This window comes from Mediterraneibacter flintii (assembly GCF_055387595.1).
Genome location: NZ_AP031405.1, coordinates 3,053,869 through 3,450,000 on the forward strand (window position 1 = coordinate 3,053,869; position 396,132 = coordinate 3,450,000).

Below are 396,132 nucleotides of genomic sequence, written 5' to 3' on the forward strand. Positions count from 1 at the left end.
AAACCCGATTGTAATGGAAAAAAGCAAATCACATGCAATCAGTTTAAATGTATTTCCAAACGCACGGTAGAACTGTTCATCCTGCAAAACCTTTACATAATTATCCAGTCCTACAAAATTTCTTAATTCTCCATATCCTTTATATTTATAGAGACTGATGCGGAATGCGTTTGCGAACGGAATAAACAAAAAAATAATCAATATGGCTATGGTAGGAAGAATTAATATATAAGCCGGTATGCTTTCTTTTAATTCCTGTAAAAGCCCTGCCTTTTTTTTCGTTTTCACCATGCTCCCTCCTTCTCTTTGCACTGCACTGTATTCTTTCTTACTTGATTTTTGACAGAAAAAGGGCGGCTAACTTCCTGATAAGCCGCCCCTGTCCTGCCTTTTCTTATTCTTTATCTTCCAGATAGGTATTGTATATATCCTGAAGCTCTGTAGTCATATCCTCCAGGCTCACCTGTCCAAGCAGATAATTTGGAATCAAGTCTTCCTGGAACGCTGTCTTAATTTCTGTTGATACAGTTACCGGCACAAATGTCTCTGGACAGAAGCCATTTTCTGCCGCTGCATTGTAACCTGCAAGAATTTCATCCAGAGCCGGATCGCGCTCTACATTTACGAGTCCGGAGCTGGAATATTTCAGTCCTTCATCTGTTGTAAAGTTTGTCTTAGATGTCAGATATTGTACCAGCTTCACTGCTGCGTCCGGGTTCTCTGTATCTGCACTTACAGCAAAAATATTACTTGCTCCGCCCAGTGTTCTTGAAGGCAGCCCGTCAATTCCCGGCAGTACGTATGTGCCAAGCTCCATTGTATCCGGCGCATTGTCCATGATGTATTCCAATTTGTCAGGAGCGATTAAAACCTGTGCCAGTTCTCCCTGCAGGAATAACTGTGCTGTAGTATCCAGATCGGATGTCATAAAGTTTTCTGGAAGGTATCCCTTGTCCCAAATCTCTTTATATGTCTCCAATCCTTTTTGTACGGATTCAGACTGGAATGTCATTTCACCATTTTCAAAGGATTTGCCTTCTTCTTCAATCTCATCGCGGCAGAACTGATCCCAGAATAATCTCGGAAGCCAGTCGATACAAGTATTGGACTGTACAGACAGCGGTGTGTATCCAGCCTCTTTGAGCGCCTCACAGTTTGCCATGAACGCATCCCATGTCTCTGGTACAGACAAGCCCAGCTTTTCATACATTGCCTTGTCATACATTACCGCAACGGTTGTCATCGTAAACGGCACACCGTAATCGTAGGAGTCCATCTCTCCGCAGCCGCTTTGTACGATAGACTGTAGGTTTTCAAGCAGCGCCGGCACATATGTATCTCTCCATGTCGCATCGCCTTCATAGTTGTCTCCATCCAGATATTCAGAAATATCAAGCAAAAGTCCTTCATTAATCTGGTCACAGTAATAGCCTGCCTGTGTCCAGAACACATCCGGCACTTCATTAGAAGATGCAAGCGCTGCAAATTTTGCAGAATAGTTTCCGGAATCCACATAGTCAAAATCTACTTCAATGTCTGGATTTTCCTTCTCAAATGCCTCAATCATGTCCTCATCTACCAGTTCCATTGCAGATAAGAAACGAATTTTTGTTTTTCCGTCTTCTGTTTTTGAATCGCTTCCGCTTCCTGATCCACAGCCGGCAAGCAGCCCGCCGATCATAGTCGCTGCAAGCAATACGGAAATCACTTTCTTTTTCATGTTTTTCCTCTCCTTTTCTACTTACGTCTTTTTTGATGGTCTTATTGTAACACAGGGTAAGTGGACTTTTTTTAGCACCTATGGTATACTTTTCTTAGATTTTTGGAAGGAGGTATATCTGTGAAATTACGTCAAAAGCTATTTCTGATTCTGTTGTTCATGGCGCTCCTTCCTACACTCTGCATCACTGCTGTTTCCTATTATCGCTATGAAAAGACCTCACAGCAACAAATGAAGGAATATTCTGCCAATCTCTTTTCCAAAGCAGTGCAGCAGGCAAATGCTTCCCTTACGGAGCTGGAAAACGCAACAAATCTATTTGCGTCCTACTCCTCCGGCGACTATTCTCTGACACAGAATTTACGTCCTTTCGCGAATGCCGATAAAGAACCGGATGACTTAACTGTGTATAAAACCCAGCAGAACATCCGGTATCTATGCCAAAATATTATCAATACCTATGATTTCATTTACGGTATTTATATCTTTACGCCCTCCGGCGTGAAATTCACCTATGAAAACACGCAAAACGACCGTTTGAATTATGGCTATACTCCGGAAGATTCCACATGGTATGAACGAACTATGGAAAATTCCGGTCAGCTCTATATCAGTGAGATCGGTTCCCATGAAGATATATTTTACGGTGGAACAGACAGCTTTTTTATTTCTAAAAGTCTTTATGATATTTATGCTTCTAAAAATCTGGGTGTGCTTCTCATCAACTGTGATCCTGCAATTTTTGACTTAAGCTCACTGAACACAATTCCAGATGTTACCTCCATAACGATTGCGGATACAGAATATGAACAGGTAGTCTATTCCACACTGCCTGTTAAAAAGGAGGGTGCGCCTTCTTTCCAGGATATTGAAAAGAATGCTGCCTATTCTGCAAGATTATCTCCTGATTCCCTGACGCTCTACACGTCCGTAGATTACACGAAGCTTTACCGCGAATTCAACACTACGGGGATCCTTCTGCTTTCTATCAGTGTCGTCTTTATTTTTATCGGTATTGTACTTGCCCTTTACTTCTCAAAGACAGTCACAAAGCCGATCGAACATTTAAGCCGGAAAATGTCGCGGCAAAGCGGCACACACCTGTCCAGCAGTACTTTGTATCTGGATCGTACGGATGAAATCGGCGTTCTCTATAATGAATATAACTCTATGATCGAACAGCTGGACGACGCAATTAAGACAAACTATCAAAATAAGCTGATTTCTCTGGATGCACAGATGAAGTCCTTAGAAGCGCGGATCAATTCCCACTTCCTATTTAATACGCTGGAGGCAATCAACAGTATCGCCAGCATAGAAGGAAGCGAACAAATTATGACAATGGCAATGTCTCTTGGCAATATGTTCCGCTATGCAATCAAAACACAAAGCGAACTGGTAACGCTTCAGGAGGAAATCGACCATGTAATGGACTACATCTCCATTCAGTCTATCCGATTCAGCCATCGTTTCCGTTTCTGTCTGCATATACCGGATTCAATGCGCCATTTAAAGGTGCTGAAATTGATCTTACAGCCGATCGTAGAAAATTCCTTTTCTCACGGTCTTAAGAACTGCCAGTTCGGACACCAGATTTATATATACGGATTTTTAAAGGACACCTATTTCCTTATCTATGTTGTAGATGACGGAAAAGGAATGACTCCCGAGCAGCTTTCCGAATTAAACAGCTCTCTTATGGAGGAACCAGAATTTAAAGAGCTTGGGCACCGTACAAACCAAAGCATTGGATTAAAAAACATCAATACCCGAATTGAATTATACTACGGTAAAGGCTACGGACTTACTGCACAAAGTAAGCCAGACAAGGGAACTCTCATGCAGATAAAGCTTCCTTTGCTGGACAAGCCAAATTCCCCGCAGTAAAATACATCACCAAAGCGAGTGATTTTCATAAAGGAGACAAACGAATGTATCGTTATATTATCGTAGACGACGAACCACTCATTCGTCAGGGAACCATTAAAAAATTAGAGCCTCTCTCCGACAAGATCGCCTGTATCGGTGAGGCCGACAATGGAGCCCAAGCTGTAGAGCTCGTAGAAAACTTATCCCCTGATTTCGTAATTTTAGATATGGAAATGCCTGTTATGGACGGTACTGCCCTTCTTTCTTATTTATCCGAAAATCATCCCGCCTTGCAGTTAATCGTCATCAGCGGTTATAAAAGCTTTGATTACATCAAGCATGCCATATCCGCAAACGTCATTGATTACATATTAAAGCCCTTTACAGGTGAACAGATCCAGCAGACCGTACTTCAAGCGCTTTCTCGTTTAGAAGCCTCCGAATCTATCAGCGCAAAGCTGCGTCTGAGCGAGGAGCAAAAGGAAATCGCCTGCTACGAACATGACAGTCAGCTTCTGCAAAATTTGATCCTGGGGTATGCCGTATCCGATACGGATATTAGTTCCCAGAAGCTTTTCTTTCTTACGCAGTCGACTCGCCTGTGTCTCGCAGTCGTGTATGCGGCCGTACCGCTTGCAGATTTCCGTCTGCAGCAACAAATAACGGAATTAGGATTTTCCGAGATGGCCGTCTATCTGCCGCATCCGACGAATACACAGCTTGGTTTTTTCATCCTTGCTCTGCCGAACGATACAGCTTTTACTCCCCAGTCATTTTATACAAAATTCACACAAGAGATCATTTCCTATCTACATACCTATAATGCTGTGTCTTACTGGGGAATCAGCAGTACTATCACCGCAATCAGTCAGTTGTATACAGCGTACGAGCATGCCTGCATCGCACTTAATTCCATGTCCCTTGCACAGAATTCCTCCCAGTACTATCTCTGGCACGCCGGCTTAGGAACAGATATACAGGAAATACAATGGGAGAAAAAAGAAGAATTTCTCTTCCGCGTTGAGGCGGGGATGACAAAGGAAGTATGCAGCCTTCTTACCTCCTTAAAGGACGATTATCAGAGTACGGATGGGCTCTCTCTTGCAGATGTCAAATATCATTATCATCAGCTTACGCAGGATTGCCTTATGATTTTAAAACAGTACCTGAATCAAAGCACGCCTTCGCAGAGCATGCAAAATATTGTAAAGGAAATGTTTACAATTGAAGAGCTTCACCAGTACTATAAACAATTTTTCAGTAATCTTTCCGAAATGCTCAAGCCACAGAGTGTATATGCCGTCGAGGATACGATTCAGAGAGTGAAAATCTATATACAGCGCAACTACCAGAAAAATCTGACAATTGAGTTTCTCGCCTCTCTGTTTTATATGAACAGCAGTTACTTAAGTCACCTGTTTCGTAAAACGACCGGTGAAAAATTTGTACAGTATCTAAATTCTGTACGCATTGAAAAAGCCAAGCACCTGCTTGCCACCACAGACCGCAAGTTGTATCAGATTGCCAAGACGGTAGGATACGATAACAATAAATATTTCTTCCGAGTATTTAAAAAATGGGAAGGAATGACACCAGAGCAATACCGTCAGTCCTTCCAATGAAAAAATGCTTCCACTGTTTCCTCGTACTTTTTTCTGTCTGCCAGATAGCTTCCACAGTGAGCAGCTCCTCCCACCAGCAGGAGCTGTTTTTTTGCTCTACAGGCTGTATAATTTTCTTCTGACATCTTATACGGCACAAAAGAATCTGCTGTTCCATGTATAAATAAAACCGGAACTTTACAGTGTTTCACTGCCTCTTTGGGAGAACACTCTTTTAAGTCATACCCAGCTTTTTTCCGAAACAGTCTGTTTAGAGAATACATCACCGGAAACTCTCTGATTTTCATTTTCTGCTTTCCGTAATTCAGAATCATATCGTAGGCAGAAGAAAAGCCGCAGTCCGCGATCACCCCTTTCACAAAATGGGGCAGCCGTTCTCCTGAAGCCATCAATACAGTGGCCGCCCCCATAGATACTCCATATAGATACACCGGAATATCTATACTCTCGTTTCTGTCTATCCATTTCAGCCATTCCAGACAATCCTTGCGCTCCTGTATTCCAAATCCCATATACTCCCCTTCGCTTCTTCCCTGCGCTCTCTGCTCTGTGATAAGAATACTACATTCTATATCATACAGCCACCTTAATACAGCTCCGAAGTCATGCTGCCAGGAGCCTCTCCAGCCATGAAAAAGTACGATCATTCTTTTAGGCTTCTTTGGCTTTATCAGTCGCCCTCTTAGACGCAAACCATCAAAGCTGATAATTTCCAGCTCCTTGCAGTGCTGTTTCCTTGCCCACTGTATCCCTTCTATAATTTCGGGCGCCCAGCGATTTTTCTCCTCTGTCTGCGTCTGAAAAATATGAGATTTCCTCCCTGCTGCCATATTAAAAAATATACGTACCGCCGCAATATATGCACCGGCAGCACCGAATACGCCTGCCAAAATTCCTTTTCTTATGTTTTTCAATCTTTCACTTCCTTTTTTATGCATACTGCCAGTATAACAAAAACGATTTGCTATAGACAGCCCATTTTCTCTTTCAAACTTCTTTTATGGATTCCCCATGCAAATTTCTTTTCAGCCGTTGACATTCTCTTCTGTCAGTGTTATCATTTTTTTACATATAGAAACGTAGATAGAGGTTGCATTTTTCATCAGTAGGATGCCGGATGTTTCAGGGACAGAAGAAGACATTCAAAAGGGAAAGATGCCGAAAGACTAGGCTGCCTGACATTTTAGTCTTGGGCATGGCGTGAAGAACGACATGACTGTCATCGCAGGATGGAGGGCTATCTGATTTATACAGCTTGTGTATATGTTAGAACGGCGCATCTTGCCGTTTCTTTTTATATTCACCACATTTTAAGGAGGAAGAAAGAATGGCAATTTTTAAAGGCGCAGGTGTGGCGATTGTCACCCCGATGAAAGAAAACCTGGAAATCAATTATGACAAACTGGACGAACTTTTGGAGGAACAGATCGCAGAGGGAACAGATTCTATTATTATCTGCGGTACAACCGGTGAATCCGCCACTATGACGGAGGAGGAACATGTCAAGGCAGTACGTTTTACTATAGAACGTGTCAACCACCGTATTCCGGTTATCGCAGGAACCGGCTCTAATTCTACGGCAACTGCCGTTGCATTGTCGAAAGAAGCACAAAAGGATGGGGCAGACGGAATTCTCGTTGTCACCCCTTACTATAATAAGGCGACACAAAACGGTCTCATTGCACACTATACAGCAATTGCAGACGCAGCCAATATTCCGCTGATTATGTACAATGTGCCAAGTCGTACCGGATGCGCACTACAGCCGCAGACAATCGCACATCTTGTAAAAAATGTGCCCAATATCGTCGGTGTAAAAGAAGCTTCCGGAGATATAGGCAATGTGGCCAAAATCATGCATCTCTGCGACGGAAACATTGATTTATATTCCGGCAATGACGATCAGGTTGTGCCCCTTCTCTCTTTAGGAGGCATCGGTGTTATCTCCGTACTGTCCAACGTGGCTCCCAGATATGTGCACGATATGGTATATAAGTATTTGGAAGGAGATGTGGCAGGAAGCTGCAAAATGCAGTTAGATGCAATTCCTCTTTGCAGCGCACTGTTCTGTGAGGTCAACCCGATACCGGTAAAAGCAGCAATGAATCTGCAGGGCAAACATGTCGGATCCTTGCGCGCTCCATTGACAGAAATCGAACCAGCACACAAAGAACTGCTCGAAAAAGCAATGAAAGAATTTGGCTGCCTGTGATAAAAAGTCTGCTGGAAGGAAACTCCCAGACAGTAGATAGGCTGAACAAAGTGTCTTCGACACTTCAGCCCCCTATCCCCCATTCATGGGGGAATTAGGGGTTTCTTTTTGTGTTAGTTTCCTGCATAATAGTCTTATGAATATTTTACAGAAGATTTTTAAAGACCATTATGAAGAAATGATTTATATTTTACATCCCCGTATCTCTGTTATTGAGAATGTTGAAAAAATGATTCACTGCGGTGACCCTTCTTTCGGCGGCGCAATGTACCACTGTCCCCACTGCGCAGAATGGAAGTTCGTTCCCTTTCGCTGCCACAGCCGCTTTTGCCCTACCTGCGGCAACATGTATTCCATCCACCGTACCACTTCTATGTCTTTTAAGCTCCTTGCCTGCACTCACCGCCATTGTGTCTTCACTATCCCTGAACAGCTTCGCCCTTTCTTCCTCCACAACCGTTCTCTTCTTAACTGCCTTTTTTCCGCAGTCCAAAGTGTTATCTTCCGCTTATTTTCTAAGGTGAATACATCCAAAAATTTTACTCCCGGTTTTATTTGCGTCCTTCATACTTTCGGTCGTGACCTGAAATGGAATCCACATATTCATTGTCTTGTTACCCAAGGCGGGCTTAGCCACGATAATTTTTGGCGCAAACTCTCTCATTTCAACTTCTCTTTTCTGCGCAGCGCCTTTTGTACCGCACTCCTCAATTCACTTCATCAGCAGCTTGGTCCCTCTTTTAAAAAAATGAAAGCTTTTTGCTATCAACACTGCAGGAACGGCTTTTATGTTTATGCCAAACCCAATCTTTGCAACCCCTATGCTGTCTCCAAATATATCGGTCGCTATCTCGGTCGCCCTCCCATTGCCACTTCCCGCATTGATGCTTACAATGGCGATTCCGTCACCTTTCATTACAACCGCCATGAGGATGAAAAACTTGTTGTTGAAACACTCCCTGCCTTGGACTTTATCTCCCGCCTGATTCAGCACATCCCAGAAAAGCACTTTAAAATGATTCGCTACTATGGTCTTTATGCAAGGCACCGCGAATCAGACAAACTCCTTTTCCGGGCTATTTCCCAAAAAGCCCGTCCTTTTCTCCTTAGCTTCAACAAATGGCGCTGCTCCATCATAGCCTCTTTCGGCTATGACCCTTTAAAGTGTCCTAAATGTGGCAAAACCATGCTCCTCCTTGAAATTTACTACAACCATCATCCTGTTTCTCTGCAAGAATTATACGAAAAAGCAATGCGAAAGTACCTGCCCCGTTCTCCTGCTAAAAGTAAATTTCTTTTATCTCCTTTTCATTCGTGATACAATCAGAATATCAAGTATGAAACGGAGGCAGCATTCCCATGAAACCCATAAGTGAGCATGAACTTGCAGAGAAACTCAGGAAGCAATACATCGAATCTCCTCCGGAAGGTATGACCCCTTATGATATTAAATACATGAGCGACAGTGACCTTCTGGATATGGATTATTTTCTACATGAATTTGATGACGATGACGATTTTGAAGAAGAAGATTTTTATCTTTTCTAATATCGTCTATTTCCCATGCCCATTTTTTTAGTGGACTATTTTTTCTCTTTTTCTAAAAGGGAGAACTTTCCTAATATTGAACAAAGTGGGCAAGCCCACTTTGCGCGCCGCCGCAATACCGCAAAGCGGTAAAATTTCCTTATTGCGGCGTGCGCATCCTGCCCGGAGGGCTTTTCATATAATAGGAAATTTATCGAAATTTCCTATTATATAAAAATAGACTGCCGCGAAACAATAGATACTTTTTCACAGCAGTCTATTTTATCTAAATAACCCTTTTATAAAGAATTGGTTCATCATATCCAAAGGTCTTCTTCCCTTTTACCTCCATACTCTCGCTCACCTCTAAATATTCTTTAGAAAATCGTTCAAACAAAGTGAATTTCAGTACAGGAGAAAACATACTGGTGCTTCCACCTTCCCATACACCGTCTTTTTCAATATATAATGCTGGGGTAAATTTTTCGGATACTTTTAAATCATTATAGTCTATCGTTTTGAGCGCTTTATAGGTAAACGTATTTTTGTCATAGCCATCAGGTAATTCATAAGACGTCAATTTGATTCCCTTTTTTTCTTCTGTAAATAAAAACAAATGCGGTGCGGCATGTGTATTTCCATTCTCTGTATAATAGCTTTCTTCCACCATAAAGATTCCTTTAAAATCATTCGGTAAATTTCTAATTTTATCGTTACAGATTGTATTTATATGTTCAGCATAGGGAAAATCCAGCTTATTTTGTTTCATTCTTTCAAGCTGTTCAGAATTATTAAAGCTCCCTGTCAATATGTCCATTAAATCATTTAATCTGTTCATTTTTCTCCTACCTTTCATTTCATAGGTGATTAGATTTTTACATATCTCTGGTCTTTACTGTTTGGTTTATCGGGTATCGTCATCCGAATCAGATTCAGTTCAATCGCAGGAAAATTTTCTCTCTATTTCTTCTTTCCATAGAAAATCAGTCCGACCACCCCAGGACCTGCATGTGTTCCGATACTCGGACTAACGTCATTTATTACAATATTTTTAAATCCGATCTGGCGAACCATTTCAGCGACATCTTCTGCCTCCTTTATGCAATCTCCATGTACAATGGCCACCATCCGATCTTCTCCGTAGTTCTCCTTATCTAGAGCCGCCTCCATCCTGGATACCAGTGTCTTTAAGGATTTCTTTCTTCCTCTGACTGTTCCTGCCGCAAGCAGCTCCCCTGTGCTTGTTACCGTCAGAATCGGTTTGATATTGACAAGGCTCCCGACTACTGCCGTTGTCTTGGATACTCTTCCGCCTCTCTGAAGGTGATGTAAATCGTCTACCGTAAATAATACATTCACATGCTCCCTTTCTTCTGTCAGAATATCATAAACTTCTTCCATACTTTTTCCTGCCTGTCTAAGCGCTACAGCTCGGTAGACCGAAACCCCTTCGCCAAGAGAAGCATTCAGGGAATCAAAAACTAAAATTTTTCTCTCTGGGTATTTCTCCAGCAGTTCTTCTGCAACCATACGCACATTATTGCAGCTTCCACTTAACGCACTGGAAAACGCGATATGTAAAATATCCTTTCCCTCTTTTAATACCGCTTCAAACTTTTCCTGTATCACTGCGGGATTGTTTGCCATTGATTTTGGCAGCTCTCCCTTTCTCATTGTTTCGTAAAACTCTGCCGGCTCCATATTCAGCTCGTCCCCGTACACAGTTTCTCCAAAAGCATAGTACTGAGGAATTACCGGAATTTCATGTTCTTTAATAAATTCAGGTCTTACATCTGAATTCGAATCTGTCGTAATTATATATGCAGGCATTTTTCTTCCCCCTTCTACAATAATTTTTACTTAATGTGAACATTATAACATTGTCCGACTCCACCGTAAACCAATTTCTATTTTTACTATTTCTATTTTTACAGAATTTCTTAATGAATTTTAATCTTATCTTTACGCTGCTGACACATATTCTTCACATTTTCGCGTTATATTACAATCTAAACAAAGCGAACAGCTTTTTTACATATATTCCTTTTATTCTGCCGGGTACTTATTCCCGGCTTTTATATTTCCTGCAAAATCCTCCGTTTGTCTATAAAAATAAATGTGCTTTGCACATTCTCGCGCCGAAGCGCGGCTGTGTCAGCATCCGTTTTCCATTTGGGCGCAGTGTGCATCCCCCGGAGGGTTTTATTGTATAGGGAACGCAGTTTCCTATACATAAAAAACTTACAGGCTCTTCTTTCCTATTATCTTGAAAAGAAAAACCTGTAAGCCACTATTGTTTATGAAACATTCTTCTGCCTTATTTTCTGATGTATCAGCAGAAAGCAAAAAGCTCCTGCTGACAGGACTAAAAGTTCCAGATATACTATATTCGAGGTATTATCTCCTGTTTTAACATCCTCCCTGTGTACACTTGTAATTATTTTTTCATATTTATTTCTAAATAAGATTTCTCCGCTTTTACTTCCAGAGGCATCCTGTATCACTATCTCTGTAGCCAAATCTTCTCCTTTATTTACTACATAGACTTGTATCGTGTACACTTCCTCGTCATATGTATACCCTTTTGCCTTTTCTTCTGGTAATACCTGCATAAGCTGGTAAGTATATATGCCTGTCCTGTGATACTCTATCGGTTCTAATTTCACTGTACGGTTCCCTGCAATTTCAAAGGTATATTCCTTTTTGTCTTTCGGCATAGGGTTCCCTTCCTCCAAAGGAAGCAGCTTATACTGGAAAGTGCCCGCTTCCTCCGGCGCCGTTCCTTTTACCGTCCATTCCTGTGTCACAGGAATCTCCAGAGAAACGCTCGTTCCGGCAGAAGCCTCCATACCACAGAACAGCATTGCCAACACTGCCAGGACAATCCCTGTAATCCTTCTTTTTCTCTTTTCCTTTTTACAAACCATATTTATTCTCCGTTTTGCGAGCTCTAAAATCCACGCTTCCTTATAATAAGCATGACCTTTCCTTTTGTTTCTTCTATATTCACCACTCCGTAAACTCTGCTGTCTGTCGCATTTTCTCTGGCATCTCCCAGTACAAACACTTCATTTGCCTTAAGTGTTACCGGAAAATCAATTCCCTCTTCATAACGGCGTGTTTTTTCATATATCAGATTTTCCTGCTGCAAATATCCATTTACTTCCAATCCGTCTTCTGTAATGTCCACTGTATCGCCTTCTACGGCAACTACCCTTCGTACCATCGACTTACCTTCTTGTTCTAGTACAATGCAGTCCCAAAACTGGTAATCTTTATCTAGCCTGTTATAAACTGCCAGATCGCCCTCTTTTACAGACGGCAGCATATCCTCATCATCCACTCTTAATATTCCCAGAAAAAAGGTGACTAAAATGAGAAAAAAGATTCCGATTCCGACTATCTTTCCCAACAGCAAACCAAATTCTCTCCACCAGGAAAACTCTTTTTCTCTCTGTACTGTCTGTTTTCTCATCATTTTTTCCTGCTTTCTTCTTTAAATGGATTCTTATGGATCTTATCCGTAATTTTTCCAACCAAAATATGTCTTCCGTTTGTAATGTCTGATGTACATGTACTTAAAAGTATAATATGTTCTCCTGTACTAATGTTCATCTCCCTAGTGCAAAGCGCTTTTTCTTCCAGGTAATCCAGGTATGCTTCTCTTTGTTCTATTTCACTCACCGCCGGACTATAAATATTTCTATCGTATGCATCTGCCTTAACAAAGGCAAAGAATTCTATTCCATGCCAGTCGTTATCATAAAATATTTCCCCATACTGGTGCTCATCAAAATATTCTTGATTTTCAAATTTATACAGCTCACCAAACATTCTCTCTTTATTCATATGATGTCCATAAATGATACTGTTAAAATCACTGAAGTCCTGCTCGTTGCGGTAATCTAAAAATAACGCGCCGGACAAAGAGAATTCTCCGCTTGCATCCGTATTTACATATTTCTCATTGTCTTCTGCCTGTACCAGAGGATAATCTATATTGGTTCCATAGACAGTGAGCCACCCAAATACTTCCTCATTTAACCTGCGCAGCTCTTCAAAGGAAAGTGTCTCTTCTCCCGGTCTGTATTCCTCATACCGCGCCTTATCTGCTTCCTGGTATATCTGATTGGAATCCCAGATTCCGTAGCAGCCGAACCCCGCAAGCAATAAAATGCACGTCAGCACCGTCAGTTCGACGATGCTGTTCGCACAGCGGAAAAAAAACTTTCCGAATTTCATCCTTTTAATATCTTCTCATGCGTCTTTTTGCTACCAGATATAAAGCAAATCCAATCACAGCCGCACCAATCAAAAGAATGTATGGCAGATTATTTGTAAAAATTCCTGTAATTGGATTGGAGTTGTATTCATTTTCTACAGACGCTCTGTTTTCTCCTTCTCCTATCAGATGGGTCTTTGCGGAGAAGCTTGTCATTGTCGTCTCGCTGATTTCTTTTCCGCTTTCCATTCCGGTTACTGTTGTCGAATAGTTCTGTACTGCTGTCTCATTTAATTTATATGTAGTTCCTACCGGTACATTAGGGAATTTCAACACTTCTCCATGACTCAAAGTAAACACACGTTTCTGTCCGACAGGAACCTCTACTGTTCTTCCCGTAGATGTTCCTTTACTGGTATAAATAGTTCCGGTATAGGTAGCATCGGCATCAGCGGTCGCGTTCTTCGTCATCGTAATTTCGAAATTAAAGACCTTTGTTTTATCTCCTAAATTTCCTGTTACTGTCTTGTCGATAATCAGAGCTAAATCTGGATCCGGATCTGGGTCTGGATCCGGATCGTGCGGATCTGGATTTGGTCCGGCGTTTTTCTCATAAATATTCGTAAATTCTGCCGCGTCTACTTTGCCGTTTCCTCCCGGTGTCGTTCCTTCGTCTGTCTTTGTCTGCTTGATTACAAGATCACTGATGATCTTTGTATTGTCTGCCTCGCTGTTTGTTACTGTAAGGAAGAGAATATACTCTGCCTTCGAATTTTTGATTGTGTCAAACTCTGACTCCTTTGTTAAATTTGTATTTGTTTCCTTTACCGTATAAGCATAGATTCCTGTATCCGGAAAATCTGTTCCTCTTAAGTCATGCCCATTGTATTTCAGCACGCCTTCTTTACTTACCTTTCTTAAATCGCCGGATACTGTCCCTGTCTCTGTCCCCGCAAAGGATATTGTTACATCTGGAATCGTAATCCCATTTGTCTGCAGCCCTGATGCGGCGGTCGTATTTTTCGTAAAAGAAAAAGTGAAATCCGCATCCGGTGCCTTAGATACATTCTTATCCATTTCTATTGTTTTTGTAATGGAAACCTGTTTTTCGGTTCCCGCGGCATTGACGGTATTTCCCGTACCGCACATGCCGGTCAGGATGACTGCTCCAGCCATCACCAAACCTAATATTTTCTTTCGCAACATTTTTCTACCTCCTTATATTGCCCTTTTATCATAAACATAATTATCTATGTTTATTTCTCTTTACTCTCCGGCAGGCAAACATAACTCCTAATAATCCCGCCGCTGACAGCACAAGAATCATTCCTGTACGGTCTATTCCTTTTACATCCGTAACCGGCACGATGTCTTTTCTGTTCGTCACAATGACCTCTGCCTTATAACTGTATTTTGCATAGTCTTTTTGGAAATTATCGGTTTTTTCCCCGTTATATTCCACCTCATATCCCTTCGATGAGGCTGCCGCTTCCTGTACAATCAGTGTCCATCCTCCATGTATCGGAATCCCCTTTAAGGTGACGCTTTCTCCTGATTTGAGCTTTAGAGATGCCTTACCGTTTTGAAACTGCAGCTTTGTTCCATCGTCTTTTTCCAACGTTCCGTTGAAATCATACACGCTCCGCAGCGGTCTGCGCTGCAATTGCAGTTCTATCTCAAATTCCTTTCCGTAGTCGCCGCCTGTTCCCTCTACTTGTTTTGTAATCGTCACTTCTCCGCGGTATATATCGCTGTTTTCAATCCTTACACCGTCTTCAAGCATCTCCAGCATATCGGTTCCCTCTGCCGCATCAGCAGGAAATATTTCACTCTCGTAATTCTCCAGAGGGACTTCTTCTATCCTGTACGTATGCCCTGGTGGAATATTGGTAAAGGTTCCTTTCCAATCCCCCGATTCTCGTAAGGTAATTGTTCTGAATTTCACCCCATCCTGATATAAATTGACAGTAACAGAAGATGGTCTGTCGCTTGTACCCTCTTTCCAAACCTTTTGTACTGGAATCTTTGTGAGCTCTGTCTGGATAACCGGCTTATTAAAGTACACCTTCTGATCTATGCTTTTTCCGAATGAGTATGTGAGAACCGCTTCTTTATTGCTGAAGAAGCCTTCTCTTGACGCGCTTGTTTGACCTGTATCGGCTTCTCCAAGATGCGGGAACATCATATGCTCTCCTAAATAGTCTTTAGCTTCCTGTGACGCTGTGATGTCAAAGCTGACGGAATATGTAGCTTCCGGATCCAGTGTATAATCATCTGCAAAGTCCATTGTGACTGTCTTTGCATTGCTGTTATAGGAAACTTTGACCCCTGCTTCAGACGGAATATTCGTTGTCTTTCCATTTTTTGTCATTTTTGCTGTATACTGAAACGAACCGTCTAGCACTGCATATTCACTTAACGTGTCTGTGATCGTAACGTCATAACATTCTTTATTGATTTCTTTTGTTACATTTTCAAAAAGTTCTTCTAAATCGTTCGCATTGTTAGCAAATGTATAGTCTGCTCCCAGCCATATTCCAAATGCTTCTAATCGTTGTATATTCTGCTTGCCTCCCAAAGCCATAAAGTACATATGGGTCTGCTTTTTTATATCTGGATTTTTATTCAAATAATCTTTATATTCCTGTCCGCTTCTTATAGCAGCCTGATACGCCGCTAGTATATTTTCCTCTTCCGTTAGTCCTGCTCCGGTCGCGGTGCCATTCATATCGTCATTTTCCATATAGTTCTGTGGTTCTCCATCAGAAATGACAAGAATGTATTTTTCTCTGTCAGGATCAGAAGCTTTTAATTGCTCTAACATCCTCTGTAGACCGTTTTGCAGATTTGTTCCCAGATATTGATCATAAAAAACACATAAATTATAGTATGTAGGTACCTTATGCATAAATGCCGCCGCATCATTTCCCCATGTATTCCATGTTTCGGGATATCGCGCCTGCGCATACAGTGAAAAGCCAATCAGAGAAATCCGGTTATCAATTCCCTTCTTCTGCGCCTCTGTAAGCACACTGTCTGTAAGATTCCCTAGTGCATTTCTCGCCAACGTGATTCTACTTATAGCATCTCCTTCTGTATCCTCTGGATCCAATGTATGGAATTCTGATTCCTCGTTAATTGGATAAATCATACTTCCTGACACGTCCATCAGTACAATGATGTCACTGGGTTTGACTTCCGTTTCTGTCTCTGACATCCCCTGTACTTCCAAAGTCAGCGTATAACTGCCGTCTCCATTGTCCTCCACATATTTTCTATGTTTTGGCACAACTTGTTCTGTTGAATTTACAGCTAATGTATTTTCTGTTGTGTACAGAGAAACCTCTTCCGTCTCCTCTGCTTCACTGTCATTTTGTTCCTGCTCTGTACCTTGTGAAGTTTCTATATCTCCGTTTTCTACATCCTCTGTTTGTTCTTTGCTTTCTGTCTCCTCTGTATTCTCTGACTCTTCCGTCTGTTCCTTGTTGTTCTCGCCTATATCTACAGTCTCTTCCTCTCCATTGCCCGCAGGCGGAGTTGCATCATCTTTTCCATCTGTCAGATCCTCTTCCGTCTTCGTATGATTTGCAGAATTGTCTTCTCCACTGAAACTTCTCATTCCCAGACTGCATGTCATACAGATTGACATTACAAGAAATACCGCCAACCATTTCCGTATTTTTTTCACTGTTTTTCTCACCCCACCTATCTTCTTTTTAATTTGCCTGCAGTTTTTCACTGTTATATTTTTTGTACTTTGTCTCACCTGTCTTCTCTGCCTGCTTTTTGATACATACAATATCGTATCTTTTCTTATTTTAGAGTTTATTACTCTAAATGTCAATAGAGTTTTTTACTCTAAAACCTAATAGAGTATATACCGCTAACATACAATATCCATGAGGTGAGTTTATGGATTATAAAAAACGGATTCGTGCTTTAAGGGAAGATAATGACTACACACAGACACAAATTGCCAGTCTTTTGAATGTCGGACAGCGTACCTATGCGGATTACGAGCTGGGAAAAACAAGGATTCCCATTGATTCATTAATAAAATTAGCAAGATTTTATAATGTAGATATGAATTATATATCCGGAATCAGTAATATAAAAAATACTTTTCCAATTGTTTAGTTTTTATGCAGAAATATATTTTTCTACTATCTCCTGCATCTCTAAAATACTTATACTGAATAACTGTTCAGTTAAGTGTCTGTTTTATTCTCTCAATAAAAATGGGAAAATTATTTGAAAATGCACATATTCCGACAATGTAGGCTCCTTATAAACCGATTGTATTAAAATTCTTTCATAAAAATACCGGAACTCTTGAAAATTCAAGAGCTCCGGTCATATAGTTATCTAAACATTCATCTTTACATATTTTATAAATACAAGCACAACTTCCTTCTGTTCTTCCAGTATTTTATAAATAATCTGATGGCTTTTTGTCATTAGTTTTTTATAGACTTGTTTTTCGCATATATTCGTATATACGTTATCTAACATTGCAAGGGCTTCTTCCCGTATCGTGATTCAAATTTATCCGTATTTGAGAAATATACAGTTATACCTCCTATACAATCTTTGTCTACACTGACAACTACATAGATAATCTTATTATTCACAGTATATCCAAATATCAAACAACTGAGAGGCGGTACAAAATTTTGCTAAATCCGAGGCAGGAAACAGGCATATTATTCTTAACAGCTTTGCAATATAGATTATAAAGCGCATTAGGGAACTGAACCATGTTCCGAAAGAATTTCTCTTGAAGAAAATGGGCAAAGAATTAAAATCAGAAAATTCAGCGGAGCATTAAGACGAACCTGTAAAAGTCTTGATATTCCATTCAGACCAATGCATAAAATCCGAAAGACCTACGGTACTACACTTCTTGACAATCAAGTGTCAGAAACCAACAACACGAAAAAGGCTCTTTTTATTTGTGTTCTACCTTGTGTTCTATTTCACATCGGGCAGAACAAAGAACGCTACTGTTCAGCGTTCATACACATTTCGTATTAACTTTTGTTTAAATTACTAAAAGAAACACCCTTAGCATTTTCCTTTCTTTTAGTAGTTTGATTACCTTTTGTTTTTGCGAAAAAATAAAAACGCTGAAAACCCAGTAAAATCAACGGTTTCCAGCATTTTCTAAAACAGGGGATGAGAGAATCGAACTCCCACCAAAGGTTTTGGAGACCCCTATCATACCATTTGACCAATCCCCTACTTTATATGTGACTGATTTATCAGTCACTTGATTATTATACTTTGCCAGCCTTTTGTTGTCAAGTAATTTTGTAAATTTCTCCTGTATAGTTTCATCTGCTTATTCCTGACAGTAAACACTTTTATTTAATAGAATAGATACCCTTTCTTTTCGACTCTTCGACCTCAGTTATGAAGATTTTCGTACTTTATAAGGCAGACGATTGAGGTGTGTGTCCTTGTAAAGAGAAGATAACCTCAGAACAACTATCACTGAACCAAGGTTATCTATAAGTTTGGTTATTTACTTATAATGTCATATATGCCTAAGTTACTCTAAAAACAAGACTTGTAATTCGTTATTCTGTTGCCAATTCTTTTTCTGAAATAAGCGCCGAGTCCAATACCTGCATATCTTTATCCTGTATTTCATATCCTTTCTCTTCTGTCTTGACAACATGAAGAGTTATTTTTTCTGCTTCTCCATACTTTAACCCTGCATCACACGCCGATTTTAAAACTTCATAATAAATCTGATACACATCATTTTGCATTTGTTCGTCCGTCGGTATCTCTGCACCTCCCATTACATCATTAGAAATTTGTTCTGCATAATCTTTTGCCTTTTCCTGAAAAGTATCATATGTATCATCAAACAGTGTAATAGGTTTCACCATCACCTCAACTGTATAATTCCCATCTTCATCTTTTACGCCTTCTCCAACTGTATAATTTACTTTCTTCGCAATATTTTCAAAAAGCTCCCTGTACTTGCCTGACAGTTCATCTGGCAACTCCAGTGAATCAAATTCTTCCATGGTTACATTTAAGTTATTCTCAAAAATCTGCTTCGCCTCTTTTTCTGATGTATCTGTTAATTCCACATACTCTTGTATTTCATTTTTATAAGATACATCTAAAACCGCTTTTACATAAGCGCTGGCGTCAAAACGATTTATGTAGAAATAGTATCCCGCTGCTATTACAACTACTAAAATAAGCACCAGTGCGATAATCCCATATTGTTTCTTTTTTTTCATTTCTTATCCTCCTTTTTCCTCTGGCTTGCCACAGTTTAGCATATCCTACAGGAAAAAAAAGAAGAATTCTGTCAGCGCATGTTATATTTTTTATTCATTTATTAAAGCTCCCCCATTGAACAGGAGCCATTGCTCCGGCAGATTACTCTTCTGCCTTTGCAACAGCTCCCTCCGCTTCATGTACGCGAATTGCTCGGACATGAATTACTTCCCGTACAGTTCGCCTTAGCTTCTATTTCAAGCCTAATTTTTCTTTTAATTCATTGCAGATGTCATATGCGCTATATTCCATTTTAATGGAATAATCATCTGTTTCCGGATGTATTGGCCACCACACCTGCCCTAAGAATGGATTATACTTCGCCTGTGTGCCGTATGTCCATGCCTCCTTGAGACATTCCGGTGCCCAGTGTCCTCCCTGTACAACTGCATTTACACTCATTTCAAATTCATAGCCCTCTGCACTCTTCCATTTGATCGGTGTGTAAATATCCTTCACTTCTTCCGCAAGACACTCTCCGCCTCGGAATTTTGCAATTCCTTGTAAATCTTCCAGCGTCAGTTCTTCCAAAGTCTTGGATTCGTCATAGCCATGATCCAGGAAAGTCTCTTCCTCACTTGGATGATACAATTTATATTCATCCCAATCCGGAATATTCTCGAACTGCTCTCTGGAACCATAAAACGCCTTGATCCAATCTTCTTCGTTGTTCTCGAGCATCCAATAGGTTCCCATTCGTTTATGTCCAATCTGCTTGTTATTCTCAAACATCTGCTCTGCTGTCGGGAACCTTGATGCAATCATCGGATTCCTCGCCATCCTGCGCATTTCTTCACGCACACCCTCCCAGTACGCTTCTGCTGGGATACAGCGGAAATGAAGAATATCATCCAGTGCTTTGGAGTCCGTATAATACTGACCGTGGAAGTTGTATTTCGCCAGATGTTTTGAATCATGCACATCCTTAAGTCCAATATTGAATGCTCCTAGATTAATATCCATCAGCTCCCAGGTCGTCAGTCGGTAACCTTCCCCACTGCTCAGGTTATAGGCCTTACGCCAGAAATTTTCTGGAACCCAATCCTCACAAAGATTCGCCATACAGATACCGGATTCGATAGACGTAGCCCACTCCAATACATTGTTTGGCGACTGATGTGTAATAATAGGCAGATTCCCTGCCGCTGAGTTTGACGGATGCTGTCCGGTCTGCCGAATGCTTACCCAGTGTTTTAAGCCGCTGTCGAACACAGCCATTTCTGAAAATACTTTACTCAATGCATAATAATCAAAGAATGACGGACAAATCGGATCACCCACACGTCCAAACTGAATAGGATCCAGCCGGTGTCCGGTCATGGCAACTGTTCCTACATAAGCAAAATGTACTTTATCCGGATCAGGCTGTTCTTTAATTGCTTTTATGATATTCAGTGTAGAACCAATATTGGTATACAACGTCTCTTTTGGATAATCATCTGCCATCGGAGACACCATCGCTCCAATATGCAGCACATAATCAGCTCCTGTTATACATTTGAGCATAGTCTCATAATCCGTCATATCTCCCCAGACAATTTCCAATGCCGGACAGACATATTTTTTCATCAGTTCTCTATTCTTCTTTGAGTCCCGCACAATTGCACGCACTTTAAACCTGGAAGACCGAGCAAGCAGCTGCTTTAATGTCTCTTGCCCCATTGTTCCTGAAGCGCCGGTCAAAAATACCGTCTTTTGGGGTTTGAGCGCATCTCTTCTAACCTCTTCCTTATCAAATGTCAGCGCCACATCAAATGCTTCTCTGACGGCATTCAATGCCCGTCTTGCACCATACGCATCTCCTACACAGAAATAAGCAACACCGCTTTCTCGACAGGCTTTCTCCAGTTCCTTACCGCACCTTGACTTGGAGCCGATTGCAATCACTGCATGATCACAGTCAAATGTCAGCGTCTCTCCGGCCTTTTCTGCAATGACCTTACCGTCCTGAATTTCTTTAACAGTGGCTTCACAAACAGGAACAATGCCTGCCGCATATACATTTTCCAGTACACACGCCTTTCTGACACTTCCCAAATCTGCCGCAATTTCCGGAAGCATTTCAAGAATTGTAACTTTACATCCTCTGGCTGCTGCAAATTCAGCCGCTTCCGTTCCTACAAGCCCACCGCCAATAACAACGACCTTTCCGCTGATTTCTCTTGTTCCGGCAAGGACATCATGGGCATTTGTCACACATGCCAGTTCTTTCCCTGGAATATTTGGAATCAGTGGTTCTGCTCCAATCGCATTGATAAATGTATGTGGCTTCATCTCTCTGATAGTTTCGGCTGTAACCTTTGTATTCAGGCGAATGTCTACGCCGAGTTTCTCCGCCTGCCTGGCCATTAGAAGAACAGCATCTTCCATCTCTTTCTTGCGCGGAGCCTTGCCTGCCAATACGAACTGACCACCAAGTGAATCTCCCGCCTCCATTAAGATTGGATTATGCCCTCTCTTCTTAAGTGTAATTGCCGCTTTCAAACCAGCTATGCCACCGCCTGCGATCAGAACGGTCTCTGGTTTATCGGTCTGAATAATTTCACACTCTTTCTCACGTCCGATTGCCGGATTTAACATACATGTAACATGCGGTGTGTCCATATTTTCAAATCCATCATAGCATCCTTGATCACAGCCGATACAATATGTAATCTCGTCTAATTTTCCTGCCTTTACTTTATTTAAGAATTCAGGATCAGCATACTGTGCCCTGCACATAACAACCATATCCACTTTATCTTCTGCAAGTGCCTTTTCTGCAATATCCGGCGTATTAATTCTTCCGACACCAATCGTAAGCATTCCGGTTCCTTTGCGGATTTTTGCCGCATTATCAATATTAAATCCCTGCGGTGTATCAATCGATGGTACTTCGTATTTAATTCCCGCAGAAATAAAATTCCCTCTTGAAACATCCAGCACGTCTACACCTGCATCTTTCGCCCAATTACAAAAAGTAATGGTATCCTCAATGGTCATTCCATTTTCCAAATAGTCATCCTGGGCATCAATACGCATAAACAGCGGCATCTCATCTTTCAGGTTTGCACGGATGGCACGAATACATTCTAATGGAAATTTTGCGCGATTCTCCAGACTACCGCCATATTCATCTGTTCTATGATTCATTCCACCACTTAAGAAAGAATGTGGCAGATAATTATGTGCACAATGAAACTCTACTGCATCAAACCCACATTCGCTGGCTCTTTTTGCAGCTCTGCCGAAGCACTCCACAACTTCTTTAATCTGTTCACGATTGATTCCCGGCAATGTCATTTCAGCGCTCACTGGCATGTCTGAAGAAACAAGTATCTGTGCCGTTTTATCACTGCCGACAGCAAGTCCTCCCTGCCACAACTGAATAGCAGCCTTGCCTCCTGCCTCATGGATCGCATCTACCAGTTTCTCCAATCCGGGCACATATATATCTTCTGATATTGATAAAAAGTTCCTTGGAGCACTGGGGGTATGTACACTGGACACCTCCACAATGTTCAGTCCACTGCCACCCTTAGCTCTGGCTACATGATAATCAATTAATTGATCTGTCACAAAGCTCCCCTGTTTCCCAGAGAATTTCGTTCCTGCAGCAGAATAAACAACCCTGTTTTTCATTTCCATTCCACGAATCTTTATAGGCTCAAACATTTTTTCATACATGAAAATCCCTCCTTTTGACTTGAGCTTATCGTTTTTTTCAGTATAGTCTATACACATAGTGTACTGTCAATATTTTATATAAACCGATTATTATCAAATATATCGTTTATATTTTTCCTGATTTCTAATATTTTTCTCTTTTTTACTTTCAAAACCTTACATCAAGGTGTATACTTTATTTATGAAAATTCAAGAAGTAAGCCAGAAAACTGGTATGAAAAAAAGAACCATACATTTTTATATCAAAGAAGATTTACTGTCTCCGTCAATCAACAAAGAAAACGGATATTATGACTTCCATGAAGAGGATATTCAACAACTGATTCTAATCAGCAAATTCCGCAATGCCGGCTTTCCTATTTCTATGATTCGCTCCATTATAAAGGAACCGGCAACAGCCTCTTATTATCTGAGCAATTATCTGTCTACATTGAGAAAGCAGAAAGAATATCTGGAAAAGACAATAGAGAGCATCAAATACGTTATTAATAACCTTCCTCTGCAAATACATCTGGACACTTTATACCAAGCCATGCTCAAAGCTCAGATTCCAGCCGCAGTCGATAAGGAGGAACTGCGCAGCACTCCTAAGGATTCCAGTGTATTGAACCGATACTTATGGAGCCCTTTTATCCCAGATGATCTCCAAAATGATTTTCAGGAGTTTTTATGGGCCAAAATCAATCTTCTCGTATCGGAAAGCGACAACACTGACTATGAGACACTTTCCAGATATCTGGATTCCCTCCAGCCTAAAGAACTAGAAGAGCTTTACAAAGGACAGAGAATTCACTTTGCTTATGTGGTATCATTAGATGATAAGGGATGTCACAGCTATGTAGAAACTTTAAAGCAATCCATCTCTCAAAATCTAAAAAAAACACAACTCGTAAATCACTGGAAACGCAATTATCATTCTTTCTATCTGCCTTCCATGCGTATTTATGATTCTTCAAAAGAGCAAAGTATCATTTCACAGATTTCTCCGTTTTTTGCAAAATACAGGGAGAACATCCATAAAGTCTGTACCTATTTATATGAAGATCTGCAAAATCAAGATACTGCATTATTAGAGCAAATGTATCATATCCTAGGAGATTTCCTGGACTTAGAATGTTGCCATCACGCGGCTTTAGAAGCTTTTTCCAGTATTCGTTTTGAAAAATAGCGGGATAATCTTTTATTGACTATCCCGCTATGTCTATAATACTGACTATTTACAGAGTACGGAAGCTTTTTTCTACAAAAAAAGAACCGAAGTATTCATCCACTTCAGCTCTCTCTTTCTCCTATACCTTCAAAACTACATATAAAAGAATCCATCCAACCTATCACCTGTGCTTCGCACCTTAATGAAGTTCGAATCACTAAGCTCGTTAATACCTCGCTAAGTTCCTTCGAACAAGCTTCGTACTAACCTCAGCCTTCGCTTCGCTCGCCTTCACTAAGTGCTCTTGCTTTGGTTATGCCCTCGACCTATTAGTAACAGTCAGCTCCACATGTTACCATGCTTCCACCTCTGCCCTATCTACCTCGTCGTCTTCAAGGGGTCTTACTAGCTTTCGCTATGGGATATCTCTTCTTGAGGGGGGCTTCACGCTTAGATGCCTTCAGCGTTTATCCCTTCCCGGCTTGGCTACTCTGCTATGCCCTTGGCAGAACAACAGATTCACCAGCGGCCAGTCCATCCCGGTCCTCTCGTACTAAGGACAGCTCCTCTCAAATATCCTACGCCCACGCCGGATAGGGACCGAACTGTCTCACGACGTTCTGAACCCAGCTCGCGTACCGCTTTAATGGGCGAACAGCCCAACCCTTGGGACCTACTTCAGCCCCAGGATGCGATGAGCCGACATCGAGGTGCCAAACCACTCCGTCGATGTGAACTCTTGGGAGTGATAAGCCTGTTATCCCCAGGGTAGCTTTTATCCGTTGAGCGATGGCAATCCCACTTTATACCACCGGATCACTAAGTCCTACTTTCGTACCTGCTCCACCCGTCGGTGTCGCAGTCAAGCTCCCTTCTGCCTTTACACTCTCCGAATGGTTTCCGACCATTCTGAGGGAACCTTTGAGCGCCTCCGATACCCTTTCGGAGGCGACCGCCCCAGTCAAACTCCCCACCTGACATTGTCCCCCAGCCGGTTCACGGCTGCTGGTTAGAAACCCAATACTGCAAGGGTGGTATCCCAACAGCGACTCCATGGTAACTGGCGTTACCATTTCCTTGTCTCCCACCTATCCTGTACATGCAATACCGAATCCCAGTATCAAGCTGGAGTAAAGCTCCATGGGGTCTTTCCGTCCTGGCGCAGGTAACCAGCATCTTCACTGGTATTTCAATTTCACCGGGTGCATTGTTGAGACAGTGCCCAAATCATTACGCCTTTCGTGCGGGTCGGAACTTACCCGACAAGGAATTTCGCTACCTTAGGACCGTTATAGTTACGGCCGCCGTTTACTGGGGCTTAAGTTCAAAGCTTCGTGTTGCCACTAACCTCTCCCCTTAACCTTCCAGCACCGGGCAGGCGTCAGCCCATATACCTCACCTTTCGGTTTTGCATAGACCTGTGTTTTTGCTAAACAGTTGCTTGGGCCAATTCTCTGCGGCCAGTCTTACCTGGCACTCCTTCTCCCGAAGTTACGGAGTCATTTTGCCGAGTTCCTTAACAATGCTTCTCCCGTCGGCCTTAGGATTCTCTCCTCATCCACCTGTGTCGGTTTACGGTACGGGTATCTTACAAACAATAGCGGCTTTTCTTGGCAGCTAGCTCACACGCTTCGCTACTCTTAGTTCGCTCCACTTCACGTCTTCGGATTGTGCACCGGATTTGCCTTATGCACTCCTACCTCGCTTGTACCGGGCTTTCCATTCCCGGCTCGTGCTCTCTCTCTGCGTCCCCACAGTTCTGTTATAAGATAGTACAGGAATTTCAACCTGTTGTCCATCGGCTACGTCTTTCGACCTCACCTTAGGCCCCGACTTACCCAGAGCAGATCAGCTTTACTCTGGAAACCTTAGATATTCGGCCGGAAGGATTCTCACCTTCCTCTCGCTACTCATTCCGGCATTCTCTCTTCTTAACAATCCACTGCTCCTTCCGGTACAGCTTCTTCTCGTTAAGAATGCTCCTCTACCAATATACATTCATATATTCCTAAGCTTCGGTAGTGTGTTTTAGCCCCGGACATTTTCGGCGCAGGACCTCTCGACTAGTGAGCTATTACGCACTCTTTTAATGTATGGCTGCTTCTAAGCCAACATCCTAGTTGTCTTTGAAATCCCACATCCTTTTCCACTTAACACACATTTTGGGACCTTAGCTGCAGGTCTGGGCTCTTTCCCTTTCGACCACCCAACTTATCTCGGATAGTCTGACTCCCATGCACCATCTACACGGCATTCGGAGTTTGATATCCCTTGGTAAGCTTTGACGCCCCCTTAGGAATTCAGTGCTCTACCTCCGTAAGACTTGCATGAGGCTAGCCCTAAAGCTATTTCGAGGAGAACCAGCTATCTCCGGGTTCGATTGGAATTTCTCCCCTATCCACACCTCATCCCCACCCTTTTCAACGGATGTGGGTTCGGTCCTCCATTGCCTTTTACGGCAACTTCAACCTGGACATGGATAGATCACCCGGTTTCGGGTCTGCTCCGTCTGACTTAACCGCCCTTTTCAGACTTGGTTTCCCTTCGGCTCCACACCTTTTAGTGCTTAACCTCGCCAGACGACGCAACTCGCCGGACCGTTCTACAAAAAGTACGCGGTTGCGCATTTAAAGCGCTTCCACAGCTTGTAAACATATGGTTTCAGGTTCTCTTTCACTCCCCTCCCGGGGTCCTTTTCACCTTTCCTTCACAGTACTATGCGCTATCGGTCACTAAGGAGTATTTAGCCTTACGGGGTGGTCCCCGCATATTCAGTCAAGGTTTCTCGTGTCTCGACCTACTCTGGATTCCGCCTTGTCATCTTAAGTTTCGCTTACGGGGCTTTCACCCTCTCTGGCTGGCTTTCCCAAAACCATTCTGCTACTCTTGATGAATCAATTATGCGGTCCGAACCCCAGGATGCACGCACCCTGGTTTGGGCTCTTCCGATTTCGCTCGCCGCTACTTTCGGAATCACTGTTGTTTTCTCTTCCTCCGGCTACTTAGATGTTTCAGTTCACCGGGTTCCCTTCCTTACCCTATGGATTCACGTAAGGATACTTGAGGTTTTCTCAAGTGGGTTCCCCCATTCGGATATCTCCGGATCGATGGGTATTTGCCCCTCCCCGAAGCTTTTCGCAGCTTATCACGTCCTTCATCGGCTCTTAGTGCCTAGGCATCCACCATACGCTCTTATTAGCATAACCAACTGACTCCCATTCACGGGAATGAATGGTCATCCACACGTGTATAGCGTTACACGCGTTGGTTCTAGGTCAATTTAGTTTTCCGTCTGTTTTCTTCAGACTCTGGTAATGTTCTCTTACATTTACCTCGGATGTCTTTTCGATATTTCTATCTCTTTCTTCTTTTATATGCAGTTTTCAAGGTACATTTAGATGTGTGACAAACCCTTAGGTTTTAAACCTTCACATCTTATCAGCTGACTGATTTTTTATCAGTCATTAGAAACCAGAACCTTTTCTGCTCTCTAATCACTGGTAAAAAACCTTCGTGACAGTTTCTTTATCTATTTAAACAGCACTTCCCTGCTGATTGGGTTGGCTTTGATAAGTTGTTGCTTATCCTTGCCTGTATCTATGCTTAAAGACTTCACGTGTTCTTTTCACGTATGCGTCCGGTTATTTCTTCAGAATCCCTATTTCCTTTGGTTTCTGAAGTTTCCTTTGCTTTGTCTTTTTTCTTTTTTAAATTTGGCGGCCACCTACTCTCCCACACCGTCTCCAGTGCAGTACCATCGGCCGTCTGCGGCTTAACCATCGTGTTCGGGATGGGTACGGGTGTTTCCCACAAACGCATCGCCACCAAAAAATCTTAAGTTCTTGGTGAGGTCTTTTCGAGCTTAGAACTAGGCTTGTTCTCCGCGCTTCCCTCTCCTTGAACCCTCAACAATAGACAACTGCTCCTTCATCGCTTTGCTATGCTCTGCGATGTGCCTTCTCACTAACCTCGCCTTCCGGCTCGCTAAGTGTTCTGTGCATACTTCTTCTTCCTTAGAAAGGAGGTGATCCAGCCGCACCTTCCGATACGGCTACCTTGTTACGACTTCACCCCAGTTATCCGTCCCGCCTTCGGCAGCTCCCTCCTTTCGGTTGGGTCACTGACTTCGGGCGTTACTGACTCCCATGGTGTGACGGGCGGTGTGTACAAGACCCGGGAACGTATTCACCGCGACATTCTGATTCGCGATTACTAGCGATTCCAGCTTCATGTAGTCGAGTTGCAGACTACAATCCGAACTGAGACGTTATTTTTGGGATTTGCTCCACTTCACAGTCTCGCCTCCCTTTGTTTACGCCATTGTAGCACGTGTGTAGCCCTGCCCATAAGGGGCATGATGATTTGACGTCATCCCCACCTTCCTCCAGGTTATCCCTGGCAGTCTCTCTAGAGTCCCCAGCTTTACCTGCTGGCTACTAAAGATAAGGGTTGCGCTCGTTGCGGGACTTAACCCAACATCTCACGACACGAGCTGACGACAACCATGCACCACCTGTCTCGAATGTCCCGAAGGAAAAACGACATTACTCGCTCGTCATTCGGATGTCAAGGGCAGGTAAGGTTCTTCGCGTTGCTTCGAATTAAACCACATGCTCCACCGCTTGTGCGGGTCCCCGTCAATTCCTTTGAGTTTCATTCTTGCGAACGTACTCCCCAGGTGGACTACTTATTGCGTTGGCTGCGGCACCGAATGGCTTTGCCACCCGACACCTAGTAGTCATCGTTTACGGCGTGGACTACCAGGGTATCTAATCCTGTTTGCTCCCCACGCTTTCGAGCCTCAACGTCAGTCACTGTCCAGTAAGCCGCCTTCGCCACTGGTGTTCCTCCTAATATCTACGCATTTCACCGCTACACTAGGAATTCCACTTACCTCTCCAGCACTCTAGATTAACAGTTTCCAAAGCAGTCCCGGGGTTGAGCCCCGGGCTTTCACTCCAGACTTGCTTATCCGTCTACGCTCCCTTTACACCCAGTAAATCCGGATAACGCTTGCACCATACGTATTACCGCGGCTGCTGGCACGTATTTAGCCGGTGCTTCTTAGTCAGGTACCGTCATTTTCTTCCCTGCTGATAGAGCTTTACATACCGAAATACTTCTTCGCTCACGCGGCGTCGCTGCATCAGGGTTTCCCCCATTGTGCAATATTCCCCACTGCTGCCTCCCGTAGGAGTTTGGGCCGTGTCTCAGTCCCAATGTGGCCGGTCACCCTCTCAGGTCGGCTACTGATCGTTGCCTTGGTGAGCCCTTACCTCACCAACTAGCTAATCAGACGCGGGTCCATCTCATACCACCTCAGTTTTTCACACTTGACCATGCGGTCCTGTGCGCTTATGCGGTATTAGCAGTCATTTCTAACTGTTATCCCCCTGTATGAGGCAGGTTACCCACGCGTTACTCACCCGTCCGCCGCTAAGTCACTTCGCTCTTCCTCCCGAAAGATTCATAGCAATGTGCTTCGCTCGACTTGCATGTGTTAGGCACGCCGCCAGCGTTCATCCTGAGCCAGGATCAAACTCTCGCATGTAGAACTTAGGCTTTGTCTTTAAAAGCCTTATGTTCGTTTGCGCTCCCCATGCTCTTAGCGAGGTCCCTCACGAGCTTAGTGCTGTGGGAGCCTCCTCTTTCTCATGGAAAACATTTGTCCAGTTCAGAATTAACCTCTAGCTAATTCTTATCCTTTTACTGTTCTTGGTTCGTCTGTATTCCATACAGACCGTTCGAAAATTTCTCTCTTAGAATTTTCAAGGATTGTTGTCTATTGTTCAGTTCTCAAGGTGCTTCTCGTTCTCGCTCTCTAGCGACAACTTCTTTATATTACCAAAGCCGTTATCACTTGTCAAGAACTTTTTTCTTCCTTTTTCGCTGCCTTCTTCTTTTCTCTCGACAGCTTCCTTAGACTATCATATCATTTTCCAATTGTCAATATTTTTTCTACATTTTATTTATTTCAGACAATTCAAACAATTTTATTTCTTTCCCCAATTTTTCTAACTCTATTTTTACTGTTTGTCAAAGAACCCATCCGTACTTTTCTCTATCCAATAATCTTACTTTTCTTTCTCTCTTTCACACATTCATCTTCTGGAGCGCTGCTACAAACTCACTCATCTCCTTATCTATCAAAACAGGTCTTCCACCTTTTTTCAAAAAACAGTGCGTACTACTGCCAACTGCGCTTAATCTATTATCTTGAGACATATTATATATTTCATATCCCAAAGTAAATTTTACTCGTCCGATTTCTTTAAGAAACACTTTAATTTTTACCTTTTCATCAAAACATACGCTTTTTTTATACTCACAGTTTACGGCAAGCACCGGACTGATAAAGCCTTCCTCTTCAAATCTGCGGTATGGATACCCCATCTGATTCATGGCTTCAATCCGCGCCTCTTCCATCCATTTTATATAATTTGAATGATGTATAATTCCCATCTGGTCTGTCTCATGGTATTTTGCCGTCCTATTATATTCAAACATACTTCTTCTCTCCCTTCTTTAGGCAACCTTTATTTGATGCAACTGCCATCTTAAATAAAGTCCATTGCGTCGCTGATTGTCGTTACTCCTACAATTTTAATTCCTTTTATCCCTTTTACCATTTTCTGAGAAACACAAGGAAGTACACAGGTTTCGAACCCAAGTTTCTTCGCTTCTGCCACACGTTGTTCCGGCATATTCACCGCACGCACTTCCCCGCTAAGTCCAACTTCTCCAAAGACAATTACCTTCTCATCTATTGGCCTGTTTTTATAGCTGGATACCAATGCCATCACAATTCCTAAATCGATTGCAGGTTCATTCATTCTTATTCCTCCTGCTATATTGACATAAGCGTCATAGTTAGACAGTGGAAGCCCAATCCGTTTTTCTAAAACTGCCATTAACAGATTCACCCTATTATAATCACATCCTGCCGCCGTTCTTCTTGGCATTCCGAAGTTGCTTTTACATACCAAAGCTTGTATTTCTATCAAAATCGGCCGCGTTCCTTCCATTGAACATGCTACTACAGAACCAGATGCATTTTCTGGCTTTCCGCTTAACATATACTCTGATGGATTTTCCACTTCCTTCAATCCCTCCTGACGCATTTCGAATACGCCGATTTCATTTGTGGAGCCAAAGCGATTTTTTACTGCCCGCAAAATACGGTAAGACGCATGCCTGTCTCCCTCAAAATAAAGTACTGTATCTACCATATGTTCCAAAACCCGAGGGCCTGCTACCGTCCCTTCCTTTGTAACATGCCCTACAATAAAGATAGGAATACACAATCCCTTCGCAAGCTGCATAAATACATTTGTAGATTCTCTGACCTGGGATACGCTGCCAGGTGCAGACGTAACTTCCTCACTATACATCGTCTGTATAGAATCAATAATAACCAGTTCCGGCGTTTCTTTTTCAATTACTGCTCGGATAATGCCCAGATTCGTCTCGCATAAAAGAAGAAGGTTCTCTGCAAATTCTCCCATCCGGTTTGCCCGTAGTTTTATCTGAGTTTGAGATTCTTCTCCGGAAATATATAGAATTTTCTTCATCTTTGCCAGTCTCTGGCAAACTTGCAGCAGAAGTGTCGATTTTCCAATTCCCGGATCTCCTCCCACCAGAACAAGCGACCCTGGCACGATACCGCCTCCTAAAACCCGATCCAGTTCCCTAATCTCTGTCTCAATCCGCACGTCATCTGAAGCGCTTACTTTGGAGAGTGAAACCGGAGCTGCGTCTCTTACCGTCCTCGCTGACACTGTACTTCCCTTGCTGATTCCGGTGCCTATCTTTTCTTCTACGAAGGAGTTCCATTCACCGCACGCCGGACACTGCCCCAGCCATTTTGCCTCCTCATGCCCACAATTTTGGCAGAAAAATATACTTTTGCTTCCCTTTGCCATATTTTATCCTTTCCTCTTACATTTACTCCATTAAATTAGGGTGGATGCCCCACATCCACCCCAAATATCTGTTTTCTTTTAACATTTTACAACTTTTATCTGTGCACTCTCTTCCGCGCTTAACTCAATGCTTACACTTAGCTTTCCGCTTAAATTCGTCCTCATCTTACCGGAAGATTTATCATTGATCCACACTTCATATTCGCTTTCCGGTTCCAGCTCCAGGGTAAACTGTACATCTTCCGGCGCAGACACTTCAAACATTACGCCTGTATCTGTTTCTTTGAATCTTTCTACACTGCTTCCTGGCACCGATTCATAAACAAACATTCCGTTTTTTTCTAATTTTGTAATTTCAGAAAATGTTTTTACTTTATAAATATCGCCTTCAAATTCGAAATTGTCTAGTTTTGTCTTGGATTGTAATGTATAATCCCCAAAACTAAGTGTTCCGTCTTCTTCCGAGCGTAATAACTCTTTTACTGCTGCCATTTTCCTTATCCTCCTAGGTATTTTGCATATCTTCTGTTCACGAAGCAATCCTGCTTCTATTTCTTATTCATTATATAATAAAATGTCCCAATTTTCTACTGATTTTTGCTCTGCAAACGAATCATTTATGATGAAAATTTTTATACCTGGTAAAACTGAATTCCTTTCTTAGACGCTCCCGCTTCTACAGAATCCCCTTCTCTTATTTCTCCATTTAAGACTGCCTCGGCAAGTTTATCCTCAAGCTCTGTCTGTATCGCTCTTCGCAGCGGCCTTGCACCATATTTGGCATCCGTTCCTTTTTCAACAATATATTTCTTCGCAGACTCGCGCAGCTTTAGCTCCATGTTCATTTGGTCTTTCAGACGTTTTGCAAAACCTCTGCACATGAGAGAAACAATCTTTTTCATATGGGATTTATCCAGTGCATGGAATACAATAATTTCATCGATACGATTCAAAAACTCAGGGCGGAAAATTTGTTTTACTTCATCCATTACATTTTGCTTCATCCGTTTGTAGTCATCCGCCGGATTTTCCTTCGCAGCAAATCCAAGCTTCTTTGGTTCTACAATTGCTTTGGCCCCGGCATTGGAAGTCATAATAATCACTGTATTGGAAAAATCTACTTTCCTGCCCTGTGAATCCGTTATATGACCGTCATCCAGAACCTGCAGCAGTATATTAAACACATCTGGATGCGCTTTTTCTATTTCATCAAATAATATAACGGAATAGGGATGTGTTCTCACCTGATCGCTTAATTGGCCCCCTTCTTCGTGTCCTACATATCCCGGAGGTGAGCCAATCATCTTAGCCACCGAATGTTTCTCCATATACTCAGACATATCTACCCGAATCATAGATTCTTCGTTTCCAAACAAAGCCTCCGCAAGCGCTTTAGACAGCTCTGTTTTTCCTACTCCTGTAGGTCCCAGGAATAAAAAGGAACCAATCGGCCGTTTTGGATCTTTTAACCCTACTCTTCCTCTTTTCACTGCACGTGCAACTGCGCTGACTGCTTCGTCCTGACCAATCACTCTCTTATGCAGCTCCTGCTCTAATTTCTGCAGACGCTGGGTATCACTCTGTGCCAGCTTCTGAACAGGTATTTTAGTCCAGACAGAGACGACCTCTGCAATATCTTGTTCTACCACAGCCGGATGCAAACCAGAGCTTTTCTTTTCAAAACGTTTTTTTATTCCCTCTAATTTCTTTTCTGCTTCTCTTTGCCTCTCTTGAATCAAAGCGGCTTCTTCAAATTTCCCTTCTTTGATTGTCTCTTCCTTCTGTTTGATAAGACTGCGTACAGCTTCTTCTGTCTCATGCAGATTTTCCGGAACTTTGTATCCCTTCAGACTGATTCTGGAGCACGCTTCATCTAATACGTCAATCGCTTTATCCGGAAGATTCCTGTCCGTTATATAGCGCTCCGACATTTGTACAGCACCCTTTAACGCTTCCTCTGTTATACTAACGCGGTGATGCCTTTCGTACTTCTCTTTTAATCCTTTGAGAATCTCCAGACACTGCTCCTTCGTAGGTTCTTCTACTGACACAGGCTGAAATCTTCGTTCTAACGCCGCATCTTTCTCAATATATTTCCTATATTCTGCAATCGTAGTGGCTCCAATTAACTGGAGCTCTCCGCGCGCCAGAGAGGGTTTTAATATACTTGATGCATCAATCGCTCCCTCTGCACCTCCTGCACCGATAATCGTATGAATTTCGTCCAAAAACAAAATGACATTCCTGCTGGCCTCTACCTCCGCAATCAGCCCCTTCATACGTTCCTCGAATTCTCCGCGATATTTAGAGCCTGCAATCATTCCTGGAAGATCCAGGGTATAAATCTTCCTGCCCTTCATTATCTCTGGAACTATGCCTGCTGCGATTCTCTGTGCCAGCCCTTCAATGATCGCTGTCTTTCCTACTCCCGGCTCTCCTACCAAACAAGGATTGTTCTTCGTTCTTCTTCCAAGCACCTGCATCAGACGATAGATTTCTTCCTCGCGCCCAACAACCGGATCCAGGCGTCCTTCCAATGCCCGCTGGGTCAAATCTGTTCCAAACTGTTCCAGCATAGAACCTTTTCCTTTTGTCTCTTCCTGTAGTTCTTCCTGGTACTCCTTTGCACCCATCCCCGCAGCAGTCATAATATCCTGAAAAATCTTTTGAAGATTGATATTCAAGGTAATCAGTACACGCGTCGCCACACACTCTACATCACGTATCATGGACAACAGCAAATGCTCTGTACCAATCTCTCTGGTATGAAGCCGCTGTGCCTCTCTTTCGCTGTTTTCCAGAATATATTTTAACCGAGGGCTTTCCTTTGGGTATTGCCCTTTTAAAACGTCTGTCTCCGGAGAAATCAATTTATCCATCAGCCGCAATATCTTCTCTTCATCTACTCCATTTGAAGACAAAATCTGTCCTGCCACCCCTGTATATTCATTTCGAAGCCCGAGCAGAAGATGTTCAGTGCCGACGTAAGGATGCTTTAATTTACGCGCCATCACTTTTGCATACCGAAGTGCACTCTGCGCCTGTTTTGTATATTGATTTTGCATATATTCCTCCTGTTATTCATATTCATCAAAAATCTCATCTACCAGAGTATGTATCTCTTCTCGGGAAATATTCTTACATCTTCCCTTTGCAAGAATAATACGCATCTGGTACTTTATTTCTTCCATTGTCTTTATTTTATCTATATTCAATGCAATGACTGCGCCGCGTCGTTTATCCAAGCTGATAAATCCTTCTTGTTTTAAAACGCTGTATGCCTTATTTACCGTATGCATATTGATACCAATGGTATCTGCAAGCTGCCGTACAGAAGGCAGTGAATCCCCTTCCTGCATTTTAGCCGTGGCAATTCCTATGATAATTTGATTGCGCAACTGTATATAAATTGCCTCTTCACTGTTAAAATCTATCTCTATCAGCATCTTTCGTTCTCCTCACCACATTGTTATAGATATAATAGCACAAGATAACAACTTTTCAAACCGCAAATTTATTTTTTATCATTCTTTCATATTTCCAGAAAATAGCATAAATTTATGAGGGTATCCCAAAAGTCACGAAACAACTTAAGGGATGCCCTCATCATTTGCATTTATAAATTATATAGCCTGCTATAAATAAAAATATATTTGCTATCTGTCTTTCTTAGCGACCGTGTTACCCTTTGTACGCCGACGCTATTCTTTATTTTTATAAGTTCCTAAGCTGTTCAGAAAATTCACTTCCCAAAACAATTGCTGCTACATAGAATACTTCTCCCGTCATATAGGCTTTCCAGTTGTCATCTATTTCTATCTGCAGGCTGCCTCCCGGCATATGCACCACAACCTTGCTGCCGCTTAACCCCAGCTTATATGCAACCCCTGCTGCCGCACACGCGCCGGTTCCGTTTGCCATCGTATACCCTGCTCCTCTTTCGTAGGTCTCAATTGAAATGTTTTCACTGTCTGTCACCTGCATAATCTCTGTATTGATTCTTTCAGGAAAATACCGCGCACATTCAGAATATTCCCCGATTTTACATACTAATTCCCTGGAGATTTCCTTCATCGGTATGACACAATGCGGATTCCCAATGGACACGCACGTTGCAGGATATAGATTTTTCCCAAATACCATATCTTCATTGATAACTTCACGCTGTTCTCCAATAACCGGAATATCATTACTTAGAAAGCTCAAGGTTCCCATAGAAACCCGCAGCCTGCTGCCCACTTCGTTTAGATAAGTAATTTCCACCATGCCGCCGTCTGTCTTAAGCAGATAATTCTTCTTCTGGACATAATCCGCATCCTTTAAGTACTTTGCAAATATACGCACACCGTTGCCACTCTTCCCTGCAATGCTCCCGTCCGGATTCCATATCCGCACTGCCATCTGTTTTTCCCCCAGCAGCGGCCCCTCCAAAATCCCGTCCGCGCCAAGCCCCATATTTCGGTTACACAGCGCTTTTACATTCCGTTTATTTAGTTCCATTTCGTTTTTATTCGGGTCATATACTAAATAATCATTGCCAAGTCCATGATACCTTTCCAATTGTATTTTCATACTCGCACCTCCTATTGTTTTTATTATATCAGGCATTTTTTTCATATAATACTAATATTATGCTTTCTATATTGCAAATAATGCTCTATAATAGAAAAAACAGCCTTCTGGAGGTCTTTTATGTCAAAATATAACAAACGCGGATATTTAAACAGTGATTTTCGCCTTTTTCATCTTACAGATATTGTACAGAAAGAATTTGAGTTTCATTACCATGAATTTCATAAAATCACTATTTTTATCAAAGGAAATGTTCAATACTATATAGAAGGAAAGACTTATCCATTAAAACCGTATGATATTGTTCTGGTAAACCGGAATGACATTCACCGGATTCTAGCAGATCCCGCTGTCCCTTATGAAAGAATTATCGTCTATATTTCACCGTCTTTTATCCGCGCTTACCATACGGATGACTACGATTTGGGTTACTGTTTTCAAAAAGCAAAAGAGGAACATTCCAATGTCCTGCGTATCCCTTCTCTCGAAAAGAGCACTCTTTTTAAAATAGCAGGCAGACTGGAACATTCCTTCTCTGATACGGAATATGCAAACGATCTGTACCGTCAAGTCTTATTTTTAGAATTTATGATTCATTTAAACCGTGCTGCTGTCAAAAATAGAATTGAATTTCTAAATACAGAGCTGTGCAATGAAAAAATATTGGATATTCTACACTATATCCACGCCCATCTGACAGAACCTCTCAACATCGATCTACTCTCTCAAACCTTCTATATCAGTAAATATTATATGATGCGCCTGTTTAAAGCTGAGACAGGCTACACCATCGGAGCTTATATCAACTACCGCCGCCTTCTGCTGGCAAGAGATCTGATTTATGAAGGAAGCTCAGTTACACAGGCCTGTTTTTCCTGTGGTTTTCGTGATTACTCCGCATTTTTAAGAGCCTATAAGGCACAATTCCATGAAACGCCTCGTTCTCTCCGCAAATCATAACAGAGCAGCTTCCTTCTCTCTGGGAAATTTTATCTCCATCCTTGTACCCTTCCCTTCCGTACTGCTTACTGTCACATGTGCGCCGTGAAGCAGAGCGCCATGTTTTACAATCGATAAGCCCAGCCCAGTTCCTCCTGTCTCTTTGGAATGGCTCTTATCAACGCGATAGAAGCGCTCAAATATGCGTTCCTGATGTTCTTTTGGAATGCCAATTCCGGTATCTGTCACAGCTACTTTAGGGCCTTCCAGCGTATTGCCCGCCCAGACATCTACGTAACCGCCTTCTACATTATACTTAATTGCGTTCTCGCAGATATTGTAAATCATTTCATCTAGTATCTGCCGGATTCCAAAATATTTCACCGGCTCCCCGGTTACAGCCAGACGAACCTTTTTACCGGCTGCCTGCGGCGCAAGACGGCTTACAATTTCTCTGCACAATTCAAATAAATCTACTTCCGTCTTTTCGATTTCTACTGATTCCTCATCTAATTTAGACAATTTGATAATATCCTCCACCAGAGTAATCAGGCGCCTTGCCTCTTTATAAATGCGCTCTGAAAATGCAGGCATATCCTGGGGACGAACCATGCCGTTTTTCATAATCTCTGCATATCCAGAAATAGAAGTAAGCGGAGTTTTCAGTTCATGGGACACATTTGCTGAAAATTCCTTTCTCATATTGGCAACTGCTTCCTTTTCCTTGTTCTGCCTGTCCATTGCCTCCAGAAAGGGTGTCAGCTCCTCATAAATGGGATTTTCCAGCGGTTTATCCAGATTTAATTCATTTATCGGCTTAATTAAGCGAGCTGTCTGCCATTTTGCGAGCACCAGTGCAACCAGTATCATAACCACCATCAGCACACCCATGAAAGGAAGTACATTTAACGCCGTGTAAACCAAACTGTCCATTGTCTTGGCTACGCGCAGGACTGTGCCGTCATCCAAAAGAAGCGCATAATAATATAACTCCTGTTTTACTGTGCTGGACATCCTTATGTCCTCCCCGTATCCCTTTTCCAGCGCCTCTTTTACCTCTGCGCGTTCCTTATGATTTTCCTCTGTTTTTCCTGCACTTCTGGAATCATAAAGAACGGCTCCGTTTTTATCAATCCGGGTTACACGTGTATTTAAATCTACTTCATCCATTTTTTCAAGGTACTGTGTTCCCGAGATATTGATTGCCGTCCGTATATACCGCGCCTCCTGCTGTACCTCTGATTGCAAGAGCTGTAAGTTCCTGTTGTATAAAAGCACTGCCAGAAGAATATAAAAAAGAATCAATGTCCCTGTAAGAACAAATACCATGCTTCTCTGGATTTTACGCTTCATTCATTCCTCCTGCTCTGTAACCTACTCCTCTTACCGTCTCTATAATCCAGCCTTTGTCTCCTAATTTCTGGCGCAGAGTCCGGATATGTACATCCACTGTCCTTGTCTCCCCGTCGAAATCGTATCCCCATATATCCATTAAAAGCTGATCTCTTGTCAACACAATATTCTGATTGCGCATCAGCCTTTCCAAAAGCTCAAATTCTTTTAGCGTCAGTGTCACCGGTTCTCCGTCCACCGTTACTTCGTGCTTTTTGACATTCATAAGCACCCCGCCGATTTCTAAGTCTGCCTTGTCTGGAACCTGCCCGCTTCTTCTAAGCACTGCCTTGACCCTGGACACCAGCTCCATCATTCCAAACGGCTTTGCCACATAATCATCTGCTCCGGAGTCCAGCCCGATCACCTTATCGTACTCCGCCCCTTTCGCCGTCACCATAATCACTGGAATATCCTTTGTTTTCGCAGAGCCCTTCAGCTTCCTTAAAAGGGTAAGCCCATCCTCACCGGGCAGCATTATATCAAGCAAAATAAGCTCTGGCGTATCAAACGCCAAAGCCTCCATAAACGCTGTTCCTTCAGCAAAGCCCCTTGCCTTTAGTCCGGTGGATTCCAGTGTATATATTACAAGTTCGCGGATGTTGTCATCATCCTCCACGCAATATATCATCTTTATCCTCTCCTTCAATTTGCTTTTAAATTCTGGCTCCGTCTTTATGTACGCCTGTAATAGAAAATTCTACCCATTCCGCAATATTCGTTGCATGATCTCCGATACGCTCTAAATATTTTGTCACCATAATCAGATCAAAAATCTTACCGCCGTTATGTCCATGCTCCTCTTTAATATAAGCGATCATCTCATCTCTGATTTCATTAAAGTAACCATCTACCGTATCATCCTCCAGCATTACCTTTCTGGCAAGCTCCAGATCCTTTTGTACATATGCCGTTACACTTTCACGTACCATCTTGCTTGCGGCAGCCGCCATAACACCGATTTTTTTGATGTCAACCTCTGTCACCTGGTTCGAGGAAATTACAATCTCTGCAATATCTGAGGTCTGATCCCCGATCCGTTCCATATCTGTAATCATCTTCAACGCAGCAGAAATTCTTCTTAAGTCCTTCGCAACCGGCTGTTGCTGTAAAAGAAGTTTCAGGCAAAGCCTCTCTATGTCTTTTTCCATCTGGTCTATCTCTTCATCTGCCGCCATAATTGCCTTCGCCTGTTCTACATCTCCCTGCTGCAAAGCATCTGTCGCCTTTGCAATTGCAACCTCGCACAGCTCCCCCATATGAGTAAGCTGCTCATCCAACAACTGTAATTGTCTGTCAAAACGATTCCGCATAATTTAGCCAAACCTCCCTGTAATATAATCTTCTGTCCTCTTATCTGCCGGTATCGAAAATAATTTCTCTGTGTCATTGTATTCCACAACCTCTCCCAGCAGGAAAAACGCCGTATTGTCTGATACCCGCACAGCTTGCTGCATATTATGCGTCACCATGACAATAGTATAATCTTTTTTTAATTCCATAGCAAGATCTTCAATTTTAGACGTAGAAATCGGATCCAGAGCTGAGGTTGGTTCGTCCATCAAAAGAACTTCCGGCTCCACCGCCAGAGCACGTGCAATGCAGAGTCTCTGCTGCTGGCCTCCCGACATGCCAAGAGCACTTTTTTTCAGACGGTCTTTACATTCCTCCCAGATTGCCGCATTTCTAAGAGATTTCTCTACAATATCGTCTAATTTGGACTTAGAACGAATCCCATGTGTACGCGGGCCATATGCAATATTATCGTAAATACTCATTGGAAATGGATTTGGTTTCTGAAATACCATCCCCACTCTTTTTCTCAAAAGGTTCACGTCCATTCCTTTATAGATGTTTTCTCCATCCAAAAGGATCTCCCCTTCAATGCGGCATCCCTCTACCAGATCATTCATCCGGTTGATAGATTTTAAAAGTGTAGATTTCCCGCAGCCACTCGGCCCGATAAACGCTGTGATTTTATTCGCCTCTATCTCCAGATTTATTCCTTTTAAGGCTTTAAAGTCCCCATAATATAAATCTAGATTTTTAACACTTATTTTTCCCATTTTTTATACCTTTCTATGCTTTTGTCAATTTTCTTGCAACCACACTCGACAGTGTATTGATTCCTACCACCAGAACAAGCAGTACCACAGCCGTCGCATATGCCTGATCCATATAAAGGCCTTCACTCGACAGATTGTACATATGTACTGCGAGGGTACGTCCGGAACCCATCACACTAGACGGCACCTTCGCCACAGTTCCCGCTGTGTAGATAAGCGCGGCGGTTTCTCCTACAATCCTTCCTACTGCGAGAATCACACCGGCAAGAATTCCCGGAATTGCGGAAGGAAGTACAATTCGAAATACTGTCCGCAGTTTTCCTGCTCCTACTCCGAAGCTTCCCTCCCTGTATGTATCCGGCACAGCCTTCAGCGCTTCCTCTGTCGTTCGCATAATCAGTGGAAGTATCATAATTGCGAGGGTGAACGCACCGGCAAGAAGGGAAAATCCCCATTCCAATGTATTGACAAAAAACAACATTCCAAACAAGCCGTACACAATCGAAGGAATTCCAGAAAGTGTTTCCGTTGTCAGACGGATTACTCCTATGAATCTATTTCCTCTTCCTGCGTATTCCACAAGAAAAATCGCGGAAAAAATTCCAAAAGGGACGGCTACCAGAAGGGATAGCAATGTCATAATAATTGTATTGATTAATGCCGGCATCAAAGAGGCATTCTCCGACGTATAATGTAAGGAGAATAGAGAAGGCTTAATATGCGGCACACCATTTATAAGTATATACGCAATCAGAAACAGCAGTACGATAAACGTCAGAACTGCCGCAAGCATAACCAGCAGCATAAGTATAAGGGAGCCCGGATGTTTCAGGTATGTTTTCATTTTTTCTCCCATTGTTATTCGATTACTCATGTTCTGACCTCCTCTTTAACAGAGCAACACTGAAATTTATAATCAAAATAAATACAAACAGTACCACTCCTGTTGCAATCAATGCTTCTCTGTGCAGACCGGTAGCATATCCCATCTCAATTACAATATTCGCAGTCAGTGTACGTACACCCTTTAGCAGACTTTCCGGTATCCAAGTCTGGTTTCCTGCTACCATAATCACTGCCATTGTCTCTCCTACCGCACGCCCGATTCCAAGCACAATCCCTGCGATCACTCCTGACTTTGCCGCTGGAATCACAATAGTAAAAATACTTCTCTCATGGGTCGCTCCGAGCGCCAGTGCACCTTCATAGTAATGCTCCGGAACTGCCCGAATCGCACTCTCTGTTGTCCCGATAATCGTCGGAAGTATCATCATACCGAGCAGCAGAGATGCCGTCAGTATTCCACTTCCATTTCCTGAAGAATCTGTGATTCCCGCCTGCTTCAAGGTTCTTCCAAATTCCCGTATCCAGGGCACCAGAACAACCAGACCGAAGAAGCCATATACAACCGAAGGAATCCCGGCCAGCAGCTCTGTCGCAGCTTTCAAGGGCTTATAAATCGCTTTCGGGCAGTACATTGCCATAAAAACAGAGGTCAGAATCCCAATAGGCACACCGAACACAATGGCTCCTGCCGTTACATACAAGCTTCCTATAATCATTGGAAAAATACCGTACAAGTCATTGTTCGGCTTCCACATTTTTCCTGTAATAAATTCTACAAATCCAATCTCTTTCATTGCAGGGACGCCATTTGCAAATAAAAATACACAAATGAGAGCTACCGCCAGCACCGAAGCGCAGGCGGCAATGAAGAACACTCCCTGCATGAATTTCTCAGTCCATGCTTTCGATTTCATATTTTCGTTTCCTCTTACTCTGTTACCTCATCCCAAGATAGAGCCTCTCCGGTGTAGATTGATTTTACCTGCTCTGTAGACATATCCTCTGTCGGGTTCCCTTTATTTACAATAACCGCGATTCCGTCTGTCGCAATTACAGTTGCTCTGAGCCCCTGTGAAAGCTCCTCGTCTTTTAACTCTCTGGATGCCATGCCTATATCGTAGCTTCCGTCCACTGCAGATGTCATTCCTGTTGTAGAATCAGATGTCTGGAGTTCGATCTCTGCATTCGGATTCACTTCCTTGTACGCTTCTGCCAGTTTTTCCATAACCGGTGATATGGAAGAAGAGCCTCCGACTACCGCTTTTCCGGACGGCTGTGTTCCTTCAAACGCTTTCACATCATCTACCGGAATATATCCGTTATCAGAAACAACCTTCTGTCCTTCTTCACTCATAATAAAGTTGATAAAATCTTCTGCTACTTCGTTGTCTGCCCCTTCTTTTGTCGCAATGTTAAATGGTCTGGAAACCTTGTATGTACCAGATTTAATATTTTCTGCTGTTGCCTCTGCCCCGTCAATTTTCACTGCTTTTACTGTCTCATCCAGTGATCCAAGAGACACATAGCCGATTGCGTATTCGTCGCCTGCGACTGTTGTGAGCATAACAGATGTACTGTTTGTAATCTGTGCTCCCTCTGTCGTCATATCTACTTTATCTCCGTCTACTTCTTCTTGTACTCCAAACAGTTCAATAAATGCGCCTCTTGTTCCAGAACCATCCTCGCGGGATACAACTGTAATATCATTGGAGCTGTCCCATTCAGAAGTAGAACCGGAAGTCGAGCTGTCTTTTGAATCTGCGCTGTCAGAACCACATCCTGCCAATGCTGCTGTCAGCATACCTACTATTGAACATATCGCTATAAACTTTTTCATCTTCATTGTTTTACACTCCTTTTTCTTATCCACATTTTTAACTTATTTTCTTTTCTTCACACCAGTTATCTTAAAGAACCAATGTAAAATGTAAAATCATCTGTTTGTTAAATCTATGTAAAATAGATTATGTTCCGCACATTCTGGCGCCGAAGCGCGGCTGCGTTGTCTTACCGAATTCTTATACTTTTCATAAAAAAGATTTTCATTAACTCTTGACTTAGAGTTAGCTTTAAGTTATATGATGATTATGAATTACCCGCAAAGCCATCCATGCAAGAGTTTCGAATGTATCGCCAAAGGAAGTAACCGGAACAATTAGATTTTTTACAGACACTAAAAAACGAGGTATAGGAAAATGAAAAAAGAAGTAATGATATTAACTGGAGCTGGACAAATTGGTATTGCGATTGCCCGTCGTATGGGATATGGCAAGAAAATCATTATCGGAGATAAAAAAGCAGAAAATGCACAGGCAGCTGCGAAGCTTCTAAATGAAGCTGGATTTGATGCTGTTTGGCTGGAAATGAATTTATCTTCCAGATCTTCTATACAGTCTTTAATTATAAAAGCACAGCAATATGGAGATATTACCATGCTGATAAATGCTGCCGGCGTTTCACCAAGTCAAGCGTCTATTGAAGCAATCCTGAAAGTAGATTTATATGGTACGGCAGTACTTTTGGAAGAAGTAGGCAAGGTAATTACTTCCGGCGGCGTAGGCATAACAATTTCCAGTCAGTCAAGCCATCGTATGCCTCAGCTAACAGCGCAAGAGGATGAACAGCTTGCCTGCACACCTACAGAAGAATTATTATCTCTTGATATTCTCAAGCCAGAGCATATCAAAGATACCCTTCATGCTTACCAGATGGCGAAACGCTGCAATGAAAAGCGTGTCATGGCGGAGGCAGTTAAATGGGGCAAAAAGGGCGCGCGAATCAATTCGATTTCTCCTGGAATTATTGTAACGCCGCTTGCCATTGATGAATTTAACGGTCCGCGCGGGGACTTTTATAAAACTATGTTTGCCAAATGTCCGGCAGGACGTCCCGGCACAGCAGATGAAGTAGCAAATGTGGCGGAATTGCTTATGAGTGAGAAAGGTGCATTTATCTCGGGAAGCGATTTCCTTATCGACGGAGGAGCGACGGCCTCTTATTTTTACGGGCCCCTGAAGCCTTAAAGTAAAACAGAAAGAGACTGTAGAGACTTTTTCGGCAAATGTTTTGCCCATGATCTTTCTAAAAGTCTCTTTTCTCTTTCTGTAAGATGGTATACTTTTCCTTTTTATTCCTTCTGTGCTTCCCCGTCCGCTGCCACTTCTGTAATAGACTTCACAAGGCCTGCTATTTCTTGAATCTTAGACGGAACAATAATCTTCGTTGCCTTGCCGTCTGCCGCCTTTTCAAATGCTTCAAGGCTCTTTAACGTCAGCACTGCATTGTCTGCTCCGGCTTCTTTTAAAAACCTTAATCCATCCGCTGTTGCCTGCTGTACCTTTAATATCGCTTCCGCCTCACCTTCTGCCTCACGTATCATCTTCTCCTTCTCTGCCTCTGCCTGCAATATTGCCGCCTGCTTCTTTGCTTCTGCTTCCAGAATCACCGATTCTTTCTGTCCCTCTGCTACAAGGACTGTGGATTTCTTCTCTCCTTCTGCACGCAGAATTGCCTCTCTTCTCTCTCGCTCGGCCTTCATCTGTTTCTCCATCGCGTCCCGAATGGCTGTCGGCGGGATGATGTTTTTTAATTCCACTCTGTTCACTTTAATCCCCCAGGGATCCGTCGCCAGATCCAGCTCTGCACGCATCCTTGTATTAATTGTCTCTCTGGAAGTCAGCGTCTGATCCAATTCCAGATCTCCGATGATATTACGAAGTGTAGTCGCAGTCAAATTTTCTATCGCAATAATCGGATTGGCAACGCCATAGCAAAACATCTTTGGATCTGTAATCTGGTAAAACACAACTGTGTCAATCTGCATGGTAACATTATCCTTTGTAATTACCGGCTGCGGTGCAAAATCTACCACCTGTTCTTTCAGATCGATCCTTCTTGCCACTCTGTCTATAATCGGAATTTTAAAGTGAAGCCCTGTATTCCATGTCGCCTGATACGCCCCCAGCCGTTCCAGAACAACCGCCTGTGCCTGATGTACAATCTTCACGCAGGAAATCAGAACCAAAACAACAATTACTATAATAATGATGAAAAAAATACTCCCTAAACCAATTATGCCCATCTCTTATTCCTCCTCATACTTTTCTACAATTAATTTTACCCCAGAAACTGCAACTACTTTCGCCAGCTCTCCTATTTCCAAAATTTCCTTGTTATTTTCTGTACGCACTGTCCATTCCTGTCCATCTACCATACTCTTTCCTGTCTGTGCCAGATTATCCACTCTTTCCGTAATCTTTATTACTTTCCCAAGCTCTCTTTCATAGTTTGTCTTTATCCGATTTTTATTTACATACTTCTGTGCCCACGGTCTGGTAAAAAACAACAGAATACAGGAAACCACAAGAAAAACTATACACTGTCCTGCCATTCCCATTCCGAGAGAATTCACTGCTATTGCGGCGAGAGCTCCGCCCGCAAACCAGATCGTCACAAGCCCGACTGTCAATGCTTCTATAATAAGCAGAATAATAAAAACTGCCAGCCAGATAAAGTTCCTTCCTGCAATTGTCATAACTATCCCTTCCATAGCGTCGCCTCCTCCCCAATATAATATCTGGGCGTCCTGAATTCATCCAGCAATTTTTCCCCTGCTTCAAAAAGCACAGGTAATACAGAAAAAAGAAGAATCACCAGAATGATTATCCAAGTAAGACATCCTTTCTTACCTTTCTGCTGCGTACCCTGCCTGTATTGTCTTCTTTTATTTTGAATACTTTGCTTCTCTCCTGCCCTGCCTTCTGCTTTCTTCTCTTTTTTTGGCTCTGCTGTCTGATAGGTATGCTCTGTCTTTCTGTCCTGACTGTTTTCCATTCTTCTTTCCCGTTCATATATAGAATTGTCCAGCCCACAGAATTCACACCGATTCTCTCTTAACCTTCCTCCGCATAGACTGCATCTTTTCCCCGCCATTTTATCCTCTCTTTACTTTCTTTAGAATTTTCTTCATTGTAACATATACAGAACAAACCTACAAATATGCTTTTTGATCTTCCAAAATATTCTTGACATACAAAAGAAACCATCAATATAATATACACATACCCCTAACCGTATGGAGGTGAGTTTATGAAGCAATGTATGGATTCTGATAATCTTCATCGCAGATTGAAAAAAATTATCGGACAGGTACAGGCAATCGACAGAATGGTAGATGAAGATGTTCCCTGTGAAGATATTCTCGCACAGATTAATGCAGCTAAATCCGCACTTCACAAGGCTGGACAGGTTGTATTAGAAGGACACATCAAGCATTGTGTCCGCGATGGAATTGAGCATGGAGATGCGGATAAGACTATCGAAAATTTTACAAAAGCAGTAGAACGATTTGCCAATATGAAATAGAAGCACAGGCAAAAAAACAGCAGGAATATGCGTACTACTATGCATATTCCTGCTATTTTATTACTTTGTAAGCTTATATAGAAAAGGATAAGAGAGCTTGACAGCCTATACCCCCATAGGTATAATATACTCATACCCATATAGGTATATAGGAGGTTTTTACTTATGAATACTATAATAAAAAAGCTAGAACAATTTCTGGAACTAGGAGGTACAAAAAAAGAAGTAATTTTTCTAATTCTCTCTGGCCTTGCGTTACTTTCCAGTATCTTCCACCTCTTCTCCCTTCCTTTTGATCCAGCTTGGATTGCTATTTTGTTATGTGGAATCCCAATCATTTTAGAAGCTGTAATCGGGCTTATCACCGCCTTTGATATCAAGGCTGACGTCCTGGTCTCTCTCGCTTTGATAGCCTCCATCTGCATCGGAGAAGATTTTGCTGCCGGAGAGGTCGCGTTTATCATGCAGTTGGGCGCCCTCCTGGAAGATTTGACAGTCGCAAAGGCCCGCGCCGGCATCGAAAAGCTCGTACATCTCACGCCGCAGACTGCCAGAGTTTTGAAAGACAACAACGAATATATCCTGCCCGCCGAACAAGTAAAGGTCGGCGATCTTCTCCGCGTACTCCCGGGAGAAACGATTCCTGTAGACGGTATCATTCTTTCTGGACATACCTCCATCAATCAGGCAGTAATGACAGGGGAATCACTGCCAGTCGACAAAACCGCAGGAGATACTGTTTCAAGCGGAACCGTAAATCAGTTCGGCACTTTTGATATGAAAGCGGTGAAGGTTGGTCAGGACAGTTCTATTCAACGAATGATTTGCCTCGTTCAATCCGCAGATGCCAGCAAAGCAAAAATTGTAAATCTTGCAGATCGGTGGGCAACCTGGATTGTTGTTATCGCCCTGAGTGCCGCAGCACTAACCTGGTTGATTTCCGGTGAAATCATACGCGCTGTCACAATCTTGGTTGTTTTTTGTCCCTGTGCCCTGGTACTTGCCACACCAACTGCCATTATGGCGGCTATCGGTAATGCCACCAAACATGGATTTTTGATCCGAGAAGGAGATGCACTGGAACGTCTGGCCGCCGTTACCAGAATCACCTTTGATAAGACCGGCACCCTTACTTACGGGACACCAAAGGTTATAAAAATCCTCTCTATCCTGCCCGAATATACGGAAACACAGTTGTACGCCATGACCGCCTCAGCCGAACAGTTCTCAGAACATCCCCTCGGCAAGGCCGTAGTAAACTGTTACCGGCGCTCCTTTGCCTGTCCGCCGGAGAAAGCCGAACAATTCCGAATGCTCCCGGGTCGCGGTGTTTCCTGTCTCATATCTGGAAAAGAGGTGCTGGCGGGCAATACAGAACTGTTTCGTGAGCACGGCATCCCTCTCCCTTCACAGCTTCTAAAGGAAGCCGAAAGCTATCTTATGCAGGGATGTACAATCATCTACACAGCGATCGGACAGAAAGCCGCAGGATGTCTGATTCTCTCCGATACAGTGCGCAAGGAGAGCGCCAATATGATCAAACAGTTAAAAGCATCCAAGGTATATCCCGTCCTTTTAACAGGGGATCACGAAAATGCTGCAGCAGCTATCGCAGGCAGCTTACAGATTCAGGAGATACATGCGGGCTGTCTCCCAGAAGATAAGTTAAAATGGATTGAAAGCTATCAGAAGCAGGCAGAATCAGTCTGCATGGTAGGCGACGGCATCAACGACGCTCCCGCACTGAAAAAGGCGGATGTTGGAATTGCCATGGGAAAGGTGGGGACTGATATTGCTGTCGATGCAGCGGACATCGCCCTGGTGGACGACGAGGTAAAAGAGCTGCCTCATCTGGTGGCACTCTCCAGAAGAATGATGCTCACCATCAAATGCAATCTCAGTTTTTCTATGGGATTAAACTTTCTAGCCATTGTACTTGCCATTACAGGTATTCTAAACCCTGTTGTCGGTGCGCTGGTGCATAATGCGGGGAGCGTACTCGTCATTATTAACTCGGCTCTGCTCTTAAACTGGAAGCGCCGTGTCTGAGCAAACAATCTAAGACCTCCCATTTCTGTTCTCTTTATCCTGTCCTTCTCCGTCAGGGTGATTCGCCCGATTTATCTGCAGTAAGCACATCAGAATCACCCCGACGGTAAGCCCTCCGACAAAACATCCTATATACCCCAGTATCACGCCCACTGTATCTCTCCCTTCTCTCATTTCACAGATGTTTCCTATTATTCTACATTCTATACAGTGATGCGGTAAAATATTCCTGTTTCGGAAAATTTTATATATCTGATTTCCTTTTCAACATATCGTACAGCAGACAGAACAGGCAGTACAAAAGCGCGCCCAGCAATCCTCCCAGTGTGTTAAACAGTAGATCTGTCAGTTGAAAGGTACCCAGGAAAAATACAAGCTGGCTTGTCTCTATCGACAATGAAAATAAGAAAGAAAGCAGCGTACATTTTGCTACAATATGCACCGCCGAGTTCTCCTTCTTAACCTGGCGGACGCCCCGTGCCCACAGAAGCAGCATCGTAAAAGGCAGAAACAAGAGCACGTTTTCGATATTTTCCGTATAAATGCTTCCGTCCGCATCATGCAGGCTCCAGATACCGACTATCTTTTCCCACGGTGCGGGATATATCTTCCGGCTCAGCAGTGTGCGGAACAAGATCATTGCCGTATAAAATATCAGCGCGCCAGTCCTTCTAAGCTTCCGGCTTCGCTTCAGGCTGTAAAAAAGCCGCCCAACCGCCCTATGATACCCATGTTCCTTCCCGTACAGCACGGTAAACAGTCCGAGAACCGTGACCAAGCAGGCTGCGCCAAACTGCTGATACACGGTTCTGACAATATTTTCTAAAATATGTATGACATATATCATTTTATGCTTCCCACAATTGCTGCGGATACACCCCTTCCGCAGTCATCTTCTTAAATCCATCCTTTGCCGCCTGCACGTCCTCTTTATAGGTGATGCCAATCCATTTATCTTCCGTCTCCAGAATCGTTACCTCCGCCGTCTTCTCCCTCAGCATATCCCCTACCAAAACAGGAAGAAGGTATTCCTCTTTCAGTGAATCCTTGTTCTTCTCCAAAAATGCCGTAAAACCTTCCTCCAGACGTTCCATGAAGTCCGGATATCCTGCCCACATATTCATGGAGACCTTCGTGTCCGGCTGAATCCATGACTGAACCCCACTGTCTTGACAGATCACTTTTCCGTCTTTCAGCGCAATCCCGGATGTCTCCGTAATTTTAACCAGATGGTTCTGTTTATCCGCTATGCACACGCCTCGAGTAACGGTTCCGTTATCGCTCAATGTATTCTTCAGGATAAAACCGGCCATCGCCAGTCTGCACATTTCCTGCTGCTCGTGCTCTGCAAGCAGAAACTCGTGCAGCTTCACAAACGCCTCTTTCCCGTAATAATCATCCGCATTGATAATCACGAACGGCTCCTTCACCGTATCCTTACAGCACAGCACCGCCTGTCCGGTTCCCCACGGCTTCGTTCTGCCCTCCGGTACTGTGTACCCTTGGGGAAGCCTGTCCAATTCCTGATAGACATACTCTACCTCTATCTGTCTAGAGATCCGGTTCCCGATCACCTGCTTAAACTCTGCTTCGATGTCCTTTCGTATAATAAATACCACCTTGTCGAAACCCGCCTGCTTCGCATCGTAAATAGAGTAATCCATAATGATTTCACCGTTCTCTGACATCTTAGCAAGCTGTTTGATCCCTGTTCCAAAGCGGGAACCAATGCCCGCCGCCATAATAAGTAACGTAGTTTTCATGTCGCCCTCCCTGACTTCAATATTGCTAACCAAATCGTTTTTTTATGATTTTCTTTAATATATCATTAAATAATACATGTTTAAATACTATCAGACAGATACCATATATCATACATGCTGTACCTATTTTAACAAGCAAAACTGTTCCGTCTGGCCAACCGGCCGTTAACATATTAATTCCAATTAGTCCAACTGCCATAACCATTGTCGATAGTATTACTTTGAAAAAGTCGCCGGAAAAATATTGCATTTTTATTTTTTTTCTACTCATGATTATCATAAAAATATTTACTACTAACTCAGAGAGAATTGTAGCTAAAGCTGCTCCGTTCTGATAAAATCGTATAATTAATATGTAATTTAATACTGCGTTTACAACGGCTCCCCCACTTACAGAAAATAAATACTCTTTTTCTAATCCGGAGGTTAAAAGAATCTGTCCGAACACACCTCCTGATAACGGCATAAGTACTATCAACATACTTAAAATTTGCATAACCGCAACAGATGGTGTAAACTCTTTTCCAAACATAATTGATACAACATGCGGTGCAACAAATATTAAACCAGTAAAAAATGGAATTGCAATTAGTATTATTACATCAAAAAAATTTTTTATAATTTTTTTAATTTCTTCTTTATTATTTTCTAAAAATAAAATACTCAGTCTTGGCAAAAGTACTGCGCCTAATGCTGTCAGTGTATTAGACGCTGTTTTTACTATTTTTACAGCATTTGAATAATATCCTACATTCTTAGAATCTGTAAAGTATGTTAACATTGTCACATCTAAAAGCGAATATAATTCAATCGCTATAACTGAACAAAAAAAAGTAATAATCGCCTTTATATGACATTTCAAATCAATATTTTGAAAATTAAATCTTACCTTTTTTCTAAGTTGAAACGCATTTATTCCGTAATTTCCCACCGTTCCTAAGCAGACAACAAAAACATATTTAAGAATATCGTCACGGTATTTTACCAATATGAACAGTAAAATCGTAGATATAATTTTTACCAGAAAACTTCGTAACGCAATATATCTATATTCTTCAAATCCCTGATAAAGCCATTCTATGTTAAAAATATTCATCACTATCAGTACTGCAAACAACCAATATAATTCTGAATATTCAAGATTTTTTTCTATACTGATTATAACAACAACATAAATTGCCAATGCCAAAATTGTAGAAAGTAAATTAATTAAAAATAATTCTGTAAATGCTTTATTACACCTATCTGCATTCGCCTTATTCTGCGCTATAACCCGTACACCATAAGAAGGTATCCCTAATGCTGCAAGCATGGTAAAATATGTAACTATATTTTGAGCTGATGCTACAGCACCTATGCCAGAAGCACCTAAAATTCTGGAGGCATACGAAACTGTAATCAGAGGAAATATAACAGATAGTGCATTATAAAACATATTAAAAACAGCATTTCCAGCAATCGACTTCATTTAACTCCCATTCCTCTCCAAAACAACTTCTGCTCTTTTTTCTCCTCCTGACTCTTTACTTTTAGTATTCCGACATACATATACTAAAACCAGCCACGCTATAAAAGAAAGATCAAATGTGATCTCAACACTGGCTAAAACCGCATATGTAAATATCATAATTACAGAAGGATAATTCTTATTTTCTGTCTTTGTTTCTGAAAAAATTTTATATATCAGCCAAATCAGGCAGATTGTTGCCAAGAGTCCCATTTGCATTACACATTCCAGAAGTCCATTCTGAACATTCGGAGCACTTAAAATTTTCTGGGCTATTTCAAAACTGCTGCCATAACCATATCCCCATAATAAATGATTTGTAAACACATCTGCTATATTTGCATATATCGACATTCGTCCTGTAAGCGTAATATCTTCATGCAATACCTGCCCGATAAAAAAAGAGAGGTACTTGTTATTCAAAATCCCAGAAAACAACAATAATATAAAACTGAATGCCAATATTACTACCACGATCACTATTGGTCTTTTGTATATTCTATTTCTATATTTGCTATGTATAATCATCAAAGTAAATATAATAATTCCTACAATTCCGGTACTACATTCGACCCTAATTGATATAAAAAGTGCTAAAATCCCATATAAAATCCCGATAATTCTATTCTTTCTTTTAATTTCTCCTGACAATTTAATTTTCTGAAAATAAAAAGCTATTAGTTCTATATGAAGATATGAGACTCCAAATTTATTTCCAATCAGATAATACTGCCCGTTTTCTACATAAAGCCCAGGCATCAATACAAGTATTAGATCAGTCAGCAGTACATAAAAAAGTGCTAAATAATAGAACGTTTCCACTAATTTGAAAGTTTTCCCTTTTATATTAAAAAGTTCAAACAAAAAAAATAACTCTAAAACAATTACCGCATATACGATAGCTGCCATCAGTACATCCCTTGTCTGTATTGTATCTCGGTTTATACAGGCAGAAATAAGAACCAGTACCAGATATACTGCTGTAATATTTACTACCGTATTCTTTCTATGAAGAAATAATTTGTATTGAAATAATAGATAGATACCTGTAATAAAAAGAACAGCATATTTAAATTGATTATAACCTGTCCAATATGGAAAAAATATAAAAGCGACATGAAACAACAACGCTGCAAAAATAACCGGCACATATAGTCTAACTTTCATTTAATACTGTTCCTTTCTTCAAAAAGTTATTGTCTTTATTTTATATGAAAGATAATAGATTCTAAATATTCTTTGTCTTTGTCATAACAGTCGGAACATGTTTTTTCCCCACTTTCATTTACATATTTCCCCGGAACCTTATCTCTTAAAATCGATCTATGCTGATACCACCAGTATTCAATATCGACATGCCCTATATCAACAATCTGATATCCCATATCGCATAACTCTGCCGCAAGAATAGACGCTGTCGGGCCAAGTGCCGCCAGTATTAAGTCTTCTTTATCTACATTGTCTAATATTGCCTGTTTAATTTCATCAAACCGCGCATACGCATTTTTAGGCGGACAAATAATTCTCTTTATAGATTTTGTATTATCAAATAAATCATTTCCAACACCTAATTTTGTCTTTTCACCTTCTACAAAAATCACTTTTCTTTGTTCCCATATCCGTCTTAAATTTTTAAAACACTGACTGCTGTATTCTTTATCCTTATAGTCAATATACGGACGAGTGATACTTGCATTACAATATGTTTTTGTCAAATCAGCAAATTGTATTAATTTCTCATAAAACTCCTCTTTAATAATTCTCCAGTGCATTTTGGCATACAAATTACACTTTGATGCATCTTTAATCCCATATGGTATACCTATTAATAAATTTGGATTTTCCGACTGAAAGGCACTTTTCAAATGTTGTGCAAATTCTACTGAATAATCTTGAAATGAATCTAACTTTATCCCTGACATCCAACTAAGTTCTCCGTCCCCAAAACGTGACAAAGATTTATGCTCATATATTATTTTATCAACAGTTTCTCTATCACTGTAAAAATTAATATTTTCACATATACAATTTTTAGATGTAAAAATAGCCCACATATACCGAGGACAATATTTTATAACAGAATATAAATAAAGCAACCTGTCAGGTAATATTTTTTTTATTTTCTTCTTTATCCTACTCATCTTTTTATTCCATATCACTAAAACAGTACCTCAAAAATTCATCGTATGTACTAAACTTTGCTTTATGTGTACATATATATTTCTGGCTATCTGTATAATTTCCGCATAACTCCATTTTCCTGCTAAACTCTTTCGGTACATCATACCTTGAAAACAGCATAAAATATTCATGGAAAACTGTCTTATCTGGCAATTTTCCATAGCGTTTATAATAAGAAATTGCAAGTTCTTTTGCTTCTGCAAGCTGTACCTCTTTTCTTTTCCAGTAATACTCTTTTACTGTCATTATTTTTTTTGCTGGATTTCCTGCATATACCCATCCTCCTTCACAATCTCTGACCACTATACTTCCTGCTCCAATTATGACATTATCTCCTATACTCACATTTCTTAAGATGATTGTATTCATGCCAATAAATACATTATCTCCAATCCTTACTTTTCCAGAAGCTCCCAGAATTACTCCTGAAGCATTTTCTTCTGTAATTCGCTTTAATACAGACCAACTGTAATCATGTGTCAGTATCTTCACTCCCTCGGTAATTCTTACATGATTTCCTATTGTTATCATCCATGGATACTGCTCATCAATAACTGTCTTATTTGGAGCATATATTGTGACATCTTCTCCGATCTCCATCCCTAAATTTCTCAAATATAAAATATAGGAATCGGAAGATTCTCTTTCTCTCATAACAATTCTTTTTATTAATTTTTTCAAACTCAAAGTTAGTTTTCTCTCCTATTTTTCATTTCTATTGCTTTTTAAATTTTTTCAATGTCTGCCGTAACTTGTTCAAATATAACGCAATTCCATACCACTCTTTCTGAATCATTTTATGAAACAGCCTCTGTTGAAAAGGAAGTGTCTTTACAGGATAATTCTCCCAACATCTCTGAATTTCTGCAGAAGTTGCAAAGTCCCTTACATAGTGTTTTCTCTTTTTCAAAGGTTCTCCCGAATTGTCTACAATACTGACATATAACCTGCAACAGTCAATCGCCATTCTTTTAGACCGAATAAGACATTCTCTATCCTTTTCCTGTTCTGCCATCTTTCTTAAAGTATTAAGAAATTCCTGATATCGCTGTAACTTTTTTGAGGAAAAGCTTTGTGTAATAGAAGATTGTTCTTCTTTTCTGTAACAATAATCTGTCTCACCAGTAAATGATATAATCTGGGCACATTTATAGGCGCACAGGTTAAATATCGTATCTTCAGAAAGAATTTCCTGAAACTGTAACTTATTTTCTTCAACCATACTTCTTCTATAAATCGCTATCCATACAGACATAGGAAACGCTTCCGTCTCTTTTTCTCCAGGAGCATGACCAAAAAATTTTTTTCGAATTTTTAATATTTCTTTATTTGTATATACCGTTTTCCCCGCTAAAGGATGAATCTTTTTTCTGGTAATCACTCCGTTACATATATCACAATGACCGCTAACCACAATATCTGAATCATTGCAAATCGCCGTATTGTACAGACTTTCAAACATCTGAGGCTTTACCCAGTCATCCGAATCTACAAATCCTATATATTCTCCCGTTGCAGCATTCATTCCTGTATTCCGGGCAGGTCCCAGTCCGCTATTCTTCTGATGGATCACCTTTACTCTGCTCTCACGTTTTGCATATTCGTCAGCAATATATCCACTATTATCTAACGTTCCGTCATCCACCAGAATAATCTCTATATTATGTAACGTCTGTTTCAGCAAGCTGTCTACACACTGATTTAAATATTTTTCCACATTATAAATTGGAACTATAATACTTACTTTAGGTTGCATTGATTTGTATTCCTTTTTACTAAAAATTATTTTCAATGAGATGTCTATAAATTGTATCTTCTTGATCGATTGCTGAATCTAATTTATAAGTAAGCTTATGAATACTCGTAAGCTGTTTCATCCACTTTACTTCTTTTTCATCATATTTATCCGCCACAATTCTAATTAGTCTTTCACTATATTCACTGTCCATATATGGAATTTCTTTCTCAATAGTGGAAAAAGATTTGATTACTTCTGTCATAATCAGATTTGATAGCAGATACTCTTTTATATGGTTTTCTTTCCTCCAATAAGAAAAAACAACGTTCCTGACTGCACGTATTATTTCATTTCCTTTTTCCGAATGTATAAACCACACAGGATAAAGCACCGGATTGTCTAGTAACCCCATAGCATTTCTAAATACAAAAAAAGCACTTATCCTGATAAATTCTGGAATATAGTCTGTCAGATAAACAGTCGCGTCCATCCATGTTCCTCCATAATGCTCAAGAAGTGCAAAACGCATTAAATCTGTATAAACCGCAAATGGAATTTGTTTATTTTCTGTCTTTTTAACTATATAATCTGGAAATATAATATACTTACTGATATTTTTTTCCGTAAGAAGAATCACGTTTTGATTTCCATATTTTAAAACAGATTCATAACATCTTTTAACTATTTCAGGAGCATTTTCCATTCCTGAGTTCCAGTAAATCCATATAGGATTGTCTACTTTTTCCTCGCCAAATTTCAATCCTTCCGGAACAGTCTCACTATATATCAGATATTTTTTCACACTTTTGGAAACCTTTTTTTGCCATAAAACTTTTTTAATCTCATAATCGTTCACTATATGCACAGGGTTCGCTAAAAACATACCTCGCCTTAACGCATTCAACATGCCATATCGTTCAAAAAAACCTTTCATACCTATGTTTTTGTAAAACTCATTCAGCATTTTCCTATTTCCCCTCATAAATTTTCATTAGTTTTTCATAATAACTGGCAGATGTCTCGTACTGAGCATTATAACAATTCTCTGTATATTCCTGTAAGATACCTGGGGTAAATAAAATATGTCTTATAGCCCGTTCCAAATCATCTGCATTTCCCGCCTCAAACAATTCTCCCGTTATTTCTTCTTCTATTAATTCAGGTATTCCTCCTATTTTAGCTCCTATAACAGGGGTTCCTAACGAAATAGATTCTATCACTGAAAACGGACAATTTTCATACATCTCAGACGGACACACACTAATACTTGCTTCAGAAATAATCCGGTACAGTTCATCTCCTTTTTTAAAACCAAGATATTCAACATTCTCTATATTTCTCATCTTTTCAGAAGATGGCCCGTATCCAATAAAAACAAATTTTGTTTCCGGCATACGTTTTGCTACCTTCAATAACGTCTCCGTACCTTTGTCCTTTGATAAATGGCCAAATTCCAAAACATATTTTCCCTTTTGAACTGACATATCTGGTTTTATATCTTTAAAATTATGAATCGCCACCGTCTTATTTCGAAATCTTTTTTGTGTATCTAATTTTCCTTTCAAAAATTTGCTACAGCAAATAATTTTATCTATGTATGAGTATGCCGGACTGCACCTCCAATAATATCCGTCCAATGTACCAAGCAAGCTTTTTGCTCTGGAATTTTTGAGACATTTTGTCTGAAAGCAATATCTGTAACTACCATCTAAACATTTTTCACATGGAACTAAATTTGTATCAAAAAGTCCATGGCTCGGACAGATCAATTGATAATCATGTGCTGTATAAATAATCTTACAGCATCTTTGTGTTATAGTTCTCCATTTATGAATTTCAAGAATAATAGAAGGGGTTAAATGGTATTGTATATTATTCAAATGTACTACATCTGGCTGAAAATCATCTAAAACCATACGGATTTTTCTTCTGGCTTCTGATGAATAAATAATTCTGAACGGTGCACTCAAATTTTTGCGTATCCCCTTCGAAAAATCTATATCTTTAACATATACCCCTATTTGATTCCCCACCGTATTTTTTTTATTATTCAGTCCAAAATATTGCACATCATGTCCGTGTATCTGAAGCATTTTCCCCAATGCTAGAGTATAAGTCTCTGCACCGCCCTTCGGATACAAAAACTTATTTATCATTAAAACTTTCATACCTTATTATCCCTTTACATCATTTCTTTTGATACAAATCCACCGTTCTCTTTGTCACATCATCCCAGTTATATTTCCCGCAAATAAACTCCGCTGCCTGTTCTTTATATTTCTTTACCACATCTTCTCTGTCGCAAAGCATCTGTATCTTTTCTCTTAAGTCCTCCACGTCACTTTGTCTGAACAACACCGCTTTGTCCTCTACAACTTCCGCACATTCCGTTATATCAGACACCAGACAGCAATTTCCGTAACTCATCGCCTCCAGAAGGCTTAAAGGCATACCCTCCAAATCAGAGGGCAATATATATACATACGCATTGCTGTACAGCTCGCCCAACAGTTGTCCCTGGACAAAGCCTGTGAACAGAATCCGTTTGTCTTCTTTCGCCATCTCTTTCAATTCGTCCATGAAATCTCCGGTGTCGCTCGTCCCTCCGGCGATCACCAATTTTTTCTTTGTCCGCACCTGACAAAATGCCTGTATCAGATACCGCAATCCCTTCTCCGGCACGATTCTTCCAAGAAAAAGCAGGTACTCGGATTCCTCCAGATGAAAGCGTTCCCTTATCAGTTCCGGACGTTTTACGCACGGACGGGTCACTCCGTTGGGAATAAACCGCGTATTTCTTCCATATGTTTTCTTAAAATACTCACGTACTCCCTCACTTAACACAATAATCTCATCTGCATATCTGACCGCACACTTTTCCCCCAGCATAATATAGGTGCTCGCAAATTTCCCCCACTTTGCCCTCCGGTGATCTAGTCCGTGAATCGTCGCAACACACCTTTTTCCAAACAATTTAGGAATCCACAACATAGAACAAGGCCCCTCCGCATGGAAATGTGCCACATCATATTTACCAAATGCCGTTCTTAATGCTGCAAAGAAGGAAGCACTCACAGCCGCCAGACCTTTTGCATTTATCGTAGGTACATATTTCAGATGTACTCCTCTGTACTCTCTTTTCTTCCCAGTGTCAAATTCTTTCCCGCTTACATGATGCCCGCTACGGTTGTAGCAGGTCACATCATGTCCAAGCTTTACCATCCTGCTGCTAATTTCTACTACGACGATTTCAATTCCGCCTTCCCTGGAAGGAATACGTTTATGTCCCAGCATGGCGATATGTAATTTATTCTTTTTCTGCACATTTTGGTTTCTTTTCATATCTTAAGTGTCTGCTTCCTATATTGATTTTTTCTGTCTCTCTTTTTCGTTTTCTTTCTATAACTATCCGGATATATTTTATCTTGAGCCGTTTCCTGTCAATACTACCAGTACCGTTTTGAGCAGGATCCTTATATCCATTCCTATATTCCATTGTTTTATGTATTCCATGTCCAATCTTACGACTTCTTCAAAATCTGTTATTTCATTTCTTCCGCTTACCTGCCACATACCGGTCAGCCCAGGTTTTGTAGCAAGTCTTGCACGGTGATAATATTTATACTGTTTCCATTCATCTTCTGTAGGCGGTCTTGTTCCCACGAGACTCATATCTCCCTTAAGTACATTCCAAAACTGTGGAAATTCATCTAACGAAGTCTTACGAATGAACCATCCCACGCCATGTTTCCTTCCGTCCGGCCCGCTTCCGATAATGCGTGGATCCGCCTCTATTTTAAACATGAGTCCCTGCATCTCATTTTTCTCCAGCAGCTCTTTCTTTCGTTTCTCTGCATCCGTATACATACTGCGAAATTTATATATCTTAAATCTTTTCCCGTTTTTCCCGATTCTCACCTGAGAAAAGAAAATAGGTCCTGGCGAGGCAATATAAATAGCCGGTGCTAAAAACAGAGTAATAATTCCAGTTAAAAACACTCCGATTAAACCGCCTAATATATCCAGTCCTCTCTTTAGAAATACCTGTTGGGTATCAGTGAGCCGTATACTGGAAGTCAGCACCACGTAACCGCCCATCCGGTTAATATATTGACTGCCACTCCAATCCTCCAGTTCCTCTAACCGGTAGTGCAGTGTCACACCCATTTCAACACAGGTATTCAATACCTCTTTTGAAGGCATATCTTTTCCTTTGACGCTTACCAGCACAGCATCTACCCATCTTGTCTGTATATAGTCAGGGATTTCATTTGCACTGCATATAACAGGAATTCCCTGTATTTTTATCCCCTTTTTCTGCCGTTCTCCTGCAAGTGCAATCCCAATGATCTCAAATTCATTAAAACTGTTTTTATTTAGCTTTTCCAACGTATTCTCTGCTTCCTCCCATGTAGTGACAAGAAGCATTTTAACCTTGTCATAAAACAACCTTTTCCGTCTGTTAAGATATTCTTTCCAAAGTATTCGCTCAATATATATGAATCCCACCGTCAATAGCACAAACCACAAAAAAGACAATCTCGAAAATTCTTCTGAATTCTTACTTAAAAATAAATAACTTATTTCTAAAACACATACAAAAAAAACATGTTTTAGTGTACTTTTAAATTCTAAGAAATATCCCCTGCGCATAATCCCATGGTATGGTTCCATAAAAAACGCAGAGCAAATATCCGCCAGACAAATGATAATCCCGATATTTAAATAAATCTGTTCCTTATATAAATTGTGTACGCCGCTGCGCAAAAAATAACTGCATATATAGGCAAGCTGTAACATCAGTAAATCCAGAATAATAAAATCCCAGTGCTTCAGCCATGAATTCGATATTTTCCTGTACATTTCTGCTTATTCCTCTTTACCATCCTCCGCCGCGTTACATCTTTTTACTGTCCTCCAGGCGGCTGTCTTCGTATTTCTACATTTTGTCCGTATGAAAGCGTGTGCAGCAGAGTTTTATGCTGCATACACACGCCTGGTTTTTACCTGTTATTCTATTTTTTTATTCTTCTGTAAGAAACAATAGACACTGCCGCAAATACACCTGCGGCTCCTATCCACAGCATCCAGCTGGACTGGATGCCTGTTTTTGGAGATGTACCTGCCACGCTATCTGAAACATTCATGGTATCCACTTTTGCAATCACTGCTACCGGAGACAAATCTTCAAATTCGGCTGTCACTTCTTTATCTGCATATGACGCATCAACGATCTCCCATATGTCTCTTACTGTACTGTAGTGGAGAACCGCTACATCCTCCACATTTTCTGTCAATGCCGGTACAGAGAATGTAACCTGATATTTTCCTGATTCTGTCTTCTCTCCTCCGTCTGTAACCTTCAGATCAAAGAAGGGTGTCAGCATTTCTTTTTCTGCCAATTCTTCTTCTAATTCCGGTGCCATTTCCACAATGCTTTGGAGTGTCGCGTTTCCTTCGTTGACTGCCAGAATTTTCTCTAATACTTCCGGTGCAGACTCTGCTAATTCTGCCATGCTTTCCTCTGTGATTTCTGCGATTTCATACTTTCCTTCTGATGCTCCCGTCAGCGCTGCGCCGCCGATCTTACTGTCTTCTGCGAAAACTGTCACCGCTTGTGAGACAACAAAGATTGTCGCAAGCGCTATACCTAAAATTCTCTTTTTCATATTTCTTGCCATTCCTTTCTTTTTTCTTATTTTTCTATAGTTTCCAACACAGCCTGTACAAGATACCTCTTATCCGGCTGGTTACCATAGCATGTTGACAGTGTAATGATTTTATCCTCCGTATCTATTTCTACGGATGTATCAATACATGCGTTCATATCTCTGATTGAAAAGATATTGTCCAAATATGCTCTGTATACTCTTTCATTTGAAAAGTCAAAACTCTGTAAAAGATGTCTGTCATCATACAGATACGCCGCAAATATTTTGTAGTGCCGTACTGCGTCCGGTGTATACACTATAATCTCTCTGTATTCGTCAAAAAATGTCCTGTCCATATAATTATGAAGGCTTTGGAACATTGAACCATTTTTCATATCATGTCCATAGATCACTGTATTTGTATCTTCAAAATTTTTGTCATTATAGTTTTCGGTATATATAGCTCCTTCTGGACTTTCTACACCATCTATCGTATGGGTCAGGTAATAATCATTATCCTCTGTATTTTGTAAAATAGGATAATCTACCGCTGTCCCTGGTATTGTAATCCAAGCATATACATCCGGATTTTCCTGAATGAGTGTTTCAAAATTGATCGGTATGTCCGGTGCCTGTTTTTCATTTTCCTGCACTTCTTCCCTATCTTTTTTGACAGATTCTTTTATTTCTTCGTACTGTTCCCCCGCATTCTTTATTTCCATATACTGCCAGATTCCCACAGTAGCGCACATAATAGCCACTAAGGCTGCCACTGTCGCTATTATTTTATTCCTTTTCTTCATCTGTCGCCGCCGGACTGTCCCGTCCACTCCTTTTTTGTTTTTTCATCTCAAGAAATCTCCTTATAAAAAGTCTCAATAATTTTTTCATACAGTGCTTTATCATCTACAATGTATTCATCATAAGACTTTCCTTCTATCCCTTCTCCTGGCAGTACCCACTCTGAATAACTGCCACCCTTTCGCAGGCTCTCCATAATCTGTACAAACTGATCGCTTCTCATATTCGTCACCATATAAGGTTCCAGCGAATCATATAAATCCACTATAAAATCCGGATTTTCATTAAATTTCTCTTGTACTGCCTCTCCATATGCCTGAATAAATGCTTTTTGTCTTTCCATTCGTTCCAGTGCACTCTGACTGATGGTTATATCGCGATAGCGCACAAATGTCTCCGCGTTTTCTCCATCAATCTTTACCTGGCTTCCTTCGCGAAACACCTCGTCAACAGCTTCTAAACTGTTATTAGGCACCGTTACGGTTACTCCGCCTACTGCTTCTGCCAATACTGGTATGCTGTCCAGATTTACAGAACAATACCCTTGTATAGGCAGTCCGTAAAACAGCTCTGATACCGCCTCCTTTGACAGCCGGCAGCTTTCATGCCCTCCCTCTCCATATGAATAGGAAATGCTAATATGATCTTCCGTCTTTCCCAGACTTTCTCCGTCTGCTCCAAATGCTTCTATATTTGTCATCGTATCGCGTGGAATCGAAATGATCGTAATTGCGTTTTCTACTCTGTCCCAGGAAAGAAGATACAGCGCATCCGCTTGACCGGCATCCGCGTGTCCAACGGAAGCAGCTTCCTTTTCTCTGTTATCAATTCCCAGAAACAGAAAATTACTCAGATGCTCGTTGTATGTATATGAATTACCATTCCATACAATTTCCCCTGTCTGTGTACTTTCGTTCGTCTGACTGGATATATTTTTTGACCCAGACCTATCATATATATTCCAAAGCACCACTGTCATTAACAGCACAGATAGAGTTGAAAGCAATATAATTACCCTTTTTCGTTTTTCCTTTTTTCTGACTTTTCCAGACATCTATTTCCTGCCTTATTTTTTACCTTACCTATAATAATCGTTATATTTTGAGTAATACTTATCTTTTTTTACGTCTACTTTATTAAGTACAGCTCCTAATATACGACATCCGCTTAATTCTAACTGTGCTTTTGCCTTTGCCGCCACCTTATAGCTCACCAACTCGCTTTCTATTACAAGAATTGCACCGTCACATTGTTTTGCTGCAATTGCCGCGTCAATCAGATTACTAATTGGCGGAGTATCAATCAGTATATAGTCGTATTTTTCTCTCATTTCCTCTATTAGTTCCATAAACACTTCTTCTTCCAGAAGCTCTGATGGGTTGGGGGCTGTCGGTCCTGCGAAAATTATATCTACATTCTGGAAATTCGTATGGTATATAATTTCTTCCATATTTAACTGTCCACTTAAATATTGGGAAATACCTTTTACTTTATGATTAATCTTGTATCTGTTCACATAACTGGACTTTCGAATATCTGCATCCAGAATAAGAACCTTCTTATTCATATTTCCTATTTCCTTAGCAAGCTGGAATACAATATCGCTTTTTCCTTCGTTAGGATAGCAGCTTGTCACGACAATCGATTTAATATTTTTTCCCATAAACTGTATATTTGTACGCAGTGTTTTTATTGCTTCTTCATAGAAATAATCAGTCTGTTTGGGATCTATCATCATAACCTTTTGTGTTATCACTTACTGCGCCTCCTTCTTTTTCTCCGTCTTCTCCTCTTTTTTTTCTTCTTATCGGTTATATAATCTTTTCTGTCCGGTATGCTCGCCAATGTTGGAATTTGAAGGTATCTCTCTATATCTTCTTCTGATTTAACTGTGTCGTTCAATATGGTGAGCAGTATCACTACACCAGCCGATAAAACCGCACCTGCCACCGCACCAATCGCAATATTTTTCTTCATACTGGGGCTTGTCTGTACATCAGGAACTTCCCCTTTTTCAATTATTTTCGGCGGTACCACCTCCATTTGTTCTCCAATAAACTCGGAAGACACTTCCGCTACTTCATCAACAATCTCTTTTGCCGTTTCTGCATCCGAGTTTGTCACACTGATCTCAAGAATACGCGTATCCTCTGGATTATCAATCTCAATATTTTCTTTTAAAGTCTTATAGCTTATATCCAAATTCAGATTTTTAATCACTTCTTCTAGAACCGGCCGACTCGTAATAAGAATACTGTAATCTTTTGTCAGTTGGCTCCCTATCTGCAGATCCGCAAGTGAAGACAAAGTCGTCTCTTTCGTCAACACAAGCATGATCGACTTGGCACTGTATATAGGTGTTACCAGCACCTGTGTATAGAGACCTGCTATGACAACTCCTGCTAACATAGCCGCTATAATAAGCCATATCTTTTTCCTCAGTGCAAAAAACACTTCCCGCAAATCAATCTCTATTTCATCATCATTTTTTGTGTGTCCCATGCTTTCTATCCTTTTCTAAATTTTTTCGTTTTGTAGAATTTTTTCCGCATTCTTCTTAAGTATCTTCCTTATATATGTATTGGCCAAATGGCTTTGCATCCATGATAAAGCTGCTCTTATATCCGGCTTTCTATTTTTCATGTTGTGCATGTCCGTCCCCATAAAATGTACTTTTTCTTCCTTTAGAAGTTTTCTGCACCAACGAGTCTGTTCGCTGTACCATCTGCCGCCCACCGAATGATAATTCATCTGTATGTATGCGCCCTGTTCTTCCAATTCTTCTATTTTATTTATGTCTCGTAGTTCCTTATATCTTTCTATATGGGCAAGAATCGGATAATATTGTTCCATCACAATCTTTCTCACCATTCTAAATATATCGGCATAGGATGTTCCCGGCAGACATTCAACTAATACATAACGACTGTCTGCCATTGTAAGCAATTCTCCCCTGTCAAGCAGCGAAAACATATCTCCTGTATAGAAAATCTCCTGCCCTGGCAGAATCTGCATCCTATATCCCAGCTCTTTTTCAGTTTGTTCCTCTATTTCCCTGCATAACTCTCTTATTCTTTCAGGACATTTATTTTGATATCTGCCTGAAAAGTGTGGTGTAGCAATCATTGCTGCAATTCCCTGTTCTGCTGCCTCCTTTAACATATATATCGCTTCTTTTACAGAAGCGGCCCCATCGTCCATTTCCGGTAAAATATGACTGTGTATATCCAAAATGTCTGTCACTTATTATTGCTCCCTCTTTTATATTTTTGTACGCAAAAAAAGACATAGATCCTTGCACCATGCAAAATCTATGTCTTCTATATTTTGTTTATTGTATACAAAAAGGACAGTCTTATTAATTACTGTCTGTCTGTCTGTCTGTCTGTCTGTCTGTCTGTCTGTCTGTCTGTCTGTCTGTCTGTCTGTCTGTCTGTCTGTCTGTCTGTCTGTCTGTCTGTCTGTCTGTCTTAACAAGTATATTTTCTTCGTAGACACTTGTCAACTTTTGTAACACTATAAATACCCCACTTAGAATTACTAATTTTTGCTGTCATAAATTAACAAAATTAGAATACACTTTGTTGTCCCTGCTTGTCAAGTAAATTATATTTTGTATATCTAAATCCCTCTTGTACGCGCAGGAACCTCGGACACTTTTAATGGATATTCCTTCCTTTTGGCCCCTGCGCGTTCTCATAATTTACATACCAAATATAAAAATTAACAACTGGCACTCCTTACTTACGCTGTAATCGTGAGAATCTCTTCAGCTATATTTCTGGAATGGTCAGAGATCCTCTCCAAGCATACCAACGCGTCCAAAAATACAATTCCCGCATCTGTATTGCATTGATTCTTTGCAAGGCGTTTCATATGCTCTGCACGCAGTCGGATCTCCAATTCATCTGCCTGACTTTCCTTTTCAATCACTTTCAAGGCTTTCTCTTTACTGTGCTCTTCCAAAGCCTCTACCGCATAACGGAAGCTGTCTGCGCAGACCTCTATCATTTCTTTTAGTTCTTCGCTTCCCACATCGGAAAACATCGTCTTTCTTTCCTTCAGTGTTTCCGCAAACTCAGAAATGTTTTCACAATAATCACTGACACGCTCTATATCAGAAATAATCTGCAGCAGACTGGCAATATGCTGATGCTCTCTCTCATTGATAGACAGAGAATTTAACTTAATCACATAATTGGTAATTCCACTGCACAGTCCATCCACTGTATTTTCTTCCTCTTTAATGTCAAGAATATTCTGATAGTCCTTTGTAAACATCACTGATTTTGATTTGTCCATTGTATCCTTCACGATTCTACCCATACGGCATACTTCACTTACAACTGACTGGAGTGCGATTCCCGGTGTTTCCAGCATTCTTTCATCCAGAAGTACTTTGTTATCATCCACTTCAGTCTTGTCTTCTTTTTCAATTTTCTTTGCAAGCTTGATAATCCAATCAGAAACAGGGAATAAGATAATCGTTGTTCCAATATTGAAAATCGTATGCACTGTACTGATCTCTGTCTGTGTAATCATTCCCAAACCGGCCTGCGGATTGATAACTGCAAAGAACAAAATTCCGGCTATGCTGAAAATAATCGTGCCTATAATATTGAAAAGCAAATGCATAATTGCTGCTGTTTTTGCTGTTTTCTTCGCACCGATACTAGACATAATCGCCGTTACACAAGTACCGATATTCTGCCCCATAATAATATATACTGCGGCGTTGAATGGAACCAGCCCCGCCGCTGCAAGGCTCTGCAAAATCCCCACTGACGCAGAAGAGCTCTGAATCACCGCGGTGACAACTGCTCCGGCGATAATTCCCAAGAAAGGGTTATGTCCTAAAGTTACGAAAATGTTGCGGAATCCTTCTGATTCCTCCAACGGCGCTACAGCCGATGACATAGTTGTAATACCAATAAATAAAAGTCCGAATCCAATGATAATACTTGCAATATCTTTTGTAGAACGTCTCTTCCCTGTCAGCATTACAATGACTCCGGCCATAACTGCAATCGGAGCAAGATTGCCCGGACTTAAAAACTTTGCCCATTCTACACTGGACACAAGCCATCCCGTCACTGTTGTTCCAATATTTGCCCCCATTATAACGCCCATTGCCTGCGTCAAGTTCATAATGCCTGCATTTACAAACCCTACCACCATAACAGTCGTGGCCGATGAACTTTGGATTACTGCCGTAATCAGAGCACCGAGCAGTACACCAAAGAATTTATTCTTTGTCAGAGCTTCCAGCAGTGTTTTCATCTTGCTTCCGGCTGCATTTTCAAGTCCCTGCGCCATAATCTGCATGCCGTAAATAAACATTCCCAGACCCCCGACAAAGGGGATGATGATGCTTACATAATTCATAATTTCCTCCTAAGGTGTTCCCTCATTTTATCCTTCATACCATATAAAAACACAGTACATAATTACGATAACATTATCATCCTCAAAAAACAACAAAATTTTACTTATATTTTACTTTTATTTTTTCATCTTCGGTTCAAAGATAAAGGAGGCCAGATAACCAAAAATCAGTGCCGCAGAAATTCCCACTGCGCTTGCTTTAAAGCCTCCCATAAAAATTCCTATAAATCCATGTTTGTCTACAGCTTCTTTTACTCCCTGCCACAGTACATTGCCAAAGCCAAGAAGAGGAACACTCGCGCCTGACTTAGCAAACTCCAAAAATGGTTCATAAATATTGCAGAAACCTAAAACGGCACCTGAGCATACAAGAAGTACCATCACTCTTCCTGGCATTAGTTTCGTCCGATCTAATAAAATCTGTATTACCGCGCACAACAAACCGCCGATTAAAAATGCTTTTACGTAATCCATCCTTCTTTCCTCCTATTAACAATGTTCCAATACAATCCCATGAGCAATACCAGGCACACTTGCACCTTCGTTAAAGCTTACCGTAGACATTAACGCACCTGTAGGTACGAAAAGTATACGTTTCCATTCTCCCTTTTCTATTTTGGGTAGGATAAACGCAGCAAGTGTCACTGCTGCACAACCGCAGCCGCTTCCGCCTGCATGTGTATCTTGTGTCTCCTGGTCAAAAATCGTCATGCCGCAGTCCATATGTTTGCTCTTTATGTCATATCCTTTTCCTTTTACCAAATCAAATAAAATAGACTGTCCGATATACCCCAGATCTCCTGTAATAATTCTGTCGTAATCTTCTGGATTTCTCCCAAAGTCTTTCATATTCTGTACAATTGTGTCTGTTGCTGCAGGAGCCATACATGCTCCCATATTCTGTGAATCCTTCAACCCATAGTCCACGATTTTTCCTACTGTTACGCCTGATATTCTTACATGACTCTTTTGTGTCCCTACAAGAAACGCTCCGCTTCCTGTTACAGTCCAATGCGCAGATAACGGTCTCTGATTTGCATATCCTAATGGAAACCGGAATTCTTTTTCCGCACTTCCAAAATGGCTAGATGTAACAGCCAGCATATACTCTCCATACCCTGCGGCAACACTCATTGCACTTAAAGCCAGCGCCTCTCCTGATGTTGAACATGCACCATATAAACCAAACATTGGAATCTGAAGGGCTTCCACTCCCATCGAAGTTGCAATTCCCTGACGCAATAAATCTCCCCCATATAAATATCGTACTTTTTCCGCGTCCACATGTGCTTTTCCCAATGCCAGCACACACGCCTCTTTCTGCATTGTACTTTCTGCTTCCTCCCATGTCTGCGCCCCAAACAAGTCATCCTGATTAACCATATCAAACAATTTTCCCAGAGGCCCCTCTGACTCTTTGCTGCCAACTACTGATGCACTGCTGATCAAAAAAGGGGCCTGTGTAAATTCAATACTCTGGCTTCCTCTAATCTGTTCCATAGTCTTTCCTCACTTTTTCCTGAAATTCCAGCTTTTTTCTTCTTTATTATCTCTAATATAACGTAAAAATATACCTTATCGGGCAAAGCCCGCCATCCCGAAGGGAATAAGTTACGGTATGCCCTTTTGGATGTACATTTTCTATCATATGTATATTTTTCCTTTTTTTAAGAATACTAACCAAAAAGGAGGATTTTATAATGGATCGTGTACAAAAAATGAAACAGCAGAAACAATATGAAAAATATGTTAAAACAAAAACGCCTGTTCATAACGTATGGCTTAATATGATAAAAGCATTTTTCACTGGGGGTATGATTTGTTTTATCGGTCAAGTTATCTACCATTACTGTGAGCTGCAAAATCTTTCCAAAGATGATTGTAGCAGCTGGACTTCTATGCTTCTTATTTTAATGAGCGTCATTTTAACAGGAACGAATCTCTATCCGCGTTTGGCAAAGTGGGGTGGAGCCGGCGCGCTCGTGCCAATCACCGGTTTTGCTAACTCTGTAGCAGCCCCGGCAATCGAATACAAAAAAGAAGGTCAGGTTTTTGGTATCGGCTGCAAGATCTTTACCATAGCCGGCCCTGTAATACTGTATGGCATCACCATAAGCTGGGGACTTGGACTGCTATACTGGATATGGACAATCATAAAATAAAATATAACGTTAACTGACAAAATATAAAATTTAAGCGACAAAAGGGACGTGTGAAAGAGATGCTTTGCATCGTTCGTCAGGGCTTCGCCGAAATTCCTCACTCACGCAAAGCATCTCTTTCACACTCACACTTTCTCCAGCTTAAGTTTATAATTCGTAACGGAAAAAATCGGCTTCACGCTGCTATGCATTTCCAATCAGAAGTAGTATAGATACTTCTAATTGGAGGTCTATAACAACGTGAAGCCGTTCTCTTTTTTATGAATTTCAGTTAGGACGCCACCTTCCTATAGACGAAGGAAAAACCTCTGACTGGGAGTCTGTAGCAGCGTGAAATCGGTTCTTTTCTGTCTGAAATTATAAACTTAAGCTGGCGAAAGTGTAAGCGCAAGAGGGCGTGTGTTGCAAAAGTGAGGAATTCCGGCGAAGCCCTGACGAACGTTGCAATACACGCCCTCTTGCGCGGATTATTTTTGTTAGCTTTCGCAGTGCCAGCTCAATTTGGCATACGCTTCATTTCGCTATCGGCAGTCGCCGAATGAAAAGAAGCAGACAAATTTCTGTTTACATGCAAGCATGACACAGAGTTTGCCTGTTCTTTTCGCACTGCTTGTTGCTTCGTTATATTTCTATCTTTCTTCTCTGAAGTAGTTATTTCCGCAACTTTTTGGCTGTGCATGTTCTTTGCTTTGTCTCATACTTGTGACAATCAACACGATAATCGTTGCCACATATGGCAGCATATCATAAATCTGCGCAGGTAATCCAGGAATGTTTACATACATACGCATAATTGTCAAACCGCCGAAAATCAGCGCAACAAGCATGCCTCGCGCCGGACTCCAGGTAGCAAAAATAACTAAAGCAACTGCCAGCCATCCGTAGCCGCTAACGCATCCGTGCACCCACACACCAGAGGTTGTAACCATGCTCATATACATACCGCCAATTCCACAGATGCCTCCGCCCACTACCGTTGCAATATACTTATATTTTGTGATTGAGATTCCCGCTGCGTCCGCAGTCGCCGGATCCTCTCCCACTGCCCTTAAATTCAATCCAATACGGGATTTATTAAATACCCACCCCATGATAATTGCAACAACAATGGCAAAATATACCACCCAATTGTACTGGAACAAAAGCTTTCCGAGTACCGGAATGTCTGACAGCACAGGAATATGCAGTTTAGAAAATGCATTCTTCGTCACTTCGGATACTGCCACATATCCTCCTGCTTTCTGCCCAATATATTCACCAAAAAAATTGCCAAATCCTGTACCAAATATCGTGAGGGTCAGACCTGTTACATTCTGATTTGCCCGAAGTGATATCGTAAGGAATGCATAAATCAATGCTCCAAGTGCTCCTGCCAGAAAAGAAACAATTAAGGCAATCAAAGCAGATAACACGCCGCTGGGATCTCCGCCGGCCTTTACAACACCTTGTTCATAATAATAAGAACCAGCCAGCCCGGTAATCGCCCCCATAAACATCATACCTTCTACACCGAGATTTAAATTTCCAGATTTTTCTGTCAAAATCTCTCCCAGCGCTCCTAGAAGGAGTGGAGTTCCCGCGAGCACTGCCGCAATAAACAGACTGTTTAATGTACTAAGCATGTGTCTCCTCCTTTCCTCTGCGAATCAGCCGGTAGGAAATAAAGAACTCACATCCCAGCATGAAAAACAGAATGATACCGATTAACAGGTCTGAAGCAGATGCCGGAATCTTAAAGTTTGTCTGAATTGTGTTTGCCCCTCTTTCCAACATTGCAATAAACACAGATACAACCAACATGCCGAACGGATTCATCTTCGCCAGCCACGCCACCGTAATCGCAGTGAAACCAACACCTCCGGCAGTTCCCTCTGTAATCGTATAATCCGCCCCCGCAAACTGCAGCATCCCTACCAGACCGCACAGGGCGCCTGAGAGAAACATTGTACGGATAAACACTTTACTTACATTAATTCCCGCATAACGCGCCGTATTATTACTTTCCCCTACAACAGCAATCTCATACCCTTGTTTCGTCTTGTTAAAATAAATATAAGCTGCTACTACCAGAACCAGCGCAAGAATCCAGCCCCAGTGTACGCCAAATACCTTTGTCAATCTGGCACCAGGCACAAGCATACCAATTTTAGGATAACTGCTTCCTTCTGCTTTCCATGGCCCATTCATCAAATATTTTACAAAGGCCAGCGCTATGTAGTTTAACATCAAAGTAAACAAAGTCTCATTGGTTCCCCATTTTGCTTTACAGACCGCAGGCAGTAGCCCATAAATTCCTCCGGCTACAATTCCGGCAAGCATCATCAAAATGACAAGCGGCAATTTGGGAAATATGTGAGCAGTGAACAAGCCAAATGCACCCGCAGCCACTGCGCCTACTAGAATCTGTCCTTCTCCGCCTATATTCCAGAACTTCATCTTGAATGCGAAAGAAATCCCAATCGCTGTGATTAAAAGAGGCACTGCTATTTTGATTGTTTCATGGATAACTGTGCGTGACCCCCAAGCTCCCTTTATCATCGAAGCATAGACAGAAAAAGGATTATGTCCCAATGCCAGAATCAAAAGTCCTCCTGTCACTAAAGAGAGAAGAAATGCAACGCCCCGTATCCCCCATGCTTTCTGTTGTGAAAGAGCATCTCTTTTTGCCATGCGAATAAACGGCTCTTTCATCTGTCCTGCATTTGAGCTCATGCGCTCACCTCCTTCTCGCTTGTATCTTCCGTATGTATCATCATAAGCCCAATATCCTCTTTTGTAACTTCACAGGGATTCACAATTCCGCTTATCTTTCCGCCGCACATTACCATAATACGATCTGAAAGCTGCATGAGCACGTCTAGATCCTCCCCGATAAAGATAACAGCTACGCCTTTTTTCTTCTGTTCATTTAATAAATCATAAATACGATAAGAAGAATTAATGTCCAGTCCTCTTACAGGATACGCTACAATCAGTACAGAAGGATTACATGCAATCTCCCTGCCTAAAAGTACTTTCTGTACATTACCGCCTGATAATCTTCCCACAGGAGTCTCTACTCCCGGAGTGACGATTTCAAGCTCACCAATTAGTCTTTGTGCCAGTTCCTTTGGAGTTTTCCGGTCTACAAAAATCCCTTTCTTATTTTTGTAGCTGCGCAAAAGACAATTGTCCGTCATATCCATATTCGCCACAAGTCCCATTCCGAGACGATCTTCTGGGACAAACGCCATAGAAATTCCTTTTTTTACAATTTCATCTGGCTTTAGTCCAAGTATTCTCTCTTTCACAGGTTCCTTCTCATCTGAGCCATTGTACAAGACAGAACCACCAATAGATGGATACAATCCTGCGATTACCTCGCATAACTCTTTCTGCCCGCTTCCGGCAATCCCCGCAACTCCCAAAATTTCTCCTCCATATGCGGTAAAGGAGACATTGTCCAGAGCTTTTATCCCATCTCCATTTAAACAGGTCAAATCGATCACCTGCAGTCTTTCCGGCCCTCGTTTGACAGCCGTTCTTTCAATCTCCAAACTAATCGGGCGCCCGACCATCATTTCAGTAAGCTGAGCCTGGTTTGTCTGCTCCGTATTTACTGCGCCAATATATTCTCCTTTTCTTAGGATAGCAACCCGATCTGAAATTGCCAGCACTTCCTGCAATTTATGTGTGATGATAATAATAGATTTACCATCTTTTTTCATATTCTTAAGCACCGCAAACAGCTTGTCCGTCTCCTGCGGAGTCAAAACTGCAGTAGGCTCATCCAATATCAGAATATCTGCACCTCTATACAGAACTTTCAATATTTCAACCGTCTGCTTTTCCGAAACAGACATGTTGTAAATCTTCTTCGCCGGTTCTATTTCAAATCCATAGCGTGAAGCCAGCTCTGCCACTTTTTTATTGACTTCTTTCCTATTTACAACAGCCTTTCCTTCCAGTCCCAGGACAATGTTCTCCGCCGCTGTCAGGACATCCACCAATTTAAAATGCTGATGAATCATTCCAATTCCAAGAGAAAATGCATCTCTAGGTGAACGGATCGTGACCGCCTTCCCGTTTACATATATTTCTCCATGATCCGGAAAATATATTCCTGAGAGCATATTCATCAGAGTCGTTTTTCCACTCCCATTTTCTCCTAGAAGCGCCAGAATTTCCCCGTTTTTCAATTCCAGATTTACATCTTTATTTGCGGTTACTTTTCCGAATGTCTTTGTGACACCATGCATTTTCACAGCATATTCTGTCGTCGCACCCAATTCTTCACCCTCCTTTAGATTCTCATTTGTATTCCAGCGATAAAATTGAGAGGTGCCGAAAAACCGACACCCCTCTTTTTTTAATCGTTTGCATGTAAGCAGACTATTCCACTACATTGCATCCGTCAATAATATACAACCAGGACGGTGCGGACTGTTCTTCCTGCTCATGGTAATATTCGCCTTCTTTTACTTCATATTCTTCTCCCTCTGGGCTTACGCCTTTCAGTGGACCTGCGAATACATGAAGTTCTCCTGCTTCAATAGCAGCAGCGGCTTCATCAATTGCCTCCTGGGTTCCCTCAGCAGCAATTGCTTCGTTTAATGGAGAAAGATATACTGCTCCGTCTTTATATCCCTTGCACCAATCTACCGGAATTTCTTCTCCGTCGATCACTGCCTGTACTGCCTCTGTTACGTAGATTCCCCAGTCAATACGCGGAGAAATCAAAGAAGCATTCGGAGCTGCCTCACTCATATCATTGTTGTATCCAACCTGCCATACGCCGTTTTCCTCTGCTGTTGTAGCTGGTGCTGTGGAATCAGAATGTTGAGAAATCACATCACATCCACGCTCAATTAACGCCTTTGCTACCTGAGATTCTACCGTTGGATCATTCCAGGAGTTTGTATACATAATATCCATTGTAACATCTGGATTTACACTTTTTGCTCCCAGATAAAATGCTGTATATCCACTGATTACTTCTGCAAATGGAAATGCTGCAACATATCCGAGTTTATTGCTCTCTGTTTTCATTCCTGCCGCAATTCCTGCCAGATAACGTCCCTCATAAATAGAAGCAAAATAATTGTGGAAGTTATCTAAACCAGAATCCTTTGCCTGGAGTCCTGTCGCATGGCAAAACTGTATGTCCGGATATTCTGCTGCTACTTCTTTTACATAATCTTCATATCCAAAGCTCGTGGCAAAGATAATATTACATCCTGCGTCAACCAGTTCACGAAGAGCAGTATCACACTCCGCGCCTTCTGGTACGTTATATTTGTTTACAATCTGGTCGTCTGAAAGTCCCAGCTCTTTCTGCATCTCTTGTGTGCCAAGATCTTGATTATACGTATACCCCATATCACTTGGATCAGAAATATGCACAAATCCAACCTTAATGTCCTCTTTTGCAATTCCTCCTGAAGCTTCTGTTTTCTTCGCATCATCTGAACCGCCTGTCTCTGCCGCCGGCGCTCCGCATCCTGCAACAATGCCGACAATCATTGCCGCACACAGCACTGCACTTAGCACTTTCTTTTTCATATGCTCTTTTTCCTCCTTTATGAATCCTTTTCCTGCAGGTTTCCTACAGAAAAAAAACAGCTATCCGAATGTTGAACTGCATTGTGGATAGCTTTATATTTACCATATAGATTGTACACCTAAATACAAAAGAAGTCAATAACGGAAACTACCATCTCTGAAAGAAGAACAGACAGGCTCCAATTCCTTTTCCTATCGCCATACTCAATATAAAAAGTGGAATATATCTTACGATTTTGGCTCTTCTTATAAATACCGGAAAAACATTTAATATTTCCGCCAGAGCCATTGCCCAGCAGCCCACAAAGATTCCTGCAAGAAGGCCAAATACAGGAAGCAGCCAGAGGCCATACGGGATCTCTATCTGAAAGACGAAAAATAGATTGCCCAGAATCCCCCCAAACGCTACACTGTCCTCATACAATAGTATTTTGTCCGCTGTATGCGTACGATCCGCGAAATCTGCTACCACTCCCAGCTCTATAATAAATGAAAAAAGTCCCCCCGCAACTACAATACCGGCGCTAATGCCGATGACTGCCAGAAGAATTTGACTGCCCCACATCCAATTCTTCCTCCTTTCTGGACGCATCTTCCACTAGTGTTGTCTGAATATCATTTTCATAGAGGCGCATCTGCACCTCCATCGGAGTCGGATCTACTGTAAACCGCTTCTTTCCAAAATGGTTAAAAAATACTAGTATTCCAATTGTAAGCCCGATTGAATAGGATACCTCCAGAATTGTAAATCCATCCGTAGGATTGCCTGTCACCAGCTCATAAATTTGTTCAAACAGCTTCGTCACATCCACATCATTGTTAAATGCCATAATGGAAAATGCGGCGCCGCAGAATGTAATCAGCACTACAACCGCCGTCTTTGCTATATGCCAAATGAGCGCCGGAGTTTTTTGATCTTCGTATGTTACAATAATATCCTGTTCTCCTAAATTTTGTATTTCCAACCCTGGATATTTTTCATGGATGCAAGCAATAATCTTTAGTATAGAAATGACAAACCGCTGTTTTCCGCTTTTACGTATTTTGAGAATACGCAAGGCTTTGATTTTTGGAATCAAGGTTTTGTCACTGCACTCAAAAGACACAATATCTCCCAGAGTAACATCCTGCTTTGTAACTTCTATATTACGTTCTCCTTTCAGATATAGTGTCTGATTAGACGGCATATTCCTGCACCTCCGTCCCTTGAATCAGCACTCCTTCACTGCTGTTTTGCCTGTCCGTATTTCCATAATAATAGATCGTTCCAGTCACAACTGCTGCCAATACGATAACCAGTAAGCAAAGCCAAACTCTCTTTCTTCCCTGCCCCATTTTTTTCACCTGTCCTTTCCATACAATTCTCATTTTGTGCCTTACGACTCTTTCTACATATAGTATCCAGATTTTTGCTGAAAATATGCAGAAAAAAAACAAAGTGGGCAAGCCCACTTCAACTCCCCTGCCCCTCACTCTTCAGAGACTTGTCCACTTTGCGCGCCACCGCAATACCGCAAAGCGGTAAAATTTCCTATTATACAAAAACAGCCGGAGAGGTATTCCTACTTCTCCAGCTGTCTATGTTATTTCCTTTTATATTCTGCTCCTTTTTAACATAGGATGTGCTGATTTTCTTGGTCTTTTAAATTGCTCCTCTGTGTATAGCTTCCTTTGCAGCACTTCCCGAAGCAGCGCTCTGCGGATATTTTTTCCAATGAACACTGCCTTTGAATCTGGCATCTCCTCTATACCGGTAATACTATATGTGTGCTCTACCACATCAAATCTAAGCCATGCTGTACCTGTCTTCATATAGCCTTTTGCTCTGCATATATCTCCGAACACTCCAGCCACGATTCCCTGCAGAAACAAAAGCAGTTCGTTTTCATTTCCCAGCCCCACCTCTTTTAAGCCAATGCTTTCCAGAGGCGATACTTCTTCCACATTTGACTCTTTTCCTTTTAATGCATGTATCCCTTCGTCTTGTTCTAAGAGGGCATCCCACCATTCCTGCGGCTGTTTTGTATAGTGCGTGAGACAAATTTCTGCTTTTGGATTTATGCTGCTTATCTCTTCACCAAGCGCTGCAAGCTCCTTGGAATCTGCATTTTCCATTTTGGAAATCAAAACCGTTCCTGCTGCCTTTAGCTGATCCTCATATATCTCCCGAAATTCCTCTTTATACCGACTGGACATCTTCCCATTCAGTATAGTCACCGGCTTTAGAATTCCAATGCGTTCATACTGAATTTTTCGGATATTTTCAATAATTCTGCTCAACATTCCTACGCCGGTAGGCTCTACGATCAGATATTCTGGATCCACTGTATTGGCAATTGTCAGAACAGAAGTAGCAAAATCTGTTTTCACCGAACAACAGATGCACCCTTCCGTCATCTCCCATATATTCAAGGTTTTATCTCCCTTAGAAAAGCCGTCTTCCAGGAAATCCGCATCTACCCCGACCGCACCAAATTCATTTTCCATCACTGCAAAATCTTTTTTTGTACGCTTTGCCAGTTCTTTGATAAATGTCGTTTTTCCTGCTCCCAGAAATCCGGATACCACTAAAATTTTCATACCACTGCTGCTTCCTTCATTAATCTGCAATCTTTACAACAGGCTTAATCAGATCTGCCGGCTTGTCTCTCATCATAAACAACGCTTCTTCCAAATGCTCCCAGCCTTCAAATACATGAGATGCCAGAGGATGTACATCCAACTTGCCCGCAGCCACTAAAGCCCCCAGCTTTTCCATACGCAGACGTCCGCCCGGCATAAGACCACCGTTAATCTGTTTATGTCCCATTCCAACGCCCCACTCTACACGCGGGATCGTTACATAGGTTCCGCTTCCTAAATAGTTGACATTTCCGATTTTTCCACCTGGCTTTAAGCACTTAACAGCTGACTCGAATGTTTCACATCCTCCGCCTGCTACTACGACTTTGTCCACTCCTTTTCCATCTGTCATTTCCAGTACCTGTTCTTCGATCGTACCATTTTTATAGCTCACAAAGTCTGTCGCCCCATACAATTTTGCAGCCTCCACACAATTTTTGCGTGTTCCAACCGCGATAATTCTGGAAGCGCCGCGCAATGCCGTACCTGCCACAGACATAAGACCAACCGGCCCGATTCCTATTACAAGTACTGTATCTCCGAACTGTACATCTGCAAGCTCTACTCCATGAAATCCAGTAGGAACCATATCAGAAAGCATGCATGCATCTACAGTTGAAATATTAGATGGAAGAAGCGCAAGATTGCCGTCTGCATCATTTACATGGAAATATTCTGAAAATACACCATCTTTAAAATTAGAAAATTTCCATCCCGCCAGCATACCGCCGGAATGCATAGAATATCCTGCCTGTGCTTCTAAGGAATTCCAATCTGGAGTGATCGCAGGGACAAGCACTCTGTCGCCGGGTTTAAAGTCCTTTACTAACGCTCCTACTTCTACAACCTCTGCACAGCATTCATGTCCAAGAATCATATTATGTCTTTCTCCAATAGCGCCTTCCCACAGAGTATGGACATCTGACGTACAGATTGCAACTGCCAGAGGACGGCAGATTGCATCCATAGGCCCGCACTGAGGTCTTTCCTTCTCAATCCATCCAGATTCACCAATTTTAAGCATTGCATAGCCTTTCATATCATTTACCTCCTTTAAGTATTATTATTTACTGTTTCGTCGATTATAACAAAGCATGATTGTAATTACAATTTAAAAATTGTTAAGTTTGTGACTATTTTTACCGATAAGGTTTTACCTCTCTGCTATCTGCTCATTTTACGCAGATTTTCTATAATTTTTTTCTCCATTCTGGATACCTGAACTTGTGAAATTCCTAATATCTTTCCGACATCAGCCTGTGTTTTATCTGCAAAGTAACGCAGATATATCAATTGCCTGTCCTGGCTTTCCAGTGTTTCTAACAGTTGCTTTAAAAGCATTGTATCCAGTATCCTCTCTTCTTTCTGTTCTTTTTCTTCCAGCTTGTCCACCAGGCGGATCTCACTGCCCTCCTTCTGGTGAATCGGACGGTAAAGAGATTCAACCTCTCCCCCTGCTTCCATTGCCTGTACAAGTTCTTCTTTCTCTACCTGCATTTTATCTGCAAGTTCTTCCAGTGTCGGCTCTCTTCCAAGCTTTCCTGTCAATTCTTCTCTCGCCTGAAAGCTTTTATAGGACAATTCCTTTAATGAACGGCTTACTTTAATCATTCCATCGTCTCTTAAAAATCTCTTGATTTCACCAGAAATCATAGGAACAGCATAGGTAGAAAATTTCACATCATAAGATAAATCAAATTTATCAATTGCTTTCAAAAGACCAATACTCCCTATCTGAAACAAGTCTTCTGCTTCTGCACCTCTGCCATGAAACCGTTTCACCACACACCATATCAGGCCGATATTTTCTTCCACCAGCCTTTCCCTCGCTTCTTTATCCCCATCGTGAGATTTTTTAATTAAAGCGATTGTGTGGTCCATGACTCCCTTCCTTTTCCAATAGTTTTTTTCATTTTTACCTTCGTCCCCTGTCCAACCTCTGATTCAACCTCCACACTGTCCATAAATGCTTCCATAAAAGCAAATCCCATACCGGAGCGTTCCAGCTCGGGCTTTGTCGTGTACATAGGCTGCATTGCTTCCTCTACATTCTCGATTCCTTTTCCTGTGTCCTCCACTGTCACACTGATCTGGTTTTCCTCTATCTGACAGAAAATAGAAATTTTATGTATTTCATTTTCATATCCATGAATGATCGCATTTGTCACTGCTTCCGACACAGCCGTTTTTACATCGGAAACCTCCTCCACTGTAGGATTTAACTGCGTCATAAAAGATGCCACTGCCACACGTGCAAATCCCTCATTTGATGAACGGCTGTCAAAAATAATCTCCATTTCATTTGTGTTTTTCATACTTTTTCCTCCTCATATATCTGCATAATTTTTGTCATCCCTGACAAAGTCAGTATTTTACGGATTCTTTTATTTGCATGTACTGCCCATATTTCTCCCCCTATCAGGCAGATTGTCTTATATCTTCCCATGATAACACCGATTCCCGAACTATCCATAAAGTCTGTGTCAGCAAAATCAAATATAATATATTTGATATGATCTTTCTCTATAATCTTATCCGCCTCTCTCTTCATAGCTTCTGCGTTATGATGATCTACCTCTCTTGGCAGATAGATAGTCAGGCAATTCTCCTGCACCTGATACTTCATAATTATACTCCTCCTGTTGGTTCCATTTAAAAAAGAAGGACATGCATCTGTTACATATCCTTCTCTTTCGTAATCTCTCTTTTTATTCTTCCGTACTTCCATCCTCCGATGCCTGCTGCTGCGAAATTGTATCCAGATTTGTCTGCGCCTCCGTCGCCTTATCCGTATCCGGAAATAACTCCGTCAGACGCTTCAAATACGTGATGGCATTGTCGTTGTCCCCATTTCCCATATAGGCAAGTCCAAGATTCAAGAGCGCTCCTCCGTTATCATAGGATTCATCCATCCGCACTACAGCGCTCAGCTGCGTAATTGCATTGTCATAGTTTGCGACCTCCAGAGATGCATTGCCGGCATTGTATTTTATATCACACGCAGTCGGATAAATATTCCCTGTCAGCTCATCATAGCGCGCCTGCCCTGATTCTCCCAAAACCTCTCTGTTTACATTTATCAATGTATCTGCAATCACATCTTCTGAATAACTGCCTGAGTCATACTGTGAGGAGGCTGTCATCAGATTTTCATAGCTTTCCACCGTCTGCGCCGCTGTCTGTGCATCTGCCTCAGCGTCCTCACCGGAAGCCCTATAGTTATCCAATGTTTTCTGCAATGCACTTGCCTGGGATTCCAGAGAATTAATCTGCTCGCTGTATTCTAGTATTTCTTTATTATGTGACTCTGTTTTTGACTGATTTACGGCAGGCGCAATCAAAAACCACACGATAGCAGCTCCAATCGCTGCCCCCACCAGTATATTCATTACAGTAAAATGACCTGCCAGCTCTTTTATCGCAGAATTTTTCGGTTGTATGATCGTTTCATTTCCCAGATGATACTCAACGGTCTCGCCTTTTTTATTTTTCTCTGTCTTTTTGTTTCTTTTTCCCTTGACATTCATCAGCTCATGCATGTAGCGCAGAGTCATCTCGTTGGTTGTATCCAGTTTCCGCGCCGTCTTTAGCACCTGCCGCGCTTTCGCATACTGTTCCGTATGCAGGTAAAGCAGGGCAAGCAACTGATATGCTTTTAAAAAGGACGGGTGGTCGACAACCACCTTTTTCAACTGGATAACCGCCAGGTCTTCTCCATTCTGCGCGCAGTAGGAAAGACACTGGTTATATTTTTTTATCGCCTGGTTTATTGTCTCAAGCTTACTCGCAGAATTCTGTACTTTATTGATAAAATAATTCGCTATATTATCACGAGGCTTTAAATTCTTACTGATGATCCATTCCACAAGCCCCTCTGACACTTCACCTCTGCCATAATAGACAAGCCCCAAAAGATTGCGCGCCGCAATGTTTCCCCGGTTATACTGCAGACTCCTGCGAAGGGATACAACAGCGCCGGACATGTCGCGTATCTGTGCTTTCTTAAGTCCATCATTATACCAGTAATTAGACTGATATATGATTTTCTTCGTATAATCCATTTATACTCACCATAATCTTTCTTTACTTCGTCTGGTCCATTACTTCTCTCAAAAGATCGGTCATATCTGACAAATCCTCCTGGTAAACAGCATCTTCAATATCTTCTACTTCCAGACTCGGCTTGAATTTCTTCAGTTCTTCTTCATAATTCAACATCTCTTAGACCTCCTGCATAAGCTCTTTTATCCTGCCTGCCAGATAAAGAGAACCCAGACAGTAGACAGTCCGTCCCTGGCGATGTTCTCTTATATAGGACACTGCCTGCTTTATATCCTTTTGCATTATGACAGGCTTGTCTGTATACTTCTGAAAAATCTCTTTTAGTATCTCCGGCTGTACTGCCCGTATGTTCTCTATTGCTGTCACCACGTAAAAATCGGCCGGCACCTCCTTACAAAGGATATGTATCATTTCTGTATAATTTTTCTCCTGTACAGCAGAAAATAGAATGATTCTCTCTTTTTCCGCTTCTGATACACTTTTGGCGAACGCTTCTACTGCGCTTGTATTGTGTGCTCCGTCTATATAGAAATCCGGCAGTATCTCTTCCATCCTGCCTGCACGGCAAAGCACCGAAAGCGCCCCTCTCCATCTGTCGGGATGTCCCTTTGCACCAAATAAAAACCGCATGGTTTCCATTGCAAGCATCGCATTTTCTGTCTGATAAATCCCAATATTTTTCAGGCTCCATGTGGTATCTCCATAATACGCATTTGAACAGGAAAATGCAATATGTTTCTTCTTGATTCCTAGAATTTCGTACGCATCTTTCCCTATTTTTTTACACATGCATTTCATTTCGTATGCCTTTTTTTCGATAATCTGGTTACTTTCTGTCTGTCCTTCTGCAAAAAATACCGGAACACCGCTTTTTATAATTCCTGCCTTTTCTGCTGCAATCTCTCTAAGCGTACTGCCTAAATATTCCATATGATCCATTCCGATAGAAGTGATGACAGTTGCAACAGGATATTTTACTACATTCGTCGCATCCAGCCTTCCTCCAAGTCCGGTTTCCAAGACCACATACTCTACGCCGACTCTGGCAAATGCAGTCATTGCCATGCCAAATAAAAACTCAAAAAAAGTAGGGTGCGGCAGTCCGGCTTCTCTCATCTGTTCGACCACTTTTAATATTTCTTCAAAAAGTCTGGCAAACGCATCATCCTCTATTTCACAGCCGTTTATTATAATTCTTTCATTTATTTTTATAAGATGCGGAGAAGTAAACATTCCTACCGTTTTCTTTTCACTTAAAAGCATGGCGTTTAAATACGCACACACAGAGCCTTTTCCATTCGTTCCCGCCACATGCACTACTTTTATATGATCCTGTGGATTTCCCAGGTATGCAAGGAATTGTTCTGTATGTGCAGGTTTATTTTTCTTTGAAAATTTTGGTATATTTAAAATATAATCTGTCGCTTCCTCATATGTCATCTTATTTTTTCGTTTCCTTATCTATAAATGCATTTCGTCCAGTCTCTACGGCATCCGCCTCTTTGGCAACCTCTGTCAGTATTCCATCATTATACTCATATTCCACTGATTCCCTGAAAATTGTATTGCTGGATCCAACCTGAGCCACCTTGATAATATCACCATCCTCTAATTTGGAATCCTTTAGATCGATTCTTGTATTATTTAGGAATGTACCGCTTTGTTTTTCATCATTAATATATACTTTGCTCTGTTTCGTAAAGTTTTCACCATATATGCTGTACGTACCGTCCAGCTGCTCCACTACCTCTGTGATGGCTGCATCTTTGACGCCCATTACCATATGCCCTTCCGTGATAGGACACCCTTTATCTCCATACACGTACTGCTCGCCATAGAGGAGATCATACTGTAGAAGCTCTAAATCGGCCAGATAATTTTTCGTCTGCCTTCTCTCCTGATGATAGTTAAATACTGTGCCAGAATGAATATCCAGGCGTTCAAATACCTCCGCCATAATCTGGTATGCCGCCAGATTCATATCTTTTTTCTCCAGACCGATATTATCCCAAATGACATAATTTGTATTGTACAGATATTTGCTCTTTAAGTCTTTTGCCTCCAGTCCCATTGTCGGAAGATGGTCTCCGTAGAATACCAGTACGGTCGGTTCGTCCCGTTCTTCTACTGCCTCGATCAATTCTCCTGCGAATTTGTCCATCTCATGCACCATGTTGACATAATATTCCCAGGCATTTCGTTCTCCTTCATCTTCTACACCGCTGACTACAATCTCTGGGTTCTCAATCTTTTTCTCCGTTGGATATTCTCCATGTCCCTGCACACTGATTGTAAATACAAAATCCTGTCCTTCTGTCGTGTCCATAGATTCCATGATATTCGGCACCAGAATATCATCTGTCGCCCAGCCATTCGGCGTAGTCTGCAGGATATTCATAAACTCTTTGCTTGTAAAATGATCAAATCCCATATGATTGAATACCTGCGCACGACTATAGAAATTTCCGCCATTGTTGTGCAATGCTTCTGTGCCGTAGCCCAGACTGGTAAGCGCCGTAGCAGCACTCTCTAAAGTCTTCGTCTTGGCATAGGTTTTATAGGGATATTCTCCAGGCCCAAAGAAACGCATACTCATTCCTGTGAGAACCTCAAACTCTGTATTTGCCGTTCCCGCACCTACAGAAGGCGCCTTAAAATATCCGCTGGAATATTCATTGAACATTTTTCTTAAATTTGGAATCGGATCCTCTGAAAACTGCAGCCACTCTACCTCTGTAGGATCAAAGAAGGATTCCAGTTGTACAAACATGATATTGGGAAGCTGTTCTTCGCTCCTCCCTGTCTCATTCTTAGTAATCTCCCTGTCATTACTGATTTCCATCATCGTTTCTTCACTGTATCCTGACGGTTTGGAAATACCTGTATTAAAAATACTCGCCGTAAAGCAATATGGAAAACCATAGTCTTCATAAGCAAATGCAATATTTCCAAAATAATTGGAAACAACTCTCTTATCAATTGCAAAATTTGTCAGAAGCACATAGGCGCCAATCCAAAACACCACGCCCAAAAGCGCTATAAAACGGTGCATTTTACCGGTGTACTGTCCCCCGCGGCGCCACATAGATATGACCCACAGCACCACTGCGGCAATACCGACAATCAAAAGAATCAATTCAAATGTATTAAAATAATTTCCCGTAAGCGACAACGCATCAGAGAGCACCTTCAGATCCTGAGCGTTAAACGGTGTAACCCGTTTTAAAAGCAAGTACCCATTACAGGTTCCTAAAAACAACCAAAATACACTTAAAAGAATACGTGCAAACAGCCTTCTTCTCACCAGATATACAATAGAAAATGTAGCAAAGATTAAAAACGCGTTAAACAGGAATACCTTTGGTGATCCTGTCAGATACTCCCAAGCCTCAAAAAAGGAATGTCTCGAAATTACTTCGATAAAGAAGTTCAATATACATGCAAGTACATAATGAAGCGGCAGAGAAAACCGATCCATCATCCGGTACACAGGCTGCATCTTTTTTGCAAATCTGCTGTTCCGGCGTTCCTCTAATATTTTCTGACGGCGCTCCTTACGTTCCTTCCAATGTCTTTTTATATCCTCTTTTTTCAAATTTCTTATCTTTGAAAAGAATCCTTTTATATCAGGCTTTTTGATATGAATGCGTTTCATGTATACCCTCTTTTCTTTACTTCTTTAATCCTGCCATTCTCTCCTGTACCTGCGTAAGCATCTGCGTATATTTCTCTAATTTTCCGCGTTCTTCTTCCACTTTAGCCTGCGGCGCCTTGCTGACAAATTTCTCGTTTGAGAGCATCCCCTGCGCCCTCTGAATCTCTTTTTTCAGCTTTTCTTCTTCTTTTTCAAGACGCTCTCTCTCCTGCTCAAAGTCCACTAAATCCTCTAAAGGAAGATAGACCGAAGCGTCCGGCACTACAACTGAAACCGCATCGTCAGAAAGTGCCGGCTTTTCTCCTGAAATAAATATCTCCGCCGCGTTCATAAGTGGTTTTACAGAATCTGTAAGGACAGCAAAGCCTTCTGATAGCGCCCTGTCCTCCGTAATAATATATACCTTTGTCTTTCTGTTATTCTCCACATTCATTTCCGCGCGGATATTACGGATACCGCGCACAATTTCTTTCATGTGAGCGACAACTCTCTCTGCTTCTTTGTATGCTCTCTCCTCTGCATAAACCGGCCAGGAAGCCATCATCAGAGAGTCCTCCTCCGGTACAAGCGCAGCATAAATTTCTTCTGTGACAAACGGCATAAACGGGTGCAGCATTTTCAAAGCCTGTCCCAACACGGTCTTTAATGTCCAGAGCGCCGCATTTGCCGCTTTCGGAGCTTCTTCTTTATGATAGATACGGTATTTCGCCATCTCAATGTACCAGTCACAGAACTCATCCCAGATAAAGTCATACACCTTCTGCACAGCAATACCAAGTTCAAACTTGTCCATATTCTCTGTCACGTCTTTTGCCAAGGTGTTGACTGCCGACAGAATCCATTTATCAGCCAGTGTCAGATCTGCCTCTGCGGGTGTTTCCAGGCTTTCATTTTCAATATTCATCAGAATAAACCGAGATGCATTCCACACCTTATTTGCGAAATTTCTGCTCGCCTCTACTCTCTCGGTATAGAAACGCATATCATTGCCAGGGGCGTTTCCTGTAACCAGGGTAAGCCTTAACGCATCTGCCCCGTACTGATCGATAATTTCCAGAGGATCAATTCCATTGCCAAGAGATTTGCTCATTTTACGTCCCAGTGAATCTCTGACAAGCCCATGAATCAGCACTGTATGGAATGGCGATTTCCCTGTATGTGCATACCCAGAAAATACCATGCGGATTACCCAGAAGAAAATAATGTCATACCCTGTCACAAGAACATCTGTCGGATAAAAATAGTCCAGATCTTCTGTCTTTTCAGGCCATCCAAGCGTAGAGAACGGCCACAGCGCAGAGGAAAACCATGTATCCAAAGTATCTTCATCCTGTGTAAAATGTGCGCATCCACAGTGTGGACATTTTTCCGGTACTTCTCTTGCCACTACAAATTCTCCACATTCGTCACAGTAGTACGCCGGAATCCTGTGTCCCCACCAGATCTGTCTGGAAATACACCAGTCTTTAATGTTTTCCAGCCAATGCAGATAGATTTTGTCAAAACGTTCTGGAACAAATTTAAGCTCTCCTGTCTTTAATGCGTTGATCGCAGGCTTCGCCAGTTCCTCCATCTTTACAAACCACTGCTGCTTAATCAGCGGCTCTACTGTCGTACCACAGCGGTCATGTGTACCGACATTGTGAGAATGCGGTTCAATTTTAACAAGATACCCCTGCTCCTCCAGATCTTTTACAATGGCCTTTCTCGCCTCATAGCGTTCCATACCCGCATATTTGCCGCCCTTTTCGTTAATGGTAGCATCATCATTCATAATGTTGATTTCTTCTAAATTATGACGTTTTCCAACTTCAAAGTCATTCGGGTCATGTGCCGGTGTAATCTTAACCGCACCCGTACCAAATTCTTTGTCTACATAATAGTCTGCCACAATCGGAATTTCTTTATTTACAAGCGGCAGAAGAACTTTTTTCCCTACAATGTCTTTATACCTCTCATCATCAGGATGCACTGCAATCGCTGTATCCCCCAGCATAGTTTCCGGCCGGGTCGTCGCGATCTCCAGGAAACGCTCTGTTCCTACAATTGGATATTTAATATGCCAGAAATGTCCTTCCTGCTCTTCATGCTCTACCTCTGCATCGGAAAGAGAAGTCTTACATTTCGGACACCAGTTAATAATTCTGGAGCCTTTATAAATATAACCCTTTTCATACAGGCTGATAAAAACCTCTTCTACTGCTTTGGAGCATCCCTCATCCATCGTGAAACGCTCTCTATCCCAGTCACAGGAGATTCCCAGCTTTTTCAATTGGTTTTCAATCGTACCCGCATATTCTTCCTTCCACTGCCAGGTTCTCTTTAAAAACCCTTCCCTCCCCAGTTCCTTTTTATCAATACCTTCTTCTTTTAATTGGTTTGTAACCTTTACTTCCGTAGAAATTGCAGCGTGATCTGTTCCCGGCACCCAGAGGGCATTATACCCTTCCATTCTCTTATACCGGATCAAAATATCCTGGAGTGTATTGTCCAGGGCATGCCCCATGTGTAATTTCCCAGTAATATTCGGAGGCGGCATCACTGTCGTAAACGGTTTTCTGCTCCGGTCTACTTCTGCATGGAAATACTTGTTCTCGCACCATCTTTCATACAGTTTTTCTTCAATCTCTTTTGGATTATAAGTCTTTGCCAATTCCTTACTCATAATATCCTCCTTATCGCCCTCTCATTTTTTCCATTCTTTGTTACAATTTGTGCTATACCGTACATATATTCAGGCAGACAGAATGTTTTCTTTTTGCATTTCACATAGAATTCACATTTTAAGAAGAACAAAGTGGGCAAGCCCACTTCAACTCCCCTGCCCCTCAATCTTGAGGGGCTTGTCCACTTTGCGCGCCGCCGCAATACCGCAAAGCGGTAAAATTTCCTTATTGCGGCGTGCGCATCCCGCCCGGATGGCTTTTCATATAATAGGAAATTTATCGAAATTTCCTATTATATGAAAAACGCCCTTTACATCTTGTAAAGGGCGAAGAATTCCGCGGTACCACCTTCATTTATATGCATACAGATAATGACATGTGCTCATAAAATCTTCTTTGCCTGTACATTTACCTATTCATACATCTCTTAGTCCTGTAACGTAGACTGCCAACGTGATTTCTTACTGATAGTTTTAAACAAAATGATAAACTATACTGTCGATTCAGAAATCCGGTTCAGAAGCTACTTTCCATCATCCTTTTTCTTAAACTGCCTTCCAGCCTGCGGACAGTCCTCTCTGTAAGAAGTAATGCTGTACTCCTCTTCTTCAGCACCTTTATATTTTAACAAATTGTTAAGTAATAATTAACTAATGCTTATCATATCTTTCCGGCGCTGATTTGTCAAGAAGTTTAGACAATCTTAAGAAAAAGCAAATGAAAATAGACGCTGTCATCTATTCTATATTTTTCATTTTATTGATCATATCTACAATCGAATATCCGTAATTTTCTGCTGTAGCCCATCCGGCACCTTCTGGATTCTCTTTTTGTCCCAGCCATTCTACATACGGCGCTGAACCCTTTTTTACATATTCATATCGGTCGTCTACACATGCCTGTACCAGTGCGTCCTCTGTAGCATATGCCTTTAAATGCTGTATCTGCGCGCGTATCCCTGTTCTTACATCTGGATACGAGTTTCCAGGGACTCCCCTTCCTGTTGTTCCAAGTCCTGCAAAATTAAACTGTTCAATAGAAGCATCCCCTCCATACTGGAGCCATCCCGTTTCTTTCATTGTCTGTACAAACGCCACCTCTGGCCGCACCCCTTCTGCGACCGCTTCGTCATAATACATCTGACAGAATGTTTCAATGCTGTCTGCGCCGCCTTTTCCAAGTGCTTCTGACGGATATTCCTCTCCGGACTCTTCAAAAAAAGAAACCATCTGTTCCACAGTAACCGTACTTTCTCCCATAATTGGGTACTGTCCGTCTGCAATTACTTCCTCCGTCTCCTGGGCTGCATTTTCCTCTGCTTTATCTTTTTTCTCTGCTTCCGAACCCTTTTCTTTCGCGTCCTCTCCCTTTTCTTGCTCCACCTTTGTCTTTGCACTTACCGATTTTTCCTCTATATCTTTTGCAAATATTCCTCTCGCCCCCGCCAAACCAAGAGTGAGAACTAAAAGCAAAGCAAGTCCTGCTTCCAGCCAGAATTTTAATTTTTCGTTATTCCATTTGTCCATATTTTGCATACTCTCCCTGTAAGTCAGCAATATCGACTGAATTTGACGACTTATAAACTCCATTAGAGCTTCCTATTATATACTATATTCCCCTCCCCGTCCAGCCATGCAATAAAGAAATAAAATATAAATTTAACGAAGCAACAAGCAGTGCGAAAAGAACAGGCAAACTCTGTGGCATGCTCGCATGTAAACAGAAGTTTGTCTGCTTCTTTTCATTCGGCGACTGCCGATAGCGAAATGAAGCGTATGCGGAATTGAGCTGGCACTGCGCAAATTGGCAAAAGGGACGTGTGAAAGAGATGCTTTGCATCGTTCGTCAGGGCTTCGCCGAAATTCCTCACTCACGCAAAGCCTCTCTTTCACACTCACACTTTCGCCAGCTTAAGTTTATAATTCATAACGGAAAAAGACGGCTTCACGCTGCTATGCATTTCCAATCGGAAGTAATATAGATACTTCTAATTGGAGGGCTATAACAACGTGAAGCCGTTTTCTTTTTTATGAATTTCAGTTAGGGCGCCACCTTCCTATAAACGAAGGAAAAACTTCTGACCGGGAGTCTGTAGCAGCGAGAAACCGGTTCTGTTCTGTCTGAAATTATAAACTTAAGCTGGCGAAAGTGTAAGTGCAAGAGGGCGTGTGTTGCAAAAGTGAGGAATTTCGGCGAAGCCCTGACGAACGTTGCAATACACGCCCTCTTGCGCGAACCATTTCGTCAATTAAATTTATAATTCTGCTATTATTTTTTGAATGGTTTCTATATCTTCTTCCAGCATTTCTGCTATCTCTTCTGCTGAATAGCCTTTTTGTACTTTCTTTTCTACCAATTCTTTTAATTTTTGTATTAAGCCTTCTCTTAATCCAGAAGCATGTCCTTCTTCACGTGCTTTCTCCTGCTCTAATATCTTTTCTTCCCATGCCTGCATGTACTTCACTCCAATCTTTTCACTGGATTTGATTGCATGGATCCGTTTCTGGATATTATGTATCCTTTCACTGGTACAAGAGGCACTTACCTCCTCTGTGGTATGCTCCATATACCTTAACAGCTCTATCAGTTCTTGTGATACTCCTTCTGTGCGCTGTCCGCGGGTATTTAAAAATATCCGAACAGCGTCGTCCTGCAAGGATAATCCAGGTACTTCTTTACACTGCATCTGGAAGGTATATCGATATAATCCATAACCGAATAAATCAAAAGGGCAGATAAGAATAATGTAGACGGGATTCAGCCTTTGAAATCCCACTTCTCCTGGCTTTAAAAGGTTGGAATCGATGAGCGCCTGATAAAACCGGCTCCGTTTTGGCAGATTCCCTGTATCCTCTCTCTGCACTTCTGTGTTGTATATGCGTTCCTCTTCATCCATTGCCCAGACATCCAGACGGACATACCGGTTCAAGGGATGGGTGCGCTGCTCCTTTTCTGTCTGGGGCAGGAGCTTTAAGACAACCTCCCTTCCCAGAATAATCTCCAACATGTCCCGCATTGTATCTGGGTCATCAGCAGCCTGTGAGAATAAAAAACGATCCAGCAGATTCAAATCCTTCAATGTTTTTTGTTTTTGTTCCATATTTACTTTTCCTCCTTTTATTATAGGGAAAAGCCTTACGGTTTACAACACTTTCCCCTTAAGTTACACAGCATTTGCCGCAAATGATATAGTGCTCTCTGAAAATCAGACGTTAAACACACAAATATATACCTCACCTGCAGTGTAAGTAATAAAACAGATGCTGTCACAGCAGTTTCCTTTGTTTCATTGGGTAAAAATTTAGAATGTCCTGGCAGTTAAATACCAGAAAAACTGATTGTCCATCAGATGAACATAAATAGAATGATACATGTAAATTTTTAGAATGTAGATTCCTTATATAAGAAATAAAGATACTTACCTTTCCCTAATATAGATAGCTAATAGAGAAGGTACTCTTACCTTAACACATCAGAAAACAAACTACAAGAAAAATAAATATAAATTTAACGAAGCAACAAGCAGTGCGAAAAGAACAGGCAAACTCTGTGGCATGCTCGCATGTAAACAGAAGTTTGTCTGCTTCTTTTCATTCGGCGACTGCCGATAGCGAAATGAAGCACATGCGGAATTGAGCTGGAACTGCGGAAATTGACAAAATGCATTTCTGTCTGTTAGAAAAATTTTAATAGAAGGTACGCAAAAAACACTGTATCAGAACACAGGGCAGGATCCGCTTTACCTCATCCGTTCGAGTGGTTCTAAGCACAAAGCATCTGTGTGTCCATTGGAACACGCAGATGCCCTGCGCTAAGAACCAGGCGAACTGTATTCGGAACGCGCCTTGTCAATGCCCTGCTTATCTGACACAGTGTTTTTTGCTGTCACTTCCAGTCAGAAGTTTTTCCCCCGCCATTCGGAAGGCACTTTGTTAGTTAAATTTCTATGAAAAGAAATCGATTTCACGCTGCCGCGAATTCCCAACCAGAAAAATTTGTTTACTTCCGATTGGAAATGTGTAGCAGCGTGAAGCCGATCTCTTCCGCCTGGAACTATAAACTTAAGCTGGCGAAAGTGTAAGCACAAGAGGGCGTGTGTTGCAAAAGTGAGGAATTTCGGCGAAGCCCTGACGAACGTTGCAATACACTCCCTCTTGCGCGGATCGTTTTCGTCAATTAACTTTATAGTCTTCTAATCTAAATGGAATACTTCTTGCAGGTCTACACACACTGGGCTGTTATCTGGATTTGTTTCCATAATATCTGCCATAAAATCCCACCATTTACGGTTGATCGCAGTGTCAGCACTTTTATCCCATTTTTCTAGATCTTCTACTTCAATATATCCATACAAAACCAATGTTTCTTTATCTAGAAATATTGTATAATTTCTGCCGCCGTATTCGTGGATCATATCTTTCATTTCCTGCCACAGTTCATTGTGGCGTTTTTCATACTCCTTTTCCATACCCGGATAAAGTTTCATTTTAAATCCTTTTCTTACCATAATCGTATCCTCCTACTCCTTGTATATTTCTGGTTTTCCGGCAGTAAACATGCACTGCCAGAAAGAGCAGACCAAAACACGGTCTGCTCTTTCTTAGGTTTTCACCTACATTACTCAATACATTTTAATATACATCTTTCCATTCGTCAATGTTGGATGGTTCAAATTTGAACGGAGGTCCAAGAATGATTTCTGTTCCGCCATCACCAGCGTCTGTAATTGTATATTCTCCCATGTCGCCAGCTGTAAATGTTTCACCTTCTGCTCCTGTAATGTCGCCATTAACAAGTGCGATAGATGTATAAGCGCCAAGACGTCCTACATCGATTGGGTTCCACAGATACATATATGGGCAAGAATGAGCATCGTCATCGCCAATGTATTCTGCCATTTCTGAAGGAAGTCCAAGCCCTGTCAGTTTCACATCAGAAGCTTCGTCCTGAAGAACTTTTGCTGCTGCGTTAATACCAACTGTTGTTGGAGCACAGATCAGTTTCAAATCCGGATATTTCTGTAACAGTGCCAATGTCTGGTCTGTAGATTTCTGTGGCTCGTCATCACCATAAGCAACTTCTACAAGCTCCAGTTTAGAATACTTCTCATCTGTCATAACTTCTTTCATAGCTTCAATCCAAGCATTCTGGTTTGCTGCCTGAGATGTAGCAGACAGAATCGCCCACTGTCCTTCTCCACCTGTAATGTCTAATACAGCATCCATCAATGCCTGTCCGATTTCTTTTGTACCAGCCTGGTTAACGAATGTCATACGGCTGTCTGCATTGACCTTAGAATCAAGGCAGGATACTTTAATACCAGCATCCATAGCTTCTTCCAAAGCTGCCTGTAATGCATTTTCATCATTCGCTGCAATAGCAATAGAATCAACGCCTTGAGAAATCAAAGACTGAATAACAGATACCTGAGCATCAGCTGTTGCTGCTTCAGGATGCTTTACGATGCACTCTCCGCCTTCTGCTTCGATTACTTCCTGGAATCCTTCTGCCTCTTTCTCATTATAAGGATTACCAGCAGCTTTTGTTACGATCGCGTATGTTTTCTTTCCGGAATCGTCAGATTTTGCTGCTTCGCCATCTTTGGAATCTCCGCCTGAGCTTCCACAGCCGGCCGCCAGTGTTGCTACCATTGCTGTACACAACAGAGCACTTAATACTTTTTTCTTCATAGGTTTCTTTCCTCCCTTTCTGGAATTTTTTATATCAAACGCACCCCTATTTTGTGCGCTTGGTACCTTATTTTGTATTTGCAGCTTTCTTCTTTACTTTCAGTTCTCCTGCAATGTTCGGAAGCAGTACTGCAAGAATCAACAATGCTCCCAAAATAACCAGAATCAACTGTGGATTCATATTAATCTGTCCAAGTCCGATTCTAAGCATGATAATTACAAATGCAGAGATAATTCCTCCTGCCAGGCGTCCCTTACCGCCTGCTGTAGAAATACCGCCGAATACCGCCATCGCGATTGCATCCATTTCAAACCCATTACCTGTTGTTGTATTTGCTCCGTATAATACAGAAGTTAAGAACAATGCTGCAAGTCCGGACATAAATCCTAATGCAGTATAAATAATCAGGCGAATTCTCTGCACTGGAATTCCTGCATAATACGCGGCAAGTCTGTTAGAGCCAATTGCATATACACTTCTTCCAAATGTTGTCTTAGCAAGTACTACTGCAAATATCACCGCCAAAATTACTACCAAGAAGAAAATATATGGTATAATGCCTACCTTTCCTGCTATCATACGGAACCCATCTGTATTTGTCAGAGAAATAGAACCACCACTTCCAAGAGAAATTTCCGCAATTCCACGGAATATAATCTGTGTTGCCAGTGTTACAATCATTGGCGGAAGTTCTGTAAAATTCGTAAGTACAAGTCCGTTAATCAGGCCACATGCTGTTCCAACCAGGAGACATACAAGCACTACTGCGATAAATGGCATTTCCTTATTACATGCCATACAAGTCATTGTTGCGGAAAGACACACTGTAGCACCTACGGAAATATCAATCTCACCAAGAATCAATACATATGCCATCGGAAGCATGATAAACGCTTCCGCAAGGTATTTTGGCATTTCTCTTAATACATTTTCTAAATGAAAGTTCGGAGAAATAGACCTGCAAAAAATCACCATCAAGATAAATACTACTACCAGCATTCCTTCCCAGCTCAATATATTCTTTCTAATTGCTTTCTCTGGTACATTTGAAATACTTCTACCGGATTTTCCTGCCATGATTACATCTCCCTTCCTTTCAGATTACTTCTGTCCATCGCTCTTTGTGCAAGTACGTTCAGAATAATAACTGCCATAATAATGATACCTTTTACAGTATTCTGTGCAATAGACTCAATTCCTACAAGTGGAAGTGCCTTTGCAATAATCGCAAGAATCAAAGAACCAAGAAATGCTCCAACTACACTCCCGCGTCCTCCCTGCATGCTGACACCGCCGATTACACATGCTGCGATAACATCCATTTCTTTTGCATACAGCATATTAGGCTGTGCAGAGGCATAAATGGAAACTGCAAGAGCGCCGCACAATCCGGAAAGTGTTCCCATCACTGTATATACAAGCACATCAATTCTCTTTGTACTGATACCGGAAATCGCTGCAGCCTCTCTGTTACTTCCTACTGCATATACTTTTCTTCCGACCTTCGTCCATTTCATTACAATAAAGAAAATCACATAAATGATAATCATTACCCAGATTACATTGTTCAGTCCCAGCACCTTGCCAAGTGCAAAATCTTTAAATGTTCCCAAGTTCTCCGCACTTGCCCATTCACTATTACTGATAACGTAAGCAAGACCTCTGTATATGTACATAAAGCCCATCGTAGCAATAATCGGCAAAACCTTTCCATAAGCGATAACAAGACCTGTCACACATCCACAGGCAAGTCCAATGGCAATAGCGATGACAAAAAGAAGCGGTGTACTTGTAACAACTTCATATTTCATCAACATACCTACTATCATACCTGTAAATCCAAGTACAGATGCTACGGAAATATCAATACCTCCAACAAGAAGCACGCCCAACATCCCAAGCGCCATAATCATAATTACCACATTGTTTTTCAACATATCTGTGATAGATTTGAAGGTCATAAATGAAGGACTCTTTGCTGTAATCGCTATGCACAGAATAATCAAAACAATCAAAAGGCTGGCTTCGCGGGAACCTGTGATTTTTTTCAAAATAGATTTATTTTCTTTCATCTTTCCCTCTTCCTCCTTACTTTGATTTTTCCATTGCAAGCTCAAGAATACCTTCCTGAGATGCTTCTTCTCTATTCAACTCACCAGTTACTTTCCCATTACACATAACGACGATTCTGTCGCTCATGCCAAGGATCTCCGGCATTTCAGAAGAAATCAGAATGATTCCGTATCCCTGTTTTGCCAAATCTCCCATGATCTGATATATTTCTGCTTTTGCACCAACATCGACACCCTTAGTTGGTTCGTCCATGATAACAACTTTCATTTCCTGTCCGAGTGCTTTGGCAACTACTACTTTCTGCTGGTTACCACCGGAAAGTGAAGACGCAGGATCAAAAATTGTAACTGCCTTTGTATCTACCTCTTCCAAAAGCTTCTTTGCAATATCCCGTTCTTTCTTATTGTCATTAAAACCTGCTTTCGCATATTTTCCCATTGTAGGAAGCGTAACATTCTGTCCCAGCCCCCAGCTTAAAATCAATCCTTCTTTTTGCCGATCCTCTGGAAGCAGGATAATTCCTTTGCGCATCGCATCAACTGGTTTTTTGATATGTACTTGTTTTCCTTCCAGATATACTTTGCCGCTGTCTGGTTTTGTAATACCACAGACGCTTTCTACTACCTCTGTACGTCCGGCGCCTACCAGACCTGTAAGTCCTACGATTTCCCCTGCATGTACATTAAAGGATACATTTTTATAAAAGCCGGTTCTGGATAAATCCTCCACGCGAAGCACTTCTGCCCCTATCTGCACATCCGGCTTCGGGAACAAATCACTGATTTCACGACCAACCATCGCTTTAATCAAATCTGCATTTGTAATTCCGTCTACATCGTATGTCCCAATGTACTGTGAGTCTCGGAATACTGTTACTCTGTCTGCCAGACGGTACATATCTTCAAATCGGTGAGAAATGAAGATGATAGACACGCCCTCTTCTTTCAATTTATCTACAATCTTGTATAACTTCTCTGACTCATTCTTTGTCAAAGCTGCTGTCGGCTCATCCAAAATAATAATTTTTGCATTCATGGAAAGCGCTTTTGCTATCTCCACCATCTGCTGATGTGCCACGCTTAAGGCTCCCATCTCAGCCGTTGGCTTGAACTCGGCATCCAACTGTGCTAAAAGCTCTGCAGCTCTTTTATTCATTTCTCTCCACTGAATCATTCCTGACTTTATCACTTCATGTCCCATGAATATGTTTTCAGCTACTGTCAAATCTGGATAAGAAGTCGGATGCTGGTATACGGCTGCAATTCCTGCGGCCTGTGCATCTCTTGGTCCCTTAAAGTCTACTTTTTTGCCCTCCAGGAACATCTCTCCTTCTTCTGCTTTATGTACACCGGTAATAACCTTGATAAATGTAGATTTTCCTGCTCCGTTCTCACCCATCAGTGCGTGAACTTCGCCCGGTTTAAGCTGGAAGTGCACATTGTCCAATGCTTTTACACCTGGAAATATTTTCGTGATACCCTTTAATTCCAAAATATAATCAGACACGGTTTTCTCCTCCCTTTTGTTTATGTATATAGTTTACCATCTGTCCTTTTTTTCTAAAATGGCAAAATATTTCGATTTCGGGTAATTTATTTTTGATTTTTCCAATTTATTTACATATTGCAATTTATTCTAATTTTGATAGAATGAAAAAAGACACTTGATTTTATTTCTATATAAATAGGAAGAAACAGTTTTAGGAGAACAGTTTTATGAAATTATTGATTGCAGATGATGAGGAATTAACCAGGGCAGGGCTTATCTCTTCTATAGACTGGGATGCTCTGGGCGTAGAGCAAATTTTTCAGGCAGATGACGGGTTAAAGGCATTACAGATTGCCACTGTCCACAAGCCGGACATTATCCTCTCTGATATCCGTATGCCTCGCCTGTCTGGCATTGAAATGGCAGAAGAGGTTGAAAAAATTCTGCCTGATACCAGCCTGATATTTATGAGTGGATATTCTGACAAAGAATATTTAAAGGCTGCCATAAAATTAAAAGCAGTAAACTATGTAGAAAAGCCGTTGAATCCTGATGAAATTAAAGAGGCTGTCCAAGAAGCCTGCAAGCAACGCCAGGAAAAATTAAGAACCAGACAAAATGAAGCCCTTTATTCTCTGGAAACCTTCTCTCATCTTGCATTTTTACTTACCAGACCCTATAAAGACAATGAATCGGAAATCCTTTCTCTGGCAGATGAACTTTCTCTGCGCTTAAAACCTGGCTGCAGTTTTACTACCTATATTATTAAGACCAAGTCTGCAGATATAGCTTCTGGAATTTTAAAAGAGCTGCGCGAAGATTTAGATGATTTTTTACATCATTATCATCTCTGCGCATTTTATATAAGAATGCATGCAGTTCATCATGTATTTCATATCAAAGGGGAAGCCGCACCTTCCGCTACTGCTTTTGCCGCTGTAGAAAACTACATGAAGGAAAAATTTTCTGAATTCGGCAGTTTCTTTATTGTAAAAGGAGAGACTGTCACAGGTATCTCCCGAGTATACCAATCTTACACCAGTGCAGTCATTACCCTGCAAAGCAGCTTTTTCTTCTCCTCCGGAACCATATTAAAAGCACGAAAAAAGGAAGAGCTTTCACCGGAAAATACAAAAAACATGCTTCCTTCAGAATTTATGCAGTCTTTTTCAGAAGTCCTTCTTTCAAAAGATAAAACTGTATGTACTGCCCTGTTAGAACAGCTATATCATCTTTACTATCAGAATTTGAGCATACTGCCTAATCAGGTAAAGGATACATATTATAAGCTTTTTATGATTTTAAATGACTGCCGTCAAAAAATGAAGCTATCCTCTGCACGTAAAAATGCTGGTACAGAACAAAGTATTCTAACCTATCTGGAAGGGTGCTTTTCGTATCAGGAGCTCCATCAAAATCTTCAGGATACATTAGAAGATTATTTTCACTCTGCCAATACCTACGAACCGGAGGATTCTACTATTTTTCTGATAAAAGACTACATTAGTAAGCATTATGCAAAGGAAAGCTTATCCATCAAAGAGATAGGGGATCATGTTTTTTTATCTGCCTCTTATGTCTGCACGTATTTTAAAACACAGACTGGTCAGACTTTAAATCAGTATCTTACCGAATATCGGATGGAAAAGGCAATGCAACTTTTGGGTGATGCCCGTTATCAGATTGCGGATATTTCTTCGAAAGTAGGTTACAGCAACGGCAATTATTTCAGTAAGAGTTTTAAAAAATTTACAGGGCTATCCCCTTCAAAATACAGGGAGAAAATACTTGGATGAAAACAAAGCAACGACGAATCATCAAATTTTATAAAAATTTACGTTTACAGTCTAAACTTACTATCACACATCTCGTAATCGTAATCCTTCCTATGGTTGTACTCGGCATCTTTTCCTACACCCGTATGTATGACATGATTGTTTCAGATACAATCAGAAAGGAGCAGTCTGCCTCTACCCAGACTGCTCCTTTAATTGAAGATACTGTAGATGTAATTTTAGATGCCCACCAGCAGATTACAGATTTGGAATTTTACCGTATCATTACAGGATCGTATTCTTCAAGTTCTCTGTCTTCTATGCTGTCTTCCTCCGCCAGACAGAATTTTGAAAATACAGTGGCACAACTGAAATCTTCTGAACTTGTTACAGACGTAAGATTCTATCTGGAAGTTCCCAAGGATGAACCTATTCTTTCTAGAGATCCCAAAAACTCTATCCTGCTTTCTCTGGAAAAAGCACGTGGAACATATTGGTACGGTATTTTCGAAGGTTCCCCCTCTACTTCGGCCCTTTTTTGTCCTTCTTTTTATTTAAGTCCTTATGAAATCAACCATTATGGGGATATGGCATATATTACAGAATCTACAATGATGTATGAAGGAGAAATGCGTTCCTGTTATCTCGCTATTTACTTTTCTAATGAGCATCTTACAGAACTGCTGAAAAATAACTTAAATTCCAATGATAATGTGGCTTATATTATTAATGCCCGCGACAGTCTTGTAGCAACTACCAACAGTTCTATGTCCTCCATTTATCATTTTGATTACAATGTTGTTGAAGATTCTTTTATGTCCTCCAACAACTTTATTACCAAAAATGTACTGGGTGAAGAAGTATATGCAGGCTTTTACAGTATCAAAAATACAGACTGGTATATGGTTGTAGCCATGCCGGCCACTCCCCTTATCCATAAAAGTCTGGGGATGATTATTGGCTTTTTCCTGATTTATGGTGCCTGCATTGTCGCAGCGTTTTTGATTGCCACACTGCTCTCTCACTCTATATCAAACCGCCTTTCTCTTGTTATCAACCAGATGGCACAGTCCCGTATCGGCCCGCCTGTTGCTCTGCCGGCTCCGGAAACGCAGGATGAGATCGGGGATCTGATTGACACATACAACTATATGTCCCGTGTCATCAATGAGCTTATGGATCGGCAGGCACAGGCGGCAGAGGATTTGCGCGTAGCAGAGTTTAATTCCTTGCAATCACAGATTAACCCACATTTTCTTTATAATACGATGGATATGATCAACTGGCTCTCACAGCAGGGGAGATCAAATGAAGTTACTACGGCAATCCAGAAGCTCTCCCGTTTTTATAAACTGACCTTGAGCAGGAAAAAGAGCTTAAGTACTATCGCCGATGAAGTCGAACACGCCTCTATTTATGTGCAGCTTCAAAATATGCGTTTCCATGATATGATTGACTTTCTCGTTGATATTCCCGATGTGCTGATGGAATACACGATTCCAAAGCTTACTTTCCAGCCAGTTATCGAAAATAGTATATTGCACGGTATTTTAGAAAAAGAAGAAAAACAAGGAACGATTGTTTTGACTGGATGGATAGAGGGCAGCACCATTGTAATTTTGATTTCAGATGATGGCATCGGAATTTCGAAAGAGCGTCTGGACTCTATATTGACAGGCAACGGGGCTTCTTCTAAGTCCTCTGGAAGCAATATTGCAATCTATAATACACACAAACGGCTTCAGCTTCTCTACGGGCCTGACTATGGACTTAAGTATTCCAGTACTCCTGGTGAAGGAACGGAGGTAGAGATACGTATTCCTGCGCGTCTCCCTGAAGAGGAAAAGGAGACTTCTCCGGCTTCCTCTGCCTCCAGCGTAATAAAAGAAAGTCATTTTATCCAGGCGCTCCACCTTCTGTCACGCCCTGACGTTACAATTCAGGAGGTCGCTAAAGAATGTGGATACGACAACCTGCAGCAGTTCTATTCCGAATTCGAGCAGCGCTTCGGATATACACCGGAAGAATACCGCACGCATATTATGTAATTTAAAGTATCAGTTCAGCCATACAGTGTGAGGGAAGCCAAAAACATGCTTGCATGTTTTTGCGAGCATACATCTGTATGAGCTGAACTGATACAATTTTAATGAAGCGGCATACAGTGCACATTCGCGCGCCAAAGCGCGGCTGTGTCAGCAGCCATTTTCCATTTACGCACAGTGTGTATCCTTAAAGAGGGGCTGTCGCACTAGTGTGCTTTATTTCACATCATTTAGTGCGACAGCCCTCTACTCCCTGTACATTGCCACGAACCCCGCTTCTTCCTCCGCGTCTTTCACCAGCTCCGCGCCGCTTTTTACCACAAAGAACGCGATGGCAATATCCGCGCCCGCCATGTAGAAATTAACGACCGCCGTTAAAAGTGATATTGTTCCCGGATATACCAGAAGAAAGATAAGACTAGCGCCGCCCAGTACGAGAAATGGCATCATCACTCCTGCTAGGTACCCGGACGGACGCAGAGCTGCCCTGCACGAGCACATCGGCATGAGCCCCTGTAACCGGAATGCGATCTGACCTTTGCCCGCCTTTCCGAATATCCTCCACCCGATACCGTGGAGTCCTTCATGCATGGGAACAGATAACACGATGATGACCACCATGACCACTGTAAACCCAATCCCCTGCATATCGAGCAGCACGGCCCTCTGAAATAAAAATCCTCTGAACAGCCCGAATATGAGCAGGAGAAACGGAAGAGCGAAAAGGAATCCCCTTACCTGCGCCTGCATCCCCGTCATCGTATATTTTTTTACATCCATAGCTGCCGTCCCTGTATTCATAATCGCCACCTCACTTCGCAAAATATGCTCCCCTATGACATCAAAATCCCTGCAGCTATGGTAATGAACCATACAACCAGCAAAACACAGTTTAACTTAGCCAGAATATTAAAAAACACATTTTCCTGTTTTTCTTTAGACCAGAAGCCTCCTCCTGTCTCTCCGCAGGCAAAGGTCAAGATCAGTATCATCAAACTGTAGCTTGACATATTGTTCGTATTCCCTCTGTACATCGCGGCGTAATATCCGATAAAAGCCGCAAGCCAGCCAACCATCAATACTGCTTTTAAAACCGTTCCTTTTACTGATAATGTTTTCATAGATAAACTCTCCTTTCTCCGCCGCTTTATGCACACATCGTCCTTAAAGTTTCCAGTGTCCTGTCCAGATTGTTTCTGTGCCAGTTGACATTCTCCAGTGTTTTCTTGCCGGACACGCCTACGTTCAAAACGCTTATCCCCGCGGCAAGAGTGCCGCTGCTCCTGAACTCGCCGAGTTCCTTCTGCTGCACGGACAGTTCAACCGTCCCGTTCTTTGTCTCCAACCTGATACGGTAGTTCAGATATTCCTCCGTGACAGATACGTTTAAAATGTCCTTCGCCGGGATTTCCAGCGCGATTTCCTTTTTCAGCCCCCATGTCAGCTTGCTGAACGGGATCAGCACGACCGAATCCTTACATATCTGAAGCACATAATATTCGAGGCTGAAAAAACGCGCGATCTGATCGCTTAAATTTCCCGGAGCGTATTTTACAACAATCGCTTTCCCCTCCTCCGGGTCATATCCCGCTTCCCTGATGATCTCGTTTACTTTCTTTTCCTTTGCCATATCTTTCATTCCTCCTCTATTTCATGTACTGCTTTGTTTTCTTGAGACGAATATACCAGATATGGCGACTTATTTTTTATTTCTTTCGCCAACTGACCGTTTGGCTTCACAAGCGGCAAATGGTGTCGTATACAAGACTTATTGTATATGATAAGGGCGTCCCAAAAGCCAGCTACCGTTCCTTTGATGCGTAAGACAAAGTCTGTAAACTATACCTTACACTTCCATGGAACGGACGGACTTTTGAAACGCCCTCAATTTATCTGTTATGATATTTTCTCCCTTCTCTTCGCGTTATACTCCGTCTTTGCGCGTCTGGACAGCGGGCACTCCTCCCCATTATCTATCACCACGGTCTGCCTCTTCAAGTCAACCTCCCTGATCCGCGCGCTGTTTACAAGGAATCCTCTGTGGCACCGCCAGAACTCCTCACCCAGTTCTTTTGCAAAATGCTCCAGGCTGCTGTTAAATTCCAGAAGCTCGTCCTCTAAATGCAGACAGAGCGTATGCTTAAATCCCATCGCCTCAAAATACAGTATCTTCTCGACCGGGATATGCCGGACCGTGTCAAACAGGCTGATCGTGCAGTATCTCCCCTGCCCCGGCTGCTCGTCCGCGAGTCGCTCCTGTATGCTCATAAGACATTCCCTCACCCGGACCGCCATCGCTTTATAATCCCCTTTTACGATATAGTCCAGAGCCTCAAGCCTCAGCCGAAACGTCTCAAAGGCAAGGTCGCCGTGCGCCGTGATAAAAATGATAAATCCCCTCGGGTCATGCTTTCTCAGCCGCTGTGCAAGCTCAAGCCCACTCATATATCCCGGAAAGTCAATATCCAGAAAATAAACTGCCGGAACGGTATCCTCTTTCTGCAATTCAAGCAGCTTTTCCGGATCGTCAGCCACCCGGACGGGACCCATGTCGCCGTTCAGTATCACGATCTGATTAGAAATAATATGCTCCAGCCTGTCGCTGATCCGCTTCTCATCATCGCAAATATATACCGGGATCATTCCTCTTTCCTCCTTACAGTTCATATTCCGCGCCACACGCGCATTACGCGACGGGCAGCCTTAATTCCTGCACAAAAAATCCGTCCTTTAAATATGTCCGTGTCACACACCCCTTACATCTCGACACGATCCTCCGGTAGCTCGTAAGCCCTGTTCCTCTACCCTCTCCCTTTGTCGTATAGCCCTTGCGCGAAATAGCCGACAGGTCGGGAGCATTATCATAATTATTTGCCACCGCGATATACAGTTCATTGTCCTCCTGCAAAAGAACGATACGGACTTTCCCCTCTTTTTCAGACACCGCCTCCATTGCATTATCGATCAGTATGCCAAGACCCCTGAGCAAGTCCTCCGCTTCCATACTTTGCTTTTCCTTTACAGGCGCCATCACCTCAAGCGCCGAGTGTATCCGCCTGCGCCTCATATCCGCCAACTTCGCGGCGAGCAGGCTGCGCACAGGATAATGGCCGATATTGTTCAACCCGTCCATCTGCTGGATCTCCTGTCCCAGTTTCTCATCGAAGTAGCTACTCGTCTTCCGCATGAAATCCTGTATCCCTTCAAGGTCGCCCTCCTGTGCCTGCAGTGTAAGCCCGGAAAACAGATTCGTAAAATCATGGCGGAATGCCCGTATCTCCTGTTGCAGTTCCTCCAGAAGCTCCATGTGCGCCTTCTGCTGCGCGATCGTCTCCTCCTGCGCCCGTATCTTGTCCTGCCCCGCGGCGTACATTGCCATAAACTGTACCCCGAAAAGGGCGATCACGATAAGTGTGAGAAAGAACACGCCGTATGCCGCCCCCGGCTCCGTATCCGGGTACAGCCAGTTCAATACCGGCCACACGCACATCAGCCCGAAGCTGACGGCAACCGTCGACGCCGTCCATGCTTTCTTTGAAAACAGATGGGAAAAATATTTATAAAACCCACTCTTTTTCAATATGGGAACGACAATCGCAGCCGCCAAAAGCCCCGACATGTACGGGATATATATTGTGATGAACGTATACAGATATTTTCCGCCGAATATGGGACTGTAAGCAGAAGTTGCCTTACTCAGTACCGACTGTACCGTATACACGGTAAAATTAGCGAGAAATCCCGCCGCAAGCCCCTGCAAAAACGCCGTCCCGTAAAATCTGCGCAACACAAGCGCCGCCGCCACGACAAACAGGACGTTCACCCCGATATCATAAAAAATCCCCGTCATAAATTCTTCCATGGACGGAAAAAAAATCATGACTGCTAACAGTCCCGCAAGAACCAGTCCGTTCAGCGCCAGATAACTCACAGAATATACGAAAGACGGCACAGCCCTTAACCTCTTCCCGGATATCCCGCATGTGAGAAACCATATCCCCAGTCCGAGACAAAAAAATGAAAATCCTGCTGAAAATAACCGAAAAGAAAGCGGCATATTCATATCCCCCTTTTTACACATCTATGTGAATTATATCGTATACTTTAGTTTCATGCAACGCTAAAATCCCATACCATTCCGTATGAGATTATCGCAGATTTGCCGTATCCCCCGGCGGAGTCTCCGGCATATACTGTCAGGAGCTTTTGCACAATCCAAAAGGAGGAGACACCGTATGATCAACATAGCCTTAGCCGAAAAACTAATCGAACAGATCACGGAATATACAGATGATAATATAAACTGGAGCTTCATCCATTCATCTATTCAAAGGAACAGAATCAGGGGAAACCAAACGCAGGTCCGCAAGTGACCGTATTAGACTGGGACTTCGCACCTTCCACCTTTACCGATGAGAATGGAGCAAATCCCGATACACCAAACGTCAGCTATCAGGCAGCAGGAGGATTTCAGCAGAATGGCTACAATGGCTATAACCCACAGCAGGGCGGCTTTGCTCAGAACCCTGCGCCTGCACAGAACAATTATACGCTGCAGGGAGCGATACCCCAGAATGACCAGCAGGCAACCGGAGGTTATCAGACACCCCCCACAGCAAAACGGCTATACGACGGCCCGCTTTCTTTTGCCCCTCTATTTATCCAAGATCACATATGGTATTTCGAGTAAATCTGCTACTTTTTCGTAAAGACTTGCATTATGTCCTACACTCATAGCAAAATGATGTGTCGGAGATTCTGCAAACCACTCATCCATATAGGTATCTGGATCATGCTTGAATTTTACCGGAGTTTGTGTATTTCCGATAGTCATAATGTCTCCGTCTGTAGATTCCGCCTCTGTGATGATAAATTTCAGTTTTCCATCGATTGTCTGTGTGCACCCTAAATTTGTAATGTCACCTGTACGCACCTTCGCCTCTACGGATACGCCGGTTCCCTGTTTTCCATGATAGAGCCCCATTCCTCTTAAAATCGGTTTCCCTTTTGCAATCTCCAGATGGAATGGCCCGTCATGTCCAAGTAAGATTGTACCGTCCTCATAATCTACTGTAACAATCTCGCAGAAGCTTCCGCCTTTTCCGAGAATATCGCATATTTTCATTGCAAGACAGGTTTTCAAATCTCCCTCTCCTGCACACGGAATTCCATCCGCGGTCAACAGAGAATGTCCTACAATAAATCCTCCCTGCACATCTTCATAGTGATTTCCAGGAGCTCCATGATAATAGTAAGTCAGTGCGTCCAAATCGAATTCTTCTACCAATTTTTCCTGTGCCACTGCCACTTTTGCAGACCAGTTCAGCTGTTCATCTGTTGGTTTCTGTGCAAGTGGATCTGCCGCCACATCATCGCTGATTAAGAAAAATTCTTCAATCTCTTTACGTTTTTCTTTTATTTCTTCTTCTGTTACGGTTTGCAGATGTCTATCCAAGTCACACATTTCCAGAACCTGCAGATGTGCTCCTGTCTGTCCCTGGAACATCGTAAAGTCACTGTACATATCCAGCATGCCGCTGTATGTATTTCCAAGGAATCCGAATCTTGCACCGCTTAAATTTCTCTTTACTTTCGCCGCAAGTACCCATTCCTCGATCTTTTTCCATGCACGGATCGCTTCTGGTCTGTTGCATGTCACTTCATCTGTCATAGAAATCTCCGGTGTATAGTCAAGACCCAGCATGCCGTTTACAACCCGATATTTGATTCCTGCTCTGTTAAACGCGTTGGAAATCTCCGGTACAGGGCACGCTCCGCAATGCGCAAGCCACTCTCCTGTGGTCGTCTTTTCATAGTTGATACGCGCTGTCGGCTGCAAATTTAAAACAACGGTCGGGGCTTTACAAATTTGATGAACCGGCAGTACAGACGCACTGGTTACATAGGTAGCTGAATGTGCAAAAATCAAGTCTACATTTTTTTCATTAAAGTATTCGCCTGCCTTCTTTCCTTCCTTTTCACAGTCTACAAGGCCATAGAAAAATACCTCTGCACCAAAGCTCTCTACTTTTTTGGTAATAAATTGTCCATACTCAATCATTCTCTCACGCAGCCCCGGGAACTGTCCCCAATAGTGTTTCAGTCCCATTGAATACACTCCAATTCTTGGTTTCTTTGCTTCTTTTCTTGCTTTCATGGCAATCCCTCCTAATTCTGATTTTACGTGTAAGGCAGAAAGAAAAAATATCTTAATCTTGCTTTTTCGCTGCCTCTCGTTCATTTCGTGCCTATCTTTTTCTTGATATTTGCATTATAATCTATTATTATAAAAAATACATCCAAACAAATTGTTCAAAAATAACAGAATCTTGTGGTGATTATATGAAAAAACAAATACAGCTTTTAGAACGCGGCATTCATACTTGGAGTGCTGATTCCGTAAGACTGATACTTACACCGAGTGCTACAGCAAAAAATCTCTATTTTTATACGCAGGAAACCGGATACTTTAAAACCAGTTATCCTTATTTTTCCGAGCGCCAGAATCTGGACTCTTTTCTGATCGTATATACCGTCTCCGGTAAAGGATACCTGGAATACGAAGGACAGACTTACACTTTAACCAAAGGGCAGTGTTTCTATATAAACTGTCAGGAGCATCATCTCTATCGGACAGATAAGAAAGAGGACTGGGAATTGCTCTGGGTTCATTTCAACGGAGGAAATGCGCTCGGATATTATAAGGAATATGTAAGAAATGGGTTTCATATTGCAGACTGCCAGGATGATGACTACATAGAAAATACAATCCGGGAGGTTCTTTCCCGACACCAAAAAAAGGACTCAACCACCGAGCCTGTCGTCTCTCACCTGATTGATGGCCTTCTCACGAAGCTGTTAGTACAAAATTCAGCCGGAAGCAGTGATGATTTCATCCTTCCAGATTTTATCAGAGAAATTGCAAGAGAGATTGATAAAGATTTTCGAAATCAGCTGTCCCTCTCCTACTTTGAAGAGAATTACCACCGCAGCCGCTTTCATATTGCAAAAGAATTTAAAAAATATATGGGGATCACAGTAAATGAATATTTAATTAACGCCAGAATTTCCTATGCGAAAGAACTGTTGAAATATACAGATATGCCTGTGGGAGAGATTGCTTTTGCCTCTGGAATGAATAATGTCACACACTTTATCAATTTATTTAAAAGTCGGGAAGAAATAACTCCCCTCGCATACCGCAAGGCATGGAGGGGATAAATGCTTTCTATATTTTTCTTGGACCTTTTATTGTTGTTTTATCTTTTCTTCCAAAAGTACTTTTGCCTGTTTTTGTATTTCTTTTGTAATTGCAGGATATGGCCCATACTGAAGCAAATTATACGCTGCGGAAATATTCGCCATCATAGCTGTCCGATATAAAGAATTTCCTTCACACCATGCATACATTGCAGCGGCTGTGGAGCAATTTCCACACCCTGTAGGATCTATGACTTCTCCTACTGTCAGGCTTTTCGCAAATGCTGCCTCTTTGCCGTCGAGCATGTAAGATCCCCTGCTTCCCGTCCGAAAAAAACAGGGAATTCCTAACTCTATTATTTTCTGAACAGCTTCCTCTTCTGTTTCAATCTGAAAAAGGCATTTTGCTTCCGGATAATTCACAGAGTATATATCTGCTTTTTTTATACATTCTATTACTTTCTGATGTCGGCTTTCTGTCATTGCCGCCGAGGTCGGGATCTCCCACATGATTTTCGCATCTGTTTTACTTCGTATCGCTTGCAGCTCATCCCAGAAGCCGCTTGTTTCAGCCGCTTCAATATAAATTCCTTTTGTCCCGGAATCACAGTAGGAAGAAATCACTTCAGCAGAAATTCTATCTAACGCCTCCACCTCTGCTTCTTCTTCCGCCCCATATATAGAATATTCAGAATGAAGTCCTTCTGCTCCGTAGACAAGCTCTGTATATTGTGTATGAGGAAGAATATACTGTAGCCCTTGCAAAGAACATCGATTCGTTTCCATCCATTTTCCATAGAATGTTTCAAAATCTTTTCCAACATTCGATACATACAGAATATCATCTTCCCATATTTTGATTCCTTCCACACAATAAATAGAACCTCCAAGATGCCCTGTGCTCTTGCTGCCATCTGCAAACAAAATGTCGTTGACAATGGTAGGCCCTGCTACAATATACTTCATCTTCCTCCCTCTCTTTCATCTTTCCATAGTTCTGCTCTTTGCTTCTTCAAAGCCTGCACCTGGTTTCTACTGTTTTTCAACTCGTGCAGAATCACCAGTTCCGGATTTACCTCCTGTATTCTTCCTATTAGACGTCTCATAATAATTCCACTTAGAATACCTTCTGATAAGACTTCATGTGAATCATATTCTTTCAGCACAATCCCTACGCCATATTCTTCCATGTCTTCCCATCTTTCCAGACTTTGAATTATCTCATTATATTTTCCTATAAGTATTCCATTTTTAAAGTATGCTGTCGTTTTCATCCTACAATCTGAAAGATGAAGAGAACCTATTTTTCCAATAATACTTCTATTCAAAAGATTTTTCTCCAACCACTTTTCTACAAATACCTGCTGGATGTTTCCATATCTGTCCTCCAGGCCTTTCATTTCTTCTGTCATCTCTTGATACGTAAGGAAGAACTCTGCCCTCTGGTCTTTCTCTGAAAATCCGACTGCATGGAGTAAGTGATTGATGTCCCATCCTATCCGTACCCGATCAAACGGATCATATAACTGCCGGAACATCTTCTCGAAATCCTCCGCTGTCTGAAGCCCATATTCTAGCCCCCATCCGGCATTTTCTACTTCGATCTGTGGAGAATCTTCTGTCAAAAGTCCCTTTTCCATCAAGCGGTTTATAAGTTCCTGAATCATGTAAATCATCGCTTGAGAGATTTCTTCTCTGGAAATCGTAAATTCCCATTTTCCATCAATAGGCGCATAATCAATCAGATGGAACGTATATGCCTGTGCTTTAAGCACACATGCCATTTCATACTCCTGTATCCATCTTTCAAACATATGATTACCTGTCAAATCTCCATAGTAATCTCTTACCAATTCTAAGCTGCCAAAACGATTCACCAGCTCTGCGAAATGATTCTTCGTAAGAAAGCTAGTTGGATATGCCCAGTAAGAGCAATGAATTCTTTTCACATTCATACTCTGTAGTTTGTTTATCAGCGCCTCTTTCTCCGCTTCGTCCGCATAAAGCATTTTATCCCTGGAAATCACGTCATCCATAAATACTTCCATGCCAGCAAGTTTATTTTCCTCGCAGAATTCAAAAAGATTTATATCTTCTAAAAATAACTCTTTCTTATATGTAGAATACTCTTTCCCTTCTTTTATATTAATCCCTGGCTTTTTCAGTACATTCTTCCGTACTTCCTTTACTTCATCCATAAACTCTTTCACATGATTTCCACATATATCTCCAGTGTCTTTATACGTATCTTTAAAATAACTTCCCACAATCGCACCATCTGCATATTCTAGCTGTTCTTCTGCATTGCCGGGTGTCATTCCTGCTCCTACAAACAGAGGGAATTCTCCAATCAAATTGCGAAATGTACGGATTTTCGATAAGTCAGTTTCTTGTCCTGTTGCATCACCCGTTACGACAATCGCATCACATCTCTTCATTCCTACTGCCAAGTCCTCATCTAAACGCCGCCCTGATCTATAAGGCTGATATTTAAATCTTACGCCTCCGAGCACAAATGCATTGCAGCTTTTCCGTACCTTTTCAATAAAATCCCCGAATTCTTCATCTTCTTCCGGACTTAGATGCCCTGACACCGAATCTAATTGAATAAATTTTGCACGATATTTTTCTGCCAGTTTAAAACCAAGTGCGTCATCATGCAGAAGATTAATCCCATAGCAGATGTCAGGATATGTCTCACTGACATATTTTAAAGCCATCTCTGCCTGTTGTGCTGAACCAAAGTAGTTTTCTACGAGAACACAGTCTGCCCCGTTCTCCAAAAGAGTCTCCAATTCTTTTCTTACTGTTTCCAGTATCTCTTTATCTGAGTCTCCTTTTAAATGGAGCATACCGATAATCGGCTTGTCCGTTCCAAATACTTCCTTTATGTTTTTACTCATTGTCTTCTACCTCTCCGTTTTTTTCTTTTGCCTTTGTCCATATGTAATATGCAGGCATTCCTGTTACCACAACTACAGCTGCTGCAATAATACTCTGTACCGCAGACCACATAAATGTAGAAACTACCAAAATTAAACTGGTAAGTATAGAAATAACTGCCATGAACTTCCATGCAGGTGCCTTCCAAAGTGGATTATAGTCCGTTTTTTTGCGATGTACAAAAATAGTAAGGAATGCCATCGTGTTTTTCAGCAACAAAACTACGGTAAAGTACCCGAGAAGCTCCGAAATATTAGAGGCAAATACCATTAAAATTGCTAACATACACTGCACAATGATCGAAAAATACGGTGTGTTATATTTGGGGTGGACTTTCCCAAAGCTCTTGAAGAACAATCCATCCTTTGCCATCGCATATTCCAGCCTAGGCTGAAACATAATGACAGAGGAGGTTGCCCCTAATACCACTATGATACCAGCAATCGCTATAAAACTACCAGCAAAATCTCCGATTAGAGGAAGGCCGGCAGCCGCATCTGCAAGCGGAGCTGTTGATTCCACCAGTTTATTAAATGGAATGATTCCTGTAATAACGGTTGTCAAAACTACATACAAAAGAATAATAATCACAACTGAACCAATCAAAGCTCTTGGCATCGTTTTTTTCGGATCTTTTATCTCTCCTGTCATATAGCAGCATGCACTCATTCCATCATAAGACCATGTAGTCGCTGAAATTCCTGCCAATAAAGCCATAATTCCAACCGGAGCTCCAGCTACAGCTGGTTCTGTAATCAACTCCCCTTTTAAGAAAAAAATTCCCACCCCTATGATAATAATAAATGGTAGAATCTTTACAAACGTTAAGATCGTGTTCATCTTACTTCCTGCCTCTACAGAACGTACATGCATCAGCATAAAGAGCAGGATCACCACTACTGCCAGCAGCTTTACAGCCAATCCATTCATCGGAATTAAAAATGCTACGTATTGCGCAGTTGCCAAAGCTACCACTGCAATTCCCGGCGGATCATTTGCCCAGAAAGTTGCCCAGCCGGTCAAAAATGCCAGCTTTTTCCAACCTGCATGTTTCACATATACATAATGGCCACCATCTTCTGGATATGCAGTCGCAAGTTCCGCATAAATCAGATTCTGTGGTATAATAATCAGACCGCCTATCGCAAACGCGAGTATTGTAAAAAGTGCAGAGCCAGCCGCACCCGCCACCTCACTGATAGAAGTAAATATACCGGCACCGATTGTCGTACCGATAGATACACCAATAGTTGCCCATAATCCCAGTTTTCGTTTTAACTGATTTGACATATTCATATCCTCCTAGTATAATATGTATGATGTATTTTCTTAGTACATCTGTAACTATATGGATATGTTTATCTTCATTTTTAGGCAGAAAGTAGCAGAGCACGATTTTTATCAAAACCGTGTTTTGTGAAATATCCCACCGGAAGACTATCTGTAAAACAAATGATTGGCGTCGTATGTTTTCATTTAGAAGTCTTCTGGTGTTGGACTTTTATTCTTGCCTCCTTTCTCTAATTTCTTTGTACTTTCTTTTGAAAATAAACAGTATTCCCCTTTTATATCATAATGTCTTATACTTCAGGTTTATAATGTACAACCAGACGGTTTCTGTCACTTCGCGTATAGGAACGATTAAATTCTATTTCTTTCCCCTTTTCATCATAGCTAGTATATTCAAACATAAGTACCGGCGTATCCCGTCCTATTTTTAACAGTCGTGCTTCCTTCGCCGCCGGCATAGTAATAGAAAGACTCTGCTTCGCTGTTTTGGGAACTACACCGTGGAATTCTAACGTCTCATACAGAGAAAATACCGTCATATCAACCTTTTCTAATTCCGGACATACAGCATATGGAATATATGTCTCTTCGATTGAATACGGTTCATTATTTGTCAAGAATAATCTGCGCAGATAAATCATTGGTTCCTCCTCTTCAATATCAAGAAGGCGCGCATATTTGATTCCCGCGGGACGCACTTCACGAAACAAAAGCTTTCGTCCGGGAAAAGCTTCCTCTTTCCTCACAGTCTGGGTAAACCCTCCAAGCTCTCCTAGGTTCCTTTCTTTTAATCGTCCTGCTGCAAACAGTCCTTTTCCTTGTATTCGTTTTACCATCCCTTCATTTACCAGTGCGGTAACAGCGTTATGAACCGTAAGCCGGTTAATTCCATATTCTTTCGCCAGTTGAATTTCTGAAGGCATCTCATCTCCTGGCTGATACACACCTTCTTCTATTTGTTCCCGAATCTGTTCTCGGACTTGGATATGTATCGGAGACTGATTATTAATCTGTTTCGTTGTCTTTGTCACTCTTATTTCCACTCCCTATTTCAAAACGCTTACAAACTGAATCTTATCTGGCCTTACCATTGCCTGTGTGTAAATAACCGATTCAGTCTTTGTCTTCCCTGTCTTCTGTACAAAAAACAAAGGTGTATTATCATCTATCTCCAGATATTCTGCTTCTTCTTCCTGCGCACTGGTAATTCCGATTGTTTCACTACCATATTCCAAGTCTATATGATACTGTTTTTGAAAAACCTCATATATCTCTTCCTTGCCCAGGTGTTCGCCGCTGATTTCTGGATATTTTTCTGCGCACAGCCAGCTTGTCTCAAATATAACCGGTATATCCTGCAATATCACGATTGTCTTTGTCTCCCATACAGAACTCCCTGGTAAAATTCCTAAATGTCTTGCAATCTTAGGAACAGCTTCTTCTTTCTTCACTGACAGAATTTCTAGAGCTGGCTGCTGATGTAGTTTACGCAAGTGCTGATAAAAAGAATTATATTGGACCAGACAAATTTCTATCTTTTTCTCTGCCACATAATTTCCCATTCCCTGTATACTATACGTCTTTCCCGCATTTTCCAGGCATTCAAAAGCATTTCGCAATGTCACTCTATTACATCCAAATATTTCGCATAGTTTTCTTTCTCCTGGAAATTTATCATGGCTTTTTAAATGATTTTTCAATATATAACATTCTATTTGCTCCATCACTTGATAAAGTGGGCTAATACCATATTTCATCACATTCATCGTTCACTTTCTATATAACTACTTTAGATTTTGTTCCATATTATATATCTATTTGATTCTTTATACCTGTATAGATATTTATTCATTTTTTTATACCAACCATATAGTGATATTAACATGTAAAAAGCTTTCTGTCAATCTATTTATATATATTTTGCATAAAAAAGAGACTACGATAATCATTACCATAGTCTCCTAATTAGCCTAATTGTACTATTTTCCTAAGCAGTCAGCCCTTCTGCCTCAATCACTTTTATCACCTGCTCTACATATTTCTCACAGATTTCATCAGAAGCTGCCTCTACCATTACACGGATAACTGGCTCTGTTCCACTCTCTCTTACAAGGATTCTTCCTTCTGTTCCGAGCGCTGCTGCCACATCATCTACCGCCTTTTGCACGGCCAGATTTTCTCTGGCAGTCTTCTTATCCGTCACGCGCACATTTTTCAGAAGCTGTGGATAAATCTTTACTTCCTCACACAGCTTTGCGAGTGACTGTTTTTTCTCAAGAATCACTTCCATAATCATAAGAGAAGTTAAGATTCCATCACCTGTTCTCGCATGTTTGCTGAAAATAATATGTCCAGACTGTTCTCCGCCCAAAACAAATCCATTCTTCAGCATATTTTCATATACATACTTGTCTCCCACTGCCGTCTGCTCATATTTCATGCCAATCTTTTCGCACGCTTTGTACAATCCCAGATTGGACATAACGGTAGTAACGATCGTGTCCCCTGCCAGACGTCCCTGTTCCATCAGATATTTTCCGCATACATAGAGCACTTTGTCACCGTCTACTACGTTCCCATTTTCATCAACAGCGATACATCTGTCCGCGTCACCGTCATAGGCAAAGCCTACGTCCAGTTTCTTTTCTTTTACATATTCCTGGAGTACTTCAATATGTGTAGAACCACAATTCGTATTGATGTTCATTCCATCCGGATCATTGTTGATAACGTATGTCTTTGCACCCAGAGCGTCAAATACGCTTTTTGCAATACTGAACGCACTTCCGTTTGCACAGTCCAATCCAATCCGCATATCTTTAAATGAACGGGTCGCAAGTGAAATCAGATAGCCTGTGTAACGGTTTCTGCCCGCAGCATAGTCGATAGTACGCCCTATCTTTTCTTTTGTTGCCAGAGGAAGCTCTTCTGTCTTACCGTCAATATATGCTTCGATTTTCTCCTCTACCTCTGCCTCCATCTTATGTCCCATCCGGTTAATCACTTTGATCCCATTGTCATAAAATGGATTATGACTCGCTGAAATCATCAGTCCGCAGTCGAAGTCCTCCGACCTTACTACATAGGAAACACTCGGGGTTGTCGTAACATGCAGAAGATATGCGTCTGCACCTGATGCAGTCAGTCCTGCTGCCAATGCATATTCAAACATATAGCTACTTCTTCTCGTGTCCTTTCCAATTACGACTCTTGCCTTATGCTCCTGTCCAAAGTACCATCCAAGGTAACGTCCGACCTTAAAAGCATGTTCTACCGTCAATGCTACATTTGCTTCTCCTCTGAAGCCGTCTGTTCCAAAATATTTGCCCATTTTACTTTCCTCTTATCTTCTTTAATCTGTAAAATCTATGCTTCTTAACAGATAAAAATATCTGCATAAGAACAAATACCTGCCTGTATTTAACAAGCAACCACATTTATTATATACTTCTTACAGAAAAGTTACAACTATTTCTTTTTTATTACACTTTTATCCCTTTTTGATTACAATCTGAAATCCGGATTCTATATTTATAAGACTAATCTTTCGCCGCGTTTCTTCTTTTTTCAATAATTGCCCTCGCGACTTTCAAGCCGTTTGCGGAAGCCTGCTGTAGTCCTCTCGTAATAGATGCCCCGTCTCCCATCGCACGCAGTCCATGTATATTGGTTTCAAACTCTTTGTTTACAAGCACCTTATTGGAATAAAATTTTACCTCGACACCATACAAAAGCGTTTCGTCACTTGCAATCCCCGGAGTTACCTTATCAAGCGCCTGAATCATCTCATCAATCGCAACCATGATCCTATGCGGAAATACTAAAGAAAGATCTCCCGGAACCGCGTCCTTCAAGGTCGGTGTAATATTATTTCTGTTAAGTCTTTCTTCTGTTGTTCTTCTTCCTCTTCGAAAGTCGCCGTATCTCTGAAGAAGAATTTTCCCATCACACAGCATATTCCCAAGCTGTGCTATATGCTTGCCATATTCAATCGGAGATTTAAATGGCTCTGTAAAATTTTTAGAGACAAGAAGCGCAAAATTTGTATTACTTGTCTTCATGTCTTTCGACTTATAGGCATGTCCGTTTACAACCGCAAGACCATTTTCATAATACTCTGTGGCCACTTCTCCGGAAGGATTTGTACAGAATACCCGCACCTTGTCATCAAATGTAGGTGTATAGTAGACAAGCTTTGCCTCGTAGAGCTTCTCGTTGAGCTCTTTCATAATCTCGTCTCTTACCTCTACCCGAACGCCTACATCTACCGTTCCATTCTTTGTCTCTATATCATGCGCCTTGCAAATATTCGCAAACCACTCCGAACCTTCCCTGCCTACACCAGATACAATTTCCGGTGCATAATAGGTTTCTCCTTTATCTGTCACTACTCCTTCTGCCTTCTCTTCGTGAATGAGAATGTCCGTTACCATTGTACGGAATAAAATCTCCACTCCAGCATCTAGAAGGTGCTTTTGCAGTCTGGTATAGATCTTATAGCCCTCTTCTGTCCCCAGATGGCGGATGGGACATTCAATCAGCTTTAAATTTGCACGAATCGCCTTCGTCCTTATCTCTGTAATTGCATGCTCATCTTCGATTCCATATACTTTTTTGTCGGCGCCAAATTCCAGGTAAATATCATCTGCTTCACGGATCAACTCTGTTGTCTCTTCATATCCCAATATTTCCGGAAGTGTTCCTCCCACATCCGGTGAAAGAGACAGCTTCCCGTCCGAAAAAGCTCCAGCCCCTGCAAATCCTGTTGTAATGGAGCATGGCTTACATCCTACACAGACCTTTGTCTTTCTCTTCGGACATTGCCTGTCCTCAATATTCCGTCCCTTCTCTATCATCAGAACCTTCATATCCGGACATCTCTTTTTCAGTTCATAGGCGCAGAAGATTCCCGACGGGCCTGCTCCGATAATAATCACATCATACTGTTTTTTATCCATACCTTTCTCTTCCTTTCACCAATCAATGGTACTACTTTTTTCATCATACCATACAAAAACCACCCCAACAAGGCTATACAAATAAGCTTTTTTACTGTATGATGAAAGAAACATGAAAAATCGGAGGTTCTGATGATAAAATTAATTGCCAGTGATTTGGATGGAACACTTCTCCAAAACGGTTCTCAAAAGCTTACAGATCGTGCAGTCCAGCTTATCCATGAACTGACGCAGAAGGGAGTCCACTTTGTCGCCGCCAGCGGCAGGCAGTATGACAATGAAAGACGTATGTTTGACGCCATTAAAGATGAAATTTCTTATATCGGTGAAAATGGTTCCCTCTGTGTCCATCAAGGAAGGGTTATATCTCGTGGAACAATAGATGATGCGCTCGCTTTTCGTATCATCCATGAGGTAAAAAAACAGAACCATTTTGAGATTGCTGTTTCCCGCGAAGACGCCTGTATCATTGAAAATAACAATACCGAATTTGTAAACCATATCGTAAATGTTATGCGCAATACGACCAAAATCGTCGACGACATTACAAAAATCGAAGGCCCTATACTGAAAATTGCGATCTGTAATATGGTAGACGGTCCGCATATTGTAGACAAATACCTTAAGTATCTAAAAGATCTATTTCAGTCCGAAATCAGTGTTGTCACTTCTGGAAATATTTGGATTGACTTTATTGCGCCAGATGCCAACAAAGGAAGCGCCTTGAAAAATCTGATCAATTTGCTTGGCATTGCCCCAGAAGAATGTGTCGCCTTTGGCGATCAATATAATGATGTAGAGATGCTGCAGCTTGTCGGAACCAGCTATGCCATGTCTAACGCCGCGCCGGGAATTTCCTACTACGCAGACTATGTCACAGACTCTGTGGAGGATGTATTGGAAGATATACTGGCGGATCTTTCTTAAACAAAAGCAAAACGACAGGTATATCTTTACGCACATTACCGTTTGATATACCTGCCGTTTTTTATTCTATTCAAATTTTTTCTCAAAAATCCGCCTCAATGATTCTTCATAAGGAGGATATGCCACTCCATACTCTGTTACAATCCCAGTAATCAATTCCTTCTCTGTCACATCAAAGCATGGATTGTAAACCTTTATGTTCTCTGGAGCCATCCTTTTTTTATACCACATTTCTGTTATCTCTGTTTATAGGTGCGGTTGCCGTCCCGTATTTTACCGCTGCCAGCTTCCCCGCATTACAGTGTGTCAAAATTCCATCACCGGGATTTAAAAGCTCCAATCCGTATTCCCCGATACGCCGGCAGACTTCTATATCTTCATCATGTATCTGCATTGCTTCTCTGTTGAGAAGCTTCTTTATCTCTCCGACGCCTTTTCCTCGGTTCTTCTTTACAACAGCTTCCATTTTCTCCAGCGCCCAGAATAGATTTACCGCTGTAGGACGTGCTGTTTCCAGATATTTCTTTTTCTCCTTAAACTGTTGATAAAATAGTTCTTCATCCGCAGTGTCAATCTGTTCTGCCGCCACATACAGACCAATTGCCGCCGCCACGCCGATTGCCGGAGCGCCGCGCACCTTCAGAAGGTAAATAGCTTCCCATATATCCTCAATTTCCGTAAGAGACAATAGCTGTACCTGCCCTGGAAGCAGTGTCTGATCAATAATCACAAGCGCACGCTTCTCTGGGTCAAAGGAAACCGTCTCATACTCTAGAATTGTTTTTCTATGCATCCGATCCCCCGCTAAATTTATTTTTTCTCTTCTTCAATCTCCATGATCATATCTACTCTTCTCTGATGACGACCGCCTTCAAATTCCGTATTCAGCCATGTGTCGACTATCATCTTGGCAAGCTCCGCGCCTACAACCCGCGCCCCAAACGCAAGTATATTGCAATTGTTGTGTGCTCTGGACATCTTTGCTGTAAACGGTTCACTGCACACAGCCGCACGAATGCCTTTCACTTTATTTGCAGCCAATGAAATACCAAGCCCGGTACCGCAAATCAAAATACCAAGCTCTACTTCCTTTGCCACAACCGCGCGGGCTACCATTTCACCATATTTAGGATAGTCACAGCTTTCTGATGAATTTGTTCCATAATCCACAACCTCATGTCCTTTTTCTTTCAAAAATTCTATAATTTCTGCTTTCAATTCCAATGCCGAATGATCGTTTCCTATTCCTATTTTCATCTGCTTCTTTCTCCTTTTTATACCAATTCATAATCCTCTTTTGTAAAGGGAATTTCAAATGTACCACACGCTTCTTCTAAGCTTTCTACTCCTCTTGGCCCATACAACGGAAGGCACGCAAAATCCTGACATGTAAAAAAGCCCAGAACTGCCTGTGTCGCTGTCACACTGTACTTTTCCATAATCTGTTTTAACTTCTGCGCCATACGGATATTTCCTTCTGTATAATAAGGAGAATCTTTCACTGCTTCCTCACCGTTTGCAAGTATTTTGTTGAAAAATCCGCTGCACACCCCCATATAGGGCATAGCAAGATTTCCTGGATTTTCTTTATGAAATTGCTGCATAGGGCCGTCTATAGCAAGCATCGTGTCGTCATCCAGTGGATTCATATAGGCATATCCCACATTGTAAAGCGCCTGGTTTGCCGCAAAGCCGCGATAGCCTTTCTCCTTACAGTATTTGGCCGCTGTTTCCATTCTTTGTGTCGTCCAGTTTGAACAGCCATAATAACGAATTTTTCCCGACTTTACAAACTCTTCCATGGTTTCTATTAATTCTTCCACCGGTATAGATTCATCATCTCTGTGATAAAAATAAATATCAATATAATCTGTGCGCAGGGCCTTTAGAGACAACTCAATGTCCTTTCTCATTTCTGCCCTGGAAACTCTGCTTTTATGTGTGTCCGGATTGTCACCTGTCATGTCAGGATGTCCGCCTTTTGTGATAATAACAATCTGATTTCGCTTTTTACTGCGTGTAAGCCAGTCTCCCAGCACCCGTTCACTTCTTCCAATCTCCGGCGGTATCCAGTCAGAATATACTCTTGCCGTATCATATAAATTGCCTCCCATATCCAAAAAGGCATCAAACAGATAATCAGCCTCCTTTCCCTCCCATTTCAGGCCTGCATTCACACAGCCAAGCCCAATTGGAGAAAGCTTCAGCTCTGTATCCGGTATGATCATTTTTTTCATGTTTTTCACTCCTTATCTTTTCACTGTCAGCAATCATATCTTTTGTAATTGCCATCCGCAATTATTATAGCATATCATATTTTAAAAAACAGATATATTTTTTCTTTCTTAAAAATGAACGCCATGTAACTTTTGATTTTTAATAATGAACTTCTATTGATAAACCTCTTTTTAATATATATCATGTACTCAAGGAGGTGATAGGATGCAGATAAAAAAAGAGGAGGTTCGCTTAAAAATCCTTGAGATTGCTACGGACGAATTTCTAAAAAGAGGATATGAAAATGTCTCTATGCGCAGGATTGCCAGCAGAGCACATACTGCACAGGGAAATATTTATCATTACTTTCACAGCAAAGAGATACTTTTGGAAGAAATACTCCTGCCGACCATTGAAAATATAGAATGTATGATGTCAAAGCATATAGAACATGAAAAAGCGAACCCACTGACAAAAAAACAGGCTTGGGGAAAGCTGAAAGAATTAGAGGAAAACTTTGACAGCAGTGAGTTTAGCTGTTTTTTTGATAAAAGAGTCGTCATATTTCTAAGACTGGAAAGTTCTCATTTGCTGGATCGAAAAGAAAAAATATTACAATCCCTGACCGAACATCTACAGGAATATTTTAACATCAACGATGATGCACATTATTCGGAGATTGTACTAAATATGCTAGTGGAATGTGTAAAACACGTCTTAATCGAACACAAAAATATGGACGATGCCAAAGCAGAATTTGTAAAATTCTTTAGCCTTTTATTCAATGGCATTATCAGTCAAATAAGATAAATCACCTGCATAAAATGTGTTCTTTTATGTACGTGTTTTTCTTATACCCATTTTTAGGAAGGGAATGAAATTTATGTCAATTATACTTGCAAAAAATGCAACAAAAATGTACCAAAGCGGAGCAAGACACACGCTTGCATTAAACGAAGTATCTTTTGAGGTTGCGGACGAAGAATTTGTCGTGATACTGGGACAATCGGGGGCTGGAAAAAGCACCTTATTGAATATTCTGGGCGGGATTGACTGTTTAAGCAGTGGGGAAATACTTGTAAACAATCTGCCCCTTTCAAAAATGAAAGAAAATGAATTGGCGAGCTATAGAGCGAATGATATAGGCTTTATTTTTCAGTTTTACAACCTTATTCCTACCTTGACCGTATATGAAAATATCGCTCTGATGCGAGATATAAAAGACGATATTTTAGACCCTGCTGTTATCTTAGATAGAGTTGGGCTAAAGCAGCATTTTAGAAAATTCCCCAGCCAATTATCGGGTGGAGAACAGCAGCGTGTTTCTATCGCCAGAGCGATTGTAAAAAATCCAAAAATTCTCTTATGTGATGAACCGACTGGTGCGTTAGACAGTGAGACTGGGTGTATGGTATTACAGCTGATACAAGATGTGTGTCGGGAGTATCACAAAACTGCTATCGTTGTTACACACAATACAAATATCGCAAAAGCAGCAGATAAAGTTATCCGTATGAAAAACGGGCAGATTTTAGATGTTACGGTCAATGAAAAACCTATGAGCATAAAGGAGTTGGAGTGGTGATGTTAATACGCAAAATGTTTCGTGATGTATGGAAAAATAAAGTCCCGTTTATCGCTATTTTTCTGATGATGTTTGCCGGTAATTTTATTTTTTCCGGTATCACAAGTGAATATAATGGAATGCATAAAACATTTCATTCTTATATCAAGGAAACAAACCTTGCCGACGCTTGGATCTTGGAGGATAATTTTCAATCATCAGATATAGAGCAATTAAAGAAAAAATCCTCTGTTGAGGACGTGGAAAAAAGAGCATTATACGCATCTACTCTAAAGAGTGATGACGATAAAACGATTGATTTATATGTTCTGTCTGGTGAAAATACTATTTCAAAAATAAACGTACTTGACGGGAAAAAATATTCAAAAAATACGTCGGGTATCTGGTTAGACGCTACCTTTGCCAAAGAAAACGATTATGAGGTAAAGGACAAAATAAAACTGGATATTGACGGAAAAACGGTTGAAAAAGAAATTGTTGGAGTATGCGATTCCCCAGAATATATTTACAGTACAAAAGATGGAGAATTTGTTCCAGACCATAAAAATAATGGCTTCGCCTTTATCAATGAAACGAGTATAACAGAAATAAAGGATATTAAGTGGAACCAGTTACTTGTATCTGGTACAGGCGATCTTGAAAAAACACTCAATAACACATTAAGGAAAAAGGATACGACTGTCCTTTTACAAAAAGACCATACCAGCTATTCTATGATAAATGATGAGATTACACAGCATAAAGAAATCGGCTTGATTTTTGTAATGGTGTTTTTGTTTATCGCTATTCTTGTTACCATTACAACCGTACACCGTTTGTTAAATTCACAGCGTTTGCAGATTGGTATACTAAAATCTATGGGTTTTCATAAAAGACCTCTGTATATTCACTACATATCACACAGTACATTTGTTTGTCTTGTCGGTTCTGTTGCCGGCTGGTGTGCAGGCTATGTAACACTGCCAAAATTATTATTTCCTATTATGGAGGAAATGTATATTCTTCCCAAACTAAAGCCGGCTATGTTGACTGGAAGCTGGATGTTCCCTGTTGTCTGCGCGCTGGCTTGTCTAACTGTTTCACTCGTTGTATGCCACAAATATTTAAAGGAAAATACTGCGAAGATATTATACTCAAACAGTATAGAAAAAGAGTATCAAGAATTGCCGCTTCCTTCTTTGTGGAAACATCTATCCTTTTACGGACAATGGAATCTGCGTGATATATTCCGGAACAAATTAAGAAGCAGCATGACTATTTTTGGTGTCATGGGGTGTGTTGCACTGCTCTTTTCTTCTTTTGGTTTATTTGCTTCTATGAACTATATGTCTGAATGGACTTTTGATAAAGTACAGACTTATGACACAAAAGTAACTGGCGACTTTAGTGATGAAGAATTTAAAAATAAACTGATACAATCTATGTATGGCGAAGAATTGATGGAAACATCAGCAGAGGTCAAATTCGACGGCAAAGAAGAAACCGTAGCGTTTAGTGGCATTGAAAGTCAAGATTTTTTAAGGCTCTATGACAGTGAAGGAAAAGAAATAGAGCTGGAAGAAGGGCTTGCCTTATCCGGAAATACGGCAGATAAATTAGGAATTGAAGTCGGCGACAGGTTAAAATGGAAATTTGCCGGAAGTGATGAATGGTATCTTGAGGTTGTAAAGTACATTGTCCGCACGCCTATGACACAAGGTATTACGATGTTAAAAAGCGAAATGGATGCTGAGGGCATTCCTTTTCATACGACCTCCATTATTGGAGAGAAACCGAAAAAATCCCTCACTGATTCCGATTATGTAGATAGCGTTCAGCATAAAGCCGATTTGAAATCTGCCCTTGATACTATACTAAATGCGTCTGTTATGTTGAGTATGCTTTTCTTAGTATGCGCTGTCTTACTTGGCGGGGTGATACTATATAATTTAGGCACACTGTCTTACATGGAACGATATAGAGATATGGCAACATTGAAAGTGCTGGGATTTCATAATCAAAGGATTAGAAAGCTGATGATACAACAAAATATATGGCTGACGATTGCCGGAATTGTTATAGGATTACCTGCGGGATATGGTTTGACAATTTTAATGCTTAGTACGGTGCAGGATTCTATTGATATTCGCGTATATATTCCAACTTATGTCTATATTATCAGTGTTTTGGGTACATTCCTGCTGTCTTGGAGCATCAGTAAATTCCTTTCTAGAAAAATATATCGTATTGATATGGTATCTGCTTTGAAACTCAATGAGTGATTATCAGCAGCAAATAATATCAGAACTTAAACACGATATGGCAGTTCTGATAGAGACAGCTATTAAAAACCGCAATCTCCTGTTTTAAGAGACTGCGGTTTTCTTTTCATAATATATGAATTCTAACTCAAGATTATTCGATAATCTTAGCTACCTTACCTGATCCAACTGTACGTCCACCTTCACGGATAGCGAATCCAAGACCTTCTTCCATAGCTACTGGATGAATCAGTTCAACTGTCATTTCTACATTATCTCCAGGCATGCACATTTCTGTTCCTGCAGGAAGTTCGCAAACACCTGTTACGTCTGTTGTTCTGAAATAGAACTGTGGACGATAGTTGTTGAAGAACGGTGTGTGACGTCCACCTTCATCTTTTGTCAAAACGTAAACCTGGCATGTAAATTTCTTATGGCATGTTACTGTGCCTGGTTTAATCAGAACCTGACCTCTTTCGATTTCTGTTCTCTGAATACCACGAAGCAGAGCACCAATGTTGTCACCAGCCTGAGCTTCATCAAGCAGTTTACGGAACATTTCGATACCTGTTACAACTGTCTTCTTAATATCTTCATGGATACCAATGATCTCAACTTCATCAGATACATGAAGTGTACCACGCTCTACTCTACCTGTTGCAACTGTACCACGTCCTGTAATAGAGAATACGTCCTCTACAGGCATCAGGAACGGTTTATCTGTATCACGCTGTGGATCTGGGATCCATTCGTCAACAGCATCCATAAGCTCCATGATCTTGTCGCCCCATTCTCCGTCTGGATCTTCCAGAGCTTTCAGAGCAGATCCCTGGATAACCGGTGTATCATCTCCCGGGAACTCATATTCATTCAGAAGCTCACGGATTTCCATTTCTACTAATTCAAGCAGCTCTTCATCGTCTACCATATCACATTTGTTCATAAATACTACGATGTATGGTACACCTACCTGACGGGACAGAAGGATGTGCTCTTTTGTCTGAGCCATAACACCGTCAGTAGCAGCTACAACAAGGATAGCTCCGTCCATCTGTGCAGCACCTGTAATCATGTTCTTTACATAGTCAGCATGTCCTGGGCAGTCAACGTGTGCATAGTGACGTTTCTCTGTCTCATACTCAACGTGTGCTGTAGAAATTGTGATTCCACGCTCTCTTTCTTCTGGAGCCTTGTCAATGTTTTCGAAATCAACTGCTGAGTTTCCTTCTACTCTGTGAGAAAGTGTCTTTGTAATAGCAGCTGTCAAAGTTGTTTTACCATGGTCAACGTGGCCAATGGTTCCAATATTAGCATGTGGTTTTGTTCTTTCAAATTTAGCTTTTGCCATTTTGAATATCCTCCTTAATTATAGCACCCGAATTACGGGCATTTTACTAATTTTTTCGCTTTTACTCGGCTAACTTTGATTATATTTCAAAGCCAGCCGTTTTTCAACCCTTTTATGAGATTTTAAGCATTTTTGTTGGACAATACCTTCTCTTGTACAGATTTCGGTACCGGCTCATATTTCTCAAAGAACATAGAGTAGTTTCCACGTCCCTGTGTTCTGGAACGTAAATCTGTAGAGTATCCGAACATTTCAGACAATGGAACGAATGCACGTACAATCTTTCCGCCTCCTAAATCGTCCATACCCTCGATACGTCCGCGGCGTGAATTCAAGTCCCCGATAATATCTCCCATATATTCCTCTGGCATTGTAACTTCTACCTTCATAATAGGCTCAAGAAGTACCGGAGCGCCCTTCTTCATTGCATCCTTAAAAGCAAGGGAACCGGCAATGTGGAATGCCATTTCACTGGAATCGACTTCATGGTAGGAACCGTCGAATACTGTCGCATGGACGCCTACAACGGGGAATCCGCCGAGAAGTCCTGACTTCATGGCTTCCTCGATACCTTCTCCTACTGCCGGAATGTATTCCTTCGGAATAGCTCCTCCGACTACAGTAGAGTCAAATTTATATGTCTCTTCTCCGTTGACATCCATAGGCTCAAATTTCACCTTACAATGTCCATACTGTCCACGTCCACCGGACTGTTTTGCATATTTGCTGTCAACATCCACTGCTTTTGTGATAGATTCCTTGTAAGCAACCTGAGGTGCACCTACATTCGCCTCTACCTTAAATTCACGCAGAAGTCTGTCTACGATAATCTCAAGGTGAAGCTCACCCATACCAGCAATGATTGTCTGTCCTGTTTCTTTGTCAGTGTGTGCACGGAACGTCGGGTCTTCCTCTGCAAGCTTTGCAAGAGATTCGCCGAGCTTACCTTGGGAAGCCTTTGTTTTAGGCTCAATCGCAAGCTCGATAACCGGTTCTGGGAATTCCATGGATTCCAGAATAACTGGATGCTGTTCATCACAGATTGTATCTCCTGTTGAGGAGAATTTAAATCCGATTGCAGCTGCGATGTCTCCGGAATATACCTTATCTAACTCTTCTCTTTTATTTGCATGCATCTGCAGAATACGTCCTACACGTTCCTTTTTGCCTTTTGTAGCATTCAGAACATAAGAACCTGAATTCATTGTTCCAGAATATACCCTGAAGTAAGCAAGCTTACCTACAAACGGGTCTGTCATAATCTTAAATACCAATGCGGAGAATGGTTCTTCATCGGAAGAATGTCTCTCCACTTCATTGCCGTCGTCATCCATACCTTTGATTGCAGGGATGTCTGTCGGAGCAGGCATAAATTCCAGAACTGCATCCAGCAGCTTTTGTACACCTTTATTTCTGTATGCGGAACCACAGCATACCGGAACAGCCGTACATTCACATGTAGCTTTGCGAAGCACTGCCTTAAGTGCATCTACTGAAGGTTCTTCCCCTTCCAGATATTCCATCATCAGATCGTCATCCAGCTCGCAGATTTTTTCTACTAATTCTGTATGATACAGCTCTGCTTCATCTTTCATTTCTTCCGGAATATCAACTACGGAGATGTCGTCTCCCTTATCATCATTATAGATGTAAGCCTGCATTTCAAACAGGTCGATGATTCCTTTAAATTCATCTTCTTTACCGATTGGTAACTGAAGACAAATTGCATTTTTGCCAAGTCTTGTTTTAATCTGGTCTACCGCATTGAAAAAATCAGCTCCCAGAATGTCCATCTTATTGATGAACGCCATTCTTGGCACATTGTACGTGTCTGCCTGACGCCATACGTTTTCTGACTGGGGCTCTACACCACCCTTAGCGCAGAATACACCTACAGCACCATCCAGTACACGGAGTGAACGTTCAACTTCTACAGTAAAGTCAACGTGTCCAGGAGTATCAATGATATTGATACGATGTTCCAGGGCATCTGCCTTTGGTTTTGTCTTTTCTTCCAAAGTCCAGTGACATGTTGTAGCAGCTGAAGTAATCGTGATACCTCTTTCCTGCTCCTGTTCCATCCAGTCCATAGTAGCAGTACCTTCATGGGTATCTCCAATCTTATAATTAACACCGGTATAGTAGAGAATACGCTCTGTCAGCGTCGTCTTACCCGCATCGATATGCGCCATGATACCGATATTTCTGGTTCTCTCTAATGGATATTCTCTTCCAGCCAAGGTTTTTTCCTCCTATTAGAAACGATAGTGAGCAAACGCCTTGTTTGCTTCTGCCATCTTGTGCATATCTTCTTTCTTCTTCACAGCTGCTCCTGTATTATTGGCAGCATCCAGGATTTCATTCGCCAGTCTTTCTTCCATTGTTTTTTCTCCTCTGTTGCGGGAGTACAATGTAAGCCAGCGAAGCGCCAGAGCCTGTCTTCTGTCTGCTCTTACTTCGATTGGCACCTGGTAAGTTGCACCACCGATACGTCTTGCCTTAACTTCCAGTACAGGCATGATGTTGTTCATTGCTTCCTCGAACACCTCGATGGCTGGCTTCTCAGCCTTTGCTTCTACTCTTTCAAATGCTCCGTATACAATTTTCTGTGCAACACCTTTCTTACCGTCCAACATGATATTGTTGATCAGTTTGGTAACCACTTTATTATTGTATATCGGATCTGCTAATACATCTCTTTTCTGAGTATGTCCTTTACGTGGCACGGTCCTTCCCTCCTTAATCATTATTTCCGGTTTTTTCCGGGATTAATTCATCGGTACTCACATGTGTCTCTCTATGGAATCGCATAGCATGTGCTCGCGGCCGCGGGACTCTATATTAAGTGTTTCACTTAAAATCCGCAACCAATACCTGTCGGATTCTTCCTATACGACAGGGTATGCCTATCAGTTTTTGTCTGATAAGCTACGATAATCATAGTTCTGTTTGTGATACGATATTTAACACTTTAGTTACATTTTTATTTTGCGTCTTTTGGTCTCTTAGCGCCGTATTTGGAACGAGCCTGTCTTCTCTTCGCAACACCTGCTGTATCCAGCGTACCTCTTACGATATGGTATCTTGTACCTGGCAGGTCTTTTACTCTTCCTCCACGAATCAGGACAACGCTGTGCTCCTGAAGATTGTGTCCTTCTCCCGGGATATAGCTTGTTACTTCGATTCCATTAGAAAGACGAACTCTGGCAATCTTTCTCAGAGCTGAGTTAGGCTTCTTAGGTGTAGCTGTCTTAACAGCAGTACATACACCCCTCTTCTGCGGTGCAGATACATCTGTCGCACGTTTCTTCAGAGAATTATATCCTTTCTGAAGTGCCGGTGCTGTCGATTTCTTTTCTGAAGTCTGACGTCCTTTTCTAACTAACTGGTTAAATGTTGGCATTCTTTTCACCTCCTATGATAAATTCATCTGCTCCGGACTTATCCTCCGGAGTGGTTGCGGATAATCTGCATTATCCTTTCCACGCACACGAAAATAACGGCATTTTCATGCACGCTAAATTAGTTTATTACGTTTTCCCCCAAAAGTCAAGGGTTTTCTATCTTTTTTGCTTACGATTCAGACGCTTTATCCTAACAGCAGACACCAGAACGGCAGAGTGAATAAGGACAGCAGCGTTGTTATAAAAATCATACCTGTCGCGTACATCTCATTTCCACCGTATTTAGAAGAGAGCAGCGCTGTTGTCACCGGTGCAGGCATTCCCGCCATAATTACTCCAGTTCCTCTTAAGATAGAAGGAAGAGGCAAGAATGCTGTCACTGCAAATATAACCGCAGGAAGCGCCAGCAGACGAACTACTACATAATATAACATTGTCCGATCCCAGATTCCTCTTGGATTCATCTCGGAAAGCATCATTCCTACAAGCATCATACTTAACGGTGTATTACAGGAACTAATTCCTGCTATTGTATTGTCTAAAAAAGCAGGAAATTCGATCCCTAAAATCATTACTGTAAGTCCTAAGTATATGGATACAATACATGGATGCGTAAGAACCTTCTTCAGAATATCCCCCAGATTCTGTTTGTCTTTTAAAAAGCAGGAGGTACCGATACTCCACATTACAATTCGCATGGGAAGCAGGAATACAGAAGCATAAAGCAATCCTCGTGTCCCATAGATCCCTTCGACCACAGGATTTCCCAAAAAGCCTCCATTAGATACAATGGTTCCATAACGCAGAGGTTTTTGTTTAGAAGTTGCCGTTTTCCTGTAACTAAAAAAACTGACCGCTATCGACAGGACATTATATCCTGCCGAAAGCAGCAGTATTTCCGCAAGCTCTGTCAGCATACTCCCTTCCCATTCCATTTGAAAAGAATGAAAAGTATTAAACGGCAAGGTTACATATAGACAGAAATCCACCAACTCTTTTCTTGCTGTGCTTCCAATAATGTTTTTCCTCCTGACAAGAAATCCAATTCCCACCAAAAGGAACATCATCATTTGCATATTTGCCATATTACGAAATGCCATAATTAATATGCTTTACCCCAATATACCATGTGCTTCGCCGACTTCCCACAGCAGACACATACATCTGATAAGTGTTCTTCTTCCTCTGGAATACATCTGGAGGTGACACCGCCAGTCTGCTCTTTGATCGTTTCCTCGCACGCTTCATCTCCACACCACATTGCCTTGATAAAGCCTGTTTCCTCTTGTGCTGTTTTCACCATATCTTCCATTGTCAGCACAGTGTGGATATGAGAATCTAAAAATGTCTTTGCTTTCCTGTACATATCCTTTTGGATTGTTTCCAAAATTTCTGTAAGCTTTTCTGTAATTTCTTCTAAGGATACCACTATCTTTTCTCTTGTATCGCGCCGTACTACGACCACCTGGTTATTCTCAATATCCTTTGGTCCAATCTCGATACGCGTTGGGATTCCAAGCATTTCCTGTTCGCTGAACTTCCAGCCCGGGCTCTTCTCCGACTTATCTATTTCTACTCTGTATCCTGCTGCCTTTAAGTTTGCAAGCAATTCTTCTGCCTTTTCAAGAACCCCTTCCTTATGCTGCGCAATCGGCACCACTCTTGTCTGCACCGGCGCTATGTGAGGCGGAAGCACCAGCCCGCTGTCATCACCATGTACCATGATAATCGCCCCGATAATCCTTGTTGAAAGCCCCCAAGATGTCTCATACACACTGTGCAGCTCATTATTTTTATCAGAATACTTAATGTCAAACGCATCTGCAAACGCATTTCCAAAGAAATGGCTCGTTCCTGACTGCAGTGCCTTGCCGTCATGCATAAGTGCCTCGATTGTGTACGTGTCCTGCGCCCCTGCAAATTTTTCGCTAGGTGTCTTTTTTCCTGTCACAAGCGGGATCGCCAAATCCTCTTCTACGAAATTTTTATACACATCTCTCATCAGAAGAGTTCTTTCCTCCGCCTCTTCATACGTCGCATGGATCGTATGCCCTTCCTGCCACAAAAATTCCCTGGAACGCAAAAACGGCCGCGTCGTCTTCTCCCATCTCAAAACCGAGCACCACTGATTCCATACTTTGGGAAGATCTCTGTAGGACTGCACAGTCTTGCTCCATACATCACAGAATAAGGTTTCTGACGTAGGGCGGATACAGAATCTCTCCTGTAATTCTTCCATACCTCCATGTGTTACCCACGCCACCTCCGGAGCAAATCCTTCGATATGATCCTTCTCTTTCTGAAGCAGGCTCTCCGGAATCAAAACCGGAAGATAGACATTTTCTACCCCTGTCTCTTTAAACCTCTTATCCAGATTAGCCTGAATATTTTCCCAGATTGCGTATCCGTTCGGAAGATAATTTAAGCACCCCTTCACACCCGAATAATCACACAGTTTCGCCTCTCTTACCACGTCGGTATACCACTGTGCAAAATCCTCGTCCCTTGCGGTGATTGACTCTACCAGTTTCTTTTCCTTTGCCATGCTGTTTCTCTCCTTTTCCTCATCTTCTTACAACAAAATCGCCGGGACTTCCCATCCCCGTCAAGGGACCGGAACTCCCGGCGGCATTATTTTTCATATACAAAGCACGTCCTTCGCCGGCTGTACCTGTGATTTTACTTGAAATCACAAGGATTGTCAACCTCCTTATCCCCGTACTTCCAGAAGCTTCTGTCTTAAATCACTCTCCATACGCCGTATCTCTTCCTCTGCTTCCTTACGTTTCTGTCTGCCTTCCTGCTGTATCTGAAGAACTTCATCAAAAGTAGAAATCAAAGCTTCGTTCGTCGCTTTGAGCGTCTCAATATCTACAATTCCTCTCTCTGTCTCTTTTGCCGTCTCTACTGTCGCCATTTTCAGCCTCTGTGCATTCTTTTTCAAGAGTTCATTTGTCATATCCGTCACTTCTCTCTGTGCAGCGGCGGCCTGTGTGGAATGTTCCACGCCTAAAGCCAACACCATCTGACTCTTCCACAGCGGCACCGTATTGACAAGCGTAGACTGTATTTTTTCTGCCATCTGCGTATCATTACTTTGGACTAACCGGATCTGAGGCGCTGTCTGCACAGAAATTGTCCGCGTCAGCTCCAGGTCGTGTATCTTCTTTTCAAATCTTGTGCACATAGCATCCAGATCCCTTGCAGCCTGCGCGTCCTGTGCAAGCCCGCTTTTTTCCGCCTTCTCAATAAGCTCTTTCAGCTTTCCTGCCCGTACCTCCTGAAGTTTTTTCTTTCCTGCAAGAATATACATGGATAATTCTTTAAAATACGTCAAATTCAACTCATACATCTTATCCAGAACCGCAACATCCTTTAAAAGCTGTACCTGATGCGATTCCAAAGCGCGGCATATTTCATTAATATTCGTCTCTGCCTTTGCATACTTCGCCTTCATGGCCTGAATTTTATTAGAAGTTTTCTTAAAAATCCCCAGGAACCCCTTCTCTTCTTCCTCATCAAAATTCTTGAGTTCTTTTACAACCCCTGACAGAAGCTCTCCAACCTCACCTAAATCCTTCGTTCTTACATTCTCAAGCGCACTTTCTGAAAAATCAGCCATTTTTTTCTGCGTGCCTGCACCGTATTGAAGAATCATTGCAGAATTCGTCAAATCAATCTGCTCCGCAAACGCATTTACTGTTCTTTTCTCTTCTTCACTTAAAATAGAATCATCCATCACCGCATCTTTTTCTTTTACTTCCGTTTCTCTTTTCTCTTCTTTAAATGGCTCTAACGTAAGTGTCGGTGTTGTGTCAAATTCCTGAAATTCTCTGTCCATTTCCGGCCTCCCTGCTCTTTCTTAGTTCTTATTTTTACTTTCCGCTGATTTCATCCTCTGTAAGTCCCTCCTGCGCCAGCATCGTATGCAGCACAGAAATATCGGACGATACATCCCATGCCGTATCCTGGAACAAGTCATCCAGCAGTTTTTCAAATGCAATATTCAACGTATCCAGCGTCTTTTCTATCTCTGTTTTCGATGATGTAATATTCTCTCCTTGTATAGGCTGTGCGTCCAACTCTTCATAAGCTTCTAAAAGCTTCACCGTAGTAGGAAGATAATATTCCATCAGCCTGCGTATATCCGCCACCGACTCTGGAGCCTGTTTTACCCTGTCAAATATTCGTCCTATCAGTAATTCCATATGGGATATTTTCGCTGAAATTTCTTCTCCCGGTATGGCATCATTACACTGTCTGATTTTTCTGACATATTCCTCACCTGTGCGTATTACTTCCTGTACCTGAGGTGAGAGTCTCTTTTCTTCCTCTTCTTTTCTAGAGCGCATGTTCTCTTCTTCTGTCCTCTGCCGGCTCTGTCTTTCCATCAATTCTTTATACTGACTATACGCATCTTCACTTACCATCAGGCAAGTTTTCTGCATATCCAGATGCCCCTGGCAAAACCATCCCTTTTCTATCATGTCTTCTAAATCTTTTACTATATACCTGGCAGACTTCCCCGATTGAGAGGACAATTCTTTTATTTCACAGTACTCTCTGCCTCCGATTGCACGGATGTAGGATCGGAATCTTTTAATTTTTCCAAGCATGCTTGTCCCTACTCCCGCCATTATTCCGCACCCAATCAACAAAACTGCCAAAAATATCGCGGCCGCCTTAAAGGGAAGTCCAAAATCTCCCGCCATTCCTGATGCAACAAGCAAAATCACAAATAAAATAAGAGAAACTGTTCCAAATGCGTATCCCGTCACGCAAAGAAATGTCCCGCCTATTTTTGTCGACGTTCCCTTTAAATAAAGGAGCTTCTTTTCTTTTACTGCCTCCTTTTTCAGCGGCTCTTCCCATGCCTTGCGGCAGCTTTTTTTCTCTCCCGCCGTTGTTCTTTCGTATTCCTTGGTGCCATACCAGCCGCCGTTTCTCACCCCTTCTTTTATATTTCCAACCGCATTGTTTATTGTATCTGTTATCGTCTGGTTCAGTCTGCCGAAATCCCGAGAATCCACTGCATCCTGGATAGTTCTTCGTATTTCGTCTCCGAATCTCTCCCAATCTCTGCCAGCCATATTGTCCCTCCTGACGAATCCTTGTACAACTGTCATAAATAACCAGATGTTACAACAGCGGCACTTGACCTTTCATTTCTTTTATATGATAATCAGTTTAGTCAGATTATATAAAAAAGTCAAGAATCTGCCTAAAAAGGAGACGATTTATGACCCCTAACATATTATTTGAAGATCCTTATATTCTCGTTTGTCTGAAACCCGCCGGTATTCCTGTACAAAGCCGTATGCTTTCACAGCCTGACATGGTCAGTATTTTAAAAAATCATCTGTCCGCAGAGTCTTCCAAAAAACAAGCGCCTTATCTCGCAGTCATTCACCGGCTTGACCAGCCGGTAGAAGGAATTCTTGTTTTCGGGAAAACGCCGAAAGCCGCCCAAGAGTTAAACCGTCAACTACAAACGGAAGGTTTCGGAAAACATTACCGTGCGCTTTTGCATGGAACTCCTGCTATTTTAGAAGCCAATCTTACCGATTACATAGTCAAGGATGGACGCACCAATACTTCCCGTATCTGCCCTCCTGATACCCTCGGAGCCAAGCTTGCACAGCTTCATTACCGCATTATACAATCAAATCAAGCATTTTCTATAGCGGAAATCAAGCTTGTCACTGGGAGGCATCATCAGATCCGAGTACAGATGGCACATATAGGCTGTCCCATTGTCGGGGATAGAAAGTATGGAGCCTATAGCAAATCCTCTGACCGTACCTCCTCCTATCCCTCACAGAAGCTCCAGCTTTTTGCATACTGCCTGGAATTTGTCCATCCCTGTACAAATAAACCACTCCGATTCGAAATAGACAGACTAGATACGAAGCTTCTGTAACAAAACAAAGTAGGCTTGTCCACTTTGCGCGCCGCCACAATACCGCAAAGCGGTAAAATTTCCTTATTGCGGCGTGCGCATCCCGCCCGGAGGGCTTTTTGTATTATATAAAAAATCAGGCTGCCGATGCTCCTATTAGACATCAGCAGCCTGTGCTCTTAATTTACTTTACATTTCTCCGGCAACCGCTTCAGGTTCTTCTTCCAGCGATTCTGTATACTTTTCCAAGATTGTACTCTGAATACGTTCTCTTGTTCCCGAATTAATCGGATGGGCAATATCACGATATTCACCGTCCAATGCCTTTTTACTCGGCATAGCGATAAATAAACCTTTTTCCCCCTCTATCACTTTGATGTCATGAACTACAAATTCATCATCAATTGTAATAGAAACAACTGCTTTAAGCTTTCCTTCTTTTGCCACTTTACGTACGCGCACATCTGTTATCTGCATACTTCTCAAGTCTCCTTTCTCTGCCTGCATTAATGCTGAAACTCTTATAATGCATACCGTTCGTTTTTCTCAACTACCACTTTCACACCATTCTCACCGACATGTCTTGTGTTTGCTCTTATCGTGTCGCGACTCTCAACAATACAATTTTCAATATATGTATTGTCACCTAAATATACATCGTTTAAGATAACCGAGTTTTTGATCACACAATTATTTCCAACAAAGACTTTCTTAAAGATAACAGAATTTTCAATCGTTCCGTTAATAATACTTCCGCTTCCCACAAGACTGTTTTTCACAACAGCGCCCGGATTGTACTTAGCGGGCGGAAGATCACTTACCTTGGAAAACACACTTGGAAGTTCCCGGAAAAAGTAATTTCTTACCTCTGGTTTCAAGAAATCCATATTGGTCTGGTAATAGGAATCTACGGTTGAGATGTTACTCCAGTAGCTGTTTATCTTATAACCGTATATTTTCTTCAGATTCTTATAACGAATCAAAATATCGGTTACAAAATCATGTCGTTCTTCCTCTGCACAGTGTTCTACGAGGTCAATCAACTGTCTCCTGCGGATGATATAAATTCCCGTCGAGATAGTCTGCGAATGGGCCACCATCGGTTTTTCTTCAAATTCCTCAATTCGTGCTGACTCATTCATGCGCACAGTTCCAAAACGTGTCGCGTCGTCTGTAGGTTCCAAATCTTTACATACAACAGTAATATCTGCTTTCTTTGCAATATGGTATTCCAACACTTTGTTATAATCCAGTTTATATACCGCATCACCAGAAGTAATAATCACATAAGGCTCATGGCAGCGTTTCAAAAAATCTAGATTCTGATAGATTGCATCTGCCGTACCGCGATACCAATTGCTATTATCCGTCGTAATTGTCGGAGTAAAGAGATACATTCCCCCTTGTTTTCTTCCAAAATCCCACCATTTCGATGAGTTTAAATGTTCATTTAAAGATCTGGCATTGTATTGAGTCAGAACTGCCACTTTCTGAACATGAGAATTCGTCATATTACTCAAGGCAAAATCTATCGCACGGTAGCTTCCTGCAATCGGCATGGCTGCCGCTGCTCTTTTTGCCGTAAGTTCATGCATCTTCCTGCTGCTCCCGCCTGCTAAAATAATTCCAACTGCTCTCATAACCGTTCACCTGCCTTTATCAATGTTTCTCCGCTTGCAAGCACTCCCTCGCTGTAATCTTCAATGGATGTCACACCGCTTATGGCAGTATTCTTGCCGATCTGTACGCCGGACGGTATCACAGAATTCTCCCCGATCGTTGCAAGACCTCCGCTGTAAATATTCGGTTTCATTTTATTGGGCGCCTCACTTCCGATACCGATAGTCACATTATTTCCAACTGCGGTATCTTCTGCAATAATCGCTTTTTCTATAACGCAGTTCTCTCCGATTTTTACTCCCTGCATAATAATAGAGTCTTTAACCACGCTGCCCTTACCTATCGTTACTCCGCCCCCAAGCACTGAATTATGAATTTCTCCATGTATCTCTGATCCATTACTAATGATACACCGGTCAACCACTGCATCCTCGGCAATATACTGAGGTGGAATATTGGCGCTGTTTGTATAAATCTTCCAGAATTCCTCATATAAATTAAATTCCGGAATAATATCAATCAGTTCCATATTTGCTTCCCAATAGGAGCTTAGCGTTCCGACATCTTTCCAATATCCATTATATTCATATGCAAACAGCCTGTCCCCCTTCCCATGACAGTACGGGATCACATGTTTTCCAAAATCACAATTCGGCTGATCTTTTAAATGAATCAGAGCGTCTCTTAACACCGGCCAACTGAAAATATAAATTCCCATAGAAGCCAGATTACTGCTTGGTTTCTCAGGTTTCTCTTCAAACTCCTTGATTCTGCTATCTTCATCCGTGACGACAATACCAAAACGGCTGGCCTCTTCAATCGGAACAGGCATAGCTGCTATCGTGACATCCGCATTATTTGCTTTATGGAAGTCCAGCATTACTTCATAATCCATTTTGTAAATATGATCCCCTGAAAGAATCAGCACATAGTCCGGATTGTATGTCTCCATGTAATTTAAATTCTGATAGATTGCATTCGCCGTCCCTGTATACCACTCACTATTGCTGCTCTTCTCATACGGCGGCAGAATTGTCACCCCTCCAATGTTGCGGTCAAGGTCCCAGGGAATACCAATCCCAATATGCGTGTTCAGTCTCAGCGGCTGATACTGTGTTAAAACCCCCACGGTATCTACACCAGAATTAATACAGTTACTAAGCGGAAAATCAATAATACGATACTTACCGCCAAATGCTACTGCCGGCTTTGCAACTTTGGCTGTAAGAACCCCCAGTCGACTGCCTTGTCCACCCGCTAATAACATGGCAATCATTTCCTTTTTGAACATTGCGTCACCTCATTTCTAGTTAGATATATTCATTATACCACATTTTTGGCTTTAGTGAATATTTTTTACAATTTTTTTGGATTTTTTTTACTCTTTTTGTTAAATTAGTACAAAAAGAACTTCTTTAAAAATTTCCCATATATAGTATAATATAGAAAGCATATATAATTTATGACTGTTTTCATAATTTTTCAAAATTATTTATTTAAAAAGGGGCACTTTCTATGTATAAAATCAATTTCCAGGAACCAATTCATATTCATTTTATAGGAATCGGAGGCATCAGCATGAGTGGGCTTGCCGAAATTCTTCTAAAAGAGGGCTTCACAGTCTCCGGCTCTGACTCAAAGGAATCAGCTCTTACAAAGCAGCTTGAAACCAAAGGAGCGCATATACTTTACGGACAGAAAGCTTCAAATATTACGGACGATATTGACTGTGTCGTATATACTGCCGCAATCAGCCGCGACAATGCAGAATTAATTGAAGCAGTGGCACGTAAAATTCCTATGCTTACACGTGCGGAGCTGCTCGGCCAACTGATGAAAAACTACGATACTCCCATCGCCGTTTCAGGTACACACGGCAAAACAACGACGACTTCTATGATTTCTCATATCCTCCTGGAAGGAGATTTAGATCCTACCATTTCTGTCGGTGGTATTTTAAAAGCTATCGGCGGCAATATCCGCGTCGGAAATTCAGGCACCTTTATAACAGAAGCCTGTGAATATACTAACAGTTTTCTGCACTTTTTCCCTAAGATTAGTGTTATTTTAAACATTGAAGAGGACCACCTGGATTTTTTCAAGGATCTGGAGGATATTCGTCACTCTTTCCATCAGTTTGCAGCTCTGCTTCCTTCTGACGGCACATTGGTCATCAATGGAGACATTAAAAATTATACAGAAATCTATGAAGGTCTCTCCTGCCACGTTGTCACTTACGGCTCTTCTTCTGACTTTGACTACAGCGCCGAAAACATCTGCTATGACAAAAAAGGCTGTGTGTCTTTTGATTTGGTAAAATTTGGTGAAACCGCAGAGCATATTACTTTGTCTGTGACAGGAGATCATAATGTATCCAATGCATTATCTGCAATCGCTGTCGCAGAGCTTATGCATATTCCTATGAAGACAATCCAAAAGGGCCTCTTCTCCTTCACCGGAACGGATCGCCGTTTTGAATATAAAGGAATGTTAAACGGAATTACAATTGTCGACGATTATGCGCATCACCCAACGGAGATCACCGCAACTCTAAAAGCAGCGCATCACTATCCGCATAACAGCCTGTGGTGTGTGTTCCAGCCTCATACGTATACACGGACCAAAGCATTTTTCCGCGAATTCGCCGAGGCTCTTTCCCATGCAGATCACCTCGTTCTCGCAGATATTTATGCAGCCAGAGAGACAGATACTCTTGGCATCTCTTCGGCTGATTTGGCAGAAGAAGTAAAAAAATTAGGAACCGATGCACATTATTTCCCTAGCTTCAAAGAAATCGAAATCTTTTTGAAGGAACACTGTGCCCCTGGAGATTTGTTAATAACTATGGGCGCCGGAGATATTGTAACTGTGGGAGAAGAACTCTTAAAAGAATAGTTATCCACATTTTCTACACAGAGTTATCTACAAAAAACCTGTTCTTTCCCACGAAAAAATACTTTTTTCAACAGGTGTTAGATGCTATAATACCATCTGTACGAATGATAAAATTATGAAGCTAAAAGGTGGGACAAGGTTATATGAAAACTCTGATTTTGAAAAATAAATGCCAGACGAATGCGACACTTTTATCGAATGAATTTATTGATAATTACATGATAAATGCAAACGGGGAATTTGTAAAAGTCTATTTATTTTTATTACGGCATCTCGACGACCCTTGTTCCTCTTTGACGATCTCTAAGATTGCTGACTGTCTGAAAAATACCGAGAGCGATGTCCTTCGTGCTTTTCGTTACTGGGAATCAGAAGGACTTCTTCTGTTAGAAAAAGATGAGGAAGGTAAAATCATTGGAATTGAGCTGCAAAAGACTGCTCCTTTTGTGAGCGTTTCCTCCGCGGAAAAGCAGACACCCAAGACATCTTCTGGCTCTCCTTATATATCTGCCGATGCTTCCTCTGCTTTTTCCTCTCATACTGCCCCTGCCTCAAAGGCAATCCCGCTGGATTCTTTTAAGGCGCAGAAGGAATTGAAATCTTTATTTTTTATTGCAGAACAGTACCTTGGAAAGACATTATCCCGCACAGATATGGATGCTATCACTTATTTTTATGATACGCTCCACATGTCCTCAGACTTGATTGAATATCTGATTGAATCCTGTGCAGAAAATAATCACAAAAGCATCCATTACATACAGAAGGTTGCGCTTTCCTGGGCGGACAACGGTATTGAAACAGTTGCACAGGCAAAAGAACAAGCACTTAGTTATCATAAAAACTGTTATACTGTACTCAATGCATTTGGTATCAAGGGAAGAGGGCCTGCCTTATCTGAGCTGTCCTATATAAAAAAATGGACTGAAGATTTCGGTTTTTCACTGGACATTATACAAGAAGCCTGCCGGCGCACGATCACCGCGACTCATCAGCCAAGCTTTGAATATACCGATTCCATACTCTCTAAGTGGAAAAAGGAAAATGTAAAACATTTAAAAGATATTCTTTCTCTAGATGAAAACTATCTAAAGAAAAAATCAGCACAAAAAGAGGTTGTCCGCAAAACCAAGCCTGTCACCAAAAATCTCAACAATTTCGAGAGACGTTCTTATGATATGGATTCTCTGGAAGAGAAGCTGTTGAACAGTAATTAAGTAAGGAGTAAATAACTTGGGACTAAAAAATTCGCAATACCAGGCAATTATGAGAGACTATGAGCAAAAGCAGTTTAGAAGCCACGATATACTGACCAAGCATTATCAAACAGTATATGAAAAGCTGCCAGAATTCAAAGAATTGGATGAGTCCGTATCATCCCTTTCCGTTCAATATGGGAAAAAGCTTTTAAATGGCGTGGAAAAGGATATTCAATCTCTCAAAGAGGAGCTGGATATTCTGCGCAGCAGTAAAGAACACCTTCTTGTAAGCGCTGGTTTTCCTAAGGATTATCTAGAACCAGTCTATGAATGTCCTGACTGCCATGATACAGGATATATAAACGGTCAAAAATGTCATTGCTTTAAAAAGGCTGTTACGGATTTACTCTATGAACAGTCCAATCTGAAGGAAATTCTAAAGGAAGAAAATTTTGATACTTTTCAGCTTGATTTTTATTCGGATAATTTCTTTGATCCGAAAACCGGACGTTCTTCTAAAAATATTATAAAAGACGCTTTGAAGGTATGCCGTCATTTTACAGATACATTTGGAACAGAATTCCATAATCTGTTTCTCTACGGAGATGTCGGAGTAGGTAAAACCTTCCTCTCCAACTGTATCGCAAAAGAGCTTATGGATCGCGAATATTCCGTTCTTTATTTTTCTGCGCCTAAGTTTTTCAATATCCTGGCGCAAAATACCTTTGATAAAAACGATATTGACGCACACAATATGTTCGAATATATTTTTAGCTGTGACTTATTAATCATAGATGATTTGGGCACAGAATATACAAACTCATTTATAGCATCCCAGCTTTTCACCTGTATCAATGAAAGGCTGATTAATAAAAAATCCACCATCATATCTACAAATCTGTCTCTGGAAGCGCTGGCTGACTTGTATACAGAACGTGCTTTTTCCAGAATTACTAGCAGTTACACATTACTTAAGCTGGTTGGGGATGACATAAGAATCAAAAAGAAGTTAAAAAACAGGGAGGAGCATTCATGCTAAGTCGAACAGAACGAATTTTAGAAAATATTCCAGTTGGCGCACTGGGTCTGATTCCAGTTACCGGCTGCGAACAGCTGGTGAAAAAGGTTGATGATTATCTGGTCAAATGGAGAAAAGAAAGCGCATCCAAATATAAAGACGATATTGCTTTCGCCGGATACGAAAAAGACTCTTTTATCATTGACGCTAAAATTCCTCGCTTTGGTTCCGGAGAAGCAAAGGGAATCATTGCAGAGTCAGTCCGCGGAAAAGATTTATACATCTTAGTAGATGTCTGCAACTATAGTGTAACCTATTCTCTCACTGGAAATATCAATCACATGTCTCCAGATGATCATTTTCAAAACTTGAAACGTGCAATCGCCGCCGTTGGTGGAAAAGGCCGTCGTGTCAATGTCATTATGCCCTTCCTCTATGAAAGCCGCCAGCATAAACGAAGCGGCAGAGAGTCTCTAGACTGCGCTCTCGCACTCCAGGAACTCGTCCGTATGGGAGTAGAGAATATCCTGACATTCGATGCACACGATCCACGTGTACAAAACGCAATTCCTTTAAGTGGATTTGAGACCGTATCTCCCACCTACCAGTTCATCAAAGGCCTTTTAAGAAATGTAAAAGATCTACAGATTGACAGTGCACATATGATGGCAATCAGCCCTGACGAGGGCGGAACAAACCGTGCTATATACCTGGCTAATGTGCTCGGGCTCGATATGGGTATGTTCTACAAACGACGCGACTATACAAAAATTGTAGATGGGCGAAATCCAATTGTAGCACATGAATTTCTCGGCAGTTCTGTAGAGGGAAAAGATGTAATTATCATTGATGATATGATTTCCTCCGGAGACAGTATCATTGAAGTTGCAACAGAATTAAAGCGCCGCAAGGCAAAACGTATTTTTGCCGCAGCTACATTCGGTCTGTTCACTAATGGCATGGAAAAGTTTGACAAAGCATATGAAGATGGGATTCTCACAGGTATCCTTACGACAAACCTGATCTATCAGACTCCAGAGCTGCTATCCAGGCCCTACTATATTAGCTGCGATATGAGTAAATATATTGCCCTGTTGATTGATACGTTAAACCATGACGGGTCTATCAACTCCCTGTTGAATCCAAATGAACGTATTCAGCGTGTACTGCAAAAATATAAAAACGGCGAAACAATTTGACAGATTATATGTTAATCTCATATTTTATTTTTCAAAAAGGGTATCTCTTCTCTGTAAATAAATTTTACGTAGGAGAGATACCCTTACTTTTTCTCTTTATCTGGCGCGTTATAGTTCTTATGAGACATTTTCCTGTCGGTTTCTCTATATATCAAGTCTTTTATATGTCTATATTGGTCAAAATACTCCGCAAATTTGTTCCTCTGTCCACCCTTTTCTAATAAACAAGACATATTCTTGTAATAATAATACTGTATCTCATTTTCGAATCTCTCCAGACACTGTTTAATATCCAATTCGGTTCCCTTGAGCCTGTAACAAGATTTCTCCATGCCAACACAGTATCTCAGATTGTCCATGCATACCTTAAGTTCCTCAAATAATTCCCGCATAATCCACCACTCTCTGATTTACAGTAAAAGTCTCGCTATAAGGATGACGATATAGTGAGTCCCTTTATAGTGACTTACTATTTACTACCTCATTATATATAATTAGAATAAATTTGTAAAGGAGAATTTGAATGGACTACGGCTATTTGGAGTTTCATATAGATGAAATACTAAAAGAAAAACATATCTCCAAAAATAAAATCTGCAAAGATTTAGATATTCCACGTTCTAACTTTAACCGATACTGCCGCAGTGAATTTCAACGCTTAGACGCTGGTTTGATCTGTAAACTGTGTTATTATCTTCAAATTGATGTCGGCAGCCTTATCACTTATCATAAAGGAAATGCTACAGATGATTCTGTATAAGCCGCGTATCTTTTTTCAATATTCTCAGCTTGAATTTTCTAAATTCTTTTGCTATAATTATTTTTGTTGTGGTTTTAGTTCGTCTAAATTACAGCAGAAAATAACATAGAAATGAGCTTAATCAGCCAAATAGAAATAAGTCTCTAAGGCGTAGTCTATTGTGCATCAATGGATTAACGCCTTTTTATATTGAGAAATGGAGGATTATTATGCCAAAAACAAAATTCCAGGAGGTAGTTTTCTGCCTGCTGATGTCATTCTTTATGGTTATAGCTATGGAGCTTTACAACACAGGACTTCGGATGCACGGTCTGACTAACGCCGGAATGCTGCATGCATTCCGCGAAATAATATTAATACTGCCTATTTGTTTTATTATGAGCTTTTTCATTGTCGAAAGAATTGTGCCTAAAATCGTTTTTCAGTTGGTAACTCCTGGAGAAGACAAGCCTGTCTTTGTCATTCTCATCAGGTCTTCTGTCACAGTCGCTTTTATGTGTCCGATTATGAGTCTCTGGGGGACATTCATTTTTAAACAACCAGGAAATGAATTTCTGCCTGTTTGGCTGCAGACAGTTGTTTTAAATTTTCCCATGGCATTTTTCTGGCAGCTTTTCTTCTGCGGGCCGCTGGTACGTTTTCTGTTCCGCTGTATATTTGAAAGGAAAAATAGCCAGGAGGAATTTGCCTCATAGTGTTTTTCTTGTGATTAAGTCCGTTTCCTTATTGAAGCGGACTTATTTATATTGGTGATATTTGCAAAAAACATTTCGTAAAAATCATCCTCCCCGTTAAGAACCGGAGAATTCTCTCCACCTCCGTTTGTACTCCGCTTCATTGTCGCATAAAATTCTTCTCCCGCACTGATTAATTCCATCTCATACAATTCATATCCCAGTTCCCTGCAAGTCCTGCAAAATGCAGACAGAGGATCTGTCGCCTCCCTTGTTTTCAAAAGCCTCTGCCGTATAGACTCATCCTTGAGCGCCAAATTCTGCAATTCCTCTAATATAGTTGGTATATCCTTCATAAAATTCACCTCTCATCTATACTAAAATCCATCATATGTACCAGATGTTTCTTTAAAATCTAATAATATGCCTTCTTCAAATTTTAATTCGTAAGTAATATCATAAGAATGAGGGCCAGTAAAGGCTCTATTCCGAAATCTCTCATTGAGATGTTCTCCAATTATAATTGTTCCCGTATACTTAAGCGGTATGTTTAATTTATTATACACATGAAAATTTCTAAACCTTGTCTTATCCTTTGCTTTAACCCCATTTATCTTTGGATAAATACCATTATCACAATGTACTTCCAGCTTATCTATATACAACTGTTCTTTCCTCACAGAAAAATATATTATAAATCCCTTCCAGCATGCAGTATATGGTGCTTCTGGCTCTAATCCATATCTTTTAGGATCAAATAATGTATATATATCGCTGGCACCTATAAAAATATATTCTTTTTTATTCCACTTAAACAGATCTGGCATTTGCTCTGACATACATAGCACATCCTTCATTACGTAAATCTTTATAAGATAAATTCAAAATTTACTATTCAACCTCTTCAAAATTTGTATCTATATTTTCTTTGCTTGTATAACCATCAATTATATTTCCTTCATCATCAATAAAATACACATGATACTGTTTATCAGTCTGATCCACAATATTTACATATGTATTTTCATTTTGAATTTCATAAATCACAGGTGCATTTTCATTATCAGAAGCTTTTATCACTTCTCCGAATTTCGCTATCGCTAAACCTGATACTAAAGACGCCACAATATTAATAAGGATAGCTTTTATAACTTGATAAAACTTTTCTTTAAATTTATTATTTCCAATAACCACTTCACCGAGCGTATCATTTTTTATTTCTTCCTTTACAATATCTTTTAGTTCTTCTTTACTTATATTTGGTTCTCCAGCTTCTTCTTTTGCCGCTTCATATGCATAATCAATAGATTCTGACAGCTTATGACTAAATATATTTTCTGTATTTAATATTTTATCTAAATTAGTCTGTAGCGCTGTAAATGCACTCATATCAAATTTAGGCATCTGCTCTGCAAGTTGTCGCAAACCTGTTTGTAATCCTGTCAGTTTTTCTAAATCAAATTTTTTAGAAAATTCAAACCACATTTGCATAGATTTATTAATAGAACTTTCTGGATTATTTAATACAGCTTGCCACGCCTGTATCTGTTTATGATAATCACTTCTTATTATAGATTTATATAATGCCTCTAATCCCACTTTCATTCCTTCAATATTTTTATAACATTCATCATCTTTTGTATACTCCTCTAACCAATCCCCTGTTGTTACTGACATATCATTTACCTCCTGTCATTACTTCTATATTTTCATAATCATACTTTCTTTTGCAATATAAAAGACATCTTGTATTTATCTTAATCGGTATTTTCAAAAATCACAATAGGACATCTTAAGATGACTTTGTCTTTATAATCATCTAGTATAATATCGCTTTTTGTTCGTTGTTTACTACTAGTTTATTATAATTGTCCTACAAAATCAGCTTCCATAAAACCAACAATATAATTTATATAAAAACAGGGTCACAACCTATAACAGAAAAGGACACTTTCCAGTGTCTATCACCGAAAAGTGTCCTCTCTCTTTTAGATAATCTTATTACAAATGCACTGCGAACTAACTATATTTCCTCGTTCTTCACCACATCTGACAACTTCACTACCTTTGTGAAATAAAAATTTTAACGTAATGCCGTATCCAATTATCTCTTAGACAACTGAAATTAACGTTTACTGAACTGTGGAGCTCTACGTGCTGCCTTGAGACCGTATTTCAATCGTCTGAGCGATGATTTTCCTTGATATTCCGGGCTTTTTTGAGCCTCGGCCCCTCGGTTGTCCTATTCCTTAACCCAAAAAACAGGCCACTTTTACGAGGGGACAGCTTGATGAAATGCAGAATTTACTACATCGAATAGCTGTTCTGGTTTATTATACTTTACTCTTGCATAGATGTCCATAGTTGTCTTGCTGTTCTCATGTCCGGCAAGGTACTGGACCGTCTTGGGGTCAACACCTGCATACAGAAGATTGGTGATGTAGGTATGCCGCAGCAGGTGCGGTGTCACATCGAAGTCCAGGCTATACACAATGTTGGGATTGTTTTTCTGATGTCCTCCCAGACTCGGCTGAACAGTGTACTTGATGCTCTGTCCGTTCACATACTTATAATAGGTACGCTCCTTGGTAGACCGAACAACGATGTACTGCCAGACACGTTTGAACTGCGAATATGACAAGGGCTGTCCCTCACTATCGGCAATCACATATTCCGATTTGGAGGCAGCCTTGGCTTCCCGCAGACAATTCACAAGGCATTTGGGAATGGGAATATCCCTTCTTGCTGCTTTCGTCTTAAGCGTTGTAGAGATAACCGGTCTGTTATGCTCTGATCGCCATGCGCGCCGCACAGAGATATATGGAGTGGGTGCATCGAGGAACACACAATCCCATTGCAAGGCGAGAGCTTCTTCTCGGCGCAGACCGGCATATAAGCCGATCATGGTAAACAGATACGGCGGAAGTCCTTTGACGGTTTCCAGCAGCACTTCCACCTGCTGGTCTGTCAGCGAATCTTTCTTTTGGGTCGGTTTCCCTCCTTTTGCCGAAATCCCCTCACACGGATTGTATTCCAGCAACTGGCTCCGCTCTGCCGAGTAAAAAATGCACTTGAGGAGCATATTCACCGTATTGTGCAGGCTCTCGGACTTATTGGACAATGGGATCAGCGCCAGACGAATATCATCCGCTGTTACTTCCTCCATATACATATCTCCCAAAGGCTTGATAATGTAGTTCTTCATATTGGAGGCGTAGCCCTTCAGTGTAGCCGGCGACACTTTTGCGGATTGCATCAACAGCCACTTCTCACAATACTCGGCCACAGTAGGATGCTCCCGGTGGAAGATGATCTCCGCTACCTGGCGTCTCGCCTCCTGCTCTTTATCGTACAGTTCCTCGCAGGTAGTCCCATACAAGCTCACCTGCTTGCCGTCTGCGTCCAGAATCCGGGTTCTGTAATACAGGACACCCTTTCGTGTGACGGTTCCATATTGAGGTATGTTTTTTTTCTTCTTTGCCATAATTAATTTCCTTTCTCGCGTGGTGATGTATCTACACCTCCTTTTTATCAGAGATTTCAAATTGAATCAAAGATACGGCCAAGGAAAAACTAAGAGCGAGACATCCTTGTCTCGCTCTTACTTCATTTTCTGAATTGTTCGGAACTTACACAGCGTCCCATAAGTCAAAGGCACAGCCCATTGCTTTGACAAGATCATCCGGCCTGTTGTATTTGACCTTTGCGTAAATGTCCATCGTGATTTTGCTGCTTTCATGGCCCGCCAAATATTGTACCGTTTTGGGGTCCACCGAAGAATGAATCAGATTGGTGATGTAGGTGTGCCGCAGCTGATGCGGTGTCACTTCAAAATCCAGGCTATATACCACATGGCCGTTATTCCTGGCTTTTTCTCCAAGTTTCGGGTAAAGCATATATTTTACATACTTTCCGTCCACAAGTTTTCTGGCCATTCTCGGCTTTGCAGTCCGCGTCACAATATACTGCCACAGCCGCTTAAACTGTGTATAGGATAGCGGATCACCGTCCCGATTGGCAATCACATAATCCGAAGTGGATTTTTTCTTTGCATCTTTCAGACATTCAACCAGACAGACCGGGAGAGGAATGTTTCTTTGTGCCGCTTTGGTCTTTAGCTCGGTAAGAATGACCGGCCTGTTATGTTCTGTGTGCCATGCCCGCCGTACCGTTAAGTACGGAGCCTCTGCATCCAGATACACAGAATCCCATTGCAGCGCCAGGATTTCTTCCCGGCGCAGACCGGCATATAAACCGATCATCACAAATACATAGGGCGGCAAATCCCGGATCGTGTCCAAAAGCCGCTCAACCTGTTCATCCGTCAATGCCTGTCTTTCTTCCTGGGGAACGCCGCCGCCTTTTGCGGTCAAATACATCGTCGGATTATGGTCAATAATCCTGCTTTCCATTGCTGCACGAAAGATAGACTTATAAAGGATCACCACGGACTTATAAACCGATGCGGATTTCTTTGAGACCGGGACAAGGGCAAGTTGGATGTCATCCAGGGATACATCAGCCATTCTCTTGTCTCCCAGCCCTCCAATAATGTGCCGCCGCACCTTAGAGGTATAATCTGTCAAGGTGGTGGCCCGAACATGGACGGACTGCATCAGTAGCCACTTCTCACAGTACTCAGCAACCGTAGGCGATCTTCGACGAAACGTAGTACTGTCAATCTGCTCTAACGCCTCCAGTTCCTTGTCATAAAGCTTTTCGGGCGTCTTTGCATAAAGCGCCACTCTGTTTCCATCCGAATCTTCGACTCTGGTTCTATAATATTCAATGCCGTTAAGCACGACCGTACCATATTGAGGAATTGCCCTTTTTCTTTTTGCCAATTCCGTCACCTCCTAAGAATAATGTCCAGCGCTGTACCTTTGTTTTATCAGACATATTAGGTTCCAGCAAGGATACGGAACAGCTCAAGCTCGGACACTTCGCAGCTTGCGGTATGTAGCGCTTTTTTCCACTGGCTTTGCACGATGGGTGCATTTTGCGATATACTCCTGAAGGCCAGCATCTGTAAAGTACACGCAACCATTTTGCACATACTGAACATAGGAAATTAGCCCACTGTTTCGAGCTGCATCCAAAGTGGCAATGCTAATCCCCAGTAATTTGGCAGCCTCTTTCCGCGAAATCAATTTTTCCATAGGTGGTCCCCCTTTCTGTCAAAGATGTGGTTGTTGCTTTCAAAATCACATGAATGCGCTGGCAACCGAAGCTGCCAGCGCATGGTATCTGACTTTGAAAAATTTACTCGCCACATTTGCCACGCACCCCTGGCGATGGGGACATTCCGGTCTCCGCTGGCGCGGCTGTCATAACTCCACAGCGTCGTTTTACTCGTGCGCCGCAGAGTTCCCCCCAAGTCTTTAGGAGGCCGTGAGGAAGTATCTTTAACCCCTATGCAGTCATCGCGCCCTGAAATGCCACTTTCGGGTATCAGGCTGACGTGGATCGCTCGGAACAGTCCTATTCATCACCTCCTGGGGCTGTCCATCTTCGCGGCGTGCCTGATTCGCTCGTACATAGGTTATGTACCGGAAATGCCGTCTATGAAATTGTCAAGCTCCACATTGGGAGAATGTTCTTCCCTCAATGGGTAGGCACTGATACGCTTCATTTGTTAAGTGTTATTCAAAAATTTTTTTATTTTTTTAAATCTTTGTGCAACAGCACTTCTGGAACAATGCCAAAGACGTGCTACATCAATTTGACGATAACCATCCACAAAAAGTAATGTCAATAGCTCCAAATCTTTCTTCGACAGCTTCTTCAATCTCAACAGTAGTTGTTCGTTTTCCACCGAAGCCAACCATCCATATCGCGTTTGATCAATCTTATCAACATCCCATTGATAAGATAACGATGCAAACTTTCGGAACAGCTGTGATTGACCACATACTTCATCATATTGTTCACAAGGTATTGGTTGCGTATGGTTTTGAAAAACCCTTTGACTGCAAAACCATGCCCAGTCATATTCTTTCATGGCAGCAATCTGTTCTTCGCTCATCCCTGCATCACAATACTCAACTTCTAAACGCTTCCATCTACTATCAAACTTCTTTTTCTCATATCCATAATTAAATCCCATTATTAACCTCCTGTAGATTCAATTTGCAAAATTCACCATGCAAACTAAAATCAGGAGGAGATCGACAACGAGAATCTCTGGGTTGTTTTCCATCCCCAGAAACAAAAATGCCAGCTGATCTTAAGGACCAGCTGGCATTTTTATTCGCGCACAAAGAAAACGCATTATTAAGATTTTATAAGTACAACAAGTATACCAAGCACAATTCGATACCAACCAAACACCTTAAAATCATGTTTTTTGATAAAGTTCATTAGGAATTTAATTACTAAGACAGATACCGCAAATGCCACAGCCATACCGAGAACAAGAGCGAGCAGTTCTGCACTTGTAAATTCAAACCCGAATTTTAACAGCTTAAAAGCACTTGCTCCAAGCATAGTAGGTACTGCGAGGAAAAAAGTAAACTCTGCTGCTGCCACTCGTGAAACTCCTATGAGTAAAGCACCTATAATCGTTGCTCCCGACCGTGATGTGCCGGGTATAAGTGATAACACTTGAAATGCCCCTATCAAGATTGCTGTTTTATAGCTGATGTCAGAAAGTGCCATAGTAGTAGGAGTACGCTTTTTATTCCAATTTTCTATGAGAATGAATAACAAACCATAAAAGATTAACATGATTGAAATCACAATGGGGGTTTGGAGGTAAGCATCCAAATAATCATCAAATAGAATCCCCATAATAGCTGACGGTACACAAGCTACCGCAACCTTGAACCACAACGAGAAAGTATCCTTTTTAACAATTGACTGTGCTTTGTTCTTAAATTGAAAGGGAAACATCTTGTTCCAAAACATTACAACCACTGCGAGTATAGCTCCAAGTTGAATAACAACAAAAAACATTTCTTTAAATGCTTCGCTCATATTAAGTGTGATAAATTCGTCCACAAGAATCATATGTCCTGTGCTGCTGATAGGTAGCCACTCAGTAATACCCTCAACAATTCCAAGAAAAATAACTTTTAAAATTTCTATAAAATCAAGTACCATTATTTCAAATCCTCCTTTTTAAAATGATGAAAGGTCATAAGAAAACCAACTGCTGATACAAGAATAATAATAGATACAGACAGCAGTGTAGGATAGCCGGTACTCTGAAGTTTACCCTGCACCAAGAAATAGGTGGCTGTCCACGGATACAACGCTCCCCATTCTTGATTTGAAAGTGCGGCACTTCCCATGACAATCACGGCAGAGCCAATCATCGGGGCGACAAATCCTTTTGTTTTCATAGCAACAAACACAAAAGGAGAAACTGTTAAAAACATCAGGATACTGCCAAACAAAAACTTGGGGAGCCATACTATTGCCACTAGTAAGCTATATCCCTCCAATGTAAAGACAGCGTCATATAGCCCACAAACGATAAATATACCTGCCCATGTTACAAGGGTTAGCATAACAATCCAAAGAAGCAGGGTGCAAAATTTTCCAATTAATAGTTTTGTCCTTGAAATGGGTATGGGCAATATGGTTTTGAGGGTGCTTTCTGTGTACTCTCTGCTAAACAAGTAAGCTGCAATTGCCACATATATCATAATGTTTACCAGCAGCATGATATACAGTACACTGTCGCTGTATATGTCAGACAAGGTAAAGATAATCTCCGGCTTATCAAAATGTGTTTGCAAGGCTTCTATTAACATCAAAAGTGGGGTAGATAATACCCCTGCCACACTAATTAGCACCATTTTTGAACGCTTTAGTTTTAATAATTCACAAGAAATAAGATTAAGCAATACCGCCACCTCCAATCAGTTTAGAAAAGTAGTCCTCTAAGTTTTCCTCACTATCATTTATCCTTGTCACGAGCAGTCCATTTCGTGCAAATTCTCGATTGATTTCTCCAACACTTTGGCTAAAGTCATAAATTCTCACCGTACCGTCCTGCACTGTAAAATCCGTCATGTGGTAGTGGTTTTCTAAAATCTTTCCGGCTATCTCACTGTCAGATAAATCAAATTGAATGTATTTTCGATTCCTTTTGTGAAGCTCGGATATATTCACTTCCTCTACTAAATGCCCCTCGTGCATAACGCCGATAATATCTGCTATCTGTTCAATCTCGCTTAAAACATGGCTTGAGATAAAAATGGTAATGCCATGATTGTGACTAAGTTCAGATAAAAATGAGCGTATTTCAACTATTCCAATGGGGTCAAGTCCGTTAATCGGTTCGTCAAGTATTAAAAGCTCCGGCTCGTGCATAATGGCGGCGGCAATACCAAGCCGTTGCTTCATTCCGAGGGAATAATCGGAAAAGACTTTTCTTTTCTCCTTATGCAGCCCCACAACTTCAAGAGCTTTTTCTACTCCACTTTTAGATACTCCCCCTCGCAGTTTAGCGAGAATTTGCAAATTCTCATACCCTGTTAAATTACTGTAAAATCCCGGTGTTTCGATAATAGAGCCTACTTTGCTATAAAGGGTATGGATATTTTCCTTATAGTTTGTGCCAAACAAGCGTACCGTTCCCTCCGTTGGGAAAGCAAGCTGCAACATCATTTTCATTGCTGTGGTTTTGCCTGCTCCGTTTCTGCCGAGCAAACCATAAATTTTGCCCTTTGGCACATGAAGATTTACCTTATCGACAACGGTGGCTGTTCCGTATCGCTTCGTAAGATTTTCTGTTTCAATGATATAATCCATATTTGATTCTCCTTTCCGTGGGTTGCTGTTCTTGTTTTCGCTGACCACAATCTTATTATCCACGAGTATTGCATAGAAGCCAAGAAATCTACCGTCACAATGCCGACACAATAGATGTCAGCACGAAAAAAGCTCCGACACTTATCGTGTCAGAGCCTATTTTAAAGGGTTTATGGCATTTTACTTTGTTTGGGTTTGCTTTATCCAGACAAATATTTTAGCAACAAATAGCAGAAACATAAGGGCGGTTACATAGGGTTGTCTTGCCGCAGCGAAGAAGCAGATAAAAAGCGTACTCAGCACGAGAGAGCATTTTGTGATTATGTTGCTCCATGATTCCTTTTCAAAACAAACACACATCAGTTTCGCTATCCCAAGTGCAATCAAAACAATAAAAACAATCCAATAGATTGCAAGATATATTGGGGTAGTGTCTGTAAATGAAAGTAGATTGACAGAATAAATACATCCGTCAACAAGGTTACCATACAACGGCAAAAGTATAAAAGTAACCGCCATCATATCTAATATTCCATAAATGAAACTGTAAATTTTTTTCAAGTTGGAACGATTTTCAGTTTCGGCAAGTGTAATCAGTTCTTCGCCCGATAGCAGTTCATCTATGGTCACAGAAAAGAATTTAGAAATACACTTGAGCGACTCAATGTTAGGGTAACCCTTGCCGCTTTCCCATTTTGAAATGGCTGTTCTTGATACATATAATTGCTCCGCAAGTTGTTCCTGCGTTAAGTTCTTTCCAGTCCTAAGCTGTTGTAGCTTTTCATTAAATTCCATGATTCTCCTCCTGTTTGTTCCTTGTTTTCATACGTCCATCAACGGGTTTTTCTGCATCTTTTGGTATCATCCATGCACGACCAAATTTTTCAGTTCCGTCAATGCGATTTTCCTCACATAATTTTTGTATCCGTCTTTCCGATATGCCCCATTTTTCAGAAGCGGCTTTCACAGAAATGTAATTCATAATATCAACTTCCTTTCGCAAAGAGTATATAATTATTATATACGGAATGACGAATAATAGCAAGTTTCTCTCCACTAATACGAAATTATACACTACTAAACATAAAATCATACTTCGTTCAAATATCATCACCCGAAATGTACAATGATATAGGATGATATTAAAATGTACCAAGATGAAAGAAAACTTGATTTTAAGCCGTTAGGTATAGCGATAAAAAAAGCTCGGGAAGCAAAAGGGTGGACACAGGAATATCTTGCCCAACTGGTAGACCTTACGCCACGCTCTATTATGTATATAGAGAACAGGGGGCAGCACCCAAGGCTTAACAAATTTTATCTCATTACTACCTTGCTTGACATCTCTGTAGACCAGTTCTTTTTTCCATGCAATGAAGATGGCGACAACAATCGCCGCAAACAAGTTGATGTACTGTTGAATGATATGGAAGAAAAGGAGCTTATCGTGATGGAAGCTACGGCTCAAGGCTTGAAAAAGGCAAGAGAAACTGCGGAATAATTAACGCTGTTTTCGTAAGCCAAGCCAACTGAAAAAAGTGCGACACCTACACAGGCTATCGCACTTTTTAGGTTATTTTTTTATTCTCCACACAAATCATAAAGCTGTTCACATCGGTTTTGAATATCTAAGATTTCTGTTTCGGTTAAACTCCTGCGGTTATGAGTAAGTTGTTGCTCTAAAAAATCACGATAGCCATCAAGTAAGGCATCCCGTAAAAGCTCGGGGGCTTTGCAATGTTCCACACCAAACCATTGCTCATCTTTTTCATCCCAAATCATAACGGTGTATCCTCGCTTAGTGTTCACCACCTCCAAAACACTATCTTTATTTAGGTAATCGTTGAATACTTCTAAAACCTTTTCAAAGGTCATCATTTTATCAGCCCTTTCATATTTTAGGTGCTTATATGTAAGTAGTTTATATACTTATTACGACTATGATAATAAAAGTAAATCATCGTGTAAAGGATACGGATATTGTTTGCGAACAAAAGTGGCAAGCAATGCCGGTGTTAATACACACCGACCCGCAGAGTGCAAAATCCCTCCATGATTTTTCTCTCCGCTTGCTTGTTGAGGGCAGCGCCCCCAAGCCCCTTTGAACACAGAATTTCATTCTGTGGCTGCGCGTTCTGCGAACGCTTTTGACCAGGACCAGCTTACCGCTGGCCGTGGTCTTTTTCTTTTTCAACATCCTGTTCTACCTCCATTTTCAGCACTCGATCCACATTGGCCTTTGCCGTCAAAAGCTCCCGCATTTCCTCACGGGAACGCCGGTACTCGGCATAGGTCTTTTTCTTTTCTTCCAGCAATTTTGCGTACTCCGTCTGCAACTCTTTAACCTTAGGCAGCTTCTTGACTCCCATTTCATCAAAGGCATTCTTGGCAGCCTGGTGGAGCAGAATTTCTTCCTCATGTTCTTCCCGGAATTTCTTAGAGTAGCCGGCCTTGCGGTATGCCACATAGACCTCACGGGTCTTGGCATAATTTACGATGTGAGTACGCAAAACAGCAATCTCTGCCATGCGCTTTTCAGCCGCTTTGATCTGCGCCGAAAGCTCATTGTGATGTGCCGTGGCAGCCGCAGCCTTTTCTTCTAAAATCGCATACTCCAGCAGGTTATGCTCTGACAAGTAATTCATGGTCTGTGCCATTTGTTTCAGATTGAAAACCTTGGCCCAACGAGCATAGCCAGCACCTTTTCCTGCCTGCAATTTTGCCTGAATGTCCACCAGCAGATTGACCTTCGGCGGCTCTGCCTGTGTGACTGTTTTCTTTCGTGGGGTATGCGCTTTCTTCCCGGAGAGAACTGCCCGCAATTCTTCCACTCCATACCCTTCGCCCAGACTGTCCACGCGGGCTGCTTTCTCCCAGCCGGGGAGCTTCAGGCGATACGATTTCCCGCGCTTTGATACTTCACAGCCGGACTCTTGCAGCAACTTCAGCAGTTCCTCAAAATTAGCAGGGCTTTGTGATAATGCGTTGTCAATCGCCACACGAAGCAGCTCTCGGTGAGAGGGCTTTGCCTGATCGCCCAGCCATTTGTTATAGCTCTTTCCGTGAGGGTTCGGATTCTCTACAATGGACAGTCCATTCTCAATACAGATGGTGTCACTTAGCCGCCGAACCGCCTTGGTGCTGCCCCAAAAGTTTCGGAATTTCCGGTCATATTCCAAGCTGACTGATGACCAGATAATGTGATTATGAATGTGCGACTTGTCTATGTGGGTGCAGACCACAAAGGCATGATTGCCTTTGGTAAAACGCTTGGCAAATTCTACACCCAGCCTGTTTGCTTCTTCCGGGGTGATTTCGCCGGGGCGGAAAGACTGGCGCACATGATAGGCAATCACATCATCCGCACCGCGCACTCGCCCGGTAGCGGCAATGTACTGCCGCTTTGCCAGAAGAAACTCTGCATCCGCAGTCCGGCTGTCACAAGCATAGCCGGTAATGAGCCTGCCGTTATCTGTTTTCTTTGGATTGGCCACATAGTCGATGATGTCACTGATCGCCCGACTTTCTATGCGGCCCTTGCCGACATGAAGCGGCATGATGCGGGTTGTTGCCATAGGTCAGACCTCCTTTCCGAAAAGAAAACGGCCTGCCGTAGCAGACCGCTTTCACTATTCTATAAAACTTTTTCATCGAAATAATTGAACTCATCATCTTCTAAATGTCTTGGTGGAAATCTCATTTCATATTGCTCTTGCGCCAATGCACGGACATCAGGCCGCCTATCCTTTAGTCGATTTTTCAGCCAGGACAACTGCTCTTTCGATAGCCTCCATGGAAGATTCAAAAGACGATTCAGTGTCATCAGTTCAGCCTGCTTTTCTGCTGGTAGCGAAGCACAGGATTTACAAATGTGGGCTGCATGACCTTTGCCTGAAAATTTTTCGTTGGCTTTGTATTCGCCACAAATTTTACAATAATGTCCATGCTTTTTCATAAGCTGATACCTTTCTCGCAAAGTGCATATAACCTGCGAATTGCTTTCATAATCACATCCCATTCCAAATCAGAAGCATAAGAAAACTTTTTACGGTATGCCTCCCAAAGTTTTTGCATAACCGAATCATTTTCTACTTCGTTAAAAACTTCTTCAGCCTGGTTAAGATACTTCTCAGATCCCCGTTTATGGGCAGTTGCCAGAAGTGCATCATGTAAAATATTTGGGTTCAGTGTGGTTCCATGTAGCTGTTCTAAAATGTAAATATCGTAGAAATCTCTCATGCGGGTATTAGTTGTGGTTCTGGTAATAATGGTTTCCAATTTTTCTGCCAGCACAGTTTCTAAATTATAAGCCCAAATATCAATGAAGCGATCTTCCAACATAAGTTTGAATGAATACCGGACCTCTCTTGGTGTAATCGCATCTCCCGTAGAAATATCAATTTTCAAAGGGGTCACTACGCCATCGAATGTTGTACTCATGCTGACACGAATCCCTGGATACTCTGCTTCATCCATAATCTCCGAAATACTTTTCAGCTGAAATTTAACACCATCATCAATCGGAACAGTTACGATTGATGAAATTAGATTCTCAATATCCTCCACATTGACATTGGCTCCTTTTATGGTTGCATCCAAATCCATCGTAGAACGGGCATCCAATCCAACCATAGCCGCTACCAACATACCACCCTTCAAGATAAACTTATCACGATACTCAGAAAGAGAAATACGCTCCAAAAAACGCTCCATCATGTAGTTCCTCATTAAAATCTGAGCATCTGCGGATTTTTCTCTGGAAAGGTTTCGTATTAAATCTTTAAGCTGCCTTGCTGTTTTTATCATAAAAGTACCTCCAAATACTGTCGTAAAATTTTTTCCACCTTGAACATCCCAGCATATTGCATTAAAGCTCGCAGGTTCTTATCTTTTCTACGAGCATACGCTTTCAATGCCCCCTGAAAGGTTTGAATTTCAATTCTACTGCGGCTTCTGAGCAAATCACAGATCGTTCGCTCCATATCATAAACCGGTACGGTATGCCCAAAAGGTGTCTGACCGCTGGACAACCCAACATCAAATAACTCTGGCTTCATGGTGTAAACAGATAGCCCTTCTGCTTTTAAGCGAGTCGGACTATAACCACGCCGTACTGTAACAGAATATTTGGAGGGTTCTCTGTCAGTCAAATCATGAAAAAACAAGGCCGATTCATGGGAAAACACTGCCTGATTACACCGCAGATGCAAAAGGAACATAGCATCTACCCAGGCATCTTCGGAGACATAAATACCATGGGCAACCTGTTGAAGATTTTTCTCTTTAACATATTCATAAAAAATGGGCTTTACAATTCCGCTGGCAATTACCTGCGCAGTTTGTAGCATCCCATCATGCTCGGTCAGAAGTCTGTCTAATTGCTCAAACCGTTCTGATCTGGTCACGATCATCACTTCCTTTCGTGCTACTATTATACACGAATATAGCACGAAAGTAAATAAGGTAATTATAGATCCACCGTGTATCATTTTTTATAGTTTTGCGTATTTTATCCATAAACCAACTCCTGAATTGCAAATTTCAAACTCTGCACCTTGCCCAGCAGCCAGATCGCAGCCAGCGGCAGCCCCATCGGGCTAATCAAAAATGCCATAACCAGCAAAATCACACCGTTCTGCGGGGAATAGGTAATCAGCACAGCCACGCCAAGCAGAGCAATCACCATGCTGAACAGACCAAGCACCAGACCGGATATGTAGATCAGCCCCGTGCAGAGCCAGACAAAAAGTGTCAGCACCAAAATAACCGGCGCAGTTACGATCATCAACAGGCATTTCAAAATCTTCATTCCAGTTCCTCCTTCCAACGCTCCAGATGCCGTTTACACAGGGCATCTGCTTCTCTCTCATCATCTTCCGTCACTTCCCGTTTACCTTTGGTCAGTTCAATCTCCAGATAAGTCCGGTAATCATCAGCTAAGAGGTCGAACAGTTCCTTGGGAGTATGGCACACCTCGCCGGTGCAATAGCGAAAGTCTTGGTCAAATTCAACCCTTACACATCCATGACGGCTGATATAAACTTCGGTGGTCTCGTCTGCGGCCAGATAGTCCGCAAAAATCTCCAACACTTTTTCAAAGGTCAGCATCTGTTTTCACTCCTTTGCTACGCTTCTTGCTCTACTCATATTATCCGGTACGGACAGGCAAAAGACAAGGATACCGGCAAAAAGAAAAAGCGGAGGGAGATGCGGCGAAGAAACGCCGTTCCTCCCTCCGCAAATGGAGTATCTTTCCCTGTTATGAAAGTTTAGAAAGCTGGGTAAGGATTTCCTTCACCCCCTCCCACAGTTGTTCCTGCCGCTGGGATATATCCTCCAAATCAGCATCATAAACCCGCCCGGTCTCATGCACTTTACGGGTCAGCTGATTCAAGTTGTTGCTGCTTCGGCGCATCAGGGAGACCAGCTCCTTCAGTTCCGGCAGATCCAGCTGCACCACATACCCATCCAGTGCCATTTTCCGCAGATAGGCACTCAAATTTTCTGTCCCGTATTGCTGCATCTTTTGATGGATCAGCTCCAGTTCCTCTGCGGATACCCAAAACAGCACCGGAACATCCCGCTTACGCTTTGCCATAGTTATCGCTCCGGTTCCCGTTTCTTCGGGGCGGCAGGCTTGTGGGCAGGCAGTTCCTGCTTGAGCTTATCCCGTACAGAGGGACGGGACGGTTGTATCTTTTCTCCCTGAGTACGGCTGAGCTGCTGTTCTTCTCGCACCAAATCAATAAAACCATCCAGTACAGCAGGGTGGCTGTTCAGGACATAACCACAACGGACAGTTTCGGGATTATCGTTGGGAATGGTCTTAGCCCATTCCTTATTGCGTCGGGAGTAACGCCCATCCCAGTCCTGAAGCTGGACGGTGTTGGCAAGGACCAGCGCCACACGCTCCATGCCATAGTTCTCGATCACACCCTTTGCCGCATCGTGACTGAGATACATTCCGTCGAAGTGTTCCCGCACCGCCGCTTCAATGGACTCCTTGCATTGGAGATTTACATTGTTGGAAGTTCGGTACTGCTCCAGCTCCCCATGTTCTCTCGCATAGGCGGCAGAGTAGGGATAGACCGGTGTTGTTCGCAGTTCCTCTTTAGCTCTGCACACATCATCGGCTCGACTTTCAATACTGTCCCGGATCACATCCATGTGGCCGGTCTCCAGCTTTTCAAAATAGCGGTACACATCCGCCAGCGGCGAGGGAGATTCCAAAAGTGCCTGAGCCTGGGCGTCGGTCAGCTCCAGTTCCTCCATCGCCATCACGATGTCCTCACGGACAGTATACTCATAGGTGTGGTGCAGGATTTCTTCCGGGGGCTGGCTTTTCAGCCAGTCCCTGAATTTGTCCTGCTCAGCAGCCATCTTTTCATAAAGAGCCGTATTCAGATCGTTGGTATTCATGTTATCGCACCTCCTCATGCTGTTTTGGTTTCTTATCTGTACTGCGGGGCGGCACCGGGCGTTTCAGATGGTCCAATACCGAAGGCCGTGTGCTTTTGGCAACGACAGCTTCATCGTGTGCCGGTCCCTTTCCGTCGATGTTGAGCAGGGTATCCAGCTCCACCAGGCGGGCGTTTTTGCTTCTCAGTTCTTCTTCATAAAGGAATGGCTTTCCGACTTCCTCCTTTGCGGCAGCCTGCTGCTGATAGAGATTATCCAGCTGTGCCTTTGCCGCCTCCAGACGCTGGGGCATCTGGGCGAGGGCATTGTCGATACGGGTAAGATTTCCGCGAGGGTCTGTACCAAGGGTTGCCCTGTGGGTCATCTGTCCTTTCAGCAGGAGCGTATATTCCTGTTTCCAAGCGGAAAATTCCACGGACATGGCATAGCCCCGGTAGCTGCCGATCTGCACCGGATCGGAGGTTTTGACCTCCTTGCAGGCATCCAAAAGGGCTGCACCGGCGTTCTCCTTATCGGTCAGCAGGTCGCCACGGATCTCCATACCGGCAAAGCCGTCCTCCGGGTGTGGGTGAGCTGCCAAAACCTCAAGGTCAGATTCAAAGCCCTTGATAAAGCCCTTGTGCTTTTCAATCTCCTCCGGGAAGTATTTGAGCAGCTGGTCCTCCAGACGATATTGCTTGCTCTGGTGGTCGGCTTTCATCAGCTTCAGGCGGGATACCTCCACATCCAAATCCATACGCTCTTTGATACGGGGGTCTCCGGCACACAAAGCCTTAATCTCTGCAAAACTGAGGGCGGTTTCATCCACATCATCGCAGGAGCGCACCGGCGATTTAGAAGTCATGATCTGGCTGATGAATTTCTGCTTGTTCTCCACTGTCTGCCAGAGGTATGCGTCAAAGGTTCCCTCGGTCACATAGCGGTACACATGAACAAGGGGGTTCTGGTTGCCCTGACGCTCGATACGCCCCTTTCTCTGGGCAAGGTCTCCGGGTCTCCACGGACAATCCAGATCATGAAGTGCCACCAGACGGTCCTGCACATTGGTGCCTGCGCCCATCTTGGCGGTGCTGCCCAAAAGGACACGAACCTGACCGGTACGGACTTTAGAGAACAGCTCCTTTTTCCGCACTTCGGTATTGGCTTCATGGATAAAAGCGATCTGGTCGGCAGGCATCCCCTGAGCAATGAGTTTCTGACGAATATCGTCATATACCGTAAAGGTCGGTTCCTGTTCCGGCAGAGGCACAGCGCCTTCCAATGCGTGAAGCAGTGGATTATCCAGCGTTTTCGCCGCCTTGCTTGCAGGAGCTTTGGCCTGTGGTGTAGAAATGTCGCAGAACACCAGCTGGGTCAGCTTGTCAGCTTTGCCGTCCCGCCAGATCTGCATGATGTTGTCCACACACTGATTGACCTTTGTGCCAGGTTCGTCCGGCAGCATCTGGTTGACGATCCTCTGGTCAAGCCCCAACTTACGGCCATCCGAGGTAATCTTGAGCATGTTATCCTGGGACGGGTCAACAGTTCCGCTGTGTACCAGCGATGCGCGCTCCGAAAGGGTCTTGACCATTTCCTGCTGATGTTCGGTGGGCTGCGCCACGATGTTGTGGTACTCCACTTCCGGGGTAGGGAGATTTAACTGGTCGGCAGTCTTAATGTCCGCCACTTCTTTGAACAGGTTCATCAGCTCCGGCAGATTAAAGAACTTGCTGAATCTCGTTCTTGCCCGGTATCCGGTGCCTTCCGGTGCCAGCTCCAATGCTGTGACGGTCTCCCCAAATCGGGAAGCCCAGCAGTCGAAGTGGGTCATGTTCAGTTCTTGCAGGCGTTCATATTGAAGATAACGCTGCATGGTGTAAAGCTCGGTCATGGAGTTGCTGACCGGTGTACCGGTGGCAAAGATCACGCCACGGTTTCCGGTGATCTCATCCATATAGCGGCACTTGGCAAACATATCGGAGGATTTCTGCGCGTCCGATGTGGAAAGACCAGCCACATTCCGCATTTTTGTGTATAAAAACAGGTTCTTGTAGTTGTGGGCCTCGTCCACAAACAGCCGGTCCACACCCAGCTGCTCAAAAGTTACCACATCATCTTTTCGCCCCTCGGCTTGCAGCTTTTCCAGTCTGGCTTCCAGAGACTTTCTGGTACGCTCCAGCTGCTTGACGGTAAAACGCTCGCCGCCGCTGGCCTGCACCTCTGCGATACCCTCGGTGATCTCGTCGATCTGCTCATAGAGAAGCCGTTCCTGACGCTCCCGGCTGATGGGGATACGCTCAAACTGGCTGTGTCCCATGATGATGGCGTCGTAGTCACCGGTCGCAATACGGGCGCAGAACTTCTTGCGGTTATGGGTCTCAAAGTCCTTTTTGGTTGTGACTAAGATGTTGGCAGAAGGATAGAGGCGCAGAAACTCCGATGCCCACTGCTCAGTCAGGTGGTTGGGAACCACAAAGAGAGATTTCTGGCACAGTCCCAGGCGTTTGGCTTCCATCGCAGCGGCCACCATCTCAAAAGTTTTGCCTGCGCCTACTTCATGTGCCAACAGGGTATTTCCTCCATACAGCACATGGGCGATGGCGCTTTTCTGGTGTTCCCGCAGGGTAATGGCTGGGTTCATGCCGCCAAAAGTGATATGGCTTCCATCATACTCACGGGGACGGGTAGAGTTCATTTCTTCGTTGTACTGGCGCACCAAAGTCTGGCGGCGCTCCGGGTCTCTCCAGATCCAGTCCCTAAAGGCTTCCCGGATCGCCTGCTGTTTTTGAGCAGCCAGGGTGGTCTCCTTGGCGTTCAGCATGCGGCGCTCTTTTCCGTCTGCGTCCTCTATGGTGTCATAGATACGGACATCTCGCAGATTCAGGCTGTCCTCCAAAATCTTGTAGGCGTTGGCACGGCTGGTTCCGTAGGTGGTGTAGGCTGCCACATCGTTGTAAGATACAGAAGATTTCCCCTTGATCTGCCATTCAGCGGTAAAGGACGAATAGTTGACCTCGATACTGCGCTGGAGATAAAACGGGGTGTTGAAGGTCTCGTACATAAACTGCTGGATGTACTCTTTGTCGATCCAGGTAGCGCCCAGACGCACCTCGATCTCCGACGCATCCAGGTCTTTGGGCTGGGCGGCGGTAAGAGCTTCCACATTGACTGCATAAACCGGGTCCTGCTGTGCCGCCCGCTGCGCCTGACGCAGTTTGCGGCGTACATTGCCGGAAAGGTATTCATCAGCAGTCACATAATGGGGTGTGCCGTCTTTCTCCAACTGTCCCGGTACACGGAAGATTACGCCTTGCAGCTCTCCGGCCAGTTCTTCTTTTGTTTTTCCGGTAAGCTGGCTCATATAGCTCATATTCACGCAGGCTTTTTCCGAGATAGACACCGCCAGTGCTTCGCTTGCTGTATCCACCACAGCCACCGCCTGATGGGGCTTGATGGTCCGTTTGGTGAACATATCCGCCTTGCGTTCCAGCTTTCCGTCCTCGTCGATGACTTCCAGCGCACAGAGCAGGTAATAGGAAGAATCATCTGCATAGGCCAGTCGGTTTGCACGGTCATTGATAAGGCCATATTTTTCAGAAAAGCTGTCATACAGGCTGTTCAGTTCCGCCTGCTTTTGGGTAATGGTGCTGTCCGGAACCGCTGCATCCATCTGAAGGTCGATCAGTTCCTGCACACAATCACGCAGTCCCACAAGACCTTTTACGCGGGCTTCTGCGGTGGTGTTGAGATCCGGGCGCACCATGCGGCTGTTTTCCCGGTAGTACACCTGCCCGTCTACAATGGCATAGGAATAGTTCTTCACATTAGGATCGGCAGGAATGAAGGTGTCAATGGCTTCGCCTTCGCCCAGCTCCGGCAGCTCTGCCTCCTGATAAGTGCCATGAATGTACTTCACAGCATCATGCAGCTGGTCGGAAAGCTTCAGTCCCTCGATGGGGTTCACGGTGTAGTCCATACCATGTGCAGTGCTTACCGGCTCCTGTCTGCCCAGCACCATTTCCGGATGGTCGATAAAATACCGGTTGATGGTAAACCCGTCCTCCGTCTGTCCGGTCTGGGTCCATTCCGGCACGATGTCCAACGGGTGGTCCCGCTTTTGGAAGAAGATGATGTCCGATACCACCTCGGCACCGGCATTCTTTTTGAACGCGTCATTAGGCAGACGGATAGCTCCCAGCAGCTCAGCACGCTGGGCAAGATATCGGCGCACGGTGGAATCCTTGGCGTCCATGGTATATCGAGAGGTCACAAAAGCTACCACACCGCCGGGACGCACCTGGTCCAGTGCTTTGGCAAAAAAATAGTTATGAATACTGAAATTCAACTTGTTGTAGGCTTTGTCGTTGACCTGATACTGACCGAACGGCACATTGCCGATGGCAAGGTCAAAGAAGTCACGCCTGTCGGTGGTCTCAAAGCCGCCTACTGTGATGTCCGCCTTGGGATAGAGCTGCTTTGCGATGTGCCCGGAAACAGGGTCCAGCTCCACGCCGTACAGACGGCTGTTTCGCATTTTCTCCGGCAGCATACCAAAGAAATTGCCCACACCCATAGACGGCTCCAGAATATTTCCGGTCTCAAATCCCATACGGTCCACCGCTTCATAGATGGCCTGAATGACCGTAGGGCTGGTGTAATGGGCGTTGAGGGTAGAGCTTCTGGCGGCGGCATATTCCTCCGGGGTCAGCAGTTCTTTTAGCTGGGCATACTCTAAAGCCCATGCCGGTTTCTCCGGGTCAAACGCATCAGAGAGACCGCCCCAGCCCACGTATCGAGAAAGAACCTCCTGCTGTTCGGGGCTCGCCTGCTGTCCGGCAGCTTCCAGCTCTTTCAGCAAACGAATCGCATTGACATTTGCCTGGAACTTGGCTTTCGGACCGCCTTCGCCCAAATGCTCATCGGTAATGCGAAAGTTTTTTGCATTGCGGCGCAGGTTAGCCTTGTATTCCTCATAGGAGGCTTTCTCGGCAGCTTTGGCATTGGGGAAGGTCTGCCACTGGCCATTGACCTGAATGGAAACCGGGTGTTCGTCCAGCACTTCCTCAAAGGTTTTCTCCGGCTCAGTCACAGGGGCTGGTGGCTCCGGCTCCTCGATATGCAGTCGTTCCACCACCACATCATAAGGCAGATTGTTCTTATCGCCCGGATAGACGGCCATGGTCTCGGAATGGAAGGTTGGGGATTCGGTAGCCGGTTGGGGCTGTTCCTGTCCAAAACCGTCCTGCTGACGGGCATACATCCCGCGCAGCAAAGGCGCAACCTCATCCCAGCGGAAATACAGCATAGCCAGACGCTTTTCCTCTGCATCCATGACTTCCAGTTCTATGCCCTGTGCCGTGGTACGGTAATCGGCAATATCGCCGGTCTCCAGATTCAGTGTCTCGATCTCACCGGAATAGGCTCTGCTCAGCCAGTAGGCAATCTCGCTGTTGCTCCTGCCGGATTGCAGCAGCGTGGAAATCTTCTTTTTATCCGCTTCATCCATCAGTCCATGAGCCAATACATCCCGCAAGTCCTGATCTGCCTTGTCCGGGTCAGTAGGAAGAAACTCGGTATAGTAAGCATTGCGGCGGTCTGCCCGAAGCAGCTGCTCGAACTGTTCTTTGCGCTCTGCCCGGTAGATGGGATATACCATCCCGGTGGGCAGAAGCTGTACGGTGTCCTCACGCAGCTCGGTGATCTGATAGGCGTCATCCTCGATATACACGGTATCGCCCACGGCATAGACCAGGGCAGCAGGGTCATAGGATGTTCTTTGCGGAGTTGGGCGGCGAACTGCATCATATTCCTCATCGGAAATAGCAACTTCGGAAGTCTGCTCTGTCTCAGCAGCTGCGATCTGCTCTACATCCGACATCACCTGTTGGATAAACGGATCATTGTCCAGTTTTTCCGGGTCTGCCACCTGGCCGTTGACAATCCCTCTTTCCTCCAGAGCTTCCCGGATGGCGATTGGGTCGATGTCGTCAAAACGGTCCTGTTCTTCTTCGGTATAGAACCGGTCCTCCTGAATGAGCTGGGCAAGCCTGCGCTGTACCTTCGGCCAGGGCAGCTGCGTTTCCTCCGGGCTGCCGGCACGGACAACGAACAGGCTGTTGCTGTTACTGCCGCCGTATTCCTGAGCCAGCCATGCGGCGGTATCTTTTTCTCTTGCATGGTCTTTCATATAGCGGACAACAGCGTGTTTACTCTCGATATTGCCGTTCCATGCACAAAGGGCAGTATCAATATCTTCCTGAGAAAGAGGGCGCAGAAGCTCATGGAGCTTTGGATAGGTCTCGTCGATCACTTCCCGGTGCAGACGCTGGCGGAACTCCGGTATATCAGAATAAAGGCGGATCAGCTCCATATCCTTAGAACCAAGGACCGCACGGCGCACAGCAGCATTGCCCTCGATGACAGCATTTTCACGGTCAGAATGACCGCAGGCATTGCGGTATGCGGCATCCTCGGAAATAGCGGCAGTTACCACAGGCTTATACTGTTCAAACTGCTCCCGAAGGGTGGGCTTTGGAGTTTCTTCCTCCACCTCCGGCTGCTGGGCTTGGATGGCATCTTCTTCGGCCAGTTCCTTTTCAGCCTGGATTTTGTCATACTGCGCCTGTTCCTGTTCGGTAAGATAGCGGCCCTTCTGGACAAGAGAGGTAATGCGCTTGGCAACATTTTCCCAGTTCAAGTGAACATCCGGGCAGTCCTGCTTTTTATAGTGCAGCCCTTTCCCGTCATGATCTTCACCGCTGTGTGTTGCGCCGGACAGTGCATGAGAGCGTCCGCCAATGCCATACTCGTCTTTGAGGAATCTCACTTTTTCTTTGTCTGTGTGGTTTTCCATGAAGAAGGCATAGATACGACCTTTTCCTCCGGCAAAACTGCTGCCGCCGGTTATGGCGGCGTCAATCTCATCCTCGGTAATGAAGCGCTGAACGGTTGGCACTTGGGAAAGGTCTGAAGAAAAGGTCCTGCGTGGCAGGTCAAGGTCCTTCAGGTTCTCCCAGATCTCCCTTGGTCTATGGTAATGAAAACGCAACAGGTCACGGTCCTGCTGATAGGCAGTCCAGAAGGCAGCGTATTCTTCCTTGAGTGTCTGGCGGAAAGCCGGGTCACTCAGCTGCTCCGTCAGGCGGCGGGTCTCCTCCGGGAACCCATTTCCTTTGATCTCTGACAGGCAGGACAAATATCCGGCTTCTCTGGCTTCCTCGCTGAAATCGTGGTACAGATGCCAGAGCTTTTCTGAAAGGAGGGATCGTTCATAGCCTGCCGCTTCTGTAAGTTCTACATTGGAGGCAAACTGGCCGCTCTCCAAAAGCTCTCCGATACGCTCTGCGGCGCTCTCCCAGGAAATGACCTGGGCAGACCTGTCATAACGGACAGACTTCCCATGGGAAAGATGGATACCATCCTCGGCATACCATGCGCTCACACTGCCAAGGCCGTTGCCGCCGTGGTACAGCGTTTTCAGTATCTCGGCAATTTCTGCGGTGGTTTTCTGCTTTTCAAAGGCTGCAACCACACGCTCCCTCTGGCGGTCTGTATTGCCGCCCAAACGCAGCACATGGTCAATATCATTTTGGGCAAAAGAAAAAGCAGAGGATGTATGCGCTACATTCTCTGCTTCATCTATGGATTGGATCTGTTCCGCTTCGGAGAGGAACAGGTTTAGGGTCAGCTGTTGATAAGCTCCGCCATCAGGATTTCCTCGGCCTGGGCTTTGCAGGTGTTCATCAGCCCCACCCACTTCATGGGATTGCTGGCTTTCAGTTCCTCGGTGGCTTCCGCTTCCTTCGCCAGCTGGGGTATCATCTGCTCCAGTCTGTTCTGGGCGGTCTCGTCGATCTCCAGAAGGTGCGGGTACAGCTTCTCGCTCAGCAACATCTGGTTGTAGAGGATGGGACGGTGTTCCTTCAGATAGGTTTTCCTCATCCTTCCGTACTTGCCCAGGGGTTTCTCCGGCTGCTGGCTCAGCTTCAGGTCGGGAATCAGATAGTCTCCGTTCTGGATGTAGGTCATGGGATTGTTCATCTTGCTTGCTCCTTTCTTGGTTGGCTTCGCGCTCTGCATTTCGGACGGTAACGCCGATCTGCCGCAGCACCTGCTGGTTGATCTGGCTGACCGCTGTTCCCAGCGCCCCGATGGTGGACGGGGTGTTGAAATCAAAGATCGCCATGAAATCTTCGTGGTCGAAGTAGCGTTCCGGCTCCAGTCCGCAGCGGGACATCAAAGCATAAGTGATGCTGACGGTGGCGGCTGCCTTAAACTGCACTCCGATGTTATACTCATCATATTCCTCCAAAAAGGAACCGTCAACGATATAGAAAAAGTCCTGCTGATGCTCTGTCCAGTATTCCTCAGCCAGTTTTCCGGCTACCTCGGTGAGCTGTCCGGCAAGGTATTCACCGGAAACATCGTAGGTGCGCTCCAGCATGGCCTGCACCGAATCCAGATGGCGCTCCTCCAGCTGCCACAGCCAGGGAGTGCGGGAATGTTCACGGGTTCCGGTGTCGGAAATGTCAAAGACATAGCGCAGGCGCGGTCTGTCCCCGGAATCGTCCACCAGAGCGATCCCCTTGGAGCCGCGTCTTACATACCGGCCCATCTTTTCATTCCACAAATCGTACTCTGCACAGGCGGTGGCGTCCGGTCGCTGGGCGTAGATCATCAGCTGCTCATGGAACGGGTACTTGTAAAGACGGGAAGCAGTGGTGAGAAATCCCGCCCATTCCTGCCAGCTCCCCGTGAGCTGTGTTGCCACCTTGTCCGCCATCTGTGCATATAGTTCAGCTTTGGTTGGCATGGTGTTCTGTCCTCCTTTCGGTTTTGGGGTAAAAGGTGGGGTGGCAAATTGCCACCCCATCCCTGCGGTTATGGTGTTTACTGGTCAAAATCCGGGTACAGCTCCAGCTGGGCAAAGTCCTCATCGGTCATCGCACAGAGCTTCGTAAGGGTGCTGTCGGTCAGTTCCCTCAGTTCCGTTTCCTCCGGCGAAAGCTCGCCGCGCATCTCACGCAGGCTGTCGATCAATCCGGTGCGGCTGCCGGTATTGTAAATGCACATCAGGTTCATTTCCTCAAAAGTAAAGTTTCCCATATTAAATCTCCCTTTCCGCACTCTTTTTGGGTGCTGTCTTTTTGTGTTCTGCTTTGGGCTGGCTTTTCAGCTGATCCACAACGGATTTTTTCTTTTCCCGTTCCTCCCTATGAACGGCGTCAGCCAAGTCCATCAGGGAAATGGGCTGACCGCTTCGGGCCTGCTGTTCCAGCTCTGCCACCGTAGGCTCTTTTGTGCCATTGTTGATGATGCCGTCGATCATGCCGTAATCGTCCTCCACGGCCATCTCCGCATTTTTCAGCGGATTTTGCGGCAAGAATCCGGGTATCTGGGTAAAACCAACGCTGTCACAGTAATGACAGGATACCTTACCGTCCTGCTTGATCGCAACGATGTCGCTGACGCTCATGGAGGGGCTGTGATAGTCCACAGGTTTTTCCAGATTGAATTGCTGATAGAGTTTTTCCAGCTGCTCCGGCACAGTGCCAGACTCACTCAGCGGAGCGGTGTAGATTAGGTCATAATTGCTGCGGTCTATGGAAATGCCATGGGACTTTAACCAGTCCAGATTCATAAAGCGCACATTCTGCGGATCGTCACGGCTTACCTGATAGATGGCAAAGCAATCTCTGTTCTGGGAGAGAAATGCCTGTTCTCGTTCCTGCTGATGTTCCTGACGCTCCATGACCTTTTCGTGGAACTGAGGGCTTTTCTCCCATTCCTCACGATCCACGCCAAAAAGACCGCCATGATCCATGATTTCCTGCGGGTCAAACACCATGCTCTCCGTATTATCCTCATGCAGCACATAGACGGTCAAATCGGCGGCATCCAGTTCCAGCGCCCGTTCTCTGGTAACAGGAAGCATCCCATCATAGGAGTAGCCGTATTCCTGCATATCCGGTGTGGAGACCTGCTCATCGGGCATGGGGTATTCATCCAGTGCCTGCTCCTGTGCCTCCGGCAGCTGGGAAGAAGCGGCCATCTGACCGACCTCTGCCTGCATCTGCTGATAGGCAGCTTCCTGCAAGGTCTCAATCATGGACAACGGTGCGTATTTTACCGAGTCTCTGCCCAAATCGTTGTCATCACAAATCTGAAGAACTGCCTTCATGCGGGAAAGCTCCGGCATATCCATCTGACCGCCATCCATCTCTTTCATGGACGCAGCATCATAAAGGGTATAATCCCAGCCGCTGTCACAGGGCTGGATATGAAGATAGGTGGCATCGTCGATCAGAAACAAAGCCTCCTGCTGGTTGGCGTCCGCCCCCAGCACCTCCATTTCCGGTATGGCCGCCGCCAGTTCCTTTACCGCTTTCTGCACCAGCGGATTGTCACGGTAATAGTCGATTGCCTGGATGGTATCCAGGTCAATGGTCTGCCCGGTCAAAATCGGAAAAGGTCCTTCATAGTCGCTTCCGTCTTTCAGCTCAAAACCAATGCCCTTGATCCCGTTCATTCGCTCTGCCGGAATTTCCTGATAAATGCGGACCGCTTCCTCCAAAGACAGGTTATCGTGGTATTCTCCGAGGTTTGGAAACTCCATGCACTCTGCTACATAGTAGGTTAGATTGCCGGTCGGCTGCTCTATCGGGGCGGTTTCCGGCTCTGCCTTTGCATTGGGGTCAATTCCACGCTCTTTGCAGATTTCCTTATAGTGGCGCTCAATGTCAGAGATCAAAGTGCCGGAGGTCTTATTGATGGTCTCCAAACTGGCTCTCAGCTCTTTCAGTTCCTTGCCCCGACTCCAGCTTGCAATATAGCCGAAGCTGTTTTCTCCGGTCTCGATGCCAAAATACTTGCAGACTGCATAGGAGATGCTTTCAGCCTCCACTTCCTCCGTGTGGCGGTCTTTCCTCTGTTCTTGCAAAAACTGGGCGAGGGTAGAAAAGCCGCCAACAAAATTCAGCCCTTCTTCCTCGGTCAGCATCAGGCGTCCATCTTCCGCCAGCTCCAGCGGCTCTGTCAGCAGAACGGAACCTGCATGGTTTACAACCACTCGTTCTTCTACACAGACCGGCTCTCCGGGGTCGTAGTCAGAACCGCGCAGGTCATAGCAATAAACGCCCTCCGGCAAATCATCACGGGCAATCCGCCCGTTGGAGAACAGACCGGGTTTATCAAACATCTCGATCTCCTGATATTGCTCGTCATTGGCAATCTGAATCTTTTTCTGATTGTGGAGCTTGCTGTGGGCAATCTCGTGTACTGTGGCTGAAACCGTCTGCACCTCACTCATGCCCTGACGAATGGCGATTTTCTGATGATCGGCAGAAAAATAACCGTCCGTATCGGCGGCCATTGCTTCAAAAGTGATCGGCACCGGCACGCTGCGGCGCAGGGCCTCCATGAATGCCTCATAATTTGGTACATTGCCGGAAAGGGAGGAAGCAAGCTCCGGCAAAGGTTTCCCATCAGTCTGGCTCACATCAAAGACCTTGACCGGGCGGAACATGGGGATTTCGATTTCTTTTTCCTCTGTGATGATCTTTCCGTCTTTATCCAGAATCGGAGCCTTGGTATCCGGGTCCAGTTTCTGCTCCTCGATTTTCTTCTTGTACGGTGTGGGGGCGATGATGGTAATGCCATGCTCTCCCTTTTTAACATGACGCTCAAACTGGTCTTTCCACTTATTGTATCCGGCTACCAAAGTGGCGTCCGGCTTCTGCATATAGATGAGCATGGTGTTGTTTACCGAATAGCGGTGGAAGCGGGACATAACGGACAGATAGCGCATATACTTTTCACTCTCAAACAGTTCCTTGATGCCCTGCTCGATGCCGTCTGTGATTTCCCTTAGTCGTTCTCGGTTGGTGGGTTTGTTCTCAGCCATGATTTTCAATCTCCTTTCCAAGTGTGTGATTTCTGCTGTGTGTTCTGCAATCCATGCCTTTTGTTCTTCTTCACTTTCATAAAGAAAAAGATCCAGCAGGTACTCCACATAGGTTTTCTTATGGATTGCTTCCACAAAGCGGGGGTGCGGTTCTTCCTCCGGTGTCTGGGGAGAATTGTCGGCCTCCCATTTTTTCAGCAGATAGTAGTAATCGGACAGTATGCGATAACACCTCTGCCGGTCCTCCCGAAACTGCTGTGCCTCGGTTTTCTGCCGGACATACCTCCTGCGGGGAGGGGCCTGACTGTCATAGATCAGGCCAAAGTCCTGTGCCAGTTTCTCCGCCGCTTCTTTTGGGGAGAGGTCAAAGAGTTTTGCGGTAAAGTCGATCACATCCCCATCTGCACCGCATCCAAAGCAGTGGTAACGCTGGTCTACCTTCATACTGGGGTTCTTATCATCGTGAAATGGACAGCAGGCCATGCCAGTTCGACTGACTTTTATCCCGTAAAACTCTGCCGCTTCTCTGGTGCTGACCGACTGCTTGACTGCTTCAAATACATTCTCTGCCATGTGCCTTTAACTGCCGGCCTTTCTCACAGGGGGCTGGTATCCGGCAGCTTTCGCACGCTCACTGGCAGCTTTGCGGCGTTCTGCGCTGTATGGCTCCCTGACTGATACACACCGCTTGGGGACGGTAAAGTTATGGGCATCCTTTCGGGTAATCTGGTCGGGGTGCTTTTTTGCCAGCAGTTCCAGCTTCTCCATCAGACGGGGATCATGGGTGTAGACCTCAGCCATTGGTTCTGCCTGGTTATAGAGGAGAATGGTTTCTCGTTCCGCTAAAGAGAGCTTCATCGGCTGCCTCCTTTCCGCTGGTCAAATTCCAGCTTGAAGTTAGCGTACTGTCCATCATCCTCCAAAACCACAGCGGCATCGTAGGTCTTTCCGGTTTTCTCCGAATATAGGCCCGTTACACGGACACGGCCATCTTTCAGCAGTGCAGACACCACAGCCTTGGTGGGCTGTTTTTTCTTGGCAGCCCACCATTTGTTATTTTTCCAGATTGCAAATTTGCAAGAATCATTCTGACAGAAGAAGCCTTTTTGCAATTCTGCAACTTCACCGCCGCAGCGGGGGCATTTGCCCACCACCTCACGGGGCGGAGTGAACAGGTACTCGGTTCCCTTGATGACCTGATAAGTTCCCACCAGATCTTTCAGCATGGTGCTGATCCCGTCCAGAAACTCCTCCGGGGCAAGCTGCCCGCGCTCGATCTCTCCCAGGCGGTACTCCCACTCGGCAGTCAGAAGCGGCGATTGCAGCTGTTCCGGCAAGACTGTTATCAGGGAGACTGCATCGTGGGAAGGGAGAAGCTGCACCGTTTTCCTGCTCTTTTTTCGTTCCAGAAAACCGGCAGATACCAGCTTTTCCAAAATACCGGCACGAGTGGCCGGTGTCCCCAGACCTTTTCGTTCGGCATCCTCCGGCATATCCTCTTTTCCGGCAGTCTCCATCGCGGACAATAGGGTGTCCTCCGTAAAGTGCTGAGGCGGACTGCTTTTGCCTTCTTTGACGATTGCCGCAGAAACCGAAAGGGTCTGTCCTTCGGTCAGCTCCGGCAGGGCTTTCTCTGCACCCTCTTTTTTCGGCTCTGCATCCTTCATTTTGGCACGGTAAGCGTCCTCCAGCGCTTTCCATCCGGGGTGCTTCACTGTTTTTCCTTTGGCGGTAAACTCCCCACCGGCACACGCTGCAATCACAACGGTTTCCGAATAGATATGGGGCTGGGCTACGGCACACAGCAGACGCAGGGCCACCAGCTCCAGCACCGCTTTTTCTCCCGCAGGAAGGGCAGAAAGGTCTGCATCCTTGAGATTTCTGGTAGGGATTACTGCGTGGTGGTCGGTTACTTTCTTATCGTTGATGACTGTCTGCGGATCACAGGTAATGGCGATCCCTTTGCGAAACGGCATAGCATTGGCAACCAGATTGACCAGCACCGGCAGGCTGTCTGCCATATCACCGGTCAGATAGCGGCTGTCAGTACGGGGATAGGTGCAGAGCTTCTTTTCATACAGGCTTTGCAGATAGTCCAGGGTCTGCTGAGCTGTAAATCCAAGCAGGCGGTTGGCATCTCTTTGCAGAGTAGTCAGGTCATAGAGGGCAGGCGGCTTTTCGGACTTTTCCTTGCACTCCACCTTTTTGATTGTGACAGCTGCACCCTGACAGGCTTCTTTCAGCTGCTCTGCGCTTGCTCGGTCACTCATGCGCTCCCCGGATACGGTAAGACCGGGCAGCTCCAGCGCCACGGTATAAAAGGGAACCGGCTTAAAGGTGTCGATCTCAGCTTCTCGCTGGACAATGAGCGCCAGCGTTGGGGACATCACGCGCCCGATATTGAGGGTGCGGTGGTACAGCACGGAAAACAGCCTTGTGGCATTGATTCCCACCAGCCAGTCGGCCTTAGCGCGGCAAAGAGCAGCATCCCGAAGCCCGTCATAGTCCGCACCGGGGCGCAGGTTTGCAAAGCCCTCCCTTATGGCGGAGTCCTCCATCGAAGAAATCCAGAGCCTTTTCATCGGCTTTTGGCAGCCTGCCAGCTCATAGACACTTCGGAAGATCAGCTCGCCCTCGCGTCCGGCATCACAGGCATTTACCACCTCCGTCACATCCGGGGCGTTCATCAGCTTTTTGAGAATATCAAACTGCTTTTTCTTATCCTTTCCCACCACCATCTGCCAATGCTCCGGCAGAATAGGCAGGTCATCATATCGCCACTTTGCGTACTTGGGGTCATAGCTGTCTGCGTCCGCAAGACCGGCCAGATGGCCCACACACCAGCTGACACGCCAGCCACCGCCTTCCAGATACCCGTCCTTACGGGCAGTTGCACCGATCACCGCCGCCAAACTCTGGGCAACTGATGGTTTTTCAGCAATCACCAGCTTCATATTCTTCAACCTCCCATTCTTCCCGCACAGGCGTGTGCAGTTTTTTCTCAATGCTGTTTTCCTCATCCAGAAGCAGGTTATAACCAAACCGGTAGTCATAGCGGTACAGTTTCCCCAGCAGGTCATTGATGATGATGCGGCAAGCCAAAATGACACGAGTTTTATCCACCTGCATCAGCTGGTAGCGTTGATAATTGCTGTAATATTCTTCATGGCGGTGGGTATTGCGGACAGCATCTTCAAGCAAACTTTCTACTGCATCCTGACAACCATCCTCTTTTTCACCCTCCATACAGTTCAGAAGTTCCATTACCATAGGAAAGCTCTGTTCATCCATAGGAGCTTCTGCTGCAAGAAAACCGATCAGGGCAGATAAGAGCAGACGGGCTGCTGCCTGTTCCTGGTCCGTCAAAACAGCCATCGTTTTCTCCGCATTTGGCAGAATCTTATCTTCCACAAAATCTGCCGCGTCACCGGAATAAAGCTGACGGACAGAATCTATGGATAATGAAACCATCACGGCATCCTGAGAAAAGTCAAAGGAATCTTCCTGTTTTGCTTTTCTCCGAAGTTTGTTTAACATGGTAGAAAGAATGTCTCCGCCAAAATACACGGCGATCACCAGCAGGTCAAAAACAACAATCAGCTTGATAAATATAATCAGAACACTCATTTTTTTCGTTTCCTTTCTTTGAGCCATCGTTCCATTTCCCGGTGGCAGACGCCTACGCAGGGACTTCCATAATTCCCGCAGCCATAACAGGGGTGGCTTGGGGGTAAAGAAGGAGGACGGGAAGTTTTCTTCCCGCCCTCCGGCCTGCGTGTCATCATGCGTTCATAGGGACTGTCTGTGAAACGGGTCATTTCATGCTGTCCTCGTCATCATTTTCTGCGCTGCCCCCGTCAGCGTCAGGCTCGTCCGACTCCTCATCCTCGGTTTCCCATTCCTCGGAATCTTCCTCGCCATAATCATAATCGTCCAGACTGTCATTGCCCTTGGTCTTAGGCTTGTTCTTAACGAGCTTCAAGTAGGCAAATACACCACCTCCACCAAGCAGAGCCAGCAGCAGGATCAGCGCAGCCGGGTTCAGTCCGGCAGGCTTCTCTTTTTCTGGCTTCGGTGTTTCTGCCGGAGGTTCCGGTGCTTTTCCCGTACATTTACTCTTATCCGTTACACAGACCGGACAGGCCGTATTGACTGCCCCTGCTTCACATTTCTTCGTGCAGCTGCACACCGCAGGCGGCTCCTCTTTGGCATTTCCATCTTCCATCAGCGCCATCAGGTCCGCTTCATCCACCTGGTTCAGAAAGTGAACAGCAGTCTTTTTATCCTCATTGGCCCTGTCGATCAGGATATAAAAATAGTTGCCTGCCTTGGTGGTAACGGTAATGAGCTGCTTGTTGCCACCAAAATCATCCACCAGAGCAGCATTGCCATCCGGGGTCAGCGGAGGTGCTTTTTCGGGTTCTTCCACCACCACATTGCTGTCATTAGTGGTATCCTCTGCCGGGGGCGGCGCTGCGCCCTGGGCAAAAGCGTGAACGGTAAAGCCCGATGCCAGAACCAGCGTCAGGCAAAGGGCGGAAAGTGTTCGGAGCAATCGTTTATTCCTCATAGCTGTTTTCCTCCTGTTCGTTGTTGTCATCCACCATACTGCCGGGAACTATGCCTCCGGACAGCATGGCGCTTAGCTGAGCCGGGGTCATACGCAGTGCGCGCACCATCTGGACGATCTCCAGATTTTCCGCCTCGGTTTTCTGTGCCTCCAGCACCTTGAGCTTTTCCTGATATTCCGCAATCTTCTCGCGGACCTTGGTAATCTCCTGGTCAATGCGTTCAATTTTGTTCTTTGCCATCGTCTATCACTCCTTCTAAAAAATCTCTGTTACCAGTTCATCAGACCGTAGCCCTTAATGCTTTGATAATTCAGGTCATAACTTTTGATCTTGCAGGCATCGCCGGAATTTCCCTCCACGGTATAAACACGGCTGCCATCGGTGCCGATGACGATTCCCACATGGTCAGCAGTACCGTCCAGATCCCAATCGAAGAAAATGGCATCGCCGGGAGCGATGTTTTCATATCCTCTTGCGCCCCATTGTCCATGAGACTGGAACCACGGAACACCCTGCCACTCACAGCCTGCAAAGCGCGGCTCACTTTTTCCTGCCTGGTTATAGCACCAGGATACAAAGCAGGCACACCATTCCACGCGGCTGTCAAAGCCATACCAGCTCCAGTAGGGATAACCGCCCACATTGCCCACCTGACTTTTCGCCAGTTCCACCAGCTGCGGATTGCCGGGGCGGGTGCCGTTAATGAACTGCACACCGGACAGATCTTCAGAGCCGCTGGTATCAGGGGAACCGCCGCCAAACAACAGCGGCTTATTGCCCATGGTCTGTCGGTAGACCTGATACATTTCCATCTGCTCCGGGGTCAATAGCTCCGACGCCACAGCGGAAATGGGCTTGCTGGTGAGTTTCACATTCAGAATGTAATACTCATAGGGGACTTCTTCTGAGGTGGTCTCGCCGGTCTCCGGATCGGTGGAGGTCTCCGTGCGGTAGCGGATTTCCACTTCCTCGGTAAGCGTCAGCTGATACTGTGCTGCAAACACACGCGCCAGCTCTGCCTGGGCGCTTTGCCGGGTATAGCCCTGCAAGACAGCAGAGAGAAATGCCGCCAGCTCATGAGGGTCATGGCCGATCATGCCAAGGTCATAGCGATACTCGTCATACCCTGGATGGCTGCTTTCGATGTTGTCAATTTCCTCCTGCAACTGGGCTTCTCTGGCTGCATAATCTGCTTCCACTGCCAGCATTTCCGGGTCATCCGACGGATAGGTGGTGCCGGAGAGAACGGAACCGATGCTCTGCGCCATCATGGAACAAGAGGACATGGTATTCATCAGCATACAGGCGATGAGGAACAAAACCCCTGCGATCAGGAAGCCTTTCTTGTGGCGCATAACGAATGCCCCTGCCTGCTGTGCCTTTTCTTTTACCGTCCTTGCGGCTTTTCCGGTTTTGGACGCAGCCTGGGCGGTGTTTCCGGCAGTCTGACCAGTGCGCTTGGCGGCAGCATACTGCTTTTTGATGGCCTGCTTTTGCTGCCACCGGGAAAGAGGATTGCTGGAAAACTGAGGATTTTCCTGCAAGGATTTCTGGTACAGGACATTTACATTTGCCTTTTCCAGTTGGCGCTCTGCCTGGGCTGCTTTGCGGTAGGGCTTCAGCTTGTGGCTGCGGTAGCCCTCCCGCACCAGATAAACGCCGGTCTCCACCGCCTCCTCGGACTTGTGGGCGCTTTCCACGCCCACATTGTCCTGTTCTGTTTCCCGGATTTCTTTGTGGAGCTTGCCCGCGACCAGATGGACAGGAGCTTCCTTGACCCCTTGAGAAACTTTGGAGGGTGGCTTTTTCTTGTCCTCAAAGGTCAGCTTCGAGGCCTTTTTTCCGGTATCCGGGTCAATGACCGTCTGCCTGACCTTTTTCTTTGGGATATTGGCCTGCGCCTTATCTGCTCTGGCCGCAGCTTTCTCCGCTTTACGGATTGGCTTTTCCAGTGCTGGGTCAGACCGTTCCTCATCAGTAAAGCGCAGGCGCGGTTCCTTATTCAAACCATTCTCCCAGCATGAGGGAGGACATCATGTAGTGCAGCTCTGCATAAATGGCCATCCCCACAGGATCGTTGAACATACAGCCGGACAGGTAGGCATAAAACTGTGCCACCACATCGGACAGGATCTTCGCTTCGGTTCCTTCCAGAACCAGACCGCCCATGCCTTCCTTAGCACGGATGGCGCTCCAGACCTCTGCCAGACGGAGAAGCCCCACCTGACCGGTCTCATTCAGTTCTGCTGCCTGATCTGCCGCCGTGCGGCACTCACTTACCGCATCGGCCATGACCGTAAGCAGCTGGCTGCGCTGGGCATTTACCGCCCTGTCAAAAAACATCAGCGGGTTTTGATTCAAAATGTTGGGGTTCATCATCATTCATCCTCCTTCTTTTTCAGTTCCTGGGGTTTGGTGGTCATAATGCGGTAAAGCTCGGTATTCTTCGGGAAGTGATCCACAAACGGCAAGATCGTGGAGCCATAGAACAGCAGACCCTCGCCCTCACCGGAGTGGGTCACATAGCTAAGCTGATGCGTGGAAATGCCCAGCTGCTTGGCGAGAATCTGTCGGTCTCCGCCTGCCTGGTTGAGCATATACACGAAGTCGGAGTTTTCAAATATGTTCTCCACTTCACGGCTGGAAAGCAGGTCTTTGACATTCTGCGTGATGCCGGTGGGGATTCCGCCCCATTTTCTGAATCGCTTCCAAATTTCTACTGTGTAGGCAGCGGTTTGCTCCTCCTTCAAAAGCAGGTGCATCTCGTCGATATAGTAGCGGGTGGACTTGTGGGCAGCGCGGTTAATGGTAACGCGGTTCCACACCTGATCCTGGACCACCAACATACCGATTTTCTTGAGCTGCTTGCCCAGCTCCTTGATGTCATAGCAGACAATGCGGTTATTGATGTCCACATTGCTCTGGTGGTTGAACACATTGAGGGAGCCGGTTACATAGATTTCAAGGGCCGTGGCAATATACTGGGCTTCCTTTTCCTCCTGTGAACGGAGCAGGTTATATAGGTCCTCCAGTATGGGCATATTCTCCGGGCGCGGGTCATTGAGGTAGGTCTGATAGACCAGACGCACACAACGGTCGATGATGGTTTTCTGCACCGGCTGCAATCCGTCCTTACCGCCCACGATCAGCTCACACAAGCTGAGGATAAAGTCAGACTTGAGGGACAGCGGGCTTTCATCATCCGAATAGTCCAGGTTCAGATCCATCGGATTGATGTAGTTGGTTGAGGTAGGCGAGATCTTGATGACCTGCCCATGCAGACGCTCCACCAGAGGTGCGTACTCCGCTTCCGGGTCACAGATGATGACATCATCATTGGTAAGCAAAAAGCAGTTGGCAATCTCACGCTTGGCGCTGAAGGACTTACCGGAACCCGGCGTACCCAAAATCAAGCCGTTGGGGTTTTTCAGCAGCTTTCTGTCTACCATGATGAGGTTGTTGGACAGGGCGTTGATGCCGTAGTACAGCGCCTCTTTGCCGTTCTGGAATAATTCCTGTGTGGTGAACGGTACAAAGATAGCCGTAGAACTGGTGGTCAGCCCTCGCTGGATCTCGATCTGATTGAGTCCCAGAGGCAGACAGCTCATCAGCCCTTCTTCCTGCTGAAAGTCCAGTCTGGTCAGCTGGCAGTTATACTTCTGGGCAATGGAACCTGCCTGAAAGATGTTGTTACCCAGCTGACGGGGATTGTCCGCTGTGTTCAGCACCAAAAAGGAGACCAGGAACATTCTCTCGTTTCGGCTCTGCAAATCCTGCAACAGCTTTTTCGCCTCGCTACCGTAGGTGGCAAGGTCAGAGGGAATGATATCCATGTCGTACCCTGCGCGGACTGCTTTTTTCTGTTCCTCGATCTTACTGCGGTCCAGGTCGGTAATCTTGCGCTTTACCGTCTTAATGGCTTTCACCTGATCCACCGACTGAATGTGCATACTCACAATGAGCGAGCTTTCCATATCCAGAAAATCAGCCAACAGACGGTCATTCAGCTCCGGTGCAAGGATCTGCAAAAAAGAAACAGCCCCGTATTTCTTGCCCATACGGAACTGCTTGCCGGTGCGGAACTCAAAGGAGCTTGGTGCAATAAAATCTTTCGTGGACAGACCGGAAGGAGCCAGCCAGTCCCATTCAAACTGAAACGGGAGCTGTTCATCCATGTGGAATACCGCATGAAGTTGGGAAAGCCTTTCCTTACCGTCCAGTGTTCTGGCGGCTACACCAAGACGCTTGAAGTTATTGAGTATATCGGTCTCAATACGCTCCAGGCGGGGCTTGGCGGCTTTGATACTGTCCGCGTCGATACCAAAAGTCAGGTATTTGGTCTTGATAAGACCGTTGTTTCCTCTGGCCAGCTGATTTTGCAGCATCGTGGTGTATTCCTCACGGATACTGTCAAAGGCATCCCCCTGGGGAGGGATGGAAATGGAGTTTGCAAAGGTCTCCTCCGATGCCGCAAGGTTCAAAAAAGACAGCTGGAAGTGAATCGAGCTGTCGAAATAATTGAGGAAATCACACCAGCCCTCAAAGATCGCGGTCTTATCTTCATTTTGGGAGAGCTGATAGTTGATGTCCTGAAACTGAATGGTCTTTGTGTAGTGGCTGTCCGATACACGGCAGATCCCGTCCGGCCACATCCGTTCATAGGGGATACTGTCCTGTGCTGATTTTCCTTTTTTGTCCGTGCGGTTGGCGCGGGCAATGGCCGCTTCGATCTGCTTCTTATCGGCGCGGGACAGCTTTTTCTTTATCTTTACCGGCTGCACGGTCTTTTCTTCCGGTTTTCCCAGCAGACGGCGCAGCCAGCTTTTCATTGCGGTGAACAATGTCATACACCTCCTTATCGAGCATTTCCTGCCGCTTTAATACGGCATAAAAGTTATTGGTCTGGTAGGGACGCTGCTTGGGACGGATCATAGCTACTTTGAGAATGTTGCCGACGATCTTTTCCAGGGGCTGTCCATGCTTTTCATACATTGCCAGCAGGAAGAAGGGCATCATGACCAGCATCATACACATGGCGGCCATGCTGTTTCCCGCAGGCTCACGGAGCAAAAAGAACAGCGGTACGCCTACAAGCGCCCCGGCGGTAAAGCAGACCAGCTGCCTTCGGGTCAGATTGAACATGACCTTGGTTTTGACTTTGGTTAAATCTTTGGGTACGGGTACATAAGCCATATTATCCACCTCCTTTATGGGAATGAAATAGAGCTGTCCACCTCATTGCCCCACACATCCCAACCGGGTGTGGATTGACGAGCAAACAGTTCAATGCGTGGGAGATCACCCATCAATGAGACAATGCGTTCTCTGGCTTCCTGCGGTTTTTTTGAATGTTCTTCAATGTGAGAGACAATAACCTGATGAACAGCTGCGTTCACTCGCTTGGGATGCCCTTTCGTTGCGAGGATACAAAGCTCCACATTGGAGCGCGTCCAATATCCCATACCCCAAAATAGACTATCAGACTTTTTATTCTGCTTTACCCAGACAAATCCGATTGTCTTATAGGTAAATCCCCATGCTCTCAGAACAGAAAGCCCTTCCAGTAAACATGGAATCGTGACCCATAAGAACAAAGCACAATCTTTATCTGCCAGGTCACCTACCGGCAGCGCACAAATATCCTCAATACACATAGTCGGATAGTGACTTTCTGCACTGCGTCCCAATCCTTTCTTGGAATATACTTTGTAACTCCATGGCGGATCTGCATAAATGATTTGATATTTTTTCATACAGAACCCTCCTTTAATGCGCCTGAAAGACTGATTTTGCGAGGCTGCCGGTTTTGAACAGCGTAAAGCACAGCAGTACGGTGTAGCCCACGCAGCTCCAGATTGCCATGATGATGTCATCTTCCAAAGCGATGTTCTGCACCAGCACAGCATAAATTGCCACGCAGACGATGATGAGAAACGCCTGAAAGCCCAGCGCCAGCAGGGAGCGGAGGTAGTTCTGTCCCATACCGCCCCATTCCTTGCCCATCATGGCAGCCATTGGAACGGGAGCCACCGAAGTCACAAGGTAAATCTCGATCATACGGCCATAAATGACGATAAAGATACAGATATACAGCGCCCACATGGTAATGCCGATAAAGAGGGATTGGAACCACAGCCCGAACAGCGGTCCCAGATCCATTTCCATAAGTCTCGGTTCCAAATCGGTCATAACTGAGGAAATGTCAATGGACGCATCCGAACCAATGATCCCTGCCGCCTGTGCCACCACGCTCTGCGCCATATCAAAGACGCCCATCACAATATTCCATGTGTTTGTGACAATGAGGATGGCGGCGGCTGATTTGAACACCCACTTAAAAATCATCCAGGTGTCCACATCATGCAGGTTGTTCTTGTCTGCGATCATCTGGATCAGGTCTACGGTCATCACGATAGCCAGGATTACGCCTGCAATCGGCACCATGATGGAGTTTGACAGATTCTCAATCATACTGAAAATACTGCCATTCCATCCCTGTGGGGTCTGTCCTACCTGTACGGATATATCCGCGACCTGTTGGTTTACGCTGTCAAACATCCCCGAAAGGTTGCTCATAATACCGCCCACCAGCATTTCTTTCAGCCAATTTGTCAGGGCTTCAAGTAAGAAATCCATACGGTGTCAACCTCCTTTCCGCCGCCCCCGCAAAGCTGCGGGAGCGGCAAGGATTTCATGCAGGGACGCTTAGACAGAGAACAGCCCGGAGAGCAGAGGTACAAGGACCATGCCGACCACGGCTACACCAGCGCCGGCCATGAGCTGCTTCATGCCCTGGGACTTTGCACCAGGGTTGTCGTTGCCGTAACCTTCCAGCAGGTTGATAACGCCCCAGATACCGAGACCGGCACCGAGCGCGATAACGAGGGTCTGAAGAACGGTGATTGCCTGTTCAAAAAATGCCATATAGTTTGTTAGCCGGAATCTGATTAAAAAATAGGTTTGTCATGTTTCATAGGCATACAAAAGCCGGAACAATCTGCCGCCCGGTTTCCGGGGGCATGATTCCGGCTGTCCTCCTTTTTCATTATTTTTTCTTGCGATTGTCCGCTTTGTACGCCAATGGCCCAAAAAGGGCGGTTGAGGCGGGTAGATACGATCACTCCTTTCAAAAGCGGAACAGATTTAAGCGCCCTTTGTGTCTACTTCATATACATCGCAGACCTCATTGGGCTTGAGTTTCAACCTTGCGGACAGGAACGCTTCAATGTCAAAAGCGTTCTTTTCGTCTGCGTCGGCTGTGTATTTGAAATTGGGGTGCTTGGTGATGTCGTACTTATCCGAAAGGAAAGGACGCACACCGCGCAGTTGGAGGATACACTTGCCGCCATCCATAACAGCAAGCTCATCCTGGCTCATCAGCTCTTTCCCCAATTTTTGATAGTTGAGAGAGTGGGAAGTTTCACGCCCACGGCTCTCTCCGGTGTTGTAGGTGTCGATGGTTTCCTTGCCCAGCACGGCAGCCAGCTCCTTGAGGGTGGTTGGCTCCTTACCGCCCAGGAAGATGGAAGTATCCATGTTGCCGATGATGGTATCTGCGTTATCCTTATAGATTGCCTTGAGCTGACTCTGCGCCTGCAACACCAGACAGGCGGAGATCTCACGGCTTCGGATGGTTGCTACCAGCTTTTCCAGCTTGGGGATCTGGCCGATGTTGGCGCACTCGTCAATGAGACAGCGCACATGGACCGGGAGCCTGCCGCCATACACATCGTCGGCTTTTTCACAGAGCAGGTTGAAAAGTTGGGTATAACACATGGATATAAGGAAATTAAAGCTGTCATCAGTGTCACTCATGATGAGGAACAGGGCAGTTTTCCTGTCTCCCAGAGTGTCCAGCTCCAGCTCATCATAAGCCGTGACCTCACGCAGCTCTGCAATGTCGAACACGGCAAGACGCGCACCACAGGAAATCAGGATCGACTTGGCTGTTTTTCCGGCGGCCAGCTTATATTTCTTATACTGCCGGACGGCAAAGTGGCGAGGATCACGGGATTCCAGCTCATCGAACATCAAGTCAACGGCGTTTTTGTATTCCTCGTCATCCTCCCGAACTTCCATACTGTTTATCATCTCGATAAGGGTGGAAAAGTTCTGCTCCTCCACCGGAGCTTCATAGTGGATATACCCAATCAACGCGCAGTACAGCAAGGTTTCTGCCTTGACCCAGAAATCGTCTCCGGCTTTGCCTTCGCCTTTGGTATTGGCGATCAGCGTCGTGACCAGCTTCAGGATGTCCTTTTCGGAGTGGATGTAGGCAAAGGGGTTATAGTGCATGGACTTCTTGAAGTTGATGGTATTGAGGACCTTGATGCGGTAAGGCTCATAAATGACCTTGCCGTGCTTATCCTTCATGGGCTTTCCGTCCTTCCTCAGCTTGGGTGCGCCCCTTTGGAGCATTTTTCCGCACTCCACCAGGATGGTGCCCTTGGGGTCTGTGACCACATAAGAACTGTGCATCTGCATCAGATTCGGTTTGAGCCAGAAGCGGGTCTTACCGGAACCGGAGCCGCCGATCACCAGCACATTTTTGTTTCTGGCGGTCTTGGGGTCCTTGGGGCGGCTATTCATGGTCAGGCTCTCGGTTTTCGTCAGAATCACATTGTTCTGAAATACCGGGTCGATGTAGGGAGCAATATCCTCACGGGTTCCCCAACGGGCAGAGCCATACTCCAGTCCATGCCGATACTTCTTGGCGTTTTTACTTTTGAGGTACACCGCCAGACGCAGGCCAGCTCCGCAGCATAGCCCCACCAAAAGATCCAACGGGTGCAAGCTGGGCCAGAAACTTTGCAGCGCCCCAGGCAGGACAGCAAACAGGGAAAGGAATTTCTCCGAAGCATTTGCCCCCTGAGCCAGCCGCCACGCTTCCCCGAAGTTCGTGGCAAACAGCCCCATCAAAAGATAAGGCAGGTTCAGCAAAACGAGCTTTTTGATGTCAAACTGCTTTTTCATCGTTCCAGCTCCTTTCGCTTGGTGCGGTCCACCACGGCATTTTTGACCATCTCTTTGAACTGACTGAGTTTTGCCAGCACAGACGGGCGTTCCGTTTTCTCGGCCTTCTTGACCTTTTTGCTGGTGTACTCGGTAAATGCAGCGGTCAGCGCATCGGCGTCACGGCCTTTGAAAAAGATCAGGTACTTGGGCGGGGAGCTGCTGCGGTCTTTCTTCACCGCATAATCCACACCATATTTCCGGGCGATCTTCTCAAATTCCTTGATGGAGGGGTCTGTGATCTCGATATTGGAGATCCCCTGATTTTGACCAATGAGCTGCTTGACGGTCTGTTTGCCGTGGGGTGTCACAGGAGCGTCACGGCTTCTCTGCTTTTGCAGCTTCTTTTCCTTGCAGTGGGCAAGGTACTTGCTGATGGCGGCTTTAAGCAACCGACCGGTGAACTTTGTTCCGCTGACAACCAGCGTTAAAGTCCTGTTTTCCACTTCTTCCTGCATTTTCATCGCCTCCTTTCCACAAAATGTGCAGGGGTGGTGCATTTCTTTCTAAGGCGGGACCACCAGCCGCCGGAGAAGATATTTCTTCATCGCTCCATCCCGCGGCTCTTTTTCTTTACCGGCTTCTTATCCGGCAGATTCCACTCTTTCCGAAACTCCGCCACACCTTTGGGATCAAATGCCTTCAATTTCTCCAAATCAAAGGCAACGGCAGAATATTTCCCATAACCGGATTGCACCTGGTAGGGAAGCACTTTCCCCAATTTGTTCTCTTTGATGAATCGCAGCAAGTCCTTGCTGATGTCACCGGAAATAAACGCCTCTCCGGGGTCCAGGGAATACCCCGGAAGGTTCACCGTCATATCTGCAAACGGCTCCGCTCCATCTTCTGTATGGGTAATCATGCCGATATAAAGCCGCTGATTATTCGCATACATCCCAAGTTGCAGTGATATGGTTTCTTCCCCATATTCCCACTTGAAGGGTACTTTCTTTTCCTCATTCATATCAGATTCCTCCTATCGTATCTGTTCTTTGTGGTCATAAAACAAATCTCCATTTCTGACCTTTGCATGGCTGAGAATCTTGATCTGCCCCTTTGCCTGACTGTCCAGAGCTTTTTCATAGCCTATATCTGACAAAAACAGGCGGGTCCGTTCTCCTTTCCAGCCCACCGGGGAATCATGCGTCAGCACATCAAAAATAATCATGTGCCGTGTGTTCTCCGCAAATCGCTGGAGATCCATGTAGTCATGGCCGTGGTAGTTCTGCGCCCCGGCTTTCTGGCGCATTTCCTCCATCAGCTGACCGATTGTTTTGCTTTCCTGCATAAAACCCACTTCCTTTCCGTTCTTATGAGACCAGCAAGATCATCTCCCGCAGCTGGGCAAAGTAGAGCTTGCCCTGGGGCGTAACCAGCGTGTAAGAACCGGTATGACCGTGATTGCAGTAGTCTTTGACGCAAAACAGCCCCGCATTTTTCACATTGGCATAAGGCAGCACATTGCCGGATGCCGTGCGGTACACAAACCGCCGTTCTATCAGAAACCGGACAAACCGGCGCTCCGGAACATCCAACTCTTTGGCGGTAGTCCTGAGATTGGTGCTGTGTTTTAAGTCGATGAACAGGTCATAGAAAGCGGCTTTGCCCTCCAGCTGTGCATTTTCCTTACGCAGAGAAATATTCGCTTCACGCTCAGCCAACAAGTCTGAGCAGAGCTTCATCAGAGCCTCCGGGGAAGTAGCTACCTCCCACAGCTTCTCTTTTGTGAGATAGGCCCCGTGCTTACGAATGGTAGGCAGGACCTCATCGAACACCCACCGTTCAAACCGTTCTGCCGATGGCAATTTGCTGTGAACGATTAGGCGGTACAAATCTCCTTCGGGGATAAAAGTCATACTGATTTTGCGGTCAGGGCTTTGTGGGTGAGGTGCGTCGCGTTTCACGACATACCTACAATGGCGGATAATTGCATCGCGGGGATTGCTGTACCCCAAAGCGCCAGCCACATCCGTTCCGCAGAACAGGTATTTGCCGTTTTCTTCGATGACCCGGATACTGCCAAACTCCGGGTTTTTGAAAATTTCCATCTGGTTCATGTCGTGCCTCCTTTGGCATGATAAAAGGCGGCCTTTACCAGCCGCCTGCGTGCATATCGTGGTTGACCAATGAAGTGAAGTGATTGTTCATGGTGGTAGGCGCATTGAACAGCACTGCAAGCAGGTACTGCTTCATGTTGCGTACCTGGGTGGTATTCTTTTGCAGACAGTCCATGACAAACTCGATGTGGGAGCTGTCCAGTTTCAAAAAACGGGAACGCACGATCTCGTGAGGGAAGTCTGCCCCAGAGATCCGGGTAGTCTTTCGTTTGGCACAGACCGTTTCAACCAACAGCTCTACGATCTCATTCAGGTCATCCAGGTAGAGAGGATAACGCTGCTTCAAGCAGTCATACTCGATATTCTCCAAAATCAACTCCCGATAATTTTCTATCTCTGTGACAGACATCGCATCCCTTCCTTTCCGTTCCGGCGGTCTTGCCGCCGCTGTTTCCCGGAAGGGAATGGAATCGGTACTTGATCCATAAGTAATTGATTTTTCTGTATTTGATTTCTCTATATTTAATTCTGCGGGCTTTTCCGTATCCGGTTTTACCATATCCGGTTTTACCATATCCGGGTTTTCCGTATCTGGTGAAGCCGTATCCGGCTGGGACATATCTGGCTGGGGCTGTTCATAGATGACATACTCGGTATCTGTGATCCGCCCACTTTTATCGCGTCTCTGATGGCGCACGATATATCCGGCTCCTTCCAGTTCACGCAGGGCAGCACCTATGGCATCCACGCCCTCCTTACAGATCTTTGCAAGGCCACGGGTGGTGTAATTCCAATCCTCCGGCAGCGACAGCATCATGGAAAGCAGCCCCTTGGCTTTTAACGACAGGTTTGCATTTCGTAAATGATGATTGCTCATCACGGTATAATCACGGGTCCGTTCAATGCGAAAAACGGCCATCGACCTCACTCCTTCCGAATTTTGGGTACAAAAAACCGCAATCCTCATTTCAAAGAATTGCGGTGTTCAACGCTTTTCAAATTTTCTTGCATAGAACCAAAACAGCGGCTTTTGGGGACGCGCCTCTGTAAATGGCTCCTCCTGGGCGAAAGGAAGTGTTTGCATCACGCGGTCAATATCCGTTGAATCCATGTCATGCTGAGATTTGCAATCTTCCCGGATTGCTTCTTGAATTTCCTTTACCGTACACATAGTCATTCCTTTCCTTTCGTTGTATGGGTTTATGAGCGGCGGCGTTTTCCCGGTTTGAAATCGAGGATATGTCCCTCAATCACACGAGCGTAACGCTTGATCTTGATCTCCCGGCGCTGCTGGCTTTGCAGGGCGGCCTGATACCCGTCCTCAGTCAAAAACAACCGCATTTCATCTCCGGGGCTGCCGTAAGCAGTGCTGGGACGCAGGACGGAAAACTCGATCATCCAGCGGGTATTATCCCAAAACCTCTCTACGGCGAGAATGTTGTGTCCTTTCAGCTCACGGGCTGAAATATCCCTCATAGGCGGCTCCTTTCATCGTTCCTGGTCTCTCTGACGCTTTTTCTGCCATGCCTCCAGTAGCTTGATGATGGTTTCCTGCATCCGCTGGGGCGTATAGCTTTTGGGGAAATACTTCCGCAAGGTGTCAGAGGTAAATGTCACTCGATCCAGATCGCTTTTCTTTTCCTCACCCATGATGACGCGCATCATATCGAGGGTCAGAGGCCCCTCCTGACTGTATTTCTTGAGCCGCTGGGCTTGGGAAAGGGAAGGGGTAGCCTGTTCGCTGTCCATCGCGTCCAGCAGGTCTACCTGTTCCTCTTTTTTAAGAAAGGACAGCTCATAGGCAGGGTTCAGGGCGATCTTCTTTTCATCCACCATATCCATCAATTCAGGAATCAGCTCTGTCAGACGGATAAATCTCTTAATCTGTGATTTGCTATCTGGACTGTTCTCCGCGATTTTTTCTGCCGCAGTCAACTTCGGCCCAACTTGGGCCGAAGTTAAATCCGTCCTGGCTCCTTGGTGCTTAATGGCATCTAGCTTCATTTTATAAGCAAATGCTCTTTCGCTTGGAAGAAGGCTTTCTCGCTGCAAGTTGCTGTCAACCATAATAATCGTGGCGGCATCATCATCCAAATCCCGAACAATGACCGGCATAGTCTCCTTTTCTGCCAGCTCACTGGCTCTGTGCCGCCTGTGTCCGGCTACCAGCTCATAGCCACCCTCCGGGTCCGGTCGGGCAATGGCCGGAACCAGAACGCCATACTGCTTGATACTGTCAGCGGTCTCCATCATTGCTTCGTCATCCTTGACTTTGAATGGGTGGTTCTTGAACGGATGCAGTTCAGACAACGGAATTTCCTGAATCTTTTCCAGCTTTGCATCCTGGCGGCCTTCTTCGGTGGAGAACAGATCATCTACCGAGGCCAGCTCTATTTTTTTCGCGCTGCTTTTCAAGTTTCAACACCTCCTTCGTCAGATTTTTGTAGCCCTCTGCCACCTTGCCGCCGGGGTCATGGGCAAAAATGCTTTTTCCCTCTGCGCTGATTTCCTTTGCCCGGACAGAATGGGGAATCTCTGTGCCGAATACTTTGATCTTGCTGCCATAGGTCTCTCGCAAAAGTGCGGAGATCTCTTTGGCAAAGTTGGTTCGGCTGTCAACCATCGTCAGCAGGATACCGTCTATCTGGAGCTTGGGGTTGATCTGCCGCTTTACCTTGTTTACCGTGGAGAGCAGCTGTTCCAGCCCTTTGGCGGACAGATACTCCGCCTGAACGGGAATTATGATCCTGTTCGCAGCGGCCAGCGCATTGACTGTGAGCATCCCCAGGGAGGGCTGGCAGTCGATGAGAATATGGGAGTATTGCCCCTTCAGCGTGTCCAGATATTGCCGCAAGATAGTCTCACGGCTCATGGCATTTACCAGGGATACCTCCATACCGGATAACTGGATGTCCGCAGGCATCAGGTCTACACCCTCTGGGTGGTGCAGGATACCCTCGCCGGGACGAAGCGGCTCATCCATCAAGATACGCCCCATAGCGTCCGACAGCGTAAAGGGCAGCTTGTCCGGCTGAGGATTGCCCAGGCTGATCGTCAGGCTACCTTGCGGGTCTCCGTCGATCAGCAGGACTTTCTTTCCAGCCTGCGCCAAACCGATTCCAAGATTGGCACAGGTAGTGGTTTTGCCAACGCCGCCCTTCTGGTTGGCAATGGCAATGATTTGCGTGTTCATTGACTTCACCTCATTTCTAATTGTTGCTGTTGCTTCTGGAAATAGAAAAAGCCGCCACTCCAAAATAAAAAGTGAAGTGACGGCTCTTTCTATCGCCGGAATACGAGTTCCTGAAATGAAAAAAGCACCCAGTCATTTTATACTGAGTGCTATATCAAATTCATATTCAATTATTCAAATTAGGTCAAACTATGTCAAACTGCCACAGCCCAAAACGAGGGAAAGGAGGGACGAAAAACACCCCCAAAATCGGCTCTCGGTTGTCCTATAATTTAACCACTAACCCCTTTTTTTACCCCCATTTTTGCCGGTTGTCCTATATTTAACCACTAAAAATTGGGTGAAAACGGCTCTTGATTTGCCAAATTTGGTCAAACCATATCAGCCCGTTTAGATACAGTAAAACCCCGGAAAACCTTGATTTTCCGGGGTTTTTGAACCATTTTGATACGGTTTGAACAGCAGATTATCTCTTGCTGAACTGAGGTGCACGACGTGCTGCCTTGAGACCGTATTTCTTACGTTCTTTCATACGTGGGTCACGTGTCAAGTAACCTGCGGATTTCAGAACCGGTCTGTAATCAGCATCAGCTTCCAGAAGCGCTCTTGCAATACCATGACGGATTGCTCCAGCCTGGCCTGTATATCCGCCGCCATGTACATTTACCAATACATCAAATTTATCAACTGTACCCGTCGCAACAAGCGGCTGGCGTACAACAACTTTCAATGTTTCCAATCCGAGATACTCGTCAATATCTCTCTTATTGATAGTAATCTTACCTGTTCCAGGTACAAGATATACTCTCGCGATAGATTTTTTTCTTCTTCCTGTTCCATAATATTTTGCGTTAGCCACTGTAATGTCCTCCTTTCAACCTTTCCCTAAAATGTCAGTACTTCTGGCTTCTGAGCCTGATGTGCGTGATCTGGTCCAGCGTAAACATGAAGCTTCTTAATCATGTCTCTGCCCATAGGTCCTTTCGGAAGCATTCCTTTAACAGCCAGCTCAATTACTTTTTCCGGTTTCTTGTTCATCATCTCTGCCAATGTAGTCTCTTTCATTCCGCCTACATATTCAGAGTGATTGTAATAAATCTTCTGCTGCAGTTTCTTGCCTGTAACTTTTATTTTCTCCGCGTTTACAACGATTACATAATCACCTGTATCAATATGAGGTGTATATTCCGGTTTGTTCTTACCTCTCAACACCTTTGCAACTTCAGAAGCAAGGCGTCCTAATGTACACCCTTCTGCATCAACCACATACCATTTTCTTTCAATCTTGTCAGGGTTAGCCATATACGTTTTCATGGGTATTCCTCCTACTAATAATCTCAACTATAACATTGCTTTTATATATGAAATCAGTACACTCCGGGGCTTTGGCGTATACTGTTTCTCCTTATGTCATGCTGTAATATTATAGTACCTGTCCGGCCTTATGTCAAGTTTTTTTCACTTTTTTGTATACCTCTATTAAATAGGATTTTACTCTGCATACAATGCAACTGAATAATTAAAAAGTAGAAAAATCTTCCAGAAACGCCCATTCTTATGCTATAATTATTATAATTTGTTAAAATATTCCGTAGTTCTATCATGTAAAAATATATGAGTAAGGAGTTTTTATTATGGCCAATATTAAAGATGTTGCTGAACTGGCTGGCGTATCTGTAACAACTGTTTCCCGAGTTCTTAATAACAAAGGATATATTTCAAAGGAGACCTATGACAGTGTCTATGACGCCATACAGAAACTGGATTATGTCCCCAATCAGATCGCTCGAAATCTATTTAAGCAACGTTCTTTTTATATCAGTTTGATTGTTCCTGATAGCTCCAATCCCTTTTGGGCAGAGATCACAAAATATATTGAATCCCTTCTTTATAGTTATGGATATAAACTGTTTTTATGTAATACAGATGATACTGCAAACCGAGAACGTGATTATATAAAAATGATGCGCCAAAACATGGTTGACGGAATCATACTAGGTACACATATGCTTGATCCTGAAGAATACCAAAACCTTCTGCTTCCAATCGTGGCTCTTGATATGCATATAGCAGATCATATTCCCACGATTTATTCTGATCATGTAAAAGGCGGGCAGCTTGCTGCCCAAGAGTTAATACGCAACAAATGTCGATATGTATTAAATGTGATTGCCGTACTGACCGATAAGTCCCCTTCACTTAGCAGGCACACTATTGTATCCGAACAATTAAAACAAAACGGAATCAGATGTCAAGATCACATGTGGAATACGCACGCAGACTTGAGGGATTATTATGAACAAGTAGATCAGCTTTTTGATCTATACCCTGAAATCGATGCTATTTTTTCAGAAGATTTTATCGTAATGAATGCAATCAAATGTGCTAATCAACGCGGCTTAAAGATTCCTAATGATTTTAAGGCTGTAGGCTATGATGGAACACTTATGGCTAAAGTCAGCTATCCTTCTATGACTTATGTTGCTCAGCCCATCAAAGGTCTGGCAGAAAAGCTTGTATCAACACTGATTCAGAAAATCAATGGAAAAAGAATACATGGCGATATTGTCCTGGAAGACGTAACTCTTGTTCATGGAAACACTACACTCCCATGTTAGAATAAAAAGTGCCTCTTTCATATTATATGGCTTTAAAGAAACGTTTTATAGACTTAGTTGTATATTTGTTTCTTCCATTTAACCACCATATAGGAATACACAAAGTCATTTAAATTATATTTTCTCTAGTTTCTCAATATCGCAAATATATCTAGAATTCTTTTAACTGTAAAGCTTGCATCAGCTTCTTTCATCAATAAACATCAAACCTCCTACTTGTTTTCTGTTTTAACAATCATTAAAAACTTAGCAAAAGACATTTCTGCATAAAGGGAGAATACCAATTAAAGATTTTATAAGGACAATCAGTATACCTAAAATTTTGTTTCATCCGCATTGTTTCTGAATTCGTTAATAGACACACTTTATCTTCTAACTTCACTAGTGATTTTAAAAGTGTAGGTTGTATAGTAAATATTTAACATCTAACAAAACTGTTAATAACAATACTGGGTGCAAAGCTTATTTTTCAAGCCTTCCACCCAGTCGTGCTATAGACGCACCTTATTTACAGACTTTCCTCTACTGTTTCCACTTTTATATTTGATAGAAAGTCATTTCAACTCTTTCAGTACTTCAAGAGTAATTGTCTTTACAAGTTCATCCATATCTTTTCTTCTGCCTTTTCCTACGCATCCAAATAGCCGCATTTTTTTCTCAACTGCATTTTTTACCGCGCGTACCGCTGCCGGTATTAGATCGATAATGCCTTTATTCATACTATCAAATGCCTTGAATTCTGCCTCTACAGCTGCGATATTTATATCTGTAAATATATTGATCTTACTTATACCTTTTTCGATCGCTCTGCGAAAATCTTCATCCGACAAACCGGAGCCTCCATGCAATACTAAAGGAACTGCAATTTCACTTGATATTTTTTTAATTCTATCAAAATCAATTTTGGGTGGAAACCTATATGCTCCATGTGCAGTTCCCACTGCAATCGCAAGAGCGTCTACTCCTGTTTTTTCCACAAAATCCCTTGCCTCTGCCGGATCTGTATAAAACATTTCCGGTCTAATGTCAGCACCGCTGTTTTCCACACCATTATTTCCCACATGCCCAAGCTCTGCTTCTATAGTAGCACCATATGAATGTGCTATGTCAGCCATTTCTTTTACTTTTTTGAGGTTGACTTCATACGGTTCAACAGAACAATCATACATAATAGATGAAAATCCAAGTTCCAATGCTTTAAGGCATGTCTCTTTTCTCAGCCCGTGGTCAAGATGGACAACCACAGGCACTTTCGCTTTTTTTGCCATAGGAATTAGATAATAAGATACTTCTTCTAAGGGCCCATAAGGAAAAAGCACCTCGGCCGTCCCGACAATAACAGGAGCATTTAGCTCCTCTGCTGCTTCAATAATTCCCCGCGCCAGCTCAAGATTCACAGCATTAAATAAGCCTATCGCATATTTTTCTTTTTTTGCCTGCATCAATACTTCATTCATATTAACTAACAAAATGACCACCTCTTTTTCTGTCTGTCTTTTTCCATCCAGCATTTATTTTTTCTTTCATACAAGAAAGAGGCACCATTCCACTGAGTGCATCATACGTCCCTACACACATAGCGCCTGCAGCCGCAGCAAGGTGCAAACAATCTTCCCATGTTTCCCCCTCCAAAAGAGCAGTTATAAACCCTGCTATTGCCGTGTCTCCTGCTCCTGTTCCCGAGATGACTGAATCAACAGAATAACTATCCTCAAACCATTCTATATCTGCCCATTCGTCTGCAATCTCTGAGCCTATTCCACCCCCAATCTTCTGCAATCTTTCTTTCCCTGCTGTGCGAAAATACATTCCCTGTACGCCACATTTAATGAGAAGTACTCCACCCCCATACATCAGAAGTTTATCCGCCAACGGACGTATATCTTTTTCTAAATCTAGTATATCCGTAATATCTTTTCCATCAGCTTTTTTAATCCATTCATCGTGCCGTTCCCGATCTAACATAATACACAATTCTTCTGCACTTGGCATAAAAAAGTCAATCATGGGAAGTGCATTCTTTAGAATAGTCTCCCAGTCTTCTGCCCCAGCTTCACTATCTTCTTCAAACATCGCCATATCGACCGAAATTGCTGTTCCTGTCTCCTTTACTCTCTTGAGAAGCTCTAAGAAATTTTTGCCTGTATTTTTATACATAGAACGCATAAGTGTAGGATAGCCGAAATGAAACAATTGCGAATCCCTCACCCTCTTTAGCTCACTATCGCTCATCCCAAAATTGTCGTTTGCCCCACCATAATGCAATATAATTCTGTCTGTCCCAACAGGTGCCAAGATAACCGAATATGCGGTTGACAACTCTTCGCGACACTTCACCTCCCCTGTATTGATTCCATATGTTTCCAGATGGTCAAGTATTATCCGCCCAAATTCATCCGTTCCAATATTGGCCATTAATTCCACATTACCTCCCATCAGTTTTATTCCTATCCCTGTATTGGCAACTGCACCGCCTAAACTCACATCTGCCTCTTCAATATGGATAATCCGGCCTGGGCCAAAGAGTTCCCCGAATTCCATCCTTCCCTCTCTGTCTGTCTTAAAAGATAGTGTAATATCAATACAAATATGTCCTGCAACGATCACTTTTTTATTTTCCACCTTGTTATACATCCATACCGCCTTCCTGAGCTGTACCTATTCCGCCCAAGCCATAAATATCTATTCTGTGTTTTCCTGTCAGATCTGTCCCCATTCTTCCTTCTTTTTCTTTTCCATCTAGTTCGATCTTACAGCAGATACCAAAATCATGAATCTGTATATTGAAACACGCATTTCGATACCTAACATTTTCTAGGGTCGCATCTTTAAAAGCCTTTGGAATCAAAGGCTTCACCTTCAATCCACTCTCATCATATGTGAGTCCGAACACTCCATTTACTATATAGCCGATAAAAGCTGCTGCATGCCACGGCAAATGCGGCCAACGCCATGCTTTCCCTGTATCATGATCAATCACTTCATAAAAAGATCTGTTTAACATCACATTCCTGACCTGCTGAAAGATTAACCGTTCAAGGAATTCAATATTTCCTGCCAAGGAAACAGCGGAGGCAATCCCCTGCGTCCAAGATACCCAGCACGCTCTCCAGAAATGATTTTTTTCTTTACGGAATGGATACCAATTTATCCCAAAATCAGAACATGCTTCTGAATTATGTATGATAGATTTCAAAAATCTGTCCCTCTGATAATCCTCTGCTATCTCAAAACGAGGCCAGAGTGCCAATTCTGCTCCTGTTAATTCCCACCATCCATGCCGATATGCTTCGCTCCCTATCGGGCCACTCGTAAAGCATCCTTTTTCATCATTCCAGTATTTTTCTTTTATAGATCGGAGCATGTTCTCTGATCTATGCCTCCACTTTTCTCCCCTCTCTTTTTCACAGTCAATTTCAGCGCATATCTTGGATATTGCTTTATACATGAGATAAAATGCTATTTCAGTACTTAGGCAGTATCCTCCATTTTCTGTTTCTGGAAATGCATCCTGCGCGATACACATATCGGCGTGTACAAGGTCGAGCCTTTCATCATACCGTGAGTCTGCTTCCTCTGCATATCTTAGTATCCCAGGGAACATTTCAAAAAGGATTTGTCTATCCCCTGAAGCAATATAATGATCCCATGCTGCAATAGCAGGCATAGCGGCACAATCTACTCCGTTATTAAAACCATGCTCCGATATATAGATCAGCGATTCTCTAATCTCTTCTGGTGCAAGCAGATTCTGGCATCTGAAAGCTGAATGACAGGTGTCCCTCACCCAGCTTCCAAATCCCTCTCCTTTTCCCTGAAAGAGCGCAGCATTCATCAGCCCCTCCTGTCCCGGAAGCGAATAGTTCTCATTTCTATTCTTCAACAGCACATCAGTTGCTATCCCAAATGCCGCATTTAAAACTGGACAGCTTGATTTCAATCTTGGATAAACATTGTCTTTAGGTGAGTCCCATCTCTCTGAACGATCGATTACTCTTGTCATATCTCCCCAGGGAGTCGCTCTCCATTCAAATTCTTCTTTTACACGCACAGGAGAGAGCACTGTCTTACCTCCGTCTAGTGCCCATGCGTAAGGTTCTCCGTAAATCCGGTCTTCTACACAATTTGTATATATCGTATAATGATTGCACTCATAAATCTTCTGACCTTTCTCTATGCCTTTTAACATTTCCATATTCTTTTCAGAATATCGCGTAGCTCGCAGCCCCCATACGTTCATTCGTATAATCGATGCAGACGTTCCTGGTGTAGATATCTTTATATATGGATCTGCATTGTACGCAAAGCAAAATGAATCATTATTAATATTTTCAACAAGCTTGCTTCCAATTCGGTATTGCTTTTTTTCTGGTCCATCAGGTTTTGTAATAAGCATTGCACGGTCTGTACCGTTAAAAAACTCCTGAACTGTCATATCACTAAAAAAATGCAGATAGAGCCTTCCATTGTCTACAGGTGTTTTCACCCGATATTTTCCACAAGTCATATTTTGTTCCAAAGCATCCCATTTCCATTTTATCCCACAAAGTTCGAACTCTATCTCTGATTCTTGCCCTACAAATAGCTCTGCTTCCACTTCACATGCTTTAGTCTGTATATCTTCAGCAGTATTTTCTCCTTCCAAAATACGAATCTCTGGCCATGTTCCCGGGGAGATCCTAAATCTCATCACAAAAGAAAAATCCTTCTCTAACTTTTCACTGCACCACGTACGCTCCCATACTCTCAAATTTTTAAGCTCTTGTGTAGGCTGTACCTCTCCACCCCTTATCTCTGCAGGAATACTTAAAATACATGCTCCTGCACAGGAATCCATTTTATGCCCAGTACTTTTTGCAATACTATATATCTTTTTGTCATCTTTTACCATTACCTCTTCTTCCACATCTCCATTCCACCAATTTGCTCGTTCTGGTTCAAACAGACATGCCTGTTCTTCATATACTTCTTCCCAATGAAGAAGGTCCTTACTCATAACTGATACAGGAACGCCCCCTCCCGAAATATTATCCAAGGAACAAACCGTACCTGTATAGCGAATGCGCCACATACCTTGTTCTTTACTAATACTATCTAGGCTACTGATCCCACCAGAAATCGGCATATAATGTATCTGTGGCCTAGACAACTCCCGTCTTTTTTGTTTTGCCGGCTCTTGGCTAATATAGGTGGCTCTTAACCAATTCTCTCCACCTGCCTCTATAAAAAGTATTCCTTTAGAAAAATCTTTCAGAGGATATGACATCCACAGATCAATCTTTTTTATCGCCAGACGGATCGGAACCTGTCTTTCCTTTCCTGTCCTGTCCGCAATCCTAACTCTTGTAACAGGAGCATCATATTCGTATGGAAGACACAGCCAACTCATTCCCGATTTGTATTCCAATTCAAATTTCATCATACTTTCTCCTTTATAATGTATAAGTCAAGTAACGGTTATACTACATGTAAGCCATAGCTTCGGTATATATCAGACAAAATTTCGATTTGCTCTATCGCTGGTTCCTGAAAACGCTGTTGGCTAATCCCTGCATATTTTGCTTTTGCAATCCCAAAGTCATGGTATGGTAGTAATTCTACACTCTGAATCTGAGGATTTAATCCAGACAGAAAAGCCGCCGTATTTTTCGCATTATCGATGTCGTCATTTACCCGTCCAATCACTGGTATCCTGATAGCTACATCCCGCTTCCTTACTAGCCTTTTTAGATTTTCGCAAATCAGCCTGTTATTTTCTCCTGTATATTTCTTGTGTACTTCCCCATCAAATATCTTCATATCTACTAAAAATAATTCTATATTTTCCGCATATTTTTCCACACTCTCCCACGGCACACACAAAGCCGTTTCTACAGCTGTGTGGATACCTGACTGAATTAATTTTGAGCAGATTGTAGAAATAGCATTCTTCTGCATCAGAGGTTCTCCACCTGAAAAAGTTACTCCTCCGCCTGATATCTCATATAACCGCCTGTCTCTCATAAGAAGTTCATACAAACGATCTGTATTTTCATAATATGCGCACATCTCCAGAGCCTGTGTACAACAGACACTAACACATCTGCCACACCTTATACATTTTGAAAAGTCAAAGTGATGCCCTGATTCAGTAAACGTATGTGCATGTACCGGACAACAGTCCTTACACATCATACAGTCTATACATTTACTACTGTCATAAAGTACAGAAATCTTCTCTTCCCACATTTCTGGATTATGACACCATCTGCACCGCAGATTGCATCCCTGCAGAAATACTGTAGTGCGTATTCCCGGACCGTCATGAAGAGAAAAATACTGTATATGGTTTATCATAATTTCATCCATCTTACGCTCCTTATCTCTGCGTCCGCCCTATCACTTCATCCTGCATCTGGCTCGTAAGCGTATGGAAATAGGCACTGTATCCACATACCCGCACAACAATATTTCTATGATTTTCAGGTTCCCTCTGCGCCTGGAGTAGTAGTTCTTTATTTACTACATTGAAGTCCATGACACTTCCTCCATTTTCGCAAAAACTTCTAATAATATTAGCAAAAAGCTGTGTTTCTGTATCTTTGTACGTAATAGGTATATCCATATATGTTACTGCACCACCAGGAAATTCTGTAAAATCCAAGTCTTTTATCGTATATAAAAGCGTTGCTATATCTATATTCTCTGTACTTTCTCCAGGATTCACTCCTCTTGAAAGATCGTTCCCGCATTTTCTTCCATCGGCAGAAGCTTGTGTTGTATCTTTAAACCAGTCGTACGAATAGAAAGCAAATAACGACGGTTCAAAGTATCCTCCCCTGTAATTAGATTTGCCCCCAAGCCTCATAGAAAGATCATACATTACTTTTCTTCCAAATATATTCACTTCTTCATCCCTTCCAAATTTGGGAATTTTATGGAGAAGGTACTGTTGAAGAACCTCCTTACCTTTAAAGTTCTTTTTCATAGCGTCTCTCAATTCAGACATCGTTACAATCTTACGTTCATATACCGCCGTTTTTATAGCATACAGAGAATCTATGACCGTCCCAATCCCCGTTGCCGCAAAATTATCTGTGTTATATACTGCTCCTCCTTCTGAAACATCCATAGCTTTCTCAATACATGAAGACATGCATGCTGAAAAAAATAGAGAAGGATTTATCTTTCTCCACCACATACCAAAATAATTATATCTTTCCATGAACATATTCAATTCATTTCGATAGTTCTCCATAACTACTTTATAGAACGATTCAAAAGTATCTTCCTGGTATGCTGGAAGAAATTTCAACCCCTCCTTTTGAAAGACTATATTCCAGTACTCAGGATACAGTGAACCATTGAGCATCTGTACAAGATTAAGATATGTATATGCACGACAGTTCACTTCTCTCCCCACACATATCTCCTGACATCCTCCAGCAACATATAGTCTGCAGTCTTCTAAAGACTTGTTCCACTTTCTGTTAGCGCATATAATTACATCGTCATTAAATACAGACAACACATTCAATCCCATTCCTGCAAGTTCGCCGAGAGAGCTGAGGTACTCTTCCGATGCTTCAGGAGTAATCCTTGCCTGAAGTTTCGGATTAGCAAACCGATATTTTTTATAACTGTTTATAATCATTTTCGTAACATCATTATATACAATATGCCCTTCTCCATCACATCCTCCAATCACTATATCTGCATTTGTACCGCCTGGCAAATCCACTTCCAGATCCCACCTTGCATCTGTCATAGAGACGAAACAGTCCGTCAGTTCCTGCGCTTCGTCTGTAGTGAGTCTGCCTGCTGCAATGTCTCGTTCATAGTATGGTCCCAGAATCCGATCCAAATGACCTATCACCGCAAAGCCAAGCCCATCCAGCGCATTGCACATTTCCCTTGTAAACCAGACAGCACACATTGCTTCATAAAACGTCTCTGCCGGATACAACGGAATCTTTTGTGCAGTGTCTCTGATTTGTTTTAATACGTCACGACTAAGAGGATCTGTCTCTGTAGACATCATTTCTTCCGCCTTTTGAGAAAACCGTCGTGCAATTAATATCAAACTTTCGCAAACCTCGCGCAAGCAATCCAGAAAGTCAACTTGATGCTTTGTTAAACTCTTATCCTTTATGCGTTCTTTTATTCTTTTAATTATTCCTGAAAGTCCATATTTCAAAACGGACTCACAGTCCGCATAATGATGAGATGCATCCATAAATTGAGGGCCATTCATTACACCTCTTCTGCCATAATAGCTGCTCCATTTTTCATATTTGTCGACAAAATCAGGATATTGCTTCATAAGCCAGCATCCTATCCCTGACTGCGGTGGAAATGAGGAAGTCACACTATTCCTCTCCCTTCCCGTATCAATCTCTCCATAAAATGGGTTCGATGGAAATATCTTTACATCTGCTCTCTCTGCCGCCACCTGGTAAATCCATACCTTTTTACGAAACGACGATGCTTCGGGGGTAGACTTTAACATTTTTTCTAAGATGTGCTCCATGTCCGACACATCTGTCGGATAGTTTTTATACACATTCTTTGCCTCTTTAAAATATTTTTCTTTCCTGAAAATATACGATGTCAAACATGCTCACTCCTCTCCAAAGTACAATACGACTTTCAGAGCTAATCTTTTCCTGATTGCTTCTATACCTTTCTGGTACTCCTCTACCGGAAAGCGATGTGTAATTAGAGCATCTGTATCTATCTTCCCCTCCATTATTGCTCGTACTACGGGCTGATGTGCCTTTGCTTCTATATCTGGCAAAGGCCATTGGATATACTGGATCGAAAAATTACGTAATTCCGGCGTTCTCACATAGATATGATCATCACTCTTCAACCCATATACAGCTATTGTACCGTTTTCTTTTATGTAATCTAATCCCTGCTCAATGGTTGTGTTAGAACCTATAGTATCGATACAGATATCTATTTTTCGTCTCATTTTTTCTATCGCCTGCTGCATATCAGATACTGAGCGATTCAGATAAACTTCTGATGCTCCAAGTCTCCTTGCGATATCCAATTTTTCTTTATGGTTTCCAAATAAATATATTTTATTCATTCCCTGCAATTTCGCACAACTTAAAAATGAAAGAGCTACAGGACCGTCTCCTATTATGAGTATTTTATCTCTTTGGTCAGTCTCAATCCTTTCCAGCGCACTATATGTTTCCTTCAACGTGATCAAAAGAGCAGCCTCTTCTGCTTTCATTTTCGACGGACATATCTGCTGAGTAATCCCGAGAAAGGCATCTTCCACATTTACATGATCTCTTTTGATGGCAGCATAGTCTTTAACAACAGCATATTCCGCGAATCCACCCCATGCACTGGCATATTTATTATTATCAGGTTGTGAAGCCCTTAACACCAGATCCCCTTCTTTATATGAAGTCACTTTAGCTCCTGTGCATACCACATATCCTGCTGATTCGTGTCCTAGTACAGCTGGGTATCTCCCTACCTCTCGTACTTTATGTTCAATCACTCCCAGATCTGTCCCGTTACATATCATGCAGCATCTGATCTTTACCAGTGCCTCATAATCTCCAATCTCAGGTTTCGGTATATCCTCTACCAATAGAAGCTTCTTATCTGTAGTTACAACTAATCCTTTCATTTCCTCTTCTCCTTTATCATTTAATGCCTGTTGCAGCCACAGACTGCATAAAATACTTCTGGAATACAATAAATAAGAGTAATACCGGTATCATGCCTATAACGATCACACCCATAATAAGATTCCACGTTGGCTGTTTAACTACTGAAGCTCCACATATGGAACTGATCCCCAGAGTTACCGTCCACTTACTCTCACTTTGCACTACAAGGAGCATCCATATCAAATTGTTCCATGCCTGTATGAACGTATAAGTTCCAAGCGTAGTCATACTTGCTTTCGTCAGAGGCATAAGTACTCTTGTAAAAATCTGAAAATGAGAAGCTCCGTCAATTTTTGCCGCTTCATCCAGTTCTCTGGGTATACTAAAATAAAACTGTCTCATCAAAAATGTCCCAAATGGTATTGCCCATGCCACTTGGGGCAAAATCATGCCAGAGTACGTATCCAGAAGGTTCAACTCACGACATAATAGATAGGACGGTATAAGTCTGACCGTAATGGGAATCATCATCGTAGACAGATACAAAACAAATATAATATTTCTTCCTTTAAACTCAAGTCGTGTAAAAACATATGCCGCCAGACTACACAGCAGTATTGTCAAAAGAGTAACAGCACTCGAAACGACGAATGAATTCAAAAAATTTATAGGAAAATCGAGAAGTTCCCACGCTTTGGCAAAATTGCTCCACTCAAAGAATTCCGGTAGTATACGTCCAACACTTGTTGCCAGATCCTGATCCGATTTTAAGGCAGTGGACAAAATGTATAAAAAAGGAAAGGAGATTAGGAAAACAAATACTGCTATTAATATCCAGCATAATATCGAACCAGGCAGCCGCCGCTTCCGTATCTTTACTAAATGCTTCATAACTATTTCCCTCCCAACTCAATTTTTATCACTTGTCAATTTAAGTTGAACCACAGATATAATAACAGACACAATGAATATGAACACTGCCATTGCACAAGAATATCCCATTTTCAAAGATGAAAATGCTGTTTTATATAATGTAAGTCCTGTAAGATACGTACTCGTTCCAGGGCCTCCGTTTGTCATCGTATAGACAAGATCAAACTCCTGGAAAGTACCAATCACACACATAAGAATAATATATGTCAGAACGGGTTTAAGCTGCGGTAAGGTAATAGAGATAAATTTATGCCATGCATTTGCACCATCTAGCTCTGCAGCCTCATAGTATTCCTTGGAGATCTCCAGTCTCCCCGCCACTACCATGACCATATAATAGCCCGCCCATCTCCATACCGTAACAATCGCCATTGAAACAAGAGCAGTCTTGCCATCTGTCAGCCATCCCACATCAGAAATTCCAAAAATCTCAAGAAAGCTGTTGATAACCCCATAATTTGTCCCCATCAAAAATCTCCACGCAACACCTGTAGCAACAAGTGAAAGGGCGCATGGCAGAAAAAATATTCCCCTGATAACTTTTGATAACGTTCGATTTCTCTTATTCGCAAAGAGAACAAGTTCCGTCATTATGATCGCAAAAATCACGATTGGAGGAACATTCATAAGAATATATTTTATCGTATTCCATAAGCTTGTCCACCACAGATCATCTCGAACCAGCTCTGTATAGTTCTGGAACCCAGTAAAAGTGCTACCTTTCAAAGGATTCCAATCATAAAATGACATTCTTATCGAATCGACCATTGGCCAGAACACAAAAAGTGCCAACAGTACTAGTGACGGAAGCAAAAAAAGAAAAGCAATATTCCTGTCACTTTTTCTCCATCTTATTTTTTCTTTTAAACTCTCCAAAGCTTTGTCTCCTTTTCTGTAAGCTCATTTTCAAAGTATCCTATGAACAGCTTTCCTTTTCCGTCACAGGACACCATACTCTATCAAGGTTATGATGTCCTGTTCTTATACCTACTCTTTCAAAAGCGCATTAAGCTCCTCTACCATATCATCCAGTGTACTTTGGATATCAGCGTCATTATGCCAAATCTCATCAAAATACTGCCCGATAATCGTCTGTTGATCGGCAAATGTATTTGTAAGATCTACATACCCCGCATATTCTAGTCCCTCATTAAAAAGTTCCATGCCCTTTTCTTCATTGAACATAGACACCGAAAGTGCAGACTGAGAACGCCTTACAGCAATTTGAGGAGAAGTATTGTCTTCAAGATAGAGTGTCAGGCCTTCCTCGCTTGTAATATATTTCACAAACTTTAAAGCTGCATCATAATTTTCACAAGTATTTGATATGCCTATCCCATTAAGGAACAACACTTCTGACTGAGTACCATCATTGCCTCTTGGCGCATTCATGACTTTCCAGTTTACAGTATCTTCAAGATACGTAGAATTCCATAATGCTACACGACACATAGCGATTTGTCCGGCATTAAACTTTGTGATCAATGCATCATATCCATCTCCAAGTTTTTCAACCGGTGGAATATATCCACTTTCCTCAAGCCCTTTAACCCACTCAAATGCATCTACAGCAGCCTGACTATTCCAGCCACAAGTCCCATCTTCATTGAGATACGAGCCTCCTGCATCTGTGATAAGCGGATACATCATATCAATCGAAGACGTAAGATCATTGAATATAGTGGGATATTCAATTCCTAATTCCTCTTTGTTATCAGCCAATATCGAACATACCTCTTCAAATTCGTCCCATGTAAATCCTTTTTCAGGCACTTCAATTCCACATTGTTCAAACATGTCGACATTATAAACCCAGCCATAATTTCCTCCATCCAAAGGCAGTGCATACCAATCTCCCTCATATGTGCAATAGGCTTCAGCTGCCTCCCAAAAATCATCGAATTTGTACTCTTCATCTGCTTTAAGCTCTTCAACATCAAACCGCTGGATCGCACCAGCATCAGCCAGCAAGGCTGTGGTACCAGTATTAAAGTTTATTAAATCAGGAAGCTCTCCTGCTGTCGCCTCGGTAAGAATTTTAGTGGCGAAATCAGAAACTTCCTCAAATTTAATCTTAATGTCAGGATTCTCTTTTTCAAATGCCTCTACAACTTTTTCATATTTATCATAGCTGTCATAACTCTGCCACGTAAGAGTAACCTGAGCACCATCTTCATTCTCATTACTGTTTTTGTTTTTATTTCCACATCCTGCTAACATCGTTGTCATCATTACAGTTATCGCCAATACAGCAACTAATTTTTTCTTCATTAAATTTCCCTCCCTTTTAATCAGTTATTAGTTAATATATATATATTAACCGGTTTCATATATATCAAAATTATAATTATATACTAACATTTTTCTAAATGAGCGTCAACCTTTTCATTCTCCCAAACTATTTTTTTACATTTTCACCACTTTTTCAAAAGATTATTTGTAAAAATTCAACAATCATGTAATTACTTACAGTTATAAATAACCAAAATTATAATACACAGCAATGTTTAAAAATGCCGGCTTAGATATTGTCTTGAGGTTATATATACAAATTTTGATAGTCATCCAGTAAAATATAGACAAAATTCCACCACACAAAAACGGATGTATAAGAATCTTTGATTTGGACAAGTTCCTCCATCCCAATGTTTCTTACACATCCGTTCTCTATTTTCACTTTATACTCTCTAGCTAAGGCTTCCCTCTAATACATGAAATTTCTCCGTCAGGCTTTTGCATGCATCATGGAAGATCCCTACGTCCACAGAGTAAGAAATATACTGTACCCCTGCCTTCATCCACATTTCCATCATTCTCGCACTGTCTGTAAAGGTTCCTATGACGACGCCGCGGCTCTTTGCCGCTGCCACAATCCGATTCATCTCTTCCACCACGCGGGGATGATTGACCTGACCGGGCACTCCCAGACTTTGTGAAAGATCATACGGGCCGATAAAAATAATATCTATCCCCTCGACCGCCAGTATCTCCTCCAGATTCTCTACCGCTTCTTTCCCTTCAATCTGGGCAATCACAATCGTCTCGTTTGCCTGTTTGAAATAAAGCTCTTTTTCCATAGAGGAATAGTGTGCTGCCCTTACGAAACGGCATACGCCCCTTTCTCCTAATGGGGAAAATTTCGCTAGTTTCACAGCCTCTTTCGCTTCTTCTGCTGTTGAAATCTGCGGAATCTCCACAGCAGCAGCGCCAATATCCAGCGCTTTCCCGATTGCTTCTTCTGTCACTGCCGCAACCCGCACCACCGGCAATATTCCAGATACCTGCGCCGCGCGGATATTGTTCTGCATATCTTGTATATTAACAGGCCCATGCTCCATGTCCAGAATCGCAAAATCCATTCCCGCATATCCGGCAGCTTCTACAAAGCCAGGATCACTGGTTTTCATAAAAGGCCCGAAAACTGGTTTCCCTGCCTGTAATTTTTCTTTAAACGTTTGTATCAATCTTTCATTCATCGCCGTCGCCTCCTACGCTCTAGACATCTGTACGGCGCAAGTTTTTTCCGCAGGTATCATCACACATATTTCCATTTTCCCAAGCAAGCTTTCCGTTGACAAAGCATTTTTCTATTCCACTTGCAAGCTGCACCGGCTTCTCAAATGTAGCATGATCCTTTAGCCTGGAAGGCTCAAAAATATTAATATCCGCAAAATATCCTTCTTTTATCTGTCCGCGGCGTGCAATACTCATACGTGACGCCGGCAGGCTGGTCATTTTCCGCACAGCTTCTTCCATTGTAAATAAGTGCCGTTCTTCTACATACTCCCTGATAATTTTGGGAAACGCTCCATACATACGCGGGTGGGGTGTGTCTGTCACCGCATAAATAGAATCCGAAATTACCGTAGAATATGGTAGTTTTGCTACTGTATCAATATCCTCCTGGCACATACTCATGTTGATGATCGCTACTTTTCCATTTTCGTCATGCAACAGCCATGCCACAAATGCTCCGTTACTCTCAAAGCCATATTCTTTTGCGGCTTCTGACACCATTTTTCCTACAAACTTTTGATTGCTTTCTTTATTTACCCCAGATATTAAAATCCTGTCCCATCCGAGTGTAATCGCAAAATTATCCCAATCGTCGTAGTCTACTTCCAAAGATTTGCAGAATTCTTCTACTCCTTCTTTCGTTCCCATTCTTTGTAATGCACGGTTCATATCACCATTTACAAATGCAGGGGGAACCATCGTTGTAAGTGCTGTGGAGCCTCCTTCATAAGGATAAAAATCACAGGTAACATCCTGTCCTTCCTTGCGTGCCTCTTCAATCAGTGCGATAGCGCGGTGAATTTCTTTCCTCCAGTTTGCCATACCGCAGGATTTAAAATGGCTGATCTCTACGGGGCAGCCAACCTTTTTCCCTATTTCTATTACCTCTTTTACGCTGTCCACCATACTGTCGCCTTCTCCCCTGATATGGGTACACAGAGGTGTCTTATATTTTCCCATAGGCGCTAACATTTTTGCGTAATCATCTGTAGAATTATAACATTCCGGCAAATACATGATTCCTGCCGATACACCAACTGCTCCCTTTTCCAGCGCGTCCTCAATATAACCGGACGCCTTTTTCATCTCTTCTTCTGTAAACGGTGTATTGGCAAACCCCTTCACCGCTATCTTCACCGTACCTGATCCTATCATAGACGCGAAATTCAGCGGAAGCTTTATTTTATCCAGCGCATCCATGTATTCCCCATATGTATGAATTCCTCTGTATGCAGGGCCCACAACAGGCTCTGCAAAAGCAAACATCTCTTCTGCTTTTTCCTCTTCTTCCGGTACCGGAACCATAGAAAAACCGCAGTTTCCCGCTACTGTTGTTGTAATCCCCTGCGCCAGCATTACTTTTCCAAAATCTGTACCATAAAAAGGCTGAATATCACAATGCCTGTGAATATCAATAAAACCTGGAGTAACGGTCTTCCCCTGTGCATCTATAATTTCTGCCTCTTTTTCAATTTCTTTTAATTCCGGCGTATCCTCTCCTTTTTTGAATACTTTTTTAATCAGTTCATCTTCTATATATATATTTCCTTCAAAAGGTTTATTTCCCAATCCGTCATAAATCACACCGTTTGTGATCAATATTTTTGTCATACTATTTTATGCCTCCTCCTGGGCTTCATTCAAATAATTATAAACAGTAAAACGGGAAATACCTAAAAAGTCTGCAACCCTCTCCGCAGATTTTTTTATTAAGAAAGCGCCTTTATTATCTAAGTATCTGACAACCGCCACTTTATCCTCTTTATCTAATGTATCCAGTGTATGTCCTGTACTCTCAACTGCTTCCATCATAAGGATCTCCAGCAGCTCGTCTATATTGCTCGTAAGGACTTCTCTGGTAGCCTCTTCTTTGTCTAGACTTGTCAGCTTCATCATTGCTGACTGTCCGGCTACAAGAGCAGTAATATCGTAATTGATACAAAGGCTCCCCACTGCATTTCCCTGTTCATCTAAAAAATATTTGCTGGAGGAGCGTAAAATACGCCCCTCCTTTGTTCTATTTATATAACAATACTCATCCTTTGGCTGGGCAGTCCCGCGCAAAATGGCCAATCCTGCGTCTGTTCCCCCATCTCCTACGTTTCTTCCGGTTACATGTCCATTCCAGATCGCAACAATCGTATTATCATAAGATCTGGTTAAATCATGCAGAACAACCTCGCAGTCATCACCAAATTGTTTAGCGATACATTCTCCTATTTCACACAACATCTTAAAATGCTCATTTACAAAACTCATCGTCTGCCCGACCTCCAACACATTCAATTTTTACTGAGCTGTGCCGCGGCTTTCTACTACAAGCGCCATACGTTCTTCCTCTGACATTTCCACCTTCTTGGTGCACAGAGATACAACCACTTCAGCAACCAGCGCTATAATTGTAGCCGGAATCGCCGGACCTGTAAAGATACCAACGATCCATTCCTGGAACGGAGTCACAAACAAATACAGTACTCCGAACAGGGTTCCAATACCTACGCTGGCAAGTCCGCCCTGCCATGTAGCACGTTTCCAGAGGGCACCTAATACCATCGCTATAGACACACCTGGAATAATAGAACCAATCACGTTGCTGATATAGCTGATAACGTCCTGTGCAAACAGTGTCGCACAAAAAGCCAGCAGCAATGTAACAACTGTCATGATACGTGACCATTTGCCGACCTTTTCTTCCGGCAGACTCTTTCCTGTGAAAATCGGGTAAATATCCTGAATTGCGATTGTAACACCTGCAATTGCATCAGAATCTCCCGATGACATCGTCGCAGATAAACCGGAAATCATAAACAAAAGACCAAGTACCGGACCTAATGCCGTCGTCGCAATATAAGTAAATGCAAAATCTGGATTCTCCAAAACAGAGGTTGCATTATTATTTGTTGCGATCGTAAACGCCGCCATACCTATAATCGCTGGCAGCAATGAGAAACCAAGCAGCAATAAACCAGAAGTTTTTAATGCTTTTGTCGCTGTCTTATTACTCTTTGCAGTATAGACTCTCATGCGGTAAGTAGGTGTTCCCCAACATGGGATGAAAATAGACCAGATTAAAGATACCAGGGCCATCACTCCCATTGTGCCTACGCCGTAGAAGGAAAGGTTTCCTTCCATTCCTGCTGCTGTAATTGTATCTGTGATACCACTCCAGCCTCCTGCCATCGGCAGACATACCGCTGTAATCGCAATAAATCCAATCACCAGAATTGTAAGCTGAATCAAATCTGTCCACACAACGGCCAAATACCCGCCGATAATGACATAAATTCCAAATGCACATACCGCAATCGCCTTTGACGTAAATGCATCAAGTCCTGTCACATAGCTTAAATAGGTAGCACCTCCGTTGACATGGTTTCCAAGCCATACGACTTCGATCACATACATCATAATACTCATGACATTTTTTACAAGCTTATTTCCATTATAATGGAATTGTGCTTCTTCTGCCATAGTTACAAAATTCTTTTCTCTTAATTTTGTCTTTTTTGCAATCCAGGCAAGTGTCAGAACTCCAAGCGCTGCCCCCAATCCATATGCGGCGCCTCCAAATCCCATTTTAAATCCGTTTGCAGTGGCGCCGATAGAAGAACCAGTCCCGATCAATGTCGCACCCATTGTAGCAAAAATCAGAAAAAACGGGAGCTGTCCGCCTCCTGTCAGGTATCCTTTTCCTGAAGACTTCCCTTTACTGCTTATGTATCCGACTACAATCATAAGTACTACATAAAGTGCAAATCCTATTAGGAAAAATGTTCCAAAATTTCCTTCCATGTTGTTTCCTCCTTCATCCTTTATTCAACAAATTGTTTAACATGAGCTTATTATCATTTCAACAATTTGTCAATATAATTTCTTCACCCCCCCCCAATTTCTGCACTTTTCCCAAAATTTCGCAGGCCTTTTTGTCTAAATTTACAATTTTTTTGTTTTTAAAATTTATCATTTGACTATTTCAACATTTTGTGTAAAAATAAAAAAGAGGAAATTCAACAATTTATCAATTCTCTTGAATCTTTATATTTTATGTATTATATTATCAAACGTAAGGAGGCACAGTTTATGAAGGAACCGTCTTATACCTTTTTGGGAAGCCAGGATGTAATTACTCCTGCTTTAATCTATTATCGCAGCCTTATCCGCGATAATCTGCAAAAAGCAATTGAAATCGCCCGCGGCGCAGAACATCTTTGGCCTCATATCAAAAGCCACAAAATGGCGGATGTTATTCGTATGTCAATGGATATGGGGATTACTCGTTTTAAATGTGCAACGATAGCGGAAGCAGAGGTTGCAGCCGGCAATAAAGCAGCGCATATTGTCGTTTCCTATCCGCTTATCGGGCCAAACATCTGCCGTTTTATCAAATTAGCAGAAAGTTTTCCACAGACACATTTCTATGCGATCGGGGATAACTTAGATATGTTAGCGCATCTGGGAAATGCTGCGACAAGTTCTTCTCTTAAAAACGTAGATGTACTTGTCGATGTGAATATGGGAATGAATCGTACCGGCGTACCGCTTTCTAAATTAGCTGTATTCTGTGATTCCTGTTCCCAGATAAAAGGAATTACTTTAAAAGGGCTCCATTGCTATGACGGTCACCGGACAGAGCATACATATGAAGAAAGAAAAAAAGCGGCAGATACCGTAGATCTGGAGATAAAATCTCTGCTGCATACGATATGCACAAAGCATCCCTCCTGTTCTCTGGTTATTATAGGTGGGTCTCCTTCTTTCCCCTGCCATGCAGATTTCTGTCTCACTGAAGGGAAAGAAGAGAATACGGAAGTTTATTTTTCCCCAGGTACTATCTTTATTTATGACTATGGCTACTCTCAAAAATTTCCGGATTTACCATATGTGCCCGCAGCGGCAATTCTCACGCGTGTCATAAGCTGTCCGGACAAAGGTATTTTCACTATTGACTGTGGCTACAAAGGAATCGCCGCTGATCCGGCCGGTACGCGCGGCTTGCTTCTGGGAGTCGAAAACTGCGAAGAACTGTTTCAGAGCGAAGAACACTGGACTTATCGTATGAAACCAGGATATGAGGATGCATGTCCGAAGGTAGGCGATGAGCTTTTCGTTATTCCTACGCATATCTGCCCGACCAGTGCCCTATACGCTTCCGTCCTTGTAGTAGAAAATGGCAAAATTGTTGACAACTGGCCTGTATCTGCCAGAAACCGAAAAATAACCTATTAGTGTGCCTACATATATATTTCGTTATAGATGCAATGGTACACTAAACATATAAATTCATTTAAAAGGAGAGATAAAGCATGAACATTTATGATGTATTAAAAGAAAAAGGAATCACTCTGCCGGCTCCGCCGCCAAAGGGAGGTGTCTACACACCTGTGCAGGAATTTGGCACAAATTTATTGTATTGCTCTGGCTGCGGCCCAGATTTAGGAAATGGCAATACAGTCGTAGGAAGGGTTGGAGAAAATTTGACTCTGGAAGAAGGGCAGAAGGCTGCTTATAATTGTATGCTGAACCTTCTTGCAAATCTCGATGCAAAAACTGGAGATTTAAATAAAATCAAACGTTTTGTCAAGGTTCTGGCCTTTGTAAACAGTGCAGATGACTTTGATAAACAGCCACAAGTTGTAAACGGCGGTTCTAACCTTCTGGTGGATCTCTTCGGCGAAGAGGTTGGCTGTCCGGCAAGGACAGCAATCGGCGTCAATACCCTGCCTGGTGGAATTGCATGTGAAATTGAAGTACTTGTAGAACTAAAAGAGGATTAAAAAATGTGCTGAAGGCCTCCCTGCTGCTTCCGACAGTTTTTACTGCCAAAGCAACAGGGGGGATCTTTTTTTATTCTTTTTTCACAGCAGTCCAAAGCATGCTATAATAAAATAAAAAGGCAGGTACGAATTATGTGGGCTTATAACGAGACTTTCTATCAGATATATCCAATTGGTTTTTGCGGCGCCCCGATACACAATGACGGGGTCTGTATTCCTCGTATCAGGAAAATTGGGGAATGGAGCGAATATCTTGAACACCTTGGAATTGGTTCCATTATTTTAAACCCAATTTTTGAATCTGATAATCACGGTTATGATACAAGAGATTTTAAGCAAATAGATTGCCGTCTTGGCACAAACGACGATTTTAAAGAGGTTTGTAAAGCGTTGCATGACCACCATGTAAAAATTATACTGGACGGTGTTTTCAACCATGTAGGCAGAGGTTTTTGGGCTTTCTTAGACGTACAGGAAAAAAAGTGGGATTCTCCCTATAAAGACTGGTTTTACATCAATTTCGACGGAAACAATGCCTATAATGACGGTTTCTGGTATGAAGGATGGGAAGGACATTTTGAGCTGGTAAAACTGAATTTACAGAATCCGCAGGTTAAAAATTATCTTTTAGACTGTGTAAAATTCTGGATAGATACATTCGATATTGACGGGCTGCGTCTGGATGTAGCTTACAGCCTGGATCATGATTTTATGCGCAGTCTGCGCAGCTTCTGTGAGGCAGCAAAACCTGGTTTTGCTCTGATCGGAGAGGTTCTCTTCGGAGACTATAACCGTATCGTAAATGACGAAATGCTGCATAGCTGTACAAATTATGAATGTTACAAAGGAATTTATTCCAGCTTCAACAGTATGAATCTATTTGAGATTGCCCATTCTCTGAACCGACAATACGGAAAAGAGCAATGGTGCCTCTATCGCGGAAAGCATCTGATGAATTTTGTAGATAATCACGATGTCACCCGCATAGCCAGCATTTTAACAAATAAAAATCATCTTCCCCTTGCATACGGTATCCTTTTTGGTATGCCCGGTATTCCTTGTATTTACTATGGAAGTGAATGGGGAGAGGAGGGAGAAAAAGCACCTGATAATGATTATGCCCTGCGCCCTTGCTTTGAAGAACCAAACCCCAACGAATTAACCGATTTTATCCGGACGCTTATCTCTATCCGTAAAAATAGTACGGCGCTTTGCAGCGGTGATTACGAAAACCTTGTAATCACAAATCATCAGCTTATATTTGAACGCCAAACAGAAGAAGAAAAAATTCTCGTCGCCGTCAATGCGTCCGAGAATCCTTATACAGCATATGACCATAGACTATACGGAGATTACCGCGAGCTTATAACAGGAGAAAAAGAAACACTGAACGGACAGTGCTGCCTTCCACCGTACAGTATAAAATACTATAGATAGGACAGCGCTTTACGGCTGTCTGCTATCTTTTTCATCTGTATAAAAGAACATTCACTTTATCAAAGTAAAAGCAGGGAGGTGTAATATGGCATATTTTCAATATCAAAATAAGTCCATTTTTTATGAGGAATATGGGCAGGGCGAGCCCCTTATCTTCTTACATGGAAATACTGCTTCTTCAAAAATGTCTAAGCTCCTTATGCCGCTGTATGCCGAAAGCTTTAGATGTATTTTGATTGATTTTCTGGGCAACGGGCAATCCGATCGGGTAGAAAAATTTTCGCCGGATATGTGGTATGACGAAGCCCTGCAGACGATAGCACTCGCTAAACATTTGAAATATGGAAAGGTCAGTCTTATCGGTACAAGCGGCGGCGCATGGGCGGCAGTCAACGCAGCGCTGGAATGTCCTGATTTATTTCATTCAGTCATAGCAGACAGCTTTGACGGGCGCACTCTCAATGAAAATTTTTCTGTTCATCTTCTCGCTGAAAGAAAAGCTGCCAAAGCAGATACACAGTCAAGGCAATTTTATGAATGGTGCCAGGGACCAGATTGGGAAAAAGTAGTAGATCTTGATACTGAAGCTTTGCTGGAGTGTGCAAAGGAAAAGCGTTCGCTATTTCATAAGCCATTAGAAGAATTAAAAATTCCCATTCTATTGATGGGAAGCAGAGAAGATGAAAGCTGCCGAAGTAATCTTGAAGAAGAATACAGAACAATGGCTTCTATACTGCCTCTGTCTTCCGTATACCTTTTTCCAAGTGGCGGGCACCCCGCCATTATGACCAATGCTGAAGAAGCCGCAAAGCTGATAAAAAGCTTCATTTCATCCAGATAGACATCCGGTATGTGTTTTCATTTTTGTATATTTAACTTATGTTCAATTTTATAAATCTATAATTTAACAACCATTCCATTGTTTTATAAAAGCGGCTCTGGTAACATGAAATCATAAAAACCGGAGGTGCCATATGAAAATCAACCAAATTATTCGTGAAAAACGAAAAGAATTGTCATTGACACAAGAACAAATCGGGGAATATTTAGGCGTGTCTGCTCCTGCGGTAAATAAATGGGAAAAGGGCAGCACATACCCAGACATCACACTTTTGCCGGCCTTAGCAAGGCTGCTGAAAATTGACTTAAATACGCTTATGTCTTTCCATGAAGATTTATCTGATGTGGAAATTGAAAATTTTGTAGACATACTCGATAAGGTGGTTCAAGAGCAAAATTATGAAGCCGCTTTTCAAAAGGCTCTGGACAAAATACATGAATATCCAACCTGCGATACATTACTTTATAGTGTCGTTCTCTATCTGGAAGGGGCATTAACACTCTATAACGTACCTGATCCAGAGAAATATCAGAAAGTATTTAAATTATTTTATAAGCGGCTGGCCGACAGCGATACACAGGAAATAAAAGATACAGCAACCTGCATGTTGATTTCCTATGCGCGCAATAGTGGTGATTTTTCAAAAGCAGAAGAGTTAATCGATACACTTCCCTTTTCCAAAATAGATAAGGAAGAGCAGCTTGCCGTTCTCTATCAGTGTCAGGAAAAATACGAGGATGCTCAAAAAATCTGGGCACACCGTATACTAAAGGGTGTCACAGATATACAGACAGCGTTAATGCATATGCTTGAATGGTCTTTGCTTCAGAAATGTGATCAAGATGCTGCATATTTTGCTGATTTGTACGAAGCTGTAACCTGCAAATTCTGTTTTCCAGAATGGATGCGCTATAATGCCCATTTACAGATTGCCGTAAAAAAGCAGGACGGAGATGCCTGCTGCGCTATTCTCAAGAAAATGCTGCCCGCTATGAAAGAAGAATGGAGTCCGCAAAATGAGCCGCTATACCGCAATGCTGCTGATGCCGGCGGCGCAACATTTCTGTCAAGCAGAATCGCAGACAACTTTTATACCGAATTATCTTCCCGCGAGGAATACGCTTTTATCCGCAGCTGCGCCGGATTTGAAGAGCTATTGGCACAGACCGGAAATGAAAGCCTGTAGCATAAGTGCAGCCAGTTTTGTCTAAAATTACAAACCTAAGCTGAAGAAAAAGCAAGTGTGAAAGAGATGCTTTGCGTAAGTCAGATATTTCGGTGAAACCCTGACGAACAATGTAAAGCCTCTCCTTCACACTTTTCTTTTATTTATTAGCAGGTTGCCCCACCCTTAAGGTGCTTCTGTGCCGCTATATTTTCTGCTTTTCTTTCTAAAAGCCCGTCTTCCAAAAGCTGTTCCTGTACATTTTCAAAGCCCAGTCGTGTTACCGTATCGGCAAACCGTTCTCCTGTGATTCCCTGTTCGCGGAACAGAAGAATTGCTTTTTCTACAACATCAAGTACTTCATTTTTATCTGTAAATACTTTGTCCAGGTATCTTCCCTGCGCCACCTTTTTCCCCCAGCGGCCTCCGATATAGACGCGGTATCCGGTGATCGAATCTTCTATTGCTTTAAATGGACATTTCCCCACACAGCGCCCGCAATGATTACACAGGTTCTCATCTATCGCAATTTTCCCTTCCTCCACTTTCGCAATCTGAATCGGACAGACATTTTCTATCTGGCATACTTTACAGCCCCGACATTTTTCAAGGCTGATCTGCGGTATTTTTTGTCCGATAATTCCTAAATCATTCAAATCTGGTTTTACACAGTTGTTCGGACATCCTCCCACTGCAATTTTAAATTTATGCGGGAGCTTCACTGTATTATATCCATGATAGAATCTCTCATGGATTTCTTCTGACAGGGCAAATGTGTCAATCAGACCATACTGGCAGGTTGTTCCCTTGCAGGATACAACCGGACGTACCTTCGAGCCTGTTCCTCCCGTCTCCAATCCCGCCTGCATAAGATATTCGCGCAGAGGCTCAATGTTCTCAAACGGAACCCCCTGTATCTCCATCGTCAGGCGTGAGGTCATTGTCACTTCCCCGCTTCCGAACATCTCTGCCGCTTCCGCTATCGTTCGCGCTTCTTCTGCTGTGATTTTCCCGTTTCTTGTGATGACGCGCCCGTTAAATTTGTCCGGTGTCCGCTTGTCATGCAGAAATCCAAGCGCCTTCACCCTTGTGATTTCTTCCGCAGAAACCTGTTCCCCAGACGCCTCTGCTTTTACATCATTAAAGAATGTAGAGCCCTCCAATACAACTGTATTCTTATATCCATAATAACGCATTCTGTTCTGGAGGAAATATCCTCTTTTTCCTTTTGCACAGACAAGCAGCAGCTTTTCTTCCTTTTCCAGCCCTGGTATTTCGCCGTTTACAGAGGCAAGATTTACATAAACTGCACCACGCACAGATGGCTCTAATCCGACATCTACCACTTTATATCCTTCTGCTTTTCCTTCCAGATACTCTGCCGGAGTCATACTTATAATCGTTCCATTTAATTTATTAAGCAGTACATACACCGCCTGTACAAATGGATGAATTGCCGTAGAAAACGGCGGTGCATATGCAAAATCCGCATTTTCAAAATCTTCCAGTACTGCGCCCATATTTATTCCCATTACAGCAATATCCGTCATTTTATCCACCGCGCCTGTTCCTAAAACCTGAACACCCAGTAATTTATGACTCACCTTATCCGCAATGATTTTTGTAATGAAAAAGGAAGCGTCTGGATAGTAGTGCGCTTTATCATCTGTGGGAACTAAAGCGGTAATCACGTCATATCCCGCTGCTTTTGCCTGCGCTTCTGTCAATCCGGTACGCCCGCAATTCAAATTCGGAAGCTTCACTACGCCTGTACCAAGTACCCCTGGATATGCTTTTTTCTCTCCCGCAAGAATCTGCGCCAAAGTACGCCCTTCCATATTTGCAGAAGATCCCATAGGAGACCACTGTGGTTCCTTTGTGATCCGGTTTGTCACCATAGCACAGTCGCCTACTGCATAAATATCATCTACAGTGGTTTTTAAAGAACTATCCACTTTGATTGTCCCCTTGAACATCTCAATTCCGGTTCCGTCTAAAAATGCAGTATTCGGACGTATTCCTGCTGCCATCACTACCATCTCACAATTCAACGTTCCTGCTGACGTACGGATAGCACTTACTCTCTTGGTTCCGAGGATTTCCTCTCCCTTTGTACCTGTAATTACGCGGATACCTTCTTTTAATAAATGCTTCTTGATATAAAGCGCAATCTCATAATCTACAATATTAGGCAAAAGCTGATCTGCAAAATCAATCACCGTAACTTTGACACCTTTTGCTTTTAAATTCTCCGCTACCTCCAGTCCAATAAATCCCGCGCCGATAACAACCGCCTTTTTTACATTCTGTTCTTCCACATAAGAACGCATCGTAACCGCATCATCCGGCGTGCGCATCTTAAACACACCTGGAAGGTCTTTTCCTGGAATCGGAAGAACCGCAGGGGATGCTCCTGTTGCAATCACCAGGCGGTCGTATGTATATTCTGTCTTTTCTCCTGATTTCACATCCTGCGCCGTTATTGTTTTCTCTGCGGCATTGACAGCAACGACTTCTTTTCCTGTCTCCACCGAAACTCCTGTCAGTCCGGAATATTTCTGCGGTGTATTTACAATGAGTTCCTCTCTGCTTGCGATCATTCCGCCTACATAGTATGGAAGTCCGCATCCTGCATAGGAAATGTCCTCATCTTTTGTAAGGACAAGTACTTCTATACTGCGATCCTCTCTTTTTAGTTTAGCCGCGGTTTTTGTTCCCGCAGCAACACCTCCGACAATCAATACTTTCATTTTCTACCTTTCCTCTCTTTCTTTATCCGGCCAGGTTCCCTCCGGCCTGAACTCCTCTGCCGCAGCATCCACTTCTCTTCTTTCCTTTGTTCTGTGGCAACAGTGCCTTACATTGGCACATTCCGGCTTAAACGCCGTACATACAATGACATCTCCGCCTCCAATTACAATCTTTTTGCCGTTGACAAGAGCATCTGCCATCTTCTGTCTCGCTTCGTCGTAAATCCGCGTCACCGTAGGTCTGGAGACATCCATTTTTCTTGCACACTGCTCTTGTGTCAGGTGCTCGTAATCTAAAAGTCTTATTGCCTCATATTCATCAAATCCTATGCGGACTGTCTCTACCACTCCGCCTCTGACAGGAAGGAACTCTGTCACTGACGGTTTGGAGCAGATGCACCTGCATTTTTGCGGTCTTGCCACTGTACACACCTCCTTATACCATAAAGTATAGCACTTTATGAACATATGTCAATAACTTGCCAATAATCTCTCCTATAAATCTGAAATAGCCAAAAATTCCTCTTATATAGCCACTGTTCTATGCCTAGGAAACTCCCTATCTTCAAATATTTACATTGCCAGACCACATTCAAATGCCAAAAGCATATATTTTTGAGCATTTGTAAATCCATATAATTCTAAATCTCTGATTTCCCAAGTATCGGAGCTTAGATTATCTGCTCCGTATAAAAACTGGAGGAATGGAATTTTCCTGTATTGTGATACAGCCAACATAGAAGCACATTCCATTTCAACCGCAAGACAGCCTTCCTGCCTACGTCTGTGTATAGCAGGTATGGTTTCTCTGTAAATAGCGTCCGAAGTCCATGTTTTTCCCTTTATGTAAGAATAACCACAGTTTTTTAAAACCTGTTCCAGTACCTCGATAGAATGTGTATTCGCCTCAATCTCTTCCGAAGGTTCTATATAGTGATAGCTTGTTCCCTCGTCACGAATCGCAGAAACAGGAATAATAATATTCTCTTTCACTTTATGGTCATCCAGTACTCCGCAGGATCCAAACAATACAAATTTCTTCGCCCCCATAGCAACGACTTCCTCAAAGCCCGCCACACAGGCAGGCGCACCTACTCTCGACAAATAAAACGCAATATCTGTATTTTTATATCTGATTTTATAAACAGGTGTCATTCCATTTGCAGTATATAACTCTGCAATCTTTTCCGTATTCTGTAAGGACGAAAATTTCTGAATTATTTTTTCCGAAAAGGTGGATACACAGATTTTCGGAAAATTGGAAATCCTTTTTGTAGTATCGGAAGGTGTAAAAAATACCGGTTCTTCTATCTCATTCCTTTGAAAAATTGTTTTTATCATTATAAGCTAGCCCTCCCTGTAAACTTGAATTTTCCTTTTTATAATTTATCTATGTTTTCAAAGTACAGGGAAAGCTCTCCACATTTTGGACAGACTGCAACCTTCACTTTTCCCATCTCTTCTCCAAATATCGTTCGCCCTTTCACTAACTGCAGGCTTCCCATGGCTGTTAAATTACTGATTTGAAGGCTGTACCCTTCTGCCATTTCACAATTACATCTGTTACAAATTCGCATCATTTCACCTCCTTCATACTGCTTATCGTTACTCTGTAAGCTGGAATTTAATGTTGCAAATTTATAGCCATAATATATTCTTCACTATTTTCAGCAACAACAGTGAACCCAACTTTCTTATACATTTTTACAGCATAATTGCTTTTCTGAACGGATAAAGAAATTTTTGAATAACCAGCTAATCTTTCCACTGACAGTAGTTGTTTCAATAATGAAGTTCCAATGCCTAATCCTCTGTATTCTTTATAGATAGACATAGCAAGTGATGGGGTATCATTATCTATATGTCCATAGTCATTCATTATTCTGACCCAAATAGCCCCCACCACGTTTCCTTGAACTTCTGCTGCTAAGGCTTTATCATGTTTTCGTTTTCCAAAATCAATGATATATTCTTGTAATTCAGGACAGCCTATTATGGATTTAGATGGAGGTTCAATACCGTCTGGAATATAAATCGCTTCGTATAAAAAATTGTCTAACAAACAATATTCTTCTTTTCTCATTTCTCGTATCATATAGTCCATCGGCTCACCTCAAATTCTGATTTATTGTTCCGTTCATTTTTTCACTAAACCGAAATTTAACGTTTTCTCTTTAAATAAACAATTAGGACTATTGCCAATAGCAGTACTCCTGTAAATATAAGAAAACCCATGAAATCATCATTTACCTTGCCTGCAATAAACACAGATGTAGGGCCATCCGCCCCTCCGATAACAGAGACAGCACTATGTTCTTTTACTTTCGCTACAATTCCAAAAATAACTAATAAGAGCCCTAAAATACAGCCTATAATTCCCATTACTTTTTTCATTGGGCGAGCCTCCTCAAACTTCAATTTCCTCAGTTCTGTGAACCTGGAATTTATATCCGATATTTTTTATTTCGATTGATAGTCATATCAACTAAATGAAGCAGCATTAAAATAAAAAAAACAACAGTGGCTATCGTTATTCCCGTACCTGGTTTAACAAAATCAATAATACTGCCAAATAGAAACAGTATTGCCCCTATTTTTAACCTTTTTCCAACGACTCTGCATATTTTCTGTGTATTTAATCCAGAATAATCTCCTGCAAGAAACAATATACTTCTTTTTGTATTCTTCGATTTAATGAAATATCTTCCAACTGCATAAAGAAAAGCTGCTGTCAATAAATCAACGATTATAAGTACGAGCTTCACCCTTTAAATCCCCCCTATTACCTTTATTACTTTCGCTTGTCAGTTTCCAATTTATCACTCGCCATACAAACCAAAATTTTCTAATTCTCAGCGTCTATTATAAGTTCCAAACGCTTAACCATCTTTTGAGGATAGACTTGCTTATCTCCATACCAGTATTGAAGATGTCCCTCATATTTAGGTATGCTCCTTAGCATAGCATAATTATTACATGAGTCGAAGGTTCGCCATATTGTTTTATAGCTTATAAAATGCAGGACTTTAACAATGCATTTTAAATCTTCCTTATTATAATCGTCAGTAGAGAAGGCTTTTTCAAGAAATCCTAATCCTCCGATTTCCCTCATAGAAACCATCAAGAATATCTATTGTTCTGATTTTATATCTTATCAGCAATTTTGCTAAGCTATCAGCAATTTCTTCTACACTTGTAAAATCTTCATTGGGATTTTCTTCATCATATCCAGGAAGGGCAGGAATAATAAGATGATACTTTTCTTTAAGTAATGGTATAACATTCTCAAAATAGTCCCACATAAATACGGAAGGATATATTAGTACGATTACTTTTTCTCTATTTGCTCCATATTCATACATTATCATCAAATCATCCCCATAACTTCTAAATTTATTTCTTGCTATACAAACGGGGATTTGTTCTAGTCAATAATGATTTTAACAGGTGAACATTTACCACTATTACACTTGCTTTCAGATACGCTACAAGCGGCAACTCCGAGTGTAATATTCAGCAATGCTTTTATTACAATTTTATCTCCTGCTTTGGAAATAGGTGCTTCTACTGCAATACTTCCATTAGTATTGATTTTCGTGTGCATAAATAAATTGACAGGTGTGATAATAGGGCGTTGCTCATTAAGGGCATTATTGATATTATCGAAGCAGTTTGGGTGTCCTTTGCTGTTGTGATAGAAAAAATCATACATTTCTGGTCGACAACATGGGTGTAATAAATCATGTTCTCCGACATCATCTAAAAGCACTTTCATCATGGGGTGATACAGATTTGTATAAATGATATCTCCAATTTCTAATTTTAAGGACTCATTACAATCAATCGTTACTCCTGTTGATAAAAATTCATTTTGGCTATCTGTTACTTCTGCAAAAAAATCAACTACTTGCCCACCTTCTATATCAATTACGGTAATATTTTGACCTTGATTAACATCAATCTTTATTCCTGAACACGCTGGTATTATATATTCTTCGCTCATTATTTTGCCTCCATAATTTCTAATTTTTCTACCCGACAAGCTAGAATTTATCGCATGCAGGCATTAACAAATTTCATGGGTACGTCCATGCGTTCTGCTACTTGTTCTGGTGTCATTCCACTATTTAAGAAACGTTTGCATACTATTTTCATGTTCTCCCCAACTTCGATAATATGTTTATCTGGATCATAGAAACGAACAACGCGCTGTCCCCATGAATGTTCTACAATAGGGTGGACATATTCAACATCACATTCTTTCAACTTATCTGCAAATTCATCAAAATTATCTTCTTCAAAGTAAATTTCAAAGTTATTACCACCAAAAGAAACATCTCTTTTCCCGATAAAGTCTTTATATGTTTCAACTGTCTGTAAAGCCAAACCGCCTGTTAAAGTTTTATTTGCTCCAAAATCCATAATCACATGAGTTTTTTCTAAACAGTACCATTCCTTTATAAATTATAAAAGGAATTGAGCCAATTATTCCGACCAATGTATAAAATGGAAATGTCATAAATCCAATAAAAATTTTAGGAGCAATAGGTGTCAGCCATTTTTTTGCTATACCAATATAAAAAATAACCCCTGTGGCTATTCCAGCAAAAAGCCAGCCGAACAAAATAATACTTTTTGTAAATCCTACCGGCTCTGGAACAGACATATTATAACGGGCTAAAAGTGCAATAAACTCAGGGTCTTTAAGTTGATTTATTTCATTGACTGCAAAGAAATATCCAATTACACAGCCACTAATTAAAAAGATACAAATAAATAAGAGTTGCTTTAATTCTTGCTTCATACTCATCTTCCTCTAGATTGATAAATTAAGATTTTGCTATTTCATTTTTTCTTGACATTCGCTACATTCTCTATCATGAATAGAAATAATCCCACCACATTTAGAACAAGTATATTTTATTTTCTGCTGTTCCATGAAATGATCCAAATCTTGTTCTTGAACAAAACAGCTATTTTCTATAAAACTTACTTGATATCGTTTGTTATAGCTTTTCTCAAGGTTTTTAATCAATTTACATGGATATTCAGCACATTCAAAACAATAGGATAACTCTTTTGCTTGAATACAGTCCTTTATTTTGCATTTACGACAATGTTCAGGTTTCCCTTTATCACTATTCAAGCACCCAGCACAAGGCTTTTTATGGTAACAGTGTTTATAACAAACTTTGCAATTCATTCCGCATGGAGCAAACATACTTATATCAATTTTTTCTGGCATTTTCATAGTTGTCTACTCCTTTCGGTAAATGTCAATTTAGCCTAGTTATATCAACTGGAATTTATTATCCTCTGCGAATATCAAGCAATCGAAATATATCCATATACATTTTTTCTCTATCTTCTAAATCAATCATCAGCCACCTTTGTCCGTTACCCATTTCTGTCTGTTTATAAATTTCCCTTAATTCCGTGGTACATTCAGGTAAAATAGCTTCAACAGCTTCCTTCTCTTTTTGTCCAACCACAACTAATACTGTAAAATATCCTTCTTTGGGATACACTGTACAAAGACTTTTTCCCGCTTTTTTAAACTTTACATTCCAACCATGCTCCCAACTACAAGAGCTAAACTCTATTTTTTCATTACATTTATATTTTGTTTTGATTTCCATACAAAATTGAAGGAATACTGGATTATTAACATATTCCCCAATTTCTTCTAATACAGGACTATACATTCTATTTTGAATATCACTCATATAATAACGCCTCCTCATAAAATTTTAATTTTCTCAGTTCTATAAACTACTGTTTTTATAATTCTAAATCTTTAAAGTATCGCTTCTTATCCACAATAAGTTTATAGCCATCAGATAATACTTGATAAGTTCCTGTATCTAACGGTGTTGTAACCCACGACGTTCTACTATTCCAAATTCAACTTCTTTTCCGTCACTGTACCACGCACGAATAGAAGTGCAAGCACCATAATATTCCGTTTGCTGTTTATAGACCTCCCCAAATTCTTGCGTAAAATGTTGATTTGCAATCATATCTAATTTATTTGAAGTGACGATGACAACATCTAAAATAGAATTTACTTAACAATATGTGCTGTGATAATTGTATAACTATATGAATTGATAGTAATTTTTATATTTTCAACTTCACAATACCAATTCTTTCCCTGTTTGTATATATTGCAATTTTTATCCAACATCTTATTTTTACAATACTCAACAACATTTACTGTATCTATTTTCAGGTTTCTTTTAATTCTACCAACTCCCATTTCAGTTGTATGAATTTTGTCAATATTATCAAGTAATATCTTTTTATCTTCCATTCAAGAAGTATTCCTCTCTCCACTCAGTTAATTTCAATTATTCTTTATGCATATTATAGCATATCTTTTTGAAATTCACTGCAAAAACAAAGACGGAGCTGTGCAATGCCTGCCATTGGCATCACACAACTCCGAATTGTATTTCTTATATCTATTTTTTCTAAATGATTCTTCCGATTATTTACCACAGTTTTTTGTATATCTCGATCACATCTTTTTTTCTCGGCACTCTTGGATTTGTCTCTGTGCAGCCGTCTGCCAGGGCGGCATCTGCCATCCTGTCGATTGCTCCGAAATATTCTTCCTCTGTAACTGTCCCCATCTGTGAAACAGAAAGCGGAATATCCATTTCTTTCAGCATAAACTGTACCCAGTTTACCAGAGAGCGCACTGTCATAATCTCATTATAGCTGCTTAAGCCAAGAATCTGTGCGACTGTGGCATATCTCCTTACTGCCGGCAGATATTCTGTACGGCTCTTACTGTGCTTGTTAATATCACTATTAAATTCAATGATATGTGGAAGCAGCATTGCATTCGCACGTCCATGCGGAATGTGGAATGTCGCTCCAAGCTGGTGCGCCATACCATGATTTAAGCCCAATGACGCAGAGTTAAAAGCAAGTCCTGCCAGACAAGAAGCAGAATGCATCTTCTGCCGCGCGTGGGTATCGTTTCCATCCAGATATGCGCGAAGCAGGAATACACCGCAGATTTCAATAGCTTTCTCCGCCAACGCCGTAGAAAAGTCATTTCTATTGATGCTCACGCATGCCTCCAGGGCATGTGTAAATACGTCCATTCCTGTGTCTGCCGTAATAGAAGGCGGAACACTCTTTACCAGTTCTGCATCTAAAATTGCTTCATCTGGAGTAAGGGAACGTGATACAAGCGGATACTTCATCTGGGCTGCCGGTTCAGAAACTACGGCAAAGGAAGTTACCTCTGACCCAGTCCCGCTTGTCGTAGGGATCGCAATCAGCCCGACCTCTGCGTACTGCTCTACCCGAAGAGCAAATTCGCGGATAGATTTAGAAGAATCTATAGCAGATCCGCCTCCTACCGCAACAATTGCGTCGGGTTTGTATTCCAGCATTTTCCGGACGCCCTCACTGATTTTTTCAATCGGAGGATCCGGCACAACATCTTTAAAAATCTCAAATTCTTTGTTTCCCCGTTTCAGAGGTTCTGTCACCAGGTCAATCATGCTGCCTTTCGCCACAAACGGATCTGTGACGATCAATACCCTCTTGTAAGGTATTTCGGCAAGGCGATCCAATGCCTGGTCTCCAAAAAATATTTTCGTCTTAATATCAAAGCTCTTCATAAGCGCCCTTCCTCTATTCAGGATAAATACACTCTATCCCCAATTCTTCAAACTTCTGAAGCCAGCTTGCTTCAGGTTTTTCATCCGTAACGACAGTTGCGACATCCTCCAGAGAACCAATTGCCGTAAATGCTGTTTTATCGAATTTACTGCTATCCACCGCCAGAATCCTCTTCTTTGCAGATTCTAACATTGTCTTTTTGTTATTTGCATGCAGTTCATCTGAATCCGTAATTCCGGAAAACAGGTCAATTCCTTTGCAGGAAATAATTGCTTTATCCACATGGTAGGAACGCAGCATTTTATCTGTCTGCGGCCCTACCAGCGCAAATGTACCTTCTCTTGAGACACCGCCCGTTGAAAGAACGTTCCACTCCGGCGCATCAAACAATTCAATGATAATCTCAATAGAATTTGTGATAACCGTCAGGTTTTTACGTTCTTTTTCTTTCAACATTTTTGCGATATAGACTGCTGTGGAGCTTGCGTCCAGCATGAGACTGTCTCCATCATGCACGAGCTTTTCAACCTGCTCCGCTATTCTCTGCTTTCCTATTACATTCCGGTTTTTTCTGACATTGAAGGGCAGATCAATATTTACATTCTCATTGATCACTGCTCCCCCATAACTTTTGATGGCATACCCATCATTGACCAGTTTCTCCAAGTCTCTTCGGATCGTCTCTTCAGACACATCATAAATACGACTCAGTTCACTTACAACTACACGTCTTTCAGCCTGCAGTTTATCCAATATTTCATTCCGTCTCTCTATTGCAAGCATCGCACTGCCTCCCGGTAATTTTACAAAATAGCGTCTCGAATCTGAGCATCTGGATGTGCAATAACAGAAGAATCAAGGAACATACCTCTGTCTGCTATCGACTCCTTCGCTCTTTCAATTGCCGCTTCTACAGCTGCAACTTCTCCTGTCAACATAAGATAAGATTTTCCGCACATACCTCTGGCGATTCTAAGCTCAATCAAATCTACAATCGCCGTCTTTGCGGCCTCATCTGCCGCTACAATAATAGAAGAAGCATCATAAGTTTCTAAGATTCCCAGAGCTGAAACATCTTCAATATTCGCAGCTCCATAGATAGCCGGAAAAATGGACTCATGTGGGTTACCAAGTACAAAACTGTCAATCAGGTGCAGGCCATGCAGAGCTTTTGCGTTATCAACAGCCGCTTTTACCGCGCTTAAGTCACCTGAAATGATTGCGATATATTTTCCCGGACATACTGTCTGTGCTTCGATGATATTGACTTCAGAGGTTTTTACCATAGCGTCCACCGCTGTAACACCCGCTGAAACAGTCTTATATTCTACCATTCCAATTGCCTTACTCATTTACCTGCACGTCCTTCCTGAGTTTCTATGATTATATATTTCTCATTTACTTCACTTACCGTACCATTTACAGAAGCGTGTATTCCTACACTCAATCCCTTCCCTGGTTCAGCAATCATCTGTCCCTTTGTTACCTTATCTCCCTGCTTTACAATCGGCAGAGCAGGAGCACCGATATGCTGGCTCAACAAAATTCTTACTTTCTTTACAGGCACTTCTGATTCATCCAATGGCGCTTCCTTGTTGTATTTTGTCAAATCCAGTCTTGCCATCAAACGTTCCATAGGAACTTTGCGGAACTCTCTTTCCGGCCCTACCGGTTTTGCCTCCACCTTAGGAGGACGGATTCCGTTTGCCCGAAGTCCTGCCTTATATTCTGCCATCAGGCTTCTAGGAGAAAGTCCCTGGAAGCAAGAGTACAATTCACAGACACCACAGGAGGAACAGAACATTGTATTGATGAAAATATTCGGCTCCTGTACGTCCTTGCAGGTAGCTGCCAGCATAAACTTATTCGGTTCAATCGGATGTCCCAGCAGATGTCTTGGACATAGATCCGTACACATCGAACATTGACAGCAACAGGCTGCCGCCCGTTTCATATCAATGGAATTTTTCTTTAACTTTTTTTGAATAATATAATGATCCTCTGGAAGAACCAGAATCGCATTCGTCGTCTTTGTCACCGGCTGTGCTCCGGTTCCGATATTTCCCATCATCGGCCCGCCGACAAAATATACCGGATTCGGCGTCGTCACCCGTCCTGCAAGCGCTACGACTTCATCTAACGGTGTCCCTATCGGCACACGCACTGTCACCGGATGCTCTACCTCCGCGACAACAGATACCAGTTTATCCTCCACAGGAGTTTTGTCATTAAGCGCCCTGTATACATTGTATACTGTCTCTACATTGAATACGGCAACGCCGCTTTCTATAGGAAGCCCGCCTGGTCTTACGACCTTGCCTGTGACTTCATAAATCAAAACCACTTCATCACCTGCCGGATATACTTCATCTAAAAGTCCCAGCTTTACTTCCGGATATTCTCCGATTACATCCTCTAACGCCGCAATTGTCTTTTTGTATGCCTTCTTGATTCCAATAATTACTTCTTTTGCACCGACTGTCTTTCCAATCAGATGGAAAGTGTCTACAATTTCCTGTGCGTATTTTTCCAGAAGCTGTCTATGTAATCTCAGTAGTGGTTCACATTCTGCACAATTTAAGATAATCGTCTCTGCACGTTCATCTAACTTTGCATATGTTGGAAAGCCTGCACCACCTGCACCAACAATACCGTTTTGTTGCAATATGTTGCTTAATTCTTTCATATCCATAATTTCACTACTCCAGTCCTGTTCCATCGTCAATAATTCCAACGATTGCCGCATCGACAGGCGCGTCCGGCATGCCGCTTCCAATCCGCGCCGCACTGCCCTGTGCCACCAGCACAAACTCACCTATTCCCGCGCCAATCTTGTCAATCGCAATGAGTTGTTTTGCACCGGACTGCATATGCTCTAACACATCCACAATCATAAATTTATTGCCGACTAAATTTTCACATTTCCGTGTTGAAACAACACTTCCTACCACTTTTCCTACCAGCATGTCATCCTCCCTATTGCGATTGAGCTTATCTCATTTACTTTATAATTGTCACTGTATCTCCGGTCGCAATTTTTGCTGCGTTTGCTTCATCTGTATCGATATGCATTTCCAGAGTAAAGCTGTCGTCCACACGGATTTGTACATGATTGAATATGGTTCCTCTCTCGTTATCTGCCTTTACAGATACAATATCCCCGTCATGTACGCCTGCTGCCATCGCATCTTTTGGAGCCATATGGATATGTCTCTTTGCAATGATGCAGCCTTCATTTAAATAAATCGCGCCTTTCGGTCCGACTACCGCAACCGCTGCGCTGCCAGCAACATTTCCAGATTCTCTGATTGGTGCTTTCACCCCGAGGCGAATCGCGTCTGTTGCTGAGATTTCTACCTGTGATTTTTTTCTTACAGGCCCTAAAATTCTTACATTTTCTATCGCACGAAGCTTCAGGCCTACAATTGTCACCGTCTCGTTGGAGGCAAACTGTCCGCCCATCAGCTCTTTTTTCTTAGTCAGTTGATATCCTTTTCCAAACAAAGCTTCCACATGTTCCTGTGTCAAGTGAATATGTCTCGCTGAAACACCGATCGGTACGACAAATCCACCTTCATTCGAAGATTTCTGTTTTTCTACCGCTTCCAGCACAAGCTTTGTAATTAACGCTACGTTATTGTTATCCATATCAATTCTCCTCATTAAGTATTCACAAGCCTTACGGCCGCCTGCGGCGGACGTAAGGCCGTAAATATTGTGTCAAACAAATGTTTTATTATTTGATTGCCGGAAGAATTTTCTCTACATCTGTGTGTGGTCTTGGGATTACATGTGTTGCAACTAATTCCCCAAGTCTTCCTGCTGCCTCTGCACCAGATTCTACTGCAGATTTTACTGCTCCGACATCTCCGCGTACCATTACAGTTACCAGTCCGGAACCAATTTTCTCTGTTCCTACCAATACTACGTTTGCAGCCTTTAACATTGTATCTGCTGCTTCAATAGATGCTACCAAACCTCTTGTTTCCACCATACCTAATGCTTCCTGTGACATTCTTCGTTCCTCCTTTTGAATTGTTGGTTGTTCTTGTTCTGCCTGATGTGCCGCCTGTTTCACTCTCTGTACTGTCTTTGACGGCGCTTTGGCTGTTGTTGTTTTTGTTGCCTTCTTAGCGGATGCAGCTTTTGCAGTACTGGTTGTCTTTTTTGCCGCACCTGCATTCTTGGATGTGCCAGTGCTCTTTGAAGCTCCGGCCGTCTTTTTTTCCTCTGCCATCACACTGCCTCCTAATTTACCCTGTTCACGCTCTTTGCGATAATCTTCAGTATCTCTTCATGAGGACTTGGAATTACCACATGGCAGGCAGGTTCCTTGATTCCGTTTGCTACGGCAGTTTCAATGGCCTGCGTGACTGCGGACACATCTCCTCGAATGATAATCGTGACAAGTCTTCCGCCTAATTTTTTCTCCCATGTGACCAGCTCAACTTCCGCTGTCTTGCACATGATATCTATGGCAACCACTGCTGCGGTTACACTGGGGATTTCAAAAAATCCATACGCTTTTCCCATGAGACTGCTCCCTTTCATTCATTCGCAGTTAAACCCTTCTCTATTTCAGAACTCTCCTATACTGTAGGAAGGATCTTCTCTACGTCGTTGTGTGGTCTTGGAATTACATGTGTTGCAACTAATTCCCCAAGTCTTCCTGCTGCGTCAGCTCCTGTCTCAACAGCAGCCTTTACTGCTCCGACATCTCCGCGCACCATTACAGTTACCAGTCCGGAACCAATCTTCTCTGTCCCTACTAATGTTACTTCTGCTGCCTTTGTCATTGCGTCTGCAGCCTCGATTGCTGCTGTAAGTCCTCTTGTTTCTACCATACCTAATGCTAACTGTGCCATTGCCATTTTATTTTCCTCCTAAATTTCTTCAATTTCTTTTTCGTTGATTAAATGTGGTTTTCCTTTATCTAACCCGCTAAGCTTCAGCATCTTTTCTGTATCCTCTGTCGGTCTTGCAATCTCATATTCAGCTACAACTCCCGCAAGCTCCTCTGCTCTTCGTTTTGCTGCATCTAATGCCGCCGTAACATCGGATACACTGCCGCGGAATTTAATCATTACAATCAGTGGTACAGGTAATTCATCTGCATTTGCCGGTTTATTTTTATCAAAGGTCTCCAGCCTGACATTTCCTGCCTTGCAGCCTGCGTCTGCCGCTGCAAAGGCGGTTGACAGCCCGAACACCTCCAACATGCCTACTGCTTCTCCCATAACATTTCTCCTTTAAGGGGACTGGCTTCATTATTTATTAATAATTGCAATCTTTAATCCCTTCATTGCCAGGTTTGTCTGGTGAGCTTCATTGATCTGCTCCAGTGGGAACTCATGTGTAATCAGCTCATCCATTGGAAGTCCGATTCCTTTTGCTCTCTTTAAGAAATCAAACGTTGTCGCATAATCTCTCAATGTGTATACCCAGGAGCCTACCAATGTAATCTCTTTGGAGCACAGATCAAAGTGTGGATTGATGGTTGCGTCTCCACCGTTGATAAAGAATCCAAGCTCGCACAGGCCGCCGCCATTTCTGATAAATTTATAAATATTGGCATGTGCTACAGGAGAACCTGTACACTGGAATGCGAAGTCTGCCGCATATCCGCCGAACGCATCCTTTACTCCCTGCGCCAGTGCTTCAATGCCCTGGAAATCTTTGAAGTTTACGCTCTTTTCTGCACCCATTCTCTTTGCGAAGTCGAGACGTTTCTGTTCGCCGTCCACCGCAACAATATTCTCAATACCCATTGTACGCAAAACTGCGATACAAATCAAGCCAATCGGCCCACATCCTTGTACGACAACTCTGCTGTTGAATCTTAAGATGCCTGTTGTTTTTGCTCTCTCTACTGCGTGTACAAGCACTGCACATGGTTCAATCAGAATACGGGACTTCAAATCCAGGTCACTTACATTAAATACAGTGGAACCTTCCCGAATCAATATGTAGTCTGAAAACCATCCGTTTAAGTGAATATCGTCATCCGGAAGAAGTCCATATACATCTGCTCCGCCGACATTCTGCTTGTTCAGGTCAAACATTGTAATATCCGGATCGTCCTTGAAAATCATACAGGTTACAACCTTGTCGCCTACTTTCAGCGGCTTTCCTGCGCTGTCCGCTTTTACGTTTTTACCCATTTTTACGATTTCTCCGGTTCCCTCATGTCCGAGCGCTACCGGAATCAGTCCAAACGGGTCTCTCTTAAATTCGTGTGCATCTGTCCCACAGATTCCACATCCCTCTACTTTGACGAGAATATCGCCGTCGCCAACCTCCGGCATCGGGAATTCCTTTACGTCATAGTGTTCCAGAGAAGTCAGCATCGCAACATGTGCGGTTTTTGGAATTGCCTGGCTTCCTGCGTTTGCTGTCTGTGCAGAAGGAATTGGTTTTTCCAGCATACTTTCCAGTACCTGTTTTACAACCGCTTCTACATTTGCAGAATTCATTTCCATGTTTTTTGTCCTCCTCTATCGAATACATAAACTGTCTGTCATTACGCAGCGTCTTCTCTTTGTAAAGGTGCTTGCGCTTGTAAGTCCTTCACCTGTTCTGCTGGCGATAGTAAATGTACAAAATCCTTCGCCGCCGAATCCAAGAGCCGCATAAGACGGTCCGTTTTTCACAAGAATCGCCGTATCGATTGCCTTTGCATATTTTGTGATATTGTCTACATTCTTAGAATGGATATGTGCAGAATGTCTGTTTCCATGCTCCAGCCACACCGCCTGCTCCACTGCGTCATCAAAATCCTTTGCTCTTACTACGCCGAGAATCGGCATCATAAGCTCTGTCGCAATCAGCGGATGTTCCTTTGGCCCTTCGAATGTAATGCAGCGGATGTTGTCCGGCACTGTCACGCCGATCATGCCAAGCAGCGTCTTTGCGTCACGTCCTACACATTTTCTGTTTAAACGTCCGTCCTTTAATACGACTGCTGTCAAAGCGTCCTGCTCCTCTTTCGAAGCAAGGTAGCACCCTTGTTCCTCTATCATATAATGCATCAGCTCATCTGCCACGCTGTCCACTGCCACTATCTCTTTTTCTGCAATACATGGAAGATTATTGTCGAATGTACAGCCATTTACAATATCCTGTGCAGCCTTGCGAATATCTGCTGTCTCGTCCACCAGCGCCGGCGGATTTCCTGCACCTGCTCCGATTCCTCTTCTTCCTGAAGAAAGAACCGCTGTCACAACGCCTGGCCCTCCAGTCGCAGCAATCAGTTGAATTGCTTTGTGTTTCATCATCACATTGCTCGTCTCCAAAGTCGGATGCTCTACTGTGCATGCAATGTTATCCGGCCCGCCTGCTTCTACAGAAGCTTCATTCAGCAGATTCACAGCATAGATAGAAGTTTTAATCGCCGCCGGATGCGGGTTAAATACGACTGTATTTCCGCCTGCAAACATTCCGATTGTATTGCAAAGCACCGTCTCACTCGGGTTTGTACACGGTGTGATTGCTCCGATTACCCCGAATGGGCCCATCTCGATAAGGGTAAGCCCTCTGTCTCCAGACCATGCCGTTGTTGTAATATCTTCTGTTCCCGGTGTCTTTTCTGCCACCAGCTGATGTTTCAAAATCTTATGTCCAACATTTCCCATGCCGGTTTCTTCCACACCCATACGTGCAAGAATTTCCGCATTTTCTTTGATTTTCCTGCGGATGTTGGAGATTACTTTTTCTCTGTGGTCCAGGGTCATTCTCGCAACAATCTTCTGTGCTTTCTGTGCGGCTGCAATCGCCTCGTTCATGTCAGCAAACACACCTCTGTTTCCTGACACATCAGATGCTATCTGCATTTTTGCAAGCACTTCCTGCACAATGTCCTGCACCATCTGTTCATTTACAGACACGCTAATACCTCCTTAAAAACGTCCCTTCCATAAGCGGCAATCTTCGTATCCTGTTCCGCTGTACCGCCGCTTACCCCCAGGGCACCTATTATTTTTCCATCTGCTTCTAACGGTTCCCCTCCGCCGAAGATAACAATTTTACCTCCGTTTGTAAACTGGATTCCGTATAAAGACTGTCCCGGCTGGCTCAAATGGCTTAACTGTTCCGTAGACATCTTGAGGCTCGCTGAAGTAAATGTTTTATTGATTGCAATATCAAAGCTTGCTATGTAGGCATCGTCCATGCACTGGACGGCAACAGGCCTGCCCGCCTTGTCTGAAACAGCAATTACCACATTGACCCCTATTTCTTTCGCATATGCCTTCACCTTTTCTATCAGTGCATTTGCAAGATTTAAAGTCATCTCTTGTTTTTTGCATTTACAGACATGCCCGCCAATCTGATTGGAATGTTTTTCTTCCATCTCTTCCAGCACAGCTTTCACTGCTCTGGTAATATCCTGTTCGTTCATAGCAGTCCTCATTTCTATATGCTCTATATGCTTTATGCTTGTCTTAGTTCATTCCTAATTGATCCATAACCTTCTTTGTAATAGAAGCAACCAAGTCTGCGTCCGCATTTCCAATTGTTGCAGAAGCAGCTTTTGCAGTGCCGCAGCCACCGCCGCAGGTATGGCAGCTTGGTTTTCCTGCTTTCGCATTTGGACACAGATTTGCAGGATGTTTTCCAGGAAGCCCGAACTGTCTTCTGATCTCATACAATCTTTCTACCTGTTCTTTGGAAAGTTCCTGTGGCCCGCCAATCTGCATACTCTGCCATAACAGACGTGCGTAGAATTCTACGGATTCCATCTTATGGTAAGCGTTCAATAAAGAATCGGAGTAGGTCAGCGCTCCATGATTTTCCAGCAGCACTGCATCAAAATACTGCAGGTGTTCTTCTACTGCATCCGGAATCTCTTCTGTTGACGGTGTACCATATTTTGCAATCGGAACACATCCTAATGCAATTACCGCTTCCGGCATAATTGGCTGTGTCAGCGGAATTCCTGCAATCGCAAATGTCGTTGCATAGAGAGGATGAGCATGTACAACCGATTTTACGTCCGGTCTTTCTTTATACACACGCATATGCATTTTGATCTCTGATGACGGCTTAAATCCTTTATTTGCCTGGATTACATTTCCGTTTGCATCCACCTTACAGATATATTCTGGTGTCATAAATCCTTTGCTAACCCCTGTCGGTGTGCACAAGAATTCATTATCGTTGAGTTTTACAGAAAAGTTACCGTCATTTGCTGCAACCATTCCACGATTGTAAACTCGTCTGCCGATTTCACACATCTCTTTTTTAATCTCATATTCGTTTTGCATTTCTTCTCCTCCTTGGATTTCTGAACAAAACAGCATAAAATATTTGTTTTGTGTTGTTTCTAGTTGAATATTACCACACAATCCCACATTAGTCAACTAATTTTCATGTTGGTTTTATTGGAAATCTTCTTCCCAGGGGAGCACATCTCCCTCCTCTTTTAAATACTCTAAAATTTCCGGAATTCCTTCGTATTTTTTAGAATCAACATAAAAAATTTTCTTGCATCCGGCAAGTCTTAGCCACCTCTTGGCACGTTCTACATTCGCGTTTTCATCATGGATTTTTGTCACAATGCCAACCACCTCTCGGTTGCACATAGATGTGCAGCAGGGGGGATACAGAGAATAGGGCTCTGTCGCCGATAAAAGCAGTCCCACAATATCTGCTTCATAAGCGTACAGCGCCAGTGCATACCCCAGATGTTTTGTCTGTGCATATTCTCCCGGTGTATCGATAATCACATCAAAATTGTTGACATACTGGGTCTTGTGATAGTGTATCTTTTCTCCCTTGAGAGCCTGCGTCAATGTAGTTTTTCCACATTCGCTGCGCCCCATTAGTACAATTTTTTTCATAGAATCAAGTCCTTGTTATCTCGCATACAGAGAAGCCCATCTTCTCTTTTACATAGGAAAGAACTGCCCGAATCGCCGCTTCTGTCTCAGAAATGGTTCCTGTTACAATCAGAGTTCCACTAAAGCGATCTACAAACCCCAATTCAATTCCTGCCGCTTTGATAGCAATATCGGCGGCAATAATGGCTGTTTCCGCCGGACTGATTGTCAGAACTCCTATCGCAGATTTACTGTATTCTACTCTTGGATCCAATCCCAGCTTTTCATACAGCGTAATATCTGGACTGGCAATTAGATGTGCAATCGTAATTTCTTTTCCTGGAACCAGCTCTTGTACAATTCTTTCCGGTATATGTTCCTGTGCCATCTTCTTTTAACCTCCTATCTGACATTCCATCTGCGATGCTTCTTTTGCCGTCTGTAAAAGCACTTCCATCTTTTGATTCTCCGGCGGCTCTACATCTCCCATCAAATACTCTCTTCCAAGTCCGGCATATTTATCCTGTCCAAGCCGGTGGTAGGGAAGCAAATGGATTCTTTTTACATTTCCTATCTCTTTCGCATATCGGGCAATGTCCCTGATTTCCTCTTTTGTATCATTGAATCCAGGAATCACCGGTATGCGGATACTTAATTCTGTCTGTCCGGACGCCGCTATCTTCCTTGAATTTTCCAGCATCAATTCATTGCCTCTGCCGGTAAATTCTTTATGTTTTGCAGAATTCATATGCTTAATGTCGAGCAGATACTGATCCAGCCAGGGAAGAATTTCTTCTATTACCTGATAGTCCGCGCATCCCATACTCTCCATCGCTGTATTGATTCCGCTTTCCTGCGCGGCGCGAAGCAAATCTCTTGCAAATGCCGGCTGGCACAGGCTTTCTCCTCCTGACAGGGTAAGTCCTCCCCCGGTTCTTCTATAGTATACCCTGTCTTTCTCCACTGTCTCCATCACTTCTTTTACTGCGACGTCTTCTCCAATGATCTTGGGCTCGCCCTGTACGTACATCGTCTGAATTTTATATTCCTGGGATTCCGGATTACAGCACCACCTGCACCGCAGTACGCACCCCTTCAAAAATACAATCGTCCGGATTCCCGTACCATCATGGATGGAATATCTCTGAATATCAAAAATTCTGCCCTTTGTCTGTAAATATTCTTCCATGTCCTTTCCTTTCTTCTCTATTTAGAAGCCTTGCTCTGTCCTGCGGATAATATCATCCTGCAATGACTTGGACAATGTTGTAAACAGCGCACTGTATCCCGCAACCCTGACAACAAGGTGCTTGTACTGTTCCGGATGCTTCTGCGCATCCAGAAGTGTCTCGCGGCTGACTACATTAAACTGCATATGGCTTCCTTTCTGATCGAAATAAGAACGGATCAGGCCGACAAAGTTTTCGAGTCCTCTTCTGCCACTCAACGCAGAAGGATGGAATTTCTGATTAAATAACGTTCCATTGGACGCAATGTAATGATCCAGCCGAGATACGGAATTTGCCGCTGCTGTCGGTCCATGCGTGTCCTTTCCTGCTGATGGAGAAACACCGTCCGCAACAGGTGTATGCGCAAGTCTTCCGTCCGGTGTCGCACCAGTCTGCGCTCCCAAAGGAACATTTGCCGATACAGGATACAGACCTGCCTGGAACATTCCGCCGCGCGGATTTTTATATTTCTCGAGTGGTTTTGTATATGTATACGCTACATCTCTGGCAAACGCATCTACTTCCGGCAAATCATTTCCAAACTTCGGTACTTTCTCTATCAGCTTCAAAATTCGTTCGCCGTTTTCCTTCGCTTCTGCTGACTCCGACGCAGCTACCACGCTCTTTAAAATAGCCTCCACCGTCTGTGCATTTACTGTTTCTCCGGCCTCCTGCATTCCTTGTGCAACTTCCTTTGTAATGTCAGCCACATCTTCATCACTTAGACCTTTGCCATAGTTCGTAAGCAATGCTTCTTTTAATTCCTTCATGGTAATCTTCTTTTCGTCATACACCAATGTCTTGACTGCATAGAGCGCGTCTGCCATATTTGCAACGCCGAATCCCTGAGGGCCTGTGAAATTATAGACGGCGCCGCCCTCCTGTACTGTCTTTCCTCGTTTCATACAGTCATCTACCATAGAGGACAAGAAGGGAAGCGGACAGCGTTCTGCGTGCGCTACATCAATCGCATTGTCTGCGTTGACGAGCAGCTTAATGGCATACTCCATCTGGATTTTATAGGCATGGTAGAATTCTTCAAATGTTTTCATATCCTCTACCTCACCAGTCTTTGGCCCAACCTGTACGCCCTTGTCTTTTCCATTATGGAAAACCAGCTCCAACGGACGGCACATGTTGAAGAATGCCGCGTCATGCCAACCTTCTGTCTTTCCTGCCTTCTGCGGCTCCACACAGCCGATAATATTGTAGTCCCTTGCGTCCTGAAGTGTAAGACCGCGGCTTACCAGCGCCGGAATAATCACTTCGTCATTATAATACGCCGGAAGCCCGATTCCTGTACGGGTCAGTTCTGCTGCTCTTATCAGAAATTCGTGCGGAGAACCATTCCACACCCTTACAGACAGAGAAGGCTGTGGAAGTGCAACATGCATAGATGCATTGATGCACATAAAGGACAAGTCATTTGTCACATCTACCCCGTCCTCATTTACTCCTCCGGCTATCAGATTTTGAAACAGGCTGTAGCCTGCAAATCCTTCCGCGGATACTGCGTCACGGCATTTATTTAAATCATTTAATTTCACCCATACACAGTCCATCAGCTCTTGTGCAAATTCTCTTGTAATTTTCCCGTTTTCTATATCCTTTTTATAATAGGGATACATATACTGGTCAAAACGTCCAGGAGAAATAGAATGTCCGCTGGACTCGATCTGAAGAAGCTGCTGTACAAACCAGAAGGACTGACATGCCTCATAGAAGCTGCTTGCCCCTTTCTCCGGTACATTCGCACAGTTCTGCGCAATCTGGAGCAATTCCATCTTGCGTGCAGCATCTTTACAGATTTCCGCCTTTTCAAGCGCAAGACGGGCGTATCTTCTCGCATAGGCAATCACTGCATTGCAGCTTATCATTACTGCTTCTAAAAAACGAGATTTCTTCTGGTAATTTCCATCAGCCAGACTTAACGACGCAAGCTCTTCTTCCGCCTTCTCTCTAATCCCCGCAAAGCCGATAGAAAGAACCTCTCCATATTTTACGGTGACATGTCCCACACCATTGTAGAAATAATTTCCCGGCGTAAACATATTGTGCTCCATCGCAAGCAATGTCTCCGGCTCCATGTAGGAGGTCGCCAGCTCGCTTGTTGTACGGCCCTTCCAATATGCGTCCGCCTCTTTTAATTTTTGTTTTGTTTCTTCTGAAATATAGAACGGATCTGCAGTTCTAGTCTCTACCGTGTCAAATTCTGCCTCCAGCCATTCATAAGAAAATTCCGGATATGTCTGACATCCTCTCGGCGCGATCGTAGTGCTGCCCACGATCAGCTCTAAGTCTCGGATGACAATCGGAATATTTTCCAGAATGTGTGCAAATGCCTTTGCCCTGCGAATCACCATGGGGTCTTTTTCTGTCTGCTTATAGGATTCTGTAAGCAGGACTGCCCTGGCCGGTTCAATCTCCGGCATCTTTGCATACAGATTTTCCACCAGACGCGGAATTCTGTCTGACTTTGGAATCTCTGTACTGTCATATGTATACAATCCCATTTTGACCTGTTGCTCCTTTCTTTCCTCTTCTTCCTGAAGTACAGGAGAAATGACTCTCCACCCAGTTTGTTTTCATTATATAAAAAAGAATCTTTAAAGTCAACAAAATCAACATAATTTCTCTTTTTTATTATTGGTTTTTCGATTATTTTGAATATTTTCATTGTTGATTTTATTGGTTTTATAACAATATGACCCTGTCAAATGGGCTTACCATCTGACAAGGTCTTCTGTTTTTATCTTAATTTGTTATTTATCTTTTCCGTCTCTCTTTCTTCGAATCGCAATAACTGTCACACCTCCTGCAAGAAGAAGTGCTCCTACAATTCCAATGACAGGCAAATAGAATCCTTTTGTATCATCTCCCGTTTTTACCGCATCTGCCGGCTGGCTGTCTTTGTCTTTATCGGAATTTTGCGTCTGTTCCTCATCTGTTATCTGTATTTTTTCACCTACAACAAACACGCCCAGCCTGTCTGATTCCAGAATGATTTTTCCGTCCTCGCATCGGAATGCCACTTTGTCAAGTGTTCCGTCTTCCGCTGCCTGATAAAGGAGAAGTCTGTCCGTATCATATCCTTCCGGTACCGGAATTTTTACAGTTACTCTATTTCCTGCAAGATCTATTTCCTGTCCGTCTTTTAACACTTTCACTTCATACGGTATGATAGAAGAACAGGTATCTTTCAGAGCTTTTGTATACGCATCATAAGCGTCGCCTTTCTGGAGCTGCGTCACTTTCAGTACGGCGTCTTCCGGAAGAATCCCGGCCTCTGCCTCCACTGTGATTCCAGTCTTTTCATCTGTCAGTATCACCGGATTTAAAACCGCCTGTTGTACGGTTACTGTTATCTGTGCGCTGACTGCTTCCGGATTTTCATAGGTCGAGCTTCCGTTGATCGTACCGGTCAGCACATACTCTCCGGCTGTATTTCCATCATAATTTCCACTCCACTCTACGGATGCCGACACAGTTGTCCCGTCACTTAAGACAGCCTCTACCGTCTGTGGAAGATGCAGATCCTCCCATGCCGTACCGTTTGCCACAAGTATATTTTCCGGATTAGTTACAGATTCGATTACCGGAAGTGTATCTGTGACAGATACTTGATTCTGCGCCTTTAGCGAGAACTCATTTCCTATATTCAGGCTGTTGATATAGAAGCTTTCAGAGTTTCCGTTTCGTACGCCGAATCCGCCGCTTACCGGCATATTGGGATCTACGTCGCACACGTCTACAAGCTGTTGATTTAGATATGTATAAATCTTCCCATCTATTGTGGCAATCAAGAACTTGTTTTCTCCGTCCTTCAATTGTATGGATACCGTATCAAAATGCTCCGCATCTCCTTTATGCTTCTTCAACGTGCCGTCTGTTCTAAACTGCCAGAAGTACCGGTGGCTATTATCTTGTGTATTAAAGGAGATACTGGCCGCTGTGCTCTCAATCGTAAACGAACCACTGATAACACTTCCCTGTTTATCCGCATCTGTATTTATCACCTTTTGTCCTTTTTTGGCATAGAGTTTTCCATCCTTGACTTCTACTCCTTGCAGCGGACTGGTTTTTCCATCAAATGCCCATACTGTATCTACTACAATCTTATCTGAAGCAAACTTCTCATTCAATTCATCTGTTTTTTGCAGTGTAGACGCGGTGATAACAGCTTCTCCTTCTTTTAGCCCTGTTATCGTGCCGTCTGCCTCAATTTTTACTGCATCGCTGTCCGCCTGGAATGTTACAAGAGACGGATCGATTGCTTCTTCATGCCCGTCGCTATATACCGCTTTTAAGACGGCCTTCGTCGTCTTGCCGACACCGATTGCCGCATCCTTGCTTTCTATCTCCAGCACCATATCTGTCATAACGACCGGAGCAGGAGACACATGAAAGTCTACAGAAGCGGACGCTTTCTCGCCCATATATTCTGCTGTCACAGTTACAGCAGCCGCCCCTTCTGAGACCGCCGTCACCGCACCGTCTTTATCCACCGTCAGGATATTTTCATCCGAGCTTTCGTATGTCAGTGTAAGTCCGTCTTCTTTTGTGATCTTATCTCCAAACTGATCGGTAACTCCTGCAGAAATCGCTGTTGTTTCTTCTGTATAAAGTTCTGTCTTCTCTGCATTTGCTTTTACTGTCAAATGTGGTTTATATTCTGTTTCCTCATCGCTGATTTCAATATGGTAAGAACCGGAGCCCAATTCTACAAAAAGGTAGCTTCCATTATTCACCGCTTCTGTCTTCTCTTTGTCTATCAGCAGATACCCCAGATTCTTATTCGTAACCGGCATATATACCTTTGCTTTTGTATTAGCCGGAATTGTAACATCTGCCACAAGAGCATTTTCCTTATCCGCATCAGAATAGGAAACCTCTACTGCTCCTTTTACTGTAGGCGCCTTTACCTCGGCAGAGGCAATATCCCCCGGCTGAATCTTAATATCAAATTCTTCAAATCCTGCCTTTGTCGGAAGAATGCCAAAGGTTCCCTGCACAATAGAGCACCCCGGAGCAGCTCCCCAAGGATGTGACATGGTCATGTTGCCTTTCCATTTATGTCCCCAGGCTTCCGGTGTAATCGTACAATGCAGATCATCTAACAGAGAAGCAAATGTTTTTACATTCTCGCCCACCTTCGGATTTGTCATTAGTTTTTCCGCATACTCGCCATGGTTTCCATTATAGAGCCCTTTTAAAATAAAGTATGTGACATACACACTTCCCTTGAATTCTTCTTTACACTGGTTATATACAAACTCGCACATGTCATCTGCCATTGACTGGCTGTCAAACACACCGTAGCACAGCGCGTAAGCAGTAGCATGGGTAGAAGAATGTTTGGTTGCATTATAGTTCTGATCCAAAGAATCATAGAAGCAGCCGTTTTGTTCGTCATAGGCGTACTTCAGAAGGGATTCTTTCAGCTTCTCTGATTTCTGCGTGTAATACTGGGCATCTGCCGTCTCTCCTAACGCCTCGCTTAAAACCGCCATGTCAAGATATATCCCTACATACTCTGCATTGAACACTACATCATAATAACTGCTCTGGTATCCGTCTCTCTCACTGGTCGGCCAGTCGATAATCGCACTGTTTCCTGCCTGACTTCCGTTTGCACGTATCAGTCCGGTTGCCGCATCTTCGTATTCCACCTCTGCAGTCAGCTTCCGTTTTAAAGCGTTATAGTTTTCGCGCAGCGAATCGATATTTCCTGTATAGAGATAATCCCAATAGGTCATCTCCACAGAGAAAATACGGTAGTCATTCGGCCAGGTTTCATTATCCATCAGCCACTCATTGGAGTGACGCGCCAGGGAGTAATTATCAGACACCGAATAACTGGTATTTGAATTTACAAGCAAATCGCCCTCATAAGGAGCGCGTTCTCTTGCCTGTGAATCAACGAACACATCCTGATTTGTCGCCTGGATCGTATATTTGGACAATTCATACAGACGGTTCATCAAAGTCGCCGCGTCTGTACCGTCTGTAGCTTCATAGGAAGAGTCGTTTTCGTCGAAAGGCTGCTGAATCGCCCAGCCTGTCACGCTGTCCGGATTATCCGTCATGCTCTTCTTCGTCTCATCATCCAGTCCGATAAATTCTATATACCGAACATTTCGCATAGTCACCGTCTCAAAGGCATTCTCTCCTTCTCGAAGCGTCCATATATCTTCATAGTCGGGCACTGCCGAAAGCTGCCATTTCACAGTTCCGTCATCATTCATCTCCTCGCCCATATGAACCGTCACCTTCTGCTTTGACGCACTGTCAATGTCTACTTTGATGCCTCCGATGATTTCCTTTCCCAGATCTACAACCACATTCCCCTGATCATTCGTATAAATCTTTTTCGTCTCTTCTTTTGTCTCTATGCGCAGGGCGTTTTCAGATGAGAAGGGATAGAGCACTCTTCCGCTTGTTCCGCTGGCCGCATCTGCTACCGGACTGTTCACCTGGGCAGGCGCCCATTCAGAATCGTCAAAGTCTACTTCATTCCAGCCAAACGGATACGCATTTGCATTGATATTTTCATGGAGCAAGGTGACATATCCCGTACCGATACCGTCCCCCTTATCTCCAAATGCCTGTGTGCCGTCCAGCGTCTTCCAGCCGGAGTCTTCTACACTGCTGTTTGTCACGATCTCTTTCGTGCCATCCTTATAAAATACAGTCATCTGTACAAGCACTCCGCGATTTTCATCCCGACAGTTCCCAATCACGCTGATTACATTTTCGTCGCCGTCTCCCAACAGTTCCGTTACATCGTATGAATTATAGAAAACCTGCGTATAATTGCTTGTCCCGCCATACGAGCCAACCTTCCCCAGTTCTCTGGCAGAACCGGCTCCTAAGCATGTCCCGTTCATAAATAAATCCGCGATGGTTCCTCTGTCCTTTGCAGTCCCGCGTGTAGCAATACTTACAATCGCTTTGTCTACGTTTTCTTTATTCTCTATTGTCAGTCTGGGGCTTCGAATAAAGGAAAAGCGGCTCAGTTCAGGAAGCTTCTCTTCTTCTCCGGCCTCTTTATCCGGATCGAATACGGAAAAAGCAGACTTTTCCACCTCCAGCACTCCCTTTTTTACACTTAGTCCATTTCCGGAAAATTTCCCGTCATCCTCTGCAAAGTCATTCTCATATACAACACTGCCTTCTTTGGATGTAATTTTTATATCATCTATCGTTCCGGCTTCTGTTCTTCCTGTCCGATAGCCAAACTGTCCTTCCGTCAGATTGCCCTGTCCGGAAATATCTGCTGTCTCTTCCACTTCTACATATGCGGAGCCGTCCTTTGCCGTCGTATCAATCGCAAAAGAAATAGCGGAGCCGTCCAGCACTGTCTTTATACGGAAAGGTGAGCCGTCCGTCGGAAGCGTAATACCGGAATTGGAAAGGTTGATTTCCTGGAATGCGCTCGTGTCTATGTTTCCGCCCGTAACCTTATGTAATTTGATCACATTATCCTGCGTACGGATCTGTGCCATATAGCCGCTTTTTTCTTCTGCATTGATGTGAAGCAGCATAGCCAGCGCATCTCCCTCTGTAACTGTCATGGTCTGTTCTATTGTATAATCGCCCCAACGAAAGACTTCTTCGGCCTCTGTATAGACAGACTGTACGCCTTTGCCTACAGACAGTTTTCCATCGGCAACCGTACATCCCGGAAATCTTCCATCGTCTGCGTCAAAGACAGATTCATAGAGAACCCCGCCGTCTGCCGCAGATACTTTCAGATTGTCTATCGTCCCTGATTCCCAGAGTCCTGTCCGATAACCAATTTTTCCGGATGTATAATTGCCGGATTCTGTTATATCCACCTCACCGGCCTCCACATATCCACTGTCTCCCTGCATAGCCGTATCCACTGCAAAGGAAAGCTTCGACCCTGCCGCCGTCACTTTCAGCTTAAACTCTGTGTTATCTTCGGGAAGTGTAATCCCTTTCTCTGCCAGATTTATTTCCGCAAAAGCAGTCTTATCAATGGTTCCTGCGCTAATCTGGTGTATTTTAATCACATTGTCCTGATTACGCGCCTGTACCATATAACCGTTCTGTCCATCTGCACTCATACGAATTAAAAGCGCCAACGCATAACCTCCGCTGCCGTCTCCATTTATCGACATGGTCTGTTCGACTGTATAATCCGTCCATTCGTCTTCTGCCGGTTCTTGTGGTTCTTCCGGCTCTGTCACTGCATTTGGTGTCGCCCATATACCGTTCAGACTTTGCCACTGGCTGGCAATATCCGTCATAAACGGACGTGCATCAGATAACGGGCTTTCCGCCCCATCTTTATCTTTTGTCTGCACCTGCCAGTAATACAATTCATTATCTTCTAAAAGCCCTTCTAACGCATCTGCGTGGACATAAGAGCTTTCTGAAGATTCTACCCAATCCGTATCCAGCACGTCCCCCTCTAACGCTGATGTAGAAGATACCACTATACGGTATGCTGTCTGGATCTCATTTTTGTCCTCGTCGTGGACAACCCAGGAAAATGCCGGATTTTTCGTATTGATGCCATATGCATATTCCAGCATCTCTACTTTTATATCCGTCGGTTTACCTGGCGGAGTATTCGGTTCAGCGGCATAGGCTGTACCCCCCCCCCACTCCAGAAAACACACCGGAGGTAAACATCAGAACTGCCATAACTTTTGCTACCGTTCTCTTTTTCATTTCTTCATTCCTCCTGATGTCTGATTTGTTCCTTTCACTGCTTTTTTTGGCAGCTACTTTGTATTATGTACTCCGTACGCAGTGTACAGATATACTCTTATTTTCCTTATAAAAGAGCGCTCCGGCAATGGTAATATCTTTTGATAGCTGGTAAAATTTTTCACACTTTTCCACAATGCCAACCTATATTTTTATATATAATCTCAACTCACAACAAAACCCACATTTTCTTATTGGTATTTGTTGTTTTTTATCAGAATTTCATTGACAAATCTATAAAAACTTATCATACTATAGAAAGATAGAGTCACGTCCTCTGTACAATGGCGCTATCCATCTTTTATTGCTATCTATCCAGTTGAAAGGTGATTTTTATGCGTTCCTATGAATTCGATATACATACACATACGATTGCCAGCGGACATGGCTCTCATGCTACCATTACCGATATGGCGAAAGCCGCACGCGCAAATGGTTTAAAAATGCTGGGCATTTCCGATCATGGCCCTTCCACACTAGGCGGTGGTAAACCTTCTTATTTCCGCAGTCTGCCGCACGCGAACAGGGAACGTATGGGCGTGCGTATGCTCTACGGAGCTGAGGTCAGTATTTTAGACTGTAAAGGAACGCTGGATTTAGATGATGAGCTCTTATCCCGCCTTGACTATGTGATAGCGAGTATACATCCTCCCAGGAAGTCTGGCACTATAGAGGAAAACACTGCCTCCTATATCGAGGCAATGAAGAACCCTTATGTAACAATTATCGGACATTGTGATGACACAAAGTATCCGGTAGATTATCTTACCATTGTAAAAGCCGCGATAGAATATCACGTACTTTTGGAAATCAACAACAGCTCTTTAGCCCCAGATGGATACAGAGGAGATACCCGTTTTAATGATTTGATGATTTTAAATCTATGTAAGCATTTTCAATACCCTGTTATTTTTTCCAGTGACAGCCACGGAACCGCACATATCGGAGACTTTACATATGCCGCTTACCTGGCGGCAAAAGCCGGTATGCCTGAAAATTTGATTCTAAATCATTCTATAAAGGCTTTCTTTGGATTTTTAGGTGAAAAGGGCTGACTTCATTTCCTTTGTTTCCCGTATATATTTTCATAGAATCTGGGGCAGATTAACTGTGGGGTGATTCTATGAAAAAGATAAAAAAATCTATGTTGTTTGGCGCTGTATTCTGTATTATAGTGGGTTCTCTGAGTCATTTTTTCTATGAATGGACACACTTTCATCCTGCTGCCGGTTTCATTTCTCCTGTCAGTGAATCCACCTGGGAACATATGAAACTCATATTTTTCCCTGCGCTTTTCTATTCTCTCCTCCTGTTTATCCTATTCAGAAAAAAATACCCGACGCTTTTTCCTGCATGTCTGGCCGGTCTGCTTTGCGGTACTCTCTTTATTCCGGTTTTCTTTTACACGTATACAGGGATTCTCGGTTATCATCTGTTTTGGCTGGACATTGTAACCTTTCTGCTTGCGGTCTTCCTCACCTTTTTTCTTTCTTTTCGCCTTTTCCTTTGTCAAAGAATCCGGCGCTTTTTTCCGTTTCTCCTTATCTTGTCGTTCCTGTTCTTGTCCGCCTTCTTCTATTTTAGTTTTCACCCTCCAAGTCTGGGGATCTTTTCTATTCCCCAGTAGAGGGCAGCTCGGTTATCGCAGCAAAGAAAAACTGCCACAGCCGGTATTCTCATACCGCTATGGCAGTTTTTCTCTCTTTTAAATCAACTGTATAAGCTTCCAGTACGGCAAAAATAAGCAAATCGCCGCCAGGTATACAAGCACAGTCACAGGAATTCCTAATTTTGTCACATATTTAGACGGGAAATAGCCGTCCGACGTACCAATCATCAAGGACACAGAGTGAAATGGCAGAACAGCATGGAAGGATACGCTGATAATGCCAATATAAACTATGACCTCCTCCGGTACCAGTCCACCGCATATAATCATCATTCCCGGTACAATCACAGACAGGGTCGTCGTATTACTTCCCAACACCATATGCAGCGCCATTCCTGCGAAAATCATAATAAGAAAGTATAGCACAGACAACTGTTGGGGAAAGAACCCCTGCAAAGCTCCAAACACCTTATCTGCAGCTCCGCACGCCTCCATTACTCCACCGATAGAAAACGCCGCAGTCAGAAAAATCAATGTCGTCACATCAATCGCTTTGATGTCCTCTTTGTGTAAAATCCTTATGCCATACAACAACGCTGTGGAAACCGCGCTTATCAGTGTATTGTTCACACCATGCAGTCCCTGCGTCATCCACAACAGCACCGTCATACAGATAATCGTCATGGCTATTTTTTGTTGTCTGGTAAACGGTTGTTTTTCTGCCTTTTCTTTTACCACAATCTTATATCCATGCAGTTGTTTTCTAAATAGAAGCAGGAACAGCCCCAGTATAAAAATGCATAGGATAAGCGTAGGCAGAAACATTGCCTTTACCCACATCCCGTTTGTAATTTGCTGTTCAGCAAATCCCGCAGCCACATAATTCATAATCATATCCGCGTCTTTTGCAGACATATTTACCACAGCATAGAACAGAAACACCCCGTACATCAGCACAGAATAGACTTGCCTGGGGACTGCCGCCTGTTTTAGGAATCTGTCAAATACTGCCGCCACGATAATCAGCCGCGCCAGAGGCTGCGGGATCACATACATGGTCAGATAGAACAATGCGATCACCGCCAAAAGACACTGAAACGGCGTATGTACGACTCTTTCAAGTAGCGGACTGCATATCCGGTCGATCATTCCCGCATTGGAGATCGCCCTGCTGAACAGGTAGGTAATCACCAGCATGGGAAACGTTTCCGACAGGGGAAATGAAAATACGGTTTGATACCCTGTCTGGCTTACCAGCATGAACAACAGCAAAAGGAGCACAGCCGCCGGAATTTTCTTTACGATTCCGCTGCTCCACCAGATGATCGCCAAAACCACTCCCGCAGTCACCGCAGACTCCCTTAGATCCATACCGACAGGGCGTAAGAAAAAGAGGACTGCCGGAAGCACAAAGCTCATAAAAAGACGGCTGTACCATTGTCTGTCCGCCCTGTCCGGAAGGATATATTCTTTCCATATCTCTTTCATTTATTCGCTCATCACCGTTATCGAAAAATCAAATGCCTCTTTTCCAATCTGGCACAGCGCCCGCCGCATTTCACTGTTCTCAAGGTTTCCCTCCAGTAGTATAACAGCGGTCTGTGTCTCCCCTTCACTTTCCAGAGACAACTTCTCTATCCGGATGCCATTCAGATGAAGGACATTCAAAAAATGGTACAAATTATTCTTCTCCCTGTCCATGCGGAAGGTAATTTCCACCCTATTTTCCTCGACCGCCTTCTCTTTCTGCACCTTCAGAGCCTTCTCTATCACGCTGTCCTGCATACCAGACAAGAAACCATATTGATATTTTCTACTGACAGTCATCAGGTACCGGAGAAATTCTATATATTCCGACTGTACTTCTTTTACATCCTCCGTACGTTTTCTGATGATCTCTTCCTCCCTCTCCGGTACATATACGTCGCCCCCTGTCCGGCTCTTCTCCTGTGCCACATTTCTTGCACATTCCATACGTTTTAGAAAGAGCTCTTTCATCTGTGTGTCTACATTGTCTATTTCACATCTTATTTCTTCTAATGTCATTACCTTTATCACCCTTTTCTATTTTTCTATGGAGCCCCAAATGTAGAGCTCCATCCTTTATTTTATACCAACGCTTTCTGTCTTTTCAATTCTGCGCGTACATTCTCTACGTCCGCCGCGCCATATAACGCCTGCAGGGCCGCTGCCACTCCCGCCGCATGTCCCGTTGCAAAGCAGGTTCCCATGACTCTGACTGCCGCGAATGCCGTCTCATCTGCCGATACCATTCTTCCTGCTCCATATAGATTGTCTATATCCGCTGACTGTAATGCCCCCAGGGGAATATCAAAGTAGCTCCCCTTCTCCACTTCCAGATAGGTACCCATTTTATTCACATCCTTATGTATCTCCGGCTTCCAGCCACCGCGCGCCACCCCGTCCTCATATTTGCGTCGTGTCAGTACATCCTCCGCGGTGATCGTCTTGCGCCCCTTCATCTTCCTCGTCTCTCTAAAACCGATAGACGGGCCAATGACAGAGAGCTCTCCCAGCTCCATTCCATGCATATATTTTTTTAATGCCTGTACATAATAGAGCACTTGTCTCCTCGTCTCTGTCTCAAGTCTGGTCAGTTCTTCTGCGGAAAGTCCTGTTGGCAGAACGCTGGGAAGCAGTACAGTCACAATATCCGATCCTTTATTTTTCAAAATGAATCCTTTTTCCTTTGTAAGATGTGGAATTCCTTCTTCTTTTGCTTTTAGAATCGCTTTTTCCACCGCGGCGGGAGACATATCACAGGAGGTGTCCACTCCACTCATACGAAATGGCATTGTCGCCGCCTGTACTTGTTTTTCTCTATCGCCCCAGGTCGTCTCTGCTCCGGACAAATGTGCCAGATTAGCATCTCCGGAAGCATCTACAAAGCAAGCCGCCTTTACCTCGAATTCTCCTTCATCATCGATGCACCGAAGCACCTGTAAATTTCTTCCCTCTTTTTTTACCCCGATCACATAGGCATGGAGGAAGAAGTCTGCCTTTTCCCGCATCATAAGATTATCCAATGCACACTTTAAATATTCTGGCCGGAAGTTAATATTCCTGTTCCCGGACGGGGAAATAATATCATCTGTTCCTACTCCCAGATGCTTCATTTCTTCCAGCACTAAATCCCCAACGCCTTTTACTACACGAACCGGATCTGCTCCACAGGAATAGAAACCGCAAAATGCGCTCACCCCCGAATGTGTCGCTTCACCGCCCAAATATGGATTGCGCTCGATAAGCAGTGTCTTCGCGCCTGCCTTAGAAGCGCCTACCGCAGCCGCCACACCTGCCGTCCCTCCGCCGGTAACTACTACGTCATACATATATACTCTTTTCATATGCGTCCCTCGCTTCTTTTACTTTTTTACCTCTTTGTCTCTTTCCTTTATCCAATTACAACGGAACCGATCGGATAGGAAATGAAAGTCAATACGAGAATCGCCATTACCGCAAAGATTCCTCCCCATATAAACATGGATTTCGTTGTCGTCCAGCCGGAACCGATCGCCACCGTATTAATTGTACTCTGTCCTGCCGGCGTCATGTTGCAGATTGCCGCACATACACCTACCATGCAGACTACCGCGCCTACGTGAACAGACCCTGCCGGAAGCGCCGTCAAAACAGAAAGAGCAACAGAACTTACCACCGTAGTTGTCACAATATTGGAAGAAAAGTTTGTCTCTATGATCGCCCATGTCATAAAGAACAAGATCATACCTATCACAGGCAGGTTTGCTGTCAGCGGAGACAATGTATCTGTCAGCCACTGGCTTACTCCGATTTCTTCGTTTGTAAGGCAGGATCCAAGCCATGTCGCTGCTCCTGTCATCAGTATGCTGCCCCACAGCACACCTTTAGTTGATACTTCTTTAAAGTCCAGAATCCTCTTTCCATCTGTTTTTGTAATAAAAAGAATAATACATCCTAAAAGCGGCGGCATTGCCGTTGACCAGCCGTTTATCGTCTCATAGAGCTCCGGCATAGGCCCCTTTAACAGACTGGGCCCCACCCACAAAAATACTGTGAAGAACACAACCCCTAAAATAATCTTTTCTTTTAAATCTGCCGCCGGAACCGTCCCTTTCAGGCCCATCGCCTTCTCCGGACTTAACTGCTCTATATCGTCGGGGCGGTAGAAAAATTTAAAGACAAGAATCAAAAGTGTGATTAAAATGATACCTGTCGGGATTCCCATTGCCATATACTGAAATTGATTCACGTCATTTCCCGTTGCCGCTGTATAGTATCCAATCGCCATCGTCGGCCACACATGACCGATTGCCGTCATACCGGAGGACAAGCTGATACAAAATGCAGTTCCCATCATAAGCATATTTCCTGTTTTTCCGCCTTTTTTCACTTCCAGAACGCGGAAAATATCCTCCAAAAACGGCATGAATGCTACAAACAGTACAGACGGCGACACGAACAATCCCATAAATGTCACCGCGGCAAGCAGAAAGCAGACGAAAAACCATGGGCCTTTCCGCGCAATCCTGTTTGTGATGAACAATACCGTACATCTTCTTACAAAATTTGTCTTTGCCAGCGGGTAGACTAGCATAAAGGTAAAAATCAAAAATGCAACCGTTGAATTTCCAAACGCCCCCGCAAATGTCTGTGTAAATCCAAACACTGGAATGAATCCCAGCGCGAGCAAGGTAAGCATACTCGGCCAGTCAATGGAAATCGTAATCCACATAACCAATGAGCCAAAAAACACTCCTAATACAGCGATTGCGTCTGAAGAAAGACCCCCAAACTCAGGCACCAGCCTGGATCCAATGATAATCGCTAACGATAAAATTAAAAAAAATATTTCCTTACTTTTCACAGCTTTATCAGCCATCTTGCTACTCTCTCCTTTCATAGGGCTTGTCAAAAGCCTGTCCGCCCTTTACGCAAAACACTGTCGACATGTTTTTCATTTATCTATATCTTATGAATGAAATTGACATTTGTAAAATATAATTATATTATTATATCAATAGTTTTTTCCTATAACATTTCTATTTTTTGTACTTGTTTTATATTTTTTATATCTATTTTTTACAGCAGAAAGGAGAATTTTATGCAACTTCAACAATTACGGTATTTTCTTGAAATTGCAAAGGACAAAAGTATCTCTGCCGCCGCCAAAAATCTATACATTTCCCAGCCCTCCCTCTCCCAGCAGATCATCAATCTGGAGAAGGAGCTTGGAATCCCCCTGCTTATCCGACATTCTAAGTCTGTAAGCTTAAGCGAAGCAGGGGAACAATTTTTGATTCATGCACAGCGTATTGTAGGTGAAACCACACAGCTTTCCGAATTAATGCATAAACATAGTATTTTGCAGGAGGGTACTCTTCGTATCGGTATGCTCTGGATCGCCGGTTACATTAATCTTTTTCAAGTATTGGCAGACTATCGGAAGCTCTATACTAATTTAAAGTACGACTTGAAGATCGACGGCACCGCTATTCTGCTCGACCAGCTTTTAAAACGGAACCTGCACAGCGCTTTCATCATTGGTTCTGACGAGCAATTTGAACTGCAAAAGGATTTATTCTTTCGAAGGATCATGATGGATCGCTACGTCGCCGTAGTTTCCTCTGAGCATCCTTTTGCCGGAAAAAAGTCTCTCTCCCTCAGAGAGCTTCATAATGTACCGGTTATAATGCCCTCCAAAGCTTCCGCCTTTTACCGACAGCTTGTCCAGTATTTCGAGCAATATCACATTACACCTACGTGTATCTGTGAAACAAGCCAGTCAGATACCGTCGTCCGGCTCGCCGCGCAGAATTTCGGCGTTGGTTTTTCCTCAGATTCTATCGCCCGTTCCATACAGACAAAAGAGTTTCAGATCATTCCCCTGGAAGAAGCGATTGTCCGGCGGATATACTATGTCACACTAAAAGAGCTTCTCGACTATCCTTCCATTCGAAGCTTCACACGCTATGTTACGCATTATCCATTTGATCGCCTTAACAGCGAAGAAAAAGAACCCCGTAAAATCACAAAATGATTTTACAGAGTTCTTTTTCTTTGGGTTAGGTTTTTATTTTTCTAACTTTTTTGGAGGAAAAATTGAAAAATAATTTTTTATATTCCAAAAGGCTTTCGCCTTATTGGCTGTTTTACTGCGGAATCTCTTCCTTTATCTGGTTACAATATCAACCGGAACATTGAAGATCTTCGCTACCTTCAGTATTGTATCGATATGTCTGCCTGTAGCGGCCGCAAAATGATGTGTCGGCCCACATTCGCTCCAGCGGTTTACAAATTCTCTTGCCCCGCAGGTAAAGCGTGTTCTCATATTTGTATCGCCAAAGGAAAGAATCTTGCCTTCCTCATTCACGCCTTCTGCAACAATGAACTTAAAGTGTCCGTCTCCATCCTGTGTAATAGCCAGATAGGTAACAGGGCCTGTATATGGATAGAACTGTGTCAGATAGCCGCCGCCTGTCTTTCCATGGAATACTTTCACAATCTTCATAGTCGGTTTCTTATCGGAAATATCCGCATCACCGGAACCACTGTGTCCGATAATGGCAATATCGTCGTTAAAGTCAATGGAGTACATCTCCGCAAGCTGTCCGGTTCCGGAGATTGTCTTTAAGATGCTCATTGCCATAGCAACCTTCATATCTCCTTCTACCGCACATGCCGTCCCCTGCTTAATCAGCATGGAAAATGCAGGAATGAGCATACTGTCAAGAACGCCGGCTTTTCCCTGTGCAAAGCCGTCATAATGGGAAGCAATCAGACCAAGCTTTTCATCTTTCACCCACTGCTCAAAGGCTACGACATATTTTGCCATCTCCCATACTTCTTCAATACTTCCGCCGCCTTCGATATCGAATGTATCCAGGATGTCCTGTGCCTTTGCGCGGATCGCGTCTTCGTCTGTAATGTCATCCGCAATCGCCCACATCTTCTCCCAGTCGAACTGTTTCGTATACAAATCCATTCTTCTGTACAGATTGGACTCATCAATGTAGAGATCCATCATACCTGGATAAGGTCTTCCGATCTGCGCAATATTGGTGTCGCGGAATCTTCTTCTTACCTGTGCAGCACGGCACCAGCTCTCAATTTCTGACTGAACAGCCGGATCGCCTCCTTCGACAACACCGGTAATCACTGCGTGTCTCTTGCCATATCTCTCAAGGTCTGCCACCATCTCGCCGACAGCGCCGCATGCATAGCCTTCTCCAAGCCAGGACGCAATATCTGTATGATCGTAATCCAATGCTTTTAATTTCTGTACATTGACAAGTACAACCGGAACATCCAGATCCTTCACTGCCGGAAGCATGTTATAGGATGTTGCATAAGTAAGCAGCTGCATAAATACAAGATCTACATCTGCCGCGCGGAATAAATTGCCCGCTTCCTGGGACTGCTCCTTTGTTGTTACCATTCCGCCGTCAATAATTTCCACCGTCTCGGGAAGTGTTTTCTTAAATGCATCATACTGTGCCTCAAATTCTGGTACCAATGATGGGAACTGCGGCAGGTATGCTCCTAACGCGATTGAAAATACACCTACTTTTGCTTTTGTCTCAACTAACATTTTTTCTCCTCCTTCATTTCAAAACTTGTCTGGGAATTCTCTCCCGCATTTGACAAATCTAATACATCTTTATATCAAATGACTCTCTTACACATGCTCTTGCTTCTGACAAATTCTTAAACACACCGTCATGTAAAAGCTGCACAATCACATTTCCGATTGCAGTGGCTTCTCCCGGGCCCGCAGATACTTTCTTGCCGGTATACTTTGCTGTCAGTTCATTTAAGTATCCCGCGTTGGAGCCGCCTCCTACCACATAGATTGTATCATATGTATTTCCGGTGATTTCTTCAATCTCTTTGATGGTATCACCGTAGCATTTTGCCAGACTGTTATAGATAACCGCAGAAATCTCCGCCACACTCTCCGGAACCTGCTGGTTTGTATCCCTGCAGAACTTCTGTACTGCTTCAATCATACTGTCCGGCGCTAAGAAGCAGTCGTCATTACAATCTACGATTGACGGGATCGTTTCTTTGGAAGCTCTTGCACAAATTTCTGCAAAGGATAAATCTTCTGTAAATTCTTTCTTTACAGACTGGATCATCCACAGACCCATAATATTCTTCAGAAAACGGAAGCGATGATCATAACCGCCTTCATTTGTGAAATTTGCCTTCATGCTCTCAAGAGAGCAGTCTGCTTCTTTCCGTTCAATTCCCATCAGCGACCATGTACCGGAACTGATATAAATTGCGTTGTCATCATTTGTCGGCACTGCGAGCACTGCCGAACCTGTGTCGTGGGTCGCAGGAAGTACAACAGTACAGTCAAATCCCACTTCCTTCTGGATTTCCTCTGTGAAGTTTCCGACAACAGTTCCCGGCATGGATACCGGCTGGAACATCTTCGTGTTATAGCCGAGCATTTCCATCAATTCATAGTCCCAGTCATTTGTCTCGGGATTGATGAGCTGTCCTGTGGTGGCGTTCGTGTACTCGTTTTTCTTCACGCCGGTCAGCAGGAAATGGAAGTAATCAGGAATCATAAGAAGCGCCTCTGCCTTTTCCATATGTTCCGGATTTGTCTCTTTTACTGCCATCAACTGATAAATGGTATTAAACATCTGCTTTTGAATTCCCGTTCTCTTATATAAATCTTCCAGGGAAATTTTTTCGTATACTTTCTCGTCCATACCATTTGTACGGCTGTCGCGGTATCCGACTGTATCTCCTAAGATGTTGTCATCCTTGTCCAGCAAAACATAATCCACACCCCATGTATCAATGGACATAGACACCGGAACCTTGCCAACTTCTTTACATTTCTTCAGGCCGTTTTTGATCTCTGTAAACAGGCGGTCTACATCCCAGCACAGAGTACCGTCCTTATTATCCATCCCATTCGGGAAGCGGTACACTTCTTCGAGCTGCATCTTCCCATCTTGGACGGATGCCAGCATGTGACGTCCACTGGATGCCCCAATATCAATGGCTAAATAATATTTATCCATTTTTCGTGCCTCCTTCGTATTTTTTCAACATATCTATATTATAAAAGAAAAACAAGGACAAAAAAAGGACGCTATTTATGAAAAATACCGTCCTCATTTGCAGTGTCAATCTACCATGCAGCAAAAGCGAGTCGCTTTACGGCAAGTTTGAATTACCGCCTGTTAAACCAATCTCTTTATTTCTTTCTTCTGTTTTTTATCATTATGATTGCATCCACCATGATTATGATCAAGTCTATAATTATAAAGATGATAAAAACAGTATCAATTTCGCTGTCTATATACCAAAACCAAAGTAACAAGACGACAGATGTAATTAATCCAATGAATTCTTTTTTCTCTTGTTTCAGGAAATCTTTCATCCTTCCTCCCCTTCCACATACAATTACATAGCGCTGCATTTATCATTGTCCCTTACGGTACTCCTTTGGGCTTAGCCCGTATTTTTCTTTAAATTTCCGGTAAAAGTAACTGCTGTTATCGTATCCCACCAATTCGATAATATCCGTTACCGGCAGACTGCTCTTTGTCAAAAGATAGGAGGCCTGCTGCATCCTTTTAGAAAGCAAAAGCTCTTTGTATGTCTTTCCAGTCCTCTTTTTAATCTCCCTGCTCAGCCAGTATACGTCATATCCCATCATCTCTGCCAATTCTGACAAGGTGCCGTTTTTATAATGTTCATCCACATAGCTCAATACATTTCCTGTCAGCTCTGTGTCAAACTGCCGGTTGCCTACCTCCATCTTGTCCATATAATTCAAGAGCTGCAAAAGAAGAAGCCCCATGGTTATCTGGTTACAGCTTCTTTTATTAGAAGAATCATAGAAAATCGTCCAGACCATATTTTCTATCAAATTCTGTACCGGCAGGATACCTGCCACATGGAAGTAAAGGTATGCAGTATCTTCATCTCTTCCGCACAGAGCTTTGATAAGAAAATCTTTGAGTAAATTTTCCTCTTCGCCCATCATGGAAAATGCCGTATCAAAGAACTCCGGCAAAACGATAAAATTTACGGCAATGTCCTCTTCCCCTGCGGGAAGGATTTCCTGCACCGCATTCGGATTTAAAAAAAGCAGGTCGCCCTCTTCCAGAACGACCTTATTTCCATTCAGAATATGGGTGGTGGATCCCTGGCACATGTAAATCACTTCCACATAATTATGTCTGTGCTTTGGAAAACGCACAAACCTGGTATGCGGCCGCACCTGAATCAGCTTTCCCTTCTGTAAAAGCTTTTCACAGTCAATCACCATATCATTTTTCTCTGTGTAAATGTTGGGATCGATCCCCTTCCTCTCATCCAGTATCTTCTTCTCTTCCTCCGTAATAACGGATAATTCTTTTAATAATTCGGCATCCATTCCATCACCTAACTTTGCCCTGTGATTTCTTTTGCAAGTTCCATATATTCTCCGGCGCTGCGGCTGTTTTTCTTATATGCGATAACCGGTGCATTATTATCCTGAGACCACTCAACTGCACTGTCCACTCTGATATAAGTGTCAAACACTTTTACGTTCTCTAATTCTTTTAATGTCTCCAGCGTCTGTTTAAAATAGTTCTTTCGCGTATCTACTTTTGTAATCACAATCCCGCCTAATTTTAAGTCCGGCGCAATCTGGCGCACTTCTTCCAGAAATTCGAACATGTTGCCCAGTCCAAAAAGCCCCCAGGGAGTAGATTCTACCGGGATAATTACTTCATCTGATGCACAGAGCACATTCATCACCCATCCTCCAAGTGTCGGCGGCGCATCCATCAATATATAGTCATAACCTCCCGATTCTACAATATTTTTCATGCATTTTTTTAATATATACTCTCTCTGCCACTTCGTAAACAATTCATATTCTATAGAACTCATTAGTGTAGAAGAGGGAATCAAATCCAAGTTTTCATAAGGAGAGTGCACAATATAGTCCCTAAGGTCATCCTGTCTTTTGATTCCTTCATAAAGGTTCCTGCTTCCCTGTGCAAATTCCAGCACCTTCTCTTCATCAAAAAGAGATAAGGACAGATTCATCTGCATATCTCCGTCAACCAGAAGCACTTTCTTCCCCAACTCTGTCATCCCGTACCCTACGTTCGAACAGGTCGTTGATTTACCACTCCCGCCTTTATTATTTGCAAAACAGATTACTTTTGTTTTTCTCATGCTGCGCCTCTCCTTTTTCACTGTCTATATAAACGGTTCTATATCAGAACCAAAATTCTTCTCTACCAGTCTGCAGTACTCCTCATATGCTTCCACTCCCGCGAAGTCCTGTTCCAGCGCCTCCTGTACCCCTCGATAATACCAGGCAATCGCTGATTTGCTCTGCATTCGAAACCGTTTCCAGAGGTTCTCTCCTTCTGCCGGATAATCCCGATCAATATCTCTCATATTCGACAGCTTGTCCGCAAGTCCAATCATCTGCACCGGCCTGGGTGCATTTTTCAGCCGGAGAATCGTCGCGCCTTTTCTCTCCTCCCAGCTTTTGGACTTATCTTCGCTTTCCAATACCACCATAGATGCCACACGCTCTCCAAATTTTTCCTTCAGTATGTCTTCCGTAACATTCTGGCAATCCTCAATCGTATCATGCAAAACCGCTGCACAGATAATTTCTTCATCCTGCGTCATTGTAGCCACAATGTCAGCCACCTCTATCGGATGAACGATATAGGGTCTTTTTGTCCCTTTTCTGAATTGCCCCGCATGTGCTTTCGTCGCAAACTCTATGGCTTCATCTATCATCTTTTATCGCCGCCTCCTCGCCTCAAACCTTCAATAAAATCATACCATATGCCTTTTGGAATCACAATGAAAACAGTATACAAATTTTATCGGATACGCTATACTTATAAAATAAGATATACCTTATCGGGCGAAGCCCGTCCTCCCGAAGGGAATGAATTACGGTATGCCCTTCAGGGTATAGCTTATCGGGCGAAGCCCGCCACGCTATCCCGAAGGGAGTAAGTTGCGGTATGCCCTTCAGGGTATAAATAATCGAGGTAGCCTATGAATAAAAAAAATGTTTTGATAACAGGTGCGTCTCGCGGGATCGGCCGTGCCTGTGCTTTCGTCTTTTCAAAAGCAGGGTTTCATGTATTTTTAAACTGCCGGAAATCCCTTGATGAGCTGGAAACCGTACGCCGGGAATTAGAAGCAATCGGCGCCTCCTGTACCATCGTTCCCGGTGATGTAGGAAATCCTGACAATGTGGATCAGATATTCGATACCATTTCATATACCTGTGCCGGACTGGACGTCCTCATTAACAATGCCGGCGTATCACATATAGGTCTGTTGCAGGATATGACTAATCCGCAATGGGAAGAGTTAATGCGCACGAATCTTTTTTCCGTATTCTACTGCTGTCGTGCTGCCATCCCTTATATGGTCAGACAAAAACAGGGGAAAATCATCAATATTTCTTCTATGTGGGGAACATCTGGCGCTTCCTGCGAAACTGCCTATTCGGCGGCAAAAGCCGGAATGAACGGACTCACAAAAGCGCTGGCAAAAGAGCTGGCCCCTTCAAATATCCAGGTAAATGCCATTGCCTGCGGTGTCATTGACACATGTATGAACGACCAATTTTCAGATGCCGAACGAATGGCACTGAAAGAGGAAATTCCCGCCGGAAGATTTGGCACACCAACAGAAGTAGCAGAGCTTGCCCTCTCTCTTGCCTGCGGACATCCTTATCTTACCGGACAGATTATCGGACTGGACGGGGGCTTTTTATAAATAATTTCTATAAGGTCATTGTATTTGATATGAAAATGATATAACTACAGTAAATTTCCAATACATTCAAGACAATAAAGGAGTATCTTCGATATGATAAATGTAAATGAACTGACAAAAATTCCCATGGACTGTACACTTTCTGAATTTGTAGGAACCACCGTACTTGACACCATCGGTCTTGTCATACCAGGAGTGGAGCCTTCCCTGTTGGCGCAGATGCACCTGAATAAACCATACAAAAGCCTTGGCATACTGAGCTCCCGCACCGGAGCTGCCGGACAGATCAACGCAGTGGACGAAGCAGTCAAATCTACCAACACAGAAGTTATATCTATTCAGCTTCCAAGAGATACAAAAGGGTGGGGCGGCCATGGTAATTTCATCATCATTGGCGGTGAGAATGTCTCCGACGTGCGGCGTGCTGTGGAAATCTCACTGGAATTTACTACAAAATATGCCGGTGAGCTTTACATCAGCGAAGCAGGACATTTGGAATTTACTTATTCCGCCAGCGCGGATCAGGCTCTTTCTTTCGCCTTTGGCGCTCCGCTTGGCAAGCCTTTTGGTTTCTTCTGTGGCTCCCCTGCCGCCATTGGGCTTGTAATGGCAGACCTTGCTATAAAATCTTCTCCCGTCGAGATAATCCGTTATATGACGCCGGATATAGGAACCAGTCATTCTAATGAAGTAATTGTAGCCGTCACCGGTGAGGCAAGCGCTGTCAAAAATGCCGTCCTCACTGCACGGGATATTGGCTTACAGCTTCTCGTGTCTATGGGAAGCTACCCTGAAACTCCCACTCAGCCATATCTGTAATTAAAAAGGCGAGTTGTCTGTTTTTCGTACACAAAATTTGGCGTAGCCGACATAGGTGCCAGCCTGGTGTTTCTTCCATATATTCTAGGAGGCGTGCTATGATTGAACTTTATAATCTTACAAAATATTTCGGCACCCTCTGTGCCGTAAATCATGTTTCACTTACCATACCGGACGGAAATTTCTTCGGACTTCTCGGTACAAACGGTGCGGGAAAAAGTACCCTGCTTAAAATTCTGTCGGGTATTCTTACCGCAGATGAAGGGACAGTCAAAATAGACGGTGCCTCCCCCTCTCTCTGTGTGGATTCCAAGCAATCCTTTTTCTACCTTCCAGATGATCCCTATTACTTCCCAAATGCTTCACTGGAAACAATGGCACAGTTTTACAAGCGCCAATATCCTAATCTGGACACAGATGCTGTCTCCTATATGGCGGAGGCTCTGAATCTGGATATGTGCCTTCCCTTGCGTACCTTTTCTAAAGGCATGAAGCGCCAGGCATTTCTTATCCTTGCCTTATGTGCAGGAACCAAATATGTATTTTGTGATGAAGTATTTGACGGCCTTGATCCGATTGCCACAAAGCTTATGAAGAATCTTTTCAGGCAGGAAATGAAGCGCCGGAATTTTACTGTCCTTGTAGCTTCTCACAAATTGGATGCTTTGCAAGATATTTGTCAAAATATAGGAATTCTTCACAAAGGGGGACTTATCACCTCCGCCGATATATCCCATAACACAGCAGATGTCTATAAAATGCAATGTGTATTTTCTAATAAAGAATCGATCGAAGAACTCCGAAAAGAGCTATATGTCATACACTGCCATACGGACGGATATTTTTCCACGATTATCGCAAAAGGAGACCTACAGACAATACAGCAGAAAATTCAGGAAAAGCATCCTATTTTTTCTGAAAATATTTCTTTGACGCTGGAAGAAATTTTTATGACTCAGATGGAGGAAAATGGTTATGACATCCGCAAAGTCTTTCTTTAATTGGATAAAAGAAGCCGAAAGAGGGCATCTTACCGCATTTCTCTCTTGGAGCGCTTTCTGTATTTACTGTATTATAAAAATAACTGTCTTAAGTGTTGATACAGAATATACTTTTTTCGGTATCGGAAGCACAGAACTCCTCTATATATGCACTGGGCTTGGGGTCGCTTTAGGATTTACAGAATTTTTCTATTTATTGCAGCCTAAGAAGCTGGCGCTTTACTACAGCCTTCCTGTCACGAAGACATGTATCTTCTGGACACGCTATCTGCACGGGCTTTTCCATTTTCTTTTGCCGCTGTCCCTTTCTATGGCAGTATTAAGTATTTATCAGAGTAGTGTAGATCTCACATTTTATCCATATATTCTGTCTTACACCTCCAAGAGTATCTTGGTCTATGCAGGCGTTTTTCTTCTGTTGTACCACATTGTCATCTGTTCTGTCGTTCTATGCGGCGGCCTCATTCCTGCCGCACTTCTATCTACAGGATTTTTATGCTATTTTCACCTTCTGATAAATCATGTATTTCTGCCGCTGTCTCAAAATTGCTTTCAGACATATTATAAATCTCCTCTTCTTGAATCCTTATATGCGTGCCTGGTTCCCTTCGAGTTTTGCCGTACCCTGTGCGGTACCTTTCTGTTTGATAAAACACTTGTCCTTACCTATACCCCTGCCGGCAGTCTGCTTTTGACGGCAGCTATATGGATTCTTTTGCTATTTTGCCTTTTCGCACTGGGACAGAAAAAACGAAAACCGGAAATGGCAGGCAAAATTTTTGCCTTTACTCTGGCAGAACGAACTACAGAAATTCTTCTTACTTTCCTTGCCGGACTTTTATGTACCAGTTTTCTGTTTCATATAACCAATGTTACACAGACAAACTTGGTTTTGTCAGTTCTGCTCTCTTTGATATGTATTGCAATCGTCTCTTTTCTTCTGCATCTTCTCCTAGAAGCGCTCGTACAGGATTCCCATAGAATCCTTCTGCGCCGTAAAATGCAGCCTCTCCTTACCGGAGCAGCTGCTGTCTGTACAAGCTGTGCTTTCCTTGCAGGCGCTTCTGCTTATGATTCTTATTTCCCCCAAAGCGAACAGGTAGACTCTCTAAGTATCAGTATTGCAGGACTTAACATGGACGAAGATATGTACGCAGAAATACTGTACGGCAATTCTTATGCAACAGATAAACAATTAGATCTTTATCGTTTTTCAGGAGAAGCCAAAACACTCGGTATGTCTTGGCTCCAGTCCCTTATTGAATCAAAGGAAACTTCTTCCAGACAGCCTGCATATGAAGAAGCCCCTTACACTACCGCAACCGTCTGCTATCACTTAAAGAATAAAAAAGAACATTACCGCGTTTATACACTCAGTAAGGAGATGTTCTCCTCCTTTGCCTCTGTCTATGAAACGGATGAGTATAAAGCAATCGCCTATCCTGTCTCTGCACCCGATAGTCTTGGAGATACCGGCAAAGATCTGTTTACCTGGTCTGACGGGATCACAGACATCCCCCTTTCATTATCTTCTAGTGACAAAAAAAGTTTATTGGATGCCTATTCCGCAGATGTAGGACAGATGAAAATGGAATCTCTTTCAGAAGATTTGCCTACAGGAATTTTAACTATTGAGTCACAAAAAAGCGGTACTGCGACAGAAATTTTAGTCTATCCATTTTTTACACAGACAAATGCCCTGCTTCAGTCCATAGGAATAGATACAGCTAAGTCCATTGCTGACTATCCGATCATTTCCATAGAAATTTTCACCCACCATTCTGTCCCAAATGGCTACAGCGGTGGAGTAATAAGAAACATCTATGAAACGCCAGAAGAAATTGAAGTATGGAAAAACAGGCTGGTTCCAGAGGAATTTGATGTACAGCCCCTCCTCTATCCCCTGTCTGAAAATCCAAAAGTAAAAATCGAAAATAAAGAGACAAACTCCTATACCGAAATAAAATGCCGCCTAAAAGAAGAATACAAAGTTAATTGACGAAATATAAAATTTAAGTGACAAAAGAGACGTGTGAAAGAGATGCTTTGCATCGTTCGTCAGGGCTTCGCCGAAATTCCTCACTCACGCAAAGCATCTCTTTCACACTCACACTTTCGCCAGCTTAAGTTTATAATTTCAGACAGAACAGAACCGGCTTCACGCTGCTACAGACTCCCTGTCAGAAGTTTTTCCTTCGTCTATAGGAAGGTGGCGCCCTAACTGAAATTCATAAAAAAGAGAACGGCTTCACGTTGTTATAGCCCTTCAATTAGAAGTATCTATACTACTTCCGATTGGAAATGCATAGCAACGTGAAGCCGATTTTTTCCGCCTGGAAATATAAACTTAAGCTGGCGAAAGTGTAAGCGCAAGAGGGCGTGTGTTGCAAAAGTGAGGAATTCCGGCGAAGCCCTGACGAACGTTGCAATACACGCCCTCTTGCGCGAACCATTTTTGTTAGCGTCCGCAGTGCCAGCTCAATTCCGCATACGCTCCATTTCGCTATCGGCAGTCGCCGAATGAAAAGAAGCAGACAAACTTCTGTTTACATGCAAGCATGTCACAGAGTTTGCCTGTTCTTTTCGCACTGTTTGTTGCTTCGTTAAATTTATCTTTATCTCTCCATCTCTAATTGCGGCCCTATTGTTTTATGTGCTTTTATCACTGTCTCTATTTCGCGCAAATCTGAGGACGGCAAATCTCCTGGGATTGTGTTTTTCACAGCGCTGGTTGCATTTCCGATTTCCAACGCCCTCTGGCAGTCATCCGGCTTAGACAAAAGCCCATAGAGCACTCCCGATACATACGCATCTCCACTTCCAATCCGGTCTACAACTTCTATATTGCGGTAAGGTTCTTCTTCATAGAAGGTATTTTTTCGCGCATCATAAATCACAGAGCCGAACGTGTGTACCTTCGGACTGTGCACAATACGCTGCGTAGAGGCAACAATAGAGATCGGATATGTTTCTGTAAAGCTCTTCATGATCGATTTTGCATCCCCTTCTTTTAAAAAGGTCAGGCGCGCCGTGTCCTCAGAACAGAAGAAAATATCTACATAGGGTAAAATCTCTTCGATACACTCCCGTGCCTCATTCCCAGTCCAGAGATTGCCGCGGAAATTCACATCAAACGAAATGAGCGCCCCTGCTTCTTTGAATCTTTTCATCATCTCAACTGCTGTTTTTCTGCATTGACTGCTTAACGCCAGTGTGATTCCGCTTGTATGGAAACAGCGTGTCGAAGCGAATAGCTCTTCCTCGAAATCGGAAACAGCAATTTTATTTATAGAGGTATACATTCGATCATAGACGATCCCTGGTTTTCTCGGATATGCTCCATTCTCATAGTAATATACTCCCAGACGCGCATCATGGGAATCGTCATATACAAGGTAATCGTCGCTGACGCCGCAGAAACGAATCCGATTTTTTGCATAGGTTCCAATGTCGTTGGAAGGAAGCTTTGAAATAATACCTGTGCGAAGCCCCAAGAGGGATACGCCCGATACGACATTCAATTCAGCGCCTCCTACCTGCTTTTGCAGTGTTTCCCCGCGGACAAGTCGCTCATTGCTAGGTGGTGACAGACGCAGCAATACTTCTCCAAGCGCTAAAAGATCAAAGGATTTATTCATGGTTATACCTCCGCATATTATTAGAGATGCTGCATGGCAGACAGCATCTCTCGACTTAATCTATATTATTTAAAAATGGGTTAGCTATTTTTAAGAAAGCCTCGCCTTCTTTTGCAGGCATGTTATCTCTGAACACGTCCAGAGCCGTCTCCACCTGCCAGCTTCAGCACTTCGTCCATAGATACCATATTGAAGTCCCCTTCAATAGAGTGTTTCAGGCAGGAAGCTGCAACTGCAAACTCGATTGTCGCCTGTGAATCATATCCATTTAAGGAAGCACAGATAAGTCCGCCTCCGAAACTGTCTCCGCCGCCTACACGGTCTACGATACGCATTGCGTATTTCTTAGAGAAATAGTAATCCTTTCCATCATATAACATTGCAGACCAATTATTATCATTTGCAGAGATAGATTCTCTCAATGTAATCGCAACTTTAGAGAATCCGAATCTATCTGCCAACTGTTTTGCTACATCTTTGTAGCCTTCGTGATTTACTTCTCCTTTTGTTACATCTGTATCTGCCGCTTTGATTCCAAATACATCTGCAGCATCTTCTTCATTTGCAATACATACGTCTACATACTGACAGAGTTCACCCATCACCTTGCCGGCTTTCTCTTTAGACCACAGTTTATTTCTGTAGTTTAAGTCGCAGGAAATTGTAACTCCTGCCTCTTTTGCAGCCTTGCACGCTTCCAGGCAGATTGCTGCTACGTCGTCATTTAAAGCTGGTGTAATACCTGTGAAATGGAACCACTCTGCACCGTCAAATATTTCTTTCCAATTAAAATCAGAGGCACTTGCTGTAGCGATGGAAGAATTAGCGCGGTCATAGATTACTTTAGAAGGTCTCTGGGAAGCACCTTTTTCCAGGAAATAAATACCAACTCTGTCTCCGCCGCGTGCGATATAGGAAGTATCTACTCCATATTTTCTCAAAGAATTTACTGCTGCCTGTCCGATTTCATGTTTCGGCAGTTTTGTTACGAATTTTGCATCAAATCCATAGTTTGCAAGAGAAACTGCAACGTTTGCCTCTCCACCTCCATAGGTAGCGCCAAAAGAATCTGCTTGCACAAAACGGTAATATCCTTCTGGAGCCAGTCTCAACATAATCTCACCAAATGTAATTACTTTCTTTGCCATTTTATTTACCTCTGCTTTCCTTTACAATTTCAACTGCTTCTTTTACAAGCTCTCTGATTTTATCAAATTCACCTGCTTTGACCAAATCCCCTTTTACCATCCAGCTTCCGCCGCATGCAAGAATTTTGTCACAGGCAAGATATTCTTTTACATTCTTTGCATTGATTCCACCTGTCGGCATAAACTTCACACCTACATATGGTGCGGCAATCGCCTTAATATATGCAAGTCCGCCAGCCTGTTCTGCAGGGAAGAACTTCACAACATCCAGTCCGTTCTCCAATGCCTGTTCTACATCACTTGGATTTGCACATCCTGGTGTAATCGGAATTTGTTTCTCTACACAGTATTTTACGATTCTCGGATTCAAGCCAGGACTTACAATAAATTTTGCGCCTGCTGCCACCGCGCGATCTACCTGATCCGTCGTCAGCACAGTACCTGCCCCAACCAGCATATTCGGAAATTTTTCTGATATAATACGGATAGATTCTTCTGCGGCATCTGTCCGAAATGTCACTTCCGCACATGGAAGCCCGCCATCGCAAAGCGCCTGTGCAAGAGGCTCTGCATCTTTCGGATCATTTAAAACAACAACAGGAACAATACCGATTTCTCCGATTTGTTTTAATACTTCGTTCATCTCAATTCTCCTTCAATAAAGTTTCATATTATGAAAATATGTTCCACTATGTGACACATCTTATTTACTAGTATACTCTGTGACGCTAAAAAGTCAAGTATGAATAATGCTTAAAATATAAGGCCTTCTTTTGTGAATAAGTGACAGTTGCACAAGACTGAAAAATATGTTAAAATTTGTTCCATATTATGAAACAGGAGTCTTTTATATGGAAAACAAAAATCCTATTCAGGTTGCAGGCAGACTATTTGAAACGCTGGAACTTCTCGCTGAGAAAGGTTCTCTGGGTTTGATGGAGATCAGCAGCAGTTTAAACTTAAACAAAAGTACGGTACACCGGGTCTTAAATTCTCTCATTTATATGGGTTATGCCAGACAGAACGAAGGAAACGGCAAATACGAACCTACTTTTAAAATTGTCGATATGTCTAATAAAATCATGGGTAAGGTAGACGTCGTCAACATTGTCCGCCCCCATTTAAGAGCCTTGATGGAAATCACAAAGGAGACTGTACACTTCGTAGAACGTGATGGAATCGACGCCGTCTATATCGATAAGGTCGAGTCCTTCACGAATGGGATCCAGATGGTTTCCCGAATTGGCAGCCGTATTCCTCTGTATTGTTCCGGAGTCGGCAAGGCGATTGCCGCCCAGCTTTCCGAGTCCGAGGTGCAGGAATTGTGGGAAAGAAGCTCTATCGTCCGTATGACTCCTTATACCATCACAGATTATAAACAGTTTAAAGAAAACTTAGAGGAAGTCCACAGACGGGGTTACGCGCTGGACAATGAAGAAAACGAAACAGGCGTGCGCTGTATCGCCGCAGGTCTGAAAGATCATTCTGGGAAAGTACGGTATGCTTTTAGTATCTCTGCACCGGTCAACCGTATGGACAACGACAGAATACAAGAATTGTCCCACTATATTCTTAATGCAAAAGAACAAATGGAAAGTGAGCTGCGCCCATGAAGAAGAAATTTCAGACAACATTCAGTACCCGACAGTACATGTTGGCAAAGGATTTTGAAATCTATTATTACAGCACCCGTCATCTCTCCAAAATAGAAAATCATACTCATTCTTACTATGAATTTTATTTTTTTCTCGAAGGGAATGTGACCATGATCATTGAGGATTCTTCCTTTCTTTTAAAGAAGGGAGACGTTGTCTTGATTCCTCCAGGTATCCATCATTATGCGGTAATAAACAGCCATGAGCAGCCCTACCGCCGGTTTGTACTCTGGATCAGCGTAGATTTCTGCAATCGTCTACTTGCTCTTTCCTCGGACTATGTATATCTGATGCAGCGTGCGCTGGTTATGAAAAAATATATTTTTCACAATGACGTTATCGCTTTTAATGCAATCCAATCTAAGGTTTTCCGCCTTATTGAGGAGATCCACTCTGACCGTTTTGGACATGCCTCACAAGTCTCTGTCTGCGTCAATGATTTACTGCTTCATTTAAACCGGCAAGCACATGAGCGTGAGAATCCTAAAGATGCCCGCAGTGGACAAAACCTCTATCAGAATTTACTCTATTATATCGAGGATCATTTAGAAGAAGAGCTTTCTCTTGAAAAGCTCTCTTCCGTATTCTATGTAAGTAAGTATCACATTGCCCATGTATTTAAGGAAAACACCGGTCTTTCCGTCCACCAGTACATTTTAAAAAAGCGGCTCTCTGCCTGCTATCATGCCATTCAGAGTGGGGAAGGCATTAGCGAGGTCTGCCTTCAATTTGGTTTTAAAGAATATTCTAGTTTTTACCGCGCATTTAAAAAAGAATTCGGCATATCCCCCAGAGAATGCCGGCATATACAGTCCCGAACAGAAAACTTGTCCGGCGGGAAAAAATAAAAGAAGCAAAAAACAAAGCAGACAGACTGCTTCTTTTTTCCACTCCTTAAATTTAAAAGCGTCGGGCATTTATGCGTCGCCGCAATACCGTCAAACGATAAGACATTCACTTACGGCGCACGCATTCTGCCCTGCTTCACAGATATAATTTTATTATTTTACATTCTCCAGCTCAAACCCAAAATAATTTACCGCATTGTTGTAGGAAATATCTTTTACAATTCTTCCAAGCGCTTCCATATCTTTCGGGTATTCCCCATTCTCTACCCATGTTCCAAATACATCACAGAGAATTCGTCTAAAATATTCATGTCTTGTATAAGACAAAAAGCTTCTTGAATCGGTCAGCATTCCCACAAAATTACTCAGACAACCAAGATTTGCAAGAGATGTAAGCTGTTTTGTCATCCCTGTCTTGTGATCATTGAACCACCACGCAGAGCCTTGCTGTATCTTTGCCGCCGCGCTGGAATCCTGGAAACAGCCGATAATTGTGCCGATAGCTTCATCATCATTCGGATTCAGACTATAAATAATCGTCTTTGGCAAATCCCCTGTTTTATGCAGTGCATCCAGGAAATCCGCCATTTCGCTTGACGGCGCATAATTGTTGATACAGTCAAATCCTGTGTCGGGACCCAGCTTCTCATACATTGGCGTGTTATTGTCCCTCTTGCAGCCATAGTGAAGCTGCATCACCCAACCAAGCTTGTTATACATGGCACCGGCAAACAGCATAAATGCAGTCTTATATTTCAGTTCTTCTTCTTTTGTAACCTGTGCACCGGAAAGCTTCTTCGCAAATATTCTCTCGATTTCCTCCTCCGGCGCCGGTACATACATGACATATTCCAACCCATGATCGGACGCGCGACAACCCATTTCATTGAAAAACGTAGCTCTATGCTCCAGCGCCTTTTTCAGATCTGCAAATGTCTGAATTTCCATCTGACTTACGCTTCCAAGTGTTTTCATATATTCTGCAAATGCAGGCTTTTCAATTCCCATTGCCTTGTCCGGACGCCACGCCGGAAGTACCTGCACATCAAAACTGCTGTCTGCTTTTAACATTTTATGCCATGCAAGAGAATCTGCCGGATCATCGGTCGTACATACAAGCGTAACGCCGGACTGTTTGATCAGGTTCCGAACACTCATGGAAGCTTGCTGTAATTTCTCATTACAGAGATTCCATACCTCCTCTGCTGTCTCTTTATTCAATACGCCATTATATCCAAAATATCTTCGCAATTCAAGATGGCTCCAGTGATATAAGGGATTTCCTATTCCCCGTTCCAGTGTCTCCGCCCATTTCTGGAATTTCTCCCAATCCGATGCGTCTCCTGTAATATATTTTTCCTCCACGCCGTTTGAACGCATCAGCCGCCATTTATAGTGGTCTCCGCCCAGCCATACCTGTGTAATATTCTCAAACCTTCTATCCTCTGCAATTTCCTGCGGATTGATATGGCAATGATAATCCAGAATTGGTGTTTTGGCCGCATAGTCATGGTATAGCTCTTTTGCCGTCTCTGTACTGAGCAGAAAATCTTTGTCCATAAATTGTTTCATAATCCTGTCTCTCCTATTGTTATAGTTTTTTTGTTATAGTTTTTTGTAAACATATCTTACTTTTCTCAACTTCTCATTGCGGCAGCTCGTTATTTCTGTACCAGATGCACCGCAAAACCGCCTATTTCTTCCTTTATATAAACTGCGATCAGTTTTTCATTCTTATATTTTGCGGTCTCCATATCTATCTCTACGCCCTGTTCTTTCAGGTACGCTACTGCCTTTTCTATATCCGTTGTTCCAATAGCAATATGCCCGTTTTTTCCGAGATACGGCGTCTTCATCACTTCCACCGCGGTTCCCGCAAATACTGAACTGTTTCCAGTCTTTTTAGAAAATCCAAAAATCTCATCAAATCTTCCTGCCACTTTGTCTGCCTCTTCTTCGTCCGCGCAGTTGATCCCTACATGGCGCAGCTCGAATCCTACTTCTTCTAGTTTACTCATTTTTAATTCCTCCTTCTATATTTGCTAAAAATCTGTTGTACACCGTTTCACCAGACAGCAATCAACCGGAACCTCCTTTGGTATATCCTTCTGACCGCCCAAGAGCTTCATCATATTGTCAATGGTAATATTGCAAAGCTTCTCTCCTGTGTTATCGATAGTTGTCAGCTCTGGTTCACAGCAGACTGAAAGCTCTGAATTATTGTATCCGATGACTGAGAGCTCCTCCGGCATCTTTTTTCTTCTCGCATGAGCATATTTTACGGCTCCCACCGCCAATCCATCATCTGTGGCGAGCACACTGTCGAATTCCAAATCTCTTCTCGACAGAAGAATGTCTCTGACATAATGTACCTGGTTTTTCGTATATACCTTTAATTCCCCTTTCACCGGCAGACCATGACTTTTCAGCGCGGCCTCATATCCCTCCATCTTTTTCCTTGCACTGTAGGAGCGTGAATCCGTAAGAAATAAAATCTGCTTTCTTCCTGATTCAATCAGTTTGGAGGTTACGTCAAAGGTCGCCTGGTAGTCTCGACTGTATACACTATATATGTTTTTCCCCTCCAGATGTCCATTTATTAAAAATACAGGAATCCTCTCCGCTGCTCTTTTGATATATCCCGTAGAATCATCATTGTCGCCGTTTCCGGCATACGTAGAACCTACCAGCACTAGGGCATCAATTCGTTTTTTTAGTATCAGTTCTATCGCCTGTTCTTTTTTTTCCTGCTGATGACTGCTGGAATACAAAATACAGTCATAGCCATATTCTCTCAGTCTCCTTTCCAAAAATGCCACGGCCGCAGCCATATAGGAGTCTGCCACATCCGGACAGATAATTCCGATTGTCTTCATAGAGTCCAGCCCTAATCCTCTGGCAAATACATTTGGCGTATATTGGTATTCCTCCATAACCGCCCTTACTCTGCGCTTTGTTTTTTCACTGACTCTTGGGCTGTCGTTGACGACTCTGGAAACTGTCGCAATAGAAACCCCTGCAATTTTTGCTATATCATAGATGTTCACCGGATACACCTGCCTTCCGTTTTCACATACCGGCACCCTGCCGATGCTTCTTGCTACCTTTATGCGTAACCGCTTACATTTTCTTTTCTTATTATATAAAATATTTTCGTAAGTTACAATCTATTTTTTTGTAGTACCTGCCGGATATTTTTTAATACTTTATTTATTTTTCTGGTTTTTTCTTATTTTATATATCTTTCTTTATTTTAACTTGACGTAAGTTTCAAAATGGTGTAGCTTAAATGTAAGCACTTACATTTTTAAGATTAAAATGAAATAAAAAAGAGAGGAAAGGAAGCTTTTTTATGAAAACGTATTTAAGAATCAATCCCAAAGATAATGTCGCAGTGGCTCTTACCGGACTGTCAGCCGGAACTGCAGTAGAAGTAGATGATCTTTCCCTTACATTAAAAGAGGATATCCCACAAGGCCACAAATTCGCCCTTACCGAAATTAAGAAGGACGACCAGATTATCAAATATGGATACCCTATCGGCTTTGCAAAAGAAGACATCCACACCGGCTGCTGGATACATATCCAAAACATTCGCACCGGTCTGGGAGATCTGCTGACATATACGTATGACAAACAGGATACTACTTTGGAGCCTACCGAAGAACGTTTCTTTCAGGGATTCCGCCGTCCTAACGGAAAAGTCGGCGTGCGCAACGAGCTCTGGATTATCCCGACAGTAGGGTGTGTGAATAATGTTGCCACTTCTATCGAACGCAAAGCCCAGGATCTTGTCTGTGGTTCCATAGAAGCAGTCGCAGCTTTCCCGCACCCTTACGGATGTTCCCAGATGGGTGACGATCAAGAGCACACCCGCCAGATTCTTGCCGATCTCATTAAGCACCCAAATGCGGGCGGAGTACTTGTTCTTGGACTTGGGTGTGAAAACAGCAACATTGACATTTTAAAAGAATACATCGGCGAATACAATCCAAATAGAGTGAAATTCCTCGTGTGCCAGGAATCTGACAATGAAATAGAAGAAGCTCTAAAGCTCTTATCTGAGCTTGCGGAATATGCCGGTAATTTTCAGCGCGAACCGATAAGCTGCAGTGAACTGGTCATTGGCATGAAGTGCGGCGGTTCTGATGGTCTGTCTGGTATTACCGCCAATCCGACCGTAGGCGCCTTTTCCGATCTGCTTATCTCCAAAGGAGGAACAACCATTCTTACAGAGGTACCGGAAATGTTCGGCGCTGAGACACAGCTTATGAATCGCTGTGCAGACGAACAGCTCTTTGAGCAGACTGTCAGCTTAATCAATGATTTCAAAGAGTATTTCAAGCGCCACAATCAGACGATCTACGAAAACCCGTCTCCAGGCAATAAAAAGGGCGGTATTTCTACACTGGAAGATAAATCAATGGGCTGTACGCAGAAATCAGGCACTGCCCCAGTGACCGGCGTTCTGGCATACGGCGAGCCGGTCAAAGTAAAAGGCTTGAATCTGTTAAGCGCTCCTGGAAACGACTTAGTCGCGGCTACCGCCCTCGCCGCTTCCGGCGCGCATATTGTGCTGTTCACAACAGGAAGAGGAACCCCTTTCGCTTCGCCTGTACCGACCGTCAAAATCTCTACAAATAATGCATTGTTTGAGAAAAAGAACAACTGGATTGATTTTAACTGCGGTACGCTCGTAGAAGGGGACACCCTTTACGAACTGCGCGACAAATTCTTTGACTATGTTGTCTCTGTCGCTTCCGGAGAACAGGTGAAGTCTGAAAAAGCGGGATTCCATGACATGGCAATCTTCAAACAGGGGGTTACATTATAATCAAAGACGCTTTCTCTTTCACGACAAATATAAAATACCGCAACTTTTACAATATCTCCCGCAATTCCGTCAATTTGATTTTTTCGGAAATGGGATATAATAAAGCCATATACAACAAATGGAACTCCAATTTTATGTAGATTGGAAAGGAAGGATGGTATTTACTATGGAAATGACATTGAGATGGTACGGAAGCAAATTCGACACCGTAACCTTACAGCAGATTCGCCAGATTCCGGGAGTAACCGGAGTCATTACAACACTGTATGACACAGCGCCGGGAGACGTATGGAGCCGTGAGCGTATCCGTGCACTCAAGGAGGAAGTAGAGGCTTCCGGCCTTCATATCGCAGGAATCGAAAGTGTAAATATACATGACGCAATCAAGGTAGGCTCTGCCGACAGGGACAAGTATATTGATAACTATATCGAAACATTAGAAAACTTAGGACAGGAAGATATTCACCTTGTATGCTACAATTTCATGCCGGTATTCGACTGGACTCGTACAGAGCTGGCACGTGTAAGACCGGACGGCTCTACCGTTCTTGCCTACACACAGGAAGCCGTAGACGCAATCGATCCGGAAGATATGTTCAACTCCATTGCCGCCGATACCAACGGGACGGTTATGCCCGGATGGGAGCCGGAACGTATGGCGCATATCAAAGAGTTATTCGAAATGTACAAGGACATTGATGATGAAAAGCTTTTTGAAAACCTGAAATACTTCCTGGAACGCATTATGCCGACCTGTGACAAATACAATATCAATATGGCAATTCATCCGGACGATCCGGCATGGAGCGTGTTCGGACTGCCGCGTATCATCATCAACAAAGCAAATATCCTCCGCATGATGAAAATGGTGGACAACCCGCACAATGGCGTAACCTTCTGCTCTGGTTCTTACGGCACAAACCTGGAAAACGATCTGCCGGATATGATTCGCTCTTTAAAGGGCAGAATCCATTTTGCACACGTAAGAAACTTAAAATTCAACTCTCCGACTGATTTTGAGGAAGCAGCTCACCTTTCCACCGACGGAACATTTGACATGTATGAGATTATGAAAGCCCTCTATGAGATCGGATTTGACGGCCCAATCCGTCCAGACCACGGACGTATGATCTGGGGAGAAGTTGCAATGCCAGGATACGGCCTCTATGACAGAGCTCTCGGCGCAACCTATTTAAACGGACTTTGGGAAGCGATTGAGAAAGGAGCAAGATAATGAGATTAAATGAAGCAGGTCTTGCAAACCGCAAAGAATGGGAAGAAAAAGGATATACACTTCCTAAATTTGACAGATCGGCTGTCACAGAGAACACAAAGAAGCGTCCGCGCTGGATTCACTTCGGCGCCGGAAACATCTTCCGCGCTTTCCAGGCAAATGTCGTACAGAATCTCTTAAATGAGGGAGTGCTTGACACCGGATTGATTGTGGCAGAAGGATATGACTATGAAATCATTGAAAAAATGAATCTTCCGCATGACGGATATAGCATCCTCGTCACTTTGAAGGCAGACGGAAATGTAGAAAAGACAGTCGTTGGAAGTGTTGTAGAATCTCTTGCCTTGGATTCTGACAATGCAGTCTCTTTTGCACGCCTTAAAGAAATCTTCGAGGCAGACACCCTTCAGATGGCAAGCTTTACGATTACAGAAAAAGGATACAGCCTCGTAAATGGAAAGGGCGACATACTTCCGGACGTAAAAGCAGACATGGAAAAAGGGCCTGAAAAGCCGGCAAGCTATATCGGAAAGGTCGCAGCTCTCCTCTACGCACGTTTTCTCGCAGGACAGAAGCCAATCGCTATGGTAAGTATGGATAACTGTTCCCACAACGGGACGAAGCTGTATGATGCCGTAAGCACATTTGCAGAAAAATGGGTGGAAAATAAGCTGGTAGACACTGCCTTTGCAGACTATATCAAGAACCCACAGAAGGTGTCCTTCCCCTGGTCTATGATCGACAAGATTACCCCTCGTCCGGATCCATCCGTAGAAGCGATTCTGCAAAAGGACGGTGTGGAGGAATTGGATCCTGTCATCACCGGAAAAAATACTTACATTGCCCCCTTTGTCAACGCGGAGGAATGTGAGTACCTTGTCATTGAAGATGCTTTCCCGAATGGCAGACCCGAACTGGAAAAAGGCGGATTGATGTTTACCGCACGTGAGACGGTCGACAAGGTAGAGAAGATGAAAGTCTGCACCTGCCTCAATCCGCTTCACACCGCGCTCGCCGTATTTGGGTGCCTGCTCGGATACGATTTGATCTCTAAGGAAATGAAAGACGAAACCTTGAAGAAATTAGTAGAGGGAATCGGCTATAAAGAAGGACTTCCGGTTGTCATAAATCCAGGCATCCTGGATCCGAAAGACTTTATCGACACCGTATTGAATATACGTGTTCCGAATCCGTTCATGCCGGATACTCCACAGCGTATTGCCACAGATACCTCACAGAAGCTTGCTATCCGCTTCGGCGAGACTATCAAGGCATATGCCGCGTCACCAAAACTTGATACCGCGGACTTAAAATTAATTCCCCTTGTATTCGCAGGGTGGCTGCGCTATCTTATGGCAGTCAACGACAATGGAGAGGCATTTGCATTAAGCTCGGATCCACTTCTGGATACAGTTTGCCCGTATGTTGCAGACATCACATTGGGAAGCGATTTTGACGCAGAAGCAAAACTAAAGCCAGTCCTGGAAAATGCCAAGATTTTTGGTGTAAACCTATATGATGTCCACATGGCAGAATTGGTTTGCGACTACTTCAAAGAAATGACAGCAGGCAAAGGCGCTGTACGCAAAACACTAGAAAAATATACGGTATAAAAAAACGTGCTTTACACATTTTTCGCGCCGAAGTGTAACTGTGCTAGCAGCAATTTTGCTGAAAACTTAAATTAAATGTATCCGTTATAGTCTTATTGTGATATAATACGACTATATAAAGGAGGTGTTTTGATGCAACCATTACAGGAAACCATTCGTCCTTCCGCAGATTTGCGAAATCATTACAGCGAAATTTCCAAATGTTGCCGTGAAAAAAATGAAGCGGTTATCATAACCGTAAATGGCAGAGGTGATACTGTCTCCCTTGGATACGAAGAATATCAAAGAATGAAATCCCGTATCGAACTTCTGGAAATTCTTGCAGAAGCAGAAGAAGATGTAAATACTGGAAGAATCGCACCTATCAAAGATACATTTAACGACCTTCGGAAAGTCTTAAAGGGTAGCGGAATATGATAAAGTATACAACTCTAAGAACTGACACGGCAGACTGTGGACTCCGAAAGATTATTTTGTCTGTCGCTGAAAACTTTGGAGTTGAAACTGCACTTGAAAAACTGGATACAATAGAAAAACAGATTTCTCTGTTAGAAGAAAATCCTTTTCTGGGTGCAACTCCCCATTATATGGTTCTAAAAAGACAGGGCTATAAAGTATTGATTCTTGATAAAGATCTTGTTTTCTATAAAATAAATGAAGCCGATCAAACCGTCATCATCTATGCTATTGTAGATCAGCGTCAGGATTATCTGAATATCCTTCAGGGATTATAAATGAAAAATTGTGTCATTATAACGCCGTTTTTTACGGAATTATAATGACACTTTTTTATGCAGCCGCCCTTAAAAACGTGACCCTCCCCATTGTATCTTTTTTGCTTCTTCGGTATAATAAAGGAATGAAACTATAACTGGCAGATTACGCACCAATTTACTTCTGGTAATTTTGTTCTTTAGAGGAGGAAATTTTATGAGAGGAATGAAGCCCGTCGAAGCCTGTTCCTGTTCGGATCACATAGAAGCAGATATGCTCATAGAAGCTCTACATAACCAGGGTATCAGCGCTTACAGACAGTCCAAAGGAAGCGGAGATTACATGAATCTTTATATGGGAACCTCTGTATTTGGAGAAACGATTTATGTAGACGAAGAAGATTTGCCCCAGGCTAAAGAGATCATAGAGAGGATTACCCTTCCCGCAGCAGACGACGACATTTCTGACGAGCCCCTTCCGGCAGCCTCCCCGATGCGACGCGCAGCGAAAATATTCTGTTTTCTCGCCGCGCTTCTTCTGCTTCTTTCCACGCTGCTCCCGTCTCTGCTGGATCTTATAAACGGGTAGTTCATCTACAGGGAGGAATATAAAAATGTACTATAAAAATATCATCTTTGATTTCGGAAACGTTGTAGGAACCTTTCAGGCAGATTCCATTCTGAAGCACTTCTGTTCCTCCAAAGAGGATTTTATGCTGCTCTCCTCCATCCTGTTCAGAAACTGGCAGGCTCTGGACGCCGGTACCATAGACTATGAGGAAAACGCGCAGATTGCCATCTCTCTTCTCCCCGATCGGCTAAAAGAAAACGGACGTGCCTTCTTTGCAGAATGGATCCGCTATGTTATGCCGCTTCCCAAAACCTGGGATTTTATCCGCGAACTAAAAGAACGTAATGCCGGTATTTATCTTCTTTCCAATGCGCCCACTAAATTTGCCGAGAAAGCGCCGAACGTATTCGAAATCTTAAAGCTGTTTGACGGGATTGTATTTTCCGCGCCTCTTAAGATGGCAAAGCCTGATCCTGAAATCTATCGTCATCTCTTTGCGGCCTTTCATCTGGAACCCGAAGACTGCTTTTTCATTGATGATACAGAGAAGAATATTCTGGCCGGCAGAGCGCTTGGAATGGACGGAATTGTATTCACGCAAGACATAGATGCCGTAAAAAAAGCAGTGGGATTTTAAAATTTCCCACTGTTTTTAAATTCTCTCTGTGCTTCTCTTCTCTGATCTTTCTTTGCAATATCTTCTCTTTTGTCATACAGTTTTTTCCCTTTTGCAAGCCCAATCTCCACCTTGACAAGACTGTCCGAGAAATACACACGTAAGGGAACGACTGTGATCCCCTTTTCTCTCATTTTTCCGTAGATTTTGTCAATCTCCTTTTTGTGGAGCAAAAGCTTCCTGACGCGCAGGGGATCTTTATTAAAGATATTTCCTTTCTCATAGGGGCTGATGTGCATACCGTAGATAAACATTTCCCCGTTCTCGATCCGGATAAACGCCTCTTTGACGCTGCATTTTCCCATACGCAGAGATTTCACCTCTGTCCCATGAAGTACAATTCCCGCTTCATATTTTTCCAATATAAAATAATCGTGATATGCTTTCTTATTGTTTGCAATCAATCTGCCTTCTGTCTTAGCCATGTCTCTTCCTCATCTCCCTCTTCTATTCCCACTCTTCCTCTGCAAATACAAAGTCTATCGTTCTTTGCAGTCTGTCCGCCCCTATCACTCGTACTCTCACCGTCTGCCCTAATTTATACACCTTTTGTGTATGAGCGCCGATCAATTCATACCGTTCCTCCCGGTACTCATAATGGTCATCCTTCATATTTGTCACATGCACCAGGCCCTCCACGGTATTGGGAAGCTCTACATAGGCGCCCCACTTCGTAATCCCCGAAATTACCCCCTCGTATTCTTCGCCTATATGCTGCTTCATATATTCTACTTTTTTCAGCTTCACCGTCTCCCGTTCTGCTTCTTCAGCACGACGTTCTCTATCACTTGCCTGAAGCGCTACGTCCGGCAGAAGTTTCTCGTAATGCTCCACTCTCTTTGCTGTCATTCTCCCCCGAATATTTTCTTTTATAATCCGGTGGATCTGTAAATCTGGATAGCGTCGGATAGGAGATGTAAAGTGTGTATAATACTTTGCCGCCAGACCGAAATGCCCTGTGTTTTCCGGCGTATATCTTGCCTGTTTCATAGAACGCAGCGCGAGCCTGCTAATCAGTGTTTCCTCTGGGGTTCCCTCTACCTTCGCAAGAAGCTTCTGTACTTCTTTTGGCCGCACCTCATTTCCCACATGGATATGATACCCAAAATTATTGATAAACGTACTTAACCGCTTTATCTTTTCTTCCTCCGGCGGCTCATGCGTCCGGTAGAGAAAGGGCTGCTCTCTCCAGAAATATTCCTCCGCCACTGTTTCATTGGCAAGCAGCATAAAATCCTCAATGATTTTCGTCGCTGCATTTCGCTCATAGGGCTGGATATCCAGCGGGACTCCTGCCTTATCCAGGACAACCTTTGTCTCTGGGAAATCAAAATCAATGGAGCCCCTCGCATGGCGCCGCTTTCTTAAAATCGCTGACAATACCGCCATTCTCTCAAACATAGGCACCAACGCGGCATATCTTTTCCTATACTGCACCTTCTCCACTGTATCTTCTTCGTCCAATATCGCCGCCACAGCGGTATATGTCATCCGTTCATTGACACAGATAACCGTCTCTGCTATCTGGTGATCCACGACTTCTCCCTTTGGATTAATTGTCATAATGCAGGACAATGCAAGGCGGTTTTCCCCTGCGTTCAAGGAACAAATTCCATTGGACAAGGTATGAGGCAGCATTGGAATCACTCTGTCTGCCAGATAGACGCTTGTCCCTCTCTTAAGCGCCTCCTTATCGAGAGCACTTCTTTCCTGCACATAATTGGAAACGTCCGCAATATGAACGCCCAGACAATAATTTTCGCCATCACACGTCAAGGATACCGCATCATCTAGATCTTTTGCATCCTCTCCATCTATTGTCACCATCTGCCAGCCACGCAGGTCAAGTCTTCCTTCCATATCTGCCCCGCTGACTTCTTTGCCTACGCGCACAGCCTGATTTAAAACCTTTTCAGGAAATTCCACCGGCAGATCATATTCTTTTACAATCGACAGAATGTCCGTTCCCGGATCATTGACATGACCGATTATCTCTATGATCTTTCCTTCTGGCTTCATATCCTGGCCGCCATAAGAGGTCAACTCCACAACCACCTTGTGTCCGGTCATGGCGCCCATCTCTTTTCCTGCGGGAATATAAATATCCTTTAATACACGCTGGTTATCCGGACGTACAAAGCCAAAATTCTTGCTTTTTTCATACAATCCTACTACTTTTACCGTTCCATGGGAAAGCACCTTTACTATTTTGCCTTCTCTGCGGCGTCCTTCTGGAGCTTTCAAAATAATGAACTCCACCTCATCTCCCTGGAAAGCGCCTCCTATATTTTCTTCCGATATAAATATATCTTCGGTATTATTTTCCTGCACTACAAAACCAAATCCTCTGGCATTTGCCTGAAATGTACCAGTTAAACGCTTTGTCCCGCCTTTGATATATTTTCCTTTTTTAGAAACGGAAATCTTACCTTCCTCCACCAAAGCATCCAGTACCTCTTTTAATTCCTGCCGCTGCTCTTTCGGGATTTGGAGGATAACAGCGATCTCTTTTATTTTCATAGGTACGTATAGGTCATCACAGATAAATCCGTAAATCACCTTCTTACGCTTTTCAAATGTCTGATCCATAATCCACCTTTCCTGTCAATAGAAAAAAACACCCTATATCATCTGTATAGAGTGTTTTGTCATCTTATCTTCTTAGTTAAATACACCCAGGTTTAAAACCAGCGCCAACACCAAAAACAATACTGCGAGAAACTTTGTAGACTTTACAAGTGCGCCCTCCATCGAACGTCCTTTATTCTGGCCCCAATACGTGTCTGCCGCCCCGCTGATCGTTCCTAAACCGGCTGATTTTCCTTCCTGTAAAAGAATAATTGCTGATAATGCAATACAATCTATAACAAATATAATCGTCAAAACAATCTTCAATATATCCATCTTCACACCTCCTGTGGATAAACCATCAATATCTTATCACAGTTGTCCACAATTTGCAACCATCTTTTCTTTTATCTGCCCTGTATACTCTGCGTAAAAATACGGCAGCGCCTGTGAAGCTTCTCCCGCTGATGCGAGTAGATTCACTTCCCCCTTTTCTATACCGCACCTCCTTGCAACAAAATTCTGAGATGTCTCCAGGTACTGTATTCGGCTGTACGGTATCAAAATATAGCGCCGTCCCATATATCCTCTGCATATTTTCAGAAATGCCTCATCCATTCCTACTCCGGCTGTTCGATATTTTAAAATCATGCAAAGCAACGTCAGTACAAGAATTCCCGTTTCCCCGCTTAAAATCCAAAGTGCATACGACGGTTTATACGATATACATGCCATACACACCGTCGCAGTAAACGCTGCAAAGATACCAAAGGGCAGTATCCACGCCGCCCAGACGGCCTTCGGCTGTCTGCCTGTTTCCATCGAAGCCGCTTCCTCAAATTCTGGAAGCAGCGTATGTAGTGTTTCTTTGAGCTGCTCCTTTTTGCTGTACAGGACAAGAAACGCTTTCTGCCCCGCCTCATCATTCATCCCTACATTGACTACTTCCACCATGTATCTTCCTGCTATCCGCGCAAACCACGTCTGGTGTATCTTCAACGCCTGAATCTTATCCACAGGAATTGTATACCCTACTTTCTTAAAAAATCCGTACCGGATATATATTTTGTCCTTCTCTCTTCTCGCGCGAAAATCATAATACTGTATAAAATCCTTTACCGTATCCCACAAGGCTGAGAAAAAAACAGATCCCGCAATCAGAATACTCGCCAAAGCGCCCACGATTGTCTCTACCGCTTCCGGCGCGCGTACAATTTCAACGATCACCGCCACCGCACCGACTCCTCCTGCTATTGTGATCAGAAGAGACAGAATACGAATCGAAAATACCCCATGTACAAACAATGCACCAAAATCCGTTGTAATATCGTATACCTTATCGGGCGAAAGCCCGCCCTCCCGGAGGGAATGTATTACGGTGTGCCCTTTAGGGTATTTTTTTCTATTTTCTTTTCCTTCCGGCTGCGCCTCTTTATGCTGTTCTTTCTCCGCTGTCCCTTGCTGCTGTAAGAGCATGCCAGTAACCTGTTCACAGAATTGGTTTGCCGCTTTCTTCTTCAATACAATTTTTACATCCGTCTTGTCCGCTGTAGACAAGCTGTTCGTATCTAATTTTACTTTACATGTTCCCATCAACATTTCAAACAGATTCTGCTCTGTATTGATATTAGAAATATTTTTTATTCCAATCGTATGCTTTCTCTTATTTATTGTATTACGTTCGATCACAATCGCATTGTCCTGTATAGAAATATACGTTTTTGCCCAGACAAACAGATTTCTTCCTATCAGCAGGAGGATAACCAACAGGCAGACAACTGCGCCTATCAGCGTTTTGCTTGCATATAGGAATTGAAAGTCCATCTCTTTTAATGTATCTAAATTCTGTGCGATACCGCTGACAGCCATGATCAGAATAATACAAAAGAAACTTCCAAGCTGCTCCAAAACAATTGATATATGATTTCTAAATCTGCTGTTTTCTTTCATCGCTCTCCTTTTGTTCTATTACCATTTCATTGATTCTTCTGCGCAGGGATTCTGCAATCTGTTCTGCTCGTTCCTCCTCTAGAAACGCTATCGTTACATCTCCTCCGCCTGTGGTAACTACAACCTTTGCCACTTTAAACATCTGATCGATAGGGCCCTTTGCTGTTTTCAGCTTATGTAATCGTTCAATCGGAACAATATTTCTTTTTACAAACAGATACCCTTCCCGTATATCAATACATTCCTCATTGATGCTGTAGCGGTATCTGTGATACCGAAAATACGGGCTGATAAAAGTATCTATCAGTGTCAGCACTATAAGCACCACTGATATGAGCCTGCCGATTCCGATATTTTTAGGAAGTATCCAGAAATAATTTACCGCGCCGATAATAAGCAGGACTATCAGACAAGCCAGGACACTTGCTGCATACATACAATAAAGTGCCCTTTTCGATAATTTCTCATATATCATGTCTCTTCTTTTTTCTCTCCTTCTCTGCCGATTTTACCTGCGCCGGTATACAAGGGGAGTATCCCCCCTTTGTATATCGATGCGTGTACTTTTATGATAGGGTAGCATACGCACATAAGACTGTCAAATCTTTAGATTCCCAGCTCCTCTTCGATCCGAAGGAGCTGATTATATTTCGCTATCCGTTCTGTGCCGCAGGGAGCTCCTGCCTTAATATACCCTGCATGGAAAGCCACTGCAATGTCCGCAATCGTTGTGTCCTCTGTTTCTCCGTATCGATGGGATATAATAATCTGGTATCCCGCCTTTTTTGCTGTTTCTATTACCTCAAACGCTTCACTTAAAGTCCCTGCCTGGTTTATCTTTATTACGACTGTGTTTGCCACTCCTTCCTGTATTCCCTTCTTGAGCCTCTGCACAGTCGTAGAAAATAAGGCATCTCCTGCCAATTGTATCTTCTCTCCTAATCTCTCTGTTATCGTTCTCCACCCATCCCAGTCGTCCTCGTCCAATGCGTCTTCGATAGCGCATATTGGAAAGCTTCCTGCTAATTCTTCATAATACTCAATCAGCTCTTCTGTGTCCCTTGTAATTCTCTGGCCTTTCATCTTACTCTCACCGGAAAACTCATATTTTCTACTGTCCTTATTATAAAGTCTTGATGCCGCCGCATCTAAGGCGATAAAAATGTCTCTTCCCATTTGATATCCAGCCCTTTTTGCCGCATCCTCTATCAACTTCAGTGCTTCCTTTGCATCCGGCAGATCAGGGGCAAATCCACCTTCTCCGCCTGTCCGCACAGAAAATCCGCTTTCAGTTAAAATTCCCTTTAAGTTCTGGTATACCTCGGTGCAGATGCGAAGTCTCTCACGAAAATTTTTTGACTTTCCAGGTACTATCATAAATTCTTGTATGTCTAATGTATTATCAGCATGTATTCCACCGTCTAAAATAGTCATCATCGGTATCGGCATTTCCTTCGGATTTGTTCCTCCTAAGTATCTGTAAAGGGGGATTTTCAGCGCCAATGCTGCTGTATGGGCCGCTGCCATCGACACCCCGAGAAGTGTATTCGCCCCCAGATTCTTCTTATCACGGCTTCCGTCTGTTTTCACCAGCATTTTGTCCAGGGCCGCCTGGTCAAATACATTCATTCCAATCACTGCCTGTGCCAACTGGTTATTCACATTTTCCACCGCCCGTTCCACACCTTTTCCCAAATATCTTACTTCCCTGTCTCTTAATTCTGTCGCCTCATAGGTTCCTGTCAAGGCTCCCGACGGTACAGATGCTCTGCCTACAATCTCTCCGCCTGCCAGGACTTCTGCCTCAAGAGCCGGATTTCCTCTGGAATCTAGGATTTCTCTCGCGTAAATATCCTGAATCGGTAAATAGCGATACATAAATTTTGTCCTCCTTATGGAAAAATAGTATTTCCCGTTCTCCACATCTTAATGCGTTGACTTTTCATATCCGACAAGTTACAATTCGGTTAAAGAGGTAAATATTCTGTTTGGGAGGCCGTACAAATGAAAGAAAAATCCCGCCATTTTCTGTTGCTTACCGCGAGTACTTTGATAATGGCTGCCGGAACTTATTTTTTCAAATTCACAAACAATTTTACTTTTGGAGGAATCACCGGCCTTGCCGTCTTAGTCGCCAAAACAGGCGTAATGTCTGCCAGTGATTTTACTTTCATTATGAATATGCTTTTGCTTGCTATAGGTTTCTTTGTCCTGGGGAAAAAATTTGCGGCAAAAACTGCCTATTGCAGTATTCTTTTATCGGTCTCGCTGTCCGTTCTCGAACGTGTCTGTCCTATGGATAAACCGCTTACGAATCAGCCTATGCTGGAACTCTGCTTCGCCATCGCTTTGCCGGCGCTTGGATCTGCCATTCTTTTTAATATCGGCTCTTCCAGCGGTGGGACTGACATCATTGCCATGATATTAAGGAAGTATTCCAGCTTTGATATTGGCAGAGCCCTGCTTTTTACCGATCTTTTGATCACTGTTGCCGGTTGTTTTATGTTTGATATTGAGACAGGACTTTATTCTTTTTTGGGACTCGCCATCCGTTCTTTTATGATCGATACATTTATAGAGAGCTTCAACCTGTCCAAGTACTGCCATGTCGTCTGTGATCATCCGCAGCCTGTCTGCGAATTTATCGTACATACCCTGCATAGAAGCGCCACTGTCTGCCATGCGCAGGGCGCTTTCTCCGGTAAGGATAAGTATATCGTCCTCACCGCATTAAACCGGCCGCAGGCAGTTCGGTTGCGAAATTATATCAAGGAGACACAGCCAGAAGCCTTCATCTTGATTTCCAATACAAGTGAGATTATAGGAAAAGGCTTCCACAGTATTTGACTCTGCTTTTGACATCAAATCAAATTTATTTTGAAGGAGAATCCATATATGAAACAACTAGTCATCGCTGAAAAACCATCTGTGGCGCGGGATATTGCCCGCGTCCTTAAATGTAAACAAAAAACAAACACATATATAGAGGGAGACAGCTATATTGTCACCTGGGCGTTGGGACATCTTGTCACTTTGGCAGATCCCGAGGAATATGGAGCACAGTATAAAACATGGGATATAAATACTCTTCCCATGCTTCCCAAAGAATGGAAGCTTGTTGTTATCAAGCAAACCTCCCATCAGTATCGGGCTATAAAAGAACTGCTCTGCCGAAAGGATATAAGCTCTGTCATCATTGCAACAGATGCAGGCCGCGAAGGAGAATTGGTGGCACGCTGGATTCTGGAAAAATCCGGCAACAGAAAGCCTATCTTGCGCCTCTGGATTTCTTCTGTCACTGACAAAGCTATCCGAGATGGATTCGCCCATCTAAAGTCTGGCAAAGAATATGAACCTCTGTATCATGCGGCGGTAGCGAGAGCACAGTCCGACTGGGTTGTTGGAATCAACGCAACCCGCGCCCTTACCTGCAAATACAACGCACAGCTTTCATGCGGGCGCGTCCAGACTCCCACCCTTGCTATGATTGCATCCAGAGAAGAAGAAATCAAAAAATTTATCCCTCAACCATATTATGGTATGAAAGCGCTGGCAAAAGGAATTTCTTTTACCTGGACTGACAGCCGTACAAATGCAACCCGCACAATGGACAGAACATATATACAGAAATTGTATGAACATGCCGGAAATTATCTAACAGTCACAGAAGTCCATAAAAAGGCAAAAAAATCGTTCTCTCCTGCACTTTATGATCTGACGGCCCTACAGCGAGAAGCCAATTTAAAATTTGGATTTTCTGCAAAGGAGACACTCAACATTATGCAGCGTCTCTATGAAAATCACAAGGTACTGACTTATCCGCGCACAGATTCTCGTTACTTGACAAGCGATATGACCGGCACACTCAAAGAACGCCTGCATGCATGTGCCATAGGCCCCTACCGCCGCATCGCCGGAAGGCTTTCCATGCAGGAAATCAAAGCAAATAAATCCTTTGTAGACAACAGTAAAGTCTCAGACCATCATGCGATCATTCCGACTGAACAGTTCGTACAGTTAGAACATATGACAAATGAGGAAAGAAAAATATACGACATGGTTGTACGCCGTTTTCTCGCCGTCCTCTCTCCTGCGTGCACATATGAAGAGACTTCTGTCAAAGGGCAATTAGACATACAGGGACAGCCCGACAAAGCTGTCTTTACTGCCAAAGGGCAGCATATCCTTTCCCTCGGCTGGCGCGAAGTGTATGACACAGATACCACTGATTTAGATGAGGAAGATGAAAGCAACTCCATTTCCTCTCAATCGCTCCCCTCCGTTCAAAAGGGAGAACGCCTCTTACTCTCTTCCTTTACCGTCACAGAGGGGAAAACGAAACCACCGGCATATTTTACCGAAGGTACTCTTATTGCCGCTATGGAAAATCCAGTAAAATATCTGGAACAAAAAAACAAGACGCTCGCACGTACTCTCGATAAGACAGGCGGACTTGGAACCGTTGCGACCCGCGCCGATATTATCGAAAAATTATTAAGCAGCTTCTTGATGGAGAAAAAGGGAAATGAACTTCATATTACTTCCAAAGGAAAACAATTGCTCTCCCTAGTTCCAGAAGATTTAAAAAGCCCAAAACTCACTGCCCAGTGGGAGCTGCGCCTCCAGGCGATTGCAGAAGGGAAAGAATCTGACCGTCACTTTATGCGGGAAATTGAAGGGTATACGCTGTCTTTGATACAAGAAATTAAATCTGCATCCGGTACATTCAGACATGACAATCTTACACGTACCAAATGCCCGAACTGTGGAAAATATATGCTAGAGGTAAACGGAAAACACGGTCGTATGCTCGTATGCCAGGATCGCGAGTGCGGCCACCGTGAAACCCTCTCCCGTCTTACAAATGCCCGCTGTCCAGTGTGTCATAAAAAGATGGAACTCGTCGGCAAAGCAGAGGGACAGCGCTTCATTTGTTCCTGCGGATATAAAGAAAAGCTAAGCTCCTTCCAGGAACGGAAGAAAAAAGAAGGAAAAAGCGCTACAAAAAAAGATGTCAACGCTTATTTAAAAAAACAAAAAAAAGAGGCACAAACACCTATTAACAACACTTTTGCAGATGCCCTTTCCAAATTGAAATTATAAATTTAACGAAGCAACAAGCAGTGCGAAAAGAACCGGCAAACTCTGTGTCATGCTTGCATGTAAACAGAAGTTTGTCTGTTTCTTTTCATTCGGCGACTGCCGATAGCGAAATGAAGCGTATGCTAAATTGCGCTGGCACTGCGGAAGTTGACAAAAATACCCTCCTCACCTGGAAGAAAAGCTTTAACAGAAGGTACGCGAAAAACACTGTATCAGAACACAGGGCAGGACCCGCTTATTTGACACAGTGTTTTTTGCTGTCACTTCCAATCAGAAGTTTTTACCTATCATTTGGAAGGCAGTTTTGTTAGTTAAACTTATGACTATAATACCAATCTAAGTAATTCTTTATCAATCATATTTACTTCTTCATCCGACAGCATCCAGTCAAATGTAGCACAATTCTCCTGAGCCTCTGCTACATTTCTTACCCCACAAATCGCTGTGCTCACATAACTCTTCTGCGTGCTCCAGTTGATTGCTACCTGTGCTACCGGTTTATTATGCGCCGCAGCAATTTTATCCAATATCTTTAATAGCTCCATAATCTTAGAAAACTTAGGTTCTGCGTACACATCATAAAATGTCAGACGATAATCGTCTTTATCAAAGTTCGGTTTTTCCCGAATTGCACCTGTCAATATTCCAGACCCCAAAGAACCATACGTCATTGTCCCTATTCCTTGTTTTTCACAGAACAAAAGCAATTCTTTCATGCTCTCGTTTACCATGCTATAAGGAGGCTGCACAAATTCAATCTCTCCGTATTTTAATGCCTCATCTAACATTTCTCTTGTAAAGTTGGACACTCCTGCAAAACGAATTTTTCCCTGTTTTTTCAAGGCATTGACTGCTGCCATTGTCTCTTCAATAGAAGTATTTATATCTGGCCAATGCATAATATAAATATCAATAAAATCTGTGCCTATTCTTTTCATTGAACCTTCGCAATCTTCAATAATCGCCTGATAATTTGCTCTGCGGATCAAATCTCCCCCCGCCGGATTGCAGGCAACGCCAAATTTTGTCGCCAGATACACTTTCTCTCTATACCCATCCTTCAAGGCTTTTCCCACAAGTAATTCTGACTGTCCATTTCCATACACCGGTGCTGTATCTACAACAGTTACTCCTCCATCTATCATTGCACGGATAGCTTCGATAGAATCTTTCTCGTCGACAGAACCATAATTTTCTCCTCCAATTGCCCATGTTCCTACAGATAGTGTTGAAATCTCAATCCCAGCTTTTTTAATAAATTTATATCTCATTTTTTCTCTCTCCTTATTATAATTATTAGTTTTAATTTTATTATTTAATTTTAAAACATATTTGACAAAAGATATTTCACGCATTAGAATGTAATTATTCTTATTAGTAGAGGTAAATTATAGATGGAATCTTTTTTTTCACAATCCACACAAGGCAATACTTTTGATACTATGCAACAAAACAACCGTATACTCGTTTTGCGCCTCATAAAAGAAGCCGGTGAAATTTCTCGTAAAGCTTTGTCGCAAGCAACTAATCTTAACTCCTCCACTATTACTTTAATCGTTAACGAACTAACAGAAGCAAATCTCATTTGTGAGACTGGATTAATCGAAGGCGAAAACGGACGTCGGGTAAAAGGTCTAAAGTTAAACGATAAATTGTTTAGCTGTATCGTTATTACAATCACTACGAATTATTTTTCACTAGCGCTATTTGACATTAATTCTCATTGCCTTAAAGCACAAAAAATATCTATGAATATTTTTAGTGATATCACATATTCTCTGTCACAGATAAAAGAAAACATTGATGCATTCATCAAAACCTCTGCTCTTCAGCATTTAAAAGTAGTAGGACTTACGTTTGCTTTGCAAGGACCATTCCAATTTAAAAACGAAGCTTGTATTATGTACAATAATTCCGGTTATTATGTCGACATCGTACATTATTTTAAAAATGCGTTCAACTATCCTATTACTTACGATAACACAAGTAATTATGCCATCTACAGGTACACATGTATTAAAGAGCATAATTACCTCCGCAATCAGCTCGCTGTTTACCTCGGCGTTAATTATGCCATTGATATGAGCGTTTCTTACGATCGTTCTATTCTTAAAGGTACCCCTACTATTCCCGGCACTTTAGGAGCGATGCCTGTAAGCAATGGAAATGGAAAAGAAGTTCCTCTCGCTTCTATTATTTCTGCCAGCGCAGTTGTTGAACGGGTAAAAATGCTTATTTCCTATCATCCGGAATCTTCTTTATTTTCAAAAAATACGTTGAGCATTCGTGATATTATCCTTGCATTTTATGAAGGAGATACCGTTGCACTTCAAGTTTTTTCCGAAGTAGCTCTTGCCCTGGGAAAAGCAATCAAAAATCTCATTTATACTTTACATCCTCATTTGATTCTGATTGCCGGTGAAATCCCAAACAATCAAACATTCCAACAAATGATTATAGATGCTTCCACGATTTATCCCAACGAACATTTGGGAAATATATCTGTTGCTTTACCGAATATCCAGGTTATTCAGGAAGAGCAGAAGCTTTCTAATGACCCGAGTATGATTGGTGCCAGTATGAAAATTTTTAACCGGACTTTAAAGTCTCCCGAAATTCTTAACTGGATACAGCACTATTCGCATTGATATTTTCTGCTGTATTTCCGATGAATTTCCATATCAGGACGAAAAACCTCACTGACCGCCACCATATGTGTGATTGCTTCATCAATTGTTTCATATATTCCTACCGTATATGCCGCTACTACTGCTGCCCCTAGCGCGGATACCTGTATATTTTTCATTTTTTCAAAAACCAGACCCGTGATATCCGCGCGCAGCTGAATCCATTCTGAGGAATTCGCCGCACCACCACCTATGCGTACTTTTTTAACTTCTCCTGCTTTAAGACTTATCAAATCATCTATAATTTCTTTCATTTTCAGTGTCAGCGCCTCAATAATTCCCTGGAATATATCTGATTTTTCTATTCCAAGTCCCAGTCCGGAAAAACTTCCTTCATTTCCCGCAAAATCTGGATTTACTTTTACACCTCCGTTTCCATCAAATCGCGCCTTCTCCCAAAATGCTTTATACGCCTCCTGCCCAGTATCTCCATTTATCTCCTTCATAAACCATTCCAGCAAGGCTCCGGAAGTTGTACATGCTCCAATACATACACTTGTATCAGCAAGAGGTCCACAGTAAGATTCTATTCTGCCTTTCGGATTTCTTTTCTTCATATTAACCATACCGTCCGCGAGATACGCAACATGGTCATATGTTCCTGTGATATCTGCAATAACCGGTTCTTTTTCATTTCCTACTCCCAGTCCGATGATTCCCATATCACAGTCATGTCCGCCTAATATAACTGCTGTCCTGTTCGGCAACTGTACCGGACCAAACTTCTCAAGATGCCCTATTACTGTGTTGGTTGGAAGCACCTTTCCCAAAGATTCCTCTGTAATTCCAATCACATCCATCAGTTCCTTAAACCAACAGTTATTCTCTGTATCATACATCTGTTTTCTGGACGCCATCGTACCGTCATTTACAGCTTCCAATCCTAACTTGTTATTAATAAACTGCTGAATTGTGAAAAAATATTCCGCTTTCTCGAACATATCCGGCATATGGTATTTTATCCACAGAATCTTGGCTCCCGTACTCATATATGAATACGGACTTCCGATTGTCTCAATAAGCCGTTCTCCGGTTATTTTTTCTGTTATTTCACTTGCTTCTTTCTTTCCGCGTGAGTCAAAACATAAAATACAGTTTGATAATGGTTTATAATCCTTATCCATCAGAATCAGATTATCGCCAAAGTAGGAAAATCCTATCGCTTCTACCTTGCTTCCATTTTTTATATTTTTTACGACATCTTCCATGCATTCCACCAGAGTGTTCCATATTTTTTCTGTATCGATTTCTGCTAATCCTTCATCTGTCGTCAGCATTTGATATTCTCTGGAACAAGAATCTATAAAGGTTCCGTCTGCCGTATTTATTAAGTTCACTCGCACTTTTGAAGTGCCAAAATCTACGATTAAAACGTACTTTTCTTCCATTGTCTTTTCCTCTCAATTCACAACATGAATCCACTCTCCTGTTTCCAGATAATGACGCACTGCTTCTTCCATAATATCGAAAGTAATTTCAAATACATTCGAACAAGTACCAGCTAAATGAGGAGTCAAAGTCACATTATCCAAACTATAATACGGATGGTCAGATGGAATAGGTTCCTGCCTGTATACGTCAATTCCCGCCCCTCCAAGTTTTTTTTGTGACAATGCTTTTATCAGTGCCTCTTCATCTACTAGCCCCGCCCTTGCTGTATTTACAAAAAAACAGGTTGGTTTCATAAGCGCGAACTCTTTCTCCCCTATCATATTTTCTGTCTCCTTCGTCAGGCGGAAATGTACAGAAATGACATCCGAAGATTTACAAAGCTCTTCCAAATCTACTACCTTGTATCCACTCTCTTCCAGCTGTTTTGCATCTGCATAAGGATCATATACCAATACATTTGCTTCAAACGCGTTCATTATGTTTGCTACTCTCATTCCCACTGCTCCGCAGCCTATAATTCCTATATTTTTACCTTTTAAATTCACACTGTATTCGCTGTTTGCATAGTTGCTGCTCTTGAATTCCCCCTGCATCATATAATGATAAGAACGCGCAATATTCTTCATTTCCGCAATGATTAGCCCCACTGTAAATTCAGACACCGGAACTGCCAACCTTCCCGGTGCATTTACAACTTTCACACCTTTTTCGGCTGCATAAGCTGTATCCACGTTTTCCACGCCGCTTCGCATAATACACACAGCCTTTAATTTTTTTCCGGCATCTATCACTTTTTTAGGCACAGGACTGATATGAGAAATAATAATATCCGCATCTTTCGCCGCTAAAACCAAATTTTCATTTACCGGCAACGCATCCGGCCCTTTCTTCTCCAATGTCAAAAACATCTCATTAAACTTATCACTGTTATCTATCTCCGGACGATCTTCTACAATATGTACAGAACAATCATATTTATTCTCCAGTTCTTTCCATCTTTCCATTTCGGCAGTCTTTCTGACTGTAAAATCATTAATTACTACTATCTTCGTTTTCATCTGCATCCTCCTCAAACACTAAAACAGACTTTACATAATCTACATCTTTCATCTTTTTTAAATGAGGCAGCAATTCCTCCAACGAGTGAAATTCATGAGTAAAAACTTTTTCAAAAGGAATTTCTTTATATTTTTTCAAAAGACGGAATGCACGATTAAATGATTTCGGAGAATTGGCGACTACACTTGTAATATGCGCATTTCTGCTAAATATCACATCCCCAATATTAATTTCATATTTAGGCGCGTTCTCATCCTCCATAGCATTTCCGATTTCTACATAGGTGCCAAGTTTGCGCACCATCTGAAGCGCTTCTATACAAGACTGCGGATTATTTGCACAGTTAATAACAATATGCGCCCCGCCGCCTGTCATCTCTCTTATTTTGCAAATCCTCTCCTCCACCGACAGGTCTTTGACATTCAGCACTTCGTCAGCTCCTGTAATTTCCTTGGCCCTTTTTAATTTTTCATCTGACCTTCCTGTAAAAATCAACTTTTCACACCCCATATAACGATATATCATACCTGTCAGAATCCCAATCGCCCCAGGCCCTACAATCAAAACAGTACTTGTTGTACTAAAGCCTTCATTTAGACCTCCCATAGATGTCATTGTCTGTTCAATAGCACGCACCGCTACTGCTGTAGGATCTAAAAGTACCGCAATTTTAGAAGGCATATTATCTGGAATTTTCCACACATATGTATTCTTATAAATATGTACATATTCCGCAAATCCACCTTTAAAGTACGGATACATTTCTGGATCATGGTTCATCGTCGTCTCATTTCGTCTGAATACCCCACCATAAAAAAAACCATTATCACATATACCACATACTCCATCACCATAAGTCATACAGCTGTCACATTTCCCACAAGTTACCCAAGGATATACAACAATACGTGCTCCGATTTCCAATTCTCCTCCATAGCAGTGAATTGCCTCCTTTGCTTTCGCCCCCATGCTGATAACCCTTCCGGCAAATTCATGTCCTATACATCCCGGCGTGTGTTTTGACTTATCTTGTATAAATCCCTGGTCGCCCCCACATACCGCAGCGGCCTCCACTTTAATTACAAGTCCGTCCTCTAATGGCTCCGGAACAGGATGTTCTTGTATCTGTACATCATAATATCCTGCACAAGCTGCTAATTTTCCTGTTTTTTTCAAAATCATCCCTCCTATAATTTTTATAACGATTTTGTGCCAAAAATTTCAATATGTTCACTAACAATATCCGTAATTGCTTTAGAACCAATTTGAATAATATTTGTCATTGTCACTTTATCACGTTCTTTCATCACAGCTCTTACCGCTTCACCTGCCCCAAGCGTCATACCTGTATAGAAATTAATTTTATTTATACCGTGCGCAATTGCCTTTTTAAAATCATCCGGTCTCAAACCGGAGCCTCCATGCATAACTAAAGGAATCGGAAGTTTATCTCGAATCGCCTGTAGTCTTTCATAATCCAGGTTTGGTTCTCCTTTATATACACCATGTACTGTTCCAATCGCAATAGCAAGGCAATCCACCTTCGTCTCTTCGTAAAATCTAACTGCTTCTTCTACAGTCGTATAAGCACTGGCATCCGGTACATTGCCATCTAGCATATTCCCTTCATGTCCCGCCACATGTCCAATTTCCGCCTCTACTGTCACACCGCATGCATGCGCCACTTTGACAACCTCTTTTGTAATTCTTACATTCTCTTCAAATGGAAGTGAAGAACCGTCAAACATAACAGAAGTGCAGCCTGCATGTATTGCCCGCATCGCCTCTTCATAAGTAGGACCATGGTCTAAATGCAACGCTACAGGGACACTGCTTTTTCTGCATTTATCCAGTGTATATTGGATAAATTCTTCCTGTTCCGGATTTGCTTCCACCAACATCAGAATAATCGGTGTGTTTTTCATCTCAGCCGCTTTTAGGATGGCATCTGTCGCGACACAATCCAATGTATCAAATGCCCCTACCGCATATTTCCCTTCAATACTTCCCTCCAGAATTTCTTTCATAGTTACAAGTGACATCTTGTTACCTCCTTTGTCTTTATTTTCATTAATTAAATTTTATATCTGTTTTTTTCATTTGTCAACGAGTTTTTTATTATACAAAACTATAATTATCCTTTTTTTATTTGTTTAATATCTTAATATCGTTTTTTATTTTTATTTATTAAATTTAAAATTGACATTTTCCCCCATGTGATATATGATACAAATAAATAAAAATCACCCTAAAAAATAAACGAAAGGAGTTACAAAAATGGAACATCAAAAAACAATGCGAGCAATGATTATCGAAACCATGTACGGGGGTAGAAAGGCTACGAAAATTACAGACGTGCCTTATCCGATATGTCATGACAACCAAATAATTTTGAAGGTAAAAACATGCAGTATATGCAAACACTGTGAAGCTTTTTACGATGGGGGCGGCAGCGCCAGTATGGTGAAACCGAAAGATTATCCCATTACTTTAGGACACGAATTTTCCGGCGAGATCGTAGAAGTAGGTAAGGACGTACATCATTTAAAAATCGGAGACCGCGTTACCGTTGACAATACAGTTCTCTGCGGAGAGTGTTATCACTGCAAAAGAAACGAGCCTCTTTATTGTGATAACTTTGGTTCTATGGGACATAATCTTCACGGCGGATTTGCTGAATATGTCGTTGCTTTAGGAGAGAAAGCATTCTTAATTCCCGACAATATCTCCTACAACGAGGCAGCCTGCACGGAACCCGTAGCATGTTGCATGCACGCTATGGATCGTATGCAGATGCGGTACGGTGACAATGTGGCAATTCTAGGAGCCGGTTCTATGGCTTTGATTCTGGCACAACTGGTCAAAAATTCTTCCGCCGGCCATACCGTTGTAATCGGTTCTACACAAAGTAAACTAGATATCTGCCAAAAAGAATTTGGTATCGATACGTTGTTGATGAACAGAGAAGATTACTCTATACATGAAAATATAATCAAGAATCAGTTTCCCCATGGTTTGGATATCGTCATTGATACTACCGGCTCTGCGAAAATGGCGAACAGCGCACTGCGCATGTTAGGAAAAGGTGGAAAACTAATTATGTATACACAGGTAGACGATATGAGCATCGAAGATCCTGCTAACTTCACCAACTATGAACAGTCAATTATTATGGCTTACTGTCAAACTCATAATTATGGCCGTAGCCTTGATGCACTCCGAAGCGGAAGGGTAAATTTAAAACCGCTTATCACACATGAATTTTCGCTAGAAGACTATATGAAAGCATTAGATACCAATTTAACAGACCGAAATTCTTTGAAAGTAGTAATTCATCCCGAATGGGAAAAAGGTAAAACAAAATGTAACCTCTGATTTCCTTAAGCAAAAACTACGCTCTAAAAAGTATACAATTTTCCGTTTAAAAAAGAACCGTTGTAAAACAGACGAAAAATAAGTTGCCTTACAACGGTTCTTCTTTTTCAACTATACATGTTATACCTTGTTTTATCGTTTTTATGGATGATAAACTACCTTAATCGCCTCACGATTTAGCATCAATTCTACACCTTTTTGGTACTCATCCAACGGAAGGACATGCGTAATCGGCGTTTTTGCATCTAGTAACCCTGCTTCCAACAATTTTAAACAATTATGCCAGGAAATCGGATTATAACCATCGTGTCCTATAAGAGAAATATTTCGGAATGCAATTTTGTTAAATACATCTAGAGATAAATCTTCACCTTTAAATTCTAATCCAACGCGCAGAATCTTTCCTCCTCTTCTGGTGATATCTGCGGCTGTCCCAGTCAATGCAGCAGGACCTGCACATTCATAGGTGCACGCTACTCCTTCTCCGTCCGTTCTTCTTAAGATATACTGCTTAATATCCACCGTATCTGTCTCCAATATCTCTGTAGCCCCCATCTTCAAAGCAGCTTCTCTATGCAATTTAGATGTACTTTTTCGTACGATTGCAAAAATACGCACGGCGCCTGCCACTTTTGCTGCATTTATACATGCGAGTCCAAGCGGTCCTGTACCAATCACCGCTACGCTTTCCCCTGGCAAAAATCTTCCCTGCTGGCAAACCGCATAGTATCCATTTGCTATCGGGTCCAGAATCGCTGCCTCTTCATAAGAAATGTTATCCGGAATATGTACCAGACAGTCTGGCATACGCTCCAGTATATCCCCACCTATCTTTACATACTCCGCAAAACCACCGTCTAGTTCAAAGCCCAATCCAAGTCTATGTTCACAATTGAGGGGATTTCCTGCACGGCAGCCGCTGCACACACCACACACCCATCCTGTATTGTCAGAAGCAACTCTATCACCCGTCTTCCAATGTTTCACTCTACTTCCAACTTTCACAACCTCTCCTGCAAATTCATGACCTATAGTAACTCCTATATTTCCACTCGTTTCTATTGTTCCTCTATAAATATGCATATCAGATCCACAAAGCCCTGCCGCTTTTACACGGATTAAAATATCACTGTCTCCTATCCGGGGAATTTCTTTTTCCTGCATTCTGATTCCCCGTGCACCTTGTTTCACTTGAACAATCGCCTTCATTTTCTCCTGCACTTTTTCGCCTCCTTTATTTAATTAATTAAATTTTATAATTTTCTCAATTTCATCTTTCTTATAAAATCTTCCACCTGTTCCCTGCTTTTTATAGCTCCATTCGCTCCTACATGCTGAACAGAAATAGCTGCAACTGCAGTTGCAAAACGGCAGCACTCTTTCAACCCCTTATCTTCTGCAAGCGCACACATAAATCCTGCCGCAAAATTATCCCCAGCACCCGTTGTGTCTAACACTTTAACTGTATACGCCGGCATACGTATCTCTTCTTGCAAATTTTTTATATAGCTCCCCTCTTTCCCCACCTTTATCACTACATTTTTAATTCCATATTCTAATAAAACATCCGCCATATCCTCCACGTGTTTCTTCCCTGTCAGAATTTCAGCCTCATAATCATTTGGGAAGAAGTAATCAATATAAGGCAGAGCTTCTTTTATATTTTCCAACGGACATCTGTTTTCCCCTGCAATTACATCCGCGCATACAATACTTCCATTTTCTTTAGCCGCTTTTACAACGCGTAGTATATTCTCCTGGTTCGTAAAGGGCTGCACCATCAGAGACCCCAGGGAGACAATTTTAGCTCCCTTCAGATAATCCAACGGAGGAACAAAGTTCCACGCTTCCGTATTTGGCGGACTGACAAAATTTCTCTGTCCATCCGGTCCAATGACAACCACATTAATACTGGAAACATGCTCGTCATTATAGATAAAATATTCCGTATCTACTCCGGCTCCATTCAGCACCGTTTTAATTAAATCACCTGTATTATCCCTTCCAACCCCTGCAACCAGTTTCACAGGAACACCCAACGAAGACAAAACAACCGCTTCATTTGCAGCATCTCCTCCAATCGCAAACCCAACACTGTCCGCGCGCTTTTGCTCTGACTCAAAAGGAGTCGAAAAATCAGCTCCCTTTATCAGCACATCAATACCACACATTCCTACGCAAACCACTCCAGATTTCATACATATTTCCTCCTTCATTTTTTGTTTATTTTGTAGTATTTTTCCTCCTTATTATTTATCACATCCAGTAAAATGTCAACATTATTATTTTTATTAATTCAATTTATTTGTTAATATTTCATTGACATTCGGTTTTATTCCTTGTATTATATCACTAAATACAACAATTCAATTTTAATTAAGCAGCAGTGCTACCACCATAGAGTTTGTAAATCCGAGATATTACGGTTCCATCCAGAAATCCCAGGAAAATATCGTATATAGCAAAAAAGCACCATCACAGCTGGTATCATATCAAGTGCACGTACGGTTATTTGAGGGCAAATACAATACACTCTGTGGTCCAGTCAGCAATGCAGCAAACAGAAGGAGGCTTTGCACTTATGAAAAATCAAACAGCGTATCTAACAGCAGCAAAACAATTCGAAATCAGAAATTCCGAAATTCCAATTCCCGGCAAGGACGATGTATTAGTACAGATAGAACATGTGGGTATCTGCGGTTCAGACATCCTTTTCTATAACGATCCTACAGTCGGAGGGGAATTAACAGTCACGCTCCCTATCGTATTAGGACACGAATGCGCCGGTATCGTTACAGCCGTAGGAGATAGCGTACGTCATATAGAGCCCGGGGACAAAGTTGCTCTGGAGCCGGGAGTTCCCTGTGGGAAATGTAATTTTTGCAGAAGCGGAAGATATAATCTATGCCCGGATGTTATTATGATGGCTGCTCCTCCTTTTAAAACCGGAGCACTGAGCCGATATGTAAAGCATCCAGCCGCCTATACATTCAAACTCCCCGAAAACGTCTCCACATTAGAAGGAGCTCTTATTGAGCCACTTGCCATCGGCCTGCACGCAGCAGAACGGGCAAACGTGTCTCTGGGGCAATCTGTGCTTATTCTTGGCGCCGGCTGTATCGGACTTATGACATTACTCGCCTGTAAGGCTCGCGGCGCTGGTAATATTATTGTTGCAGATTTGTTCGATAACCGCCTAGAAATGGCAACAAAGCTCGGAGCCACGACCGTAATCAATTCCACCCACACTGACTTATCGAAAGAAGTCCGGGCGCTCACAGGGGGAAACATGACCGACCACGTATTCGAAACAGCTGGCAGTCCACACACTACCAAACTCATCCCATTCCTTGTCAAACGCGGTGGAGCTGTCACAATGGTCGGAAACGTTCACGGGGATGTTCCTTTTGATTTCAATACATTCAGTCCACAGGAAATTACCATGACTACAGTCTTTCGCTCCGTAAACGATTTTCCGAAAGCCATCGAAGGGATTACTCACGGATATATCTCTGTAAAGGAAATGATTTCTAACCGTTTCCATTTCGCGGAAACAGAAAGAGCATTCGAACACGCTTGTAACCATAAACAAGAAGTTATGAAAGTAATAATTGATTTGTAATAAGCCTTATATTTTTACATTATTATTTATTATATTTAATATCGACACACTACCTTTTATATAGTACGGTTAATATAATGGATAATTTTATATAAAACAAAAATAGATCTTATTTATTGAAAAGAGAGAATTTGTAATAAATTATGGGAGGTTATTTATATGAGTGATGCAAAAACGCAGACAAACGAAACTTCTGCTAAAAACAAAAAATTATTAAATACATTTGATATTTTTTCTCACGTAGTGGGAAATACGATTGGCGCCGGTGTTTGGGTTATGCTCGGTCTTGGTATCGCAGTAACCGGAAAATCTATATCCCTTGTTATGGTTGCCGGAGCTTTTCTTATGCTTTTGGCTTATTCTTTTAATGTGATCATGGTTTCTATGTTTCCCCTAAAGGGAGGCGACTACAGCCAGAAAACGCTTCTATTTACGCCTTTAATTGGAGGAATCGTCAGTTACATGCAATTAGTAGACGGATTCGCCTTTTCGCTGCTCTCACTATCAGCCTGTGAATTCGCTGCTACCGTAGTACCCGCTGTCGAAAACTATACCACGATTATCTGCCTTATTATCATTAGTTTATTCTTTATCTCCACTATAGTCGGAGACAAACTGGTTGCTAAAATCAAAGGAATCCTCGTCATATGTGTCCTACTTTCCATCAGTGTTTTCATTGTAGTAGGTTTATTTAATCTTAAATCCGGATATATCACTGAAGGAGATTTCTTTTCCGGCGGTTTAAAGGGCTTCTGGTCTGCTCTTTCTTTAACTGCTTATGCTTCCATGGGAACCACTGTAGGAGCTGTTAATCATGCATATGTAACAAAGGAACCCAAAAAAACTGTTCCAAAAGGAATTCTTTTAGGTACTCTGGTTGTTGGAATTATCTATGGCTTAATGGGAATTGTAGCAACAGGCATACTCCCAATGGAAGATGTTATGGGAAAATCTGTACTCCTTGTCGCACAAGCAATCCTTTCTCCTAAAATTTACGCTTTATTTGTCTTTGGAGGTATTTGTTTTGCTCTCCTTGGCTCTATGATGGGACAGATTGCCATGCACCGTTATCCAGTGGAACAAGTTGCCGATGACGGTTGGCTTCCCAAAGTATTCCGCACAAAAACAAAGTCCGGATATCCCATCGTAATCATGGGACTGTTTTATGTAGTATCTATTGTTCCCATTTTATTTGGTTTTGATCTTGACTTTATAGTGTCACTACTGACTATCCCCGGCTTACTGCTAAATGCTTACTGCAATCTTGCCTGCCTTTCCATTATTAAAAAATTTCCCCAGCAATGGGAGCGCAGCAGCATGCATATGCCTTACCCACTGGCTGTTCTCCTGTGCTGCTTAGGTACGGCGGCATGTCTAGTTGTCGTATATAATCTTTTTATCGGAGAAAATACTGTACAGAAAATTATACAGGTAGGAATTACAGTCGGAATGGCACTCCTCGCCTTCGTTCGATTAAAGACCGGAGCTGTAGACGTTGCCAAAATAGAAGGTAAAGCAGCTCTTGTCAAAGCTGAAGCAGAAGAGTATTAATTTAATTGACGAAAAAATTTTACACAAAAAGAGAAGGCTGTGCAATGCAGGTCAAAGCTCCACTTAAAATCTCCTACTTATGTACTACCTTCTCTTTATACTTACGTTCTTCTTCAATTAAATTCACAATTTCAGACAGAATAAAACCAACTTCACGTTTCCACAAGTCCCTCATCAGAAAAATTCGTCTACTTCCGATTGAGTATATAGCTACAGGAAGCCGATTTCTTCCGTTGAGAACTATAAACTTAAGCTGCGAAAGTGTGAGTGTGAAAAAGATGCTTTGCGTGAGTAAGGAATTTCGGCGAAGCCCTGACGAACGATGCAAAGCATCTCTTTCACACGTCCCTTTTGTCGCTTAAATTTTATATTTCGTCAATTAACTTTATATTTATATCCCTAATGGAAATAGTGATCTCCTATCTGGATTCCCCAATTTCCATTTCCAAAGGACATGCAATCCCCCACAGGATTGCTGCCTGCCAGCGCGTCTGCCGCCGCCTGCATTGCGGTGTCTGTATAGCCGCCACTAGCAAGCACAGAATCCAGCCAGCCGGTCATCGCTGGTCCAAATTGTCCCGGCTGATAAATAACTTCAGATATTGTGTTTGGATACGCGCCGCTTCTGACACGATTCATCACAACTGCACCGACAGCCACCTGTCCTTCATAAGGCTGATTACCTGCTTCGCAATATATCAATGCTGCTAAAAGTGTCTGATCATCCCAGGATGCCTGTACACCCACTTCTTGACTCCAGGAAACTGCCGTCTGAGTCTGCGCCTCTGCCTGCGCTCTGGCTTCTTCCTCTGCTGCCTGTGCCGCCTCCTGTGCAAGTCTTTCTTCTTCCGCTTTCTTCTGTGCTTCTTCCTGCGCCTTTTTTTCTTCCTCTTTTTTATTAACAATGTATAATGTTTTAGCTTTTTCTGCTGCTCCCTTCGTATCTTTTAATGCTTCGTCCGGTATCTCTCTTAAAAGTGTTTCCAGAGTCCACTCCCCATCCCTCTGGTTTAGAGACATAACCGGTGCCGCCCCACTTCCCGGCTGTGCTGCCAGACTGTCAAATCCAGGCACAGTCACTGTGCACATAGTAACAGCTGACATCATCGCAATAAATTTTTTATATTGTTTCATACTCCTACCTCCTGATTATTGCAATATCTTTGCATACATATTATGAAATATACGTTTATAATTTCATAAATATTACAGATATTACAAAAATGTTACAGGCGTTATTCTAATATAAAAAATTCATCTTGTCAACTTTTTTATTTCTACATCAGTCGACCTTTCGTCATAATCCGTCTTAATTCTCCATCTCAAAATTCTCGAAATCCCTTCAAAATTTTCTGTTTTCATAGAAAATCTGCACTACTATCCCTGTCGTTCTCCCGTACTAAAAATAAGTGTATCCCCTTCATAAATCTTTGTATCGCCTTTCGGTATCACAGTTGTTTTATCGCTACGTCTGATCAAGACAATCAGACGATTTTGAGGATTTTTCATTTCACATATCTGCTTTCCAATTCGCGTATCTCCCTTCTCTATCCTCTGTTCGTCCAATACTGTATCCTGTGCTCCCTGATAGGACTCACCACTTAATACCAGAACATCTCCTTCCTTCAGTGTCACCTCTCCCCGTGGAATAATCGCTTCACCCTCGCGTTCAATCAAGACAGCAAGTATCCCTCCTAATTTTAAATCTCGAATCTTTTTCCCAATATATTTATGCCCTTCCTTTAATCTTATCTGAAGTAACTGCATCTGCTGTTCTTCCTGATAATCACTAAATGTTTTCATAACTGTCTGTTCTGTGTCAATCATATCCAGCTTCCGCGACACATATGGAAGCAACATTCCTTGGAAAGCGACGGAAATCAGTGCGACACAGAATACGACATTAAACACATAACTTTTTGTATATACTGGATTGACTGTTACCATAATCGCAAATACAATAGAGGCCGCCCCGCGAAGCCCGGAAAAAGAAACTAAGAGTTGTTGTCTGACTGAGGAACGAAAAGGTGCGAGAAGAAGTATCGTCGCTAATGGACGTGCGATACAGGTAAGCCCAAGGAAAATCACTACCGCCTTACTCAACATAGGCAGTAACTCCGACGGAAACACCAAAAGCCCCAGCAGAAAGAAAATAAGAATCTGGGCAAGCTTGTCGATTCCTTCAAAAAAATGTATAAGAGAAATCTTATTTCCAAAATTCGCATTTCCTACAATCATTCCTAAAAGGTAAACACTCAAATATCCATTGCCCCCTAAAAAGGCAGGGCCTGCATATGAAAAAAGTACCATCGCTGCCATTAAAATTGTATCAGCACCTTCTATATCAAATTCTATTCTTTCAAAAATTTGAACTGCCAGAATTCCGAGTCCTACTCCGAACATAATCCCAAATCCAAGCTGTCTTATTACCATAAGGAAGATATTCTGTCCGTCTCCTCCCATCCAGCTTAAAACTGCCATCGTCAACATATAAGAAAAAGGGTCGTTGCTTCCACTTTCCACTTCTAAAAGAGAAGCGGTCCCTTCCTTTAGAGACAAATTTTTCGAACGCAGAATAGAAAACACAGAAGCAGCATCTGTAGAACCTATTACAGCCCCTATAAGTAACCCCTCCTGTATACTCATTTCTAACACTAAGTGACAGAATATTCCTGTCACTCCTGCCGTTATTAAAACACCCAGTGTTGCCATCGAAACCGCTTTTCCAAGAACCGGTTTAGCCGCTTTGAAATTTGTTCCAAATCCACCATAAAACATAATAAAAACAAGGGCGGCAGAACAGATTCTTTCCGCCGCCTTAAAATCATCAAAAGGAATTTTTACCAATCCTTCGCTCCCAAAGAGCATGCCAATTCCCATAAAAAGCAATACTGCCGGTATCCCTAATTTTGAGGTGAACTTATTTGTCAAAATACAGACCGCAATCACTACGGCACACATCATTATTGCCATTTCCATCTAAGCTCCACCTCCTCGTTCTATGTCTAACGCATCTTAAAAACCGGACTGATTTTTTTATAAATCAAGAAAACAATCAACGATGCCAGTATTCCCTTTAAAAGATTAAATGGTGCAACCGCCAACACTACAAACGTCGAAAGACTGGTAATATGGCTGTTTACCGCTGTCCCCATATCCACCAGTGCTTCCAGTGGCATGCCAAAAGCTGCCGAATATGCAGGAAGCAATACATATGCATTTATCACGCATCCAATCACTGTCATCAAAAGCGTACCTGCAGCCATACCAAGCAAAGCACTTTTTCTTGTACGGTTTCTCTTATAGATAATTCCTGCCGGAACACAGAGGGCACATCCAATCAGAAAGTTGGCAATTTCTCCTACCCCCGCGGTAGTTGTTCCTTTTAGTACCAACGCAAGCAATATCTTCACAAGCTCCACTGCTGTTCCAGCCAGTGGCCCCATTGTAAAGCACCCTATCAAGACGGGAACTTCACTAAAATCAATCTCATAAAATGATGGTGCGAATGGAAGCGGAATTTCAAAAAACATTAAAATCAATGCCAGTGCCGCTAACATTCCAACCTGAACAACCGTCTTTACTCCTGAGCTTTGTACCTGTTTTCCTGCAACATTTGTCTCTGTACTCATTTTATTTCTCTCCTTTTCTCATTGTCCTGCCGGACATTTTGATAATTTAGAAAAGAAAAAAATCTTCCTGGCAATTCTGTCATTTTCACAGTTACTTGTCTCCGAATCTTTCATTCTAGCTTTCTGTACAGGTTATTATTTCAATTTAAAAATAAAGAAAACCCCGAATGACTATTCGGGGCCACGTCACCACTTTCATATGACACAATTTCTTCTCTCATCCAGACTTTACTGTCGGTACCGGAATTCACAGCACTCTACTGTGTCACCGGTTCAGCCACCTTATACAAGGCAGGTCGCGGACTTTACCGCCGGTTGGGACTTGCACCCGACCCCGAAGAATTTTTCTTATATTATGTATTATATCTATACTTGTGCGTGATTTCAAGGTATTTTTTTAAGTTTTCATTTTAGTAGATGCTAATTTTTGATCTATACTAACAAAACTTCTGACAAATATTTCCAATATCAGTCCTCTATTCTCATCGGAGACTGACGAAATACTGCAGCGGGCATTCTTCCTGTAGAGACGAGTCCTGGTTCTGCTGCTATAATATCCGGAATCCGGTTCATTACTGTACCCAATGTTATCTCTACAGACGGCATTGACGGCATCTCTATAGCCAGCTCACTTTCATCCGTATAAATTTTCCAGTTATTATAATCCTGCTGCCCTTTTGTGTAAATCGTACAATACAATTCACTTTCAATCACCATGCCATTTGTCGTCTCCAGCGTAATGACCTGAGATGCCTCTGAAACTTCTCCTGTTTCTATTGTCCTGCCAAGACTCTCAGAATATACCGGTTCCTTTGCATAGACAGGAACGATTTTCTGCGCAAGCGTTTTTATCTTATATCCTAGTCTGTCACAGAGCCATGCGCAGGAATTCCACATAAATGCGGCCTCAAAAGTTCCTTCTAAAATTTCTGCCGCGACATCTTTGTCACTGACGTTTCTTGTTTTCGCAATTTTTTCATTGAATTCTTCTTCTGTCATGCCAATGCCAAACTGTTCTGCAAAAGCAATACCATAATCGTCTACATTGTTCGTTGTAATACCTGTAATTTTTCTGATTGTATTTACAGAAGCTGCTGCTGTAGATACCAAAGAACCCCAGCACAGTTCTTGTCCCCCTGTTCCTGAAATCGTACAGCCATTCTCCTTTGCCAGCTTGTCAATCTTCTCGGCCAGTAGCGGAGAAGAAACGCGCGGATACAACATCTCTTCAGCAATCGTAACTGCATTGACTCCCGCAGCGGCGCACGCCAAAAATACATCCCCCAGGTCTTTTAGAAGACTCCGTCCAATTACAACGCAAATATCTGCTTTCAGTTCTTTTAGTTCTTCGGCAAAATTCGCTGAATCTCTCACCTCAACTCCTATTTTTTCAATACCGGCAAGTTCTCCTACATCCTGCCCATGAATTTTGCTGTACATATCGTAAGCCCCTACAATCTCAATGTCTCTTCCTACAGCGTATCTGACAGCCACCTTTCCCATTCTGCCAAGTCCATACGATACCATTCTAATTTTTCTACTCATTTTTTTCTCCTTTTACATTATATAAATATTTTAGTTTTATTGGTGCCTAATCATAGCGATTGCTGAAAATATTTTGTGATTGTTGACGTCCTTTTTGAATTAAATTATAATTATGAATAATATCAAATTACTGTTAAATCTGCTTTGATTTTAAAACCGAAAGGAAAAATTATCATGTCTGATTTTAATACAAAAGATCTGCATACTCTCAACCATTTAATCCATAAATTATATTCTGAAGGGCCCGTAGATCGACGTCTTTCAGATTTTCTTCATCAGCTCTTTACCGTCATTTTTTTCGACAAAGCAGCAATTTATTTTTTCCGTAAAAACGGTGATCATTTTTCACAGACACATGCTATTGAATACAATGTAACAAGCGACTATATCGACGCCAGCGACTATTACAGATACTATGAACCTTATGATGATCTCTTTTCTTCTGTAAATGCACCCGTCCCCTGTATCATCCGGTTCAGCGAATATTATGATTTTGAAGCACGGCTTGAAAATCCTGCATGGAGAGAATTTTATATTCCCAGCAATATCTATTACGGCATAAACGGAAATATTCTATTTAAGAGCCAGAACAATCTCAAAGCTGGAATTTGCCTTTATCGTGAAAAAACTCGAAATGATTTTTCTGATAAAGATATAGAGATTCTTCGGTTTCTGCAGCCCCATCTTTCAAAAGCACTGCATTATTATGGTGAGGAGCAGTCTTTAAACAATTCTTGCATTGTATTATCCAACTCCTCCCACCTAGCTTATGCTTTGTTTAATGAATCACTCGAACTTGTGTCTTGCAATAATATATACAAGGAATTGATGTCAAATGACCAGTATGGTTCCCTGCTGTCAGAAAAAGTGCGCTCTTTGTGCAGGCAGGCGTTTACGGACAGTGCAGGTCTTGACAATTATTCTTATGAGAGCAAACTCTCAGACGCCCCCTTCTTCATTGAACTCTCCAAAACAGCTAGTGCTCCAGATTCCGATATTCTCGTGCAATGTCTTGTCTATAATATATCATACTTATTTGATGCCGCGCTGCAGCAACTTAGAAAAGAATATACACTGACAAAACGGGAATTTGATATTCTCCAGGAAATTTTGAGAGGATACAGCAATGAGGACATTGCCAGCCACTGCTATTTAAGCATTCCGTCCGTGAAGAAATATACTGCTTCTGCATATAACAAACTCGGAATCAAGAGCTCAAAACAAATTTTGCAAAAGCTTCGCCTTCAGTAATCTGTGCCGCTTTTATACCTTACTACCGCTGCTTGTCTCTAGTTTATCGGTTTCCTTAGCTGCTAGTTCTAGTTTCTCTTTCCTGTAGTCTTCGACAGCCGGAAGTATAACAGCAATAGTCATTAGGATGCCACCGGCAATAAAGCGTATAGTCAGTGTGTCAAATCCTCCTATAATTCCAAACAGTGCTCCAAACAACGATTCCAGTGAAAGCAAAATAGCAGCTAGACCTGGCCTTAAATATGCCTGTGCATATACCTGCAATGTATTTGAGATAAATGTAAAGAAAAGAGCCAAGTATAATACAGTAAGGATTGCCGGTAAACTTAAGAATTGTTTCCAATTTCCATCGTTTGCCAAGAATAGTATAAACGAATAAATGGAGCAGAATAAAAACAATAAAAATGCAAAAACAATTTCATCTACATTTCTTGCAAAAACACTGACACTCATAATATAGCCGGAGAACATCAACGCACATACCAACACCAGTATATCCGCTGGCCTCATCTTAAACCCATCTGTAAGGGAAAGCAGACCAATTCCGACGATTGCAAGAATGCTACACAGCAGAATAATTTTAGACGGTTTTTCTTTTTTTATCAGCCACCATAGAAGAGGCACAATCACTACATATGTAGTCGTTAAGAAAGCTGCAACTCCTGGTGAGGTGTTGGTTAGACCATATGTCTGAAACATAGTACCTGCAACAAAAAAACCTGCTCCAATCGCACCACCTTTCCAATCCCCTTTTTGATATGCAGACCGTATTCTTTTTCTGAATATTACTGCGATGCAAATTGTCGCAATAAATTCACGTGAAAACAGCAATGCTTCCGGGGAAAGTGCTGCGCTTTCAAGTCCAATTTTCTGTACTAAATAGCCGCCTCCCCACATAACATTACATAAAATAAGTGCAATCACACATACAATTGTATTCTTCCATATGTTTTTCTTTTCCATCATGTGCTCCTTTTTATCGTTATTGTTTTATATATTTGCCAAATGTTATTTCTCTTCTGCCATTTCCTTCTTCTCTTTTAAATAATCCTCAAAGGCAGGAAGCATTACCGCTACAATCATACACACTCCCCCAAGAACAAACCGCGCTGACAATTTGTCATACCCGCCGATGATACCAAACATCGCTCCGAATAGGGATTCAAGCGAAAGCAGAATTGCCGCCAGCCCTGCTCTGATATGCGCCTGTGCAAATACCTGGATAGTATTTGAAAAAAACGTATAAGCAAGAGCTAAGTAAAGTATGGACGCTATAGCTGGCGTACTCAAGAACTGTTTCCAATTGCCATCATTTATCATAAACAAGATGAATGAATAGATAGTACAGAACAAAAACATCAAAAATGCTAGTACAATTTCATCCATATCTCTTGCAAAGATACTGATGCTCATAATATATCCGGAAAACATAAAGGCACATACAAGCACGAGCATATCTCCAGGCTTCATTGCCATTCCTTCCGTCAAAGAAAGCAGCCCAATTCCTATAACAGCGAGAACGCTGCACACCGCTATAATCTTAGATGGCTTTTCTTTTTTGAGTGCCCACCATAAAAGTGGAACGATTACAACATAAGTGGTAGTCAAAAAGGCAGCAACCCCAGGAGAGGTATTGGATAACCCATAAGTCTGAAACATAGTAGCCGCAACGAAGAATCCTCCTGCTATCGCACCCCCTTTCCAATCACCTTTCCGGTAAGATGACTGAAGCTTTTTCCTAAAAATCACTGCAATACAGATTGTAGCGATAAACTGCCTTGCAAATAGAAGTGCTTCCGGAGAAAGTTCAGCCTTCTCAATCCCTATTTTGTTCACTAAATACCCGCTTCCCCATATGATTGAACAAAGAGTAAGCGCACCCGCGCTAAAAAGTGTTTTATCCCAAATACTTTTCGTTTTATTCATCATATCCCTTTCCTTTTCAAACATTTTATTTATCGTTTTCATGTACTATCTTCGATATGCTTTCAAACAAATCATCAATGCCATGAATCCCTAACTCATTGATTAATTCGGTACAATCACTAGGTTCTGTATCCCCTGGCAGAATTCCGTTTAATTTGCCTCCCATAAAGATGTAATAGTCTTTGCCGCGTTCGCTGCATAGTTTTGCAAGCTGTCTGGCATAATTATAGGATTGTCCACTGTGGACACTGATACCAATCAATCGGGTCCCCTCTTCATCCGCAAGTTCCAGTATATCGATTGGGTCTACGCTAAGCCCGCCATTTATGACTTCCGCCCCAGCATAACTTAAAACAGATTCTACCAAGTTGAGTCCATACGTATGCACATCTGCAGAGCATACTACTATCTTTTTTCCCTTTAAGCATTCCTTCATTTCTGCTTCATTCAGCCTGTCACAAATCTTGTCTCTCATTTCTATTGTCATACGGCCTAGTACTGTAGGATAATATGGTCTAAAGATGCCACACTCCTCCATACTTGGATGAAAGTCTGTCTCAAGTTTTGCATAATTGTACTTCTTAAGCAACAGCAACATCTGCAGAGGATCTCCAATGTCGACTCCTGCCTGCTCAAATGTTTTCAACATATTATTGAACATCCAAGTCCCTTTTTCAATCATCACGTCTCTCATCTTCTCAAGAGGAGTAAAATCCATTAGTTCAAGCCATTCATCGGAGCGTTCTTCTATCCTTTTTCCCACTGAAAAAATATTAAAAAGTTCCTGTGTTGTCGGTACTTGCAGAGCTTCTGTTATCGATACCGGAAGGAAGCCCATGCCGAGTTTGTACTTCTTTTCCACTAGAATTTCAAGCAAAAATTCCTGTGCAGAAGAGCCATAATTCGCATCTATATCGTGATCCCACTGCATTGTTGTGGAACTGTTAATATAAAGCACACCTCTTTGTCCTGGTTCTGAAAGCACTTCTGCGAGCGCCATAGCCAGCGCCACGCGCGGTGGTCCCTCATGGAGAAGCCCTCCAAATCCAAGACAATATCTGGCGCCGCACAAATCTGTTACAATATATTTTTCAAGCAATGCATATGCGACAAATGAGGCACAATCTGAAAAGAAGCCCGCAATTCCATCCTCCATATAACCTAAAACATTCATATGCTGATCATATTTTGTCGAACAAATTCCAAGTGATTTGACCGTGTCGCCAAACCGTTTCACATTATCGTGAAAGCCGGGATAATCGAATGTGATTTCTGAAAATGTTCCAAGAAGCCTGGAGCCTGCCTTGACGGCATTGATTGTACTTTCAAGTGTGTTAGGTGCTGACAGATGGTGATCTGTAAAACCGAATTCCGCTGGAACAATCTCCATTGCTTCTAAATATTCTTCTGGACTCTCCAGCATAAATGAAGCACCACCGGGTGCCCCTTCCCGCATCTCTTTTGGAAGTCCCATACGCATATTGAAAATATTTAAAAACATATTCATCTCAAAGCCGCATCGATCACACATTGCCTTAAACTCACGAATACCGGCTTTGTGTTCTTCCCAGGAAGATAATCCCATCAGTGTAAACCATTCTATTTTTCCTTCTCGGACACATTCTTCTTTGTAATCGAAATAACTGTCGTATCCTGTTTCTCGCAGAAATTTACCGCGTCCCATCTCGATGCTTTCTCCGATTTTTCTTCCTTCTTTCAGAAGCACCCTGCCGTCTGGCAGATTTTTATCTAGTATATTACGAATATAAGAAATCGTATTAGAATGATCCATATATGTGTCCCCTCCTCTAAAATTATCCATAGTGACTCTGATTCTCTCTATTACCATGGTAAATATAATTGCAATAAAAAGATATTTGAATTCTGTTAATGTGAAAATATACTTTTTGATAAATATGTAGTAGCCAAAAGTATATTTGTTTTATTTTTGACAAAGTGTATTTTAATTATAATCTGTTACAGCAGACTTAATATATTGATGAAAGGAAATCCGATATGAAGCGAAAAAATTTTGGTCCGGCACCTGGCATTTTCCCTATGCCAGTTCTGATAGCCGCAACGTATAATGAAAATGGAACTATAAACACAATGACTGCTGCATGGGGACAACTCTGCCATCGCCATAAAATAGCACTCTTTCTGGATGAAACTCATAAGACTGCGCAGAACATCAAAGCTACTCAGGCTTTTACTGTTGGTATCGCAGACATGCAGCACCTTAAAGAAGCAGATTATTTCGGCACAGTCAGCGGAAATGACGTGGCGGATAAATTCATCAAGTCTAAAATGGCAGCGGTAAAAAGTACTTATGTATACGCACCGGTGCTTACAGAGCTTCCTGTTGTTATGGAATGTAAGCTTGAAGAAATTATCCACAACGATTACATGTACTGTGTGATTGGTGATATAGTAAATATGAGCGCCTCTGAAAATGTACTGGATGAAAAAGGCGCCATAGATCCTCTGAAACTAAATGTTTTGCTTTATGATGAATTTCATGCAGAATATTACAGTCATAACGTGAAAGTAGGCAAAGCATTTGAAGCAGGAAGTGATTATTTAAAGGAGTGACAAATGGATAAGGATATAGCAGCAGAAACGTATATTCTCGGTATAGATACAGGAGGAACCTATACAGACAGTGTAATATTAAACAGCCGTGATAAAAAGCTCATATGTAAAGCCAAAGCTTTAACAACCAAAGAAAACCTTGTAACCGGTATCAAAAATTCAATCCGTAAACTAGATTTTGCACATAAAAACCAAATTGTTTCTGTCTCACTTTCAACAACATTAGCTACAAATGCAATTGTTGAGAAAAAAAACTGTAGAGTCGGATTAATTCTAATAGGGAAAATGCTCAATGAGCCTCTTCCTGCGGAGTCTGTCTATTTAGTGCAGGGTAGGATTGATCTTCACGGCAATATCCTGTTTTCTGTGGATGAAAATGAAATCAAAGAAATTGTTAGCACCTTCAATCGTACTGTGGACTCCATCGCCGTTTCCGGCTACCTTAGCATCCGCAATCCTTCTCACGAACTGCAAGTTAAACAGATTATCCAGGAGCACTCTACCCTTCCAGTATTTTGTGCTCACGATCTTTCTGGAAATCTCGGGTATTATGAAAGAACAATCACAACGATACTAAATGCAGGACTGATCACTATCATAAGTGATTTTCTTGCCGCGGTAAAGCAGGCATTAAAAGCATACTCCATTACTGCCCCAATTATGGTTGTCAAAGGAGACGGTACATTAATGCAGGAGGATATGGCTGTAGAACGCCCTGTAGATACAGTATTGTCAGGCCCAGCTGCGAGTATCATCGGTGCTAAATTTCTTACCAATAAAAAAGAAGCTCTCGTTTATGATATGGGCGGAACAACTTCTGATATTGCCATCATCGAAAACGGCAGTGTCTATATCAATCCCAATGGAGCAACCGTTGACTGCTGGCAAACTCATATACGAGCCGCTAATATCTATACTTTTGGCGTCGGAGGTGACAGTCATATACACGTCCACGAAAAAGCCGTCCGTATTTGTTCAGAACGTGTAGAGCCTCTCTGTGTTGCTGCCAGTAAAAACAGCCAAATACTAGAAACACTTTTAAAAATTGAAGCAGAGAAAGGAACTTCCCTTCCTCTTTACTATAAAAGCGAAAAGACAGCTTCCGGAATACGGCTAAACAACTGCGATAAAGCAATTTATCATGCTATATCCAGACCGTGTTCCCAGGATGAAATGTTAAATTTTGTCCAGAAAGAGCACCTCGAATCTAGTCTTAATTATCTGGTTGCTAAAGGATTAGTCATCAAAACTGGCATGACTCCTACTGATATCAAGCATATCCGCGGAGATTACCTTGCATGGGATGACAAGGCATCGATACTCGGAGCAAAAATAACAGCGCGTGCAGCAGGTATAGCACTTGAAACTTTGCTTTACACATGTGAAGATACAATCCGTCAAATGATTGTAGACCTCTGTGAAGAAATTACAGAAACTTATGATCACAACAGAGTGAGTCCTTTACGTCCAATCATTGGTATCGGCGCTCCTGCTGCCGCATGGCTTCTACCTGCTGCCGAAACACTTAGTGTAGAATTAGATATACCACCGCATTCCGATGTCGCAAATGCTATTGGCGCTGCACTCTGCCCCGTTTCAGAATATGCCGAAGCAATCGTGCGCTATCAAAAAGAACAGGATATATATGTTCTTTTCATGCCAGATATGCGTCTCGAATTTCATTCAAAAGAAGCGGCGGAAGAATATGCTCAAACTCATCTAGGAAGCTACGCACAGGAAAAGGCAATCCGTGCCGGTGGACGTTCTCTTGAGGTCATTATTTCCCTGGATGCAGATTATGTCTGCGGGAAATATATACAGAGCATTATCCGTGCAGTGGCTACAGATCCGCGCTTTTCAATATGACAATACCAAGTATTGGCCTTAACGTTTCTATAACCAGGAACATTGTAATAAAAAGCCAATACTCTCATTCATTTTCTGGAGTATTGGCCTTTTTCTATTTCTACTGTCGTAAATATATACCTCTATTTTATAAAATATCAATATGTTCTCCTGCCAGTGCTTTATTCATACTGCGAACCGCACAGAATTTTCCGCACATAGAGCAAGTATCATCATGCTCCGGACTTCTGTCATCCCGAATTGCCTTCGCTGTCTCCGGATCTAAAGCACACGCCCATTGTGCTTCCCAGTCGAGCGCTCTGCGCGCGTCTGCCATTTGGTCGTCTATATCCCTGGCTCCTCTTACTCCTTTCGCAATGTCTGCCGCATGTGCTGCAATTTTCGATGCAATAATTCCCTGCTTTACATCATCTATATTCGGCAGCGCCAAATGCTCTGCAGGTGTCACGTAGCACAGAAATGCAGCGCCCGCAGCCGCAGCAACTGCCCCTCCAATCGCCGCTGTAATATGGTCATATCCTGGAGCAATATCTGTTACCAGAGGGCCTAATACATAAAATGGCGCTCCCTGGCATATAGATTGCTGCACTTTCATATTTGCCGCGATCTGATCCAACGGCATATGCCCTGGACCTTCCACCATTACCTGTACATCCTTCTCCCAAGCGCGCTTTGTAAGCTCTCCAAGACGGATGAGTTCTTCCATCTGGCAGACATCCGTTGCATCCGCAAGGCAGCCCGGTCGGCATGCATCTCCCAGGGAAATTGTCACATCATATTCCCTACATATATCCAAGATTTCATCGTAATATTCATAAAAAGGATTTTCCTCTCCAGTCATACACATCCATGCAAAAACAAGAGAACCGCCTCTAGATACAATATTCATTTTCCGCTTATGATTTCGTATCTGATCTATTGTCTTCCTTGTAATTCCGCAATGCAGCGTTACAAAATCTACCCCATCTCTTGCATGCAGTCGGATGACATCAATAAAATCTTTTGCCGAAAGAGTGTCTAGATCCCTTTGATAATGAATAACCGAATCGTACACCGGAACAGTTCCAATCATCGCCGGGCATTCTGCTGTCAGTTTTCTTCGAAACGGAATTGTATCGCCATGGGAAGAAAGATCCATGATAGAATGTGCTCCCATATTGACTGCTTCCATAACTTTACGCATTTCTATATCATAATCTTTACAATCTCTTGAAACCCCTAAGTTCACGTTGATTTTTGTGCGCAACATAGAACCTACTCCCTCTGGATCGAGACAAGTATGATTTTTATTTGCGCAGATGACTACTTTTCCTGCAGCCACCAAAGGTAATAATTCTTCTACCGTTATCTGCTCTTTTTCCGCCACTTTCTTTAATTCTTCTGTTACAATCCTCTTCCTTGCCGCTTCCATCTGTGTTGCATAGTTTCTCATCATATTCTTCCACCTTTCTCTTTATCCTGTACCGGATAATGCTGTTTTCCACGAAAGGCGCCTGTATCTGCTGCAACAGTTTATCTGATACGTTCTATTAAGAAACAAAAGACAGAAGCTTTTGTCACTTACTTTAAAGGTAAAGCTTCTAAACCATCAAAAAAACTGCCGCAACGTACTTGTATACTTTGCGGCAGTCAGATCTTTTCATACATCTGTCCATCTGCTGTATATCCCTACGTTGGCATTATCCAAATCAGGTTATGGGTTAAAGCAATTCAGCTTACTCTCAGCCCGCTTTATACGCGAGCACCCCTTTTTTCTTATAAAAATATTATAATACATAGACAGACAGGATTGCAATTCTTTTGTGTAATAAATTGCGGTTTATACAACTTTAAATGGATTTTATGCTGTTTCCTCTGAATTTTTTTTAATCGTATCTGCAATATTTAATATCTGGCGGGCAGTATTCATATTTTCTTCAAACAGCTTTATAATACTGCCTGCACTTTTAAACGGCTCCTTTTGGAGTACAGAATTATCTTCAATATTTCCGTTTACCACAATATAATCGATCATAAGACGAACAAATCGAATCTGATTTATATTTAGTTTTTCTTCGTTTAGGAATTCACTAAATGCTTCGTTAACGGCCTGCCGATCTACTCCTACAATCTTTCTCACCAGTCTGCCTACCGGAGTGTCTCCATATTCTCTTCGATAGTCTTCCTGCGTTCCTAACTCTTTCCACAGTATCCGTTCTAGTTCCTGCATATCTGTATCTGTCAGCTTTTTATTCTGACGGAGTTTATATACTGCAAGATTATCCTTATGCTCTTTCAGATAAAACTCTACTTTCTTTCGATAGTTTTCCAGATTATTTTCTATATGTATGGCTTCTCCACATTTCTCTTCTGAAATATTATCCGAAAAATTCGTATAATAAATTTTTCTTTCTTCTCTGTCAATAAATTGAATCAAATTTCTAAGCGCCAGTCTTATACCTTCCACATCAAAAACTGTCGCATTATCCCAGAAGCCCTTTTCTAATATTTTTTCAATACTGCTCTTCTGTTCTTCAACCTGCGGAATTCCAAATTTTTTTGTCAATTCTTCCGCTGCAGCTGTTACCGCCCTTTTATTCTGCGTTGCATTTTTATGCTGAAAATCGGCAAGTTCAATGCTATATATCAAATAGTCAAATCTCCTTGCCAATTCCTCCTCTTTCTTCGGTACAATCAACGGCGCTATGTGTCTCTTCAACTCAGAAACCGCTATTGCTTCCAGCGTCCTCCACGCCATCTCATCTCTATATTTTTCTACATATTGCAAATGCTGTTTAACACGAAAGCTTCGATTATCCAACTGCACTATCTCATTTTTTAGTCCGTTTACCAGGTCTGCCCGGTATTGCACATACTCCTCTTCTTTAAATTGAGATTCTTGTAATGCTCTAGCAATATCTACTTTACAGTTAAATATCCTTTCTGCCAGTGTTTCACCTGGTTTCACTTCTATTCCGCGTCTGTTCACTCGAAAGAACTCAAAATTACTGCAAAAATCCAATATCAAAAATTGTTCCTTATCCTGTCCCGGCGCAAAGAGATTCGGGCAAAGCCTTGTTCCTCTGCCTATCATCTGCCAAAATTTAGAACAGCTTCTTACTTTTTTAAAAAATACCAGATTCAAAATCTCCGGTATGTCAATCCCTGTATCCAGCATGTCCACAGAAACTGCTATCTGCGGCATTTTTTCCTTCATGCTGAAATCATCAATCAAAGTATCTCCATATTTGATACTGTAATCTATCTGCTTAATAAAATCCGCACCGTACTCTGGGTACATAGAATGGAAGATTCTTACAATCTCTTTTGCATGGGAGCTATTTTTTGCAAAAATAATTGTTTTCCCTAATTTATCCCCTCCCTCTACTTTTATCCCTTTTTCCATCAACTCCTGCAGAACCTTTTTGATTGTGTCTTTATTAAACAGCCACTCATTAATCGCAGTACTGGAAATATCTCTTTCGATATTCTCATCGTCTCCGAATGTTTCCTCAAATTCTTCCTTTTCCTCTTCCGAAAGTTCATCATAGTGAACCCCATTTTCCATAATCCGGGTCTTATATTCCAAAGTTGTATAGTCCACCAGATACCCTTCTTTTACCGCCTGTCCCAGTTCATATGCATAAGTAGGCACATTTCTTTCTAAATCAAAAATCTCATATGTATTTTTACCCACTTCGTCTTTCGGAGTCGCTGTCATACCAAGCAGCAGCGCGTCAAAATATTCAAAAATCGCCTGATATTTTTTATAAATACTTCTATGGCTTTCATCTATAATAATTAAATCAAAATGGCCCGGTGTAAAAAGTTTGCTCCCATCTTTTCTTTTTGTCTCATCAATAGCATGCATCATAGTCGGATATGTAGAAAAAATCATCCTGCTGTGTTCCGGATCATCTTTCTTATCCAAAAGATTGCACAAGCTCAAATCCTTCAGTAGATTACTGTAATTATTCTTTGCTTGTTTAACCAGTGCGGTTCTGTCTGCTAAAAACAGTATATTTTTTACCCAGTTGTGTCTTCTTAAAACATCTACTATGCTGATACTCACTCTCGTTTTTCCCGAACCTGTAGCCTGTACGATCAGCATTTTTCGGTGCCTTTTCTGAATCGCTTCGCAGACTGCTGTTACAGCCTCTTTCTGGTATGGACGGTTTGTTATTTCATCCTTGATTTCTATATTTTTTAATGGTTTTCGTATTTCTCTCCGGTCTATATTCAGCTGTAGTTCCTCTTTTGTAAAAATACCTGAAACCTTCCGCCCCGGATACCCATTGTAATCATCTATTAGTTCCATCTCATATCCATTTGTAACAAAAATAAGTGGACGCTGCCCATATTCTTTTTCCAAACAATCGGCATATAATTTTGCCTGCTGGCTTCCCTGCGACAGAGAGCTGTTTATTCTTTTTGCTTCTATAACGGCAAGAGGAAGTCCATTTTCCCCAAAGAGTACATAGTCTGCACGTCCTTTGCCTGTACCGGTTGGCATCCCGTTAACGACCACTTCTTCCAGACAATCTTTCCCAAGCTGCCACCCTGCTTCCATCAAATCAAGATTGATGTATCTCTTTCTTGTTTCTTCTTCTGTAATCCTGTCAATCTGAAACGTTCGATTAGCAGCATTATTTTCACGTACCTTTGTCATTTGTTTCAGAAGCTCTTCGTTTTCTTTCCGGAGTTCCTCTAATTTTTTGTCCTTTTGTGACAGACTTTCATATAGTATCTGCAGCTTATCCGTTCTTACTTTTTTCTGCTCTGTTGTATCTGCAAGAATATTTTCATCATATGCAGTTTCCTCATATTCTGCTGAATAACAATATCCTATCCATTTGCAAAATTCAAAAAGGTTGCGCAAAGATAACACAGCGTCATCTCTTTTAATTTTCTTATTCGTATGTACAGCCTCATTTCCAAGCTTTACAATAAACCTCAGCATAGGAAATAAACCCGGTTCAATAATAGACCGAAAACTGCTTTCGTGAATCAGACTAGAGAGATTGTCCCGATATGGAAGATGCAAAGAACCATCGTTAATATAGACCCAGCGTACAGCAAGCTCCAAAGCGCGCCTTGCCAAAATTGCTGATGTCGCCGATGAGATCATAAGACTCTTCTCTGCCTCTGCAGCCTGTTCAGAAAATGAACGAAACTGCTTATCCTTTTTCAAAAAATCAAAGTTCGTACTCATGCCTTCTTCATCCTTTACTGTATATTTTAGATAGATAAATTTATTTGGATATTTTAATTTCAGGATTAATGCAATTTTGATTTGTCGATCTGGGTGACGAAAGCAGCAAAGTGGTCTTGCAGCGCTTTATCTGGCACCATAACTTGCAGTTTTTTCAGCATTGCAATAGAAAGATAAGCAACTGTCGAACCAGCTTGCATATTGTCAATTTGCTTCCTGAATCCACTCATAGTAAATAGGTATTGCAAATATAGAGGCGTAATTTCTTCAGAATAATTGCTCAACCAGCTAATCATTCCATCTTGAAAGTAAAAACGGTCTTCATCCTTAATTATATAGCATCTTCCAAGCGTTCCGCGAGATGTCACCAGTATATCGCCGGTTACAGGAACCAGCCCGGATCGTTTCAATTCTGTATATTTTATCTCCGAAATAAACAATGTGCTATCTACGGTTCCTGTATCTATTTTGCTCACTAAATCAGATATTCTCCAAAATGGCACACCCTCAAAGCCCTGCTCACTTTGATATACACGCTTGCTCGAGCCTACAGCACAAAGCTTGTCTAAAGGCTTGACTGGCCATGCCTTATTATTGTTTTCCGGCTCTCCAAACATCTCGATAAATCGGGATTTGATTAATTCATCTAATTTTTCAAGTTCCTGCTTTCGCACTGCAATTATGTCTTCAACTCTTTTTAGAATACTGACAATCTCAACCTGCAATTCAAGTTCAGCTAAACTAAACGTTTCCTTTTTGTAATCCTTATAGTAAATATGCGGAATAGTAGCACCAGTAAAATACTTCTCTAAGTGCATATGTTTCACTACATAATAAAGATATTCCGGAAGAATATTTTCTTTTGGTATAAGATACTGCATAGTACCAATTACAGAGGATTTTGCAGGGTGTAAGGTCGTTCTGCCAATACCCGCACCATCTTTAACAACGGCTACATATGATTTTTCTTGATGATAAAAATCAACATCTCCTAAATAACCCGTAGCTCCATAAATCGGATATTCTCCTGCTTTATCTATCACATCTGATTGTCTAAGGTTTGACGAACCTCTTTCACAAACATCTTCAAGTTTTACTCTCATATTTTCATCCCTACAAATCCGAATCTGCCACATTTATTATGCAATATATTTTCTATGTGATGATTTTACATTACTTTGGTTTACCATTGCATATTTCATAGTTGTGTCAATCTGCTGGTGACCTAAAAGTTTCTGCACCTGCTCTATTGGCATACCCTTATCTATCGCTCTGGTTGCCATAGTCCTTCTAAATTTGTGAGGATGAACACGCTCAATATTTAAACGTCTCCCTAATTCACGTAGTCTTATCTCTACTCCACTAATTTTTAACCTCTCATATGGATAATTCAATGTTACAAATAATGCTTTATTTGAATCCACTCTGCTTTCCAGATAATTCTGTAAATGTAATTTTGTCCTTGCATCAAAATAAACTTTACGCTCTTTATCACCTTTTCCATACACAATGCACTCTCGTTCTTCTAAATTCAAATCATCTATATCTAAATTTACTAATTCTCCTACCCTCATTCCTGTTGAAAAAAGTATGTCTACAATTGCCAAATCGCGTTTTTCACCACAATTATCACGCAGTACTTCTATATTTTCATCAGAAATAATTTCCTTTACTGTCGTTTTGGTTCTAATTTTATGTATCCTGCGCACAGGACTTTTTAAAATATGATCCTCTTCTTCTAACCATGAAAAAAAACTAGATAAATTTCTTCTTATATTATCAATTGTCACTTTTCCACAACCGTTTTTTCCTTGATAATATGCCAAATATTCTCGAACTATTTCTGTTGATACTTTTCTCAATGGAATATCAATATATGCAAGTAAATCTTCTACTGTACTTTTGTAATATTGCAGTGTCCTCTTCGAACACCCCTCTAATCTCTTCGCAGTTAAAAACATGTCCAGATATGTACTATTTTCAATATTCTCTGTCTTTTCCTCCACAAGTTCTAATCTTGCAATCAAAACTTCTTGAAGCTTTTTCAACTGAGAAACATTCAGAAACTCTGTCATGTCATTTAGAATATAATAAATCTGACCCTCCATTATGATATTCTCCTTTTTTACAGAAGTATATCAAATTTCCTTTAAAATATCCTTATATGATTTTAAAATCTCTTCCTGCAATTTTTCAAATGCCGGTATATATTCCCGTATGATAACATCAACCATTTGCTTCGCTGCCTGACCATTATATATGTGGGTCATGTCATTTCTGGATTTTAACATACTAAGCCAGATATCCTCATCTAAGAACTCATAAACTGAATAAGCTGCTTTTAAAATTTCACGCGGAGAACCTGAATTGGCTATGCTTCTTCCTTCATAGCGTAACAATTCTTTTAATAATTTCCAGCTTAATTCAAACTGTATAAAGAATTTATCAATAATACCACTGATAATAAATTCATTGTTCAGATTTTCATGTTCTGCCCTTTTTAATACTTCCAGATTAGATGAAAAATTATCATACTTTTTCATACAGTATAATCCCCTCCTTCTGTATAGTATTCCAAAACACTCCTTGCTTTAATCTCTTAAGGTCTATGATGTCATAGTTTAGAAGAGTAGACGTTTCTTCCCTTACTTCTAATATAAATTGATCTACCTGTTCCCCCTCAACGGCTAAATCAATGTCACTAGCTCTATGAAAATCACCTCGTGCTCTGGATCCAAAAAGTAACACTCTGTCTATATCATACTTTTGTGCTATCGCTTTAATTTCTGCTATTACATCCTTTTTAATCCCAGTATTTTCCAAACTATTTCTCATTATACCCTCTTTTTATTCCAGGAACTGCTCCAATATTTTTATGACCTTTCCTTCTTTTCAACTAAAAAATTTCTGCATCAAACTGTCAAATAATTGCTGTGTCTCTTCTAAGGACTTTTGAATTACAGCTTTTGATTTGTCGATTTGGGTGACGAAGGCGGCAAACTGATTTTGTAGAGCTATAGGCACATCAAAAACCCGACATTTTTTTAGTGCAAAAATTTTCAATTCAGCAAATGTTGTGCCAGAAGCAATGCTGCTATAATCTGTCATAATTCTATCTTTCAAAGTATAAAGCAAAAAAACTGGATTATAGCTACTATCAATTGCATGAATCCATAAAACACGCCCATCCTTGAAGTAGAAAGGTTTATCTGTATCGACCATCCAAATCCTTCCATCTGGACAAATAGACGGCATTAGCAAATCTCCGTTTTGAGGGCTTCCTGTAGTTTCGCAAAGTTCTTTATATTGCTTTTCTGTAATAAATAACTCTGGGGTAACCCTTTTCCCTTCAGCTAAAGCGCCTATCTCTGTACCGCGATAAAAAGGAACTCCATCTTCTTTTAATTCTTCTACAAACACTCGCTTACTAGAACCAACTTCTGCAATTTCTTCCAGCCATCTTGTTTTCCACCCTTTTGAATTGATTACACAATCCCCAAACATTTCTACAAATCGGGATTTGACAAGGATATTAAGGTATTCTAAGAGTCGGTTTTGCTTTATTTTTGTTTCCCAACACACCTTCAAAATATCTGCTATATATCTCTGCTCATCAACTGATGGCAAGGCAATTCTGATATCTTCTACAATTCCCTTTGAAATTTCCTTAAATGTTACTCCCCGTCCCAATGAATTTAGATATTCTGTATTTCCCTTCAGAAACCAATATAAATACTCATTATATATCGATTGAGAGCATATAATATTTTTAAACCCCTGATTACAAAACATTTCTTTCCCTGCGATTGCCACTTTACCGATTGGCGCACGAGAAGACAAAATAACTGTTCCTTTTGGAAGTGGCTTCAAGCCCGTCTTCTCAACAGCAAGTCGTGTAATTTTCCTTGCGCTTTCATTCACAACCAAAGTATTTTCATCTAACTCTGCCGGAGTAATCCAGTCTATGTCTCCATCCCAATATTCTAGCACATTTGTTTTAGGTGTGCTTCCAGAAACAACTGTGCATACATCTCCAATTCGAATTTTTTCTTTCATAGCATCATCCCTACAAATCCGAATTGTCTTTCAACAATTCTCTTAACTCTTTCATATTTTTTTGTATTTCTTTTTCCAATGTATCAATTTTATCTAGTATTACCTCTGTCGGCTCATATTCCACTGGTTCATACACAATTTCTTTATATTTATTAATAGATAAATCATACTCATTTTCTCTTATTTCTTCTACGTCTACAAAGAAACTCTGCTCCGTCCTTTTTCTCTCCTTCTCTCTTTCTCTGTTTTTAAATCTATTTATAATATCTTCAATATCATTTTCCTGTACGGGCTGACGTTTATCGTCCAGAGAAAACCCGTCTGCTTTCATATCATAAAACCATACTTTATCTGTTCCCCCTGCTCCTGTTTTTTTCAATATCAAAATAGCAGTGGACACTCCTGCATATGGCTTAAATACACCAGAAGGCATAGAAATCACGGCCTCTAGTTTATTCCCGTCTATAATTTCCTTTCTTATCTGTTTATGTGCTTTGCTGCTTCCAAAGAGTACTCCATCCGGAACAATCACCGCCGCACGTCCGGCTGGTTTTAAGACACGTAGAAACAGCGCTAAAAATAAAAGTTCTGTTTTCTTTGTCTTACAGGTTTTCAATAAATCAGCGGAAACTCCTTCATAATCCAAACTACCTTTAAATGGTGGATTCGCAAGAATCAGTGTATATTTTTCTTTGTCTGTATTATTTTCTGAAAGGCTGTCTTTATATTCTATATTTGGATTGTCCACCCCATGCAGCAGCATATTCATAGCGCCGATTCTAAGCATTGTTCTATCCATATCAAAACCATAGAACATATCATTGTTAAAGTGTTCCCTTAGTTCTGCGTTTAAAAACAAATCTCCTGCATTTTGTCGCAGATATTCCTGCGCTTCTACCAGAAATCCTGCTGATCCCATTGCAGGATCACAAATACTGTCTGACGGTACAGGGGCAACTAATTCTACCATCATCTTAATAATATGTCTTGGTGTACGAAATTGCCCGTTTGTCCCTGCTGTCGCTACCTTTGAAAGCAGATATTCATATAAGTCTCCTTTGCTGTCTGCCTCTTTCATATCTAAATCATCAATACCATCTATGATTTTTGTCAAAAGTGCCGGAGTAGGAATCTTAAAAATAGCATCGCCCATATATTTACTGTAAGCAGACTCGCCATCTGCATGAAGATTTTTGATAAAAGAGAAAACTCCGTTTAAAACAGTATCATAAATCTCCTGTGCATCTCCCAGATTTTTAAATCTGTTCCACCTGTATTTTTGACAATCTTCCGGAAAGATTCCCTGAAAATCTATTCCTAGAAAATTTGCTTCATTTTCCTTTATAGTTTCCAATTCATCTAATTGTTTTATAAATAACAGATAGGTAAATTGTTCAATTACCTCCAGAGGATTTGTAATACCTCCTGTCCAAAAAACTTCCCATATTTTATCTACTTTGTTTTTTAACTCGCCTGTAATCATTCCTGTATTTCCCCTATTTCCCTATGAATTTTCACGTTGTTTTTATTATACTCCAGAAAGTCTTTACATTGCAATAAAGACTGTTTCGTCAAAAACTTCATTTTGCCCCCACTGTCTTTCTGGATAAAATTTAATTTAATAAAGCATCCCTTCTTTGCCTTCACATTTTTTTATAGATTTGTTCATAATCCATTCAAAACTTCATCACACTTTTTACACAACTAGATTATATACTATAATTGTTCTAAAGAAAGAACACTTTTTCATAAACTTTTTCCCCCTTTGAGTCACAGCAACATGTGGCTCTTTCCTTTTTTATAATTGAAATATAAACTTATTTTTTTCTTGTAGTTTGTTTTCTGATGTGTTAAGGTAAGAGTACCTTTTCTGTTATCTGTCTATCTTAAGAAAAGGGAAGTATCTTAATTTCTTATATAAAGAATCTGTATTCTAAAAATTTACATGTATCATTCTATTTATGTTCATCTGATGGACAATCATTTTTCCGGCAGGTATCTGTCCGGATATTCTGAATCTTTACCCAATGAAACAAAAGAAACTGTTGTGTAACTTAAGGGGAAAGTGTTGTAAAGTGTAAGGCTTTTCCCTATAATAAAAGGAGGAAAAGTAAATATGGAACAAAAACAAAAAGCATTGAAGGATTTGAATCTGCTGGATCGTTTTTTATTCTCACAAGCTGCTGATGACCCAGATACAATGCGGGACATGTTGGAGATTATTCTGGGAAGGGAGGTTGTCTTAAAACTCCTGCCTCAGACAGAAAAGGAGCAGCGCATCCATCCATTGAACCGGTATGTCCGTCTGGATGTCTGGGCAATGGACGAAGAGGAGCGCATATACAACACAGAGGTGCAGAGAGAGGATACAGGAAATCTGCCGAAGCGGAGCCGGTTTTATCAGGCGCTCATCGATTCCAATCTTTTAAAGCCAGGAGAAGTGGGATTCCAAAGGCTGAATCCCGTCTACATTATTCTTATCTGTCCCTTTGATCTGTTCGGCTATGGGTTATACCGATATACCTTCCAGATGCAGTGTAAGGAAGTACCTGAATTGTCATTACAGGACGACGCTGTTCGGATATTTTTAAATACCCGCGGACAGCACGCAGAAGGCGTACCACAAGAACTGATAGAGCTGTTAAGGTATATGGAGCATACCACAGAGGAAGTAAGTGCCTCCTGTACCAGTGAAAGGATACATAATATCCAGAAACGGATCCACGCCATCAAATCCAGTGAAAAGATTGGAGTGAAGTACATGCAGGCATGGGAAGAAAAGATATTAGAGCAGGAAAAAGCACGTGAAGAAGGACGCAAGGAAGGTCTTTCGGAAGGACATGCTTCCGGTTTAAAAGAGGGCTTGACACAAAAACTAAAAGAACTGGTAGAAAAGAAAGTACAAAAAGGATATGCGGCGGAAGAGATTGCAGAGATGCTGGAAGAAGATATAGAAGTTATACATGAAATAATGAAAAAATTATAATTGAATTGACACCAAAAGAGAAGGTAATTCAACTTCATATACCTTATCGGGCGAAGCCCGTCCTCCCGAAGGGAATGAATTACGGTATGCCCTTTAGGGTATACGTTTCCTTTCACTATCGGCAGCCGCCAAATAAAAAGAAACAGGAAGCCCTTGCGCCATGCTTACACAAAAGCATGACGCAAGGGCTTCCTGTTTCTTTTCACACTACTTATTGCTTCGTTGAATCTATAATTTACAGCATATGTGCTCTTAATTCTTCTCCACTCTTTGCGCTTAAATATGCCGGAGCAATATCGAATACGGTCTTGCATCCTTTCGCACCTTCATTTGCCAGCCTATAAGCTGCTCTCGCATATGCAACGATTACAGAAGCTGTAAATTCTGGATTAGAGTCCAGCTTCAGGCTGTATTCGATCAGATGATTGTGTTCTTCATTCCAGCCTGTCTTTCCACTGCGGAGTACAAAACCACCGTGCGGGATTCCGCTATGATTTTTCTTCAGCTCTTCTTCACTAATAAAGTGTACAGTTGTATCATAATCCGCAAAGTAATTTGGCATATTCTTGATCTCTTCTTCCACCTTCTTCGCATCAGCGCCTTCTTCAAGCACTACATAGCACTCTCTTGTATGCTTCTGACGTGTTGTCAATTCTGGATTTTCCCCATTTCTGACTGCCTTTAAGGCTGCCTCTACAGGAACTGTATACTGCTTTGCATCCTTTACGCCTTCTACGCGGCGGATTGCATCAGAATGTCCCTGACTTACCCCTTTTCCCCAGAAGGTATAATCATTTCCCTGCGGAAGGATTGCATTTGCATACATTCTGGTTAAAGAGAACATTCCCGGATCCCAGCCTACAGAAATAATTCCCACTTTTCCGCCTTCTTTTGCAGACGCATCTACGTTCGCAAAATGCTCTGGAATACGTGCATGTGTATCAAAGCTGTCTACCACATTGAACAATTTTGCATAAACAGGAGTCTGCTCTGGCAGATCCGTCGCACTTCCTCCGCACAAAATCAAAACATCAATTTTATCCTTCCAGCTTTCTACCTCTGAAATACTGCATACAGAAGCACTTTCTGTCAAAATTTTTACATCCTCTGGATTTCTGCGGGTGAATACTGCTGCCAGTTCCATGTCAGGGTTCTGTTTAACCGCACACTCAACGCCCCGTCCCAGATTTCCATATCCTAAAATACCAATTCTTATACTCATAACCATAGATTCTCCTTTCTATTCCTAATACGGATTTAATTATACGAGTGCTACATTGATTTTTCAAGATTTTTCTTAATCCTCTTTTCAAAATGTAGCAGCCTTATTCGTTTACTTACTCGAAATGAATAGCAGACTTTTATTCTTTCTTGACCGTACAGACTACTGCACAAAAAAACCGTTGTCCTTCCCTGGAAGTACAAACGGTCTTTTTTATCGCAGCAGTCTGCCGCGCATTTTATTCCATATATGTCCCTGTACATATTCATATGCCCTGTCATAAATCCATATACCTAACTGACCTGCCGCAACTACAATAAGCAACATCATTTCCGGAAGCTTTCGTGAAAATAGAATCTCCTGGAAAATCAGTACCAATGGAATGTACATTACATTAAATATGATATATTTTATAATCCAAAATAAAATATGGCGCTTTCCTATCTGTGGCCGCTTCTCAAGCACACCCCACGCAAATTCTACTGCAAGGATATAAAATCCCATTGCTGCAAAAGAAATAACATAAAACTTATTTGGCGCAACAAGAAATCCTAACAAAACATCTGCCAAATAGAACGCAGCCCCCATTTTTATTCCATATTCTCGGATAACAATCCCTACAAAGTAAGATGCGGCTGCTAAAAGAAACAATGTATTTGTCTCAATCACGCTGCCAAGTGCCATACACACTACCGACAATGCAAGCAGCAGCCCGCCAAACGCCATAGATTTTGCCTTTACATGCATGAACAAAGGTCTCCTCCCATACATTCACACAGAGTGTCCGCACACCATAAGTCACAACATAGATTCCCTGTTCCGCAGGAAGAACCTCCTGCACCATAGCCGCCTCCATATGGATTATTCTGGTATCTGCGGCTACTGAAATCCAACTGATTCAAAAGCTGGCGATACTGCAGATTATTTGGCTCCATATTAACTGCTTGTGCTGCATGCTCTCTTGCCACCAGGTTATTTCCTAGACCGGCATTGGCACATCCACTGACATAATACCACATTGCCGTACGGTTCTGTATCTGATCTAACACATTCAAAGCTTCTCGGTAATGGCGGCTGTTTACATAGTTTACTGCCGCCTGCATCTGCGGATCCTGCTGTGCCTGATTGTATCCGCCTTGATACCCATATGAATATCCTCCGGAGCTGCTGCCGGAATAACCGCCAGAACGTTCCTTCATAATCGTATCATACGCTTCCTGTACTTCTTTAAATTTTTCTTCTGCCAAATCCGCCAAAGGATTATTGACATTCGCATCCGGATGATATTTTCTCGTCAAATCACGGTATGCTCTTTTTATCTCATCATCCGACGCATTGGGCGATACCCCCAGCACATCATACGGATTTTTTGTCATTTTTTTGTAATTCCTTTCCTTCTCTTTTCTTCAATTGTATTTTATTATAGCGATTCCACACTCCATCATACAATATATTTCGCAAAATGTCCACATCCACAATACATGGAAGTTTTTCAAATTCTACGCTGCATTCTGCAATCATCATACAGAGTATTTCCCTACATTTTTCTTCATATTCTTTTTGTCCATATAGCTCTTTTAATGGGTTATAGCAGTTTTTTTGAATATCTTCCTCCAAATCTTCATAAGCATCCATAATATATATGAACTTGCCCAGAAAAAAGCCCATTCTGCGCAGGCTTTTTTCCCACATATCTTTTTGCCAGACAAACAATTCTTCCATCAGATGCCCAAAGCACCCTGCCGTCCGGTCAATATCTGTGCTGTTTTCTCTCTCACAAACGGCAAGTTCTTCCAAAGATTCTCTAATTGCTCGGCTCTGACGCGGATATTTTGCGGCAATCCGCTTCGCCTTACGCCCTAGAGCACCCTTTGCAAGAAATGCGCTCACCTTTTTCTCGTCCTTCCAATCATCCTCCAGGTGATACCATGCAAGAAGCAAATTCATATCTGCCGCATATCCTGTGATTTCATTTTCCAGCATCATTTGCTTTTTCACCGGATGCACTTTGCACCTGTGGGATTCTGTGCGGGTCTGGCTTTCATATAAAGATGTTAAAAGAATGATTGCAAATGTCATATCATAGGTCAGTGTCATCTGTCCGGATATGCCATATTTATCTTTTAGAATATGGCAGAGTCCACAGTAATATGCTTTATATTTACGCAAATCTTTAACTTTTAGTTCCGGCTCACATATCGTAACATATCCAAACATAACATTTCTCCATATCTCCATTATCTCCGTCAGCGTACATACAAATCCCTTCGGGAGGACGGGCTTCGCCCGATAAGGTATACCCTGAAGGGCATACCGTAATACATTCCCTTCGGGAGGACGGGCTTCGCCCGATAAGGTATAGATTTTAGTATAGCACAGCCTGCCTTTAACCCATATAAAATTTTTGTAAATATTCTTTTTCCTGCTATCTAATTTCCTAAAATCATTACCCGCCAAATCTAAAAATCCAAACGCTGTTCCGTCTCAATTGTCAACTTATCCCCGATTAAGAGTTGACAATTAATCTTTTCTCTTTTATACTCTAACATAGACTGACATTTTTCTTCTATTATCGCAAAGCAAAATTTAGGTTTGCCAAAAACAAGTCATTTATTTATACCTTATCGGGCGAAGCCCGTCCTCCCGAAGGGAGTAAGTTACGGGGTGCCCTTCAGGGTATACCTTATCGGGCGAAGCCCGCCCTCCCGAAGGGAATGTATTACGGTATGCCCTTTAGGGTATAGAAAGGATTTTCATATATGAAAACAACTCATACTTCAACCCGAACTCTTACTCTAACCGCACTTATGACAGCCGTACTATGCATCATAAGTCCTTTTACAATACCGCTGCCATTTAGTCCGGTGCCTCTGTCACTTTCTACTTTTGGACTCTATTTGTCTTGCTTTGTTCTTGGTGTGAAAAAAGGGACTGTGAGCTGTCTTCTCTATCTCCTTATCGGCGCCGCAGGCATCCCTGTTTTTTCATCTTTTGGAAGTGGACTTGGAAAAATAGCAGGTCCCACAGGCGGTTATTTAATCGGTTATCTTTTTCTCGCAATTATCGGAGGCTTTTTTGCCGAACGCTTTAAGAGCTATTTACCTTTGCAGCTATCCGGCCTCCTTTTAGGCACCATTGTTTGCTACCTCTTTGGGACAGTCTGGCTTGCTTTTCAAATGCATTTAAGCTTTGCATCGGCTCTTGCTGTCGGTGTCATTCCTTACCTGCCAGGCGACGCTGTTAAAATCACTGTAGCCGTCTTTGCCGGACGCAGGCTTCAAAAAATCCTTTCCAGGCTATAAGCTATATGGTATCCGAAAGCCGGTACATTCAGGCACCCTATCCTCGTATGCGGAAAAAATTGCCCTGCTTTTTATATTCCCCGCATAGTAAGCTGGATTCTTTTTTTCTTTAAATCTACACTCATTACTTTCACATCTACAATGTCTCCTACGCTGACAGCCTCTAGTGGATGCTTAATAAATCTGTCTGTAATCTGGGAAATATGAACCAGCCCATCCTGGTGCACTCCGATGTCTACGAACACGCCGAAATCGATCACGTTGCGGACGGTACCTTTCAATACCATTCCTTCTTTCAAATCTTTCATTTCCAACACATCTGTCCGCAGAATTGGTTTCGGCATTTCCTCACGCGGATCACGTGCAGGTTTCTCTAACTCTTTTACAATATCTCTTAACGTAATCTCTCCGATTCCAAGCTCCTCAGCAAGACGGGCATAATCCCGAATTGTGAGAGACAGACCGGTTAAATTACCGCCTGTGATGTCTTCCAGCTTAAATCCCTGTTTTTTCAGCAGCTTTTCTGCCGCCTCATAGGATTCCGGATGAACACCTGTGGCGTCCAAAGGATTCCTGCCGCCCTGAATCCGCATAAATCCCGCACACTGCTCGTATGCTTTGGGCCCTAGCTTTGCAACCTTTAAAAGTTCCTTCCTGTCCTCGAATTTTCCATTTTCTTCCCGATACGCCACAATATTTTTGGCGATTGTCGGGGTTATTCCAGAAATATAAGATAACAGAGGTGCGGAAGCGGTGTTTAAGTCCACTCCTACCTTATTCACACAATCTTCTACTACGCCCGTTAAAGATTCACCCAGTTTCTTTTGATTCATATCATGCTGGTATTGGCCTACCCCTATTGATTTTGGATCAATTTTCACCAATTCTGCCAGCGGATCTTGCAGACGCCGCGCAATCGAAGCAGCGCTTCTCTGTCCGACGTCGAATTTCGGAAACTCCTCACTTGCCAGTTTGCTGGCGGAATACACCGACGCTCCTGCTTCATTTACAATTACATACTGTACCTTCTCTGGGATTTCCTTTAAAAGTTCTGTAATAAACTGCTCGGACTCTCTCGATGCAGTTCCGTTTCCCAGGGAAATCAGTGTAATGTGATATTTCGGAATAATCTTTTTCAGCAGATCCTTAGATGCCTTAATTTTCTGCGGAGTTGTCGGGGCAGTCGGATAAATAACGGTAGTTCCCAGCACTTTTCCCGTAGCATCCACTACAGCCAGCTTGCATCCTGTACGAAATGCAGGATCCCACCCAAGCACCACCTGCCCTGTAATTGGCGGCTGCATCAAAAGCTGGTGCAGATTTTTTCCAAACACTTCGATCGCCCCGTCCTCTGCTCTCTCAGTCAATTCACTGCGTATCTCACGCTCAATCGCCGGAGCAATCAGACGCTTGTAGCTGTCCTCTACCACTTCTTTCAACACCGGCGTCGTATATGGATTCTCTGTATGAATGATCTGTTTTTCCAGATACCGCAAAATGTCTTCTTCAGGCGCCGTAAGCTTTACATTCAGGATCTTCTCCTTCTCCCCTCGGTTCACTGCAAGAATTCTGTGTCCCGCGAGCTTAGACACTGGTTCCTCAAATTCATAGTACATTTCATATACAGACTCTTCTTCCGGTTTTTTCGCCGCAGAAGTAAGGTTCCCTTTCTTCATTGTAATCCGGCGAATCCAGCTTCTAAAATCTGCCTCATCAGAAATAGATTCTGCGATAATATCTTTCGCACCGTCTATTGCCTCTTTTACATCTGTTACGCCTTTTTCCTCTGAAACATACTCTTTTGCAATATTTTCGATAGGTTCCTTTGTCTTTTGCAGAGTAATAACTGCTGCCAGTGGTTCCAGACCCTTTTCTTTCGCAATCGTCGCCCGCGTCCTTCTCTTAGGGCGGTACGGACGGTATAAATCCTCCACTACAACCAGCGTCTCTGCCGCAAGAATCTGTGCTTTTAATTCCTCTGTCAGTTTTCCCTGTTCTTCTATACTTGATAAAACCTGTTCTTTTTTTTCTTCCAGATTTCGAAGATACACAAGCCGTTCATACAATTTACGGAGTTGTTCATCGTTGAGCGACCCTGTCGCTTCTTTACGATATCTAGAAATAAACGGAATTGTATTCCCCTCATCGATCAATTTTACTGCTGCATCCACCTGAAAGCGCTTCACTGCTAATTCTTCTGTCAACTTCTGGTTTATGTCCATTCCTTTGTACCTCACATTTTCTCTTATACCCGGACAAATTCATTTATCCGGACTTTCCTCATTATACATGAAAGTTCCCCTTGTTTACAAGAAGTCTTCCCTGCTTTCTTGCAGTTTCTATTTCTTTTTGCTATTCTATACCTTATCAGGCGAAGCCTGCCCTCCCGAATGGAATGTATTACGGTATGCCCTTTAGGGTATACCTTGTCGGGCAAAGCCCGTCCTCTCGCAGGGAGTAAGTTACGGTATATCCTATTTAAAAAGACTGGAGGAACGTTGTTTGGATATAGAAATCAGAGATTTACAGAAAAAAGACTATAAGAAAGCCATCCAATTTGCCATAGACGGTATGCACTTTAACTGGTACATGGACAGTTCTTTCTTGCTGCATTTATATGGGAGATATTTCTGGTATCTGGAAGTCAGTCGTGCCACACAGGTCATTGCGGCATATTACGGTGACGAACTCGCTGGCGTTCTTCTTGCCGACATGAAAGGAGAACCGCAGAAATATCGTTCTCCTGGAAAGACTTTATATGTGAAACTTTTTGATACTCTACAGCGTCTTTTTGCAAAAGGCGGTATCGATGTCTATGATAACACAAACAGAGAACTATATTCCCAGTACTGCAAAACGCATAAACCCGATGGGGAGATCACCTTCTTGGCCGCTAATCCTCAAGTAAAGAGAAAGGGAATCGGAACCCTCCTGCTAAATGAGCTAAAGAGCAAAGAAAAAGGAAAGCAGGTATACCTATATACTGACAACGCCTGCACTTACCAGTTTTACGAGCACAGAGGATTTATCCGTTCCGGAGAAAAAGAAATTCTTCTAAAGCTTGGCAAAAAAACAGTTCCTTTGAAATGTTTTTTATACAGTAAATTATTATAATTGTAACAGTTCAGCCCGCGCCATTCGTAAAACCGCACTACGTGCTTATCGTGGCTGCCGCCACTGTATGGCTGATTACTTATAATTTTTAGAACCTTCCTTTTCCTTGACAATCTTTACTCCCCGCCTTATGATTGTTCCATGAACCGTACATTAATTTATCAAATAAAAGAAAATGAAAATAATCTCCGCATTGAGCAGTTTTTAAGAAAGCAAGGATACTCCCGACAAAATCTGACGGATTTAAAGAAAATGCCTGAAAGTATCCTCGTAAACGGGCAGTGGTTCCATCTGAATCAGCGCGTTTATACAGGCGACACGCTCGTGGTACACATACAGGAAATCCATTCTTCTCAGAAGATTCCACCTGTTTACATGCCGCTTAGCATTGTCTATGAAGATGAAGATATCCTTGTTGTCAATAAACCTGCCAAAATGCCTGTGCACCCTTCTTTGAACAACTATTGTAATTCTCTTGCAAATGCACTCGCATGGTACTATAAGGAACAGAATAAACCCTTTATCTTCCGATGCACGAACCGTCTGGATCGGGACACATCCGGCTTAACTGTCATTGCCAAGCATATGCTTAGTTCCAATCTTCTCTCAGCTATGACACAGCGCCATGAAATCTGCAGAGAATACCTCGCTATTGTAAGGGGACACGTTACACCTTCTGAAGGCACAATTCAGGCTCCCCTTGCCAGAAAAGGCATATCGATTGTAGAGCGCATGGTTGACTTTGAGCATGGAGAACGAGCTGTTACTCATTATAAAACTGTGCAGGAGAGAGCTCTAAACGAAAAAGACACGCACAGCCTTATCCGGCTTCAGCTTGAAACCGGACGCACACACCAGATAAGAGTGCACATGAAGCATCTGGGATTCCCGCTTATCGGAGATTATCTATATAATCCAGATATGGAATATATAAAACGCCAGGCACTTCACTCCTGGCGTCTTACATTTGTACATCCGATTACAAAGGAAACCATGCGCTTTACCGCACCCCTGCCGGAAGACATGGCAGTTCTATTTCCTGATTTTTAAATCTATTTATACACTTAACTTTTTATCGGCAAGCACTCCCGATACCACAAAAAGTACAATACCTACTACCGCATAATATACAAAATCCCATATCTGTATTTCCAGTGCGGATACATGGAACAAATCACATATCAACGAATAGCCTTTTTCTACGATCCAGTTGATAACAAAAAACAGAATAACGGAAAACAGCCCTGCAAATTTAGAATTCAAGAAAAGTGTCCTGGATATAATGATCGCCAGAAATCCGATCATGATAATCTCCGCCCACGCGACAAACATAAAAAGCATAACTATTAAAAACCATTTCCAGTCCACGCCTCCAAGTAATATCGCGTCTGCCAACTGCTTTGCCGCATCAAATAACATCTTTATACCCCCGACCTTCATCATTCCGACAGTAAAACAGATACAGCCTGCCACTGTAAATGCCGCAAATACGAAAAACATCTGTAAAATCGCAGCTATAAATTTACCACCTAAAATTTCCCATACCGATTTCGGAATCATCCACAGCATATGGCTTTGTTTTGTCCGCAAATCTCTGTTAAATACAAGAAGGCTTTCTATTCCTGTATAAAAAATCACCAAAAATGCTCCCGCAAACATAATTCCAATACTCAGCGCCACTGTTGTATCCTTTTTCAAAATAATCCCTGCCAAAAATGCAAGCAGGCACACCGCCAGTCCGAACAATATAATCAGCCGTGCTGTGCGCTGTTTTCTCCACTCATATTTTATAATTTTACCCATGTCTTACCCCTCCTACATAATCTCCATGTAAATATCTGCAATAGATTTTCCGTTTTGCATACGTTCCTTTTCTGTCTCTGTCTGGAGAATCAGTTGTCCGTTTTTTACAAAAACAGCCTCGTCAATAAAGCTTTCTATCTCGTTTATCAGATGGGTAGAAATCACGAAACAATTTTTGCTGTCTGCTTCATCCAGAATTATAGAAATGATCTCCTCCCGCGCCTTGAAGTCAATTCCATTAAGCGGTTCATCCAGCAGGAACAAAGAAGCGCTGCGCGAAAGTGTAGCTACAACCTTCAGTTTTGCTGTCATTCCTGTAGAAAGCGTCTTTATTTTCATTGACTCCTCAAGTCCCACTTTGTCCGTCATCTTTTGGAATTTTTCTGTATCAAAGTCTTCAAAGAAATCTGCATAATACCTTGCTACGTCTTTAATGCTCATAAAATCATAAAAAAACGGCTCAGTAGACATATATGCAATCTCGCTTTTATCTTTATAATTCCACGGCGCCTCTTTATAAATAATTTCTCCTGATGTCGGCTTCGTAAGCCCCGCCACCATTTTCATCCATGTTGTTTTCCCACTTCCATTTTCTCCCAGAAGGCCATATACTTTTCCTTCTGAAAGTTTCATGTTAAAATCGTTCACTGCTTTTTTATTTCCAAACGATTTATTCAGTCCTATGCATTGTAAAATCATTACTCTTCCTCCTTATAATCTGCAACCTGGAAAATAATATCATCTTTTTGGTATCCCAGATCCTTCATTTCTCTCATAAAATTTTTTAAAAGCTCCTCTGCCATTTCCTGCTTAATTGTCCCAAACATTTCCTGCTCCTCCACGACAAATGTTCCTATTCCTCTCCTTGTAAAACAATATCCGGCCGTCTCCATTTCCCGATAGATTCTTGCTGCCGTATTCTGATTAATCTTATACAGTACCGCGAGTTCTCGGTTGGAAGGCATTTTGTCTCCGGGCTTTAACTGTCCCTGCACCATCTTTTTCTTCAAATCTTTTATAACCTGTAAATAAATCGGCATCTCTGTATTATAATCCATGTCACCCTCCTTTGTACTGTCACATCCTCCTGGATCACAGAGTAAATATTCTTCGGATAGATGTTCTAGTGATATAGTTAGATAGTACACTAGTTATATATATTTGTCAATATATTATTTTAAATTACTAATCTAATTATATTTATCATTAAGGACAAAATTTACAGCTGCTTGAATTTGCTTCTCTATATCCACTTGTTCTCTAACAAGCATCGTAGTATTATGACTTCGCGTATACATGCTGTCACCTGTATTTACCAGTTTTATACTCTCTTTATAATCAGCAAAGCGAAATGTAAACCTTTCATTTTTATAATCAAAAAAACTTAACCCTATGTATCTACTATTAGAAATGTATACAGAATCATCTAATTGCTCTTCTATATATTCTTCTAAGAGCTTGTACACTTTTTCTTCATCAAACTCTAAATCCTCTATAAGAAAAACTAACGCATGATTTTCTCACATTCTAAATTAATATCTTTATTATCACTTTTTTTCATTTTTTATTCTCCTTGTATTTTTCTAATTTATATATTGTAATATAAATTCATTTTGACATTCACTACCCATTCTAAAAAAGCACATTCTTTAATATAGAAAGGAACTACAGCGAATAATCCACAAAAAATACGCCTTGTATTTAGAGGCCCTCCTCTTTTACAAGACGTATTTTTATTGCAGACTTAATGAAATATCCTATACAACAGCTTTTCCTTCCACCTCTTATATGGCGGATATCCTACTGTCAGATTCAATCTGGCCGGTTTTGTATATACGCTGCGTTCATGGGTAAATGTATAAAAGCTATATTTCCCATGATAGTTTCCCATTCCGGAATTTCCCACACCGCCAAAAGGCAGGTTTGTCCCTACAAGATGACTAATTGTATCGTTTACCGCTGCTCCGCCTGACTTTGTATGATTCAGAATCCACCTTGCAATCTCCTTATTTCTTGTAAAAATATAAAGTGCCAGGGGATTCTCTCTTTTTCTCACAAAGCATATGGCTTCCTTCAGTGTTTTATAAGACAAAACCGGCAGAATCGGGCCAAATATTTCCTCCTGCATACATGCTGCATTTTCCACTGTTTTTAAATCCAGAATAACAGGGCCTATATACCGTTCTTTTCTGTCTCTCCCACAGGAAAAAAATTGATATTCCGCATCCTCCTTCAATATTGCTTCCAGACGATCGTAATGCCTCTCATTGATAATTCTGCCGAAGTCTCTGTTCTTTTGAATATCTGTTCCATACAGCTTTTTCACTGCCTTTTTCAGTTCCCGAAGTAACTCTTCCTTGACTTTCTCATCTACCAGCACGTAATCAGGCGCCACACAGGTCTGTCCTGCATTGAGCAGCTTCCCCCACATAATCCTGTGAGCCGCCTGTTTTATATTCGCACTTTTTTCTACAATCACAGGACTTTTTCCACCCAGCTCCAGCGTGACAGGCGTCAGCTTCTCTGCCGCTGCCTTCATCACCAGCCTGCCTACCCTTACACTTCCTGTAAAGAACAGATAATCAAATCTTTGGCTTAACAATTCCTGGTTCACAGCAACCCCACCGCAGATACAGCAAATATACTTTTCTGCAAATGTTTTTTCTATTAGCTTTTCGATCACCAGCATGGTATGGGGCGCCAGCTCTGAAGGCTTCAATACAACGCAATTTCCGGCGGCAATCGCCCCGATCAGTGGCTCCATCAGAAGCTGAAACGGGTAATTATACGGCCCCATAATCAATACTTGCCCGTATGGCTCCCTGCGTATCGCACTTTTTCCTGGAAACAAATAAAACGGTGTGCGCACCCTCTTCTCCCTGGCCCAGACAGAAAGCCTGCGAATCGTATAACGTATGTCCGAAAGCACCATACCAATCTCCGTCTCGTAAGCTTCAGTCTCATGCTTTCCCAAATCCAGAAAAAGCGCTCTTTCAATCGCTTTTCTTCCCTTTTGTACGGCTGTATAAAGATGTTTCAAATGCTGTATTCGAAACTCTATTTCTCTGGTGCTTCCTGATTGAAAAAAACGTTTCTGTTCCTGCATCATTTTTTCTATCTGCATACAGTCCGTTTCTTTTCGTTCTCCCTCTGACAGTCTCACTTCTTATGTTCGCCTCCTTTTTTGCCGCCCTGCGGTTTGGTCTGCCCTTCTAACAATCTTTGCAGTTGTCCGGCAGATAATAAATTTGAATCTTTCCGGTAATTTCATTCACTTTGATCTGTGACCGGACGCCAAATACCTCCTGCATGTATTTCTCCGTAATAATTTCCTCCGGACGCCCTACAGCCACAATTCTTCCTCTGTCCATCAGAATAATTTTATCGCAGTACATGGATGCGATATTCAAATCGTGAATGGAGGAAAACACTGTAATTTTCTGCTTTTTCAAAGTCTGCATAATCAAATACTGGTAGCGCACATCTAAATGATTCGTCGGCTCGTCCAGAACAATCAGCCTGCTCTGCTGTGTAAGCGCTCTTGCCAGCAAAACTCTTTGTTTTTCTCCTCCTGAGAGGCTTAAATACATTCTGTGCTCATACCCTTCCATGCCTACTTCCCGCAGAAACTGCCTGCAAAGTTCTATGTCTTCCTTCTTTTCTCCCTCCAGGAACCGCCGATGTGCGTACCTTCCGTACATCACCATATCCAGTACTTCCACGTCGAATTCTACATTGTTTTCTTGTGCCACAACCGACACCTCTCCTGCCATTTCTTTGGGCGGCATCTCCATGACATCCTTTCCACTGATAAATACGGCGTTCCTTTCAGGCTTATAGGTTTTATATATATTTTTCAGCAGTGTAGATTTTCCGCATCCATTCGGCCCTATCAATCCAACAAAACCGCCTTCTTCCACACATAGTGAAACGGCATCCAGTACTTTGGTACCTTCGATTATATAATCTAAGTCTTTTACACTTAACTGCATCTGCGTCCCTCCTATTTTGCCCTGTTTTTCTTGATTAAATACAAGAAGAATGGCGCGCCTATAAATGCGGATATAATTCCGATTGGAAGCTCTTCTGGAGCAATGATAATTCTGGAAACAACATCTGCCAGCATCGTAAACAATCCACCTGTTAAAATCACTGCCGGAAGTAGTCTCTTGTGCTTAGAGCCTACGAATGTTCTCACAATATGAGGTACGACCAGCCCTATAAAGCCAATCACTCCGCTTACAGAAACCACAACTCCCGTCAAAGCTGTCGCTGCCAATATGATAACCAGCTTGATTCTGCCTGTATTTACTCCCAGACTTTCCGCCACATCATCTCCCAAAAGCAGTACATCCAGTTCATTTACAAACAGCATAATCAATAGAATAATCAGCGCAAACACAATCGACACATATTTTACTTTGTCCCAGTCTGCCCCGCTTAGAGAGCCTACCATCCAGTATTGCGCCGTCTTTGTCTTATCCGAACCGCTGTTGCCGCCATAAATAATCAGATTTGTGACAGCCGTAAACAAAGCGGCAGTGGCGATCCCTGCCAGTACCAGCCGGCTGGATGTAATTCTCCTCCGATAAGACGCGATATTTAAAGACAAAATGATAGAGACCGCTGCTCCCAGTACTGCTCCGGTAATCGTAGAATATCCTCCCATAAATCCGAACCAGCCAAGGACAATGGCCGCAACTGCCCCAGCCGATGCGCCGGAGGAAATTCCAAGTACATACGGATCTGCAAGGGCATTTTTCGTCAATGCCTGCATAAGAACTCCACAGACAGAAAGCCCTGCTCCTACAATGCAGGACATAATTACTCTGGGAAAGCGGATATTCCAAATAATCGTTTCCATGTTTTCTTCCCAGGTACGGACAAACCATTCTCCTCCGGATATTTTGTTTATGATAATTTTTAAAATATCAATAGGCTTCGTCTCTACGGCGCCTATTGATACAGAAAAGCCCGCTGCAAGCAGTAAAAGGGCGCAGACTGACGCCATAAGCGCCAGATACTGCCCCCTGCCTCGGATGATTTTATGATTCTTCATTTGTTTTCTCCTCGCAAAGAAACCTGTTCTTTTCTATTACTCAAATACATCCGGGTACAGTTGCTTTGCAATCTCTTCTACCAGTCGCGCAGAACCGGCAGAGCCCTGCATATCCGAACAGCAGGCGGAAATAATTCTGCCTTCCTTCACTGCACTTAAATTTTTCGTTGCGTCATTTGTGCGAAGGAATTCTGCTTTCTCTTCTACCTCGTCTCCACCTTCATAATCCAAAATCAGGATCACATCCGGATCTCGTTCTACAACCTCTTCCCAGGAAGGTGTCGCCCATCCTGCCTCAATATCGTCAAAGATAGAAATTCCGCCGGCAAGCTTCAGAATGTCTCCCGGCATTCCCTGACATGCTGTAAACGGCGCGTCTTCTCCTGAATCATATGCAAATACTGTAATCGGATTCTCATACGCTTCGCTTCCAAGTGTATCTTGTACCTTCTGGATTGTATCCTTCATTGCCTGTATTTTTTCTTCCGCCACATCCTCTACTTTGAAAATCTTTCCAAGTGTCTCATAGTCCTTATATAAATCCTCGAAACTCGCACTGTCAGAGCATACGTATGGGAAATACATGGAAATTCCGTTTTCCTCACAGAAATCTGGACTGAAATTCTTATCTGAGAAAACAGAATCCCATCCCATGAGGAAATCACACCCTGTTGCAATCATTTCTTCCTTGGACAGTGTAGTAATTCCTTTTCCCGCTTCTACAAGCTGGGGAACCTCTTCTCTTGCCGGATACTCCGCATCCAGGCTCCAGCAGGAACCTTTTGTATACCCTGCCATCTGCTCCTCTAGTCCCAGATCAAAGAAAAAATCTGCCATCTGATCTCCGGATGCTATAACATGATCCGGCATTTCAGTAAACGTATATTCCACATTCTCTCCCAGACCAGAGCGTTCCAGATTCAGTGTAATCGTCACTGGTTCATACGCACTGTCCTCCTGTTTGGTTTCTGTATTTGTCTCTTTTTTTTCTTCTGTCTGACCGTTTCCGCCACAGCCTGTAATAAGGGCAGAAAGCAGACTGAACGCTAACATCGCGCTGATTACTTTTCTTTTCATACTTCTTTCCTCTCTATTTCGTCTTTCGCAAATTTTATAACACAATACTGCTTCTCTTCATTACAGGTCTGTTATTAAGTTTTCATTTTCCTCTACCCCTTCCTCCTTCCCCTTACCGGGAATTTGCAAGATAACTTTAGCAAGTCTTAGGACTTGGCATCCTCCTCAATTCCGCCTTCTCACAGAATCTTCTCTGCAATGGCATCCATAGAATCTCGTCCGCCTTACCTCAGGTGTAAGCTGTCAGTGAATTGCACACTGTTCCTTATTAAGTCAATGACACTAAAGCTATTTGTAATCTAAGCATTACAAATCAGTTTATTATACAATAAAATCACCCCCGTATCAACCATGCCGCAGCTTTTCTTCTCTCTCTTCAAAACCGGAATGTAACAGTTTAAGGCATGTTGCCCTCTGTACACTGACGCTGCTATTATGTTAAAATAAAAAAGCATATTGCAAAACCTTTTGCATAAATCATATAAAACTACAAGTACGTCATTTATGAAAGGAGTTTTATGATGAATATAAAAGAACTGCTGACGAAACATCTTGGAAAATCTATTTCACAAGCCTCTGATGAAGAGACATACCGCGCACTTCTTACAGTCGTAAAAGAATTGTCCGCGCAGAAGGAGCAGCAAGACAGCAAGAAAAAGTTGTATTATATTTCCGCCGAGTTTCTTATCGGTAAGCTGCTCTCTAATAATCTAATCAATCTTGGAATTTATGAAGAAACAAAAGAAGTTCTCGCACAGGAAGGAAAAAGCTTAAGCAAAATCGAAGAAATGGAGCCGGAACCGTCCCTCGGGAACGGCGGTCTTGGACGTCTCGCCGCATGTTTTCTGGACTCCGCCGCTACACTTGGGCTTAACGGAGATGGAATCGGATTAAATTATCACCTGGGACTTTTCAGGCAAACCTTTGAGAACACACTGCAAAAAGAGCTTCCCAACCCCTGGATCGAAAAAGAAAGCTGGCTGCACAAAACCGCTGCCAGCTACCCGGTAGAGTTCGGCAATTTTACTTTACATTCCAGAATGTATGATATTGCTGTCACCGGATATGAAAATCGTACAAATAAACTGCATCTTTTTGATGTAGATACCGTAGATGAAACGATTGTAAAAGACGGAATTGACTTTGACAAAGAGGATGTGGAACGAAACCTTACACTTTTCCTCTACCCGGACGACAGTGACGAAAAAGGACGGCTTCTTCGGATTTACCAGCAATATTTTATGGTGAGCTGTGCCGCACAGTTCATTTTAGACGAGTGTATATCCAAAGGTTGTACTCTGTACGATCTTGCAGACTATGCAGTCATACAGATTAACGATACACACCCTACTATGATCATTCCTGAACTGATCCGTCTCCTGACAAAAAGAGGCATTGATATGGACACTGCAATCTCTGTCGTGTCCCATACATGTGCTTACACGAACCACACGATTCTCGCAGAAGCATTGGAAAAATGGCCTCTTTCCTACCTAAAAAAGGTAGTTCCCCAACTAGTTCCGATTATCGAAATCTTAGATGACAAAGTCAGAAGAAAATTTACCGATGAAAGTGTGGCAATTATTGACAAAACAGACACCGTCCATATGGCGCATATAGATATTCATTATGGATTCAGTGTCAACGGTGTCGCAGCCCTTCATACAGAGATATTAAAGAAAAATGAACTGCACAGCTTTTACCAGATATATCCAGAGAAATTCAATAATAAAACAAATGGGATTACCTTCCGCAGATGGCTTATCCACTCCAATCCTTTGCTTACACAGATACTGGATCGTACCATAGGGCAGGGCTATCGTCAGGATGCTGACAGATTAGAAAACCTTCTGCATTTCAGATCAGACAAAAGTGTATTGCACAGTCTGTTAGAAATGAAACAGAAAAATAAAAGAGCGCTGTGTGATTATCTGGAGCGCACACAGGGTGTCACCCTCAACCCAGATTCTATTTTTGATATGCAGATAAAACGCTTACATGAATATAAACGCCAGCAAATGCACGCACTTTATATTATAGATACATATCTTCAGATAAAATCCGGAAAGAAGCCCTCCACTCCTATTACCGCTATTTTCGGTGCCAAAGCTGCTCCTGCATATGTCATTGCCAAAGATATTATCCATCTAGTCCTATGTTTGCAGGAGCTTATCAATCATGATCCGGAAGTCAGCCCATACCTGAAAGTTGTTATGGTAGAAAACTACAATGTGACAAATGCAGAAAAGCTGATTCCTGCCTGCGATATTTCCGAACAGATTTCCCTTGCTTCCAAAGAGGCAAGCGGTACCGGAAATATGAAATTCATGTTGAACGGGGCTGTCACTCTCGGTACAGAAGACGGCGCGAATGTAGAAATCCATGAACGGGTAGGAGATGACAATATTTTCATATTTGGCGCTTCCAGCGACGCAGTTATCCGTCACTATGCTAAGGCAGACTATGTTTCGAAAGACTACTATGAAAACGATAAGGAAATCAAATCTGCTGTCGATTTCATAACCAGCAAAGAACTACTTTCTATTGGAAAGGAAGAAAACTTAGCCCGCCTGAAAAAAGAACTAATCGGCAAAGACTGGTTTATGACGCTGCTCGATTTTCAGGCTTATAAGGCAAAAAAAGAAGAAGCGTTCAAAGCTTATGAAAACAGACTAGTCTGGGCCGAAAAAATGCTTGTAAATATCGCCAACGCAGGCTTCTTTTCGTCTGACCGTACAATAAAAGAATACAATCGTGACATTTGGAAACTATAGCACACACGCTAAAGATATAGAAGGGAGGAGAAGTTATGAGAGCAAGCGGCATTTTACTGCCTGTTTTTTCACTGCCGTCCAAATACGGAATCGGCTGCTTTTCTAAGGAAGCATATACATTTATTGACCAGTTAAAAGAGGCTGGACAAAGCCGCTGGCAGATTCTGCCTCTTGGGCCGACCGGCTATGGAGACTCGCCCTATCAGTCGTTCTCTACTTTTGCGGGAAATCCTTACTTTATAGACTTAAAAACGCTCATAAAAGAGGAGCTTCTTACTAAAAAAGAATGTGCGGCATTTGATTTCGGAAATGCCCCCGCCTCTATTGACTATGAAAAATTATACCGTTCCCGCTTTAAACTGCTGCGTAAAGCCTATAAACGTTTTCATCCCAATGGAGATTATAAGAAGTTCATCTCTCAAAACGACTGGTGGCTTTCTGATTACGCACTTTATATGGCAATCAAAGACGCACACGACGGAAAACCTTGGTGTTCCTGGGAAAAAGGATTACGTGACCGCGATACAGACGCACTTGCCCTTGCAGAAGAATCCCTGCATGACGAAATAAATTTTTACCGTTTCCAGCAGTTTGAATTTGATAAACAGTGGAGCCGTCTGAAATCCTACGCCAATAAAAATGGGATTCAGATCATTGGAGATCTCCCTATCTATGTGGCTTTTGACAGCGCAGATACCTGGGCGTCCCCAAACTTATTCCAATTCGATGAAAACCACAATCCTACTCATGTTGCCGGCTGTCCTCCAGATGCGTTCTCCGCCACCGGACAGCTCTGGGGCAATCCACTTTATGACTGGGATTATCATAAAAAAACGGATTACGAATGGTGGCTTCGCCGTATTTCTTATAGTTTTAAATTATATGATATTGTACGTATCGATCATTTTCGCGGATTTGATGAATACTATGCGATTCCTTTTGGCGATAAGACAGCAGAGCACGGCAAATGGATGCCGGGCCCTGGAATAGATTTTTTCCATACTATAGAAAGAAATTTAGGAAACCTGCATATCATTGCAGAAGATTTAGGATTTCTTACCGACAGTGTTTTAAAGCTGTTAAAGGACAGCGGCTTCCCGGGTATGAAAGTGATTCAGTTTGCGTTTGACAACCGAGAATCCTCCAATTACCTGCCCCACACGTATTCTGCTAACTGTGTCGTATATACAGGCACACACGACAACGACACAACCCGCGGATGGTATCACCACATCCCAAAAGAATGTCGGGATTTTGCAAAAGAGTACCTGCACAAACCCCTTCTTGATGAGGACAGTCTGTCTTGGGACTTCATTGCAATGGCAATGGGTAGTGTCGCCGATCTGTGCGTTATCCCCATTCAGGATTATCTTTGCCTCGACACACATGCCCGTATTAACACACCTTCTACTTTAGGCGGAAACTGGACATGGCGGCTTGGCAAAGGCCAGATAACAAAAGAACTCGTCAAAAAAATAAAAAATATCACAAAACTTTATGGACGATTGCCTGGAAAACATAAAGTTAATTGACGAAATGGTTCGCGCAAGAGGGAGTGTATTGCAACGTTCGTCAGGGCTTCGCCGAAATTCCTCACTTTTGCAACACACTCCCTCTTGCGCTTACACTTTTGTCACTTAAATTTATATATATGCCAGTATCCCTCTTATATCTCTTACAACAGCGTCGGCTCCTGCTTCTCTATATTTTTTTTCTGCCGTTTTTAACCGTATTTCTTTTTCTTCCTCGGAAAGTGCTTCAAATTCTGCCTCTGACAGTCCGATTACAGAACTTCCTTCCAGAATCCCCACTGTAAATACTCCTGCATTTTTTCCTTCCAGAATGTCAGATACCGTATCTCCTGCTTTTAAAACCTTATCTACGGAATCCACCTTCAATGTCTCCATATTTTTAAAAATCATGTACGGATAAGGACGTCCCATCTTCTGGCAGGAATCCGGACTGTACCAACAGTCTGGGGAATACCCCTGCTTTGCTGCTTCCGGAACTACAATTTTCATCATTACATCTGTATAGCCCGTTGTGGAGCCAATCTTAATACCTTTTTCTTTTAATTTTTTTACGGTTTCTACCACATATGGTTTGGGGTTGGCGTACTGTGACAGAATCTTTAGCAGAGCCGGTTCGTAATTTGCATACATTTTATCCGCATCTTCATCTTCCGGTTCGCGTCCGTACTTTTCTATCCAGGCTTTTTTTATTCTGTCCATCTCAAGCATCGTACGTATATGATCCCACTTCAGCATTCCCATGGGTTCCCTTACTTCTTCCTGTGTCGGGTTGATTCCCATATCCTGAAATACTTCTGTAAATACCTGTACCGGCGCAAAGCACCCATAATCTACTGTTGTTCCTGCCCAGTCAAAAATAACTGCTTCTATTTTTCCCATTTTCCTTACCTCTCTGCTTCTTTACTGTTTTAAAATCATTCTGTCCTTAAGCCTCGATACTTGCAAAAAATTCTTTAAATATCCCGCACAGCTTCAGAATATCTTCCTCGTAAATCTCTCCGATATTCCCTATACGAAACGTATCTGCATCTGTTACTTTGCCCGGATAAATTGCATATCCTCTCTCCTTGATATACGCATACATCTCCTGGAATGAAAATTTATGATGTTTCGGATAATAGAAGGTTGTAATGATCGGCCCCTGGTGTTCTGCTCCTATATATGTATGAATTCCCATTTCCTCCATCTTTTGGATCAACAGATGATTATTGTCTGCGTAGCGCTTTGCACGTGCCGGAATTCCACCTTCCATCTCCAACTCCTCTAATGCTTTTGCAAATGCCAGTACCGTATGCGTCGGGGAAGTAAATCTCCACTTACCGTCTTTTTCCATGGTTTTCCATTGATCGTACAGATCCAGTGCGAGGCTCCTTGCTTTTCCTTTACTCTCCATCAGTTTTTCTCTATTGCAGATGATAAAGGAGAAGCCTGGTACTCCCTGTATACATTTGTTAGCGCTGCTGACAATAAAGTCAATTCCCAGTTCCCCTACTGGTATTTCCATTCCTCCGAAGCTGGACATCGCATCTACGATCATTGTCTTTCCTGCCGCCTTTACCACCTTTGCAACAGCCGCAATGTCATTTAGGATTCCCGATGTTGTCTCGCTGTGCACCATAGCTACATGTGTGATCGCAGGATCTGCTTTCAGCATTTCTTCTACTTTCTCGGCTGACGGAATCTTATCATATTCTTCTTTATATATTGAATACTTCATTTTCGCATGCTCTGCAATATCCGCCATTCGTTCTCCGTATGCACCGTTTGCCACGATCAGCAATTTTTCATCCTCACCGATAACACTTGTAAGGACAGACTCCACGCCAAAGCTTCCGCTTCCCTGCATAAGGACTGCCGTATATTCCTCCTCTGATACATGCGCCAGCTTTAAAAGTTCTTTTCTAATTTTCTGTGTAATCTGTTTATAATCATCATCCCAAGTACAATGATCTGCCATCATCTCTTTCTTTACTGTATCCGTTGTTGTCAGTGGTCCTGGTGTTAATAATTTGTATTGTATCATTTTTCTTTTCCTCTTTTCTACTATTACTATCCCCTGTTGCGGGGGACTTTACTTCTTTACTCCCTGCCTGCAGGGACTCAAGATTTACAGTCCTCTGAAAACTCCTGATGCTTTTCCAGCAGCTCGGCTGTCAGCGGTTCCGGAAATTTTTTCGGATAAGAAGACTGGTTCTGTGCGTCTGTTTCCTCTCCCTCATATAATGCATTCGGATACGTCTTCTCAAGCTCTGCCCTGGCATTTTTGATAATACACTCTGCCATCTCCATTGCCAGAGGATTTGTCTCCTCTCCTTTGTCTATCACTGCCAATGATTCTGTCAAAGAGAAGTTTCCCTCCAGCGGATCGATATAGTCGATAGGCATACCGTCATTTTTATCCGCCACCGCCTGATGCCGCAGTCCAAATCCAATCGCCACTTCTCCGGAGCGCACTTTTTTTATCGGGCCTGAGCCGGAATCCTCTATATGCGGCCCTGCGTTTTCATAAATGCCCGCCAATATAGCATGTGCTTCTTCTTCCTCATACTCACTTAGCAGCGCCTGTATCAGAAGCCATGCTGTAGAGGAGCTCTTAATATCTGTCACAGAGATTTCCCCCTTATAGACTGGATCCGCCAGATCTTTTATGGATTCCGGCATGGGGAGGTTTAACTGCTCCATCTCCTGCGTATTTACAAAAATAGCGCCTTCCTGTGATGTAATAGGCTTATAATATGCCGGCGTCTCTTCCAGCGTAGGTGCGTCAAATGTCAGATCCAGGAACATTTCATTCGTCTGCTGCGCACTGTCTATATAAAAGGAGCTCATCGTTACCAGATCTGCCTCAATATCCGTACCTTCTGCCATCAGCTTCCCGCCCAGCTCTGAGGTTCCGAATGTCTGCAGCAGATACCTGCCTTCATAACCATTTTCATCCAATGCATGCTTCATTGCCGTTATTGCCTCGTCATCTGCATTTGAATAAATAATCACTTGTTCCTGCGCCGTATCCTTTCTTGCTCCTACGAATGACATTCCTCCGGCTATCAGTACCACAAGAGCCATGACTCCTAATGCAGCCCGCCAGACTCTTTTGCCGGAAACTTCTTTTTCTCCGGTTTTTTCTTTCTTTTTCTTTCTCCACCTTGCTGCCAGACGGAAAATTCCCTTTGCCGCCAAATTGGTACATAAAATACACAATGACAGTACAAATATTTCGTTAAACTCTGCAAAATGCTGTAATTCTTTTATTTTTGTCGTGACAACCATAGTTCTGGCGCCCGCTATAAAGATGACCGCACTGACAGTTACCATTGCATTCACAAAATAGTAACTGAATACTTCTAAAATTGTAGGCAATGCATTGGGCGTAACCACCCGAAAAATCGTCTTAAACCAGTTGTCTCCCATCAGCATCGCTGTTGTTTCCCAGGAGTCATTCATTTTCTCCAGAGAATTTTTCATCATCAGATATGGAGTAGAGAAATAATGTACCACATTACACAGGATAATCAACAGAAACGTATTCTGTAAAGACGTCCCTGAAAATGTCAACAGAAAGGCGATACCAATTACCATTCCCGGTATGGTGTTTGTCGCCAGCGCAATACTCTCCACCGTATGCTTACAGCTCTTTGACAATTTGCTTCTTGCCGTTACTAACGCCGCGCCATAGGCGATAAGAGAACCCGCACACGCCGTCAGAACTGCGACAAGCAAAGAATTTTTAAATACACCTGCCAGTATGCTGTCGTCAAATACAGCTTTTACATGTTCCGTCGTAAAGCTTATTTGATATGGCCACTCCTGCACAAAAGGAACGATAAATATGACCGCAAAAATAACCGCTGTCACCGCCAGTACCGCCGTACTTACCACACCGCAGATTCCGTCACGGATCCTATTTCCTGGATTTTCTACGACAGAAATCTTATTGTATCTTACATTATATTTTTCCAGATAATGCAGCAGTGCAATACTGATAACCGAAGGAACGAGCATCACCATTGCAACAACCGCGCCTTTGTTGAAATCTGGAATACTGCCAAGCATCTCGTCATATAATACCGAGGCCAGGACTTCATACTGTCCGCCTACAGACGCAGGGATACCAAAGTCCGTAAAGGCAAGGAAAAAGCTTTGTATATAAGAGGCCGCCAGTGTTCCCAGCAGGGGGCGCAATATTGCGATAAAAAATGTTTTGCTTCCCTTGTCTCCCATCAGTTTTGAGACAGTCATAAATTTCTTATCTATATATCCCATTGTGTTGTGGATCAGTAAAAATGCAACAGGAAGCGTATAAATCACATATCCTATCAGCAGGCCCCAAAAACCGTATATATCAAAAAACTGTCTTCCGAATATCCTTGTTATCAGTCCTTGCTTTCCGAAGGAATAAATGAGTGCAAATCCATATGTAATTGTCGGAAGCAGCATGGGCAGAACCGCACCTGTGCGTATTACTTTTTTCAGAATCTCCGGGATATTCGTGTAATGGATACTGTAAGCAAGTAAAAATGCAAGTACAATTGTCACCAACGCACTTATCCCCGCGGAGCAAAAACTATGCTCCACAGCTGTCCAGAATCCTTTCTGTCCGAACACCTCCGTATAATGTACCCAGAAGTCTCCTCCGGAGCTCTGAAAGGATTTCAGAAGCAGCATCAAAATGGGCGCGGCCAGAAAGAAAACAAATAAAAGAATGACTGCCAGAAATATAAGCTTTAACTCTATATGTGCCTTAATTAATTTTTCGATCCTATATTTCAAAGGTTCCTTTTTCATAGCGCCGCCTCGCTCGATACTTCTTTTTTTATCGTTCCATTCCTCTGAAATAATGTAAATATATTGCTCTTTTTGATTTCTAACTGGTTCAGTATAAATTCTTTGATAAATGAGTTTTCCGGTTTATTTATGATTTCCTCCGGTTTCCCAAACTGGGATATTTTCCCTTTGTTGATAATCAAAACTCTGTCCGAAAGTGTCAATGCCTCCTCCGGATCATGCGTGACAATGATAGTCGTCAGATGAAATTCTCTTGCGATCGTCTTAATTCTCTCTTTGATGGACTCCTTGATCACACCATCCAGGGCGCTCAGCGGCTCGTCCATCAAAAGAATTTCCGGTTTCATCACCATTGTTCTTGCAAGCGCGACACGCTGTTTTTGTCCTCCTGACAGCTGTTCAATATTTTTCTCCAGGTGTTCCTCCAGATTCAGAAGCCTAATTAAGTCCTCTACTTCCTCCTGGGTAGAAATTCCTGGTTTGTTTTTCAGTCCATACGTAATATTCTGATAGGCATTCAGATTGGGGAACAATGCGTAATCCTGGAAGACAATATTGAAGCCTCTTTTCTCCATCGGCACTCTTGTCAAATCTTTTCCATTATAGATCAGCTTGCCGCTGTCAATGTCTGTAATTCCGAGTATCAAATTTAAAAGTGTTGTCTTCCCGCTTCCTGACGGCCCTAAAATAGAAATGATCTCTCCATCTCCAATCGTAAGGCTGATATTATCTAAAATAATTTTTCCGTCAAATGACTTTTTTATGTTTTTCAGTTCGAGCATACTATAAAACCCCTTTCTACAACCGTATCTCGCGTATACAATTATAGAAATTTCCGCTTTTAGAAATCAATCAAATCGCAGTGAAGCTTTTGTAAAGGACTTGTAAAGTCAAAAAAAGAAGCTTTGTAGAAATTCTACAAAACTTCTAATTCTCATCATATGCTCTTTCTGCTACCAAATCACTGTTTTTCTTCAACTTCTTTGACATCCTGCCATAATTTTCATTCAATACCCCGACATACAACATATCTACTAGAGCAAGCTGGGAAATGCGCGAAAAGATCGTATTTCCACAAAAGAACTGATGGCTGCTTGTACACAGCAGAATGTCCGCATACTTTGCTATCAAAGCATTATCAAAATTTGTGATCACCATTGTCTTTGCCCCCGCTTTCTTGGCCATCCTCATCATCTCTACTGTATGTTTGGAATATCCAGAATAAGAGATTCCAATGGCCAGGTCCTTCCTTGTCAAATTCCCTGCACTGACACTCTGCAAATAATAATCCGAATACATCCGGCAGTTAAGTCCCAGATAGGTAAGCTTCGTCAACAAATCGTTGGCTATACAATTTGAATTTTCCACACTGTATAACACAATATTTTCTGCACCGGAGACAGCCTCTACCGCCTTCCTATATTCCTTCATCTGAATACTTCTAAGTGTCTCTTCAAGCATTTGGACAGAGGTTGTAATGATCTTACCTGGAATCTCTTCAAGGCTTTCCTTCCCTGAAAATGAAAATCCATATAGACTTGCATTCTCCTTTTCTTTCCCTGTATCCTTTTCATAGAGAATTTCTTCCTGCATCATGGCATATTTCAGTTCTTTAAAACCTTTATACCCTGCCGCCTTAACAAATCTTATCACTGTAGGCTGGCTTACACCGGCATTTTTCGCCACTTCCTCAATCAAAAGCTCTTCCGGATGCCCTGGATACGAAAGTATATACTCTGCCACTTTCTGCTCTGACGGGCGCAGAGCAGCATATATATTTTGAATCCTCTGTTTTACTGTATATTCCATCCTCTTATCCTCGCGTAGATTTTCTACCTGTTCTAGTCTGGTTTCTCTGTATTACAGTTGTATTTGTCCTCTTTTGTTACAAACTTAGACAGCTTCCATTTTAAAATTGTTCTGCAAAAAATACAATCCTCTTTTTATATAAATTCACCTCCTGATAGATTCAATCTGCCGGATACGCTCTATAGCCTGTTTTGTCTTTTCTCTGTCACCAAAGGCTGTCAGACGAAAATATCCCTCTCCACAAGCTCCAAACCCTTCTCCCGGCGTTCCCACTACATTCGCTTTCTCTAAAAGATATGCAAAAAATTCCCAGGAGCCCATATTTTCCGGCGTTTTCATCCAAATATATGGAGCGTCGATTCCTCCATATACTGTAAAACCGGCTCCTTCCAGGCCTTCTCGGATAATCCGTGCATTTTCCATATAGTAAGACACCTGGGCGGACAATTCCTGTCTTCCTTCGGGCGTGTAAACAGCTTCACCGGCTCTTTGTACCAAATAAGGAGCTCCGTTAAACCGCGTACCTTGACGCCGTTCCCATAAATCCCAAAGCCCCGCGCCATTTCTTTTCAAATTTTTAGGAACTACGGTAAATCCGAGCCGTACGCCCGTAAATCCTGCATTTTTTGAAAAACTGCGGAATTCTATCGCACATTCCTTCGCCCCGTCACATTCATAAATAGAATGCGGCAATTCCGGATTCGAGATATATGCTTCGTAGGCGGCGTCGTAAAGTATCACAGCTCCAACCCGATTCGCATAATCCACCCACTCTTGAAGGCGAGGTTTTGTAATTGCCGTTCCTGTAGGATTATTCGGAAAGCACAAATAAATCAAGTCCGGTATTTCTCCTGGAATCTCCGGTATAAAGCCTTCTTTCTCGGTACAGGGCATATAAATCAGCCCGTCGTAGTTTCCGCGTTCCCTGTTAAAATTTCCTGTGCGTCCTGCCATCACATTTGTATCCACGTAGACCGGATATACCGGATCACAGACGGCCACCCTGTTGTCTGTTCCAAATATTTCCTGTATATTTCCGCAGTCACTTTTCGCGCCGTCGGAAATAAAAATTTCTTCCGGTGATATTTCGCATCCCCGTGCTCGATAGTCCTGTTCCGAAATAACATTTCTTAAAAATTCATATCCCTGCTCCGGCGCATATCCGCGGAAAGTTTCTACATTTCCCATCTCCTCCACTGCCTTATGCAACGCTTTTAAAATGGCCGGAGCCAGCGGCTGTGTTACATCTCCGATACCAAGCCGTATGATTTCCGCCTCTGGATTTTCTTTTTGATACGCCGTTACTTTTTTTGCAATCGTTGAAAATAAATAATTCCCTTGCAGCTTCAAATAATTTTTATTGACTGTTACCATTTTTTCTCCTGTTATTCTTTTTATATGCTTTGTCTGTTTTTCTATTTTTCATACTTGCCCGTTTCATGTCAGATAACTCAACATTCATCGTCAATCAGCATTAGAATCATCTGCGCGGTCTCCGCCATATTGACTCCATTATCCATGCTACATTTCTGAATATACCGGTATGCCGCTTCTTCTGTCAGATGATTGCGTTCCATCAAAAGACGCTTTGCATTCTGAATATTCTTTATATCTTGCTCGCTTCTTTTTTCCTCTCTCTTTTTGTCCTTTTTATACCGCCGTTCTACCTGCGTGAGGAGCATTTCTACGGTATTTGCCAGCTCATATATCTTTAACGGAGTCGTCAGCGCCATCACACTTCCTTCTGCTTCGCTTACCTTACTCGGAGAACCGACCAGCAAAAATTCATAATATCTCGGAATACATTCTAAAAGCTGGGTATAATGCATATCCGGAAGCCGGTATCCACTGATAATCAAGCCCTTTTCCGCATCGTTCGCCGCAAGCAGAGCCGTGGCGGCTGTACCGCAGGGAACGACATTTTCAAATCCGCGGCTTATGAGTAATTTGCGTATTCGTCTTGCATCTTCAATTTTGGGTAATGCTACTATGATTATACTCACTTTCGCTCCCCGCTTTCTGATTTTCCCTAACATTTATCCGTCTATATTTGATACAGGTACTGGGTAAGTTCCCATTCAGAAACTTGTTTTTCGTAACTTTTCCATTCTTTTCTCTTACTCTTCATATAACACTCTAAAAATGGACTTCCCACTACTCCGGCAATCCATTCATCCTGTGACAGTTCATTCAATGCCTCATTTAATGTTGTCGGGAGACTTTGGATACCCTGTTCCAGCTTCTCTTCTTCTGACAGTTCCCTGATGCCAACCTTCAGTTCCGGTGAGAGCTGCAGCTTCTCCTCGATTCCTTGTATCCCTGCTGCCAGGCACAGTGCAAAGACTAAATACGGATTTGCCGAAGGATCCGGACTTCTAAGCTCGATCTGACACTCCCTGCGTCTGTTCTGGCAAACCTTAATCAAAGCTGTCCTCTGCGTAGAAGACCAGGTAATATCTGATGGTGCCTCAAATCCCGGTACCAGCCGTTTATAAGAGTTTACCAATGGATTAAAAAACGCCGTCATTCCTTTGATATGTGCAAAAATTCCGGCAATAAAAGAATAAGCTTCTCTGCTTAACCCCAATGCATCTCCTCTGTCCTCAAAAATATTTTTTCCGTTTTTATAAAGCGCCATATTGATATGCATTCCGGAACCGTTGACTTCTTCCCGAGGTTTCGGCATAAAGGTGGCGTGAAGCCCATGGCGTTTGGCTACTGTACGCACCGCAACCTTGAAAGTCATAAATTTATCGGCTGTTTCCATAACATCCGCCATTGAAAAATCAATTTCGTGCTGTGCCGGTGATATCTCGTGATGGGAAGACTCCACATCATACCCCATATCTTCTAACGTCAGCACAATATCTCTTCTGGCATTTTCTCCCAAGTCCACCGGACTAAGATCCATATAGCCTGCTTGTTCATGTGTTAAAGTAGTCGGCCGTCCGTTGTCATCCGTATGAAAAAGAAAAAATTCACATTCCGGATTTGCTTTAAAGGAATATCCCATCTCCTCAGCCTGCCTGACTACTTGTTTCAGAATATACCTTGGACTTCCCTTATACGGAGTGCCATCAGCCCTGTAAATGTCACAGATCAGACGCGCTACTTTCCCCTGCTGAGGTCTCCAAGGCAGGATACAGAAGGTGTCCAACTCCGGGTGCAAATACATATCCTCTTCCTCATTCCTGTAAAAGCTTTCTATAGAAGATGCATCTATCACACATTCATTGTTCACGGCTTTTTCCAGTTTAGCAATCGGGATCGCTATATTTTTCATCGTGCCGAACATATCTGTGAACTGCAGCCGGATAAATTCTACATCCTCTTCCTCCGCCATACGGAGAATATCGTTCTTCGTGTACTTTGCCATAACCACCTGCTCCTTTTTTCTTTCTATTTTATTATAAGCTCAGTAACCCATCAAGTCCCGATCTACAGCTCTAGCTGCATTTCTTCCTTCTGTGATTGCCCATACTACCAGCGACTGTCCTCTGTGCATGTCACCTGCCGTAAATACTCCGGATACGCTGGTTTCATATTTCTCCGGCTTTGTCAGGACATTCGTTCTATTGTCTGTCTGGATTTGAAAAGCATCTGTTATATATTTCTCGCTTCCCAAGAAGCCGGCAGCAATCAGTACAAGCTGTGCGTTTATCGTTCTTTGCGTTCCCTCCACCGGTACCATACGGATTCTTCCTTGTTTCTCATCCTTCTTCGGTTCCAGATTTATAACTTTTGCTTTCTGTACCTTTCCTTTAGCATCCTTCAGAAACTCTGTTACTGTTGCCTGATAAACTCTGGGATCTTTCCCATAAACAGCGATAGCCTCTTCTTGCCCATAATCCGTTTTTAAGATTTTCGGCCACTCCGGCCAAGGATTTCCAGAGGCACGGCAGGCCGGCGGCTTTGGCATCATTTCCAGCTGTGTGACAGATTTTGCTCCCAGACGGAGTACCGTTCCCACACAGTCATTTCCCGTATCCCCGCCGCCAATCACAAGCACATGCAGCCCCTTTGCCGACACAAAACTATTATCTTTTAGATTCGAGTCCAGCAGGCTTTTTGTCACCGCTTTCAAATAATCCACGGCAAAGAAGATATTGCCCGCATCTCTTCCCGGAACAGCAATATCTCTCGGATTCGAAGCTCCGCAGGCAAGAATCACCCGATCAAACTCCTTTTGTAACTGCTGCGCCTTAATTTCCCTTCCTACATCTGCATTTGACCGGAAAATCACTCCCTCTTCTTCCATGAGGCGGATTCTCCGTTCAATGATATGCTTATCCAGCTTCATATTCGGAATCCCGTAGCAGAGCAGCCCTCCGAAGCGGTCGCTTCTCTCAAATACGGTCACTGTATGTCCTCTGCGGTTTAATTCCTGTGCAGCCGCCAGACCGGCAGGCCCGCTTCCTACGATCGCAACCTTCTTGCCGGTGCGCACCGCCGGAATCTCAGGTCGCACCCACCCGTTTTCCCACGCAGTCTCGATGATTGCCCGTTCGTTTTCTTTCGTGGCAACCGGTTCCCCGTTCAGATTACAAGTACATGCCGCTTCACACAGCGCCGGACATACATGGCTGGTAAACTCCGGAAAGCTGTGCGTTTTTGCCAGCCGTTCATAGGCAAGCCTCCACTTTCCTCTGTACACCAAATCGTTCGTCTCCGGTACCAGGTTATGAAGCGGACATCCCGAAACCATTCCCGCGATCGTCATTCCCGACTGGCAGAACGGGACGCCGCACTCCATGCAGCGCGCTCCCTGCTTTCTCTGTTCCTCCAGGGACAAGGGAATTTTAAATTCCTGAAAATCCCGTATTCTCTCCTCCGGCTTTTTGTAAGCAGCCTCTTTTCTTTCATATTCTAAAAATCCTGTCGGTTTTCCCATCCGCCTTATTCCTCCTGTTTCCTCTGAAATACCTCATTAAAAGCCTCCATCTGGGCTTGTTCTGAACTCATCCCCTGTTCCTCCAGTTTCAAACTCAGCGAAGTCATACGTTTATAATCGTAAGGAATGATTTTCTTAAACTTCGGAAGATATTCTTTCAAATGTTCCAGGATCTCCCTTCCTTTGAGTGAACCGGTCTGTTCCACATGTTCTTCAATCATGCTTTTCAGTTCGTGAAGATCTGTCTTTCGTTCCACCCTTTCAATTGAAACCATCGCCTTATTCAAATTCCGGTACAGCGTATTTTTTTCATCCAATACATAAGCCGTTCCTCCACTCATGCCGGCTGCAAAATTCTTTCCCGTGCTTCCCAGAATGACGACTCTTCCGCCGGTCATGTACTCGCACCCATGCTCGCCTACACCTTCCACTACGGCGCAAGCGCCGGAATTCCTCACTGCAAAACGCTCTCCCGCCATACCACAGATGAATGCTTTCCCTCCGGTAGCGCCATAAAGTGCCACATTCCCTGCAATCATATTTTCTCCTGCATTATAGGAATGTTCTTTGGGCGGATAAATAGATAGTTTTCCTCCGGAAAGTCCTTTTCCAAAATAATCATTTGTATCGCCCTCCAGCTTTAGTGTCAGTCCTTTTGGAATAAACGCTCCGAAGCTCTGTCCTCCGGCGCCTTTACAGTTCACAACCAATGTATCCTCTTCCAACCCGTCTTTATACCGGCGTGTAAGCTCTGCTCCTAAAAGTGTCCCAAAGGTTCTGTCCGTATTGCCGACCTGCACACTGACAGATGCCTTCTCTTTCTTTTTCAGGGCGTTTTCAAACTTTTTAAGCAGAACTCTTTCATCCAGAGTTTTCTCCAGTGCAAAATCGTACACGTCTTTCGGATTGAAAATTACGTTCTTTTGACCGGCATACGGATTTTCCAATACTGCACTTAAATCTATTTTCTCTGCCATAGGGTTTTCCGCTTCCTCCTTTTTCTTCAAAAGGTCGCTCCTTCCCACCATTTCATCTACTGTACGGAATCCAAGCCGCGCCATATACTCCCTTAGTTCCTGTGCGATAAACCGCATAAAATTGACTACATATTCCGGTTTTCCGGCAAATCGTTTCCGAAGCTCTGGATTTTGTGTTGCGATTCCTGCAGGACAGGTATCCAGATTACATACCCTCATCATCACGCAGCCAAGTGTTACCAGAGGTGCAGTGGCAAATCCAAATTCCTCTGCTCCAAGAAGCGCTGCAATCGCCACATCTCTTCCACTCATCAGCTTCCCGTCTGTCTCAATCATAACTCGGCTGCGCAGTCCGTTCTTTAACAACGTCTGGTGTGTTTCCGCCAGTCCTAATTCCCATGGCAGTCCTGCGTTATGAATGGAACTCTCTGGGGCCGCACCGGTTCCCCCGTCATATCCGGAAATTAAGATAACCTGCGCACCTGCCTTTGCAACACCTGCCGCCACAGTTCCAACGCCTGCCTCAGAAACCAGCTTTACCGAAATCCTCGCATATTTGTTGGCATTTTTCAAATCATAAATCAGCTGCGCCAGATCTTCAATGGAATAAATATCGTGATGCGGCGGCGGAGAAATCAGACTGACGCCCGCTGTAGAATGTCTGGTCTTCGCGATCCATGGATACACCTTCCTGGCGGGAAGATGCCCGCCCTCTCCTGGCTTTGCTCCCTGCGCCATCTTAATTTGAATTTCCTGCGCACTTACTAAATACCGGCTGGTAACACCAAAACGGCCACTTGCCACCTGCTTGATCGCGGAGCATCTGTTTGTCTTGGTTCCGGCAGAATCCAGCCGTTCTTCACTCTCTCCGCCTTCCCCTGTGTTTGACTTTCCATGCAGCAGATTCATGGCGACAGCCAGCGTTTCGTGTGCTTCCTGGGAAATAGAACCGTAAGACATGGCGCCGGTCTTAAATCTCTTTACAATACTGTCAACACTCTCCACCTCGTCTATGGAAATCCCTTTCTTCGGGAAGCGAAACTCCAGCAGCGAGCGTAAGTTTCCGCTTTCTTCCGCATCCACCATCGCTGTATATTCTTTAAACATGTCGTAATCTCCCATTCTGGTAGATTTCTGCAGCATATGGATGGTGGCCGGATTATACTGGTGCTCCTCTCCTCCACTCCTCATTTTATGCCTGCCCAGACTGTCCAGCGTCAGATCCGTATCTCTCCCCAGCGGATCAAATGCACGAGAGTGGAGGGCATCCGCGTTTTTCGCGATGTCTTCCAGGGTGATTCCTTCTACCCTGCTTACGGTTCCCGCAAAATAACGGTCGATAACTTCTCCGGAAATTCCGATCGCCTCGAATATTTTCGCTCCCTGGTAGGATTGAATCGTGGAAATCCCCATTTTAGAGGCTATTTTTACGATTCCATGGAGGACGGCATGGGTGTAGTCCTCCACCGCCGCGTAATACTCCTTGTCCAAAAGTCCCTCTTCAATCAATTCGCGTATGGTCTCTATCGCAAGGTATGGATTTACTGCACAGGCGCCATACCCTAGAAGAGCCGCAAAGTGATGCACTTCCCGCGGTTCCCCTGATTCCAGGATCAGGGACAGCGATGTCTGCTTCTTTGTCTCCACCAAATGTTGATGTACCGCCGATACTGCAAGCAGAGAGGGAATCGGCACATGATTTTCATCTACGCCCCGATCCGACAGAATCAAGATATTCGCTCCCTCACGGTATGCCTTGTCCACCTCCACATACAGACGATCAATGGCTCTTTCCAGTTTTGCACTTTTATAATAGATAATCGGAACCACTGCTACCTGAAACCCTTTCTGCTTCATATTTTTTATTTTCAGCAGATCCGTATTGGTGAGAATCGGATTATTGATTTTCAGTACCTGGCAATTTTCAGCTTTCTCTTCAATTAAGTTTCCGTCCCTGCCCACATATACAGTGGTTCCCGTAACAATCTCCTCCCGTATGGCGTCAATCGGCGGATTTGTCACCTGGGCAAACATCTGTTTAAAATAATCAAACAGCGGTCTTTGCTTTTTGGAGAGCACTGCCAACGGCGTATCCGTTCCCATAGCCGCAGTTCCTTCCACTCCGTTTAATGCCATCTCATAGATCGATTTCCTGTATTCCTCATACGTATACCCAAAGGCTTTTTGAAGCTGTTTCTGCTGTTTTTGCGTATACTGTTCTACACGCCGGTTGGGGATCTTCAGTTCCTTTAACTCCAGCAGGTTGCTGTCCAGCCATTCTCCATAGGGCTTTGCCTTTGCATAAGTTTCCTTTAGTTCTCTGTCGTCGGTAATCGTTCCCTTTCGTGTATCTACAAGAAGCATTTTCCCGGGGTGAAGCCGTTCTTTTAAAAGAATTTCCTCTTCCGGTACAGGCAGTACGCCTACTTCGGACGCAAGGATCACATCCCCGTTTTTCATCACATAATATCTGGAGGGTCTAAGACCGTTTCTGTCCAGTACTGCTCCCATCACGTCGCCGTCTGAAAATACAATCGAAGCCGGCCCGTCCCATGGCTCCATCATAGTCGCATAATACTGATAAAAATCTCTTATTTCCTGGGAAAGCGTCCCATTATTTGCCCACGGCTCCGGTATCGTAATCATCACCGCCAGCGGCAGATCCATTCCACTCATAACCAGAAATTCCAGAGTATTGTCCAGCATAGCGGAATCCGAACCTTCTCGGTTTACTACGGGAAGGATTTTATGCAGTTGCCCCTTTAAATGCGCCGACTCCATATTTTCTTCTCTTGCCTGCATTTTATCCGCATTTCCCTGGATCGTATTAATCTCTCCATTGTGGACAATCAGACGATTCGGATGGGCTCTCTCCCAGCTCGGATTTGTGTTGGTGCTGAATCTGGAATGGACAGTAGCGATCGCCGACTCATAGTCCGGATCCTGCAGATCCGCGAAAAAGGTGCGAAGCTGCCCGACTAAAAACATACCTTTATATACGATTGTCCTGCTGGACATAGAAACCACGTACGTATTGTCATTACTCTGCTCGAATACCCTTCTGGCAATGTACAGCTTACGTTCAAACGCCAGACCTTTCTCTATGTTCTCCGGTTTCCGGATAAATGCCTGCACAATATAAGGCATACACGCCCTTGCCTTATGTCCCAGGACTTCGGGAAAAATAGGAACTTCCCTATAACCTAAAAACTCCATTCCTTCTTTTTCTACAATGATCTCAAACATCTTCCGCGCCTGGTTTCTCTTTAGTTCGTCCTGTGGAAGGAAAAGCTGGGCGATTCCATACTCCCGTTCTCCCTCTATCCTGATTCCTGCCTCTTTACACACCCTGGAGAAAAACTTATGAGAAATCTGAAGAAGAATCCCGACGCCGTCCCCTGTCTTTCCTTCCGCGTCCTTTCCGGCTCTGTGTTCCAGGTTTTCTACGATGCGAAGCGCGCGTTCCACTGTGAGATGACTTTTCTTTCCGTCTTTATTTACCACGGCTCCGATCCCACAGTTGTCATGTTCAAATCTTGGACTATACAAGCCCTGCTGCTCCTGTCCTCTCATTCTTAATTCCCTCCTGTATGATGATTCTTTTCTTTTTTATATTCCTCCGCCGCTTTCACAAACTGACGGAAAAGCGGGTGCGCTTTGTTGGGACGGGATTTCAACTCCGGATGTCCCTGCGTCCCTATAAAAAAAGGATGTTCTTTTAGTTCGATCATTTCTACGATTCTGCCATCCGGAGAAAGTCCCGAAAGAATCATGCCGTGTTTTTTCAGCGTTTCCCTGTAATCATTATTTACCTCGTAACGATGCCTGTGCCGTTCTGAAATCTCTTCTTCCTGATATATCTCCCTGGCTCTGGATCCCTCCTCCAGCACGCATGGGTATGCGCCGAGCCGCTGTGTTCCGCCCAGATTTTCCACACCGCTTTGTTCCGGCATCAAATAAATAACAGGGTGCATCGTATCCGGATCCAGTTCCTGACTGTTCGCGTCCTTCCAGCCTACCACATTTCTTGCAAATTCCACCACTGCCATCTGCATTCCCAGGCAGATGCCTAGAAACGGAATTTTTTCTGTTCTGGCATACTTCGCTGCCTGTATCTTTCCTTCCGTTCCTCTGACGCCAAATCCTCCAGGGAGCAGAATTCCATCCACTCCCTCCAGCAGGTTTTCGCAGCCTTTTTTCTCCAACTCCTCCGCATCCACCCAGCGGATATTTACGTTGATTCTTCCCGCAATTCCTCCGTGTTTCAACGCCTCCGCCACACTTAGATAGGCATCATGGAGCCGGATATATTTCCCTACAATCGCGATTTCAACCTCTGTGCGAGGACGTTTAAGCGCTTCTACCATGCTCTTCCAGTCCTCCAGATTTGGCTCTATACAGGGCAGTTCCAGACATTGACACACTACCTGTGCCAGATGCTCTTTCTCCATTGCAAGGGGAGCTTCATAGAGATATTCCACATCCAGATTCTGCAGAACTCTGTCCGGTGACACATTACAGAACAGCGCAATTTTTTCTTTCAGCTTGTCAGAAAGTTCATGTTCTGACCTGCATACTAAAATATCCGGACACAGCCCCATTCCTTGCAGCGCTTTCACACTCGCCTGGGTCGGCTTTGTTTTCAGTTCACCCGAAACTTTCAGATAGGGAACCAGCGTCACGTGAATTAAGATGGCATTCTCCTTTCCCACATCATGCTGGAACTGCCGGATTGCCTCAAAAAAAGGCTCGCTTTCAATGTCTCCGACTGTTCCTCCTATCTCTATGATAGCGATCCGTTCCTCCTCCGGCGTATTTCCCCTGTAAAATCTACTTTTTATTTCATTCGTAATATGCGGAATGACCTGAACGGTTCCTCCTCCATAGTCTCCGCGTCGTTCTTTGTGGAGAACCGTCCAGTATATTTTGCCTGTTGTCACATTCGAATTCCGATCCAGATTTTCATCGATAAACCGTTCATAATGTCCTAAATCCAGATCTGTTTCTGTCCCGTCATCTGTCACAAATACTTCCCCGTGCTGAACTGGATTCATAGTTCCCGGATCTATATTGATATAAGGGTCGAACTTCTGCATTGTTACCTGAAAGTTCCGCGCCTTCAAAAGGCGCCCCAGGGAAGCCGCTGTGATTCCCTTTCCCAGTCCCGATACCACGCCTCCTGTAACAAATACATACTTTACCATTTTTATTTTCCTCCTGTAATAATACTTCTCCGTCAGATATTTTCCACTTGCGCGCGGTGTGCATCCTCCTGAGAGTTTTCTTGTATAGGAACTGAAATTTCCTACTACAATGAAAAAAACGTCAGAATCTCCCCCTTACGAAAATTCTGACGCCCTTGTCATATGTTTTAAATTTAAAATATAATATAAATGATTTTCGTCCGTTTGTAAAGCCCCAAAATTTTTGCAGTGCAAATAAAAAAGGTCTTGACAATTTCTTCTTGCAGACACTATACTATGAAACATAAAAAGCAAAGGCGCTTTGGATTTTTCCAGGGCGCTTTTTCTATTTTTATAAAACATTTTGCATAAACAGAGTATGGAAATCAGAAAGGAGCAGTACGATGAAAAAAGATATTCCCTCTCTATACGGAAGCATGGTATTCAACGATAAAGTTATGAGAAACAAACTTCCCAAGGATGTTTACAAAGCTCTAAAAAAGACGATTGAAAATGAAACACACCTGGAGCTAGAAGTGGCCAACGCCGTAGCGGTAGCCATGAAAGAGTGGGCTGTGGAAAATGGAGCCACGCATTTTACACATTGGTTTCAGCCAATGACAGGATTTACCGCTGAAAAACATGACAGTTTCATTACGCCTGTCGGAAATGGGGATGTAATCATGGATTTTTCCGGCAAAGAGCTGGTGAAAGGAGAACCGGACGCTTCCAGTTTCCCTTCCGGAGGGCTTAGAGCTACCTTTGAAGCCAGAGGCTATACCGCGTGGGATCCTACTTCTCCCGCATTTATCAAAGACGGTACGCTTTACATACCTACTGCGTTCTGTTCCTACGGCGGAGAAGCCCTCGATAAAAAGACACCTCTCCTGCGTTCGATGGAAGCACTCAGCAGGGAAGCTGTAAAAATCCTGCATGTGCTCGGAAATGCAGAAGTAACTCACGTTTCCACTACCATCGGGCCGGAACAGGAGTACTTTCTGGTAGATAAAGAGCTGTATGAGCAGAGACGGGATCTCATCCTGTGCGGAAGAACACTTATCGGTGCGCCCGCCCCCAGAGGACAGGAGATGGAAGATCATTACTTTGGCGCGCTCAAACCTCGGATCGCCGCTTATATGCACGATCTGGACGAAGAACTGTGGAAGCTTGGTATCCCCGCAAAAACGAAGCACAATGAGGTTGCCCCCGCCCAGCATGAACTGGCTCCGATTTTTTCCACCGCGAACGTAGCGGTAGATCATAATCAACTTACGATGGAAATTATGAAAAAGACAGCGGAAAAACATGGTCTGGTCTGCCTGCTGCACGAAAAGCCATTTGAAGGAATCAACGGAAGCGGAAAACACAATAACTGGTCGATTTCTACCAACACAGGAGAAAATCTTCTGGATCCAGGGAAAACTCCGGCGCAGAATATCCAGTTCCTTGTATTCCTGATGGCTGTGATCAAAGCCGTGGATGAATATGCGGATCTGATGCGGATTTCTGCGGCAACAGCCGGCAACGACCACCGTTTGGGCGGCAATGAAGCGCCTCCGGCTATCGTATCCATTTTCTTAGGCGACGAGCTTACCGCTGTCCTGAAGTCCATTGAAGAAAATACCTATTTCGAAAAACAGAAACAAATCCAGATGGAAACCGGCGCCCATGTGCTGCCTCATTTTATGAAGGACAACACAGACCGGAACCGTACTTCTCCCTTCGCCTTTACCGGAAATAAATTTGAGTTCCGTATGCTTGGTTCGTCTGCTTCTGTCGCTACTCCGAATATCATCCTGAATACAGCCGTCGCGGAAGCGCTCTCCCAGTTCTGCAAAGAATTGGAAGGAACTGCCCCGCAGGACATGGAGCACGCCGTGCACGAACTGATCAAGCGTGCTATCCGCAAACATAAAAAGGTCATTTTCAACGGAAACGGCTATACAGAAGAATGGATAAAAGAAGCAGAAAAACGCGGGCTCTATAATCTGGTTTCCACACCGGACTGCCTGCCGCGCTTTATTGCCGATAAAAATATACAGTTGTTCGAAAAGCATCATATTTTTACAAGGGAAGAAATTTTCTCCAGATATGAAATCCTCCTGGAAAACTATGTGAAAACAATTGAAATCGAAGCCAAAACTTTAAACGAGATGCTTCTGAAGGATTTCCTTCCCGCCGTCTCCTCCTATGCTTCTACCGTAGCGGAAAATACCATGTCTGTGAAGACCTTTGTTCCGTCTATGGATACGGCTTCTGCACAGAGCCTAGTTTCCTCTCTGGGAGACGCCTATGAAAAAATTCTGGATAGTCTCAAAGAGCTGGAGAAGGAACTTCCGACGATAGAACAGTTTCAGTCTGTACAGGAGTCCGCCGATTACTGTCATAAGACAGTGCTTGCTACGATGGCTTTGCTGCGCAGTTATGCGGATCAGGCGGAAGAGAAAATACCGGAGTCCCATCTTCCATATCCGACGTATGACAGGCTTCTGTTTTCTATATAAAAATAAGGAGTTATATTTTTATGGAATTTTTTGAACAAGATAAACCCAAAGAAGCCTGCGGTGTTTTCGGTGTATATGACCTGGACGGAAATTCCGTTGCCCCTTCTGTCTACTACGGACTTAGCTCTTTGCAGCACAGGGGGCAGGAATCCTGTGGTATCGCTGTTTGCGATACTTCAGGTTCCAAAGGAAATATTGACTGTCACAAAGGAATGGGTCTGGTCGGCGAAGTTTTCAAGGAAGAAAACCTGCAGCGTCTTACCGGAAATCTCGGAATCGGTCATGTACGCTATTCCACCACAGGCGCCTCCACTTTGCAGAATGCCCAACCTCTGGTTATGAACTATGTCAAAGGCACCCTGGCACTGGCCCACAATGGCAATCTGGTGAATACAAAGCAGCTGCGCCTTTCTCTGGAACAAAATGGCGCGCTTTTTCATACGGATACAGATTCGGAAGTGATTGCCTGCTGTATCGCCAGAGAGCGCGTTCATACAAATACAGTAGAGGAAGCTGTCCTGCGCGCCGCCCGCATGCTGCGGGGCGCTTACGCCCTGGTCATTGCCAGCCCGCGGAAACTTGTAGCTCTTCGGGATCCGCTGGGCTTAAAGCCCCTTTGCCTGGGCAAGCGCGGGAACGCCTATGTCATTGCTTCTGAAAGCTGTGCGCTCCACAGCGTAGGCGCCAAATTCCTGCGGGATATACGCCCCGGCGAAATACTCTCCGTTACAAAGAAAGGCGTTTTTTCCGATACCTCCCTGTGCACCGCGAAAACGGCACACTGTATTTTTGAATATATTTATTTTGCAAGACTGGACAGCACCATAGATCAGGTAAATATTTATGACGCGCGTATCCGCGCCGGCGCCGCCCTGGCAAAGTCCTATCCGGCAGACGCGGATCTTGTCTGCGGCGTGCCGGAATCCGGTATTCCCGCCGCCAAAGGCTATGCGGAAGCCTCCGGCATTCCCTTCGGATTTGCCTTTTATAAAAATAATTATGTAGGACGAACCTTTATAAAGCCTACACAGAAGGAACGGGAAAACAGCGTGCGGCTGAAATTAAATGTTCTTACCTCTGTAGTAAAGGGGAAACGATTAGTTCTGGTAGATGATTCCATTGTCAGAGGCACAACGATTTCCAATCTGATTCATATGCTGAAAGAGGCGGGCGCCGTCAGCGTCCATGTGCGTATCAGTTCTCCTCCCTTCCTTTATCCCTGCTATTTTGGTACGGATATTCCTTCCAATCAGCAGTTAATCGCCTCCGCACATTCGTCAGAACAAATCCGCGCCTTGACGGGAGCCGATTCTCTCGCCTATATGAAAATCGAAGATCTCCAATCCATGGTCGGCAGCCTGCCGCTGTGTAAAGCCTGCTTCGACAAGCAGTATCCTATGGAAATTTAAGCGATAGAAAGAAGGTTAAAAACTTATGTGTACAATTATGTGTTACTGCTCCGAGAAAGCAGATTATCAGCAATTCGTTGAGGGTCTCTCGCAGACAGATACCCGCGGGCCGGACGCCGCTAAGATCCTCCATATCGGAAGCGGCCTTATGGGGTTCCAGCGGCTTTCTATCATGGGGCTTACCGCAGAAGGGATGCAGCCTTTTTCTCTTCACGGCAACTATCTGATCTGCAACGGAGAAATCTATGGTTTCCGCCCCCTGCGGGAAAAACTGATCCAGAAAGGCTACTCTTTTTCAAGCGACTCTGACTGTGAAATCCTTCTCCCTCTTTATGAGGAATTCGGACTGAAAATGTTTTCTCTCCTGGACGCGGAATTTGCCCTCGTACTCTATGACGCCGCAGAAGACTCCTTTATTGCCGCCAGAGATCCGATCGGTATCCGCCCTCTGTTCTACGGGTACGACCAGAACGGAAAGATTCTGTTTGCAAGTGAAGCGAAAAATCTTGTCCATCTGGTACAGAGAATTTATCCTTTCCCGCCCGGTCATTACTATAAAGACGGAAATTTCATCTGCTACCGAGATATTACAGAGGTAACTGCCGTTCATAATGACAGCCTTGATATTCTATGCCAAAATATTCACGATAAACTGATCGCCGGCGTCAAAAAAAGACTGGATTCCGATGTTCCAATGGGCTTCCTTTTAAGCGGTGGACTGGATTCCTCCCTGATCTGCGCCATCTCTGCTTCTATCTTAAAACAGCCGATCCGTACCTTTGCAATTGGTATGGAAACCGATGCGATCGATTTAAAATATGCAAGAGAAGTAGCGGAATATATCGGAAGCGAACACACAGAAATTCTGATTACTCGAGAACAGGTAATTCAGGCCCTCCCAGATGTAATAAAAACACTTGCAACCTACGATATTACTACGATTCGTGCCTCTGTGGGGATGTATCTGCTCTGTCAGGAAATTCACAGAACGACGGATATTCGTGTTTTGCTTACCGGAGAAATCTCTGATGAGCTCTTCGGATACAAATATACAGACTTTGCCCCCTCTCCGGAAGAATTCCAGCAGGAATCTATAAAACGCGTCAAAGAACTTTATATGTATGACGTCTTACGGGCAGATCGCTGTATCAGCGTACATTCCATGGAAGCCAGAGTTCCTTTCGGCGATCTGGACTTCGCTTCTTATGTTCTTTCTATCGCTCCAGAGAAAAAAATGAATGTGTACAACAAAGGAAAATATCTCCTTCGCCGCGCATTTGAACCGGATACCCTGCTTCCCCAGTCCATACTCATGCGAGAAAAAGCCGCCTTCTCCGATGCAGTTGGGCATTCTCTTGTTGACGACCTGAAAGAATATGCCGAAACAGTTTATACAGATGAGGTATTTATGGAGAAAGCCCGAAAACATAATTATGCGGCTCCTTTTACCAAAGAATCTCTTTTGTACCGTGAGCTTTTTGAGTCCTTCTATCCTGAGCAGGCACATATGATCAAAGATTTCTGGATGCCGAATAAGAAATGGAAAGGCTGTAATGTATCCGATCCTTCTGCCAGAGTATTATCCAATTACGGCGCCAGCGGATATTAACATAATTCTTTTACAGCAACCTATTTTTCTTTCTAAACTGTTGCTGCCTGTGCAAAATTCAAGGGGCTATCGGTTAATAGATAGCGATGAATAGGGAAGGCAGTGACTTGTCCGAGTCACTGCCTTCCCTAAAATTATCCCTATAAAAGAGAAAAAGATGGCTAACAACAACCATCTTCTCTCCGTTACATGTTATAATGTAACTATGATAAACAATAAATATTATACTGAATTTTTTGAATTAGGGCAACAGAAAATGAACTTTAAATTTTATGAATTGAGTTTACCTGACGACGATCCGGTCTTTACCCTAAAAAAAGTAATGGAGGAAATGGATTTTACTGCTTTATTAGCACAGTATTCAGATAAGGGGAAACGCGGGTTCAACCCAATCATGAAATATGGAGTTCTCACATATGCAAACATGCGGGGGATTCGTGAGATTGACCGCATCGTTGAACTATGTCAAAGAGACCTGGCATTCATCTGGCTGACGCAGGGCGAACAGCCAAAACGGGATGCCTTTTATGATTTCATAAATAAAAAGCTGACAGCTGAAATCCTGGATGACCTGAATTATCAATTACTACGACGTTTAAAAAGGAAGGTCTGATTACGTTAGAATCTCTCTTTATCGACGGAACAAAGATAGAAGCAAATGCAAACCGTTACACTTTTGTGTGGCGAGGAACGCTCAACTATCATCTGGCAGGACTGCTGGAGAGCATTGACTCTCTTTACACAAAGTACAATGTACTATTAGAAGAAAGCGGATATGGCAGAAAATACAAATTAGGAAATGCGCAGATGTTCATTATCGAAGGCATGGACAAAGTGCGTGAAGTAATCGAAAAGAATCGCAGGCGAAAACTTACAAAACATAAAAAACTGTCAAACAATCGTATTCTTGAAATAGACAACTGTTCCCCACTGGACTTGTTAAAATTGCAAAAGAACTTATCGGCGATCGCAGAGGGGGAAGGGATTGCGTTCGTTTATGGAAAAGGCAGGAAAAAGTCCAGGATTCAGCAGCTTTACGAAGAATTAGAAACCTGTGGTAAAAAACTTATGGCATATAAAGAGAGTTTTGAGATTATGGGGAACGACCGTAACAGCTATTCGAAAACAGATTTAGAAGCAACTTTCATGCGAATGAAAGAGGATCACATGATGAATGGCCAGTTAAAACCAGCCTACAATGTTCAGATTGCTGTGGAGAATTACTTTATCATTCATGGTTATGTAAGTAATGACAGAACCGATTACAATCCCCTGATTCCCGTTGTCCAAAAACATATCTATGCATTTGGTGAAATAGTAAAGGAAGTCACTGCAGATAGTGGCTATTGCAGCGAGAAAAACTTACTGTTTCTAAAAGAACACAACATCGAAAGCTATATCAAGCTGCAGGAGCATGAACAAAGAAAGACCCGTGCCTATAAGGAAAACATAGGAAAATACCATAACATGACAATGCAGATATTTGAAGATGAGCATTACTATATCTGTCATGACGGAAGAGAATTAAGGCATATCCGCACAGAAGAAAAAGACATGGGCGGTTATACACAGACTCTTGAAGTGTACGGATGCGCTGATTGTAGTGGCTGCGAATACAAAGCAAAATGCCTTTACAAATATAATCCGGAAAAAGATGCCGATAAAAATAAGATTATGAAGATAAATGAACGTTGGGAAGAATTAAAAGAACACTCTCATGCAAATATCCAGAGTGAGAAAGGGATTCTAAATCGTCAGATACGTTCGATTCAAACGGAAGGACACTTTGGAGACATCAAGGAAAATGATGGCTTTCGACGATTCCATCATCGTTCAGCAGAAAAAGTGTATAAAGAGTTTATGCTCTATGCGATTGGTAGAAATATGAATAAATACCATCGATTCCAATGCAATAAGCTCAAGAAATTTGAAGGGAAAAAGGAAGAACACGCAGCATAATGAAAAGCGCGACAATTCGATAGACACCCTTTATTTTGTGCGTTCAAAAATACTTATGAATCTTAGAAATAGAGATACCCCGCAAAATATGCCAGTGCCGTAAGGCACGCATTCCCGCGGGATACCTCTATTTCTTTTTATAATCGGTCGAAATCGGCATTAACCGATTTCCCCTTTTAGCTAATTAAGCAAATATAAAGCGGAATCTGTGCAGATGTCACAAAAGCTACATGAAAATAGAGTCCGCGCTGTATACATTAATAATCTGAATTATAATACAGTCATAACATCTTTCATTTAAAATATATTATTGTCCGGATAATGTGTCATAATATCCTCAACTTTGCAATTGAGAATATTGCACAACTTATCTATCGTATTCACTTCCACATTATGGTTATGCCTTAGTCTGTTTAACTGGGAACGGTTCATATGATAACGTGTATACAAATCATATTGAGTGATTCCCTTAGACCTCATTGTTTCCCATAGCTTGTCATATTTTATCATTTTACACTTTTCCGTTTTCTCTCTCATCAATACTGTTGACATACCATTATTATTGACGTAAAATTATTACAATAATAGTGTTCGTATAAGAATACTATTAAGAGAATAATGTTAAAAATATAAAGAAATAGATGAATACAGTATCATCAGTAATCTATACTTTGTTTCATCGTCATAAAATTTAAAATGAGGTGTAAAATACATGTTTTTTGACCTTTTTTCTATTGAAGTTTTTATTATTTTTCTCTTAAGCATAGTACTTGCGACGGCCACAACTTTATTTTCATTCATATATAAAAACTCAATCGATCATCAAATAAACCTGCTTTCCAATGCTTCTATAGAAATAACACCAGAAGAATTTATGAACATGCGGAAAATATCTTTTGGTGGAAAGGGAGTCCCCTCATATATGTCGCAGCACAGTTTTACCGGCGTATATATCTTATATAATAAGTCGAAAAATATGTACTATGTAGGACAGGGAAAAAATATTTTTAGCAGAGTAAACGCTCATTTTACAGGCAGAGGAAACGGAGATGTATATGCAGATTACAAATATGGCGATGATTTTACCATAAGAATGTTCGCGTTAGAAAACAGTGGATTTAGTTCGTTAAATGAACTGGAAAGGTATTTCATATACAGATATAACGCATTTTCAAACGGTTACAATAAAACACGAGGAAATCGAAATTAAAACTACAATATACTTTTGAGGTACATACAATGAAGAAGAATACGCTATTATTTATTTTAAGTATAAGCATTATATCTTGTGTAGCAATAATTGCTTCGGTTAGTTATTTGATTAGTTGTATAGTAAATATCGGAACGAAATCAATTGAACAAAGTAGGACAGATACTTGTAAATTAACTGTCTTTCTTGATAGAGAAGCAGATGACATCGACCTATTGGGAGAAGATATACAAAAGATTGACGGTGTTAAAAACTGTATCTATATCTCAGCAGACGAAGCATGGGAAGCGTATATGAGAGAATATTTCAAAGACAATCCCCAATTAGCTGAAGGATTTAAGGATGATAATCCGCTAGCTGATTCTGCCTATTATGAAGTTGAAGTAGACGCAGATGAAATAGAAAATGTTATAAACGCACTCTACAGTCTAGACGGCGTCCACACAATTAATAGAATTTAAAAAACAGAAAAATTTTATCCCGGTTCGAATGGATAACCTTCAAACCGGGATTTATATATTTATTTGCTCTATAAATTAGGATATGTTTTTATTTTGGCAGACCTCTTTGTAATATCCTGCTACTTTAGATACAACTCTTTATACAATTCATTTCCCTTTTCTATAATCTCACTTATTTCTTTTTCTGAAACGCCCAGCTCATTGCTTAATTTCTGCATATCCTTGAAATCCTTTTCTTCAAATTCAGACGTACTCCCTACTATTTTATTATCCGTTTTAGAAATTGCTGACGCAAAAAAGTCGTCATTGCCTTCCCATGTAATTTCCACAATCGTATCTTCAAGGTCAATATCACAATATACATTACTTACAGAAAAATGCAGCGAAAAATCTAACAGACCCGGCATAGCTTGATTCGGCACGCTATACACAATATCATCTGTATAATTCATAGAATAATATCCGTCTCTATTTTTATAGAAATGATTCTCTTTTAACTGTTCTGCAAAATTTCCCTCTAATTTACTTTTGGTACTGAAATATACGCAAGAATAGATTACGAAGCTGCCAATGAACAAGGCAAATATAACGGCTATCGCTATCAGCGCCCTTGCATATTTTCTAGTATTCTTTATCTCATTATCAAATGTTTTTACCATAACTAAGTCCTCCTTCAATAAAATATCCAAGGAGATGTTAAAACTATCACTCATCTTTACTATCGTCTCCAAATCCGGGTAACTTTTTGAATTCTCCCAATTAGATATTGTCTGCCTTGAAACATGAAACATATCTGCTAAATCTTCTTGGGACATATGTGCCTCCTTTCTTATTTTTTGAATATTTCTTCCAAGTGTCATGATAGTCCGCCTCCCTTTTACTGGAATTGTATTGAAGAAAATAATTTCTGTCTATCAAATGCTCTTTGCATCTATAAAATTCCTAAGCAAATATTCTTTGCATACCGCAATTTCAAAGCTTTTTACTTTATCCTTCCACACATTATAATTGAATCCTGTAAGCAATGCAATTTAAAACGAGTTTAACTTAATTTTTTTCGGAGTAGTTCCCGAACTATCTGAGGTGTTTCTCCAAACCTCTGCCGAAAAGCATGGTAGAAGTTCGATACTCCATAATAGCCAACTGCTTTTGCAATCTCGCTTGTATTCATATCGCTTTTTTCCAAAAGCTCCAAAGCACGCTCCATTCGCAGTGTCCGGATATATTCCCCAATGCTTTTGCCTTCTGTGAGTTGAAATGCCTTTTGAAGCTTGTTTTTGTTAAGAGCAACGCTTTTACACAAATCAAGGATTGTCGGCACATTACTTATATTATCCTTAATCAGCCTCTTCGCCTGTAAGACGGCTGTAATTTCATCTTCGCTTAGATAAACAGGCGGAGCGAAAGTGTACCTCTGGACCAAATCCAGAAGATAGCCAGTCGCGGCCAATCCCTGTCCTCTCATCCAGAGCTGGAACGCTTCTCCTGTAAGTGGGCACTTTTCAATACGCTGATAAATGGACAATAGTTCCGGCGAATGAAGTTCATTGGAAGCAAGAGAGCGTTTGGCATCTTCCCAAAAGCTGTCGTAGAGAGATACATTATTCTCATGGAAAAAGGATTCCTGAAAATACATTCCCTGAAACCGGAGACGCTTCCCGCCGGATATTTTCATAAAAAGAGGAACAGGGGAATTAAAAACATAACAATCTATACCGTTGCGAGATTCCCGCACTTCTGCTTTACGGCTGTAGCTGACTATCTGCCCTTCCTCTGTGAAGCCGATCCCTATATATCTTTGCCGGATCTGCGAACGGATTACCATATCCTTTGGATATATAACATCAACCGAAGCCACACAAAACCCCCGTAAATCTCCCCAAAACCGGACATAGGAAGTCTTATCAAAAAAGGTAAACAGGATACCGTTCCCGACTTCTTTCCTTTCGGCTCCCAAAGAGCCGTAAAACAACAGCGTTTCGTCTACATTATGGATCGTAATCATATAGTAGTCACTCCTATACTAAAATGGCACATAGCTTTCTGTTTTGGCACGATTTTTGGTTAGTAATATCTAACCAATGATATAAATTATAGAGGGAAAATTGCATAAAATCAAGTATTTCCAGAACACTGCCGGATAATAGCAGTGTGTTTCAGGCACCATATAGCCTCTTGACGGAAACAGAGATTTTCTGCATAATACCGTTTGGTTAGATATTACTAACCCTCATGTATTACTTGCCTTAACAATCTATAAATCCGAAAGGCAGAGAAAGGAGAGTTTATGAAAGAAACAAAGAAAAACGCTATCCTACGGGTATTTCAAACCGCACAATGCAGTTCTGTCCGGTACATATTGGGTGTGTCTTGTTCCTCTGTCAGCATATTACTGTCAGGCGTTCCTTTCTACACGATCTACCAGATTGTTCGTATCTTTCTGGAATCATCCTTGCATCATACGTCTGTAGATGTATCTGCTGCATGGTTGTGGGCCGGAATTACGCTGGCAAGTATTGTCATTGGCATTGTACTTTCGATTATCGGCAGTTTTGTTTGTCATTCCTGTGCCTTTCATGCGCTTTATGATTTACGAATGAAAATTTTGAATCACATGGGCAGGCTTAACCTGGGATTCTTCACAGGCGGACAGTCCGGTGCAGTACATAAAACCATGAATGATAACATTGAAAAAATGGAAACCATTATTGCCCATGATGTATCGAACCTCATTGGGGCTGGTCTCCTGTTGTTTTCACTGTCGGTGCTGCTATTTTCTATCAACGTACCGCTTGCTTTGACAATTGCCGCAGCATTGCTGCTTGCGTTTATGATTCAGTTTTCAGCTTTTGGAGGAAAACGTGGACAGAAGATTTGGACGGATCTCAACCGTTCGTCTACAGAACTGGACGCGGCATTTTCTGAATATGTATCCGGAATGGAAGAAGAAAAAATCTTTGGAAAGCCGGAGGCTGCGGCTTTACGACTGACCAATCTAATAGAGAAAAACCGTAAAAGCCTGATGGCTTACCTAAAGCGTGTCACACCTATTTATGGAGCTTACAAAACCATCACGCTTTCTGTATTAGCCTTCCTTTTAGCTGTGGGATGCGTTTTGCTGTATCTAAATCCCGATGATCATGGCTTAATGATGGAGCTGTTGATGTTTTTGATTGTCGGTCCCGCAGTGATCAGCCCGTTGATGGAATTGGTAGAGTTTGGCGCGGACCTTCGGAATCTGGCTGTGCGGATGGATCAAATCGAGGAGATTATGAAAATGGAGACGATAGCGGACGGCGCATGCGATACCTTGCCGGTTTCTGCGGAACTTGCGTTTAAAGATGTAAGTTTTTCCTATCAAAAAGCAGCAGACCCCTTACGGCGTATGGCACTGAAGCATCTCACAATGCATATTCCGGCAGGTTCCTTCGCTGCTTTGGTTGGTCCGTCGGGCGGTGGGAAATCCACAGCAGGACAGCTGCTGGCAAGATTTTGGGATGTGGAAAGTGGAAGTATTTCCATTGGAGGAAAGGATATACGAGACTATTCTTCCAAGACCCTTATGGATACTATCGCTTTTGTGTTTCAGGATACCTACATATTTGCCGAAAGCGTTTATGACAATATTTCCATGCACCAAAATGTGACTCGCGAGGAGGTAGAACGAGCCGCGAAGGCTGCACGCTGCCAGGATTTTATTCAAGCATTGCCGGAGGGCTACCACACAAAATTAGGTGATGGAGGACATAAATTATCTGGCGGAGAAGCACAGCGTATCGCCATTGCAAGGGCGATCCTAAAAAATGCCCCGATTGTCGTGCTGGATGAAGCAATGGCTTTTGCGGACGCGGAAAACGAATTGGCGTTACGAGAAGGTATGGCGGAATTGTTGAAAGGGAAAACCGTTTTGATGATCGCGCACCGTCTTTATTCCATCCAAGATGCAGATATTATTTTCGTTCTGGAAGGCGGAAAGCTGAAAGAACAAGGGACACACCAAGAACTACTGCAAAAACATGGCCTGTATGCCCATTTATGGTCCATCCAGAATGAAACGGGAAACTGGCGGATGAAACACCCTGCGGGTGTACCTGAATGCCTTGAAAGACGCGACAGACATATGAAAGGAGGTTCAGAGTATGTTTCAGATAATCCGGCAATTCACCTTCCATAAGCCGAAGGAAATCATCCAGCCCACAGTATGGTTGTTTCTTTCACAGTTGTGCAGTATGCTCCCGGCTATTTTAGCATATATGGCCATCTACACGTTGGGACAGGCTTTTATGCCACCATATACCTTGAACTTACAGCTTCTTATTACTCTTGCTTCCATTGGTTTAGGGTATATCCTGCTTCAATATGCGGTAGAGTTGATTTCCTATTACTTTACCTATGGACGTGCTTACAGCGATACAGCAAAAAAACGTGCAGCATATATTCAAAAGCTGCGCCGCCAGCCTCTGGGATTTTTTTCGGCCAAAGAGTCAGGAGAACTGATCAGTTCCTTTGCTAACGACTTTGCAAACGTAGAATACACGCTCTGCTATTGGCTGCCCTATCCCATTGGTGTCGGTGCGCTGCTGGTAATTTCTATTGTATGGATCAGTATGTATGACTGGCGTATGGGAATTGCCATGTTTGGAATGCTGCCAATCTGCGCGGCGATTATGTTTGGAATTTCCCGCATTAAGGAAAAACACAGCCGGCAGGTCATGGAGGCAAAAAACCATGCGGCTACGCAAATCAACGAATATCTGCATGGTATGAAAGATTTAAAAGCATACCATAGGACAGGAGAGGGCTTTCAGTCTTTAGAATCGGCCATGCGGAAATTGCGGAATGAGTCATTAAAAGAAGAAGCAGTTGCAGGCAGTTTATCCACCTTGTGTTCTTCTTTAGTAAAATTTATTGTTCCCGTCACTGCTGCGGTTGGGCTTTATCTGCTGATCGGCGGTACACTGTCTGTTTTGGATTTTGCAGGCTTTCTCGTTTTAGCGACCAAGCTGGTAGAAGCGGAATTGATGGTTGTTACCAGCATATCTGCGCTGCGCGGGATGATACCTTCCGGTGAGCGATTGGACAAGGTTATGACAACAGACGAGTTATCTGGTACTGAAAAAATCGAAGAAGGTACTTCTTATCAGTTTGAGAATGTGTCTTTTGGATATGAAAAGTATGCAAATGTCATAAGGGATGTTTCCTTCACTGCCCCGTCCGGTTCGTTCACAGCTTTAGTCGGCCCATCAGGAAGCGGAAAGTCCACCCTGCTTCGTCTGATGGCACGGTTTTGGGATTATCAAACCGGTCATATCCGAATGGACGGCAGAGATATAAAAGAAGTCCAGCCGGACAGCCTGCTTTCCCACATCTCCATGGTAATGCAAAACGCTTATTTGTTCCGAGGAACTATCCGGGAAAACCTTTGCTTTGGCAATGAGTGTATTGCAGAGGAACAAATGATAAAAGCGTGCAGGCAGGCCCACTGCCATGATTTTATCTCTGCCCTGCCGGAAGGCTACGACACAGTTGTCGGGGAAGGCGGAGCAACACTTTCAGGCGGCGAACGCCAGCGGATTTCACTTGCCAGGGCATTTCTGAAAAACGTACCGATCCTTCTGCTGGATGAACCAACCGCTTCTTTGGACGCAGATAATGAGGCTATGGTACAGAAAGCGTTGGACGAGATTTCCAAAGAGCGCACCGTCATTATGATTGCCCACCGGTTAAAAACAGTACGCGGTGCAGAGCAAATCCTTGTACTGCAGAATGGAAAAATCGTACAGAAAGGAACCCATAACCAGCTTGCCGGACAAGAAGGACTCTATGCCCGGCTGTGGGGACTGCAAAGCCAAGCTGGAGACTATACATTCAAACAATCTTAGATATTATACGGGGAGGTTCTCAAATGAAAGAAAAAGTATTAGGTTTGAAAGAATTTGTCATTGTCCTGCTGCTATCCTGCGTAGAAACGGTCATTGCACTTGTAACCACCATGCCGTTTGCAGCTAATTTGCAGCTTGTCTATTTTCTCGCACCTGGTCTTGCAGGTTTAATCAACGGTATTATCTACGTCCTGCTTGTAAAAAAGTGTCCGAAAATCGGCACGCAGTTTATCATTCCAATGGTTTACGGCCTGTATTTCCTGTTTACGGGCAGCGTCTATGTATTCGTGTTCTTCACAATTTTAGCGGTTGTAAACGAACTGATTATGCTGGGCGGTGGGTATCAGAGCAAAATCCGTCCGGCCATCCCTCATGCACTTACATGGATGCTCAATGCAATGGGCAGCACGCTGACTATGCTGCTGTTTAGCGACAGCATGGTACAAAGCTATGTGGCTATGGGAATGGACGCCGCCAGCGCAAAAGCGGCGCTCGCGTCTTTAGAAGGGTTCTGGCTGGCTCCGCAGAATATTGTAATTGCCTTAGCTGCCGCAGCAGCTTTGTCTATTGCCGGATATGCACTGGGCATGAAAATGCTGGGCAAACACTTTAAGCCTGCCGGAGTTGTGTAATGGAAAAGCAAAAGCAGAGTCATTTTCGGCCAGATCCCCGCACATGGCTGCTGCTCTGCCTGCTGGGGATTGCCTCGATCCTGCTGGTTCATTCTGAAATCGGAGGATTGTGCCTGTTCACAGGGTGCCTGCTGATCCATCTTCTGTCGAGAAACAGGAATAAGCTCTTGCCCTATGTGCTGTATTACCTTATTTTTTATGGTATCGGCTGGGCGGGCGTAAGACTGCTGGACAGCGGAGCAGCCTTTTCCGTAAGTTCCATGCTGTCTAGCATAGGGATTGTCGGCAGAAAAATGCTGATTCCTCTATCCTTTGCCACTGCGCTTGCCGGAGAAGCTACCGGCTCTCTGATGGCAGCTTTACGGGCCATGCGTTTTCCGAAGGCTGTCGGGATAGCGGTTGCAGTAGTTCTCCGGTTTTTCCCAACGATTTCCGGAGAATACCGGGCTATCCGTTCTTCCCAGAGGTTTAGAGGAATCGGGGTAGGCATAATCCACACGCTTACCCATCTTCCTTCTACGGTAGAATATATTTTAATCCCGCTGATCTTAAGAACGACGAAGGTTGCAGAGGAGCTGTCTGCTTCTATGACGGTGCGCGGCGTGCGCTTTTCCGGTGAAACCATCAGTTACCATCCCATTTATTTTAGTTGGAAAGACGGAATTCTCTGCGTATTCATGGTATTCATTTCCAGCGCAGTTTTTGTGCTGGAGAAAGGAGGGTGGTTGTGATCAAGTTAAAAAATATCTCTTTCTCCTATGCAAACAGTCGTGAGGGCAGCCAACTGCACCGCATTGATTTGACTGTTAAAAAGGGGGAGCTGGTGATTTTAGCAGGAAAAAGCGGCTGTGGCAAAACGACTTTGGCGAGGGTTCTCAACGGGCTTTGCCCACAGTTTTACCCTGGAAACCTTACAGGAAGTTATTCACTGGACGGACAGGATGCTCTTAAAATGCCCATCCATCAGTTAGGTACAATGGTTGGCAGCGTATTCCAAGATCCGCGCAGCCAGTTTTTTACTACTAATACAACAGACGAGATTGCACTGGGTATGGAGAATATTCCACTGAAGCGTCCCCTCATGCAAAAACGAGTAGACGCTGTGTGTGCACAGATGAACATTGACCGGCTGCTCGACCGGAGGATATTTCCACTGTCCAGCGGAGAAAAGCAGCTTATCGCTGTTGCATCCATCTGCGCTATGGAACCAAAAGTAATCGTGATGGATGAGCCTTCCGCAAATCTGGACAGCGACGCTATGACGCGGTTGGGCGCGCTGCTCTACCGGCTGAAAGAAGCCGGACATACCATTATTTTATCGGAACACCGTTTTCATTATGTGCGCGATTCCTTTGACCGGCTTATCTTTATGGAGAACGGAGCAATTTCTGCTATCTACAGTCATGGTGAGGCATTGAAGCTCTCCAAAGACCAGCTTGCGTCTATGGGGCTGCGCCCCTTTGACACACCAGCTTTTCAAGTGGGCGGCGCCTCTCTGTCAAAACCAGATGATACCTTGCATGTTTCTGAAATCTCCTGTATGTTGGATGGACGGCAGATTTTAGAGGAAGTTTCTTTCTCAGCAAGAAGCGGAAAGATTCTCGCCATTGCGGGGCCAAACGGTGCGGGAAAGTCTACCTTGTGCCGGACGATCACCGGCTTGTACCGGGCAATGGGAACGGTACAGATTCATGGAGAATATCTGAAGAGAAAGCAGCGCACAAACCATTCTTTTTTCGTGCAGCAGGATTCCGATTACCAGCTCTACGCCCCTACGGTTTTGGACGAGTTTTGGATTGGACAAAAAGAAACGCCTGCTCTAAAAGAAACTGCTTTGGCGAGATTAAGAGAAATGGGATTGGATGTTTTTCAAAACCGGCACCCGGCCTCACTCTCCGGCGGTCAGAAGCAACGGTTACTTTTGGCGATTGCGGCAGCCAGCAGCAGGAATCTTCTTGTATTTGACGAACCGACAAGCGGATTAGATGGTTACAATATGCGGCTGACAGTACAGCTTTTCAAACAGCTTGCAAAGGAAGGCAAATGCATTCTTCTGATTACTCACGATATGGATTTAATTGCCGAAGCCGCCGACTGCGTAATCTACCTTGAACAAGGAAAAGTACGCTACCATCGCAATGTGCTGCGGAAAACAAAAGCGGCAGTAAAACCAATGTCCCAACCGCTTTTTTGATGTAAATTTTACTATTTAATCATTTTTCTGTATTCTCTTGGCAGCAGCCCTGTAATTCGCTGAAACTGCTTCGCGAAACTTTCCGGCCGGTCATACCCTACTGCCTGCGCAATCTCAGCAATACTTAATTCTGTTCCTATCAGCAGGTGCTGCGCCTGATCGATACGTCTCTGAATGATATAATCAGTAATATTACATCCAAAGTATTCTTTGAATTTTGTTTTCAGTTTTGTATTTCCCATATATGCAATTTTGCATAGCTGTTCTACAGAAATAGAGAATCCAAAATGATGGTCAATATAATCTGAAACAGCTTTTAAGTTCTCCTCATCCTTTTTTGTGATGGGGATTTTTTTACTTTGCTTTTGATTCTGCTGCGCTTGTTCCAATATTAAGGCAAGTGTTTCTAAAACTTTGCCTTCGTAAAAAAGTTTTGCAGATACTCCATTACCAGAGTATGACTGAATCTGTTTTAACAGAGAAACAAGCTGTGGGAAATCCACGCCAAGCATCATTCCCTTAAATGCGTTACGCGGATCAATGTATTTTCCACCCAATTTTTCTTTTAAGCAGCTGTTATAAAAATCCGGCATGATACTGATACTTACAGAACGGATTGGAATATTCTTGTGGTAAACTGCCTGAAAGATTTTATTGCTTCCCCCGACATATCCTCTCAAACTGTTTGGGGATAACTGCCGATATGGGTGGAATTCTTCACCAGAAACAGAAAAGAAATATTGGACAGCAATAAAATCGGGCTCTGGTGATTCCAAAAAGAAATCCTCATAGAAAAGGAAATCCTGCTTTTCTATTACAAACATATTTTCATAAAAATAGTTCCAAAAGTAGCCCTCTCCCTTATCTGGCAACAAGGTATAGCAGTATTGTCCTTCCTCAATATCCGACTGTTTCTTATCTAAAATAAACCCGCCGTCTGGCAGTATCTGTTCATAGAGTTTTTTTACTCCGTTCATATAATCGCCTCTCAAAATACGCCTATTCGTCGAAAGAATACGGCTAAAAGTCTTTTATTAACAAATCCCATTGTGTCTGACAAGGACTATCCCCATAATAAAAACAGTGGGTTAGTAATTGCTAACCTATCGTATCACAACTGAACGCCTTATGCAATGGCAGAAGGAGGGAGGCAAAACAAGATGGTTTTTAAGGCAGCCAAACCGGATTCACGTATCTTAATTTTACAGATTATAGTAACCGGTATTTTGGGCTTTTCTTTTCATAGTGAATTTGCGGTAATCTCACTTTTTCTTGTAATTGATTTTTTGCTTTTTTATTGGTATGGGATAAAAGTTTTTATAAAACGACTTCTGTCCTATGCAGTAATGTATGGAGTAATCTTTGGCCTTACAGCAGTAAATGTACCGGTTCTGTCTGTGATTTTTCCACCGTTTTTGATGATGATCGTCAGGGCATATCCCCTTTATCTGCTGCTTAAATTATTAGCAGATAAAACACCAATGGATGAACTGCTGTATTCATTAGATCGGATTCATATTCCAAAGTCTTTATCCATTCCGTTGATGATCATATATCGATATGTTCCTACAATCTTTCGAGAAATCCATTATATAAATGAAAGCCTGAAAATGCGGGGGCTAAACCTTTCGTTTTCTAACCTAAAACGCCTGCCGGGAACTTTGGAAAATTATATAGTCCCTTTACTTTTCCGAAGTGAAAAGATTTCAGAAGAACTATCTGCCGCTTCTCTGTGTAAAGGACTTAGCACAGAGAGAAAACGGACATGCTACACAGATGTCCGTTTTACAGCCGCTGATTATCTATATCTATTGGGCATGGTTATTGTTATTGGCGCATTGTTTTTCCTGAATTATCTGACTTTATAATGGAGGTGAGCATGATATGAAAAATTCAAAGGAGATAATTTCATTTGATGCGTTTAGTTTTACTTATGATGAAAGCGGCAGCTTTGGCGTGCACAACATTAATCTTACGATACAGGAAGGGGAATTTATTATCCTGACCGGACCAAGCGGATGTGGGAAAACAACCCTTACCCGGTGTATGAATGGCTTAATCCCCGATTTTTTTGAAGGAAAATTAAGTGGAAACTGCCGGATATGCGGCATGGATATTTTACAACATGAAACCGGAGACTACTCCGCTTATGTAGGGAGTGTTTTTCAAGATCCCCGTTCTCAATTTTTCACTCTCCATGTAAAGACAGAATTACCGTTCCCCAGCGAAAATCTCGGTATTCCAATGAGAGAAATTCAAAAGAGGCTGAATGGAACAGTAAAAGATCTGCATATCGAAAGACTTTTACAAAAGAGTATTTTTCAGCTTTCCAGCGGAGAAAAGCAAAAAGTGGCAGTAGCTTCTGTTTATACCGCAGGGGTAAATGTATATGTGCTTGATGAGCCTTCGGCAAATTTGGACTGGATTGGTACAGAGCAGCTGCGTCAGCTTCTAAAGCAATTAAAGGAACAAGGCTGTACGATTATTGTTTCTGAACATAAGTTGTATTATTTGCGGGAGCTGGCAGATCGTATGGTCTTTCTTCAAAATGGCAGGATTCATAAAATCCTTGACAACAGCGAGATAATTCATTGTTCAAATGAATGGCTTAGAGCAAACGGTCTTCGAAACCTTGACTTGAAACAAATAGCACATACTTCTGTTGTAATTCCGCAATCCGATCATACACCGGTATCTATCCGGGCAGAAAACCTGTCTTTCAAATATCCACAGGAACCGCTTCTGTGGAGAGATGTCTCCTTTTCTGCGGAAGGCGGCGACATTATCGGCATAGTCGGAAAAAATGGAACTGGCAAATCTACGCTGATCCGGGTTCTTATGGGGCTTGAAAAACCGCAGTGCGGAAAAATCAGCCTATGTGGAAAATACGCCTCCCGGCAGCAAAGAAGGAAAAAATCCTTTTATGTTATGCAGGACGTAGATTATCAATTTTTTGCAGGAAGCGTTCTGGAAGAAATGCTTTCCGGACATGAAAAAGAAGCAGACGTTTTGGAAAAAGCCAGAGAAATCCTGAAAAACTTTCATTTGGAAAAATATGAGGATGTGCATCCCTCAACACTTTCAGGAGGACAAAAACAGAGACTCTCCATTGCTCTGTCCTGTATGTGCAGTATGTCCTTTCTCTACTTTGATGAGCCTACCAGCGGACTTGATGCTGAAAATATGCAGCTTGTCCGGAAGACGATTATAGAGCAGGCCGGAAAAGGCTGCATATCCTTTGTTATCACGCATGATTATGAATTTGCCGCCGCACTTTTTACTTCCCTTTTGATTGTCCAGGACGATCATCATATAAAGCGGATTGCTCCAGAGCAGTATCACCCATCTATCTTATCAAAACTATTTGAATTGGAGGAAATTTAATATGGCTACAAAAACAAAAGAAAGCAAAAAAATCCGTGACCTCATCCGTATAGGTGTATTTAGTGCCTTATGGATCGCCGTAAGTTGGATCATTGCCTGCACAGTGGGATTTTTCCCGCTGATTCTGCTTGTCCTTCCCTGTATTCTTGCAGTGGCAGGAGCATTGATTCTCGTTGTTATGCTGTCAAAAGTAAATATTCCCGGCGGTATCCTTATTTCGTCGTTCCTGTTTGGAATTTGTCTGTTTTCAATGGTTCCTTATGGACTGATGTTCATTTGTACCTTTGTGGGAGGGATAATCGGGGAAATTATTTACAACACAGCCGGTAAAAAAAATAATGCTGGAAAAGTAATTGCCATTTCTTTCCCTTTGTTTGGATTGGCGTTAGGCGAGTACATACCACTGTGTTATATGCAGGAAGCTTTTAAGAGCTTTTATGCCGACCGTTTTACCGGTTCTGTTGCAGATGCAGGCATGGAACTCATCAATACACCTCTCGTTATCATATTAACCGTTATTACCGTTATTTGTGCGATTCTTGGTTACTTCTGGGGAAAGAAAATTGCAGCAAGCCGTATGGTAAATCAAGGGGGATATAAAAATGGGAAAAGCAACAAATAAAAAAAATGGAATTCCTCGTCTGTTAGAACTGGCAGGTGAAAAGAAAACCCTACTGGTATGGGGGTGTATCCTTTCAACAGTTAATGTATTCTTTCAGTTGGTTCCTTATTTAGCGGTCTATAACATTATGGCCGAATTGCTGAAAAATGCTTCGGATCTCACTCAGGCAAATACAGACTTTATGATTTCCTGGTCATTAAAAGGAATTATCGGACTGTTGATCGCCTATGTTTTTATGTATTTTGGCGGTATGTTAGGGCACACCGCAGCTTATCGGACACTCTATGGAATCCGCGTGCGATTATCCGAACATATCAGCAAACTTCCTTTGGGATGGTTTAACAGAAATGCAATTGGCAAGGTAAAACAGATTGCAGAACAGGATGTAGAGCAGATTGAAAAATTTATCGCTCACCAATTCCCTGATATGGTAAATACTATCGTCCTGCTGATTGTTATGGTAGTCATTATGTTTGGCCTTAGTCCATGGCTGGCTCTGGCATGTATCGTCCCTATTATTATAGGTTTTACCGTGCAGTTCTCCATGATGTTTGGGAAGAAAGCACAAGAAGGATTGATTGAGTATTACGATGCTTTGGAAAATATCAGTACATCTTCCGTACAGTATGTCCGCGGTATGCCTTCTATTAAAATCTTTGGTCAGACTGTCCATTCTTTTCGGAAATTTTATCAGGATATTATGGGCTATCGGGATTTCAGTACAAAATATGCAGACAACTATGAGCCTGCCTACTGCTTGTTCCGGGTATTGGTCCTGTCTCTTGCCACATTTATTTTGGCGATTGGGATTTTCCTTTTTTCCGGTAATCCGCAAAATATGGCGTTTGCCATTACACTGTTGTTCTTTCTGATTTTTGCTCCCGGCATTTCCACACCGGTATTCAAATTCAATAGTCTTGGCTCCAGTATGAATACTATTACGGAAGGCGTAAAACGAATTGATGAGATTATGAATGAAGTCCCGATACAGGAACCGGCGGAAGGAAAAAAGCCTAAAAGCTATGATATAACCTTTGAGCATGTGTCCTTTTCTTATGGAGGAAATACAGGCGCACTGGTATTGAAAGACGTTAGTTTTTGCGCTGAACAGGGGCAGATCACTGCTCTTGTAGGTCCGTCCGGTTCTGGAAAATCTACCATTGCACAGCTTATCCCTCGTTTTGGGGATGTAAAGGATGGACAGATTAAAATAGGCGGCGTAGATATCCGAAAAATAAAGACGGAAGATTTGATGTCATGCATGTCCTTTGTATTCCAGGATTCCTTTTTGTTTTCTGATACACTTTATAACAACATAGCAGTTGGGAAGCCCGGCGCCGCAAAGGAAGAAGTATATGCTGCGGCAAAAGCGGCACAATGCCATGAATTTATCGAAAAGTTACCTCAGGGTTACGACACTTTGATTGGAGAGGGCGGTGTCTATTTATCAGGCGGTGAGGAACAGCGTGTTTCTGTAGCAAGGGCTATCTTAAAAAATGCCCCGATACTGATTCTCGATGAAGCTACGGCCTACGCTGATCCAGAAAATGAACGTCAAATGCAGTTGGCTTTACAGGAACTTATCAAAAATAAAACAGTACTGATTATCGCCCATCGTCTCATTACAATAAAAAATGCAAATAAGATAGAGGTTATCAAAGATGGGCAGATCGAGCATGCCGGTACACATGATTTTCTTTTACAGAATAGCACAACATACTCCGCTATGTGGACGGCATACACCATTTCATCTGACTGGCAGATCGCAGCTAAAAAGGAGGTGGCACAGCCATGAAGAAATCAGGAGCACTTTACTGTATTACAGCAGGTAATCCGAAAAAGGTCATTAAACCGGTCATATGGACAGTTCTGGCTGATCTGGTCAATTTATTTCCCTTCGGCTTACTTGCTGTCGCTGTCAGCAGTATATATCTTTATTTTGGCGGCACATTGGAAAACCTGGATATTCGTACTCTTTGGATCGTTTGGGGAGGTATGGCGCTTCTTGCAGTTATTCTTTATTTTTTTGAGAGAAAAGCTGTTCATGCTTCCTACCATGATGGTTATGATGCCAGCGCGAAAGGCCGGGTGCAGCTTGCCGAACATATTCGTAAACTGCCGCTTGGATTTTTAATGAGCAAAGATCCCGGTGAATTGGGAAATACCATGATGAATGATTTTGCACAGATTGAGGAGGCAGTGACTCATGTTTTGCCGCAGTTGATCGGCGGCTTTATCACAGCGGTTCTTGGCTTTGTCGGCATGTCCTTTATAGATTGGCGTATGGCTTTCGCTATGTTTGCCGGATTTCCTGTAACTCTCTTGATTCTTTCTGGTGTTCAGACGATAGATAAAATGCGCGGGGCGGCTCATACAAGAGCCAGAATTGAGCAGACAAGCCGCCTGCAGGAATACCTTACAGGAATGAAGGTTATTAAGGCGTATAATCTGCGAGGCACAAACTTCAAAAAGCTGGAGCAGGCTTTTTACTCCTTTATGAAAGAGTCTATCAAACTGGAATGTGTATCCGGGCCTTTCTACCTGGTAGCAGTATCATTTTTACAATTTGGTCTTTCGCTGATTACAATGATTGGCGTTTATCTGCTGATGGGAGGAACTCTGGATATGATTATCTTTGCCATGTTTCTTTTAGTAGGGACACGAATTTTTGATCCGCTTGTAGGGGCAATTATCCAGCTTCCAGTTTTTGTCTATCAAAAGACTGCTGGAGAGCGCATTGTGGACTTGATGGATGAACCAATCATGTCTGGTGAAGGAGAGGCACCTCAAAAACACGACATACAGTTTGAACATGTAACCTTTGGATATGGGAAAGATACGGTTTTGCATGATGTGAGTGCTTCCTTTCCATCAGGCTCTATGACTGCTGTCGTGGGACCTTCCGGCAGCGGTAAAAGCACTATGCTCCGACTGATCGCTCGATTTTATGATCCGCAGGCTGGGACTGTCCGGTTTGGCAATGTAGACGAAAAGACTGTTGATCCGGAAAAGCTGATGTCTAAAATATCCGTTGTCTTCCAGGATGTATATTTATTCCAAGACACGATTGGCAATAATATCCGCTATGGCAGGGAGAACGCCACACAGAAGGAAATTGAGGCAGCCGCGAAGCTGGCTCATTGCCATGACTTCATTATGGCGCTGCCTGATACTTATAACACAATGGTTGGTGAAGGAGGCTCTACTTTATCGGGTGGAGAAAAGCAGAGAATTTCTATCGCGCGGGCGATTCTAAAAGATGCGCCTGTATTACTGCTTGATGAAGCTACGTCATCTCTTGATCCAGAAAATGAAGTGGAGGTACAGCAGGCTATTGAGGAGTTGATAAAAGATCGTACTGTTGTGATGATTGCTCACAAGCTGAAAACAATTGCTGGCGCTGATCAGATTATTGTACTGGATCAAGGGGAGGTAAAAGAAGTCGGAACCCATGAGGAGCTAATGGAAAAACAAGGCCTATATCATCATCTATGGAATATTCAGCAGACTACAGAAGGTTGGCAGATAAATTGATTTTCCAAATCATTTACAAGAAGGTGCAGCCATATGACTTCAACATCATCAATGGAGAATTTCTGGAGGCTATTTTAGTTATTCATCAGAACAACGGCTATGTACGCTGCATAGGGCCCTGTAAACTGGAACAAAACACTAAGAAGAAAAAATGTCCCCCAATATCCGTTCATAAAAGAGTATGATATTTCTGCCGAAGAATTATCTCGTATGTGTTCAAACAGTTTTAAAGAATGAAAGAGTGAACTCCTACTGGCTCACTTTTATTTATGCATAACGGCAGATCTTTGACAACTGATACTTTTAATCGCAGACTAAAAAAATATTGAACAGCTTTAGAAATAACTTATCTTTCAAGCCATAAAATACAATTTACGAATGCTTCTATTTTATTCAATACTGGTGTAAAGGAAATAGATTATACAGCCTTTATTAGGGCACTCTAATCTAGCTATGACAAGACATTATATAGGGCAGCGTGTAATTGAAAGAGATACCTCTCAAATGGCTCAAATTTTGTCATAAATGCCGTATTTACAGGCTGTACAACTTTTCAAAGAAAATGAAAAACGCTTCAAACCCTCTGTTTACAAGGGTTTGAAGCACCTTACAAAACTGCCGCAGACCGGAATCGAACCGGTACGGGTATCACTACCCACGGGATTTTAAGTCCCGGGCGTCTGCCAGTTCCGCCACTGCGGCATATGGAACCTATAGGGCTCGAACCTATGACCCTCTGCTTGTAAGGCAGATGCTCTCCCAGCTGAGCTAAGATTCCATTCAAACATCAAAAACAATTATATACCTAATCACTTTTAATGTCAACGACCCAGAAGAGACTCGAACTCTCGACCTCCGCCGTGACAGGGCGGCGCTCTAACCAACTGAGCCACTGGGCCTCGTTATGAACACTTAGCATCTATTCTTTAGACGCTTACGTGCAATACTCGTTAACGCTCTTAATGAGCGTCCGCGCAAACTAACGGTCGACGCGATTACAATTTTTTCAAAATAGTGGACCTTCAGGGACTCGAACCCGGGACCGATCGGTTATGAGCCGATTGCTCTAACCAGCTGAGCTAAAGGTCCACACAAAATATGTCCCACAAGGGAACAAAGCCGATGATCGGACTCGAACCGATAACCTGCTGATTACAAATCAGCTGCTCTGCCAATTGAGCCACATCGGCAATTTCTAATTTTCTTTCGAGCAGCTGATTTGTAATCAGCGCTCCGCCTGCGATTGACTTCGTCAATCTTATTAAATTGTGCCACATCGGCAATTTATGTTTCTTTTCGGGCAACTGATTTGTAATCAGCGCTCTGCCTGCGATTGACTTCCTTCAATCTTATTAAATTGCGCCGCATCGGCAAATTTAAAATGACTCCGACGGGAATCGAACCCGTGTTACCGCCGTGAAAGGGCGATGTCTTAACCGCTTGACCACGGAGCCTAAAATTACCTCTTATATTTTTATAGACCGCAAGTATTCGCTTACGGTCTATAAGCTCCCCCTGTTGGACTCGAACCAACGACAACTCGGTTAACAGCCGAGTGCTCTACCGACTGAGCTAAGGAGGAATATTACTTATTTATCAGGTTATACCCTGAAAACTGCATACAAAAGAAATCATCATCCAACCTATCACCTGCTTGGTTATGCCCTCGACCTATTAGTAACAGTCAGCTCCACATGTTACCATGCTTCCACCTCTGCCCTATCTACCTCGTCGTCTTCAAGGGGTCTTACTAGCTTTCGCTATGGGATATCTCTTCTTGAGGGGGGCTTCACGCTTAGATGCCTTCAGCGTTTATCCCTTCCCGGCTTGGCTACTCTGCTATGCCCTTGGCAGAACAACAGATTCACCAGCGGCCAGTCCATCCCGGTCCTCTCGTACTAAGGACAGCTCCTCTCAAATATCCTACGCCCACGCCGGATAGGGACCGAACTGTCTCACGACGTTCTGAACCCAGCTCGCGTACCGCTTTAATGGGCGAACAGCCCAACCCTTGGGACCTACTTCAGCCCCAGGATGCGATGAGCCGACATCGAGGTGCCAAACCACTCCGTCGATGTGAACTCTTGGGAGTGATAAGCCTGTTATCCCCAGGGTAGCTTTTATCCGTTGAGCGATGGCAATCCCACTTTATACCACCGGATCACTAAGTCCTACTTTCGTACCTGCTCCACCCGTCGGTGTCGCAGTCAAGCTCCCTTCTGCCTTTACACTCTCCGAATGGTTTCCGACCATTCTGAGGGAACCTTTGAGCGCCTCCGATACCCTTTCGGAGGCGACCGCCCCAGTCAAACTCCCCACCTGACATTGTCCCCCAGCCGGTTCACGGCTGCTGGTTAGAAACCCAATACTGCAAGGGTGGTATCCCAACAGCGACTCCATGGTAACTGGCGTTACCATTTCCTTGTCTCCCACCTATCCTGTACATGCAATACCGAATCCCAGTATCAAGCTGGAGTAAAGCTCCATGGGGTCTTTCCGTCCTGGCGCAGGTAACCAGCATCTTCACTGGTATTTCAATTTCACCGGGTGCATTGTTGAGACAGTGCCCAAATCATTACGCCTTTCGTGCGGGTCGGAACTTACCCGACAAGGAATTTCGCTACCTTAGGACCGTTATAGTTACGGCCGCCGTTTACTGGGGCTTAAGTTCAAAGCTTCGTGTTGCCACTAACCTCTCCCCTTAACCTTCCAGCACCGGGCAGGCGTCAGCCCATATACCTCACCTTTCGGTTTTGCATAGACCTGTGTTTTTGCTAAACAGTTGCTTGGGCCAATTCTCTGCGGCCAGTCTTACCTGGCACTCCTTCTCCCGAAGTTACGGAGTCATTTTGCCGAGTTCCTTAACAATGCTTCTCCCGTCGGCCTTAGGATTCTCTCCTCATCCACCTGTGTCGGTTTACGGTACGGGTATCTTACAAACAATAGCGGCTTTTCTTGGCAGCTAGCTCACACGCTTCGCTACTCTTAGTTCGCTCCACTTCACGTCTTCGGATTGTGCACCGGATTTGCCTTATGCACTCCTACCTCGCTTGTACCGGGCTTTCCATTCCCGGCTCGTGCTCTCTCTCTGCGTCCCCACAGTTCTGTTATAAGATAGTACA

Annotated in this window: 352 protein-coding genes, 8 tRNA genes, 4 rRNA genes, 2 pseudogenes, 4 riboswitches and 1 other annotated feature (2 of these 371 cut by a window edge); of the genes and pseudogenes, 82 read left to right on the forward strand and 284 right to left on the reverse strand. The window is 42.8% G+C overall.

Going from position 1 to position 396,132, the window contains the following annotated elements; genetic code table 11:
• Together ACZ5C4_RS14645 and ACZ5C4_RS14650 are read right to left on the reverse strand one after the other, a co-directional pair.
• Nucleotides 1-291, reverse strand: partial view of a carbohydrate ABC transporter permease gene (locus ACZ5C4_RS14645; RefSeq protein ID WP_186877007.1) — the 5' portion only. It extends 624 nt beyond the left edge of the window; the window shows 291 of its 915 coding nt (coding positions 1-291); the start codon lies at nt 289-291; its stop codon lies beyond the left edge, outside the window.
• Nucleotides 292-394: 103 nt separating this feature from the next.
• Complete coding sequence (locus ACZ5C4_RS14650; protein ID WP_464521663.1) at nt 395-1,720, reverse strand: ABC transporter substrate-binding protein; 1,326 nt, start codon at nt 1,718-1,720, stop codon at nt 395-397.
• Between the two features lie 120 nt (nt 1,721-1,840).
• On the opposite strand from ACZ5C4_RS14650, the gene ACZ5C4_RS14655 reads away from it, so the two are divergent.
• Both ACZ5C4_RS14655 and ACZ5C4_RS14660 read left to right on the forward strand, forming a co-directional pair.
• The gene (locus tag ACZ5C4_RS14655; RefSeq protein WP_464521664.1) at nt 1,841-3,607 is read left to right on the forward strand and encodes a histidine kinase; all 1,767 of its coding nucleotides are present in this window, start codon (nt 1,841-1,843) and stop codon (nt 3,605-3,607) included.
• Between the two features lie 44 nt (nt 3,608-3,651).
• Nucleotides 3,652-5,211, forward strand: a complete 1,560-nt coding sequence (locus ACZ5C4_RS14660) for a response regulator transcription factor (protein WP_464521665.1) — start codon at nt 3,652-3,654, stop codon at nt 5,209-5,211.
• Here ACZ5C4_RS14660 and ACZ5C4_RS14665 read toward each other — a convergent pair.
• The gene (locus ACZ5C4_RS14665; RefSeq protein ID WP_464521666.1) at nt 5,196-6,125 is read right to left on the reverse strand and encodes an alpha/beta hydrolase; all 930 of its coding nucleotides are present in this window, start codon (nt 6,123-6,125) and stop codon (nt 5,196-5,198) included. The genes ACZ5C4_RS14660 and ACZ5C4_RS14665 overlap by 16 nt on opposite strands.
• Nucleotides 6,126-6,287: 162 nt before the next feature.
• Nucleotides 6,288-6,459, forward strand: a riboswitch (Lysine riboswitch).
• Between the two features lie 79 nt (nt 6,460-6,538).
• Here ACZ5C4_RS14665 and dapA point away from each other — a divergent pair.
• The 3 genes from dapA to ACZ5C4_RS14680 all read left to right on the forward strand — a co-directional run bounded on the left by dapA (nt 6,539) and on the right by ACZ5C4_RS14680 (nt 8,971).
• Complete coding sequence (gene dapA, locus ACZ5C4_RS14670; protein ID WP_464521667.1) at nt 6,539-7,423, forward strand: 4-hydroxy-tetrahydrodipicolinate synthase; 885 nt, start codon at nt 6,539-6,541, stop codon at nt 7,421-7,423.
• Nucleotides 7,424-7,559: 136 nt separating this feature from the next.
• A complete protein-coding gene (locus tag ACZ5C4_RS14675; protein WP_464519782.1) occupies nt 7,560-8,741 on the forward strand; it encodes an IS91 family transposase in 1,182 nt (393 codons plus the stop codon).
• 41 nt (nt 8,742-8,782) lie between these two features.
• Nucleotides 8,783-8,971 (forward strand): hypothetical protein, encoded by a 189-nt coding sequence (locus ACZ5C4_RS14680; RefSeq protein WP_186877231.1) that lies wholly within the window; start codon nt 8,783-8,785, stop codon nt 8,969-8,971.
• A 265-nt stretch (nt 8,972-9,236) separates the two neighbouring features.
• Here the strand turns inward: ACZ5C4_RS14680 and ACZ5C4_RS14685 are convergent, their stop codons facing one another.
• The 8 genes from ACZ5C4_RS14685 to ACZ5C4_RS14720 all read right to left on the reverse strand — a co-directional run bounded on the left by ACZ5C4_RS14685 (nt 9,237) and on the right by ACZ5C4_RS14720 (nt 16,860).
• On the reverse strand, nt 9,237-9,788 hold the full coding sequence (locus tag ACZ5C4_RS14685; protein WP_464521668.1) for a hypothetical protein: 552 nt from the start codon (nt 9,786-9,788) through the stop codon (nt 9,237-9,239).
• A 29-nt stretch (nt 9,789-9,817) separates the two neighbouring features.
• Complete coding sequence (locus ACZ5C4_RS14690) at nt 9,818-9,892, reverse strand: Fic family protein (RefSeq protein ID WP_464522357.1); 75 nt, start codon at nt 9,890-9,892, stop codon at nt 9,818-9,820.
• A gap of 18 nt (nt 9,893-9,910) precedes the next feature.
• Nucleotides 9,911-10,780: a DegV family protein gene (locus ACZ5C4_RS14695; protein WP_464521669.1), complete on the reverse strand. Its 870-nt coding sequence runs from the start codon at nt 10,778-10,780 to the stop codon at nt 9,911-9,913.
• A 467-nt stretch (nt 10,781-11,247) separates the two neighbouring features.
• Nucleotides 11,248-11,877, reverse strand: a complete 630-nt coding sequence (locus tag ACZ5C4_RS14700; RefSeq protein WP_464521670.1) for a Spy0128 family protein — start codon at nt 11,875-11,877, stop codon at nt 11,248-11,250.
• A 23-nt stretch (nt 11,878-11,900) separates the two neighbouring features.
• Nucleotides 11,901-12,428, reverse strand: coding sequence for a signal peptidase I (lepB, locus tag ACZ5C4_RS14705; RefSeq protein ID WP_464521671.1), 528 nt, complete (start codon nt 12,426-12,428; stop codon nt 11,901-11,903).
• On the reverse strand, nt 12,425-13,192 hold the full coding sequence (gene srtB / locus ACZ5C4_RS14710) for a class B sortase (RefSeq protein WP_464521672.1): 768 nt from the start codon (nt 13,190-13,192) through the stop codon (nt 12,425-12,427). Before srtB (ACZ5C4_RS14710) ends, lepB begins: the two co-directional genes overlap by 4 nt.
• 4 nt (nt 13,193-13,196) lie before the next feature.
• Entirely contained in the window at nt 13,197-14,378 is a 1,182-nt protein-coding gene (locus tag ACZ5C4_RS14715) for a DUF7601 domain-containing protein (protein ID WP_464521673.1), read from the reverse strand.
• A 40-nt stretch (nt 14,379-14,418) separates the two neighbouring features.
• Nucleotides 14,419-16,860, reverse strand: coding sequence for a DUF7604 domain-containing protein (locus ACZ5C4_RS14720; RefSeq protein ID WP_464521674.1), 2,442 nt, complete (start codon nt 16,858-16,860; stop codon nt 14,419-14,421).
• 224 nt (nt 16,861-17,084) lie between these two features.
• Here ACZ5C4_RS14720 and ACZ5C4_RS14725 point away from each other — a divergent pair, with 224 nt between their 5' ends.
• The gene (locus ACZ5C4_RS14725; protein ID WP_464521675.1) at nt 17,085-17,309 is read left to right on the forward strand and encodes a helix-turn-helix domain-containing protein; all 225 of its coding nucleotides are present in this window, start codon (nt 17,085-17,087) and stop codon (nt 17,307-17,309) included.
• A 228-nt stretch (nt 17,310-17,537) separates the two neighbouring features.
• Here the strand turns inward: ACZ5C4_RS14725 and ACZ5C4_RS14730 are convergent, their stop codons facing one another.
• From ACZ5C4_RS14730 to baiCD, 4 genes are all read right to left on the reverse strand, one after another.
• A complete protein-coding gene (locus ACZ5C4_RS14730) occupies nt 17,538-17,684 on the reverse strand; it encodes a hypothetical protein (RefSeq protein WP_464521676.1) in 147 nt (48 codons plus the stop codon).
• A 657-nt stretch (nt 17,685-18,341) separates the two neighbouring features.
• Nucleotides 18,342-18,412, reverse strand: a tRNA-Trp gene (locus tag ACZ5C4_RS14735).
• A gap of 339 nt (nt 18,413-18,751) precedes the next feature.
• Nucleotides 18,752-19,432 carry a hypothetical protein gene (locus ACZ5C4_RS14740; protein WP_464521677.1) on the reverse strand — a complete coding sequence of 227 codons (681 nt, stop codon included), beginning with the start codon at nt 19,430-19,432 and terminating at the stop codon, nt 18,752-18,754.
• Nucleotides 19,433-19,664: 232 nt separating this feature from the next.
• On the reverse strand, nt 19,665-23,138 hold the full coding sequence (gene baiCD / locus ACZ5C4_RS14745; RefSeq protein ID WP_464521678.1) for a bile acid Fe-S flavoenzyme BaiCD: 3,474 nt from the start codon (nt 23,136-23,138) through the stop codon (nt 19,665-19,667).
• A gap of 181 nt (nt 23,139-23,319) precedes the next feature.
• On the opposite strand from baiCD, the gene ACZ5C4_RS14750 reads away from it, so the two are divergent.
• A complete protein-coding gene (locus ACZ5C4_RS14750; RefSeq protein ID WP_464521679.1) occupies nt 23,320-24,306 on the forward strand; it encodes a MerR family transcriptional regulator in 987 nt (328 codons plus the stop codon).
• Nucleotides 24,307-24,597: 291 nt separating this feature from the next.
• Here ACZ5C4_RS14750 and ACZ5C4_RS14755 read toward each other — a convergent pair.
• From ACZ5C4_RS14755 to dapF, 9 genes are all read right to left on the reverse strand, one after another.
• A 23S ribosomal RNA gene (locus tag ACZ5C4_RS14755) occupies nt 24,598-27,494 on the reverse strand.
• A gap of 505 nt (nt 27,495-27,999) precedes the next feature.
• Nucleotides 28,000-28,117 (reverse strand): 5S ribosomal RNA (gene rrf, locus ACZ5C4_RS14760).
• A gap of 188 nt (nt 28,118-28,305) precedes the next feature.
• Nucleotides 28,306-29,839: ribosomal RNA gene (locus tag ACZ5C4_RS14765) — 16S ribosomal RNA — on the reverse strand.
• The 16S, 23S and 5S rRNA genes sit together here, the layout of an rRNA operon.
• A gap of 542 nt (nt 29,840-30,381) precedes the next feature.
• Entirely contained in the window at nt 30,382-30,795 is a 414-nt protein-coding gene (locus tag ACZ5C4_RS14770) for an acyl-CoA thioesterase (protein ID WP_464521680.1), read from the reverse strand.
• Nucleotides 30,796-30,845: 50 nt separating this feature from the next.
• A complete protein-coding gene (gene radA, locus ACZ5C4_RS14775; RefSeq protein ID WP_464521681.1) occupies nt 30,846-32,210 on the reverse strand; it encodes a DNA repair protein RadA in 1,365 nt (454 codons plus the stop codon).
• Between the two features lie 78 nt (nt 32,211-32,288).
• Nucleotides 32,289-32,702 carry an endosialidase gene (locus ACZ5C4_RS14780; RefSeq protein WP_464521682.1) on the reverse strand — a complete coding sequence of 138 codons (414 nt, stop codon included), beginning with the start codon at nt 32,700-32,702 and terminating at the stop codon, nt 32,289-32,291.
• 140 nt (nt 32,703-32,842) lie between these two features.
• Nucleotides 32,843-35,275, reverse strand: a complete 2,433-nt coding sequence (locus ACZ5C4_RS14785; protein WP_464521683.1) for an ATP-dependent Clp protease ATP-binding subunit — start codon at nt 35,273-35,275, stop codon at nt 32,843-32,845.
• 12 nt (nt 35,276-35,287) lie between these two features.
• Nucleotides 35,288-35,656, reverse strand: coding sequence for a GntR family transcriptional regulator (locus ACZ5C4_RS14790; protein ID WP_186877202.1), 369 nt, complete (start codon nt 35,654-35,656; stop codon nt 35,288-35,290).
• A gap of 268 nt (nt 35,657-35,924) precedes the next feature.
• Nucleotides 35,925-36,782 (reverse strand): diaminopimelate epimerase, encoded by an 858-nt coding sequence (dapF, locus tag ACZ5C4_RS14795; RefSeq protein ID WP_464521684.1) that lies wholly within the window; start codon nt 36,780-36,782, stop codon nt 35,925-35,927.
• Nucleotides 36,783-36,902: 120 nt separating this feature from the next.
• On the opposite strand from dapF, the gene ACZ5C4_RS14800 reads away from it, so the two are divergent.
• Nucleotides 36,903-37,742 (forward strand): AraC family transcriptional regulator, encoded by an 840-nt coding sequence (locus tag ACZ5C4_RS14800; protein WP_464521685.1) that lies wholly within the window; start codon nt 36,903-36,905, stop codon nt 37,740-37,742.
• On the opposite strand, the gene ACZ5C4_RS14805 is transcribed toward ACZ5C4_RS14800, so the two are convergent.
• From ACZ5C4_RS14805 to ACZ5C4_RS14835, 7 genes are read right to left on the reverse strand one after another with little or no spacing between them, the layout of a single operon-like run.
• Nucleotides 37,737-39,074: a sensor histidine kinase gene (locus tag ACZ5C4_RS14805; RefSeq protein WP_464521686.1), complete on the reverse strand. Its 1,338-nt coding sequence runs from the start codon at nt 39,072-39,074 to the stop codon at nt 37,737-37,739. The two genes, ACZ5C4_RS14800 and ACZ5C4_RS14805, sit on opposite strands and share 6 nt — an antisense overlap.
• The gene (locus ACZ5C4_RS14810; RefSeq protein WP_186877196.1) at nt 39,064-39,744 is read right to left on the reverse strand and encodes a response regulator transcription factor; all 681 of its coding nucleotides are present in this window, start codon (nt 39,742-39,744) and stop codon (nt 39,064-39,066) included. Before ACZ5C4_RS14810 ends, ACZ5C4_RS14805 begins: the two co-directional genes overlap by 11 nt.
• 25 nt (nt 39,745-39,769) lie before the next feature.
• The gene (gene phoU / locus ACZ5C4_RS14815) at nt 39,770-40,426 is read right to left on the reverse strand and encodes a phosphate signaling complex protein PhoU (protein WP_464521687.1); all 657 of its coding nucleotides are present in this window, start codon (nt 40,424-40,426) and stop codon (nt 39,770-39,772) included.
• Nucleotides 40,427-40,429: 3 nt separating this feature from the next.
• The gene (gene pstB / locus ACZ5C4_RS14820) at nt 40,430-41,179 is read right to left on the reverse strand and encodes a phosphate ABC transporter ATP-binding protein PstB (protein WP_186877194.1); all 750 of its coding nucleotides are present in this window, start codon (nt 41,177-41,179) and stop codon (nt 40,430-40,432) included.
• A 13-nt stretch (nt 41,180-41,192) separates the two neighbouring features.
• Entirely contained in the window at nt 41,193-42,053 is an 861-nt protein-coding gene (gene pstA, locus ACZ5C4_RS14825; protein ID WP_186877193.1) for a phosphate ABC transporter permease PstA, read from the reverse strand.
• Complete coding sequence (gene pstC / locus ACZ5C4_RS14830; protein ID WP_186877192.1) at nt 42,046-42,939, reverse strand: phosphate ABC transporter permease subunit PstC; 894 nt, start codon at nt 42,937-42,939, stop codon at nt 42,046-42,048. Before pstC ends, pstA begins: the two co-directional genes overlap by 8 nt.
• Before the next feature lie 14 nt (nt 42,940-42,953).
• Nucleotides 42,954-43,868: a substrate-binding domain-containing protein gene (locus ACZ5C4_RS14835; protein WP_464521688.1), complete on the reverse strand. Its 915-nt coding sequence runs from the start codon at nt 43,866-43,868 to the stop codon at nt 42,954-42,956.
• A 352-nt stretch (nt 43,869-44,220) separates the two neighbouring features.
• Here ACZ5C4_RS14835 and ACZ5C4_RS14840 point away from each other — a divergent pair, with 352 nt between their 5' ends.
• Complete coding sequence (locus tag ACZ5C4_RS14840) at nt 44,221-45,048, forward strand: SDR family oxidoreductase (RefSeq protein WP_464521689.1); 828 nt, start codon at nt 44,221-44,223, stop codon at nt 45,046-45,048.
• 104 nt (nt 45,049-45,152) lie between these two features.
• Here ACZ5C4_RS14840 and ACZ5C4_RS14845 read toward each other — a convergent pair whose 3' ends face one another.
• From ACZ5C4_RS14845 to ACZ5C4_RS14855, 3 genes are read right to left on the reverse strand one after another with little or no spacing between them, the layout of a single operon-like run.
• Nucleotides 45,153-46,106 (reverse strand): SPFH domain-containing protein, encoded by a 954-nt coding sequence (locus ACZ5C4_RS14845; RefSeq protein WP_464521690.1) that lies wholly within the window; start codon nt 46,104-46,106, stop codon nt 45,153-45,155.
• Nucleotides 46,107-46,109: 3 nt separating this feature from the next.
• Entirely contained in the window at nt 46,110-46,574 is a 465-nt protein-coding gene (locus ACZ5C4_RS14850; RefSeq protein WP_464521691.1) for an NfeD family protein, read from the reverse strand.
• A complete protein-coding gene (locus ACZ5C4_RS14855) occupies nt 46,562-46,957 on the reverse strand; it encodes a hypothetical protein (protein WP_464521692.1) in 396 nt (131 codons plus the stop codon). The genes ACZ5C4_RS14850 and ACZ5C4_RS14855 overlap by 13 nt, the downstream gene beginning before the upstream one ends.
• 156 nt (nt 46,958-47,113) lie before the next feature.
• Between ACZ5C4_RS14855 and ACZ5C4_RS14860 the strand changes: the two genes are divergently transcribed.
• Together ACZ5C4_RS14860 and ACZ5C4_RS14865 are read left to right on the forward strand one after the other, a co-directional pair.
• Complete coding sequence (locus ACZ5C4_RS14860) at nt 47,114-47,389, forward strand: metal-sensing transcriptional repressor (RefSeq protein WP_186877188.1); 276 nt, start codon at nt 47,114-47,116, stop codon at nt 47,387-47,389.
• 165 nt (nt 47,390-47,554) lie between these two features.
• A complete protein-coding gene (locus ACZ5C4_RS14865; protein WP_464521693.1) occupies nt 47,555-49,438 on the forward strand; it encodes a heavy metal translocating P-type ATPase in 1,884 nt (627 codons plus the stop codon).
• A gap of 9 nt (nt 49,439-49,447) precedes the next feature.
• Here ACZ5C4_RS14865 and ACZ5C4_RS14870 read toward each other — a convergent pair whose 3' ends face one another.
• The 22 genes from ACZ5C4_RS14870 to ACZ5C4_RS14975 form a co-directional block, all read right to left on the reverse strand.
• A complete protein-coding gene (locus ACZ5C4_RS14870) occupies nt 49,448-49,612 on the reverse strand; it encodes a hypothetical protein (RefSeq protein WP_464521694.1) in 165 nt (54 codons plus the stop codon).
• Nucleotides 49,613-49,682: 70 nt separating this feature from the next.
• Complete coding sequence (locus tag ACZ5C4_RS14875; protein ID WP_464521695.1) at nt 49,683-50,285, reverse strand: VanZ family protein; 603 nt, start codon at nt 50,283-50,285, stop codon at nt 49,683-49,685.
• A gap of 1 nt (nt 50,286) precedes the next feature.
• Nucleotides 50,287-51,201: a sugar phosphate nucleotidyltransferase gene (locus ACZ5C4_RS14880; RefSeq protein ID WP_464521696.1), complete on the reverse strand. Its 915-nt coding sequence runs from the start codon at nt 51,199-51,201 to the stop codon at nt 50,287-50,289.
• 25 nt (nt 51,202-51,226) lie between these two features.
• Nucleotides 51,227-52,669: a flippase gene (locus ACZ5C4_RS14885; RefSeq protein WP_464521697.1), complete on the reverse strand. Its 1,443-nt coding sequence runs from the start codon at nt 52,667-52,669 to the stop codon at nt 51,227-51,229.
• Nucleotides 52,670-53,875 (reverse strand): O-antigen ligase family protein, encoded by a 1,206-nt coding sequence (locus ACZ5C4_RS14890; protein ID WP_464521698.1) that lies wholly within the window; start codon nt 53,873-53,875, stop codon nt 52,670-52,672.
• 35 nt (nt 53,876-53,910) lie between these two features.
• Nucleotides 53,911-54,849 carry a GT-D fold domain-containing glycosyltransferase gene (locus ACZ5C4_RS14895; RefSeq protein WP_464521699.1) on the reverse strand — a complete coding sequence of 313 codons (939 nt, stop codon included), beginning with the start codon at nt 54,847-54,849 and terminating at the stop codon, nt 53,911-53,913.
• Nucleotides 54,850-54,853: 4 nt separating this feature from the next.
• The gene (locus ACZ5C4_RS14900; protein ID WP_464521700.1) at nt 54,854-55,576 is read right to left on the reverse strand and encodes an acyltransferase; all 723 of its coding nucleotides are present in this window, start codon (nt 55,574-55,576) and stop codon (nt 54,854-54,856) included.
• 28 nt (nt 55,577-55,604) lie between these two features.
• Nucleotides 55,605-56,645 (reverse strand): glycosyltransferase, encoded by a 1,041-nt coding sequence (locus ACZ5C4_RS14905; RefSeq protein WP_464521701.1) that lies wholly within the window; start codon nt 56,643-56,645, stop codon nt 55,605-55,607.
• A gap of 19 nt (nt 56,646-56,664) precedes the next feature.
• Complete coding sequence (locus tag ACZ5C4_RS14910) at nt 56,665-57,591, reverse strand: capsular polysaccharide synthesis protein (RefSeq protein WP_464521702.1); 927 nt, start codon at nt 57,589-57,591, stop codon at nt 56,665-56,667.
• Nucleotides 57,592-57,595: 4 nt separating this feature from the next.
• A complete protein-coding gene (locus ACZ5C4_RS14915) occupies nt 57,596-58,795 on the reverse strand; it encodes a glycosyltransferase family 4 protein (protein ID WP_464521703.1) in 1,200 nt (399 codons plus the stop codon).
• Between the two features lie 19 nt (nt 58,796-58,814).
• Nucleotides 58,815-59,969, reverse strand: coding sequence for a glycosyltransferase family 4 protein (locus tag ACZ5C4_RS14920; protein ID WP_464521704.1), 1,155 nt, complete (start codon nt 59,967-59,969; stop codon nt 58,815-58,817).
• 78 nt (nt 59,970-60,047) lie between these two features.
• Complete coding sequence (locus ACZ5C4_RS14925; RefSeq protein ID WP_464521705.1) at nt 60,048-61,490, reverse strand: sugar transferase; 1,443 nt, start codon at nt 61,488-61,490, stop codon at nt 60,048-60,050.
• 152 nt (nt 61,491-61,642) lie between these two features.
• Complete coding sequence (locus tag ACZ5C4_RS14930) at nt 61,643-62,296, reverse strand: LPXTG cell wall anchor domain-containing protein (RefSeq protein ID WP_464521706.1); 654 nt, start codon at nt 62,294-62,296, stop codon at nt 61,643-61,645.
• Nucleotides 62,297-62,322: 26 nt separating this feature from the next.
• Nucleotides 62,323-63,081 (reverse strand): class B sortase, encoded by a 759-nt coding sequence (gene srtB, locus ACZ5C4_RS14935; RefSeq protein ID WP_464521707.1) that lies wholly within the window; start codon nt 63,079-63,081, stop codon nt 62,323-62,325.
• A 47-nt stretch (nt 63,082-63,128) separates the two neighbouring features.
• Complete coding sequence (locus ACZ5C4_RS14940; protein ID WP_464521708.1) at nt 63,129-64,133, reverse strand: LCP family protein; 1,005 nt, start codon at nt 64,131-64,133, stop codon at nt 63,129-63,131.
• Between the two features lie 24 nt (nt 64,134-64,157).
• Nucleotides 64,158-64,835, reverse strand: coding sequence for a CpsD/CapB family tyrosine-protein kinase (locus tag ACZ5C4_RS14945; RefSeq protein WP_464521709.1), 678 nt, complete (start codon nt 64,833-64,835; stop codon nt 64,158-64,160).
• Nucleotides 64,832-65,581 (reverse strand): YveK family protein, encoded by a 750-nt coding sequence (locus tag ACZ5C4_RS14950; RefSeq protein WP_464521710.1) that lies wholly within the window; start codon nt 65,579-65,581, stop codon nt 64,832-64,834. Before ACZ5C4_RS14950 ends, ACZ5C4_RS14945 begins: the two co-directional genes overlap by 4 nt.
• Nucleotides 65,582-65,596: 15 nt before the next feature.
• On the reverse strand, nt 65,597-66,322 hold the full coding sequence (locus tag ACZ5C4_RS14955) for a CpsB/CapC family capsule biosynthesis tyrosine phosphatase (protein ID WP_464521711.1): 726 nt from the start codon (nt 66,320-66,322) through the stop codon (nt 65,597-65,599).
• 115 nt (nt 66,323-66,437) lie between these two features.
• Nucleotides 66,438-66,596, reverse strand: coding sequence for a hypothetical protein (locus ACZ5C4_RS14960; protein WP_464521712.1), 159 nt, complete (start codon nt 66,594-66,596; stop codon nt 66,438-66,440).
• Nucleotides 66,597-66,823: 227 nt separating this feature from the next.
• Entirely contained in the window at nt 66,824-68,464 is a 1,641-nt protein-coding gene (locus ACZ5C4_RS14965; RefSeq protein WP_464521713.1) for a Na/Pi cotransporter family protein, read from the reverse strand.
• A gap of 117 nt (nt 68,465-68,581) precedes the next feature.
• The gene (spoVAE, locus tag ACZ5C4_RS14970; RefSeq protein WP_186877185.1) at nt 68,582-68,938 is read right to left on the reverse strand and encodes a stage V sporulation protein AE; all 357 of its coding nucleotides are present in this window, start codon (nt 68,936-68,938) and stop codon (nt 68,582-68,584) included.
• 15 nt (nt 68,939-68,953) lie between these two features.
• Nucleotides 68,954-69,964: a stage V sporulation protein AD gene (locus tag ACZ5C4_RS14975; RefSeq protein WP_464521714.1), complete on the reverse strand. Its 1,011-nt coding sequence runs from the start codon at nt 69,962-69,964 to the stop codon at nt 68,954-68,956.
• A gap of 200 nt (nt 69,965-70,164) precedes the next feature.
• On the opposite strand from ACZ5C4_RS14975, the gene ACZ5C4_RS14980 reads away from it, so the two are divergent.
• On the forward strand, nt 70,165-70,626 hold the full coding sequence (locus tag ACZ5C4_RS14980) for a SpoVA/SpoVAEb family sporulation membrane protein (protein WP_186877183.1): 462 nt from the start codon (nt 70,165-70,167) through the stop codon (nt 70,624-70,626).
• A 629-nt stretch (nt 70,627-71,255) separates the two neighbouring features.
• Here ACZ5C4_RS14980 and ACZ5C4_RS14985 read toward each other — a convergent pair.
• From ACZ5C4_RS14985 to ACZ5C4_RS15100, 24 genes are all read right to left on the reverse strand, one after another.
• Complete coding sequence (locus ACZ5C4_RS14985) at nt 71,256-72,248, reverse strand: ABC transporter permease (RefSeq protein ID WP_464521715.1); 993 nt, start codon at nt 72,246-72,248, stop codon at nt 71,256-71,258.
• On the reverse strand, nt 72,241-73,338 hold the full coding sequence (locus ACZ5C4_RS14990) for an ABC transporter permease (RefSeq protein WP_464521716.1): 1,098 nt from the start codon (nt 73,336-73,338) through the stop codon (nt 72,241-72,243). The genes ACZ5C4_RS14985 and ACZ5C4_RS14990 overlap by 8 nt, the downstream gene beginning before the upstream one ends.
• Nucleotides 73,335-74,864 carry an ABC transporter ATP-binding protein gene (locus tag ACZ5C4_RS14995; RefSeq protein ID WP_464522358.1) on the reverse strand — a complete coding sequence of 510 codons (1,530 nt, stop codon included), beginning with the start codon at nt 74,862-74,864 and terminating at the stop codon, nt 73,335-73,337. Before ACZ5C4_RS14995 ends, ACZ5C4_RS14990 begins: the two co-directional genes overlap by 4 nt.
• 133 nt (nt 74,865-74,997) lie before the next feature.
• On the reverse strand, nt 74,998-76,167 hold the full coding sequence (locus ACZ5C4_RS15000) for a BMP family ABC transporter substrate-binding protein (RefSeq protein ID WP_464521717.1): 1,170 nt from the start codon (nt 76,165-76,167) through the stop codon (nt 74,998-75,000).
• A gap of 148 nt (nt 76,168-76,315) precedes the next feature.
• A complete protein-coding gene (locus tag ACZ5C4_RS15005) occupies nt 76,316-76,732 on the reverse strand; it encodes a stage V sporulation protein AB (protein WP_464521718.1) in 417 nt (138 codons plus the stop codon).
• Nucleotides 76,692-77,354 carry a stage V sporulation protein AA gene (locus ACZ5C4_RS15010; RefSeq protein ID WP_464521719.1) on the reverse strand — a complete coding sequence of 221 codons (663 nt, stop codon included), beginning with the start codon at nt 77,352-77,354 and terminating at the stop codon, nt 76,692-76,694. Before ACZ5C4_RS15010 ends, ACZ5C4_RS15005 begins: the two co-directional genes overlap by 41 nt.
• Entirely contained in the window at nt 77,344-77,535 is a 192-nt protein-coding gene (locus ACZ5C4_RS15015; protein WP_464521720.1) for a hypothetical protein, read from the reverse strand. Before ACZ5C4_RS15015 ends, ACZ5C4_RS15010 begins: the two co-directional genes overlap by 11 nt.
• A 225-nt stretch (nt 77,536-77,760) precedes the next feature.
• Entirely contained in the window at nt 77,761-78,747 is a 987-nt protein-coding gene (locus ACZ5C4_RS15020) for a GTP-binding protein (protein WP_464521721.1), read from the reverse strand.
• A 19-nt stretch (nt 78,748-78,766) separates the two neighbouring features.
• Complete coding sequence (locus ACZ5C4_RS15025; RefSeq protein WP_464521722.1) at nt 78,767-79,828, reverse strand: NAD(P)-dependent alcohol dehydrogenase; 1,062 nt, start codon at nt 79,826-79,828, stop codon at nt 78,767-78,769.
• A 125-nt stretch (nt 79,829-79,953) separates the two neighbouring features.
• On the reverse strand, nt 79,954-80,670 hold the full coding sequence (sigF, locus tag ACZ5C4_RS15030; protein WP_186877175.1) for an RNA polymerase sporulation sigma factor SigF: 717 nt from the start codon (nt 80,668-80,670) through the stop codon (nt 79,954-79,956).
• Complete coding sequence (gene spoIIAB / locus ACZ5C4_RS15035; RefSeq protein WP_464521723.1) at nt 80,649-81,104, reverse strand: anti-sigma F factor; 456 nt, start codon at nt 81,102-81,104, stop codon at nt 80,649-80,651. Before spoIIAB ends, sigF begins: the two co-directional genes overlap by 22 nt.
• Complete coding sequence (locus ACZ5C4_RS15040; protein WP_186877213.1) at nt 81,101-81,415, reverse strand: STAS domain-containing protein; 315 nt, start codon at nt 81,413-81,415, stop codon at nt 81,101-81,103. Before ACZ5C4_RS15040 ends, spoIIAB begins: the two co-directional genes overlap by 4 nt.
• 82 nt (nt 81,416-81,497) lie before the next feature.
• Nucleotides 81,498-82,850, reverse strand: coding sequence for a tetratricopeptide repeat protein (locus tag ACZ5C4_RS15045; RefSeq protein WP_464521724.1), 1,353 nt, complete (start codon nt 82,848-82,850; stop codon nt 81,498-81,500).
• 22 nt (nt 82,851-82,872) lie between these two features.
• Nucleotides 82,873-83,007, reverse strand: coding sequence for a hypothetical protein (locus ACZ5C4_RS15050; protein ID WP_279287382.1), 135 nt, complete (start codon nt 83,005-83,007; stop codon nt 82,873-82,875).
• A 3-nt stretch (nt 83,008-83,010) separates the two neighbouring features.
• Nucleotides 83,011-84,291, reverse strand: coding sequence for a bifunctional folylpolyglutamate synthase/dihydrofolate synthase (locus tag ACZ5C4_RS15055; protein WP_464521725.1), 1,281 nt, complete (start codon nt 84,289-84,291; stop codon nt 83,011-83,013).
• 1 nt (nt 84,292) lies between these two features.
• Nucleotides 84,293-86,506, reverse strand: coding sequence for an LTA synthase family protein (locus tag ACZ5C4_RS15060; RefSeq protein WP_464521726.1), 2,214 nt, complete (start codon nt 86,504-86,506; stop codon nt 84,293-84,295).
• Nucleotides 86,507-86,522: 16 nt separating this feature from the next.
• Nucleotides 86,523-89,171 carry a valine--tRNA ligase gene (locus ACZ5C4_RS15065; protein WP_464521727.1) on the reverse strand — a complete coding sequence of 883 codons (2,649 nt, stop codon included), beginning with the start codon at nt 89,169-89,171 and terminating at the stop codon, nt 86,523-86,525.
• A gap of 320 nt (nt 89,172-89,491) precedes the next feature.
• Nucleotides 89,492-89,793 (reverse strand) — a binding site (T-box leader).
• Between the two features lie 116 nt (nt 89,794-89,909).
• Nucleotides 89,910-90,698, reverse strand: a complete 789-nt coding sequence (locus tag ACZ5C4_RS15070) for a glucosaminidase domain-containing protein (protein WP_464522359.1) — start codon at nt 90,696-90,698, stop codon at nt 89,910-89,912.
• 728 nt (nt 90,699-91,426) lie between these two features.
• Nucleotides 91,427-92,272: an Rpn family recombination-promoting nuclease/putative transposase gene (locus tag ACZ5C4_RS15075; protein WP_464521728.1), complete on the reverse strand. Its 846-nt coding sequence runs from the start codon at nt 92,270-92,272 to the stop codon at nt 91,427-91,429.
• Between the two features lie 1,092 nt (nt 92,273-93,364).
• Nucleotides 93,365-93,679: an L-rhamnose mutarotase gene (rhaM, locus tag ACZ5C4_RS15080; RefSeq protein WP_464521729.1), complete on the reverse strand. Its 315-nt coding sequence runs from the start codon at nt 93,677-93,679 to the stop codon at nt 93,365-93,367.
• Nucleotides 93,680-93,803: 124 nt separating this feature from the next.
• Nucleotides 93,804-94,862, reverse strand: coding sequence for a rhamnose ABC transporter substrate-binding protein (locus ACZ5C4_RS15085; protein ID WP_464521730.1), 1,059 nt, complete (start codon nt 94,860-94,862; stop codon nt 93,804-93,806).
• Nucleotides 94,863-94,929: 67 nt separating this feature from the next.
• On the reverse strand, nt 94,930-95,940 hold the full coding sequence (locus ACZ5C4_RS15090) for an ABC transporter permease (protein ID WP_464521731.1): 1,011 nt from the start codon (nt 95,938-95,940) through the stop codon (nt 94,930-94,932).
• Between the two features lie 2 nt (nt 95,941-95,942).
• Complete coding sequence (locus ACZ5C4_RS15095; RefSeq protein WP_464521732.1) at nt 95,943-96,935, reverse strand: ABC transporter permease; 993 nt, start codon at nt 96,933-96,935, stop codon at nt 95,943-95,945.
• Between the two features lie 16 nt (nt 96,936-96,951).
• Entirely contained in the window at nt 96,952-98,442 is a 1,491-nt protein-coding gene (locus ACZ5C4_RS15100) for a sugar ABC transporter ATP-binding protein (protein WP_464521733.1), read from the reverse strand.
• A gap of 209 nt (nt 98,443-98,651) precedes the next feature.
• On the opposite strand from ACZ5C4_RS15100, the gene ACZ5C4_RS15105 reads away from it, so the two are divergent.
• Both ACZ5C4_RS15105 and ACZ5C4_RS15110 read left to right on the forward strand, forming a co-directional pair.
• Complete coding sequence (locus ACZ5C4_RS15105; protein ID WP_464521734.1) at nt 98,652-100,220, forward strand: response regulator transcription factor; 1,569 nt, start codon at nt 98,652-98,654, stop codon at nt 100,218-100,220.
• On the forward strand, nt 100,217-102,247 hold the full coding sequence (locus ACZ5C4_RS15110) for a histidine kinase (protein ID WP_464521735.1): 2,031 nt from the start codon (nt 100,217-100,219) through the stop codon (nt 102,245-102,247). Before ACZ5C4_RS15105 ends, ACZ5C4_RS15110 begins: the two co-directional genes overlap by 4 nt.
• A 243-nt stretch (nt 102,248-102,490) precedes the next feature.
• On the opposite strand, the gene ACZ5C4_RS15115 is transcribed toward ACZ5C4_RS15110, so the two are convergent.
• The 5 genes from ACZ5C4_RS15115 to ACZ5C4_RS15135 form a co-directional block, all read right to left on the reverse strand.
• On the reverse strand, nt 102,491-103,045 hold the full coding sequence (locus tag ACZ5C4_RS15115) for a DUF3267 domain-containing protein (RefSeq protein ID WP_464521736.1): 555 nt from the start codon (nt 103,043-103,045) through the stop codon (nt 102,491-102,493).
• Nucleotides 103,046-103,077: 32 nt separating this feature from the next.
• Complete coding sequence (locus ACZ5C4_RS15120) at nt 103,078-103,365, reverse strand: hypothetical protein (RefSeq protein WP_464521737.1); 288 nt, start codon at nt 103,363-103,365, stop codon at nt 103,078-103,080.
• Between the two features lie 26 nt (nt 103,366-103,391).
• Entirely contained in the window at nt 103,392-103,874 is a 483-nt protein-coding gene (locus ACZ5C4_RS15125) for a hypothetical protein (protein WP_464521738.1), read from the reverse strand.
• Between the two features lie 266 nt (nt 103,875-104,140).
• A complete protein-coding gene (locus tag ACZ5C4_RS15130) occupies nt 104,141-104,887 on the reverse strand; it encodes a LytR/AlgR family response regulator transcription factor (RefSeq protein WP_464521739.1) in 747 nt (248 codons plus the stop codon).
• 43 nt (nt 104,888-104,930) lie between these two features.
• Nucleotides 104,931-106,196 carry a sensor histidine kinase gene (locus ACZ5C4_RS15135; protein ID WP_464521740.1) on the reverse strand — a complete coding sequence of 422 codons (1,266 nt, stop codon included), beginning with the start codon at nt 106,194-106,196 and terminating at the stop codon, nt 104,931-104,933.
• 417 nt (nt 106,197-106,613) lie between these two features.
• Between ACZ5C4_RS15135 and ACZ5C4_RS15140 the strand changes: the two genes are divergently transcribed.
• Entirely contained in the window at nt 106,614-106,934 is a 321-nt protein-coding gene (locus tag ACZ5C4_RS15140; protein ID WP_464521741.1) for a hypothetical protein, read from the forward strand.
• On the opposite strand, the gene ACZ5C4_RS15145 is transcribed toward ACZ5C4_RS15140, so the two are convergent.
• Nucleotides 106,899-108,401, reverse strand: coding sequence for an L-arabinose isomerase family protein (locus ACZ5C4_RS15145; protein WP_464521742.1), 1,503 nt, complete (start codon nt 108,399-108,401; stop codon nt 106,899-106,901). The two genes, ACZ5C4_RS15140 and ACZ5C4_RS15145, sit on opposite strands and share 36 nt — an antisense overlap.
• A 185-nt stretch (nt 108,402-108,586) precedes the next feature.
• On the opposite strand from ACZ5C4_RS15145, the gene ACZ5C4_RS15150 reads away from it, so the two are divergent.
• The gene (locus ACZ5C4_RS15150) at nt 108,587-109,465 is read left to right on the forward strand and encodes a helix-turn-helix transcriptional regulator (RefSeq protein WP_464521743.1); all 879 of its coding nucleotides are present in this window, start codon (nt 108,587-108,589) and stop codon (nt 109,463-109,465) included.
• A 27-nt stretch (nt 109,466-109,492) separates the two neighbouring features.
• Here ACZ5C4_RS15150 and ACZ5C4_RS15155 read toward each other — a convergent pair whose 3' ends face one another.
• The 7 genes from ACZ5C4_RS15155 to ACZ5C4_RS15185 form a co-directional block, all read right to left on the reverse strand.
• Nucleotides 109,493-110,410 (reverse strand): carbohydrate kinase family protein, encoded by a 918-nt coding sequence (locus ACZ5C4_RS15155; protein WP_464521744.1) that lies wholly within the window; start codon nt 110,408-110,410, stop codon nt 109,493-109,495.
• Nucleotides 110,407-112,347 carry a BtpA/SgcQ family protein gene (locus ACZ5C4_RS15160; protein ID WP_464521745.1) on the reverse strand — a complete coding sequence of 647 codons (1,941 nt, stop codon included), beginning with the start codon at nt 112,345-112,347 and terminating at the stop codon, nt 110,407-110,409. Before ACZ5C4_RS15160 ends, ACZ5C4_RS15155 begins: the two co-directional genes overlap by 4 nt.
• The gene (locus ACZ5C4_RS15165; protein WP_464521746.1) at nt 112,340-113,677 is read right to left on the reverse strand and encodes an amino acid permease; all 1,338 of its coding nucleotides are present in this window, start codon (nt 113,675-113,677) and stop codon (nt 112,340-112,342) included. Before ACZ5C4_RS15165 ends, ACZ5C4_RS15160 begins: the two co-directional genes overlap by 8 nt.
• Before the next feature lie 290 nt (nt 113,678-113,967).
• Nucleotides 113,968-114,708: a GntR family transcriptional regulator gene (locus ACZ5C4_RS15170; RefSeq protein WP_464521747.1), complete on the reverse strand. Its 741-nt coding sequence runs from the start codon at nt 114,706-114,708 to the stop codon at nt 113,968-113,970.
• Between the two features lie 15 nt (nt 114,709-114,723).
• The gene (locus ACZ5C4_RS15175; RefSeq protein WP_464521748.1) at nt 114,724-115,443 is read right to left on the reverse strand and encodes a GntR family transcriptional regulator; all 720 of its coding nucleotides are present in this window, start codon (nt 115,441-115,443) and stop codon (nt 114,724-114,726) included.
• Nucleotides 115,444-115,664: 221 nt separating this feature from the next.
• Nucleotides 115,665-117,008 carry a phosphoglucosamine mutase gene (gene glmM, locus ACZ5C4_RS15180; protein WP_186877154.1) on the reverse strand — a complete coding sequence of 448 codons (1,344 nt, stop codon included), beginning with the start codon at nt 117,006-117,008 and terminating at the stop codon, nt 115,665-115,667.
• Nucleotides 117,009-117,216: 208 nt separating this feature from the next.
• Nucleotides 117,217-118,635, reverse strand: a complete 1,419-nt coding sequence (locus ACZ5C4_RS15185; RefSeq protein ID WP_464521749.1) for an NAD(P)/FAD-dependent oxidoreductase — start codon at nt 118,633-118,635, stop codon at nt 117,217-117,219.
• A gap of 132 nt (nt 118,636-118,767) precedes the next feature.
• Between ACZ5C4_RS15185 and ACZ5C4_RS15190 the strand changes: the two genes are divergently transcribed.
• Nucleotides 118,768-119,562 carry an HAD family hydrolase gene (locus ACZ5C4_RS15190; RefSeq protein WP_464521750.1) on the forward strand — a complete coding sequence of 265 codons (795 nt, stop codon included), beginning with the start codon at nt 118,768-118,770 and terminating at the stop codon, nt 119,560-119,562.
• A gap of 66 nt (nt 119,563-119,628) precedes the next feature.
• Here ACZ5C4_RS15190 and ACZ5C4_RS15195 read toward each other — a convergent pair.
• The 3 genes and pseudogenes from ACZ5C4_RS15195 to ACZ5C4_RS15205 form a co-directional block, all read right to left on the reverse strand.
• Nucleotides 119,629-120,355: pseudogene (locus ACZ5C4_RS15195) on the reverse strand (hypothetical protein).
• Between the two features lie 17 nt (nt 120,356-120,372).
• On the reverse strand, nt 120,373-120,819 hold the full coding sequence (rpiB, locus tag ACZ5C4_RS15200) for a ribose 5-phosphate isomerase B (protein WP_464521751.1): 447 nt from the start codon (nt 120,817-120,819) through the stop codon (nt 120,373-120,375).
• Between the two features lie 17 nt (nt 120,820-120,836).
• Complete coding sequence (locus tag ACZ5C4_RS15205; protein ID WP_464521752.1) at nt 120,837-121,799, reverse strand: aldo/keto reductase; 963 nt, start codon at nt 121,797-121,799, stop codon at nt 120,837-120,839.
• 205 nt (nt 121,800-122,004) lie between these two features.
• Here ACZ5C4_RS15205 and ACZ5C4_RS15210 point away from each other — a divergent pair, with 205 nt between their 5' ends.
• From ACZ5C4_RS15210 to ACZ5C4_RS15220, 3 genes are all read left to right on the forward strand, one after another.
• Complete coding sequence (locus ACZ5C4_RS15210; protein ID WP_464521753.1) at nt 122,005-122,589, forward strand: TetR/AcrR family transcriptional regulator; 585 nt, start codon at nt 122,005-122,007, stop codon at nt 122,587-122,589.
• Between the two features lie 73 nt (nt 122,590-122,662).
• Nucleotides 122,663-123,364 carry an ABC transporter ATP-binding protein gene (locus ACZ5C4_RS15215; RefSeq protein WP_464521754.1) on the forward strand — a complete coding sequence of 234 codons (702 nt, stop codon included), beginning with the start codon at nt 122,663-122,665 and terminating at the stop codon, nt 123,362-123,364.
• Nucleotides 123,364-125,625 (forward strand): ABC transporter permease, encoded by a 2,262-nt coding sequence (locus ACZ5C4_RS15220; protein WP_464521755.1) that lies wholly within the window; start codon nt 123,364-123,366, stop codon nt 125,623-125,625. Before ACZ5C4_RS15215 ends, ACZ5C4_RS15220 begins: the two co-directional genes overlap by 1 nt.
• Nucleotides 125,626-125,758: 133 nt before the next feature.
• Here the strand turns inward: ACZ5C4_RS15220 and tuf are convergent, their stop codons facing one another.
• The 9 genes from tuf to ACZ5C4_RS15265 all read right to left on the reverse strand — a co-directional run bounded on the left by tuf (nt 125,759) and on the right by ACZ5C4_RS15265 (nt 135,446).
• Complete coding sequence (gene tuf / locus ACZ5C4_RS15225) at nt 125,759-126,952, reverse strand: elongation factor Tu (protein WP_464521756.1); 1,194 nt, start codon at nt 126,950-126,952, stop codon at nt 125,759-125,761.
• Between the two features lie 122 nt (nt 126,953-127,074).
• Nucleotides 127,075-129,192, reverse strand: coding sequence for an elongation factor G (gene fusA / locus ACZ5C4_RS15230; protein WP_464521757.1), 2,118 nt, complete (start codon nt 129,190-129,192; stop codon nt 127,075-127,077).
• A gap of 15 nt (nt 129,193-129,207) precedes the next feature.
• Complete coding sequence (gene rpsG / locus ACZ5C4_RS15235) at nt 129,208-129,678, reverse strand: 30S ribosomal protein S7 (RefSeq protein WP_330605035.1); 471 nt, start codon at nt 129,676-129,678, stop codon at nt 129,208-129,210.
• A 257-nt stretch (nt 129,679-129,935) separates the two neighbouring features.
• Nucleotides 129,936-130,355, reverse strand: a complete 420-nt coding sequence (rpsL, locus tag ACZ5C4_RS15240) for a 30S ribosomal protein S12 (protein WP_117990228.1) — start codon at nt 130,353-130,355, stop codon at nt 129,936-129,938.
• 186 nt (nt 130,356-130,541) lie between these two features.
• The gene (locus ACZ5C4_RS15245) at nt 130,542-131,456 is read right to left on the reverse strand and encodes an AEC family transporter (protein WP_464521758.1); all 915 of its coding nucleotides are present in this window, start codon (nt 131,454-131,456) and stop codon (nt 130,542-130,544) included.
• Between the two features lie 2 nt (nt 131,457-131,458).
• Nucleotides 131,459-132,901: a proline--tRNA ligase gene (gene proS / locus ACZ5C4_RS15250; RefSeq protein ID WP_464521759.1), complete on the reverse strand. Its 1,443-nt coding sequence runs from the start codon at nt 132,899-132,901 to the stop codon at nt 131,459-131,461.
• 19 nt (nt 132,902-132,920) lie between these two features.
• Nucleotides 132,921-133,049 (reverse strand): hypothetical protein, encoded by a 129-nt coding sequence (locus ACZ5C4_RS15255; protein WP_464521760.1) that lies wholly within the window; start codon nt 133,047-133,049, stop codon nt 132,921-132,923.
• 17 nt (nt 133,050-133,066) lie between these two features.
• Entirely contained in the window at nt 133,067-134,197 is a 1,131-nt protein-coding gene (locus tag ACZ5C4_RS15260) for a toxic anion resistance protein (RefSeq protein ID WP_464521761.1), read from the reverse strand.
• A gap of 34 nt (nt 134,198-134,231) precedes the next feature.
• Complete coding sequence (locus ACZ5C4_RS15265; protein WP_464521762.1) at nt 134,232-135,446, reverse strand: 5-bromo-4-chloroindolyl phosphate hydrolysis family protein; 1,215 nt, start codon at nt 135,444-135,446, stop codon at nt 134,232-134,234.
• A 149-nt stretch (nt 135,447-135,595) separates the two neighbouring features.
• On the opposite strand from ACZ5C4_RS15265, the gene ACZ5C4_RS15270 reads away from it, so the two are divergent.
• Nucleotides 135,596-136,276, forward strand: coding sequence for an RluA family pseudouridine synthase (locus ACZ5C4_RS15270; protein ID WP_464521763.1), 681 nt, complete (start codon nt 135,596-135,598; stop codon nt 136,274-136,276).
• Nucleotides 136,277-136,444: 168 nt separating this feature from the next.
• On the opposite strand, the gene spoVG is transcribed toward ACZ5C4_RS15270, so the two are convergent.
• Genes spoVG through ACZ5C4_RS15285 form a run of 3 tightly spaced genes read right to left on the reverse strand, consistent with a single transcriptional unit; the run spans nt 136,445 to nt 139,166 of the window.
• Complete coding sequence (spoVG, locus tag ACZ5C4_RS15275; RefSeq protein ID WP_464521764.1) at nt 136,445-136,732, reverse strand: septation regulator SpoVG; 288 nt, start codon at nt 136,730-136,732, stop codon at nt 136,445-136,447.
• 44 nt (nt 136,733-136,776) lie between these two features.
• Nucleotides 136,777-137,895, reverse strand: coding sequence for a glucose-1-phosphate adenylyltransferase subunit GlgD (gene glgD / locus ACZ5C4_RS15280; protein WP_186877139.1), 1,119 nt, complete (start codon nt 137,893-137,895; stop codon nt 136,777-136,779).
• Nucleotides 137,892-139,166, reverse strand: coding sequence for a glucose-1-phosphate adenylyltransferase (locus ACZ5C4_RS15285; RefSeq protein WP_464521765.1), 1,275 nt, complete (start codon nt 139,164-139,166; stop codon nt 137,892-137,894). The genes glgD and ACZ5C4_RS15285 overlap by 4 nt, the downstream gene beginning before the upstream one ends.
• Nucleotides 139,167-139,390: 224 nt before the next feature.
• Here ACZ5C4_RS15285 and murC point away from each other — a divergent pair, with 224 nt between their 5' ends.
• From murC to ACZ5C4_RS15305, 4 genes are all read left to right on the forward strand, one after another.
• Nucleotides 139,391-140,770, forward strand: coding sequence for a UDP-N-acetylmuramate--L-alanine ligase (gene murC, locus ACZ5C4_RS15290; protein WP_464521766.1), 1,380 nt, complete (start codon nt 139,391-139,393; stop codon nt 140,768-140,770).
• A gap of 143 nt (nt 140,771-140,913) precedes the next feature.
• Complete coding sequence (locus ACZ5C4_RS15295; RefSeq protein ID WP_464521767.1) at nt 140,914-141,987, forward strand: DnaD domain protein; 1,074 nt, start codon at nt 140,914-140,916, stop codon at nt 141,985-141,987.
• 16 nt (nt 141,988-142,003) lie between these two features.
• Entirely contained in the window at nt 142,004-143,008 is a 1,005-nt protein-coding gene (locus tag ACZ5C4_RS15300) for an ATP-binding protein (RefSeq protein WP_464521768.1), read from the forward strand.
• Nucleotides 143,002-144,186, forward strand: a complete 1,185-nt coding sequence (locus tag ACZ5C4_RS15305; protein ID WP_186877134.1) for a ribose-phosphate pyrophosphokinase — start codon at nt 143,002-143,004, stop codon at nt 144,184-144,186. The genes ACZ5C4_RS15300 and ACZ5C4_RS15305 overlap by 7 nt, the downstream gene beginning before the upstream one ends.
• 83 nt (nt 144,187-144,269) lie before the next feature.
• Here ACZ5C4_RS15305 and ACZ5C4_RS15310 read toward each other — a convergent pair whose 3' ends face one another.
• Nucleotides 144,270-144,578: a hypothetical protein gene (locus ACZ5C4_RS15310; RefSeq protein ID WP_464521769.1), complete on the reverse strand. Its 309-nt coding sequence runs from the start codon at nt 144,576-144,578 to the stop codon at nt 144,270-144,272.
• 131 nt (nt 144,579-144,709) lie between these two features.
• Between ACZ5C4_RS15310 and ACZ5C4_RS15315 the strand changes: the two genes are divergently transcribed.
• Nucleotides 144,710-144,946: a helix-turn-helix domain-containing protein gene (locus ACZ5C4_RS15315; RefSeq protein ID WP_186877133.1), complete on the forward strand. Its 237-nt coding sequence runs from the start codon at nt 144,710-144,712 to the stop codon at nt 144,944-144,946.
• A gap of 209 nt (nt 144,947-145,155) precedes the next feature.
• Entirely contained in the window at nt 145,156-145,641 is a 486-nt protein-coding gene (locus tag ACZ5C4_RS15320; protein ID WP_464521770.1) for a DUF2798 domain-containing protein, read from the forward strand.
• Nucleotides 145,642-145,655: 14 nt separating this feature from the next.
• Here ACZ5C4_RS15320 and ACZ5C4_RS15325 read toward each other — a convergent pair whose 3' ends face one another.
• From ACZ5C4_RS15325 to ACZ5C4_RS15380, 12 genes are all read right to left on the reverse strand, one after another.
• Nucleotides 145,656-145,976: a hypothetical protein gene (locus ACZ5C4_RS15325; protein WP_464521771.1), complete on the reverse strand. Its 321-nt coding sequence runs from the start codon at nt 145,974-145,976 to the stop codon at nt 145,656-145,658.
• A 21-nt stretch (nt 145,977-145,997) separates the two neighbouring features.
• On the reverse strand, nt 145,998-146,459 hold the full coding sequence (locus ACZ5C4_RS15330) for a hypothetical protein (protein ID WP_464521772.1): 462 nt from the start codon (nt 146,457-146,459) through the stop codon (nt 145,998-146,000).
• Between the two features lie 52 nt (nt 146,460-146,511).
• Nucleotides 146,512-147,297 carry a hypothetical protein gene (locus ACZ5C4_RS15335; protein WP_464521773.1) on the reverse strand — a complete coding sequence of 262 codons (786 nt, stop codon included), beginning with the start codon at nt 147,295-147,297 and terminating at the stop codon, nt 146,512-146,514.
• A gap of 595 nt (nt 147,298-147,892) precedes the next feature.
• On the reverse strand, nt 147,893-149,104 hold the full coding sequence (locus tag ACZ5C4_RS15340) for a tyrosine-type recombinase/integrase (protein ID WP_002576318.1): 1,212 nt from the start codon (nt 149,102-149,104) through the stop codon (nt 147,893-147,895).
• A gap of 145 nt (nt 149,105-149,249) precedes the next feature.
• Complete coding sequence (locus tag ACZ5C4_RS15345) at nt 149,250-150,464, reverse strand: tyrosine-type recombinase/integrase (RefSeq protein ID WP_464521774.1); 1,215 nt, start codon at nt 150,462-150,464, stop codon at nt 149,250-149,252.
• 84 nt (nt 150,465-150,548) lie between these two features.
• The gene (locus ACZ5C4_RS15350; protein WP_002576320.1) at nt 150,549-150,779 is read right to left on the reverse strand and encodes a hypothetical protein; all 231 of its coding nucleotides are present in this window, start codon (nt 150,777-150,779) and stop codon (nt 150,549-150,551) included.
• A gap of 476 nt (nt 150,780-151,255) precedes the next feature.
• Nucleotides 151,256-151,726 (reverse strand): RNA polymerase subunit sigma-73, encoded by a 471-nt coding sequence (locus ACZ5C4_RS15355; RefSeq protein ID WP_002576321.1) that lies wholly within the window; start codon nt 151,724-151,726, stop codon nt 151,256-151,258.
• A gap of 167 nt (nt 151,727-151,893) precedes the next feature.
• Entirely contained in the window at nt 151,894-152,721 is an 828-nt protein-coding gene (bcrD, locus tag ACZ5C4_RS15360; RefSeq protein WP_002576322.1) for a bacitracin resistance undecaprenyl-diphosphatase BcrD, read from the reverse strand.
• Nucleotides 152,721-153,470, reverse strand: a complete 750-nt coding sequence (locus ACZ5C4_RS15365) for an ABC transporter permease (RefSeq protein ID WP_002576323.1) — start codon at nt 153,468-153,470, stop codon at nt 152,721-152,723. Before ACZ5C4_RS15365 ends, bcrD begins: the two co-directional genes overlap by 1 nt.
• A complete protein-coding gene (gene bcrA / locus ACZ5C4_RS15370; protein ID WP_002576324.1) occupies nt 153,463-154,380 on the reverse strand; it encodes a bacitracin ABC transporter ATP-binding protein BcrA in 918 nt (305 codons plus the stop codon). Before bcrA ends, ACZ5C4_RS15365 begins: the two co-directional genes overlap by 8 nt.
• Nucleotides 154,381-154,560: 180 nt before the next feature.
• Entirely contained in the window at nt 154,561-155,175 is a 615-nt protein-coding gene (gene bcrR, locus ACZ5C4_RS15375; protein ID WP_464521775.1) for a bacitracin resistance transcriptional activator BcrR, read from the reverse strand.
• A complete protein-coding gene (locus ACZ5C4_RS15380; RefSeq protein WP_009246557.1) occupies nt 155,165-155,362 on the reverse strand; it encodes a helix-turn-helix domain-containing protein in 198 nt (65 codons plus the stop codon). Before ACZ5C4_RS15380 ends, bcrR begins: the two co-directional genes overlap by 11 nt.
• Before the next feature lie 165 nt (nt 155,363-155,527).
• Between ACZ5C4_RS15380 and ACZ5C4_RS15385 the strand changes: the two genes are divergently transcribed.
• Complete coding sequence (locus ACZ5C4_RS15385) at nt 155,528-155,881, forward strand: helix-turn-helix domain-containing protein (protein ID WP_002576326.1); 354 nt, start codon at nt 155,528-155,530, stop codon at nt 155,879-155,881.
• A gap of 80 nt (nt 155,882-155,961) precedes the next feature.
• Here ACZ5C4_RS15385 and ACZ5C4_RS15390 read toward each other — a convergent pair whose 3' ends face one another.
• The 11 genes from ACZ5C4_RS15390 to ACZ5C4_RS15440 form a co-directional block, all read right to left on the reverse strand.
• Nucleotides 155,962-156,258, reverse strand: coding sequence for a hypothetical protein (locus ACZ5C4_RS15390; RefSeq protein WP_002576327.1), 297 nt, complete (start codon nt 156,256-156,258; stop codon nt 155,962-155,964).
• 284 nt (nt 156,259-156,542) lie between these two features.
• Nucleotides 156,543-157,955: a relaxase/mobilization nuclease domain-containing protein gene (locus ACZ5C4_RS15395; RefSeq protein WP_062807338.1), complete on the reverse strand. Its 1,413-nt coding sequence runs from the start codon at nt 157,953-157,955 to the stop codon at nt 156,543-156,545.
• A 59-nt stretch (nt 157,956-158,014) separates the two neighbouring features.
• Nucleotides 158,015-158,335, reverse strand: coding sequence for a hypothetical protein (locus ACZ5C4_RS15400; RefSeq protein WP_054355235.1), 321 nt, complete (start codon nt 158,333-158,335; stop codon nt 158,015-158,017).
• Nucleotides 158,332-159,186: a nucleotidyl transferase AbiEii/AbiGii toxin family protein gene (locus ACZ5C4_RS15405; protein WP_062807339.1), complete on the reverse strand. Its 855-nt coding sequence runs from the start codon at nt 159,184-159,186 to the stop codon at nt 158,332-158,334. The genes ACZ5C4_RS15400 and ACZ5C4_RS15405 overlap by 4 nt, the downstream gene beginning before the upstream one ends.
• Nucleotides 159,183-159,728 carry a type IV toxin-antitoxin system AbiEi family antitoxin domain-containing protein gene (locus ACZ5C4_RS15410; RefSeq protein WP_442856778.1) on the reverse strand — a complete coding sequence of 182 codons (546 nt, stop codon included), beginning with the start codon at nt 159,726-159,728 and terminating at the stop codon, nt 159,183-159,185. The genes ACZ5C4_RS15405 and ACZ5C4_RS15410 overlap by 4 nt, the downstream gene beginning before the upstream one ends.
• A 161-nt stretch (nt 159,729-159,889) precedes the next feature.
• On the reverse strand, nt 159,890-160,189 hold the full coding sequence (locus ACZ5C4_RS15415; RefSeq protein WP_062807340.1) for a CD1845 family protein: 300 nt from the start codon (nt 160,187-160,189) through the stop codon (nt 159,890-159,892).
• Nucleotides 160,186-160,488 carry a hypothetical protein gene (locus tag ACZ5C4_RS15420; protein ID WP_062807341.1) on the reverse strand — a complete coding sequence of 101 codons (303 nt, stop codon included), beginning with the start codon at nt 160,486-160,488 and terminating at the stop codon, nt 160,186-160,188. The genes ACZ5C4_RS15415 and ACZ5C4_RS15420 overlap by 4 nt, the downstream gene beginning before the upstream one ends.
• Before the next feature lie 151 nt (nt 160,489-160,639).
• A complete protein-coding gene (locus ACZ5C4_RS15425; RefSeq protein ID WP_062807342.1) occupies nt 160,640-160,978 on the reverse strand; it encodes a plasmid mobilization protein in 339 nt (112 codons plus the stop codon).
• A gap of 2 nt (nt 160,979-160,980) precedes the next feature.
• Nucleotides 160,981-161,799, reverse strand: a complete 819-nt coding sequence (locus ACZ5C4_RS15430; protein WP_262395555.1) for a DUF3848 domain-containing protein — start codon at nt 161,797-161,799, stop codon at nt 160,981-160,983.
• A gap of 1 nt (nt 161,800) precedes the next feature.
• Complete coding sequence (locus tag ACZ5C4_RS15435; protein ID WP_464522360.1) at nt 161,801-168,631, reverse strand: SNF2-related protein; 6,831 nt, start codon at nt 168,629-168,631, stop codon at nt 161,801-161,803.
• A gap of 830 nt (nt 168,632-169,461) precedes the next feature.
• Nucleotides 169,462-169,806: a TnpV protein gene (locus ACZ5C4_RS15440; protein WP_442856779.1), complete on the reverse strand. Its 345-nt coding sequence runs from the start codon at nt 169,804-169,806 to the stop codon at nt 169,462-169,464.
• Between ACZ5C4_RS15440 and ACZ5C4_RS15445 the strand changes: the two genes are divergently transcribed.
• Nucleotides 169,805-170,572 carry a hypothetical protein gene (locus ACZ5C4_RS15445; RefSeq protein ID WP_242971754.1) on the forward strand — a complete coding sequence of 256 codons (768 nt, stop codon included), beginning with the start codon at nt 169,805-169,807 and terminating at the stop codon, nt 170,570-170,572. The genes ACZ5C4_RS15440 and ACZ5C4_RS15445 overlap by 2 nt on opposite strands.
• Nucleotides 170,573-170,667: 95 nt before the next feature.
• On the opposite strand, the gene ACZ5C4_RS15450 is transcribed toward ACZ5C4_RS15445, so the two are convergent.
• From ACZ5C4_RS15450 to rplM, 27 genes are all read right to left on the reverse strand, one after another.
• Nucleotides 170,668-170,883: a transposon-transfer assisting family protein gene (locus ACZ5C4_RS15450; protein ID WP_062807348.1), complete on the reverse strand. Its 216-nt coding sequence runs from the start codon at nt 170,881-170,883 to the stop codon at nt 170,668-170,670.
• Between the two features lies 1 nt (nt 170,884).
• Nucleotides 170,885-174,253: an LPD28 domain-containing protein gene (locus ACZ5C4_RS15455; protein ID WP_154520287.1), complete on the reverse strand. Its 3,369-nt coding sequence runs from the start codon at nt 174,251-174,253 to the stop codon at nt 170,885-170,887.
• Nucleotides 174,254-174,259: 6 nt separating this feature from the next.
• Entirely contained in the window at nt 174,260-174,538 is a 279-nt protein-coding gene (locus tag ACZ5C4_RS15460) for a hypothetical protein (protein WP_062807350.1), read from the reverse strand.
• Nucleotides 174,535-176,634, reverse strand: coding sequence for a type IA DNA topoisomerase (locus ACZ5C4_RS15465; RefSeq protein WP_205839275.1), 2,100 nt, complete (start codon nt 176,632-176,634; stop codon nt 174,535-174,537). The genes ACZ5C4_RS15460 and ACZ5C4_RS15465 overlap by 4 nt, the downstream gene beginning before the upstream one ends.
• Entirely contained in the window at nt 176,615-177,307 is a 693-nt protein-coding gene (locus ACZ5C4_RS15470) for a hypothetical protein (protein ID WP_062807352.1), read from the reverse strand. Before ACZ5C4_RS15470 ends, ACZ5C4_RS15465 begins: the two co-directional genes overlap by 20 nt.
• The gene (locus ACZ5C4_RS15475; RefSeq protein ID WP_062807353.1) at nt 177,304-177,498 is read right to left on the reverse strand and encodes a hypothetical protein; all 195 of its coding nucleotides are present in this window, start codon (nt 177,496-177,498) and stop codon (nt 177,304-177,306) included. Before ACZ5C4_RS15475 ends, ACZ5C4_RS15470 begins: the two co-directional genes overlap by 4 nt.
• Nucleotides 177,495-178,250 carry a DUF4366 domain-containing protein gene (locus ACZ5C4_RS15480; protein ID WP_154520289.1) on the reverse strand — a complete coding sequence of 252 codons (756 nt, stop codon included), beginning with the start codon at nt 178,248-178,250 and terminating at the stop codon, nt 177,495-177,497. The genes ACZ5C4_RS15475 and ACZ5C4_RS15480 overlap by 4 nt, the downstream gene beginning before the upstream one ends.
• Nucleotides 178,240-178,491, reverse strand: coding sequence for a DUF4315 family protein (locus ACZ5C4_RS15485; RefSeq protein ID WP_062807355.1), 252 nt, complete (start codon nt 178,489-178,491; stop codon nt 178,240-178,242). Before ACZ5C4_RS15485 ends, ACZ5C4_RS15480 begins: the two co-directional genes overlap by 11 nt.
• Nucleotides 178,492-178,520: 29 nt before the next feature.
• Nucleotides 178,521-180,257 carry a C40 family peptidase gene (locus ACZ5C4_RS15490; protein WP_062807356.1) on the reverse strand — a complete coding sequence of 579 codons (1,737 nt, stop codon included), beginning with the start codon at nt 180,255-180,257 and terminating at the stop codon, nt 178,521-178,523.
• Nucleotides 180,250-180,630, reverse strand: coding sequence for a DUF3851 domain-containing protein (locus ACZ5C4_RS15495; RefSeq protein ID WP_002571005.1), 381 nt, complete (start codon nt 180,628-180,630; stop codon nt 180,250-180,252). Before ACZ5C4_RS15495 ends, ACZ5C4_RS15490 begins: the two co-directional genes overlap by 8 nt.
• On the reverse strand, nt 180,630-183,032 hold the full coding sequence (locus ACZ5C4_RS15500; RefSeq protein ID WP_262395598.1) for a VirB4-like conjugal transfer ATPase, CD1110 family: 2,403 nt from the start codon (nt 183,030-183,032) through the stop codon (nt 180,630-180,632). The genes ACZ5C4_RS15495 and ACZ5C4_RS15500 overlap by 1 nt, the downstream gene beginning before the upstream one ends.
• On the reverse strand, nt 182,989-183,444 hold the full coding sequence (locus ACZ5C4_RS15505) for a PrgI family protein (RefSeq protein ID WP_062807357.1): 456 nt from the start codon (nt 183,442-183,444) through the stop codon (nt 182,989-182,991). The genes ACZ5C4_RS15500 and ACZ5C4_RS15505 overlap by 44 nt, the downstream gene beginning before the upstream one ends.
• 14 nt (nt 183,445-183,458) lie before the next feature.
• Nucleotides 183,459-184,004 carry an MT-A70 family methyltransferase gene (locus ACZ5C4_RS15510; RefSeq protein ID WP_062807358.1) on the reverse strand — a complete coding sequence of 182 codons (546 nt, stop codon included), beginning with the start codon at nt 184,002-184,004 and terminating at the stop codon, nt 183,459-183,461.
• Between the two features lie 13 nt (nt 184,005-184,017).
• Nucleotides 184,018-184,887, reverse strand: coding sequence for a VirB6/TrbL-like conjugal transfer protein, CD1112 family (locus tag ACZ5C4_RS15515; RefSeq protein WP_002592890.1), 870 nt, complete (start codon nt 184,885-184,887; stop codon nt 184,018-184,020).
• A gap of 69 nt (nt 184,888-184,956) precedes the next feature.
• Complete coding sequence (locus ACZ5C4_RS15520; RefSeq protein ID WP_003525154.1) at nt 184,957-185,175, reverse strand: Maff2 family mobile element protein; 219 nt, start codon at nt 185,173-185,175, stop codon at nt 184,957-184,959.
• A 219-nt stretch (nt 185,176-185,394) separates the two neighbouring features.
• Nucleotides 185,395-187,224: a VirD4-like conjugal transfer protein, CD1115 family gene (locus ACZ5C4_RS15525; protein ID WP_154520369.1), complete on the reverse strand. Its 1,830-nt coding sequence runs from the start codon at nt 187,222-187,224 to the stop codon at nt 185,395-185,397.
• Nucleotides 187,221-187,721, reverse strand: coding sequence for a PcfB family protein (locus ACZ5C4_RS15530; RefSeq protein ID WP_062807361.1), 501 nt, complete (start codon nt 187,719-187,721; stop codon nt 187,221-187,223). The genes ACZ5C4_RS15525 and ACZ5C4_RS15530 overlap by 4 nt, the downstream gene beginning before the upstream one ends.
• Before the next feature lie 86 nt (nt 187,722-187,807).
• Nucleotides 187,808-188,227: a DUF4313 domain-containing protein gene (locus ACZ5C4_RS15535; protein ID WP_057571461.1), complete on the reverse strand. Its 420-nt coding sequence runs from the start codon at nt 188,225-188,227 to the stop codon at nt 187,808-187,810.
• Nucleotides 188,228-188,239: 12 nt separating this feature from the next.
• Nucleotides 188,240-188,551 (reverse strand): DUF5720 family protein, encoded by a 312-nt coding sequence (locus ACZ5C4_RS15540; protein ID WP_062807362.1) that lies wholly within the window; start codon nt 188,549-188,551, stop codon nt 188,240-188,242.
• A gap of 22 nt (nt 188,552-188,573) precedes the next feature.
• Complete coding sequence (locus tag ACZ5C4_RS15545) at nt 188,574-189,320, reverse strand: BRO family protein (RefSeq protein WP_062807363.1); 747 nt, start codon at nt 189,318-189,320, stop codon at nt 188,574-188,576.
• A 34-nt stretch (nt 189,321-189,354) separates the two neighbouring features.
• Nucleotides 189,355-190,239 (reverse strand): DUF6017 domain-containing protein, encoded by an 885-nt coding sequence (locus tag ACZ5C4_RS15550; RefSeq protein ID WP_262395767.1) that lies wholly within the window; start codon nt 190,237-190,239, stop codon nt 189,355-189,357.
• A 66-nt stretch (nt 190,240-190,305) separates the two neighbouring features.
• Nucleotides 190,306-190,497, reverse strand: a complete 192-nt coding sequence (locus tag ACZ5C4_RS15555) for a hypothetical protein (RefSeq protein WP_006775626.1) — start codon at nt 190,495-190,497, stop codon at nt 190,306-190,308.
• A 23-nt stretch (nt 190,498-190,520) separates the two neighbouring features.
• Nucleotides 190,521-190,796 carry a DUF5720 family protein gene (locus tag ACZ5C4_RS15560; RefSeq protein ID WP_006775625.1) on the reverse strand — a complete coding sequence of 92 codons (276 nt, stop codon included), beginning with the start codon at nt 190,794-190,796 and terminating at the stop codon, nt 190,521-190,523.
• Between the two features lie 12 nt (nt 190,797-190,808).
• A complete protein-coding gene (locus tag ACZ5C4_RS15565; protein ID WP_464521776.1) occupies nt 190,809-191,735 on the reverse strand; it encodes a ParB/RepB/Spo0J family partition protein in 927 nt (308 codons plus the stop codon).
• On the reverse strand, nt 191,692-192,513 hold the full coding sequence (locus tag ACZ5C4_RS15570) for a ParA family protein (RefSeq protein ID WP_062807365.1): 822 nt from the start codon (nt 192,511-192,513) through the stop codon (nt 191,692-191,694). Before ACZ5C4_RS15570 ends, ACZ5C4_RS15565 begins: the two co-directional genes overlap by 44 nt.
• Before the next feature lie 466 nt (nt 192,514-192,979).
• Nucleotides 192,980-193,372, reverse strand: a complete 393-nt coding sequence (rpsI, locus tag ACZ5C4_RS15575) for a 30S ribosomal protein S9 (protein ID WP_186877127.1) — start codon at nt 193,370-193,372, stop codon at nt 192,980-192,982.
• 26 nt (nt 193,373-193,398) lie between these two features.
• Complete coding sequence (gene rplM / locus ACZ5C4_RS15580; RefSeq protein ID WP_186877126.1) at nt 193,399-193,827, reverse strand: 50S ribosomal protein L13; 429 nt, start codon at nt 193,825-193,827, stop codon at nt 193,399-193,401.
• Nucleotides 193,828-194,147: 320 nt separating this feature from the next.
• On the opposite strand from rplM, the gene ACZ5C4_RS15585 reads away from it, so the two are divergent.
• Nucleotides 194,148-195,131, forward strand: coding sequence for a LacI family DNA-binding transcriptional regulator (locus ACZ5C4_RS15585; RefSeq protein ID WP_464521777.1), 984 nt, complete (start codon nt 194,148-194,150; stop codon nt 195,129-195,131).
• 554 nt (nt 195,132-195,685) lie between these two features.
• Here ACZ5C4_RS15585 and ACZ5C4_RS15590 read toward each other — a convergent pair.
• From ACZ5C4_RS15590 to ACZ5C4_RS15650, 13 genes are all read right to left on the reverse strand, one after another.
• Entirely contained in the window at nt 195,686-196,600 is a 915-nt protein-coding gene (locus ACZ5C4_RS15590) for a class II fructose-bisphosphate aldolase (protein WP_464521778.1), read from the reverse strand.
• Nucleotides 196,590-197,765, reverse strand: a complete 1,176-nt coding sequence (locus tag ACZ5C4_RS15595; protein ID WP_464521779.1) for a carbohydrate kinase family protein — start codon at nt 197,763-197,765, stop codon at nt 196,590-196,592. The genes ACZ5C4_RS15590 and ACZ5C4_RS15595 overlap by 11 nt, the downstream gene beginning before the upstream one ends.
• A complete protein-coding gene (locus tag ACZ5C4_RS15600) occupies nt 197,758-200,553 on the reverse strand; it encodes an alpha-L-rhamnosidase-related protein (RefSeq protein ID WP_464521780.1) in 2,796 nt (931 codons plus the stop codon). Before ACZ5C4_RS15600 ends, ACZ5C4_RS15595 begins: the two co-directional genes overlap by 8 nt.
• Nucleotides 200,554-200,588: 35 nt before the next feature.
• Nucleotides 200,589-201,479, reverse strand: a complete 891-nt coding sequence (locus ACZ5C4_RS15605) for a glycyl-radical enzyme activating protein (protein ID WP_464521781.1) — start codon at nt 201,477-201,479, stop codon at nt 200,589-200,591.
• Nucleotides 201,480-201,489: 10 nt separating this feature from the next.
• Nucleotides 201,490-203,724, reverse strand: a complete 2,235-nt coding sequence (locus tag ACZ5C4_RS15610) for a pyruvate formate lyase family protein (RefSeq protein WP_464521782.1) — start codon at nt 203,722-203,724, stop codon at nt 201,490-201,492.
• Between the two features lie 6 nt (nt 203,725-203,730).
• Nucleotides 203,731-204,765, reverse strand: a complete 1,035-nt coding sequence (locus ACZ5C4_RS15615; RefSeq protein WP_464521783.1) for a zinc-dependent alcohol dehydrogenase — start codon at nt 204,763-204,765, stop codon at nt 203,731-203,733.
• A 16-nt stretch (nt 204,766-204,781) separates the two neighbouring features.
• Nucleotides 204,782-205,639 carry a carbohydrate ABC transporter permease gene (locus tag ACZ5C4_RS15620; protein ID WP_464521784.1) on the reverse strand — a complete coding sequence of 286 codons (858 nt, stop codon included), beginning with the start codon at nt 205,637-205,639 and terminating at the stop codon, nt 204,782-204,784.
• Nucleotides 205,640-205,657: 18 nt separating this feature from the next.
• Complete coding sequence (locus ACZ5C4_RS15625) at nt 205,658-206,557, reverse strand: carbohydrate ABC transporter permease (RefSeq protein WP_464521785.1); 900 nt, start codon at nt 206,555-206,557, stop codon at nt 205,658-205,660.
• Between the two features lie 111 nt (nt 206,558-206,668).
• Complete coding sequence (locus ACZ5C4_RS15630; protein WP_464521786.1) at nt 206,669-207,952, reverse strand: ABC transporter substrate-binding protein; 1,284 nt, start codon at nt 207,950-207,952, stop codon at nt 206,669-206,671.
• A gap of 416 nt (nt 207,953-208,368) precedes the next feature.
• Nucleotides 208,369-209,157, reverse strand: a complete 789-nt coding sequence (locus ACZ5C4_RS15635; protein ID WP_464521787.1) for an HpcH/HpaI aldolase family protein — start codon at nt 209,155-209,157, stop codon at nt 208,369-208,371.
• A 19-nt stretch (nt 209,158-209,176) separates the two neighbouring features.
• Nucleotides 209,177-210,808 (reverse strand): N-acyl-D-amino-acid deacylase family protein, encoded by a 1,632-nt coding sequence (locus tag ACZ5C4_RS15640; RefSeq protein ID WP_464521788.1) that lies wholly within the window; start codon nt 210,806-210,808, stop codon nt 209,177-209,179.
• Nucleotides 210,809-210,814: 6 nt separating this feature from the next.
• Nucleotides 210,815-211,456: a helix-turn-helix transcriptional regulator gene (locus ACZ5C4_RS15645; protein WP_464521789.1), complete on the reverse strand. Its 642-nt coding sequence runs from the start codon at nt 211,454-211,456 to the stop codon at nt 210,815-210,817.
• 30 nt (nt 211,457-211,486) lie between these two features.
• Nucleotides 211,487-212,989 carry a sodium:solute symporter family protein gene (locus ACZ5C4_RS15650; protein ID WP_464521790.1) on the reverse strand — a complete coding sequence of 501 codons (1,503 nt, stop codon included), beginning with the start codon at nt 212,987-212,989 and terminating at the stop codon, nt 211,487-211,489.
• A gap of 288 nt (nt 212,990-213,277) precedes the next feature.
• Between ACZ5C4_RS15650 and ACZ5C4_RS15655 the strand changes: the two genes are divergently transcribed.
• The 5 genes from ACZ5C4_RS15655 (at nt 213,278) to ACZ5C4_RS15675 (ending at nt 218,435) form a co-directional block, all read left to right on the forward strand.
• Nucleotides 213,278-214,423 carry a D-TA family PLP-dependent enzyme gene (locus tag ACZ5C4_RS15655; RefSeq protein WP_464521791.1) on the forward strand — a complete coding sequence of 382 codons (1,146 nt, stop codon included), beginning with the start codon at nt 213,278-213,280 and terminating at the stop codon, nt 214,421-214,423.
• 77 nt (nt 214,424-214,500) lie between these two features.
• Nucleotides 214,501-214,971, forward strand: a complete 471-nt coding sequence (locus tag ACZ5C4_RS15660) for a RidA family protein (protein ID WP_186877110.1) — start codon at nt 214,501-214,503, stop codon at nt 214,969-214,971.
• Between the two features lie 132 nt (nt 214,972-215,103).
• Nucleotides 215,104-216,408 carry an alpha-amylase family glycosyl hydrolase gene (locus ACZ5C4_RS15665; RefSeq protein ID WP_464521792.1) on the forward strand — a complete coding sequence of 435 codons (1,305 nt, stop codon included), beginning with the start codon at nt 215,104-215,106 and terminating at the stop codon, nt 216,406-216,408.
• 85 nt (nt 216,409-216,493) lie between these two features.
• A complete protein-coding gene (locus tag ACZ5C4_RS15670) occupies nt 216,494-217,249 on the forward strand; it encodes an alpha/beta fold hydrolase (RefSeq protein ID WP_464521793.1) in 756 nt (251 codons plus the stop codon).
• 133 nt (nt 217,250-217,382) lie between these two features.
• The gene (locus tag ACZ5C4_RS15675; RefSeq protein ID WP_464521794.1) at nt 217,383-218,435 is read left to right on the forward strand and encodes a helix-turn-helix domain-containing protein; all 1,053 of its coding nucleotides are present in this window, start codon (nt 217,383-217,385) and stop codon (nt 218,433-218,435) included.
• Nucleotides 218,436-218,581: 146 nt separating this feature from the next.
• Here ACZ5C4_RS15675 and ACZ5C4_RS15680 read toward each other — a convergent pair whose 3' ends face one another.
• The 33 genes from ACZ5C4_RS15680 to ACZ5C4_RS15840 form a co-directional block, all read right to left on the reverse strand.
• On the reverse strand, nt 218,582-221,164 hold the full coding sequence (locus ACZ5C4_RS15680; protein ID WP_464521795.1) for an FAD-dependent oxidoreductase: 2,583 nt from the start codon (nt 221,162-221,164) through the stop codon (nt 218,582-218,584).
• A 3-nt stretch (nt 221,165-221,167) separates the two neighbouring features.
• Nucleotides 221,168-221,587, reverse strand: coding sequence for a DUF134 domain-containing protein (locus ACZ5C4_RS15685; protein ID WP_464521796.1), 420 nt, complete (start codon nt 221,585-221,587; stop codon nt 221,168-221,170).
• A gap of 150 nt (nt 221,588-221,737) precedes the next feature.
• Nucleotides 221,738-222,502 (reverse strand): nucleoside phosphorylase, encoded by a 765-nt coding sequence (locus tag ACZ5C4_RS15690; protein ID WP_464522361.1) that lies wholly within the window; start codon nt 222,500-222,502, stop codon nt 221,738-221,740.
• 41 nt (nt 222,503-222,543) lie between these two features.
• On the reverse strand, nt 222,544-222,744 hold the full coding sequence (locus ACZ5C4_RS15695) for a hypothetical protein (RefSeq protein ID WP_464521797.1): 201 nt from the start codon (nt 222,742-222,744) through the stop codon (nt 222,544-222,546).
• Between the two features lie 44 nt (nt 222,745-222,788).
• The gene (locus ACZ5C4_RS15700; protein ID WP_464521798.1) at nt 222,789-223,268 is read right to left on the reverse strand and encodes a GNAT family N-acetyltransferase; all 480 of its coding nucleotides are present in this window, start codon (nt 223,266-223,268) and stop codon (nt 222,789-222,791) included.
• Nucleotides 223,269-223,324: 56 nt separating this feature from the next.
• Nucleotides 223,325-223,558, reverse strand: a complete 234-nt coding sequence (locus ACZ5C4_RS15705; protein WP_464521799.1) for a sodium ion-translocating decarboxylase subunit beta — start codon at nt 223,556-223,558, stop codon at nt 223,325-223,327.
• 50 nt (nt 223,559-223,608) lie between these two features.
• Nucleotides 223,609-223,929 carry a hypothetical protein gene (locus tag ACZ5C4_RS15710; protein ID WP_464521800.1) on the reverse strand — a complete coding sequence of 107 codons (321 nt, stop codon included), beginning with the start codon at nt 223,927-223,929 and terminating at the stop codon, nt 223,609-223,611.
• A gap of 315 nt (nt 223,930-224,244) precedes the next feature.
• Complete coding sequence (locus ACZ5C4_RS15715) at nt 224,245-224,532, reverse strand: alpha/beta fold hydrolase (protein ID WP_464521801.1); 288 nt, start codon at nt 224,530-224,532, stop codon at nt 224,245-224,247.
• Nucleotides 224,533-224,588: 56 nt separating this feature from the next.
• Complete coding sequence (locus ACZ5C4_RS15720) at nt 224,589-225,167, reverse strand: DUF1989 domain-containing protein (protein ID WP_464521802.1); 579 nt, start codon at nt 225,165-225,167, stop codon at nt 224,589-224,591.
• A 47-nt stretch (nt 225,168-225,214) separates the two neighbouring features.
• The gene (locus ACZ5C4_RS15725) at nt 225,215-225,586 is read right to left on the reverse strand and encodes a VOC family protein (RefSeq protein WP_464521803.1); all 372 of its coding nucleotides are present in this window, start codon (nt 225,584-225,586) and stop codon (nt 225,215-225,217) included.
• Nucleotides 225,567-225,968, reverse strand: a complete 402-nt coding sequence (locus ACZ5C4_RS15730) for a hypothetical protein (protein ID WP_464521804.1) — start codon at nt 225,966-225,968, stop codon at nt 225,567-225,569. Before ACZ5C4_RS15730 ends, ACZ5C4_RS15725 begins: the two co-directional genes overlap by 20 nt.
• Before the next feature lie 36 nt (nt 225,969-226,004).
• The gene (locus ACZ5C4_RS15735; protein WP_464521805.1) at nt 226,005-226,415 is read right to left on the reverse strand and encodes a DUF3795 domain-containing protein; all 411 of its coding nucleotides are present in this window, start codon (nt 226,413-226,415) and stop codon (nt 226,005-226,007) included.
• Between the two features lie 58 nt (nt 226,416-226,473).
• A complete protein-coding gene (locus tag ACZ5C4_RS15740; RefSeq protein ID WP_464521806.1) occupies nt 226,474-226,890 on the reverse strand; it encodes a DUF3788 domain-containing protein in 417 nt (138 codons plus the stop codon).
• 338 nt (nt 226,891-227,228) lie between these two features.
• On the reverse strand, nt 227,229-227,477 hold the full coding sequence (locus ACZ5C4_RS15745) for a DUF3781 domain-containing protein (protein WP_464521807.1): 249 nt from the start codon (nt 227,475-227,477) through the stop codon (nt 227,229-227,231).
• A 181-nt stretch (nt 227,478-227,658) separates the two neighbouring features.
• Nucleotides 227,659-228,804 (reverse strand): 1-propanol dehydrogenase PduQ, encoded by a 1,146-nt coding sequence (locus ACZ5C4_RS15750; RefSeq protein WP_464521808.1) that lies wholly within the window; start codon nt 228,802-228,804, stop codon nt 227,659-227,661.
• A 13-nt stretch (nt 228,805-228,817) separates the two neighbouring features.
• Nucleotides 228,818-229,588: a DeoR/GlpR family DNA-binding transcription regulator gene (locus ACZ5C4_RS15755; RefSeq protein WP_464521809.1), complete on the reverse strand. Its 771-nt coding sequence runs from the start codon at nt 229,586-229,588 to the stop codon at nt 228,818-228,820.
• Between the two features lie 20 nt (nt 229,589-229,608).
• Complete coding sequence (locus tag ACZ5C4_RS15760) at nt 229,609-230,157, reverse strand: BMC domain-containing protein (protein WP_464521810.1); 549 nt, start codon at nt 230,155-230,157, stop codon at nt 229,609-229,611.
• The gene (locus ACZ5C4_RS15765) at nt 230,154-231,497 is read right to left on the reverse strand and encodes a 4Fe-4S dicluster domain-containing protein (RefSeq protein WP_464522362.1); all 1,344 of its coding nucleotides are present in this window, start codon (nt 231,495-231,497) and stop codon (nt 230,154-230,156) included. Before ACZ5C4_RS15765 ends, ACZ5C4_RS15760 begins: the two co-directional genes overlap by 4 nt.
• Nucleotides 231,498-231,504: 7 nt before the next feature.
• On the reverse strand, nt 231,505-231,771 hold the full coding sequence (locus tag ACZ5C4_RS15770) for a EutN/CcmL family microcompartment protein (protein WP_178058519.1): 267 nt from the start codon (nt 231,769-231,771) through the stop codon (nt 231,505-231,507).
• Between the two features lie 34 nt (nt 231,772-231,805).
• Nucleotides 231,806-232,453: a phosphate propanoyltransferase gene (locus ACZ5C4_RS15775; protein ID WP_464521811.1), complete on the reverse strand. Its 648-nt coding sequence runs from the start codon at nt 232,451-232,453 to the stop codon at nt 231,806-231,808.
• Between the two features lie 88 nt (nt 232,454-232,541).
• Nucleotides 232,542-232,820: a BMC domain-containing protein gene (locus ACZ5C4_RS15780; RefSeq protein ID WP_044954962.1), complete on the reverse strand. Its 279-nt coding sequence runs from the start codon at nt 232,818-232,820 to the stop codon at nt 232,542-232,544.
• A 233-nt stretch (nt 232,821-233,053) separates the two neighbouring features.
• Nucleotides 233,054-233,338 carry a BMC domain-containing protein gene (locus tag ACZ5C4_RS15785; RefSeq protein WP_464521812.1) on the reverse strand — a complete coding sequence of 95 codons (285 nt, stop codon included), beginning with the start codon at nt 233,336-233,338 and terminating at the stop codon, nt 233,054-233,056.
• A 56-nt stretch (nt 233,339-233,394) separates the two neighbouring features.
• Nucleotides 233,395-233,670 carry a BMC domain-containing protein gene (locus ACZ5C4_RS15790; protein ID WP_009003872.1) on the reverse strand — a complete coding sequence of 92 codons (276 nt, stop codon included), beginning with the start codon at nt 233,668-233,670 and terminating at the stop codon, nt 233,395-233,397.
• Nucleotides 233,671-233,688: 18 nt separating this feature from the next.
• A complete protein-coding gene (locus ACZ5C4_RS15795) occupies nt 233,689-234,042 on the reverse strand; it encodes a BMC domain-containing protein (RefSeq protein WP_186877087.1) in 354 nt (117 codons plus the stop codon).
• Between the two features lie 30 nt (nt 234,043-234,072).
• Complete coding sequence (locus ACZ5C4_RS15800; protein ID WP_464521813.1) at nt 234,073-235,284, reverse strand: zinc-binding dehydrogenase; 1,212 nt, start codon at nt 235,282-235,284, stop codon at nt 234,073-234,075.
• A gap of 15 nt (nt 235,285-235,299) precedes the next feature.
• Nucleotides 235,300-236,688, reverse strand: a complete 1,389-nt coding sequence (locus ACZ5C4_RS15805; protein ID WP_464521814.1) for an aldehyde dehydrogenase family protein — start codon at nt 236,686-236,688, stop codon at nt 235,300-235,302.
• Nucleotides 236,679-237,200 (reverse strand): GlcG/HbpS family heme-binding protein, encoded by a 522-nt coding sequence (locus ACZ5C4_RS15810; RefSeq protein WP_464521815.1) that lies wholly within the window; start codon nt 237,198-237,200, stop codon nt 236,679-236,681. The genes ACZ5C4_RS15805 and ACZ5C4_RS15810 overlap by 10 nt, the downstream gene beginning before the upstream one ends.
• Nucleotides 237,201-237,243: 43 nt before the next feature.
• On the reverse strand, nt 237,244-238,065 hold the full coding sequence (locus ACZ5C4_RS15815) for a class II aldolase/adducin family protein (RefSeq protein ID WP_186877083.1): 822 nt from the start codon (nt 238,063-238,065) through the stop codon (nt 237,244-237,246).
• 114 nt (nt 238,066-238,179) lie between these two features.
• Nucleotides 238,180-238,641, reverse strand: coding sequence for a EutP/PduV family microcompartment system protein (locus tag ACZ5C4_RS15820; RefSeq protein WP_464521816.1), 462 nt, complete (start codon nt 238,639-238,641; stop codon nt 238,180-238,182).
• Nucleotides 238,642-238,645: 4 nt separating this feature from the next.
• The gene (locus ACZ5C4_RS15825) at nt 238,646-239,008 is read right to left on the reverse strand and encodes a BMC domain-containing protein (RefSeq protein WP_464521817.1); all 363 of its coding nucleotides are present in this window, start codon (nt 239,006-239,008) and stop codon (nt 238,646-238,648) included.
• Nucleotides 239,009-239,014: 6 nt separating this feature from the next.
• Nucleotides 239,015-239,809, reverse strand: coding sequence for a glycyl-radical enzyme activating protein (locus ACZ5C4_RS15830; RefSeq protein ID WP_464521818.1), 795 nt, complete (start codon nt 239,807-239,809; stop codon nt 239,015-239,017).
• Nucleotides 239,810-239,830: 21 nt separating this feature from the next.
• The gene (locus ACZ5C4_RS15835; protein WP_464521819.1) at nt 239,831-242,362 is read right to left on the reverse strand and encodes a glycyl radical protein; all 2,532 of its coding nucleotides are present in this window, start codon (nt 242,360-242,362) and stop codon (nt 239,831-239,833) included.
• 249 nt (nt 242,363-242,611) lie between these two features.
• Entirely contained in the window at nt 242,612-248,497 is a 5,886-nt protein-coding gene (locus ACZ5C4_RS15840) for a family 78 glycoside hydrolase catalytic domain (protein WP_464521820.1), read from the reverse strand.
• 426 nt (nt 248,498-248,923) lie between these two features.
• Here ACZ5C4_RS15840 and ACZ5C4_RS15845 point away from each other — a divergent pair, with 426 nt between their 5' ends.
• Together ACZ5C4_RS15845 and ACZ5C4_RS15850 are read left to right on the forward strand one after the other, a co-directional pair.
• Nucleotides 248,924-249,643: a phosphatase gene (locus ACZ5C4_RS15845; protein ID WP_464521821.1), complete on the forward strand. Its 720-nt coding sequence runs from the start codon at nt 248,924-248,926 to the stop codon at nt 249,641-249,643.
• 89 nt (nt 249,644-249,732) lie between these two features.
• Nucleotides 249,733-250,215, forward strand: coding sequence for a DUF6512 family protein (locus tag ACZ5C4_RS15850; RefSeq protein WP_464522363.1), 483 nt, complete (start codon nt 249,733-249,735; stop codon nt 250,213-250,215).
• Nucleotides 250,216-250,293: 78 nt separating this feature from the next.
• Here the strand turns inward: ACZ5C4_RS15850 and ACZ5C4_RS15855 are convergent, their stop codons facing one another.
• The 4 genes from ACZ5C4_RS15855 to ACZ5C4_RS15870 all read right to left on the reverse strand — a co-directional run bounded on the left by ACZ5C4_RS15855 (nt 250,294) and on the right by ACZ5C4_RS15870 (nt 255,079).
• Nucleotides 250,294-251,685 (reverse strand): SLC13 family permease, encoded by a 1,392-nt coding sequence (locus ACZ5C4_RS15855; RefSeq protein ID WP_464521822.1) that lies wholly within the window; start codon nt 251,683-251,685, stop codon nt 250,294-250,296.
• Nucleotides 251,686-252,243 carry a chorismate mutase gene (locus ACZ5C4_RS15860; protein ID WP_464521823.1) on the reverse strand — a complete coding sequence of 186 codons (558 nt, stop codon included), beginning with the start codon at nt 252,241-252,243 and terminating at the stop codon, nt 251,686-251,688.
• Between the two features lie 62 nt (nt 252,244-252,305).
• A complete protein-coding gene (locus ACZ5C4_RS15865; RefSeq protein ID WP_464521824.1) occupies nt 252,306-253,565 on the reverse strand; it encodes an FAD-dependent oxidoreductase in 1,260 nt (419 codons plus the stop codon).
• A 47-nt stretch (nt 253,566-253,612) separates the two neighbouring features.
• On the reverse strand, nt 253,613-255,079 hold the full coding sequence (locus tag ACZ5C4_RS15870) for an SLC13 family permease (RefSeq protein WP_464521825.1): 1,467 nt from the start codon (nt 255,077-255,079) through the stop codon (nt 253,613-253,615).
• 222 nt (nt 255,080-255,301) lie between these two features.
• Between ACZ5C4_RS15870 and ACZ5C4_RS15875 the strand changes: the two genes are divergently transcribed.
• Nucleotides 255,302-256,237 (forward strand): LysR family transcriptional regulator, encoded by a 936-nt coding sequence (locus ACZ5C4_RS15875; RefSeq protein WP_464521826.1) that lies wholly within the window; start codon nt 255,302-255,304, stop codon nt 256,235-256,237.
• Nucleotides 256,238-256,369: 132 nt separating this feature from the next.
• Here ACZ5C4_RS15875 and ACZ5C4_RS15880 read toward each other — a convergent pair whose 3' ends face one another.
• From ACZ5C4_RS15880 to ACZ5C4_RS15905, 6 genes are all read right to left on the reverse strand, one after another.
• Complete coding sequence (locus ACZ5C4_RS15880) at nt 256,370-257,788, reverse strand: arabinose isomerase (protein WP_186877072.1); 1,419 nt, start codon at nt 257,786-257,788, stop codon at nt 256,370-256,372.
• Nucleotides 257,789-257,846: 58 nt separating this feature from the next.
• Nucleotides 257,847-259,241 (reverse strand): rhamnulokinase, encoded by a 1,395-nt coding sequence (gene rhaB / locus ACZ5C4_RS15885; RefSeq protein WP_464521827.1) that lies wholly within the window; start codon nt 259,239-259,241, stop codon nt 257,847-257,849.
• Between the two features lie 176 nt (nt 259,242-259,417).
• Complete coding sequence (locus ACZ5C4_RS15890) at nt 259,418-259,642, reverse strand: hypothetical protein (RefSeq protein ID WP_464521828.1); 225 nt, start codon at nt 259,640-259,642, stop codon at nt 259,418-259,420.
• Between the two features lie 3 nt (nt 259,643-259,645).
• The gene (locus ACZ5C4_RS15895; RefSeq protein ID WP_464521829.1) at nt 259,646-260,605 is read right to left on the reverse strand and encodes an AraC family transcriptional regulator; all 960 of its coding nucleotides are present in this window, start codon (nt 260,603-260,605) and stop codon (nt 259,646-259,648) included.
• 8 nt (nt 260,606-260,613) lie between these two features.
• Nucleotides 260,614-261,399: a ParA family protein gene (locus tag ACZ5C4_RS15900; RefSeq protein ID WP_464521830.1), complete on the reverse strand. Its 786-nt coding sequence runs from the start codon at nt 261,397-261,399 to the stop codon at nt 260,614-260,616.
• 24 nt (nt 261,400-261,423) lie between these two features.
• Nucleotides 261,424-261,981 carry an HD domain-containing protein gene (locus ACZ5C4_RS15905; RefSeq protein ID WP_464521831.1) on the reverse strand — a complete coding sequence of 186 codons (558 nt, stop codon included), beginning with the start codon at nt 261,979-261,981 and terminating at the stop codon, nt 261,424-261,426.
• A 267-nt stretch (nt 261,982-262,248) separates the two neighbouring features.
• On the opposite strand from ACZ5C4_RS15905, the gene ymfI reads away from it, so the two are divergent.
• The 4 genes from ymfI (at nt 262,249) to ACZ5C4_RS15925 (ending at nt 266,799) form a co-directional block, all read left to right on the forward strand.
• Complete coding sequence (gene ymfI / locus ACZ5C4_RS15910; RefSeq protein ID WP_464521832.1) at nt 262,249-262,980, forward strand: elongation factor P 5-aminopentanone reductase; 732 nt, start codon at nt 262,249-262,251, stop codon at nt 262,978-262,980.
• Nucleotides 262,981-263,073: 93 nt separating this feature from the next.
• A complete protein-coding gene (pduB, locus tag ACZ5C4_RS15915) occupies nt 263,074-263,799 on the forward strand; it encodes a microcompartment protein PduB (RefSeq protein WP_464521833.1) in 726 nt (241 codons plus the stop codon).
• Between the two features lie 98 nt (nt 263,800-263,897).
• Nucleotides 263,898-264,800, forward strand: coding sequence for an ABC transporter ATP-binding protein (locus tag ACZ5C4_RS15920; protein ID WP_464521834.1), 903 nt, complete (start codon nt 263,898-263,900; stop codon nt 264,798-264,800).
• Nucleotides 264,775-266,799 carry a DUF6449 domain-containing protein gene (locus tag ACZ5C4_RS15925; protein ID WP_464521835.1) on the forward strand — a complete coding sequence of 675 codons (2,025 nt, stop codon included), beginning with the start codon at nt 264,775-264,777 and terminating at the stop codon, nt 266,797-266,799. The genes ACZ5C4_RS15920 and ACZ5C4_RS15925 overlap by 26 nt, the downstream gene beginning before the upstream one ends.
• Before the next feature lie 616 nt (nt 266,800-267,415).
• On the opposite strand, the gene ACZ5C4_RS15930 is transcribed toward ACZ5C4_RS15925, so the two are convergent.
• From ACZ5C4_RS15930 to ACZ5C4_RS15940, 3 genes are all read right to left on the reverse strand, one after another.
• The gene (locus ACZ5C4_RS15930) at nt 267,416-268,438 is read right to left on the reverse strand and encodes a sugar kinase (protein ID WP_464521836.1); all 1,023 of its coding nucleotides are present in this window, start codon (nt 268,436-268,438) and stop codon (nt 267,416-267,418) included.
• Between the two features lie 122 nt (nt 268,439-268,560).
• Nucleotides 268,561-269,586 carry a sugar kinase gene (locus ACZ5C4_RS15935; RefSeq protein ID WP_186875634.1) on the reverse strand — a complete coding sequence of 342 codons (1,026 nt, stop codon included), beginning with the start codon at nt 269,584-269,586 and terminating at the stop codon, nt 268,561-268,563.
• 1 nt (nt 269,587) lies between these two features.
• Entirely contained in the window at nt 269,588-270,229 is a 642-nt protein-coding gene (locus ACZ5C4_RS15940) for a bifunctional 4-hydroxy-2-oxoglutarate aldolase/2-dehydro-3-deoxy-phosphogluconate aldolase (protein WP_186875635.1), read from the reverse strand.
• Nucleotides 270,230-270,437: 208 nt separating this feature from the next.
• Here ACZ5C4_RS15940 and ACZ5C4_RS15945 point away from each other — a divergent pair, with 208 nt between their 5' ends.
• Together ACZ5C4_RS15945 and ACZ5C4_RS15950 are read left to right on the forward strand one after the other, a co-directional pair.
• A complete protein-coding gene (locus ACZ5C4_RS15945; protein ID WP_464521837.1) occupies nt 270,438-271,199 on the forward strand; it encodes an IclR family transcriptional regulator in 762 nt (253 codons plus the stop codon).
• Nucleotides 271,196-272,089 carry a helix-turn-helix domain-containing protein gene (locus tag ACZ5C4_RS15950; RefSeq protein WP_464521838.1) on the forward strand — a complete coding sequence of 298 codons (894 nt, stop codon included), beginning with the start codon at nt 271,196-271,198 and terminating at the stop codon, nt 272,087-272,089. Before ACZ5C4_RS15945 ends, ACZ5C4_RS15950 begins: the two co-directional genes overlap by 4 nt.
• A 153-nt stretch (nt 272,090-272,242) precedes the next feature.
• On the opposite strand, the gene uxaC is transcribed toward ACZ5C4_RS15950, so the two are convergent.
• The 3 genes from uxaC to ACZ5C4_RS15965 all read right to left on the reverse strand — a co-directional run bounded on the left by uxaC (nt 272,243) and on the right by ACZ5C4_RS15965 (nt 275,136).
• Nucleotides 272,243-273,661 carry a glucuronate isomerase gene (uxaC, locus tag ACZ5C4_RS15955; protein WP_464521839.1) on the reverse strand — a complete coding sequence of 473 codons (1,419 nt, stop codon included), beginning with the start codon at nt 273,659-273,661 and terminating at the stop codon, nt 272,243-272,245.
• Nucleotides 273,662-273,750: 89 nt separating this feature from the next.
• The gene (locus ACZ5C4_RS15960) at nt 273,751-274,107 is read right to left on the reverse strand and encodes a VOC family protein (RefSeq protein WP_464521840.1); all 357 of its coding nucleotides are present in this window, start codon (nt 274,105-274,107) and stop codon (nt 273,751-273,753) included.
• Nucleotides 274,108-274,131: 24 nt separating this feature from the next.
• A complete protein-coding gene (locus ACZ5C4_RS15965) occupies nt 274,132-275,136 on the reverse strand; it encodes a LacI family DNA-binding transcriptional regulator (RefSeq protein WP_464521841.1) in 1,005 nt (334 codons plus the stop codon).
• A gap of 305 nt (nt 275,137-275,441) precedes the next feature.
• On the opposite strand from ACZ5C4_RS15965, the gene ACZ5C4_RS15970 reads away from it, so the two are divergent.
• The 7 genes from ACZ5C4_RS15970 (at nt 275,442) to ACZ5C4_RS16000 (ending at nt 281,691) form a co-directional block, all read left to right on the forward strand.
• Entirely contained in the window at nt 275,442-276,923 is a 1,482-nt protein-coding gene (locus ACZ5C4_RS15970) for a UxaA family hydrolase (RefSeq protein ID WP_464521842.1), read from the forward strand.
• 166 nt (nt 276,924-277,089) lie between these two features.
• Nucleotides 277,090-278,157: a mannonate dehydratase gene (uxuA, locus tag ACZ5C4_RS15975; RefSeq protein WP_464521843.1), complete on the forward strand. Its 1,068-nt coding sequence runs from the start codon at nt 277,090-277,092 to the stop codon at nt 278,155-278,157.
• Nucleotides 278,157-279,770, forward strand: coding sequence for a mannitol dehydrogenase family protein (locus ACZ5C4_RS15980; protein WP_464521844.1), 1,614 nt, complete (start codon nt 278,157-278,159; stop codon nt 279,768-279,770). The genes uxuA and ACZ5C4_RS15980 overlap by 1 nt, the downstream gene beginning before the upstream one ends.
• 132 nt (nt 279,771-279,902) lie before the next feature.
• Nucleotides 279,903-280,187, forward strand: a complete 285-nt coding sequence (locus ACZ5C4_RS15985; RefSeq protein WP_464521845.1) for a type II toxin-antitoxin system Phd/YefM family antitoxin — start codon at nt 279,903-279,905, stop codon at nt 280,185-280,187.
• Nucleotides 280,184-280,504: a type II toxin-antitoxin system RelE/ParE family toxin gene (locus tag ACZ5C4_RS15990; protein WP_464521846.1), complete on the forward strand. Its 321-nt coding sequence runs from the start codon at nt 280,184-280,186 to the stop codon at nt 280,502-280,504. Before ACZ5C4_RS15985 ends, ACZ5C4_RS15990 begins: the two co-directional genes overlap by 4 nt.
• A gap of 196 nt (nt 280,505-280,700) precedes the next feature.
• On the forward strand, nt 280,701-281,072 hold the full coding sequence (locus ACZ5C4_RS15995; RefSeq protein ID WP_464521847.1) for a putative signal transducing protein: 372 nt from the start codon (nt 280,701-280,703) through the stop codon (nt 281,070-281,072).
• Nucleotides 281,073-281,097: 25 nt separating this feature from the next.
• A complete protein-coding gene (locus ACZ5C4_RS16000) occupies nt 281,098-281,691 on the forward strand; it encodes an HAD family hydrolase (RefSeq protein WP_464521848.1) in 594 nt (197 codons plus the stop codon).
• Here the strand turns inward: ACZ5C4_RS16000 and smpB are convergent.
• The 6 genes from smpB to eno form a co-directional block, all read right to left on the reverse strand.
• Nucleotides 281,688-282,155 carry an SsrA-binding protein SmpB gene (smpB, locus tag ACZ5C4_RS16005; RefSeq protein WP_464521849.1) on the reverse strand — a complete coding sequence of 156 codons (468 nt, stop codon included), beginning with the start codon at nt 282,153-282,155 and terminating at the stop codon, nt 281,688-281,690. The genes ACZ5C4_RS16000 and smpB overlap by 4 nt on opposite strands.
• Nucleotides 282,156-282,177: 22 nt before the next feature.
• Complete coding sequence (gene rnr / locus ACZ5C4_RS16010) at nt 282,178-284,319, reverse strand: ribonuclease R (RefSeq protein ID WP_464521850.1); 2,142 nt, start codon at nt 284,317-284,319, stop codon at nt 282,178-282,180.
• A gap of 72 nt (nt 284,320-284,391) precedes the next feature.
• Nucleotides 284,392-284,634, reverse strand: coding sequence for a preprotein translocase subunit SecG (gene secG / locus ACZ5C4_RS16015; RefSeq protein WP_186875655.1), 243 nt, complete (start codon nt 284,632-284,634; stop codon nt 284,392-284,394).
• 36 nt (nt 284,635-284,670) lie between these two features.
• Nucleotides 284,671-286,248 carry a PH domain-containing protein gene (locus tag ACZ5C4_RS16020; RefSeq protein WP_464521851.1) on the reverse strand — a complete coding sequence of 526 codons (1,578 nt, stop codon included), beginning with the start codon at nt 286,246-286,248 and terminating at the stop codon, nt 284,671-284,673.
• On the reverse strand, nt 286,226-286,684 hold the full coding sequence (locus ACZ5C4_RS16025; RefSeq protein WP_464521852.1) for a PH domain-containing protein: 459 nt from the start codon (nt 286,682-286,684) through the stop codon (nt 286,226-286,228). Before ACZ5C4_RS16025 ends, ACZ5C4_RS16020 begins: the two co-directional genes overlap by 23 nt.
• Before the next feature lie 170 nt (nt 286,685-286,854).
• Nucleotides 286,855-288,126 carry a phosphopyruvate hydratase gene (gene eno / locus ACZ5C4_RS16030; protein WP_464521853.1) on the reverse strand — a complete coding sequence of 424 codons (1,272 nt, stop codon included), beginning with the start codon at nt 288,124-288,126 and terminating at the stop codon, nt 286,855-286,857.
• A 126-nt stretch (nt 288,127-288,252) separates the two neighbouring features.
• Between eno and ACZ5C4_RS16035 the strand changes: the two genes are divergently transcribed.
• Complete coding sequence (locus ACZ5C4_RS16035; RefSeq protein ID WP_464521854.1) at nt 288,253-289,095, forward strand: YitT family protein; 843 nt, start codon at nt 288,253-288,255, stop codon at nt 289,093-289,095.
• Between the two features lie 48 nt (nt 289,096-289,143).
• Complete coding sequence (locus ACZ5C4_RS16040) at nt 289,144-291,351, forward strand: DNA topoisomerase III (protein ID WP_464521855.1); 2,208 nt, start codon at nt 289,144-289,146, stop codon at nt 291,349-291,351.
• A 323-nt stretch (nt 291,352-291,674) separates the two neighbouring features.
• Here the strand turns inward: ACZ5C4_RS16040 and ACZ5C4_RS16045 are convergent, their stop codons facing one another.
• Entirely contained in the window at nt 291,675-292,622 is a 948-nt protein-coding gene (locus ACZ5C4_RS16045) for an aldo/keto reductase (protein ID WP_464521856.1), read from the reverse strand.
• 123 nt (nt 292,623-292,745) lie between these two features.
• Between ACZ5C4_RS16045 and ACZ5C4_RS16050 the strand changes: the two genes are divergently transcribed.
• The gene (locus ACZ5C4_RS16050; protein WP_464521857.1) at nt 292,746-293,999 is read left to right on the forward strand and encodes an ROK family transcriptional regulator; all 1,254 of its coding nucleotides are present in this window, start codon (nt 292,746-292,748) and stop codon (nt 293,997-293,999) included.
• Here ACZ5C4_RS16050 and ACZ5C4_RS16055 read toward each other — a convergent pair.
• Genes ACZ5C4_RS16055 through ACZ5C4_RS16070 form a run of 4 tightly spaced genes read right to left on the reverse strand, consistent with a single transcriptional unit; the run spans nt 293,987 to nt 298,531 of the window.
• Nucleotides 293,987-295,426, reverse strand: a complete 1,440-nt coding sequence (locus tag ACZ5C4_RS16055; RefSeq protein WP_464521858.1) for an FGGY-family carbohydrate kinase — start codon at nt 295,424-295,426, stop codon at nt 293,987-293,989. The genes ACZ5C4_RS16050 and ACZ5C4_RS16055 overlap by 13 nt on opposite strands.
• A gap of 12 nt (nt 295,427-295,438) precedes the next feature.
• Complete coding sequence (locus ACZ5C4_RS16060) at nt 295,439-296,488, reverse strand: 2-hydroxyacid dehydrogenase (RefSeq protein WP_464521859.1); 1,050 nt, start codon at nt 296,486-296,488, stop codon at nt 295,439-295,441.
• Complete coding sequence (locus ACZ5C4_RS16065; RefSeq protein ID WP_464521860.1) at nt 296,463-297,665, reverse strand: zinc-dependent alcohol dehydrogenase; 1,203 nt, start codon at nt 297,663-297,665, stop codon at nt 296,463-296,465. The genes ACZ5C4_RS16060 and ACZ5C4_RS16065 overlap by 26 nt, the downstream gene beginning before the upstream one ends.
• A gap of 20 nt (nt 297,666-297,685) precedes the next feature.
• A complete protein-coding gene (locus tag ACZ5C4_RS16070) occupies nt 297,686-298,531 on the reverse strand; it encodes a class II fructose-bisphosphate aldolase (RefSeq protein WP_464521861.1) in 846 nt (281 codons plus the stop codon).
• Nucleotides 298,532-298,766: 235 nt separating this feature from the next.
• Between ACZ5C4_RS16070 and ACZ5C4_RS16075 the strand changes: the two genes are divergently transcribed.
• Nucleotides 298,767-299,864, forward strand: coding sequence for an alcohol dehydrogenase catalytic domain-containing protein (locus ACZ5C4_RS16075; RefSeq protein ID WP_464521862.1), 1,098 nt, complete (start codon nt 298,767-298,769; stop codon nt 299,862-299,864).
• Between the two features lie 141 nt (nt 299,865-300,005).
• Here the strand turns inward: ACZ5C4_RS16075 and ACZ5C4_RS16080 are convergent, their stop codons facing one another.
• Nucleotides 300,006-301,085 (reverse strand): zinc-dependent alcohol dehydrogenase, encoded by a 1,080-nt coding sequence (locus tag ACZ5C4_RS16080; protein ID WP_464521863.1) that lies wholly within the window; start codon nt 301,083-301,085, stop codon nt 300,006-300,008.
• 32 nt (nt 301,086-301,117) lie between these two features.
• Nucleotides 301,118-302,062: a carbohydrate kinase family protein gene (locus ACZ5C4_RS16085; RefSeq protein ID WP_464521864.1), complete on the reverse strand. Its 945-nt coding sequence runs from the start codon at nt 302,060-302,062 to the stop codon at nt 301,118-301,120.
• A 353-nt stretch (nt 302,063-302,415) separates the two neighbouring features.
• Between ACZ5C4_RS16085 and ACZ5C4_RS16090 the strand changes: the two genes are divergently transcribed.
• Nucleotides 302,416-303,486, forward strand: a complete 1,071-nt coding sequence (locus ACZ5C4_RS16090; RefSeq protein ID WP_464521865.1) for an NAD(P)-dependent alcohol dehydrogenase — start codon at nt 302,416-302,418, stop codon at nt 303,484-303,486.
• A 159-nt stretch (nt 303,487-303,645) separates the two neighbouring features.
• Nucleotides 303,646-305,037, forward strand: coding sequence for an APC family permease (locus ACZ5C4_RS16095; RefSeq protein ID WP_464521866.1), 1,392 nt, complete (start codon nt 303,646-303,648; stop codon nt 305,035-305,037).
• Between the two features lie 399 nt (nt 305,038-305,436).
• Here the strand turns inward: ACZ5C4_RS16095 and ACZ5C4_RS16100 are convergent, their stop codons facing one another.
• The 4 genes from ACZ5C4_RS16100 to ACZ5C4_RS16115 form a co-directional block, all read right to left on the reverse strand.
• Nucleotides 305,437-306,171: a cell wall hydrolase gene (locus tag ACZ5C4_RS16100; protein WP_464521867.1), complete on the reverse strand. Its 735-nt coding sequence runs from the start codon at nt 306,169-306,171 to the stop codon at nt 305,437-305,439.
• Nucleotides 306,172-306,414: 243 nt separating this feature from the next.
• Nucleotides 306,415-308,016 carry a potassium/proton antiporter gene (locus ACZ5C4_RS16105; protein WP_464521868.1) on the reverse strand — a complete coding sequence of 534 codons (1,602 nt, stop codon included), beginning with the start codon at nt 308,014-308,016 and terminating at the stop codon, nt 306,415-306,417.
• A gap of 26 nt (nt 308,017-308,042) precedes the next feature.
• Nucleotides 308,043-308,669 carry an ECF transporter S component gene (locus ACZ5C4_RS16110; RefSeq protein ID WP_464521869.1) on the reverse strand — a complete coding sequence of 209 codons (627 nt, stop codon included), beginning with the start codon at nt 308,667-308,669 and terminating at the stop codon, nt 308,043-308,045.
• A 205-nt stretch (nt 308,670-308,874) separates the two neighbouring features.
• Nucleotides 308,875-309,015: riboswitch (FMN riboswitch) on the reverse strand.
• 122 nt (nt 309,016-309,137) lie between these two features.
• Nucleotides 309,138-310,214: a hypothetical protein gene (locus tag ACZ5C4_RS16115; protein WP_464521870.1), complete on the reverse strand. Its 1,077-nt coding sequence runs from the start codon at nt 310,212-310,214 to the stop codon at nt 309,138-309,140.
• Between the two features lie 174 nt (nt 310,215-310,388).
• Between ACZ5C4_RS16115 and ACZ5C4_RS16120 the strand changes: the two genes are divergently transcribed.
• A complete protein-coding gene (locus tag ACZ5C4_RS16120) occupies nt 310,389-311,465 on the forward strand; it encodes a response regulator transcription factor (protein ID WP_464521871.1) in 1,077 nt (358 codons plus the stop codon).
• A gap of 12 nt (nt 311,466-311,477) precedes the next feature.
• Here the strand turns inward: ACZ5C4_RS16120 and ACZ5C4_RS16125 are convergent, their stop codons facing one another.
• The 3 genes from ACZ5C4_RS16125 to ACZ5C4_RS16135 are packed head-to-tail and all read right to left on the reverse strand — an operon-like array spanning nt 311,478 to nt 315,183.
• Nucleotides 311,478-312,428 carry a DMT family transporter gene (locus ACZ5C4_RS16125; RefSeq protein ID WP_464521872.1) on the reverse strand — a complete coding sequence of 317 codons (951 nt, stop codon included), beginning with the start codon at nt 312,426-312,428 and terminating at the stop codon, nt 311,478-311,480.
• Nucleotides 312,429-312,473: 45 nt separating this feature from the next.
• Nucleotides 312,474-313,394 (reverse strand): DMT family transporter, encoded by a 921-nt coding sequence (locus ACZ5C4_RS16130; protein WP_464521873.1) that lies wholly within the window; start codon nt 313,392-313,394, stop codon nt 312,474-312,476.
• Between the two features lie 22 nt (nt 313,395-313,416).
• Nucleotides 313,417-315,183, reverse strand: coding sequence for a cobalamin-dependent protein (locus ACZ5C4_RS16135; protein ID WP_464521874.1), 1,767 nt, complete (start codon nt 315,181-315,183; stop codon nt 313,417-313,419).
• A gap of 224 nt (nt 315,184-315,407) precedes the next feature.
• Here ACZ5C4_RS16135 and ACZ5C4_RS16140 point away from each other — a divergent pair, with 224 nt between their 5' ends.
• Complete coding sequence (locus tag ACZ5C4_RS16140) at nt 315,408-315,983, forward strand: flavin reductase family protein (protein ID WP_464521875.1); 576 nt, start codon at nt 315,408-315,410, stop codon at nt 315,981-315,983.
• Between the two features lie 3 nt (nt 315,984-315,986).
• Nucleotides 315,987-317,849: a hydantoinase/oxoprolinase N-terminal domain-containing protein gene (locus ACZ5C4_RS16145; RefSeq protein WP_464521876.1), complete on the forward strand. Its 1,863-nt coding sequence runs from the start codon at nt 315,987-315,989 to the stop codon at nt 317,847-317,849.
• 127 nt (nt 317,850-317,976) lie between these two features.
• On the opposite strand, the gene thiC is transcribed toward ACZ5C4_RS16145, so the two are convergent.
• The 8 genes from thiC to ACZ5C4_RS16185 form a co-directional block, all read right to left on the reverse strand.
• Nucleotides 317,977-319,281 (reverse strand): phosphomethylpyrimidine synthase ThiC, encoded by a 1,305-nt coding sequence (thiC, locus tag ACZ5C4_RS16150; RefSeq protein ID WP_464522364.1) that lies wholly within the window; start codon nt 319,279-319,281, stop codon nt 317,977-317,979.
• Between the two features lie 216 nt (nt 319,282-319,497).
• Nucleotides 319,498-319,608: riboswitch (TPP riboswitch) on the reverse strand.
• 81 nt (nt 319,609-319,689) lie between these two features.
• Nucleotides 319,690-323,040 carry a DEAD/DEAH box helicase family protein gene (locus tag ACZ5C4_RS16155; protein WP_464521877.1) on the reverse strand — a complete coding sequence of 1,117 codons (3,351 nt, stop codon included), beginning with the start codon at nt 323,038-323,040 and terminating at the stop codon, nt 319,690-319,692.
• Between the two features lie 65 nt (nt 323,041-323,105).
• Entirely contained in the window at nt 323,106-324,143 is a 1,038-nt protein-coding gene (locus tag ACZ5C4_RS16160; protein WP_464521878.1) for a restriction endonuclease subunit S, read from the reverse strand.
• 36 nt (nt 324,144-324,179) lie between these two features.
• Nucleotides 324,180-325,148 (reverse strand): site-specific tyrosine recombinase/integron integrase, encoded by a 969-nt coding sequence (xerA, locus tag ACZ5C4_RS16165; RefSeq protein ID WP_464521879.1) that lies wholly within the window; start codon nt 325,146-325,148, stop codon nt 324,180-324,182.
• 30 nt (nt 325,149-325,178) lie between these two features.
• On the reverse strand, nt 325,179-325,583 hold the full coding sequence (locus ACZ5C4_RS16170; RefSeq protein WP_464521880.1) for an HI0074 family nucleotidyltransferase substrate-binding subunit: 405 nt from the start codon (nt 325,581-325,583) through the stop codon (nt 325,179-325,181).
• Nucleotides 325,570-325,875, reverse strand: a complete 306-nt coding sequence (locus ACZ5C4_RS16175) for a nucleotidyltransferase family protein (protein WP_464521881.1) — start codon at nt 325,873-325,875, stop codon at nt 325,570-325,572. The genes ACZ5C4_RS16170 and ACZ5C4_RS16175 overlap by 14 nt, the downstream gene beginning before the upstream one ends.
• Before the next feature lie 57 nt (nt 325,876-325,932).
• A complete protein-coding gene (locus tag ACZ5C4_RS16180; protein ID WP_464521882.1) occupies nt 325,933-327,096 on the reverse strand; it encodes a restriction endonuclease subunit S in 1,164 nt (387 codons plus the stop codon).
• A 10-nt stretch (nt 327,097-327,106) separates the two neighbouring features.
• The gene (locus tag ACZ5C4_RS16185) at nt 327,107-328,579 is read right to left on the reverse strand and encodes a type I restriction-modification system subunit M (RefSeq protein ID WP_464521883.1); all 1,473 of its coding nucleotides are present in this window, start codon (nt 328,577-328,579) and stop codon (nt 327,107-327,109) included.
• Nucleotides 328,580-329,212: 633 nt separating this feature from the next.
• On the opposite strand from ACZ5C4_RS16185, the gene ACZ5C4_RS16190 reads away from it, so the two are divergent.
• Nucleotides 329,213-330,082 (forward strand): Rpn family recombination-promoting nuclease/putative transposase, encoded by an 870-nt coding sequence (locus ACZ5C4_RS16190; RefSeq protein WP_464521884.1) that lies wholly within the window; start codon nt 329,213-329,215, stop codon nt 330,080-330,082.
• A 235-nt stretch (nt 330,083-330,317) separates the two neighbouring features.
• Here ACZ5C4_RS16190 and ACZ5C4_RS16195 read toward each other — a convergent pair whose 3' ends face one another.
• The 4 genes from ACZ5C4_RS16195 to ACZ5C4_RS16210 form a co-directional block, all read right to left on the reverse strand.
• Nucleotides 330,318-331,304, reverse strand: coding sequence for a diaminopimelate dehydrogenase (locus ACZ5C4_RS16195; RefSeq protein ID WP_464521885.1), 987 nt, complete (start codon nt 331,302-331,304; stop codon nt 330,318-330,320).
• A gap of 213 nt (nt 331,305-331,517) precedes the next feature.
• A complete protein-coding gene (locus ACZ5C4_RS16200; protein ID WP_464521886.1) occupies nt 331,518-332,051 on the reverse strand; it encodes a hypothetical protein in 534 nt (177 codons plus the stop codon).
• On the reverse strand, nt 332,042-332,680 hold the full coding sequence (locus ACZ5C4_RS16205; protein ID WP_464521887.1) for a J domain-containing protein: 639 nt from the start codon (nt 332,678-332,680) through the stop codon (nt 332,042-332,044). The genes ACZ5C4_RS16200 and ACZ5C4_RS16205 overlap by 10 nt, the downstream gene beginning before the upstream one ends.
• Nucleotides 332,661-333,521, reverse strand: a complete 861-nt coding sequence (locus ACZ5C4_RS16210) for a DUF5685 family protein (RefSeq protein WP_464521888.1) — start codon at nt 333,519-333,521, stop codon at nt 332,661-332,663. Before ACZ5C4_RS16210 ends, ACZ5C4_RS16205 begins: the two co-directional genes overlap by 20 nt.
• 542 nt (nt 333,522-334,063) lie before the next feature.
• Between ACZ5C4_RS16210 and ACZ5C4_RS16215 the strand changes: the two genes are divergently transcribed.
• Nucleotides 334,064-334,606: a biotin transporter BioY gene (locus tag ACZ5C4_RS16215; protein WP_464521889.1), complete on the forward strand. Its 543-nt coding sequence runs from the start codon at nt 334,064-334,066 to the stop codon at nt 334,604-334,606.
• A 71-nt stretch (nt 334,607-334,677) separates the two neighbouring features.
• Here the strand turns inward: ACZ5C4_RS16215 and ACZ5C4_RS16220 are convergent, their stop codons facing one another.
• Nucleotides 334,678-336,828, reverse strand: coding sequence for a Tex family protein (locus ACZ5C4_RS16220; RefSeq protein WP_464521890.1), 2,151 nt, complete (start codon nt 336,826-336,828; stop codon nt 334,678-334,680).
• Between the two features lie 280 nt (nt 336,829-337,108).
• Here ACZ5C4_RS16220 and ACZ5C4_RS16225 point away from each other — a divergent pair, with 280 nt between their 5' ends.
• Both ACZ5C4_RS16225 and ACZ5C4_RS16230 read left to right on the forward strand, forming a co-directional pair.
• On the forward strand, nt 337,109-337,720 hold the full coding sequence (locus tag ACZ5C4_RS16225; RefSeq protein WP_464521891.1) for a GNAT family N-acetyltransferase: 612 nt from the start codon (nt 337,109-337,111) through the stop codon (nt 337,718-337,720).
• Between the two features lie 141 nt (nt 337,721-337,861).
• On the forward strand, nt 337,862-338,770 hold the full coding sequence (locus tag ACZ5C4_RS16230; RefSeq protein WP_464521892.1) for an RluA family pseudouridine synthase: 909 nt from the start codon (nt 337,862-337,864) through the stop codon (nt 338,768-338,770).
• 6 nt (nt 338,771-338,776) lie between these two features.
• Here ACZ5C4_RS16230 and ACZ5C4_RS16235 read toward each other — a convergent pair whose 3' ends face one another.
• The 7 genes from ACZ5C4_RS16235 to ACZ5C4_RS16265 form a co-directional block, all read right to left on the reverse strand.
• A complete protein-coding gene (locus ACZ5C4_RS16235) occupies nt 338,777-339,523 on the reverse strand; it encodes an ABC transporter permease (RefSeq protein WP_464521893.1) in 747 nt (248 codons plus the stop codon).
• 12 nt (nt 339,524-339,535) lie between these two features.
• Nucleotides 339,536-340,222: an ABC transporter ATP-binding protein gene (locus ACZ5C4_RS16240; RefSeq protein ID WP_464521894.1), complete on the reverse strand. Its 687-nt coding sequence runs from the start codon at nt 340,220-340,222 to the stop codon at nt 339,536-339,538.
• The gene (locus tag ACZ5C4_RS16245; RefSeq protein ID WP_186875672.1) at nt 340,222-340,581 is read right to left on the reverse strand and encodes a GntR family transcriptional regulator; all 360 of its coding nucleotides are present in this window, start codon (nt 340,579-340,581) and stop codon (nt 340,222-340,224) included. The genes ACZ5C4_RS16240 and ACZ5C4_RS16245 overlap by 1 nt, the downstream gene beginning before the upstream one ends.
• 686 nt (nt 340,582-341,267) lie before the next feature.
• Complete coding sequence (locus ACZ5C4_RS16250; RefSeq protein WP_464521895.1) at nt 341,268-342,686, reverse strand: aldehyde dehydrogenase; 1,419 nt, start codon at nt 342,684-342,686, stop codon at nt 341,268-341,270.
• A gap of 49 nt (nt 342,687-342,735) precedes the next feature.
• Nucleotides 342,736-343,515, reverse strand: coding sequence for an ABC transporter ATP-binding protein (locus tag ACZ5C4_RS16255; RefSeq protein ID WP_464521896.1), 780 nt, complete (start codon nt 343,513-343,515; stop codon nt 342,736-342,738).
• Between the two features lie 11 nt (nt 343,516-343,526).
• Nucleotides 343,527-344,582 carry a FecCD family ABC transporter permease gene (locus tag ACZ5C4_RS16260; RefSeq protein WP_464521897.1) on the reverse strand — a complete coding sequence of 352 codons (1,056 nt, stop codon included), beginning with the start codon at nt 344,580-344,582 and terminating at the stop codon, nt 343,527-343,529.
• Between the two features lie 36 nt (nt 344,583-344,618).
• Nucleotides 344,619-345,659, reverse strand: coding sequence for an ABC transporter substrate-binding protein (locus ACZ5C4_RS16265; RefSeq protein WP_464521898.1), 1,041 nt, complete (start codon nt 345,657-345,659; stop codon nt 344,619-344,621).
• Between the two features lie 121 nt (nt 345,660-345,780).
• Nucleotides 345,781-345,961: riboswitch (cobalamin riboswitch) on the reverse strand.
• Nucleotides 345,962-346,180: 219 nt separating this feature from the next.
• Between ACZ5C4_RS16265 and ACZ5C4_RS16270 the strand changes: the two genes are divergently transcribed.
• Both ACZ5C4_RS16270 and malQ read left to right on the forward strand, forming a co-directional pair.
• Nucleotides 346,181-348,433 carry a glycogen/starch/alpha-glucan phosphorylase gene (locus ACZ5C4_RS16270; RefSeq protein WP_464522365.1) on the forward strand — a complete coding sequence of 751 codons (2,253 nt, stop codon included), beginning with the start codon at nt 346,181-346,183 and terminating at the stop codon, nt 348,431-348,433.
• 35 nt (nt 348,434-348,468) lie between these two features.
• Nucleotides 348,469-349,965: a 4-alpha-glucanotransferase gene (gene malQ / locus ACZ5C4_RS16275; protein WP_464521899.1), complete on the forward strand. Its 1,497-nt coding sequence runs from the start codon at nt 348,469-348,471 to the stop codon at nt 349,963-349,965.
• A gap of 111 nt (nt 349,966-350,076) precedes the next feature.
• Here the strand turns inward: malQ and phnX are convergent, their stop codons facing one another.
• From phnX to ACZ5C4_RS16330, 11 genes are all read right to left on the reverse strand, one after another.
• Nucleotides 350,077-350,844, reverse strand: coding sequence for a phosphonoacetaldehyde hydrolase (gene phnX, locus ACZ5C4_RS16280; protein WP_464521900.1), 768 nt, complete (start codon nt 350,842-350,844; stop codon nt 350,077-350,079).
• Nucleotides 350,845-350,890: 46 nt separating this feature from the next.
• Nucleotides 350,891-351,988, reverse strand: a complete 1,098-nt coding sequence (locus tag ACZ5C4_RS16285) for a 2-aminoethylphosphonate--pyruvate transaminase (RefSeq protein WP_464521901.1) — start codon at nt 351,986-351,988, stop codon at nt 350,891-350,893.
• Between the two features lie 77 nt (nt 351,989-352,065).
• On the reverse strand, nt 352,066-354,750 hold the full coding sequence (locus tag ACZ5C4_RS16290) for an extracellular solute-binding protein (RefSeq protein ID WP_464521902.1): 2,685 nt from the start codon (nt 354,748-354,750) through the stop codon (nt 352,066-352,068).
• A complete protein-coding gene (locus ACZ5C4_RS16295; RefSeq protein ID WP_464521903.1) occupies nt 354,747-355,532 on the reverse strand; it encodes an ABC transporter ATP-binding protein in 786 nt (261 codons plus the stop codon). The genes ACZ5C4_RS16290 and ACZ5C4_RS16295 overlap by 4 nt, the downstream gene beginning before the upstream one ends.
• 145 nt (nt 355,533-355,677) lie before the next feature.
• A complete protein-coding gene (locus ACZ5C4_RS16300) occupies nt 355,678-356,559 on the reverse strand; it encodes a MurR/RpiR family transcriptional regulator (protein ID WP_464521904.1) in 882 nt (293 codons plus the stop codon).
• A 144-nt stretch (nt 356,560-356,703) separates the two neighbouring features.
• Nucleotides 356,704-357,933, reverse strand: coding sequence for an LL-diaminopimelate aminotransferase (locus ACZ5C4_RS16305; RefSeq protein ID WP_464521905.1), 1,230 nt, complete (start codon nt 357,931-357,933; stop codon nt 356,704-356,706).
• Nucleotides 357,934-358,010: 77 nt separating this feature from the next.
• Entirely contained in the window at nt 358,011-358,562 is a 552-nt protein-coding gene (locus ACZ5C4_RS16310) for an ANTAR domain-containing response regulator (RefSeq protein ID WP_464521906.1), read from the reverse strand.
• Between the two features lie 41 nt (nt 358,563-358,603).
• Entirely contained in the window at nt 358,604-359,935 is a 1,332-nt protein-coding gene (gene glnA / locus ACZ5C4_RS16315) for a type I glutamate--ammonia ligase (protein WP_464521907.1), read from the reverse strand.
• Nucleotides 359,936-359,974: 39 nt separating this feature from the next.
• Entirely contained in the window at nt 359,975-361,450 is a 1,476-nt protein-coding gene (locus tag ACZ5C4_RS16320) for a glutamate synthase subunit beta (protein ID WP_464521908.1), read from the reverse strand.
• A gap of 5 nt (nt 361,451-361,455) precedes the next feature.
• Nucleotides 361,456-366,000, reverse strand: coding sequence for a glutamate synthase large subunit (gene gltB, locus ACZ5C4_RS16325; protein WP_464521909.1), 4,545 nt, complete (start codon nt 365,998-366,000; stop codon nt 361,456-361,458).
• A 2-nt stretch (nt 366,001-366,002) separates the two neighbouring features.
• Nucleotides 366,003-367,631 carry a CTP synthase gene (locus ACZ5C4_RS16330; RefSeq protein WP_464521910.1) on the reverse strand — a complete coding sequence of 543 codons (1,629 nt, stop codon included), beginning with the start codon at nt 367,629-367,631 and terminating at the stop codon, nt 366,003-366,005.
• 383 nt (nt 367,632-368,014) lie between these two features.
• Here ACZ5C4_RS16330 and ACZ5C4_RS16335 point away from each other — a divergent pair, with 383 nt between their 5' ends.
• From ACZ5C4_RS16335 to ACZ5C4_RS16350, 4 genes and pseudogenes are all read left to right on the forward strand, one after another.
• Nucleotides 368,015-370,114: a glutamine synthetase III family protein gene (locus ACZ5C4_RS16335; RefSeq protein ID WP_464521911.1), complete on the forward strand. Its 2,100-nt coding sequence runs from the start codon at nt 368,015-368,017 to the stop codon at nt 370,112-370,114.
• A 20-nt stretch (nt 370,115-370,134) separates the two neighbouring features.
• Nucleotides 370,135-371,523: an amidophosphoribosyltransferase gene (gene purF, locus ACZ5C4_RS16340; RefSeq protein ID WP_464521912.1), complete on the forward strand. Its 1,389-nt coding sequence runs from the start codon at nt 370,135-370,137 to the stop codon at nt 371,521-371,523.
• Nucleotides 371,524-371,548: 25 nt separating this feature from the next.
• A complete protein-coding gene (gene asnB, locus ACZ5C4_RS16345) occupies nt 371,549-373,132 on the forward strand; it encodes an asparagine synthase B (RefSeq protein ID WP_464521913.1) in 1,584 nt (527 codons plus the stop codon).
• A 205-nt stretch (nt 373,133-373,337) separates the two neighbouring features.
• Nucleotides 373,338-375,091 (forward strand): annotated as a pseudogene (locus ACZ5C4_RS16350) (IS1182 family transposase).
• 297 nt (nt 375,092-375,388) lie between these two features.
• Here ACZ5C4_RS16350 and ACZ5C4_RS16355 read toward each other — a convergent pair.
• Nucleotides 375,389-375,601, reverse strand: a complete 213-nt coding sequence (locus ACZ5C4_RS16355) for a helix-turn-helix domain-containing protein (RefSeq protein ID WP_464521914.1) — start codon at nt 375,599-375,601, stop codon at nt 375,389-375,391.
• 412 nt (nt 375,602-376,013) lie between these two features.
• Here ACZ5C4_RS16355 and ACZ5C4_RS16360 point away from each other — a divergent pair, with 412 nt between their 5' ends.
• Together ACZ5C4_RS16360 and ACZ5C4_RS16365 are read left to right on the forward strand one after the other, a co-directional pair.
• Complete coding sequence (locus tag ACZ5C4_RS16360) at nt 376,014-376,301, forward strand: GIY-YIG nuclease family protein (RefSeq protein WP_464521915.1); 288 nt, start codon at nt 376,014-376,016, stop codon at nt 376,299-376,301.
• A 29-nt stretch (nt 376,302-376,330) separates the two neighbouring features.
• Entirely contained in the window at nt 376,331-376,762 is a 432-nt protein-coding gene (locus ACZ5C4_RS16365) for a permease-like cell division protein FtsX (protein ID WP_464521916.1), read from the forward strand.
• Nucleotides 376,763-376,881: 119 nt separating this feature from the next.
• Here ACZ5C4_RS16365 and ACZ5C4_RS16370 read toward each other — a convergent pair whose 3' ends face one another.
• Both ACZ5C4_RS16370 and ACZ5C4_RS16375 read right to left on the reverse strand, forming a co-directional pair.
• A complete protein-coding gene (locus ACZ5C4_RS16370) occupies nt 376,882-377,622 on the reverse strand; it encodes a helix-turn-helix transcriptional regulator (RefSeq protein WP_464521917.1) in 741 nt (246 codons plus the stop codon).
• Nucleotides 377,623-377,804: 182 nt separating this feature from the next.
• Nucleotides 377,805-378,767, reverse strand: coding sequence for a helix-turn-helix domain-containing protein (locus ACZ5C4_RS16375; RefSeq protein WP_464521918.1), 963 nt, complete (start codon nt 378,765-378,767; stop codon nt 377,805-377,807).
• A gap of 282 nt (nt 378,768-379,049) precedes the next feature.
• Here ACZ5C4_RS16375 and ACZ5C4_RS16380 point away from each other — a divergent pair, with 282 nt between their 5' ends.
• The 5 genes from ACZ5C4_RS16380 to ACZ5C4_RS16400 are packed head-to-tail and all read left to right on the forward strand — an operon-like array spanning nt 379,050 to nt 385,470.
• Nucleotides 379,050-380,936 (forward strand): ABC transporter ATP-binding protein, encoded by a 1,887-nt coding sequence (locus ACZ5C4_RS16380; RefSeq protein WP_464521919.1) that lies wholly within the window; start codon nt 379,050-379,052, stop codon nt 380,934-380,936.
• Nucleotides 380,902-382,644 carry an ABC transporter ATP-binding protein gene (locus ACZ5C4_RS16385; RefSeq protein ID WP_464521920.1) on the forward strand — a complete coding sequence of 581 codons (1,743 nt, stop codon included), beginning with the start codon at nt 380,902-380,904 and terminating at the stop codon, nt 382,642-382,644. The genes ACZ5C4_RS16380 and ACZ5C4_RS16385 overlap by 35 nt, the downstream gene beginning before the upstream one ends.
• Before the next feature lie 23 nt (nt 382,645-382,667).
• Entirely contained in the window at nt 382,668-383,276 is a 609-nt protein-coding gene (locus ACZ5C4_RS16390; protein ID WP_464521921.1) for an MptD family putative ECF transporter S component, read from the forward strand.
• Nucleotides 383,276-384,007 carry an energy-coupling factor transporter transmembrane component T family protein gene (locus ACZ5C4_RS16395; protein WP_464521922.1) on the forward strand — a complete coding sequence of 244 codons (732 nt, stop codon included), beginning with the start codon at nt 383,276-383,278 and terminating at the stop codon, nt 384,005-384,007. Before ACZ5C4_RS16390 ends, ACZ5C4_RS16395 begins: the two co-directional genes overlap by 1 nt.
• Nucleotides 384,004-385,470, forward strand: a complete 1,467-nt coding sequence (locus tag ACZ5C4_RS16400) for an ABC transporter ATP-binding protein (RefSeq protein ID WP_464521923.1) — start codon at nt 384,004-384,006, stop codon at nt 385,468-385,470. The genes ACZ5C4_RS16395 and ACZ5C4_RS16400 overlap by 4 nt, the downstream gene beginning before the upstream one ends.
• Nucleotides 385,471-385,481: 11 nt before the next feature.
• Here ACZ5C4_RS16400 and ACZ5C4_RS16405 read toward each other — a convergent pair whose 3' ends face one another.
• Entirely contained in the window at nt 385,482-386,447 is a 966-nt protein-coding gene (locus ACZ5C4_RS16405; RefSeq protein ID WP_464521924.1) for a helix-turn-helix domain-containing protein, read from the reverse strand.
• A 183-nt stretch (nt 386,448-386,630) separates the two neighbouring features.
• Here ACZ5C4_RS16405 and ACZ5C4_RS16410 point away from each other — a divergent pair, with 183 nt between their 5' ends.
• From ACZ5C4_RS16410 to ACZ5C4_RS16430, 5 genes are read left to right on the forward strand one after another with little or no spacing between them, the layout of a single operon-like run.
• The gene (locus ACZ5C4_RS16410; RefSeq protein ID WP_464521925.1) at nt 386,631-387,338 is read left to right on the forward strand and encodes an energy-coupling factor transporter transmembrane component T; all 708 of its coding nucleotides are present in this window, start codon (nt 386,631-386,633) and stop codon (nt 387,336-387,338) included.
• Nucleotides 387,339-387,354: 16 nt separating this feature from the next.
• Nucleotides 387,355-388,854 (forward strand): ABC transporter ATP-binding protein, encoded by a 1,500-nt coding sequence (locus ACZ5C4_RS16415; protein ID WP_464521926.1) that lies wholly within the window; start codon nt 387,355-387,357, stop codon nt 388,852-388,854.
• 1 nt (nt 388,855) lies between these two features.
• Nucleotides 388,856-389,476 (forward strand): MptD family putative ECF transporter S component, encoded by a 621-nt coding sequence (locus ACZ5C4_RS16420; RefSeq protein ID WP_464521927.1) that lies wholly within the window; start codon nt 388,856-388,858, stop codon nt 389,474-389,476.
• The gene (locus ACZ5C4_RS16425; protein ID WP_464521928.1) at nt 389,457-391,271 is read left to right on the forward strand and encodes an ABC transporter ATP-binding protein; all 1,815 of its coding nucleotides are present in this window, start codon (nt 389,457-389,459) and stop codon (nt 391,269-391,271) included. Before ACZ5C4_RS16420 ends, ACZ5C4_RS16425 begins: the two co-directional genes overlap by 20 nt.
• Nucleotides 391,268-393,010, forward strand: a complete 1,743-nt coding sequence (locus ACZ5C4_RS16430; protein ID WP_464521929.1) for an ABC transporter ATP-binding protein — start codon at nt 391,268-391,270, stop codon at nt 393,008-393,010. The genes ACZ5C4_RS16425 and ACZ5C4_RS16430 overlap by 4 nt, the downstream gene beginning before the upstream one ends.
• 616 nt (nt 393,011-393,626) lie before the next feature.
• Here ACZ5C4_RS16430 and ACZ5C4_RS16435 read toward each other — a convergent pair.
• From ACZ5C4_RS16435 to ACZ5C4_RS16470, 8 genes are all read right to left on the reverse strand, one after another.
• Nucleotides 393,627-393,712, reverse strand: a tRNA-Leu gene (locus ACZ5C4_RS16435).
• Between the two features lie 3 nt (nt 393,713-393,715).
• Nucleotides 393,716-393,788 (reverse strand) — tRNA-Val (locus tag ACZ5C4_RS16440).
• Nucleotides 393,789-393,835: 47 nt separating this feature from the next.
• Nucleotides 393,836-393,909, reverse strand: a tRNA-Asp gene (locus ACZ5C4_RS16445).
• A gap of 116 nt (nt 393,910-394,025) precedes the next feature.
• A tRNA-Ile gene (locus ACZ5C4_RS16450) sits at nt 394,026-394,099 on the reverse strand.
• Nucleotides 394,100-394,127: 28 nt separating this feature from the next.
• A tRNA-Thr gene (locus tag ACZ5C4_RS16455) sits at nt 394,128-394,200 on the reverse strand.
• A 192-nt stretch (nt 394,201-394,392) separates the two neighbouring features.
• Nucleotides 394,393-394,464: transfer RNA gene (locus ACZ5C4_RS16460), tRNA-Glu, on the reverse strand.
• A 55-nt stretch (nt 394,465-394,519) separates the two neighbouring features.
• A tRNA-Asn gene (locus ACZ5C4_RS16465) sits at nt 394,520-394,592 on the reverse strand.
• A 72-nt stretch (nt 394,593-394,664) separates the two neighbouring features.
• Nucleotides 394,665-396,132 (reverse strand): 23S ribosomal RNA (locus tag ACZ5C4_RS16470) (it continues 1,429 nt past the right edge of the window).

Bases quoted from the DNA above. Each gene is read 5' to 3' on its own strand.
- ACZ5C4_RS14890 (WP_464521698.1), bottom strand. From the start codon at position 53,875: ATGAAAGTTAGACTATATGTGCCGGTTATTTTTGCAGCGTTGTTGTTT.
- ACZ5C4_RS15015 (WP_464521720.1), bottom strand. From the start codon at position 77,535: ATGAGAATTGTATGGAAAGGACAGGTGAAAAAAATGGGGCAGGGAAGA.
- ACZ5C4_RS15990 (WP_464521846.1), top strand. From the start codon at position 280,184: ATGATAAAGTATACAACTCTAAGAACTGACACGGCAGACTGTGGACTC.
- ACZ5C4_RS15895 (WP_464521829.1), bottom strand. From the start codon at position 260,605: ATGGATGCCGAATTATTAAAAGAATTATCCGTTATTACGGAGGAAGAG.
- uxaC (WP_464521839.1), bottom strand. From the start codon at position 273,661: ATGAAACAATTTATGGACAAAGATTTTCTGCTCAGTACAGAGACGGCA.
- ACZ5C4_RS15620 (WP_464521784.1), bottom strand. From the start codon at position 205,639: ATGAAGCATTTAGTAAAGATACGGAAGCGGCGGCTGCCTGGTTCGATA.
- ACZ5C4_RS16130 (WP_464521873.1), bottom strand. From the start codon at position 313,394: ATGATGAATAAAACGAAAAGTATTTGGGATAAAACACTTTTTAGCGCG.
- ACZ5C4_RS16335 (WP_464521911.1), top strand. From the start codon at position 368,015: ATGAAAAAAGATATTCCCTCTCTATACGGAAGCATGGTATTCAACGAT.
- ACZ5C4_RS14770 (WP_464521680.1), bottom strand. From the start codon at position 30,795: ATGTTTGAATATAATAGGACGGCAAAATACCATGAGACAGACCAGATG.
- radA (WP_464521681.1), bottom strand. From the start codon at position 32,210: ATGGCAAAGGGAAGCAAAAGTATATTTTTCTGCCAAAATTGTGGGCAT.
- ACZ5C4_RS15070 (WP_464522359.1), bottom strand. From the start codon at position 90,698: ATGGACAAATGGAATAACGAAAAATTAAAATTCTGGCTGGAAGCAGGA.
- rhaB (WP_464521827.1), bottom strand. From the start codon at position 259,241: ATGGATAAATATTATTTAGCCATTGATATTGGGGCATCCAGTGGACGT.
- malQ (WP_464521899.1), top strand. From the start codon at position 348,469: ATGAGAGCAAGCGGCATTTTACTGCCTGTTTTTTCACTGCCGTCCAAA.
- ACZ5C4_RS15595 (WP_464521779.1), bottom strand. From the start codon at position 197,765: ATGTATAACAAGGTGGAAAATAAAAAAGTGATCGTTGCAGGACATATT.
- bcrD (WP_002576322.1), bottom strand. From the start codon at position 152,721: ATGGTACTTGATTTTATAGAAATTTTAAAAGTTATTTTTCTTGGAATT.
- smpB (WP_464521849.1), bottom strand. From the start codon at position 282,155: ATGGCTAAGACAGAAGGCAGATTGATTGCAAACAATAAGAAAGCATAT.
- ACZ5C4_RS15045 (WP_464521724.1), bottom strand. From the start codon at position 82,850: ATGGATTATACGAAGAAAATCATATATCAGTCTAATTACTGGTATAAT.
- murC (WP_464521766.1), top strand. From the start codon at position 139,391: ATGTATAAAATCAATTTCCAGGAACCAATTCATATTCATTTTATAGGA.
- ACZ5C4_RS15880 (WP_186877072.1), bottom strand. From the start codon at position 257,788: ATGTTAGTTGAGACAAAAGCAAAAGTAGGTGTATTTTCAATCGCGTTA.
- ACZ5C4_RS15585 (WP_464521777.1), top strand. From the start codon at position 194,148: ATGGCCAATATTAAAGATGTTGCTGAACTGGCTGGCGTATCTGTAACA.
- ACZ5C4_RS14725 (WP_464521675.1), top strand. From the start codon at position 17,085: ATGGATTATAAAAAACGGATTCGTGCTTTAAGGGAAGATAATGACTAC.
- ACZ5C4_RS15265 (WP_464521762.1), bottom strand. From the start codon at position 135,446: ATGGCTGGCAGAGATTGGGAGAGATTCGGAGACGAAATACGAAGAACT.
- ACZ5C4_RS15440 (WP_442856779.1), bottom strand. From the start codon at position 169,806: ATGACCTACATCCAGAACGGAGACTATCTGATTCCCGACCTGAAGCTG.
- phoU (WP_464521687.1), bottom strand. From the start codon at position 40,426: ATGCGGAATCGTTTTGACAGACAATTACAGTTGTTGGATGAGCAGCTT.
- ACZ5C4_RS15075 (WP_464521728.1), bottom strand. From the start codon at position 92,272: ATGGAACAAAAACAAAAAACATTGAAGGATTTGAATCTGCTGGATCGT.
- ACZ5C4_RS16070 (WP_464521861.1), bottom strand. From the start codon at position 298,531: ATGTCACTTGTAACTATGAAAGAAATTCTGGAGGGAAGTATTGAAGGG.
- ACZ5C4_RS16230 (WP_464521892.1), top strand. From the start codon at position 337,862: ATGAACCGTACATTAATTTATCAAATAAAAGAAAATGAAAATAATCTC.
- ACZ5C4_RS16210 (WP_464521888.1), bottom strand. From the start codon at position 333,521: ATGTTTGGATATGTTACGATATGTGAGCCGGAACTAAAAGTTAAAGAT.
- ACZ5C4_RS16320 (WP_464521908.1), bottom strand. From the start codon at position 361,450: ATGGGAAAACCGACAGGATTTTTAGAATATGAAAGAAAAGAGGCTGCT.
- ACZ5C4_RS16235 (WP_464521893.1), bottom strand. From the start codon at position 339,523: ATGGGTAAAATTATAAAATATGAGTGGAGAAAACAGCGCACAGCACGG.
- ACZ5C4_RS16090 (WP_464521865.1), top strand. From the start codon at position 302,416: ATGCAGCAAACAGAAGGAGGCTTTGCACTTATGAAAAATCAAACAGCG.
- ACZ5C4_RS15245 (WP_464521758.1), bottom strand. From the start codon at position 131,456: ATGGCATTTCGTAATATGGCAAATATGCAAATGATGATGTTCCTTTTG.
- ACZ5C4_RS16000 (WP_464521848.1), top strand. From the start codon at position 281,098: ATGTACTATAAAAATATCATCTTTGATTTCGGAAACGTTGTAGGAACC.
- ACZ5C4_RS15920 (WP_464521834.1), top strand. From the start codon at position 263,898: ATGATTGAACTTTATAATCTTACAAAATATTTCGGCACCCTCTGTGCC.
- ACZ5C4_RS15645 (WP_464521789.1), bottom strand. From the start codon at position 211,456: ATGAGTTTTGTAAATGAGCATTTTAAGATGTTGTGTGAAATAGGAGAA.
- rhaM (WP_464521729.1), bottom strand. From the start codon at position 93,679: ATGGTAAGAAAAGGATTTAAAATGAAACTTTATCCGGGTATGGAAAAG.
- ACZ5C4_RS15650 (WP_464521790.1), bottom strand. From the start codon at position 212,989: ATGGAAGGAAATTTTGGAACATTTTTCCTAATAGGATTTGCACTTTAT.
- ACZ5C4_RS15520 (WP_003525154.1), bottom strand. From the start codon at position 185,175: ATGGCATTTTTTGAACAGGCAATCACCGTTCTTCAGACCCTCGTTATC.
- ACZ5C4_RS14930 (WP_464521706.1), bottom strand. From the start codon at position 62,296: ATGAAAAAGAGAATTTTAGGTATAGCGCTTGCGACAATCTTTGTTGTC.
- ACZ5C4_RS16330 (WP_464521910.1), bottom strand. From the start codon at position 367,631: ATGGTAAAGTATGTATTTGTTACAGGAGGCGTGGTATCGGGACTGGGA.
- ACZ5C4_RS15340 (WP_002576318.1), bottom strand. From the start codon at position 149,104: ATGGCAAAGAAGAAAAAAAACATACCTCAATATGGAACCGTCACACGA.
- ACZ5C4_RS16170 (WP_464521880.1), bottom strand. From the start codon at position 325,583: ATGAAAAAGTATGATAATTTTTCATCTAATCTGGAAGTATTAAAAAGG.
- ACZ5C4_RS14685 (WP_464521668.1), bottom strand. From the start codon at position 9,788: ATGAACAGATTAAATGATTTAATGGACATATTGACAGGGAGCTTTAAT.
- ACZ5C4_RS15000 (WP_464521717.1), bottom strand. From the start codon at position 76,167: ATGAAAAAGAAAGTGCTAAGTGCAGTGCTGTGTGCGGCAATGATTGTC.
- ACZ5C4_RS15480 (WP_154520289.1), bottom strand. From the start codon at position 178,250: ATGAGGAATAAACGATTGCTCCGAACACTTTCCGCCCTTTGCCTGACG.
- ACZ5C4_RS15025 (WP_464521722.1), bottom strand. From the start codon at position 79,828: ATGAAAGGCTATGCAATGCTTAAAATTGGTGAATCTGGATGGATTGAG.
- ACZ5C4_RS16300 (WP_464521904.1), bottom strand. From the start codon at position 356,559: ATGGAATATACAGTAAAACAGAGGATTCAAAATATATATGCTGCTCTG.
- ACZ5C4_RS15655 (WP_464521791.1), top strand. From the start codon at position 213,278: ATGAAGGAACCGTCTTATACCTTTTTGGGAAGCCAGGATGTAATTACT.
- asnB (WP_464521913.1), top strand. From the start codon at position 371,549: ATGTGTACAATTATGTGTTACTGCTCCGAGAAAGCAGATTATCAGCAA.
- ACZ5C4_RS15715 (WP_464521801.1), bottom strand. From the start codon at position 224,532: ATGATAATGTATGAATATGGAGCAAATAGAGAAAAAGTAATCGTACTA.
- ACZ5C4_RS14730 (WP_464521676.1), bottom strand. From the start codon at position 17,684: ATGTTAGATAACGTATATACGAATATATGCGAAAAACAAGTCTATAAA.
- ACZ5C4_RS14925 (WP_464521705.1), bottom strand. From the start codon at position 61,490: ATGTACAGGAAAATATCGAATTCATGGCTGAAGCACTGGGATTTTATT.
- ACZ5C4_RS15550 (WP_262395767.1), bottom strand. From the start codon at position 190,239: ATGGCCGTTTTTCGCATTGAACGGACCCGTGATTATACCGTGATGAGC.
- ACZ5C4_RS14965 (WP_464521713.1), bottom strand. From the start codon at position 68,464: ATGAATTATGTAAGCATCATCATCCCCTTTGTCGGGGGTCTGGGAATG.
- ACZ5C4_RS15310 (WP_464521769.1), bottom strand. From the start codon at position 144,578: ATGCGGGAATTATTTGAGGAACTTAAGGTATGCATGGACAATCTGAGA.
- ACZ5C4_RS16430 (WP_464521929.1), top strand. From the start codon at position 391,268: ATGAAGAAATCAGGAGCACTTTACTGTATTACAGCAGGTAATCCGAAA.
- ACZ5C4_RS16285 (WP_464521901.1), bottom strand. From the start codon at position 351,988: ATGATACAATACAAATTATTAACACCAGGACCACTGACAACAACGGAT.
- ACZ5C4_RS15060 (WP_464521726.1), bottom strand. From the start codon at position 86,506: ATGAAACGCATTCATATCAAAAAGCCTGATATAAAAGGATTCTTTTCA.
- ACZ5C4_RS15120 (WP_464521737.1), bottom strand. From the start codon at position 103,365: ATGAAAACATTATCAGTAAAAGGAACGGTTTTAAAAGCAGTATTGATG.
- ACZ5C4_RS16410 (WP_464521925.1), top strand. From the start codon at position 386,631: ATGGTTTTTAAGGCAGCCAAACCGGATTCACGTATCTTAATTTTACAG.
- sigF (WP_186877175.1), bottom strand. From the start codon at position 80,670: ATGGACCACACAATCGCTTTAATTAAAAAATCTCACGATGGGGATAAA.
- ACZ5C4_RS15950 (WP_464521838.1), top strand. From the start codon at position 271,196: ATGAAGAAGAAATTTCAGACAACATTCAGTACCCGACAGTACATGTTG.
- ACZ5C4_RS14845 (WP_464521690.1), bottom strand. From the start codon at position 46,106: ATGGGCATAATTGGTTTAGGGAGTATTTTTTTCATCATTATTATAGTA.
- ACZ5C4_RS15535 (WP_057571461.1), bottom strand. From the start codon at position 188,227: ATGAATGAGGAAAAGAAAGTACCCTTCAAGTGGGAATATGGGGAAGAA.
- ACZ5C4_RS15465 (WP_205839275.1), bottom strand. From the start codon at position 176,634: ATGAAGCTGGTGATTGCTGAAAAACCATCAGTTGCCCAGAGTTTGGCG.
- ACZ5C4_RS16145 (WP_464521876.1), top strand. From the start codon at position 315,987: ATGGATAAGGATATAGCAGCAGAAACGTATATTCTCGGTATAGATACA.
- ACZ5C4_RS14700 (WP_464521670.1), bottom strand. From the start codon at position 11,877: ATGGTTTGTAAAAAGGAAAAGAGAAAAAGAAGGATTACAGGGATTGTC.
- ACZ5C4_RS15830 (WP_464521818.1), bottom strand. From the start codon at position 239,809: ATGGAAGAATATTTACAGACAAAGGGCAGAATTTTTGATATTCAGAGA.
- ACZ5C4_RS14650 (WP_464521663.1), bottom strand. From the start codon at position 1,720: ATGAAAAAGAAAGTGATTTCCGTATTGCTTGCAGCGACTATGATCGGC.
- ACZ5C4_RS14980 (WP_186877183.1), top strand. From the start codon at position 70,165: ATGGATCGTGTACAAAAAATGAAACAGCAGAAACAATATGAAAAATAT.
- ACZ5C4_RS15900 (WP_464521830.1), bottom strand. From the start codon at position 261,399: ATGAGAAAAACAAAAGTAATCTGTTTTGCAAATAATAAAGGCGGGAGT.
- xerA (WP_464521879.1), bottom strand. From the start codon at position 325,148: ATGGAGGGTCAGATTTATTATATTCTAAATGACATGACAGAGTTTCTG.
- ACZ5C4_RS15425 (WP_062807342.1), bottom strand. From the start codon at position 160,978: ATGGCAAAGCGTAAGCGGGATGTTCCGGTGCTGTTTTGGGTATCCGCA.
- baiCD (WP_464521678.1), bottom strand. From the start codon at position 23,138: ATGTATGAAAAAATGTTTGAGCCTATAAAGATTCGTGGAATGGAAATG.
- ACZ5C4_RS15820 (WP_464521816.1), bottom strand. From the start codon at position 238,641: ATGAAAAAAATTGTACTAATGGGGCGCAGCGAATGTGGAAAAACTACA.
- ACZ5C4_RS16215 (WP_464521889.1), top strand. From the start codon at position 334,064: ATGAAAACAACTCATACTTCAACCCGAACTCTTACTCTAACCGCACTT.
- ACZ5C4_RS16075 (WP_464521862.1), top strand. From the start codon at position 298,767: ATGGAACATCAAAAAACAATGCGAGCAATGATTATCGAAACCATGTAC.
- ACZ5C4_RS15050 (WP_279287382.1), bottom strand. From the start codon at position 83,007: ATGTTGAATTATGAAGAAGAACTGAAGAAATTCAAGCCGAGTCTGGAA.
- ACZ5C4_RS15760 (WP_464521810.1), bottom strand. From the start codon at position 230,157: ATGAGTAAGGCAATTGGAATGGTAGAATATAAGACTGTTTCAGCGGGT.
- ACZ5C4_RS14880 (WP_464521696.1), bottom strand. From the start codon at position 51,201: ATGAAAACTACGTTACTTATTATGGCGGCGGGCATTGGTTCCCGCTTT.
- ACZ5C4_RS15970 (WP_464521842.1), top strand. From the start codon at position 275,442: ATGAAAACGTATTTAAGAATCAATCCCAAAGATAATGTCGCAGTGGCT.
- ACZ5C4_RS15510 (WP_062807358.1), bottom strand. From the start codon at position 184,004: ATGAAAAAATATCAAATCATTTATGCAGATCCGCCATGGAGTTACAAA.
- ACZ5C4_RS14875 (WP_464521695.1), bottom strand. From the start codon at position 50,285: ATGATATATGTCATACATATTTTAGAAAATATTGTCAGAACCGTGTAT.
- ACZ5C4_RS16385 (WP_464521920.1), top strand. From the start codon at position 380,902: ATGTTTCAGATAATCCGGCAATTCACCTTCCATAAGCCGAAGGAAATC.
- ACZ5C4_RS15150 (WP_464521743.1), top strand. From the start codon at position 108,587: ATGAAAAAACAAATACAGCTTTTAGAACGCGGCATTCATACTTGGAGT.
- ACZ5C4_RS15725 (WP_464521803.1), bottom strand. From the start codon at position 225,586: ATGGATTTTGGAGCAAATAAAACTTTAACAGGCGGTTTGGCTTTACAG.
- spoVAE (WP_186877185.1), bottom strand. From the start codon at position 68,938: ATGGATTACGTAAAAGCATTTTTAATCGGCGGTTTGTTGTGCGCGGTA.
- ACZ5C4_RS15780 (WP_044954962.1), bottom strand. From the start codon at position 232,820: ATGTCACAGGAAGCATTAGGTATGGTGGAAACAAGAGGTTTGGTAGCA.
- dapA (WP_464521667.1), top strand. From the start codon at position 6,539: ATGGCAATTTTTAAAGGCGCAGGTGTGGCGATTGTCACCCCGATGAAA.
- ACZ5C4_RS15295 (WP_464521767.1), top strand. From the start codon at position 140,914: ATGAAAACTCTGATTTTGAAAAATAAATGCCAGACGAATGCGACACTT.
- ACZ5C4_RS14990 (WP_464521716.1), bottom strand. From the start codon at position 73,338: ATGAGCTCAAATGCAGGACAGATGAAAGAGCCGTTTATTCGCATGGCA.
- ACZ5C4_RS16025 (WP_464521852.1), bottom strand. From the start codon at position 286,684: ATGTATGCAGCAAGTGTCCTGGCTTGTCTGATAGTCCTGCTTATTATC.
- ACZ5C4_RS15400 (WP_054355235.1), bottom strand. From the start codon at position 158,335: ATGAAAAAGCATGGACATTATTGTAAAATTTGTGGCGAATACAAAGCC.
- ACZ5C4_RS14940 (WP_464521708.1), bottom strand. From the start codon at position 64,133: ATGTCTGGAAAAGTCAGAAAAAAGGAAAAACGAAAAAGGGTAATTATA.
- ACZ5C4_RS15935 (WP_186875634.1), bottom strand. From the start codon at position 269,586: ATGGCAAAGAAAGTAATTACATTTGGTGAGATTATGTTGAGACTGGCT.
- ACZ5C4_RS16050 (WP_464521857.1), top strand. From the start codon at position 292,746: ATGGAATCTTTTTTTTCACAATCCACACAAGGCAATACTTTTGATACT.
- ACZ5C4_RS16095 (WP_464521866.1), top strand. From the start codon at position 303,646: ATGAGTGATGCAAAAACGCAGACAAACGAAACTTCTGCTAAAAACAAA.
- ACZ5C4_RS15695 (WP_464521797.1), bottom strand. From the start codon at position 222,744: ATGATGCGAATTTGTAACAGATGTAATTGTGAAATGGCAGAAGGGTAC.
- ACZ5C4_RS15215 (WP_464521754.1), top strand. From the start codon at position 122,663: ATGTCAATTATACTTGCAAAAAATGCAACAAAAATGTACCAAAGCGGA.
- ACZ5C4_RS15800 (WP_464521813.1), bottom strand. From the start codon at position 235,284: ATGGAAATGAATTCTGCAAATGTAGAAGCGGTTGTAAAACAGGTACTG.
- ACZ5C4_RS15205 (WP_464521752.1), bottom strand. From the start codon at position 121,799: ATGAAAAAAATGATCATACCGGATACAGAGCTGAAGCTTTCTCCAATT.
- ACZ5C4_RS15545 (WP_062807363.1), bottom strand. From the start codon at position 189,320: ATGAACCAGATGGAAATTTTCAAAAACCCGGAGTTTGGCAGTATCCGG.
- ACZ5C4_RS15085 (WP_464521730.1), bottom strand. From the start codon at position 94,862: ATGAAGAAAAAAGTATTAAGTGCTCTGTTGTGTACAGCAATGGTAGCA.
- ACZ5C4_RS16120 (WP_464521871.1), top strand. From the start codon at position 310,389: ATGTCTGATTTTAATACAAAAGATCTGCATACTCTCAACCATTTAATC.
- gltB (WP_464521909.1), bottom strand. From the start codon at position 366,000: ATGAGAGGACAGGAGCAGCAGGGCTTGTATAGTCCAAGATTTGAACAT.
- ACZ5C4_RS15860 (WP_464521823.1), bottom strand. From the start codon at position 252,243: ATGACATTAGAAGAAATAAGATGTGAAATAGACAATGTAGACACACAG.
- ACZ5C4_RS15260 (WP_464521761.1), bottom strand. From the start codon at position 134,197: ATGGACAGAGAATTTCAGGAATTTGACACAACACCGACACTTACGTTA.
- ACZ5C4_RS15305 (WP_186877134.1), top strand. From the start codon at position 143,002: ATGCTAAGTCGAACAGAACGAATTTTAGAAAATATTCCAGTTGGCGCA.
- ACZ5C4_RS14675 (WP_464519782.1), top strand. From the start codon at position 7,560: ATGAATATTTTACAGAAGATTTTTAAAGACCATTATGAAGAAATGATT.
- ACZ5C4_RS15670 (WP_464521793.1), top strand. From the start codon at position 216,494: ATGGCATATTTTCAATATCAAAATAAGTCCATTTTTTATGAGGAATAT.
- ACZ5C4_RS16390 (WP_464521921.1), top strand. From the start codon at position 382,668: ATGAAAGAAAAAGTATTAGGTTTGAAAGAATTTGTCATTGTCCTGCTG.
- ACZ5C4_RS16020 (WP_464521851.1), bottom strand. From the start codon at position 286,248: ATGAAAGAAAACAGCAGATTTAGAAATCATATATCAATTGTTTTGGAG.
- ACZ5C4_RS16185 (WP_464521883.1), bottom strand. From the start codon at position 328,579: ATGATTACAGGCGAGTTAAAAAACAAAGTAGATAAAATATGGGAAGTT.
- ACZ5C4_RS15870 (WP_464521825.1), bottom strand. From the start codon at position 255,079: ATGGCTGATAAAGCTGTGAAAAGTAAGGAAATATTTTTTTTAATTTTA.
- ACZ5C4_RS15335 (WP_464521773.1), bottom strand. From the start codon at position 147,297: ATGTCAGTAACAACAGGGGATTGGTTAGAGGAGTATACAAAAGATGAT.
- ACZ5C4_RS15495 (WP_002571005.1), bottom strand. From the start codon at position 180,630: ATGATGAACCCCAACATTTTGAATCAAAACCCGCTGATGTTTTTTGAC.
- ACZ5C4_RS15985 (WP_464521845.1), top strand. From the start codon at position 279,903: ATGCAACCATTACAGGAAACCATTCGTCCTTCCGCAGATTTGCGAAAT.
- ACZ5C4_RS16055 (WP_464521858.1), bottom strand. From the start codon at position 295,426: ATGGAAGAAAAGTACGTTTTAATCGTAGATTTTGGCACTTCAAAAGTG.
- ACZ5C4_RS16035 (WP_464521854.1), top strand. From the start codon at position 288,253: ATGAAAGAAAAATCCCGCCATTTTCTGTTGCTTACCGCGAGTACTTTG.
- ACZ5C4_RS15865 (WP_464521824.1), bottom strand. From the start codon at position 253,565: ATGAAAAGAGTATATATGTATGACGTAGTAGTTACCGGCGGAGGGACG.
- ACZ5C4_RS14740 (WP_464521677.1), bottom strand. From the start codon at position 19,432: ATGAAAAAAAAGAAACAATATGGGATTATCGCACTGGTGCTTATTTTA.
- ACZ5C4_RS15960 (WP_464521840.1), bottom strand. From the start codon at position 274,107: ATGAGTAAACTAGAAGAAGTAGGATTCGAGCTGCGCCATGTAGGGATC.
- ACZ5C4_RS16180 (WP_464521882.1), bottom strand. From the start codon at position 327,096: ATGAAAGAAAAAATTCGAATTGGAGATGTATGCACAGTTGTTTCTGGA.
- ACZ5C4_RS14895 (WP_464521699.1), bottom strand. From the start codon at position 54,849: ATGAGTAGGATAAAGAAGAAAATAAAAAAAATATTACCTGACAGGTTG.
- ACZ5C4_RS15285 (WP_464521765.1), bottom strand. From the start codon at position 139,166: ATGTTCAAAAAGGAAATGATTGCCATGTTATTAGCGGGTGGACAAGGC.
- ACZ5C4_RS15420 (WP_062807341.1), bottom strand. From the start codon at position 160,488: ATGCTGACCTTTGAAAAAGTGTTGGAGATTTTTGCGGACTATCTGGCC.
- ACZ5C4_RS16370 (WP_464521917.1), bottom strand. From the start codon at position 377,622: ATGACACTTGGAAGAAATATTCAAAAAATAAGAAAGGAGGCACATATG.
- spoIIAB (WP_464521723.1), bottom strand. From the start codon at position 81,104: ATGAAAAACACAAATGAAATGGAGATTATTTTTGACAGCCGTTCATCA.
- ACZ5C4_RS15065 (WP_464521727.1), bottom strand. From the start codon at position 89,171: ATGAGTAAGGAATTGGCAAAGACTTATAATCCAAAAGAGATTGAAGAA.
- ACZ5C4_RS15755 (WP_464521809.1), bottom strand. From the start codon at position 229,588: ATGCTTGCAATAGAGAGACGGAATGAAATATTGGATAAACTGCAGGCT.
- ACZ5C4_RS16405 (WP_464521924.1), bottom strand. From the start codon at position 386,447: ATGAACGGAGTAAAAAAACTCTATGAACAGATACTGCCAGACGGCGGG.
- spoVG (WP_464521764.1), bottom strand. From the start codon at position 136,732: ATGCAGATAACAGATGTGCGCGTACGTAAAGTGGCAAAAGAAGGAAAG.
- ACZ5C4_RS16105 (WP_464521868.1), bottom strand. From the start codon at position 308,016: ATGGAAATGGCAATAATGATGTGTGCCGTAGTGATTGCGGTCTGTATT.
- pstB (WP_186877194.1), bottom strand. From the start codon at position 41,179: ATGGGAAAAATAAGTGTTAAAAATCTAGATTTATATTATGGGGACTTT.
- ACZ5C4_RS15145 (WP_464521742.1), bottom strand. From the start codon at position 108,401: ATGAAAGCAAGAAAAGAAGCAAAGAAACCAAGAATTGGAGTGTATTCA.
- ACZ5C4_RS15320 (WP_464521770.1), top strand. From the start codon at position 145,156: ATGCCAAAAACAAAATTCCAGGAGGTAGTTTTCTGCCTGCTGATGTCA.
- ACZ5C4_RS16305 (WP_464521905.1), bottom strand. From the start codon at position 357,933: ATGGTAACAGTCAATAAAAATTATTTGAAGCTGCAAGGGAATTATTTA.
- pduB (WP_464521833.1), top strand. From the start codon at position 263,074: ATGATAAATGTAAATGAACTGACAAAAATTCCCATGGACTGTACACTT.
- ACZ5C4_RS15410 (WP_442856778.1), bottom strand. From the start codon at position 159,728: ATGCTACAAACTGCGCAGGTAATTGCCAGCGGAATTGTAAAGCCCATT.
- ACZ5C4_RS15850 (WP_464522363.1), top strand. From the start codon at position 249,733: ATGTTGTTTGGCGCTGTATTCTGTATTATAGTGGGTTCTCTGAGTCAT.
- ACZ5C4_RS15875 (WP_464521826.1), top strand. From the start codon at position 255,302: ATGCAACTTCAACAATTACGGTATTTTCTTGAAATTGCAAAGGACAAA.
- ACZ5C4_RS15905 (WP_464521831.1), bottom strand. From the start codon at position 261,981: ATGATAGATGAAGCCATAGAGTTTGCGACGAAAGCACATGCGGGGCAA.
- ACZ5C4_RS15470 (WP_062807352.1), bottom strand. From the start codon at position 177,307: ATGAGTGTTCTGATTATATTTATCAAGCTGATTGTTGTTTTTGACCTG.
- ACZ5C4_RS15735 (WP_464521805.1), bottom strand. From the start codon at position 226,415: ATGAAAATGCCAGAAAAAATTGATATAAGTATGTTTGCTCCATGCGGA.
- ACZ5C4_RS15835 (WP_464521819.1), bottom strand. From the start codon at position 242,362: ATGGGATTGTATACATATGACAGTACAGAGATTCCAAAGTCAGACAGA.
- ACZ5C4_RS15010 (WP_464521719.1), bottom strand. From the start codon at position 77,354: ATGCCGTCTAATCAGACACTATATCTGAAAGGAGAACGTAATATAGAA.
- ACZ5C4_RS15630 (WP_464521786.1), bottom strand. From the start codon at position 207,952: ATGAAGAAAAAATTAGTTGCTGTATTGGCGATAACTGTAATGATGACA.
- rplM (WP_186877126.1), bottom strand. From the start codon at position 193,827: ATGAAAACGTATATGGCTAACCCTGACAAGATTGAAAGAAAATGGTAT.
- ACZ5C4_RS15385 (WP_002576326.1), top strand. From the start codon at position 155,528: ATGTACCAAGATGAAAGAAAACTTGATTTTAAGCCGTTAGGTATAGCG.
- ACZ5C4_RS15395 (WP_062807338.1), bottom strand. From the start codon at position 157,955: ATGGCAACAACCCGCATCATGCCGCTTCATGTCGGCAAGGGCCGCATA.
- ACZ5C4_RS16365 (WP_464521916.1), top strand. From the start codon at position 376,331: ATGAAGAAGAATACGCTATTATTTATTTTAAGTATAAGCATTATATCT.
- rpiB (WP_464521751.1), bottom strand. From the start codon at position 120,819: ATGAAAATAGGAATAGGAAACGATCATTCGGCATTGGAATTGAAAGCA.
- srtB (WP_464521672.1), bottom strand. From the start codon at position 13,192: ATGAAATTCGGAAAGTTTTTTTTCCGCTGTGCGAACAGCATCGTCGAA.
- glmM (WP_186877154.1), bottom strand. From the start codon at position 117,008: ATGGGCAAATATTTTGGAACAGACGGCTTCAGAGGAGAAGCAAATGTA.
- ACZ5C4_RS15160 (WP_464521745.1), bottom strand. From the start codon at position 112,347: ATGAGTAAAAACATAAAGGAAGTATTTGGAACGGACAAGCCGATTATC.
- ACZ5C4_RS16045 (WP_464521856.1), bottom strand. From the start codon at position 292,622: ATGAGATATAAATTTATTAAAAAAGCTGGGATTGAGATTTCAACACTA.
- srtB (WP_464521707.1), bottom strand. From the start codon at position 63,081: ATGAAGAAAAGGAATAAAATAATAGCGACAGTGGCAGCCTTAGTGGCT.
- ACZ5C4_RS15525 (WP_154520369.1), bottom strand. From the start codon at position 187,224: ATGAAAAAGCAGTTTGACATCAAAAAGCTCGTTTTGCTGAACCTGCCT.
- ACZ5C4_RS15660 (WP_186877110.1), top strand. From the start codon at position 214,501: ATGAACATTTATGATGTATTAAAAGAAAAAGGAATCACTCTGCCGGCT.
- ACZ5C4_RS15790 (WP_009003872.1), bottom strand. From the start codon at position 233,670: ATGGCACAGTTAGCATTAGGTATGGTAGAAACAAGAGGACTTACAGCA.
- ACZ5C4_RS15570 (WP_062807365.1), bottom strand. From the start codon at position 192,513: ATGAACACGCAAATCATTGCCATTGCCAACCAGAAGGGCGGCGTTGGC.
- ACZ5C4_RS14865 (WP_464521693.1), top strand. From the start codon at position 47,555: ATGAATACTATAATAAAAAAGCTAGAACAATTTCTGGAACTAGGAGGT.
- ACZ5C4_RS15175 (WP_464521748.1), bottom strand. From the start codon at position 115,443: ATGAATGTGATGAAATATGGTATTAGCCCACTTTATCAAGTGATGGAG.
- ACZ5C4_RS16245 (WP_186875672.1), bottom strand. From the start codon at position 340,581: ATGGATTATAATACAGAGATGCCGATTTATTTACAGGTTATAAAAGAT.
- ACZ5C4_RS15390 (WP_002576327.1), bottom strand. From the start codon at position 156,258: ATGATGACCTTTGAAAAGGTTTTAGAAGTATTCAACGATTACCTAAAT.
- ACZ5C4_RS14660 (WP_464521665.1), top strand. From the start codon at position 3,652: ATGTATCGTTATATTATCGTAGACGACGAACCACTCATTCGTCAGGGA.
- ACZ5C4_RS15810 (WP_464521815.1), bottom strand. From the start codon at position 237,200: ATGAACGAACAGGATATTACCAGAGCAGTGAAAGCTGTGCTGGAAGAG.
- ACZ5C4_RS15165 (WP_464521746.1), bottom strand. From the start codon at position 113,677: ATGTCAAATCAGTTAAAACGAAAACTGGGATTATGGGCAACTATTGGT.
- ACZ5C4_RS16155 (WP_464521877.1), bottom strand. From the start codon at position 323,040: ATGAGTACGAACTTTGATTTTTTGAAAAAGGATAAGCAGTTTCGTTCA.
- ACZ5C4_RS15020 (WP_464521721.1), bottom strand. From the start codon at position 78,747: ATGAAAATTTTAGTGGTATCCGGATTTCTGGGAGCAGGAAAAACGACA.
- rnr (WP_464521850.1), bottom strand. From the start codon at position 284,319: ATGGATCAGACATTTGAAAAGCGTAAGAAGGTGATTTACGGATTTATC.
- ACZ5C4_RS16295 (WP_464521903.1), bottom strand. From the start codon at position 355,532: ATGCTCGAACTGAAAAACATAAAAAAGTCATTTGACGGAAAAATTATT.
- ACZ5C4_RS14950 (WP_464521710.1), bottom strand. From the start codon at position 65,581: ATGGGACACACAAAAAATGATGATGAAATAGAGATTGATTTGCGGGAA.
- pstC (WP_186877192.1), bottom strand. From the start codon at position 42,939: ATGAAATCGAAAGCATGGACTGAGAAATTCATGCAGGGAGTGTTCTTC.
- ACZ5C4_RS15515 (WP_002592890.1), bottom strand. From the start codon at position 184,887: ATGGATTTCTTACTTGAAGCCCTGACAAATTGGCTGAAAGAAATGCTG.
- ACZ5C4_RS15090 (WP_464521731.1), bottom strand. From the start codon at position 95,940: ATGGCAGGAAAATCCGGTAGAAGTATTTCAAATGTACCAGAGAAAGCA.
- ACZ5C4_RS15445 (WP_242971754.1), top strand. From the start codon at position 169,805: ATGGGATTGTTCATCTTGCTTGCTCCTTTCTTGGTTGGCTTCGCGCTC.
- ACZ5C4_RS14905 (WP_464521701.1), bottom strand. From the start codon at position 56,645: ATGCAACCTAAAGTAAGTATTATAGTTCCAATTTATAATGTGGAAAAA.
- purF (WP_464521912.1), top strand. From the start codon at position 370,135: ATGGAATTTTTTGAACAAGATAAACCCAAAGAAGCCTGCGGTGTTTTC.
- lepB (WP_464521671.1), bottom strand. From the start codon at position 12,428: ATGATGAGAAAACAGACAGTACAGAGAGAAAAAGAGTTTTCCTGGTGG.
- ACZ5C4_RS15460 (WP_062807350.1), bottom strand. From the start codon at position 174,538: ATGAAGCTCTCTTTAGCGGAACGAGAAACCATTCTCCTCTATAACCAG.
- ACZ5C4_RS15560 (WP_006775625.1), bottom strand. From the start codon at position 190,796: ATGAGGGATATTTCAGCCCGTGAGCTGAAAGGACACAACATTCTCGCC.
- ACZ5C4_RS15355 (WP_002576321.1), bottom strand. From the start codon at position 151,726: ATGGGATTTAATTATGGATATGAGAAAAAGAAGTTTGATAGTAGATGG.
- ACZ5C4_RS15430 (WP_262395555.1), bottom strand. From the start codon at position 161,799: ATGAATACCAACGATCTGAATACGGCTCTTTATGAAAAGATGGCTGCT.
- ACZ5C4_RS14695 (WP_464521669.1), bottom strand. From the start codon at position 10,780: ATGCCTGCATATATAATTACGACAGATTCGAATTCAGATGTAAGACCT.
- ACZ5C4_RS14790 (WP_186877202.1), bottom strand. From the start codon at position 35,656: ATGCTGATAGAGATAGATTTTAACAGTGAAGAGGCAATTTATATACAG.
- ACZ5C4_RS15505 (WP_062807357.1), bottom strand. From the start codon at position 183,444: ATGGCTTATGTACCCGTACCCAAAGATTTAACCAAAGTCAAAACCAAG.
- ACZ5C4_RS14985 (WP_464521715.1), bottom strand. From the start codon at position 72,248: ATGCTTAGTACATTAAACAGTCTGTTTATTGCGGCAGTGCTCGCGGGA.
- ACZ5C4_RS14995 (WP_464522358.1), bottom strand. From the start codon at position 74,864: ATGCATGGTGTCACAAAGACATTCGGAAAAGTAACCGCAAATAAAGAT.
- ACZ5C4_RS14885 (WP_464521697.1), bottom strand. From the start codon at position 52,669: ATGAAGTCGATTGCTGGAAATGCTGTTTTTAATATGTTTTATAATGCA.
- ACZ5C4_RS16380 (WP_464521919.1), top strand. From the start codon at position 379,050: ATGAAAGAAACAAAGAAAAACGCTATCCTACGGGTATTTCAAACCGCA.
- ACZ5C4_RS15405 (WP_062807339.1), bottom strand. From the start codon at position 159,186: ATGATAAAAACAGCAAGGCAGCTTAAAGATTTAATACGAAACCTTTCC.
- ACZ5C4_RS15855 (WP_464521822.1), bottom strand. From the start codon at position 251,685: ATGAAAGAGATATGGAAAGAATATATCCTTCCGGACAGGGCGGACAGA.
- ACZ5C4_RS15825 (WP_464521817.1), bottom strand. From the start codon at position 239,008: ATGGCACAGGAACATATACCGGAAAGAATTGTACAAGAGCTGGTTCCA.
- ACZ5C4_RS15155 (WP_464521744.1), bottom strand. From the start codon at position 110,410: ATGAAGTATATTGTAGCAGGGCCTACCATTGTCAACGACATTTTGTTT.
- ACZ5C4_RS15930 (WP_464521836.1), bottom strand. From the start codon at position 268,438: ATGAATAAATCCTTTGATCTTTTAGCGCTTGGAGAAGTATTGCTGCGT.
- ACZ5C4_RS15450 (WP_062807348.1), bottom strand. From the start codon at position 170,883: ATGGGAAACTTTACTTTTGAGGAAATGAACCTGATGTGCATTTACAAT.
- ACZ5C4_RS14835 (WP_464521688.1), bottom strand. From the start codon at position 43,868: ATGAAGATGAAAAAGTTTATAGCGATATGTTCAATAGTAGGTATGCTG.
- ACZ5C4_RS15350 (WP_002576320.1), bottom strand. From the start codon at position 150,779: ATGGAAAAATTGATTTCGCGGAAAGAGGCTGCCAAATTACTGGGGATT.
- ACZ5C4_RS16290 (WP_464521902.1), bottom strand. From the start codon at position 354,750: ATGAAAAAGGAACCTTTGAAATATAGGATCGAAAAATTAATTAAGGCA.
- ACZ5C4_RS15125 (WP_464521738.1), bottom strand. From the start codon at position 103,874: ATGGCAAAGGAAAAGAAAGTAAACGAGATCATCAGGGAAGCGGGATAT.
- ACZ5C4_RS15330 (WP_464521772.1), bottom strand. From the start codon at position 146,459: ATGTCAGAGCAAATGCCAGATCTGTTTAAGTGGAATAAAAAAGAATAT.
- ACZ5C4_RS15190 (WP_464521750.1), top strand. From the start codon at position 118,768: ATGATAAAATTAATTGCCAGTGATTTGGATGGAACACTTCTCCAAAAC.
- ACZ5C4_RS15530 (WP_062807361.1), bottom strand. From the start codon at position 187,721: ATGCAGGAAGAAGTGGAAAACAGGACTTTAACGCTGGTTGTCAGCGGA.
- ACZ5C4_RS14800 (WP_464521685.1), top strand. From the start codon at position 36,903: ATGTCAAAATATAACAAACGCGGATATTTAAACAGTGATTTTCGCCTT.
- ACZ5C4_RS15605 (WP_464521781.1), bottom strand. From the start codon at position 201,479: ATGGATGAAATTATGATAAACCATATACAGTATTTTTCTCTTCATGAC.
- proS (WP_464521759.1), bottom strand. From the start codon at position 132,901: ATGGCAAAGGAAAAGAAACTGGTAGAGTCAATCACCGCAAGGGACGAG.
- ACZ5C4_RS14870 (WP_464521694.1), bottom strand. From the start codon at position 49,612: ATGAGAGAAGGGAGAGATACAGTGGGCGTGATACTGGGGTATATAGGA.
- ACZ5C4_RS15380 (WP_009246557.1), bottom strand. From the start codon at position 155,362: ATGAATTACATTTCTGTGAAAGCCGCTTCTGAAAAATGGGGCATATCG.
- ACZ5C4_RS16420 (WP_464521927.1), top strand. From the start codon at position 388,856: ATGGCTACAAAAACAAAAGAAAGCAAAAAAATCCGTGACCTCATCCGT.
- pstA (WP_186877193.1), bottom strand. From the start codon at position 42,053: ATGAGTAATCGAATAACAATGGGAGAAAAAATGAAAACATACCTGAAA.
- ACZ5C4_RS16255 (WP_464521896.1), bottom strand. From the start codon at position 343,515: ATGCAGTTAAGTGTAAAAGACTTAGATTATATAATCGAAGGTACCAAA.
- ACZ5C4_RS14840 (WP_464521689.1), top strand. From the start codon at position 44,221: ATGAAAAAAGAAGTAATGATATTAACTGGAGCTGGACAAATTGGTATT.
- ACZ5C4_RS15700 (WP_464521798.1), bottom strand. From the start codon at position 223,268: ATGGACTATATGATACGAGAAATGAGAAAAGAAGAATATTGTTTGTTA.
- ACZ5C4_RS15925 (WP_464521835.1), top strand. From the start codon at position 264,775: ATGACATCCGCAAAGTCTTTCTTTAATTGGATAAAAGAAGCCGAAAGA.
- ACZ5C4_RS15475 (WP_062807353.1), bottom strand. From the start codon at position 177,498: ATGACCCGTTTCACAGACAGTCCCTATGAACGCATGATGACACGCAGG.
- ACZ5C4_RS14855 (WP_464521692.1), bottom strand. From the start codon at position 46,957: ATGGCGGGGAAAAGATGCAGTCTATGCGGAGGAAGGTTAAGAGAGAAT.
- ACZ5C4_RS14850 (WP_464521691.1), bottom strand. From the start codon at position 46,574: ATGGAAGGGATAGTTATGACAATTGCAGGAAGGAACTTTATCTGGCTG.
- ACZ5C4_RS15705 (WP_464521799.1), bottom strand. From the start codon at position 223,558: ATGAAAAAAGTAATGGGAATTATAGGCTGTATTTTAGGGCTCTTATTA.
- ACZ5C4_RS15635 (WP_464521787.1), bottom strand. From the start codon at position 209,157: ATGAATGAAAGATTGATACAAACGTTTAAAGAAAAATTACAGGCAGGG.
- ACZ5C4_RS16205 (WP_464521887.1), bottom strand. From the start codon at position 332,680: ATGACAAAAAATCCGTATGATGTGCTGGGGGTATCGCCCAATGCGTCG.
- ACZ5C4_RS15555 (WP_006775626.1), bottom strand. From the start codon at position 190,497: ATGACTATGTGTACGGTAAAGGAAATTCAAGAAGCAATCCGGGAAGAT.
- ACZ5C4_RS15785 (WP_464521812.1), bottom strand. From the start codon at position 233,338: ATGGGAAAAGCGTATGGATTTTTTGAAATCCCCAGTGTAACCGCAGCA.
- ACZ5C4_RS14975 (WP_464521714.1), bottom strand. From the start codon at position 69,964: ATGGAACAGATTAGAGGAAGCCAGAGTATTGAATTTACACAGGCCCCT.
- ACZ5C4_RS15775 (WP_464521811.1), bottom strand. From the start codon at position 232,453: ATGGATAACAATAACGTAGCGTTAATTACAAAGCTTGTGCTGGAAGCG.
- eno (WP_464521853.1), bottom strand. From the start codon at position 288,126: ATGTATCGCTATTTACCGATTCAGGATATTTACGCGAGAGAAATCCTA.
- ACZ5C4_RS14780 (WP_464521682.1), bottom strand. From the start codon at position 32,702: ATGGCAGCAGTAAAAGAGTTATTACGCTCGGAAGAAGACGGAACACTT.
- ACZ5C4_RS15325 (WP_464521771.1), bottom strand. From the start codon at position 145,976: ATGAAGGATATACCAACTATATTAGAGGAATTGCAGAATTTGGCGCTC.
- ACZ5C4_RS15740 (WP_464521806.1), bottom strand. From the start codon at position 226,890: ATGAGTGATATTCAAAATAGAATGTATAGTCCTGTATTAGAAGAAATT.
- ACZ5C4_RS15845 (WP_464521821.1), top strand. From the start codon at position 248,924: ATGCGTTCCTATGAATTCGATATACATACACATACGATTGCCAGCGGA.
- ACZ5C4_RS14915 (WP_464521703.1), bottom strand. From the start codon at position 58,795: ATGAAAGTTTTAATGATAAATAAGTTTTTGTATCCGAAGGGCGGTGCA.
- ACZ5C4_RS15105 (WP_464521734.1), top strand. From the start codon at position 98,652: ATGAAATTATTGATTGCAGATGATGAGGAATTAACCAGGGCAGGGCTT.
- ACZ5C4_RS15980 (WP_464521844.1), top strand. From the start codon at position 278,157: ATGAGATTAAATGAAGCAGGTCTTGCAAACCGCAAAGAATGGGAAGAA.
- ACZ5C4_RS15540 (WP_062807362.1), bottom strand. From the start codon at position 188,551: ATGCAGGAAAGCAAAACAATCGGTCAGCTGATGGAGGAAATGCGCCAG.
- ACZ5C4_RS15680 (WP_464521795.1), bottom strand. From the start codon at position 221,164: ATGAAAGTATTGATTGTCGGAGGTGTTGCTGCGGGAACAAAAACCGCG.
- ACZ5C4_RS14805 (WP_464521686.1), bottom strand. From the start codon at position 39,074: ATGAAGCGTAAAATCCAGAGAAGCATGGTATTTGTTCTTACAGGGACA.
- ACZ5C4_RS16375 (WP_464521918.1), bottom strand. From the start codon at position 378,767: ATGATTACGATCCATAATGTAGACGAAACGCTGTTGTTTTACGGCTCT.
- ACZ5C4_RS15315 (WP_186877133.1), top strand. From the start codon at position 144,710: ATGGACTACGGCTATTTGGAGTTTCATATAGATGAAATACTAAAAGAA.
- thiC (WP_464522364.1), bottom strand. From the start codon at position 319,281: ATGAGAAACTATGCAACACAGATGGAAGCGGCAAGGAAGAGGATTGTA.
- ACZ5C4_RS16110 (WP_464521869.1), bottom strand. From the start codon at position 308,669: ATGAGTACAGAGACAAATGTTGCAGGAAAACAGGTACAAAGCTCAGGA.
- ACZ5C4_RS16060 (WP_464521859.1), bottom strand. From the start codon at position 296,488: ATGAAAACGAAGATAGTAGTAATTAATGATTTTACAGTCAGAAAGACT.
- dapF (WP_464521684.1), bottom strand. From the start codon at position 36,782: ATGAAAATACAATTGGAAAGGTATCATGGACTTGGCAATGATTATTTA.
- ACZ5C4_RS14910 (WP_464521702.1), bottom strand. From the start codon at position 57,591: ATGCTGAATGAGTTTTACAAAAACATAGGTATGAAAGGTTTTTTTGAA.
- ACZ5C4_RS15615 (WP_464521783.1), bottom strand. From the start codon at position 204,765: ATGAAAGGATTAGTTGTAACTACAGATAAGAAGCTTCTATTGGTAGAG.
- ACZ5C4_RS16360 (WP_464521915.1), top strand. From the start codon at position 376,014: ATGTCGCAGCACAGTTTTACCGGCGTATATATCTTATATAATAAGTCG.
- ACZ5C4_RS14810 (WP_186877196.1), bottom strand. From the start codon at position 39,744: ATGATATATTGCGTGGAGGATGATGACAACATCCGCGAACTTGTAATA.
- ACZ5C4_RS16195 (WP_464521885.1), bottom strand. From the start codon at position 331,304: ATGAGTATAAGAATTGGTATTTTAGGATATGGAAATCTGGGACGGGGC.
- ACZ5C4_RS16415 (WP_464521926.1), top strand. From the start codon at position 387,355: ATGAAAAATTCAAAGGAGATAATTTCATTTGATGCGTTTAGTTTTACT.
- ACZ5C4_RS16270 (WP_464522365.1), top strand. From the start codon at position 346,181: ATGAATATAAAAGAACTGCTGACGAAACATCTTGGAAAATCTATTTCA.
- ACZ5C4_RS15455 (WP_154520287.1), bottom strand. From the start codon at position 174,253: ATGGCAGAGAATGTATTTGAAGCAGTCAAGCAGTCGGTCAGCACCAGA.
- secG (WP_186875655.1), bottom strand. From the start codon at position 284,634: ATGGATATATTGAAGATTGTTTTGACGATTATATTTGTTATAGATTGT.
- ACZ5C4_RS15415 (WP_062807340.1), bottom strand. From the start codon at position 160,189: ATGAAGATTTTGAAATGCCTGTTGATGATCGTAACTGCGCCGGTTATT.
- bcrA (WP_002576324.1), bottom strand. From the start codon at position 154,380: ATGGATTATATCATTGAAACAGAAAATCTTACGAAGCGATACGGAACA.
- ACZ5C4_RS15005 (WP_464521718.1), bottom strand. From the start codon at position 76,732: ATGTGGGGCAGTCAAATTCTTCTGGCAGTCATCGGCATTAGCGCCGGT.
- ACZ5C4_RS16265 (WP_464521898.1), bottom strand. From the start codon at position 345,659: ATGAAAAGAAAAGTAATCAGCGCGATGTTAGCGTTCAGTCTGCTTTCT.
- ACZ5C4_RS16115 (WP_464521870.1), bottom strand. From the start codon at position 310,214: ATGAGTAGAAAAATTAGAATGGTATCGTATGGACTTGGCAGAATGGGA.
- ACZ5C4_RS14860 (WP_186877188.1), top strand. From the start codon at position 47,114: ATGAAGCAATGTATGGATTCTGATAATCTTCATCGCAGATTGAAAAAA.
- ACZ5C4_RS16100 (WP_464521867.1), bottom strand. From the start codon at position 306,171: ATGAAACAATATAAAAAATTTATTGCGATGATGTCAGCTGTTACTATG.
- ACZ5C4_RS15750 (WP_464521808.1), bottom strand. From the start codon at position 228,804: ATGAAGAGCTTTGATATTAAGACGAAAATATTTTTTGGAGACCAGGCA.
- ACZ5C4_RS15130 (WP_464521739.1), bottom strand. From the start codon at position 104,887: ATGATCCCGGTATATATTTGCGATGATGAGAAGCGGATCAGCGACAGG.
- ACZ5C4_RS15435 (WP_464522360.1), bottom strand. From the start codon at position 168,631: ATGGAAAACCACACAGACAAAGAAAAAGTGAGATTCCTCAAAGACGAG.
- ACZ5C4_RS16200 (WP_464521886.1), bottom strand. From the start codon at position 332,051: ATGCATGTAAAGGCAAAATCTATGGCGTTTGGCGGGCTGCTGCTTGCA.
- tuf (WP_464521756.1), bottom strand. From the start codon at position 126,952: ATGGCAAAAGCTAAATTTGAAAGAACAAAACCACATGCTAATATTGGA.
- ACZ5C4_RS15890 (WP_464521828.1), bottom strand. From the start codon at position 259,642: ATGCAGCGCTATGTAATTGTATGTGGAAGGGGAGGAAGGATGAAAGAT.
- ACZ5C4_RS15815 (WP_186877083.1), bottom strand. From the start codon at position 238,065: ATGCAAAACGAATATGAGATTAAAAAAGAGATGTGTGAAATCGGCAGA.
- ACZ5C4_RS16140 (WP_464521875.1), top strand. From the start codon at position 315,408: ATGAAGCGAAAAAATTTTGGTCCGGCACCTGGCATTTTCCCTATGCCA.
- rpsL (WP_117990228.1), bottom strand. From the start codon at position 130,355: ATGCCAACATTTAACCAGTTAGTTAGAAAAGGACGTCAGACTTCAGAA.
- glnA (WP_464521907.1), bottom strand. From the start codon at position 359,935: ATGGCAAAGTACACGAAGAACGATATTCTCCGTATGGCGGAGGAAGAG.
- ACZ5C4_RS15185 (WP_464521749.1), bottom strand. From the start codon at position 118,635: ATGGATAAAAAACAGTATGATGTGATTATTATCGGAGCAGGCCCGTCG.
- ACZ5C4_RS15220 (WP_464521755.1), top strand. From the start codon at position 123,364: ATGTTAATACGCAAAATGTTTCGTGATGTATGGAAAAATAAAGTCCCG.
- ACZ5C4_RS16425 (WP_464521928.1), top strand. From the start codon at position 389,457: ATGGGAAAAGCAACAAATAAAAAAAATGGAATTCCTCGTCTGTTAGAA.
- ACZ5C4_RS15485 (WP_062807355.1), bottom strand. From the start codon at position 178,491: ATGGCAAAGAACAAAATTGAACGCATTGACCAGGAGATTACCAAGGTC.
- ACZ5C4_RS15745 (WP_464521807.1), bottom strand. From the start codon at position 227,477: ATGGAAGATAAAAAGATATTACTTGATAATATTGACAAAATTCATACA.
- ACZ5C4_RS15665 (WP_464521792.1), top strand. From the start codon at position 215,104: ATGTGGGCTTATAACGAGACTTTCTATCAGATATATCCAATTGGTTTT.
- glgD (WP_186877139.1), bottom strand. From the start codon at position 137,895: ATGAGAGCAGTTGGAATTATTTTAGCAGGCGGGAGCAGCAGGAAGATG.
- ACZ5C4_RS16355 (WP_464521914.1), bottom strand. From the start codon at position 375,601: ATGATAAAATATGACAAGCTATGGGAAACAATGAGGTCTAAGGGAATC.
- ACZ5C4_RS16085 (WP_464521864.1), bottom strand. From the start codon at position 302,062: ATGAAATCTGGAGTGGTTTGCGTAGGAATGTGTGGTATTGATGTGCTG.
- ACZ5C4_RS15600 (WP_464521780.1), bottom strand. From the start codon at position 200,553: ATGATGAAATTTGAATTGGAATACAAATCGGGAATGAGTTGGCTGTGT.
- ACZ5C4_RS15115 (WP_464521736.1), bottom strand. From the start codon at position 103,045: ATGAATACAGGGACGGCAGCTATGGATGTAAAAAAATATACGATGACG.
- ACZ5C4_RS15110 (WP_464521735.1), top strand. From the start codon at position 100,217: ATGAAAACAAAGCAACGACGAATCATCAAATTTTATAAAAATTTACGT.
- ACZ5C4_RS14785 (WP_464521683.1), bottom strand. From the start codon at position 35,275: ATGCAAAATCAATATACAAAACAGGCGCAGAGTGCACTTCGGTATGCA.
- ACZ5C4_RS16220 (WP_464521890.1), bottom strand. From the start codon at position 336,828: ATGGACATAAACCAGAAGTTGACAGAAGAATTAGCAGTGAAGCGCTTT.
- ymfI (WP_464521832.1), top strand. From the start codon at position 262,249: ATGAATAAAAAAAATGTTTTGATAACAGGTGCGTCTCGCGGGATCGGC.
- bcrR (WP_464521775.1), bottom strand. From the start codon at position 155,175: ATGGAATTTAATGAAAAGCTACAACAGCTTAGGACTGGAAAGAACTTA.
- ACZ5C4_RS15055 (WP_464521725.1), bottom strand. From the start codon at position 84,291: ATGACATATGAGGAAGCGACAGATTATATTTTAAATATACCAAAATTT.
- ACZ5C4_RS16395 (WP_464521922.1), top strand. From the start codon at position 383,276: ATGGAAAAGCAAAAGCAGAGTCATTTTCGGCCAGATCCCCGCACATGG.
- ACZ5C4_RS16175 (WP_464521881.1), bottom strand. From the start codon at position 325,875: ATGAGAAATAGTTTGGAAAATACTGGGATTAAAAAGGATGTAATAGCA.
- ACZ5C4_RS16125 (WP_464521872.1), bottom strand. From the start codon at position 312,428: ATGGAAAAGAAAAACATATGGAAGAATACAATTGTATGTGTGATTGCA.
- phnX (WP_464521900.1), bottom strand. From the start codon at position 350,844: ATGGGAAAAATAGAAGCAGTTATTTTTGACTGGGCAGGAACAACAGTA.
- ACZ5C4_RS15765 (WP_464522362.1), bottom strand. From the start codon at position 231,497: ATGGATATGAAAGAATTAAGCAACATATTGCAACAAAACGGTATTGTT.
- ACZ5C4_RS16240 (WP_464521894.1), bottom strand. From the start codon at position 340,222: ATGATTTTACAATGCATAGGACTGAATAAATCGTTTGGAAATAAAAAA.
- ACZ5C4_RS14715 (WP_464521673.1), bottom strand. From the start codon at position 14,378: ATGTTGCGAAAGAAAATATTAGGTTTGGTGATGGCTGGAGCAGTCATC.
- ACZ5C4_RS16040 (WP_464521855.1), top strand. From the start codon at position 289,144: ATGAAACAACTAGTCATCGCTGAAAAACCATCTGTGGCGCGGGATATT.
- ACZ5C4_RS15770 (WP_178058519.1), bottom strand. From the start codon at position 231,771: ATGCTGGTAGGAAAAGTGGTAGGAAGTGTTGTTTCAACACGGAAATGT.
- ACZ5C4_RS16135 (WP_464521874.1), bottom strand. From the start codon at position 315,183: ATGGATCATTCTAATACGATTTCTTATATTCGTAATATACTAGATAAA.
- ACZ5C4_RS15270 (WP_464521763.1), top strand. From the start codon at position 135,596: ATGACCCCTAACATATTATTTGAAGATCCTTATATTCTCGTTTGTCTG.
- ACZ5C4_RS15945 (WP_464521837.1), top strand. From the start codon at position 270,438: ATGGAAAACAAAAATCCTATTCAGGTTGCAGGCAGACTATTTGAAACG.
- uxuA (WP_464521843.1), top strand. From the start codon at position 277,090: ATGGAAATGACATTGAGATGGTACGGAAGCAAATTCGACACCGTAACC.
- ACZ5C4_RS15210 (WP_464521753.1), top strand. From the start codon at position 122,005: ATGCAGATAAAAAAAGAGGAGGTTCGCTTAAAAATCCTTGAGATTGCT.
- ACZ5C4_RS16260 (WP_464521897.1), bottom strand. From the start codon at position 344,582: ATGAAGAATCATAAAATCATCCGAGGCAGGGGGCAGTATCTGGCGCTT.
- ACZ5C4_RS14680 (WP_186877231.1), top strand. From the start codon at position 8,783: ATGAAACCCATAAGTGAGCATGAACTTGCAGAGAAACTCAGGAAGCAA.
- ACZ5C4_RS15675 (WP_464521794.1), top strand. From the start codon at position 217,383: ATGAAAATCAACCAAATTATTCGTGAAAAACGAAAAGAATTGTCATTG.
- ACZ5C4_RS15940 (WP_186875635.1), bottom strand. From the start codon at position 270,229: ATGAACGAAGTATTAAAACAAATCGGAGAAATCGGTATTGTTCCTGTT.
- ACZ5C4_RS16160 (WP_464521878.1), bottom strand. From the start codon at position 324,143: ATGAGAGTAAAACTTGAAGATGTTTGTGAAAGAGGTTCGTCAAACCTT.
- ACZ5C4_RS14750 (WP_464521679.1), top strand. From the start codon at position 23,320: ATGAAAATTCAAGAAGTAAGCCAGAAAACTGGTATGAAAAAAAGAACC.
- ACZ5C4_RS15995 (WP_464521847.1), top strand. From the start codon at position 280,701: ATGAGAGGAATGAAGCCCGTCGAAGCCTGTTCCTGTTCGGATCACATA.
- ACZ5C4_RS14920 (WP_464521704.1), bottom strand. From the start codon at position 59,969: ATGAAAAGAAACCAAAATGTGCAGAAAAAGAATAAATTACATATCGCC.
- ACZ5C4_RS15040 (WP_186877213.1), bottom strand. From the start codon at position 81,415: ATGAAGTATCAGGTGCAGGAGAATTGCCTGACTATCTATCTGCCAAGA.
- ACZ5C4_RS15095 (WP_464521732.1), bottom strand. From the start codon at position 96,935: ATGAAAGAAAATAAATCTATTTTGAAAAAAATCACAGGTTCCCGCGAA.
- ACZ5C4_RS15730 (WP_464521804.1), bottom strand. From the start codon at position 225,968: ATGAAGCAAGAATTAAAGCAACTCTTATTTATTTGTATCTTTTTAATT.
- ACZ5C4_RS16190 (WP_464521884.1), top strand. From the start codon at position 329,213: ATGGAACAAAAACAAAAAGCATTGAAGGATTTGAATCTGCTGGATCGT.
- ACZ5C4_RS15640 (WP_464521788.1), bottom strand. From the start codon at position 210,808: ATGACAAAAATATTGATCACAAACGGTGTGATTTATGACGGATTGGGA.
- ACZ5C4_RS15720 (WP_464521802.1), bottom strand. From the start codon at position 225,167: ATGAGCGAAGAATATATAATACCAGCGTGTTCAGGAATAAAGATTGAT.
- ACZ5C4_RS15795 (WP_186877087.1), bottom strand. From the start codon at position 234,042: ATGGGAGAAGCAGTAGGCATGTTGGAGGTGTTCGGGCTGTCAACCGCC.